Raw genomic sequence first — 454,520 nt, 5'->3', positions numbered from 1 at the left:
CGGTGGATCGGCGTCACGTGGCCGAGGCTGTCGCGCTGCGACACGGTGATCTCGCCGCTGAGGATCAGGATCATGCCCATGCCGGTGTCGCCGGCGCGCACGACCCACTCGCCTTGGGAATAACGCCGGAACCGGCCGAAACGCGCGACGCGCGCAATGTCGGCGACGCCGAGCGCGGGGAACATCTGGGCACCGCGCGTGTCGACGATGCTGGGCTGCTGGACCTGGACCATGGAACCTCCTGGCATCCACCCTAACCGACGCGCGTGTCAGCGGCAAGCGCCATAAGAGGGAACCTCGGGGCCCCAGGAGTCTGGCACCATGGCGGCCACTCCCTCACTCCCTGATCCGATGCCGGATCCCGCGCCATGGACCTGCCTTCCCATCAACTCACGATGACGGTGCTGATGACGCCGGACATGGCCAACTTCTCCGGCAACGTGCACGGCGGCACCATCCTGAAGCTGCTCGACCAGGTCGCGTACGCCTGCGCCAGTCGCTATGCGGGCCGCTACACGGTGACGCTGTCGGTGGACCAGGTGATGTTCCGCCAGCCGATCCATGTCGGCGAGCTGGTCAGCTTCCTGGCGACGGTGAACTACGCCGGCACCTCGTCGATGGAGATCGGCATCAAGGTCGTCACCGAGAACATCCGCGACCAGGTCGTGCGCCACGCCAACAGCTGCTTCTTCACGATGGTGGCGGTCGGCGAGGACGGGCGCCCCGTGCCGGTGCCCACGCGCACGCCGACGACCCCGGACGAGCAGCGCCGCTGGGAGGCGGCGCTGGAGCGCAAGAAGCTGCGCCAGGAACTGCAGAAGCGCCACGACGAGCTGCGCAGCTCGTCGCTGCCGGGCTGAACGGTCGGCGAGGCGCCGGGCGCGCCCAGGCGGAGCGGGTCGCGATCAGCCGCGATCCACCTTGATCAACCGCGCAGCTGCGCGGGATCGAGATACTGCTGACGGAAGGTCTCGAAGTCGACGGTGTCCGCCGCTTCGATCGCGGCCTGCGCCTCCAGCGAGGCGCGCGCCGACTGGTCGAAGTGCGCCATCAGGCCGTCGGGCAGCGGCGCCTCCAGCATCTGGCGGCGCGACGCCTCCGACTGCGCCGCGACGAAGGCCAGGTGCGAGGACTCGTACTTCGCGCGCATCGCCGCCAGCACGCGGGCCGACGGCAGTTGATCGGGATCGTCCCAGCGTTCGACCGCCTGCGCGAGCGCTTCGCGGTACAACGAGCCGCCCAGGGTCGCGTCCACCTTGGCCGCGATCGGCGCGAACTCGTTCAGGAGTTCGCGGCCCCAGTCGCGCAGGGACACCTCGCCGCCGCGGCGCTCCAGCTTCAGGCCGGGTTCACGGCCGGCCGAGGCGGTGCGGTGCTGGTTGCGCGCCAGCGCGCCGAGTTCTTCGGGCGTGTCGTTCGGGCTGTCCGTCAGCCAGCAGTGCAGCAGGAAGAGGTCCAGGAAACGCATCGTGCTCGCGGCGATGCCGACCGGCTCGAACGGGTCCAGGTCCATGCAGCGGACCTCGATGTATTCGACGCCGCGCTCGCGCAGCGCGTGCAGCGGGCGCTCGCCCGAGCGGATCGTGCGCTTGGGGCGGATCGTGCCGTAGAACTCGTTCTCGATCTGCAGCAGCGTCGTCGACAACTGGTTGTACTCGCCGCCCGGATTGACGACGCCGACCTTCTCGTAGGCCGCATACGGGCGCGTCAGCGCGTCCTGCAGCGAGGCGGCATAACCGTCGATGCTGTTGTAGCTCACCGCCAGCGAAGCCTGCGCATCGCTCTGGTAGCCGAGGCGGCCCATGCGCAGCGAGGTGCCGTAGGGCATGTGCAGCGTGCCGTCGACCAGCGGCTGCAGGCCGTGTTCGCGGCCGGCGACGAAGCTCGCGCACAGGGCCGGCGACGCGCCGAACAGCGTCAGCAGCAGGAAGGAGTGGCGGCGGAAGTTGCGGATCAGCGCGAAGTGGTCCGCGTTGTCCAGGCCCGGCATCGACCAGTTGTAGTGGATGCCGGAGATGGTCTGCATGCGCCGCCCGTAGCGGTGCCCCAGGCCCATGCGGTAGACGCTCTTGGCGCGCCCGATGTTGGAGGCGCCGTAGCGGCCGATGGGGATGGTCTCGTCGGCCGGGAGCTGGCAGGGCATGCTCGACGCCCACATCAGTTCGTTCCCGAGACAGCGGTAGACGGCCTGATGGATTTCGGTCAGCTGGCGTTCGCAGTCCTCGGCGGACGCGTGCACCCCGGTGATCAGCTCGAGTTGCGATTCGCTGAAGTCGGTGGTGACGGTCTCGTGCGTCAGCGCGGAGCCGAGCGCCGTCGGGTGCGGCGTCAGTGCCAGGGAGGCGCCGCTCGGTTGCGCGCGCAGGCTCTCCTTCTCCACGCCGCGGCGCATGCCCGCCAGACGGGCCGGATCCAGGGCCTCCAGTCGCTTCAACCAATCGTTCAAATGCCGCTCCTCGTTCACTGTGGGCGCGCAAGTTACCAGAAGTGCACGAATCCCGCTTGACTTGGATTTATGTGAATTGTGCTAGCACGGCGCAGGGCAAAAGACGGGCCGGCAAGGGTTCACCAGGATCCGGCCCCGAGGAAGTGATGCTAAGCCGGCGCGCCCATCCGGCGGCGGGTGCGACGGAGTTGCTGGTCCGAACTGAAGCCGGCCGCGAGCGCCGCCTGCGCCGGTCGTACCCCGCGCTGGAGTTCGCGCCGGGCCAGTTCCAGCCGGATCGCGCGCAGGTAATCGAGCGGCGTCGTGCCGCCGTGCTGCGCGAACAGCCGGGTGAGGTGCCGGGGCGTGACGTGCGCCACCTCCGCCATGCGGGCGAGGCTCCAGTCGGCGCGCGGATCGCCGCAGACGGCGTCCTGCACGCGGTGCAGCGCCGGATGCAGATGGTGCCGGTGCGCGAGCATCGGCGACAGCTCCGGGTCCTGCGCGCCGCGGCGCAGGTAGACGACCATCACCTGCGCCACCGACGCGGCGATCGCCTCGCCGCAGTGCTCGGCGATCAGCGCCAGCACCAGATCGATGCCGGCCGTGATGCCCGCGCTGCTGGCCAGCGGACCATCGAGCACGAACACCCGGTTCGCCTGCACGTCGGCAAGGGGCGCGGCGTCGCGCAGCGCGTCGAGCGCCTCGTGGTGGGTCGTGCAGCGGCGGCCGTCCAGCAGCCCGGCCCGCGCCGCCAGCAGCGCACCGGCGCAGATGCTCAGCAGCCGGCCCAGGCCGCCCGCCAGCAATGCGCTGCCTTCGCGATGCAGCCAGCGCTCGATGCGCAAGGCGTCTTCCTGGTCGGTGGTGTCGGTCGGCGGGTCGTCCGGATGCGGATGTCGCCGGCCGCTCAGGATCAGCCAATCCCGCTCGCCGAGCGCCGGCAGCGGCTCCAGCGCGGCAAGCGTCAGGCCGACCGACGTGGACGCCGATTCGCTCGCGGCGCAGTACCGCAGCCGGAACGCCTCCGGCTCGCCGCGACGGCGCAGGGCCTGGTTGGCGAGCCGCAGCGCCTCGGCGGCGCCGGCCAGGTCGAGCAGCAGCGTATGGCGCTCGACCAGGATCCAGACGTCGACGAGGGCGGCGTCCCGAGCGGCGCCGGAGGCCGGATCGACCTCCTGATCGGAATCTGAAAAGGACATCGCCGCAGTATGCGCTCAGGCTGCGCGGGCGAGCGCCTGCTCGACGCTCACGATCTCGGCGAAGCGGCCCTGCAGCGCGACCTCGGTGCGCAGCTTGAGGTCGTCGACGCCGACCACGACACCGCTGGCGTGCGGGATCGGGAAGGTGTGCGTCGCCTCGGTCACGTAGTCGACGGTCCAGCCCTCGTCGCTGGCGTGGCGGGTGGTGGTCTCGCAGCACTGCTCGGTGCGGATGCCCGCGACGATCAGCCGGCGGATGCCGTGCTCGGTCAGCCACACGGACAGCCCGGTGCCGACCAGCGCGCTGTGGCGGCGCTTGAGGAACTCGGCGGCGATGGGCACCTGGGCCAGCCCGTCCAGCGGGCGCACGTGGCCGCTGACCAGCGAGAAGGGGTTGTCCGCCGTCTCGGGGCCGTCGCTGTGGAGGATGCGGATGATCGGCAGGCCGCGAGCCGCCGCGCCGTCGAGCAGCGCGTTGGTGCGTTCGAGATACGCGGGCCAGGTGGTCTCGTCCCAGTACGGGCGGTGGCGGAACGACTCCTGCACGTCGATCAGCAGGACGGCGGTCGTGGGGGCGGTAGTGGCGGCGGTTTTGGCGGTGTTCGAGGCGGTGGTCATCAAGGACTCCATCGGGTGGTTGATGGGAGTCATCGTGCCGGCGACGGGTCGATCCGTCGCGCCGCCGGCGGACCAGTCGCGGTCAAATCAGGACATCAGGTCTGCCACGACCGCAGCCCTCACCCCAGCCCTCTCCCGCAAGCTGGAGAGGGGGCAGGCCCTAGCCCTTCTTGCTCCCTCTCCCGCTTGCGGCGATAGGGGCATGCTCGAGCCCTTCTTGCTCCCTCTCCCGCTTGCGGGAGAGGGCAGGGGTGAGGGCCAGCGGCCTCCCGGCGAGCTCAGTCCTCGCGCGTGACGCGCTGGGCCAGCGGCAGCTTCGCCTCGACGTCCAGCGCCTCCCAGCCCTTGCGGCCGATCCTACGCAGCGTGTCGATGTTGGTCTCGTAGATCGCGTCGGTGTCGGGCATGGTCTCGACGGCGCGCTCGATGCTCTCCTCGCGCAGCAGGTGCAGCGTGGGGTAGGGCGAGCGGTTGCTGAGGTTGTCGACGTCGTCCGCGTCGGTGCCGTCGAACTGGTAGTCCGGATGGAAGCTTGCGACCTGGAGCACGCCGTCCAGGTCCAGGTCCTCGACCAGCGCATCGGCGGCGCCGAGGAAGTCGTTGAAGTCCAGGAAGTCGTTCAGCACCCAGGGGTGGACCAGCAGCGTGGTCTCGGTCTCGTCCGGATCGGCGCGATTGAGCGCGAGCAGCTCGTGGGCCAGTTCCTTGAGCAGGTCCTCGGGCGTGCGGGCCGCGCTGACCACGTTGCGCAGCCGCTGGTTGACCTCCACGCTCTTGGCGAAGGGGCACAGGTTCAAGCCGATCACCGCCCGCTGCAGCCAGCGGTGGGTGTCGTCGAGGACGGTCTTTTCCTGGTCGTCGGTCATCGGTCGGAACCCGTCATCGGGCCTGCTTGAACCAGGCGTCCACCAGCCGGACCCACATCGAGCCGCCCAGCGGGATCAGCTCGTCGTTGAAGTCGTAGCTCGGGTTGTGCAGCATGCAGGGCCCCAGGCCGTGACCGCCTTCGCGGTGGCTGCCGTCGCCGTTGCCGATCAGGAAGTAGCAGCCCGGCACTTCCTGCAGGTAGTAGCTGAAGTCCTCGGCGCCCATGGTGGGCTCGAAGGCCTGCACGTTGGACGCGCCCAGCATCTCGGTCAGCACGCCGCGGACGAACTCGGTCTCGGCGGCGTGGTTGATCGTCGGCGGATAGTTGCGGTGGAACGAGAACTCGCACTTCACCTCGAAGGCGTCGCCGGTGGCCTCGGTGATCTGCTTCATGCGGCGCTCGATCAGGTCCAGCGTCTCCAGCGTGAAGGTGCGGACGGTGCCCTGCAGTTCGCAGCTCTCGGGGATGACGTTGGTGGCCTCGCCGGCGTGGATCATCGTCACCGAGATCACGCCCGCGTCGATCGGCCGCTTGTTGCGGGTGATGATGGTCTGGTAGGCCTGCACCAGCTGCGCGGCCACGACCACGGGATCGGTCCCCAGGTGCGGCATCGCGCCGTGCGCGCCCTTGCCCTTGATGGTGACCTTGAATTCGTTGCTCGAGGCGAAGACCGGGCCGCTCTTCAGCGCGAATTGGCCGGCGGCCATGCCCGGCCAGTTGTGGATGCCGAACATGGCTTCCATCGGGAACTTCGTGAACAGCCCGTCCTTGATCATCTCGCGGGCGCCGCCGCCGCCTTCCTCGGCTGGCTGGAACACGACGTAGACGGTGCCGTCGAAGTCCCGGTGCGCCGCCAGGTGCTTGGCGCCGGCCAGCAGCATCGCGGTGTGGCCGTCGTGGCCGCATGCGTGCATCTTGCCGGGGTGCCTGCTGGCGTGGGCGAAGGTGTTGTGCTCGGTGATGGGGAGCGCGTCGATGTCGGCGCGCAGGCCCAGCGTGCGGCCGCTGGCGCCGCCGTCGCGGCCCTTGATGATGCCGACCACGCCGGTCTTGCCCAGGCCGCGGTGGATCTCGATGCCCCAGTCGGTCAGCGCCTGCGCGACCACGTCGGCGGTGCGTTCCTCGTGGAAGCAGAGTTCGGGATGCGCGTGCAGGTCACGTCGCAGCTTGGCGATGGCCGGGGCGTCGGCCAGGATGGGTTCGATCAGCTTCATGGGCGGGCACTCCGATGTCATCGCGACAGCGCGTCGGGCTTGCCGCGGGCCAGAAAGGCCGCGGCGCCGCTCAGGGCGGCGCCGCTGTGGTCGGACCAGTGTACCCGCGGGTCCGGATCGGCGCCGCCAGCGGCGTGCGATCCGGCGCCCGGGTCTGCCCGGGGGGCTTGCTCAGCGCTTGACGCGCCCGTCGTTGGTCAGCATCGTCATCTCGACGAAGCTCGATCCGACATGCTTGTTGGGGCGGAAGTTCACGTTGAAGCCGCCGACGTTGTAGTTCGTCAGGGTGTCGAGCGCCGCGACCAGGCCCTCGCGGGTCGGGCGGGTCATGCGGCGGATGCCTTCGCTGATGACCTTGGCGCCGATGTAGCCCTCGATGGCGGTGTAGTTGAACTTCTGGCCGGCCTTGGTGGCGGCCTGCTGGTACTCGTGGACCACGCCGACCTGCGAGCCGAACGGGTAGGGCATGACCTGGCTGACGACCACGCCCATCGCGTCCTTGCCGAGCTCGTCCAGCAGCGACTGCGTGCCGACGAAGGACACGTTGTAGAACACGCCGCCGTAGCCGGCCTTGCGGGCGGCGCGGATGAAGGCGGCGCAGCTCTTGTAGGCGCTGATCATGACGATGGCCTCGGGCGGCGCGCCGTTCTGGACCAGGTCCTTGACGGCCTTGGTCACCTCGACGCTGTTGCGCTCGACGGTGGAGGTGGCCTGCGGCTGCAGCGCCAGCGGCTTCATCGCGCGCAGCACGCCGTCCAGGCCGGCCTTGCCGTAGGCGTCGTTCTGGTGGAAGACCGAGATGCGCATCAGCCCCAGCTGGGTCAGCTGCTTCACGATCAGCGCGGTCTCGTCGTAGTACGAGGCCCGCACGTGGTAGACCCACGGGCTGAACGGGTCGCGCAGCGCCTCGGCGCCGGTGAAGGGGGCGACGAAGGGGATCTTGGCCTGGTTGACCAGCGGCAGCGCGGCCAGCGAGGTCGGCGTGCCGACGTAGCCGAACAGCGCGAACACGTCGTCGGCGATCAGCTTCTCGGTGTTGGCCTTGCAGCGGTCGGGCTCATAGCCGTCGTCCAGCGTGCGCAGCTCGATGGTCGTGCCGTTGATGCCGCCGGCGGCGTTCTGGGCGTCGAAGAACAGCTTCGCGCCGGCCTGCATCTGGATGCCCAACTGGGCGGCGGCGCCGGTCAGCGGCACCGACTGACCCAGCACCAGGCGTTTGCCTTGTGCACGGACGGCCGTCGGGATGGGCAGGGTGGCGAGCGCGCCCAGGGCGCTGGCGGAGGCGAGAAGTTGGCGGCGATCCAAGGGGGACTCCCAGAGGGGTGCGAATTGATATTGTGGCGTCCGCCGGAGGGCAAGCGCGCCAGGAGGCTCGACACGACCTATTTCGGCCTCCTGGCGCGCGAGCTTAGCGGCTCGTGCGTCCAGCGTTGTCGCCGACTCGGGTAAGAAAACGCAAGGGTGTGGCGCCTGTGCAATAGTTGACGCATGTCGTCCGTCCTCTCTGAATCCGCCGTGAACCTCCCGCCACAGGCCGCCGATCGCGGCACGCGCATCGTCAAGGGAGCCTGCCCGCACGACTGCCCGGACACCTGCGCGCTGCGCATCACGGTCGAGGACGGCAAGGTCGTGAAGGTGCAGGGTCAACCCGAACATCCGAGCACCCACGGCGCGCTGTGCACGAAGGTGTCGCGATATCCCGAGCGGACCTATCACGAGGAACGGGTGCTGCATCCGCTCAAGCGCGTCAGCGCGAAGCACGAGGCGCCGCGTTTCGAGCGCATCGGCTGGGACCAGGCGATCGCCGAGATCGCCGGCCGGCTGAAGGCCGTCGCGGCGCGCGATCCGCAGGCGGTCCTGCCCTACAGCTATGCCGGCACGATGGGGATGCTGCAGGGCGAGGCGATGGCGGGGCGCTTCTTCAACCGGCTGGGCGCGTCCTGCCTGGACCGCACGATCTGCGCGTCGGCGGGCGGCGCGGGGCTGGCGGCGACCTATGGACACAAGGTCGGCATGCACCTGCCGCACTTCGCGGAATCGAAGCTGATCGTCATCTGGGGCAGCAACTCGATCGCGTCCAACCTGCATTTCTGGACCTTCGCGAACCAGGCCAAGCGCAACGGCGCGAAGCTGGTGTGCATCGATCCGCGCAAGACCGAGACCGCCGACAAGTGCCATCAACACCTGGCCCTGCTGCCGGGCACGGACGGCGCGCTGGCGCTGGGGCTGATGCACGAACTGATCGCCCATGACCGGCTCGATCACGACTACCTCGTCCGGTACGTTGACGGCTGGGACGAGTTGCGCGAACGGGCGCTCGCGTGGACGCCCGAACGCACCGCGGCCGAATGCGGGCTCACGGCGGACGAGGTCCGCAGCCTGGCCCGGGACTATGCGACGCTGACGCCGGCGGCGATCCGGCTGAACTACGGCATGCAGCGCGTGCGCGGCGGCGGCAACGCGGTGCGGCTGATCGCGCTGCTCCCCTGCCTGACCGGCGCGTGGCGCCATCGCGCGGGCGGGCTCCTGCTGTCGAGTTCCGGCTGGTTCGCGCCGTTCAAGAACCCGGCGTTGGAACGTCCGGACCTGCGCGGCGGCCGCCCCTCGCGGACGATCAACATGAGCACGATCGGCGACGACCTGCTGCGCGAGGCGTCGCCCGCGTTCGGCCCGAAGGTGGAGGCGCTGATCGTCTACAACAGCAACCCGGTCGCGGTCGCGCCGGAGTCGCCGAAGGTCGTGGCGGGTTTCCAGCGCGAGGACCTGTTGACGGTGGTGCTGGAGCACTTCATGACCGATACCGCCGACCTGGCCGACTACGTGCTGCCGGCCACGACGCAGATGGAGCACCTGGACATCCACACCAGCTACGGCCACACCGACGTGCTGGTGAATGAGGCGGCGATCGCGCCGCTGGGCGAGGCCCGGCCGAACACCGCGATCTTCCGCGCACTGGCGGCAGCGATGGGCTTCGACGACCCGGCTTTCCACGATGACGACGAAGCGCTGTTGCGCCAGGCGTTCCGCGACGACGTCGATCTGACGCAGCTGCGCGAGCGCGGCTGGTTCAAGCTGCCGTTGGCGGAGGCGCCGTTCGCGCAAGGCGGCTTCCCGTCGGCGAACGGCAAGGCCGATGCAGGTGGCGCGGACTACGTGCCCAACTACGAGAGCCGCGCGAGCGACCCGGCACTCGCGGCGCGTTATCCGCTGGCGATGATCTCGCCGCCGGCGCGCAATCACCTGAACAGCACCTTCGTGAACGTGAAGAGCCTGCGCGACATCGAAGGCGAGCAGGTGCTGGAGATGAGCGCCGGCGACGCCGCGGCGCGCGGACTTGCCGATGGCCAGCTGGTGCGCGTGTTCAACGACCGCGGCAGCTATGCGTGCCGGCTGGACGTGAGCGCGCGGGCCCGCGAGGGCGTCGTGCACGGGCTCGGCATCTGGTGGCGCAAGCTGGGCGCGGACGGCCGCAACGTCAACGAGGTCACGCACCAGCGGCTGACCGATCTCGGACGCGCGCCGTGCTTCTACGACTGCCTGGTCGAAGTGGCCGCGGCCTGAGCCGACGGCAAGGCGCACCGAACGATGCCCGCAACGATGACGAGACGCGCGCGACGACTGCTGCTGCTCCTGCTGGCCGCGCCTGTGCTGCTGGCGATGACGGCGCTCGGCGGCTGCGCGCAGCTGTCGTATTACGGCCAGTCGTTGTCGGGGCACCTGTCGCTGGTGCGCTCGGCCAGGCCGGTCGACGAATGGCTGGGTCAGCAAGACCTGGACCCGGAGATCCGCAAGCAGCTCGAGCTGTCGAAATCGCTGCGCGACTACGCGTCCTCGGAACTCAAGCTGCCGGACAACGACAGCTACCGCCGCTACGCCGATCTCAAGCGCGGCGCGGCGGTGTGGAACGTCGTCGCGACCCCGGAGCTGAGCCTGCAGCTCAAGACCTGGTGCTACCCGATCATGGGCTGCGCCGGGTACCGCGGCTACTTCGATCCGCACGATGCGCGCGAGCTGGCCCAGGAGCTCCGCAAGGACGGCTTCGAGCCCTACGTGTACGGCGTGCCGGCGTACTCGTCGCTGGGCTGGAGCAACTGGCTGGGCGGCGATCCGCTGCTGAACACCTTCATCCGCTACCCCGAGGCCCAGCTGGCGCGGATGATCTTCCACGAGCTGGCCCACCAGGTCGCGTATGCCAACGACGACACCGCATTCAACGAGAGCTTCGCGACCGCGGTCGAGCAGATCGGCGTGGCGCGCTGGCTGAAGGACCGGCCCCAGGCGCTGCGCGACGACGAGCAGTCGAGACGCCGGCAGGACGAGATCCAGGCCTTGCTCAAGTCGACGCGGGAGCAGCTGCAGGACGTGTTCCGCAGCACGGCCAGCGACGATGAGAAACGCGCCGGCAAGGCCGCGGCCTTCGCGAAGCTGCGCGCGGACTACGAGGCGATCAAGCGCGACCGGTGGAACGGCGACACGCGTTTCGACCGCTGGGTGCTGGGCCTGAACACGCCGGCGCTGGCGATCCAGGGCAGCTACACGGACCTGGTGCCGGACTTCGTCCGGCTGTTCGAGCGGCAGGGCGCGGACTGGCCGAGTTTCTATGCCGAAGTGCAGCGGCTGGCGAAGTTGCCGAAGGATGAGCGCAGGGCCGAGTTGGCGCGCTGACCGCAGGCAGCGGGGCTTCCCCGACTTGCCGCCAGAAACGACGAAGCCGCCCTTGCGAGGCGGCTTCCGCTGAGCGGCGGCGCGAGCGCCGGCACTTGAGGACTTACTTCAAGCCTTCGACCAGATCGATGTAATCCTGCATCGCCTCGTCGTTGGTCTTGCCTTCGAGGGTCTTCCAGGCGTCCCACTTGGCGCGGTTGACGAAGTCGGTCATGCCGGGGCGGTCGCCCTCGACATCGCCGGTGGTCGCCTGCTTGAACAGCGCGTACAGCTTCAGCAGCGTCTGGTTGTCCGGGCGCTCGGGCAGATTCTTGGAATCGGCGACGGCGGCGTCGAATTGGTCCTTCAGGCTCATGGTGTGTCTCCCGTGGCGTTGAGCAGGGCGTCCCGTTGGCGACAATCGGGACGGACGGCCGCGATGTTACCCACCCCACCCCCACGTCCGGACTGGGGCCGCCTCTCTAGATGACGGATGATCCGGGCGTCAGCGCCTTGGCCCTCGCCCCGTACTTCGCCCCGTCCGTCCAGGAGACCGCATTGCCCACCCCCGCCGCGTCGAGCCCGTCCCCCCGCCGGAGCGCCAAGTCCACGCCGTCGACGGCTGCTCCCTCGAAGCGCGGCACCGCCGGCAAGACGCCGCCCAAGGCCTCCGGGAACGGGCGCGCCGGTCGCCCCGACGGCCTGCCGAAGGGCGCCGAGCCGATGTCCAAGGTCGACACCGCCTGGCTGCGCCTGGACACCGAAGCCAACCGGATGATCATCCACGGCGTGCTGCTGCTGAAGCCCGCCATCGCGCTTGAAGACCTGCGCGCGCGCGTCGCCGAACGGCTGCTGCGCTTCCCGCGCTTCCGGCAGCGCGTCGTGGAGGCGGGCGACCGCGCCTGGTGGGTCGAGGACGCCGAGGTCGATATCGCCCGGCACGTCGTCCCTGAGACCTTGAACCGCCGCCGGGGGCGTCCGCTCGAAGGCGCGCTGCAGGACCGCCTCGCCGACCTCGCCGCCGAGCCGCTCGATCCGGCCCGTCCGCTCTGGCAGTTGCACCTGATCGAACATTACGACGGCAGCAGCGCGCTCATCGCGCGCGTGCATCACTGCATCGCCGACGGCATCGCGCTGATCGCGGTGCTGCTGTCGATCACCGACGGCGGTGCCGTGCCGCCGACGCTGCCGACCGCGAAGACGGGCAAGGCCTCCGGAGGAGCGAAGACCGTTCCCGACGAGGCCGCCGAGCCCGAATGGCTCGCCGACGCGATGGTCAAGCCGATCAACGCCTGGACCGTCCGCGAGATCCAGGCGCACGCCGGGTCGGGGACGCCGGATGTCTCCCCGGCCGAGCGCCTGGGCAAGCAGGTCCTCAAGGACGCCGCCGCGCTCACCGAAGCGCCCGACGACGCGAAGACCCGTCTCAAGGGCAAGGCCGGACGCGCCAAGCGCGTCGCCTGGGGCGCGCCGCTGCCGCTGGACGCCGTGAAGGCGGTCGGCAAGTCGATGAACGTCTCGGTGAACGACGTGCTGCTGAACTGCGTCGCCGGGGCGATCGGGCTGTATCTGCGCGAACACGGCGACGACACGGACGGCCAGGAGATCCGCGCGCTGGTGCCGGTGAACCTGCGTCCGCTGGAGACGGCGTGGCAGTTGGGCAACCGCTTCGGCATGGTGCCGCTGCCGCTGCCCGTGGGCATCACGAATCCGGTCAAGCGGCTCTATGCGGTGCATGCGCAGACGCAGGCGCTCAAGAACAGCCTGCAGCCGGCCTTGTCGATGGGCTTGATGGCGACGTCGGGCTCGGTCGAGAAGGCCGCCCAGCGCGCGATGCTGAAGACGCTCTCGCGCAAGGCGACGGCGTTGATGACCAACGTGCCGGGGCCGGCGCAGGCCTTGCAGCTGTGCGGCTCGGCCGTCGAGCGGGTGATGTTCTGGGCCCCGCAGGCCGGCGACATGAGCCTGGGCATCAGCATCCTGACCTATGCCGGCCAGGTGCAGTTCGGCCTGATCGCCGACGCCGGCCTGTGCCCCGATCCGGAGCGCATCGTGGCCCACTTCGAGCCCGAGTTCCAGCAACTGCTCACGCTGGCGCTGATGCTGCCGTGGGAGGTCAAGGCCTGACCCCGGGCGCCGGGTTCAGGCCCCGCCGCGATGAAAAACGCCGCCCGAGGGCGGCGTTCGTCGTTCCGGAGCCCGTCGTTCCAGACCCCGGCGTATCGAAGCCCGGCGTGTCGAAGCCGGGGCTTTCAGGTCCGGGTTCGAGGGCGGGTGTCGAAGACGGGACCGATTACTTGGCGGTCTTCTTGGCCGGCTGCGGGCGGCCCGCAGCGGTCGGGTAGGCGGACATCACGCGGACCGGATCGGCGCTGGCCAGGTATTCGGCGTACTGCGTCTGGCCGCAGGCGACCGATTGACCGGCGGTGGCTTCGCCGCGGTACTCGCCGCGGTTGTAGACGAAGCGGTACTCGTTGGCGGCGGCGGCCTGCTCGAACTTCACCGCGTGCTGGCTGGCGCACTCGGCGCGCAGCGCCTTGGCATCGGCGTTCTCGGCGGTGGCGGCGTGGGCCATCGGGGCGATCAGGGCCAGCAGGGCGGCGGTGGTCAGGATGCGCTTCATGGAATCGGTCCCTTGATGTCGGTGAATGCGATATCCCTAATTTATAGGGTGTCGTTTTTCGCCGCCAACCGCGACCAGGGGGTCCGGCTTCGCACGAATCCAGGGTTTGTGCGGAGGACCGGCCCCGAGCTTGCTGCTAGCCGGGAGGCTCGTCATTCCCACGCGAAAGGGTCCATCGAGACTCGCAGGTCCGCCAGGTGAGCGCGCCCCAGATCACGCCGATGACGAGGTAGGTGGTCCCCAACGCGATCCATCGCACCAGGGAGACCGACACGCCCGAGAGGATCATCATGCCGACGATCGGCGCGGCCAGCCATGGCGCGATGCGAAGCAGGCCGAATCGGACGACGAAGCCGAGCGGCCCAGTCCGCCTCCACTGTTCCCAGTCGTTCAACAAGCTCGACGAGCCCCATGGCGCAATCCCGAACATGCTCGATGCTCCAGCCGAATGCGCGGCAATGTCGCCGCCCTTGCACCGTATTCATCGAGCGGCGGGCGTGCATGACTCAAGCCAGTCAATCCGACTGGCAGAGATGAGTCAAACGAAGAGGGGTTTGACAAGCATCAAGCCGACGTCGAGTCCCGATGGCGGGACTCGACCGTTCATGCTTGGGAGGCGCCGCCCGCTGGCGGCTGGTACTTGCCCACCAGCTGGAACAGGTGGTCGCGCGAGGCCGGTTCCAGGTACGGCAGCAGCAGCCCCAGCACATGGAAGGCGCCGCGCATCAGCGCCTCGCCGGCGCGCTCGGGCTCGAGCGCGTTGCGCGGATCGCGCACGTATTCGTAGCTCAGCCAGTAGCTCAGCAGCACGACCATCGCGTTGGCCGTCGGCACCGCCTCGCGGACCTGCATCGTCAGCGCGCCGCTGGCCTGCAGGCCGCCCAACAGGCCGACCATCGCCTGCGTCTTCTGCTCCAGCACGTGCTGGAAATGGGTTTCCAGCTTGCGGTTCTTCGACAGCAGGTCGTTGAGGTCGCGGTACAGGAAGCGGTGCTGCCAGATCAGCTCGAACAGCATGTGGAAGAACAGCCAGGCGTCCTCCACGTTGCGCACGTTGCCCACCGCGCCCAGCAGCTCCGACAAGGCCTTGTCGTAGCGGTTGAAGAGCGCGTTGATCAGCTCGTCCTTGGCCGGGTAGTGGTAGTACAGGTTGCCGGGCGAGATGCCGAGCTCCGCCGAAATCAGCGTGGTGGAGACGTTCGGCTCGCCGAAGCGGTTGAACAGGTCCAGCGTGACTTCGAGGATGCGTTCGGCGGTGCGGCGCGGCTTCTTGGTGGCCATGGGCCCGGGGGCGTTGAGGGGTGGGGGAGGTGGGCGCATTCTGTCATGACCCCAGGCCGGCGCGGGACGGACCCCCTGCCTACAATCGCCGCCCATGCCCGCAAGCCCCCCACAACAGTCGGCCGCCATGTCCGTGCCGGCCGGCGGTCCGCCCGCCCTGCGTTTCACCAATGTCAGCAAGACCTACCGCGACGGCCAGTTCCGTGCGCTGGACGGCGTCAGCTTCGACATCCAGCCCGGCGAGTTCTTCGGCCTGCTGGGCCCGAACGGCGCCGGCAAGACCAGCCTGATCAGCATCCTCGCCGGCCTGTCCCGCGCCAGCGGGGGGCAGGTCTCGGTGCTCGGCCATGACGTGGTCGACGACTACGCCGAGGCCCGCAAGAAGCTCGGCATCGTGCCGCAGGAGCTGGTCTTCGACCCGTTCTTCAGCGTGCGCGAGACGCTGCGCATCCAGTCCGGCTACTTCGGCGTGCGCAACAACGACGACTGGATCGACGAGCTGCTGCTCAACCTCGGTCTGGCCGACAAGGCCCACAACAACATGCGGCAGCTCTCGGGCGGCATGAAGCGCCGCGTGCTGGTCGCGCAGGCGCTGGTGCACCGCCCGCCGGTCATCGTGCTGGACGAGCCCACCGCTGGCGTCGACGTCGAACTGCGCCAGACGCTGTGGCAGTTCATCGCGCGACTGAACCGCGAAGGCCACACGGTCCTGCTGACCACGCATTACCTGGAAGAGGCCGAGGCGCTCTGCCACCGCATCGCGATGCTGAAGCAGGGGAAGATCGTCGCGCTCAACCGCACGTCCGAACTGCTCGCGGGCACCGCGTCCACGATGCTGCAGTTCAAGACCGATTCGGCGCTGCCGCTGTCCTTGTCCGAACGCGCCCGCAGCACCGGCCGCATCGTCCAGATCACCGCGCACGACGCGGCCGAGGTCGAGCAGATCCTCGGCACCCTGCGCGAGGCCGCCGTCCCCATCGAAGACCTGGAGATCGGCCGCGCCGACCTTGAAGACGTCTTCCTCGAAATCATGCAGGGGCACCGCACATGAGCGCCAGCCACTTCCCCATCCGCCTCGAAGGCGCCCGCACGCTCTTCTACAAGGAAGTGCTGCGCTTCTGGAAGGTCGGCTTCCAGACCGTCGGCGCCCCGGTGCTGACCGCCGTGCTGTACCTGCTGGTCTTCGCCCATGTGCTGGAGGACCACGTCAAGGTCTACGGCACCGTCGGCTACACCAGCTTCCTCATCCCGGGCCTGGTGATGATGAGCGTGCTGCAGAACGCCTTCGCCAACAGCAGTTCCTCGCTGATCCAGAGCAAGATCACCGGCAACCTGGTGTTCCTGCTGGTGACGCCCTTGTCGCACTGGGCCTGGTTCCTGGCCTACGCGGGCGCGTCCATCCTGCGCGGCCTGATGGTGGGCGCCGGCGTGTTCATCGCCACCGTGTGGTTCGCGCCGCCGGGCATGGCCAACCCGCTGTGGGTGCTGGCCTTCGCCATCCTGGGCGCGGGATTGATGGGCTCGCTCGGTCTGATCGCCGGCCTGTGGGCGGAGAAGTTCGACCAGATGGCGGCCTTCCAGAACTTCATCGTGATGCCGATGACTTTCCTGTCGGGTGTCTTCTACTCGGTGCACTCGCTGCCGCCGTTCTGGCAGGGCGTCAGCCACCTGAACCCGTTCTTCTACATGATCGACGGCTTCCGCCACGGCTTCTTCGGCGTCAGCGACGTCTCGCCGTGGGTCAGCCTGGGCGTCGTCGCGATCGCGTTCGCGGCGGTCGCCGCCATCGCGCTGGAGCTGCTGCGCCGCGGCTACAAGATCCGCCACTGACCCCAGGTAGAATCCCGCTCCATCATGGCCGATCCGACCCCCGCAGAAGTCCAGAGCTACATCGCCCAGGGACTCGCTTGCAGCGAGCTCCAGGTCGAGGGCGACGGACGCCATTTCTTCGCGACGATCGTGTCGGCCGAGTTCGAGGGCCTGAGCCGGGTCAAGCGCCACCAGCGCGTGTACCAGGCCCTGGGCGATCGCATGCGCGAGCAGATCCACGCGCTGTCGATGAAGACGCTGACCCCCGACGAGTTCGCGCAGCAAGGCACCGCGCACCACCATCACTGACAGCCACCCGGCCTGCAGGCGGGTGGCGGTGTGTCCCCGTCCGGTGAACCCGCTGCCGTCCCCCTGAACACCCGAGGCCACAGCCCGAGGCGCTTTCCCCGCGAAGCGCGCGTTCACCGAGGACACCGCATGATCACCCTGGCACTTTCCAAGGGCCGCATCTTCGAAGAGACCCTGCCGCTGCTGGCCGCCGCCGGCATCCAGGTGCTGGAAGACCCGGACAGCTCCCGCAAGCTGATCCTCCCGACCAATCAGCGCGAGGTTCGCGTCGTGCTCGTGCGCGCGACCGACGTGCCGACCTACGTCGAGTACGGCGGCGCCGACATCGGCGTGGCCGGCCGCGACGTGCTGATCGAGCACGGCGGCGCGGGCCTGTACCAGCCGCTGGACCTGCGCATCGCGCAGTGCCGCATGAGCGTCGCGGTGCGCGACGACTTCGACTACGACAACGCCGTCCGCCAGGGCTCGCGGCTGCGCGTGGCGACCAAGTACACGACGATCGCGCGCCAGCATTTCGCCGACAAGGGCGTGCACGTGGACCTGATCAAGCTGTACGGCTCGATGGAGCTGGCGCCGCTGACCGGCCTGGCCGATGCGATCGTCGACCTGGTCTCCACCGGCAGCACGCTGAAGGCGAACCGCCTGGTCGAGGTCGAGCGGATCATGGACATCTCCTCGCGACTGGTCGTGAACCAGGCGGCGCTCAAGCTCAAGCGCGAGGCGCTCAAGCCGCTGATCGACGCGATCGCCTCCGCCATCCCTGCTGCCTGATCCTCTGATCCGCGGCTTGCCCGCTGCGCGCCCCGCAGCCCGGCTGCCGTCCGATCGCCACCTGATCGTCGACTGATTCCGGAGTCCGCCATGACGACCCTTCGCACCCTCAACACCGCCGATCCCGATTTCGAGACCCAGTTCCAGCGCGTGCTGCACTGGTCGGCCGAGACCGATGCCGCGATCGAGACGCGCGTCGCCGAGATCCTGGCCGACGTGCGCGTCCGCGGCGATGCGGCGGTGCTCGACTACACCGCACGCTTCGACGGATTGCAGGCGGCGTCGCTGGCTTCACTCGAGCTGACCCGCGAGGAACTGAAGGCGGCCTTCGACGGCCTGCCCGCCGATCAGGCGAAGGCGCTGACGCAGGCGGCCGAACGCGTGCGCAGCTACCACGTGCGCCAGAAGCAGGCCTGCGGCGAGAGCTGGAGCTATCGCGACGAGGACGGCACGCTGCTGGGCCAGAAGGTCACGCCGCTGGACCGCGTCGGCATCTACGTGCCGGGCGGCAAGGCCGCCTATCCGTCGAGCGTGCTGATGAACGCGATCCCCGCGCAGGTCGCGGGCGTGCCGGAGATCGTGATGGTCGTGCCGACGCCGCGCGGCGAGAAGAACCCGCTGGTGCTGGCCGCGGCCTACGTGGCCGGCGTGCACCGGGCGTTCACCATCGGCGGCGCGCAGGCGGTGGCCGCGCTGGCCTACGGCACCGCGACGGTGCCGCGCGTCGACAAGATCACCGGCCCGGGCAACGCCTATGTCGCCAGCGCGAAGAAGAACGTCTTCGGCCAGGTCGGCATCGACATGATCGCGGGCCCGAGCGAGATCCTCGTGCTGGCCGACGGCACCACGCCGCCGGACTGGGTCGCGATGGACCTGTTCAGCCAGGCCGAGCACGACGAGATGGCGCAGAGCATCCTGCTGTGCCCGGACGCCGGCTACATCGCGCAGGTCCGCGAGGCCATCGAGCGCCTGCTGCCCGGCATGCCGCGCAAGGACGTCATCCGGGCCTCGCTGGAAGGGCGGGGCGCGCTGATCCAGACGCGCTCGATGGAAGAGGCCTGCGAGATCAGCAACCGCATCGCGCCGGAGCACCTGGAAGTCTCCAGCGCCGATCCGCACCGCTGGGAGCCGCTGCTGCGCCACGCGGGCGCGATCTTCCTGGGGGCGTACACCAGCGAGTCGCTCGGCGACTACTGCGCCGGGCCGAACCACGTGCTGCCCACCTCGGGCACGGCGCGTTTCTCCTCGCCGCTGGGCGTCTACGACTTCCAGAAGCGCTCCAGCCTGATCGAGGTCAGCGAGGCCGGCGCCCAGGTGCTCGGACCGATCGCCGCGACGCTGGCCTATGGCGAGGGCCTGCAGGCGCACGCGCAGGCGGCGGAGTTCCGCCTCAAGCGCTGAGCGCGTCGGCGCGAGCCGACAGCGCGGGCGGCCCGGCCGTCGGCGGGGTCGCGCAGATTTCACGCGGCCACGCCGGGCAAACCCTGGATCGCGGATAAACCGCCACATTTCCTGGTGTTTCGCGGTTCGCCCTTTCGTGCGGAACGCCTAGCATGCTTCGAACATCTTCATAACAGGACGTCGAAGCATGAAGGTCTCAGATCTGCGCGTCGGGGTACGCATCTCCCTGGGTTTCGCGGCCGTGCTGCTGGCCACCGTGCTGGTCGGCGTGGTGGCGATCAGCCGCATGCAGGTGCTCCAGGGCAACATGGAGGAAATGGGGGGCGACTGGATCCCCTCGATCAACGCCATCAACGCCTTGCGCGGCGACCTCAACGAGTTGCGCCGGGCCGAGATGGGGATGTGCCTGAAGGACGTCATCCTCGAGGTCGAGCAGGAACAGGAGCGCATCAAGAACCTGCGCGAGAAGTCCCTGCCCGGGCTGGCCAAGGCCTACGAGGCCTTGGTGTCCACCCCGGAGGAAGCCGAGCAGTGGAAGGATGCGAAGGCGAAGTACGCCACCTTCATCGCCGTGCAGGACAAGCTGATCGCCGCGCGCAAGGCCGGCAACCGCGGCGAGTACCAGTCCACGGTCAACGGCGAATCCCAGCAGGCCTTCGTTGCGCTCATCGGTGCGGTGCAGAAGCTGGTCGACATCAACACGCAGGGCGCGGACGCCAGCGTCGAGGAATCGCGCAAGGCCTACAAGGCGGTGGTCACGACGATGGCGGTCTTGATCGTCGCCGCGCTGGCCGCCGGCGGCGTGCTCGCGTTCTACCTGACCCGCAGCACCGTCAGGCCGCTGAACGACATGGTGACTGTCGCCAGCCGCGTCGCCGAAGGGGACCTGACCGTCGAGATCGATACCTCGCGTCGCGATGAACTGGGCCAGTTGGCCCAGGCGCTGTCGGCGATGCAGGGCGCGTTGAACCGCTCGCTGTCGGCGGTGCGCACCAGCGCGGAGAGCATCGCGATGTCCAGCGCCGAGGTCGCCGCGGGCAGCAGCGACCTGTCGGCGCGGACCGAGCAGATGGCGTCGAGTCTGGAAGAGACCTCCGCCACCATGCACGCGCTGACGGACACGGTCCGCCTGAACGCCGATTCCACGCGTCAGGCCAGCCAGCTGGCGCTCAATGCCAGCCAGGTCGCGGATCGCGGCGGCGTGGTGGTGTCCGAGGTGGTCAGCACCATGGACCAGATCAATGCGTCCTCGCGCAAGATCTCCGACATCATCGGCACGATCGACGGAATCGCTTTCCAGACCAACATCCTGGCGCTGAACGCCGCGGTCGAAGCGGCCCGGGCGGGCGAGCAGGGGCGCGGTTTCGCGGTGGTGGCGAGCGAGGTCCGTTCGCTGGCGCAGCGCAGCGCCGAGGCGGCCAAGGAGATCAAGACCTTGATCGGTGCCAGCGTCGAGCGCGTCGACGTGGGATCGAAACTGGTCGGCGACGCCGGCGAGACGATGCGGGAGATCGTTGCCGCGGTGCAGCGGGTGACGGACATCATCCAGGAGATCTCCTCGGCCACGCAGGAGCAGAGCACCAGCCTGATGGAGGTCGGCCAGGCCGTACAGCGCCTGGACGAGGTCACCCAGCAGAACGCCGCGCTGGTCGAAGAGTCTTCGGCCGCTTCCGAGTCGCTGCGCGAGCAGGCTGGCAGCCTGCAGCACGTCGTCGCGCAATTCCGCCTGCACGCCTGACCGAACGCAGTCAAAGAACCGAACGCAGTCAAAGAACCGGAGGCAGCGAGTCTCTGTGGGGCCGGAATGACTCTGGGGGTTCCCGGAGGGATGCCCCCTGAGTCGTGGAGAGCCCGCGCCTGGCCTCCCAAAGTCGGTCTTCACAGAACACGAAGTTCGTGCACCACGAACTTCGTGTTACTCTGAAGCCCTGATGAAGAACGTCACCGTGACCATGGAAGACAGCGTCGCCGAGTGGGCGAGGCTGGAGGCGGCGCGGCGCAACACCAGCGTCTCGCGGCTGGTCGGCGAGCTGCTGGCCGAGAAGATGCGTCACGACGACGCCTACGAGCGCGCCCTCCAGGACTGGCTGCACCGCGAGCGCACCTGGTCGTCCGACGGCCAGCCCTACCCGGGCCGGGAGTTGCTGTGAGCGCCCCCGTCGAACTGACCGCGCCGGTCTTCGTCGACACCTCCGTGCTGATCCTCAGCGAGGACGGCGCCGATCCTGCCTGCCGCGCGCAGGCGATGGCCTGGCTGCGCTGCCTGTGGCAGCAGCGCCTGGGCCGGACGTCCAGCCAGGTGCTCAATGACTTCTACCGTTCGGTGACGACGCGCATCTCGCCCGCGATGCCGAACGGCGATGCGCGGGCCGAGGTCCGCCGCTACCAACGCTGGGCGCCGTGGTCGACCGACCACGCGACCGTCGAATCGGCCTGGTCGATCGAGAGCCGCTTCTCGCTGCCGTACGCCGACGCGTTGATCGTCGCGGCCGCGAAGGCGCAGGGCTGCGAGATCGTGCTGAGCCGGGCGCTGCCGCACGGGCAGCTCTACGACAGCGTCCTGATCGTCGATCCGCTGCGCGCGCTGCCGGCGGGTGTTTCCCCTTCCGACTTGCTGCCCGCCGCGGCGCTTGCCCCATGAACGCTGCCCTCGATCGAGCCCTCGGTGTCCTGCGCGAGGATGTCCGCGCGATGCATGCCTACCAGGTGCATCCGTCCGCCGGCCTGATCAAGCTGGACGCGATGGAGAACCCTTTCCGGCTGCCGCCCGACCTCCAGCGCGCGCTGGGCGAGCGCCTCGGCGCCGTCGCGATCAACCGCTACCCGGGCGCGCGCACCCAGGAACTGGCGCAGGCGTTGGCCGCGCACGCGAAGCTGCCGGACGGCCAGGCGCTGATGCTGGGCAACGGCTCGGATGAATTGATCTCGCTGCTGGCGATGGCCGTCTGCCAGCCGGGCGAGCGCGTCGTCGTGCTGGCGCCGGTGCCGGGTTTCGTCATGTATGAGCTGTCGTCGAGGTACCAGCACCTGGACTTCGTGGGCGTGCCGCTGACGGCGGACTTCGAGCTCGACGAGGCCGCGATGCTCGCCGCGATCGCCGAGCACCGTCCCGCGATCGTGTACCTGGCCTATCCGAACAATCCGACGGCCAACCTCTGGGACGACGCCGTCATCGAACGCATCGCCCAGGCCGCGCCGGGGCTGGTCGTCATGGACGAGGCCTACCAGCCCTTCGCCGCGCGCGACTCGATGGCGCTGATGGCGCGGCATCCGCAGGTGCTGGTCATGCGCACGATGAGCAAGTTTGGCCTGGCCGGCGTGCGCATCGGCTACATGATGGGCAACGCCGAGCTGATCGGCCACATCGACAAGCTGCGTCCGCCGTACAACGTCAGCGTGCTGAACGCGGAAGCGGGGCTCTTCGCGCTGGAACACGCCGAGGTCTATGAGCGGCAGGCCGCCGCACTGCGTGCCGAGCGCGAGACGCTGCAGACCGCGCTCGCCGCCCTGGCAAAAACCGCGGACGTGCATGCCTATCCGAGCGAAGGCAACATGATCCTCGTGCGTGTCCCCGACGCCAACCGCCTGCATGCGGACCTGAAGGCCCGCGGCGTGCTGGTCAAGAACGTCTCCGGCATGCATCCGCTGCTGGCGCGCTGCCTGCGCCTGACGGTCGGCACGCCGGACGAGAACGCGGCGATGCTGGCGGCGATCGAAGCCAGTCTGAAGCAGGCTTGAAGACCCATTGAAGCAGACCTGAACGTCCACCGTCCCTCCTTGATCCTTCCTGATCTCCCTGGAATCCCCATGAGCTCCGAACGCATCGCCGAAGTCCGCCGCGACACCAAGGAAACGCAGATCCGCGTGCGCGTGAATCTCGACGGCACCGGGCAGTCGACGCTGAACACCGGCATCGGCTTCTTCGATCACATGCTCGACCAGATCGCCCGCCACGGGCTGATCGACCTCGACATCGAGGCCAAGGGCGACCTGCACATCGACGGCCATCACACCGTCGAGGACGTCGGCATCACGCTGGGCATGGCCGTCGCGCAGGCGATCGGCGACAAGAAGGGCATCACCCGCTACGGCCACAGCTACGTGCCGCTGGACGAGGCGCTGTCGCGCGTGGTCGTGGACTTCTCCGGCCGCCCGGGCCTGGCGATGGAGGTCAAGTTCACCGCCGGATCCGTCGGCGCCTTCGACACGCAGCTGACCTACGAGTTCTTCCAGGGCTTCGTCAATCACGCGCTGGTGTCGCTGCACGTGGACAACCTCAAGGGCCACAACGCGCACCACCAGTGCGAGACGATGTTCAAGGCCTTCGGCCGCGCGTTGCGGATGGCGATGACGCTGGATCCGCGCTCGGCCGGCGTCATCCCATCGACGAAGGGCACGCTGTGAGCACCTCCGGAGCCAGCCAGCCGCGCACCGTCGCGGTCGTCGACTACGGCATGGGCAACCTGCGTTCGGTGTCGCAGGCGGTGCTGGCGGCGGCGCAGGACCAGGGCGTGCGCGTGCTCATCACGTCCAGGCCCGACGAGGTCTACGCCGCCGAGCGCATCGTGCTGCCCGGCCAGGGCGCGATGCGCGACTGCATGCGCGAACTCGCCGACAGCGGCCTGAAGGAGGCGGTGCTCGACGCCGCCGCGCGCAAGCCGCTGATGGGCGTGTGCGTGGGCATGCAGATGCTGCTCGATCACAGCGAGGAGCAGGACACGCCGGGGCTGGGGCTGATTCCGGGTCGGGTGAAGCGCTTCCGGCTCGATGGCCAGGTGCAGCCCGACGGCAGCCGCTACAAGGTGCCGCAGATGGGCTGGAACCGCGTGCACCAGACGCGGGCGCATCCGGTCTGGGGCGAGGTGCCGGACGAGAGCTGGTTCTACTTCGTCCACAGCTTCTACGCCGAGACGTCGGACCCGCGCGACAGCGCCGGTGAGAGCGAGTACGGCCCGCGCTTTACCTGTGCGGTGGCGCGGGATAACATTTTTGCCACCCAATTCCACCCCGAGAAAAGTGCCGCGTCCGGGCTCGCCCTGTATCGCAACTTCCTGCACTGGACGCCCTGAGCGCATGACGCGCGGCCTGGCGTCCCGTGCCGGATGCGCCGCACGCGCCGTTCTCGAGTCCCGCCGAATCCTTCCCCTTCCTTCACCCCCACTGCCTCGGCCATGCTGCTGATTCCCGCGATCGACCTGAAAGACGGCAAATGCGTCCGCCTCAAGCAAGGCGACATGAACGACTCCACGACCTTCGGCGAGGATCCCGCCGAGATGGCTCGCCGATGGGTCGATGCCGGCGCCCGGCGTCTGCACCTCGTGGACCTGAACGGCGCCTTCGCCGGCAAGCCGGTCAACGAGGCGGCGATCAAGGCGATCCTGCGCGAGGTCGGCGACGACATCCCCGTGCAGCTGGGCGGCGGCATCCGCGACCTCGACACGATCGAGCGCTACCTGGACGACGGCCTGTCGTACGTGATCATCGGGACGGCCGCGGTGAAGAACCCCGGCTTCCTGAAGGACGCGGCGTCGGCCTTCGGCGGCCACATCATCGTGGGCCTGGACGCGAAGGACGGCAAGGTCGCCACCGACGGCTGGAGCAAGCTGACCGGTCATGAGGTCATCGACCTGGCGAAAAAGTTCGAGGACTACGGCATCGAGGGCGTGATCTACACCGACATCGGCCGCGACGGCATGCTCACCGGCATCAACATCGACGCGACGGTGAAGCTGGCGCAGGCGCTGTCCATCCCGGTGATCGCGTCGGGCGGGCTGTCCAACATCGCCGACATCGAGGCGCTCTGCGCGGTCGAGTCCGAGGGCGTGGGCGGCGTGATCTGCGGCCGCGCGATCTACACCGGCGACCTCGACTTCGCCGCGGCGCAGCGTCGCGCCGACGAGCTGAACGGGGACTGACCGGTGCTGGCCAAGCGGATCATCCCGTGCCTGGACGTGACCGGCGGTCGCGTCGTCAAGGGCGTCAATTTCCTCGAGCTGCGCGACGCCGGTGATCCGGTGGAGATCGCGGCCCGCTACAACGAGCAGGGCGCCGACGAACTGACCTTCCTCGACATCACGGCGACCAGCGACGGCCGCGACCTGATCCTGCCGATCATCGAACGGGTGGCCTCGCAGGTTTTCATTCCGCTGACGGTCGGCGGGGGCGTGCGCGCGGTCGCCGATGTGCGGCGGCTGCTGAATGCGGGGGCGGACAAGGTCAGCTTCAACTCGGCGGCGGTGGCGGATCCGGAACTGATCCGCGCGGCTTCCGACAAGTACGGCGCGCAGTGCATCGTGGTCGCCATCGACGCCAAGCGGCGTCAGGGCGCCGACGGCCAGCAAGGCTGGGACGTGTACACGCACGGCGGCCGCAAGAACACGGGCCTGGACGTCGTCGAATGGGCGACCCGCATGGCCGCGTTCGGCGCGGGCGAGATCCTGCTGACCAGCATGGACCGCGACGGCACGAAAAGCGGCTTCGACCTGGCGCTGACGCGCGCGGTGTCGGATGCCGTGGGCGTGCCGGTGATCGCGTCGGGCGGTGTGGGATCGCTGCAGGACCTGGCCGACGGCATCACCAAGGGCGGCGCCGATGCGGTGCTGGCCGCGAGCATCTTTCATTACGGCGATCACACCGTCGGTGAAGCCAAGGCGCTGATGGCGTCGCAGGGCATCCCGGTGCGCCAATGAGCACGTCCGGTGGTCGAGGCAAGGGTCGCGAGGGCCGGGATGGCCGGGATGGCCGTGATGGCCGTGACGGCCGTGACGGCCGTGAGCGCGAGCAGGCGCCGGATATCGACGGCCTGCGCCGGGCGGCCCGTCCCGGTCCGCGCGTGACGGTCGGCGACGGCGCGGTCAAGCCGCGTCCGCGCGAAGCGGGGCCGGGCGAGGTTCGCATCGTCGGCGGTGTCTGGAAGCGATCCAAGCTGCCGGTGCCATACGTTCCCGGTCTGCGTCCCACGCCCGACCGCGTGCGGGAAACGCTGTTCAACTGGCTGGGCCAGGACCTGGGCGGCTGGCGCGTGCTGGATGCGTTCGCCGGCAGCGGCGCGCTCGGTTTCGAGGCCGCGTCGCGCGGCGCGGCCGGCGTGACCTTGCTGGAGCGCGACGCGCAGCTCGCGAACGCGCTGCGCGCCAACCTGAAGCGCCTCGACAAGGACGGCACGGTGCCGATGACGATCGTGAACGCCGACGCGCTCGCCTGGATGCGTCGGGGTGCCGCGGGATCGTTCGACCTGGTGTTCCTGGACCCGCCGTTCGCCGAGGGGCTGTTCGTCGACGCCCTGACGGCCGCGGCCCCGCTGCTGGCCGAGAACGGGCTGATCTACCTGGAGTCGCCGGAGGCGATCGAGGCGCCGGCGGCGCTGGGCTTGTCCGTGTGGAAGGAAGGGCGGGCCGGGGCGGTGCATTACCGCCTGCTGCGGCGCGGCGGATAATCCCGCCCATGACCTCCCAGATCCTGCTGACGGCCGTCTATCCCGGCACCTTCGACCCGATGACCCTCGGCCACGAGGATCTGGTCCGTCGTGCCAGCCGGCTGTTCGAACGCCTGGTGCTGGCAGTCGCGGCGGGACATCACAAGAAGACGATGTTCAGCATCGACGAGCGGCTGGACATGGCGCGCCAGCTGGTGGCGCCCTATCCCAATGTCGAGGTGGTCGCGCTCGAGGGCCTGCTGAGCCACTTCGTGATCGCGAACGGCGGCAAGGTCGTGGTGCGCGGGCTGCGGGCGGTCTCGGACTTCGAATACGAGTTTCAGATGGCCGGCATGAACCGGCAGCTGATGCCCGAGGTCGAGACGGTCTTCCTGCCGCCGTCGGACCATTACCAGTTCGTCTCCTCGACCTTCGTGCGAGAGATCGCCACCCTGGGCGGCGACGTCTCCAAGTTCGTCTCGCCGCTGGTCCGCGAGCGTCTGGAAGAGCGGATCGCCAAGAACCGTGTGGAGCAGTAGGCCATGGCGCTGATGATTACCGACACGAGAGGCGGAAACAGGCAAGGCATGCCTTGCCCCGCCGAGCGCGGCAAGCGCCTACGAGCGCTTGCCGTATTCGTCGGTTGCTGGGAGGGCGCAGTATGGCGCTGATGATTACCGACGAATGCATCAACTGCGACGTCTGCGAGCCCGAGTGCCCCAACCATGCGATCTCGATGGGCGAGGAGTACTACCAGATCGAGCCCGGCAAGTGCACCGAGTGCGTCGGGCATTTCGACGAGCCGCAATGCGCGATGTTGTGCCCGGTGGCCTGCATTCCGGTCAATCCCGAGCACGTCGAGTCGCGCGAGACGCTGATGCAGAAGTACGTGCGACTGACCCAGCAGAACGCATGAGGCATTCGCCTACTTGAATGGGCAATTGAAGCGCCGACCGCCTCGGCGCAAGATCACCGCCTTCTGATTCCGGAACCCTTGTGAGCGTCGTGCCGATGCCGATCGCTGCGCCGGGATCGCTTCAACGCAAGGACGGTGGTGATGGCGGACATCCATGATGTGGCGGACTACTTGATCGTGCAGCTGAGCGAGGCGGGCGAGATGCCCAGCGTTCATCGGCTTCACAAGTTGCTCTATTACGTTCAGGGCTGGCACTTGGCGGTGCATGACAGGCCGCTGTTCCCCGAGCGCTTCCAGGCTTGGGTCCACGGGCCGATCTGCCGAGTGCTCTTCGACCGGTTTGCGTCGAGCCGCTCGCTCTACGCGGGTGTTGGCATGGAGGATGTGCGCGAGTGCTTCGCGGCCAGCAGCCTCACGCCTGCGGAACGCAATCACGTCGACAAGGTGCTCGATGGCTATGGCATCTATCCGACGTTCCAGCTCATGCGCATGTCAAGGGAAGACTCTCCCTGGCTGAAGGCGCGTGGGCGGTTGCCCATTGAAGCCCGCTGCGACGCGGAACTGGATGACGACGAGATGCGCAAGTGCTTTCGGGCGCAGATGGAGGAGACCGATGAAGTTCAAGCCCGTCTGTCGGTCGCCTGAACGCGGCTACCGACCATCTGAAGCCCGAGGGGGCAATGCCGAGACGACGCATCCGTCCACGCGGCGCAGGCGTACTTCGACGAATCCTCGGTGGTCTTTTGGCTTTCGGCTCTTCCGGGAGATCAAGTACTTCGGTTTCGACTCCGCCGAGATCGACAGGCGTTGGCTGGTCTCTGTTCTTCATCGGCTGAGCGAGCTCTCTGGGCTTCGTGTCCTCGATGTGATGAACGATCGATCACTGCGCGAGGGCACCCTGCGTATCCACGACATTGATTGGGCAGCCAAGAGTATTCCGATCCGCCCGGAGGATTTCGATTGGATCGATGAGGGCCAGCATCGACCAGGCAGCGAATTTGTCTTGTTGCAGATCGCGATCTCCAGGGCAGAGGGGCGATTGATCGGATTCTTCGATGCCGATGAGGTCTTCCAGATCGTGCTTTTCGATCCCCTGCACAACGCCCAGCCCAGCAAGTACAACGACTACAAGGTCCGGCTGTCCAAGCCTTTGGGCTGCGAGGTGACGGCGCTGCGGCATGAAGTGACGCAGGTGATGGCGAAGAGCCGGGATCGCGCCTGCGGATGCGAGCCCGACCTTGCCGCGGCGCTGCAATGGCGCCGCGATCAGCGTGGCAGCGCGATCGTGATGCCAGTCATCGACGGCACCGAGATCGAGGACGCCGACCAACTCATTGCCGAAGGTCGTGTCGGCAGTTATCGAGACATCTTTGCAGCCGGCCTCGTGGCTGTGTTGGAGAGACGTCTCGATAGCTGAGGCTGATGCCGGGACTCAGAGCGCCCAGCGCTCCGAGTAGGCTGGCGGTCGCGGCCACTGGTCGGCTTGAGGCGGCGCGGCGGGATGCTCCTGCGCCCACCGCCTCGCCAGCATCCACCCGCCATGGCTGACGACCAGCGCGCCGCGCGACCATGTCGAGGCGCGCTCCAGCAAGGCCGTGAGCGACTCGCCGCCCGCCGGTGCAAAGCGAGCGAAGTCGGCGACCCATGCATCGACCTCGTCTTTTGGGATCTCCGCCCAGGGCCGGCCATCCCACGCGCCGAAGTCGATCTCCGCGAGCGCCGCATCGACGCGATGCCGCCATCCCCAGCGTTTCAGCCATCGCCCCACGTCGGCACAACGCCGCAGCGGTGAGGTCCACACCTCATGCGGCAGGCGGTGCCGGCGGGCGTGGGCCTGGACACGCCGCGCAAGCCGCTTGGCACGGCGGCGTTCCACCGGCAGGTCGCAACGCGCGCCGACGCACAATCCCGTCGCCCCTTCGGGCCGCGGATGCCGCCAGACAGTGATATCGGCGCTGCCGTCCGCGCTCATGCTCGGGCTTACGCTCAGTCCGCCGGGAACAGCGGTGCCATCGCCAGGAACGCCAGCAGCGCGCCCAGCTCCACCACCTGCTGCGTCGCGCCGAGCGTGTCGCCGGTATAGCCTTGCAGCCGACGCTCCAGCATCGACTGCATGTAGAAGGTCAGCCCCGCGGACACCACCACGGCGGCCAGCATCTCCGGCACGTTTTCCGGCGTGATCCACGCGCCGGCGATCGTTGCGAGGACGACCAGCGCCAGCGCGATGATCAGGCCGGGGCCGGTGATCTGTGTCGCCAGCGGCTTGGCCTTGGCGTGTTCGGCGTCGCCGGCGTAGGGCAGGGCATGCAGCAGCCAAACGGGCGCCGCGCGCGAGGCCACATGCGCCCACACGATCGCGAGCATCGCGAGCGTCGGATCGAGGTCCGCGAGTCCCAGCAGCACCGTCGCCTTCAGGCCCAGCACGAGGATCAGGCCGAGCGCGCCGTAGCTGCCGATGCGCGAGTCCTTCATGATCGCCAGCGCCTTCTCGCGCGAGACCGAGCCACCGAGCGCGTCGCAGCTGTCGGCCAGTCCGTCCTCATGGAACCCGCCGGTCAGCCAGATGCTGGCGGCCATCGCGAGACCCACGGCGACCGTGGCCGGGAAGAGCTGCAACGCGCCCCACAGCACCAGCGCCGAGATGCCGCCCACCACCGCGCCGACGAGCGGGAAGTAGCGCGCGCACTGCTGCAGCCAGGCGGATTCGAACCCGACCCAGCGCGGCACGGGCACGCGCGTGAAGAACTGCAGGGCGATGAAGAAGAGTCGGAGTTGATGCATGGACGCGGACCGGGGAACCGGCCGCGATGATAGGGCGCTTCAGCGCGGCCGATCCCGCTCCAGCAGCCCCTCATACGCGATCGCGACATTGGCGCAGAAGATGTCGAGCATCTCCCGCCCGTCGTCGTCGAGCGGATCCGACAGCACCATGTACAGCAGGCTCTCGTTGCCCGAGTGCGTCCGGTAGTACCCGATGAAGCGCCCGTCCTCGAAGCTGCTCTGCCGGGTCGCCAGCGCGCGGTCCAGCGCCTCGCGCACGTCGGCGGGCAGGTCCGAGACCTGGGCGTCGGCAAGCAGCCCCTGGTACTCCGACGTCGCCGCCAGCACCTGCAGCCGGCCCTCCATGTGCGAGGCGGCGTACATGCGACTCGCGCACAGCCCTTGCGCCTGGTAGCCGAGCATGTGCCCGACCTGCTCCAGCAGCGCCGACGCGAAGTGGCGCAGGTTGCTCGAGTCGTGGATCTGCGTGATCGCGTCGATCGAGCGCCGCAGCGCCGCGCGCGATTGCGACAGGATCACGATGTCGCGGTACGACCGCAGCGCCGAGTAGAAGACCGTGATCAGCTTGCGCTTGGTCAGCTCGGTCTTCTCCTTGTAGTCGTTGATGTCGTAGGTCTTGATGACGTGTTCCTCGGGCGCCTGGCCCGGCTGCCCGGTGCGCAGCACGATGCGCACGTGGGTGTTGCGCAGCTCTTCGCGGACGAAACGCGCCACGTCGAGCCCGGCGTGCTCGGACTCCATCACCACGTCGAGCAGGATCAGCGCGATGTCCTGGCGGTCGCGCAGCAGGTCGCGCGCTTCGGCGCCGTTGTAGGCGCTGAGGAACTGCAGCTTCCGCCCCGCGAACTCGAAGTCCGCCATGACCAGCTGGGTCACCTGATGCACCGCCGGATCGTCGTCGACGATCATCACCAGCCACGGATCGAGCGTGCGCGTCCGGGTGTCCTCTGCGGGATCCGGCAGCTCGTCGGCGAACACCATGTCGGTCATCGGTTCCTCCCTGGCTGATTTTGTTGCGAGCCATTATCAACACCGGAGGTGACATGGGAAGACCGAGCCGCGTGCCGCGGCGGCCACCGGTGTGACCCTCGCACGACATGGGCGGGAATCCGTCGGGATCTCAGCAGGAAGGCTCGAGCGGCATCGGCCCCGTGCGGTCCCGGCCTTGTCGCGTGCGCTTGGCCTCGTACATGCGCATGTCGGCGCATTCCATCAGCGCCGTCGCGTCGCGCCAGTCCTCCGGACAGCGTGACGCCCCCATGCTGGCGCGCAGCTGCAGCACGCGATCGGCGTAGGCGAAGGATCCCTCGATCCCCGCGTGGATGCGCAGCAGCGTCGCCTCCAGCGTCGTCGGAGATCCCGCGTGGGTCAGCAGGATCGCGAACTCGTCGCCGCCCAGCCGGGCGACCGTGTCCGTTTCGCGCGTGGTGCTCGCGAGCCGGCGGCTGAACTCGATCAGCGCCGCGTCGCCGGCCGCGTGGCCGAGCGTGTCGTTGATGTGCTTGAGGCCGTCCATGTCCAGCAGCACGATGGCGATCGGCGGATCGCCGCGCTCGACCTCCGCGGTGGCGTGTCGCAGCCGGTCCATGAAGAGCGAGCGGTTGGCCAGCCCGGTCATGTCGTCGTGGGTGGCGCGGTGGAACAGGTCGTCGCGACCGTAGCGCGTGGCCCAGTACATCGCGGCGCCCAGCACCTTGGACATCAGGGACAGCACCTCCACCTCGCGGTTGCCGAAGTTGCGCACGCGGGACGAGAAGGCCTTGAGCACGCCGACCGGCGTGCCCTGGTGCGTCAGCGGCAACACGACCATCGAGCGCAGCCCGACGCGCCGGCAGGCCTCGATGTCGACGCGGCTGTCGGCGTCGACGTCGTCGCAGATCAGCGGGATGCCCTGGCGCAGGCAGGTGCCGGAGAGGCTGCCGTCGCGTCGCACGCGCACGCCGAGCTGATGGCCCGCGGCGCCGGCGACGGCGCGGTAGACGAGGTCATCGCCCTCGGCCAGCTCGATGGCGGCGCCGTCGGCGTCGACGAGTTCCAGCGTGCCGTGGACCGACAGCGACATCACGCCCGCGAGGTCCAGCCCGAGCTGGGCGACCTGGCTGTGGATATCGATGATGCGGAGTAGTGCTTCCCGGCTCGGCATCGACCGCCCCGAAAGAACTCGCTCCCTGGCCCACGCCGGCCTCCTCCGCGCGCGCACTGCGTGCATCGATGCGCGGGACCACCTGCCGTCGTGCCGCCAGTCTAGACCTGGCGTCGCCGCGATTCATCCCCTGTTTCCGGTGACGTTGCGGCGCGGCACCGATGGCCTCGGGGAATTTCCCGATGGAGGCCATGTCTTTACGCTGCGGATACGGGGGATGCGCAGAATCGCGCCCCATGTCAGAAAACAAATCCTCCGCAGCCGATGGGCTCCCCGCCGGCGTGGCCGCCGCGGACACGGCCGGCGCCCAGCCCGGCGCGCCTGCCCCGATGCTGGCCTTCACGCCCTATCAGAAGCTCGCCGCCGGGCTGATGGCGCTGCTGCAGTTCTCCGTCGTGCTGGACTTCATGATCATGTCGCCGCTGGGCGTGATGATCATGCCGGCGCTGAGCATGAGCGCCGGCCAGTTCGGCCTGGCCGTGTCCGCCTATGCCTTCAGCGCCGGCATCGCCGGGCTGCTGACGGCGGGCTTCGCCGACCGCTTCGACCGCAAGCGGCTGCTGCTGTTCTTCTTCTGCGGCTTCCTGCTGGGCACGCTGTGGTGCGGCCTGGCGACGAGCTTCCCCTCGCTGCTGGCGGCGCGCATCGTCACCGGGCTGTTCGGCGGCGTGATCGGCTCGATCGTCATGGCGATCGCCGCGGACCTGTTCCCGCCGGCGCAGCGCGGCCGGGTGATGGGTCTGCTGCAGGGCGGTTTCGCGGCCAGCCAGGTGCTGGGGCTGCCGTTCTCCATCTTCCTGGCGTCGCGCTTCGACTGGCATGCGCCGTTCATCGCGATCGTCCTGTTCGGGCTGCTGGCGGCGCTGGTGATCGCCTTCAAGCTGCAGCCGGTGAATGCGCACCTGGGCGCGGGCGGCACGGGACAGCACAGCGCGGCGCGGCACCTGCTGCAGACGGTGCGCATCCCGCGCCAGCAACTGGCCTTCGCGCTGACCGCGCTGCTGACCACCGGCGGCTTCATGCTGATGCCCTTCGCCAGCGCCTTCGTCGTGCACAACGTCGGCATCCCGCTGGACCACCTGCCGATCATCTACCTGATCACGGGCATCTGCACCCTGGTGTTCTCGCCGCTGATCGGCCGCCTGTCCGACCGCATCGGCGCGATGCCCGTCTTCTACGCGGGCTGCGCCATCACGATCGCCACGGTGGCCTTCTACACGCACCTCGGCCCCTCGCCGCTGTGGGTGCTGATCGTGGTCAACGTGGTGATGTTCGTGGGCATCTTCTCGCGGATGATCCCGGCGCAGGTGACGCTGGCCGGCGTGCCCGCGCCGGAGCAGCGCGGCTCGTTCAACGCGATCAACTCGGCGCTGCAGCAGCTGGCCGGCGGTCTGGCCTCGCTGGTGGCCGGGCACATCGTGCACATCGGCCCGGACGGCCACGTCAACGACTTCCCGTACGTGGGGTATGTCGTCATCGCGTCGACGCTGGTCGCGGCGCTGCTGATGCGCCAGCTCGTGCGCGGCCGGCCAGCAGCCGGCGTGCCCGCCGCGGTGAAGGCCGGCTGAGTTCATCCATCGATCCGTGAGGGAAGTCACGGATCGGCCGGCCTTCTTGCCGAACCGTCTAGAGTGAGCCCCCGAGCGGGGGGCATTGGTTACAAGTGCGGAACATCCGCTCCCTAGAATTCAGGGTTTTCACCAACCCGGAATTCGAGCATGTCCTTCGCGATCCGGCGCCTGAGCGGCGCTCTCGTCCTGTCCGCCGCCGCGCTGACGTCGCTGTCGGCCGCCGCCGCCGGCCCCGCGGTCGACACGATGGCCCGCATCAAGGACACCCGCGTGATCACGCTGGGCGTGCGCGAATCGTCGCGGCCGTTCTCCTTCGTCAATGAGCAGAAGCAGGGTCAGGGCTACTCGGTCGACCTGTGCCTGGCGGCCGTCGAGGAGATCAAGAAGGAACTGAAGCTGCCCGAGCTGAAGGTCAACTACGTGGTCGTGTCCGGCGCGGACCGCATCCCGAAGCTGCAGAAGGGCGACATCGACCTGGAATGCGGCTCGACGACCAACACCAAGGCGCGTCAGGAGCAGGTCGACTTCAGCTACACGATCTTCGTCGCGGGCATGCGCGTGATGATCCCGAGCGGCGCCAAGGTCGACACGATCAAGGACCTGGACGGCATGACGATCGCGCTGACCAAGGGCACGACCTCGGAGAAGCTGTTCACGCAGCTGAACACCTCCGGCGAGGCCAAGATGCAGCTGGTCCAGTTCCCCAACAACACCGATGCCTTCAAGGCGCTGCGCGAGGGCAAGGCCCGCGCGTTCGCGCAGGACGATGCGCTGCTGCTGGGCCTGGCGTCCAAGGACAAGGCGCTGGACAGCCTGAGCCTGGGCCAGATGGCGTTCTCGGTGGAACCCTACGGGATCATGATGCGCAAGGGCGACGCCAGGCTGGCCGCGGCCGTGGACCGCGCGCTGGGCCGCGTCTACAGCAGCGGCGAGATCGAGCAGCTCTACAACAAGTGGTTCCAGACCGCGGCGTTGTCGATCCCGATGAACCGCCTGACGCGCGACGGTTTCAAGCGTCCGAACCGGGAAGCCGGCGTGGCGATGCTGCTGGGATATTCGATCTGATCGTCGATCGGATCGATCCCTCCGGATCCTGGTGAACGAGCGGGCCTGCGGGCCCGCTTTGCATTTGAGCGCCATAAAAGATCGGGCTCGCGGGCGGGGGGGCGTGGCAAGACCTGGAACCGCGAGGTCCGGACGCACTCCCTAGCCCTTGGGGGACGCATTCGCGCGCATCGCCGGGACACTGCGCCCTTCCCGTTGCTGCAGGAAGACCATGCGTTGTCTCGAAGTCGTCCGTCGTTGTTCATCGATCCTTGGCCATGCGGCCTCCGTCGCTGCACTGGCCGCAGCGGCCGTCGCACTGTCGGCGCCGCTAGCGCCCGCGCTCGCGTTCGACGCTCCGCCCGGCTGGACGCAGCGCGTGCACGAGGACGGCCTGCTGCTGCAGCCCGCGGACCTGCCGCCGGGCAAGGTGATGCAGCTCTGGGTCGCGCCGCCGTTGGAGGTCGGGCGCGATGACGGACTCGCCGCGTTCGCGCGCATCAAGGAGCCGATGCGCGGCCTCGGCGCCGCGGGTCAGCCGGCGTGCAAGCCGCCGCAGATGCTGCAGGCCGGCGTGGTGCTCCAGAACTGCGTGGCGACCGTGAACGGCGCGCCGATCGAGACGCAGATCTACATGCGACCGTCGCGCAACGGCCAGCTCGAATGGATGCGCATCGCGATGTCGCAGGACGAGGCGCTGCTGCAGCGCTACGGCGGTGGATTGAAGACGCTGTCCTCGAAGTCGAACGAGTTGTGGCCTGCGTTGAAGGCCCTGGCCGGGGACGAGCGTCGCCAACGGGAAGCCGCCGAGCGGGCGGCCACGCTGGAACGCCGCGCAGCTGCCGATCGCGCGATCCACGTCGCGCCGGGCAAGGGCGTCGCGGAGCGCGACATCGCCTTCATGCTCTGGACCTGGTACCAGCCCAGCGGCGAGAGCCTGGTCGAGAACCTGCACCTGCTGCTGAAGGACGGCACCGGTTATCGCAACCTCGATCTTCCGCCGGACGAGTTCGACATGGCGGCGGCGCGTCGCTTCAAGCCGGAGCGCGTGATCCAGTGGCGCCGCAGCGGCGGCGACTGGCAGATCAAGGACCACGACGACAAGGACTGGCGCACGATCAGCGGCACGCCCGCGACGCCGGCCGCGGCGGGGCAGCGGATCGACGGCACGTACACGCACTCCTGGTACTCGATCCTGGGCGGCGGCAGCTCGCAGAACCGCTTCCATTTCGATTCGGACGGCAGCTTCGAGCAGACCGGCAAGTCGGTCTTCGGCACCGGCGCCATGGCTGCGGCGAACGGCGTGGCGGGGATCGCGACCAACACCTACTCGCGCGGCGGCAGCGCGACGACGTCGTCGGTCAGCGCCGTGGGCGCGGGGGCGGGCGGCGCGCAGCGCCAGCGACGCAATGGCGCGGACTTTGCGGGCCGCTATCGCCTCGACCGCTGGGCCATGGTCGTCGAGCGCGAGAACGGCGAGCAGGAACGGGTGCTCTTCGCGTTCAACGGGGAGAAGCAGCGGGCCGTGTTCATCAAGGACATGGGCTACTCGAAGTAGGCCGGAAGTAGGCCGCCGATGAGCGACGACGTCTTCGCGGGACTGCCTTCGACCGAACCGGATCGGTGGCTGCGGTCCCTGGGCCCATTCGCGGATGAGCAGGGCAAGCACTTCCGGCTCGCCATCGACTGCACGCTGGCCCGAGCGAGCTGGCGGGCGCGAAGGAAGCGCCTGCTGGCGGCGCTCGGGATGCATCGTGCAGCGGACCGGATCTCGCTCCAGGCGCGCATCGACATCGAGCTGTTCGCGATCCAGCTCATTCAAGGCTCGTCGATCGCGACGGTGTTCCTCGCGAGGATCTCTTCGTTCCGAGGCGTCCGCGTGTCCTCGACCTCCAACTGGAAGTGACGCCCGCGCAAGGCGTCCAGTACTACCTCCTCACACTAGCCACCGACGCGGGCCGTGCGGAGTTTCCATCGTTCGAGGCCGTCGTGCGGTGGCGCGCACCATAAGGCAAGACCTGGCTCCGGGTGACAGGGACTTGACGTCGGCCGAAGAGCCGCAGATGCAAATGCTCACAGGGAGAGGCGCGCCAAGGTCGGCAGAATCGCCCGCGGAGGGGCTCGAAGATGAAGCGGAAAGTCATTGCAGTGGTGGTTGTTGTGCTCGTCGCTTTGATTGGGTTCTGGCTGTACGGGCAACTCAAAATTGACTCCTGCTTGGACAATGGTGGCCGCTGGAACAAGCAGCAATCGGCCTGCGAGTACCAGTAGCGGCAATTCCTCTCGAAGCGCGTGACGAAGCCTTCGCCGCTGGCGGGCACGTTCCAGTCTCGCGCGATCTCGACGGCGTACTGCTCGTTGGTGACCGGGAAGAAGATCGGCTGATCCGGGAGGCGCGGCGGCCACCGGCGGTAGCCCGATTGCGCCACCAGCGCCAGCTCCCGCGGGCCGGTCGGCCGGAAGAGCGTGACGGTAGGGGACGTCATGGCATCACCTTCAAATAGCCGGGCGGCACGGCATCCGTCAACCAGACCCCGTTCTCCGTCCTGAAGAACTGATGACCGTCCCGGTGCATCCGGCCGGCGTCGACTTCCAGCAGCACGACCTTGCCGTAGCGTGAGCCGACCTGGCGCGCCGTGTCCGCGTTCTCGCTGAGGTGCACGTGGTGGCGTTGCCGCTTGTCGAGCCCCTCGGCGAGGATGGCGTCCAGGAAGCGCGTCGCCGTCCCGTGCAGCAGCGTCTCGGGCGGCGTCACCGGAGACAGGTCGAGCGCCACCTCGACCGAGTGCCCCTGGTTCGCGCGGATGCGCAGGCCATCCTCGCTGAAGGCGAAGCGCTGCTTGTTGTTGGTCTCGACGATCTCGCGCAAAAGCGCGAGATCCATCCGCTTGCCCGCGGCGCGGGCGCCGGCGATCAGCGCATCGACCGCCACCCAGCCGTTCTCGTCCAGCGTGAGGCCCAGTGTCTCCGGCTTGTGCCGCAGCGTCAGGCTGAGCAGCTTGCTCAGCGAGGTCAGTGTCTTGTCGTTGATGGTGTTCATCCCATCTCTCCCTTCCATCGGATTGTTGTTGTTGTCGTTGCGGTTGTCGTTGTCGTGATTTCCGCTTGTTCGTCGAACGAGTTGTATAGTGCAACTCATCGAAGGTTGCACAATACAACTCTCCGCCGACCCGATCAAGTGAGAACGACGATGACGACCGATGCTTCGCGCCGGAAACCACAGCCCGCGGCGGCGATCCCTCCCTTCCCGCTGCCGTTCACGACGGTCGACGTGGTGATCTTCTCGGTGCTCGAGGACCAGCTGCGCGTCCTGCTGGTGCAACGTCCCTCGAAGGACGAGGAGCCGTTCCCCGGCCGCTGGGCGCTGCCGGGCGGTTTCGTGGACGTTGATCGCGACCGCGATCTGGAGGCCTGCGCACGGCGCAAGCTGTCGGAGAAGACCGGCGTCGCCAGCCCGTATCTGGAGCAGCTCGGCAGTTGGGGCGGCAGGGACCGCGATCCGCGCGGATGGTCGGCGACCCATGTGTACTTCGCGCTGATGCCCGCCGACGGCGTGACGCTGGCCAAAGGCGCGAACGCCGCCGACGTCGGCTGGTTCGAGGTGGAGACGCTGCTCAAGCGCCCCCGTCTCGCCTTCGATCACGCGGCGATCCTGAAGACCGCCGTCGAGCGCTTGCGCGGCAAGGTGGAGTACACCTCGCTGCCCGCGTTCCTGTTGCCCGCGGCCTTCACGCTGCCGCAGTTGCAGCGGATGTACGAGGTCGTGCTGGGCCGGCCGGTCGACAAGAGCGGATTCCGGACGCGGATGCTCGCGGCCGGATTCCTGGAGGAGGCCGGACCGATGGCCGGCGACGCCAAGCGCGCCGCGATGGGCTATCGCCTGCGGGACCGCAAGAGCGCGGTGGTGTTCCCGCGGACCTTCAGTCCGCGACAGGGGGAGTGAGATGACGACATCGACACAAGCGCTTCGCCGCGATCGGGCGCTCGGGGCCTTGCTGGGGCTGGCCTGCGGCGACGCTGTCGGCACCACCGTGGAGTTCGAGGCGCGCGGCAGCTTCGCGCCGGTCACCGACATGGTGGGCGGCGGCCCTTTCTCGCTCGCCGCCGGGCAATGGACGGATGACACGTCGATGGCGCTGTGCCTTGCGACCAGCCTGGTCCATCGCGACGGATTCGATCCGGTCGATCAGATGAACCGCTACGTCAACTGGTGGCAATGGGGTTACCTGAGCAGCACCGGTGAATGCTTCGACATCGGCCTCACCACCGCCAAGGCCTTGCAGCGCTACCAGGTCTCGGGCGATCCGTACGCGGGCGACACCGATCCACGCAGCGCCGGCAACGGCTCGTTGATGCGGCTCGCGCCGGTGGCGCTGCATTTCCTGTCGGACCGCGCGGCGTTGCGGCGGAACGCCCGTTTGAGCTCGATGACCACCCATGCCGCCATCGAGGCGGTCGACGCGTGCGAGCTGTTCGCGGACCTGCTGGCACGCGCCATCGACGGCGACGCGAAGGCCTCGTTGTGGGCCTCGCCGCGGGACGCGCACCTGAGTCCGACGGTCCGCATGGCCGCCGATCCGTCGCTGCGCGACAAGACCGTCGACCAGATCAGAAGTTCCGGCTATTGCATCGACTCGCTCGAAGCGGCGATGTGGTGCTTCGCGCGATCGTCCTCCTTCGAGGCAACGATCCTGACTGCCGCCAATCTCGGGGGCGATGCCGACACGGTCGCTGCGATCGCGGGGCAACTGGCAGGCGCACATTACGGCGCATCGGCGATTCCCGCGCGATGGCTGGAACGGCTCGCGATGCGCGGCGAGATCGAGCGCCTGGCCGAGGCGCTGCTGACGACGGTTCCGGGCTGAACGCAGGCCGCCGCGCGCGGCCTCATCCTTGCAGGAACGGCTGGAGCCACCGTTCGAATTCGTCCTGCCACTCGCGCTGAGCGGCCTCGAGGATCGCCTCCGGATCGTCGACCGGCGCCAGCTGCAGCTGCGCCCGCAGCCAGTCGATGTAGGCGTCGAGCCCCTCGCTCTTGCGGTAGTGGTGCTCGCTGCGGAAGTAGTGGATGCGGTCGAAGTCGATGCGCGGCTCCGCGTCGCAGCTGCTGACGCGCAGCAACTCGCGCACATCGCGCGCGACGATCCATTCGCCGCCTTCGTCGCCGAAGGCCACCACCGGCCATCGGTCCGGCATCGGCGCTTGCGACGGGTCCGGATTCCACAGCGCATAGAACGATCCCGACGCGGTCGCCCGCGCGAACGGGATCAGCCGGGACAGGAAGGCGGGATCCTCCGACCAGCCGTATCGCAGGCCGTCGTGGTCGTCGTCGGTGAGCGTCAGCGCGGCGGAGTAGTTGCCATCGCCGACGTCATTCTGGAAGCGCAGCAGCGCGAGCAGGGACTCGGGAACGGGCAGGTCGCCGAAGGGCGCGGCGAAGTCGGTGGGATCGATCATGGGAGGAGCGGGGAGTCGGTACAACGACCGGCTGGACCCGGCCAACCCCGCCGCTCTGGACAGCAGCGGAGCCGCCGCGAATCTAGCGCCCATCGGCCTTCCCGGGACGTGACCTTCGGCCACTTCCGCGCCCATGTCCCCTGACCCGGCGTCGCACGCGGATCGTGCGCGCGTGCACCACGACGTGCGTGGTGGCGGTGCGCTTCACCAGGCTTGTGCCGCCGGCGTCCCCTGGTGATATCGCATCTGCCACCCCTCCGCCGTCTTCAGCCAGAGCGAAGACCGCAGCGTGTGATGAACCAGCGAACCGTCTTCCTGCCGATGCGCCGAACGGTAGGTCAGCAACGCCGCGTCGGGGGCGAGCGGCGCGATGCGGAACTCGTCCGGCACGACCTTCGGCGGCTCGTGGTCGTCGGCAAGCCAGCGGATGATGGTCTCGCGGTCGTACTGGCGGCCGGAGCGGCCGACCTCGTGGAAGTCCGGATGCAGCAGCTGCGACAGCCGCTCGGCGCTGCAGCGCACGCCGGGGTGGTGGAGCTCGACCTCCAGCGCGCGGAGCGTGTCGAGCAACGAGCGCTCGGTGTTGGACATGGCGGTTCGAATCCTTGTGGAGCCGCGAGCATAGCGTCGGCTGCCCGCCTGACCGCTCGCGGAAGCGGGGTCAGGTCTTGTCGCTCACGCCCGCCGAATCGAAGTTCGCCATCTCGCCCAGCACGCGGCAGGCCGATTCCAGCAGCGGCCAGGCCAGCGCCGCGCCGGAGCCTTCGCCCAGGCGCAGGCCCAGGTCCAGCAGCGGCTGCGCCTGCAGCGTGTCCAGCATCAGGCGGTGGCCCTGCTCGTTGGAGCGGTGCGCGAAGATGCAGCGCTCCAGCACCGCCGGTTGCAGCCTCGCGGCCACCAGCACCGCCGCGCCGGTGATGAAGCCGTCGACGACGATCACCCGGCGTTCCAGCGCCGCCTGCAGCACCGCGCCGACCATCATCGCGATCTCCAGCCCGCCCAGCGCGGCCAGCGCCGCCAGCGGCTCGATCGCGCGCGGATGCTTCTCCAGCACGCGCGCCAGCACGCCCAGCTTGTGACGCAGCTGCGCGTCGTCCAGGCCGGTGCCGCGACCCACGCAGTCGGCCAGCGCGAATCCGCCCAGACGCGACAGCAGCAGCGCCGCCGACGAGGTGTTGCCGATGCCCATCTCGCCCAGCAGCAGCGCATTGCCCGGCCGCTTCTGCAGCAGCGTCTTGCCGGCGGCGATGGCGGTCGCGCACTCGTCGACCGTCATCGCCGGGCCCTCCAGCATGTCGCGACTGCCCATCGCGATCTTCGCGATCAGCAGGCCCGGGCGCGGCTCGAAGCTGTGGCGCACGCCGGCGTCGACGACGCTCAACTGCAGCCCGTGCTGGCGCGCCAGCACGGAGACCGCCGCGCCGCCGGCCAGGAAGTTCTCCACCATCTGCCAGGTCACGTCCGACGGGAAGGCCGACACGCCGTGCGCCGCCAGCCCGTGGTCGGCCGCGAAGACCATCATCTGCGGGTCCACCAGCTTGGGTTGCTCGGTGCCCAGGATCAGCCCCAGACGCATCATCAGGCCCTCCAGCCGGCCCAACGAACCCAGCGGCTTGGTCTTGCGGTCGATGCGGTGCTGAAGCGCCGACGCCAGCGCCGCATCGTGCAACGAGGGGATCGAGGGAATCAGGTCTTGCTTGGTCATGGGACTTCTCGGGACATCAGAGGGAAGGAGGAGACGGCTGCGTCGATGGCGACAACGTCGACGACGGCGATGGCGATGGCGATGGCGACGACGACGATGGCGATGGCGATGGCGATGGCGATGGCGATGGCGACGACGACGAGGTGGATGCCGATGCCGATGCAGACGGTGACGGCGCCGGTGAAGGAGGCGGCGACGGCGACAGCAGGCCCATCAGCACGCCGGGCGCGAAGTGGCGGTCGATGTAGTCGGCCAACTCGTCGAAGACCTGATCGAGCGGACGTGCCGGCCGCTCGAACAGCGCGGCCAGCACGCGGTCGTCCTCGAACAGGCCGTGCAGGTAGTGGCCGAGCACCGGCCCGTGCTGCCAGCCGACCGGCTCGCCCAGGCCGTCGAACAGCACCGGCCGCGCCGCGGGCAGTCCGGGGTGCTGCGCCGTGCGGCCATGGTGGATCTCGTAGCCGCGCGCCGCTTCGCCATTGAGCGACGACCACGGCGCATCCAGCGACGGCGCGAAGCGGCATTCGGCCTCGCGCAGCAGCTTCTCGCGCTCGAACAGCGTCACCAGCGGCAGCAGGCCCAGGCCCGGCGCGTTGCCGTCGAGCCCGTGCGGATCGACCAGCGCCTCGCCCAGCATCTGCAGGCCGCCGCAGATGCCCAGCACCCGCCCGCCGGCGGCCGCGTGCGCCGCGACCGCGACGTCGAGCCGCTGCGCGCGCAGCCAGGCGAGGTCGGACGCCACCGCCTTCGACCCCGGCAGGATGATCCAGTCCACGCCGTCGAGCTCGGCCGGCGTGCGGACCCAGCTCAGGCGCACGTCGGGTAGGTTGCGCAGCGGCTGGAACTCGTCGAGGTTGGACAACCGCGGATAGGCGATCACGGCGACGCGGATCACGCCGTGTCCGCCGCCATGGACGCCACCCGTGCCCAGACCGCCGGTCGTGCGGTCGTCGAAGACGCCGTCCTCCTCGGGCAGCCCGTGGCCGCGCCACATCGGCAGCGTCGCGAGCGTGGGCACGCCGGTCATCTGCTGCAGCATCTCCGGACCGGGCGACAGCAGCGCGGCGTCGCCGCGGAAGCGGTTCAGCACGAAGCCGCGGATCAGCGCGCGCTCGTCCGCCGGCAGCAGCGCGTGCGTGCCGTACAGATGGGCGAAGGCGCCGCCGCGGTCGATGTCGGTGACCAGCAGGCAGGCGGCGCCGGCCTCGCGCGCGGTGCGCATGTTCACGTAGTCGCTGCTGTGCAGGTTGATCTCGGCGGGCGAGCCGGCGCCCTCGATGACGACGACGTCGTTCTCGTCGAGCAGCTCGTGCAGCGCGCCGCGTGCGCGTGTCCACAGCGCCTCGCTGCGTTCGCGCCACGGCGCGCGGCTGAGCGCCTCGTCGACCTCGCCCATCACGACGACCTGCGAGGCGGTGTCCTTCTCCGGCTTCAACAGCACCGGGTTCATGCGCACGTCGGGCCGTGCGCGGGCGGCCAGCGCCTGGAAGTACTGGGCCGAGCCGATCTCGCCCTGCCGACCATCAAGACCTGGCACCACGCGCGCGTTGTTGCTCATGTTCTGCGCCTTGTACGGCGCGACGCGCAGGCCCTGCCGCGCATACCAGCGGCACAGCGCCGTGGTGAGGAAGCTCTTGCCTGCGCCGCTCGTGGTGCCCAGCACCATGACGGCCCGCCCCCGACGCCCCCCGGACGCTCCATCCGCGGTCAGCGAGTCACCCTGGGGCCGGAATGGGGCTTGGGGGTCCTGGAGGGATCCCCCATGCCCCGTGGAGAGCCCGCGCTTGGCGGCCCGGGTGACGTCATCCGACGCAGGACTGCTCACAGCGTTTCTCCAAACGGATGGGTCGTGTCGAACGCCCCATGGCGCGACGGCGGCGCCGGCAGCGGCGTGTGGCCGCCGAAGGTGAGCATCGCGGCGGCCAGCGCGTCGACGGCCTCCGGCGCCTGCACCGACACGCGCACGAGCCCCGGCAGGCCGAAGGACGTCGCATCGCGCAGCTTGATGCCCATCGCGCGCAGCCCTTCGAGCAGCGGCTCCGGCATGCCGTGCCACGGCGACGGCAGGGCGGCCAGCCAGAAGTTGGCGGTGCCGCCGTCGATCTGGTCGAAGCCCATCGCTGCCATGCGCGCCCACTGCGCTTCGCGCCACTCGCGCAGCAGCGGCAGCGAGGCTTCGAGTTCGTTGCGGATGGACGGCGTGGTCCAGGCTTCGAGCAAGGCCTGACCCTCGGACGACAGCACCCAGCTCGGTGCGAGCTCCTCGACGCGATCGATCCAGAGGCCGTCGCGCGGACCGATCAGGTAGGCGCCGCGGACGCCGGTCAGTCCGAAGGCCTTGTTGGGACAGACCAGCCGCCAGGCCCCGTCGGCGATGGGCTGCGGGAGCGCGCAGCTGCCGGCCAGGCGCAGCGCGTCGTAGGCCTGGTCGACGACGAGCTGCGAGCCGCTCTGTCCGAGCGCCAGCGCCACGGCCGTCCATTCGGAGGGGCCGAAGCTCGCGCCGGTGGGATTGTTGGGATCGCAGACCCACACCAGCGAGGGCAGGGTCAGCGCGTCGGCGAGCTCGAACGCGTCGTCGTAGCCGGTCACCTGCAGGCCGAGCGCGTGGGCGGCCGCCGCGTAGTCGCCGAAGCCGGGCTGCGGCACGCAGACACGCGTGACGCCCGACAGCATTGCGGCGAGCGTCAGGCGGCGGATGGCTTCCGAGCCGCCGGAGGCGGGCAGCACGCGTTCGGGCTCCACGCCGTGCCAGTCGCCCAGGCGGGCGCGCAGCGCGGCGTAGGCCGGGTCGGGGTAACGCAGCCGATCGGCGCGCAGCACCGCGTCGAGCGCCGCCGGCGGCGGGCCGAGCGGGTGGGCGTTGGTCGAGAAGTCGTGACGCACCGGCGGACCTGCGTCGGTGCCGCCGTGCGTGAAGGTGGGAAGGCGGTTCATCGCGCGCTCCCGACGCTCGAAGCCACGTCGATGCCGGTACCGATGCCGAGCAGGAAGACGAAGGTGAGCCCGCCGCGCAGGGCGGCGGCACCGAGCGCGAGCAGCGCGGCGAGGCCCAGCATCGCGCGGGCGGCGAGCCGTTGGGCGGTGACCATGTCCTCGGCGGCGACGGCGCCACCGGACGGATTGAGCCGGTAGTGCCCGGGCTTGCTCAGCGCGCGGCCGAGCCGCAGTGCCATCGCGCCCATCGGCCAGCCGCCGTTGGGCGAGGGTGTGCGCGTGGCCTCGCGCAACAGCGGCGCGAGCAGCGCGGGACGCAGCGCGACGATCGCCAGTCCGGTCAGGCGCGCCGGGATCCATGACAACACGTCGTCGGCGCGCGCGGCCCACTTGCCGGCCCATTCCCAACGGCCGCGATAGCCCCACATCGCGTCGGCCGTGTTGGCGAAGCGGTAGACCGCCGCACCCGGCAGGCCGGCGACCATGAACCAGAACAGCGGCGCGATGACGGAGTCGTTGAGGTTCTCGGCGAGCGTCTCGATCGCGGTCTCGCGGACCTCCAGCGCGGAGAGCTGCGTCGTATCGCGGCTGACCAGACGCGACAGCTGCGCGCGGCCCTCGTCGAGCGAGCGCGCCAGCGCGGTCTCCACGGCGGCGACCTCGTCGCGCAGCATGCGCCACGCGAGCATCGGCTTCAGCGCGAGTCCCATCAGCAGCGCGGCGACGGCGAGTCGCCAGCCGCCGAACCACGGTTCAAGGCCCGCGATGACGGCGCGTTCGATCGCCCACGCGGTGACGGCGGACAGCGTGATGCCCGCGGTCCAGACGAGCGCGCCGCCGATGAACGCGGCCTTCGGCGACATCCCGCACAGCCGGTCCCCGAAGAGCCCGAGGAAACGACCCATGCCGACGACCGGATGCACGGCGGCGGGCGGCTCGCCGAAGCAGCGGTCGAGCAGCAGTGCGATGGGGATCGCGAGGGCGAGCAGCCAGGACATGGAGTTCACAAGAAGGATGTCAGCAAGCGCGCTGACGAGGGCGAGCAGGGCGGCGGAATCCGTCCAATCTAGGCGCAAAGCGGAGCAGTAGCGGCGCTACTGCGAGCATTTGCAACGACGAGTGGGCGGATTCTGCCGTCATGAGCGTCCTCGTCAGTCTTCGATTCCTCGCTGGGCCGGCACTCCTGCCTTGAAGTGATGTTTCACCATTGTCATTTCCGTCACCGTGTCTGCCAGATCCATCAATTCCTGAGGCGCATTGCGCCCGGTGAGGCAGACGTGCACCTGCGACGGCCGCTCGCGCAGCGTCTCCAGCACCGGCTCCAGCGGCAGCCACCCGTAGCGCAGCGGATACATGATCTCGTCCAGCACGACGAGGAAGTGATCGCCGGCCAGGATGGTGGCCTTCGCCCGCTCCCAGCCGTCGCGCGCGAGCTGCGCCGAATGGTCCAGGTCCTTGCTCTTCCACGAGAACCCGTCGCCCAGACCCTCGATGGGCACGCCGATCTGCTCGAACAGCCGGTGCTCGCCGAAGCGCGCGCTCGGCACCTTCATGAACTGGTAGATGTGGACCGGCTTGCCGCGCCCATGCGCGCGCAGCGCCAGCCCGAAGGCCGCCGTGCTCTTGCCCTTGCCGTTGCCGGTGTGGACGATCACCAGCCCGCGGCGTTCGCCGTCGGGAATGATGCGCACCCGGTCGACGGGCGGTTTTTCGATTTCCATGTCAGTGCTCTTCTTTCTCTCTCTCCCGCTTGCGGGAGAGGGCAGGGGTGAGGGCCAGCGGCCGTGGAAGTGCAGAAGCCTCTTCAGATCCGCGCGCGCAGGCTGAGGCGGAAGGTGCGCGGCTCCATTGGATGCACGAGGCGTCCGTTGATGCCTTCGCCGTTGTTGCAGCCCGCGCCCTCGGCCCGGGTGCAGGCGGCGCCCCAGTACTCGATGTCGTTGGCCTTGGTGTCGAAGAGGTTCAGCACGTCCAGGCCGAGCTGCCAGCGATCGCTGAGCTGGTAGCCCAGACGCCAGTTGGCGGTGAACACGGCCTTGGACTTCTGCGTGCCGGTCTCCTCGAGCGCGTAGGCGCCCAGGTACCGCAGCTTGAAGCCGCTGGACCACGGGCCCGCCGGCGCCCAGTTGGCCGACATCGACGCGGACCACGGCACCGCGTTGGGCACGCGCTTGCCGCAGCCGAACTCGGTCTCGGTCGCCTCGACGAAACGGGCACGGGACCAGGCCACGTCCGCGTCGATCAGCCAGTCGCGGCCGACCTGCACGTCGTTGGACCATTCCAGCCCCACGCGCTTGGACGCGCCGCGCGCTTCGGTCACCCCCTCGTCGCCGACGAAGACCAGCTCCGAGGCGAGGTTGGCCTGCCACAGCGCCAGACTGGTGGTCCAACCCGTGACGGGCTTGGTGCGCAGACCCAGTTCCGTGCTCTTGGTGCGCGCCAGCAGCGGCAGGCGATCGACCTCGCTGCCGTCGGCGGGATTCGTCGTCGAGGTCGCGCCGCGCGCATCGTTCGAGCGGAAGGCCCGTGCCCAATGCAGGTAGACCTCGGTGTCCGCCGCGACGCGCGCGATCAGGCCGAGCTTCGGGCTGAACTGCGACTGGCTCGCCTTGCCGCCGTTGTCCATGTTGAACTCGCCCGCGGTCGGCGAGACCGTCGCGCGCATCGTGTCCCAGCGCGCGCCCACGGTGCTGCGCAGCCAGTCGGTCCAGCGGCTGCCGAGCTCGACGAAGACGCCCGCGTTGTCCTGGCTGACGCGGTCCTCGCGCACGGTGTGCGTGCGCACGCGGTCGACGGTGTCGTACAGGCCGAGCGTGCCGATCTTGTCGTGGCGCCATTGCAGGCCCCAGGTCAGTTGCTGATCGGCGGGCAGCCACGCGGCGGGCAGCTGGTGCTTCAGCGAGCCGCCCCAGAGCTTGCGGTGATCGGCCTGCTCGTGCTGGTCGCCGTCGGGGCCGTTGATGAAGCCGGACGGCGCGGAGAACAGGTTCAGCGCGTAGTCCACCACCCAGGCGTCGGCGGTCCACTGGCCGCTGCCCTGGTTGTAGGCGAATCCGCCGCTCAGACTGTGGCGGTGCGTGCGGCCGCCGTCGTTGGCCAGCAGCGTGCCGTAGCGGCCGATCTCGCCGCTGTCGATGGCGCGCTCGGGCACGTGCTCGCTGGCGCGCCAGGCGGCGCTGTAGCTCAGCAGGTCGACGTGTGCGCCGTTGCGCTCGTCGCCGCGTGTCAGACGCAGCACGGCGTTGCGGCGATGCAGGTCCTCGGCCTGGTCCCACGGGCCGTCGTAGACGCTGCCCTCGACCGCACCCAGCAACGACCAGCCGCCGCCGACCTTCGCGCTGCCGGCGCTCAGCGCGCGCCGGTAGCCGTAGGGGCCGGCCGTCACTTGCGCGAAGGGGCGCTCGATCTCGCTCAGGTAGCCGATGCGCGCGGCGCCGGTCGTCGCGAAGTCGCCGTCCTCCGCGTTGAACGCGCCCTTGCGGTAGCGCAGGCTGTCGACCAGTTCCGGGATCAGGAAGTTCAGGTCCATGTAGCCCTGGCCGTGCGCGTGGCTCGCCATGTTCACCGGCATGCCGAGCACGAAGGTCGCGAAGTCGCTGCCGTGGTCGAGGTTGTAGCCGCGCAGGAAATACTGGTTGGCCTTGCCGTCGCCGCTGTGCTGCGTGACGGTCATGCCGGGCATCGCCTCCAGCAGCTCGGCCGGGCGCAGCAGCGGACGCAGCGCCAGACGCTCGATGCCGACTTCGCCCTCGGAGGCGCTTTCGGCCTCGCCGAGCTGCGCGCGGCTGCTGATGCGGACGGTGTCGAGCGTGCGCGAGGTCGTGGTCTCGGCCGCTGCCGCTGCCGTCGACGCGGCGGCCGGCGGCACGCCCTGTGCCTGCGCGGCGGCCGCGAGCACCGCCATCGCGCCCGCGACGGCGGCGGTGGTCGCTGTGGCCGTCAATGCCCCGGTGGACTTGTTGTTCGAGTTCATGCGGCTCCCTGTGGGATCACGTTGTTGTTGTTATGGAAGGGCGACGGGCCGCCGTGCAGATGGTTGAACGAGCGCGAGGCGGCCGATCGACGCGATTGCCACATCGCGCCGCCGCACATCAGCAGCGCCATGGCGACCCAGGCGAGTGCCTGTTCGAGGCGCTGTGCCGTCGGCGCGGCCGGTGTCGGCTTCGGAGGCTCGGGCACGCGCTGCAGCGCGAGACCACGCACGGTCGGAACCGGCGGCGCGGCGGGAGTCGCACGCTGTTCCGGGGGCTTCTGCGCCTTGTTGGCGGGCTGCGGCGCGGCGGGTGACGCCGGCTGGAGGGCCGGCACGTCCTGCGGCAATTGATCCGCCGTCCAGCGGCGCACGGCAGCCAGCTCGTTGTTCAACGGCGCCGCCTTCGTCAGGTCGCGGTACAGCGAGGCGATCTCCTGCTTCGTCCGCGCATCCGGCTTCCAGTAGCCCATGCGGTCGGCCTGCACCAGGCGCTCCAGCGCCTGCGCATAGGCCTGCGGGTTCTGCTTCAGCCACTCCGGCACGCCGAGCTGGTGCTTGTCCTTGACCAGCACGTCGTAGAAGCTCTGCCAGTGGTCCGCCCGCACGGTGCCCGGCGCGATGCTCTGCCAGCCAAAGCTGTACTGCACCGCCTTGAGCACCTGCAGCGCGCCGGACCAGCCCTCGGCCTGCTGCGCCTTCAGCCAGCCGGGGTGCAGGTAGCGGCTCTGCATCTCCAGCGCGATCGCCTGCGCGGCGGTCTCGGTGTGCTGCTCGGCGGCGTCCTGCAACTGGCTCACGTGGAGGGCGACGCCCGTCGTGTTGCCCGCGACTTTCGCCGCCGCGGCCAGGCCGCCGAGGTACTGGAACGGATCGTCGCTGCTGACCATCGCGTACAGGTGGCTGCTGCGCGACATCAGCGCCGCGTCGGTGTGGCGCAGGTGCGCGCCGAGCGCCTGCCGCGCCTGCGCCGGTGGCACGCTGAGCGGCTCGCCGTCGACGTAGGGCTGGCTCATGGTCGACAGGAAGAGCTGGCCCAGGCGTGGATCGGTCTGGCCGTCCTGGCCCTTCAGTCCGTTGTCCTGCACCGCGTCCGCGATGCCGGTGCCGTAGTCGCCGGCCGGGTTGCCGAACACGCGCGCCTGCGCCAGCGCTTGCGCCTGCGCGGGCTTCAAACCCGCCTTGCGCAGCTCACCGGCGATCGCGCGGTTGTTGCTGGCGATGGCGTTGTCGAACTCCGCCTCGCCGGCCGCGGCCACGGCCTGGTCGATCAGCTTCATCAACGCCGGGAACTGGTCACGGTAGGAGCCGGTGATCGACAGCAGCACGTCCACGCGCGGGCGGCCAAGTTCCTTCGGGCTCATCAGCTTGATCGAGGTCGGCCGGCCGGTCGCGTCCCACACCGGCGTGGCGCCGAGCGCCACCAGCGCCTGCGCTTCCATGATCCCTTGATGGCGGAGCGTCTCGCCCGCCCACAGCGACAGCGCGAGCCGCCGAGGCGCGGTGCCGGCCTTGGCCTGCTCTTCGTACCAGCGCTTGAACAGCGCCTGCGCGGCCTCGAAGGCCTGGCGCGTGGGCAGCCGGTTGGGATCGAGGCCGGTGAGGTTCCGGCCGGTCGGCAGGCTCTCCGGATTGCGCAGCAGATCGCCTCCGTAGGCCGCGGGAATGAAGCGCCCATCGAGCGCACGCAGCAGCCCCGGCATCTCGCCTTCGGTCGAGAGCCGCGTCGACATCTCCTGCGCGCGCAGCGCGAGCTGGTACAGCGCGGCCTGGTCGATCGGCTTGCGCGCGGCGCGATTGGGGACGAAGCCGTCGCCGCAGGTGACAAGGGGAGCGCTCGCGGCGGTGCCGGGTGCGGACGCTGCGTGCTTGAGCTCCGCCGCGACTGCGGATGCAGCCGATGCCGCCGCTGCCGTGCCGGCCGCGATGCAGGCGGAAGGACGCAGATCCAGATGGCTCGCCGCGTCCGCGTCCTTCAGCGCGAGGTCCAGCCAGCGCGCCGGCCGCGCCTTCGCCACGCCCTCGTGGTTGATGAGGAAAGCCTCGTCGATGTCCTCGCCGAGTGCCTCGATCAGCGGCACGCGCAGCAGCTGCAGGATGGAGCCGCGGCGCTGGTCCTCGTCGGGCACGACGCCGAACACCGCCAGCCCCTGGGGTTGCGAGCTCTGCGCGAGCCGATCCAGATACGGATGCAGCAGCTCCAGATAGCCGCTGAAGTTGGCGGCGATCTGCTCGGCGCTCCAGCCCAGGTCGCGATGCAGGTTGTGCTCGACGAACTGCTGGATCATCTGCCGCTCCAACCCTTGCCGCGTCGGACCCGGATCGACGGTCTCCCACTCGTGCATCAGCTCATGCATGTGGGCCATCTGCGCGTTGAAACCGGCCGGGGCGAAGCTCGGCGTGCGGTGACTCACCATCAGCGCGCGGCCGCGGCGCTTGGCGGTGAGCGCCTCGCCGAGGTTGTCGACGATGTAGGGATAGACCACCGGCGTGTCGCCGAGCGGCAGCCACACCGGATCCATCACGTCGGGGCCGCGGATCTTGCCCGGCGCCCACTCCTGCGTGCCGTGCGTGCCGAAGTGGATGATGGCGTCGGCCTGCCGCGCCCACAGGTAGGTGGCGAGGTAGTGGTGCGACAGCGGCGTCTTGCTGCGATGCATGAACGGGTCCTGCCCGTTGCGCAGCGTCTCCTCGCGGGGCGGCTGCGGCAGCACGGTGAGCGCGCCGAGCTTCAGGCGCGGGATCGCGAAGACCGGCTCGCCGCGCACGCGCAGGACGTAGCGGCTGCTGGCCGGCGTGCCCCAGCGCGCGACGATGGGATCGCGCACGGCCTTGGGCAGCGCGTCGAACCACGCGGTGTAGCGCGCGAGCGGCAGCGCCTCGGCCTGGTCCGCGTCGAGCAGCGCCTGCAGATCGGTGCCCGGGTAGTACGCGGACAGCATCGGCTTGAGGCCCGAGATCCAGTCGGCCTCCGCCATCGGCGTGACGCCGTAGCCCGCGTCCTTGAGTCCGGTGCTGACGCGCGCCAGGCTGCGCGGCACGTTGAGGAACGAGGCGCCGAAGTTGCTGCCGCCGGGCGGGTAGTTGTAGACGAAGGCGACCAGGCGCTTGTCGGCGTTCGCCTTGGTCTGCAGCGCGACCCAGCGCGCGGCCTTGCCGGCGACGCTGGCGGCCTGACGCTCGATGAGCTCGGGCTCGCCGCGCTTCGGATGCGCGACGACGACGACCGGATCGATGAGCCCGGCCGCCTCCGGCTGCGCGAAGTAGAACGGGATGTCGGCCTGCGCGAGGCCGGTCTCACTGCCTTCCCACACCGATGCGCCATCCTGGCGATACGGCTGCGTCTGCAGCACCGGCACGCCCCAGCGCTCGAAGGTCGGTTGCAGCGTCGCGCCTTGCGGCAGCAGGCTGTGGTTGACGATCACGCGCGCCTGCACCTGGCCGTCGCGCTCGAGCAGCTCCGACAAGGGCTTGTCGCTGAGCTGACCGCTGAAGGCGGCGTAGGCGAGCAGGCCCTGCTTGCGGAACATCGCGAGCCAGCGGTCCAGCCACTCGGTGTTGCCCTGCACGAAGTGATAGCGATGCAGCAGGACCGCGACGGGCTCGCCGCGCAGTCCCTGCTGCGCAGCCCAGGCGCGGAACTCCGCCGCGTCGGCGAAGAGCTTCGGGGCGCCGGGATAGTGGATGCCGCGCTGCGGGATCAACTGCGGCGGGCCGAGGTCGGGGGCGTGCTTGCCATCGAGCTGCGCTCGCGCGATCGCGAAGGCCGCGCGCGTGTTGGCCGGACCACCGGCCTGGAGATAAGCGCGCAGGCTGCGATCGCTCGCGGCGGGCTCGCCCGCGGGAATCCACAGCACGCGCTGGGCGGGCAGGGCGGCGCGCTGCAGTGCGGCGTCGAGGATCTGATGCAGCCGCGCTTCCGCGGTGGCATGCGGGATGTCGATCCAGACGAGATCCGCTTCGCGCAACGCGCGATCCAGCGCCGCATCCTTGTCGACCGGCGCGCCGCGCAGCGGGTACTCGATCTGGCGCACCTCGAAGCCGAGGGCCTTGCCCTCGCGCTCCAGCAGCGCATGCTTGGCGGCGGGCGTGATGTCGACGCTGAGGAACAGCACGCGGGACGACGCGTTCGCGGCGCTCGCGACGAGCGGCACGCACAGCGACAGGACCGCGACCGCAAGGCCGCGCGCCAGCAGGGACGCGATCCTCATGGCTTGGGCGCTTCCCCGGCCTCGGGCACGTAGATGATCGAGCCGTCCTTCAACTTGTACGCGACGCCGGCGCGCTCGCCCTGGCCTTCGGCGCTGCCGCCGTTGCCGCGGTACTTGATCTCCTGGCCGTCCTTGCGCACGACGATCTCCATGCCCGGCTGGCCGGGGTTGCGGATCACCGTCTCGTCCGCGTGCGACTGCTGCTGCAGCGCGACGGCGGTCAGCAGCGCGACGACCAGCACCAGGAACACGTCCACCAGGTTCACCGCGGACAGCATCGGGTCGTCATCCTCTTCGGCGAGGATGGAGAGGCGGCGGCCGGCGCTCATGCCCAGCCCTGCTCGGTCTTGATGGCGAGCAGTTCGGCCAGCAGCCAGCGGCGACGGATCGAGTACACGACCAGCGCGATGGCGGCCGCCGCCAGCGCGAGCACGACGCCCGAGAACGCCGAGCTGAACACCGCCAGCGCCGCCTGACCCTGGCCGGCGGCGACGCTCTGCAGCGCCGGGCCGAGCGGGACCATCGTCGCGATCAGGCCCAGCAGCGGGGCGACACGGCCCAGCAGGCGCGGCGCCTCGAGGCTGCGGACGATCTGGAGCTCCAGCGTCTCCAGGTTGCTGGTCGCATGCACCTTCAACTGACGGTAGCCGGGGTGGCGGCGCTGCACGGCCTCCATCACCGTGGCGCCCGCCGTCCACAACGCGTAGACAAAGCCGAGGGCAACAAGGATCAGCACCGGCCACAACAGGGCCTGCGCGATGTGGGCGAATCCGGATTCGAGGAACATGGTCGGTGGGCTCAGCGCTTGGAGAATGAATCGGTGCCGCCGAAGAACGCCGCGATGGCGCCCGGGTTCGACGGGAAGTAGTGGTGGACGTAGCTCGCGCGCAGCGAGCCGACGGCATACAGGCGCTCGGTGGCGCGGCCGGCGTTGGGGTTGGTCGCCGTGGCGATGGGGGAGAGCGGCGTCTCCATCGCGGAGTAGTGGAAGGTGTGGCCCCGCAGCTCGCCCTCAGGCCAGGCGATCGTCTGCAGCCCCAGCGCGGCCAGCCGCTTCTGCATCGCCGCGCGGCCCGGCATCAGCGCCGCCATCGCCTGCGCACCGCCGTCGGCATCGCTCAACTCGTCAAGCAGCACCAGCATCCCGCCGCATTCGGCAAGCAGCGGCTTCTCAGCTGCCAGGTGCGACGCAAGATCGCCGAAGAAGCGCGGATGCTCGCGGAGCGTCCGCGCATGCAGTTCGGGGTAACCACCGGGCAGCCACAAGGCGTCGCATTCGGGAAGGTCTTCGCCCGTGATCGGACTGAACTCCCGGACATCCGCGCCCAACTCGCGCAGCACATCAAGATTCGCCGGGTAGATGAAGGAGAAACACGCGTCGTTCGCTACGGCAATGCGCCGCCCCTCCAACGGACGATCGAGCGCAAGACCGACGGGCGGTAGCCCCTTTTCTCCGTGTCCCTCCTTCAGTTGCCTGCCGGCAACTGAATTCCCTCCTTGACCTCCGAAAAGGGGCCACCGCCCGTCGGTCTTCGATCCGCTCTGGAAAATGTCCCGCAGCGCGCCAACCTCCCACGCGTCCGCCCACGCCTCCAACTGCCTGTCGATGTCCGGAAGCTCCAAGGCCTGCACCAGACCCAGATGCCGCTCAGGCAGGGACAGCGTTGCATCGCGCTTCAACGCTGCGATCAGCGGCAGGTCGTCAGGAAGACCTTCACCCACCATGCGCGCGTGCGCATCACTGCCGACACGGTTGGCGATCACGCCGGCAACATGGATGTCATCGCGGAAGCGCGCCAGTCCCGTCGCCAAGGCCGCAAAGGTCTGCGCCATCGCCGATGCATCCAGCACCACGAGCACCGGCAACCCGAACGTCGCCGCCAGATCCGCGCTGCTCGGCTTGCCGTCGAAAAGACCCATCACACCCTCGACGAGGATCAGGTCGGCGCTCTCCGCCGCGCGAGCAAGCAGCTGCCTGCAATGCGCCTCGCCCCCCATGAACAGGTCGAGCTGGTAGACCGTGTGACCGCTCGCACGCTCCAGCACCATCGGATCCAGGTAGTCCGGACCCGTCTTGAAGACACGCACACGCAGTCCGCGCCGATGCGCCGCACGCGCCATCGCCGCAGTCACGCTCGTCTTGCCCTGGCCGGAAGCCGGAGCACTGATCAGGAAGGCAGGGCAGGCAGTCATCGTGAAAGGAACGGGATCAGGTGGACGTTGGTGGTGCTTGCGTCGATGTCGGTGTCGGTGTTGCTCATTCGTTGAGCGCGACCCAGCGGCCTTGCACTTGAAGGATCAGCAGTCGGTTGTGGAAGACGCGCTGCAGCGCGGCGTGTGTCGCCGGGTCGTGCGGCGCGCCCTCATGGACGATGCGACCGCCATCCATCACGACCAGCGTGTCCGCCTGCAGGGCGACGTTGAGCTCATGAAGAACGCTGACGACGGCGCCGCCCGCCGCGACACGCTCGCGCACGATGCGCGCCCAGTCGCTCTGATGCGGCGGATCCAGGTGGGCCAGCGGTTCGTCCATCAGCAGCACGCCGGCACGCACGGCCAACGCGCGGGCCAGCAACACCCGCTGCCGCTCGCCGCCGGACAGGCTGCCCAGCGCGCGGTCCTTCCAGTCCCAACTCTGCGTCTGCCGCATCGCGTGTTCGACCGCTTCATGGTCGGCCGCACTGGCCGGCGCCAGCCACGGCTGATGCGGCAGGCGGCCCAGCATCGCGATGTCGTAGGCGGTCAGGTCTTCGGACGCTGCCTCGTTCTGACCGAGCCAGGCGACCTGCCGTGCGCGCGCCTTCGCCGGCCACGCGGTCCACGGCTTATCGTCCAGCGTCACGGCGCCGTCGAAGGGCAGCAGGCCCGCGATGGCGCGCAGCAGCGTCGACTTGCCCGCGCCGTTCGGCCCGACGATGGCGGTCCACGCGCGTGGCGCGGGTGCCAGCGTCAACGCGTGCAGCACCGGGCGATGGCCTAACGACAGTGACTTCAGTTCGATGCGCAGTGACGGCACGTGGCCGAGGTCCACGGCGCCAGCGCCAGTGCCCATGTCGGCGCCGATGCCGGTGCCGTAGGCGATGCCGGTGCCGGTGCCGGTGCCGGTGCCGGTGCCGGTGCCGGTGGCGATGCCGGTGCCGTCGATCACGCTGCCATCGGCGGGTCGTCCAGACTCATTGAAACGGGCGGCGCTCATCGCGAGCCTCCGGCGCCACCGAAATGCGCCTTGCGCCGGTGCATCAGCCACAGCAGATAGCTGCCGCCGAGCAGGGCGGTGATGATGCCCACCGGCAGTTCCTGCGGCGCGATGACCCAGCGCGCGGCGATGTCGGCGGCGAGGAGCAGCGCGCCCCCCGTCAGCGCCGAGAGCAGCAGCAGCGCGCCGTGGGTGGTCGGTCCCCAGCTGCGCACGAGGTGGGGCGCGACGAGGCCGACGAAGGCGATCAGTCCGCATTGCGCGACCGCCGCGCCGGTCGCGAGCGAGAGCGCGGCGATCAGGAGCAGTCGGATCAACGTGAGCCGCTGTCCGAGCGAACGCGCGGTGTCTTCGCCAAGCGTCAGCGCATCGAGCGTGCGGCTGCAGCCGAGCGCGACCAGCAGGCACAGGCCCATCGCGACGACCATGACCTGCACCGCGCTCCAGCCGACATAGCCGGTGCTGCCGAGCATGAAGGCCTGCATGGCGCGCAGGATGTCGGGATTCATCAGCGTCAGCAGCGCGGAGCCGGAGCCCAGCACCACGCCGACGACCACGCCCGCCAGCAGCAGTCGCAGGCTCTGCGTGACGCCGCGCGCGAGCACGAGCGTGAGCAGCACCGCCCCGATGGCGCCGACGAAGGCCGCGCCGGTCATGCCGACGCGCAGCGCCAGCGCGGCCGCGGCGGGCGAGACGCCCATGACGAAGAGCAATGCGGCGACGCCGAGCGAAGCGCCCGCGGAGCAGCCCAGCAGGTACGGATCAGCGAGGGGATTGCGGAACAGGCCCTGCGCGATCGCGCCGGCCAGCGCCAGCAGCGCGCCGGCGAGCCACGCGCCGATGGAGCGCGGCGCGCGGATGTCCCACAGGATCATGCGCATCGTGTCGCTGCTCTCCGTCCACGGACTCCATCCCATGCTGCCGATGGCCAGGCCCAGCGCCAGCAGGGCGGCGCCGAGCAGCAGCAGCGCCGTCAGCTGCGCCGCCGTCTTGGGGGAGAGCAGGGAGGAGGGCCGCATCAGCGCATGCCCCCGGGCGGCGCGTTGAAGGGCACCGTCGGCAGCGGCACGGGGCCGGCCGCCGCCTCACGCAGGCAACGCGCCATCAGCGCCGCGGCCACCGACATGCGGGGGCCGGGGCGGACGAGCACGTCGGACTCCGATGGGATCCAGACGCAGATCCGCTGGTTCTTCACCGCGCGGATCGCGGGCCAGCCCGGTCGTTGCGGCAGTCCCGCCGCGTTGCGCTGGCCGACCATGATGACCTGCGGATCGGCGCGGACGATGAATTCGGGGTTGAGCTTGGGGAAGGGACCGAGCTCGGCCGGGATGATGTTCTTCGCGCCGAGCCGCGTCAGGATCTCGCCCATGAAGGACGCCGTGCCCGCGCCGTAGGGGCCGGCGTCGACCTCGTAATAGACGCTGACGCCCCGCGCGCCCGGCGGCAGCGTCGCGGCGCTCTGCGCGATGTGGCCGTCGACGCGGTTCCACAGCCGCCGCGCGTCGTCCTCCTTGCCGAGGATCTGCCCCATCTTGCCCAGCACGCGCTGGACGTCGTTCATGCTCTTGGGCTCGAGCGCGACGACCTTCAGGCCGAGGCCCTCCAGCCGGTCGATCACGCGCGCGGAGACGCCCAGCACCACGACGTCCGGCTTCAGCGCCACCAGCGCCTCGATGCTGGTGTCGTCGAGACCGCCCAGGCGCGGCAGCTTCTGCACACTCACCGGGAAGTTGGAGAAGCGGTCCACGCCGACGACCTTCGCGCAATCGCCGAGCTCGCAGATGGTCTCGGTCAGCGAGGGCAGCAGGCTGACGATGCGTCGCGGCACGTCGGGCAGCGTGACCGTGTGGCCGCGGTCGTCCTTCAGCGTGATCGGCGTGGCGATCGCGGTCGTCGCGAATGTCGCGAAAGTCGAGAAGACCGCGAACGTCGCGAACATCCCCAGCCTCGCGCCACCCGCCGCGACCCTCATCGCGCCTTGCATCCAGCGTTCCATCGACGTCATCCGTTGTGCTCCTCGTTCGCTTCGTTCGACGCCTCGGCGGTCTGGCCGGCGCCGTCCAGATCCTCGACGGGCCGCGTCCATGGCTGTCCGGCCACCATCAAGGTGAGCTCGGCGCACTGCCGCGCGACGAGCTGGTTGAGCCAGCCCAGTTCGTCCACATACGCGCGCACCTCGCGACCCATCGGCATCACGCCCCAACCGACCTCGTTGGAGACGAAGACGACGGGCGACGCCAGTTGCGGCAGCAGTCGCTGGAGGTCGGCGCATTCGGTGCGCCAGTCGCCGAGACGCGGCGCGCCGTCCATCGGCATCAGCCAGTTCGTCAGCCAGAGCGTCAGGCAATCGACGACGATCAATCGCTGCGGCGAGGCCGCGGCGCGCAGCGCCTCGCACAGGCGCAGCGGCGCTTCGAGGGTGTCGAAGCCCGCCGGTCGGTCCGCGCGGTGGCGCGCGATGCGCTCGCGCATCTCGTCGTCATGGGCCTCGGCGGTCGCGATGACGGTGACCCGGTGCGTCGGCGTGCGCGCCCAGCGCAGCGCGAGGCGCTCCGCATGGCGCGACTTGCCGCTGCGCTGGCCGCCGATGATCAGGTGATGAGCGGACATCCGGAATCTCCAGTGAAAGCCAGGCATTGACGCCGAGAGACAGACCTTACCGCCTGGGCCTGCCGCGTCGGATTACAGCGACGGCGAATAACGCAGCGCGACGAACCAGGTGCGCGGCGCCTGCTGGTAGAAGTTCGCCGTCTGGTAGTCGCGGTTGAAGGCGTTGTCGACGTTCAGCTGTAGGCGCCAGTCCTTCGCGAATGCGTATTGCGCGTCCAGGTTGAGCAGGCCGTAGCCGCCCAGGCGGGTCTTGTTGGCGGCGTCGTCGAAGCGTTGTCCCGAGCCGACGACGTTCGCGCCCAGCGTCCAGGCGCTCAGGGTGGTCTCGGCGCGCAGCGTGCCGAAGCGCTTGGCGCGGCGTTGCAACTGCCGGCCGCTGTTGGCGTCGGTGGGGTCGAGGAAGTCCGCCGTGGCGCTCAGGTTCACCGGACCCAGCTGCGCACCGCCCTTGAGGCTGGTGCCCTTGAGCAGCGCGCGCGCGACGTTGCTGTAGCAGCCGGTCGTCGAGCGGCAGGTCCCCGCCGCGCCGAACGCGATCAGGTCGGTGACCCGGTTGTGGAAGGTCGTGACCGAGAAGTCGAAGTTCCCTTGCGCCCACGCCAGCCCGGCTTCGCGGTTCTGCGCGCGCTCGGGGCGGAGTGCCTCCACGCCGGCCTTGGTCGTGTCGGGACCGTAGACGCTGCCGCGCTGATAGAGCGTGGGCGCCCGGAACGCATTGCCGGCCGAGGCCGTCACGCGCCAGCCGCCGCCGATCTTGAAGCCCGCCGCCAGGCTGCCGGTGTCGATGCCGCCGAATTCGCTGTCGTCGTCATGCCTGCCGTGCGCCTGCAGGCTGAAGGCGCCCAGCGTGCCGAGGTAGCTCAGGCCGAGCGCGTTCTGGTCGCGATCGCCCTTGCCGCCGCCGACGAGGTCGGTGTTGACCAGGCGATCTTCGCGACGCTCCAGCAGGGCGTTGAGCTGATGCTGCTCGTTGATCCGGTAGAAGCCCTGCAGCGAGGCGCTGCGGATGCGCGTCTTCGTCAGGTAGGGCGAGCTCGGCTTGGTCTCGTAGTTCTCTTCGGACTGACCCGCCGACAACTGGGTCGACAGCACGGAGGACCAGGTGGAGTTCAGGCTCAGCTTGCCCGCCAGCGTCTCGGTGATGCCGCGGTCGTCGGCGTTCTTGCCGGCGTCGTAGCCGGCGTTGCTGCGGCTCTTCAAGCCGATGAACTCGAGGCGCTGGCCTTCGGCCACGCGAGCGCCCAGGCGCAGGCTGCCGCTGTAGTTGCGCCAGCCGTCGGCGTCGGGGTTGTAGCTCCGGGCCGCCGTGTTCAGGTAGGCGTTGAAGCCGGTGCCGCGGTCGAGCGCGAGCGAGCCGGCGTAGTCGAAGTCCGCCGTGCCGCCGCTGATGCCGACGTCGGCCTTCACCTGACCGAGGTTGCCGCCGCCGAGGCCGAGGTCCAGCTGCGTGCGGCCCGCCCCCCGGCGCGTGAAGATCTGCACCACGCCGCCGATGGCGTCGGAGCCGTACAGCGCGCTGGCCGGGCCCTTGAGGACCTCGATGCGCTCGATCTGCGAGACCGGCAGGTTCTGCCAGCTGGCGCCGCCGGAGGATTGACCGTCCACGCGCACGCCGTCGATCAGGACCACGGTGTGCCGGGTCTCGGCGCCGCGCACGAAGACGGAGGTCGAATTGCCCGGCCCGCCGTTGCTGGTCATCTGCAGGCCGGCGACGTTGCGCAGCAGAGCGGCGATGTTGCCGAAGCCCTGGCGCTCGATGGTGTCGCGGTTGATGACGGTCAGGTCGGCCGCGACGTCGGACAGCTTCATCGGGCTGCGCGTGCCGGTGACGGTGACGTCGTCGAGCCGGCTCGAAGGGGTGACGGTGGGGGAGGCCGCGGGGGACGTCGCGGGGGAGGCGGAAGCGGAGGAGGGGGCGGACTGCGCGGCCGCGGCCGTGGAGAACGTCGCAAGCGCCGGGAGCGCCGGGAACGCCAGGAGCGTCGACAGGGCGAGCGCCATCGGGGTGAGGGCAGGCAGCGAGCGGGCACCAGCGCGCGCGCGCGAAACGAACGGAAGCATGAGGAACGGACCAACGACGGAGTTCAGACGCCTGCTCACCCGCAGGGCCTCTGAGAAACGGCGTCGCCGGCTCGTCGTCGGATCGTCCTTGTGAAAGCTCACGAAGGACGCGTCGCGCGATCGGCTGGAGACGCCACCTGTTGGCCGGTATCCGGGCTGGTGGCCGCTGCCTGTGTCCTTCCCAGCGCAGACGCGCCAGTGGACGTGGGGACAGGCAGTGCCGGCTGCCGCCCGGTGTTCCCTCTTCAGGATCCCGGGCGCGCGACCGGCGGCCACTTACCGTTGCGGGGACAGCTCAGGTTGGTTCGCGCATCGGGGATGCGACCACTTCCTGATTCCCGTTTAACTGCACGGACGCAATGTCCGCGCGAGCACCAACGGCGCGCATTCTAGCGAGCTGCGGGCGTCGTGGTGCTGTCGCTGGTCGTGGGCTTGGGCTGCAGCGCGCCATCCGGTGACTTCGGCACCTTGGGTTTCTTCTTCGGCGGCTTCTTCGGATCCTTGGGCTTGGGCTTCTTCGGATCCGCGGGTTTCGCCGGCTTCGCAGCGCGCTGCCCCGGCAGGCGGCCATCGATGCCGGCGGCCTTGGGCGGCGCCTTCGCCGACTGGCGTTCGCGCTCCCGTTCGCGCACAGCCAGGTCGCGCGTCTCGGCGGCCGTGCGCTTGCGCGCGGTGTCGGCCTCCTTGGGATCGACCGGGTCCTTCGGGACCTCGGCCTTGCGGCCCTGTCCTTCGGGGCAGGGACTGTCGCGCAAGTCCTGACCCTCCGGGCCGCAGCGGTAGAAGCCGAAGGTCCGCTCCTGCTGCGGGGGCGCCTTGGGCACGTCCTGCGCGTTCGCCGCGCCAAGCATGAGGACCAGAACAGCAGTCGTCAGGATCAGGGCGGCGCGCGCGGGCATGTCAGTCTCCGGGGATAGGGGGTGGGGCAGGGGGAACTGCCGGGGAAGGCACAGGAGCAGGGGCAGTGGCAGTGGCAGTGGCAGTGGCAGTGGCAGGGGTTGCGGCGGCTGCCGTGGCGGCGGCCGTCGAGGCCGCGGTCACCACCGTGCCGGCAACCGGGGCGCCAGCCGTCGGCGCGGCGCCTGCGGCACCGGGCTTGGGCGGCAGGCCCGTCGGCAGATTGGCGGGCAGATGGGCAGGTCTGGGCGGCTTGGGCCGGGGCGGTTTGGCATGCAGCAGCGCCACGGCCTTGGCCATGTCACCGCCCGTCATCAGCTTGAAGGCCTCGAGCGACTTGCCGATGCAGTCCTCGACCGCCTGGCGCTCCGCCACCGGCGGCTTGCGCAGCACGTAGCCGGCGACCTCGCCCTTGTGGCCCGGATGGCCGATGCCCAGACGCAGGCGCCAGAAGTCGCCGCTGCCCAGCTGGGCCTGCATGTCCTTCAGCCCGTTGTGGCCGGCGTTGCCGCCGCCCTGCTTGAGCTTGAGCTCGCCGGGCGCGATCTCGAGCTCGTCGTGGATCGCCAGGATCTCCTCCGGCGCGATCTTGAAGAAGCGCGCCAGCGCCGCCACCGACTTGCCCGAGAGATTCATGTAGGTCATCGGCTGCAGCAGCCAGATCGGACCGGACGCGCCCGGCGCGTCGTTCACGCGCGCGACCAGGCCGAAGTACTTGGTGTCCAGCTGCGGCGTGACCTTCAGGCCGCGCGCCAGCGCATCGATCCACCAGAACCCGGCGTTGTGGCGGGTGTCCTCGTATTCAGGGCCGGGATTGCCCAGGCCGACAAAGAGACGAATCATGGGGCGCGATTATCAGTGTCGAGCTCAAAAGCAGAAGGCCCCGCGAGCGGGGCCTTCTTTGGAGGGAAGCCACCCCGAAGGGGGCCTCCCGGCAACGAACGCAGACCTCGTCAGGCCAGCGTCCGGAGAGGAAGAAATTACTTCTTCTTCTTTTTCTTGTCGTCGGCCGGGGCAGCTGCCACGACGATGACTTCTTCCGCCGCGGCCGGGACCGGGGTCGCGACCACCGGGTTCGGCTTGCCGTGCGTGACGATCTTGATGTGATCGGCCAGCTTCAGGTCGTTCACGTGGATCGAGTGACCCATCGTCAGACCGCTCAGGTCGACTTCGATGAACTCGGGCAGCTGTTGCGCCAGGCAGGTGATTTCCAGCTGGGTCAGCACGTGGTTCACGGTGCCCTTGTCGGTCTTGACGGCCGGCGACTCGGCTTCACCCACGAAGTGCAGCGGCACCTTCTTGGTGATCTTGGTCGTGGCGTCGACGCGCTGGAAGTCGACGTGCAGCACTTGCTGCTTGTACGGGTGCATCTGGAAGTCACGCAGCAGCACTTGCGTGGTCTTGCCTTCCACTTCCATGTCGAGGATGGAGCTGTGGAAAGCTTCCTTCTTCATGGCGTGGAACAGCGCGTTGTGATCCAGCTCGATGACTTCCGGGGTGCCGGCGCCGTAAACGATGCCAGGAACCTTGCCAGCGTGGCGCAGGCGGCGGCTCGCTCCGGTCCCCTGCAGCTTGCGCTCAAAAGCGACGAATTTCATATCAATCTCCAAGAATGGACGAAGCGCCAGGATTGACGCTCCGGATGAAGGCCCCGCGACCAGGCGCCTTCGCGAAACGGCCGCTGTCCTGACGAACAGCGGCCGGAACTCAGGATGCGATCAGAAGTTGTTGTTCTGCTCGCTAAAGAGGGAGGTCACCGACTCACCGTCCGAAATGCGGCGGATGGTCTCGGCGAACAGGAAGGCCACCGACAGCTGGCGGATCTTGCCGCAGGCCTTGGCGGTTTCCGACAGCGGAATGGTGTTGGTGATGACGACCTCGTCCAGCAGCGAACCCGCGATGCGCTCGATGGCCGGGCCCGACAGGATCGGGTGCGTGCAGTAGGCGAAGACGCTCTTGGCGCCGCGTTCCTTCAGCACTTCCGCGGCCTTCACCAGCGTGCCGGCCGTGTCGATCATGTCGTCCATGATCACGCAGTTGCGGCCGTCGATCTCGCCGATGACGTGCATCACCTCGGAGACGTTGGCCGACGGACGGCGCTTGTCGATGATCGCCAGGTCGCAGCCCAGCTGCTTGGCCAGCGCACGGGCGCGGACCACGCCGCCCACGTCGGGGCTGACCACCACCAGGTCCGCGTAGTTGCGGGCCTTCAGGTCCGACAGCAGCACCGGCGAGGCGTAGATGTTGTCGACCGGGATGTCGAAGAAGCCCTGGATCTGGTCCGCGTGCAGGTCCATCGTCAGGACGCGCTCGACGCCGACGGTCTCCAGCAGGTTGGCCACGACCTTGGCCGAGATCGGCACCCGCGTCGAACGCGGACGGCGGTCCTGGCGCGCATAACCGAAGTAGGGGATCACGGCGGTGATGCGGCGCGCGCTGGCGCGCTTCATCGCATCGACCATGATCAGCAGCTCCATCAGGTTCTCGTTCGTCGGCGCGCAGGTGGGCTGAACGATGAAAACGTCGCGGGCGCGCACGTTCTGCTGGATTTCAACAGCCACCTCGCCGTCGGAGAACCGACCGACCACGGCCTTGCCGAGCTCGAGGCCCAGATGCGTGGCGATTTCTTTGGAGAGGGTCGGGTTTGCGTTACCCGTGAAGAGGACGGTATTGAGCAGCACAGCGGGCCATCCTTAGACTTATGGCCCGGTGGCCAACCCAGCGGGTCCCGGATTGAAACTGAGAATTTGGCAGGGGAGGAAGGACTCGAACCCTCGCATGTCGGAATCAAAATCCGATGCCTTGACCAACTTGGCGACTCCCCTACACCGGACACTGTTCGTAGAACAGCACCCTACAACCTTCAATCTTCAGCCCAGCCCCGCAAGGGGTGAACCGACAGACTGCGACACATTTTTCCGACCCAACCGTCCGGGAGTTTTTGGAACTCACCTTCCGGTGTCGCCTTGAGATTGCTCTCCAGGCCGGAAACTGCATCTATCTTTTCCGCTGCTGTCTGCATTGCATTCAGCGAGGGTCGAACTATAGCAAAAACTGCACTGCCTGAGCCCGTCATACGAGAATTTTCGTAGCGGGTCTGCAACCATTCAAGCGCCTTCGATACTTCGTTGCTTGCAGCTTCCGCGGGAGGTTGCAGATCATTTCTGCCCCATCCTTCAAACAACTGCTGAACGAGTATTTCCGACGTTTGGTGATCGCGGACAATATTGCCTTTTGGGCTATCTGTTCGTTCACCCCAGCTATTGGCTTCGTTACTCTGAGATTCTGTTACCAGAATCCCTTCGCTGCGTCGGCCGTTCGCTGCAGGAAAGCCCGCTACTATAGCCACGCTTTCTGACCTTTGCAACAGCGGACTGGAAAAAATTTCCTTGGTGCCGATGCTGACCGCGGGTTTGACCACCGCGAGCCGCAGCTCCGGCACCTCCAGCGGCGTCAGCACCTCGCCGATGCCTTCGACGAAGGCGTTGCGACCGCCGACGAAGAACGGCACGTCCGCGCCGAGCGCCAGCGCGATCGGCAGCAGCCGCTCACGCGACCAGTTCAGTCCCCACAGCCGGTTCAGCGCCAGCAGCGTGCTGGCCGCGTCCGACGAGCCCCCGCCCATGCCCGCACCGGAGGGCAGGCGCTTCTCGATGTGGATGTCCGCGCCGAAAGCGCAGCCGCTGGCCTGCCGCAACGCGCGCGCGGCGCGCAGGCACAGGTCGTCCGGCGGCAGCGTGTCGCCCTGGTCGTGGCGATGCAGCGCGCCGTCGTCGCGGCGCTCGAAGTGCAGCGTGTCGGCCCAGTCGATCAGCACGAACAGCGATTGCAGCAGGTGATAGCCGTCCGGCCGCTTGCCCACCACGTGCAGGAAGAGGTTGAGCTTGGCCGGCGCCGGCACGTCGTAGAGCGCCTTGAGCGGCGCCGCGGAGGGGGAGGAGATCATGGACGTCGTGGACGTGGGGACAGGATGGCCAGAGAGATTCAGGGCGACGCCGGCGCGTCGAGTTTCAGGCGCAGCGTGGCCAGCGGTTCCGGCCCGTTCGGATTGAGGCGCTGGGCGGAGATCAATTGATTGTCGAAGCGCCGGAGGTCGACCTGCCAGCCGAGCTGCTGGAAGCCCGTTTCGCCGTCGGCCCGCGACGGCGCCTGCGGCCACGGCCGTCCGCGCAGCCAGTCGAACAGCGCCTGCAGCGGCAGCGTCTCGCCGAGCAGCTCCTGCGTCAGCGCGTCGATGTCGTCATAGGCGCGGTCGCCATCGGGGGTCTTGACCCAGGCCGAGCCCGGCTGCCACGACACGCGCGCCACCAGGCTGCCCATGGGGGTGCTCATCTCGAGCTGGCCACGGCGCGGATCGCCGAGCAGTTCGAAGTTGGCGTTGACGTTCTGTCCGCGCTGGCCGCCGGCACCGGCCGGGACGATCAGTCCGAACTTGCCGGTCAGGCGCGGCGCATCGGCCAGCGCCGCGGCGTCCGTGCCCGATGCCTTGGGCACCGAGCTGCAACCGGCGAGCACCGCCACGCCGAGCGCCGCCATCGCGCCCGCGCTGAACTGCCGCCGCCGCATCAGGGACGAACCTGCAGTCGCTGCATCGTCGACTGCAGCGCCTCGTTGCGCGGATCGCGGCGGGCAGCGTCGGCGAAGACACGGCGCGCCTCGTCCTGCTGTCCGGCGGCCCAGAGCACCTCGCCCAGATGGGCGGCGATCTCCGCATCCGGACGCGAGCCGTAGGCCTGGCGCAGCAGCCGCTCGGCCTCGCCGAGCCGGCCCAGTCTGAACTCCACCCAGCCCATGCTGTCGACGATGAAGGGTTCGCCCGGCGCGAAGCTCAGCGCCTTCGAGATCAGGTCGCGCGCCTCCTGCAGCCGCTCGTTGCGATCGGCCAGCGAGTAGCCCAGCGCGTTGTACGCGTGGTAGTGCTGGGGCTTGAGCTGGATCACCTTCTGCAGCAGCGCTTCCATCTCCTGCGCGCGGCCGAGCTTCTCGGCCATCATCGACTGCTCGTAGAGCAGGTCGGCGTCCTCGGGGGCGTCCTTGATCGCGGTGCCGAGCAGGTCATAGGCGGCCTGCCACTGCTTGTTGTCGCGCAGCAGCTGCGACTCGGCCAGCGTGCGGGCGCGGCGGTCCTGCTCGCGGTCGGCGGGCAGTTGATGCAGCAGCTTGCGGCCTTCCTCGAGCTTGCCCTGGCGCGCCAGCAGCGAGGCGCGGCGATAGGCGATGTCGAGGTTGCCCGGCGCCGCCTCGATCGCGGCCAGCCGCTTCTCGGCTGTCTTGAAGTCGCCGCGCATCTCGGCGGCCTGGGCGAGCAACAACTGACCCTGCTGCTTCGCTTCACGGTCCGCCTTGTCCAGACCGGCGGCGGCAATCGCGCGCTCGGCCAGCGACGAGACGTCCGGCTTCTCGACCAGCTTCATGTAGCGCTGCAGCGCGTCCTCGGCGGCGTCGGGATGCTGCAGGTCCAGCTCCAGCGAGCCCAGCGCCAGCCAATGGCCGGGCTCGTCGGGCGACTGCTGCGTCAGCGTGCGGAACTCGCGCGCCGCGTCGCCGGGGCGCTGCGCGCGGGCCAGCGCGCGGGCGTAGGCCAGGCGCAGCGACTGCTTGTCCGGCTTGGCTTGCAGCTCGGCGGTGATCAGCGCCTCGGCCTCGGGGCGGCGGGGCAGCAGCTCCAGCGCCATCAGCAGCGGTTCCTCGCGGTCCGGGAAGTCCTTCGCGGCGGCGCGGACGTGGATCAGCGCGGTCTCGTAGCGGTCGGCCTTCTTGGCGAATTCCGCCAGCACCAGCAGCGAGGCGAAACGGGTCTCCGGCCTCGCGGCGGTCTCGCGCAGCATCGGCTCGAAGGCTTCCTGGATGCGCACCGGTTCCGGATTGCGCTGGAACAGCGCCGGCAGCGCGGCGATCAGCGGGCCGCGGCCGTCGGCCGGCGTCATCGCGAGCAGCGAACGCAGCACCGGCGGGATCTCGGCCGGGCGGTTCAGCAGCGCGAGCAGCTGGATCTGCGTGCGATGCGCCTCGACCGAGTTCGGGATCGCCTCGCGCCAGGCGCGGGCGGCGATGACGGCCTGGTCGCCGGCGCGCGACTGCAGCGCGATCTGGACGACGCGGCGGAAGAGCTCCTCGTCGCCGCTGCGCCGTGCGGCGTCGAGCAGCACCTGGAAGGCGACGCCGGGTTCGCCGCCCTGGAGTTCCATCTCGCCGATCAGCAGCTGATAGAACATCGGCGCGTCGAGGTCGGAATTGACCACGGGCGCGGAGGCGGCGGAGGCGGGCGCGTCCGCGGCCGCCGGGGCGGGAGACGGATCGGACTGGGGCGACGGCGAGATCTGGGCGTGGGCGGCGCAGCTCAGGGCGAGGGCGGCGGAGAGCCACCAGCGGTGGCGCACAAGGGCGGGCATGACGTGACTCCTGAACTGGGCGGGAAGGCTCGCGGGGCAAACCGGGGGCCGCGGACCATTCTAGGGACCCCGGAACCAGGTCGCGCCTATGATCCCGGGATGCCCGAGTTACCGGAAGTTGAAGTTACACGACGAAGTTTTGCGCCGGCCATCGCCGGGGCGCGCGTGCTGGATGTCCGGCTGGGAAAACCGCTGCGCTGGCCGCTCGGCGTCGCGGCCGAACGGCTGGTCGGACGACGCGTCGGCGAGACGACGCGGCGCGGCAAGTACCTGTGGCTGCCGCTGGTGCCGACCGCCGAGCAGCCGGGCCATCCGGAGGAGGACGGCGGCGGGCTGCTGATGCATCTGGGGATGTCGGGCTCGCTGGCGTTCCGCGAGCAGCCGCCCCCGGCGGGGCCGCACGATCATTTCGAGCTGGTCACCGACCGCGGCGTGCTGCGGCTGACCGATCCGCGGCGTTTCGGCGCCGTCGTGTGGTCGGACGGGCTGGACGTGGAACCGGCCGCGAAGCTGCTGTCCCGCATCGGGCTGGAGCCCTTCGACATCGAATTCCACGGCCCCTATCTGCATGCAGGCTTCCGCGGCCGGCGCGTCGCGGTGAAGCAGGCGATCCTGGCCGGCGACGTGGTCGTCGGCGCGGGCAACATCTATGCGTGCGAGGCGCTGTTCATGGCCGGCGTCGACCCGCGCGCGCCGGCGGGCAAGCTCAGCAAGCCGCGCGCGGAGAAGCTGGCGGGCGCGCTGCGGCAAGTGCTCGGCGAGGCGCTCGAAGCCGGCGGCAGCACGCTGCGCGACTTCAAGGACGCGCACGGCGTGGCGGGCAGCTTCCAGATGCAGGCGCGGGTCTACGGACGCGAGGGCGAGCCCTGCCGCGTGTGCGGCACCAAGATCCGGCGCATCGTGCAGGGGCAGCGGTCGACCTTCTTCTGCCCGGGCTGCCAGAAACGATGAGCGCCAAACCGCGAGCCGAGCCGCCAGCCTTGAGAGACCTGACCCCCGCGCCCTCCTTGCCGGCATCCTCTGCGCCGATCTCTGCGCCGACTCCTCCGATGACCGACGACGAACTGGACGACCGCGTCGAGGCGGTGCGCGGCGATTTCGCGCCGCGGCTGCTGGCCTGGCAGCGCCGCGACGGCCGCCATGACCTGCCCTGGCAGAACACGCGCGATCCATACCGCGTGTGGCTGTCGGAGATCATGCTGCAGCAGACGCAGGTGACGACGGTGCTGGGCTACTACCGGCGCTTCCTGGAGCGCTTCCCCGACGTGGCCGCGCTGGCCGCCGCGCCCAACGACGAGGTGATGGCCGCCTGGGCCGGACTGGGCTACTACAGCCGCGCGCGCAACCTGCACAAGTGCGCGCAGGCGGTGGTGGCGCTGCATGGCGGCGCGTTCCCGCGCAGCGCGGCGGTGCTGGCGGAGTTGCCCGGCATCGGCCGGTCGACGGCGTCAGCGATCTCGTCGTTCTGCTTCGACGAGCGGGTCGCCATCCTGGACGGCAACGTGAAGCGCGTGCTCGGCCGTCTGCTGGCCTTCGACGGCGACCTGGCCTCGGCGGCGCAGGAGAAGCGGCTGTGGCGCCAGGCGGAGGCGCTGCTGCCGGCGTCGCCCGCGGACATGCCGGCCTACACGCAAGGGATGATGGACCTGGGCGCGAGCCTGTGTTCGACGCGCAGCCCGCAATGCCTGCTGTGCCCGGTGGCCTCGCTGTGCGCGGGGCTGGCGGAGGGCGATCCGACGAGATATCCGATCAAGACGAAGAAGCTCAAGCGCGGCCAGCGGGAGAACTGGTGGCTGTGGGTCGAGCACGAGGGCCGCATCTGGCTGCAGCAGCGGCCGGCCGAAGGCGTCTGGGGCGGCCTGTGGACGCTGCCCCTGTTCGATGACGAGGCGGCGCTGACGGCGCAGAGCGCGGCGCTGGGCGTCGCAGCGCCGGAGACGCTGCCGCGGGTGAAGCATGTGCTGACGCACTTCGACTGGCTGCTGCACCCGCGCCGCGCGCTGCTCACGCGCGAGACGCGGCCCGCCGGCGACGGCGTGTGGGTCGCGCGCGAGCGGCTGGCGGAGTACGCGCTGCCGGCGCCGCTGAAGAAGCTGCTGGACTAGGGCAGCGCCGCGGGACTCAAGCGGCGCGTCCCTCGCGGTCCGGACCGGCGACGGGCGGCCAGGGGCGCTGCTGGAACTTGAAGTTCCGCATGTCTTCGCCGCGCTCGTCGAGGGCGGCATTGAATGCCGTCAGTTGCGCGCGGAGCTTGACGATCGCCTGTTGGGCGACGGCCTCGGGCTTGCTGCTCCTGGCCAGGGCGCGCAACCCGGCCGCCTGGGTCCGTCGCGCTGCCTTCAGGATCGGGTTCAGGGTGCGACTGACCCACGCCGTGCGGTCCTCCCACTGCGCCACTGACTGCGGATCGGGCACGCCGGGCTTGAAACCGAAGATGCTCACGCGGAACTCCGCCCCCGAGAGGTCATCGTCCAGCAGCGACAGCTCCTCGCGCAGCGGCGCCTGGGCTTCCTTGCGCCGCGCCATCTCGGCGAGCTTCGCTTCTTTCATCCGCTGCGGCGACAGGTGCTGGACCAAGGCGTTCCGCGCCGACTGCGCGGTATGGGCCACACGCGACAGTGCGCCGCGCAGCAGCGTGGCGGGGGAGACCGTGCGCCGTGCGGCGCTCGGGATCGGTTCGGGATGCGGCGTCTCGGGGAGTGCGTCGTCCGGGTGGATGACCTTCTTGCGTTCGAGGAGGCCGCGCAGACTGGCGGTCTGCCCCTTGATCTTCGTCACGTCGTCGTGCAGGTCTCGCATGCGGCCGGCCATGAGGTCGCTGCGACCTGCATCGATCGCCGACGCAATGCGCTGGGCGGTCGCGCGAATCCTGGCGAAGTCGGGTTCGGAAATGCCATACCGGTGGCCGCCCCCGGCGATGCGATCCAGCGCCGTGCCCAGCCGGGAGAGTTCCCGCTGGTCGTACGCGAAGGCGTCGAGGTGGGCGGCGACGTGATGCAGTCCTTGCGGCAACTGGTTGATGTCGCAGTCGAGCTCGTACAACTGGGTGGCGCTCGCCGGGGAATTGCCAAGGAACTCGTTCGCCCGCCGCGACAGCGTCTGCGTTTGCGCGCGCAGCGAGTTGTCCGCGCCCGGCCACTGTCGCGCGACCGTGTTGAGCCACACCGCCCGCTTCTTCACCCTGTCCTCGATGCCGGGATTGTTCTTCGGGCTGAAGTTCGTCTCGATGTCGAGCGCCGCCAGCGCTTCGTCGATGGCATGGTCGGTGTCGAGGCGGGTGCCAGCGCCGGGGCGTTCGGAAATGGTCGTCATGCTGATCTTCCTGCGGACATTGCGTGCAAGGAGAGTCAGTCGTCTGATAACCGATCAGGTTCCCGGGTGGCACCTGCCGCTGTCGCGCGACGTCCGGCCGGTGCCCGCGCAGACGCCGGTGGTCAGGCGTCTCCGGCTCGGTGGCCGCGGGCGCCTCCGGGGTTCCGCGCGTTGCCGGCGGGCGCTGCTCCGTTATGCTCGCGCGGATCACGGACGGGGGGCCAGGGCGGCTCCGCATCCGCTTCCACCGCATCCAGGGACACCATGTCGAACGACGTCAAGCCGGGCCGGGCCGCGGCCATCAAGAGCGCATTGGAATCGGCCTTCATCGCGCTGCTCGCCAGCGGCGTGTGCCTGTGGTTCCTGATCAGCGAGACCCAGGTGGCCGGCGAGGGCGATCCGGCCAAGCTGACCATGCTCGGCATGGGGCTCTTCGCGGGCTTGTGCGCGCACTTCGCGTACATGGGCATCGCGGTCAAGCGCGCGGAGCGCGGCGTGGTGCTCTGGATGATCCTGATGCTGGTGCTGATGCCCTTCGCGTCGGTCGTGCTGGGCATCCTGCTGTTCAACCAGGTGCAGGAGATCGAGCACCAGGCGGTCGAGCAAAGCTGAACGCCGCGGGGGCGACCCCGTCCGCGCTTGCCGCGCCTGCCGCGCGCGCAAGCCCGCGTCGGCTCAGCGCGCGTCGAGTTCCCGATGCCGCTTCAACACCTGCCCGTGGAAGGCGAACTGCTTGGCCAGCGTCTCGACGAGGTAGACCGAGCGGTGCTGCCCGCCGGTGCAGCCGATGGCGACGGTCAGGTAGCTGCGCTGGTCCTGCGCGAAGTTCGGCAGCCACTGCGCGATGAAGGCGCCGATCTGGCTGAGCATCAGCCGGACCTCGGGCTGGCTCTCCAGGTAGGCCGCGACCGGTTCGTCGCGGCCGGTGAGCGGACGCAGTTCGCGGTCGTAATACGGGTTGGGCAGCACGCGGACGTCGAAGACGAAGTCCGCGTCGCTGGGCACGCCGTGCTTGAACGCGAAGGATTCGAACACCAGCGTCAGCGAGGAGCCGCTCACATGCACCAGGTCGCGCAGCCAGCCGCGCAGCTGCGCGGGGCGGAGCTGGCTGCTGTCGATGACGGTGGACTCCATGCGCAGCGGCGTCAGCAGCTCGCGCTCGAGCGCGATCGCGTCCTGCAGCGCGCGGTGCGTGTCGCCGTCGTCGCGCAGGTCGTGACGGGCGCGCAGCGGGTGTGGGCGACGCGTCTCCGAGAACCGGCGCAGCAGCGTGTCGTCGTCGGCGTCCAGGAAGATCGCGCGCAGCGAGACGCCTTCCTGGCGCATTTCCTTGATGTGCAGCAGCAGCTGCGGCAGCGAGCCGGCGCTGCGCACGTCCACCGCGATCGCGACACGGCGCCAGCCGCGCTGGCGTTCCAGGTCGAGGAACTGCGGCAGCAGCTCGGGCGGCAGGTTGTCGACGCAGAAGAAGCCGGCATCCTCGAGCGCGTGCATCGCGATCGACTTGCCGCCGCCGGACATGCCGGTGACGAGCACGACCTCGCCGCGGGGCGAGGTGTCGGTGGGGGTGGCGAGGGCCGGGGGCACCGGAGCGGTATGGGGCGCGCTCACGGCTTCACCTTTCTGTTGGGGGACTTGCCGGCCTGATCGGCGGGGCTGCCCTTGGCGGACAGCTCCAGCATTTCCTGCGCATGCGCGAGCGAGGTCGACGACAGCCGTTCGCCGCCGAGCATGCGGGCGATCTCGGCGGTGCGGGCCTCGCCGGCGATGGGTCGGACGTCGGAGTTGGTCTTGCCGTCCTTGAGCGCCTTGGCGACAAGGAAGTGGTGATCCGCGCAGGCGGCGACCTGCGGCAGATGCGTGACGGCCAGGACCTGCGCGCGCTGGCCGAGCTGCTTCATCAGCCGGCCGACGGTCTCCGCGACGGCGCCGCCGACGCCGGCGTCGATCTCATCGAAGATCAACGTGCCGGCGCCGCTGTTCTGCTGGCTGGTCGTGACGGCGATGGCCAGCGCGATGCGCGACAGCTCGCCGCCGGAGGCGACCTTGGCCAGCGGGCGCGGCGTGCTGCCGGCGTGGCCGGCGACGAGGAACTCGGCGGACTCCAGCCCGAAGCTCTGCGGCTCGTCCTGCGGCAGCAGCGCGACCTCGAAGCGGCCGCCGGACATGCCCAGCTGCTGCATCGCCTGCGAGACGGCGTCGGACAGCGTCGGCGCCGCCTTGGCGCGCGCGGTGCTGACGGTCCTGGCTTCCTTCTGATACCGCTTCAACGCGGCGGCCTGCTTGGCCTGCAGCGCGTCGAGGTCGGTGGCGGCGTCGAGCTGTGCGAGCTCAGCCTTCCATTCGTCGAGCAGCGCGGCCAGGTCGGCCGGCTGACGGCGGTAGCGCCGCGCGAGCGTGACCCAGGCGGACACGCGCTCGTCGAGCTGCTGCAGCCGGTCGGGGTCGAGGTCGGCGGCGTTCAGGTAGGAACTGAGGCTGTGCGCGGCATCCTGCAGTTGCGCCTGCGCGCCGAGCAGCGCGCTGACGGTGTCCTGCAGGCCAGCGTCGTAGACGAGCACGTCCTGCAGCGCGGAGAGCGCCTCGTCGGTCAGCGACTCGGCGTTGATCTCGGCCTCGGCGATGCGTTCGAGCGCGCCGCGGGCGGCGTCCATCAGCGACTGCGCATGCGACAGGCGCTGGTGTTCCGCGTTCAGCTCGTCCCACTCGTCCGCGCCGGGCGCGAGGCGGCCGAGCTCGCCGATCTGCCAGCTCAGGCGCTCGTGCTCGCGGGCGAGGTCGGCCTGTTTCGACTGCGCGGCGGACAGCGCCTCGGTGGCCTGGCGCCACTCGGTGAAGGCGGCGGCCATCGGCCTGGTCTCGATCTGGGCGAAGCTGTCCAGCAGCTCGCGCACGCTCACGGGGCGGGTCAGGCCTTGCCAGGCGTGCTGGCCGTGGATGTCGAGCAGGTGTTCGGCGAGTTCGCGCAGCTGGGCGACGGTGGCGGTGCCGCCGTTGATCCATGCGCGGCTCTTGCCTTGGGCGTCGATCACGCGGCGCAGGAGCAGCGTGTCATCGGCGCCGTCGACGGCGGAGTCGAAGCCGGCTTCCTCGAGCCAGGGGGCGAGGACGGCGGGGCGGTCGAACTCGGCGGAGATTTCGGCGCGGGTGGCGCCTTCGCGGACGACGGCGGCGTCGCCGCGGGAGCCGAGGGCCAGTTGGAGGGCGTCGATGAGGATGGACTTGCCGGCGCCGGTTTCACCGGTGAGGGCGGAGAAGCCGGCGGCGAAGTCGAGTTCGAGCGCCGGGACGATCACGAAGTCCTTGAGGGCGAGGCGGCGCAGCATCAGGTGGTGCCTTCGTTCCAGCGGAGTTTGCGGCGCAGGGTGGCGTAGTAGGACCAGCCGCGGGGGTGGAGGAAGGGGGCGCGGTGCTGGGAGCGGCGCACGGTGATGCAGTCGCCGTGGAGCAGGGAGGCGAGGGATTGCATGTCGAAGTTCACCGACGCGTCGCGGCCGGCGACGATGGTGAGGCGGACCTCGCCGTTGTCGGGCAGCACGATGGGGCGGTTGGAGAGGGCGTGGGAGGCGATGGGCAGGAGGACCCAGCCGGCGATGCCGGGGTGGAGGATGGGTCCGCCGGCGGAGAGGGCGTAGGCGGTGGAGCCGGTGGGGGTGCCGACGATGACGCCGTCGGCGCGCATGTTGGCGACGAACTCGTCGCCGACGTCCACGCGCAGTTCGACCATGGCGGCGGTGGCGCCGCGGGAGACGACGACATCGTTGAGGGCGACGCCGGAGAAGATCTGTTCGCCGTCGCGGATCACGGCGCCTTCGAGGAGGGAGCGGTGCTCGATCTCGAAGTCGCCGGCGAGGATGGGGGCGAGGGATTCCTTGAACTGGTCGGCGGAGATGTCGGTGATGAAGCCGAGGCGTCCCTGGTTGATGCCGACGAGGGGGAGGTTGTAGCGGGCGACCTGGCGGGCGAAGCCGAGCATGGTGCCGTCGCCGCCGACGACGATGGCCAGGTCGCACTGGGTGCCCAGTTCGGCGTGGGACAGGCCGGGGAGGGCGGTGATGCCGGTGCTGTCGGCGGTGGCCTGTTCGAGGGAAACATCCAATCCCTGGGAGGCGACAAAATCGGCAATCTCTTCCAGGATGGGCCGGATGCCCCGCGACTGGGGTTTTCCGACGATGGCCACATGGCGGAAGCGCTTGGACATGGCGGGAATTACACCACAGCGAACTGCTGGGACCGGGGGTATGCGGGGGGTGGCGCCGCCGGCTTCTTTAGAATGAAAAACATGCTCGACGATCGCGCGAAGACACTGCTGAAGGCTCTGGTGGAGCGGTACATCGCCGACGGTTCGCCGGTGGGGTCGCGCACCTTGTCGAAGGCGTCGGGGCTGGAGCTGAGCCCGGCGACGATCCGCAACGTGATGGCGGACCTGGAGGAGCTGGGGCTGATCGCGAGCCCGCACACCAGCGCGGGGCGGATTCCGACGGCGCGGGGGTACCGGCTGTTCGTGGACACCTTGCTGACGGCCAAGCCGGGCATGCCGCGCGAGGGGGTGGGGTCGTTCGAGAGCCAGTTGTTGCCTGACCAACCGCAAAAGGTGATCGCGAGCGCGGCGCATCTGCTGAGCAGCCTGTCGAGTTTCGTGGGGGTGGTGACGTCGCCGCGGAAGACGGCGGTGTTCCACCACATCGAGTTCCTGCGTCTGGGGGATCGACGGGTGCTGGTGATCATGGTGTCGCCGGACGGGGATGTGCAGAACCGGCTGGTGTTCACGGCGCAAGACCTGACCCAGTCGGACCTGACGGAGGCGAGCAACCGGCTGAACGCGCACTACGCGGGGCTGAGCCTGGACGTGGTGCGGGACCGCCTGAGGTCCGAGGTGGACCAACTGCGCGGGGAGATCGCCAAGCTGATGAGCGCGGCGGTGGACGTCGGGCAGCAGGGGGTGACGGAGCACGAGCCGATGATCATCTCGGGGGAGAGGAACCTGCTGACGGTGCAGGACTTCAGCCACGACATGGGGAGCCTGCGGCGGATGTTCGACATGTTCGAGCAGAAGACGCAGCTGATGCGGCTGCTGGATGTGTCGGAGCGCGCGGAAGGCGTGCGGATCTACATCGGCGGGGAGAGCCAGGTCGTGCCTGTTGAAGAGCTGTCGATCGTCTCCGCGCCGTACGAGGTGGATGGCGAGGTGGTGGGCACGCTCGGCGTCATCGGCCCGACGCGCATGGCCTACGACCGCATGATCGAGATCGTCGACATCACGTCGAGGATGGTGAGCAACGCGTTGTCGCAGAAGTAGCCGCGCTTCGCGGCTCGTCAGGCCGGCCCCCAAGCATGCTTACAATCCGCCGCTCCGGTGCAACGCCGGAACCAACGAACCCGCCAGGGTTCGTATATGCGATTACCCCCGGGGGCCGTTAGCTCAGTTGGTTAGAGCAGAGGACTCATAATCCTTTGGTCACAGGTTCAAGTCCTGTACGGCCTACCAGCAGTTGTGTCTGCGAATCGGAGATCTTCGTCTTATTCCTCGCCCCAAGGTCTTGGGGAAAGGACAGCGCAGCGCGGCAGTTGGCAAGCTTAAACGTCAATGGAGTGCCGACCTTGACACAGTTAGCTGAGCAGTTGCTGAGAGATGCAATTGAGGATCAGCGTACCCGCATGAGCGGCTACGAGATCCCTTCGGAAGCTCTCACATTTGAAACCTTGCGCGCATTGGACTACGCCTTTTGCCGCGAACTCCTCCCCCATCGACCAGCCTTGAAAGAGGAGGAGCAGCTCTATCACTTCATTCTGCAACGTGGGGTGAATGGGGCACTCTCCCGGGTCTTGCCAATCGGACTGACCAACACGCACCCTCGTCTCTCTCGTTCTACACACAGAACTGGCGACAAGGCAGATCAGTTCCTGCTCGACCGCGTTGGCCACTTGCGTGAATCGCGGCACCTCTTGCTTCCGGAGATGCCCGCCAGTGGTGTACTTGCCTTGGAATGAGTACCAGTCGGGAAAGGTTTGCAATCGTGCGTTCTCGCGAACCGTCAGCGTGCGCGGCTCCGAATAGTGCAATAGGTCGTCAGTTCCTTTGGCCGCAAGGACAACATGATGCCTGCAGATCGGCTGGGCCACCTTCGTCTACAAGGGCAAGACCTTCCGCGGATGGTTCCATAGCAAGCACAACTATGAGGACATGGGCGAACTCGGCGGCAAGCCGCTGCGTCTCGTGTGTGACCTCAAGGACGAACCGGTCGGTCGCCCGGAGATCGGCAGCTACGGGATCTGCACCGTGCAGAAGTGATGGCTATGGCTCACGCCGGCCTCGTCCACTTGCACACCGGATACGTCGAACATCCGTAGAACGCCTGCCCCGCATTCGGACCGCGCTTGGCCGTGCGCAGCACCATCGGATTCGAGCAAGCCGGGCAGACCACCATCGTGACGTCCGCTGCCGCTTGCTGCGGTGTGGGTTGCGGCGCGGGAACGGTCGCCAACAGCGCCTTCAACTTCGGCCCGTCGATGAGCCGCATGTGCCGGCCCTCGGCAAACGCGGTCGCCTCTTTGGTGAACGCCCCGGACGTCACCACGAACCCACCGGCCGCGCCGCGCGCCGCCATCACCCCGTAGAGCTCCCGCACCACGCTGACGCCGACCTTGTAGGCCTTCCAGTGCTTGCACTGGACGAGGTAGGTCTCGTTCCCATTCGTCGACGGCTTGCGCAGCACGAGGTCGACGCCGCCATCCGGGCCGCTGCCGCCGATCTCGACCACGGTGAACCCCTTCTGCCGGAACGCCTCGCCGATCAGCAGCTCGAACTGGTGCCAGGTCATGCCGTGGATGGCGTCGGCGTCCTGGCCTTGGGCGGACTGCTCCAGGAGCTGCTTTCTCGTCCGCCTCCGAAAGGCCGACATCACCGCCGCCGCCAGCAGAAGCACGGGCAAGACGTACTGCCCGATGACAACGAATTGCATGATCATCGCGCCCACCATGACGGCAGGGAGCTGCTCGATCCCTCCTGCAGGCGTCGGCGCCGGCGCCGGCTGAGCAGCCCAGGCATGCAAGGCGAGGTACGCGACCGCCGCGAGCGCAACACACGCCCACCACGGCATCAACGCGAACAGATCCAGCAGGACCTCGACCGAGGATCCCTTTTTCCTTCTGGCCATTTCGGCTCTCTCCCTGAAAACGTCCGTCGAGTATCGCTGCCGCTGTGTCCGCGAAGCATCGGGCTTCGCCGTGAGTGCCGAATGTCGGAGCCGCGTTCAGGCGTCGCAGAGCCCGTTTGAAAGAGGAGGCGGAGCGCTCAGTCCTCCGCTCTCAGCAACTGCCCGATCTCGCGCCGATTGCTCCTCACCGCCTGATCCAGCACCGGGATCAGCGCCGCCAGGCTGCTCCCCCGCGCCGTCACGAAGCGCTCGCCCAGCGTCCCCAGCGGCGACGGGCCGACCTTCAGCCGCTCCAGGTTGCCGCCCGAGTCGGCGATGCGCTGCCTCAGCGCGCGCACATCCGTGTTGAAGTGATTCGCCAGCAGCACGTCGCACCGGCCGGCCATGAGCTGCCGGACCCTCGTCCGGAAATCCCCGGACACGTACTCCGCCGCGTAGATCGGCCCCTTCGCCGCCTCCAGCGCGCGGCCGTAGTCGAGCCCCCGCACCACGCACACCCGCAGGCCCTTGAGGTCCTCCACCGCGCGCAGTTCCCGATCCACCTCGCTCCGCGCGATCGGCCACACCCCGCTGACGAAGACGTCCTCCGAGAACAGCAGCCGCGACGACAGGTTCGACGACCTCCCGGCCCCGAACCCCATCGTCCAGCCGTTCTCCACCATCGCCAGCATGCGCGGCACCGGCACCAGCTGGCAGTCCCACGCCAGCTCCGCGCTCCGGCCGATGAGCTCGAGCACCGGCTTGATCCGCGCGATGTTGATCCCCTCCGGCAGCGCGAGCGGCACGACCGGCATCACGGGCATCACGGGCGCACCCGCCGCCTTCCCGCCAGCGACCAGCGCGAGCAGCGGCGCCAGCGCCACCGCGCGGCGGCGCACGCCCATCCCCCGCGCGAGGGCGGGCACTCCCTCCGCCAACTGCGGATCCTCCCCGACGCTCACGCCCTCGACGCGCTGCATGCCCACGATCGCTCTCTTCCGCACCAGTGTGTCCGGTTCGGTGGGGAGACTAGCCGCGATGGTTGAAGGCTTGGTGAAGGAAGCGTTGGGGGAGCGCGAGCGGCAAGAAAAAGGGCGCCGAAGCGCCCCGTGCGACGGAATGCCTCAGTCGGTCGAGAACATCTCGAGGATCTTTCGGACGCCACAGGAAATCATGGCGGAATTCTCCCCGACGCCTGACCAGCCGGACTGATCTCTCACGCATTCGATATAGCTCTGCATCGGGACCGGTTCGCGGCCTTCGGGCGTGCCGGCCCAGCTGTCACCGCCGGACACCATGTCGATTTCTTGTTCAGTCAAGACTTGCATATTTGCTTTCGAATCTCCGAGAGTCGCTCGGTGCGAGTGGAAGCGAAAGATCCACGACGCGAAAGTTACCGGTTGATGGCCCGCTCGAATATTCCTCATAAGCGCTGACACAAAGCTGCGCATATCTGCAGGCCATTTGCATGCCTAGGATGCAGCGCTCCAATGGCTTCTGCTCTGAGTCATGTCTGAACTTTCCGCGCGACTTTTCCATCAAACGTCGGTCTTCCGAAAGCTGCTGTGCATCGCACGGTGGGTGCCCTTCCTCATCGTGGCGGTGGCGCTCAGGAACTGGCCCGAGTTCATTGAGGGGCCGCACCTGTGGTCGATCTTTGACTTTGGATACCGCGGGGAATTCCGGCTCTTCCTCAATATCGAATTGACCCTCTCCGGCCTCGCGCTGCTGGCGGTATTCGTGCATTGGGATGCAAGCCCCAAGTGGTGCCAGTTGTTGCGTCCGCAGATTCCACTTAGCCTCACGCTGGTCGCCGCGACGCTGGTGCTGGTTGCCGTCATGACATTCGTGGTGAACCCCGAAGCCATTCATTCGGCATTCCGCCCGGTCAATCCGGTCACTCATTTCCCGAGTTGGTCAATTTCCGTACTGGCGCTTTTGCTCGGCGCGTTCCAGCAGGAAATCTGGAATCGCGCGATCCTGCAGTCCGCGCTCACCCGCATGTCCGGCAACAGGTGGATCGGCCTGGGCTTCACGGTCATCCTGCTGGTGATGGATCAGCACGGCCATCGCGTCGAGACCCTTTGCTCCGCCGTGCTTCTGGGCATCGTGTTCATGCACACCCGGTCATTGCTCTGCACCACGGCGATTCGTGTCGCCCTCGATCTGTCGCTGGGCATCCTGCAAGGCGGCACCTTCATGGTTGCCAGCTTTCTGACACCCAGCGAGTTCGTGGGCACCAAGGCGCTCGTGGTCCTGAGTCTTCTGCTGCTCGCGGTCGGCGTCGAACTCCGGTATCGGCGATCGCCCCGCCTGCTTCAGTTGACCCAGGCAAGCGCGAAGAGCCTGGCGCTGATGTTCTTTGCATACGTGCTTTTCAAGCTCACCGGCAGGCTGCTCGCACCCGCGTGGCGATCCGTCATCGATATCAACGAATGGATGACTCGAGGGCTGGTGACGCGCATGGACTTGTTAATCCAGGCCGCCGTGCCGGTCATCGCACTTGCGGCGCTGGGCAAGGGACCCAGGCTGCGCGAACTCTTGGCGGTCCGTCCGAAAGCGACCTTCGGCCTGGTGGTCGTGGCCGCAGCCGTGCCGTTCCTGGCCGCGAGCATTGCGGTACCCGACGCGTTCCGCGCAGGCTTCTTTGCTCCTCTCAGCCCATTCACCACCAGTCCGCACTTCTGGCTTGGGGCCGTGCTGCCGCTGTTCGTCGCTGCGCTACAGGAAGAGGTGGTCCACCGAGCGCTCGTCCAACCTCTGTTGAGTCGGCTCTTCCGCAGCGAGTGGGCCGGCGTGGTGGCCAGCGCGCTCCATTTCGCCGCCTTCCATCCGCCGGAAAGCGCTGTGTTTGTCCTGCCGGGGGGCTTGCTCTTCGCGGTCGTTTTCATGCGGACAAGATCCATCGTTTGCACGACCGCCCTGCACCTGACGCTCAACATCGCCCTCTCGCTGATCAATAGCACCAAGTTCACGCTCGCGCTGTTCATCCCGTCGGACGTCCTCGCTGGCGCGGCACCGCTCATTGGCGCGCTGGTGCTGGCGCTCGCTGTGGCGTTCGAATGGTGGTGGCGCATGTCAGCCGAGGCGAACGCACGGCGGCTTGTTTCTCCCCCGAACGAGAGAGCCGCGATCTGCGGCATCACGCCAACATCGGCGTGACGCCACCTCGCCCGCTCCGATGCAGTACCGCTCCTTCCCATCGCTCATGCTCGGCGGTCTCGCGCTCGCCGCGACCGCCGCCCACGCCCAATCCACCGTCACGGTCTATGGCCGGCTCAACGTGTCGCTCGAGCACGCCGACGCCAGCCATGCCCCCCGCGACCGCGCCGTCAACCGCGAGTCCAACAACCGCTCCGTCATCGGCTTCCGCGGCGTCGAGGACCTGGGCGATGGCGTCCAGGCGCTGTTCCAGATCGAGGGCTCGCTCGCCCTCGATACCGGCGTCGGGCCGTCCCTCGCCAACCGCGACACCCGCGTCGGGCTGCAGACCCCGTACGGCCTGCTGTTCGCCGGCCACTGGGGCACGCCGTACCTGCTGTCCACCAACACCCTCGACCCCTGGTATCCCACCACCGCCGGCTACATGGCCCTGATGGCCAATGGCTCCGCGCCCACCACCAACCACCTGGGCAACACCGCGTCCTTCGACCGGCGGCAGCAGAACATCGTCCAGTACTGGACCCCCGCGTGGAACGGCCTCACAGGCCGCGTCGCCTACGCCTTCAACGACGGCGAGGTCGGCCCCAACGGCGCCCGCCCGCAGCTCCTCTCCGCCTCCATCACCTGGGACGACGGCCCTTGGAACCTCGCGCTCGCCCACGAGCAGCACCGTGACTACCAAGGCCCGCACCTCACCGACTCCGCCACCAAGCTCGGCGCCGCCTATCGCTTCGGCCCCGGCCGCCTCGCCGCCGCGGTCGAGCGCCTGCGCTACGAGACGCCGCTCGGCGCCTTGACGCGCGACAGCGTCTTCCTCGCCGCCACCTGGCAGATCGGTGCAACCAGTCTGCGCGCCAGCTTCACTCACGCCGGCCAGGGCAAGGGCCCCGCCGGCACGCGCATCGGCTTCATCTCGGCGGGCGAGGACACCGGCTCGCGGCAATGGACGCTCGGCGCGGACTACACGCTGTCCAAACGCACCGGCTTCTACGCCTATGTCTCGCGCATCGACAATCAGGCGCGCGCCGCCTACGACTTCGCGATCAACCCGCTGGGCGTCGGCGTGGGGGAAAAGCCCACGGTGTTCGCGCTGGGCATGCGGCACGCGTTCTGACTTTCCGTCGCCAACTTTTCGTCGCCAACCGTTCAAGGAGATCCGCCATGGGTGAACGCATCACCATCACGACGCCCGCCGGCTCGTTCGGCGCCTACCTCGCCCGACCGAAGGCGTCTTCCGCGCCGGCCATCGCGGTGATGCAGGAAATCTTCGGCATCAACAAGGACATGCGCGAGACCTGCGACTGGCTCGCGGACCAGGGCTTCATCGCCGCCTGCCCCGACCTGTTCTGGCGCCTCGAACCCGGCGTCGAGATGTCCGACGGCTCCGAGGCGGAATGGAAGAAGGGCTTCGCGCTCTACCAGGCCTTCAACGTCGACACCGGCGTCGAGGACGCCGCCGCCACGATGCAGCACCTGCGCGGCCTGCCCGGCTGCAACGGCAAGGTCGGTATCACCGGCTTCTGCCTCGGCGGCCTGCTGACCTTCCTCACCACCGCCCGCGAGCGCACGGACGCGTCCGTCGCCTATTACGGCGGCGCCACCGAGCGCTACGTCGAGGAAGGCCGCACCATCGCCACGCCCCTGCTGATGCACCTCGCCGGCAGCGACGAGTACATGTCCGCCGAGGCCCAGCAGCAGATCCGCGACACGCTCGCCGGCAATCCGAACATCACCATCCATACCTACCCCGGCCGATCGCATGCCTTCGCGCGCCGCGGCGGTCAGCACTACGAGGCCGAGGCCGCCACCCTCGCCAACGACCGCACGATCGCGTTCTTCCGCGAGCACCTCGGCAGCGCCTGACCGCCGCCTGTCCCTCATGTCTTCCACGGCATATCCATATGCCCGTTGACGTGGGCGACTGGTGGCAACATCGGCCCTTCCTACGAACAACGAGGGGCCCCATGAAAGCACTCCGCACTTCCCTGATCGCAGCCGCGCTGCTCGCCGGCGCCTCCATCGCGGCCCAGGCCGCCGACCTGCTCGACGACGTGAAGTCGCGCGGCACGCTGCGCGTCGCCGTCGAAGGCACCTATCCGCCGTTCAACTTCAAGGACGCCAAGGGCCAGCTCGACGGCTTCGATGTCGACATCGCCAAGGCCCTCGCCGCCAAGCTCGGCGTCAAGCCGGAATTCACCACCACCGAGTGGAGCGGCATCCTCGCCGGCCTGCAGGCCGGCAAGTACGACGTCATCGTCAACCAGGTCGCCGCCACCGACGAGCGCCGCAAGACCTTCGAATTCAGCGCCCCCTACGTCACCTCGTATCCCCAGCTGATCATCCGCGCCAACGAGACCCGCCCGCTCAACACCGCCGCGGACCTCAAGGGCAAGAAGATCGGCGTCGGCCAGGGCAGCAACTTCGCCGAACTGGCCAAGTCCTGGGAAGGCACCGACGTGCGCACCTATCCCGGCGCCACCGAGTACCTGCAGGACCTCGCCACCGGCCGCATCGACGCCGCCCTCAACGACAGCCTGCTGATCCCTTACCTCAAGGACAAGACCAAGCTGCCCATCAAGGCCGGTGCCGCCATCGGCAAACCCGCCACCAACGCGATCCCGTTCCGCAAGGGCAGCCCGAAGTTCCAGGCCGCCATCGACAAGGCCCTCGCCGACCTCCAGGCCGATGGCACCTACGCCAAGATCTCGACCAAATGGTTCGAGCGCGACGTCAGCAAGCCGATCGAGAACAAGTGATCGCGGAACGTCCGGTGGATCGCCGCCGGATGGCCGATCGAACTTGCGGATCGATCCCATGATCCGCCGGTGATCGATGGATCACCGCAGCGGGCCGACGCGATGCCTCGCGCCGGCCCTTTTCTCTTGGACGTCTGCAAGCCTCTCGCAGACGTCCCGGCCCGAGGGCCACGATCAGCGGCTCTTGTTCTGCGTCTTCGCCAGCGCGTACGCGCCCGCCACGTCTCCCTGCGCTTGCGCACCGCTCGCCGTGCCCGTCAGGAACTCCGCCGTGGCCTGGCACAGTGCGCGGCCTTCGGGCGTTCCGGCCCAGCTATCACCGCCGCTCACCAGCGCGATCTCCTGCGTCGTCAGCTCTTCAAACATCATCGACCTTTCAAGTCATGTCAGTCATGAGGATCCACTCATCCGCAGCCCCATGCCGCGGATGAACACGCATCGGCGAGGTCGCCTTGGAAGGCCGGTTCCGTCGTCGATGTGCGATCAACTCTAGGTCGACGAGCCCGGGAAGAAACTCCCCCGCGAGAGGGCTGCGATGGGGGCCACCGGAAGGGGGAGAGGCGTGGCCTCCCGCAACGCGCCGCGCTCCAGCACCACCACGCGCTGCGCGCCGGCGATCGTGTCCGGCCGGTGCGCGATCATCAGCCGCGTCAGCGGCAGGTCGGCGAGGTTCGCCGCCACCGCGCGCTCGCGCTCGACGTCCAGGTGACTCGTCGCCTCGTCCAATGCGAGGATCGTCGGCCCGCGGTACAGCGCGCGCGCCAGCAGCAGTCGCTGCTTCTGGCCGCCCGACAGGCCGCTGCCGAGGTCACCGACCAGCGTCTGGTATCCCATCGGCATCTCGCGGATGTCCTCGTCGATCTGCGCCATCAACGCGCAGGCCCGCACGCGTTCGAGGTCCGGCCGGGCGTCGAAGAAGGCGATGTTGTCCGCCAGCGAACCCGTCAGCAGCACGTCCTCCTGCATGACCGTGCCGATCCGGGCGCGCACGTTCTTCAGACCCAGCTGCCGCATCGGCATGCCGCCGTAGCGCACCTCGCCCTCGACCGGCTCCAGCAGGCCCAGCAGCAGCTTCAGCAGCGTCGTCTTGCCCGCGCCGCTCGGTCCGGTGATCGCGACGCTCTGGCCCGCCGGCACGGTCAGGCTCACATGGCGCAGGATCCACGGCTCGCGCTCGCCGTAACGGAAGCTGACGTCGCGCAGCTCCAGGCTCGCGTCCAGGTGCGCGAGGTCGCTGACCGGCGCCTCGTCGGACTCGGGCGGTTCCAGCGCGATGTCGGCCAGGCGCTCGGCATGCAGGCCGAGCATGCGGAACTCGACCACGAAATCGATCAGCGCCGACACGCGTCCGGTGAACTGCGTCCGGTAGCTGAGGAACGCGAACAGCATGCCCACCGTCATCGTCACGGCACCGGCCTGCTGCCCGTCGAGGATCAGGCCGGCGCCGAGGAACAGCACCAGCAGGTTCTCCACGCCGGACAGGAAGGTGTTGGCCGCGCTCATCGCCATCGACAGTCTGGCGGTGCGGACGTCGCGGTTCTGGACCTCGACGATCAGGTTCTGCCACTGGGCGCGACGTTCCTGCTCGCGGCCGAACAGCTTCAGCGGCGTCATCGCGCGCAGCGTCTCGAGGAAGTGCGTGCTCTCGCGCGCGGCGACGACGAGGCGCTCGGCCGAGGCCTCCTTCAGCGGCCGGTAGGCGGCCCAGCGCAGCAGTCCGTACAGCGCCACGGAGCCGAGCACCACCAGCGCCAGTTGCCACGCGTACAGCGCCATCATCACCAGCGCCGCCACGGCCATCAGGCCGTCGAGCACGGCCTCGATCGCGGAGGTGGTCAGCGTCTTCTGGATCGCCTCGACGGCGCCGAAGCGCGAGGTGATGTCGCCGAGGTGGCGTCGCTCGAAGAAGCCGACCGGCAGCCGGAGCAGGTGCGCGAAGGCGTTGCCGCGCCATTGCAGCGACAGCGTCTGCGTGAGCAGGATCAGCATCCACGAGCGCGCCAGGCCGAGCGCCGTCTGCGTGAGGAGCAGCAGGCCGAAGCCGATGACGAGCACCTTCAGCAGGTCACGGTCGCCGGCGCTGAGCACGTCGTCGACGATGAGCTGGTTGCACAGCGGCGCGACGATCGCGAAGAGCTCCAGCACCAGCGCGACCAGCAGGATCTGCGTCAGCGAGCGGCGCAGCCCCAGCACCTTGCCGGTGAGCGCGCCCAGCGACACGCGCGGCGCGGGCGCGGCGGGCTGGAACAAGGCCGTGGGGCTGAGCTCGACGGCGACGCCGGTGAAATGCGCGGAGACCTCGTCGAGCGTCAGCCGCCGCTCGCCGACGGCGGGATCGAGCACGGTGACGACCCGGCCGCGCACCTTCGTCAGCACGACGAAATGGCTCAGGTCCCAGTGCAGGATGCAGGGCATCGTCAGCTTGCCCAGGAGCGCCAGGTCCAGCTTCAGCGGCCGGGCCGCGAGGCCGAGGCCGGCCGCCGCGTCGATCAGGTCGCGCAACTGCATGCCCTTGAGCGCGACGGGGAAGCGGCGGCGCAGCTCGTGCAGGGTCACGGCGGTCCCGTGCGCTGTCGCGATCATGGCCAGGCAGGCCAGGCCGCATTCGGCGATCTCGGACTGGAGGAGGGGCTGGGCGCGGACGTTCAAGGCTGGACCCGTTTGGCCGTTGCGAGCAGCGGTTCCAGCACCCATTCCCAGATGCGGCGATGTTCGAGCGTCACGTCGGCGTCCAGCGCCATGCCCGCCCGCAGGGGCAGCGTGCGGCCGTAGGCGGCGATGTCTTCGCGGTCCAGCCGCACGTCGATCCGGTAGAGCGGCTCGTTGGCCTGCGCCGCGCTGACGAGCGCCTGCGCCTGGCCCGCGGGGAGGTCCTGCGGCGCGATGGGGGTCGGGCTCACGTGGGCCACCTCGCCCCTGGCCATGCCGAACTTCTGGTACGGATAGGCGGCGTAGCGCAGCCACACCGGTTGGCCGGGTTGGACGAAGCCGACCGTGCGGCTCGGCGCGTAGAGCTGGGCGAGCAGGCGCGGCGCTGCGCCAGCGGTCGACGAGATCGATGTGCGCGAGCTGGTCGATGAGGCCGATGCGCTGGATGCATTCGATGTGCCCGATGTGCCCGATGTATTCGACCTGTTCGACCTGTTCGACGTATTCAGTGCATCTGGCGTCGGAACGAGGGTGATCAGGGTCTGACCGGCCTGGACCGCCTGCCCGGCGTGGAGCGGCAGCGCGCTCACCCGTCCGTCGCGCGGCGCGGTGACGGCGACGCCGGCCCGGGCCTGCAGCTCGGCGCGTTCCTGCTCCAGCTGCGCGACGACGCGGTCGAGCTGCGTCAACGAGGTGGCCAGGCCCGTCGGGATCGAGGCGAGCTCCGCCTCCAGCGCCTGCGCTTCGCGCGACAGCGTCTCGATGGCCCGTTGCGCGCCGCGCTCCCGCGCCCGGAGGTCGAGCAGTTCCTCGTCCTTCTGCTGGGCCTGGATCTCGGACACGTAGCCGTTCGCCGCCAGCGCCGCGTAGCGTGTGCGGCTCCGCTGCGCGAGCGCGACGCGCTGGCGGACCATGTCCAGTTCCTCGCTCGCCTGGGCCGTCTCGACGCGCAGGCTGCGCAGTCGCCTGATGATCGTCTCGCGATGCTCCTCCGCCTGACGCCGTTGCAGTCGACGCTCGGTGTCGAGACTCTCCCGACGCGCCTCGACCGCGCGCAGGTTGAGCGCGGTCATGTCGCCACCGTCGACCAGGCGCTCGCTGCGCACGCGCACCAGCGCCTGTCCGCGTCGCACCTCGTCGCCTTCGTCGACGAGCAGTTCCTCCACCTGACCCGCCAGGGGCGCGGCGACCTGCAGCAGTCCGCCGACCGGCATCAGCAGCCCGGGCACCCGCGCCTTGCGCGACACCTGTCCGATCAGCGCGAAGCCGATCAACGCCAGCGCCAACACCACCGCGATCGCCGCGACGAGCGCGGACTCCGGCCGCTGCGCGACGCGGATGCTCCCCATCCATGAGGCCTGCCGTGCCTCCCTGACCGCTGCCCGAAACATGAGATGTGTGTTCGCCCGTGACGCCGCGGCTGCGGCAACAGGTCGGATTCTTGGACGCTTCCACGCCGTCGGATCGTCGGCGGGGAGGGGGCTCCGAAAGAGGATTGATTTCCTCCCGGAGACATGCTCTTGCCGAGGCTTCCGGACTTTCGACGACCTGGATATGGCGCGGATGTGTGGATGCACCACACGTCGATGCCGTCGGGCTATCCAGATGGGTGGTTGTCGACCGGCCGGACTCCCCTGGAAGAGGGCGAGGCTCCCGCAGATCCCACAAACTGATTGCTCACGATCGGGGAGGGGCGGTCGATGTCCGCCAACGGATTTGTGGCCCGGATGTGGCGCGGCGCCCACGCCGGGGAGGGCGGGGCGCCGCGAAAGGGGCCAGTCGTTGCCTGTCGTCCGCCCTGCGCTGCCTGGAGCGTGCGGCGCGTGCGGGCGGAGGTCTTACTTCTTGCGGTCCTTCATCTGGGCGGCGGCGTACTGCTTGACCTGGTCGAGCGTGACGGCGCCGGACTTCTGCGTGTCGACCTCGTCGAAGTGCTTGGCCAGGCGCGGCATGCCGGCCTCGGCTTCGGCCTTGGTGAGCTTGCCGTCGTGGTCCTTGTCCGCGGCGGCGAACCGGTCCTCGAGCTTCTGGGCGGCCTTGCCGTTCTGCGCATGCGCGGGCAGGGCGGTGAGGGCCAGGGTCGCGATCACGGCGCCGGCCATGGCGGTCAGGACTGCTTTCATGTGAACTCCGCTGAAGTGGAGTCCGTAGCTTCGCCGCCGGATGCGCTGCCGTTGATGCGCCGCCGGTAAAGCTTCGTCAACGGGTGTAGCCGGGGGTGTCGTTGGCGTCGTCGGGCGCAACAACACGACATGCCGCTGATAGCGACACGTCGACAGAACGTGTCGCAAGAATCGAGTTCCGACGACATGGGAAAAGGCTCATGTCGCAGAAATCGCGTTTTGACGACATGAGTCCGATGTCATGTCGTCGGCGACGACATATCGCTGGAACGTGTCGCAGAAATCGCGTTTTGGCGACATGAGGCCGTTCCCACGGCCTGGCGCTCACTTGCAGAACAAGCGGATGTCGCTCTGCGCGACCTGGCGATCGTGGTCGTCGGTCCGGGCCCCATTCGAGTGCCGGACCGCGCCGGCCAAGATGTCCTTGGCCAGCGCGCATCGATAGGCGTCAGTCTCCCGGTTCAGGCCTTCCGACAGCGAGGGCGGCACGGACGGGGTCTGCCGCGGTGCCGGAGTGGCTGCCGGCTGCTTCTTCCGGGACTCCAGTGCCGACGGAGCGACGGGGGGCGGCGCCGGTACGGGCTGGGGCGGCGGTGGCGGCTTGACCTCGGTGTGGGGCGTGGCGGCGTCGGTCGGCTTTTGTTGCGAGTACTGCACCCGCCCATTGGCGTCGACCCATTTGTAGACCTGCTGCGCCTGCGCGGCGAGGACCGGCAACGTCAGCGCGGCCGCGATCGCCGTTGTCCTCAGGCAGTCCTTGAAGTCGGACCGCTGCATGTTCTTCCGCGCCTGAAATGCCATGGCGCCCTCCCTGGAATCGCTTGTTCTTGTGGAACGCAGGACTGTAGCGAAGGGGGCTCGAGGACTGCATCACCCCTTGAGGGGATCGCATACCGGCCAGACGATCGTCCTCTACGCCTCGAAGCCCCACAGTCCAGCGAGCGTGGATGCAGTGCGGCGACAGCCGGAGCCGGCCAGGAGCGCCAAGAACACCTGCTTGGACACCGGAGGGCGACGAAACCTGGCACATAGCTTGGACAACACGCCGCAAGCCACTGCGGGAAAGCGTGCAATCAGACGACGCAGAAAGTGGTCGGGAGTCGCCACCAGCACGTCTCGCGCATCGAACGCACCCTGTGGAAGATCTCGGATGTTGTGACTCACCAGGACGACGGTGGTCCGCGGTGCTGTCATCAGGCTGGCCCGTAACGCACCCGCGGCGACATGCCGGTCCTTGACGTCGGTCTTTCCGTCGAAGAGCGACATGAGTGGATCGGCGCCACCGACCATGGCATCGGGAAAGGAGCGTTCCATGTCCTTGAACAACTTTTCCACTGCGGCGGGATGAAGTCGATATCGCCCTTCCACGTCAAGCAGGTTGCGGCGAGTCTCTTCGAGGACAAGTGAGGTCCAGCGAGGATGAAAGAGTCTTGCTTGAGCGAGGTCGAGAAAGGTCGACCTCAGGTATTGCGGCACGAGGATGTTGGCATCCAGAAAAGCGATTGCATGAGTCGATTCCAACAGCGCGTCCAACGAGGCGCTGGTGCATTCCATCTGACGTTTCATCGAGCGACCTTCCCCCGCTTCGACAGCGCGATGGTCTTCGACGTCTCCGCGCGCCCTGACTTCTTTTGGCCCTGTTCGGAGATCTTTGTCCACCGGATACCGGATGCAGCGGCCGCCGCCAGCAGTTCCTTGTGCTCGCGTGCGCGCAGTTCCTGCGTCAGCACTTCGATGTCATCGAGCGCCGCCCGTTCACGCAAGTGCTTTTCCCTGAAGGCCATGACACCGGGGCGTGACACCCGGCGGTGACCGCCATCCGTGTTCTCAGTCGGCCCGAACTCGCCCCGATCGCACAGCATCGCCACATGCGGCCGGCTCAAGCCGAGCAGCTTCGCCGCCTCCGATGTCCGGATCAGATCCGATGCGGGCTCGACCACGCCCGGTGCCGTCGACGGCACCAGCCTGAGCAGCACCGATCCCGGCTGGGTCGGATCCATCAGATAGTCGACTTTCACTCGTCGATCCCCAAATGTCTGATCTCTCACCCGCATCACCGAACTCGCCAGCACTTCCAGATCGGTCAGCGCCTGCTCCAGGGTGCGATGCACGTCGGCCAGGGCCTCCGGTGCCGGGTAGGGATCGTCTTCGCTCAGATGCGCGCAGATCGCGAGCGCCCGCTGGATGGCGGCGCTGACGGACTCCGGCGCGCTGTTGCTCGCGCCCGGCGCGAGACGCATCGGCTTCGATCTGCGTCGTGGCTTCTCGATCTCCGCCGTCGGCGCGGGCGGCGGCGTCGCCCGGCGGCTGCGAGACGGACGGGCGGAGGTGGAAGGCTTCGAGGTGCTCATGCGGCTTATCCTAGCGCCGTCACCATGAACTCGAAAATAACGAAAGGAAGCTAACCAGTCGAAGTCAGCGCCGCCTGTCTACACTGACGCCCCTTCCCCGAACCCTCCCATGCAAGCGCTCCTCGACGCCATCGCCACGCTCCAGCGGCCCACCGACGCCTGTCGCGTCTTCCACGGCCGCGGCGGCCGGTTCCCCGGTTGCGAGCAGTGGGCGCTCGACGCCTATCCGCCGGTGTTCCTGCTGACCAGCTTCGCGCCGGTCGCGGACGAGGAACTCGCCCGCATCGGCGACGCGCTCGCCGAGCGCTGGGCCGGGATCGCGCCCGGCGAGCCGCTGAACTGGCTCTTCCAGCATCGCGACGAGAACCGCCCCACCAACCGCCTGATGGCCGGCGCGCTGCCCGACGAGCACGTCGTCGAGGAAGACGGCGTCCGTTTCCACGTCAACCTGCCGCACGGCCAGAACCACGGCTTCTTCCTCGACATGGCCGAAGGCCGCCGCTGGGTGCGGCGTTGGGCGCAGGCGCATCCGGGCGGCAGGGTGCTCAACCTGTTCGCCTACACCTGCGCCTTCTCCGTCGTCGCGCTGCACGCCGGCGCCGGCGCCGTGGAGAACTACGACATGGCGCGCGGCCCGCTCTCCACCGGCCGCCGCAACCACCAGCTCAACGGCGTGCAGGACCGCGCCGCGTTCCACGCGCACGACATCTTCAACTCCTGGGGAAAGATCCGGCGCGGCGCACCCTACGACCTCGTCGTGCTCGACCCGCCGAGCTACCAGAAGGGCAGCTTCGTCGCGACCAAGGACTACGCGCGGCTCGCCCGCAAGCTGCCCGAACTGCTCGCGCCCGGCGGCCATGCGCTCGTGTGCCTGAACACGCCCAAGCTCGGCACCGATTTCCTGCGCGACACGATCGCCACGGAAGCGCCTGCGCTCGAGTTCATCGAACGCGTCGCCAATCCCGAGGCCTTCGCCGACCTGTCGGACGAACGTTCGCTCAAGGTGCTGGTGTACCGGAACCCCTCGCCATAACGTCCTTGTCATCGGCTCGCGGAACCGCCTGTGCCGCCCGACGACCGAAGCAGTCATTCGCCACCATGTCCGACCCCGTCCTCTCTTTCGAGCGCGATCTGCGCGCCGATCCCGACGTCGCGCGCTTGATGCGCACGCTGACACTGGGCCATGCGCAGGCCCATGCGCAGCTGGAGCAGGAGATCGGCGAGTTCACCCGTTCCGGGCAGCGTCTTCACCTGGCCTATGCGCTGGCGCTGCTGGCGCGCGTCCAGGCGCTGCAGAGCGATCTGGACGCCGCCGACGTGACGGCCCTGCGGGCCCGGCAACTCTTCAAGGAAGAAGGCGCCCTCAGCGGCGAGGCCCTGGTCCTGCATTCGCTGGCGATCCGCAATCTCGTCGGCGGTCGTCAGGCGCTGGCGCTGGAGGACCTGAACCGTGCGCTGCCGCTGGCCCGCGGCAGCGGCTGGCCCGATGTCCAGGCCTGCGTCCACAACGTGCTGGGCGTGGTGCTCAACGACATGGGCCGCCACGACGAGGCCGCGCGCGTGCTGCGCGAGGCGCTCGATCTGCCCGCCCCCAGCGTGTCCAGCCCGTTGAGGCTGCGGCTGCGCAGCAACGTCGCGCTGGCGCTCGCTCGCGGCGCGCAGCGCGCCAAGAGTCGTCAGGAGGACGACTGGCGGGCGCGGGCCGACGAAGCCGTCGCGGAAGCTCACCAGGTGTGGCGACATGGCGAGGAACTGCTGCCGGGGGACCGGGCCGCCTTCCTGGACACGCTCGCCACCGCGCTGGTCGCCCAGGGGGCCCTGGATGACGCGCATCGTGCGCTGGACGAGGCGGAAGCGTCGTTCACCGCGCACGGCAACGACCTGGGCCTGCTCTATGCGTCGTTGACGCGGGCGCGCGCCTGGCTGGAAGCCGGCGAGCCCGCCAAGGCGCTCGACGCGCTGGCGCGCGGCAAGGAGGCGGCCACCCGCAGCGGCGCCACTGTCCTGCTGGACGAACTTGAGCTCCAGACGTCGCTGGCGCACGAACAGCTGGGGGACTACCGCAGCGCGCTCGCGGCGCACCGGGAGTTCTATCGCTGGCGCGAGGCGCAGGTGCTGGCGCTGGCGGAGGAGCGGGCCCGTTCGCTCGCGGTCACGCTGGACTTCGACCGCGCCCACCGGGAGTCGCGGCATGACGCGCTGACCGGATTGATGAACCGGCGCGGCTTCGATGAACTCTTCGCGCGGGTCCTGAACCGCGCCGGGCTCGGCGCCGGGGTCGGATTGGCGCTGATCGACCTCGATCACTTCAAGCAGGTCAACGACCGCTTCGGCCATGCCGCGGGCGACGAGGCCTTGCGCATCGTCGCGAAGCTGCTGGTCTCGGAATGCCGGCCGACGGACTTTGCCGCGCGGCTCGGCGGCGACGAATTCGTCGTGGTGGTCCAGGGCGACCGCGGCACGGCGGCGACCGTCTGCCGCCGCGTGCGGGAGCGCCTGCACGCCCACGGCCCCACCCATTGGCCAGACGGTCCGGCACTGACGATCAGCGCGGGCGTGGCGGAGACCCTGCAGCCGGTCGACCCGGCGGTCATGCTCGCCCAAGCCGATGAGGCGCTGTATCGCGTCAAGGCGGCCGGGCGAAATGGCGTCCAGACCGGTTGAACCGCGCCCGTTGAGCGCCCGTTGAGCGCCCATTGAACGCCCGCTGAGCGCTCTCGGAGCGCTCTCGGAGCGCTTGGGCGCGGCAGCAGATCCGGTGCGGCCGCGGGGCGTTGCCTTCGACGCCGGCGCCGGCGCCGATGCCGATGCCGATGCCAGCAGGCGCAGGTTTTGCCCGTCACCGCCGCCGCTGGATCGGGCAAGTTTCGCGTCGCATCAGGCAAGCCGTGACCCCTTGTGCCTTCCTAGACTGCCAGGGGCGCTCCGTAGGGAGGCCTGCACGGCTTCTGCCGGGGTCACGACGCAGCAATCAGGAGGTCGAGATGGGTGCTCGCTTCGCTTGGGAATCCTCGTGGGGTTCCTCTTGGCATTCCTTGTGGGGTTCCTTGCGGGATTCCTTGTGGTCCGGGCCGCTGACCTCATCCTGCGCGATGGCGTGCACGGCGGTGCTGGGGCTGACGACCGCCGCGCCGCTCGTCGAGGCCGCCGACGGCCCCGCCAACTTCCAACCGACGCCGATCTCGGCCACGCCGAACCGGCAGGAAGGGCTCGCCGCCTTCGCACAGCTGGAGCGCGTGCTGAAGCATCCGCGATGTCTGAACTGTCACGTGCCGGACTCCCCGCTGCAGGGGGACTTCAGCCGCCTGCACTACCCACCGGTGCAGCGCGGCGCCGATGGCAAGGGCGTCGCGCCGCTGCAATGCGCGACCTGCCACTCGACGCAGAACAGCCCGCTGCAGCACGCGCCACCCGGTCTGGAGACCGACGGCAAGCCCGGCTGGCACATGCCGCCGGCGAACATGAAGATGAACTGGGTCGGCCTGCAAGGCGCGGCGCTGTGCAAGGTCTTCCGCGAGCCCAGGACCAACGGCAACCGCTCGCTGGCGATGATCGAGCAGCACATGGTCACGGACCACCTCGTCGCCTGGGGCTGGAAGCCGGGACCTGGCCGCGCGTTGCCGCCGCTGGACAAGGCCACCTTCGACGAGCAGGTCCGAGCCTGGATCCGCAACGGCGCGCCCTGTGATGCCACCGAGCCGCTGCGCAAGTCCGTCGGCACGACGAAGGCGGACGCGACGCGCGGCGTCGTCGATCACCTGCGCGCCCTCGCCACCGATGACGCCCCGGCCGGCAACGCCGCCAACCGCGGCGGCGCCGGCGGCAACAGCGCCAGCAACGCCAACAGCAACAACAGCAACAGCAACAGCAACAGCAACAACGCCGCCCAGGCCGGCGTGACCAGGAGCCAGCCATGATCTCGTTCCGCCTCAACGGGCAAGCGCAACAAGTCGACGTGCCGGGCGACACGCCGGTGCTGTGGGTCCTGCGGGACACGCTGGGCATGACGGGCACGAAGTTCGGCTGCGGCATCGCGGTCTGCGGCGCCTGCACTGTGCACATCGACGGCGAGCAGCGCCGCGCCTGCGTCACGCCGATCGAATCGGTGGCTGGCCAGCAGATCACCACGATCGAGGCCATCGGCGGCGACCGCATCGGGCTGGCCGTGCAGGACGCGTGGGTGAAGCACGACGTCGTGCAATGCGGCTACTGCCAGAGCGGCCAGATCATGGCCGCCGTCGCGCTGCTCAAGACCAACCCCAAGCCCAGCGACGCCGACATCGACGCCGCCATGAGCGCCAACCTCTGCCGCTGCGGCACCTACGTGCGGATCCATGCCGCCGTCAAGGACGCCGCGCTCGCGCTGGCCTGAAGGAGATCGACATGCGACCCATGTTCCAGTACCTGAGCGGCGAGTTGCCCGATGGCATCGAGGATGCCGCCGCCGCCACTGCCGCTACCGACGCTTCGGCCATCGCCGATGCGGGAGGCCTCGGCCGCCGCGTGTTCCTGAAGATGAGCCTCGCGTCGGGCTTCGCGCTGTACGCGACCGGTGCCGGTGCGCAGGAGGCCGCGGGCAGCGGCGCTTCCGCGGCGGGTGCGCCGGGTGCCGCGGGCGCGCCGGAAGGCCTCAAGCCGTTCCAGCAGCCCTCGGCCTTCGTGGCGATCGACGGCGACGGCGTCGTCACCGTGACGATCGGCAAGATCGACTTCGGCCAGGGCGTGCAGACCGCGTTGCCGATGCTGGTGGCCGAGGAGCTGGATGCGGACTGGAGCAAGGTCCGCTGCGAGCTCGCGCCGGCGGGCGAGGCCTACAAGGATCCGTTCTTCCACATCCAGATGGTGGGCGGCTCGACCAGCATGAAGGCGTCGTGGCAGCAGTACCGAGAGATCGGCGCCCGCCTGCGCGCGATGCTGGTCGCCGCGGCGTCGAAGCAACTGAACACACCGGCGGCGCAGCTGCGGACCGAGTCGGGCAGCGTCGTCGCGCCGGACGGCCGGCGGCTGGGCTACGGCGTGCTGGCGCAGGCGGCCTTCGCCGAGCCGGTGCCGGTGACGGTGAAGCTCAAGGAGCCGTCGCAGTTCAAGCTGATCGGCAAGCCGATGAACCGGCTCGACGCACGCGCGAAGTCGACGGGGCGCCAGGACTTCGGCATCGACGTCAAGCTGCCGGACCTGCGCACGGTGGTGATGGTCCACCCGCCGGTCTTCGGCGGGAAGGTGGCGAAGTTCGATGCGGCGGCGGCGCTCGCCGTGCCCGGCGTCGAGGAGGTGATCCAGGTCCCGCTGAGCAGCGGCGCGAGCGGCCTGGCGATCATCGCGAACGGCTTCTGGCCCGCACGCAAGGCGCGCGAGCTGGTGAAGGTCGACTGGGACTTGAGTGGCCTGGAGCGCGTCGACAGCGCGGCGCAGCTGGAGCAGTTCCGCGCGTTGGCGAAGCAGCCGGGCGCGTCGGTGCAGAAGGCGGACACCTCCGCGCTGGACGCGATGAACGCGACGGGCGCGACGAGCGCGGGCAAGGGAGGTCCGGCCCGCATCACGGCGGAGTACACCTTCCCGTACCTGGCGCACACGCCGATGGAGCCGCTCAACTGCACGATCGACTTCCGCGGCGATCGCTGCACGGTGTGGGTCGGCTCGCAGTTCCAGACGGTGGACCAGGCGCAGGTGGCGGGCGTGCTCGGCCTGAAGCCGGAGCAGGTCACGCTAAACACGATGACGGCGGGCGGCGGCTTCGGCCGGCGCGCGACGCCGACCTCGGACTACCTCGTCGAAGCCGCGCAGGTGGCGAAGGCGCGCCACGCCGCGGGCAAGCGCGGCCCGATCAAGATGATCTGGACGCGCGAGGACGACGTGCGCGGCGGCTTCTACCGCCCGACGCACCTGCACCGCGTCGAGATCGCGCATGACGGCAAGGGCAAGGTGCTCGCGTGGAAGCATGTGATCGTCGGCCAGTCGATCACGATGGGCACGCCGTTCGCGGACTTCATGGTGAAGAACGGCGCGGACGCGACGATGACCGAAGGCGTCGCCGAGAGCGCCTACCCGTTCCCGATCGCGCTGGACGTCCACCACCCGAAGGTCAACGTGCCGGTGCTGTGGTGGCGCTCGGTCGGCCACACGCACACCGCCTTCGTGATGGAGACGCTGGTCGACGAGCTGGCGCGCGCCGGCAAGATCGATTCAGTGGCCTACCGACGGCAACTGCTCGCCAAGCATGCGCGGCACATCGCGGCGCTGGATCTGGCGGTCGAGAAGTCAGGTTACGGGAAGACCAAGCTCGCCAAGGGCCACGCCTGGGGCGTGGCGGTGCACGAGTCCTTCAACACGGTGGTCGCGTACGTGGTCGAGGTCTCGATCAAGGACGGCCGGCCGGTGCTGCACAAGGTCACGGCGGGGGTTCACTGCAACCTCGCGGTGAACCCGCGCACGATCGAGGCGCAGGTGCAGGGCGCGCTGGTCATGGGTGTCGGCATGACGCTGCCGGGCGCGCAGATCACGTTGAAGAACGGTGAGGTCGAGCAGGGCAACTGGAACGACTACCGCGTGCCCATCCATGTGGATGCGCCGAAGGTGGACCTGCACGTCGTGCCGTCGGCCGACCCGCCGACGGGCATGGGCGAATGCGGCGTCCCGCCGATTGCGCCAGCGATGGCGAATGCGATGGCGGCGTTGACGGGGAAGCGGATCCGGAGTCTGCCGTTTCCGGTTTGACGTCGCCGGTCATTCCGGCGAGCGCTCTCTCCTGCTGCTCGTCGCCTTGCTCTCGTGCAGGGATGCCGCTGACCTCGCCAGGCAGGCTCCACGTCTTGAACAGCATGTAGGTGCCGAACAAACCGGTCAGGCGTTCGTGTTCCTCTTCCTTCCAGATCTTCTGCAGCTTCTCCACCATCACCCTTGCAGGGGCTGCCTGATCGGGACGGGCTTCCGAGGCAGCGGAGCGCATCACCCGGAGGGTGCGCATTCGGGCGAGCGCACTCAAGATGTGGCGTTCCCCATCGCTTTTAAAGAACAGCGAGAGGGCCATGCCGAACGCCAATGAGTACTTCAGCATGTCCGGTCCATCGCGGGTGATATCGAAGTAGTCAAGGTATTGATCGATGAGGCCGTGAGTCGACGCCAACCCGTAGTGAGGGCTGTCCTTGTTGATCAGCACCTCCCTGGTGAATCCGATGACGCCCGCCATGTAGAGCTCGGTCAAGGTGCCTGCCGCACCGGCGTCCTCGGCGTTGAAGATGGACGTGTGAGCGTTCAACGCGCGGAAATCGAGATCCAACGGATTCGGGTCCGCGAACGCGCCGGCCAGCACGTACATCAGACGACAGAATTCATTCGTCGACGCGGCGGCCACTGCTTCCGGTCCGAGGCCGCGTTCAAAGTCAAGTGGATTCATGAAAACGAACCAGGCACGGGCTCCCGTGCCTTCGCCTGCTCAGAGGGTTGCTCAGATATCCGTGAACTTCCGCGACAGGTAGAACGGGCCCTTCGCAGCTAAACGGGCAAGCAACTCGGAAGATGAACTGCTCTCGATCGTGTCCGATGGAACGCCCCCGCGCCTGGCGAGAATTCGCTCTCGGCATTGCTGGTGAGCCATCGCCAGCGACTCGCACAGCTCCTTCGATTCAGACAGCATCCTCGCCACCTCAAGCGCCATGGCTTCGAGCTGTTTGAAATTGGGCAGATCGGTCACCTTGGTGATCTTGGTGATGTCGGACATTCGCTCACTCCTTTCAGGAGAAACCGGAATCGATGCAGCAAATGCTAGTTCCGGCGAACGCGCCCGTCGATGACCTATCTCAGTAGGGACCTCCTCCGATGTCAGATCACGGAGCCAGTCGTTGCCTCGCCACATCCTTCACCCAAGGCTGCGCTTCCCAATGCGCCCTGGCGAAGGCATCGATCTGCTCGCGGTAGGTCATCGAGAGCCCGATCGCGTCGAGCCCTTCCAGCAGCATCCGCTGATGGCGCGGCAGCATGTCGAAGCGCGCCTCCACGCCGCCGGCGCTGCGCAGCGTGAGCGTCTCGACGTCGATGGTGACGGCGTTGCCGGGCACGTGGTCCGCCTCGGCCATCAGCCGGAGCACCTCCGCCTCCGGCAGCGCCACGAGCAGCAAGCCGTTCCCCATCGCATTCGAATAGAAGATCTCGCCGAAGCCCGGCGCGATCACCGCGCGGATGCCCGCCTGCTGCAGGCCCCACACCGCGTGCTCGCGGCTGGAGCCGCAGCCGAAGTTGTTGCCGCCGAGCAGCACCGAGACGCCCGCGTACTCCGGCTTGTTGAGGACGAAGTCCTCGCGCTCGCGGCCGTCGGCGTCGAAGCGCAGGTCGTAGAGCAGGCCGTCGCGCAGGCCGCTCTTGTCGATGCCGCGCAGGAACTGCTTGGGCATGATCTGGTCGGTGTCGAGGTTCTCGAGGCGCAGCGCCGCGGTGCGGCCCTCGACTTGGCGGACGGGGTTCATCGCGGGATCTCCTGGGCAGTGGCGACGGCAGCAGCAGCGAGGCTCGACGACGTGGACGTGGACGTGGACGTGGACGTGGACGTGGACGTGGACGCCGGCGAGGGCTCCGATGCTGGCGCCAACCGGCGGACGTCAGTAAGGCGGCCGGTGACCGCGGCGGCGGCGGCCATCGCGGGGCTCATCAGGTGCGTGATCGCGCCGCGGCCCTGGCGGCCTTCGAAGTTGCGGTTGGTCGTCGACGCGCAGCGGATGCCGTCGGCGAGCACGTCGTCGTTCATCGCCAGGCACATCGAGCAGCCGGGCTGCCGCCATTCGAGGCCCGCATCGAGGAACACGCGATCGAGGCCTTCCGCCTCCGCCATCGCGCGCACCGCGCCGGAACCCGGCACGACCATCGCGCGCACGCCCGGCGCCACGCGCCGGCCGCGAAGCACGGTCGCCGCGGCGCGCAGGTCCTCGATGCGGCCGTTCGTGCAGGAGCCGATGAACACGTGCTGGATCGGCGTGCCTTCCAAGGCCACGCCGCCGTGCAGGCGGGCGTAGCGCAGCGCGCGCTCCGCGCTCGCTCGGGTCGGGCCTTCGTCCATGCGCGCAGGATCCGGGATCGGCGCATCGATCGCGGCGACCTGGTCCGGGCTTGTGCCCCAGGTCACCTGCGGCGCCACCTCGGCGGCGTCGAAGCGGTATTCGATGTCGAACGCCGCGCCCTCATCGCTGTGCAGCGTCGCCCAGTGGGCGAGGGCGGGCTCGCGCCAGTCGCCGGCGAGGTCGGGGCAGCGGGCGAGCACGTAGTCGATCGCCGTCGCGTCCGGCGCGATCAGCGCGCCGCGCGCGCCAGCTTCCACCGCCATGTTGCACAGCGTGAAGCGGGCCTCGACCGACAGCGCGGTGATCGCCTCGCCGCAGAACTCGACGACGTAGCCCCGCGCACCCTGGGCGCCGATGCGGCCGATGATCGCGAGGATCAGGTCCTTGGACGTCGTCCCGATCGGCAGCGCGCCGTCGACGCGGATCCGCATGTCCTTCGCGACGCGGTAGACCAGCGTCTGCGTGGCTAGCACGTGTTCGACCTCGGTGGTCCCGATGCCGAAACCCAAGGCTCCCAGCGCGCCGTAGGTCGTCGTGTGGCTGTCGCCGCAGATCACGACCATGCCAGGGCGGATCATCCCGTGCTCCGGCGCGACCACGTGCTCGATGCCCTGCAGCGCGTCGGTGGTGTCGAACAGCCGGATGCCGTGGCGATCGCAGTTCGACTTCAGGTTGGTGGCCTGCAGCGCCGACGGCTTGTCGGCGATCACGCGCAGCTTGGGCGCCACCGGGTGCGTCGGGATGATGTGGCTCACCACCGCCACGTTCTGGCCCGGCATCGGCACGCCGCGGCCCTGCTCGTGCAGGCCGGTGAAGGCCTGAGGGCTGGTGTACTCGTTCATCAGGTGCAGGTCGCAGAACAGCAGCACGTTCTGTTCGTCGAGGGCCGCCACCGTGTGGCTGTCGACGAGCTTGCGATAGAGCGTGCGCGATCCGGCGTGTGTGAGCGTGGCGGTCATGGCTGGCTCTCCTGACCATCGAGGGCGATCGAATCGGCGATCCGATCGGTGATGGCGTCGGTGGTGGCGACTGTGTTGGTCACGTTGAAGGCGCCGGGGGCGGCGCCGGCCGTGGCGTCGGCGGTGAAGAAGGGCAGGACGCGATCGAGCAGTTGCTCCGGCGCTTCCTCCGGGATGTAGTGGCCGCAGGGCAGGGCCTCGCCGCGCACGTCGTCGGCGACGCCGCGCCACAGCGTCAGCGGCTCGAAGCAGCGGTGCACGACGCCTTCCCGGCCCCACAGCGCGAGCAGCGGCATCTGCAGCCGCCGGCCGGCGGCGCGGTCCTCGCGGTCGTGGTCCAGGTCGATGCCGGCGCTGGCGCGGTAGTCCTCGCACAGGCCGTGCGCGGTGCCGGGCAGCGCGAGGCAGCGCTTGTACTCGGCCAGCGCGCGCGGGTCGAAAGGCGCGAGGCCCGCGCTGCGGCGGCCCATCACGTCGCGGATGTAGGCGCCGGGGTCGGACTCGATGAGGCGCTCCGGCAGCGGCGCCGGCTGGATCAGGAAGAACCAGTGCCAGTAGGCGCGCGCGAAGGCGACGTTGGTGCCCTCGTACATGTCCAGCGTCGGCGCGATGTCCAGCAGCGCGAGCCGCCGCACCGCGTCCGGCGCGTCCATCGCGAGGCGATGCGCGACGCGCCCGCCGCGGTCGTGCGCCAGCACGTCGAAGCGCTCGTGCCCGAGCTGGCGCATCACGCTCAGCATGTCGGCGGCCATCGTGCGCTTGCTGTAGGCGGCATGGTCGTTCGGTGCCGGCGGCGTGGGCGGCGTTGGCGGCGACTGCAGTGCCTGCAGGGCCTCGGGCACCTCCGGCTTCGACGAGTCCCCATAGCCGCGCAGGTCGGCGGCGACGATGGTGAAGTGCTCGGCCAAGGTCGGCGCGACCTTGTGCCAGATCGCGCGCGTCTGCGGATGCCCGTGGAGCAGCAGCAGCGCGGGGCCGGTGCCGCCCATCGTCAGATGGATGCGGACGCCGTCGGCGGTGGGCAGGCTCAGATGCTGGAAGCCGGGGTACAGCGCATCGAGCGCATGGCCGCCTGGGGAAGCTTGCATGGGGTCTCCTGATCGGGCGTGCCGCCGGAAGGGACGGGGAGGGTGCGGCGGCACGGTCGGCGATGGCCGACTCCTCGTTGGCCCCGATTCTGGAAGTGAATGCAGGGCACATAATTTCCGCTTCGGCAGTTCTTTCGTTCCGGAGGTTCATCAATGGACGGCTTCTCCGACCTGGCCTTCTTCGCACTGCTGGTGAAGCAGGGCAGCCTGGCCGCCGCGGCGCAGCAGCTCGGCGTGACGCCGCCGGCGGTGAGCAAGCGGCTCGCGGCGATCGAGCGCCGGCTCGGCGTGCGGCTGCTGCAACGGACCACGCGCCGCATCGGCCTGACGCCCGAGGGCGAGACCTACCTCGTGGACGGCGCGCGCGTGCTGGAGGACCTCGAGGCGCTGGAGCGCACCGTGGCCGGCAGCCGCGCTGCGCCGAAAGGCCTGCTGCGCGTGGCGGCGAGCTTCGGCTTCGGGCGCAAGCATGTGGCGCCGGCGTTGTCGAAGTTCGCGCGACAGTTCCCCGATGTCGAGGTGCAGCTCGAGTTGACGGATCGTCCGGTCAATCTGATCGAGCAGGGACTGGATCTGGAGGTCCACGTCGGCGAGCCGCCCGATGCGCGGCTCACGGCGCGGCTGCTGGCGCGCAACCGGCGCGTGCTGTGCGCGTCGCCCGCGTACCTGAAGCGCGCCGGCCAGCCCGCCACGCCGCGCGAGCTTGCGCGCCATGCGTGCCTCTTCATCCGCGAGAGCGACGAGACCTTCGGCACCTGGCACTTCCAGCAGGGCACGCGCAAGGAGACGGTGAAGGTGCGCGGGCCGCTGGCCGCCAACGACGGCGAGAGCGTGCTCGCCTGGGGACTCGATGGGCACGGCGTGCTGATGCGCTCGTTCTGGGAAGCGGCGCCGATGCTGCGATCGGGGCGCTTGCGACCGGTGCTGGCGGATTGGTCGCTGCCACCGGCGGACATCCACCTGATCTATCCGCCGCGCGCGCAGCTGTCGGCGAAGACGCGAGCGCTGGTCGATTTCCTGCTCGAACGCTTCGAGCCTCAGCGCGAGGGAGACGACGGCGGGTGGTGATCGACGGCCGCTGGCCCTCACCCCCGCCCTCTCCCGCAAGCGGGAGAGGGAGTCCGCCAGGCGCTCTTCTTACCCCCTCTCCCGCTTGCGGGAGAGGGCAGGGGTGAGGGCCTGCGGCGGTGGAATGGCAGGCGCCCTCCGACCGGCGCGCAAGCCCCTACGTTGTGGGATGCCGGGCCGTTCGACGCGCGGACAGAATCGCCGCTTGCATGCCGGAGACAGGCGCGAAAAAAGCGCGGCCGGCGTGCGCGGAAGCAGTCGAGGCGGTGCTCCGCATCGCTTCGCCAAGGGAGGATCCCCATGAAGGCCATCATTGCTGAACTCATCGGCACGTTCTGGCTCGTGCTCGGTGGCTGCGGCAGCGCCGTGCTCGCCGCGGCATTCCCGCAACTGGGCATCGGACTGCTGGGCGTGTCGCTCGCGTTCGGGCTGACGGTGCTGACGATGGCCTTCGCCATCGGACACATCAGCGGCTGCCACCTCAACCCGGCCGTGTCCGTCGGCCTGTGGGCCGGCGGCCGCTTCGAGACGAAACGGCTGCTGCCCTACATCGTGGCGCAGGTCGTCGGCGGCGCGCTGGCGGGCGGCGTGCTCTACCTGATCGCGAGCGGCAAGCCGGGCTTCACCGTCGGCGGCTTCGCGTCGAACGGCTTCGGCGAGCATTCCCCTGGCGGCTACGCGATGGGCGCGGCGCTGCTGTGCGAGGTGGTGATGACGGCGATGTTCCTGTTCATCATCATGGGCGCCACCGACAAGCGCGCGCCGCAGGGTTTCGCGCCGATCGCGATCGGCCTGGCGCTGACGCTGATCCACCTGATCAGCATCCCCGTCACCAACACCTCGGTGAACCCGGCGCGCAGCACCGGCGTGGCGCTCTTCGCGGAGCCGTGGGCGCTGCAGCAGCTCTGGGCCTTCTGGGTCGCGCCGCTCGTCGGCGGCTTGATCGGCGGCGCGGCGTACCGCGCGCTGTCGAGCGACTGAGCAAGCATCGCCCGGCCCCGACGAGGGCGTCGCGCGCCACCGCCGCGCGCGCGCCCGGCCGGGGCGATTTGTCCTAGGGCAAACCGTCCTAGGGCAATCCGTCCTAGGGCAGCTTGTCCTAGGACGATCTGTCCCTTCCGCGAACTGTCCGACTTCGGAACACTTCAGGGCCATGGACACCCTGATCCTGGCGCGCATGCAGTTCGCGCTCAACATCACCTTCCACATCCTGTTCCCGACGATCACGATCGCGCTGGGCTGGGTCGTGCTCTTCATGCTCTGGCGCTGGCGGCGCAGCGGCGAGTCCGCGTGGCTCGCGGCCTACCAGTTCTGGACCAAGGTCTTCGCGCTCAGCTTCGCGCTGGGCGTGGTCAGCGGCGTGACGATGAGCTTCCAGTTCGGCACCAACTGGCCGGGCTTCATGGAGCGCGCCGGCAACATCGCCGGACCGCTGCTCGGCTACGAGGTGCTCACGGCCTTCTTCCTGGAGGCCGGTTTCCTCGGGATCATGCTGTTCGGGCGGGAACGCGTCAGCCCGCGTGTGCATTTCATCGCGACGGCGACGGTGGCCTTCGGCACGACGCTCAGCGCGTTCTGGATCCTCAGCCTCAACTCGTGGATGCAGACGCCCACCGGCTACGAGATCCGCGACGGCGTCATGCATGCCGTCGACTGGTGGGCGATCGTCTTCAATCCGTCCTTCCCGTACCGGCTCGTCCACAAGCTGCTCGCCTCGGGGCTGACGGTGGCCTTCCTGCTGGCCGGTGTCAGCGCATGGCAGATGCTCAAGGGCCGCGGGAAGGCGGAGACGCGCCGCGTGCTGCGACTCGGCCTGACGCTGGGCGCGGTGCTGATCCCGCTGCAGATCGTCGCGGGCGACATGCACGGGCTCAACACGCTGAAGCATCAGCCGGCCAAGATCGCCGCGATGGAAGGCGTGTGGACCACCGAGCGCGGCGCGCCGCTGCTGCTGTTCGCGCTGCCCGACGAGCAGGCGAAGGAGAACCGCTTCGCCATCGGCGTCCCGCGCCTGGCCAGCCTGATCCTCAAGCACGATGCCGATGGAGAGATCCGCGGGCTCGATGAATTCGCGGGCGCGCACCCGCCGGTCAAGCCGCTGTTCTTCGGCTTCCGCGTGATGGTGGCCGTCGGGATGCTGATGCTGGTCTTCGCGTGGGGCGGGTGGTGGCTGTACCGGCGCTCGGGCTGGCAGCGGTTGCCGCGCGTCTGGCTGTGGGGACTCTCGTTCATGAGCTTCTCCGGCTGGATCGCGACCGTGGCCGGCTGGTATGTCACCGAGATCGGCCGGCAGCCCTTCATCGTCTACGGCGTGCTGCGGACGCAGGAGGTCGCGGCGCACAACCCGGGGTCGATGATCGCGGCTTCGCTCGCCGGCTACGCAACCGTCTACCTGGCGCTGCTGATCGCGTACATCGCCGCGATCAAGCGGATGGCGGAGAAGGCCGCGCCAGGCGCCGCTCCCGTCGATCCTGCCCACTCGCCGGGCGGCGTGCCGGTCGGCGCCGTCATCTCGAGGAGCTTCACATGAATGCGTTGGCGACCCTGCCGGCAGGGGAGGGGAGCGTGCTCCCGGTGATCTTCATGGCCCTGATGGGGCTCTCGCTGCTGATCTACGTCGTGCTGGACGGCTACGACCTCGGCGTGGGCATGCTCTCCGCGACGGCGAAGGACATCGATCGCGACCGGATGGTCGCGTCGATCGGGCCGTTCTGGGATGCCAACGAGACCTGGCTGGTGCTGGCCGTCGGTCTGCTGTTGATCGCCTTCCCGAAGGCGCAGGGCGTGGTGCTGACGGCGCTCTACGGGCCGGTGGTGCTGATGCTGCTGGGGCTGATCCTGCGCGGCGCGGCCTTCGACTTCCGAGCCAAGGGCGACCCCGCGCACAAGCGGTGGTGGGATGCCGCCTTTGCGGGCGGCTCCTTGCTCGCTTCGCTGGCGCAGGGCTGGATGCTCGGGCGCTACGTGACGGGCTTCGAGGACAGCATCGCCGCGCAGGTCTTCGCTGCGGGCATCGCGCTCGCGCTGACGGCCTGCTATGCGCTGCTGGGGGCCGCATGGCTGCTGATCAAGACGGAGGGCGAGTTGCAACGGCGGGCGATCGATTGGGCGAAGCGCGCCTGGCCGGTGGTCGTGGCGGGATTGCTGGTCGTGTCGATCGCATCGCCGTGGCTGAGCCCCACGGTCCGGGCGCGCTGGTTCGACATGCCGGGCCTGATCGCGCTGGCGCCGCTGCCGCTGGTCGCGCTGCTGGCGCTGGCGGCGCTGCGTGGATTGCTCAACTCGCACCGCGTGCTGGGCAAGCTGAGCTGGGCGCCGTTGGCGCTGATGGTGGTCGTGCTGACGCTGAGCTTCTTCGGACTGTCCTACAGCCTCTACCCGTTCGTCGTCATCGACCGGATCACGATCCGGGACGCGGCGGCGGCGGACGAGTCGCTGCGTTTCCTGCTCGTCGGCGCGGCGCTGACGATGCCGGTGATCCTGGCGTATTCGGTCTTCTCTTATCGCGTGTTCCGGGGGAAGGTGCGCGCGCTCGCGTATTGACTGCAACGGCCAAGCGCGGGCTCTCCGCACAGCAGGGGGCGTCCCTCCGGGAACCCCCAGCAGTACTCCGGCCCCACTGAGATTGCTCATGCAACGGGCGGAGCGGGCCTCGCATTGATGCGTGCCACGGTCCCACTGGGGCCGGAGTGATGCTGGGGGTCCCTGGAGGGGCGCCCCCTGCGTCGCGGAGAGCCCGCGCTTGGCAATGGCAGTCCTGGAGAGCCAGCGCTTGGCCAAGGCAGTCCTGGAGAGCCAGCGCTTGGCCAAGGCAGTCCTGGAGAGCCTGCGCTTGGCGATGGCAGTCCTGGAGAGCCCGCGCTTGGCGAGACGGAAGTCCCGGAGAGCCCGCGCTCGGAGATTGCAGGCCAGGAGATGGCAACATGCCGCCTTCGCCGAGAGGCGCGCATCTCCAAGAACTCCATGGACTTCCACTCCCTGCTCTCCCTGGCCGAGCTGGCCTGGCCGGTGCTGTTGAAGGGCACCGGCTACACGCTGCTCTTCGCGGTGATGGCGATGATCTTCGGCCTGCCGCTGGCGGCCGTGATCACGCTGGTGCGGGTGCTGAAGCTGCCGGTGCTGGACCGCGTGATGGCGGTCTATGTGAGCGCGATGCGCGGCACGCCGCTGCTGGTGCAGGTGTTCATCGTCTACTACGGGCTGCCGAGCATCGGCATCGAGTTCTCCCCGCTGGTGGCCGGCGTGCTGACGCTGACGCTCAACGTCGCCGCCTACATGAGCGAGACCTTGCGCGGTTCGATCGGCGCGATCGAGCAGGGCCAGTGGCTGGCGGGCACCTCGCTGGGACTGAGCCGTCATCAGACCCTGCGTTTCGTGATCGGCCCGCAGGCGCTGCGCGCCGCCGTGCCGAGCCTGTCCAACAGCCTGATCTCGCTGATCAAGGACACCTCGCTGGTGTCGGTGATCGCCGTGACCGAGCTGATGCTTGCCACCAAGGAGGTCATCTCCACGACCTTCCAGCCGTTCCCGCTCTACATGGCCGCGGCGCTGATCTACTGGGTGCTGAGCTTCGCCTTCGAGCAGGTGCAGAAGTGGATGGAGAAGCGCCTGGCCTATCCGCATTGATCCAGTCGCATTGAATCAGCCGCACTGACCCAGCCGCATCGATCCGGCTGAACCCGTCCCGCCCGCACTGAAGCCCCGCCTTGATGTCCACCTCCGTCGCCGTTTCCCCCTCGCTCCTTTCCGTCCATCTGCGACTGGTCGGCATGGCCGTGCTCTGGGGCGCCTCCTGGCCCATGGGCCGCGTGCTGGCGCAGACGATGCCCCCGCTGGCCGCGGCGGCCTGCCGCTTCCTCTTCGCGGGCGCGATCCTGATGCTGTGGCTCGCGCGCTCCGGCCGGCTCGCGGCGCTGCGGGACTGGAGCGTGCAACGCTGGGCCGGCATGGTGCTGGCCGCGAGCTTCGGCGTCTTCGGCTACGCGACGTTTTTCATGAGCGGGCTGCGGCACGTGCCCGCCGGCAAGGGTGCGCTGGTGATCACGCTGAACCCGGTGATCACGCTGCTGCTGGCGGCGTGGATCTTCCACGAGCGCTTGAACGCGCGGATCGGCCTGGGCATGGCGATGGCCGCGGTCGGCGCCGCCATCGTGATCACGAAGGGCGAGCCCTGGCATGTGTTCGATGGCCGCGTCGGCATCGGTGAAGTGCTGCTGCTGGGCTGCGTCGCGTGCTGGGTCGCCTACACGCTGATCGGTCGCAAGGTGATGGTCGGCGTCGATGCGCTGACGACCACCGCCGTCACGGCGGCGATCGGCGCGTTGATGCTGCTGGCGCTGACGCTGGTTGTCGACGGCACGGACGGCGTGGCCGGCGTGCTGGCCGCGCCGCGCAACGCGTGGCTGTGCATGGCCGGGATCGTCGTCGGCTCGACGGCGCTGGCCTATGCCTGGTACTTCGACGGCGTGAAGGCGCTGGGCGCCGGCGCGGCGGCCGGCTACATCACGCTGGTGCCGGTGTTCGGCGTCGTGTTCGCGGCGCTGGGGCTGGGCGAGGTCATCGACGCGTCGCTGCTCGTCGGCGGCACGATGGCCATCGCGGGCACGGCGTTGATGAACCTCGGCCGGCGCTGAGGCTTACTTCCGGCCCGCTCCCACCAGCACGATGCCGCCCACGGCGATGGCGGCGATGCCGGCCCACAGCGGCACGTTGACGCGCTTGGTCTCCTCGACCTTGAGCTCGATCGGGCCGAGCTTGGCGGCGGTGTTTTCCTTGGTGTACGAGAACCCGCCGTAGACCAGGCCCAGCACGCCCGCGACGATCAGGATCACGGCGATCAATCGAATGCCACCCATGACGTCCTCCAGTGTTTGCGATGTGATGTTGAAATGAACGCGCCCCGGCCGTCGCCTCGCATGTCGTACGGTGTCGGGGTGGCTCATTGGAGCGCTTCGCGATGCGGACGCACGTAGGACGGCGCCGCATCCGCGTGTCGGGCGGCTCCTTCGGCGGGGCCGGTCCGTCCTTGCTTTCGCGGACCGGTCGGCGGCGGTGAGAATGCGCCGATGCGCGTCCTTCGAGTCCTCGCCGTCACGCGGCGTCATCCGTCCGCGATCCTGCTGATCGTGCAACTGCTCGGGCTGGTGCTCTATCCCCTGCTGGAGGCGAGCCGATCGGCGCCGCTGGCGCTGGGCGCCTTCGGCATCGTCGTCCTGATCTTCACGACGCGCATGGTGCGCAGAACGCCGGGGCTGACCTGGCTGAGCGTGACGATCGCGCTGCCCGCGGTCGCGCTGCTGCTGCTGCAGGTGTTCTGGCACATGGAGGAGTTGCTGCCGTGGTCCTCGGGGCTGGAGGCGTTGTTCTACTTCTATGCCGCCGGGAGCCTGATCTCCTACATGATGAGCGACTGGCACGCGACGACCGACGAGCTCTTCGCCGCCGGCGCCACCTTCACGCTGCTGGCCTGGGGCTTCGCGCATGTGTTCGTCGTCGTGCAGGCGCTGCATCCGGGCAGCTTCGCGGCGGCGGTGGATCCGCAGCTGCCGCGCACGTGGACGGAACTGATGTTCCTCAGCTTCGCGCTGCTGTCGAGCACCGGCATCGGCGACGTGATCCCGGTGAAGCCGCTGGCGCGCGCCGTCACGACGGTCGAGATGTTCGTCGGCGTCATGTACCTCGCGGCGGTCGTGTCGCGCTTGATCGGGCTGACGCTGATCCAGCACCGGAAGCTGTCTGACCTGGATTGACGCGACTGTTGCTCCCTCTCCCGCTTGCGGGAGAGCACCGGAAGCTGTCCGACCTGGATTGACGCACCTCTTGCTCCCTCTCCCGCGTGCGGGAGAGGGCGGGGGTGAGGGCCAGCGGCCGCGGCAGTGCTGAGATCCTCTTGCGAATTGTCAAGGTCCGCGCTCCGCAGGCGCAGACTGCGCGCGGCGCGTGCTGATCCGCCGCCTATCGTCGCCGCCTTTCACAACGATCCACAGTGATCAGGGAGGCGGTCATGCCGATGGAACTCTTCAACGGCGGCGGTCATCGTTGCCTGATGTTCAGCGACTTCGGGCACGGGGACGGCGTGCAGGCCAACCAGTTCCTGATCGTCGACGGCGACACCGGCGCGGTGATCGACCCGGGCGGCAACCTGGCCTACAACGACCTGTACCTCGGCATGACGGGCTGCTTCCCGCCGCACCGGCTGTCGGCGATCCTGGCCTCGCACGCCGATCCGGACATCATCGCGTCGCTGGACCGATGGATGACGGCGACCTCGGCGCCGGTCTACATCTCGACGATCTGGGAGCGTTTCGTCCCGCACTTCTGCAAGCCGGGCAAGACGGCGGGCCGCGTGATCGGCATCCCGGACCGCGGCACTCGCATCGCCGTGGGCGCGAGCGAGCTGGTCGCGCTGCCCGCGCACTTCATGCACTCGGAGGGCAACTTCCAGTTCTGGGACGCGGCGAGCGGGATCCTGTTCTCGGGCGACCTGGGCGTGTCGATCGGGGTCGATCCCACGCAGCCGATCGCGGCGCTGGGGCCGCACATCGCGTCGATGGCGGCCTTCCACCGTCGCTACATGGTCAGCGGCAAGGTGCTGAAGCTGTGGGCGGAGATGGTCCGGCCGCTGCCGATCCGCATGATCGTCCCGCAGCACGGCGCGCCGCTGGTCGGCGACGCGGTGCGGCAGTTCATCGACTGGGTGGGGTCGATCAGCTGCGGGATCGATCTGGTCACGCAGCGTGATTACGCGATGCCGTGAGTGCGATGCCGTGAGTGCGATGCCGCAGGCGCAACGCCGTGAGCGTGGCGCGCTGAACGTATCCCTTACGGCTTCTTCGGCGGATCGTCGCGCTGCAGCAGCTTGTCGACGCCGGTGGTGTCGGCGGCGCGCGCGGTCAGGTCCTTCGCCCAGGCGAAGCCCTTCTTCGCCGCGCCCATCGCCTGGTTGGCGGCCTCGGCGGTGGTGTTGCGGACCTGCTCGGCGGACGGCAGCCGCTCCTGCGTCCAGGTGGCCGCCTTCTTCGCGACATCGGCGGCCTGGGCCACGGTGCTCTCCGCCTGCGCGCGGACCTGGTCGACCGACGGAAGCTGCTGCTGCGTCCAGTCCGCGGTCTTGCGCGCGGCGTCCCAGGCCTGCGTCGCGGCGGTGGCCGTCGTGACGAGGACCTGATCGGCGCTCGGCAGGCGCTGCTGCGTCCAGTCGGCGGTATCGACCAGCACCGTGCGCACCTGTCCGGCCGCGGCGCCGGCGAGCGTCACCGTCTGGTTCCAGCGCTTGGAGAGCTCGCCCGGCGGCGCGGTCGCGAGCAGGCGCACGACGGTGTCGAGCGACTGGTTCTCCTCGGGCGTCAGCGGCCCGCCGGCTTCCAGCATCCCTCGCATGAAGACGCCGAGGTCCTTGGCGATCGCGGCGTGGTTGCAGTCGGGGTTGAGGTGGAGGAAGCCGGCGCCTTCGATGGCCATCGCCTCCAGCTCGCTGCCGCCGAGTCGTGCTTCGACCGCGGCCACGGACTGCTCGACGAAGGCGCGATTCAAGCCCCAGTCGGCGATCAGATGGTCGACGAGGTACTGGCGTTCGGCGGGCTCGACGGCGCCGTCGACGGCGGCCAGGCGCAGCGACAGCGGCGCGATGAGGTCGAACAGCGCGAGGCCCAGCGTGTCCAGCGGCGTGTTGAGGTACTTGGGGATCTCGATGACGCGCTCGCCCTTGGTCGAGCTGAGCAGGCGGTACATGCCGTAGCAGGCGCCGCCCGACGCGAGCGCGGCAAAGGCGACCCAGCCGATCGGCGTGGCCGACGCGCCGAGCAGCGACGCGACCATGCCCGTCTTCGCGACGGCCGCGCCCGCGCCCGCGGCGCCCAGGACGTCCCACACCTCGCGACCGCGGTTGATCATGCGCAGCGAGGCGTAGGCCGCCTCGCCGATGGCGAGCTTGGCCTTGAAGCGCAAGGGATCGGCGACGACCTGGTCGACACCCTTGAGCTCGGGCGGGGGCAGCAGCAGAGGCGCGGGGGCAGGCATCGTGGAAGACTCCGGTCGGATGGGGGGAGTCTAGCGAAGTGGCATGACTCCCTTGCGCCGGCGCCCCACGAGCCTACTTCTTCACGTAGGCGTCGATCGCCTTGCGCGCCAGGAAGGACTGGTCGCTGAACAGGCCGTCCATGCCGAGCTTGAGGAAGGCCTCGATCTGGCCGGCGAGGTTGCCGATCGCCGTCGGATCGGCGCTGCTGTCGAAGTCGTCGGGCAGGAAGACGTTCTCCGCACGGAAGGTCCAGCCGTGCACGATCAGGCCGGCCGCATGCGCGTCCTTCACCAGCGTCGTCGGCGTGCCCAGGCGGCCGGCGACCAGCGGGATCATCAGGTTCGTGTTCGCGCCGATGCCTTGCGCGTAGCTCGCGATCTCGGCCAGACCGGCCGGCTGGGCGAGGTCCGCGTAGGTGCGCGTGTCGCCGCTCAGCGTGAAGTCGTAGGGCCGGCCCGAGCCGTTGAGCAACTGCACCAGCGGCACGCGCGTCATGCGGTTCAGCTTGCGCAGGTTGCCGACCTCGAAGGACTGGATGAAGACCGCCGAGTCCGGGCTGCGGTAGCCATACTTGTTGAGCAGGCGCACCAGCGGCTCCTCCAGCGGCTTGCCGATGCCGGCGAAGTAGGTCGGGTGCTTGGTCTCCGGATACACGCCGATCGGCTTGACCTTTTGGCCGTGTCCGTGGCCATGCCGGCCGGACTTGCCGTCCTCTTCCCTGCGGCGCTCGTTGGCCTGCTGGACCAGTTGCAGCACCTCCTCGAAGGTGGGTACCTCGAACATGTCGTTGAAGCGCGCGTTGGCCGGGCGGATCTGCGGGATGCGCTCGCGGGCGCGCAGCGTCTTGAGCTCGGCCAGCGTGAAGTCCTCGGTGAACCAGCCGGTGATCGCGACGCCGTCGATGGACTTCGTCGCCTTGCGGGACGCGAACTCGGGACGCTCGGCGACGTCGGTCGTCGCTTCGCGCACCGAGCCGTCGGGATTCAGGATCGCGATGGCGTTCTCGTGGCGGGCGACCAGCACGCCATCCTTCGTCAGCACGAGGTCGGGCTCGACGTAGTCGGCGCCTTGCTCGATCGCCAGCCAGTAGGCGGCGAGCGTGTGTTCGGGCACGTAGCCGCTGGCGCCGCGGTGCGCGATCAGCAGCGGCTCCTTGGCGCGCGGGGGCTGTTGGCCGCCGTGGGCGCAGGCGGCCGTCGCCAGCGAGGCGGCGACGAGGGTGGCGAGGGCAGCAGTGCGCAGCAGCTTCATCGGATGTCTCCTTCGGATGGAATCGACGTTCGGCGCGTCGTCGCTGCCGCGTGTTCATGCGGGGTGACGATCGCGTTGGAAAAACGTGAGGCCAGATGGCGCCCGAAGGGTAGGGCCGAGTGGATGAAGTTTTGATGATGACCCTGATGAGGGCGGGTCCCCTGAAACAGGTCTTACATCGCACCGGCCAGCGGCAGCACCTCGTCGCCGTCGGCGGCGCGGCAATCGGCGGGCAGCGGCTCCCAGCCTCTGCGCACGACGATCGTCGAGCCGATGGCGCAGAACTCGACGCGCTGCGCGTCGGGAACGAGCCGGTGCGCGAAGGCCTCGAGCGCCGCCGGCGTCGAAACCTTCAGACGCATCGCGTAGAGGTCGTCGATCGGATGGTCGTCGCTGTGGATCAGCGGGACGAACTGGGCCGCGAACATGACGGCGTGAGACGGCACGACGACCGGCAAGGGGTCGTAGCCGAGCCCCTTCAACCAGCGCTGTGCCTGCTGACGTGTCGGCGCGCTGCCCTCGACAGGCGGAGCGCCGTCGAGGCGCGCGGGAGCTTCGCCGTCGAGGCGCGCGGGCGCTTCGTCGTCGCGCGGCGCCCAGGCGAAGCCCATGAGCTCCGCCACCCATTGGTTGCAGTTCTGGTACTGCGTGCTGAAGGCGTAGGCGCTGGCGCTGTAGCGCGGCGACAGCAGCGCGAGCGCGAGCCGGTTGTCCAGCGCGCGGGCGGCGAGGCGGGCGCCGTCGCGTTCGGGCAGCGTGACGATGGAGAGCCGGATCGGCTCGGTGCGTCCCGCGCTCAGCAGGAAGCCGGCGAGTCCCTGGTCGTAGAGCTTCGCCTGGGACTCGTCACAGGCGTAGTAGAGCTGCCGCACGGACCATGGGCTGTTGCGGCTGTCCTTCAGCGCGATGCCGCTGTGGGAGTACTGCAGGTGAAAGCGGCTCAGGTCCGTGCCGGAGCGCGAGACCAGTGCGGCGGAGGCGCCGCTCGCTTCCAGCGCCCGCCGCGCGATCGCGACGACCTGGAGCTGGCGGTCCTGCTCGGTGGCGCTGACTTCGCCGCCGCGGTCGCAGAAGGTGGCGGCTTGCGACGCCGACGCCGCAGCGAGCGCAGTCATCGCGATCACCGTTGACGCGAGGCCGCGAAGCACCGGGACGATGCCGGTGCCGCTCAGCGTGCGACGACTTGCCGCGCGGGCCCGCGTGCGGGGCCCGGCGGGAATCACAGCGTCACCGGATGCGATTCGAGCTCGCGGTGCCAGTCGTCGTGCAGCGCGAGCAGGAAGGCCTGCTTGTTCTCGGCACGGGCGAACTCGTAGCCGTAGTCGCGCTTGTGCGCCAGCACGTGGTCGCCGACGCGCAGCGGCTGGCCGGCGATCGCCTGCTTGGGCACGTAGAGGAAGAACTCGGTACCACCCTCGGCGCGGACCGGCTGGAGGCGCAGGCGCTGCGTGTCGGCGCGACCGGCGGCGTCCTCGACGGCGAGGACCTTGTACTCGCCCTCGGCGACCTTGCGGTCCTTGCTGGAGCTGTCGCTGGACTGGCCGATCGAGTCGGACAGCTGGCGCGAGGACACCGAGCCGGCGCTCGAGGCGGAGGTGACGATGCTGTCGGCGTGGGCCGGCATCGTCGCGAAGCCCGCGAGCGCGGCAATGGCCGCAGCAGCAGCGGAAACAAAGGAGAAGCGGGAAGAACTGTGGCGCATAAAACCGTCCATGTGCAGGTCAGTCCGGCCGCGGAACGGCGGCCGGACGGCGCAAGCATAGGGGATGCAATGACACGTTCAGGTGTCGGTGTGTGCGCAGGTCGCGAAGGTCTCGCGAACGCCCTTGATCTGTTCGTTCATCACTTTTTGATCGACCGGCTTCTGCAACTCGTAATCGGCGTGAACTCGCCGGTCGCGTTGCGCCCTCATCAGAAGGGCGAGCGCCCGAGAGCGTTTGGCGATCCTTGCATCGCACAGGGGGTCAGGATCCCTGAGACAGTTGATCAACCACACATGAACGCTCCCGGATTTCGGCGGTTCTGGACGGTTCGGAAGAAGACTGACCCATGCCAGGCACCGGTGGTATGCAGCGTAGTACGCGCGGGACACTGCGGATCGGCGCCGAGCCTCCGACGTGAATCCGTTGGCAAGCGCCTCTGCGTCCTTGAGGAGTTCTTTGGCAGCGATGGACTTCATGGTGAGTTACTCCTCGTCTCCATCGTCATTGTCCCCGTCGAGATCTGGATGAGGACAAGCGCTCCAGTCCTTGGGTTGACAAGGGTGGATGGACCTGAAGCCCACCAGGAATCCGCCGCTGCGACGGTGACAATGCACGAGGTTCATCCGTAGTTCGTCCTCGAGCTCGTAGGTGCGATCGTCGTCCGTGTCGACACTCAGTGTCACGCGCGCAAATTGGAAACCGTCCTCCGCCAGGCAATGGCTGATGTCCACAGGCCCCCGGCACAAGCGCACCGAGTTGTTCGCCAGCACGCCGAGGGCCAGCCTGACCTCGAGGTAGGCATCGACGCATGTCTCCCTGTTCTCCTCGAACAGCCGGCAGAGCACCTCCCGGACCTCCGCCCAGTCGATGTGCCTGAAAACCGGGGCAGGGATCTGGCCAATCACATAGGGATTGGTCTTCTCCGGATACCGCAGCAGGTGGAGCAGCGCATCCACACCTTCAGTCCAAGCGGGCGCCGATATTTCCTTCTGCAACGCCATCGGTACTTCGATCGGAGCCTGTTCTGGCGTTTCCAATTCCTTCAACACTGCACTCATCTCGCTCATCCTTTCGATCTGCGAAGCCATCGCGAATGACCAGGAGTTTCGGCAGGCGAGCTGAGGAAATCACTCCCTCGGAAGAGCGCTTGGGCGGGGGATACACCTGTGAGTAGGTCGTTCCCCCGACGCTTACAGATAGTGGGGATTGGCGTTCGCGGGGTCAGGCGTTGCCTGCCCCGCTTGTCTCACGACAACGCGCAGAGAGAGGCACTCAGTTCAGTTCCCCCGCCGGCACCACCGGCAGCACGATGCTCGACGGCCGCAGCGGTCCGGCGTGGATCGTCGTCACATTGCCGTTGGCCTGCTGCTGCAGCGGCGTCGGCCAGATGCCCTGCGCCTGGTTGCTCGCGCTGACCGCGATGCGCAGCCGGTGCCCCGCGCGGACCAATGCCGCGACCGGGAAGACCTCCACCGGCACCAGCATCGGCTCGTTGGCCACCACCGGCAGCGCCGCGCCCGCCGTGAACGGATGCCACGGCTGGATCATCGTGCCGTTGACGAAGCGCGAGCGGCTGGTGTCCACCGCGCGGTGCGCCGCGGACATCAACCCGTGCGTCAGCGGCTTGACCGCGCCGGTCGCCGGATCGACATCGTCGATGCGCACCGACAGCGCCGCCTGCGACTTCGACGCCGAGATCCACAGGTCTGCCTGGATCGGTCCGTTCAGGTAGAGGTCCTGGGCCAGCGGCGCGGTCTCGTAGACGGCCGCGCCTTGCAGGGACTCGACACGCGCGCTGTCCGAGTAGCACGGCTTGGGCAGCAGCCCCGCCAGGCCGAGCGTCCATTGCACCTGGCTCGCCGAGCAGTCGCTGTGATCGCGGATCTGCACGCTCGCGGTGAAGATCGTGCCCAGCACCGTCCCGCGCGTGGCCGTCGGCGCCGGCGGCTCCGAGACCGTCCACCCCGCCGCGCCCGCCGGGATGCGCGCGGCCAGGCTGCCGTCCGGTTGCAGGTACCAGCGCTGCGGCGCCATCTTCGGATGCGGCCAGTCGCTCGCCGTCGCGAACCGCGGCGTGCCGCCGCTGCCGTAACCGTCGACGAACTGCGTCACCGTCGGCAGCGCGTCGGCCCCGGCCGCGCGTCCCTTCAGGTACTGGTCGAACCACTGCAGCAGCAGCGAGGTCGTGCTCGGCGGTCCGTACGACGGCGCGCCGCCGAAGCCGCTGATCCCTCCCTGCACCGACTGCAGGTGCGATCCCGGCAGGATCGCGAGCTTGGCCGTCACGTTGCGCTTGAGCTGCTCGTACAGCAGCGGCTGGTCGCGCTGGAAGATGTCCAGCGACGCGCCGACGATGAAGGTCGGCACGCGGATCCGCCCGGCGCTCTCCACCGGCGAGCGGCCCGCCCAGAACGAGCCGTCGTCGGTCGCGATGCCGCTCGCGTTGCCGACGAAGCCGTCGAAGGTCGGCGCATACCAGGTGTCGATGGCCGCGACGTGATCGCCGGTCGCGGCGTTGATCTGGCTCGCGTACCAGGGATTGAGCAGCAGCTCCGGCGCGTTGGCCACGCTCAGCGACTGCGTCAGCGGCAGCCAGGTGCTCAGGAACTGCGCGTTGAACAGCCCGCCCGTCGCCGCGACGCCGCGGTACGCGTCGCCCATCGGCACCGTCGCGAACGCGGCCTTGATCGCCGGATGCTGCTGCCCCGCGGTGAGCAGCGAGCTGATGCCGAGGTAGGACGTTCCCGCCACGCCGATGCTGCCGTTGAAGAACGGCTGCCGCGTCACCCACTCGACCGCCTCGCGGTAGGCCTGCTGCTCGTCGGGGCCGATCAGCTGCGTGACGCCGCCGCTCATGCCGGTGCCGTGGGCGTCGATCGCGACCGTGACGTAGCCGCGGCGCACCATGAACTGGTCCAGTCCGCCGATCAGCAGCGTGTTGCCGCCGGCCGGCGTGAACACGCCGAGGAACTGGCCGACGTCGATCCGATAGGCCGTCTGCGTCAGCACCACGGGATAGCGCCCGGACTTGGGGAAGCCCAGGAAGTCCGCCGGCATCGAGACCAGCACCGCCAGCTGCTTGCCCGACGAGAGCCGGATGAATTGCAGCGGCAGCGTCACCGCGCGGGGATGGTCGGGACCGCGCGTATAAGCCGCGGACGGCCAGGCCGCGCCGGCGTTGGCGGTCACGGCGGGATTCGGCGCGGCGAGCGTGCCGCGCGTGCCCAGCGTCGTCGTCTGCGCGAGGGCGCCGAGCGCGGTGCCGGCGGCCAGGGCCACGATCAACTCGCGGCAGCGCGCACGGCTGCGCGCGCGCCACTGACGGATCGTGCCGCGCTGCGTCGGAAAGGCCAGGGTCATGTCTTGTCTCCAGGTCCCGAGGGTCGGGTGGTCGCTGCGGCGACTCTGTGGGGCTGTTGTCGAAATGCCCCGGCGACTATGCCGGCCCGCGGCGCGCGCGGCACGGGGGAAATCAGGAGGCCGATGGGTATGCGGCTTGCCGTCGCCGGCGCCGGACCGGCGCCGAGGCCGTCCGATTCCGGATCATGGGGAGGCCCCGCACCATGCGCACACGACGCCCGGGTGCGCGCAGGATGTCACGCCCGGCCGGCCCGGCGATGGCGGGTTCCGTCGTCCCGGCGGCGCTGTAGGTCAAGTCCCTACAGCAGCTGCGGCAGGCGGCGCTCATCGCGAGTGGCAGCCGCTCGCTGGCGACGACGGCGTCCGGCGACGAGGATGACACCCATGAACATCGCCGTTATCGAAGACAACGTCCCCGTCCGCCAACTCCTGGTCCGTCGCGCCCAGAAGCTGGGCGGCATCACCGTCGTCGCGCAGGCCTCCGGCGAGGACGAGGCCGTGGACGTCGTCATGGCCACCACGCCCGACGTCGTGCTGCTGGACCTGAACCTGTCGCAGGGCTGCGGCCTGTCGGTGCTGTCGCGCCTGCGCGACCGCGACTACGCGGGCCGCGTCTTCGTGCTCACCGCCGAGGACGCCCGCACCCACGCCGCACCGTGCCACCGCGGCGGCGCCGATGCCTTCTATGACAAGGCCTTCGATTTCGAGAAGCTGCTCGCCGACCTGAACGACCTGTGCCGGCGCGGGGTCGCCAATGTCCCGTGGAGCGCCGGCCCGCGTGCCGCCGCCAACGGTTGAGTTCCCGATCCACGAACCGGCACGCACAGCCCGGACCATCCGCATCCAGCGACCTGGGAGGACCCGCCATGAAGCTCACGATGACACTGCCCCGGCTGCCGTTCCCGCTGCCGACGCTGTCCTGGGCGCCGCGCGGACCCATGGCCTCCTGGCTGCTGGTCGGCAACCTGCTGCTGATCGTGGCGCTGGCCGCGATGACCGCGCTCAGCCTCTGGAACCACCGCGAGACGGAGACCGACCGCGCCCGCGACGTGGTCGAGAACCTCGCGCAGAACCTGGCCGTCGAGGTCGGCGCCGAACTGCGCAACACCGACAACGCGCTGGCCACCATCGCGCTGCGCTACCGCAGCACGCGCCAGTCGCCGGACCAGACGGCGATGGTGGCCCGGCTGATCGACGAACAGCGCGGCCTGCTGCCGCAGGTCGTCGCGCTGCGCGTGACCGACATCCACGGCACCGTCACCACCGGCCTGGTGCCCGGCGAGCGTCCCTTCAACGTCGGCGACCGGACCTACTTCTCGCAGGCGCGGCTGACCGATGCGATGGTCGTCTCCGAACCGCTGAACAGCCGCGCGCAGAACCACTGGTGCGTCATCCTGGCCCGCCGGCTGATCGACCACGACGGCCAGTTCGCCGGCATCGTCTACGCCGTGGTGACGGCCCAGCACTTCGTCGACCGCTTCAGCGGCGTCGCGCTCGGCCCCTCGGGCGCGGTGTCGCTGCGCTCCGACGGCATGAACCTCGTGGCGCGCCACTCCGCCAGCGAGCCCAGCTCGACCAAGGGATTCGGCGCGAAGCTCCTGTCCCAGGAGGCGTTGCGCTCGCTGGCGCAGAACCGCGAGCGCGGCGTGTACATCACCCCCACGGCGCTCGACCGCGTGGAGCGCATCACCGCCTACCGCAAGGTCCCCGGGTATTCGATGACGCTGTTCACCGGCATGAGCAGCAACTACTTCCTGGCCGGCTGGCGCGGGCAGGTCGTGCAGCAGTCGCTGCTGGCGGCGCTGGTCGCGCTGGCCGTGGCCGCCGCGTCGGCGCTGATCCACCGCATCCATCGCCGCGAACGCCGCGCCAAGGACGCGCTGCAGCATCTGGCGCGTGAACAGGACGCGATGCTGCAGAACGACCTGATCGGCATGGTCCGCATCCGCGACGGCCACGCCCTGTGGGGCAACCCGGCGATGGAACGCATGTTCGGCTGCCTGCCCGGCGGCATCGTCGGCCAAGCGGCGCAGACGCTCTTCCTCAGCCCGCAGGAACACGCGCGCGTCCGCGACGCCAGCCTGGCGACGATGCGATCGGGCGGCCGCTTCCACACGCAGCTGCGCATGCGCCGGCTGGACGGCGCGGAGTTCTGGGTCGACCTGCACGGCACGGTGCTGTCGGAGAACGAATCGATGTGGATGCTCGTCGACATCGACGCCCTCAAGCGCAGCGAGGAGCAGGCGCAGCACCTGGCGCTGCGCGACGTGCTGACCGGACTGCCCAACCGCCGCCTGTTCGAGGAAAAGGTCGGCGACGCGATCAACGGCGCGCGTCGCACCGGGCGCGGCTTCGCGGTCTGCTACCTGGACCTGGACGGCTTCAAGCCCATCAACGACCAGCACGGGCACGAGGCCGGCGACGAGGTCCTCACCGAGGTCGCGCAACGCCTGCAGGGCCTGGTGCGCGGCGACGACGTCGTCGCGCGCCTGGGCGGCGACGAGTTCGCGATCCTGCTCGCGGGCGTCAACCGGCCGGAGGACGTCGAGCAGACGCTGCAGCGTTGCCTGTTCTCGATCCAGCGCCGCATCACGCTGGACAGCGGCGACAAGGTCTCGGTCGCGGCCAGCATCGGCGCGGTGATCGGCGGCGGCCGCGATGCCTGCCGCGAGCTGCTGCACGCGGCCGACGAGGCGATGTACGCGGTCAAGCGCACCGGCAAGGGTCAGATCCGGATCGCCGGGCAGGTGCATTCCGAATGGGCGGTGGCGGCATGATCCGCCTTGTCACCTGCGCTGCCCCGGCGCCGCTGCGACCCTGCCACGCGCGGGCCGCGGGCGCGGCGCCGTCGGGCCTGCTGCGCCTGATGCGCAGGCCCGCGGGACGGTCCCCGCAACGGGTGACAGCGGGAACGGTGCGGGCGACTGCCGTATCGCTCCGCTCAACTTCGGTGCACGATGTGCCGATGAATGGGGAAGCGCCCCGGCGGGACGTCGGCTAGGGAAGCCCTGCATCACTCGCCGCGGCGGCCTCGGGGATTGTGCAGAGCGTCCCGGGATCCGCCCGCACGCCGGGGATGTCATTCAAGTCTGGCCACTGGGAGGAGAGCTCAATGAACATCGGCACCTGGCGTCTGTCCACGCAGTTGACCGTGTCCTTCGTGATGCTGGTGGCGCTGTGCGCGCTGGTCGGCGGCATGGGCCTGCTGCAGTTGAACCGCGTGCATGACAGCACGACCGAGATCGCCGAGGACTGGCTGCCCAGCATCCAGAACATGGCGGCGATCCGCGTGAAGGCGAACCAGATCCGTCGCATGGAGCCGGACCATCTGCTGTCCGAAGACCGGCAGGAGCAGGCGCAGATCGAGCGCAACATCGTGCAGGCCCGCAAGGAGCTGGCCGACGCGGAGAAGGCCTACCTGCCGTTCATCACCAACGACGAGGAGCGCCGGCTCTACGCCGAGGTCGCCGCCGCGCGCGACGCCTACTTCACGGCGCAGGAGAAGCTGCTGCACCTGTCGCGCAGCGACGGCACGGACACCGAGGCGCGCGCCTTCTTCCGCGCCGACTCGCGCAACAGTTTCAACAACTGGGTCAAGGCGATCGAGCGCAGCGCCGACTACAACGCCGCCGGCAGCGATCAGTCGCGCCTGGATGCCGCGAAGAGCTATGCCGCCGGGCACGGCTGGAGCCTGTCGCTGACGGTGGTGTCGGTGGCCGTGGCCGTCGGGCTGGCGGTGCTGCTGCTGGGGCATGTGCGGCGACAGCTCGGCGGTGATCCGGCCGAGGCGGCCCGCCTGGTGCGGCAGGTCGCGGAGGGCGACCTCAGCGGCGAGATCCGCGTGCGGCCCGGCGACGAGCGCAGCCTGATCGCGGCGCTCAAGGCGATGCAGACCGGCCTGCGGCAGGTGGTCGGCGATGTGCGCGAGGGCAGCGAATCGGTGGCCAGCGCCAGCGGCCAGATCGCGATGGGCAACCACGACCTGAGCCAGCGCACCGAGGAGCAGGCCAGCGCGCTGGAGGAAACCGCGGCGACGATGACCGAGCTCGGCGAGACGGTGCTCCAGACCTCCGAGAACGCGCAGCAGGCGGACCGCCTGGCGCGCTCCGCCAGCGAGGTGGCGCATCGCGGCGGCGCGGTGGTGACGCAGTTCGTCGAAACGATGCGCGGCATCGACGAGAGCAGCCGGCGCATCGCCGACATCATCGGCACCATCGACGGCATCGCCTTCCAGACCAACATCCTGGCGCTGAACGCCGCCGTCGAGGCCGCACGGGCCGGGGAGCACGGCAAGGGCTTCGCGGTGGTGGCCTCCGAGGTCCGCTCGCTGGCGGGACGCAGCGCCGAGGCGGCCAAGGAGATCAAGGCCCTGATCGCGGCCAGCGTCGAGCGCGTCGACCAGGGCACGGGACTGGTCGAGCAGGCCGGCGCGACGATGGCGGAGATCGTCGCGGCGATCGGCCGCGTGACCGACGTCGTCGGCGAGATCAGCAGCGCGACGCGTGAGCAGTCGCAGGGCGTGAACCAGGTCGGCGAGGCGGTGAACCAGATGGACCAGGTCACGCAGCAGAACGCCGCGCTGGTCGAGGAGTCCGCCGCCGCCGCGGAAAGCCTGCGCCAGCAGGCGCAGGCGCTGGTCGCGTCGGTGGCGAAGTTCCGGCTCGGCTGAGGCCGCCTGACCGCGCTTCGCCAAGCGCGGGCGCTTCACGAGGCAGGGGGCATCGCGTCCGCGAACCCCCAGCCTCACTCCGGCCCCGGCGCGATCGATGCGTGCAGGCCTGACGCCTCTGTCACGGCGCGGCGACTGCGACGACCGCCTTTCCCAGGTTGGAGGATGAAGCCGAGGTCGTCGTCGTGGTCGAGATCGAAGAGGCGGTCATGCGAAAGCCTTTCCAGTGATCGAGGGACGCCAGGGCGCCAGGGCGCCAGGGCCCCGGGGGCTCGAAGGACGTGCGCCTCAGGCCTTCGCCGCGCGCGGTCCGTGGCGCAGCGTCAGCAGCGTGCCCAGCGTGATCGCCGCCGCCGCGAAGGTCGGCCCGCCGAGCGCGCCGATGTGGTCCACCAGCATCCCGCCGCCGATGGCGCCGCTGGCGATCGCGATCTGGAAGGCGGCGACGAGCAGCCCGCCCGCGCCTTCGGCCTGGTCCGGCGCGGCCCGCACGATCCAGGTCTGGAAGCCGACCGGGAAGGCGCCGAAGGCGAAGCCCCACAGCACCACCGCGACCGCGGTGACCCAGACCGAGCTGCCCGCCATCAGCAGCGCCGCCGCGAGGACCACGATCAACGAGCCGCCGGCAACGATGGCGCGCCGCTCGCTGCGCTCGGCGAGGAAACCGCCGACGAGGTTGCCGAAGAAGCCGCCGATGCCGTAACCCAGCAGCACCGCCGAGATCATCGACACCGGCAGGTGGGTGATGTTCTCCATCAGCGGACGGATGTAGGTGAAACCGGCGAAGTGACCGGAGATGACGAGCAGCACCGCCAGCAGCGCGACGCGCACGCCGGGGCGGCTCAGCAGCTCGCCGAGGACGCGCAGGTTCGGGTTGTCCTTGGGCGGCAGCTTGGGCAGGGTCAGGAGTTGCGCCGCCAGCGTCACCAGGCTGAGCACGCCCGCCGCGACGAAGGCGCTGCGCCAGCCCCACATCTCGCCCATCCAGGCGCCGATCGGCGCCGCGCACACGGTGGCGACGGAGACGCCGGCCAGGATGACCGACATGGCGCGCGCGAACAGGTGCATCGGCACGAGCCGCATCGCCAGCGCCGCCGCCATCGACCAGAAGCCGCCCAGCGCGACGCCCAGGATCACGCGCGCCGCGAGCAGCACGCCCAGGCTGGAGGCGGTGACGGCCATGACGTTGGACAGCACGAGCAGCAGGGTCAGCGCGATCAGGACCAGGCGCCGGTCGAAGCGCCGCGTCAGCAGCGGGATCGAGGGCGCGGCCACGGCGCCGACCAGCGCGGTCGCCGTGACGGTCTGGCCGGCGGCACCGGCGCTGATGTTCAGGTCGGCGGCCATCGCGGTGAGCAGGCTCGCGGGCAGGAACTCCGCCGTCACCAGGCCGAAGACCCCGATCGTCAGCGAGGCGATCGCCGCCCAGTGGGCGGTTTCCTCGGCAGCAGGAGCGGCAGGGGCAGGCGCAGGCGCAGCCGGGGCGGCGGCGGCCGCCGCCGACGCGAGCGCGGCGGAGACGGACTCTCCGCGTGTGGGGGAAGGGGATGCGGACCCGGGTGGCGCGCCCACCGGGGTGTGGGGGGCGTCGAGGCAGTCGGTGCAGGTGGAAGACACGGCGGAGAAGAGGGACAGTGGGTATGGCCTTCAGCTTATGGGTAGGATCCTGGCGTTTCCATGCCGGAAGAGCCGAAATGCATGACGATTCCTCCAGAGCTCCCGCGGAGCCGCTGCCGCCGACGCCGCTGAAGCCCGCCGACCTGCTGACGCAGATCCTGCTGGGGCTGCGGCTGGAGGGCGTCGAGTACGGGCGCTGCCTGCTGCGCGCGCCCTGGGCGGTCGCCTTCCCGGCGCGCAAGGAGGCGCGCTTCCACTTCGTCGCGCGCGGCACCTGCTGGCTGATGACGCCGGGCGCCGACTGGGTCCAACTGAACGCCGGCGATGCCGTGCTGCTGCCGCGCGGCAGTGCGCATGTGCTGGCGAGCGCGCCGGACCTGCCGGCCGTGGAGATCGACTCGATCGCGCGCCGCGCGGTCGCGGAGGACATCTACCTGGTCGGCGCGGAGGCGGTGGCCGGCGCAGGCGCAGGCGCAGACGCAGGCACAGGCACAGGCACAGGCACGGGCACAGGCACGGGCACGGATGCGGAGTCCGCGTCCGGCGAGGATCCGCCCGACGTCATGTTCTGCGGTGCGATGCGCTTCAACCTGGACCCGCTGCATCCGCTGCTGGCGATGATGCCGGACGCGATGCGCGCCAATGACCTGGCGCGTCGCGACCCGACCGTGCCGACGCTGCTGGAGGCGATGGAGCGCGAGGTGGCGCTGGACCGGATCGGTGCCTGCGGCATCCTCGCGCGGCTGGCCGACGTGCTGGCCGCCACCATCATCCGCGCCTGGGTGGAATGTGCCTGCAACGACGCCAGCGGCTGGATCGCCGCCGTGCAGTGCCCCGGCATCGGCAAGGTGATCGCCGCCATCCATGCCGAGCCCGAACGCGACTGGAGCGTGCCCGAGCTGGCCGGCCTGATGGGGGCCTCGCGCTCGCGCTTCGCCGAGGCGTTCACGAAGGTCGTCGGCGACAGCCCGGCGAAATACGTCGCCAAGGTCAAGATGTTCCAGGCCCGCCGCTGGATCGCGCATGAAGGCATGCGCGTCGCCGTCGCGGCGGACCGGCTCGGCTACGACTCCGAGGCCTCCTTCAGTCGCGCGTTCAAGCGCATCGTGGGCCAGCCGCCCGGCGCGTTGCGGCGCTCCGCCGCCCGGCCGCCCGCCGGCTGACATCGCACGGCGCGGCGTCACGGGGCCGGGGCGGGGCGTCGTACGCGGGCTAACCCGGAGTCGACGGCCTTTACACCCCCGCGTCCCGGGGATCCCCCGTGGATCGGGGTGTACGCCGCACGGCACCCGCAAATGCCGATGCCATCGGGGTTCTCTGGAAGCTACCTCGGAATTTCGTGACACTTGGCACAGCTTGTGCATCGTTCCCTCTGTTCAGCACCGCACCAAGCGCGCTTGTGCCGCGCGGGGTGTCCACATCTTTTCAGGGGAACGTCCGATGTTCACGCGAATCAAGAGCTTCAAGAGCCTCAAGAACACCTGGCTGCCGATCGCAGCCCTGGCCTTCGGCGCGGCGACGTCCGCGCAGGCGGCCGCGGTCTTCATCGAAGGCGGCGGCGATGCCGGCGAAACCATCGTCACGGCCAAGACCTTCCTGGGCAGCGGCCCGATCGACGCGATCCAGGGCTCGGTCGACGGCGACGCGGACCTGTTCGCGATCTACCTGACCGCTGGCACGGCGTTCTCCGCCACGACCACCGCATCGGGCATCGACTACAACTTCTTCGACACGGTGCTGTACCTGTTCGATGCCGCCGGCAAGGGCCTGATCGGCAACGACGACGACGGCGACGTGGGCGGCTCGCAATCGACGCTGAGCAACTACATCCCGACCGTGAGCGGCCTGTACTACCTGGCCATCACCGGCGCGAGCTACACGCCGGTGAGCGGCGGTTCGGCGATCTTCCCGTCGCTGCTGGGCCAGGGCGGCAACGTCGCCGCCAATCCCGGCGCCGGCGCGTTGACGGGCTGGAGCAGCCTGACCAGCGAGTTCGGCGAGTACGAGATCCAGCTGGTCGGCGCGAGCGCCTCCGCCGCCTCCGACGTGCCCGAGCCCGGCAGCCTGCTGCTGGCCGGCGCCGCCCTCGGCGTGGCCGGCCTGATCCGCCGCCGCAAGCCCGTCACCACCGCACAAGCCTGAGGAGCCGCCCCATGACGACTTCGAACCACACCAAGCACAACACCGCCCCCCGCCTGCGCGTCCTGAGCGCGCTGCTGGCCCTGGCCGCCTGCGGCGGCGCCTACGCGCAGCACGCCAAGCTCGACGGCGCGCTGTCCGACATCGTCGACCAGCAGTCGCGCCGCCAACTGCGCTCGCTGGCCGTCGAGACCGATGAGATCAAGCCCTACGTCAAGTCGATGTCCGACGCGCAAGGCCGCGTGCTGGTCGACATCTACCTCGAGGCCGGCACCTCGATCGACGACTTCAAGGCCCAGCTCGAGGCGGCCGGCGCGCAGGTGACCGGCGTCAACCGCGCGTTCAACCACGGCGCGATCTCGGCCTACGTGCCGACGTCCGCGCTGACCGCGCTGTCGGGCACCAGCGGCCTGCATCTGGCCAAGCTGACGCGCCGCCCGCACAAGAACGTCGGGCTCACCACCTCGCAGGGCGCGCCGGTGCTGCGCAGCAACGTCGCCAACGCCGCCGGCTGGACCGGCGCGGGCATCACGGTGGGCGTGCTGTCGGACTCCTACGACGCATCGCCGCTGAGCTTCACGACGGTGCGCGCGGCCAACGACATCGCCTCCGGCGATCTGCGTCCGCCGAAGTGGGTCCTCGACATCGGTGCCGACCCGAGCAACACCGACGAAGGCCGCGCGATGATGCAGATCGTGCAAGACGTGGCCCCGGGCGCGGACCAGTGCTTCGCCACCGCCTTCGCCGGCGAGGCCGCCTTCGCCGACAACATCCGCCGGCTGCGCACGGAACCCGCGTGCCGCGCCGACGTGATCGTCGACGACGTCTTCTACTACGACGAGCCCTTCTTCTCCGACGGCCAGGTCGCGCAGGCGGTCAACGACGTCGTCAACAGCACGACGCTGGCGGGCCGTCCGGTCTCGTACTTCTCGTCCGCGGGCAACCAGGGCTCGGCCGGCGGTGGCGGCGCGATCGACGTGCCGGTCGCGACCTTCTCGACCACGCCGACCAACCTGGGCAACGTCAACCTGGCGTCGCTGAACACCTGCACCAGCTCGCCGGCCTCCGGCAGCACCAAGGCCAACCAGGGCGGCGGCTTCCTGGACTTCGGCGGCGGCACCTATGCGCTGCCGGTGACCTACAGCGGCGCGGGCTCGACGCTGCTGCTGCAGTGGGACGACCTGTTCTACCAAGGCAAGGTCACGACCGACCTGAACTTCTACCTGATCAACGCCGCGGGCAACTGCGTCTTCACCTTCGCGACCAACAACATCGCGGCGGACTTCGGCGAGGAGATCGTCGGCCTGTCGGGCGGCGCCAGCGGCACCTACCGCATCATGGTCGGCCGCACGAGCGCCGGCACCAAGCTGGCCTCGCGCGTGCGCCTGGTCAATCTCGACGGCTGGGGCGGCGCGCCCTTCCAGGTGCGCAGCGGCCCGACGACCTTCGGCCACAGCGCGGCGGCCGGCGCCAACAGCGTGGCGGCCTACCGCTACAGCTTCCCGGCCACGCAGCAGAGCCCGTTCATCCCCGCGTTCGAGAGCTTCAGCAGCCCCGGCCCGGTGACGATCGCGTTCGACGCCGCCGGCAACCGCCTGGCCGTGCCCGAGACCCGCAAGAAGCCTGACATCGCCGCGCCGGACGGCGGCAACACGACCTTCTTCTATCCGAGCTCGGATTACGAAGGCGACGGCTTCAACAACTTCTTCGGCACCAGCGCGGCCGCGCCGCACGCGGCGGCGGTCGCGGCGCTGATGCTGCAGAAGGCCGGTGGCCCCGGCTCGCTGACGCCCAAGCAGGTCAAGAGCATCCTGCAGACGACGCCGGCGGCGCGGGTGATCCCGTTCTCCGGCGGCGCCGCGGTCAAGGGCTGGAGCCTGTACGACGGCTTCGGCCTGATCGACGCGGTGAATGCGTTGAACAAGCTGCCCTGAGCGCGCGTCTCGTCGTCCCGGTCTGACCGGGGCGTCTGAAGGCCTCCGAGGCCGCCGTCCGAAAGGTCGGCGGCCTTGTTCTTTTTGGAGCCTTCCTCTCGCGCCCTTCTTTGGGGTGTCCCGGCGTGCCCGAGACGGCGTTTCACGCTCGCCTGCTGACGGCTTTTTCACGTCGTTGCAATGACGTGCCGGAGGGGATTCCAGACACCGGCTTTACAGGGCGGATCCCCCTTGTTCGCGGGGTCCGCGCCCGCCTGAGGGCCTGACCCAGGACCCATTCTTGCTATGGACCCCTGCGAACCCGGGATGGGGGCTTTGAAGCCTGCCGGAACGGGTAAGTTCAGTCATGGTGCAGGGCTACACTCGCCGCTCGCGTACGCGTAGAGCACCCCTCAAGGGGCCGCCGGACAGATACAACATCAAGGTCGACACCATGCATGCGATGAGGAATCGGGATCACGGAAATCAAGCGCGACAGGCCACGCCGGCGGTCGCCTCCTTTGCTGCCGTCTCCGCCGCCGTACTGGCCGCGGTCGTGCTCGCCGCGTGCGGCGGCGGCAGCGGCGCCAAGGCCTCGCAGACCGCGGCCAAGGTGAACAAGGAAGAGATCACCGTCCACCAGATCAACTTCGTGTTGCAGCGCCAGCCCAACGTGAAGCCCGAGCAGGTCGACGCCGCGTCGCGCCAGATCCTCGAGCGCCTCATCGACCAGGAACTGGCCGTGCAGAAGGCCCAGGACCTCAAGGTCGATCGCGATCCGCGGGTGGTGCAACAGATCGAAACCGCCAAGCGGGAGATCATCGCCAGGGCCTATGCTGACCGCATCGGCGAGACGGCCACCAAGCCGACGGACCAGGAAATCAAGCAGTACTACAACGACAAACCGGCACTTTTTGCCGAGCGTCGCATCTACAACTTGCAGGAAATCAACATCGAGGCGAAGCCGGATCAGTTCGAAGCGATCCGCGCCAAGCTGCAGGGTGCCAAGACCCTCCCCGAATTCCTCGAAGCGCTCAAGGCCGACAACTTCAAGTTCGTCGGCTCGCAGATGGTGCGCTCGGCCGAGCAGATCCCGCTCAACAACCTCGACGCGATCTCGCGCCTGAAGGACGGCCAGTTCATCATGAACGGCCAGACCAACGGGCTCACCGTGCTGTTCCTCGCCGGCTCGCAACGCCAGCCCGCGACCGAAGCCCAGGCGCGCCCGTCCATCGAGATGTTCCTGTTGAACCAGCGCCGCGCGGAACTGGTCGCCAAGGACATCAAGGCGATGCGCGACAACGCCAAGATCGAATACGTCGGCAAGTTCGCCGACATGGCCGCGTCCGCGCCCGCCGGCACGCCGGCGTCGCCGGCATCACCGGCGCCCATCCCCGATCCCGCGGTGCCGGCCATCACGCCCGCCGCCTCCGACAGCCCCACCGGCGCCAGCGGCCCGGTGGACAACAACCTTGCCAAGGGCCTAGGCATCAAATGATGAATACGCGTCGCTTCCCGATCCTCTCCTTCGCTTCGGCGGCCTCCACGGTCGTCACGGCGGTCCTCGCGCTGTCCCTCGCCGGCGGCGCCGTCGCGCAGGCGCCGGCCCGTCCAGCCGCCGTGTCGACCGTGCCCGCCGCGCCGACCGGCCTGGCCTCCGGCGCCACCGCCGAATACCGCCTGGGATCGGGCGACGCCATCCGCATCAGCGTGTTCCAGAACCCGGACATGCTGCTCGAGACCCGCGTGTCCGAAGCGGGCACCATCACCTTCCCGCTGCTGGGATCGATCCGCATCGGCGGCCTGTCGATCAGCGACGCCGAACAGCGCATCGCCGACGGCCTGAAGAAGGGCAACTTCGTCAAGCAGCCGCAGGTCACCATCGTGGTCCTGAAGGTCACCGGCAACCAGGCCAGCGTGCTGGGCCAGGTGAACCAGCCGGGCCGCTACCCGCTCGAGGTCGCCGACACGCGCCTGACCGACCTGCTGGCCAACGCGCGCGGCGTGGCGTCCACCGGCGGCGACACGGTCGTGCTGTCCGGCGTGCGCGGCGGCAAGCCGTTCCGCCTCGAGGTGGACCTGCCCACGCTGTTCGGCGCCAACGGCCGTGAACAGGATGTGGTCGTGCTCAACGGCGACGTGCTGTGGGTCGACCGCTTCCCGATGGTCTACATCTACGGCGAGGTCCAGAAGCCCGGCCAGATCCGCCTGGAGCGCGGCATGACGCTGCTGCAGGGCCTGGCGGCCGGCGGCGGTCTGACGCTGCGCGGCACCGACCGCGGCATCCGCGTGCATCGCAAGGACGCGTCGGGCAAGGTGCAGGAGATCAAGCCCGCCATGGACGAGGCGCTGAAGGACGGCGACGTGATCTTCGTCCGAGAGAGCCTGTTCTGAGTTGTGTGATGCCGGGCCGTCGAGGTCCGGCTGAGGAGTGCCCGTGACGCCAAGCAAACTGTTTTCCATCCTGCGCGCGCGCTGGTCCCTGGTCCTGCTCGTCGTGCTGCTGACCACGCTGACCGCCTTCGCCGTCAGCATGGTGCTGCCCAAGAAGTACGTCGCCACGGCCTCGGTGGTGGTGGACGCCAAGCCCGATCCGATCTCGGCCCTGATCTATCCAGGCCTGGCGTCGCCGGCCTTCATGAACACCCAGGTCGACGTGATCAGCAGCGACCGCGTCGCGCTGCGCGTCGTGCGCGACCTGCGCCTGGCGGAGGTCCCCGCGATCCGCGAGCAGTGGCAGACCGCCACCAGCGGCGAGGGCACGATCGAGCAGTGGCTGATCGCCTTCCTGCAGGCCAACATGGACGTGAAGCCCTCGAAGGAGAGCAACGTGCTGACGGTGGCTTACCGCGCGCCGGATCCGCAGTTCGCAGCCGCGCTCGCCAACGCCTTCGTCAAGGCCTACGTCTCGACGACGTTGGACCTGCGCGTCGACCCCGCGCGCCAGTACGCCGGCTACTTCGACCAGCAGGCCAAGGTCGCGCTGGAGAAGCTCGAGAGCACGCGCGCCAAGCTCTCCGCCTATGAGCGCGAGCACGGCATCATCGCCACCGACGAGCGCCTGGACGTCGAGAGCAACCGCCTCTCGGAGCTGTCCTCGCAGCTGGTGGCGCTGCAGGCGCTGTCGGCCGAGTCCGGCAGCCGCCAGGGCCAGGCCGCGCGCGGCGCGGACCAGCTGCCCGACGTGCTGGCCAACCCGGTGGTGATGCAGCTCAAGGCCGACCTGAGCCGCGCCGAGAGCAAGCTGCAGGAACTGAGCACCCGCTACGGCGACAACCACCCGCAGGTGATCGAGGCCAAGGCCACGGTGACCGACTTGCGCAGCAAGCTGCGCACCGAGATCGGGCGCGTCAGCGGCGGCGTCACCGTCACCAACACGATCAACAAGCAGCGCGAGGCGGAGATCCGCGCCTCGCTGGAGGCGCAGCGCGAGAAGGTCGCCAAGCTCAAGGCCGCGCGCGATGACGCCAGCGGCCTGATGCGCGAGGCCGAGAGCGCCCAGCGCGCCTACGAGAACATCACCACGCGGCTGACGCAGACCAGCCTCGAGAGCCAGACCACGCAGAGCAACGTCAACATCCTGACCGAGGCGGTCGCGCCGCTGAAGCCCTCGTCGCCGAAGATCCTGCTGAATACCGCGCTGGCCTTCGTCGCCAGCGTGATCCTGGCGGTCGGTCTGGCGCTGCTGCTGGAGATGCGCGACCGCAAGGTGCGCGATGCCGACGATGTCATGGCCGTGCTGCCGCTGCCGATGCTGGGCGTGCTGCCCGCGCCGGGTCGGCGCGCCTCGGCGCTGCCGTCGGCGGAACGTCGACTGCTCGGGCATACCGCCCGACCCGGCCGAGGGACCGCCTGATGTCCGATGTGAAGGAACCCATTCCGTTGGCCCAGAGGAAATCCGTGGACGCACCGACCAACAGCAAGTCTTCCGGCCCGGGCGTGCATGACCGCTCGATCGGCGCGATCATCGCCGAGACCCGCAACCTCAGCGCCGACCAGGTCGAGCGCGTGCTGCAGTACCAGCGCGAACGCGGCATCCGCTTCGGCGAGGCCGCCGTGGCGCTGGGCTACGCCAACGCCGAGGACGTGCTGGAAGCGCTGTCCAAGCAGTTCCACTATCCCTACGCCCCGAGCGAGCGCAAGGTCCGCAGCCCGGAGCTGGTGGCGCTGAACACGCCGTTCTCGTCGCAGGCCGAAGTCTTCCGCGGCATCCGCAGCCAGATCACGATGCGGCTGTATCGCGAGAACGAGCCGCGCCGCGCGCTGGCCGTGATCAGCCCCGACTCGCTGGACGGCAAGAGCTACTTCACGGCCAACCTGGCGGTGACGCTGGCCCAGCTGGGCGGCCGCACGCTGCTGGTGGACGCGGACCTGCGCCGCCCGCGCCAGCACGAGATCTTCGACGTCAACAACCAGGCCGGTCTGTCCTCGATCCTGTCGGGCCGCAGCGAGCCGCGCGTGATCCAGCAGGTGGAGGGCATGAACAGCCTGTTCATCCTGCCGGTGGGCGCGGTGCCGCCCAACCCGGTGGAGCTGCTGGAGCGGCCCGCCTTCGGGCTGCTGATGCGCGAGCTGGCCGGCAAGTTCGACCACGTGCTGGTGGACACCTCCGCGGGCCAGTACGGCGCCGACGCGGCGATCGTGGCCGCGCGTTGCGGCGCGGCGCTGGTGCTGGCGCGACAGAACAAGTCGCGGGTCACCGCGCTGCAGGAACTCACCGACAGCCTCGACGGTGTCTCCACGACACTGGTCGGGACCGTCATGAACGAGTATTGATTCGGGGCCGCCAAGAGCCCTTGCCGGCCCGGCACGTCCCGGGCCTCCGCCGCGACGCGCGCGATCCTTGCCGGATCGCGGCGCCGCCGTCTGCCCGTCGCCGACCGTCTTTGCAGGGATCGCAGTGAAAGTCATGGCTAGCAATCTGTTCCTACGCTCGGGTGACCGTGCGGGCCCCGGGCCGGGTCGCGGCTTCTGGGCGCTCAACCGGCTGGCGCTGGTGGCGCTGGCCGTTGGCCTGGCGCTGCTGTACGTGCCGACCTTCATCGACTTCATCCACGGCCCGTGGCGCGGCGACCGCAACTCCCACGGTCCGATCGTGCTGGCGCTCTCGGCCTGGTACTTCTATTTCCAGACCCGCCGGCTGGCCTCGCAGGGCGAGACCTTCGACGTGCGGCCCGCGCCGCTGGCCGGCTGGTCCGTGCTGGTGCTGGGCCTGGCCGGCTATGTGCTGGGACGCTCGCAGTCGATCGCGCTGCTGGAGCTGGGCTCGCTGCTGCCGGTCCTGCTGGGACTGGCGCTGATCCTGGCCGGTCCTGCGATCGCGCGCCGCTACTGGTTCGCGTTCTTCCTGCTGCTGTTCGCGGTGCCGCTGCCGGCGTCCATCGTCGACGTCATCACCCAGCCGATGAAGCTGGCCGCGTCCTGGGGCGCCGAGCACATGATGTTCGCGCTGGGTTACCCGGTGGCCCGCGCCGGCGTGATCCTGCAGATCGGGCCCTACCAGCTGATGGTGGCCGACGCCTGCGCGGGCTTGAACTCGCTGTTCACGCTCGAGGCGCTGGGCCTGCTCTACATGAACGTGGTGCGCCATGAATCGGTGTTCCGCAACATCGCGCTGGCCATCCTGATCGTGCCGATCTCGTACTGCTCCAACGTGATCCGCATCCTGATCCTCGCGCTGCTGACCTACCACTTCGGCGACGACGTGGGGCAGGGCTTCATGCACGAGTTCTCCGGCATGGCGCTGTTCCTGACGGCGCTGATGCTGATCGTCGTCGTGGACGGCCTGCTGCGCACGTTCTCGCTGCGCTGGGCCCGCTGGCGTGGGAAGGAGGCGGCATGAGCACGTCCATGAATCCTGGAACCCCGGGAACCCCGGGAACGCCCGCGACCCCGCCGCCGGCGTCGACGCCGCCCGCGATGCTGCGACTGCCCAAGCTGTCCGTGGCCACCTGCCTGGCCGGCGTGGCGCTGATGACCGTCGCGGCCGGCGGCGCGTGGCTGGCCACGCCGCGTCTGCAGGCGGTGCAGGGCGCGCCCAGCCTGGATGCGACCGTGCCCAAGGCCTTCGGCGACTGGCGGGCGATCGTGGACTCGGCGCCGCAGATCGACGTCTCGCAGGGCGTGGAGACGGTGCAGGAGCAGCCCTACGACCAGACGGTTATGCGCACCTACGTCAACAGCCGCGGCGACCAGGTGATGGTGGCGCTGGCCTGGGGCGAGCGCCAGCGGCAGGACGTCAAGGTCCACCGGCCCGAGGTCTGCTATCCGGCGCAAGGCTACTTCGTGCGCGCGATCGGCGACGGCCGCCCGGTGCCGACGGCCGGTCGGGCCGAGCCGGTGCCCACGACGCAACTGCTGACCGAGGCCCGCGGCGGCGGCGGCTACGAGGCGGTGCGCTACTGGATCCGCATCGGCACGCAATACGGCGGCGACGGACTGGCGGCGCGCTGGTACATCCTCAACGAGGGTTTCCGCGGCCGCATCCCCGACGGGATGCTGGTGCGCGCGTCGCAGCGGCTGAACCGGCCTGAAGGCGCCGCGCAGTCGCAGGTGGTGATGGAAGGTTTCCTGCGCGAGCTGGTGGACGCGGTGCCTCCGGGCACGCGGCCGCTGCTGGTGCGCTGAAGCCCGGATGACAGGATGACGGCGGCATGAGGATCGGATTGCGGACAGGATCAGGCACGGAGATCGGGCGCGGAGATCGGGCGGCGGGCGCGGTCGGACGGGTCGCGGGCGTGTGGCGCGTCTGGCGCGACGGCCTGGACGGGATGTCCCTGCTCGGTCTGGCCGGGCTGCTGGCCGGCGCCGTCGCGATCGGCCTGATGACGGTGATGGTCGGCGGCATGGCATCGGACCGCCCCGCGCTGCTGGCGGTGCTGCCGCTGATGCTGGTCACGGCCTTCCTGTTCCTCTACAGCCGCGAGGCCTTCCTGCTGGCGGTGCTGCTGGTGCGCGCCGGGGCCAATCCGATCTTCGAGGAGACCCGGCTCGCGGCCATCGGCGGCCTGGGCGGCCTGCTGAACGCGCTGATCATCGTGCTGGCGGGGATCATCATCGCGCGCGATCCCAAGCGCGTGCCGCGCGTCGCCTGGATGGTGTGGCTGCCCTTCGTGGCGGTGCAGGCGCTGGGGCTGCTGTATTCGCCGGACAAGGTGCAGGCGCTGCGGCTCTATCTGGGCCAGCTGTCGGTGATGGCGCTGTTCCTGGTCAGCTTCTACCTGGTCAAGGAAGAAGCGGATCTGAACAGGATGCTCAAGTTGGTCACCTGGTCGTCGGTGCCTGTCGCAGTTGTCACGCTGATTTACATCGGCCTGGGCAGGACCGCTGGTAGCGTGGACGCCTTCGAAGCTTCCGCCGGCCGGTACGGCGGACCGTTCCCTCACGCCAACATCCTGGCGTTCTATCTCGTGTTGTCCGTGGGCGTCATCTTCTATCGCTGGAAGAGCGGTCTGGCCGGCCGCGGCGTCCTGGCGACCGCGACGGTCGTGCTCTATCTGCTGCTGCTGATCGGGCTGCTGTTCGCGACCAAGACCCGCAGCGCGTGGATCTCCGTGCTGTTCATCTTCGTCGTCTACGGCCTGTTCCGCGAGCGGCGCTATCTCATCTATCTGGTGATCGGCGCCATGCTGGCCATGCTGATCCCGGAGGTGCGCGAGCGCGTCGTGGGCCTGGCCGAAGGCAACCAGGTGGTGCAGTTCGCCAAGCTGAATTCCTTCGCCTGGCGCAAGCTGCTGTGGGCGGACGCGCTGTCGTGGATGTCCACCTCGCGCATGGCCTTCGGCTACGGCGCGGAGTCCTTCGTCTTCCACTCGCAGACCTTCTTCTCGATGGCCGGCGGCCGCAGCTGGGGCGCGCACAGCGCGGTGGTGCAGGTGTTCTTCGAGTACGGGGCGCTGGGCGTCGCGGCCTACGGCTGGGTCTTCCTGTCGACCGCGCGCATGCTGCGCGCGCTGCTGCCGGTGCGTCACCTGCTGGCGCTGATCGCGCTGGCGCTGCTGCTGTCCAACTTCCTGGTCTCGCTGTCGGACAACATGCTGTCCTACCTCATCTACAACTGGTACTTCTGGTTGACGATGGGCGTGGTGTGCGCGCTGGCCTGCCGCATCGCCGGCGCGGCCGAGGCGCGCAAGCGCCTGCCGTGGGGCATCCGCCCGAGCAAGTACCGGCCGCGGCAGCCGCATGACCGCGTCAGCGAGTTCCCCGCCACGCTGCCCCGCGTCAGCGAGTTCTCGGCCACGCTGCCGATGCACGGCGCGGAGCACGCGCGATGAGCGTCGACCCGGACCGCGACCAGCACCGCGACCAGGGCCTGGATCTGGCCCTCGCCGCCGGCCACCGGCCCAGCGAGCGCCAGCCCGCGCTGGACGGCGTGCGCGCGGTCAGCATCCTGGCCGTGCTGTGGACCCACCTGTTCCCGCTGCGCGTCGGCGGCACGCCGCTGAACGAGTCGCTGGGCATCTTCGGCATGGCACTGTTCTTCATCCTGTCGGGCTACCTGATCACCGGGCAGCTGTTGAAGCGGCCGACGGTGTCGTCCTTCATCGCGCGGCGGCTGCTGCGCGTGGTGCCGGCCGCGTGGATCTGCCTGGCGGTGGTCTGGTCGGTCAAGCCGGAGAGCCTGGAAACGGCGCTCAGCTACCTGCTCTTCTACGCCAACCTGCCACCGCAGCGGCTGGTGCCGCCGACCGACCACTTCTGGAGCCTGTGCCTGGAGGTGCAGTTCTACATGCTGTCGGCGCTACTGCTGTGGCTGCGCCCGCGCGCGATCTGGTGGCTGTTCCCGGCCCTGCTGCTGGCGACCACCGCGATGCGCGTCGGGCACCAGGTGACCGCGTCCAGCATCACCTGGTTCCGCTGCGACGACCTGTTGGCCGGCGCCTGCCTGGCGCTGCTGATGCACTCGCGGCACTGGGCCGTGGCACGCGACGTGCTTGCACGTGCCGGCATGGTTCCGCTGTTGCTCGTCGTGCTGCTGGCCTGCAGCTTCCTGCCGCATCCGGGTGTGAATCCGCTGGGCTTCCTGCGGCCGTATGTCGCCGCGGCCTTCGTCGGATCGCTGCTGGCGCAGCCCACGCACCGCTTGTCGCGCGCGCTGGGCGGGCGGGTGTTCATCTACATCGCGACGGTCTCCTACGCCCTCTACATCTGGCATCTGCCGTTGGCCGCCACCTGGCTGGGCAGCGGCGACGTGGTCACCAAGTACCTGAAGCGGCCGCTGCTGCTGATCGCGCTGTTCGCGATCGCGCATGTGTCGACCTTCCAGATCGAGCGCCGGTTCAACGACCTCGCCAAGCGCGTCGGCGCCGGGCGCGGCCAACGGTTGAAGGAGGTCTGAGATGACGTCCACGACCCATGTGCCGCGCGCGCCTCGCAATGCCCGCGAAGACGCCGACTGGCAGGCCGATCTGGCCCGCTGCGGCGGTGCGTCCGCGCTGCGCCGCGAGCAGTCGCTGTGGGCGCTGCGGGTCTACCGCTACGGCCGGCGCGTCGATGCGATGCCCGAGGGCGGCGCGCGGCGCTGGTCCCTGCGCTTCTACTGGCTGGCCTTCCGCGTGGTGGAGACCGTCACCGGCATCAGCCTGCCCAAGGAATGCCGCATCGGGCCCGGCCTGCGGATCTGGCATTTCGGCGGCGTGTTCGTGAACCCGGGCACCGTCATCGGCGCGAACTGCACCCTGCGCCAGGGCGTGACGCTGGGCAACCGCGTCGAGGACGGGCCGTGCCCGGTGCTCGAGGACGGCGTCGAGCTCGGCGCCTATGCGCAGGTGCTGGGCGGCGTGCGCCTGGGCGCGGGCTGCAAGGTGGGCGCGATGTCGGTCGTGCTGCGCGACGTGCCCGCGGGCGCGACCGCGGTCGGCAATCCGGCGCGGGTCGTCGCGCGTGAGATGACGCCGTCGTCCGACGAGGCCGCCGCGCGCGTTCCGTCGGACCTCGCGTCCCCGATGACCATGGAGGAATGACGCGATGACCTGGGATCGACGACGCTGGTGCGCGGCCGCGGGACTGAGCCTGACGGCCGGCGCGCTGCCATCGGCGCTGTGGGCCGCCGGGGAGGGGCGTGACGCCCGCGCCGCGCGTGACACGCGCACGCCGGACGCGGCCAGGGGCGAACGTTTCGGCACGGTGCTGCGGCCGTTCTCGGCGCAGTCGCCGTGGAACAGCCGGCCGGTCGAGCCGGTGCTGGACGACTGGGAGATTCCCAAGGCGTCCTACTCGCCGGCGCTGGAGTCGGGCAAGTGGTCGACCGGCGTCTTCGTCTGCCAGCCGGATGATCCGCCGATGCGCGTGCTCGGCCTGCCGGGCCAGAAGGGCGTCTGGGATCCGGACGCCGAAACCACGCAGCCCGAGGTCGTGCTGCCGCACTGGCCTGCCAGCGTGAATCCGGCCGAGGGCCTGGACGGCCATGCCGACATCGTCGACGCCGAGGCCGGCATCATCCATTCCTTCTACAAGCTCACCCGGGTCGACGACCAGTGGTGCGCCAAGCAGTACGCCTGGACGCGGCTGGACGGCCGCGGCTGGGGCGACCCGGCCCACTACTTCCAGGGTGCGCGCGCGGCCGCGGTACCGACGATGGGCGGGCTGGTGCGCCGCCATGAGCTGGAGGAGGGCGCCGGCCCGATCCGCCACGCGCTGGCCATCTCGCTGACCTTCAACGGGCTGAGCGCGGACCCGGGGTACGTCTTCCCCGCGACCTCGGCGGACGCCGGGCTCAACAACAACAACGGCCGCATCCCCGAAGGCGCGCTGCTGATGCTGCCGCCGGATTTCGACACGGCCAAGGTGGACGACGCGCGGCTGCGCCGCATCGCCGAGGCGCTGAAGGTCTACGGCGGCTACGTCGTCGATCGCAACGTGGGCACGCCCTTCGTCGTCTATTGCGAGATCGGCAGCAACGCCAAGCTGCACACCGCCAAGCTCTGGAACAGCCGCGCCGCCAGCGACCTGGAGCGCATGCGCCTGGCGCTGCGCCGGGTGAGCTCGGCCAAGGGCTGGCTCGACGGCAACGGCAAGCCGGTCGAATTGCGCCAGCCGATGAACCTGCTGTCGATGCGCGGCGCGTGGCGCTCCGAGCGCGACGACGCGCGGGCGCGCTTCGAGACCTGGCAGCAGGCCGTCGTGCTGAAGGACGCCAAGGCGGGCCTGGCCGTCGTCAACAACTCGGGTCGCCACATCACCGCGGTGACCTGGGCCAAGCCGCAGCCGGGGCAGAAGCTCACGCTGACCGCGCGCACCGGCAACGGTGCGACGCTGCGCCTGCAGCTGCGCGGCGGCGAGCAGGGCGCCAAGGGCGCCGTCGCCTTCGACAGCGGCGACCTGGCGGACGGCAAGTCGGTCACCTTCGAGTGGCCGGAGAAATTCGCGGGCTCGCGCCTGGTGGTGCGTGCCACGGCGTCGGGCGATTGCTGGGCCCGCGGCGACCTGCTGCCGGTCTCGACCTGACAGATCCGCGCTGAATCCGGGAGGAACGATTGATCACGAAGCAGTTGGATGACCAAGCCCCTCAAGGCCAGCCCTCGGCCGGCGCGCGCCCGCGCGTCGCCTACCTGGTGAACCATTACCCCAAGGTCAGCCATACCTTCATCCGCCGCGAGATCCTCGCGGTCGAGCAGCAGGGCCTGGACGTGCTGCGCCTGGCCATCCGCGGCTGGGACGACGACGCGCCCGATCCCATCGACCAGGCCGAGAAGGCCCGCACGCACTATCTGCTGAAGGGCGGCACGGTCGGCCTGCTGAAGGCGACGCTGGCGCAGGCCGCGCGCGCGCCGGGCCGCTTCCTGTCCGCGCTGAAGCTGGCGCTGCGCATGAGCCGCCGCGCCGACCGGCCCTGGCCCTTCCACCTCGTCTACCTGATGGAGGCCTGCGCCGCGATGCCGGTGCTGCGCGCCGCGCGCATCCAGCACCTGCACATCCACTTCGGCACCAACCCCGCGGAAGTGGGCATGCTGATCGAGGCGCTCGGCGGTCCGGGCTACAGCATGACGGTGCACGGTCCGGAGGAATTCGACCGGCCGGACTTCCTGCACCTGGGCGCGAAGATCCGCGGCGCGCGCTTCGTCGCCGCGATCACCTCGTTCTGCCGCAGCCAGTTGTCGCGCTGGGTCGCGTACACCGAGTGGCCCAAGCTGCGCATCGTCCATTGCGGGCTGGATCCGGAATTCCATTCGGTCGAGGCGCCGCCGCCGCACGGCAAGCGCCTGATCTGCATCGGCCGCATGACCGAGCAGAAGGGCCATCTGCTGCTGATCGAAGCCGCCGCGCTGGTCGCGCGCGAGGTGCCGGACTTCGAACTGGTGCTGGCCGGCGACGGCGAATTGCGCAAGACCATCGAGGAGCGCATCGCGCAGCTCGGCCTGCGGCGCAATGTCCGCATCACCGGCTGGATCTCCAGCGACACCGTGCGCAGCGAGCTGCTCGCGGCGCGCGCGCTGGTGCTGGCGAGCTTCGCCGAGGGCCTGCCGGTCGTGATCATGGAAGCGATGGCGCTGGGCCGCCCCTGCGTCAGCACCTGCATCGCGGGCATCCCCGAGCTGATCCGCGACGGCGAGAACGGCTGGCTGCTGCCCGCCGGCGATCCCGAGGCGCTGGCGCGCGCGATGCTCGCCTGCCTGCGGCTGGACGACGCCGAGCTGGCGCGTGTGGGCCAGCGCGCGCGGGCCTCGGCGCTGGAGCGCCACGACGTCGATCGCGAGGCCGCCAAGCTGGTCGCGCTGTTCGAGGAGTACGCTTCGCCCGCGAAGACCTATTCGCCTCATCGTGCCGCATCGGCCGCGAAGGAGGGGGCGCATGCCTGAGCTGTTGTCCACCGTGTCCGCCGTGGCCTGGGTGCTGATGCTCGTGATCAGCCTGCTGGTGCTCACGCCGGCGGCGCTGGTGCTGTGGCAGGTGCTGCTGGCGCTGCTGCCGGACCGCCGCGAGCTGCCCGCGTTCGAGCGGCCACCGCGCATCGCCGTCGTCATGCCGGCGCACAACGAAGGCCGCGGCCTGCGGCCGACGCTGATGCAGGCGCTGGCGCAACTCGGACCATCGGACCGCATCGTCGTCGTGGCCGACAACTGCAGCGACGACACCGCCGCGCAGGCGCGCGAGTTCGACGTGACCGTGGTCGAGCGCACGCATGCGACCGAACGCGGCAAGGGCTACGCGCTGGACTTCGGCGTGCGCGCGCTGGAGCGGATCTCGCTCGAGACCGGGCAGGCGCCCGACGTCGTGATCGTGCTGGATGCCGACTGCACGCTGGGCCCGCAGCTGTTGACGCGCATCGCCGCCGTGGCGCATGCGACGGGCCGGCCGGTGCAGGCGACCTACCTGATGTCGGCCGCCAACGACGGCCTGAAGGCGCGCGTGGCGGAGTTCGCGATGCGCGTGAAGAACCTGGTGCGGCCGCGCGGCATGCACCAGGTCGGCCTGCCTTGCGGGCTCTACGGCACCGGCATGGCCTTCCCCTGGGACGTGGCGGTGCAGGCGCCGCTGGCCAGCGGCCACCTGGCCGAGGACATGCAGCTGGGCGTGCGCCTGGCCCAACTGGGCGCGCCGCCGCTGCTGTGCGAGGACGCGCGCGTGACCAGCGTCTTCGCCAACAGCAGCGAGGGCGAGGCCAGCCAGCGCACGCGCTGGGAGCACGGTCACCTGGCGATGCTGGTCGGCGAAGGGCCACGGCTGCTGTGGCAGTCGATGCGTCCGGGACGCGGCGCGCAGCTGCTGCAGGTGATGGACATGCTGGTGCCGCCGCTGGCGCTGCTGGGCATGCTGCTGGTGGGCTGGACGCTGGTCCAGCTGCTGCTGGCGCTGGTGCTGGGCTGGACGGCGCCGTTCGTGCTGTCGCTGCTGGGCCTGGGCGCGCTGCTGCTGGCCATCGTGCTGGCGCAGCACCGCTGGGCCGCCGACATCCTGACGCTGGGCGAGCTGGCCCGTGCGCCGTTCATCCTGCTGGCCAAGATTCCGCTGTACCTGCGCTTCATCGTCAAGCGTCAGGTGGACTGGGTGAGAACCAAACGAGATGTCTGATCCCATGAGCCTCACACCCCCTCCGCCGGCGACGCCCGCCACGCCCGCGACGTCCTTCCCTCCGGTCCCGCCCACGGCGTCCACGACACCCGTGACGCCCGTGACGCCCGCCGGCGCCATGGACACCGGCCCCGCGGCGCTGCCGACCATCCACGTCGACGGGCTGCCCTTCGTCGCGACCACGGTGCCGGTGTTGACCGCCCACATCGTCGACGAGGCCACCGCCGGCCGCGGCGGCTGGGTGGTGACGCCCAACATCGACATCCTGCGCCGCTGGCGCCTGGAGCCCGCCTTCCGCGCGCTGGTGGCCGATGCGACGGTGTTCACCGCAGACGGCCGTCCCATCGTGTGGGCCAGCCAGCTGCAGGGCACGCCGCTGCCGACGCGGCTGACCGGCTCCGACCTGTTCAACGCGCTGATGGGCGCGGCCGCCGCGGCCGGACTGCGCATCGCGCTGATCGGCGGCAACGAAGGCGCGGCCGAAGCCGCCGCCGCGCGCCTGATCCCGGAGGCCGTGGCCGCGGGCCGCGTGCGCTGCCTGTGCCCGCCGTTCGGTTTCGAGCAGCAGCCGCAGGAGATGGCCAGGATCGAGACCTTGCTGACGGGCTGGCAGCCGCACATCGTCTTCATCGGGCTGGGCTCGCCCAAGCAGGAGAAGCTGGCCGCGCGTCTGCGACCGCTGGCGCCGCGCGCCTGGTACCTGGGCGTGGGCGTGAGCTTCAGCTTCGTGGCCGGCGACGTGAAGCGCGCGCCGGGCTGGATGCAGCGCAGCGGCCTGGAATGGGTGCACCGGCTGACGCAGGAACCCGGCCGGCTGGCGCGGCGTTATCTGGTCGACGGCATCCCCTTCGCGGCCGGGCTGCTGTGGCGATCGGCCACGCGGCGCGGCCGGAGTTCCGCAGTCTGAGCAAGACCTGGCCCCGCGGCGATCACGAGCTGTATTCCGAACCCGTCCCGACTTCCGACTCCCGACGCCAGATTCCGTCCCGCCCCCCACGGCCCCCGACCTGGTCCCACCTTTCCGGATTCCGCATGACCGACTTCCTGTTCAACGGCTACTACGGCTACCGCAACACCGGCGACGACGTGTTCTGCGTCGTGGCGGACTGGGGCAGCCGCAAGTACTGGGGCGCCCGCGACCTGGCCTTCGTCGCCACCGAGTTGCCGGTGCTGAGCCAGCCCGCGCAGGCCATCATCCCGATCGAGCGCCGCTACCCCGGCCAGCAGACGCTGTCGCGCACGCTGTCGGGCCTGAGCGCGCGGCACATGGTGTATTTCGGCGGCTCGACGCTGCACTCGCCGCAGGAGCTGTGGGTGAACCTGCTGCGCCAGTCGCTGGTGCAGAAGGTCGGTCGCAAGTCGATCGCGGCGGCCGGTGTGTCGGTCGGCCCGTTCAAATCCACGGACGGTGAACGCGAGATCCGCAAGCTGATCGGCGAGATGAGCTACATCGCGGTGCGCGATCGCGCGTCGTTCGAGATCGTGAAGGCGATGAACGTCGACACGCCGGTGATCCAGGCCTTCGATCCGGCGCTGCTGATGCTGGACGTGATGGCGGACTCGCCGGCGCCGGTGTTGCCGGCGCGGGCGACGGGACGGCCGGTGATCGGCGTGAGCGTGTGCAACGTCGAGCGCTACTACGGCAAGGGCAACCTGGAAAACGAGCAGCGCCGCGTGGCCTCGGTGAAGGCGACGGTGAAGGCGCTGGCGGAGGAGGGCTTCGCGCTGCGCTTCTTCGTGTTCAACGGGCATGCGGCGTCGGGCGACGACGCGGTGACCGACGAGGTGATCGCCTCGCTGGACGGTTATCCGCATGTGGAGCGGCTGCCGTACGACGACGATCCCAAGCGGGTCTACGCCGAGCTGCAGCGCTGCGACGCGATCTTCGGCGTGCGGCTGCATGCGTGCATCCTGGCCTACACGGCGGGCGTGCCCTTCATCCTGGTCGAGTACCACCGCAAGTGCGGCGACTTCCTCGACGAGATCGGCTACCGGCCCGAGGGCCGCGTGGGCGATGCGACCACCGATCCGGTCGAGGCCGCGCGCCGCATCGCGAAGCTGGCCGTCGGCGGCCGCGCCGCGCCGCCGTGGACGCGCTCGATCCAGGACTCGTGCGAGATGGCGCGCCTGAACTTCACGGCCGCGCCGTACAGCGAGGGGCGCCGCTGATGTCCGCCCCGTCTTCTTCCCTCGCGTCTTCCGCGTCTTCCGACGCTTCCCCGGTGTCCGCCGCCGACGGCGCGCCGCGGATCTCCGTCGTCATCCCGCTCTACAACAAGGAAGGCCAGATCGCGCGTGCGCTGGACTCCGTGTTCGCGCAGAGCTTCCAGGACTTCGAGGTTGTCGTCATCGACGATGGCTCCAAGGACCGCGGCCCCGAGATCGTCGCGGCGATCGCCGATCCGCGCGTGCGGCTCCATCGGCAGGCCAATGCCGGCGTGTCGGTGGCGCGCAACCGCGCCGTCGAGCTCGCGCGGGCGGACGTGATCGCCTTCCTCGACGGCGACGATGCCTGGTACCCCGATCACCTCGAACGCCTGTGGCAGCTGCGCGCGGACTACCCGGGCACCGTCGCGTGGGCGATGAACTACCACGTGGTGGATCTGGCCGGCAGGCTGACGCCCGGCGTGTCGGTCGTGACCGAGCCGCGGCTGGTGCTGACGCCGGAGAACTACTTCCGCATCGCGCGGCATGGCACGCCGGTGTTCTCGTCCGCGGTGGCGGTGGACAAGGCGGCGCTGCAGCGCGTCGGCGGATTCCCCGCCGGCGTGCGGCTGGGCGAGGACCTGGACACGTGGATCCGGCTGCTGTTCTCGGGGCCGATCGCCTTCGACGCACGGCCCGGCGCGTACTACCACGCGGACGGCGACGACCGCGCGCTGGTGCGCAACCCGCCGCCGCCGCGCTACGTGTTCTTCGACACCGACGAGGCCTGGATGCGCGCGCATCCCGAGGCCACGCAGGTGGCGCAGGACATCGAGGCCTTCCACGATTTCTTCCGGCTGGCGCATGCGCATCACCAGATCAAGTGGGGCGACAAGGCCGCGGGGCGCGCGGTGCTCAAGGACTGCCGCTCGCGCGCCTTCGCGGCGGAACGCGACCGCCTGAAGCGCCTGAGCCTGCTGCCGCAGCCGCTGTACCGCGCGCTGGGACGGGTGCAGGCGACGCTGCGGCGGCGCGCCGAGGCGCCGTCGGCGTCGACCTCGTCGCCTTCGTCGACCACGCAGGCGTCGCGGGGCTGACGTGGGACAAGGCAAGCTCGGGGCCAACCTGGTCAGCAACGTCGCGTTCTTCGCGCTGAACATCGTCGTCTCGCTGTGGCTGGTCTCCTACCTGGTGCGCCAGCTGGGCGTCGCCGCCTACGGCCTCGTGCCGCTGGCGGTGACCGTGGCGGGCTACTTCAACGTCATCACCGCGGGCCTGAATGCCGCGGTGGGGCGGCATCTGACGGTGGCGATGAGCAGCGGCGACCAGGCGCGCGCCAACGGCATCTTCAACTCCTCGCTGTGGGCGTCCGCGCTGGTCGGCCTGCTGATGTGCGTGCTGGGCCTGCCGCTGTTGACCCAGATCGCGCACTGGATCGACGTGCCGGCCGGCTGGGAACGCGACGCGGGCTGGCTGTTCTTCCTCACGGTGGGCGGACTGGCGGTGACGACGCTGGGCACGCCCTTCCAGTCGGTGGTCTACAGCCGCAACCGCTTCGACCTGCAGAACCTGGGCAACATCCTCGGCCTGGTGGCGCGCGTCGTCGTCGTGCTGGTGCTGTTCCACATCACGATGCCCAAGCTCTGGCACGTCGGCGCGAGCGTGCTGTGCGCGGCGCTGGCCACGATCGGCGTGGTGATCGTGGCGTCGCGCCGGCTCGCGCCCGCGCTGCGACCGCGTCTGGACGGCTTCTCATGGCCGGTGGTGAAGGAACTCGGCGGCACCGGCGGCTGGGTCTTCATCAGCCAGATCGGCACGCTGCTGCTGATCAACATCGACCTGCTGGTGGCCAACAAGGTCGTCGGCGCGGCGGCGGGCGGGCAGTACGCGCTGGTGCTGCAGTGGTCGATGCTGCTGCGCAATTTCGCGCTGGTCGTGTCCGGCGTGTTCGGTCCGACCATCCTCACGCTGCACGCGCAGGGCCGGCTCGACGAGATGATCGATTACGCGCGCGCCTCGGTCCGCAACCTGGGACTGGTGATGGCGATCCCGATCGGCATCGTCTGCGGCTTTTCGGAGTCCATCCTGCATGTCTGGCTCGGCCCGACGTTCGCGCCGCTGTGGCTGGTGATGGTGCTCGCGACCGGGCATCTGGCGCTCAACCTCGCCTACCTGCCGCTGCACAACGTCAGCCTGGCCACCAACCACGTGAAGGTGCCCGGCGTCCTGCAGGTCGTGGCCGGCGTGGTGAACCTGGTGCTGGCGATCGCGATGGCCAGGGCCTGGGGCCTTTACGGCATCGCCATCGCGGGCGGCCTGGTGCTGCTGCTGCGCAACTTGATCTTCACGCCGCTGTACGCCGCGCACATCCTGCAGCGGCCCTGGTGGACCTTCGCCCGCGAGGCGCTGCCCATCCTGATGATGGCGACGCTGGTCTTCCTGGCCTCGCTGGCGGTGTCGCGACTGGCGGTGCCGGCATCCTGGCCCGCGCTCGCGCTGGCCACCTGCAGCGTGGGCGCCGGCGCGGTGCTGATGCTGTGGGCGGCGTTCCTGCGGCGCGAGGATCGCGACGCGGTGCTGGGCAAGCTGCGGCGCAAGCTGAAACGCGCGGGCTGAGGCCGCGCGCTTGAGACGGTATTCAGGGGCGCGCGCGCATTGCGACGGCGCACCGGCGGGACCAGCATCCTCCACGGGAGCAGCCGGTGCCGCCACGATGGACGGACAACGGAGAAACACGGCATGGGAAGGCTCTCGAGGATGGTGCGGCGCCTGCTGGGACGACCGGCGCCGACGGTGACGTTCAAGTCGCGCGGCGACGGTTGCGGCATCGCCGGCCGCAACGATTTCGTATTCCCGGAACGGATCTCGCTCGGCCACCACGTCCACATCGAGGGCGGTGGCTATTTCAACGGGCAGGGCGGGCTGACGATCGGCGACCACGTCATCTTCGCGCCCGGCGTCGCGGTGATGACCTCGATGCATCGCTACAAGGACGCAACGATGGTCCCGTACGACGAGGTCGACCTGTTGCGTCCGGTCACCATAGAGCGCTTCGTCTGGGTCGGCATGCGGGCGATGATCCTGCCCGGCGTGACGCTGCGCGAGGGCACCATCGTGGGCGCCGGCGCGGTGGTCACGAAGTCCCATCCGCCGGGCGCGATCCTCGGCGGGAATCCGGCGGTGCAGATCGGCACGCGCGACATGGCGGCCTTTCAGGCGATGGTCGACGGCGGCCGGCACTACCTGAAGCTCAAGCAGGAGCAGGGCCTGCGCAAGCGCGAGGTCCTGGATCCGCGTTAGGCAGTTCAAGGACGCTCAAGGCAGTACGACGATGACGACGGCGCGGCTCTCCTCTCCCGACGCGGCGCGATCCGACTGGGTCGACATCGCCAAGGGCTTCGGCATCCTGCTGGTGGTGTACGGCCACGTCGCGCGCGGGCTGGTCAACGGCGGCGTGGCGATGGATCCGTGGTGGTTCACGACGCTGGACTCGGCGATCTACAGCTTCCACATGCCGCTGTTCTTCCTGCTGTCGGGCTGGTTCTTCGTCGGCTCGCTGACGCGGCGCGGCCCGCGCGACTACCTCGCCGGCCGCGTGGCCACTGTCCTCTATCCCTACGTGCTGTGGTCGCTGCTGCAAGGCGGCATCGAGCTGCTGATGTCGCGCTGGACCAGCAAGCCCGTCTCGCTGGCCGAGGTGCTCGCGCTGGGCTGGACGCCGCGGGCGCAGTTCTGGTTCCTCTACGCGCTGTTCCTGATGAGCCTGCTCGGCGTCGCGATGTGCTGGCGCCGCCCGAAGGCCGGCGTCGCCGCGTTGACCCTCACGGGCGCGGCGCTGATGGCCCTGCAGCAGCGCGACTGGCCGATGCCGGCGGCGCTGGTGTCCAGCCACCTGCTGTACTTCGCCGCCGGTGCCTGGCTCGGCGCACGCGGGCTCGGCACGGCGGCCGCCTCGCGGCTCGCGCTGGCGGGCGTGCTCGCGGGCGGTGTCGCCCTCATCGCGTTGCAGGCCGCGGGCATCGGCGAAGCCAAGCTGCTGCGGCTCGCCGCCGCGACGCTGGGGCTGTCGCTCGTGTGCGTGCTGGCCATCGCGCTGGCCACCGGTGGCCACGGGCAGCGGATGGCGGCGTTGGGGCGGGCGTCGATGGCCATCTTCCTGGCCCACATCCTTGTGGCCAGCGGTGTCCGCATCGTGCTGACCAAGGTGTTCGGCATCACCAGTCCCTGGCCGCACCTGCTCATCGGCGTGGCCGCCGGCACGCTGCTGCCCTGGTGGTTCTGGCGCGCCGTCCAGGGTCGCGCCGCGATGGCGCTGTTCGAGTTGCCGGCCGTCTGGCGCCGTCGTCTGGCCGGTTCCGCGCCACGCCGCCATGACACGCCCGTGACCGCCGCCGCCCACGGCGAGCGCTGAAGGCTCGCCGCCGAGCCGTCCTTCGGGGACAACGCCGCCAGGACGCCGCGTTGGTGCGGCGTTAACCTCTTTGGTGCGTATGGCGTGCAGCCGGCACCAGGCCGGGGCAAATCCAAGCTCCCGCAGCAACAACGTGGAGCGCCGACGTCCTTGCCGGGCTCGCGGGCTCCCGGTCGCGTGTGATCGCCACCGGGACTGCCATGAGCACCTCGTCCATCCCTGCGACTGCGTCCGACGACGTACGTCTGTCCGTCGTCATCCCGCTCTACAACAAGGAAGGGCAGATCGTCCGCGCGCTCGACTCGGTCTGCGCGCAGACGGTCCGTGACTTCGAGGTGGTCGTCGTCGACGACGGTTCCACCGACGCCAGCGCCGCGCTGGTCCAGGCGTATGGCGATCCACGCGTGCGTCTCCTGCGGCAGCCCAACGGCGGCGTGTCCTCCGCCCGCAACCTCGGCGTCGAGGCGGCGCGATGCCCGGTGGTGGCCTTCCTGGACGCCGACGACACCTGGTACCCCGATCACCTCGAGCGGCTCTGGCGCCTGCGCCTCGAGTACCCGCAAGCCGTCGGCTGGGCCACGAACTACGAGGTCGCCTCTCCCGACGGTCGCCGCACGCCGGGCGTGAGTTCCGAGACCGCACCCCGCGTCGTGCTGACGCCGGCGAACTACTACCGCATCGCGCTGCAAGGCTCGCCGGTGTGCTCGTCGGCGGTGATGGTGGACAAGGCCGCGCTGGCGAACGTCGGCGGCTTCCCGGTCGGCGTGCGGCTGGGCGAGGACCTCGACACCTGGATCCGCCTGATGTTCACCGGGCCCATCGTCTTCGACCCCAAGCCCGGCGCCTGCTACCACGCCGACGGCGACGACCGGGCGCTCAACCGCCATGCGCCGCCGGCCCGCTACCGGTTCTTCGAGACCGGCGAGGCCTGGCGCCGCGCCCATCCGGAGGCGGTCCAGGTCGGCGCGGACATGGAGGAGTTCCACAACTTCTTCCGCATCTCCCATGCGCACCACCAGATCAAGTACGGCGACAAGTTCGCCGGTCGCTCGGTGCTCAAGGGCGTCCAGACGCAGGTCTTCGCCGACGAGCGCCGCCGCCTGCTGCGCATGAGCCTGATGCCGCAGGCGCTCTACCAGGGGCTGACCCGCCTCAAGCGCGCGCTGCGCCCGCCGCCCGGCGCGACGGCGCCGGATTCCGCCTTCGATTCGACGCTCGATGCGACCCTGGGCGCGACGCCGGCCGCCGCGGCAGGCACGGCGGCCGCTTCCGGGAAGCCGACCACCCGCGTTTACCCCTGACTGAGCGGGGCCGGGGACGCGGCGGCGTCATCCGGCTGGGTGAGAATCGGCGCCTTCGCGTTACGTCTCATCCCCGGGGAGCAGGTTTGAAAGTTCTCGTCACCGGCGCCGCCGGCTTCATCGGCATGCACGTGAGCCAGATCCTGCTGGCCCGCGGAGACCAGGTGGTCGGCCTGGACAACCTCAACGACTACTACGACCCGACGCTCAAGCACGCCCGCCTGGCGCGGCTGAGCGGGAAGCCGGGCTTCGAGTTCGTGCAGATGGATGTCGCCGACCGCACGGGCATCGCCGAGCTGTTCGCCAAGCACGGCTTCGACCGCGTCGTGCACCTGGCCGCGCAGGCCGGCGTGCGCTACTCGCTGGTGAACCCGCATGCCTACATCGAGTCCAACATCGTCGGCTTCACCAACATCCTCGAGGGTTGCCGCCATTCGGGCGTGAAGCATCTGGCCTACGCGTCCAGCTCCAGCGTCTACGGCGGCAACACGCACATGCCCTTCAGCGAGCACCACGGCGTGGACCACCCGGTCAGCCTGTACGCCGCGACCAAGAAGGCCAACGAGCTGATGGCCCACACCTACAGCCACCTGTTCAACCTGCCGACGACGGGGCTGCGCTTCTTCACCGTGTACGGGCCCTGGGGCCGGCCGGACATGGCGCTGTTCCTGTTCACGAAGGCGATCCTCGCGGGCGAGCCGATCAAGGTCTTCAACCACGGGAAGATGATCCGCGACTTCACCTACATCGACGACATCGCCGAAGGCGTGGTGCGCGTGCTCGACCGCACCGCCACGGCCGATCCCGGCTACGACCCGGTGCAGGCGGACCCGGCGCGCTCCAACGCACCGTACCGCGTCTTCAACATCGGCAACCATGCGCCGATCCCGCTGATGGACTTCATCGGCGCGATCGAGCAGGCCGTGGGCCGCGAGGCGGTCAAGGAGTTCCTGCCGCTGCAGGACGGCGACGTGCCGGCCACGCATGCGGACGTCGAGGAACTGGCCGCGTGGACGGGCTTCCGTCCCGCGATGCCGGTGCCCGAGGGCATCCGCCGCTTCGTCGCGTGGTACCGCGACTACTACCAGGTCTGACCGGCCGCCACCACCGACTGCCACTGCTTCCAGCTGGAGAGAACGAATGAAAGTGACGACCATCGGCACCGGCTACGTGGGTCTCGTGACCGGCGCGTGCCTGGCCGAAATGGGCAACCACGTGGTGTGCCTCGACGTGAACCCCGACAAGATCCAGGTCCTCAACGACGGGGGCATCCCCATCCACGAGCCGGGTCTGGACGCGGTCGTGGCGCGCAACCGCGCCGCGGGCCGGCTGCAGTTCACCACCGACGTGGACGCCGCCGTCGCGCACGGCACGCTGCTGTTCATCGCCGTGGGCACGCCCCCGGGCGAGGACGGCTCGGCCGACCTGCAGTACGTGCTGGCCGCCGCGCGCTCGATCGGCGAGCGCATGACCGACTACAAGGTCATCGTCGACAAGAGCACCGTGCCGGTCGGCACCGCGGACAAGGTCCGCGCCGCCGTCGCCGAGGCCCTGGCCAGGCGCGGCGTCGACGTGAACTTCTCGGTGGTCTCCAACCCGGAGTTCCTGAAGGAAGGCGCGGCGCTGGAAGACTTCATGAAGCCGGACCGCATCGTCGTCGGCTCCGACGACGAGCAGGCCACGCTGATGATGCGCGCGCTGTACGCGCCGTTCACCCGCAGCCACGACCGGCTGATGGTGATGGACGTCAGGAGCGCCGAGTTCACCAAGTACGCCGCCAACGCGATGCTGGCCACGCGCATCAGCTTCATGAACGAGCTGGCGCTGCTGGCCGAGAAGGTCGGCGCCGACATCGAGCTGGTGCGCCGCGGCATCGGCTCCGATCCGCGCATCGGCTACCAGTTCCTGTACGCGGGCGCCGGCTACGGCGGCTCGTGTTTCCCGAAGGACGTGAAGGCGCTGGTGCGCACCGGACGCGAACACGGCCAGGACCTGAAGGTGCTGAACGCCGTCGAGGAAGCCAACGACCGCCAGAAGCTGGTGCTCGTGGACAAGGTGGTGGAGCGCTTCGGCCCGGACCTGAGCGGCCGGCGCTTCGCGCTGTGGGGCCTGGCCTTCAAGCCCAACACCGACGACATGCGCGAGGCGCCGTCGCTGGTGGTGGTGGAGGAGCTGGCGCGGCGCGGCGCGGCGGTCGCGGCCTACGACCCCGTCGCGATGGGCGAGGCGGCCAAGCTGCTGAGCCAGGTGCCCGGCGTCAGCTTCTGCGAGCGTGCCGAGCACGCGTTGAGCGACTCCGACGCGCTGATCGTGATCACCGAGTGGAAGGAGTTCCGCACGCCGGACTTCGACCGCATCAAGACCGCGCTGAAGCAGCCGGTGGTCTTCGACGGCCGCAACCTGTACGAGCCGGCGACGATGGCGATGCTCGGCATCGAGCACCATGCGATCGGCCGCGGCACCGGGCCCAAGCCCGTCTGATCAGGCCCGCCGAAGCCCGCTCACCGTCGTGCTGCCGACCGCCTGATCAAGCGCCGCGGCAGGCTGCATCAGCCCGCCGCGGCCCGTCCGGTCAACCGGCGCAGACGCTGCCGGCAGGTCCGCCGGTCTTGACCAGCGTCGGACGCAGCGTCGATTCGACGTTGTCCACGCCGCTGCGGGCCCAGGTGGTGACCTTGAAGCTGGCCACGTTGGGCCAGACCAGCGTGGTCGACTGCCCGTCGGTCAGGTAGCCGCTGTCGTAGACGACGGCGCCGCTGACCTTGTCCGCGATGGTCATGCGGAACGAGGCCCCGCCGGTCGCGTCGACGTCCAGGCGGAAGGTCTCGCCGGTGGCGGGGACGGCCCAGGTGACCGGGTTCATCGCCCGGCCGGTGGCGTTGGCCTGCTCGATCTGCGTGATCGTCGCGGGGAACACCAGCGCCTGGCGCCAGGTGTCGAACTCGCCGCTGACCGTGCCCTTGGTGCGCCACCAGCCGCCGCGCATCGACAGCAGGTTCAGCGCGGTGCTGGTCACCGTCGAGCTGGTGTTGCCGTTGCCGTCCTTCCAGGCCGAGGCGCTTTCCACCGGGCGCATCGCCGCGCGCATCAGCTCCAGGTCGTTCGCGGTGGCGTTGCTCCAGCCGTTGCGATGCAGCTTGAGGTCGGCACCGATCTCGACGTAGATGACGAAGGGCGTGCCGGTGTTGCGGTCCACCACGTAGGCGCCGTAGGCCTTCAGCGTCTCGGCCACCTTGCGCAGCTCGGGCGTCGCCAGGGCCTGCGCGTTGAAGCTGGCCGGCAGCATCATCAGCGTGCCCATCGGGATCTGGCCGCTGTTGGTCGTCGCGGCATTGCTGTCGGCGGACGTGGCCGGGAAGCGGTAGGTGGGCGCGGCGCTCAGGCCGGTGGCGTCCAGCGACATGGCCAGCGCGTGGCGGTACATCGTGTCGCCGTCGACGGCTTCGGCGGTGCGGATCAGGCCGCCGAGCGTCGACACGCCGGCCGCGCGCGCGCCCTGGTAGTAGTGCGAGGGATCGCCCATGCCGCGACCGGCCAGCGGGGTCCAGGCGTACTGCTTCGCGACCCAGGCGCCGTTGACCTGCTTGAGGCCCCAGAACGAATGGACGATGCCGGTGCTCGGGTCGACGATTTCGGCGTGGCCGTCGGTGCCGGTGGCCGGCGTGGTCGCGGCCGGCCAGTGGGCGATGGTGACGCTGGGGCGATAGACCTCGCTGTCCGGGTCCCAGACGCCTTGCGTGGTGGCGCCGGTGACGACCATCGGCGCGTCGCTGGCGGAGGCTTGGAAGGCGGCGCTCGACCAGGCGCCGGCGGCGACGGTCGGGGTGTAAAGCGCGGTGGGAATCGTTGCCGTGCCCAGCACGGGGGAGACGGGGCGGCTGTTCCATGGCGAGTCCGGGCTGAACGGACGCGCGAAGCTGCCGAAGTTGCCGGCCGTGCAGGCCGCCGCCGCGGCGGGGCGGGCGGTCGTGGCCAGCACCACGGACACGCCGGCGACGGCCTCGCTGGCCGCGGGGCTGGCCGGCGTGCCGGCCGTGACGGCGGGCGCCGAGGCCACGATGGGCGGCGTTTCCATCGATTGGACGGCGACCGGGGCGCCGCTGCCGCCGCCGCCGCAACCGGTCAGCAGCAGGCCGGCCGCCAGGGCGCAGGCGCTCAGGCCGGTGGAAACTCGCAAGGAAGAAGAGATATTCGTCATGGTGATTGAATTACTGCTGATGCGCCTGAGCGCGTTGACGATTAATAGGCCTCGATCTCTTCTTCTTGCGCGCCGCGAATGACACGTCATTCATCGGGCGGGATTCTTGTTACTGGATGTTGGCGACCTGGATACCTGGCTGCTGATTGCCTCCCTGCCCGGGAGGTGTTGCAGCCATGAGTCAGTATGGGGAGATGACGCAGGGGTTCTCCACCCGTTCGTCGGGTCGCGTGGTGTGATTCCGTGGAATATTCGGCGCCTCTCGCGACGTACCGTTTGAAACATTCGGGTCGAGGATTGACAACCCCACGAATGTCTCGGATCACGGAGTTATTGCGGTCCGTTACATACTCTGAGGTCGAGCGGGATATTCCGTTCGATATTCGAAATTGAAACCCGCAAAACGCACGGAATCGGGTCGGAAAAAACCGCCGGGACGTGTCGGCGAAACGCTGTCATCACGCCGGCGCGGGTCGGCGCGCCCGCCGATCGAGGGGGGTGGACACGGGGCGGGTGGGCTGGGGGCGCGTGGGATACTGCCGCCTTCGTCTGAGGGAATCGAGATGGTCAAGATCAATGACATCGTGGTCGACAACGCCAGGCCGTTCGTGCTGTTCGGCGGGGTCAACGTGCTGGAGTCGGAGCAGTTCGCCGTCGACGTCTGCGGCGAGTACGTCCGCGTGACGAAGGAACTGGGCATCCCCTACGTGTTTAAGGCCTCGTTCGACAAGGCCAACCGCTCCTCGATCAAGAGCTATCGCGGTCCCGGCCTGGAAGCCGGCCTGCGGATCTTCGAGGCGGTCAAGAAGGCCCACGGCGTGGCCGTGCTGACGGACGTGCATGAGCCCCACCAGGCCGCCGAGGTGGCCGCCGTCTGCGAGGTGCTCCAGCTGCCGGCCTTCCTGGCGCGCCAGACCGACCTGGTGATCGCGCTGGCCAAGACCGGCCGGGTCATCAACATCAAGAAGCCGCAGTTCGTCAGCCCGCCGCAGATGAAGAACATCGTCGAGAAGTTCCAGGAGGGCGGCAACCCGAACGTGATGCTGTGCGACCGTGGCGCGCAGTTCGGCTACGACAACCTGGTCGTCGACATGCTGGGTTTCGGCGTGATGAAGCAGGTCAGCGGCGACAAGCCGGTGATCTTCGACGTGACCCATGCGCTGCAGCAGCGCGAGTCCGGGGCCGCCGCGTCGGGCGGCCGCCGCGGCCAGGTGACGGAACTGGCCCGCGCCGGCATGGCGATCGGCCTGGCGGGGCTGTTCCTGGAAGCGCATCCGGATCCGGAAAAGGCGCTCTGCGACGGCCCCAGCGCCCTGCGCCTGTCGCAGCTCAGGCCCTTCCTGGAACAGGTCAAGGCCGTCGACGACCTGGTCAAGGGCTTCCCGGCGCTCGACACCCAGTGAGGCGTGCCGCGGCGCAGGGCGCCGAGGCGCAGGCCGCCCGTCAGGCCCGTCCTGGCGTGGGGGTGACGGGCCGTTCCTGCGTGGCTGCCGGCAGGCGGCCGTTGAATAGCAGCCGGGTCACGGCGAAAGGCCGCACCACCCAGCGGTGGAAGGCCAGGCTCAGCGCCAGCGTGCCGCAGGCGATGAGCGCGAACTTCAGCGCCGCGGGCCAGTCCAGCGGCAGCAGCAGCAGCGCGAGCGCCACCACCATCAGGTGGTGGACCAGGAAGATCGTGTAGCTCGCGTCGGCGAGCGCGCGGCTCAGACGCTCGCCCACGCCGCCGTGCGGGCGGCCCCGCCACCGGGCGAGCAGGCCGATGGCCGCGCCGGTGGCCAGCCACATCCCGAGCAGTTCCACCGCCAGCGCCGCCTCGCGCGCCAGCGCGTGTGGCAAGGTGCCGCTGGCGCCGTCGCCCCAGTTGGCGGCGAAAGCCGCCACCGGCAGCAGCCACCACGGCGTGCGCAGCCAGGCGTCCAGCCATGTCGGATGCTGTCGCATCGTCAGTCCGGCCAGGAACATCGGTGCGTAGAAAGCCAGGTTGAACAGCGTCAGGCCGCCTGGGCCTGGCGCATAGGCCAGGCCGCTCAGCCGGACGACGATGAGCAGGGCGTGGCTCAGCAGGGCGCCGACCAGTGCGACGGTCAGCCAATGGGTCGGGGTCGCCGCAGCGTCGCTGAATCCGGTCAGTCGCTGCGCCGGCTTCCGGGCGATGCGTGCGATCCAGGCAATCGGAGCCATCCATCGCGCATCGATCCCCCGCGCGACCGCTTGCGCAGCCCGTGTCGGCATCACGCCGCGGATCGCCACGCACGCCAGTACCAGCAGGTTCATCACCAGCAGGTCGCGAACGAACCAGAGGTGGGACATCGGCGTCGAGAACGACGCCAGCGCGGCCCAGGGATCGCCGCCGCTGTGCCAGGCCAGCAGGGCGGTCTGCGCGGCGTTGAGCAGGGCCCAGCAGGTCAGCAGCGGTACGCCCAGGCGGACCGTCTGGCGCAGCGCCAGGTCCGGCGCGGCATGGCGCGTCAGGCTGCCGGCGAAGAGCAGTCCCGACAGCAGGAAGAAGCCGGGCACCCGGAAGCCGTGGATCAGCGCGACCAGGGCGTCGAAGGCGACGCCGCGGTGGGTGTCGGCGACCAGCCAGTTGCCGGCGCTGACGAAGACGTCCGCGGCATGCAAGGCGATGCCCAGCACCATCAGGGTGGCGCGGATCCTGTCGAAGTCGATGCCGGCCGAGCCGGCGGCCGCGGTTGTCGCGGTGGCGGACGGTCCGCCAATGGGGGAACCGGTCACCTCCCCGGGCGGGGCGATGGGAATGTGCATGGCTTACCTCCTCCTCTGCACCAGCCGGGCGCTTCTTGCGCCTCTCAGTGCACCTCTCCGTGCGCTTGAGCGCATGACTGTACGAGGGGCGCACCTCTCACGTGCACCTACCTGTAAGCAGTTCTTTCAGACCCCCCCGGAACGAGGGGGAGGCTCAGCGGAGCAGGTCCTCGGCAAGCCGGGAGACGATGCGCGCGGCGGTGTGGCCGTCCCACAGTGGCGGGCGGCGTACTTCAATGTGGGGCTGGCCCTCACCCCCACCCTCTCCCGCAAGCGGGGGAGGGAGTTCCGCACTGCTCCTGCCACTCCCTCTCCCGCTTGCGGGAGAGGGCAGGGGTGAGGGCCAGCGGCCGTCGATGTCATCGAGCCGTTGCAGCGCCAAAGCCAGGATCCGCGCCGGATCAGTGCCGGCGATCTGGTTGGTGCCGAGGTCCACCGTGACCGGCCGCTCGGTGTTGTCGCGCAGCGTGAGGCAGGGGATGCCCAACGCGGTGGTCTCTTCCTGGAGTCCGCCGCTGTCGGTGAGGACCAGCGCCGCGCGGCGCCACAAGGCCAGGAACGGGCGGTAGGGCAGGGGAGGCAGCAGGTGCAGCCCCGGCGCGGACGTGAGGCCGATTGCCTCCAGGCGTGCGCGCGTGCGCGGATGCACCGGGAACAGCAGCGGCAGCCGCGCCGCCAGCGTGCCGAGCGCCTGCATCAGCGCGGCGAGTTGAGCCGGATCGTCCACATTGGCCGGCCGGTGGAGCGTGACGACACCGAATCGGCCCAGGGTCGTACCGCTGGCGCCAGCGTCGGCGAGCGCCGCCTGCGCCGCCGCTTCGGCGGCCTGAGCGTCGGCGTCACCGGCATCGAGCCGTTGCAGCTGGAAGAGCAGGTTGTCGACCATGACGTGGCCGACCTCGACGATGCGTGCATCCGGATGTCCTTCGCGGCGCAGGTGCGCGGCCGCGCTGGGTTCGGTCGTGAAGAGCCAGTCCGCGATCGCATCGGTCGCGCGGCGGTTGATCTCTTCGGGCATGGTCATGTCGCCGCTGCGCAGGCCGGCCTCGACGTGCGCCACCGGCACGCCGAGCTTGCGCGCCGTCAGCGCGCAGGCCAGCGTGGAATCGACGTCGCCGACGACGACGCAGGCCGCGGGACGGTCCGCGATCACGTGCGGCTCGTAGGCCTGCATGATCCGCGCGGTCAGCTGCGCATGACCGCCGCCATGGCAGTCCAGCGAAACGTCGGGCGGCGGCAGGCCGAGCTCGTCGAAGAACACGCCGCTCATCGCGGCGTCGTGGTGCTGCCCGGTGTGGATCAGCCGCCACGCGAGCCGCCCATCGGCGCGCAGCGCCCGCACCAGCGGCGCGAGCTTCATGAAGTTGGGCCGCGCGCCCGCGATCAAGTGCAGCAGCGGCGCGGCCATCAGCGAACTACTCGAAGAACTTCGCGTCGGCGAGCAACGGCGCCTTGGCGTCCTTCTCGGCGAGCTTGAATTCGACGGGCAGCTTCGGCCAGTCGATGCCGATCGTCGGATCGTCCCAGCGCACCGAGCCCTCGGCCTGCGGCGCATAGAGGTCGGTGGTCTTGTAGAGGAAGTCGGCCGTCTCGCTCAGCACCAGGAAGCCGTGCGCGAAGCCCGGCGGGATCCACAGCTGGCGGTGGTTCTCGCCGGTCAGTTCGACACCGACCCACTTGCCGAAGTTGGCGCTGGAGCGGCGCATGTCGACGGCGACGTCGAACACCGCGCCCGCCGTGCAACGCACCAGCTTGCCCTGCGCATGCGGCGGCAGCTGGAAGTGCAGGCCGCGCAGCACGCCCTGGCTGGAGCGCGAATGGTTGTCCTGCACGAAGCGCACGTCATCGCCGGCGGCGGCGTTGAACTTCGGCTCGGTCCAGCTTTCCATGAAGAAGCCGCGCGCATCGCCGAAGACCTTCGGCTCGATGATCAGCACCTCGGGCAGCGCGGTCGGAATCACATTCATCAGAACACCTTCTCGTTGAGCACCTGCTTCAGGTATTGCCCGTAACCGTTCTTGAGCATCGGCTGCGCCAGCTTCTCAAGCTGCTCGGCCGTGATCCAGCCCTTGCGGAAGGCGATCTCCTCCGGGCAGGCGACCTTCAGGCCCTGGCGCTTCTCCAGCGTCGCGATGAACTGGCCGGCTTCCATCAGGCTGTCGTGCGTGCCGGTGTCCAGCCATGCGTAACCGCGGCCCATGATCTCGACGCGCAGTTGCTGCTGCGCGAGGTAGCGCGCATTGACGTCGGTGATCTCGAGCTCGCCGCGCGGGCTGGGCTGGATGTCGGCGGCGATGTCGCAGACCTGGCGGTCGTAGAAGTACAGGCCCGTGACCGCGTAGTTGCTCTTGGGCGCCTTGGGCTTTTCCTCGATGCTGACGGCGCGCTTGTCCGCGTCGAACTCGACCACGCCGTAGCGCTCGGGATCGTGCACGTGGTACGCGAAGACGGTGGCGCCGTCGGTCTGCACGTCGGCGTTGCCCAGCAGGCCGGCGAAGTCGTGACCGTAGAAGATGTTGTCGCCAAGCACCAGCGCGCTCGGGGCGCCGCCGATGAAGTCCTTGCCCAGGATGAAGGCCTGCGCCAGGCCGTCCGGGCTGGGTTGCACGCAGTACTGCAGGTTGATGCCCCAGCGCGCGCCGTCGCCCAGCAGGGCTTCGAAGCGCGGCAGGTCCTGCGGCGTGCTGATCAGCAGGATGTCGCGCATGCCCGCCAGCATCAGCGTGCTGAGCGGGTAGTAGACCATCGGCTTGTCGTAGACCGGCAGCAGCTGCTTGCTGATCGCCAGCGTCGCCGGATGCAGCCGGGTGCCGGAGCCGCCGGCCAGGATGATGCCCTTGCGGGTGTCGTTGCCCATCGTGCTGTCTCCTCTCACAGGATCTCGTCGAGCAGCCGGTCCACGCCGGTCTGCCAGTGCGGCAGCACCAGGCCGAAACGGTCCTGCAGCTTGTGGTTGTCCAGGCGCGAGTTCAGCGGGCGCGGCGCCGGCGTCGGGTAGGCGCTGCTGGGCAGCGCCTCGACTTGCTCGGGCTGGACCTTCAGCGTCACGCCCTTGTCCCGCGCGCGGGTCAGCACGTGTCTGGCGTACTGGTGCCAGCTGGTCTCGCCGCTGGCGACCGCGTGGTAGGTGCCGCACAGGGCGCGGTCCTGCAGCGTCGCGCGGATCAGGTGCGCGGTGATGTCGGCGAGCAGGTCCGCGCCGGTGGGCGCGCCGATCTGGTCGGCGACGACCTTCAACTGCTCGCGCTCGGCGGCCAGCCGCAGCATCGTCCTGGCAAAGTTGCCGCCGCGCGCCGCGTAGACCCAGCTGGTGCGCAGCACCAGCGCGTCCGCGCCGGCCGCGACGATCAACTGCTCGCCCTCGAGCTTGGTCTTGCCGTAGACGCTCAGCGGACCGGTGGGCGCGTCCTCGAAGCGCCAGTCGTCGCCGACGCCGTCGAAGACGTAGTCGGTCGAGTAATGCACCAGCAGCGCGCCGAGGGCCTTGGCTTCCTCGGCCAGCACGCCGGTGGCGAGCGCATTGATCTGGCGGGCGGCGTCGGGCTCGCTTTCGGCCTTGTCGACGGCCGTGTAGGCCGCGGCATTGACGATGACGTCCGGCGCGACGCGGCGCACCGTGGCGCGCAGCGTGTCGCTGTCGCCGAGGTCGCCGCCTTCGCTGCGGTCCAGCGCGATCAGCTCACCGAGCGGGGCCAGCGCGCGCTGCAGCTCCCAACCCAGCTGGCCGTTCTTTCCGAGCAGCAGGACTTTCATGTCAGCCCCTCGCGTGCCGGGTACGGCCCGCGATCCCCCGAGGGGATGCGAGTCGGCTTGGGGCGGCCCGGCGCTCGACTCGCGCGTTCATGGGGTGCTCCCGTACTGCTTGGACACCCACTCGCGGTACGCGCCCGAGAGCACGCGCGAGGACCATTCCTCATTCGCGAGGTACCACTGCACCGTCTTGCGGATGCCGGTCTCGAAGGTCTCGGCCGGGCGCCAGCCCAGGTCGCGCTCGATCTTGCGGGCGTCGATCGCGTAGCGGCGGTCGTGGCCGGGGCGGTCCTTGACGTAGGTGATCAGGCGGGCGTACGGACCGGCCGGATCGGGGCGAAGCTCGTCGAGCAGCGCGCACACCGTCTTCACGATGTCGATGTTGGCCTGCTCGTTCCAGCCGCCGATGTTGTAGGTCTCGCCCAGCGTGCCGCCGGCCAGCACCGCGCGGATGCCCGAGCAGTGGTCGGTGACGTAGAGCCAGTCGCGGATCTGCTGGCCGTCGCCGTACACGGGCAGCGGCTTGCCGGCCAGCGCGTTGACGATCATCAGCGGGATCAGCTTCTCGGGGAAGTGGTACGGGCCGTAGTTGTTGCTGCAGTTGGTCGTGACCACCGGCAGGCCGTAGGTGTGGTGCCAGGCGCGGACCAGATGGTCGCTGGCCGCCTTGGAGGCCGAGTACGGGCTGTTGGGCTCGTACGCGTTCGTTTCGGCGAAGGGCGGATCCTCGGCCTTCAGCGAGCCGTAGACCTCGTCGGTCGAGACGTGGTGGAAGCGGAAGGCCGCCTTGGCCTCGCCCTCGAGCGCCGACCAGAACGCGCGCGCCGCCTCGAGCAGCGTGAACGTGCCCTCGACGTTGGTGCGCATGAAGGCGCCGGGACCGTGGATGGAGCGGTCGACGTGCGACTCGGCGGCGAAGTGCACGATCGCGCGCGGCTGGTGCGTGGCGAGCAGCTGGTCGACGAGCGCGCGGTCGCAGATGTCGCCCTGGACGAAGACGTGTCGCGCGTCGTCCTTCAGCGAGGCCAGGTTCTCGAGGTTGCCCGCGTAGGTGAGGGCGTCGAGGTTGACCACCGGCTCGTCCGACGTCTTGAACCAGTCGAGCACGAAATTGCTGCCGATGAAGCCGGCGCCGCCGGTGACGAGGATCGTCATGGAACTTCCCTGAAATGTCTGTGATCCACGCGGATCGTCGGTGATGAAGGCGGGCGCGGCGACGGCGACCCGGCGCCGTCCGGCGTCACAGTCGCCAGACCCGCAGGCCGGCCGCGCGCAGATTGTCGCTGTTAAAGGCGGCCTTCACGTCGATGAAGGCGCCGCCCTCGACCAGCTTGCCGGCGAGGTCGGCGGCGTCCAGCGCCTTGTACTCGCGGTGGGCCACCGCGGCGACGATCGCATCGGCGCGCGGCAGGTCCTCGTAGGCGTGCAGCTGCACGCCGTATTCGTGCATCGCCTCGTCGGCCTCGGCGGCGGGGTCGGTCACGAAGACCTCGACGCCGTAGCTGCGCAGCTCATGGATGATGTCGATGACCTTGGAGTTGCGCAGGTCGCCGCAGTCCTCCTTGAAGGTCAGGCCCAGCACGTTGACCTTGGCGCCCTTGACGTGCGAGCCCGCGGCGATCATCTGCTTGATGGTCTGCTCCGCGATGAACTTGCCCATGCCGTCGTTGATGCGCCGGCCCGCCAGGATGACCTGCGGGTGGTAGCCCAGCATGTCGGCCTTGTGGGTCAGGTAGTACGGATCCACCCCGATGCAGTGGCCGCCGACCAGGCCCGGCTTGAACTTCAGGAAGTTCCACTTGGTGCCGGCCGCTTCCAGCACCTCGGAGGTGTCCAGGCCGATGCGCTCGAAGATGATGGCCAGCTCGTTCATCAGCGCGATGTTCAGGTCGCGCTGCGTGTTCTCGATGACCTTGGCGGCCTCCGCCGTCTTGATGCTCGACGCGCGGTGCACGCCGGGCACGATGATCTTCTCGTAGGTCTTCGCGACGATGTCCAGCGTCTGCGGCGTGTCGCCGGAGACGATCTTGAGGATCTTCGTCAGCGTGTGGGCCTTGTCGCCGGGGTTGATGCGCTCCGGGCTGTAGCCGACGAAGAAGTCCTGCTTCCACTTCAGGCCGGATTCGCGTTCCAGCACCGGGATGCAGACCTCCTCGGTCGCCCCGGGGTAGACGGTCGATTCGTAGACGACGACGGCGCCGCGCTTCATGTGGCGCCCGACGCTGGTGGACGAGCCGATCAGCGGCTTGAAGTCGGGGATGTGGGCCTGGTCGACCGGCGTCGGCACGGCCACGATGATGACGTCGGCCTCGGCCAGGCAGGCCGGATCGCTGTGGTACTCGGCGTGGACGGCGGCCCGGACTTCCTCGTCCGTCAGTTCACGCGAGGGGTCGGTGCCGGCGCGGCACTTGGCGACCTTGTCCACCGCGATGTCGAACCCGATCGTCCGGCCGTGCTTGCCGAATTCGACCACCAGCGGCAGTCCCACATATCCCAACCCGACGACGGCGATCACGGACACGGCCTTCTCCTGTTCTTTCCGAGGTCGGCTTTGTATCCGACTTTCGTCCGTCTTTCGCGTCGCCGCCCGGACCGTCCCCCCGGGTGAGGGTCCGGGCGGGAGGGGCTCAGTTCCGGCCGTAGGTGTCCTGGTAGCGCACGATGTCGTCCTCGCCCAGGTAGGAGCCGGACTGGACCTCGATGATCTCCAGCGGCAGCTTGCCGGGGTTGGACAGCCGGTGCACCTGGCCCAGCGGGATGTAGGTGGACTGGTTCTCGGTCAGCAGCAGGGTCTTGTCGCCGTTGACGATCTCGGCCGTGCCTTGCACGACGATCCAGTGCTCCGCGCGGTGGTGGTGCATCTGCAGGCTCAGCGACGCGCCGGGCTTGACCATGATGCGCTTGACCTGGAAGCGCTCGCCCATGTCGATGCTGTCGTACCAGCCCCAGGGGCGGTGCACCTTGCGGTGCAGGTTCTGCTCGCCGCGCTGCGTGGCGGTCAGCTGGTTGACGATCTTCTTGACGTCCTGGCTCTTGCTGCGGTCGGCGACCAGCACCGCGTCCGGCGTCTCGACGACGACGATGTTGTCCAGCCCCACCGCGGACACCAGTCGGCTGGTGGCGTGCACCAGCGTGTTGCGGCTGTCCGCGATGATCGCGTCGCCGCGGCTCGCGTTGCCGGACTCATCCTTGTCCGCCACCTGCCAGACCGCTTCCCAGGCGCCCAGGTCGTTCCATCCGGCGTCCAGCGGCACCATGCGCAGCGCGATCGCGCTGCCGGGGCAGCGCTCCATCACGGCGTAGTCGATCGATTCCGACGGCACGGCCGCGAAAGCGTCCTTGGCCGGCCGCACGAAGGCGCCGTCCACCGCCTTGGCGGCGAAGGCGACGCGCGTGGCCTGGTCGATGTCGGGGCGGAACTGCTGCAGCGCCTGCAGCCAGACGCTGGCGCGCAGCACGAACATGCCGCTGTTCCAGTAGTAGCCGCCCTGGTCGAGGTACTTCTGCGCGGTCGCCGCGTCGGGCTTCTCGACGAAGGCCTCGACGCGCAGGCCGGCGCCCTCGGCACCGGCTCGGATGTAGCCGTAGCCGGTTTCCGGCCGGTCGGGCGTGATGCCCAGGATCACGATGGCACCGTCCCTGGCCTGACGCACCGCGTCCTGCAAGGCGGCGGTGAAGGCCGGGCTGTCGGTGACGGTCTGGTCCGCGGGGGTGACGACGAGCACCGGGTCCTCGCCGCCTTCGATCGCCTGCAGCGCCGCCAGCGTGATGGCCGGCGCGGTGTTGCGGCCGACCGGCTCCAGCACGACGGCGCCGGGCACGAGCTGCTGCTCACGCAACTGGTCCAGCACCATGAAGCGGTGCTCCTCGTTGCCGACGACGATCGGGGCCTTCACCGCGATGTCCTCGGCGGACAGCGCGGCCAGCCGCTCCGCGGCCTGCTGGAACAGGCTGTTGTTGCCGCTCAGCACGAGGAACTGCTTCGGGTAGCCGGCACGCGAGAGCGGCCACAGCCGTGTGCCGCTGCCGCCGGCCATGATCACTGGTTGCGTGTCGATTTTGCTCAAGGTACTGCTCCCTCTGTCTGGGCGCGCCCGTCCGTCGAACGAGGGCGCGTGTGGTTCTGCGGATTCTGGAAAAGGGCGGTAGTGTCGCCGACGGCCGATCAGCCTTCGAAGCCGTTCGGATTGGCCGACTGCCAGCGCCAGCTGTCCTCGCACATGCGCTGCAGGTCGAACCGGGCGGTCCAGCCGAGCTTGTCCCGCGCCAGCGCCGGATCGGCGTAGCAGGCGGCGACGTCGCCGGGGCGGCGGGCGACGATCTCGTACGGGACCTCGCGGCCGCTGGCGGCTGCGAAGGCCTGGACCAGTTCCAGCACGCTGTAGCCGCGGCCGGTCCCGAGGTTGACCCAGATCGATTCGTCGCCGCGCAGCAGGAAGTTCAGCGCCGCGACGTGTCCTTCGGCCAGGTCGACGACGTGGATGTAGTCGCGCACGCCGGTGCCGTCGGGGGTGTCGTAGTCGTCGCCGAAGACCGACAGCTTCGCGCGCCGGCCCACGGCCACCTGCGTCACGTAGGGCATCAGGTTGTTGGGGATGCCGCGCGGGTCCTCGCCGATGCGGCCGCTCTCGTGCGCGCCGACCGGGTTGAAGTAGCGCAGGCAGGCGGTCTGCCACCGCGGATCCGACGCGCCCAGGTCGCGCAGGATGCCTTCGCCGATCAGCTTGGTCGCGCCGTACGGGTTGACGGCCATCAGCTCCGCGTCCTCGCGCAGCGGCAGGGTCCTGGGCTGACCGTAGACGGTCGCGCTGGACGAGAAGACGATGCGCTTGCACTCGTGGCGGCGCATCGTCTCGCAGACGGTCAGCAGGCCGTCGATGTTGTTGCGGTAGTAGCTCAGCGGCTTGGTCGTGGACTCGCCGACCGCCTTGTACGCGGCGAAGTGCACCACGGCCGCGGGCTGGTACTCGCTGAAGACGGCGTCCAGCGCCGCGCCGTCGCAGACGTCGAGCTTCTCGAACAGCGGCGTCTGGCCGCTGAGTTCGGCCAGGCGCTCCAGCACCTTGGGCGAGCTGTTGCTGAAGTTGTCCACGCCGACCACGCGGTACCCGGCGGCCTGCAGCGCGAGCCAGGTGTGGGAGGCGATGTAGCCGGTCGCGCCGGTCAGCAGGATGGTGTCGTTGGCCATGTGGAGCTCCCGGGTCTCAGCGGATCATGCCTTGCACGTAGCAGCCGGCGGTGTAGGCGTTGTAGGAGTACAGCACGTTGGACGTGTCGCGATCGAATCGCGTGTACGAGCAGCCCACGGTCACGTTGCGCAGCGCTTCCCAGTTCAGGCCCAGGCTGTACTGCTTGGAGTCGTCCTTGGCGCCGGCGCCGGGCAGGGCGATGTCGCCGTTGCGGCTCAGCTTCGTGATGCCCAGGCCGGCCGTCGCGGTGACCTTGCCGCTCAGCCGGTAGCTGAGCTGCGACTGCAGCGCCGTCTGCACGCGGTTGAAGTCCGCCAGGCCGTTGTTGATGCCGAGGTAGTAGGCCTCGACGCCGGTGTCGCGCGACAGCTTGGTGTTGAGCGACCAGCGGCCGCCGGGGGACAGGTTCCAGCTCAGCGAGCCGGTGACGCCGGTGAAGGAGTCCGAGGTGCTGCGGCTGATCCGCGCGTCCAGGCTGCTGGAGCCCGTGGCGCGCCACCGCGCCGTGAGGTCGATGTCCTTGCGGTCCCACTCGAAGCCGTTGGACGGCACGCGGCCCTTGGTGTAGCGGCCCGCCACGCCGAAGCGCCAGGCGCTGCTGGCGTTGTAGAGCACCCCCAGCGACGACATGTTCTGGCGGTATTCCTGGCTGTCCCAGAGCGCCAGCGAGTAGTCGCGCTCCCGGCGCGAGAACGTGCCTTCCAGCGTGAAGGGCGAGAGGTTGGGCAGGCCCAGCCGGATGCTGCCGCCCAGGCTGCGGTCGGTCTGCAGGTTGCGCTCGGTGGTCGGGGCGATGCCGGTGTTGCTGTTGAAGTCGGCCAGCGTGCGCGCGGTGGTGTAGTCCAGCGTGCCCGACAGGTTGCCGGCGGTCTCCCAGTCGAGGCCGGTGTCGATGTTGTAGCCGCGGTTGTTCAGGCTGCTGTTGTCCTGGTAGCGCGTGTCGTTGAAGCGCGCGTCGGCATGGACGCGTTGACGACCCAGCCGCGTGTCGGCGCCGGCCAGCAGGCTCAGCGAGGTCAGCTGGTCGCTGTTGGAGGCGGCATTCGAGCGGAACACGTTGTCCGTGTAGTAATGACCCAGCGAGGCCCCGAGGTACCAGGGGCTGCCGGCATCGCTCTGCGCCCGGACGGTCCCCGAGGCGGCGGCCAGGAGGGCGGCCGGCAGGGCCAGGCGGTGGAGTCGCTTCATCGGTGGGGTCCCCTTCTTGTGGTCGTCATCTGCTGTCGTCATCAATAGGCATGGCGATCGAACAGCATCAGCCGGACCGTCCGGACGATGATCTGCAGATCCAGTCCCAGCGACCAGTTGCGCAGGTACTCGAGATCGTATTCGACGCGCGCCTTCATCTTGTCCACGGTGTCCGTCTCGCCGCGCAGGCCGTTGACCTGCGCCCAGCCGGTGATGCCCGGCTTGACCTTGTGGCGGACCATGTAGGCCTTGATGATCTGGCGGTATTCCTCGTTGTGCGCGACCGCGTGCGGGCGCGGCCCGACGATGCTCATGCGCCCCTGCAGCACGTTGATGAACTGCGGCAGCTCGTCCAGCGAGGTCTTGCGGATGAAGGCGCCGAACGGCGTGATGCGCGGGTCGCCCTTGGTCGCCTGCTTGACGACCGCGCCGTTGTCCATCGAGCGCATCGAGCGGAACTTGTAGACCATGATCTCTTCACCGTCCAGGCCGTTGCGGCGCTGGCGGAAGATCACCGGCCCCGGCGAGCTCATCTTCACCCCGATGGCCAGCATCACCAGGATCGGCGAGATCAGCACCAGGATCAGCGACGCCAGCACGATGTCGCTGATCCGCTTGACCACCTCGTTCACGCCGGTGAACGGCGTTTCCAGGATGCCGACCACGGGCACGCCGTTCACGTCCTGCAGGCGGCCCTGGATGATGCTGATGCCGAAGACGTCGGGCACGAAGAACAGCGACGCGGTCGTGCCCTGCAACTGCTCCAGCAGACGCAGGATGCGCGGCTGCGAGCCCAGCGGCAGCGTGATGTAGACCTCACGCACGCCGTGCGCGCGGACGTAGTCGCTGAGCTGCGGCAGCGTGCCCAGCACGCGGCCCAGGCAGTCGGGATGCAGCCGGTCGTCGGTCCGGTCCTCGAAGAAGCCCAGGCAGTCCGCGCCGCCGACGGGGCCGAACTGCAGCGCCCGCGCGACCTTCGCCCCCAGCGGCCCCGCGCCGATGATCACCGCGGTGCGCCGGATCCACGGCTGGCGCGAACGCCAGCGCAGCACGCGCCGGCCGATCTCGACCGCGATGATCTGCGCCAGCGGCGTCAGCAGCGCCCACCACAGCAGCACCGGCCGCTCGAAGTAATGGAAGCTGCTGGTCGCGTAGGCGAACATGCCCAGGATCAGCAGCAGCATCAGCCACGAACCGACGATGTCGGTGACGGCACTGGCGGGATGGTCGGCGAAGCGGTTGCGTCCCGGGAAGGTCAGTGCGAACACCAGCATGCACAGCGTGTACGTGGAACGCATCACCGGCTCGCCGAACCAGGCCAGCAGCATCAGGTAGACCAGGACGATCAGTGTCGGTTCCAGGAAGGCCGCGATGAAGGATTGGACCGACTGCGGCGCGCTGTAGAAGGTTCTTTTGTAATTTCGGTCCTCAAACATCACCCAGTGGTCCTTCCCCGGCCAAGAGCCGGAAATTCTCGCTCAATAAGTTGCGCGGACTCGTAACCGGACCCCCTAGCTTGTCACCGGTTCCGCCGCGGCCGGGCCACTCTCGCGCCCTGCCTACAATCCGCCCCATGCTTCAAGAATGGTCCAAGCTCTTCGCCCCCGCGGTCCAGGATCGCATCACGCTGTTGCTCAACCATGTCATGTCCCGCGAGCCCGTCGCCACCGCGCGCCTGGCCCCGCACACGGGCAAGACCCTGCGACTGCGTCTGGCCGGCTGGCCGGCGATGCTGCCGGCCGCGCCGGATCTGCGCTTGCGCATCACCCCGGCCGGTCTTTTGGAACGGATGGGCGACGAGGATGCCCCTAGGCAAGAACCGGACCTGCTCATCGAGCTGGACGCGTCCAACCCCGCCGCCGCGGCCTTCGCGGCGCTCTCGGGCGCGCGTCCGGAAGTGCGGGTGCAGGGCGACGCGCAACTGGCCGGCGACTTCAACTGGCTGATCGACCACGTGCGCTGGGACATCGAGGACGACCTCGCGGCCATCACCGGTCCGGCCGTGGCGCACCAGCTCGGCCGTGTCGGCCGGGCGGCCGCCGGGGCGATGGCGACGCTGGCCCGGCAGGCGGGCCGCTTCATGCCCGACGGCCAGGGCCGGACATGAGCGCCCGGACCGGGATCCGGGCATGAGGTATCTGTCCCGCCTGCTGGTCATCGTCTGGACCCTCTATCGACACGGGCTGGACGAGCTGGCGCTGTCCACGCTCAAGCGCCGCCGGTTCCGCTTCCTGCGCCGGCTGATCACGGTCGGCCGCGCCTGGGACCAGCCCCGCGGCATGCGCCTGCGGCTGGCGCTGGAGCGGCTGGGGCCGATCTTCGTCAAGTTCGGCCAGTTGCTGTCCACGCGGCGCGACCTGGTGCCGCCGGACATGATCGAGGAACTGTCCCGGCTCCAGGACAACGTGCCGCCGTTCCCCGCCGAGCTGTCGCGCGAGCTGATCGAACGCGCCTTCGGCCGCCGCATCGAGGAGCTGTTCGCCACCTTCGACGCCGAACCGGTGGCCAGCGCCTCGATCGCGCAGGTGCACTTCGCGACGCTGCACGACGGGCGTGAAGTCGCCGTCAAGGTGCTGCGGCCGGGCATGCTCGACATCATCGAGGACGACCTGGCGCTGATGCGCACGCTGGCGGGCTGGGTGGAGCGCTTCTCCGCCGACGGCCGGCGGCTGAAGCCGCGCGAGGTCGTCGCCGAGTTCAACACCTACCTGCACGACGAGCTGGATCTGGTGCGCGAGGCCGCCAATGCGGCGCAGCTTCGCCGCAACATGCAGGACCTGCAGCTGGTGATGGTGCCGGAGATGATCTGGGAGCTCTGCCGCAGCGAGGTCATCGTGATGGAGCGCATGCGCGGCGTGCCGATCTCGCAGCTGGAGCGGCTGCGCGAGGCGGGCGTGGACATCAGGAAGCTGGCCCGCGACGGGGTGACGATCTTCTTCACGCAGGTGTTCCGCGACGGCTTCTTCCATGCCGACATGCACCCCGGGAACATCCAGGTCAGCCTGGAGCCGCACACCTTCGGCCGTTACATCGCGCTGGATTTCGGGATCATCGGCACGCTGAACGAGGTCGACAAGGATTACCTGGCGCAGAACTTCATCGCCTTCTTCCGCCGTGATTACAAGCGCGTTGCCGAGCTGCACATCGAGTCCGGCTGGGTGCCGCCCGAGACCCGCGTCGATGAGCTCGAGGGCGCGGTGCGCACCGTCTGCGAGCCGCATTTCGACAAGCCGCTCAAGGACATCTCGCTGGGCCAGGTGTTGATGCGCCTGTTTCAGATCTCCCGCAGATTTAACGTGGAGATTCAGCCTCAGCTGGTTTTGCTGCAAAAAACGCTGCTCAACATTGAAGGATTGGGCAGGCAGCTCGATCCCGAACTGGACCTCTGGGCGACGGCCAAGCCCTTCCTCGAGCGCTGGATGGATGAGCAGATCGGCTGGCGCGCCTTCCTGCGCCAGTTGAAGAAGGAGGCGCCGCGCTTTGCGCAGATGGTGCCGGAGTTCCCCCGGCTGATGCACGAGGTGCTGCGCCAGCGCGCCGGGGACGGCCATGCCGACCTGACGCGTCAGCTGCTGGTGGAGCAGCGCCGCACCAATCACCTGTTGCAGGCACTGCTGTGGGGCGTGGGCGGCTTCACGCTGGCGCTCGTGCTCACCCAGCTGGCGATGCGCTGGATGGCCTGAGGATCTTTCGCCGCGCCGTGGCCGCGCAAACCGCCCCTCGTGGGGGCGGTGGACGGATGGGGGAAGGGACCCCTCTTGGGGGCTTTCTGGGGAAGCGGAAGGGAAAGCCGGCTTTCGAGTCAGGTCGTGCGTCAGGTCGCGCGTCAGGTGGCGTAGTCGGCGAAGCCCTGCTTCAGGCGCGAGCGCAGCAGCGTCCGCACGCGGTTCACGCGCGAGCGCACCGTGCCGATCGGGATCGCCTGGATCTCGGCGACGTCGCGGTAGGACTCTTCCTGCAGGCAGGCCAGGTCGAAGGTGCCTCGCAGGTCGGGCGACAGTCCGGACAGGGTCACGTCGACGATGCCGGCCAGTTGCCGGTAGGCGACCTGCTGGCTGACATCCATCGACGACTCGCGCGGCCGGTGCGCCGATTCCGAATCCATGGCTGTCCATGAAGGCGGCGATGCAGGCGCGCTTCTCCAGGACGTGCGCCGGGACGGGGGCCTGTTCGGCTGCGGGAGCAAGATCGATCATGGCGTTGGCGGATGAAAAGCGGCGCCGTGCGCCGCGGGAGCGGGCGGCGCCGCGCGGCGCCGCCCAGCGGGAAGATCGACGATCAGGCCGTTACCAGAAGCCGAAGCGACGGAAGCACTTCGACATGCCGGCGGCGCAGTTGCCCATGATCGAGTCGCAGAAGCTGGACGCGAAGTCCATGCCGCGACCGAAGAAGCCGCGCTGGCCTGTCATGCCACCTTGTCGCATGCCGTCGTTGACGCCCGTTTGGTAGGCGAGTTGCGTTTTCAGCTGAGTGACTTCTCCAGACATGGAAGAGTCCTTTCTTTAGTTTGAGGGTGAAGAGCGAGCGCGTCTGGCGCTCGCGGAGGCGGGAGAATTAGCGGAAGCTGACCTTGTCGACCGAACCCAACTGTCCGTTCGTCATTTCGATCTTCGTGTCCGTGATTCGTTGGCTGAAGACGGCCAACTGCTTGTCTCGAGCGAGTTGCTGGCCTGCCTGGCCAATGTCCTCGCTCTGGTCCTGGGTCAGTTGGTTCGAGAACATCTGCGATGAGGGGTCGAAGCCCATTCCAAACATGTGTTGATCCTTTCAAAGGCGCGCTCGGCGCTGAAACGATCAGTAGGGGCGACGGAAAGCGGAGTTCGCGGGGCGGGAGGACCCTGGCCTCCCCGATGTGAGGTTCCGGGGATAATCCGCGCGCTTTTTTGTGTGTGGACCCCCCACGCGTTTGCATCCCCGCATTCCCAAGGCCCGCTGCCATGCTCCTGACCCTGGTCATCCTCTACCTGCTTGTCACCATCGCGATCGGCCTGTGGGCCGCCAAGCGGGTGAAGAACACGGCGGACTTCGCCATTGCCGGGCGACACCTGCCCTTGGTGATGATCATCACGACGACGTTCGCGACGTGGTTCGGCTCCGAGACCGTGCTGGGCATCCCGGCCAAGTTCGTGCAGACGGGACTGAACGGCGTCGTGGAGGACCCGTTCGGCGCCGGGTCGTGCCTGATCCTGGTGGGCCTGTTCTTCGCGGCCAAGCTCTACAAGATGACGCTGCTGACGATCAGCGACTACTACCGCGAGCGCTACGGCCGCGTGGTCGAGGTGGTCTGCAGCTTCATCATCATCCTGTCCTACCTCGGCTGGGTGGCGGCGCAGGTGACGGCGCTGGGGCTGGTGTTCAAGCTGCTGTCGGGCGGTGCGATCAGCATCCCCGTGGGCATGATGATCGGCACGGCGTCCATCCTGGCCTACACGCTGTTCGGCGGCATGTGGTCGGTGGCCGTGACCGACTTCATCCAGATGATCATCCTGGTGGTCGGCCTGTCCATCATTGCCTGGTTCGCCGCCGACATGGCCGGGGGCGCCGACAAGGTCATCACCCTGGCCAGCAGCCAGGACATGTTCCGCTTCCTGCCCGAGCCGAGCTTCCACGACATCGTGTTCTTCCTCGGCGCGGCCGTGACGATGATGCTGGGCTCGATCCCGCAGCAGGACGTGTTCCAGCGCGTGATGTCGGCCAAGGACATCAAGGCGGCGACGCGCGGTCCGGTCATCGGCGGCATCTGCTACATCCTGTTCGCCTTCGTGCCGATGTTCATCGTCGTCAGCGCGCTGATCATCATGCCGGAGGCCGCCAAGCAGCTGATCGCCGAGGACCCGCAGCAGGTCATCCCGCGCCTGGTGATGGACCGCATGCCCTTCATCATGCAGGTGATCTTCTTCGGCGCGCTGCTGTCGGCGCTGAAGTCGACCGCCTCGGCCACGCTGCTGGCGCCGTCGGTGACCTTCGTCGAGAACATCTGGCGCCAGTTCTTCCCGCGCGTCTCGGACAAGCAGGAACTGCGCACCATGCGCATCGCGGTGCTGCTGTTCTCGGTCTGCGTCTGCGGCTACGCGATCGCACTGCAGGGCACCTCGATCTACGAGATGGTCTCCAGCGCCTACCAGGTCACCCTGGTCGGCGCCTTCGTCCCGCTGGTCTTCGGCCTGTACTGGAAGCGCGCCACGACGCAGGGCGCGATCTTCGCGATCGCCCTCGGCGTGGTCACCTGGCTGCTGTTCCTCGTGACGCCCGCGGGCGAGCAGTTCCCGGCGCAGCTGGCGGGCCTGCTGGCGGGCATCGTCGGCATGCTGGTCGGGTCGCTGGGGCCGCAGGCGATCCGGGATTCCCACGGATCGCACCACCGCCTGGCCGGCGGGGCCTGAGCCCGGAGAGGGCCCGGCGCGCACGGCGCGAGCCCGGCAAGAGGGCAGCCAGAGGGCAGCATGAGTCCGGCATGAGTCGGGCGTCGGCGGCGCCCTCTATATAATTTCGGGTTTTTGACCCGGTAGTCCCCACAACATGCCGATCTACGCTTACCGCTGCGGCGCCTGCGGCCACGCCAAAGACGTGCTGCAGAAGCTGTCCGACGCCCCGCTGACCGTCTGCCCCGCCTGTGGCGCGGAGAGCTTTTCGAAGCAGGTGACCGCCGCCGGTTTCCAGTTGAAGGGATCCGGCTGGTACGCGACCGACTTCCGGGGCGGCTCGACCGCGGCCGCGGCGACGTCCGCCGCCGCGCCGGCCGCCGGTGCCGAGGGCGGCGCGACGTCGGGCGGTGCTTCCGCCGCCGCGTCCGAGTCGTCCTCCGGCGCGACGTCGACGTCGTCGTCGTCGGGCACGGCCTGCGGCGGCTCCTGCGCCTGCCACTGAGATCGAGGCCCGGACCCAGGCATGCGCAAGTACATCATCACCGGCCTGCTGGTCTGGCTCCCGCTCGCGATCACCGTCTGGGTGCTCCTCTGGGTGCTCGGCATGATCGACGGCGTCTTCATGTGGCTGCTGTCGGCCGTCGGCGCGGTGCTGCCGCTGGCCGCCCAGGAGTCTCTCAAGCGGCTGCACGACATCCCCGGCCTGGGGGTGGTCGTCATGGTCGCGCTGCTGATGCTGACCGGCATGTTCGTCGCGAACATCTTCGGCCAGTGGTGGCTGCGCCAGTGGGACCGGCTGCTCTACAAGATCCCCATCGTCAAGAGCATCTACAGCTCGGTCAAGCAGGTCTCGGACACGCTGTTCTCGTCCAGCGGCAACGCCTTCCGCGAGGCGGTGCTGGTGCCGTATCCGCACCAGGGCTCCTGGACCATCGCCTTCGTCACCGGCACGCCGCGCGGCGAGGTCGCCCAGCAGCTGGGCACGCTCAGCGGCGCCGAGGCCGACGAGCACGTGGCGCTGTACGTGCCCACGACGCCCAACCCCACCTCGGGCTTCTTCCTGATGATGCCCCGGGCGCAGTTGCGGCCTTTGGCGATGAGCGTGGACGAAGCGCTCAAATACATCATCTCGATGGGCGTCGTCGCTCCTCAAGGGGATCCCGCGATCGTCCCGCCGAGCGAAGCTACCCGAAATTGACCGGGCTGAGCGCCCCGGCAAGCGCTCAGTCCTGAGGGTCCGCAGGACCCCGCCAGCGCCCTTTTGAATCGCTGGCCGCGCCCGTCGTCGAGCCCCGCGCCGACAACGCATCGAAGACGCGCCGCCAGCCCCGCCCCGAACACTGAAGAATTTCCGGAGAACCCCCATGCGTACCTGCTATGCCGGCCAAGTCAGCGAGAAGCTGCTGGACCAGACCGTGACCCTGATGGGCTGGGCCCATCGCAGCCGCGACCACGGCGGCGTCATCTTCATCGAACTGCGCGACCGCGAAGGCCTCGTGCAGGTCGTCTGCGACCCCGACCGCCCCGAGATGTTCAAGGTGGCCGAAAGCGTGCGCAGCGAGTTCTGCATCAAGGTCGTCGGCAAGGTGCGCGCGCGCCCGGCCGACAAGCAGAACGCCAACGTCGCCAGCGGCAAGGTCGAAGTGCTGTGCCACGAGCTGGAAGTGCTGAACCCGTCGGTGACGCCGGCCTTCCCGCTGGACGACGAGAACATCTCCGAGACCACGCGCCTGACGCACCGCGTGCTGGACCTGCGCCGCCCGTACATGCAGAACAACCTGATGCTGCGCTACCGCGTGGCGATGGAAGCGCGCAAGTTCCTGGACGAGCACGGCTTCGTCGACATCGAGACGCCGATGCTCACCAAGAGCACCCCGGAAGGCGCGCGCGACTACCTGGTCCCGTCGCGTGTCCATGACGGCATGTTCTTCGCGCTGCCGCAGTCGCCGCAGCTGTTCAAGCAGCTGCTGATGGTGGCGGGCTTCGACCGCTACTATCAGATCACGAAGTGCTTCCGCGACGAGGACCTGCGCGCCGACCGCCAGCCCGAGTTCACGCAGATCGACATCGAGACCTCGTTCCTGGGCGAGGAAGAGATCCGCGCGATGTTCGAGGGCATGATCCGCCACGTCTTCCGCAAGGCGCTGAATGTCGAGCTGGGCGACTACCCGGTGATGAAGTACGCCGAGGCGATGCACCGCTTCGGCTCCGACAAGCCGGACCTGCGCGTCAAGCTCGAGTTCACCGAGCTGACCGACGTGATGGGCGATGTCGACTTCAAGGTCTTCTCCGGTCCGGCGACGACGCCCGGCGGTCGCGTGGTCGCGCTGCGCGTGCCCGGCGGCGCGCAGATGAGCCGCGGCGAGATCGACAGCTACACCGAGTTCGTCAAGATCTACGGCGCCAAGGGCCTGGCCTGGATCAAGGTCAACGAGACCGCCAAGGGCCGCGAGGGCCTGCAGTCCCCGATCGTGAAGAACCTGCATGACAAGGCGGTCGCGGACATCCTGTCGCGCACCGGCGCGCAGGACGGCGACCTGATCTTCTTCGGCGCGGACAAGGCCAAGGTCGTCAACGACGCGATCGGCGGGCTGCGCCTGAAGATCGGTCACAGCGAGTTCGGCAAGACCAGCGGCCTGTTCGAGGACAAGTGGGCGCCGCTGTGGGTCGTCGACTTCCCGATGTTCGAGGAAGACGAGGAGAACAAGCGCTGGGCCGCCGTGCACCACCCGTTCACCGCGCCCAAGGACGGTCATGAGGACCTGATGGTCACCGACCCGGGCAAGTGCGTGGCCAAGGCCTACGACATGGTGCTCAACGGCTGGGAGCTGGGCGGCGGTTCGGTGCGTATCCACAAGGCCGACGTGCAGGCCAAGGTCTTCGAGGCGCTCAACATCAGCCCCGAGGAACAGCGCGTGAAGTTCGGCTTCCTGCTGGACGCGCTGCAGTACGGCGCGCCGCCGCACGGTGGCCTGGCCTTCGGCCTGGACCGCCTGGTGACGCTGATGACCAAGGCCGAGTCGATCCGCGACGTGATCGCATTCCCGAAGACGCAGCGCGCGCAGTGCCTGCTGACCGGCGCGCCGTCCTTCGTCGACGAGAAGCAGCTGCGCGAGCTGCACATCCGCCTGCGCAACCCGGGCGCCGCGACGGCCTGACGATCGCCCACCGGTGGCGCTGAAGGCGCCGCCGCACGAAGCACAACGCCCCGAGGCTCAAGCCGTCGGGGCGTTGTCTTTTCAATCCGGACCCATCAATCGAGCTTGAGCCTGTATCCGTATCGGAACGATTCGACGCTGGCGGGTGTGTCGGCGCCGCGGCCCTGCAGGCTGCGTTCGCGCGAAGGGCCGTAGTTGATGCCGGGAGCGCCAGTCTGTTGATCGCCGACGAGTCGCGTGTCGTGGTGGCGCAGGACGGTCCGGGTTTCCACCGTCTTGTTGCCCGACGAGGACGTCACGGTGCGATGCTCGAGGACATCGCCGTCGACGCCGCGCTCACGGCTCGTGACCTCGGTGCCGGCGAACGTCGAGCGCGTCGGTCCACGGGTCAGGAGGCGCGTGACGAGGGGCGGTCGATGCAGGCTCGACGCGGGGCCGGCCAGCTTGTTGTGCTGGGCGGCGGACGCGACCGGATGCACCGGCGGCGGCGGCGTCTCCGCTTTCGCCGGCAGGACGATGACCAGGCCGAAGATCGCGGCGGTGATCACCGTGGACAGGACGATGGCGCAGGCGGTGCGGGTGGGGTGGGGGTGTGATGTTGTCATGTGCAAGGGGATGTCGAAGAGAAATGGCGATCCTCCTGTTTTGACGTGATCCCCTTCAATGGCACGAGTGAGTGAGAGTTCGTCCTCCACCGACTCGAATGAGTGTGCTCAGCCCGGTTATCAGTCGGAATCGTTGAAAAAGCGCCCCGACGGCGCGATCCATCGGGGCGTTTATGCTCCGGTCGTTCCCCGCAGCGGGGCGGCATTGAACGGGACGGACATGGCGACGGGCGAGCGAGGCGAACGCGGGGGCAAGGGCAGGGACGGGCGGGCACGGCAGACGGGCGCGCGACGTGGCGCCGGTGGCGGCGGACGCCTGCCCTTGACGCCGCAGGCGCGCTGGGAACGGCTGGTGATGCGTCGCCCCGGCCTGGCCCTGCCGCGGCTGCAGCGCCTGATCGCGCGCGAGGGCGAGCCGCCGTTCCAGGCGCTGCTGGGCGCCTTCTTCATCCTCGAACGCTGGGGCCGCGGACCGGAACTGCAGGCCGAACTGGAACGCGCCATCGCCCGCGCGTTGCAGCACCGGCTGCTGGAGGAGGCGGCGGAGCTCAGCGAGGCGCTGGGCCGCATGCACTACCAGCGTGGCGACTACGTCCAGGCCTGCAATGCCTGGAGCCAGACGCTGGAGCTGGCCGACGACGAGACCCGCTGGGCCTGCCTGGCCCGGATCGGCCTGGCGCACCTGTGTTTCGCGCTCGGCGACTGGGCGCGCGGCGGCCGGGTGCTGGATCAGGCCGAGCTGCACTATCCGCAGCTGGGCGACGACCCCTACATGCGCTCCAAGATCGCGCTGAACCGCGCCGTCTCGCTGCGCGCGACGCAGGGACCGCAGGCCGCGCTGCCGCGCCTGGACGAGGCCCGCGCCGACGCGCGCGCCGTCGGCCACCGCGACTACGAGGCCGAGGCGATGTGGCACCACGCGCGCTGCGCGCGCGACAGCGGCGCGGTGGAGCACGCCCTGACCCTCGCGGCGGAGGCGGAAGATCTCTCGCGGCGCTGCCGCTACCGCTGGTTGCAGGCGCAGACGCTGCTGCTGATCAGCGAGCTGCGACGCGGGACCGAGGCCGTGCCGCCCGCGCAGCAGGCGCTCGCGTTGGGCGAGGAGATCCAGTCGAGGTCCTTGCAGGCGGCGGCGCACGGGCGGCTGGGACAGCTGATGGCGGAGCAGGAGCAGCTCGGGCCGAGCTGGTATCACCAGCAGCAGCGGCAGCGCCTGGAGGCGACGCTGGGGCAGACGGAACTGCCGGCGCGGCTGGAACAGCTCGCGCGCTTCGACACGGATCCGCACGGTGCGGAAGGATTGCTGCTGACGCTGGGACGATCCGGCGCGGCGGTGGCGACGACCGCGGACGTCGAATCGCAATGGGGCCAGGCGCGGCCGCGGCTGCTGGAAGCGCTGGCGCTGACGGGCCTGGATCTGCGCTGGACCGCGGGGGGCTCCGCCTCGCTCGTGGGCGCCGCGGCGCGCGCGGGCCGCTCGTCGCAGACGCTGTCGCTGAGGAACGCGGCCGGCGCGGTGGTCGGGGAACTGGTGCTGGAACGGGCGGAAGGCGCCGTCTGGTCGCGCGCCGACCGCAGCCGGGCCGAGCGGCTCGCCGGCTGGCTGCAGCGCCTGATCGCCCAACTGCCCGCGCCGCAAGCGCCGGGCGGCACGTCCGACGCCGCCGACCCGGGGGCGCAGGCGCGGACGCTGGTGGCGGTGCTGGAGCGGCTTGCCAGCAGCCCCGGCGATGCCGCGGATGCCGACGCGGGGCGCGCCGGTCTGACGGAAGCGCTCGAGCTCGCGCGGCGGCTCGCCGCGCGGCTCGCCTGAGCCGACGTCCTGACGTGCCTGGCGGAACGCGCTTCGCGGGACGCGGTCACCAGATGGCGAGGCTCGACGTCAACACGCGCTGAAGCCAGCTGCGGCGGGCCGCGTCTGATACCTCGCCCTTGCCGGCGATCTCCATGCGCGCATTGACGACGTCCGCGGACTGGACCTGGTTGCCCGTGCGGATGTCCTGCGGATTGACGACGCCGGAGAAGCGCAGCGTCTGCAGCCCGCCGTTCATCGCGATGCTGCGCTCGCCGGCCACGACGAGGTGGCCGTTGGGCAGCACGTTGATCACGGAGACGGCCATCTGTCCGCTCAGGCTGCCGCTGGCCTCGGTATCGCCGGAGCCCTTGTACGAATCGCTGCCCGACGCGGTGGCGTCGGCCTTGAGCAGGCGGTCGACGATGCCGACGTTGCTGGAGCCGCCCGGTCCCTTGACCGCGAGCTTGTTGTCGCGGCTGGTGTCGGTCTTGCTCTTCTGCGTGGCGCTGAGCGACTCGCTGATGGCGACCTTCAGCGAATCGCCGACCTGGCGCGCGCGGCGCTCGGTGGTGAAGAGCGAGGCCGCGGCCATGCCGGGCTGGTAGATCGCGCCGTTGTTGACGCGCTCGACATAGGCGCCGTCCGGCACCGGCATCACCTGCACCGGGCCCTGGACCAGCGCGTCGTGCGAGGCGCAGGCGCCCAGGACCGCGGCGCCCGGCAGCGCCAACAGCCGTGCCAACAGCCGCGGCGACAGCAATGACGCCAGCAGTGACGCCAGCAGTGACGCCAGCAGTGATGGCAGCAGCATGCCGCGTCGTGCGGCCGTGGAGACGTTGACCATGATTCCCTCGTCGATGCGATCGTTGTTCTGGAGTTCTTCCGGGCGCGGCCCTGATGTCCGGCGCCGCGCTCAACCTTCGAAGCCGGTCAGCAGCGCCCGCACCACCGGTGCGAGCTTGTTGCGCGTGCTGGCCCACTTGCCCATGCCCAGCGCCGCGTCGTCGCTGCGGTAGCTGCTGGCGGCCATCAGGCGGCCGCCGGCGTCGTGCAGGCTCAGCGTGGCCTGCGCGAGGTAGGGCCGGATCTGGTCCGACAGCGGCGGCTTGTCCCACTTCTGCAGGCCCTGGTAGTGCACCCAGGCGGGGCAGGCCTCGTCGCCGGGCCGCACGCCGGCTTCGAAGACGCGGGCCTGGACCTCGTGCTCGCGCAGTTCCGCGATCAGCGCCGGGACGAATTCGGGCAGCGCGAGCGAGCGGTTGTATTCGATGCAGACGCGCTCCGGCAGCGCCGCGTCGTGGAACACCGTCTGCGTCGCCCGCGTCGGCCCCTGGCCGATCGCCATCGTCGCCATGCCGGCCGTCGCCTTGGCCAGCTCGACGGTGGGCATCGGGCTCAGCAGCGAGCAGCCGGCCAGCGGCATGGCGGTGCCGATCACGAGCGCGGTCGTGAAGACGCTGGCGAGCGCTCGGGCACTGGCGCGGGCCCGGGCGACGGCGTTGGCCACGGCAACGGCGCGGGCCACGGCGACGGCGGCGCGCATGATCAGAGGATCTCGTCGATCAGCGCCTTGCCGGCGACGGCGCCCGCGGCGAGGTAGCCGCCGACGGTGCTGCCGAACTCGCCGGCTTCCTTCATGACCGTGCTGGTGCCGCTGGCGACGGCATCCTTCACATCGCCGGCCAGCTCCTTCACCTCGGACAGGCCGGTCGAGATCGCGTGGCCCACGTCCTTGGCGCCGTCCTCGAGCGCCTGCAAGCCTTCCTCGCTCCAATGCACGACGGTGCTGACGGCGTTCTCGCCGCCCTGATAGGCGGCCTGCGCCAGGCCGATCGCGCCGGCGGCGACGGTGCCGTACTCGCGGGCGTTGATCTCGAAGCTGCCGCTCGGGCGGTTCACGAGTTGACGGGAGGCGACCAGCGGAGCGCCGGTGCCGGTCGTGGTGGGGACGGTGGACATGACTTCTCCTGGGTGGTGGTGACGATGGAAGCCATTCTTCCGGGGGCCGGCACGGCGGATGCCCTCATGAACAGCGGCGTCCGACGGCTCTACAAACTTTCTATATTTCCTGCCGCACATCTGCCGACGCCGTTGTTCGCCGACTGTGAACAAGCGTTGCCCGCGCACGCGGCCGGCGTGTCAGGCACCGCGATGCGCCCGTTCGTGTCGGCTGTTTGTCGCGCGTGTGGGAGTCCATGTCGGCGGCGTGCCAGGCCTGGCACACGCCGGCCGCGCCATGACCCTGGGATATGCTTGCCTGCTATGAGCGACGTGCCTCTCGCCCCTGCCGCCACCCCGCTCCCGGCCGCCGCCGAAACGGTCACTGCCGAAACGGCCGCCACCGAACCGGCCGCGCGCGCCTACAAGATCCCGGAATCCGTGCTGGTCGTGATCCACACCGACGCGTTGGACGTGCTGATGCTGGAACGGGCCGACCGGCCCGGTTTCTGGCAGTGCGTGACCGGGTCGAAGGACACGCCCGACGAGCCCTTGAGCGAGACCGCCCGGCGCGAGGTGCTGGAGGAAACCGGCATCCGCGTGCAAGACCTGGCCCCGGCGGCGCTCGTCGACTGGCAGGTGGCCAACGTCTACGACATCTACCCGGTCTGGCGCCACCGCTACGCGCCGGGCGTGACGCGCAACACCGAACACGTCTTCGGCCTGACGGTGCCGTCGGGCACGGCGGTGACGCTGGCGCCGCGCGAGCACCTCGATTTCCGCTGGCTGCCGTGGCGCGAGGCGGCGGACCTGTGCTTCTCGCCATCCAACGCGGAAGCCATCCTCCAACTGCCCGCCCACATCGCGTCGATCCGGGCGCGCCACGAAAAGGCCGCGTCATGATCCGCCGAACGCCGCGACACGCGGCCCTGGCCAATTCGGCGACCACGGACACCTCGCCCGCCGACAGCGTCGGTCGCCTGCGCGTCGCGACCTACAACATCCACAAGGGTGTGCGCGGGATGGGCCCGGGCAAGCGGCTGGAGATCCACAACCTCGGCATGGGCGTGCAGGCGCTGGACGCGGACCTGGTGTTCCTGCAGGAGGTCCGGCTGTTCCATCACCGCGAGGCGCGCCAGTTCGACCGCAGCTGGTTCGGCTGGCCGGAGCAGGGGCAGGCGGAGTTCCTCGCGCCGGAAGGCTACGAGGTGGCCTACCGCACCAACGCGGTCACGCGCCACGGCGAGCACGGCAATGCGCTGCTGTCGCGTTATCCGCTCGGGGACATCGGCCACCATGACGTGTCGGACCACCGCTTCGAGCAGCGCGGCCTGCTGCACGTGCCGGTGCATTGGCAGGGCACCGAGGTGCACGCGGTGGTGGCGCACCTGGGCCTGATCCATGGCAGCCGGGTGCGCCAGATCCAGAAGCTGGCGGCCTTCATCGAGGACCATGTGCCGCACGGCGCGCCGCTGGTGGTGGCCGGCGACTTCAACGACTGGGGCGAGCGGCTGGACGAGCCCATGCGCGCGACCGGCCTGGGCCGGGCGATGCTGCCCGGCGCGAAGCGCTCGCTGCCGACCTTCCCGTCGCGGGTGCCGGTGTTCTCGCTGGACCGGATCTACATGCGCGGCCTGCGCTGCGTCGACATGAAGGTGCCGCGCGGTCCGGCGTGGGCGCGCATGTCCGACCACCTGCCGCTGCTCGCCGAGCTCGTGCTGACTTGAAGCGGCCGCCGGAACCCCTCTTTCCCTGGACCCTCGGGTCGCAGCCCAGCTTCACCGGCGGGAACGCGGTGCGGCTGCTGTGCGGCGGCGATGCGCTGTTCCCGGCGCAGATCGAGGCGATCGATCGGGCCGAGCAGGAGGTCTGGCTGGCGACCTACATCTTCCACGACGACGAGGCCGGTGCCGCGACCGTGGCGGCGCTGAAGCGCGCCGCGTTGCGCGGCGTGCGGGTGAGGGTGGTGGTGGACGGCTTCGGCTCGAAGGGCAGCCTGGGCTGGCTGCGGGGGGAAGTCGACGGCACGCCGGTGGCGCTGGCGGTGTTCCGTCCGATCGACCGGTGGTGGAACTGGCTGCATCCCGGTCAGTTGCGGCGGCTGCACCAGAAGCTGTGCGTGGTCGATGGACGCGTGGGGTTCGTCGGCGGCATCAATGTGATCGACGACCGCGTCGACCTCCACCACGGCCGCACCGAGTCGCCGCGGCTGGACTTCGCCGTCAGCGTCGGCGGGCCCGCGGTGCGGGCCATCGAGCAGGCCGCGCGTGCCGTGTGGACGCGCGCGTGGCTGGGCCACGACTTCGGCGACGAGATGCGGGCGATGATCCGCAGCGCCTCGCCGGCGCGGCGCGCGAAGCGCCTGATGCGGCGCATCCGGATGCCGCGCGGGGAACACCGTCGGCGCGACCCCAGCCGCCTGCCGCCGGTGCGCGCGGCCTTCGTGCTGCGCGACAACCTGCGCCAGCGCCGCACCATCGAGCGCGCCTACGTCGACGCGATCCGCGCCGCGACCGCGCGCGTGGATCTGATCACGCCGTACTTCTATCCGGGGCAGCGCTTCCGTCGCGCCCTGAAGGACGCCGCGCAGCGCGGTGTCCAGGTGCGGCTGCTGCTCCAGGGCAAGGTCGACTACAAGATCGCCGCGCTGGCCGCGCATGCGCTCTACGACGAGCTGCTCGGGCACGGCGTCCAGATCTACGAGTACACGCCGGCGTTCCTGCACGCCAAGATCTGCGTCGTCGACAACGACTGGGCCACCATCGGCAGCTCCAACATCGATCCGCTGTCGCTGCTGCTCAACCTCGAAGCCAACGTCGTCGTGCGCGACGCCGCCTTCGCGGGAGATGTCGCGCGGGAGTTCGACGCGGCGGTGGCGAAGTCCCACCGCGTCGAGCCGACGGCCGGGCGCGGGCTGCGCGGCTTCCTCGGTCGCGCGCTCGTCGCGTGGGTCGCCTACGTCTACCTGCGGGTGGCGGGGGCGACCGGGCGCTATTGACTGCGGGTCGCCAAGCGCGGGCTCTCCACGCATCAGGGGGCGTCCCTCCGGGAACCCCCAGAAGCATTCCGGCCCCACTCGCAGTCGCTGACTTCAGCGGTCTGGGACCGATGACTGCAGGGTCACTTGGTGTAGGTGCCGGGGCCCGGCGGCATCGACGGCCGCACGCCGGTCGGGAAAGGATCCTGCTGCGTCTTGTTGCCGCTGCTCGCCGGCGCATTGAACTGCCTGTCGATGAATCTCAGCATCGGCTCGACACGCGCGGCCCAGCTGCCCTCGTCATGTCCGGCACCCTCGGCTTCGAGGTAACCGATGTCGGCGCCTGCCCAGCCTCGCGCGGACAGCACCGAGCGCAGCTTGCGCAGTTGCTTGATCGAGTCCGCACCTTCGTTCGTGCCCATGTCCAGCCACAGCTTCGGTCGCGGCAGCGACATCGGCAGCGGGGTCTTCTGCGTGTCGCGGATCGGGAACTCGTCGTCCCACCACAGCGACGGCGACACCACCAGCGCCGTGCCGAAGACGTCGCCGTGATGCACCGCCAGCCACAGGCTCATGATGCCGCCCAGCGAGGAGCCGCCCACCGCCGTGTGCGCCGCGTCGGGCAGCGTGCGGTAGCGCGCGTCGATCGACGGCTTGAGCTGCTCGATCAGGTAGCTCGCATAGGCCGGCGCGAGACCGCCCCGCGTCTGGCCCTCGTACGTCCGCGCGGTCGCGGTGTACTCGTCGATCCGGCGCGAGGTGTTGTTGACCGCCACGATGATCAGCGGCTGGATCTGGCCATCGACGACCAGGCGTTGCGCGGTCTCGTCGACCTGCCACTCGGCGCCCGCCGCGGCGGCATCGAAGACGTTCTGGCCGTCGTGCAGGTAGAGCACGGGGTAGCGGCGCTCGGTGTTGCGCTCGTAGTCGGGCGGCAGCCAGACCTGCACCGGACGCTGCGCGACGAAGTTGCCAGGCAGCGGCGCCAGCCGCTCGATCGTGCCGGCGCGGCTCAGCGAGATCGGCGCGCCCGGCGCGTTGAACGCGCGCGTGACGCGCACCTCGTCGGAGACCAGTTCCAGCGACCGGTTGGAGCCGGTCTCCCAGTCGCCTTCGGGATCGTTCTGGCCGGGATGCTCGACGTGGAACTTGTAGGGCACGTTGCCGCCTGGCGGGATGCGCTCGAAGACGGCTGTGGCGCTGTACCAGCCCTCGCGTCCCAGGCCCGCGGCCGGCGCGACCAGCGAGCGCCCCCAGTTGAGCGGCGCCGCGCCGCCGCGCACGCCCACGATGTCCTTGGCGGGATCGAAGCGGCCGGCGGCGATCTCCTCGCGCATGTCGATGTCGAAGACGACCTTGGTCGCGGCGAAGGCGTGCGGCGCGACGAGCATCGCCGCGATCAGCAGCAACAGGCCCGCAACGAAGCGCACAAGCTGGGGCGAGGCGCGTTCCGGCGCGGGCAGGGTGGAAACGCGAACGGCGCGCGGAGAGCGCGCCGTCGAGGCGGTGTGTGGCATGCGGGACTCGCGAGGCGGTGGCGGGCGAGGCCCGCCGAGGCCTCGGATATTAGTCCAGCACGACCATCTCCGTGCGCGCGCGCAGCAGCGCGGCCGGACCGCGCGGGCCGTCGTCGTTGACCAGCACGAAGGCGCGCTCGATGTCGGGCGCCAGGTAGTGGTCGGTGGGCATCGCCGGGCAGCGCTCGCGCAGCAGCGCGTGCACGTCCTCCAGCGGCGCGGAGCTGCGCAGCGGCCGCAGGAACTCGATGCCCTGCGCGGCGGCCAGCAGCTCGATGGCGACGATGTGCGCGGTGTTGTCCAGCATCGGCCCCAGGCGACGGGCGCCGAAGGTGGCCATCGAGACGTGGTCCTCCTGGTTGGCGGAGGTCGGCAGGCTGTCGACGCTCGCCGGATGCGCGAGCGACTTGTTCTCGCTGGCCAGCGCCGCGGCGGTGACGTGCGCGATCATGAAGCCGGAGTTCAGGCCGGCGTTATCGGTCAGGAAGGCGGGCAGGCGCGAGACGCCGGTGTCGATCAGCATCGCGATGCGACGCTCGGCGATGGCGCCGACTTCGGCGATCGCGCAGGCCAGCGCGTCGGCGGCCAGCGCCACCGGCTCCGCGTGGAAGTTGCCGCCGGAGACCATCGCGGCGGGGCCGTCCTCCGACGCGAACACCAGCGGGTTGTCCGTCACCGCGTTGGCCTCGCGCAGCAGCACGTCGCGGACGTAGCGCGACTGGTCCAGGCAGGCGCCCATGACCTGCGGCTGGCAGCGCAGGCAGTACGGGTCCTGCACGCGGTCGTCGCCGTCGCGATGCGACTGGCGGATCGGGCTGCCGGCGAGCAGCGCGCGGTAGGCGGCCGCGGCCTCGATCTGGCCGGGCTGGCCGCGCACCTCATGGATGCGGGGATCGAAGGGGCCGTCGCTGCCGCGCGCGGCGTCCAGGCTCAGCGCGCCGCTGACGACGGCGGCGGCGTAGACGGTCTCGAAGCGCAGCAGGCCTTCCAGCGCCAGCGCCGTCGAGGTCTGCGTGCCGTTGATCAGCGCCAGGCCTTCCTTGGCCTCGAGCACCAGCGGCTTCAGGCCGGCCTTCTCCAGCGCCGCCAGCGCGGGTTGGCGCTGGCCGTCGACCAACATTTCGCCTTCGCCCATCAGCGCCAGCGTCATGTGCGACAGCGGCGCCAGATCGCCCGACGCGCCCACCGAGCCTTGCGCCGGCACGTAGGGCACGAGGCCGGCGTTGAAGGCGTCGAGGATGCTCTGCACCACCGATTCGCGCACGCCGGAGAAACCGCGCGCCAGCGAGGCGGCCTTCGTCGCCAGCATCAGCCGCACGACCGGCGGCGCCAGCGGCGCGCCGACGCCGACGCAGTGCGAGCGGATCAGGTTGCGCTGCAGGGCGGCCAGTTCATCCTTGCCGATGCGCTTGGACGCGAGCTTGCCGAAGCCGGTGTTGACGCCGTAGACCGGGTCGTCGCCGGCCGCGGCGGCCTGCACGACGGCGGCGCCGCGACGGATCGCCGGCCAGGCGTCGGCGTGCAGCGCGAGCGTCACGCCGCCGGCGCGGATGCGGCGCAGCTGCTCCAGCGAGAGCTTGCCGGGGATGAGTTCAAGGGAGGTCGTCATGGGATCTCGGATCGAAGTCTGAGCGAAGTCTGAGGCGGGCGGATTCAGGAGACGCGGGGCCGGGCCGGCAGGGGCTCAGCGGCCCAGCATCGGCAGCTTCAGGCCGCGCTCCTGCGCGGTCTTCTCCGCCAGCTCGTAGCCCGCGTCGGCGTGGCGCATGACGCCGGTGCCGGGGTCGTTCCACAGCACGCGCGCAATGCGCTTGTCGGCCGCTTCGCTGCCGTCGCAGACGATGACCACGCCGCTGTGCTGCGAGTAGCCCATGCCCACGCCGCCGCCGTGATGCAGCGAGACCCAGGTCGCGCCGCCGGCGGTGTTGAGCATCGCGTTGAGCAGCGGCCAGTCGGAGACGGCGTCGGAGCCGTCCCGCATCGATTCGGTCTCGCGGTTGGGGCTGGCCACCGAGCCGGAGTCCAGGTGGTCGCGGCCGATGACGATCGGCGCCTTCAGCTCGCCGGTGCGGACCATCTCGTTGAAGGCCAGGCCGGCCTTGTGGCGTTCGCCCAGGCCCAGCCAGCAGATGCGCGCGGGCAGGCCCTGGAAGGCGATGCGCTCGCGCGCCATGTCCAGCCAGCGGTGCACGCCCGCATGGTGCGGGAAGAGCTCCTTGATCTTGGCGTCGGTCTTGTAGATGTCCTCCGGATCGCCGGACAGCGCGACCCAGCGGAACGGGCCGCGGCCTTCGCAGAACTGCGGGCGCACGTAGGCGGGCACGAAGCCGGGGAAGTCGAAGGCGTTCTTCACGCCCTGGTCGAAGGCGACCTGGCGGATGTTGTTGCCGTAGTCGACGGTCGCGATGCCCATGGCCTGGAAGTCCAGCATCGCCTGCACATGCACCGCGCAGCCGCGCGCGGCGGCGGCCTTCAGGTCGGCGTGCTTGGCCGGATCGGCGGCCGCGGCCTTCCATTGCTCGACGCTCCAGCCCGCCGGCAGGTAGCCGTTGATCAGGTCGTGCGCCGAGGTCTGGTCGGTGACCAGGTCCGGCTTGATCGCGCTGCCGGCCTTCACGCGCGCGACCAGCGCGGGCAGGACCTCCGCCGCGTTGCCCAGCAAGGCGATGGAGACGGCCTTCTTCTCTGCCGTGTACCTGGCGATGCGCGCCAGCGCGTCGTCGAGGTCCGTCGCCTGCTCGTCGACGTAGCGCGTCTTCAGGCGGAAATCGATGCGCGACTGCTGGCACTCGATGGTCAGCGAGCAGGCGCCGGCGAAGGTCGCCGCCAGCGGCTGCGCGCCGCCCATGCCGCCCAGGCCCGCGGTCAGTACCCAGCGGCCGACCATGTCGCCGCCGAAGTGCTGGCGGCCGGCTTCCGCGAAGGTCTCGTACGTGCCCTGCACGATGCCCTGCGAGCCGATGTAGATCCACGAGCCGGCCGTCATCTGGCCGTACATCATCAGGCCCTTGCGGTCGAGCTCGCTGAAGTGCTCCCAGTTCGCCCAGGCCGGCACGAGGTTGGAGTTGGCCAGCAGCACGCGCGGCGCGTCCACATGCGACGGGAACACGCCGACCGGCTTGCCCGACTGGATCAGCAGCGTCTCGTCCTCGTTGAGGTTCTTCAGCGAGCTCAGGATCTGCTCGAAGCAGTCCCAGTTGCGCGCTGCCTTGCCGATGCCGCCGTAGACCACGAGCGCATCGGGGTTCTCCGCCACGGCCGGATCCAGGTTGTTCTGGATCATCCGGTAGGCGGCCTCGATCAGCCAGTTCTTGCAGCTCAGCTGCGTGCCGGTGGGGGCGCGCACCGGGCGCGGCTGGGCGGAGTGGATGGGCGTCGTGGTCGTCGGTGTCGTCGTCATCGAGATCTCCTGGTCTGAGCTGCGAGGTTCGGCCGCCGTGGATGGCTCGGCCGGCCGGTGCTGTGCGGTCCGATGGGGCGCGATCATAGGATCGCTTTCCGTGGTTGTCTATACAAGTACAGTCAAGTAGGATGCCGCCCCATGGCGACCCCCTCATCGAGCCCGGGCGGCGGCGGTCCCGCGCCGCAATACCTGAAGGTGAAGACGCATCTGCGCGAAGGCATCGCCAGCGGACGCTGGCGTCCGGGCGAGCGCCTGCCGTCCGAGGCGGAACTGACCGGGACCTTCGGCGTCAGCCGGATGACGGTCAATCGCGCGCTGCGCGAGCTGCATCAGGAAGGCATGATCGACCGCGTGCAGGGCGTGGGGACCTTCGTCGCGGAACTGCACCGGATCGCCTCGACGCTGACGGTGCGCGACGTGCATGAGGAGATCGCCGAGCGCGGTCACCGGCACGAGGCCAAGGTCCACGTGCTGGAGACCTTGAAGGCGAGCGCCGAACAGGCCGCGATGCTCGGCCTGCGCGCCGGCGCGACTCTGTTCCACAGCGTCATCGTGCACCGCGAGAACGGCATCGCGATCCAGTGCGAGGATCGCCTCGTCAATCCGGCCTGCGCCCCGGGCTACATGGACCAGGATTTCGAGCGCGTGACCCCGACGCATTACCTGCTGGAGGTCGCACCGCTGTCGGAGGCGCGCTATACGATCGAGGCGGCCATGCCCAATGCCCTCGAGGCGAAACTGCTGGGCATGCCGCGCGGCGAACCCTGCCTCGTGGTCAAGCGCGCCACGTCGAGCCAGGGCCGCACGGTGACGGCGGTGCGGCTGGTGCATCCGGCCAGCCGCTATTTCCTTGAAGGCAGCTTCCAGGCGTGACGCTGTTCACGAGTTGGCGGGCAAGTTGTGGCAGGAGGGCGGATGTGACGTTTCGTGACGTGACCAGATGGATGAGTCTTCGAAAATCCCGGGCTTCAACAAAAACCAACAAGCTGCCGGACATGAGCTGGATGAGGATCACCGCCGATGATGTCGCGCCCACCCCGTGGCGCAACGGGGGAGGCCGGACGCGCGAGTTGCTCGCCTGGCCGCACGTGGCGGACTGGAAGGTCCGCGTCAGCATCGCGGACATCGACCGCGACGGTCCGTTCTCCGCCTTCCCGGGCGTGGACCGCTGGTTCGGCGTGCTGTCGGGCGCAGGCGTGATCCTGCGCGGCCGGGCGCTGAAACCCAACGAGGGCATCGTGCAGTTCGCCGGCGAGGACGCGCCGAATTGCGTGCTCATCGATGGTCCGACGCAGGACTTCAACGCGATGCACCGCCGCGACGCGGGCGTGTTCCGCGTGCAGCCGGCCGACCGGCCCGTGATCCCGCACGGGGCGCAGTGGCTGGGGCTGTTCACGCAGGAGGGCGGGATGATCATCCACGGTCATCGTTCGGTGCCGGTGGCGCCGCACACGCTGGCGTGGTGCGAGTCGCCGGCCTCGCAGAGCTGCGTCTTCGACGATGGCGATCAACACGGCCCCGCCTGGTGGCTGATCTGGAGCGAGTCATGACGATCGAGTCCTCGACGGCCGCGGCGGCGTCGGCAGGTGCGCCGCGGCGCGTGCTGTACGCCAATGCGACGCTGACCACCCTGGCGGGCGACCGCGACTGGGGCCTGGTGAGCGACGGCGCGCTGCTGGTCGAGGGCGAACAACTGCGCTGGGTCGGCCCGATGGCGGACCTGCCGGCCGACCTGCGCGACAGCGCGGGCGAGCTGCGCGACCTGGGCGGACTGCTGGTGACGCCGGGCTTGATCGATTGCCACACGCATCTGGTCTATGGCGGCGAGCGCTCGGCGGAATTCGAGCTGCGCCTGCAGGGCGCGACCTACGAGGAGATCGCGCGCGCCGGCGGCGGCATCCGCTCGACGGTCGCCGCGACGCGGGCGGCGAGCGAGCCGACGCTGCACGCGCTCGCCGTGGAGCGCGCCCGGGCGCTGATGGCCGAGGGTCTGACGACGCTGGAGGTGAAGTCCGGCTACGGCCTGTCGCTGGCGGACGAGGCCAAGTGCCTGCGTGTCGCGCGGCAGCTGGGCGAGCTCGGCTTGACGGTGAAGACGACCTACCTCGGCGCGCATGCGCTGCCGCCCGAATTCGACGGCCGTCAGGACGATTACGTCGACGCCGTCTGCGCGTGGTTGCCGGAGTTGCATCAGCAGGGTCTGGTCGATGCGGTCGATGCCTTCTGCGAACGCATCGGCTTCACGCCGGAGCAGACGCGTCGCGTGTTCGAGGCGGCCCGCGCGCTCGGCCTGCCGGTGAAGCTGCATGCGGAGCAACTCAGCGACCAGGGCGGCGCCGCGCTCGCCGCCGAGTTCAACGCGCTGTCCTGCGACCACCTCGAGTACCTGAGCGATGCGGGCATCGCCGCGATGGCCCGGGCCGGCACCGTGGCGGTGCTGCTGCCTGGCGCCTTCTACTTCCTGCGCGAAACCAAACTGCCGCCGATCCAGGCGCTGCGCGACGCCGGCGTGCCGATCGCGCTGGCCACCGATCACAACCCGGGCAGTTCGCCGGGGCTGTCGCTGCTGCTGATGCTGAACATGGCCTGCACCTTCTTCCGGATGACGCCGGAAGAGGCGCTGCGCGGCCTGACGACGAACGCGGCTCGGGCCCTCGGTTTGCCCGATCGCGGGCGGTTGGCGGCAGGCCAGCGCGCCGATTTCTGCGTCTGGGACGCGACGCACCCGCGCGAGCTGAGCTACTGGTTCGGCCGCAATCCGCTGCGGCAGACGGTCGTGGGCGGCCGGCCGCGCGGCTGAGACGAACAATGAGACCGCGGCGCGCTCGAGGCGCCTGCCGCCGCCTCATGGAGACAAGAGGAACGAGCGATGAAGCACGACGTCTTTGAACTGCGGCGTGGCCGCACCCCGCTGCTGATCAGCATGCCGCACGTGGGCCGCGAGATCCCGGCCGACCAGCACCACCGCTACGTCGAGCGCGCGCTCGGCAGCGAGGACACCGACTGGCACCTGGAGCCGCTGTACGCGCCGATCGCCGACCAGCTCGGCGCGGGGCTGCTGGTGCCGCGCTTCTCGCGTTACCTGATCGACCTGAACCGCCCGCCCGAGGACACGCCGATGTACCCCGGCGCCTCCAACACCGAGCTGTGCCCGACGCGCTTCTTCACCGGCGAGCCGCTCTACAAGGACGGTCTCGCGCCCGATGCCGAGGAGAAGCAGCGCCGCATCGAGACCTACTGGGCGCCGTACCACCAGGCGCTGCAGGGCGAGCTGCAGCGGCTGCGCCAGGAGCACGGCTTCGCGCTGCTGTTCGAGGCGCACAGCATCCGTTCGGAACTGCCCTGGCTCTTCGAAGGCCAACTGCCCGACCTCAACATCGGCACCGTCGAGGGCAAGTCCTGCAAGCAGGTCACGCGCCAGGCGATGGAGATCGCGCTGCAGGCTCAGGACCGCTTCAGCTGGGTCGTCGACGGGCGCTTCAAGGGCGGCTACATCACGCGTCAGTACGGGCGGCCGGAACTCGGCCAGCAGGCGGTGCAGCTGGAGATGTGCTATCGCTGCTACATGGTCGAGAACGATCTGGGCTTCACCGGTTATGAGCTCGACGTGGACTGCGTCGAACGCGTCCGGCCGGTGCTGACGACGCTGCTGCAGGCCTACCTGCTGGCCAATCCGACGCGGAACGCCGCATGAGTCCGACGACCTTCCACGCGGCGCTGGCCTGGCTCGACGGACGCTGGCAGGCGGATGTGCTGATGCGCGCCGGGGCCGATGGCCATTGGGTCGAGCTGGTCGCCGGCACGCCGGCGCCGGTGGACGCCGTGCGCCTGGACGGGCCGGTGATGCCGACGCTGGTCGACGCGCACAGCCACGCGTTCCAGCGCGCCTTTGCGGGACTGGCCGAGCAGCGCGACAGCGACAGCGACGACTTCTGGTCCTGGCGCGACCGCATGTACGGCGTCGCGCTGCGCGTGACGCCGGCGCAGCTGAAGACCATCGCGGCGCAGCTCTACATCGAGCTGCTGGCCGGCGGCTACACGCAGGTCTGCGAGTTCCACTACCTGCATCACCGCGAGGACGGGACGCCGTACGAGGACGAACTCGCCATGGCCATGGCGCTGGCCGAGGCGGCCCAGGAGACCGGCATCGGCCTGACGCTGCTGCCGGTGCTGTACGCGCATGCCGGCTTCGCGCACCAGGGCCTGCGGGACACGCAGCGGCGCTTCCGCACCGATGCGGCATGGGTGTGGCGCGCCTGCGAGCGCATCAACGCGGCAGGCCTGCCGCTGGTGCGCGCCGGCGTGGCGGTGCACTCGCTGCGGGCGGCCCATGCCGAGGATGTGCGGGCGCTGCAGGCGCTCGTCGGCGATGCGGATATCCCCATCCACGTGCACGTCGCGGAGCAGCAGCAGGAAGTCGACGATTGCGTGTCGGCGACCGGGAAGCGGCCGATCGACCTGCTGGCCGACTACGGGCTGGATCCGCGCTGGCACCTGGTGCACGCGACGCACAGCACGCGGGACGAGATCGCGCGCATCGCCGCGAGCGGTGCCGGCGTGGTGATCTGTCCGGGGACCGAAGGCAACCTCGGCGACGGGCTGGCGGACCTGCCCGGCTGGCTGGCGGCGGACGTGCCGCTGACGGTGGGCTCGGACAGCCAGGTCACGCGCGGCTGGGTCGAGGAGCTGCGCTGGCTGGAATACGGCCAGCGCCTCGGCCTGCAACGACGCAACGTGGCGGCGCGGCCGGGACGGCAACCGTCGACGGCGGCCCGGCTGTTCGACGCCTGCGTCGCGGGCAGCGCGCGGGCGGCGGGCTTGTCCGCATGGGGCCTGAAGGCTGGCGCGCGCGCGGACTTCCTGGTGCTCGACACGGCCGCGAGCGGCCTGGCCGGACTGCCGGAGGCGGCGCTGCTCGATGGCCTGGTCTTCGCCAGCCAGGGGCCGACCTGGCGCGAGGTCTACGTCGCCGGCCAGCGGCGCGCGATCGACGATGCCGGCCGCCGCGAGGACTTCGTCGCGACGATGAACACGCTCTGGCGCTGACCCCCCGTTTCCGCAGGATGTCCGGCAGGCACGCCGGCTGCTAGGCTTTTCCCACTCCTTCTTCAACGGTGGGAATGCCATGTGGTCCATGCGTAACTTCACGATCCGGACGCGCCTCATGGCGCTCGGCCTGTTGTCGGTGTTCGCGATGCTGCTGATCGGCGGCGACGGGTTGTGGGCCATGGCCCGCACGAAACAGGACGTCGAGCACTACGTGAAGCAGGACGTCGAGTCGCTGGTGCAGCTCTCCGAGATCCGGGCCGGCGTCGGCAACCTGCGGCGCTACGAGAAGGACATGCTGATCAACATCGGCGACGATGCCGCCGTGAAGCGCTACCAGGAGGAATGGCGCAAGGCCTTCGAGGGCGTCAACAAGAGCCTGGATGCCATCGGCCAGCTCGACATCCTGCCGGAGATCAAGTCGATGCCGCCGGCGATGAAGACCTCGCTGGGGAGTTATCGCAGCGGACTCGACGGCATCGTCGAGCGCATCCTGAAGCAGGAGTTCGCCGATTCCGCCGAGGCCAACCGGCAGACCGAGCCGATCAAGGGCCCGGTCCGCGAGATGGACAAGCAGCTCGGGGCCATGACGAAGGCGATCATGGACCGCGGCAACCAGGAGGTGCAGCGCATCGACGCCGAAGAGACCCGCATCCGGATGGCGCTGGGCGGCGTGATGCTCGTGGGCGTGCTGGTGATCGGGACCTTCACCTTCTTCAACATCGCGTCCATCCTGACGCCGCTGGCCCAGGCGGTCAGCACGACCGAACGCATCGCGCGCCAGGACCTGAGCGAACGTCTCGACGTGCTCGGCACCGACGAGACCGCCGCGATGATGCGCGGCGTGCAGGGGATGCAGACCTCGATCCGCGACGTCGTCAGCGGCGTGCGCAGCGCCACCGACAGCATCGCGACCGCCTCGCGCGAGGTCGCGGCCGGGGCGCACGACCTCAGCTACCGCACGGAGCAGGCCGCCTCCAACCTCGAGGAGACCGCGTCGGCAATGGAGCAGCTCACCGCGAGCGTGCAGCACAACGCGGACTCGGCGCGGCAGGCCAATGCGCTGGCGGAAGAGGCGGCCGGCGCCGCCGGACGCGGCGTCCACGTGGTGGGCGAGGTGGTCCAGACCATGGGCAGGATCAGCGCGTCGTCCGCGCGCATCGGCGACATCATCGGCACCATCGACGGGATCGCTTTCCAGACCAACATCCTGGCGCTGAACGCGGCCGTCGAGGCGGCCCGCGCGGGCGAGCAGGGTCGCGGCTTCGCCGTCGTCGCCAGCGAGGTGCGCTCGCTCGCCCAGCGCAGCGCCGAGGCGGCCAAGGAGATCAAGCAGCTGATCACCGCCAGCGGGGACAGCGTCTCCAGCGGCGCCGCCCTCGTCGAACGCGCCGGGCAGACGATGAACGAGATCTCCGATTCGATCACCCGCGTGTCGCGCATCGTGGCCGAGATCAGCCTCGCCACCACCGAGCAGAGCGGCGGCATCAACCAGATCGGCTCGGCGATCTCCCAGCTCGACCAGATGACGCAGCAGAACGCCGCGCTCGTCGAGGAGTCGGCGGCGGCGGCGCAGAGTCTCCAGCATCAGGCGGATGCGCTGTCTCAGTCGGTGGCGGTGTTCAAGCTGGGTTGAATGCCTGTCCTTCGACTGTCGGGGCGTTGGCCGCCATGTCATGGGGCCTTGGCGGCAAGCGCCAAAACCCCACGACATGCCGTCCCCGATCACTGTCGTACTTCGGCGGTTTTGCGACCGAGGACGGCGGGCGCTGGGGCGGGCCGTCGGGTGTGACATCGGTGCGGGAGAACTCCACGCTTGTCAGGCTTTAGAGTGCGGCGTCCTCGAGCGGTGGCATGGCGGCTGCTAGGCTTTTCCCATCGATCCATCTCGTTGGGAAAACATGCAGTCTCTGCGCAACTACACGATCCGGACACGCCTGCTCGGCCTGGGCCTCCTGTCCGTCCTCGCACTCCTGGTCATCGGCGGCGCCGGCCTCTGGGCCATGGGCAGCTCGCGGTCCGACTTCCAGCAGTACGTCGCGCAGGACGTCGGCGCGCTGACCCAGCTCTCCGAAGTCCGCGCCGGCATCGGCAACCTGCGCCGCTTTGAGAAGGACATGCTCATCAACATCGGCGACGACGGCACCGTCAAGCAGGCACAAGCCGATTGGCAGAAGACCTACGCCGGCGTGATCCGCTCGCTCGACACCCTGGCCGCGCTCGAGACCAGCCCGGAGATCCGCGGACTGCCGCCCAAGCTCAAGCAGTCGCTCGAGGCCTACAAGGCCGGCGTCGATGACATCGCCAAACGCATCCTGAACGCCGACTTCGTGGACGCCGCCGAGGCGAACCGCTCCACCGACGTCATCAAGGCGCCCGTGCAGGCGATGGACAGCGGCGTCGGTGAGATGACGCAGGCCATCCTGCGGCACGGCCAGGATGAGGTTGAACGCCTCGGCACGCGGGAGTCGAGCGTGCGCGGCGTGCTCGGCATCGTGATGCTGATCGGCGCCGCGCTGATCGGCCTGCTCACCGTGCTGAACATCCGCTCCATCCTGGCGCCGCTGGCCCAGGCCGTGAGCACGACCGAACGCATCGCCCGCAAGGACCTGAGCCAGCCCGTCGAGGCGGAAGGCGCCGACGAGACCGCCGCGATGGCGCGCGGGGTGCAGGGCATGCAGGCCTCGATCCGGGAGGTCGTCAGCGGCGTGCGCAATGCCACCGACAGCATCGCGACGGCGTCGCGCGAAGTCGCCGCCGGCGCGCACGACCTGAGCCAGCGGACCGAGCAGGCCGCGTCGAATCTGCAGGCCACCGCCTCGGCGATGGGCCAGTTGACCTCCAGCGTGCAGCACAACGCGGCGTCCGCCGGCGAGGCGAAGGCGCTGGCCGAGCAGGCCGCCGAGGTCGCCGTCCGCGGCGTGAGCGTGGTGGGCGAGGTCGTGCAGACGATGGGCAAGATCAGCACCTCGTCGGCGCGCATCGGCGACATCATCGGCACGATCGACGGGATCGCGTTCCAGACCAATATCCTGGCGCTGAACGCGGCGGTGGAAGCGGCCCGCGCCGGGGAGCAGGGCCGTGGGTTCGCGGTGGTCGCGAGCGAGGTCCGGTCGCTCGCGCAGCGCAGCGCCGAGGCCGCCAAGGAGATCAAGCAGCTGATCACCGCCAGCGGCGAGAGCGTCTCCAGCGGCGCCGCGCTCGTCGAGCGCGCCGGCCAGACGATCAACGAGATCTCCGACTCGATCTCGCGGGTGTCGCGCATCGTGGCGGAGATCAGCCACGCCACCGCGGAGCAGAGCGGCGGCATCAACCAGATCGGCTCGGCGATCTCGCAGCTGGATCAGATGACGCAGCAGAACGCGGCGCTCGTCGAGGAGTCCGCGGCCGCCGCGCAGAGCCTGCAGCATCAGGCCGACGCGCTCGCTCAGTCGGTCGCGGTCTTCAAGCTCCACTGATTCAGCAGGCCATGAACTGCACGCGGTTGCGCCCCGCGTGCTTCGCGGCATAGAGCGCCTGGTCGGCGGTTTCGACCAGGAGGGACGGTTTCGCGGGCGGCTCGCCCGCAGCCAGGCCGATGGAGACGGTGACCTGCAGGCCCGCCACCAGCTCGCCCCAGTCGTGGCTGGCGATCGCGCCGCGCAGTCGCTCGCAGATGTCCTGCGCGCGCTCGGGCGGGACGCCGACGAAGACCAGCATGAATTCTTCGCCGCCGACCCGCGCCAGCAGGTCCGCGCTGCGCAACTGGCGCCGCAGCAACTGCGCGACCTTCTGCAGCGCCTGATCGCCCGCGCCATGGCCGAACGCGTCGTTGACCTGCTTGAAGTGGTCGATGTCCAGCAAGCCCAGCGAGATCGGCTTGTCCTCCTGCCGCGCGCGCTCCAGCAGCAAGGGCAGCGCGAACTCCGCATGCCGGCGGTTGTTGAGCCCCGTCAGCGCGTCCTCATGCGCCATGCGGCCGAGCTCGGCCGCCTGACGCCGCAGGCGTTGCTGCTCCTGTTCCGCGAGGTCCGCGCGCTCGCGCTCGCGCCGCGCGTCCTGCATCGCGTGTTCGGCGCGCGCTTGCGCCTGCTGGAACTCCTGCCGGATCAGCATCGCCTCGGTCTGCAAGGCCATCGCGTTGCGCGCCGACTGGCGCTCCAGCGCGGTCAGCTGCTCGTGCGCCGCCAGCGCTTTCACCGCGTCGCCGCGGAGCCTGTAGCCGCGGTAGATCGCCAGCGTGAGCTGCCGCCGCAAGCGGGCCGGCAGCGATTGCGGCGCCTGCTGGCCGACCAGGTCCTGGAGCGTCTCGAGCGCGGGCAAGGCGTCTCGCGCGCCCGCGGCGTCGTCGCGCTTGAGCTGCAGCAGCGCCCGCTGCGCCCGCGCCTGCAGCACCATGCCGGCATAACCGTGCCGCTGCGCGAGACGCTCGTATTCATCGGCGATCTGGAGCGCCTCCTCGATCGCGCCGGTGCCGAGCTGCAGTTCGACCAGATTGGACAGGGAGACGACGACCAGGAAGGGATTGCCTTCCTCCCGCACCAGCGTGGCGGCCCGCACCGCGTAGGGCTCGGCCTGGGCGAGCGCCTCGGCGGAGGCGGTCCTGTCCTCGTCCCGGATCGCTTCCCCATGCGCCTGCAACCAGAAATGGGCGAGGTTGTTCAGGCAGGACAGCAGCAGTTCCCGCTCGCCGGGCGCCTGCTGCTGGACGATCTCCAGCGCCTGCAGCGTGTGCTGGCAGGCCTGCTCGACCTGGTCCGACACCGCGAAGGCCACGGCCAGCCGGTTCAGCGCCCAGGCCTCGCGGGCCGGATCCTCGGCGCGACGGGCCGCCGCGAGGGCCTGCCAACCGGCCTGCATCGCGTCCCGGCCCATCTGGAACTGCGCGTAGACGTAGCAGAGCTCGGTGAGCGCCTCCGCCGTCCAGGCGTCCTGGTCCTCGCCGTCGATCAGCCGGACCAGCGCCGCGGCCTCGCTCGCGCGCCGCAGCGCGCCCTGCAGGTCGCCCTGGCGGGGCAGGTTGTGGGCGATGAGGATCAGCGCCCGCGCCCGGTCGCGCACCGTGTCGGCGGCCACCAGGGACAGCTCCAGCGCATCGGTGGCGTCGCGGTAGGCACCGCGGCGGCTCAGATGCAGGGCTCGGGCCAGTTCGCGTTGGAACAAGGCGGACTCTCCTCCGTCGATGTTGTCGACCTTGATGCCGCAGCATTCGCCGCCGCATAGCGCACGTCAATGGCGACTGGCCCCAGTGGACGATGGATACAGTCGCAGGCATGCCAAAAGTCTCGAAAGCGCCTGCCGCATCCGGTCGCATCGCCGAGCCGCCTCCGGCGACCGCGGTGGACCGCGCGCTGGTGGGCGTCGACTTCACCAGCGCGCCGACCGCCCGCAAGCCGATCCGGCTGGCCTTCGGCCGTCGGCAAGGGAGCGTCCTGAAACTGGAGCGCCAGGTGGCGATCGCGAGCCTGGACGCCTTCGAGGCGTGGCTCGCGGAACCCGCGCCCTGGCTCGGCGGCTTCGACCTGCCGTTCGGCCTGCCGCGCGAGCTCGTCGTCACCCTGGGCTGGCCGACCGAGTGGGCGGCGCTGATCGCGCATTACGCGAGCCTGTCGCGCCCGCAGATCCGCGACACCTTCGCCGCGTTCTGCGATGCCCGACCGGTCGGCGGCAAGTTCGCGCACCGCGCCTGCGACGGTCCGGCGGGTTCGTCGCCCAGCATGAAGTGGGTCAATCCGCCGGTGGCCTACATGCTGCATGCCGGCGTGCCGCGTCTGCTGCGGGCGGGCGTCCATCTGCCGGGGCTGCATGCCGGCGACGAGACGCGCGTGGCCCTGGAGGCCTATCCGGGCCTGCTGGCGCGCGAGTTGATCGGCACACGCAGCTACAAGAGCGACGATCGTGCCAAGCAGACGCCCGACCGGTTGATCGCCCGCAAGGATCTGATCGAAGCGCTGGAGCAAGGCCGCAGCCGTCTGGGCCTGCGCCTGAAGCTCAGCCACGCGCAGCGGGACGAACTCGCCGACGATGGCAGCGGCGACAAGCTCGACGCGGTGCTTTGCCTGATGCAGGCGGCCTGGGCCGATGCGCGCCCGGACTACGGCCTGCCCGCCGGGATGGATCCGCTCGAGGGCTGGATCGTCTGTGCCTGACGGCCTGTCCGTTCTCCGCCCACTTGCTTGCCAACTTCCTTGCCCACCTCCTTGCCCACTTCCCCGCCCACTTCCCCGACTTCCCACCACGAGGATGACGCCATGACCCGCATCGATGACACGCCGACCCCGAAGACGCCGCTCCAGGTCGCCGTGATGGGCGCGGGCGCCGTGGGCTGCTTCTTCGGCGGCATGCTGGCGCGCGCCGGGCACGATGTGACGCTGATCGGCCGCCCCGGCCATGTGGAAGCGATCCGTGACCGCGGCCTGCGCATGGAGACGCGGATGTTCGATGAGCAGGTCCGTTTGCGCGCCGATACCGAGCCTTCCGCCGCGCGCGGCGCGCAGGTGGTGCTGTTCTGCGTGAAGTCCACCGACACGGTGTCCGCCGCGCAGGCGCTGGCGCCGTACATCGGCGCGGACACGCTGCTGCTGTCGATGCAGAACGGGGTCGACAACGCCGAGCGGCTGCGCGAGACGGTGCCGCAGCCCGTGTCGGCGGCGGTGGTCTATGTGGCGACGGAGATGGCCGGTCCCGGCCATGTGAAGCACCACGGGCGCGGCGAACTGGTCATCGAGCCGGCTCCCGGCGCCGATCGCGTCGCGCAGGCGCTGATCGCGGCGGGCGTGCCCACCGAGGTCTCGGACAACGTGCGCGGCGCGCTGTGGTCCAAGCTGCTGATCAACTGCGCCTACAACGCGCTGTCGGCGCTGGCGCAGCAGCCCTACGGCGAGCTGGTGAAGGGCGAGGGCGTGTGGACGGTGATGGACCAGCTCGTCGACGAGGGCCTGGCGGTGGCCGCGGCGGATGGCGTCACGCTGGTGGGGGACGTGCGCCAGGCCGTGCGCAGGATCGCCGAGACGATGCCGGGACAGTTCTCCTCGACCGCGCAGGACATGAGCCGTGGCAAGCGCACCGAGATCGATCATCTCAACGGCTTTCTGGTCCGCCGTGGCGAGGTGCTGGGCGTGCCCACGCCCGCCAACCGCGTGCTGCACACGCTGGTGCGACTCGCCGAACTCAGTCGGGACTGAGAAGGGCAGGCGCGAGCTCGGATACCGACCGCGCGTGCATGAAGCGCGCGGCGGTGGCAGGTCGCCCGTCGCCCGTCACTTGCGCATCAGCGTCGACTTGCCGAACAGCGATTCGACGAGGTCCACCGCGACCAGCGCCGTCTTGTTCCGGACATCCAGCGCCGGGTTGAGCTCCATGATGTCCAGCGACCCCAGCCGCCCGGTGTCGGCGATCATCTCCATGCAGAGCTGGGCTTCGCGATAGGTCGGGCCGCCGGGGATCGTGGTGCCGACGCCGGGCGCGACGTCCGGATCGAGGAAGTCGACGTCGAAGCTCACATGCAGATGGGTGTTGGCGTCCATCGTCGCCAGCGCCAGTTCCATCGTGTGGCGCATGCCCATCTCGTCGATGTAGCGCATGTCGAAGACCTCGAGGCCGACCTCGTGCACGAAGCGCTTCTCGCCCTCGTCCACGCTGCGGATGCCGATCTGGCGGATCCACTTCGGATCGATCGCCGGGACCTTGCCGCCGATCTCGATCAGCTCCTGCGGACCGTAGCCGCACAGGCAGGCGACCGGCATGCCGTGGATGTTGCCGCTGGGCGTGAGCTTGCTGGTGTTGAAGTCGGCATGCGCGTCGAGCCACAGCACGCGCAGCTTCTTGCCGGTGTCGCGGCAGTGGTGGGCCACCGCGGCGATCGATCCCAGTCCCAGGCAGTGGTCGCCGCCGAGCAGGACGGACATGCGCCCGCCGTTGAGCTCCGCGTAGACCGCGTCGTGCACGGCCTGGTTCCAGGCCGTCACTTCGTCCAGGTGGCGGTAGCCGTCCGTCGGCGGCTGCCAGGGATTGGACGGCCCCACGAGGTTGCCGCAGTCCTTGACCTCGACGCCGTGCGCCCGCAGCGCTTCGGCCAGTCCGGCGACCCGCAGGGCCTCCGGTCCCATGCTGGCGCCTCGGGCGCCGGCGCCCACGTCGGTCGGGGCGCCGATCAGGCTCACGTGTCGTGCTGCGGTCATGGTCGAACCTCTCTTGCTTGCTGGATGGCCCCGCGGGGCCGGAATCAGGGGCCGTCGCCCGGGACCGCGCCGGTCCCGGGGCTGCCAGTCGTGCTGCTCGTGCCGCTGGTGCTGCTCGTGCCGTTCGTGACCCCGCCGATGTCGTATTCCTTCTTCAGCAGGGCCCAGGCCTCGTCGGCGGTTTCAACGTAGTGGAAGAGCTGCTCGTCGCCCGGGCTGATCATGCCGGTGTCGATCAGCAGCTCGAAGTCGATCAGGCGCGACCAGAAGTCGCGTCCGAACAGCAGGATCGGACGCCGACGGCACTTGCCGGTCTGGATCAGCGTCAGCGTTTCGAAGAGCTCGTCCAGCGTCCCGTAGCCGCCCGGGAACGCGGCCAGCGCCACCGAGCGCATCAGGAAGTGCATCTTGCGCAGCCCGAAGTAGTGGAAGCGGAAGCAGAGCTCCGGCGTGATGTACTGGTTCGGACGCTGCTCGTGCGGCAGCACGATGTTCAGTCCGATGCTGCGGCCGCCGGCCTCGTGCGCGCCGCGGTTGCCCGCTTCCATGATGCCGGGCCCGCCGCCGGTGACCACGTACAGCGGATGGGCGAAGTCCTTGGTCGTCTCGGTGACCAGCCGCGCGAACTTGCGCGCTTCCTCGTAATAGCCGCTCATCACCAGGCGGCGCTCGGCGCGTTGCACCGCCGCCTCGTCCTTGGCGGCGCGGGCGGCGTCGACGGCGGCCTGCGCCGACTCGCGGTCGGCGATGCGCGCGCTGCCGAAGATCACCACCGTCGACTGGATGTTCAGCTCCTGCTGGATCAGCTCCGGCTTCAGCAGTTCCAGCTGCATGCGCACCGGGCGCAGTTCGGGGCGGACCAGGAAGTCGGTGTCGGTGAACGCCAGCTGGTAGGCGGCGGGCGGATTCGCGTCGAAGGTCGTTTCGAAAGAGGCCTGCTGTTGGACCTCCTCCTGCGCGGAGGGGAAGTTGCGGGCGGTGAGTTTGTCGCTTCTGATCATGATTCGATGGCCCGAGAGATTACGGGCGTTGGCACTTAATTTCCGTTCGTTCGCCGGTGCCGCGCGCGACTCCGGGCGGTGGTTTGTTGCGCGGGGACGCCTGCGCGCTCCTCGACGGGGTCAGTCCGTGCCACAGCACGGGCAGCGCGGGTCGCGGGCGACCTTCAGGTCGGTCCATTCCATGCGGCGCGCGTCCAGCATCAGCAGCCGACCCGGGAGCGTCGAGCCCATCCCCGTCAGCAGCTTCAGGGCCTCGGCCGCCTGCATGCTGCCGATGATCCCGACCAGCGGCGCGAACACGCCCATCACCGCGCAGCGCTGTTCCTCGGGCGGCTGGTCGGCAGGGAACAGGCAGGCATAGCAGGGGAACGCGCGATCGCGGCTGTCGTAGACGCTCAGCTGTGCGTCGAAGCCCAGCGCCGCGCCGGAGACCAGCGGCTTGCCGTGCCTCACGCAGGCGGCGTTGACCAGGTGGCGCGTGGGGAAGTTGTCGGTGCAGTCGAGGACGACGTCGGCCGACGGCACGAGTTCGTCCAGCAGCGTCGCGTCGGCGCGTTCGGTGACGGCCCGGACGCGCGGTTCCGGATTGATCGCCGCGATGCCGGCCGCGGCCGATTCGGCCTTGGGCTGGTCCACCCGCGCGAGGCTGTGGGCGATCTGGCGCTGCAGATTGGTCACGTCGACGCGGTCGTGATCGACCAGCGTGATGCGGCCGACCCCCGCCGTGCCCAGGAACAGCGCCGCGGGCGATCCGAGCCCGCCCGCGCCGATCACCAGCGCGTGCGCGTCCAGCAGGCGTTGCTGGCCCTCGACGCCGATGTCGTCCAGCAGGATGTGGCGCGAATAGCGCAGCAGTTGGTCGTCATCCATGGGTCACTCCGCCCTCATTCCGGCACGGCGTCGTCCGTCGTCTGCGGCTGCCGCAGGCCCACCTGCAGCGGCAGCTTCAGCGATTCCTTGCCGCGTTGCACCGAGATCAGCGTCTGGCTCTCCGGCTTCAGTGCCGCGACGACGTTGACCAGCTCGCGCGGCGAGCGCACCGCCTGGCCGGCCACCGCGGTGACGACGTCGCCCGCCTCCAGGCCGGCCTTGGCCGCCGGACTGGCCTTGAAGACTTCCTTGACCAGCACGCCGTGGTCGACCGACAGCTTGAGCGTGTCGACGACCTCCGGGTTGATGTCGCCGGTGATCACGCCCAGCCAGCCGCGCGAGACCTTGCCGTCCTTCACCAGCGCCTCCAGCACCTGGTACGCCGAGTCCACCGGGATCGCGAACCCGATGCCCAGGCTGCCGCCGCCGGTGCGCGAATAGATCGCCGTGTTGATGCCGACCAGCCGCCCCTGCACGTCGACGAGCGCGCCGCCGGAGTTGCCGGGGTTGATCGCGGCGTCGGTCTGGATGAAGTTCTCGAAGGTGCTCAGGCCGAGCTGGGTGCGGCCCAGCGCGCTGATGATGCCGGAGGTGACGGTCTGGCCGACGTTGAACGGATTGCCGATGGCCAGCACCACGTCGCCGACCTGCAGCTCGCCGGCCTTGCCGGGATGGATCACCGGCAGCGGCGCCGGCAGCGTGATGCGCAGGACGGCCAGGTCGGTTTCCGGATCGGTGCCGACCAGGCGCGCCGGCGTGTCGCGGCCGTCGGCGAGCTGCACGCGGATCTCGGTCGCACCGGCGACGACATGGTTGTTGGTCAGCACGTAGCCTTCGGGCGAGACGATCACGCCGGAGCCCAGGCCCGTCTGCGGCCGCTGCTGCTGCGGGCGCTTGCCGAAGTGGAAACGCAGCCAGGGATCGGCGTCGATCTCGCGCTGGCTCGGCGCGGGCTTGTTGGCCAGCACCGCGACGACCGCCGGCGACGCCGCCTGCGCCGCCGCGGCGAAGCTGAACTGGACCGACGCGCGCGGCGGCGCGCCCGCGGCGGCCGGCAGCGTGGGCACGATCCGGGGGGCCTCGTGCAACCATTCGGGCTTGAGCGTCGACACGACGAAATAGCCGGCCAGCGCCACCGTGGTGGCCTGGGAGAAAATCAGCCAGGTTTGACGCAAGAGAGATCCTGTCATGGCACATCGCACGGAGCTGGAGCGGCTGCTCGCCGCCACGCTGGAGCCCACGCGCTTCAAGGATTATGGGCCGAACGGTCTTCAGGTCGAGGGCCGCGACCAGATCCGGCAACTGGTGTGCGGGGTCACCGCGAGCCTCGCGCTGATCGACGCCGCCATCGAGTCCGGCGCCGATGCGATCCTGGTTCACCACGGCCTGTTCTGGCGCGGCCAGGACGGTCGCGTCACCGGCTGGATGAAGCAGCGCCTGTCGCGACTGCTGACCCATGAGGTCAACCTGTTCGCCTACCACCTGCCGCTGGACGCGCATCCGGAACTCGGCAACAACGCGCAACTCGCGAAACATCTGGGCTGGGCCGCCGAGGGCCGGTTCGGCGACCAGGATCTGGGCTGCATCGGCGCGCTGCCGGCGGCGTTCGAGTCGCTGGATGCGCTGAGCGCCCATGTCGAGCAGCGGCTTGGCCGCGCGACGATCCAGGCCGCCGGGGATGGTCGTCCGCTCAAGCGTGTCGCCTGGTGCACCGGCGGGGCGCAGGGCTACTTCGAGGCCGCGATCGCCGCGGGCGCGGACGTGTTCATCACCGGCGAGATCTCCGAGCCGCAGGCGCATTACGCGGCCGAGACCGGTGTCGCCTTCATCGCCGCCGGACACCATGCGACCGAACGCTACGGCGTGCAGGCGCTGGGGCGTCAGGTGGCCGAACAGCTGGGCCTGCAATGCCGCTTCATCGACATCCCGAACCCCGCATGAGCACCGTCATCGAGAGTTCCCGCCCGTTGCTGCTGACGATGGGCGATGCCTGCGGCATCGGCCCCGAGATCGCCGTCGCGGCCTGGTCGAAGGATCGCGGGGCGGACCTGCGCCTGGTCGGCGACGTCGAGGTCTTCCGACGGGCGCTGGGCGTCATGGGTTTGCGTTTGCCGGTGGCGGTGCTGGCACGCGCCGACGATGCGCCCCCCCCTGATTGCCTGCCGGTGTGGCAGCCGCCGGGACTGCCCGGCGATCTGCTCGCGCAGCCGCTGGGCCAGGTGAGCGCCGCCGCCGGCGCCGCGGCGGCTCGCTGCATCGTCGCCGCCACGCAGGAGCAACTGGCGGGACGGTCCCGCGCGCTGGTGACGGCGCCGATCCACAAGGAAGCCCTGCATGCCGCGGGCATCGATCATGCCGGCCACACCGAGCTGCTGCAGGCGCTGTGCGCGGACCCGGACGGTCGGCTGCCGCCGGTGCGGATGATGCTCGCCAACGAGGAGCTTCGCGTCGTGCTGGTGACCATCCACGTGGCACTGCGACAGGCGGTCGATCAGATCACCACGGGCCGCGTGCTGCAGACGATCCGCATCGCCGATGCCGCGCTGCGTGGCGCGGGGATCGCCGCGCCGCGCATCGCGGTGGCGGGCCTGAATCCGCATGCCGGGGAGGGCGGCCTGTTCGGCGGCGAGGAGATCGAGCACATCGCGCCGGCGATCGCGCAGGCACGCACGCTGGGCATCGATGCGCGCGGTCCGTTCGCGCCGGACACGGTGTTCATGCGGGCGCGCCATGCTCCGCCCAAGCATCCGGGCGAGTTCGACGTGGTGGTCGCGATGACGCACGACCAGGGGTTGATCCCGGTGAAGTACCTCGGCGTGGAAGAGGGCGTCAACGTGACGCTGGGCCTGCCGCTGGTGCGGACGAGTCCCGATCACGGCACCGCGTTCGACATCGCCGGGACGGGCCGCGCGGACCCGTCGAGCATGTCCGCGGCGATCCGCATGGCCCGCGCGTTGGCGGGCTGAGGCTCAGTCCGGATTCAACCCGGATTCAACCCGGATTAAACCTGGATTCAGCCCGGCGTCAGTGCTTGGCGCCGAGCGCCGCCAGTTGCTGCCGCGCCCGCGCCGTGGCGCGCTCCAGCAGGTGGGCGTGTTCGAACGCCCGCAGCCGGCCGGCCTCGCACAGCCTGTGCAGCATGCGCGAGGTCATCGTCAGCGTCTCCTGGTGCTTCGTCCCGTGGGTGAAGATGAAGAAGCTGCGCGTGGCGCTGATGTGGGCGAGCCGCACCTTGATCCAGTCGCCGTCGCGGTGCATCCGGTAGGCGGTGCCGATCTGCAGGTGGTCGATCAGCAGCTCGCCCGTGGGCGGGGAAGGGGCCTCCTCCGCGGCGGGCAGGCCGTCGATGCTGATGTCCACCGCCTGCAGCGGCTGGTGTTCGTCGGCGCCGAGGTCGAGGTCGATGTCGACATGCCCGTCCCAGTCGACGTGCTCGTCCTCCATCAGGCCGAGCCGCTTGGCTTCCTCATCGGAGAGCTTCTCGCTCAGGTCGAGGTCCAGCGGCGTCGAACCGGCCGCGGGCAGGTCCTGCTCGCGCGGAGGCGCCATGCCGAAGACGGACTCCAGCTGCTTGGCCAGCAGGTTGTATTCGAGCGGGCTGAGGGCCTGGCCCTTCAGCGAATCGGCATGCGCCGGCAGCAGCTCGGCGAAGAATTTCTTGCGGTCCGGCTCGGGCCAGCGGACCAGGTCCAGGCCCTCGTTGAGCGTGCGCATCAGCACCGGCAGCGACGCCAGGAAGCCTTGTCGCTGCTGCGGTGTCGTCTTCGGCTGGACCGACAGGACCAGGTCGCGACCCATGTTGCGCAGCCGCTCGACCAGGGCCGCGTCCAGATCCGGATGGCGCGAGGCGTGCACCAGGACCTCGCTCCAGGTCTGGGTGAGGAAGTCGCGCAGGAAATCGCGCATGTCCACGCTGGACATCGCCTGCTGCAGCTGCTGCATGTAGCGGCGCTGCAGGCGGAGCTCGGTCTCCTTGCGCTCCAGCAAGGCCGCCGTGTCGCCCTGCGACTTCAGCGTCTGGGCGGTCTGGTCCTGGATGAACTGTTCGAGCTGACCCAGCTTGGACTCGTACAGCTCCATGCGGTCGAAGTCGCCGCTGACCACGTCCTGGATCAGGTCGCGGACCAGGGCGAGGAAGGACTTGCCGGGCTCGTCGGTGAAGTCGTCGTAGGCGGCGGCCAGCGTCGCGATGCGATTGACCAGCCGTCGCACCGGGTGCCGGCGCGAAGAGAAGAAGGAGCGATCCCCCAGCGCCGCGCGCAGCACCGGAAGCTGCAGTCGCGCGATCTGCTGCGCCATCAGCGGCGGCAGCTTGGCGTCGGACAGGATCTGGTCGAACAGGCCGGCGACGACGTCGATCACCATGTGATCGAGCGAGCCGCTGGCCGCCTGCCGCAGTTCGTCGCGGTGCAGGTGGATCAGGTTGGGCGGCAGCACGATCGGGCCGCCTTCGACATAACTGCCGGGATCGCCGTCCCAGCCCTGCCATTGGCTGTTCAAGGGCAGCGCGCCGCTGCCGGTCACGGGCATGCCGACGGACGGGGTCATCGCCAGCCGCCGCATCAGGTCCATCAGTTGCGGATCGACCGACCATCCGCCCATGCCGCCACCGGCGGGACCGCCGCCGGTCGTGGCGTAGCCTTCGTGGCTGCCGCCGTGGAATCCACCGGCCACGCTATGCAGGCCGCCCGCGCGGCTGCCGTGGACGGCGGGATGCAGCGCGCCGGGCAGGGTGGCGTAGCGGCTGTCGTGCAGCGGCACGCCGGATGTCGTGCCGCCGTGCAAGGACTGACCCCGCGTGGCCCCCGCGGTCGCCCGCACGCGCAGGTCCTGCGGACGCAGGCCGCGGCTGCGGAACAGGCCGGCGATGTCGGCATAGCAGGCGCGCATCTCCAGCGCCAGCGCCCGGGTGAGCTCGTCGGTCAGGAGCTGGCGCGTGTCCGGATCGTCGGTGACGGCGTTGACGCCCTCGATCAGCGCCTGCGCGATCGCCTGCGGGCGCAGCGGGTGGCGGTCCTCGGCGATGCCGGGGATGTCGCCCATGTAGGAATTGACCTCGCGCAGCTCCCACTCGCTCTGGTGACCGAGCGCCAGGCCGATCCGGTCGGTCGCGACCATCGTGTTGACCTGGTCGTCGTCCATCAGCGAGAGCTCGTCCCACTGCGTCGCCTTGGGCGCCGCGCGCGACGCGGCGGCCGGGGCGGACCCGGCGCCCGGCGTTTCGGCCGCCTGCTGGCGCATCGACTGGTCGAAGCGCTGGGAGAACAGGGCCTGGTGCTTGCGGAAGAGGAATTGCGCGGACAGCAGCGCATCCCGCCGCTTGGCCTGTCCAGAGGACAGGGCGGCGAGACCGAGACCTTCAGCGCCGCGTTCCGCGGCTTGTTCCGCCGCGAGGCGTACGCGTTGGAGCGCAGCGTCGACGTGGGGGTTCAGACGGTTCATCGAGGCATCGAGCACATTGTGGTGACCGCACCACACGCCAAGTATCGGCGATGGCCATCCCCCGTCCGGGTGGGGCTCACCCGGCTTGTGCGCAAAAGGTGACGAATGAGAGCAGCTTTACGCTTTGTCACGCCTCAGCGCGTCGCGGATCTCGCGCAGCAGCTGGATGTCTTCCGGCGTCGCGGCGGGTTCCGCCGGCGTGGCGGGGGTGTCGCGCTTCAGGCGGTTCACCTGCTTCACCATGATGAAGATGATGAAGGCCAGGATGATGAAGTTCAACAGCACCGTCAGGAAGTTGCCGTAGGCGAAGAGCGGCACGCCCGCCTTGGTGAGGGCCTCGTAGGTCATCGGCCCGGCATAGTTGGCCGGCGGGTCCGACAGGGTGATGAAGTAGCTGCTGAAGTCCAGTCCGCCGACCGCCTTGCCGACGATCGGCATGATGAGGTCCTTGACCACCGAGTCGACGATCTTTCCGAAGGCGGCGCCGATGATCACGCCCACGGCGAGGTCCATCACGTTGCCCTTGACGGCGAACTCACGGAATTCGGTCAAAAAACCCATCGCTTGCTCCTTGTGCTCCACGTGTGCGAAGGCGCCAACTACCAAGCGCTTTCCCGGGGGCGCCCTCCGCCTCCGGGCAAGCATCCTAACGGCGTTTGCACCACGACAAATGTCAACCTGGTGCACCGATGCACATCGGTAGAGCGCCTAGGGGCGGACCGGAACTTTCTTACCTAGAATCTTTGGTTGCCCCTGATCAGAAGTTCCCTGTAAGGACCCTCATGAGTGACCCACAAGTGGACCAAGGCAAGCGCACCTGGCTGATCGCCACCGGTTGCGCGGGAGCAGTAGGCGGCGTGGCCACCGCCGTCCCGTTCGTCAGTACCTTCGCTCCGAGCGAGCGCGCCAAGGCGGCCGGTGCCGCCGTCGAGGTGGACATCGGCGGCCTCGCCCCCGGTCAGAAGCTGACCGTCGAATGGCGTGGCAAGCCGGTGTGGATCGTCCGCCGGACCAAGGAGCAGCTCGACGCGCTCAAAGGCAACGATCCGGAACTGGCCGACCCGCAGTCCGATCGCAAGGCGTTCCCCATCCCGGAGTACGCGAAGAACGAATGGCGCTCCCTCAAGCCGGAGTACCTGGTCGTGGTGGGCATCTGCAGCCACCTCGGCTGCTCGCCCAGCGACAAGTTCCAGTCCGGTCCGCAGCCCTCGCTGCCGGACAACTGGCACGGCGGCTTCCTCTGCCCCTGCCACGGCTCGACCTTCGACATGGCCGGTCGCGTCTTCAAGAACAAGCCCGCGCCCGACAACCTCGAGGTGCCGCCGTACGCGTTCCTGTCCGACACCCGGCTGTTGATCGGTGAAGACAAGAAAGCCTAACTCCCCAGGAACAGGACCGAGGCAGACAACACATGGCTGAATTCAAGGAAGCACCCGCCGGAGCCCCCTTGGGCGTCAAGCTGATGACCTGGGTGGACAACCGGTTCCCCGCGTCCAAGCTCTACAAGGAGCACATGTCGGAGTACTACGCTCCGAAGAACTTCAACTGGTGGTACATCTTCGGCTCGCTGGCGCTGCTGGTGCTGGTGATCCAGATCGTCACCGGGATCTTCCTGGTGATGCACTACAAGCCGGACTCGACGCTCGCGTTCGCGTCGGTCGAGTACATCATGCGGGACGTCCCCTGGGGATGGCTGATCCGCTACATGCACTCGACGGGCGCGTCGGCGTTCTTCGTCGTCGTCTACCTGCACATGTTCCGCGGACTGCTGTACGGCTCGTACCGCAAGCCGCGCGAACTGGTGTGGATCTTCGGCTGCGCGATCTTCCTGTGTCTGATGGCCGAGGCCTTCATGGGCTACCTGCTGCCGTGGGGCCAGATGTCCTACTGGGGCGCGCAGGTGATCGTGAACCTGTTCGCCGCCGTGCCCTTCGTCGGCAACGACCTGGCGCTGCTGATCCGCGGCGACTACGTGGTCGGGGACGCGACGCTGAACCGCTTCTTCAGCTTCCACGTGATCGCCGTGCCGCTGGTACTGCTGGGGCTGGTCGTCGCGCACATCATCGCGCTGCACGAGGTGGGCTCGAACAACCCGGACGGCGTGGAGATCAAGGCGAAGAAGGGGCCGGACGGCCATCCGCTGGACGGCATCCCGTTCCATCCGTACTACACGGTTCACGACATCTTCGGCGTGGGCCTGTTCCTGATGGCCTTCTCGGCGGTGATCTTCTTCGCGCCGGAACTGGGCGGCTACTTCCTGGAGTACAACAACTTCATCCCCGCCGACCCGCTGAAGACGCCGCCGCACATCGCGCCGGTCTGGTACTTCACGCCGTTCTATTCGATGCTGCGGGCCACGACCGACGTGATGGTCCAGGTGCTGTGCGGCGTGATCGCGCTGTCGGCGATCATCACGCTGCTGCGCGGCGGACTCTCGGTCCTGGGCAAGGGGATCGTGGTGGTCGGGGCGGTGGTCGGCATCGCGCTGCTGCTGACCTTCGACGCGAAGTTCTGGGGCGTGGTCGTCATGGGCGGCGCGGTCATCATCCTGTTCTTCCTGCCCTGGCTGGATCACAGCCCGGTCAAGTCGATCCGCTACCGGCCCGACTGGCACAAGTACCTCTACGGCATCTTCGTGCTGCTCTTCCTGGTGCTGGGCTACCTGGGCGTCAAGCCGCCGTCGGATGCGGGAACGATCGTGTCGCAGATCGGCACGCTGTACTACTTCGGCTTCTTCCTGCTGATGCCGTGGTGGAGCAAGGCCGGCCAGTTCAAGCCGGTGCCCGATCGCGTCACGTTTCACCCGCACTGAACCGCCAACGTCACGGAGTCGAACGAATGAAGAAAATCATCGCCACGCTGCTGACGTCGCTGTGCCTGGGCGCGGGTCTGACGTCGACGGCGCTCGCGTCTGAGGGCGGCATCGAGTGGGACCGTTTCCCGACGCAGAAGATGAACGACCTGGCCGCGCTGCAGCATGGGGCCAAGATCTTCGTCAACTACTGCCTCAACTGCCACAGCGCGAACTTCATGCGCTACAACCGGCTGAAGGACATCGGCCTGACCGACGAGCAGATCAAGGGCAACCTGCTGTTCGCCGGAGACAAGGTGGGCGAGACGATGAAGGTCTCGCTGGACCCGAAACAGGCCAAGGAATGGTTCGGCGCGCTGCCGCCGGACCTCACCGTGATCGCCCGTTCGCGGGCCGACGGCGCCAAGGGAACAGGGGCTGATTACCTCTATACCTACCTCAGAAAATACTACCGCGACGAAACCAAGGCCACGGGATGGAATAATCTCGCTTTCCCCAGCGTTGCCATGCCGCATGTGCTGTGGGAGCTCCAGGGCGTCCGCACCGCCAGGTTCGAGGAAGAAAAAGACCCGCATGACCCGAGCAAGGTCACGCATGTCTTCAAGGACTTCGTACAGGTGACGCCCGGGACGATGACGCCGCAGCAATACGACGAGTCCGTTGCCGACCTGGTCGCCTATCTCCAGTGGATGGGTGAACCGGCGCAAGGGACGCGTTTCCGGCTCGGGATCATCGTGGTGCTGTTCCTGCTGGGGTTCACCGTGTTCGCCTGGCGCTTGAATGCCTCCTTCTGGAAGGACATCAAGTAAGAACCGATGACTCGGCCGAAGGCCGGGTCCTCAAGCGCAGTGGGGCGCCGAACAGGCTCCCACTGCGTTGTCGTTTGTCTGTTCGGTCTTTGACCGCGCCGGCGTTGAGCTGTGTTGTTTGTAGAAATCGATGAAGCCGAGAGGCTTCGATCAGGAGTCCACTGCCATGATGGTGCTTTATTCCGGAACCACTTGCCCCTACTCGCACCGTTGCCGGTTCGTGCTGTTCGAGAAGGGCATGGACTTCGAGATCCGTGACGTCGACCTGTTCGCCAAGCCCGAAGACATCGCGCTGATGAACCCGTACAACGAGGTGCCCATCCTCGTGGAACGCGACCTCATCCTGTATGAGTCGCACATCATCAACGAGTACATCGACGAGCGCTTCCCGCATCCGCAGCTGATGCCCGGCGACCCGGTGGCCCGCGCCCGCGTGCGCCTGTTCCTGTTCAACTTCGAGAAGGAGCTGTTCGCCCACGTCAACGTGCTGGAGAACCGCGGCCAGACGGTCAAGCCGACCGAGAAGCAGCTGGAAAAGGCGCGTTCGCAGATCCGCGACCGCCTGACGCAGCTGGCGCCGATCTTCCTGAAGAACAAGTACATGCTGGGCGACGACTTCTCGATGCTGGACGTCGCGATCGCCCCGCTGCTGTGGCGCCTGGATTACTACGGCATCGACATGTCGAAGAACGCCGTGCCGCTGCTGAAGTACGCGGAGCGGATCTTCTCGCGTCCGGCCTACATCGAGGCGCTGACGCCGTCCGAGAAGGTGATGCGCAAGTAATACACTGGCTCCCATGGATGACAGCAAGGACGGCGGCGGTCTCGCCGCCAGCTCGACGCGGCCGTACCTGATCCGCGCCCTGCACGAGTGGTGCACCGACAACGGGTTCACGCCCTATGTCGCGGTTCACGTGGATCGCACGGTGCAGGTGCCGCTGGAGTACGTCAGCAACAACGAGATCGTGCTCAACGTCGGTTTCGACGCGACCAGCAACCTGGACCTGGGCAATGAACTGATCCAGTTCAAGGCCCGGTTCGGCGGCGTGGCGCGCGAGATCATCGTGCCGGTCGATCACGTGGTGGCGATCTATGCGCGCGAGAACGGCCAGGGCATGGCCTTCCCGCCGCCGAATCCGGAAGATGCCGCCACGCGTCAGCCGGCGCCGAACGCGCCGCGAGGTCTGCGCCTGGCATCCGACGTCAACGGCGGTACGCCGCAAGGCGAGTCCAAGCCGGAGCCGGTCGCACCGGCAGCGGCGGCAACGCCGTCCGACGACGACGATCCGGGCGCGGGTCCGTCGGGCGGTCGCCCGGCGCTCAAGCGCATCAAGTGATCATCCGAACCCCGTCCAAGTGCGGGGGGCGAGTCGAGAGGGAAGGCGCGGTTTTTTGCTCCGGACCTCTCGAAGCTGCGTCTAGAATGCAGCCCGCGCCGCAGCTTCTGCGGCGCTCCAGTTTCCTAGTGCCGGCTTAGCTCAGTTGGTAGAGCAACCGCCTTGTAAGCGGTAGGTCATCAGTTCGAATCCGATAGCCGGCACCATCGAACATCACAGGCGACGAGCCTGTTCCGAAGCCCCGTTTCGTCCACCGACGAGCCGGGGTTTTGTTTTTCTCGGCCCGACGGGACTGCCCGGACTGAGCTCGCCCGGGTCGGAATCAGGATTGCCTGACGCGGATCCGCAGCTCGCCTTCCAGCAACAGGCCCTCCTCGCGCAGCAGCCGCAGCAGGGTGGGCTGAAAGTGCCGCAGCTTGGCCGCGATGGCGGCGTTGTCGGCGACCAGGGTCCAGCCCTGCTCGTCGAGCGTGCCGGCCTGCACGAAGCGCTTCATCGCGCCCGGCAGCGCCACGCTCACCGCCGCCAGATGCCGCCGCGACAGCGCCAGTTGGTTCCCCAGGCGCGCCAGCATGCCGTTCTGCGACATGGCCCGGCCGAAGTCCAGCGGATCGGGCGCATCGGGCTTGGCGCGGGGGGGCAGATAGCGGGTGGCCATGGGGCGTCAGTGTAGTGCCGCCGCTCGGAAACCCGGAGTCCGCCGCCGGTCCGGCGCGGTGGCCGCCACCCGGTGCCGCCAGGGGGCCGGTGCTAAACTCCGCCGGTTTTTCTCCGCGCAGACGCTTGCAACCCGAGGCTCCCGTCCTCATGTGCACCGGTCGCGCGGCGCTGCCCTCATCAGGCCGCCCACGAGGCGGTCCGCCGGGCGTCCAGGCCCGGTCGACCGGGCCTTCCACAGAACTTCAAAAAGCCGCATGTTGCCCAAGCTTTTGACCCAGATTTTCGGCAGTCGCAACGAGCGCCTGCTCAAGACCTATCGCAAGGACGTCGAGCGCATCAACGCGCTGGAACCGCAGTTCGAGGGCCTGAGCGACGACCAGTTGCGCGCGAAGACCGAGGAGTTCAAGCAGCGCATCGCCAACGGCGAGACCGTCGACGACATCCTGCCCGAGGCGTTCGCCGTCTGCCGCGAGGGCAGCAAGCGCGTCCTCAAGATGCGTCACTTCGACGTGCAGCTGATCGGCGGCATGGTCCTGAACGCCGGCAAGATCGCTGAAATGCGCACCGGCGAAGGCAAGACGCTGATGGCGACGCTGCCGGTCTACCTGAACGCGCTGACCGGCAAGGGCGTGCACGTCGTGACGGTCAACGACTACCTGGCCCGCCGCGACGCCGAATGGATGGGTCGCCTGTACCGCTTCCTCGGCCTGACCGTGGGCATCAACTACTCGGGCCTGCCGCGCGACGAGAAGCAGGCCGCCTACGGCGCCGACGTCACCTACGGCACCAACAACGAGTACGGCTTCGACCACCTGCGCGACAACATGGTCTACGAGGTCCGTGACCGCGTGCAGCGCAGCCTGGCCTACGCGATCGTCGACGAGGTGGACTCGATCCTGATCGACGAGGCGCGCACGCCGCTGATCATCTCCGGCCAGGCCGAGGACCACACCCAGATGTACGTGGCGATCAACGCGGTCTCGCCGCAGTTGAAGCGCCAGATCGGTGAACTGGATCCCCGCACCGGCGAAGGCGTGATCGAGCCGGGCGACTTCACCGTCGACGAGAAGTCGCACCAGATCTACCTGACCGAGGACGGCCACGAAAACGCCGAGCGCCTGCTGGGCCAGGCCGGCCTGCTGGCCGAGGGCGCGTCGCTGTACGACGCCGCCAACATCACGCTGATGCATCACCTGTATGCGTCGCTGCGCGCCCACCACGTGTATCACCGCGATACCAACTACGTGGTGCAGAACGGCGAAGTGATCATCGTCGACGAGTTCACCGGCCGCCTGATGACGGGTCGCCGCTGGAGCGACGGCCTGCACCAGGCCGTCGAGGCCAAGGAAGGCGTGCAGATCCAGGCCGAGAACCAGACGCTGGCCTCGGTCACCTTCCAGAACTACTTCCGCATGTACGGCAAGCTGTCGGGCATGACCGGCACGGCCGACACCGAAGCCTACGAGTTCCAGGAGATCTACGGCCTCGAGACCGTGGTGATCCCGCCGAACCGGCCGACGGTGCGCAAGGACGAGCTGGACCTGGTCTACAAGACGACCAAGGAGAAGTACGACGCCGTCACGCAGGACGTGCGCGACTGCCACGAGCGCGGCCAGCCGGTGCTGGTGGGCACGACCTCGATCGAGAACTCCGAGAAGGTCGCCGAGCTGCTGACCAAGGCCAAGCTGCCGCACCAGGTGCTGAACGCCAAGCAGCACGCCAGAGAGGCCGACATCATCACGCAGGCCGGTCGTCCGGGCGTGATCACGATCGCGACCAACATGGCCGGCCGCGGCACGGACATCGTGCTGGGCGGCAGCATCGAGAAGGACGTCGTCGCCATCGAGAACGACGAGTCGCTGTCGGAGCCCGACAAGCAGGCCAAGATCGCCGCGCTGAAGGCCGAGTGGCAGAAGCTGCACGAGCAGGTCAAGGCCGCGGGCGGCCTGCGCGTGATCTCGACCGAACGTCACGAGAGCCGCCGCATCGACAACCAGCTGCGCGGCCGTTCCGGTCGCCAGGGCGATCCGGGCTCGTCGCGCTTCTACCTGTCGCTGGACGACCAGCTGATGCGCATCTTCGCCGGCGACCGCGTCCGCGCGATCATGGACCGGCTCAAGATGCCCGAAGGCGAAGCGATCGAAGCCGGCATCGTCACGCGCTCCATCGAGAGCGCGCAGCGCAAGGTCGAGGCCCGCAACTTCGACATCCGCAAGCAGCTGCTCGAGTACGACGACGTGTCGAACGACCAGCGCAAGGTCATCTACCAGCAGCGCAACGAGATCCTCGAGGCGCAGGAAGTGCTCGAGCAGATCACCCATCTGCGCAAGGGCACGCTGACGGACGTGGTCCGCGGCTTCGTCCCCGAGGAATCGCTGGAAGAGCAGTGGGACCTGGCCGCGCTGGAGCGCGTGCTGCGCGACGAGTGGAAGCTCGAGGTGCCGCTGGCCGAGATGCTCAAGAAGAGCGAGACGATGACCGACGAGGACGTGCTGGACGCCGTGCTGAAGGCGGGCGACGCATCCTTCCAGGACAAGCTGGACCGTGTCGGCCTGGAGCAGTTCACGCCGTTCATGCGCATGGTGCTGCTGCAGAGCATCGACCAGCACTGGCGCGAGCATCTGGCCTCGCTGGACTACCTGCGCCAGGGCATCCACCTGCGCGGTTACGCCCAGAAGAACCCGAAGCAGGAATACAAGCGCGAGGCCTTCGAACTGTTCTCGCAACTGCTGGACGCGGTGAAGCTGGAAGTGACGCGCGTGCTGCTGAACGTGCGCATCCAGTCGCAGGAGGAGGCCTCCGCCGCCGCCGAAGCGATCGAACAGCGCGCCGAGAACGTCGGCAACGTGACCTACACGCATCCGAACGAGGACGGGTCGGTGTCGCAGGACGCGGCGCCGATCGCCGGCGGTACCGAGGCCGTGCCCACCGAGTGGGGCCACGTCGGCCGCAACGACCCCTGCCCGTGCGGCAGCGGCAAGAAGTTCAAGAGCTGCCACGGCAAGCTGGCCTGATCGGTCGCTTCTGCCCACATCGACGGCGCCCTTCGGGGCGCCGTCGTCGTTTCCGGCCGGGGATCCGCTCGGCAAGCCGCCGGGCGTGCGGCAAAGGGGCCGTGCAGCAGCGCGGTGCCGGGGTCAGTCCTTGCGTGAGGCGTCATGGGTCGTGCGTGGCGCCGGGCCGACGCGGCGTGTCCGCCCCGTGCGCTTTGTCACGGGACCGGCTCGGGCGAGCGTCTCTCCCCCCGTGGCGCGGGGGACACCGTGCGGCACCCCCTCGATAGAGTCCGCCGCATCGACCTGCCGCCGCGGGTCTCCGAGGTCTCCGGACCGCATCGCCATGAAGCTCACGACCCGTCTCTTCGCCGTTGCCATCCTGACCGCCGCCGCCGCTTCCGCCGCGCTGGCCGCGCCGGTGTCCGCGGCCCAGTCCGTCGCGCTCCAGCAGGGCGCGAGCGCCGATACCAAGACGGCGGGCTTCAGCATCGTGCATTCGGCGGCCGGGGAGTTCGTCGACACCTTCACCTTCTCCGGCATCGATCGCTGGGGCATGGTCAACGCCAGCCTGACGACGATCGGCATGTCGGCCGCCTTCGACATCAACTTCGTCAGCGCGGTGCTCAACGGCGCGACCTACAACTTCACGCGCTCGACGATGGGCGGCTACAGGAACGCGCTCGAGATCGCCGCGCTGCCCGATGCGCGCCTGAGCGGGCCGCTGGTGCTGACCGTGCGCGGCTACGCCGGCCAGGGCCTGGCGGCGGGCACGCCGATCAGCGCGAGCTACTCCGGCACGATCAACGTCACGCAGGTCCCGGAGCCCGGCACGCTGGCGCTGGCCGTGCTGGCGCTGCTGGGCGGCGGCCTGATCGTGGCGCGCCGTCGGCAAGCCCTGGTCCGTGGCGGTGCCGCGGCGGCGCTGCTGGCCGTGGCGGCGACCGGCGCCCAGGCGGTGGACCTGACCCAGAACGTGCCGTTGGCCGGCGCGGGCGCGGGCCTGACCGCGGCACCGTTCGCGATCCACACCGAGGTCGGCAGCTTCGTCGACACCTTCCACTTCAGCTTCACCGGCAATGGCTGGGTCGATGCGTCGCTGATCACCGTGTACTCGGGCCAGTCGCAGCAGATCAGCTTCAGCGAAGCCACGCTGAACGGCCAGGCGCTGTCCATCGGTGCGCCGGACGGCGACGGCAACGGGACCAGCTGGATCAGCGCCAGCCTGCCCAGCAAGCTCGTGGCCGGCGACTACACGCTGATCGTCAAGGGCTACGCCGGCGGCAACCTGGCGGCCGGCACCAACGGCATTGCCGCGAGCTACTCCGGCACCTTCAACGTGCTGCCGGCCAGCGCCGTGCCGGAACCGCAGAGCTACGCGATGTTCATCGGCGGACTCGTGTTGGTGACGGCGATGCTCGGACGCCGCCGCCGCCAGTCCTGATCAGGCGCGACGACCGACGAAGCAACTGAGCAGGTTGCTGCGCCTGGCCTGACGACTGTGCGCGGTCTGTCGCGCTGGAGCGGCAGCGGCAGCGGTGGCGGTGGCGGTGGCGCCTTCCTTCGGCACGGCCGGAGACGGCGGGACGCGGTCCCACGAGCTGCGCGTCTGCATCGGTGCCGCCCGACCGGTGGTTGTCAGATCCGTCGCTTCCCTGTGACTCAGCCATCCCTGCAACAGGGCGCGATCGATGCACTTGATCAGCAGCGCGTGGCAGTCGGGCTGACGCTGGGCCAGTTCGCCCATGGACCAGCCGCGTGGCAGGCAGCGGCTGAAGGCCTCCCGCAGGCCGTCAACGGGCAACTCGTGGTGTTTGGCGGCATCGAAGAGCCGCTTGAAGTAGAGGCTGAGGTGGGCGCCTTTCCCCGATCGGAATGCTTCACGCAACGGAGCGTTCGATGCGGTATCGGATGGCAGTGCCAAGCTCAGATACTGCGACTCGTCGATGTCCAACAGGCCATTGCTGTAGACGCGCTGGTCGCGGCATCGCTTGAGGTGATGGCCATGCAAGGCCAGCAGATGGCTCATGTAAGCGCCTAGGAGCGCCGCTTCGGGATGATCGAACGCCGCGTCGAGCGTCGTACCTTGAGGACCTTTTCCGAGCATCAAGGTGGCGACGTGTTCACTGCGCAGGCCGAATGTCCAGTTGTTGCAGTGGCGCATCTTTGTCAGAAAGGCATCGAAGGAATCGGGGAAGCAACGACCGCGGATGACGTCCTGCAGCAGCGTGCCGCACTGCGGCGAACCGATGAGTACCGTTGCCATGTCCGATTCATTCAGCCAGTGCGTCTCGCGCTGCGCGTCCATGCACGCATTCATGTGCATGTCGACGAGTGAGGGAGTAGCCGTCGACGCCAGCACGTGAAAGAGCCCGCGTTCCGTCGACGAGCGACCCGACTCCGCACCGCGCCCGGCCAGCAATCGCATGAAGCTGCCATCGCCGATGGCGCGGCACTCGCGCAATGCCGACAAGGTGCGGTACCAATGTCCCGCCGCCGCGCTGTCGCCGTCCTGCATCCACTGGACGATCATGGCAGGCGATCCGGGACGCTGCCAGTCGGTGAGCCGGCGCACGATGGCGTCCTCGTCCAAGCGGGCTGCGCGCGCCTCGGCCAACACCGCGTCGAGGCAGGCACTGGCGTAACCCGGAGGTTCATCCGGCGGCGCGGACGCTGCCAGATAAGGCGTCGTTACGCAGAGAGAGGCATCCGGCAACGGGAGCTTGAACATCGGGTAGGCCTTTGGCAGTCATGTCAGAGACTGGGATCAGTGGGTCCTTCTACAATTCCGTGCACTGATGTTGTCGATTGATCCCATCCCGAACGCGTCTGTCCGGACATCGTCTCTCCTTACCTTCTTCGCCCTGCCATGCCCGTCAACCTGACCGCTCCCGATCCGCAAGCCTTGCTGCCCGTGCCCGGCGTCCGCCTCGGCGTCACGATGGCGGGGGTGCGCAAGGCCAATCGCCGCGACCTGACCGTGATCGCGCTCGACGAGGGCGCCAGCGTCGCGGGCGTGTTCACCGCCAACCGCTTCTGCGCCGCGCCGGTCCAGGTCTGCCGCGAGCACCTCGCCGCCGGCAGCGCGATCCGCGCGATCGTGATCAACACCGGCAATGCCAACGCCGGCACCGGCGCGGACGGCCTGGCCCGTGCGCGCCAGACCTGCGACGCGCTCGCCGCCGAACTCCAGCTCGATGCGCGGCAGGTGCTGCCGTTCTCGACCGGCGTGATCATGGAGACGCTGCCGGTCGACCGCATCATCGCGGGCCTCCCGGCCGCGATCGCCGCGCTGAAGGCCGACAACTGGGCCGAGGCCGCCGCCGGCATCATGACCACGGACACGCTGCCCAAGGCCTGTTCGAAGCAGGTCTCGATCGGGGGCAAGACGGTCACGATCTCCGGTGTCTCCAAAGGCGCCGGCATGATCCGTCCGAACATGGCGACGATGCTGGGCTTCGTCGCCACCGACGCGGTCCTGGCGCCGGAGCTGCTGCAGCCGCTGGTCAAGGAAGCGGCGGACCTGTCCTTCAACCGCATCACGATCGACGGCGACACGTCGACGAACGACTCGTTCGTGCTGATCGCGACGCATCAGGCCGGTCACGCCCCGATCACCTCGCTGACCAGTGCCGAGGGCCGCGCGCTGCGCGACGCGGTCGTGGCGGTGTCGCAGCAGCTGGCGCAGGCCATCGTGCGCGACGGCGAGGGCGCGACCAAGTTCATCTCGGTGGTGATCGAGGGCGGCAGGGACGAGGCCGAGTGCCGCAAGGCCGCCTATGCGATCGCGCACTCGCCGCTGGTCAAGACCGCCTTCTTCGCCAGCGACCCCAACCTGGGCCGCATCCTGGCGGCGGTCGGTTATGCCGGCATCGACGACCTCGACCAGAGCCTGATCGACCTGCACCTGGACGACGTCCACGTGGTCACGCAGGGCGGCCGCCGCCCCGAGTACAAGGAAGAGGACGGTCAGCGCGTCATGAAGCAGAGCGAGATCACCGTGCGCGTGGGCCTGAACCGCGGATCGGCCCAGACCACGGTCTGGACCTGCGACTTCAGCCACGAGTACGTGACGATCAACGCCGACTACCGGTCCTGAGTCCTGGGTGTCCTGGGTGTCCTGAGGCTCCAGGGCGCATGGGATCCCGAGCGGTCCTGAAGCGCCCTGAGGGCCTCTGAGGGGCCCGATCAGAAGTCGACGGCGCGGGTCCCGCGGATCCCGCGGGCCAGCAGCGTGGCGTTGATCAGCTGCGCTTCCTCGCGGCTGCCGAAGGGCCACACGGCCGCGCGCCAGCCGTCCTTGGTCTGGAAGACCTCGCCGTTCGGGACCATGCGGCCGCCTAGCGTGGCGCCGATCATCTCGCGCATGCGCGCCAGTTGTGCTTCGGCGTCGGCCTTGTCCTTGTGCGGCTGGCCCACCAGCGCCACCAGCTTGGCGCCGGGCGCGGCGTCGCGTCTCATGAGACTGGTCAGGCCGGCGTCGTCGACGCTCACGCGGCGCTCGGCCTCGGACGTCGGGGCGGAGGCGCCCGGCCGGGCCGGATCGGCGGAGGCCGTTGCACCCGCCGACCCCGAGGGTGCCGTCGTTGCCGGCGTCGGCGGCTTCTCACCTGCGGCGCGTTCGACGGCGCTCTGCAATGTCGGGCGGATGTTTGGGATCGCCCCGGCGGGCGTTGAGGCGGCGGGGCTCTGCGCCGGCGCGGAGGCCGAAGCCGGCTCGTCGGCCGCGACGGCGGACGCAGATGCGGACGCCGCGGAGGCGGCTTGCGCGGCCTGCGCCGCCTGACCGGCCGCGGCAGCCAGGGCGGCTGCTGAGGCGGCCTGGGCGGCGGACGCGGCGGAGGCCGCTTCGGCGGCCGCCAGCGCGGCCAGCGCCTCCTTGGAAGGCGTCGACGAGGGCCACAGGGCCCAGATCGCCGCGATCAGCACCAGGGCCGCCACGCTGCCGGCCACGCCCAGCCGCGCGGGATCCAGTGCGCGTTGTCCCAGCACCTGGTCGCGGCGCCCCACGAGCACGCGTCGCCGCGCCGGACCTGCATCGAAAGCGGCGCTCAGCAGCACCAATTCCATCGGCCACGCACCAGGCTGGTTCGCGTCGGCGGCCAGTGCCCGTTCGTCGATGTCGACGCGGCGCAGCGGCAACTCGTCGGGCGCGGTGGTGAAGCCGTTGTCCAGGGCCATCGTGGCGACCGCCGCGGTCTTCAGGCCGGGAATGAATTCCTCGATCCACGCCGGCCGCGGCCCCGAGCCCGCGGCCTTGCGCTGCCAGGGCAGTCGGCGACGGGGCGGGGAGGGCGCCGCCTCGGCGGGCGTGCCGCCCTCGAGGCTGGGCTCCTTGGGCAGCGCCTGCGCCATGAAGGGCAGGGCCACGGCGCCGACCGTGTGGACGTCGGCGATGGCGAGCCGGCGCGCCAGCGGATGCTTGTTGTGCCAGTTCACCAGCAGCCAGGCGACGACATCCGGCGACGGTCCTTCCCACGGCGCCGCGGGGGCGGCGGGCGCGGGGACGGGCGCGGCGGCCCCGCCGGTGGGCGGGGCGGTCGGATCGATGTCGGGCGAGGCGGGGGTATCGTCCATGGCGCCGGCCATTGTGCGTCAGCGCCCGCGGCGCCGATCGTCGCGGGACGGGGGCGATCGCCCCGGAGTTCGCGGCTTCGGCCCCGCGTCCTTCCCGCGACGGCGGCGTCTTGAGAGGCGGGCACGGGACTTGTATGGTGAAGGCCATGCCCATGCCGCCGCCCGCCGACCTGCCCCTTCCGCGCACCGCCGCGCCGGCGCGACTCCTGGTCGTCCAGTCGCTGGCCGTGCAGCCGCTCGCGGCGGTGCTGGAGGAGAGCGGTTATGAGCTCCTGCGCGCGGCGGATGCGATCGCCGCGATGGAAGGCCTGGGCGCGGGACCGGCGCTGGTGATCATGGACATGGAGCTGCCGGAGCTGCCCGGCGACGGCCCGCTGGAGCTGCTGCGTCGCCTGGGCGGCGGCGGCGTCCCGGTGCTGACGCTGAGCCGCCCGCGCGATCCGCTGCGGCTCGGCGCCCTGCTGGCGGCGGGGGCCGCGGAGTGCCTCGTCAAGCCCGTGCGGCTGAGCGAACTGCTCGCGCGCGTCGAACGCCTGCTGCACCCCGCGCCCGCGGCGGGGCCCGCGGCGCCGCGCCGGCCCACGGCCAGCATGACCGTGCGGGAACGCGACGGCCATTGCGCGTGGCAGACGCCGCAGGCGCGCGCCCTGATGGCGGCGTACTTCCCGCCGCCCTGGTCGGAGCACGCGCGTCTGCCGCCGGAGGTGCTGGCCTGGCTGCATCGCGAGGCGCTGCGTCGGCGCGCGGGCGCGCCGCCCTCGTCGCTGACGATCGCGCCGCCGTCGGGGGCGCCGCGGCAGCGCCTGAGCTTCACGCTGATGATGGCGGACGCCGCCGTCATCGGCGACGGACACTGGCTGCTGGTGCTCCACGAGGCCGACGAGGCCGCGAGCCTCGCGACCCTGGCCAAGGCGCTGGACCTGCCGCTGTCGGACGCGGAGCTGCTGTTCGGCCTGCTCGGCGAACCCGCGCCGGACCAGCAGGCCCGGGCGCTGGGACTGGGGGACGCGGCCTATCGCATGCGGCTGGAGGCGCTGTGCCGGCGCCTGGGCGTGCCTGACGTGGGGCAGGCCGTGGAAAGTGCCCGCTCGGCCCTGGGGACGCCCAAGCCCGCAGGACGATGACGGGAGCGCCGCGCCGGGCGGTCCCCTGCGCTGCGGACCGGGTCAGGCCTCAGGCGGCGCCGGCGCCGGATCGAGGGCCGCCAGGTCGTCGGCGCTGAGCCACCCGCGCCGGGCGCTCCGCCGCAAGGCCTCGCGCCAGACCTCGAGGCAGCGGGGGTGATCGCCCTCCGATGCCGCGTCGCGACCGGGGCGCTCATCCGCGCCATAGGCGATGAGCAGTTCCCGGAGGTCGCCGTCGTCCAGCAGCTTGTCGGCGCGGGCCTGCAGGACCGCGTCGAGCCACACTTTCAACGCCTCGTCGTATCCACGCGCGAAGGCGACATGCGCGCCGGCGCCCTCGGACGCGGAGCCTGCTTCGAGCAGGCGCCGCACGAGCGGCTGCGACATCCGGGCTTCGCGTCCGGCTCGCAGTGTCGCCCTGGCGAGGGCCTCGATCACATCGGGCCGGTTGCGTTCGAAGGCGATCGCCAGCGGCGGGCGCGTTCCGTCCTTGCCCTCCAGGCGCAGGCGCAGCGTCGCGCGGTCGATCCACCGCCGTGAGACGGCAGAGACGAGCGCCTGCAGCACATCGGGGAGACCGGGGTAGCGCACCGCCGTCGTGGCGAGGTCGTCCAGTTCGTCGATGTCGAGCACGGCCGCCAGCGCCGGCACATGACGGTCCGACCGCCGCGGCCATGACATGAGCTCGTCCAGACACTGCGTCAGCATCGAGCGATCATCGAGGCTCATCAGCCGGCCCAGCAGCGAGGGGGCTTCGCCGGACCGTGTCGCCAGCAGCGAGCGCAGTTGCGGCGGGGACAGGCGCCGGTCTTCGACGAGCGCGCGCAGGCCGCGCAGGTAGCGCTTGAGCATTGGCCAGCCGTCGGTCGGACTGATGCCGGGCGGCGGCGGCCAGAACAGACGCCCCCCGGCGTCGCGCAGATCCAGCCAGCCGAGTTGCTGCGCCGACATCGGCTCCGAGCCGACGACGGCGGTCTGCACCAGGGCCATGTACCGGTCGAGGGCGCCGGGGATACGGTGCTCGAAGGCTTCCGCGAGCGCCGGCACGCCGCCGGCGCTCTCCGCCCGCAGCAGGGGGCGGACCTGATCCGCGGGCAGGATCCCCCGCGCATGCATCTCCAGGATGCGCTGCCAGTACACCTCGACCGTGCCCAGGTGACCCTGGCGCAGCGCGAGGGCCAGGGCACCGACGCGGTCGCCGTCCGGCGGCGGTTGGATGCGCAGCAGATCGATGGCTTGCGGCAACGACAGCAGCCGCCGGCCCAGCGCGACGGTGATCGCCTGCAGATGGAAGGCCAGCGCCGTCGTGGCGCCGTGAGACAGCCCCTGCACCAGGGCGGTGGTCTCGGCTCCGCCGTCCGACGCACGCAACATCCGCTCGAGCCACACCCCATCGCCGGCGTCCGGCCGGCACAGCGCCAGCAGGCAGCCGAGCACCGCCAGGACAGCGGCATCGTGGTCGCCCGCCATGCCCTCGCACAAGGGCCAGGCGCGGCGTGCCGGGGTGGCTTGCAAGGAGCCGTCCCCCGTGTCGTCCCGGAACGCCTCCGGCTCGATCAGCAGTTGTCCGATCAGCGCCCTGTCCAGATGCCCACGCTGATGGAGGCGCCCCAAGGTGCCCAGGATCGTCGCCAGCCGCGAGGCCTGCGTGCCCTGCGTCATCAGGACGCGCAGCCAGTGCGGCCGGTCCCGGGGCGCGCTGAACAGCGCCGCGGCCAATGCCGGACCGCGCGCCTTGTTCTCCCGGGCCGCCGCTTCCACCAGCGTCAGGTAGCGGTCGAGGACGGTCGGGCCGGCCGCCTGCAGCAGTGGCCGGGCCGACCCTTCGGCGCGGACCGCCAGCAGCAGCATGGCGACCGTGGGTGCGTCGAGCAAGGGCAGCGCGGTCGCCAGCGAGTCCAGGTAGGCCTCCGCCACCGGATCCTGGCCCCGCGCGAGCTGGGCGAGGCAGTGAGGCAGCACGGCGCCGTTGTGCCAGAGCTGCAGGCTTCGCTGCGCGCCCACGTTCTTCAGCAGGTAGACGATGAGCTCGACGTCCCCCCGCGATTCGGCCACGGCGATCAGCATCCGCGCGGCCTCGACGGGCAGCGTGTCCTCCCACCGGAGCTTGCACCAGCATCGGAAGCGGTCGTCCCCGAGGCGCCGCGCCATCGCGAGCGCGTCCTCCACGCGGACGAACCAGAGGGCGGGCAGGCGGGTGATCTCGTCCACGGGGGCATGCCGCAGCACGACCTCGAGCAAGGCGGCACGCGCGGGGGCGTCGAGGCGTCCGCCCGGATCGGCGGTCGACGGGCTCCCCAGCAGGCCCGCGCGCTCCACGCGGCGGAGATGGCGCGCCTCGGGCAAGGTATCCACCGGGGCGTCTCCCGTCTGCGCGCTCACCACCGCCAGGTCGTCGTCCAGCAGGATCAGGCGACGCGGGCCGCCCGTGCCGGGCCACTCGTGCAGCGAACGCTCGCGCGCCGGCAGGGTCAGGTCTTGCCTGGCGAGGTTGCGGCGGATCTGGGCGCCCACGAGCGTGGCATCGCGGTGGAGCGTCATCGCACCGTCGCTGTCCGTCCGGACGAAGGCGTCCATCGTCAGCGGCCCGTAGGCCGCCTCCAGCCCCTGCACCAGCATCGAGAGACGCGCGCAATGCGTGGTGTCGCCGTCGTCCTCCTTCCGCGTTCCGGACCTCAGATCCAATGGTTGATCACCCAGCCAGCCCGCGAGGTCCGCCGACACGCGCGACACGCATTCTTCCGCCAGGTGCCGCGCCACGCACATCGGCGTCAGCGTTTTCGCCAGGCGTTCCCGCAGCGGTTCGACCAGGTCCGCGACACGTCCGTCGTGCGGGGTGAACACATCGTCCCTGCGCGGCGCGCGCCCGCCCAGCCGGAGTTCCTCGATGGCGGCGGCGACCAGGTGGACCTCCAGCGACGTCGTCCGCTGCTGCCCCGGCCGGTAGGGGGTGCGGTGCTCCGCCCAACAGGCTTCCTGCTCCAGGATGCCCCGGATCGCGGCGCCGGTCCGGCGACGCAGGTTGCCGTCGCGCAGCAGGTCCAGCGCGGCCCGGGCGCGCGCGAAGTCGTCGACGATGCGCATCCCGCACAGGCCCATGCCGGCGACCATCCGGCGGAAGATCCCGCACCGTTCCCTGGCCGGGAGATCCTCGTTCGACAAGCCCTCGACGCATGCCGCGAGCAGGCGTTTGCCCCGTCCGAAGAGCTGGGGCAGGTAGGACTCGTAGAAGGCCCCGTCGTTGTCCATCAGGTGCTGGTGGAAGACCCCCAAGGGTTCCGGAGCCACGGGATGCCGACGCGCGAAAGCCTGGAGCGTCGCGATGGAGGCCTGCATCTGCGCCCGCGCGCGCGGCCAGTCGGGGCCGGCGCGGAACGCGAGGAACTCCGGCGGCAGACGCCCCGAGGCGTCGCAGGGGCCGTCGTAGTCCACGATGTCGGCCACGGCGCTCGCGTCGATGTGCCCGGCATGTCCGGAGCGGCGGGCGTCGGACGGCGCATCGTCGTCGGGGTCGAAGAGCGTCGCGTCGAAACCGAACGGAAATGCCGAGGAAGAGGGCGGTTGCATGGCCCGATCAGTGGCGCGGGCCCGCCGCATTGGCGGGACAATCGCAGCGTCCGCCGCGCTCCCGCGCTCCCGCGCTCCCGCGCTCCCGCGCTCCCGCGCTCCCGCGCTCCCGCGCTCCCGCGCTCCCGCGCTCCCGCGAGCCCGGCAGGCCCCGGCGTCCTGCGCCCCGGTCCATCAAGTCCGGCTGATCAGCCCAGGCGTGTCGAGCGGGGCCACGATTTCCTGCCACTCGTCGGCATCGATCCAGCCGCGGGACCGCGCTTCTCCCGCGGCCTCGCGCAACAGCGCCGCGCAGGCGCGTGGGCGCAGGTCGTCGGCGGCGAGGGAGCCGTCGGAGGCCGCCTCGATCGCGCGCCGGTCGCCGTCGGCATCGGCCACCAGCAGGGTCACATAGTCCCCGTTGGACAGGCGGTCCGCCTCGCGCAGTCGCTGGATGCCGGCCAGCCAGGCCGTCAGCGTGTCCACGCGGCCCAGGCGCAAGGCCTCGAAGGCGCCGTGGCGGTCCAGGGCGTCGTTCCTTCCCTGGACGATGGGGACAAGCCGACGCGCCAGGACCTGGTTCGTCGCCGTGGCCGTCACCAGCCAGTCGAAGAGGATGGACAGCCGTCGCGCGCTCCCCTGCGTCATCGCCTTGTACATCGACGTCGCCTCGCGCGTGCGGTGCGCCATCCCCAGCAGTTCGACGACTTCGCCGCTGCTCAGCCATCGTCCGCCCTCGGCGGTGCCCAGACGGTCCAGCCAGTCGCGCAGGCCGTTGTCCCCGATCGCCTGCGCTTCAGCGGCTGCGGCGTCATTGGCGGCGTCGGCCGGCGCAGCCGTCTGACGCGTCGTGTCGAGCAACAGCAGCAGTACGGAGTCGTCCGTCCTGTGATGGGTCGCGGCGAGATGCCTGCACAACTGCGTCGAATCGATCCAGCCGCGCTGACGCGCCAGCAACGCGCTGTCCAGCGCCAGGTTGAACAAGGGGGACGGGGCCTTGCCGAGCTGCCGGCAATAACCCGCCAGCGTCACCGAAACGTCAAAGGACTGGACGTGCAGGAGCCCGTCGACATCGACAACGCGGCCGTGCCTGGCGGCGAGCTGCGCCACCAGGTCGAAGTAGGCGCGCAGGACGGACACCCAGTGGGCGCTCATCGCCTCCTTCTTCCACTCGTCCGGCTTGATCAACGCGATGCATTGGTCGAGCGAGAACAGGCCCTCCGCGTGGAGCCGCTTGAGCAGGCCAAGACCCCGCTCAGGGTCGAGTGGGCTCATGCCGGCGGCGCGCGCAGCGGTCGACGACAGGGACAGGGACAGCCTCTCGCTCAATTCATCGACGCCCAGGTAGCCCTGCCGGAAGCGGTGGACCAGTTGTTCCTCCAGTTGCGGCGGTGTCCATCGCCTGGAGTCGGGCAGCACCGCCTCCGGTCCGGTCGCCGTTGGTGCGTTCGTTGCAGGGCCGTTCCTGGGCGCGGCGCCAACGGTCAGCGACGCCGGGGGACCGCTGTCGGCCGCGGCACCGTCCATGGGCGGCGGCATGCCCGCCAGTTGCTGGGCGGCCAGCCTGCGCCATTCCCGCAGAACGGCTGCGCACGGCCCGTCTTCGCCGGCGGTCGCCACGGCGCGGCGGACCAGTTCGAGACCCTGTCCCGTCGGCAGGCCGTCCGGCGTGCCGACGGGCGGCACGCGGACCAGCCGTGCCAGTCCGTGCGCGGACAGATGGCCTTGCTGATGGAGCGTGACCAGCCCTTCCAGATAGGCCTTCAGTGCCCCGGCGATCACCGCCGACCGGTTGACCCGCGGCACCAGCACCTCGTCCGGCAGCGCCAGGGCCTGGATCGGCGGCATCCAGGGGGCGCTCGCGTGCTGCGTCATCCAGGACAGGAAGGTGGACACGTGAGCCCGCTGGCCGTGCATCACGGCGCTGCACAGCGGCGAGGTCGCGGGGCGGCCGCCGAGGCCGCCCGGGTCGCCGGGCTCGTCGGGCGTCGGGTGCAGCAAGGTGCGCATGTCCCGTGGCGACAAGGCCAGTTCGTCACCGGCGCGGGCGAGGCAGGCCAGCACCTGACGAAGGGGCTCGGGGCTGGTCTGTATGCGGGAGAAGTCCAGGAAGGCGCCCAGTCGCACGTCGGCGTGCAGCAAGGCCACGATCACCGGTCCGGACAGCAGGCCCTCGCGATGCAAGGTCCCCAGACGCTGCAACACGGCGTCGGGCCATGGCGGCAGCGTCGCAGAGGCGGTCCAGCGCGCGAGCAGGCCGCGCCGGAAGTCATTCAACGCCTTGCGGCATGGCGTCCAGCGGACCCCGTCGGCCGCGGCGCGGAGGCGATCCAGCGCCGCCAGGCACGCGTCCGCGAACGCATCGTTCCCCTCCCGCAGCGCCTGCGGCAGATGCGGCAGGACCAGCGGCCACGCGGCGCGCAGGTTCTCGAGGTCCATGGCGCCGATCAGGCCCAGCGCCGCGGCCGGAAGTCGCCGGTGGAGTGCGGTCTCCAACGCGCGACAGGTGAGCCCCGAGCCTGCCGCATCGGCCCGTGCGGCGACATCCCCGAGCAGTCGCGCGGCGGCCTCGTCCTCCAGCGACGCGCACACCTGGGAGAGGACGCCCGGCACCACCAGCCAGGCCGACTCCCAGGTCTCGGGCGGGGTAGTCTGGACGGCGATGACGCCGTCGATCACCCGCATGAGGATCTTCGGATCCGACAGAGGCCTCGCGGCGGGCGCCTGCCCCGCGGCGTGCAGGTCGAGCGCGCCGGACGACGCCGCCTCGCGCAGCACCCGGAGGACGTCGGCGGGCCGCGGCGTGCGTTCGCGAGGGCCGTCGTCGTCCTCCTCGATCACCGACGGCACATCGCCCTGCTTCAGCACCAGCGCCCATCGCGTGGCGTCGGCGTTTTCCTGCCACACCGTCAGGTCGGCCTTCTCTTCCACCAGGCGATCCTTGACCAGGTTCTTCCGGATGTTCGACAGCACGGCCTGCGGGTCGTCGGTGAGGACCAGCGGCTCCAGGACGCCGTCGCCGCGCACGAAGCGGCGCGCCTCCAGCTTGCCGAAACGACTGCCGGCCTTGCGCACCGTGCGATCCAGCGTGGGCCAGTCCTCGCCCTCCAGGGTCGACGTCGCGTCCGTCCATTTGCACAGCGCGCGACGCACCTTGCCCATGCACTCGTGGGCGAGCGTTCGGGCGACGGAAGCCGGCGTCACCGACTGCCGCACGGCACTGCGGCAGTCCCGGACCCGCTGCGGGAAATCGTCGGGTTCGCGGAACCAGGGATCGTTGTCGGGCGCGTACGCCCAAGGCAGGCCGATCCGTTTCTCGAATTGAAGCACCACATGCGGATTCGTCTGGTACTGATCCGACGCCGATCCGCCGCTGGCGAGTGCCTGCACGATCGCGGCCTTCGCCGTGTTCCGGCACACGCGCTGGACGGCGTTCTTCAGACCGTCGCCCAGTTGCCGCATCCCGTACTCGGCATCGATCAGTTCCCCCACGGTCCGGCCACCGCAGTTGCGAAGGCCCTCGCCCAATCGCCGCAGGCACCGCAGGGCGCCCGATCGGCGATCGTCGCCTCGGGCCTCCAGCCGGCCGAGCATGGCGGCGATCAGCTCCAGGGACCGCTTGCCGCGGGTGAAGAGGTCCGGCAGATAGATGCGCTGGAGCGCGTCGGGCGTCGGCGACGTCAGAACCACCACCAGGCGATGGATGTCCGTCGCGATCGGGTCTTCGCCGCGATCGCGGGCATAACGCTCCATCGTTTCGAGGCAGTGCATCATCTGCGTCGTCGCGCGGCGCCCGTCCTCGCTCTGGCGGAAGGCCTCGAAGGCGTGGCGATCCTCCGGGCCGTACACCGGCTCGCCGGCGTCCGCCGCGGCCAGGACGTCGACGGCCGGAGGATCGTCGGCAAAGACCTCGCGCCGGAAACCGAAATCGAGCGGTCCCGCATCGGCGGCGGGCTGGTGAAGAACAAGTTCGAGCATCCGGCTGTGTGCATCGCCATCCCGGAACGGTTTCCTGGTCGGCAACAGGTCGCCAGGCGGTCATCCGGCTTTGGCGGGACAATCACGGATTGCCCCAGGACCGCCGATGTTCAGTTCCCTGATTGCCCCCGATGCCGGCGCCGCGCCGTCCGACGCGCGCGAGCGCTTCCTCCGCCTGCTGCGCACCGCGTTGGCGGAGCGCCGTTTCCAGCGCCTGCTGCTGAACCGTCACGAGGGCGAGGACGCCTCGCTCGAACGGCTGACCGTGCGCGACATCGAGCTGCGCGGCGAGCGCGCGTTGAGCTTCCTGTGGCGGCACAAGACCAAGGACGTCACCAAGAACCATCCGCTGGATGAGGGCCTCGCGCTGATCGACGGCCTGCTGGGGCGCGATTTCCAGCAGGCGCATCTGGACACGCTCGGCGAGGAGGTGCAACTGCGCTTCAGCCGCAAGGGCAAGCCGCTGCTGCAGGTGGGGAAGAAGGCGGGTGCGGGCGCACCAGGCGCACCCGCCGCGGCCGACGGCAGCGATGCCGAGGCGGATGCGGACGGTTCGAACGGCGCGACGGCGCCCGGCGGGCATGACCGTGCCAAGCCCCGCGAGCTGTCGACCGGCAGCCCGTTCTGGCGCGACCTCGGCGTCACGCACGAGCTCAAGGGCCAGCCCGCGCTGGTGCCGGCGATGGCGCGCAAGTGGAAGCAGATCAACAAGTTCATCGAGATCTTCGGCGCGGCGGTCCGCAAGGCCGGGCTGGACGAACCCGGCACGCCCGTGCGGCTGGCCGACTTCGGCTCCGGCAAGGGTTACCTGACCTTCGCCATGCACGACTGGCTGCGCGCGCAAGGCCTGGCACCGCGGGTGCAGGGCGTCGAGCTCAAGCAGGACATGGTGGCGCTGGGCAACGCGGCGGCGGCGCGTCACGGGCTCGAGGGCCTGAGCTTCGAGCACGGCGACGTGCGCGAGCGCGGCGACCAGCCGCTGGACGTGATGGTCGCGCTGCATGCCTGCGACATCGCGACCGACTACGCGATGCACTTCGGCCTGCGCAGCGGCGCGCGCATCATCATGTGCGCCCCGTGCTGCCACAAGGAGATCCGCCCGCAGATGACGACGCCGGCCGCGCTGCGGCCGCTGCTGCAGCACGGCATCCACCTCGGCCAGGAGGCGGAGATGGTGACCGACTCGCTGCGGGCGCTGCTGCTGGAGCTGATGGGCTACGACACGCAGGTGATCGAGTTCATCGCGCTGGAGCACACCAGCAAGAACAAGATGGTGCTGGCCGTGAAGCGCCCGCAAGACCCGACCCCGGCGCGCCGCGCGGAGCTGCTGGCGCAGCTCGACGAGATCAAGCGCTTCTACGGCCTGCGCAGTCAGGCGCTGGAGACGCTGCTGCGCGTGGAAGGCAGGCTCGAGCCCGTCTGAGCGGCCAGCAGGCCCGGGAGCGACGCGCGCCAGGCCTGGAGGTGGCCCTCGCCGCCGCCGCGCGCCGCGGCGACGCGGAGCAAGGTGCAGGGAGTGCCCTTGGGATACCCGGCGGCGGACAGCAGATCCACCGGCCGCAGTACGCCCGCCGCGCACGCGGTATCCAATCCGCAGAGGTAACGGGTCAAGGCCGCGTGCACATGCGGCTCCTTGACGGTGGACACGACCTGCTCCGCTTCCCGCGCGTCGGACAGCAGGATGCGCCGAGCCGCCGCACTGTCGAGCCGCTCCTCCCGCACCATGGCGGTCACCCACTTGAACAGGCCGTCCACCAGGAATGGCTTCCCCGCGATCAGCGCGGCGCTCATGAGCGGTGACGGCACCGGGTATTGGGCGGTGCCGCTGACCTGCAGCAGGGCGGCGGTCTCCTCGGCGCTGAGCTCGAGCTGGATCGAGAGCCGGCGGATCAGGGCGAGTTCCACCAGCAGACGCTCCGGACCGCCTTGGTAGAACGTCGTTTCCAGCGCGTCGGACAAGCCAGCGGACTCGTTGAGCAGCGGCGCCGTCAATCGGCGTCCGGGCCCGCTGCGCAGCGACTGCAGCGCTGAGATCAGACCATCCCAGGCGGGTCCGCCGACCTGGGATCGATCGCTGCCGAGCGGATAGGCATTCTTGAAACGGACCAGTCCAACGCGCGCGGGGAAAAGGGGAACGGTACGTCCGAGTTGTTTCGCCAAGCGGCCGATCAACTGGCGTTGCGGCGAGGGGCGGTCGACGACCTCCGCGTCTCCGTCCTCGACCCCGTCCCCGCCCCGGACCCGCGCCTCGGTGTTCAACGACCGGTCGCGCGCCGCCTGCTCGTGCAATTGACGCTGCCAGCTGTCGGTGAAGCCTTCGGCGTCCCAGGACGCCAGCAGCGCTGCGAGCGGCGCACCCCCGTGGCCGCGGAGCAGCAGATGCAGCGCGTGGTCCAGGGCGTCGGCTTCCCAATTCGGCGCGGCCTGGCTCAGCCACGAGGCCAGTGTCAGGTCGTCCAGTCCCTGGCGCTCGATCACGGTCTCGAGGCCCGCGGCGGACGGGCAGGCCGCGACGCGCTCACGCGTGCCTTGCGGGTCCGATCGCGCCGCCGCCGACGAATCGGCGAATGCCCTCAGTGCCTGCCGGGTCCGCGCGTCGAGCCCGCGCGGCAGCCCGGTGGGCCGGAGCAGCGCATCGATCTCCCGGCGGTTCAGGAAGCGCCGCGGCGGATTCAATTCCTCCCCGGTTCCGTCGTCGAGCACGACATATGGCCATCGGCCTTCGAACAGCACGATGCGTTCGCGCTTGCCGTGGACGCGACGCTCCTGGAGCACCTGCTCCCGCGGGGACGGGGCGATGTGCTGTTCCGCCATGTTGTGGCGGATGCCGATGGCCAGGAGGCGCGGATCGTCGGTCAGGCCGCCTGTGAGATCGCCCTCGTCGTCCAGCGCCGCGACCTGGTGGACATGCAGATCGCCGAAGCGCGGGACGAACGCTTGCAGGGCCTTCTCCAGCAGGGGCCAGTGGTCGAGGTCCTCCCACACGGCGAGCGTGGCCCCCTTCAGTTCGTCCTCCAGCTTCTGGCCGACTTCCATCAGACAGTCGTCGGCGAGATGCTCCGCGATCGTCGTCATGTCCATGCGCTGCGCCAGGCCGTCGGCGCAACGCCTGATCTCGTCCGCATGGGCGCGGACGTCGATGATGAAGGTGTCGGTCAACTCCGACGCCAGCGAGAAGCCCGGCAGGCGCAAGGCGGCCGCGAAGGGGTCCAGCGCGTGGGGGGTCGAGAGATCATGGTGCGCGAGCCTGGCTTCGCCGCGCAGCAGCTCCCTCAGATGAACGAGGGCCACGTCGGAGAACGCGGACCAGACCGAAGCGCCGAGTCCGCCCGCCAGCCCCGCGAGCCGCAGCGCCGCCCGTTTGAGCTCCGAGGCGTGGCGCTGCGGGCACTCTTTGAGACCCTCGATGCGCAGGAGCGTCTGGCAGCGGTGCTGCAGGCTGATGTCTTCGTTGCCGAGATGACGGACCACCGCTTCCAGGGCCTGCTTGCACTCGGGTCGATAGAGCTCGATCTCCCCTTGGGGCTTCGGCCCCGCGTGCTTCTTGCGGAACGCGAGCAGATGCGACAGTTCCGTCGTGGCCGCCGTCAGGCGATGTTGCTCGGTGAACTCGAGGACCGCCGTGATCGCCGTCTGCCATTCCTCCCGTGCGCGATGGCCGTCGGGACTCTCGAGGAACTCGCGGTTCTGCCTCTGCAGCATCGGCTTGAACTCGCTGATTTCTGAATTCGGCGGCGGCGGCGGGGCATACGCCGGCGCGGGTCCGGCATCGAGGCCATCGGCCCGGGCGCCGTCCAGCCTGCTCTCCTCGGCGTGCTTGCTGTCGAAGAACGCCGGTTCGAAGCTGTAAGAGGTTTGGACGCTGGGCGCCCAGGAAGACGAAGAAGGAAAAGTCATGAGTCCTGGGTGCGCAGGCGCCCGGGACGGTTCGCGAAGTTGCCGGAATGAAACTTGCCATGCGGGGCCATGGCCGTGCTTGCGGCGCTCCAGGCGACTCGATGTCCAACCTCCTTGCACCGTCCCCCGCTCCCGTCCCCTGGCTGGCCCGCGTCCTCGGCGCCGCGCTGCTCATCCTCGGCTTCGTCATGCTCGCCGCGGGCGGCCTGCTGGCCTCGCTGGGCGGCAGCTGGTATTACGCGTTGTCGGGACTGGCCTGGGCCATCATCGGCGCGTTGATGTGGGGGCGGCTGCGCGAGGCGGTGCTCGGTTATGCGCTCTACTTCCTCGCCACGCTCGTGTGGAGCCTGTGGGAAGTGGGCCTGGACTGGTGGCCGCTGGGCGCGCGCATCGGCGTGCCCTTCCTCATCGGCGCGGTGCTGCTCGCGCTGGTGCCGACGATGCGCCGTCATCTGCCCGTCGACGATCTCCGCCGCGTCGCCTGGCGCAGTCCGCCGGCGCTCGCGCTCGCGGTGGTGCTCGGGATTTTCGTTGTCGTCGCGTTGACGTCGTGGACACGCGACCTTCATGCCGTCGAAGGCACGATGCCGGCCAACGGCGCCGCGCGTCCGCCCGGTGTGCCGGCCTCCGGCGCGGCCTCGGTGCCCGACGGGGAGTGGCACGCCTACGGCCGCACCGGTTTCGGCCAGCGCTGGTCGCCGCTGGCGCAGATCACGCCGGCCAATGTCGGCGATCTCAAGCTGGCCTGGGACTTCCGCACCGGCGATGTCCGCGGCCGGCCCGGCGACCCCGTGGAGACCACCTTCGAGGTCACGCCCCTGAAGGTCGGCGAGCGGCTCTTCCTCTGCACGCCCCACCAGACGGTGCTGGCGCTCGACGCGACCACGGGCCGCGAGCTGTGGCGCTTCGATCCGCAGGTGCGCGGACAACTGGCGCTGCAGCATCTGACCTGCCGCGGCCTGTCCTACCAGCCGCCGGCGGACACGATGGCGGCGGCCGGAGCGCAGCCCGCCGCCTGCGCGGCCAAGCTCTTCATGCCCACCGCCGACGCGCGGCTGATCGCCCTGGATCCGGCGACGGGCAAGACCTGCCCCTCGTTCGGGCAGCAGGGCGCGGTCAGCCTGATGGCCGGCATGCCCAACGCCAAGCCGGGCGCCTATTACTCGACCTCGCCGGTGGTGGTGACCCGCAAGCTGGTGATCGTCGGCGGCACGGTGCTCGACAACGCGTCGACGAAGGAGCAGTCCGGCGTGATCCGCGCCTATGACATCGAGACCGGCGCGCTGGTCTGGAACTGGGATTCCGCCAACCCCGACGCCACCGCGCCGATCGCGGCCGGGCAGACCTACACGGCCAACTCGCCCAACAGCTGGTCGGTGGCCAGCGTCGACGAGTCGCTCGGCCTGGTCTACCTGCCGATGGGCAACCAGCCGCCCGACCAGTGGGGCGGCAAGCGCTCCGCGGCGGTGGAGAAGCACTCGTCGTCGGTGGTGGCGCTGGACCTCGCGACGGGACAAGTGCGCTGGGTCTTCCAGACCGTGCATCACGACCTGTGGGACTACGACGTGCCCGCGCAGCCGGTGCTGGTGGACCTGACGGTGAAGGGCCGGCGCGTGCCCGCGCTCGTGCAGCCGACCAAGCAGGGCGAGCTCTTCGTGCTGGACCGCCGCGACGGCAGGCCGGTGTTCCCGGTGACCGAGACGCCGGCGCCGCAGGGCGCGGCGGCGGGCGACTTCAGCGCGCCCACGCAGCCGGTGTCGGCGATCTCGTTCAACCCGCCGGCGCTGCGCGAGCGCGACATGTGGGGCGTGTCGATGTTCGACCAGCTCTGGTGCCGCATCGCCTTCCACAGGCTGCGCTACGAGGGCCGCTTCACGCCGCCGTCGGAGCAGGGCTCGCTGATCAACCCGGGCAACTTCGGCGTCTTCAACTGGGGCAGCATCGCCGTCGATCCGGTGCGCGGCATCGCGTTCACGACGCCGGCGATCCTGGGCTTCACCTCGACGCTGGTGCCGCGTCGCGACGACACCTCGCTGCTGGTGCAGGACGGCGGGCCGCCCAAGGGCGCGCTGCCGGCGCTCAACGAGAACTTCGGCGCGCCGTTCGCCGCGAAGATGAAGCCCTTCACCTCGCCGCTGGGCATCCCGTGCCAGGCGCCGCCGTGGGGCACGGTGGCCGGGGTCGACCTGAACGAGGGCAAGGTCGTCTGGCGCCATCGCAACGGGACCGTGCGCGACCTGTCGCCGGTGCCGGTGCCGTTCAAGCTCGGCGTGCCGAGCCTGGGCGGACCGATGATGACGGCCGGCGGCGTGGCCTTCCTGTCAGGCAGCATGGACGACTATGTCCGCGCCTACGACGTCAACGACGGCCGCGTGCTGTGGGAAAGCCGCCTGCCCGCCGGTGGTCAGGCCACGCCGATGACCTACCTGGGCGCGGACGGGCGGCAGTACGTGCTGGTCATCGCGGGCGGCCACGGGTCGACCGGGACGAAGCCCGGCGACCATGTGCGCGCGTATGCGCTGGAGAAGCGCTGAGCGGACCGGGTCAGCCCTTGGCCGCCACGATGGCCTGTGCATCCATGTAGGCCGCCAGCGCCTCGGGTTTGTTGCTTCGCTCCAGCATGGTCTTCAACGTCGTGTTGTAGGGGCCCAGCAGCACTGTCCGGGCTTCCTTCGCGGTGATCAGGCCGGTGGCCTGCGCCTGCGAGATCAGCATGCCCCACTGGCGCAGGCGATCGGCCTTCCCCGGATCCCCCGCCCATGTCCGGATGTCGGCGTGATATCTCAAGCTGGTCGGCAGCAGGGCCTGCTTGGCCTCCCTGGCGTTCATGCGGCCGCCATCCACGGCCAGCTTGAGCGCCTGCAGCCAGGGCGCGAAGACGTCCGGATGGTCGAGCGCCTCGTTGCTCATCGCCTCGGTCAGCAACTTGCGTTCGTCCTCGACCCCGATCGCCTTGTCCTTCCGGAGCACGCCGGCGGCGGAGAGCAGCAACTGCACCGATGCTTCGTGGCCGTTCGCCATGGCCCCACGCAGTGCGCTCTGACGATGGTGACCGGACGGCTCCTTCAAGAGCCGGGCGAGCTCGACGGGCGATGCGTGCAGCGCCTGCAGCGAGGCGCTGAGTGATGGCGCGTCGCCGGCTTTGAGCGCTGCCAGGAACGATTGGCGGGCCGCGTTCAAGTCGACTTCGGAGTCGGGCAAGGACGCGGGGGGAAGGGTGGCGACGGGGGGCAGGTACATGGCAGTCTCGGAATGACGAAAGAGTGTCAGTCGACGCTGTTCGTCGCTGGTTCACCGAGGACATCCGGTTGTCCGACGCCGAAGAGACGAAAAAAAGCCCGGCCCCTCGTGGAGAGGCCGGGCAAGGGCGCTGTGACGCCGCCTGAACGCCCTGACTGCTGAGGGCGTGGCGCTGCGGCGTGGCGAATGGGGAGCGCTTGCGCGCCGGCCATGAGGCGACCCGCGACGGGACGCGGCCTGGGCGCGTGGATCGTGAGAACTCAGGTCCGCGGGGGCGGAACCGGCGCCGGGGCTGGCTTTCCGGGGCAGGGACGCGGGGGCGTGGACTGCGGGGAGGCGGGCGTGCGGCGTGTCGTCATGCTTCGCATCATCGCCGCGGCCGGAAAAGCCGAGAAGGAAAGAACAGGGCGCAAATCCGGCCAAACAAGTGGCCGGTTTTTTCGTCCATTTCCGGGCCTTCAGGGAATCGGCGGGCGCAAGGGCACCTGGAAGGCATGGCGACGTCGGAGGCGGTGGTCCAACGGGTCAGTTGCCGTCCGGGACCCCCCGGTTCGATCAAGGTCGGTTCCACCAACGACAAGCCCGGCGCGTACGGGACGGGCCGGGCCTGAAGATGATGCGGTCCGGTGCGCGGCAAGCGCACCGACGGGTCAGCGCGTCGCCCTGTCGGGCATCACGCGCAGGTCGCTCATCACGCGCATCACGCGCATCACGCGCATCACTTGACGTCCATCCCGAACGTGTTCGCGATGAAGGCCAGGATGTCCGCGCGCTCCTCGATGATCTTGGAGGTCGGCTTGCCGGCGCCGTGGCCGGCCTGCGTCTCGATGCGGATCAGCTTGGGCGCGGGGCCGGTGTCGGCGGCCTGCAGCGTCGCGGTGTACTTGAAGCTGTGGGCCGGGACGACGCGGTCGTCATGGTCGCCGGTGGTCACCAGGATGGCCGGATAACGCGCGCCGCTCTTGATCGTGTGCAGCGGCGAGTAGGCCTTCAGCCACTGGAAGTCCGCGGCGTTCTCCGAGCTGCCGTAGTCCGAGGTCCACGCCCAGCCGATGGTGAACTTGTGGAAGCGCAGCATGTCCATCACCCCGACCTGCGGCACGGCGGCGCCGAACAGGTCCGGACGCTGGTTCACGACCGCGCCCACCAGCAGGCCGCCGTTGGAGCCGCCGTTGATGGCGAGCTTCGCGGGCTGCGTGTACTTGCTGGACACCAGGTACTCGCCGGCGGCGATGAAGTCGTCGAAGACGTTCTGCTTCTTGCCCTTGGTGCCGGCCTCGTGCCAGGCGGCGCCGTACTCGCCGCCGCCGCGCAGCACGGCCAGCACGTAGACGCCGCCCATCTTCATCCAGGTCGCGGCGGTGACGCCGTAGCCCGGCGTCATCGGCACGTTGAAGCCGCCGTAGCCGTAGAGCAGCGTCGGGTTGGTGCCGTCCAGCTTCAGGCCCTTGCGGTGCGCGATGAAGATCGGCAGCCTGGTGCCGTCCTTGCTGGTGACGAAGACGCGCTTGCTCTCGAATTCGCTCGCGTCGAACGCGGTCTGCGCGCGCTTGAACAGCTCGGCCTTGCCGGTCTTCGCGTCCAGGCGCCAGATCTCGCCCGGCGTGGTCAGGCTGGTGTAGCTGAAGAAGGTCTCCGGGTCGTTCCACTTGCCGCCGAAGCCGGCGGCGGTGCCGACGCCGGGCAGCTGGATGTCGCGCACATGCTTGCCGCTGGGGGCGTGCACGCGCACCAGCGTGGCGGCGTCCTGCAGGTAGCTCAGCACCAGCTGGCCGCCGACGCCGTTGGCGGCGTTCAGCGCGTCCTTGGTCTCGGGCACCAGCGTGGTCCAGGTCTTCGGATCCTTGGCCTGCCAGTCCTTGTCCAGGTCGATCGCGATCAGGCGGCCGCGCGGCGCGTCCTTGTCGGTCTTGACGATCAGGCGCTGGCCGTCCAGCACGACGGGCGCGTACTCCGCGTCGAAGCTGACGGTCAGCGGCACCGGCTTGGCGCCGGCGTAGCCGCCCTTGCTGTCCAGCGGCAGCAGCATCAGGCCGTTCTTGCGGGCGGAGCCCTTCCACACGTTGATCAGTCCGAGGCGGCCGTCGTCGGTGACGTCGACGTTGAAGCCCCATTCCTTCTCGGCCGGGTTCTCCACGACCAGCGTGTCGGCGGACTGCGGCGTGCCCAGGCGGTGGTAGTAGACCTTCTGGAAGTAGTTGGCGCCGGTCAGGGCCGCGCCTTCCTTGGGCGCGTCGTAGCGCGAATAGAAGAAGCCCTTGCCGTCCGGCGTCCAGGACGCGCCGGAGAACTTGACCCACTCGATGGTGTCGTCCAGGTCCTTGCCGGTGTCGAGGTCGCGGACCTTCCAGGTCTGCCAGTCGGAGCCGGCGCCGGCGGTGCCGTAGGCCAGCAGGCGGCCGTCCTTGGACACGACGCTGCCGGTCAGGGCCACGGTGCCGTCCTTGGACAGCGTGTTGGGGTCGAGCGCGACCTGCGGCGTGTCCTTCAGGCTGCGCGCGGTGTAGAGCACCGCCTGCTGCTGCAGGCCGTTGTTGCGGGTCCAGAAGTAGCGGCCGCCTTCCTTGTAGGGGACGCCGAACTTCTCGAAGTTGTAGAGGTCGGTGTAGAGCTTGCGCGCGGGCAGGCGCTGCGGCATCGCGGCGAGGAACTTGTCGGTGACCGCGTTCTCGGCCTGGACCCAGGCCTTGGTGTCGGCGCTGTTGTCGTCCTCGAGCCAGCGGTAGGGATCGGCGACGGTGGTGCCGTGGTAGTTGTCGGTCTGGTCGACCTTGCGGGTGACCGGGTAGGTCAGGCCCTGCGAGGCGGCCGACGCATTGGCGGAGGTCGTGGCGGGGGCCGAGGCGGTTTGCGCGGTGGCGGCCGTCGCGGCGCCGAGCCCGACCACCAGCGCGGCGGTCAACGAAAGACGGGAATGCATGCGATGTGCTCCTGGAGTCGGGAAGCCGCCCGGCGCGGCTCGTGGCCGTTCGGGGCGGTGGGCGGGAATTGTGCCCCGCTGTCCGTGGGGTGCCTTTGGTCAGGGCGGGGAAGTACGGGGTGGACGAACTTCATCGAATCCATCGCGGCGACGGTGGCTCAAAGTGATCGTCTTTCGCGGACGACTGACTTGTCCTGGTTGTTTTGGCCTTTGGCTCGAATCCCGCGGTGCCGGATCGTTCTCAGAATCCCGCATCCCTCTTCATTGGAAAGTGCAGGTGCAGAATGAATGCCCTCGTGGATCCGATCTACTTCACGCCTCCCATGTCCGCGTCCGAGCCTGAGTCCGAGACCATCCCGTTGACGGTGAGCATCGACGTTGAATTGATGCGCAAACTCGAAGCGGGAGCCGCCGCATCGAACCTCTCGATGGACGAGCACGTGGCCTGGCTGCTCGAGGAAGCGATCTTCATCAACAGCCCGGAGTTCTTTGATCCGGACAACTGGGAGGCGCACGAATACCGCCTCGTGCGCGAGTCGCTCCAGTCCACCATCCTCGGGCATGACCTGCCCCTGGAGCAGGTGGAAACGGAGATCGAAGATCAATTCGGAACGGACGGGTCGCAAGATCTTCCGGCGCAGTCTTGAGCGCGGCGATCACGCGGCAGGCGCGTCAGGACCTCTTCGAGATCCTCAGTCGTATCAAGGCGGATGACCCCTTTGCCGCCGAAAAGATGGCCAAGGAGTTCTTTCGCAAGTTCAAACTGCTGTCCAACCAGCCAGGCATCGGTACCCGCACGAGGAATCAGAACGTGCGGGTCTTCCCGGTCAAGCGCAGCTACAAGGTGCTCTACCAGTCACCGCCGCCGCATCTGATCATCCGCCGTGTGATCCATGCGGCACGGCGTTGGCCCGAAGCCGAGCTGCCGGGAAGGCGGACTCAGTAATCCCACCTCGCCTCGACTTGGAACGTCCGCCCCGGATACGGATGGAAGTTCCAGTACTGGTAGTTGTTGAGGTTGTCGACGCCGGCCGCGAGCGACCACTGCTTGTCCAGTCGCCACTGGGCCCGCAGGTCGACGGTGAAGTACTTGCTCGCCGCCATGTAGGCAAAGCCGTTGACGTCGCTGTTGTCGAGCGTGCTGAACTGCTTGCCGCTGTAGCGCGCGCCGAGGCTCAGGCTGAGGTCGTCGCGCGCCTGCCATTGCGCGAGCATCGTCGCGCGCCAGCGCGGCACGCGCGGCTGCCACTTGCCGATCGTGTCGCCGGGCACCGTCGCATAGCCGGCATTGGCCAGGATGACCGAATCGGCGAAGGTCACGCTGCCCGTCAGGCTCACGCGCTGCGGCAGTCCCGCCGTGCCGCTGAACTCGACGCCCCGCGTCCGGATGCGATCGATGTTCTGCACCGTGTTCGCGTTGGTCGCGACGTTCAGCTGCGAGTACAGCGCATCGCGGCTGTCCTCGTGGAAGAGCGTGATCCGTAGCGCGTCACGATCCTTGCCGGTCCATTCGGCGCTGAGTTCGCTGGTCCAGCTGCGTTCGGCCTTCAGGTCGGGATCGTTGTTGATGAACTGTCCCGCGGCGTTGAAGCCGCCCTGGAACAGCTCGCTGACCGTCGGGAAGCGCACCGCGCGGCCGGTGCTGGCCTTGATCACCCACTGATCGCTCAGTCCGTACGACAGCGCCGCCTTCGGCGACCACGCGGTCTGCGCGCGTGACGGGTGGTTCTGCAGGTTCGTCGTCGACTGGGTCACGCCGTCGAACGACTGCCAGTGCTCGCCGCGCAGACCCAGCACCGCTGTCCAATCAGGCGCGAAGGCCCAGGCGTCCTGCGCGAAGACGGCCCGCACGCGCGTGTCGCCGTCGAAGCGCGAGGTCAGTGCGCCGGCATCGCCATCTCGCCAGTCCGCCAACGCGGAGACCCGAGTGCGCAGCCGATAGCGCTCCTGCGACACGCCTGCATCGATCGTGTGATCGCTGCCGACAGGCGTCCATGTGAGCTTCCCCGACAGCGTGTTCCAGCCGGTGCCCGCCTGGTCGGTGAGCCGACCGGCGTTGGGGGCTGCGCTCGTCGGCGCGTAGGCTCGCGAGCGGTCGGCGAGGTAGTCGTACAGGCTGCCCGACACCTCCCAACCGAGCCCGTCGCGCACGCGGCGCTTCAGCGAGATCGCATGCATGCGGTGCTCGAGCTCGTCGCGCGTCTGCGGGAAGTCGCTCGCGCTGAGCGAGTAGCCCTTGCCGTCGATGCTGACCGGCTGGGTGATGCCGCCACCGGAGCGGTGATCGATCGTCTGCCCGTTCGCGTCCGTCAGGAAGCTCTGCGAGCGGCCGTCTGAGTCGTTGCTCCACAGCCCGAACACATACATCGCGCGCAGGCCGGGATCGATGTCGTAGGCGAGCTTCAGCTTCGCCTGGTCCTGCACCGTGTCGTATCGCGTGCCGCTGCCCAGCAGCAGCCACGGCTGGTTGGCGCGGTTGAGCCCGGCGACCGCGCCCGTGACCGGCACCGCGCCGGCCGCCGGAGCGGCCGAGCTCAGGGTCCTGTTCGCGAAGGTCTGCGGCTGGCCCTCGCTGTCGGTGCGGCCGGCGTGCAGCCACCACGAGAACGCGCCCTCCGCACTGCCGATCGACGCGCTCGCCTGCTTCGCGTCGTAGTCGCGCTTGTGGCCGTAGAGCTCATTGGGCTGATGGCTGTAGCCCACCCGCGCATGCGCCTCGAAACGCGTCGGCATGCGCGTCTGGTAGTCGACGACGGCACCCACCGCATTGCCCGAATACGCCGCCGAGAACGGCCCGTACATCACGTCGACACGGGCGATCTCCTCCGGCGACACGAGGCCCCATCGCGGCGCGAAGGTCGCGCCGTTGCCCAGCAGGTTGGACAGCAGGATGCCGTCCGCATAAACCAGCGAGCGCGCGCTGTTGCCGGTGCCCGACGCGCGCGTCGACAGCACGGCATGGTTGTAGTCGCCGATGTAGCGCTTGCGCACCAGCAGGCTGGGCAGATACTTGAGCGCATCCTCGGCATCGGTGGCATTGATGTCGCGGGCGATCGCCTCGCCGGTGACGCCCTCCATCGTCGTGGGAATGCGGCTCGGGAGCGAGGTCGGCGCGGCGCCGTCGACACGGACGATGCCCAGGGAAAGAGCGCGGACGTCGGCGTCCTCCGCGGCGTACACGATCGTGGACGCGGCAGCGGAAGCGGACGCCAGCACCGTGAGCGCGCCGGCTCTCAGCCGGCGCGCACGGGAAATGCTGTGCATGGAAAGGAACTCCAACGGAATGAAGAAGCACCGGCGGCAAGCCGGCGCGGCAGACTTCAGACCGTCAGAGGCGGCGCCCTCGCCGGCGCACTGCGCCAGGCGTGCGCGGTGACCGCGGCGCTGTAGAAGCGCTCCGGCAGGCCGTGGCGCAGCTCGGTGCGCAGCGGCAGCACCCCCGGCACCGGCGGCAGCGGCAGCACGTCCTGGTGCAGGTGGCAGAACGCACAGTGCTGGAACAGCGCGTGGTCCTGGTCGTCGATGCCACTGTCCGCCAACCCCGCACGCAATTCGGCGGCGCGCGGGCCGACGACGCTGGAGCGGCAGATCTGCGTCCACGGCGCCAGATCCCCGCTCAATGCCTGCGCACCCATCGACGCGGCAGGCAGCAGCGCCGCCAGCCAGAAGACCAGGACGGTCATCCAGCGGGCGAAGACGGTGGGGGAATGCGGGGGCATCACGCGGGGCATTCTAGGGGGAGCGCGCGAAGCAGGCATGGCCGGGGCCGGCGGCTCGCGCCTCGCTTGGCGCGCCAACTCGTTCCGTTCACCTGCGGCTCACTGCACTCAAACAGACGGCGCGCAAGTCAGTCTTGAACGCTCGGCTTCGCCGCCGGCCCCGGCCATGCCCGCTTCGCGTTCGACGAGTCGCGGACTCAGGTCGGACTCAAGAGATCGAAGAGAGTGCGGGCGACGACCTTCGTCGCGCGGCGCAGGTCGTCCAAGTCGACTCGCTCGTCCGAACGCTTGGCATGCGACGCCAGCACCGTGCGTGGGCCCGCGCCATAGATCGCCGCAGGAATGCCGTGCTCGCCGTAGAGACGCACATCGGTGTACAGCGGCGTGCCCGACGTCGGAATCGGCTCGCCGAAGACCGCCTCGCCATGACGCTGCAATGCGTCGACCAGCGGTTGATTGCCCGGCAGCGGCTTGAGCGCGCGCGCCAGCAGCAGGCGCTTCACGTCGACCGTGATGCCAGGGAACGAGGCCGCAGCCTTCGCGATGGTGTCCCGGATCTCCGCCTCGACAACGACCGGATCCTCCTCCGGAATCATCCGGCGATCCAGCTTCAACGTGACCTTGCCCGGCACGACATTGGTGTTCGTGCCGCCCTCGATGCGGCCCACGTTCAGGTAAGGATGCTTGATGCCCTCGACCTTCGACGTGACCTCGCGGTACGCGACGTTGCGCGCATAGAGCGCGTTCAGGATCACCACCGCGCCCTGCAGCGCATCGATGCCGGTGTCCGGGATCGCGGCATGCGCCATCTTGCCGTGAACCGTCACCTCCATCTGCAGGCAACCATTGTGCGCAGTGACCACCTGGTAGCTGAAGCCGGCAGCAAGCAGCAGATCAGGCTTCGTCAGCCCCTGTTGCAGCAGCCAGCCGGGGCCGAGCTCGCCGCCGAATTCCTCGTCGTAGGTGAAATGCAACTCGACGCCACCCTTCAGTGCGACACCTTGCGCGGCCAACGCTTCCACTGCGCGCAACGCGAAGGTGTAGGTCGAGAAGTCACTCTTGCTGACGGCCGACGCGCGTCCGAAGAGCTTGCCGTCGACGACCTCGCCGCCATAAGGATCGTGCGTCCAACCATCACCCGGCGGCACCACGTCGCCGTGCGCGTTCAGGGCGATCACCGGGCCGGCAAGGCCATCGCCATCGCCGTTCCCATTCCCACCGCCGTTGCCGCTACCGCTGCCATCGTTCTTTCCGTTGCCGTTGCCGTTGCCGTTGCCGTGGCCCACGGAGCCGAAGCGGCGGCGGACGATCAGGTTGGTCAGCGATTCCAGCCCGTACTCGCGCACCTGCGCCTGGGGCACCGGGTGCTTCTCGGCGACGTAGCCCATCTCGGCGAGCAGCTCGGCCGTGCGCTCGGCATGTGGCGCGTTGTTGCCGGGCGGCGTGTCGGTGGGCACGCGCACCAGCGCCTGCAGGTAGCGGACCTGTTCGTCGAAGTGGGCGTCGATCCAAGCGTCGAGCGCGTCGTAGGAGGTCTGGGAGGAGGTGGGTGCGGAAGCGGTCATGGGAGGTCTGGTCCGGGAGATCGGGCGGCGTTCACAGCCGGTCGAGCAGCGCGAGGAAGGCCTGCACGCAGAGTTCGGTGTCGTCGTTGCTGATCGCTTCGAGCGGGTTGTGGCTGATGCCGAGGTTCAGTCCGCGCTGGAACAGCATGGCCTGCGGCATCGCCTGATGGAGCTTCATCGCGTCGTGGCCGGCGCCCGAGGGCATGCGGTGCACCGGCAGACCGAGCGTATCGACCGCTGCCTCCCAACGCGCCTGCCACGCCGCATCGCTCGGCGCGGCGGCGGCGGCCTCGGTGCGCTCCAGCGTGAAGCTGACGCCGCGGCGTTCGCAGATCTCGGCGAGACGGGCTCGCACGTCGGCGTCGAGCGCATCGCGCGCCGCATCGGTCGTCGCGCGCAGGTCGAGGCTGAATCGACAGCGGCCCGGGATCACGTTGATGGACCCGTTGGGCACCTGCAGCTGCCCGACGGTGCCGACGACCTCGGGCACCGCGCCGGCGCGTTCCTCGACGTAGAGGATCAACTCCGCGACCGCCGCGGCCGCGTCCCGTCGCCGGTCCATCGGCGTCGTGCCGGCGTGCGAGGCGAGCCCGCGCACTTCGCCGACGTAGCGGATGCTGCCGTTGATCGAGGTGACGATGCCCAGCGGCAGGTCGAGCTCGTTGAGCACCGGACCCTGCTCGATGTGCACCTCGATGAAACCGAGGTAGCGCGCCGGATCTCGCTTCAAGGCTTGGATCGCCTCCATCGTGCCGGGCAGGCCGGCGTCGCGCATCAGGTCGCGCAGCACGACGCCGTCGGCATCGGCCTGATCCAGCCACGCCGGATCGAAACGGCCGACCAGCGCGCTGGAGCCGAGGAAGGTCGCCTTGTAGCGCTGGCCTTCCTCCTCGGAGAAGCCGACGACCTCGATGCCGTGCTTGAGCCGGCGCCCTTGGCGTTTGAGCTCGCGCACGCAGGCCATCGGCACGAGGATGCCCAGCCGCCCGTCGTACTTGCCGCCGTTGCGCACGGTGTCGTAGTGGCTGCCGGTCAGCAGGCGCGGGGGGGTGTCGGCCTGATCGCGGTGTTCGCCTTGTCGTTCGCCCTTTTGTTCGCCCTTTTGTTCGCTCGGCTGTTCGCTTGGTTGTTGGCCCTGCTGCTCGCCGTGATAGACGCCGACGACGTTGCCGACCGCGTCGATGCCGACCTCGTCGAAGCCGCACTCGCGCATCCAGTCGGCGAGTTGCGCCGCCGCGGCGCGATGGGCGTCGGTCAGGTACAGGACGGTGAGCTGGCCGTTCTCCGCGAAGCCGGGATCGGAGAACCGCGCCAGCGATTCCGACCAGTCCCAGACCTGGTTGCCCAGGGTCGGCGCCACGCCGAACTTGTCGTTGAGCCGGATCTCCGCGATGCGATGGATGTTGCGCAGGCACTCGGCGCGCTCGATGTCCGGGTGCGCGTTCAGGCGCCGCGCGAAGGTATCGATGATCTGCTGCCGCGTCAGGCCGTCGCCGCGCGGGCCGCGCACGGCGAGGATGAAGGGCCAGCCGAAGCGCGCGTTGTAGTCGGCATTCAGCTGCTGCAGCCTTGCGAACTCTTGCGGCGTGCAGTTCGTGAGGCCGGCTTTGCTCTGCTCGTTCGTGGACTCGGCGGTCAAGGCCTGCGCCACCATCGCCTTGCCGGCGAGTTCCGGGTGCGCGCGGATCAGGCCGAGCTGCTCGTCGAGCGCGGCCTCGCGCACGACGGTCGCCATCGCATGCTTCAGCGCCGCAAGGCTCGGGAAGCCGCCCGCGGGGCGCCGGGCGAAGGCGCGTCGCGCGATCCACGGCGAGTGCTCGTAGACGCCGTCCAGCAGCGCGACGAAGGCGTCCTCGCCGGCCGCGTCCAGCGCGGCGAGGGACAGGGACGGCGAGGGCGGAAGTGTTGGCGAAGAGGTGCTCATCGGATGCTCATCGATTCAGCCCCACACGAAGGCCTGGTCCGCATCGAACGGATGCGTGGCGCGCCAGTGGCGGGCGATGTCGACGCGGCGGGCGACCCAGACACGGTCGTGCTTCTCGACGTGATCGAGGAAACGCTGCAGCGCGCGCATCCGGCCCGGCCGGCCGAGCAGCCGGCAATGCATGCCGATGCTCATCATCTTGGGCGACTCGGCGCCCTCGGCGTAGAGCACGTCGAAGGTGTCGCGCAGGTACTCGAAGAACTCATCGCCATGGCTGAAGCCCTGCGGCAGCGCGAAGCGCATGTCATTGCAGTCCAGCGTGTAGGGCACGACCAGATGCGGCGTCAGCGCGCCGTCGGTCTTGCGGACGTTGAGCCAGAACGGCAGGTCGTCGCCGTAGTAGTCGCTGTCGTACTCGAAGCCGCCGAAATCGGCCACGAGCCGGCGCGTGTGGGGGCTGTCGCGGCCGGTGTACCAGCCCGACGGCCGCTCGCCGGTCAGCTGCTGGATGATGTCCATGCCGATGTCCATGTGCTGGCGCTCGATGGATTCATCGACGCCCTGGTAATGGATCCATCGCCAGCCGTGGCACGCGATCTCGTGGTTCAGCTCGACGAAGGCCTTCGTCAGCTCCGGATGCCGCTCCAGCGCCATCGACACGCCGAAGACCGTCAGCGGCAGCGCGCGTTTCTCGAACTCGCGCAGCAACCGCCACACGCCGGCGCGCGAGCCGTATTCGTAGATGCCTTCCATGCTCAGGTGCCGCGCGGGATAGGCCGCGGGGTTGAACATCTCGGACAGGAACTGCTCGCTGCCGGCGTCGCCGTGCAGCACGGAGTTCTCGCCGCCTTCCTCGTAGTTGAGGACGAACTGCACGGCAATGCGCGCCTGGCCCGGCCACTGCGCGTGCGGCGGATGCTCGCCGTAGCCGATCAGGTCGCGGGGATAACCGGGAGAGACAACGGGCTTCATGCGACGGGTGTCATGCGACGGGTTGGGTGGAGGTGTCGGAGGTGTCGGAGGAGGGCGGCGCGATCAGCGTTGAAGGACCGACTTCAGGTCCTGCACGCGCGGATCGAGCCGCAGGTTGGCCTCGACGTTGCCGAGGTGGGCATCGAGCAGCTTCAGCGCCGCGCGTTTGTCGCGGGCCTCCAGCGCGTCGACGATGGCGTCGTGCTCGGCCTGCGACTCGGCGGCGGAATGGGAGCTCTGGTACATCAGCGCGATCAGCGAGCTGCGCGAGAGCAGGTCGGTGAGCAGCTGCGCCAGCACCTCGTTGCCCTGCATGCGGGCGAGCACGACGTGGAAGTCCGCCAGCAGCCGCGTGCGGCCGGGGACGTCGGTGCGGGCGACGGCCTCGCGTTCCTGCTTCAGATGGGCGCGCAGCTGCTTGATCTGCGCGGGTGTGATGCGCTGGCAGAGGTCGGCCAGCATCGCGGCCTCGAGCATCTTGCGCACCTCGAAGACCTGGCGCGCTTCCTCGACGCTGGGCTGCGCGACGAAGGCGCCGCGCGCCGGCTCCAGCCGCACGAGCCGATCGCGACTGAGCTGGTTCAGCGCCTGCCGCACCAGCGTGCGCGAGCAGTCGAAGATGTCCGCCAGCTGCTGCTCCACCAGCTTGGTGCCCGGCATCAGCCGGCGCTCGACGATCGCCTGCGTGATGGCGGCGGTGATGCGTCCGGTGACGGAAGCGCTGGCATCGATGTCCCGGGCGTTCATGGTGTTCGAGAGTGTATACACTTTGCGCTTTCACTCCCCTTTGACCGAAGGCGCCGATGGGCAAGCTCACGACTCACGTCCTCGACACCATGCATGGCAGCCCGGCCGCAGGCATGGCCGTCCGGCTGTACCGGATCGAAGCGGGCGAACCGCAGCTGCTGCAGGCGCTGACGCTGAACGCCGACGGCCGCGCGGACGGGCCGCTGCTCGACGGCGCGGCGCTGCAGGTCGGGCGCTACCGGCTGGTCTTCGCGGTGGCCGAGTACTTCCGCGGCCGGCACGTGACGCTGCCGGAGCCGGCCTTCCTGGACGAGGTGCCGCTGGACTTCGGCATCGCCGATCCCGGCGCGCACTACCACGTGCCACTGCTGGCGAGCCCCTGGTCGTACTCGACCTACCGAGGCAGCTGAGGTCCTCGCATGCGCTCCTGGCAGACGCTGGCCCTGAGACTCGCGCGCGAGCCGGCGGTGCTGGTGCGCGTTGACGAGCTGCAGGGCAGCAGCCCGCGGGAGGTCGGTGCCTGGATGGCGGTGACCGCGTCCGACGTGGTGAACACGATCGGCGGCGGGCAGCTCGAGTTCGACGCGATCGCCAAGGCGCGGGCCGCGCTGGCGTCGGGACGGGTGATGGAGGCGCGCCAGCGCTTCGCGCTCGGGCCCTCGTTGGGGCAATGCTGCGGCGGTGTCGTCTGGCTGGCCTTCGAATGGCTGGATGCGCAGTCGATCGCCGGACTGGCCGATCGCCTGGGCGATCAGCGCGAGTGGCGTCGCATCGCGCTGTTCGGCGGCGGTCATGTGGGCCGGGCGATCGTCGACCTGCTGGCGAAGCTGCCGGCGACGGTGCACTGGATCGACAGCCGCGAGGGCGTGTTCCCGGAGCCGCTGCCGGACAACGTCCGTGCCGAGCACTCCGAGCCCGTGCAGGGCGCGGTGCCGACGCTGGCCCCGGGCTCGCACGTGCTGATCATGAGCTTCAGCCACGCCGAGGACCTCGACATCCTCGCCAGTTGCCTGAAGCGCCAGCGCGAGTCGCGCGATCTCCCATACATCGGCCTGATCGGCAGCAAGAGCAAGTGGGCGACCTTCCGCCACCGGCTGGAGGCGCGCGGCTTCACGCCCGCCGAGCTGGCGCACGTGACCTGCCCCATCGGCATTCCCGGCATCCCCGGCAAGCAGCCGGAGATGGTCGCCCTGTCGGTCGTGGCGCAGGCGATGCAGGAGCCCACCGAGCCGCTGTAAGGCTCCTCTCCCGCTTGCGGAAGAGGGAGCAGGAGGGCCGCACTTCCACCGCTGCGGGCCCTCACCCCCGCCCTCTCCCGCAAGCGGGAGAGGGAGCAATGCAGCCACCTGGCACAAGCGATGGACGAGCTCTTCCGGCTCCCTCTCCCGCTTGCGGGAGAGGGCAGGGGTGAGGGCCAGCGGCCGTCGCAGTCCGCGTCCAAGACTGTATACACTTCGCCCCTAGACGTCGCCGCGGCGCCCAGGTTTTCTCAGCGCGACGCTTGCCGGTTCACAGCGCCCGCAGTGGTGGTCCGGATCTTGCTCGACGTTCGTTGATGGACAGCTACCTGCTTGACTGGGCCAATCTGCTGCTGCGCTGGCTGCACGTGATCGTGGCCATCGCCTGGATCGGCGCCTCGTTCTATTTCGTCTGGCTGGACAACCACCTGCTCAAGCCGCAGGCCGAGGACCTGAAGTCCAAGGGCGTGGACGGCGAGTTGTGGGCGGTGCACGGCGGCGGCTTCTACAACCCGCAGAAGTACATGGTCGCGCCGGCCAACCTGCCGCAGCACCTGCACTGGTTCTACTGGGAGAGCTACTGGACGTGGATGAGCGGCTTCGCGCTCTTCGCGCTGCTGTACCTCTTCAACGCCGACACCTACCTGATCGACAAGCGCGTCTTCGACTGGAGCGCGCCCGCGGCCGTGGCCGGTGCGCTCGGTTTCCTCGTGGGCGGCTGGCTGGTCTACGACCAGATCTGCCGGCGCTTCGGCCGCAAGGCCGACGGCTCGATCGGCAACGACGGCGTGGTGCTCGGCCTGATCGCGGTGGCGGTCGTCGGCGCGGCCTGGGGCGCGTGCCAGCTCTTCGCGGGCCGTGCGGCCTTCCTGATCACGGGCGCGATGATCGCCACGATGATGAGCGCGAACGTCTTCTTCTGGATCATCCCGGGCCAGAAGCAGGTGATCGCGGACATGCGGGCGGGGCGGCCAGTGGACCCGGTCCACGGCCAGCGCGGCAAGCAGCGCAGCGTGCACAACACCTATTTCACGCTGCCGGTGCTGATCGCGATGCTGTCCAACCACTACGGCATGCTGTACAGCCACGCGCACAACTGGCTGGTGCTGGTGATGCTGATGCTGACGGGCGCGCTGGTGCGGACCTGGTTCGTGAAGCGCCACAAGGGCATCGACGCATGGCCGCTGCTGGTGGCGGTGGTCATGCTGCTCGCGGTGCTGATCGCGTGGCTGGCGCCGCAGCCGGCGACGGTGCCGGTCACGGCCGCACCGGCGGTGTCTTCTTCGGCAACGCCTGACCCCGGTGCGGCGGGCGCTGGTGGCGACCCGACGAAGGTCACCTTCGAGCAGGTCAGAACGATCGTCAATGCGCGCTGCCTGGCGTGCCACAACGCGGCACTGGCGCCCAAGCGGATCCAATTCCACGAGCCGCAGATGATCGAGCAGCACGCGGCCGAGATCTACCAGCAGGTCGTGGTGCAGAAGACCATGCCGCTGAACAACTCGACCGGCATCACCGATGAGGAACGGGCGGCGTTGGGGCGGTGGTTCAAGGCGCGGTGAGCGGACGCACGTGCGTCACGCGGCGTCCGTTGGCCAGGTCTTGAGCATCTGCCGCAGCCGCTTCCGCCCGTCGCTGTTGGTCTCCCGATAGGTCTTGAGCGCCAGCGCGACGAACTGCTGTTCGGCCTGACTCATGCCCTTGGGGGCGCGCTCCTCGTCCAGCCAACCGGACGGTTGGCCGCAGCGAACCTCGAACTGGCGCGCGAGCTTGTCCCCGATGGGGCGTTCTCCCGACTTGGCCATGCTCCATGTCGCGCGACTGACTTCGAGCTTCTCCGCGAAGGCAGCTTCCAGGCCCTTCGGCGATCCGCCGGTGGCGATGCTCTGCTCGACAAACTCCTGGAAGAGCGACAGGACGTTCTGGCGGCGGACGGTCGAAGTGGGCGTGGTCACGGGCTGATGTGAAAAGTATTCACAAATTCTAGTTGACGACGATGTGAACGGTGTTCACAATCCGCTTCATTCCAGAACAACGGAACGGGTCGAACGACCTGCTCCCTTTAGAAGTCAACGAGCTGATCATGAACCGCGCCATCGCCCTCCCGACCAACGCACTGCCTGCCGGCGGTGTGGCTGCGTCCATGGTGGGCGCGCATCACCGCTGCTGTCATTGCCATGCAACCGAAGGCCATCCTTTCCGGATGGCTGTTGCGGATGACGGGGCGGATCACACAGCGCGCAGGGCCTAGCCGACAAGCGCGTCAAGATTCGCAGGACTCGAAAGAGGCCCGGATTCCGCAAGGATCCGGGCCTCTTTCTTTTTTGGTTTTCCTTTCTCGGGTGTGTCCGCGCACAAGCGGCGGGCCGGCTCGACGTGCATGTGTGCCGACGCGGCCGCGTCGGCATGCAGCGAGACGCACCGTGCAGACGGTCGGGCTCGCGTGCGGACACAGCCGAGAGAGGACATCTCACGCATTCATCTCGACGTAGCCAAGAGGTTCAAGGCGGCGGATTGCAAATCCGTTGGCGCAAGCCGTCCCCGGTTCGAATCCGGGCGTCGAGTCCAGTTCAAGGGTGGCCGTAGCGCAGTGGGTCAGCGCGCCGGGTTGTGGCCCCGGAGGCCGTCGGTTCGATCCCGACCGGTCACCCCATCCATTGCCGCATCGAGGGAAAGCCCTCATCCGCTCATCTACGTCCGTGGCTTCGCGATGAAGGCGCCCGCGCTCAACCGCTTCCTGTTCGAGCGATCGTCCTGCGACGAATGCCCGTCAGTTCGGTGAGCAGAGTCTCCGACGCGGGGGAGGTGCCCGCTCGCAACAGGAGAGCGGCACGTCGTACGGCGCCAAAGACAGCCGCCAGCCAATCGGCATCGGCACGGCGCCCCACGAAATGTCCGGCCGCCGTCGCACCGGCGGCCAGCCCACCCATCATGAGTGTGCTGACGGTCGCCTTCAGAGCGTGTTCGGCAGCCAGGATCGGCGTCTGGTCGAGACTGACCGCCGCCGTGGCGCCGGTGGTCAGCATGGCCCCGGGGATGACTTTGGCGGCCGTCATCGACAGACCCAGTTCCGGAATGACGCCGACGTTGATGCCCAGCAGCAATCCCACCATCGGCGTGATCACCGCACCCGTGACGGCGAAGGTGGAGGGCGCAATGGCGCCTGTGCCAAGACCCCTGGCGTATGCCAGCAGGGCATGCAGGCCGATCTCGCCCTTGGACGGGTTTGGTCTTTCTGAAGGAGCTGCGGCAGATTCCGTTGCGCAAGCAGTTTGAAGTTGCTGGATTGCCGGTTGTCCAAGGTCTTGCGATTCAACACGTTGGCCACGCCGCCGGAGATCAGTCCGCCGCCCGCGTCACCGGCAAAGTCGATGCCGTCACGCACGTCACGGGAGATGCCGGCCGGGAAGGCCACGGCGTAAACGACCGAAGGCACCACGGCACGAAGCAGCGCATTCTTCGTGAACGTGGCCGCCGCGGAAATGCCGACCCGCGTCCCGATGTCCTTGCACTCGCTCATGCGCATCTTCCGTGCGACATCGCTCGTCAGCGGGCCCGATCCCGCGTAGGAGAGCGCGTCCTTGAGCGCACTCGCGCCGCTGCCCGCGATGCAGTCGAGGTAGCCCACGATGGTGCCCGCGACTGCGCCGAACGCGATCGCGCCCCCCACGCCGCCGATCCCACCCAGCAACGCTGGGGCAATCTTCGGCGCCACGGCGTACATGAACGCGCCCATGCCGGCGCCGTAGCCCACCTGGCCCAAGGCCCCCGTGGCGAAGGCCACCTTGTCGTCATGCGCCTGCGCCCGGGTCAGGAACCTGTTGACCTTCATCGTCGTGTTGATGCCATGGTCCACCAGGATGATGGCGGCCTTGCGCAAGGTGGTGATGTAGTCCGCCTCATGAGCGAGACGGGACAGTCCGAATTTCTGGAACGCCTCGGCGAGGCCCGGAGCCAGGTAGTTCGTCAGTTGCCGGACCTGTTGTTCGATGTCGGCGGAAGCCAGCAGATCCAGCGGGCCGTGGGCGCCGTATGTCTGGCGGACCTGGTCCACCACCAGCTCGAACGATGCCTCCTCGTCGGCCTGCCGGCCGTTGGAAAGAATCGCCTGCTCGATCGTGTGGAGGTCGCTTGCCGTGGCCTGATGAATGGCCAGGCGCAGCCCGTTGGCGTTCACGCATGTGCGATCGATGAGCTGCTGCCGGGTGTCGGCCACGTTCGGGCTCTGGGCCAGATCGCACAAGGCGATCAGGACGTCAGTCCTGATGGCATCAGGCGACCGTCCGGTGGCCTCGGCCAGACCCAGGGCCATCTCATCAATGCGCGTCTCCAGGTGCTTGCGGGCGCTGGCCACCATGGCCTTCTCGAACGCCTCGGTGGCCCGACTGTCCGGATCGCCGGGTCGCAGCAGGGACAACACATCCTCTGCGGAGTCCTCGACGCCCTGAAGCAACTCTTCTTGCGAGTGGCTCGGCGTGGCATGCGGACTGTGGGAGCGGATGACGAACTCCTCGACGCTGGTCGAGGAATGAGTCGGACCGAGAAGGTGGGTTGCACTGGGCATCGGAGCTTCCTGCCATGCATGCGGGGACCCTTTAGGGAGGGCACGGGCCCATTGCGTTCCCGATGGAGCATCCCCCTTTGGAGGTGGCTCCGCGGGAATCCTGACTCGTTCCTCTGCGCTTCATCCCTCGCGCGCGAACGTGGGGCCGACGTGTTTGCTAGGGTCATTCCGGTAGCGTCTGGCGTGCTCCGGAATCAGAATTCAAAACAACGTTTCAAAAATCAGAAGCGAACAGGATTCCGATGACAACGCGCGTGGCCGTGATCGGCGAATGCATGCTGGAGCTCAAGGGCGAGGCCTTTGGCGCGATGACGCTGGGCTACGGCGGGGACACGTTCAACACCGCCGTCTATCTGCGCCGTTGCGGCGCGGCGGCGGGCCTGGAGGTGGCGTATGCGACGGCCCTCGGCGAGGACGGTCTCAGCGCCGGCCTGCTCGACCGTTGGCGCGAGCAGGGCATCGACACGCGCCTGGTGCGGCGCCTCGCGGGCCGCATGCCGGGGCTCTACATGATCGGGGTCGACGGACGCGGCGAGCGCAGCTTCCACTACTGGCGCGACACCGCCGCGGCGAAGGCGTACTTCGAGGTCGAACTCACGCCGCTGGAGGCGCACGCGCATGAGTTCGACGCGCTCTACCTCAGCGGCATCACGCTCGCGATCCTGCCGCCGGCGGGGCGGGAGCGTCTCTATGCATTGATGGCCGCGATGCGCGAGCGCGGCGCTCATGTCGTCTTCGACAACAACTACCGGCCTCGCCTGTGGGCGGACCGGCATGCGGCGCGTGTCGAGTTCGAGCGGGCCTTCTCGCTCGCCACGATCGCGCTGGTGACGGCGGACGATCATCAGGCACTGATGGACCTGCCGGACCTCGACGCGGCCATCGCTCATGCGAAGGCCTTGTCGACACCCGAAGTGCTGATCAAGCGCGGCGCTTCATCGACGCTCGTTCGTGCTGCCGAGGCGCAAGGGCAACCTGCGCAGGCCGCTGGCCCTCACCCCAACCCTCTCCCGCAAGCGGGAGAGGGGGAGGGACGGGGCGTGTGGCTCGAAGCGCCGACGCAGTGGGTCGAGCGCGTCGTCGACACGACGGCGGCCGGTGACTCCTTCGCGGGCGGCTATCTGGCGCGTCGGCTGTCGGGGCACGATGCCGTGAGCGCGGCGGCGCATGGGAACCGGGTGGCGGCGCGTGTGATCGGTCACCCCGGCGCGATCATTCCCGCCGAGGCGATGGCAGATCTGCTCTGAATCCGCGCCGGTTCCGGGCCGACTCCGCACCGACTCCGCGCCGACTTCGCGCTGAAGTCTGCGTTGGAGGTTTGGAACGCCGTGCTCAGCGCATCCAGCGCTTGAGCTCTGGCATCACGACGACCAGTTGCTCGGCGACCATCGCCGAGAACACCTGCGCGCCCTTGGCGCCCAGGTGCGTGCGGTCGAAGACGGGATTCGCGGCGCCCGCGCGCTCGGGCGAGGACGCGGCCTGCGCAGGTGCATCGATCGGCTTCGGCGCCATCGCGAGCGTGTCGGCTTCGGTCTCGCCCATCGTCTGCACCGCCGCGTGGCTGATCGCGTTCAAGTCGATCAATGGGACCTGGTGCTCGGCGCTGACGCGGATCGTCGCGTCGGCCCAGGGGCGCAGGTTGTTCTCGAGCCTGCCTTGCGCATCGAAGCTGCGGCGCGTGAGCGGCGTGAGCATCACCAGACGCGCGCCGGTCGGCGCGACGTCGGCGATGTAGCCGGCCAGGTTCACGGGGAATTCGGTCTGCAGGTCCGTGGAGCGGCCCGGCTTGCCGGGCTGGTCGTTGTGCCCGAACTGCATCAGCACCACGTCGGCCTGGCCCGGCGGCCGATCACGCAGCAGCGTCAAGACCTGACCCCAGAGGCCTTCGGCGCGGAAGCTCTTCGTGCTGCGCCCGCCCTTGGCGACGTTGAGGCAGGTGACTTCGGGTTTGAAGCGTGCGCAGAGCGCGTCGCCGTAGCCGCTTTTCGTGGCCATCGTCGAATCGCCGACGAGGATCACGCGCAACGAGGACGCCGTGGTCTGCGCATGCGCGGCGCCGGCCACAAGGACGAGCGCCGCGAGCCATGCCTTCTTCATGAGTTCTCCGAGGTGATGCGACCGGAATGAGGCTTGGGAGTCCAGGAGGGATCCCCCATGCCTCGTGGAGAGTCGGCGCTCGTCCTCCGCAGTCGTTCGCGAATCCTCCACGGTGCTGCGAGAGGAACGGAGCGAAGCGTCGTCGCTCCGCCTCACGCAGTCAAGCAGGCAAGCTCAGAACTTGTAGCTCGCCCCCAGCAGGAACTCCCGCCCCGTCACGTGATAGACCACGGGACTGTTGCGCGCCCGGGAGATGAACTGGTCGTTCGCCTCGTTGGTCAGGTTGACGCCCTCGAGCGTGATCGTGAGGTTGTCGTTGACCTTGTACGAGATCGACGCATCCACGTTGAGCGAGGCGTTCTTCCCTTCGACGTCGTTGTTGTTCTGCCCCGGCACCCGGGTCAGGAACGACGAGCGCTTGGACGCCGACACCCGCGCGCTGAAGATGTTGTCGTCGTAGTACAGCGTGGCGTTCCACGACTTCGGCGACATGTTGAGCAGGTCGTCCGAGATGGTCGTGTTGCTGGTCGGCGAGATCAGGTAGGTGATCTTGGACTTCACGTAGGTGTAGTTCAGCACCGTGCCGAAGTTCTTCCCCCAGCTCGGCAGGAAGGTGAACGGCTGCTGGTAGTTCAGCTCGATGCCGCGCAGCTTGCCCCCGGGGGTGTTGATCGGCGTCGTGAGCTGGAACACTTCCTCGCCGGTGAAGTTGGACGGCAGCAGCGACAGCGGCAGCCCCGTCTGGTTGTACGGTGCGTTGGTGCGCAGGCTCTGGATGTAGGTGTCGATGTTCTTCTGGAACAGGCCCACGCCGATGAAGGCGTTGCGGCCGAAGTACCACTCCAGGCTGCCGTCGAAGGTCTTCGCGCGGAAGGGCTTCAGGTACGGGTTGCCCGTGGTGATGGACAGCGTGCCGGTCGTGCTGATCGTGCCGCCCGGATTCAGGTTACCGAGCTGCGGACGCGCCATCACCTTGGCCGCGGCGAAGCGCGCGATCAGGTCCTTGGTCAGGTTGGCCGAGATGTTCAGCGCCGGCAGCCAGTCCTTGTACTTCTGCCCGATGACGACCTCGGTGCCGCCGCCGGTGGCCAGGTAGCCGGTGGCGTCCTGCTCGGTCACGACGTAGCGCACGCCGACGTTGCCCTGTAGGCGCAGGCCGAGCAGGCGACCCTCGAAGTCCGCCTGCACGAAGCCGCCGGTGTCCTTCTCGACCACCGCGCGGTTGTTGCCGCGCGCGTTGCCGTTGGTGGTCGAGGACAGCGTGTAGTCGCCCGGGCCGCCCGCGGGACCGCTCTTGATGCAGTTGCAGTAGATGTCGTAGGCCGCCGCGATCGCGTTGAGGTCGGGAATGACCCACGAGGTCGGCGTCCCCGCCGGCAGGCTCAGGCCGCGGCCGAAGCCGGTCAGCATCTTCGTCAGCACGCCCGATCCCGCCGCCGGCGAGAAGATCGTGTCGTTCTGGTTGATGCGTCGGAATTCGAAGGTGTCGAAGCTGTACTTCTTGTAGTCGAAGCCGGCCTTCAGCGTCAGCGTGTCCGGCATCACTTCCCAGGCCAGGTCCAGGTGGGCGATGTCGTTGACGTTGTTGGCGCCCTGCGGCCGGATGCGGACCTCGCTGGTGGTCGTGTTGGTGACCGTCGTCGGTTGCGTGCCCGTCGTGACCTGCGGCACGCCGACGATCTGCAGCGCGCCGTTCTGCGCGGTCGGATCGAAGGGGTACTTGATGACCGGCAGCCGGTCGTTGTCGCGGAAGTCCAGCGTGTAGCCGTTGACGTTCAGCGCGTCCAGCGTCACCGTCGTCTGCACCGGGTTGCGGAACTTGGAATCCGCCCGGCCCACCTTGGCATTGAGCTTGAGGTGGTCGGTGATGTCCTGCTCCAGCGTCAGGCTCGGCTGCCGGAAGGTGGTCGTCAGCTCGTCATAGCGCGACTCGGCGCGGATGTCGACGCCGTTGAACACCCCGTACTGCAGCGCGCCGTTGGGCGCGTACTGCGCCTCGACCACGCTGGTCTGCGGCTTGCCGCCCTGGCTGGCCGTGCGGCTGAAGGAGATCGCCTCGAGGAAGTCCTCCCGCCGCGTCGCGTCGAGCTTCGAATACAGCATGTCGAAGGTCAGCAGCGTGCGGTCCGTCGGGCGGAACTGGATCGAGCCGGTCAGGCCGAGCCGGTCCTGGTCATGCGACAAGCGGCCGTAGCGCGGCAGGCGAGGGTGGAAGTTGTCGGCGCTGCTGGCCGCGTTGTAGGCCGCGGTCGCGCCCGCCGACGCGGGCAGGCGCGGCACCCCCTGCGCGGCGGGGCCGCAGTTCGCGGCGGTGGTCGTCGGATTCGCCGGGGTCACGCCCTGCGGCGAGCACCAGCCGCCGGAGGACGCGCCGTTGTCCCAGCGTACCGTCGAGAAACCTTCCTCGAAGAGCCGGCGCTTGGAGTACGCGCCCGACACCAGCACGCCGAGCTTCTTGTCCAGGAACACGTCGCTGAGCAGGAAGGCCGCGCGCGGGTCGGTCTCGCGCGCCAGGTCGTTGTAGCGGGCCTTCACCGAGGCGGCGACGACGCGCTTGTTGAAGTCGAAGGGCCGCGCGGCCTGCAGGTCCACGGTCGCGCCGAGCGAGCCCTCGTCCACTTCGGCCGAGCTGCTCTTGCGCACGGTGATCGTGTTGAAGAGCTCGGCGGCGAAGACGTTGAAGTCGAAACCGCGCGAGCGGTTCGCGCCGCCGGAGCTGTCGGTGCCGCCGGTCGTGGCCAGCGCTTCGATGCCGTTGATGCGCACGCGCGTGAAGTCCGCGCCCAGGCCGCGCACGGTGATGTTGCGGCCTTCGCCGGCGTCGCGGTCGATCACGACGCCCGGGATGCGCTGCAGCGATTCGGCCAGGTTGGTGTCGGGGAACTTGGCGATGTCCTCGGCCTTGATCACGTCGACGATGCCGCGGTCCTGGCGCTTGGCGTTCAGCGCGCTTTCCAGCGAGGCGCGGATGCCGGTGATGACCACCGTGTCCAGGGCCTTGTCGGGGGCAGGTGTTGCTGCCGCAGTGGTCGGGGCGGGCGCTGTCGCGGCGGCAGGTGCGGCGGCCGAGGCGGCCGAGGCGGCCGCGGCCGGCGCGGGCGCGGCCTGGTCCTGGCTCCACGCGGGCAGCGACAGGGTGGCCGTGCCCAGCAGGCAGGCGGCGAGGCGGGTCAGGCGAGGCGTCGGCGACGTCGCGGACGCGGGCTGGGTGCGCTGTGCTCGACGCGAGCGGTCGGACGTGGACGTCCCGAGGCGAGTCCCAATACGGTGGGGCATGACGTTGTCTCCAAGGTTCTTCTGGCCGCGGGCACGGGATCGTGGCCCGTCGCTCTCGCGGCATCGGTCGGTCGCGGGCGCACGCAGGGCGCCGGCAGGGCGGGAGCGGCCATCGCTGCAGTGCGATCGCCACCTCGGTACTGCGGATGCGATCCGCGCCGCGCGCGGACCCTGGGGAACTGCGGGGACGCCGAGGACTAGAGGTAGTCCTCGCGCCGCGGCGAGAACTGGTCCAGCAGCGTGCTGCCGGCCTCCAGCGCGACGACGCCGTGCGTCGTCAGCCGCGGCGCGACGAAGGCGTCGCCCGGCTTGAGCACGCGCTTCACGCCGCCGACGTCGCATTCGAACGAGCCGCTGATCACGAACGCGATCTGGTCATGCGCGTCGTGCGCATGCGGCGTGCCGATGGCGCCCTGGTCGAACTGCACCAGCACCGACATCAGCTCCGGCGTGTGGCCGACGATCTTGCGGCGGATGCCGTCGCCGAGTTCGGTCCACGGCTCGGCGTCGTTCAGGAAATACGGGCTGGTCATCGGGGCGTCTCCTGGATTCAGGACGGTTCTGGGCCGTCGTTGCGAGCAACTATAACGACGTCACGAAAAATTGAAACAGCGGTTCACTACATAGAAACCATAGTTCCGGGAAAGTCCGCAGACCCGTACGCTGCGATCCCATCAGAGCCAACGAAGCCCTGCACACAGCCCCGGACAGTCAGGAGACGAGACATGGAAATCCGCCAACCCATCCACAGTGAACACGCCCGCACGCTGGACACCGAAGGCCTGCGCCGCCAGTTCCTGGTGGAGGACCTGTTCAAGCCCGACGAGGCGACGCTGACCTACAGCCAGATCGACCGGATCATCGTCGGCGGGATCATGCCGGTGACCAAGCCGGTGACCTTCTCGGCGGAGCTGGGCAAGCACACCGGCACCGACTACTTCCTGCAGCGGCGCGAGCTGGGCCTGATCAACATCGGCGGCGCGGCGCGCGTCTTCGTCGACGACACGCAATACGACGTCGGCCCGCGCGAGGCGCTCTACGTCGGCCAGGGCGCCAAGATCGTCGAGTTCAAGAGCGTCGACGCGACGAACCCGGCCAAGCTCTACTTCAACTGCGCGCCGGCGCACACCGCGTATCCGACGCGCAAGGTCACGCTGGCCGAGGCGTCGCCGGAGACGCTGGGCTCGCCCGAGACCAGCAACCGCCGCACCATCCACAAGTTCCTGGTGCCCGACGTGCTGCCGACCTGCCAGCTGCTGATGGGCATGACGCAGCTGGAGCCGGGCAGCCTCTGGAACACGATGCCCTGCCACCAGCACGACCGCCGCATGGAGGTGTACTTCTACTTCGACATGAAGTCCGACGCGGTGGTGTTCCACATGCTGGGCGAGCCGACGCAGACCCGCCACCTGGTCGTGCGCAACGAGCAGGCGGTCATCAGCCCCAGCTGGTCCATCCACTCCGGCGTCGGCACGCAGGCCTACACCTTCATCTGGGGCATGGTCGGCGAGAACCAGGTGTTCAAGGACATGGACCACGTGCCGATGACGACGCTGCGCTGAGCGCGGATCGTGGTGTCACGGCAATCAACGGAACGAATCACATGATCCTGGACAACTTCCAACTGGACGGCCGCGTGGCCATCGTCTCGGGCTGCAACACCGGCCTGGGGCAAGGGATGGCGGTCGCGCTGGCGCAGGCCGGCGCGCACATCGTCGGCGTCAACGTGTCCGACCCGGCGGAGACGCGCACCGAGGTCGAGCGCCTGGGGCGCCGCTTCCTCGACCTGCGCGCCAACCTGGGCGACATCAGCTGCATCGAGGGCCTGGTGGCCGAGGCCAAGTCGCTGACCGGCCGCGTCGACATCCTGGTCAACAACGCCGGCATCATCCGGCGCGAGGACGCGATCCGCTTCAGCGAGAAGGACTGGGACGACGTCGTCGACCTCAACCTGAAGACGGTGTTCTTCTTCTCGCAGGCGGTCGCGAAGCAATACCTGGCACAGGGCGGCGGCGGCAAGATCATCAACGTCGCGTCGATGCTGTCCTTCCAGGGCGGCGTGCGGGTGCCGTCGTACACGGCCAGCAAGAGCGGCGTGATGGGCATCACCCGGCTGATGGCCAACGAGTGGGCCTCGCACGGCATCAACGTCAACGCGATCGCGCCCGGCTACATGGCGACCAACAACACCGCCGCGCTGCGCCAGGACGAGACGCGCAACGCCGCGATCCTCGACCGCATCCCGGCCGGTCGCTGGGGCAGCCCGGACGACCTCGCGGGCCCGGTCGTGTTCCTCGCCTCCAAGGCCTCGGACTATGTGAACGGGTATACCGTCGCGGTCGATGGGGGATGGTTGGCCAGATAACGGCCCACCCCCTACGCGCTGCGCGCGCCCCTCAAGGGGGCGAACCCGACGGCCCGGCAAAGCCGGTCCGCGGGTTCCGCTGGATGAAGACACCACGTGCGCGGTTTTTTTGATCGGCCACCGACGAGACAACGGGGGATCGATGTACGAGAACAAGAAGCTGGGCTTTCTGTTCGTCCTGCCATTCGTGCTGGGCGTGCTGCTGTTCAAGCTTTTCCCTTTCGTGATGAGCTTCGCGCTCAGCTTCACGCAGTACGACCTGATCGATCCGCCGACCTTCGTCGGGCTGCGGAACTATGAGGAACTCGCGACCGCGGATCCGCTGTTCCGCAAGTCGCTGGGCGTGACGCTGCTCTTCGCGCTGCTGGCGGTGCCGCTGCGCGTGGGCTTCGCGCTCTTCATCGCACATGTGCTGAACTTCAAGCTGCGCGGCATCAACTTCTTCCGCGCCGCGTTCTACATCCCGTCCATCCTCGGCGGCTCGATCGCGGTGGCGGTGCTGTGGCGTTTCGTCTTCGCGCGCAACGGGCTCGTCAACCTGGTGCTGATCAAGCTCGGCATCGAGCCGATCGCGTGGCTCGCCGACGAGCACTACTCGATGTGGACCATCGTGCTGCTGTTCACGTGGCAGTTCGGCTCGGCGATGGTGATCTTCCTGGCGGCGCTGCAGAACGTGTCGATCTCGCTCTACGAGGCCGCCGAGTGCGACGGCGCCAGCAAGATGCAGCAGTTCTGGAAGATCACCGTGCCGCTGATCACGCCGGTGATCTTCTTCAACGTGATCATGCAGATGGTGCACGCGTTCCAGGAGTTCAACGGCCCGTACATGATCACCGAGGGCGGTCCGCTGCACTCGACCTACGTGCTGGCGCTGTACATCTACGACCAGAGCTTCCGCTTCTTCAACCTCGGCTACGGCGCGGCGCTGTCGTGGGTGCTCTTCGCCCTGGTGGGCGGCCTGGCGGCGCTGTCCTTCTGGAGCTCGAAGTACTGGGTCTTCTACTCCGGCGAGAAGGAGACCAAGCGATGAGCCGCCCGCCCGCGTCCGCGCACGTGAACGCGCCTCGGTCGGCCCAACTCCCTCTCCCGCTGGCGGGAGAGGGCAGGGGTGAGGGCAGCGGTGGTGGCACCGCGCCCACCCTGATCCTGGTCCGCGACCGCGGCAACCGCACGCTGCGCTACCTCGCGCTGGCCGCGGTCGCCATCGTGATGCTCTACCCGCTGCTGTGGCTGATCGGCGCCTCCTTCAAGAGCAATGCGGAGATCTTCAGCTCCGCCGGCTTCTGGCCCGAGCGCTTCGACTTCGACGCCTACGCCAAAGGCTGGAAGACCAGCACCGAGTACACCTTCGCGACCTACTTCCTGAACAGCTTCCTGATCACCATCCCGCGCATCATCGTGACGGTGATCTCCTGCGTGCTGGTGGCCTACGCCTTCGCGCGCTTCGAGTTCTGGGGCCGCAAGACGCTGTTCAGCATCATGATCGCCACGATGATGCTGCCGCTGATCGTGCTGCGGCTGCCGCAGTACCTGGTGTTCCGCGAGATCGGCTGGCTCGATTCCTACCTGCCGCTGATCGTGCCCTCGGCCTTCGCGACGGACACCTTCTTCGTGTTCATGCTGGTGCAGTTCCTGCGCGGCATCCCGCGCGACATGGAAGAGGCCGCGCAGATCGACGGCTGCAACGCGCTGCAGCTGCTGTGGCACATCATCGTGCCGCTGCTCAAGCCGGCCATCATCTCCGTGGTCGTCTTCCAGTTCATCTGGACGATGAACGACTTCATGGGCCCGTTGATCTACCTCGCGTCGGTCGAGAAGTACCCCGTCTCCCTCGCGCTGAAGATGAGCATCGGCGCCACCGAGGAGGTCGAGTGGGCCAACGTCATCGCGATCTCGGTGGTGGCGCTGATCCCGTCGGTGGCGGTGTTCTTCGCGGCGCAGAAGCACTTCATCGAAGGCGCCACCTCCTCCGGGGTGAAAGGATGAGTGCTCGGTACTGCGCGTCGGGACGCCCTCTGGGCCCCTCCCACGGAAGTATCAGGAGGAGCCCGCGGAGCGGGCGGGGGACATGGAGTGGGAGGGGCCCAGAGGGCGGCCCGACACCCCTCGATGCAACGAAGTACGAGAGCTGGAGACAAGCACCGTGGCAAGACTGAGCCTCAACAAGATCGAGAAGGTGTACCCGAACGGCTTCAAGGCCGTGCACGGGGTGGACCTGGAAGTGCGGGACGGCGAGTTCATGGTCTTCGTCGGTCCGTCGGGCTGCGCGAAGTCGACGCTGCTGCGGATGATCGCGGGGCTGGAGAGCATCACCGGCGGCGAGCTGCGCATCGGCGACCGCGCCGTCAACGCGCTGCCGCCCAAGCAGCGCGGCATCGCGATGGTGTTCCAGAACTATGCGCTGTACCCGCACATGAAGGTCTACGACAACTTGGCCTTCGGCCTGAAGCTGGCCGGCACGCCGAAGGCGGAGCTGGACCAGCGCGTGCGCCATGCCGCGGGCCTGCTGGAGATGGAGCATCTGCTGGACCGTTATCCGAAGCAGCTGTCCGGCGGCCAGGCGCAGCGCGTCGCGGTGGGGCGCGCGATCGTGAAGAAGCCCGACGTGTTCCTCTTCGACGAGCCGCTGTCCAACCTCGACGCCAAGCTGCGCGCCGCGATGCGCGTGCGGCTGACCGAACTGCACCGCACGCTGCGCGAAAGCCGCCAGCCGGCCACGACCGTCTACGTCACCCACGACCAGGTCGAGGCGATGACGATGGGCGAGCGCATCTGCGTGCTCAAGGACGGCGTGATCCAGCAGGTCGACACGCCGACGGCGCTCTACGACCGGCCGGCGAATGCCTTCGTGGCGAGCTTCATCGGCTCGCCGGAAATGAACCTGCTGGAGGCTCGGCTGGTCGCGACCGACGTCGGCCTGGCCGTCGAGGTGGGCGGTGCGCGGCTGCCGCTGCCGGCGGAGAAGTCGGCGGGCGTCGCCGCGCTGCCGCGCCTGGCGGATGGCGCGGTGACCTTCGGTCTGCGGCCCGAGCACATCGGCCTCGCGCCGCGCGCGCAGGGCGACAGCGTCGCGGTCGGCGCGCGGCTGCGCTTCACCGAGCACATGGGGTCGGAGGTCTACCTGCACGCCGAGCTCGGCCCGCTGCCGATCACCGCGCGCGTGCCCGCGGAGCAGGCCGTGGCGCTGAACGGACTCGCACGCGGCGACGCCTTGACGCTGCACCTGCAGATCTCGGCCTGCCACCTGTTCGACGCGACGAACGGCCTGAATCTGCTGTCGACCTCCTCCTCGACCTCGTCGACCTTTGCATCCTCGTCCTCGTCCTCGTCCTCGGGAAGCGACGCATGAGCCTGCCACGACGACAGCTGCTCGGCATCGCCGCGGGGTCGGCCGCGATCGCGGCGACCGCGGGCGTGACCGCGGCGCTGACCGCGCCGGCGCGCGCGCAGGACAAGCCCACCGTGCTGCGCTTTGCCTGGTGGGGCGGCGCGGGCCGGCACGAGGCGACGCTGAAGGCGCTCGCGCTCTTCGAGCGCCGCCATGGCGTGCGCGTGAAGGCCGAGTACATGGGCTTCAACGGCTACCTGGAGCGGCTGACGACGCAGATCGCCGGCGGCTCCGAGCCCGAGGTCATGCAGATCAACTGGGCCTGGCTGGCGATGTTCAGCAAGCGCGGCAACGGCTTCGCGGATCTGAACCGGCACGCGGGGCTGATGGACCTCGCGCAGTTCGACCGCGAGGACCTCGCCTACGGCGACGTCGCCGGCAAGCTGAACGCGCTGCCGGTGTCCTTCAGCGCGCGCGTGATGCTGTGGAACCAGGCGGCGTTCGATCGCGCCGGCCTCGCGCTGCCGAAGACCTGGGACGAACTCTTCGCGACGGGGCCGGCATTCCGCCGGATCCTCGGCGAGGACGCCTACCCGCTCGACGGCGAGCTCTACGACATGATGCTGCTGTCCCAGGCCTGGGTGCAGCAGCGGCACGGCACGGCCTACGTCGATCCGGCGCAGCCGCGCGTGGCGATGAGCGAAGGCGCGGCGCTCGACTGGGTGCGCACCTACAAGCGGCTGGTCACGGACCACGTCGCGACGCCGCTGCCGCTGCGCGCGAGCCTGGGTGGCGCGGAGAAGCCGACCGAGCAGCAGCCCGACTGGGTCGTCGGCCGCTGGGCCGGCAACTACACCTGGGACTCGGTCATCGCGCTGCGGGCGTCGACGCTGGACAAGCAGCAGAAGCTGGTGCTCGGCGAGTTCCCGACCCTGCCGGGCGCGCGCGACAGCGGCATGTTCGGACGTCCCACCGTGATGTACGCGGTCAGCCGCCATGCCGAGAAGAACGGCCGCGCGGAGATGGCCGCCAAGCTCGTCAACTTCCTGCTGACGGACCCCGAGGCCGCGGCGCTGCTCGGCCGCACGCGCGGCCTGCCGTCGGCGCGCGGCCCCTACGAGCAGTTGAAGGCCGCCGGCAAGCTGCCGCCGCTCGAGGTCGCGGCGCACGAGCAGATCAAGCTGCAGCGCGAGTCGGGCCGGCTCAAGCGTCCGGCGCCCTTGTTCGAGCACGCACGGCTGCACAAGTTCATGCGCGAGGTCTTCGAGACCGTCGCCTACAACAAGACCAGCGACGTCGACGCCGCGCGCCGCCTGGTCACCGAGGGTCAGGCCTTGCTGCAACGGATCAAGTGAACGCGCCACGCCAGCGAGAACGCCAGCAGCGAAAGCGCCATCGATAGCACCAACGATCAGAGCGACCATGAAAGCCAACGAACGACAGCTCCACTTCGTCACCCGCGAGGATCCGGACACCGGCGCGCGCGTCACGCGGCTGACGCCCACCGACGTGACCTGCCATCGCAACTACTTCTATCAGAAGTGCTTCACCAACGACGGGGCCAAGCTGATCTTCGGCGCCGAGTTCGGGCCGGGCACCAGCTGGAACTACCACCTGCTCGACCTGAAGACGCAGGTGGCGACGCAGCTCACCGACCAGCCGGGCGAGAACACCTTCGGCGGTTTCCTCAGCCCGGACGACCGGCATCTCTACTTCGTCCGCGCGGAGCGTCAGTTGATCCGCCTGTCCATGCGGGATCTGGGCGAGGAGGTCGTCTACACCGTGCCGGAGGGCTGGGTCGGCTACGGCACCTGGGTCGCGAACACGGCCTGCACGAAGATGGTCGGCATCGAGATCGCCGCGAGCGACTGGTTCCCGCTCAGCGACTGGCAGAAGTTCCACCAGATGTTCCATGCGAAGCCGCGCTGCCGCCTGATCCGCATCGACCTGGCGACCGGCGCGCGCGAGGTGATCCTCGAGCAGCAGGGCTGGCTCGGCCACCCGCAGTACCGGCCCGGCGACGACCACACCGTCGCGTACTGCCACGAGGGGCCGCATGACCTCGTCGATGCGCGCATGTGGTTCATCGACGAGGATGGTCGCAACGTGCGCTGCGGCCGCCGCCACGATCCGGGCGAAAGCTGCACGCATGAGTTCTGGGTGCCGGACGGCTCCGCGATGATCTATGTCTCCTACCTGAAGGGGCAGCGCGACCGCTGGATCTGTTCGCTCGATCCGGTGACGCTCGCATCGAAGCGCCTGACGCGGATGCCGCCGTGCTCGCACTTGATGAGCAACCAGGACGGCACGCTGTTGATCGGCGACGGCTGCGATTCGCCGGCCGATGTCGCCGACACCGGCAGCCACCAGATCGCGACCGATCCCTTCCTGCACCTCTTCGACCTGAAGGCGGGCACCGAGCGCCGCGTCGCGCGGCACGACAGCTCGTGGCGCGTCTACAAGGGCAACCGGCAGGTCACGCATCCGCATCCGTCGTTCACGCCGGATGAGAAGCAGGTGCTCTTCAGCGCGGACGCTGAGGGCGAGCCGGCGCTGTACCTGGCGGACCTCTGATGCGAGTCCGGTCGGTGGTCGTGGCGGCGGGTGTGAGCCTGGCGGCGCTGTCCGGCGGCGCTGGCGCGGCACAGCCGGCGGCCGGCCCGGAAGCGATCCACACGTCGGCACCGGGGGTTCCTGTCCAGGAGCGTCCCCAGCTCACCGATGCGCAGGCGGCCACGGCCACGGTGGCCGCCTACCTCGGCGACTGGCAGCCTGTGCCGCTCGATCCTTCGCGCTGGACGCCGACCTTCGTCGTCGCCGCCGATGGCAGCGGCACGCACCGCACGGTGCAGGCCGCGATCGACGCGCTGCCCGCGAAGGCGTCGGGCCCGGCATCGGCGCCGCGCGCCTACGTGCTCGTGAAGCCCGGCACGTATCGCGAGCCGCTCTGCATCCAGGACAAGGCGCCGTTCACGCTCTACGGCGCGGGCGACCCGTCGCAGGTCGTGATCGTCGAGGGGCGCTACAACGCGCTGTCCAAGCCGCGTGGCACGGCGGCGCATCGCTGCATGCCGCTGCTCGACGCGGAGACGCACGGCACCCCCGGCAGCGCGAGCGTGATGCTGTTCAGCGACGACGTGCAGCTCGCGCAACTGACGATCGCCAACGATGCGATGGACCGCGTGCGCGATGGGCAGGGCTATCCCGCCGGCGTCGGCGAGAGCGGCGGCGCACAGGCCGTCGCGCTGATGACGCGTGGCGATCGCCTCCAGATGGAACGGGTCCGCCTGATCGGGCATCAGGACACGTTCTATGCGGAACGTGGCGCCGTCGGCACGGAATCCGCCGCGGGCGCCGCCCTTCCGACCCGCGTGTTCGTGCATGCCAGCGAGATCCGCGGCGATGTCGACTTCATCTTCGGCGGCGCGACGCTGGTCATCGACGACAGCCTGATCGTCAGCCGCGCCGGTCGTCGCGTGCCGGGCCACGGCGGACACGTGATCGCGCCCAGCACGCCCAACGCGCAGTCGCGCGGGTTCCTGATTCAGCGTTCGCGTTGGCTCGCTGAACCGGGCGTCACGGCGGGCAGCATCAGCCTGGGTCGCGCCTGGGATCGCGGCATCGCGCGCGGTGAATGGCGCGCGTCGCCGACCGTGCCGAACGGTCAGGCGGTGATCCGGGACAGCCTGCTGGGGCCACACCTCGCGCCGTGGTCCGCATCGACATCGCGCCGCCCGTTCAGCGCTACCGGCGAGGCCGCCAACCGCATGGCCGAGTACCGCAACGCCGCGCTGCCGGTGGCGCTGCCCGCCGCGGCGTTCGACGCGATCGCACCGGGCGACGGCTGGGCGTCGATGAACGGCGGGACCCTCGGCGGCGCGCAGGCGAAGGTCGACGCGATCCGTGTCGTGCGCACGCGCGCGGAGCTCGATGCGGCGCTTGCGCTCGGCGACGCGCCCAAGCTGATCGCGCTCGCCGCGCGCATCGACCTCGCGGCGGATGCCACGGGCCGGCGCCTGGGCGTCGAGGACTTCCGCGATCCCGCCTTCGACCTCAAGGCCTTCGTCCGGCAATACGATCCCGCGACCTGGGGCCGTCGCGCGCCCGAAGGTCCGCTGGAGGAAGCGCGCAAGCGCTCCGTGAAGAAGCAGGCCGCGCAGGTCGTGATCAAGGTGCCGTCGAACACGACGATCGTCGGCGTCACGCCTGACGCCGGCTTCGACGGCGGCTCGCTGATGCTGGACAAGGTGTCGCAGGTGATCCTGCGCAACCTGCGTTTCTCCGATGCCTACGACTTCTTCCCCGCCTGGGACCCGAACGACAACGGCCACGGCGAGTGGAACTCCGAGTACGACACCGTCTCGCTGCGCGAGGCCACGCAGGTGTGGATCGACCACTGCGCCTTTGACGACGGCGAACGGCCCGATCCGCGCGAGCCGGTGGCGCTGGGCCAGCGCCTGCAGCGGCACGACGGGCTGCTCGACATCACGCGCCGCTCGGACTTCGTGACCGTGTCCTGGAACGTCTTCCGCCGCCACGACAAGACGATGTTGATCGGCGGCGGCGACGGCCATCGCGACGATCGCGGCCACCTGCGCGTGACGCTGCACCACAACCTCTGGGAGCAGGTGAAGGAGCGCACGCCGCGCGTGCGCTACGGGCAGGTGCACGTCGCCAACAACCTCTATGTCGCCGCCGCCGGCGGGGACTACCCCTATGGCTACTCGATCGGGGTCGGCATCGAATCGCACGTGCTGAGCGAGGCCAACGCCTGGGAGGCCGCCGCCGGCATCGGCCCGGAGCGCGTCGTGCGTCTGCTCAAGGGCGAGCGCTTCGAGGATCGAGGTTCGAACTTCAACGGCGCGCCCATCGATCCGCTGCGCTGGCTGCGTGCCGCGAACCCTGACAAGGCTGTCGTCGGCGAGGCCGGCTGGACGCCGCCGTACCGGCTTTCCATCGAGCTTGCGGGCGATGTGGCGGCACGGGTTCGCGCGGGCGCGGGGACGGGCCGGCTGTGGTGAAATCTTCCCTTTCCAAGAACACCTTGCGCATGGATGACGAACTGAACGATGGCAAGCAGCAGCCCGAGTCCGTGGCCGCGGTGCTCAAGGTCTTTGCCATCCTGCAGGCCCTGTCGGAACGCAGCGACACCGGCATCTCGGAGCTGTCCGTGCGGCTGGCGATGCCCAAGGCGACGGTCTACCGTTTCCTGCAGACGATGAAGACGCTGGGCTACGTGCGCCAGGAGACCGACAGCGAGCGCTACGGCCTGGCGATGAAGGTCTTCGAGATCGGCGCGAGGGCGCTGCAGTATCCGGACCTGGTCGACCTGTCCAAGCACCACATGCAGATGCTGGCCGACGCCACCGGCGAGACGGTGCACCTGGGCACGCTGATCGACAGCGAGATCATCTACGTCCACAAGGTCGATTCGAAGCACATGCTGGGCATGTACTCGCGCATCGGGCGGCGCGCGCCCTTGCACTGCACGGCGATCGGCAAGGTGCTGATGGCCTGGGAGCATCCGGAGCGCCGGGCGCGCGTGCTGGCCGGGGCCGAGTTCCAGCGCTTCCGCGACAAGACCATCACCGAGCCGGCGGCCTTCCAGGCCGAACTGGAGCGGGTGAAGCGCCAGGGCTTCGGCGAGGACCGCGAGGAATTCGACGATCACATCCGCTGCCTGGGCGTGCCGATCTTCGACCGGCTGGGCCAGCCGATCGCCGGCATGAGCGTCAGCTTCCCGACCTTCCGCTACGACGACGCCAAGGCGCCCGAGGTCGTGGCGATGCTGCAGGCGGCCAGCCGGGACATTTCCGCCCGCCTGGGTTGCACGGCGTTCCCGCTGGACGCCGCCTGACGCACTCAGCGCGGCCGGGTCCGGGACAATCCCGATCCGCTTCCCGCTGCTTTGCGCTGCTTCTCGCTTCCCGCTCCCGGGTGTCGCGTCCCGTCGTCTCCCTTCCAAAGACACGCTGCATCGGCGCGACACCGCGATAACGCGGTTGTCGTTGAGGCCCATGTTGTCGTACAACTGACCCTGTGATGAATGCTTCGTTGACCCGTTCCCGCCCGAAATCGCTGGCACTCGGACTTGTCCGTGCGCTGGAGGACCGGATCCGTGCGGGTGCGCTCGCCAACGGCGACAAGCTGCCGACCGAGGCGGCGATCATGGCCGAGTTCGAGGTCAGCCGGACGGTGGTCCGGGAGGCGATCTCGAAGATGCAAGCGGCGGGGCTGGTCGAGACCCGGCACGGCATCGGGACCTTCGTCCTGGGGCTGGGTGAGGGCGGGCCGTTCCGGATCGGCGCGGAGCAGATGGCGACATTGCACGATGTCGTCGCGGTGCTGGAGCTGCGGATCGGCATCGAGACCGAGGCGGCTGCGCTGGCCGCGCAGCGGCGCACCGACGCGCACCTGCTGAACATGCGGGCCGCGCTGTCGGCCTTCGCGGAGGCGGCGCTGGCGGGCCGCGACGCGGTGGCCTCGGACTTCCAGTTCCACCTCGAGATTGCCCGCGCGACCGGCAACCCGCACTTCGAGCAGCTGATGGCGACGCTGGGCGCGCCGAGCATCCCGCGCGCGCGCCTGGCGAGCCTGGCGGCCGCGGGCGACGAGGACCCGGTGGCGCAGCGCGACTACCTGCTGCGCGTGAACGCGGAGCACGAGAGCATCCTCGACGCGATCGCCGCGCGCGACACCGAGGCCGCCCGCGCCGCCATGCGGACGCACCTGGCCAACAGCCGCGAACGGCGCCGGCGCGCGGCGTTGGCGTTGCAGGACAAGCGCTGAGCGGTACGACGCTGAACGGCCAACGATTCAGGCTTCGACGGGTTCCTGGTTCTCGCTTCGCTCGATCTCTTCCACCTTGAACTTCCAGCCGTTGCGACCCGAGGTGGCCACGATCTTCTGATGCACGAGGCGTTCGACGGTCATGATCCGATCAAACGCCGACTTCAAGGACTCGTCTCCGGCAGCGTGCTTGAGATAAAGCAGCCGCTGGAGGGTGTCGTTGGACTTCGGCACCCGGCCTCGACGTTCCCACAGGCTGATGTTCTGCTCGCTGACCCCTTGCATCTTGGCCATGGCTGTCTGCGAGAGGTGCATCTTTGAGCGAAGGTAACGAAACTCCTTGCCCGTCAGTCGCCCCGGTTTGCGAACGAGGTGCGCAGCGATGGCATCGAGCAATTGCTCCAATGCCGCGAACGAAACAGCGGGGCCGAAGGGCGTTTCCTTGCAGGTGAAGCCGTTCTTCAGCCAGACATTGTCCAGCCCGCATTCGGTGAAGTGGTACAGCGTCATGTCCTCTCCTAAGCAATCACGGTCACGACGATGAATCCGGGGTTGTCGTCGTCCAGACCCACACATACCTGCAGGTCCCGCTCACCCCCGTACCACTGGACGCGACAGATGAGCAGTGTCGACTTGATGTCCACCTCCGGCTGCCTCCCGATCTGGCCCTTGCGAAGGCATTCCAAGGCGTCTTCGATGTTGACGCGGCGCTGCCGCATCCGTTGTTTGGCATGACGAGTCCAATCGATCTGCGTGGGTTGCTTGACGATGCGACGGATGTGTCGTTCCAGTTGTGGGATTGAAAACTTCTTGAACGTCACTTCAGTCGTGCCTTCGCGCCTGGTTGCTCCCCGTAATTTTTATGGGTTGCATCGTAGGCGTGTCCGAGGTGGCGGCGCGAAAGCGGTGTTGCGTTCTTCCCATAGTTTTTATGGGTTGCTGTCCTACTGCAATCGGTAGTTCTGCGTGTTTTCCCTCATCGATGAGCGATTGACGCCGCCTTGTCATCCGCTCGACTCAACTTGTATGATGACTGACAACAAGATCGCCAAAGCGTCGACGGGTTGAGCCCCGGCGTCGCACCAAGAGCGGTTTCCACGGTTCCTTCCCCGGAGACAAACCATGACCCTTCTGACCCGCCGCCTGGCCGTCAAAGCCGGTGCCGCCCTTGGCGCCGCCGTCCTCTCCACCTTTGCGGCCGGCCTGGCCCATGCCAACGGCTTCCCCGATCGACCGGTGACCATCGTCGTCCCGTTCCCCGCCGGCGGTTCCACCGACATGCTGGCCCGCGCCATGGGCGCCGAGCTGCAGAAGAAGTGGGGCCAGACCGTCATCGTCGACAACCGCCCCGGCGCCACGGGCACCCTCGGCACCTCCCAGGTCAAGCGCGCCGCGCCCGACGGCTACACGCTGCTCGTCTCCTCGCTCGGGCCGTTCGTGATCGCGCCGCATCTGCTCAAGGCCGTCCAGTACGACGCCCTCAAGGACATCGACCTGCTGACCGTCGCCATCCAGGCGCCCAACGTGCTGGTCGTGCCCGCCGCCTCGCCGCTGAAGAGCGTCAAGGACGTCGTCGACACGCTCAAGAAGGACCCGGGCAAGATGAGCTTCGCCTCGTCGGGCAACGGCTCCTCCGACCATCTGACCGCCGAGCTGTTCTGGCTGCAGACCGGCACCAACGGTCTCCACGTCCCGTACAAGGGCGGCGCGCCGGCGATCAGCGACCTGCTGGGCGCGCAGGTCGATGCGTCCTTCCAGAACATCAACGCGGTGCTGCCGCACATCGTCGGCGGCAAGCTGCGCGCGCTGGCCGTGACCGGCGACAAGCGTTCCGCCGTGCTGCCCAACGTGCCCACGCTGTCCGAGTCCGGCATCAAGGGCGCCGACGTCTACTCCTGGCAAGGCGTGGCCGCGCCCCGGGGCCTGCCGCCCGCCGTGCGCGCGCAGCTCCAGAAGGACATCGTCGCCGCGCTGCACGACCCGTCGGTGAAGCAGAAGTTCTCCGACATCGGCATCGAGACCGTCGCCAACACGCCCGACCAGGCGCAGGCCTTCCAGAAGACCGAGTTCGCGCGCTGGAAGCAGGTCATCGAGACCCGCAAGATCACCGCCGATTGATCCCATTGCCGGATCGCGTTGTCCGATCCCCGCAGACCGACCAGGAGTTTCGCGTGAGCGCAAGCAGTCCCATCGTCACCTCCGCCCGCGCGATCCCGGTCGCCGGCCGCGACGGCATGCTCATGAACCTGAGCGGCGCCCACGCGCCGTTCTTCACCCGCAACCTGCTGATCCTCGAGGACGACGCCGGCCACGTCGGCATCGCCGAGATCCCCGGCGGCGAGCCCATCCGCAAGACGCTCGAACAGGCCGGCGAGCTGCTCGTCGGCCAGCCGGTCGCGAAGTGGAACGCGCTGCTGGCGCAGGTCCGCGAGAAGTTCAAGGGCCTCGACAGCGGTGGCCGCGGCCTGCAGACCTTCGACCTGCGGACCACGATCCACGTGCTCACCGCCGTCGAATGCGCGCTGCTGGACCTGCTGGGCCAGCACCTCGGCGTGCCGGTGTGCGAGCTGCTCGGCGAAGGCAAGCAGCGTGACAGCGTCGCGATGCTGGGTTACCTGTTCTTCGTCGGCGACCGCACGAAGACGGGCCTGGCCTACAAGACCCCCGAGGACGAGGCCGGCAGCGATGCCGCCGCCGACGCCTGGCTGAAGGTCCGCCACCACGTCGCGATGACGCCGGAGACCATCGTCGAGCAGGCCGCCGCGGCGCAGGCGCGTTACGGCTTCAAGGACTTCAAGCTCAAGGGCGGCGTGCTGCGCGGCGAGGAAGAGGTCGAGGCCATCCAGGCGCTGAAGGCGCGCTTCCCCGAGGCGCGCGTCACGCTCGATCCCAACGGCGGCTGGCTGCTGAAGGACGCGATCCGCCTGCTGCGCGACCTGGGCGGCGTGCTCGCCTATGCCGAGGATCCCTGCGGCGCCGAGGAAGGCTTCTCCGGCCGCGAGGTGATGGCCGAGTTCCGCCGCGCCACCGGCCTGCCGACGGCCACCAACATGGTCGCCACCGACTGGCGCCAGTTCACCCACGCGCTGAGCCTGCAGTCGGTCGACATCCCGCTGGCCGATCCGCACTTCTGGACCATGTCGGGCGCGGTCCGCGTCGCGCAGACCTGCCGCGACTTCGGCCTGACCTGGGGCTCGCATTCCAACAACCACTTCGACGTGTCGCTGGCGATGTTCACGCATGCCGCCGCCGCCGCGCCGGGGCGCCTCACCGCGATCGACACGCACTGGATCTGGCAGGACGGCCAGTTCCTGACCGAGAAGCCGCTGCGGATCGTGGACGGCGAAGTCGCCGTGCCGACCGCGCCCGGCCTGGGCGTCACGCTCGACATGAAGGCCGTCGACGCCGCCCACCAGCTCTACCTGCAGCACGGCCTGGGCGCGCGCGACGACGCCATCGCCATGCAGCACCTGATCCCCAACTGGAAGTTCGATCCCAAGCGGCCCTGCATGGTCCGCTGAACGATCCCCCCGAACGACACCCGGAGAGAGACATGCACGAACACAAGAAGACGTCCCCCATCACCCGCCGCGCGCTGATCGCCGCGGCCGCCGTCGCCGCGGTGGCAGGCGTGGCCCCGAGCGCCTTCGCGCAGGCCGCCTGGCCCAGCAAGCCGCTGAAGATCATCGTCCCGTACACGCCGGGCGGATCCTCGGACATCATCGCCCGCATCATTTCGCCGATGCTCGGCGAAGCGCTCAAGCAGACCGTCATCGTCGAGAACAAGCCCGGCGCCAGCGGCAACATGGGCGCCGACCAGACCGCCAAGGCCAACGACGGCTACACCATCATGCTGTGCGACGTCAGCGCGCTGGCCATCAGCCCGTCGCTGTACACCAAGCTCGCCTTCGACCCGTCCAAGGACCTGAAGGGCGTGGCGATGCTGGCCTACTCGCCGCACATGCTGGTCGTCCACCCGTCGGTGCCGGCCAACAACCTGAAGGAACTGGTCGAGCTGTCCAAGAAGTCCAAGATCGACTTCGCCGTCACCGCGATGGGCAGCGCGCCGCACCTGGCCGGCTTCCAGGTCGCCAACCTGACCGGCGCCAAGTGGGAATACATCCCGTACAAGGGCGGCTCGCAGGCCGTCACCGACACCATCGCCGGCCAGACGCAGGTGCTGATGAACGGCATGCTCGCGACGCTGCCCTTCGTGCAGCAGAACAAGCTCAAGGTCATCGGCGTCAGCAAGGCGACCCGCGTGCCGCTGCTGCCCAACGTGCCGACGCTGGCCGAGCAGGGCGCCACCGGCTTCGAGTCCGGCACCTGGCAGGGCATCCTGGCTCCGGCCAACATGCCCAAGGCCAACATCGACAAGCTGTCGGCCGCGCTGATCAGCATCATCCGCTCGCCGGAAGTCCGCGCGCGTCTGGCCGCGCAGGGCGCCGAGGTCAGCACGATGAACCCGACCGAGATGGATACCTTCTTCAACGCCGAGCGCAAGAAGTGGGCGGGTGTCGTGAGCAAGAGCGGGCTCAAGCTCGATTGACCCGATCGACCCGCGATCGAGCCGCGATCGACCCGCGATCGACCCGCGACTGATGCATCGATTTCTGCTCGATTGCCGCTCGATTGATCCCGTTTGATCTCGACCTGAGGATCCCTGCCATGCCGACGCCGACCACGCCTTACTCCGCCTTCCCCAACACGCTGCGGCAACGCCTGATCGCGGGCGAACGCCTGATCGGCTGCTGGTGCTCGCTCGCCAGCCCGATCAGCACCGAGGTGCTGGGCGTGGCCGGTTTCGATTGGCTGCTGCTGGACGGCGAGCACTCGCCCAACGAGGTCAGCAGCTTCGTGCCGCAGCTGATGGCGTTGAAGGACAGCGTCAGCGCGCCGGTCGTGCGGCCGAGCAGCAACAACGCCGTCGAGATCAAGCGCCTGCTCGACGCGGGCTTCTCCAACCTGCTGATCCCCTTCGTCGAGACCGCCGAGGAGGCGGCGCGCGCCGTCGCCGCGACGCGTTATCCGCCGCAGGGCATCCGCGGCGTGTCGGTCTCGCAGCGCAACAACCGCTATGGCACGGTGCCGGGCTACTTCCAGGGCATCAACGAGCAGATCGCCGTGATCGTCCAGATCGAGAGCCCGGCGGGCGTGGCCGCGGTCGCGGACATCGCGGCGGTGGCGGGCGTGGACGCCGTGTTCATCGGCCCGTCCGACCTGGCGGCCGGCTACGGCCACCTGGGCAACCCGCAGCATCCCGACGTGCAGGCGGCGATGGCGACGATCTACGCCGCGTGCAAGGCGGCGGGCAAACCGGTCGGCATCCTCGCGCCGGTCGAGGCCGACGCGCGTCGTTATATCGAGCAGGGCGCGACCTTCGTCGCCGTGGGCAGCGACCTCGGCGTCTTCCGCGCCGCCACGCAGGGCCTGCGCGACAAGTTCAAGGACTGACCCCGTCATCGATCCGAGGACCCGGGCCGCGCTGGCGGCCGCGGTCCTTTCCGCTTCATCCATCTCGGCAGTGAAAGAGAGCAATTCATGAGCATCAAGATCGGCTTCATCGGCCTGGGCATCATGGGCGCGCCCATGGCGGTGCGTCTCGCGCAGGGCGGGCATCAGCTGTTCGTCCACACCCGTTCCAAGGTCCGTGAGGACGTCGCCGCCGTTGGTGTCACCGTCTGCGACAGCGCCACGGAAGTCGCGCAGCAGGCCGAGGTGATCTTCACGATGGTCCCGGACACGCCGGACGTCGAACGCGTGCTGTTCGGCGAAGGCGGCATCGCCGCCGCGTTCGCCGGCGGCAAGGGCGCGGGCAAGACGGTCGTGGACATGAGCTCGATCTCGCCGATCGCGACCAAGGACTTCGCGCAGCGCATCGAGGCGCTCGGCGCCGAGTGGCTGGACGCGCCGGTCTCCGGCGGCGAGGTCGGCGCCAAGGCCGGCACGCTGTCCATCATGGTCGGCGGCAAGGAAGCCACCTTCGCGCGCATCAGGCCGCTGTTCGAGCTGATGGGCAAGAACATCACGCTGGTCGGCGGCGCGAGCGCGGGCCAGGTCACCAAGGTGGCCAACCAGATCATCGTGGCGCTGAACATCGCCGCAGTGAGCGAGGCGCTGGTCTTCGCGTCCAAGGCCGGCGCCGATCCGGCCAAGGTGCGCGAGGCGCTGATGGGCGGCTTCGCCTCCAGCCGCATCCTCGAGGTGCACGGCGAGCGCATGATCAAGCGCACCTTCAACCCGGGCTTCCGGATCGCGCTGCACCAGAAGGACCTGAACCTCGCGCTGCAGAGCGCCAAGGCCATGAACCTCGCGCTGCCCAACACCGCCAACACCGCGCAGCTGATGCAGGCCGCCGCGGCGCAGGGCTGGGACCAGCTCGACCACTCGGCGCTGGTGCGGGCGCTGGAAGTGCTGGCCAAGCACGAGGTCGGTAGCACTACGGACGCCGCTTGAGGGGACAGGTCTCCACAATCGCCGGTCATGAGCCAGCCCCACGACGATTCCGCTTCCCCGGCCGCTTCCCCGGCCGCCCCGACGTCCGGTCCCGGTTCGCCCGGTCCGGGCGCTCCGGCCGCCGGGTCGCCGGTCGCCGGATCGCCGGCGGCTGAGGCCCTGCTCGCGGATCCCCGCGCGCTGCTCAAGCATCTCTACCGCGTGGCGGTGGACCGGGCGCTGCCGGGCAAGATCCTCGCGAGCCACCTGCCGCCGCCGCCGAAGGGCCGGACGCTGGTGATCGGCGCGGGCAAGGGCGGCGGATCGATGGCGCAGGCATTCGAGGCCGCCTGGCCGGCGAGCGCGCCCATGACCGGGCTGGTGATCACGCGTTACGGCCACATCCCGCCGGACTACCGGCCGCGCCGCATCGAGATGGTCGAGGCCGCGCACCCGGTGCCCGACGCCGCCGGCGAGCGCGCCGCGGCCCGGATGATGCAGAAGGTGCGCGACTTCAACCCCACCGTCGACGACCAGGTGATCTGCCTGATCTCGGGCGGCGGCTCGGCGTTGATGCCGCTGCCGGCGCCGGGGCTGACGCTGGCCGACAAGCAGGCGGTCAACCGCGCGCTGCTGGCCAGCGGCGCCAACATCGTCGAAATGAACTGCGTGCGCAAGCACCTCAGCGGGATCAAGGGCGGGCGGCTGGCCGCCGCCTGCGCGCCGGCCAAGGTGCTGACGCTGATGATCTCCGACGTGCCCGGCGACGATCCGCAGGTGATCGCCTCCGGCCCGACGGTGCCCGACGCGAGCACCTGCGCCGAGGCGCTGGCGATCTGCCGCCGCTACCGCATCGCGCTGCCCCAGCTCGCCATCGACGCGCTGGAACGCGGCGAGTGGGAGACGCCCAAACCCGGCGATGCCTGCTTCGACGGCCATGAGCAGCGCATCATCGCGGCGCCGCGCCAGAGCCTGCTGGCGGCCGCCGAGGCGGCCCGCGCGCTCGGCATCACCGCGCATGTGCTCTCCGACGAGATCGAAGGCGAGTCGCGCGAGGTCGGCCGCGTGCATGCGGCGCTGGCGCGCTCGGTCGCGCGGCACGGCGAGCCCTTCGCCAAGCCCTGCCTGATCCTGTCCGGCGGCGAGACGACGGTGACGCTGGTCCCGCAGCCCGGACGCGGCGGTCGTGCCGGCGAGTTCGTGCTCGGCTGCGCGATCGCGCTGGACGGGCAGCCGGAGGTCTGGGGCCTGGCCGCGGACACCGACGGCATCGACGGCGTCGAGGACAACGCGGGGGCCTTCCTCAGCCCCAGCACGCTGGAGCGCGCCCGCGCGCTCGGCCTGAAGCCGGCGGACCTGCTGGCGGCCAACAACGGCTACGCGTTGTTCGAGGCCCTCGGCGACCTGCTGATCACCGGGCCGACGCAGACCAACGTCAACGACTTCCGCGCGCTGCTGATCCGCTGAGGCGTTTCACAGATATCCCCCCATCGAGCGAATCGACGGGGGAAATTGAACGGATGTTGACGCGCCTCAAGGCAATTTCCGTTCAGGGCGAGGACAGTCCGGCATTTCCGGTTTCCGAGAGTGCCCGTGATCGCCCACCTGACGTCCGACCCTGACGGATCCGCTGAGTCCAGCGATTCCGCGCCCGTGGCTGGCCCCGCGCCCGTCCTCATTCCTGCCCTCATTCCTGCCTCCATCCCCGCCTCCACTCCCGCCGCCATCCCCGCCGGGGCCCGTCTCGCCTCCGAGGCGGCTTTCCCTCCGGCCGGTGCCGGACTCGTTCCCGGTCCCGGCCATCCGATCCCCTGGCGCGTGCTGCTGGGCGACCTGCTGCTGGACGGCGAGAGCTGGTCCGCGCTGGCCGCCATGACACAGCTGCGCCGCTGCAAGGCCGGCGAGCTGGCGGTCCGCCGCGGCGATGCCGCGGTGGCCATGCTGGCGCTGTGCGAGGGCAAGGTCGCCGCGCGCGCGCCGCTGACCGGTCCGCTGTGGCTGGACCTGCACACCGCCTGGCTCGAGGGCCGCTACGAGGAGGACGTCAGCGTCGTCTCCGCGTCGGCGGTGGTGATGGTCTGGCCGATGTCCGTCGCGGCGATGTGGCTGCGCTCGCAGCCGCTGGTGCTGGAGGCGCTGGTGCGGGCCGCGGCCACGCAGCTGCGAGACGCGCAGGACGCGATCCGCGGCCTGACGATGAAGGACGCCACCGGTCGCGTGGCCGCCTGGCTGCTGGCGCAGGCCGGGGCCGCCGGGGAAGTGCAGTTCAGCGAGCGCAAGCGCGACGTGGCGGCGCAACTGTCGATCTCGCCGGAGACGCTGTCGCGCACGCTGCGGCAGCTCGCCGATCGGGGCGTGCTGGCGGTCCAGGGCTACCGCATCGGCCTGCTGGACCGGGTCAAGCTGCTGGCGCTGGCGCGCGGTCGCTGAGCGGCTTAGACTCGCTGCCACACTTGTCGTTACGTCCCGAGGAGGCCAATGTGACGATCGCCAGCGTGACCCCCCTGACTGCCGTGACCATTGCCGGTTCCAGCGCGGAACGTTTCCTCGGGGGGCACGCCAGCCTCCCCGTGATGCCCGAGGTCGGACGCAAGCTGCTGCGCAGCCTGGACGACGACGGCGTCTCGCTCGGGCAGATCGCCGAGCTGATCGGCAAGGACTCGACGCTCGCGGCCAAGGTGCTGCGCCTGGCCAATTCGGCGCGCTACAGCCCGTCGCACACGATCAGCACGCTGCAGGACGCGGCGATGGCGCTGGGGCTGGAGACGCTGCGCAACCTCGCGATGGCGGCCAGCCTTTCCGGCACCTTCCCCGACGTGAAGGGCCTCGACCGCCAGCGCTTCTGGCGGCACAGCGTGCGCACGGCCGGTCATGCGCGGCTGCTGGCCAAGCTGCTGCAGGGCGACGCGGACGCCGCCTACCTCGCGGGCCTGATGCTGCGCACGGGCCAGCTGATGATGGCGATGAGCGAGCCCGACCAGGTCGCCGACGTCGAAGCCCACGCGGGCGAGCCCGGCAGCCGCTTCTCGCTGGAGTCGCACCGCTTCGGCTGCACGCATGCCGACGTGACGGCGGCGCTCGCGGCGCACTGGCACTTCCCGGCGGATCTGGTCGAGGCCTTCAAGGACACGAACGCGCCGCTGGACGTGCGGCCGTTCTCGATGCTCGCCGCGATCCTGCACCTGGCCGAGGTGGTCGCCGACGCCTGCGACCAGGACGTCGACCGCATCGCCGCGCTCACGACCGCGGTGCCCGAGCTGGTCGAGCATCTCCACCTGGACCTCGACTTCCTGCGCCTGCGCCTGGACGGCTGCGGGGATCCGGGACAGGACGTCGAGCTGATGCTCAAGTGACGCGGCACTGAGGTAAGGTCGGCCGCTTCACGATCCAGGAAAAGATTCGGAGACGGCATGACGACATACCAGGGAAGCTGCCACTGCGGCCGCGTGGCTTACGAGGTGGACGGCGAGATCGACGGCGCGATGTCGTGCAACTGCTCGATGTGCCAGCGCAAGGGCTCGCTGCTGTGGTTCGTGCCGCGCGCGCAGTTCCGCTTGAAGACCGACGAGTCGGCGGCCGCCACCTACCTGTTCAACAAGCACGCGATCAAGCACCGCTTCTGCGCGGTCTGCGGGATCCATCCGTATGCCGAGGGCACGGACCCGAAGGGCAATGCGATGGCGGCGATCAACGTCCGCTGCCTCGAAGGCATCGAGCTGGAAAGCATTCCGGTCACGCACTACAACGGCCGGGATTCCTGATGCGGCGCTGATGCGGCGCTGATGCGCGCGCGACGCGGCACGCTCACTCCCTCTCCCGCAAGCGGGAGAGGGATTCCTGCATCAGCGCGTGCTCACAGCTTCGTGATCCGCACCCAGTTCAGGTTCCAGCCGCTGGCCGGCGCGTAGACGCCGAGCGCATAGGTGCCGGCGTTGACGTTCACGGTGTGCGACACCGTGGTCCAGTTCTGCCAGCCGCCGGTGGCCGGGATCGCGACCTGGCCGAGCTGGATGCTGCCGGCGTTCAGGTCCAGCGAGAGCCGCGCGCCGCTCGGGCTGGCGACGCGGTACTCGACGCGATAGCTGCCATTGGTCGGGAAGTTGACGTTGGCGTAGGCCATCCAATCGCCGGTGTCGATCCAGCCGACGTTGCTGCCGCCTTCGCTGCAGGCCTCGGTCTGCACGCCGCTCTGGCTGGTGAAGCTCTCGGCCTCGATCAGGCGGCTCGTCGTCGGCGGCGGCGTGGTGCCGCCGATCTCGGCGCGGATCGCGCTCAGCAGGCTGTTGGCGCCGGTGCCGTCCTGCGACAGCTCCCAGATCATCACGCCCGAACCCTGCTGCAGCGCCAGCCGTGTCTTGGCCTTGATCGTCGGGATGCCGTTGTAGGTGACGTAGCCGCAGCTGGCGCACAGCGTGCCGACGAGGTCCTTCTGCGCCGCCGCCGCGCCGAACTGGTTGACGATGTCGTTGAAGCCGTAGTCCGACGCGTAGCCGTTGAAGCCGTAGCCGTAGAACGGCACGCCCAGCACCAGCTTCTCCTTCGGCAGGCCGCGCGACTGCCAGGTCGCGACGTCGCGTTGCGCCATCGCGTAGGTCGAGTGCTCCTGCCCGACCTGACCCCAGTTCGGTCCCACGTTGTCGTAGGACATGATGGTCACGAAGTCGAAGTGCGGGATCGAGGAGACCGGGATCATCCCGCCCTCGTAGGTGGCCGTGGCCGCGGTGATCAGCTTGCCGGGCAGCGCGGCGCGCAAGGCCTGGATGAAGGGCGTGTAGTTGCCGGCGCGGTCGATGGCGGTCAGCACGCCGCCTTCGATGTCGATGTCCGCGCCGTCAAGACCGAAGGTGTTCACGAACTGCGCCAGGCCGTTGACCGTGGCCGCGCGATTGCCCGGCTGCAGCAGCGTCTGCCAGTTGCCGGAGCAGCCGGGGATCGCGCCGCCGGCCACCGAGATCAGCACCTTCGCGCCGGCCGCGTGGGCCTTCTGCACGACGTAGCGGATGTCGGCGGCGGAGGCGTCCATGCAGGTCGGATTGCCGTTGCTGAGGAAGGCGCCGCTGCCCGACGGATTCGCGAAGGCGAGGTTCACGTGGGTGAGCTTGGTCAGGTCGGTGCGGTCGGCCACGGCACGCAGGCCCTTCCAGCCCGGGATGTAGCCGACCACCTTGGTCTGGGCGAGGGCGCTGGACGCCACGCCGCACAGCGCGAGCGCGGCCAGCAGGCCGGTGAGGACAGGACGGCGGAACGATTCGGACAGTGTCATCGCAAGCTCCCTTGGGGTTGAGGGATCGGTCGGGCGCAGCGCGACATCCGCGCGGCCTCTGCCGATCGCCGGCGATTCTGTGGCGTTTCGTGAAATCGCTTTCATGGTTGTCCCTGAATCGGCGACGCGTGTTCCGTATCGAGTGCAACGAGGCGTTGCACCGTTCGGCGCCCATGCGGGCTCGTGTCCGCCTTGTAAAGCGCGAAACGCTGGAAACCTGCTTGCGCCCGCTTACCAATCGGCGCGACCCGTTGCACGGCGTGCGCAGAGCGCTCCGAATAATCCGCCGCCTACCTCCAAAGGACGGATTCATGACGATCACCACCGCGCGCCAGGACGGCGCTCTCCGCCTGCATCCGCTGGCCCTGTCGCTCGCCCTGGCCGGCGTGCTCGTCGGTTGCGGGGGCGGCAGCGATGGCGCCGGCGCCCTGGTGTCCGCGGCTCAGCAGAATGGCGGTGGCACCGCGTCCGCGGGCGCCGTCACGGCGGCCGCCGATCCGCAGGTCTGCTTCTACGAGCACGCCAACTACGCCGGCGCCGGCCTGTGCCGCAGCACCACGACGAGCTGGATCGGCCCGACCTGGAACGACCGCATCTCGTCCTTCCGCGTGCCGGCGGGCTTCAAGGTGGAACTCTTCGCCGACATCAACTTCGGCGGCCGCTCGGTGACGCTGACGGCGGACAACGCCAACCTGGCCGCGGTCAGCCTCAACGACGCGGTGTCGTCGATGCGCGTCACGAAGGTGGTGGCGTCGAACGTGACGCTGGCCTCCGTGCAATTCGCGCAGTCCATGCTTTACGGCAGCACGGACAACCAGCTGGTGCTGGTCGCCAACAAGCCGGCGCTGCTGAAGGTCAACGTGACCGCGCCGGCCGGCACCGCCGCGCCGACGGGCCTCGTGCGCGTCGACAACACGGTCGACGGCAGCAGCCGCGACCTGGTGCTGGCGGCACCGCGCCGCGGCCTGCCGACGACGGTGTCGGAGACGCAATCCTTCGACGACGCCTACAGCGTGAGCATCCCGGCCGAGCTGGTGAAGAGCGGCCTGAAGGTGACGGTGACCGTCGCCGGCGCCGCGGCGCAGAGCTTCACGCCGCGCGTGGGCGGCGGCACGCCGATGCGTTTCGTGCCGATCCCGGTGCGCATCGCCGGCACGACGGGCCAGCTGCCGACGGACCAGAGCGCGCATCTGCGCGCGCTGTTCCCGGTGTCGACGGTCACGCTGCAATCGCACCCGGCCTTCGTGTCGAGCAAGGTCACCACGCTGCCGAGCACCGACGCGCAGTGGAGCGACGCCTTCGGCAAGATCCTGGGCGAGCTCGCCGACCTGCACCGCATCGAGGGCGCGGCCCGTCACGACTACTACTTCGGCTTCATCCCCAAGCGCACCTGGGGTCTGGCGGGCCTGGGCTACGTGCCAGGCAACTCGGCGGTCGGCTTCGACATGCCGAGCAATCCGGACACGGTGCGCGATGTCGTCGCGCACGAGCTGGGCCACAACTTCTCGCTGCCGCATGCGGCCTGCGGCGGCGCCGGGTCGCCGGATCCGAAGTACCCGTACCCGGACGCCAACCTGGGCAAGCCGGGCCGCTACATCTGGAGCTACCTGTCGGACACGAACACGTTCTACGACCCGCGCCCGACGGACCGCCACGACATCATGAGCTACTGCGGCGGCAAGGTGTTCTCGGACTACAACTACCGCATCATGCAGACCTTCCTGACGCCGGCCGACACGGCCAAGGCGCAGGCGGCCGAGGCCAAGGCGGTGGCGCAGGACGTGCTGCTGGTGAGCGGCAGCATCAACGGCCGTCAGGTCGAGATCAACCCGGTGAAGGCGCTGTTCGCCAAGCCCGACGCGGCCTCCGGCCCGTACGTGCTGCGCGTGCAGACGACGGGCGGCCAGATCCAGGACCAGGCCTTCACGGCGATGGCGCTGGACCATGACGGCGACAACCAGCACTTCAGCGTGCTGGTGCCCAAGGTCGACAGCATCGCCAGCATCAGCGTGATCAAGGACGGTGTGACGCTGGCGCAGGCCCAGGCGAAGGTGACCAACGCCCGTGCGAAGTCGCTGGCGGCCGGCGGCAGCCGAGCGCAGGTGACGGTGAAGGAAGCCGGCGGCAAGGCGACGTTGCGTTGGGACGCGGAGTCCGCGCCGTTCCTGAGCGTGACCTGGACGGACGGCACCCGCCGCCTGAACCTGGCGCAAGACCTGCAGGGCGGCGAGACGACGCTGGACACGCATGAGCTGCCGGCCGGCGGCCGCTTCGAGTTCATCGTGTCGGATGGCTTGAACGCGCAGCGGATCGAGTCGGCGCGTTGATCAGCCGCCCGATCGGCCCACGACGGCCCTGAGCGCTGCGCCTGATCGGGGCGCACGCTCCCTCGACGCCCCGCATCCGCGGGGCGTTCTCGTTCCGGTGACCGAGCCTGCCGGTATCGCCTCAAGATACCCAGGACTTTCGTCCATTGACGCGGCGTGCCCCTGAAAGACACTGCGGTCCTTCTCCCGACCTGCTCCGGCCGCGCGCGACATGGACTCCTTCGAAGCTTTCTGCCTGCTCGCCGCCCTGGGCTATCTGTGGTGGCAGCTCACCAACGTGAAGCGGCGCGTCCGGGTCCTGGAGGAGCGCCTCGCGGTACAGGACGCTGCGCGTCCGCTGTCCGCATCCGTCGACACGGCACCATCGTCACAGGGGGCGGCCCCGGTGCCGAAGCAGCCGGCCGCGCTCCCTGCGGCGACATCGCCGATCGCCGCCGCGACTGCAACTGCAACCGTGCCGATGTCGCCTCAGGGCATGCCGTCAACGCCGCGCTCCGTCGAGCCGCCGCCAACGCCTCGCCCCGTCGAGGCGCCGCAGGCGCCGGCGGCGCACGCGCCATATGAGCCGGTGTCCGTGCCCGCCGGACCTGTATCCGTGCCCGCCGCGGCGGTGACATCGACGACGGTCCTGGCGCGCCCGCCAGCAGCACCGCGAGCCGCGCCGGCATCGCCGGCTCAGTCCGCCACGCCGCCGTGGCAGGTCGCCTTCTTCGACCTGCTGCGCAAGAACCTCTTCGCCGTCGCCGGCATCGTCCTGCTGCTGCTGGGCTTCGTCGTGCTCTTCCGCTCCATCGAGTGGGGCCATCTGCTGTCGCCGCTGGCCAAGGTGTCGCTGGGCTGGGCCGCGGCGGCGGCGCTCGGTTTCGCCGGCATCAAGCTGAGCGCGCGCAACGGGCTCTGGGGTCAGGTCGTGCAGGGCGGGGCGGCGGCCATCGGCTTCCTGGCGACCTATGTCGGCGCGTCGGGATACGAAGTCATCTCACCGACCATCGCGCTGGTGCTCTTCACCGCGATCTCCGGCGTGCTGGTGTATCGCGCGCTGAAGGAGGATGCGAAGGTGCTGGCCGGCGTCGGCTTCCTGGGCGCCTACGCGGCGCCGCTGCTGGCGATGTACGGCCACGCCGGGCTGCTCTTCAACCTCGGCTACGGCCTCATCGTCACGGCCTTCGCGCTGTGGGTGAGCCTGTCGCGCCGCTGGCAGGAGATCGGCATCCACGCGCATGTCTGCGCGACGGGCCTGGCCTCGCTGGCCTATGCAGGCGCGAGCCACGAGCCCGCGCTGCCCGCGTGGCAGCAGCAGGCGTTGCTGCTGGCCTACGTCGCCCAGTTCGCGGGCTGGGCCATCGCCTGGGCGCAACGGCACAGTCCCGCTGAGCTGGCGCGTGGCGACGTCTCGTCCGCGCCGGCGCGCGAGATACCGATCCTGAGCGCCTGCTTCTCGACGACCGCCGTCGTGTTCATCGCGCTGGAGAGCTGGCTGCTGGCGCCGACCGCCTTCATGGTCGTCGCCTTCATCACGGCGGCAGTCCTCGCTTTCATCGGCCTCCGCGTGTTCCGCCAGCAGGCGCTGCGCGAGACCGCCTGGGTGCTGAGCGCGCTGAGCGTCGCCGCCGGACTGGTGCAGGGCGACCTCGCGCGCTCGGTCGCGAGCTTCGGCCTCTTCGCCGAAGGCGCCATCCTGATGCTGACGACGCGCGCGCAGTCCGTCATCCGGCGCGTGCTGGCGCGCGTGCTCTTCGCCGTGGGCGCCGTCGCCGTGATGGACGTGCCGGCGCTGTGGCCGGTCGCGCTGCTGCTTGTGGCAGGTCTTGCCATGTCCTTGCGCATGCAGCGCGAGGGCAGGGCGGTGGACGCGGCGCTCGCAGCGGCTGTGACGGTCTCGGCCGCCGCGGCGTTCTCGTACCGGTATGCCGGGCTCGATTTCCGCCTCCTGCCCGTGTTCACGCTGATCATGCTCGGAGCGACCGCGCTGGCGCATGTGCTGGGCCGATCGTCGGCCGCGTCGGTCGTGTCGGACGAAGCCGGTGATGCGATGCACGTGTCCTCCGCGAAGCATGCGGAGGATTCGAAGATCGCTGGCGTCGGATTCGTGCCGACGATCTACGCGGCCGTCCTGGCGCTGGGATGGCTGCTCACACTGACGGTGGCGCGGGAGGCGCCGCGAGGCCTGGCGCTCGGCGCGCTGGTGACGCCGGTGGTCTTCGGCGCGGTGGTGGCGCTGAGGTCGCTGCGCAGGACGCTCAGCCCAGGCGCGGCCGAGCGCGCGAAGGCGCTGCTCTGGCTGGCGCATCTGCTGCCGGCGCTCGTGGCCTTCATCTTCAGCAGCAGTTGGGCGCTGATCGCCTTGCTCGCGGTCGCGGGTACCGCCGCCTTCGCGCATGTGCTGCGTCGACTGAGGGTCGATGCGCCGGCGGCCAAGGCGTTCTACGTCACGCCCTACAGCGTGGCGCACGCGGCGCTGCTGGGATCACCGGTCCCGCTGGTGCTGGCGGCTTGGCCCTATGTCGGCACGAACAGTGTGGAATGGGCGATGGCGGCAGCGTCGTTCTATGCCGCGCTGGTCACCTGGTGGAAGCTCGGCGAGGGCGTGCCCGCGCAGGTCCGCAGCGTCGCCGCCTCGGCGGCGGGCGTGGCGATGGGCTACGTCGTCGTCCGTGGCCTCACGGATCCGCCGCAACTCGCGTTCGAGCTCGCGTGGAACAGCTACCTGCTGCCGGTGGCGTTGGCCGCCGTCGGCGTGGGCTTCCTGTTCCTGAGCACGCGCGGCGGTCGCCGCCTGGCCTGGCAGGTCTCGGCCGTCGTCCTGGCGGGCTCGGCGGTCAAGCTGCTGCTGTCGCTGGGCAGCCTGGCGCTGTCTCCGATGGGGATCGTCGGCAGCCTGCTCGGCATGGGGGCGCTGTTCCTGCTGGCGGGATATCTGGCGCCGCAGCCACCGGCCAGGGAGTAGACGCGCCAACGCGCGCAGCGGGCCTAGGCGAAGCGCTTGCGGTACTCGACCAGGCTCAACCCCAGCCTTCGGCTGAACGCCCGCCGGAAGCCGTCCACGTTCGCGTAGCCGACCGCGTCGGCCAGGCGCTTCGCCGGCAGGTCGGAGTCCTCCGCCATGCGGCGCGCGGCATCGATGCGGGCGTTCTCGACGAACTCCGCGGGTGTCGTGCCCGTCTCGCTGCGGAACACGCGCGCGAAGGTGCGCTCGCTCATGCCCGCGCGGCGCGCGAGCGCCGGGATGGACAGGTCCGCACGCAGATGGGCGAGCACGTAGTCTTGGATCGTGCTCACGTCGGAGCGCTCCGCCGTCTGCGCGGCCAGATGGGCGCTGAACTGGCTCTGCCCACCGGGGCGCTTCAGGAACATCACCAGCTGGCGCGCGACGCGCAGTGCGAGCTCGCGCCCGTGGTCGTCCTCGACCATCGCGAGCGCCAGGTCCATGCCCGCGGTCACGCCCGCCGACGTGAAGAGATTCCCGTCCTTCACGTAGATCGCGTCGGGCTCGACGCAGGCGTCGGGATGGTCGGCCGCGAGACGGTCGGTCGAGTTCCAGTGCGTTGCCACGCGTTTGCCGTCCAGGAGGCCGGCGGAGGCCAGCGCGAAGGCGCCTGTGCACACCGAGCCGTAGCGACGCGCCGTGCGCGCCTGGCGTTGCAGCCAACGCCGCAGGTCCTCGTCGACTGCCATGTCCTCGCGCCGGGGACTGCCCGCGACGAGCAGCGTATCGATGCGCCCGCGATGCGTCGCCACCGTCGCGTCGATCGCCAAGCGCAGTCCGCCGCTGCTGCGGAGCAGACCTGCGTCCGTGCTGATGACGCTCACCTGATACGCCTTGGCATCGCCGAGCTGCCGGGACGCTTCCGCGAAGACATCGGCAGGTCCGGCGACGTCGAGCAGCTGGAAGCGGGGGAAGGCGAGGATGGCGATGCGCATGGCGGTGAATGCCCGGTGATTGGCAGGAAACGCCGTGCCGTGGGTGGGCACGCTCCGGGGAGCTTGGCAGAAAATAACAGCACACGCAAATACAGCCAACGACCCAGCCAAGGACGCCCGCCATGCACGCCTCGCCTCCCATGCTCCCGCCCATGTCTCAGCCCATTTCTGAGCCCATGTCCGTGACGCCGAGCCTGCCGGGCCCGTCGGCGTCTTCCGCCCACGCCGGCACCTCGATCCGTCACCTGCCGGTGAACCTCTTCGCGTCCGTGATGGGCTTGTCCGGCCTGGCGCTGGCCTGGCGCCTCGCGCACCGCAACCTCGACGTGCCCGCGTTCATCGGCGAGGCGGTCGGCGCGCTCGCGGTCGCCGTGTTCGTGCTGATGGCCGCGGGGTATCTGTTCAAGCTGGCGACGCATCCGGACGCCGTGCGCGCGGAGTTCAATCACCCGGTGGGCGGCAACTTCTTCGGCACGATCGCGATCTCGCTGCTGCTGCTGTCGTCGCTGATCGAGCCCTACAGCGCGACGACGGCCCATGCGTTGTGGACGCTCGGCGGGCTGGGTGCGTTCACGCTCGCGTTCATCGCGGTCTCGCGGCTGCTGAAGGGGCAGCTGGAGTCCGCGCTCGTCATGCCCGCGTGGCTGCTTTCCGGCGTGGCGACGCTTGACATCGCGGTCACGGGCCGCGACATGCCCATGGCGTGGGCGCCGGAGATGAACCTGATCGCCGGTGCGGTCGGCGCCATGCTGGCGCCGGTGCTGTTCGTGATGATCGTGAGCCGCCTCGTCCACCGCGATCCGCTGGCGCCGGGGGTGACGCCGTCGTTGATGATGCTGGTCGCGCCGTTCGAGGTGGGCTTCCTCGCGTACACCAACATCATCGGTGGCGTCGATCGGTTCGCGGCAGTGCTCTTCTACTTCGGGCTGTTCCTGTTCCTCGTGATCGCGCCGAAGGTGTTCCGTCGGAGCATCGCGTTCTCACCGGCGTGGTGGGGGATCAGCTTCCCGATCGCGGCGCTGGCGAGCGCGGCGCTGAAGTACGCGCATCACGCAGGTGGACTGCCGCTCCAGGTGCTGGCGATCGTGTTGCTCGGCGCGTTGAGCGTGGCGTTGGCGGTGCTGTTCGTGAGGACCGTCGCGATCGTCTTGAATGGGAAGTTGTTCCGGTGATCAGCGAGGCGAGCCCAGGAGGTCGACGCCCCGCAGCGCGCGTCATCCGCCGATGCGGGCCACCGCTGCCTGGATCTCCGCCCAGCGCCGGCGCAGGACCGCTTCGTCGATGGGCTTCTCCGTGAGCCTGTAGACAAAAGAGCGTTGAGCCGGCGGGACGAAGATCAACTGGTCGGGGAAGTCGTTCAGGTCCGACAGACAGCTTTGAGACTCGATGCACGTGAAGTTCTCCTGGGCCACGCGGTCGCAATCGCCGCGAGCGTTGCAGGCCCGGAGTTGAACCGCGAGCCGCAACATCGCCTCGTCGGGCGCGGCTAGGAGGTCAGCCGAGGGCTCGAGCCCCAGCAAGGGCATCGTGTCCTGCCTCAACAGGCTCGGGGAAAAGGCCTCCAGCAGCTCCAGCGACTGGGTCTCCAGGATCCGCTGCAGAAGACGTTCGCGCAGCGCGCTGTCCCGAAGCATGCCGTTCCTGTTCAGCAGGGCCTCCGCCAGGTCGCCAAAACCGGCGTCGTCCCTGATGGACAGGAGCTTCGGCGGGCCGACGGTGATGGCACCTTCGCAGACCTGCTCCAGTCGCGCGGCCGCCTGCTGCATGCTGTCGGGCACCTTCTCCTTGTGAAGGGACAGCGCGCTCCGGAACTGGGCGTTGAGGATGAGGCAACGCTGCCGCGCCCGCTCCACCGCCATCGCATCGATCAATGAGCCGGAGATCGCGGCCTGATGCGCCGCGACGCGGATGTTGGTTTGACGGGCCTGGGCGAATGCCTGGTCCCAGGCGCGACGGGCTGTGTGCGTCGGCTCGACGGTGGGCAGGGAGGTCGAGGTCGACGGCGGAGGCGATGGGATCGTTGGATCGGCCGATGCGCCGTGCGAAATGCTGATGTTCGATGCCGCCGTTGAAGCATTCCCGCTGGTGGCGGGAGCCTCCGCACGGAAGAAGATGAACGCCGCAAGCAATGCGCCCAGCACGCCGCCAGCGGCGGCCCATGTCGTCGATCTCACCACGTCCTCCCCAGGACCTTGTCTGTAGGCGTGACGATACAGGGAAGCGGGCCCTCACGACGAGGGCCGGCGATCACGATCGCGACCCGGACGGGCGTCCTCTGTTCAGAGACTGGGTGAGCGCACGTCTCGGATCGCGTCGATCGCATCCAGCACCGCCTCCGGCGTCGCCGGCGCGCGCAGCGGCGGATCGCAGCGCTCCGGCCCGCAGGCCGCGACCGCGTCCTTGATCGCGAGCAGCACGGAGAACGGCAGCAGCAGCGGCGGCTCGCCGACCGCCTTCGAGCGGTGGATGCTGTCCGCCGCGTTCGGCGCGTCGTAGAGCGCGACGCGGAAGTCCTGTGGCATGTCGTTGGCCGTCGGGATCTTGTAGGTGCTCGGCGCGTGAGTGAGCAGCAACCCCGACTGCGGATGCCACACCAGCTCCTCGCTGGTCAGCCAGCCCTGGCCCTGCACGAACGCGCCTTCGACCTGCCCGATGTCCAGCGCCGGGTTCAGCGACTTGCCGACGTCGTGCAGCACGTCGGCCCGCAGCACGCGCGTCTCGCCGGTCAACGTGTCGACCAGCACCTCCGACACCGCCGCGCCGAAGGCGTAGTAGTAGAACGGGCGGCCCTGCAGCTTGGCGCGGTCCCAGTGCAGGCCAGGCGTCGCGTAGAAGCCGTCGCTCCACAGCTGGATGCGCTCCAGGTAGGCCTTGGCCACGAGCTCCTTGAAGCTGATCGCCTTCGGCTCGTCGAGTCCCTCGCGGTGTCCGTCGCCGTTGCCATCGGCCCGCCCGTCGACGCGCACCTCGCCGCCATCGAAGACGAGCGCCTCCTCATCGCATCCGAGCAGCCGCGCCGCCAGCGGCTTCAAGCGCTGCTTGATCTTGCGCGCCGCATCCTGAGCGGCCTTGCCGTTGAGGTCGGAGCCCGTCGACGCCGCCGTCGCCGAGGTGTTGGCGACCTTGCTCGTGTCGGTGGCGCTCGCGCGCACTTGCGAGGCCGGAACGCCCAGCTCATGCGCCACCACCTGCGCGACCTTGGTGTTGAGCCCCTGGCCCATCTCCGTGCCGCCGTGGTTCACCAGCACCGAGCCGTCCGTGTAGACATGCACCAGTGCGCCCGCCTGGTTCAGGTGGACGACGTTGAACGAGATGCCGAACTTCACCGGCGTCAGCGCCAGCCCGCGCTTGAGCACCGGGTTGGCCGCGTTGAATGCGGCGATCTCCGCGCGGCGCGCGTGGTACCCGGAGGTCTCGACCAACTGGTCCGTCAGCGGTTGGATCTGGTTGTCCTCGACGCGCTGGCCGTAGGGCGTGACGTCCTGGCCGTCGCGATAGAAGTTGCGCTGCCGAACCGTGAGCGGATCCAGCCCCAGCCGCCGCGCGACGCCGTCGAGGATCATCTCGATCGCCAGCGCCCCCTGCGGGCCGCCGAAGCCGCGGAAGGCCGTGTTGCTCTGCGTGTTCGTCTTCGCGGCGTAGCCGTGCATCGACACGTTCGGCAGCCAGTAGGCGTTGTCGAAATGGCACAGCGCGCGCGCCATCACCGGTCCCGACAGGTCGGCGCTGTGGCCGCAGTTGGAGATCAGGTCGATCTCGGCGGCGAGCAATCGGCCCTCGTCGTCGAAGCCGACCGACCAGCGGTAGTCGAAGCCGTGACGGCGGCCGGTGACGAGGAAGTCGTCGTCGCGATCGACGCGCAGCTTGACCGGTCGGCGCAGCTTGTGGGCCGCGATCGCCGCCACGCAGGCGAAGAGCGCCGACTGCGATTCCTTGCCGCCGAAACCGCCGCCCATGCGGCGGCACTGCACGGTGACCTGGTGGGCCTGCCAGCCCATCGCGTGGGAGACCAGCTGCTGCATCTCCGACGGATGCTGCGTCGAGCAGTGGATCAGCAGCGCCTGGTTCTCCTGCGGCAGCGCGTAGCTGATCTGGCCTTCCAGGTAGAACTGCTCCTGGCCGCCGACGGCCCATTCGCCGTCGAGGCGGTGCGGCGCGGCAGCCAGCGCCGTCTGTGCGTCGCCGCGTGCCAGGTGCATCGGCGGAATGACGTATTGGCCGATGGCATGGGCCTCGCGCGCGGTCAGCACCGCCGGCAAGGGCGTGCTGACGACGGCCTGCTTCGCCATCGCGGCGGCGCGGCGCGCGAGTTCACGATCGGTGGCGATCACCGCGTAGACCGGCTGGCCGACGTATCGCAGCTCGCCGTCGGCGAGGATCGGATCGTCGTGGAGCAGCGGGCCGCAGTTGTTATCGGCGGGGATGTCGGCGGCGGTCAGCACCGCCACGATACCCGGCTGGCGGCGCAGCAGGTCGACATCGATGGAGACGAGCGTCCCGTGCGCCACCGGCGACAGTCCCAGCGCCGCGTGCAGGGTGCCCTGCGCTTCGGCGATGTCGTCGATGTAGGTGGCTTCGCCGCTGACGTGCAGGTGCGCAGCCTCGTGCGCACGGCTGATGCCGACTTGCGGCCTCAGGGCCGTGTCGGACCCATCGGATCCATCGGGCGCATTGGGCGCGGTGATCGGCGCGCCGATGGCCGCATCGGGCGCGTCGGCGTTGAATCCCACCGGGAGTTCCGACGGCTTGTTCATGCGACGCTCCGCTGCAGGTTGACGGCCTGCCAGACGCTGGCCGACTCGGCCGCGACGGGCGCGTTGGCGCGGGTCTCCAGCCAGAACCGCCGGATCAGGTTCGCCGCGGTGCGCTCGCGGTAGCTCGCGCTCGCGCGCAGGTCGGTCATCGGTTTGAAATCCTCGCGCAGCGCCGCGGCCGCGGCGATCGAGGCCGCCTCGTCCCAGGCGCGGCCGTTCACGGCGGCCTCGGCCTTCGCCGCGCGCTTGACGATCGCGGCCATGCCGCCGAACGCGAAGCGGGCATCGCGCACGACGCCGTCCTCTAGCCGCAGGCTCAGCACCGCGCAGACGGCGGAGATGTCGCTGTCGTAGCGCTTGGCGAGCTTGTAGCCGCGCAGCCGCGTGCCGGGCGGCGGGGTGGGGACCTCGAGCGCTTCGACGAACTCGCCGGGCTCGAGCGCGTTCTTCATGTAGTCGAGATAGAAGGCCTCGAGCGGCAGCGAGCGCCGCGTCGCGCCGCGGCGCAGCACGATATGCGCGCCCATCGCGATCAAGGCCGGCGCGCCGTCCCCGATCGGCGAGCCGTTGGCGATGTTGCCGCCCAGCGTGCCGGCGTGCCGCACCGGCGGCGACGCGAAGCGCAGCCACAGCTCGCGCAGGGCGGGCACGCGCGCGGTCAGCGCGGACCAGGCGTCTTCCAGCGGGACCGCGGCACCGATGCGCAGCGTGGCGCTGGAGGACGCGCTCGCGGCGTTCGCAACGCTGATGGTGCCGGCGCTGATCGTCGGCTCGTCCTGCACCGTGACCGTGTCGATACGCCGGAGTTCTTCGACACGACCCGTGAGGATCACGTCGCCAAGCTCGCGATGCTCCTTGTTGACCCACAGGCCGACGTCGGTCGCGCCGGCGACGAGCCGCGCCTGCGGCATCGATTCGCGCAGCGCGGCGAATTCATCGATCGAGCGCGGCGCGAAGACACGCTGCGGCGAACCGGCGCGCGAGGGCGCCTCGTAATGGAGCGGCGGATCCTCGGCCAGCGCGCGCAGCGCTTCGACGATCGGCGCGCGATCGATCGTGCGCGCCGGCGCATCGAACATGCGCTCGCCCGCGTCCAGGATCGGCCGGTAGCCGGTGCAACGGCACAGGTTGCCCGACAGGTCGTCGGCGAGCGCCTGACGCCCCGGCCGCGTGCCGCAGGCCTGGTGCCGCTCATAGACCGCCTGCATCGTCATCACGAAGCCGGGCGTGCAGAACCCGCATTGCGAGCCGTGGCAGTCGACCAGCGCCTGCTGGACCGGGTTCAGGTCGGCGCTGTCGCCGAGGTCCTCGACCGTCAGCAGCGCCTTGCCATCCAGCATCGGCAGGAACTGGATGCAGGCGTTGACGTTGCGCAGCTCGACGGCCTTGCCGTCCGCATCCAGCTCGCCGACCAGCACCGTGCAGGCGCCGCAGTCGCCTTCGGCGCAGCCTTCCTTGGTGCCGGCGCAGCGGGCGTGCTCGCGCAGGTACTGCAGCACCGTGGTGGTCGGCGGCAGCCCGGTGACGGACTGCAGCCGGCCCTGGTGGAAGAAGCGGATCGGGCGGGGATCGGTCATGGACGGGAAGAGGGCTGATGCGCTGGAAAGGGCGCTGGCTGGCAAGCAAGAAGCGGGCGAGGTTCGCAGCAGGCGAAGCCGGATGCAATTAACCGGAACGGTACTCCTCCGACGTCGCTATGGTTATACGATGGGTCTTATGACATCTATACGCCATCGGCCATGTCGGAAGCGCTGAACTTCGACAAGATCGATCTTCTTCTGGTGCGGGTCCTGCATACCTTGATTTCCGAGCGCAGTGTGTCCAGGGCCGCCATGCGGCTCGGCAGCACGCAGCCCGCCTTGAGCGCGCAGCTGCGGCGTCTGCGCACCCTGACGGGCGATCCGCTGCTGGTGCGCAGCGGCGCCGGCATGACGCCGACCGCGACCGCGCTGGAGCTCCTCGCGCCCGCCGAGCGCCTGCTGCGCGAGGCCGACGAGCTGTTCGGCGCGCGGCTGCGCAAGTCCGGCTTTGACCCCGCGACCGCCGAGCTGCGGCTGCGCGTCGCGGCCAGCGACTACCTCGACCCGCTGTTCCTGCCGATGCTGGTGGCCCACCTGCAGCGCCTCGCGCCGGGCGTGCAGCTCGACCTGCAGCCGCTGAACGCCGATTTCGACTACCGGACCTCGCTCGCCCGCGGCGAGGTGGACCTGGTGATCGGCAACTGGCTGGAGCCGCCCGGCGAGCTCCACATGGGCCGGCTGCTGGTGGACGAGGTCGTCTGCCTGGTCAGCAAGGATCATCCCGCGGCGCGGATGGCACCGCGCGCCTGGACGCAGGAGCGCTACCTCGACTGCCAGCACCTGGCGCCGATGCCGCTGAGCCGCGGCCAGCCGGGCGTGATCGAGCAGCACCTGGCCTCGCTCGGCCTGGAGCGCCGCATCGCGGTGCGCTGCGCCCATTTCGGACAGCTGCCGCAGATGGTGGCGCGCAGCTTGCTGGTGCTGACCACCGGCCGGCTGTTCTGCAACCGCTACCTGGACCAGTTGCCGGTGACGGTGCTGCGCTGCCCGGTGGCGTTCCCGCCGATGACGTACTACCAGCTGTGGCATGACGTCAGCCACAACAGCGCACCCCTGCGCTGGCTGCGCGAGCAGGTGCGCGAAGTCGCGCGCGAACTCGTGAAGTGATGTTCCTGAATCCCTTTCCTCTGAACGCATGACGACCGACCGATCCGCCGCTCCCGCACGCCTGGCCCTGAAGGGCGACCTGCTGGACTTCACCGCCGCGCCGCAATGGGCGCGCGTGGACGACCCCGCCGTGCGCTTCCGTCCGGATCACTGGCTGCTGATCGAGGACGGTCGCATCGTCGGCTCGCAGCCCGAGGACCCGGGCGAGGGCTGGGTCCGACATGACCACAGCGGCCGGCTGATCCTGCCGGGCTTCGTGGACACGCATGTGCACAGCCCGCAGCTGGACGTGATCGCGTCCTACGGCACCGAGTTGCTGGACTGGCTCAACACCTACACCTTCCCGGCGGAACAGCGCTACATGGACCCTGAGGTCGCGCACGTGGGCGCGGGCCGGTTCCTCGACGCGCTGCTGGCGCACGGCACGACGTCAGCTGTGGTTTATCCGACGGTGCACAAGGTCTCGGCCGATGCGCTGTTCGACGCCGCCGCCGCGCGCGGCATGCGCCTCATCACCGGCAAAGTGCTGATGGACCGCAACGCGCCGGAGGCGCTGCGCGACGATGTCGTGCAGGCCGAGCGCGACTGCCTCGACCTGATCGCGAAGCACCACCAGCGCGAACGCCTGTCCTATGCCGTGACGGTGCGCTTCGCGCCGACGAGCACGCCGGAGCAACTCGCGATGGCCGGCGCGTTGTGCCGCGCCGATGCCAGCCTCTACATGCAGACCCACGTGGCCGAGAACCGCGGCGAGGTCGAGTGGGTGGCCAAGCTCTTCCCCGAGGCGCGCAGCTACCTCGACGTCTACGACCGCGTCGGCCTGCTGCATCCGCGCGCGGTGCTGGCGCACGGCATCTGGCTGGACGACGAGGACCGCCGCGTGATCGCGCGCACGGGCGCGCACATCGCGCACTGCCCATCGTCCAACCTCTTCCTGGGCAGCGGGCTGTTCGACTGGCCCGGCGCGCTCGCCGCCGGCGTGCGCGTGAGCGCGGCCAGCGACGTGGGCGGCGGGACCTCGCTGTCGGCGCAGCGCACGCTGGCGGACGGCTACAAGGTGCAGGCGCTCAACGGCCAGCGCCTGACCGCCTGGGCGGGGCTGCATGCCGCGACGCTCGGCGCGGCCGAGGCGCTGGGACTGTCGGACGAGCTGGGCCACTTCGGCGCGAAGACCCTGGCCGACGTCTGCATCTGGGACTGGGCCGCCGGCCCGGTCGCGGAGGCCCGCATGGCGCTGGCGCGCGATCCGCATGAGCGCGCCTTCGCCTGGATGACGCTGTCGGACGACCGCAACCTGGTGGCGAGCTACGTCGCGGGCGTGCCGCGCTATCGCCGGCCCTGAGAAGGCCGCGGCTGCCGTTCGTCGCGCCTGCATGCGTCCTGTCGCGGCGGCGCGCAGCGCGTGGATCCCGGGCTAGTCAAATCCTGACCCTGATGCCTACAGTCGGGGGTTCCCGGGACGTCCCCGGGACCGATCAGGAGAGGAGATCCCCGATGACGAAGTTGTCCCCGATGGGCGCGCCGCGTGTGGCGCTGACGGCGCTGTGCCTGGCGCTGGGCGCAATGGCGGCGATGCCGGCGCAGGCCGCGACGGAGAAGGTCGCGAAGACCCCCGCGACCGCCGCCACGGCCAAGGCTCAAGCCAGGCCCTCGCAGCCGCGACCGGCCAAGCCCTACACGATCGAGCAGTTCATGGCGACGACGTCCGTCCGCGGCGCGTCGTTCTCGCAGGACGAGCGCCGCATCCTGTTCAGCAGCAATGCGACCGGGATCTTCAACGTCTACAGCCAGTCCGTCGACGGCGGCGAGCCGGTGGCGCTGACCAAGTCCACGACGGAGAGCCACTACGCGGTCAGCTATTTCCGCAACGACGACCGCGTGCTGTTCACGCGCGACCAGGGCGGCAACGAGAACAACCATCTGATCGTGCGCGAGCTCGACGGCAGCGAGCGCGATCTGACCCCCGGCGACAAGGTCAAGGCCGGTTTCTCCGGCTGGAGCCGCGACGGCGACGCCTTCTTCGTCACGACCAACGAGCGCGACGCGCGCTACATCGACGTCTACCGCTATGACGCCAAGACCTACGCGCGCACGTTGATCTACCAGAACAACGACGGCAACGCGGTGTTCGACGTCAGCGGCGACGGCCGTTGGGTGGCGCTGGGCAAGACCAACACGACGGCGGATTCGGACGTCTACCTGTACGACACGCAGTCGAAGGAGACCAAGCACCTGACGCCGCACCAGGGCGTGGCCTCGTTCAGCACGACGGACTTCGATCCGGAGTCGAAGACGCTGCTGATCCTGTCCAACGAGGGCTCCGAGTTCCAGCGCCTGATCGCCTACGACCTGGCCTCGGGCCAGAAGCGCGACCTGGAGAAGGCGGACTGGGACATCGTCTACAGCAGCTACTCGCGTGACGGCCGCTACCGCGTGACCGGCGTCAACGCCGATGCCAGCCTGGAGCTGCGCATCGTGCAGACCGCCGACGGCAAGCCGGTCGTGCTGCCCAAGCTGCCCGGCGGCGAGCTGCGCGGCGTGACCTTCTCGAAGAGCAGCCAGCGCATGGCGTTCTACCTGAACGGCGACCGCTCGCCGAGCAATCTCTACGTCTACGACTTCGGCACGAAGCAGGTCAGGCAGCTGACGCGCACGCTGTCCAAGGACATCGATCCGGAGGAACTCGTCGAGGGCCGCATCGTGCGCTTCCGCTCCTTCGACGGGATGGTCATCCCCTCGGTCTACTACGAGCCGAAGGAGGCGTCGCCGACCCACAAGGTGCCGGCCGTCGTGATGGTGCACGGCGGCCCGGGCGGACAGACCACGCGCGGCTACTCGGCGATGGTGCAGTACCTGGTCAACCACGGCTATGCGGTGCTGGGCATCAACAACCGCGGCAGCTCCGGCTACGGCAAGACCTTCTTCACCGCGGACGACGGCAAGCACGGCCGCGAACCGCTGTGGGACTGCATCGAGGCCAAGACCTACCTTGCCGGAACCGGCGTCATCGATCCCGAGCGCATCGGCATCATGGGCGGCAGCTACGGTGGCTACATGACGCTGGCGGCGATGGCCTTCCGGCCGGAGGCCTTCAAGGTCGGCATCGACATCTTCGGCGTGTCCAACTGGCTGCGCACGCTGGAGTCGATCCCGCCGTACTGGGAGAGCTTCCGCAAGGCGCTGTACCTGGAGATCGGCGATCCGGTGAAGGACAAGGACTTCCTGGTCGCGACCTCGCCGCTGTTCCATGCCAAGGAGATCCGCAAGCCGCTGCTGGTGATCCAGGGCAAGAACGACCCGCGCGTCATCAAGCCGGAAAGCGATGAGATCGTCGACGCGGTGAAGAAGAACGGCGTGCCGGTCGAGTATGTGGTCTTCGACGACGAGGGCCATGGGTTCTCGAAGAAGAAGAACCAGATCGAGGCCAACCAGAAGATGCTCGAGTTCCTCGACAAGTACCTGAAGCCCGGCTTGAAGAATTAAAACCGTGTGAAGTTGCACGGTTTACAGGCTGTTGCCGGGCTTCGCCCCGGCATAGGCACGATGCCCCCAGAAGCAAAAAGCGCCCGGCCAAGTGCCGGGCCTTTTTGTCCAGACAGAGAAAGAAGCGCCCGGTCCAGGACGCCCGAGCAGGCCACAAGCCTGCGGGGCTCGTCGGGCTTCTACACGATGGGGGATCAGATCATGCGATTCGAAGGCACGTTGGACAGCTGGTATGCCGAGCGCGGTCACGGGATGCTCAAGCCGGCACAGGGCGGGGATGCCCTGTTCGTGCATGTGTCGGCCTTTCCGATGGACGGCCAGACACCCCAGGAAGGCGAGCGCCTGAGCTTCGAGGTTGTGTCCAGAAGTGACGGCAGCAAACAGGCGGTGCGGCTGCAGCGCCTGCAGGAATTCAAGCTGCCATCGCAGTTGCGCCCCGCCCGCATGGCCTCGCGGCCGCCGCGTCCGATCGCCCGCCGTCGCACCTCGCCGCTGACATGGACGGTCCTGGCCCTGCTGGTGCTGGGCGTCGGCGCCACCGTGTGGGCACCCGCCAGCCATGCAATCGGCGGCAAGTTCCTGAGCCAGGCGCAAGACCTGACCCAAGGCCAGGCCCGCCGCTGACAAGTTGACTCCTTGGGGCTGGCACCTGCAGCCCCGTCGCCCTCGCGGAGGCCCTCTCGCTCCGCATCTTTCAGGCTGCCCCCGCGGGCAGCCTTTTTTGCGTCCTCAGACCTTCAGTTCGAGGCGCACGGTCCATACGGTGAAGCTGCGGCCGGTGCTCTCGCTGGTGACGATGCGGCCCGGCGTCGTGGCAATGCTGCCGTTGCCGTAGGTCAGCGGGACCAGGTTGCTCGCGGCCACGCGCACGGCCACCGTGGGCGAAAAGGTCCACATCGCGGAGAGGTCGATGACGCGCTTCTTGTCGATGTCGTTGAGCACCTGGTCGCTCTGCTGCAGCAGCGTCGTCGGCGTGTAGTTCAGCGAGGCGCCCAGCGTCAGCGGCACCGAGCGCAGCCGGTAGTCCGCGCCCAGGTTGGCCGTGTAGCGCGGCTGCTGATCGAGCTTGTTGTTGGGGCCGGGGATGCCGTCGACGGCCGAGTGGAACAGCGAGAGGTTGCTGCGCACGTTGACCGGGAGTGCGTCGGTCAGGTATTCGTCGAGACGGAACTTGGCCTCGAGCTCGACGCCGTAGGTCTTGGCGTTGCCGATGTTGCGCGGGCGGATGACCCAGCGCTGCTCGGTGGCGTAGGGCACCGTCTCGAGTTGCGCCTGGCTGCGGATCAGGTCGGTGATGCGGCGGTAGAAGACATTGGCGCTGAGCAGGCCGCCCTTCGAAAGGTATTTCTCGTAACCGATCTCGACACCGGTGGCCATCTCCGGCTTCAGGTCGGGGTTGCCGAAGCGGTCCGGGTAGTTGATCAGGTTGGGACCGCAGAGCACGTCCGGCGGCTGGCATGTGAACTGGTTGTTGATGCTGAGCCGGCCGATGACGTCGTTCAGGTTGGGCGCCTTGTAGCTGCGCGTGAGACTGGCGCGGATCTGCTCGCGGCTCTTCTCGTCGATCTTGTAGACGCCGTGCAGCAGCGGCGTGAGGACGCTGGAGGTGTTCTTCACCGGCCCCTGGTTGTTGGTGCTGTCGGTCTGGATGCCTTCCCAGCGCAGGCCGGCATAGAAGCCCCACTGCTTGCCGACGCTCCACTCGTCCTGCCCGTAGACGGCCAGGCGGCGCGTGGAGGCGCTGACGTTCTCGCCGAAGTCGGCGAGGAAGGCGCAGTTGTTGCCGCTCATGGTCTGCCCGAAGACCTCGTAGCAGCCGCGCGTCTGGGTGCGCTCGGTGCCTTCGCCTTCCACGCCGGCGACGAGGCTGTGCTCGTTGTCCATCTGGTGCGTGAGCTTGAGGTTGACGCTCCACTGCGTGTCGCGGCTCTTGGTCGTGTCGTCCTGCGTGCGATAGAAGACGCCGGGCGTGGCGTCGAGGTCTTCCTCGCGATGGGCGCTGCTGTCCATCGTCATGCGCCCGGCGCCGAGGCGCGTTTCCATGCGGGTGCGCTCGTCGATGCGCTTGTTCCACTGCAGGTTCAGACGCGCCATGGCGGAGCGGCTGGTGCTGTCGCTCGTGGCGGTGTCGTACTTGATGCGCTCGAAGGCGTTCTCGTCGGGCACGGCGGACTGGGTCTGCCGGGAGCTGCTGCCGCCGCTGCCGCGATTGACCATGACGAAGGGCTGCAGGGCGATGGTGTCGCCGCCGCCCAGGCGCAGCTGCAGGCGGCCGGTCATGTTGAGCGACTTGCGCTCGTCGGCGGTCTGTCCGCGGGTCTGGAGCAGGGTCTGGCTCTGAGGCGCGCCGGTGGCCGGGTCGAAGCGCTGCGTGAACGACTGCGAGTCGATGTCGTCCAGCCGCTTGTGCTGCATCGCGTTGACGGTGAAGTTGTAGGCGTCGCCGTTGTCGCCGATCTTGTCGTTGCGGGTCCAGTTGAAGTTCGGGGTGACGTGGTCGCGCTCGAAGGTGGTGGCCAGGCGGACCTCGTTGAGCCGCCGCTGGATGGCTTCGCGCAGGACGACGTTGATGGTGCCGGCGATGGCGCGCGCGCCGAATTCGGCGGTGGGGGCGCGCATCACCTCGATGCGTTCGATCTGTTCGGGCGGGAGTTCGTCGAGCGAGAAGCCCGGCGGCATGCGTTCGCCGTTGACGAGGATCTGGGTGTAGCCGCCGCCCATGCCGCGCATGCGGACCTCGCCGCCGCGGCCGGGTCGGCCGCCGGTGGTGACGCCGGGCAGGCGCTTGAGCACCTCGCCAATGGTGGCGTCGCCGTAGCGTTCGATCTCCTCGCGGCCGATGATGATCTTCGAGGCGGTGGAGGCGCGACGCTGGTCGTCGTCGCGCGAGGTGCCCTGGACCTCGACGCGGTCGAGCTGCGTGGGGTTGTCGGCTTGCTTGGGGACGGACGGCGGCGCCGCGGGGCGCGAGCGCTCAGGGACGGGCGCCGGTGCTTTCGCGGGCGGGGTGGCCTGGGACCAGGCGGAGGAACTCAGGCCCAGCATCAAGGCGAAGGAGAGCGGATGCAGGGCAGGTCGGCGGGTGCTTGTCATCGGAAGCAATGGCAGGAGCAAGCGCGGCCCGATCTGGCGATGGCTGGGACGGTGGCGCGGAAGGTGGTGAGGGTGTCGCGGACGATGCGCAGGGCGATGCGTCGCGGCTTGGTCGAAAGGATCGCACGCTGTACGTTTCGTGACGGAGGCGAGCGCGGACTTTCAAAGTTCTTTACCCAAGGTGATGGGTGGGCGCGACGCAGGGGCGGGGAAACCCGAGGGTGGCGCCCTTCGCCTGGGGGGTTGCGGCGCGGCGATCGTCGTTCGGCGCCCCAATGAAAGAAGCCACCCGATCGGGTGGCTTCGCTTCTGAATAGGGTATCCGTGACGCTGGTGACGGGTTCCAGCTCTCTGCCCAGTAGTGCAGCCGGTTGTTGTCTCGGATGCCTTGCATTCTGCCGAGGTTTTGTGACGGGCAGTTGACGAAAAGCAAGGCGGGAACGGGTCAGTTCCTGATTCGATCAACAGACGCTGGCCGCCGTCGACGGCAAGCGCCGGGTCGACTCCCGCACGATCAGCTGCGGCATCGGCGGCTCGATCGTCGAGCCCCCGGTCCGCAGCAGATCCAGCATCGCGGAGGCCGCGCGCCGGCCGAGTTCGGCGATGTGGACGTCGACCGTCGTGCGCGGCGGGCTCGCATGCGCGGTGTTCAGCAGGTCGTCGTAGCCGACGAGCGAGACGTCCTCCGGCACGCGGAAACCGCGGCTGTGCAGCACGCGCGCGGCGCCGGCCGCCATCTGGTCGTTGGCGGCGAAGACTGCCGTGAATTGCGCGCCGTGGTCGAGCATCCGCGTCATCGCAGCGGCACCGCCGACTTCGCAATAGTTGCCGCCGCCGATCAAGGCCTCGTCGACAGCGAGGCCAGCTTCGGCGAACGCCGCGCGGTAGCCGCGCTCGCGCTCCGAGGCATCCGCATGCGTGGCGTCTCCGCCGATGAACGCGATGCGCGTGTGTCCGCGCTCGATCAGGTGTCGCGTCGCTACGCGCGCGCCTTCGACGTCGTCCGTCTTCAACGCATGAAGTCCGGCTGCCTGCAGCGCGCGTCCGGTCACGACGACGGGCAGCTCCCGCGCGAGCGCGGCGAGGAACTCATCGCTCAGGCCACCGGTCAACACGATGATCCCGTCCACGCGCCGCGATCGCAGCGAGGCGATGCAACGCTGCTCCTCGTCCGGCTGCCAGTGCCCGCTCGCCACGACGAGACCGTAGCCCGCGGGCGTCAGCACTTCCTCGATGCCGCGCAGCATCAGTGCGTAGAACGGGCTCTCGAAGTACTGCGCGAGCAGCCCGACGTTGAACGTCCGGCCGTCCGCGAGCGCGCGGGCGATGGTGTTGGGGACGAAGCCCAGCGCGTCGATCGCGCGCCGGACGCGCTCGGCCTTGTCCGAGCTCACCTGCGCGCTGCCGCTGAGGACGCGCGACACGGTGCTCGGCGAGACGCCGCTGGCGGTGGCGACCATGCCCAGCGTGACCTCGCTGGACGTCGGCAGGAGGGGCTTCTTTCTCTTCATGGTGAAACCGCTTTCATGAGCCCGATGATCCTACTCCGGTGCGGGTCCGATGGAAGAATGCGCTGCGATTGCCGCCCCGGCATTCGCCCAGGCCCGCCGATTGCTATTGCCGCCCCAACAGTCATTCCTTGCACGCCATGTCGGAACGCCTCAAGGTCCTGGTCGCCGATGACCAGCCGGACTCGCTCGATCTCCTGCGCGAACTGCTCACGGTCTACAACTTCGAGTTGCGGGTGGCGCGCAGCGGGCTGGAGGCGATCGGCATCGGGCTGAAGTGGGAGCCGGACATCCTGATCACCGACATCGACATGCCGGACGCCGACGGCCGGCATCTGGCGGGGCGGCTGAAGCTCAGCCTGCCGGCGCTGATCGCGATCGCGGTCAGCGGCACGCCGTTGAACACGGACTTCGAGTCCGCCGAGGATCTGATCTTCGACGACTACTTCGTCAAGCCGATCGACTTCGGCCGCCTGCACAAGACGCTGACCAAGTACGGCGCGAAGCTCGACGGCCAGCCCTCGACCTACTGAGGGCTTCCGACAGCCGGCGTTGCACGGGAGCGCCCGTATCATCGGCCGCACCGTGAACGACATCGGGAGACGCCGTGAGGCGACTGCTGCACCTGACGAGCCGCCATCGCGCGCCGTCGACGAACCAGGCGCTGGGGCTGCTGCTCGCGTTCAACGCGGGGGCGGTGAATGCGGGCGGGTTCCTGGTCCTGCAGCGCTACACGTCGCACATGACGGGCTTCGCCTCGCAGCTGGCGGACGGCGCGGTGATGGGGCAGGGGACGCTGGTGCTGAACGCACTGGGGGCGCTCCTGGCCTTCCTGGCCGGCGCGGCGGTGTGCGCGGTGCTGGTGAACTGGGCGAGGCAGCACGGCCTGCGCAGCGTCTATGCGCTGCCGCTGATGCTGGAGGCGGCGCTGCTGTTCCCGTTCGGGCTGATGGGCGCGATCACGCTGACGTGGCACACGCCGTTCGCGGTGCCGCTGACGGTGCTGCTGCTGGCGTTCATCATGGGGCTGCAGAACGCGGTGGGATCGAAGACCTCGGGCGGGAGCATCCGCACCACCCACATGACGGGGAACATCACCGACCTCGGGATGGAGCTCGGCAAGATGCTCTATTGGAACCGGCAGCCGTCGGTGAAGCGCGCGGCGGTGCGGCATGACCGGCTGCGCGCGAAACGCGCGGGCGGCTTGCTGGCGGCGTTCGTGTTCGGCGGAGGCGCGGGGGCGCTGGGGTTCAAATACCTCGGCTTCGTGTGCGTGATACCGCTGGCGACGGTGCTGTTCGTGCTGGCGTTGCCGCCGGTGGCAAGGGATTGGGGACGGTGGCGGGCGCTGTTGCTGCGAGGGCGGTGAAGCGCTGGGCGGACGGCACAATCGCGCGGATTGGAGCCCCGCATGCAAGACCACCTCGACGTCGACCTCGACCCCCAAAAGATCAACGCCTTCTGGGCCTGGCTGGTGTCGCGCCAGTCGGACCTGGATGCCATGGAATCGCCGGACGACCCGTTCTGGGACGAGTTGCTGGAACGTCTTCAAGCCTTGAACGAAGGCCTGTGGTTCGAGGTCTCGGCGGCCGGCGAGAGCGAGCGCGAGTTGGTGATCACCGCGCAAGGCGAGTGGGAGCTGTTCCCGCTGGTCGAGGCCATGGTGTCGGTGGCGCCTGAGCTGCCGGGGTGGATCCCCGTGGCGCTCAAGCCGGCGATGGGTTTCGACTTCGGCATCAAATATGAAGGTCTCGAACTGAACCCTCAAGGCATCTGGTTCGAGCCGCTGGTCGATCCCGACGCGCCGGAGGTGCTGGGTCTTCGAATCGCGATGGAAGGCTTCAACGTCGACCAGGAAGATGACTTCGCCAACGGCTTGCTGATCATGCTGGACACGGCGCTCGGCGAGAAGGCGGCCGCGACGGAGGTCGATCTGGTGGAAGTCTGCGAAGTGCCCGCGGACCCCGATGACGAGGGCTTCCTGCCGTTCCCGGAACTGGGCAGCTACCTGGCTTGGCGGAAGAGCCGGTTGACGCATTGAGCGGCAACCGGGGGGCGTCCGACCTCAGCGATCGCGCAGCGGTTGCTGCTGGTTCACTCGGCGCTGGGCATTGCGATCGTCGACTTCGCGCTGACGCGCGATGCGGTCGCCCTCACTGGCGTTGGCGGCGCTGTGCATCGCCTCGGCGCGACGGCGTGCGTCGGCGCCGCCGGTCAGGCTGCTCTGAGCGTCGACGGCCTGCTTGCTCACGTTCCAGTCGGAGGCGGTGTAGTTGCCCTGGCCCTTCTGGCATTGGCGCGCGCGGCGGATCTCGTCCTGGACGAAGCGCTTGGCGTCCGCGCTCAGCGAGATGGAACTGGCCTTGGTCTCCATCGCGGCGATGTCGCGATCGGAGGGGCAGTAGTTGGACGGAACGGTCGGTGCTGAAGCCTGAGGCGCGTTGGCCTGCTGTTGTTCAGCCGCTGCTCTGGAACGCTCTGCAGCCGCACGGTCCGCCGACGTATCAATGACATTGCTTTGCAGCGATTGCGGCTTCATCTGCTCGCCCTTCGCCGCGCACGGCTGGTCCGAGTAATGGGTCTTGCCGTCGACGGTGCATTTCCAGACCTGGGCGTGGGCGCCCATCGCGGCGCAGACGCCGAGCAGCACGCCGATGAAGGTTGGCCGGATTTTTTTCATATGAAGTCTCCCTGAAACGAATCGAACGCACCGATGCACGCTGCAGTTGACCTGAGATGTTGCCGATGGTGTTCCGACGATCTTCCCTCATCGACATTCGCGTTGGCGTGCCTGCCCCTGTCGCTGGAAATTCCGGTGCGCGTGCCTTGCGTCCAGCCCGTCGCGTGGACAAGCTTCTGCTCCGACCCAATGGGAGATCGCAATGAAGCTGATGCGTCTGTTGATCCTGTGTCTCGCCTGTTTGAGCGGTGCCGCGCAGTCGGCGCCGGCCGTGACTGGAGACGTCACGTTCAGCCAATTGACGGGGCTGTACACCTACACCTATGTCCTCGACACCAGTCAGCTTCCGCCGGGTGGGTTCCATGAGTTCGGCGTGCTCTCGAACAGCACGCCCAGCCATGACGCGCCGCGTTGGGTATCGCATACCGAGCCGGCGGGTTGGGACCTCTACCTTGCAGTCGGCGGCTGGACGCAGCCGGGCATTGAGGTCGCGGGCTCGTTCTGGATGTGGGTGACTTTGACGCCCGAAACGGACCCCGGAAAGCTGATGACGTTTTCATTCAGCACGACCCATGCGCCCGACACGGGGACGGCCAACAACTTCTTCATCTATTCCGGCGCCAATGCCGGTCCGGAGAATCTGCCGGTCGATTTCGGGCGCATCGTCGGGCCTGATCTGACTGTGCCGATTCCAATTGCCGTGCCGGAACCGGCCACGATGCTGCTCTGGATGGTCGGCCTGATCGGTCTGGGCGTGCTTGGACGGGCCAGAGGGAATGCCCCGACGACTGCCTTGTCGAATGGGCCTTCACTGCTCGCTTCCTGACCTGGGACCGGAATGTCCGTCGGTGCAAAGAAAAAGCCCCCACTCGCTTGCACGAATGGGGCTTCAATTTTGGCTCCTCGACCTGGGCTCGAACCAGGGACCTACGGATTAACAGTCCAGGGTTGCGGAGGGCAGGCGCTTACGTAAGCCCACGATCCTTAAGGCTAGGTCTACCGCTGTAGCTGTGCCTGATGGCGAAGCCGAGCCAAAGCCGAGATCGTCATAGATGTAGCGGCCTCAGTCATGAAAATTGTTCAATTTAATCAACGGGTTACCTGCCTATTAGGCGAGCGAAAACCGGTGATGGCTTAGATCGCCCTTTTCGTCGGACCGCCATGGGAGCATCGATGGCTGCTATGGAGAGAGTGCTGACGGTCAGCCAGTTAGCCATGGAAGATGGCTGCCGGCCTGAAGCGATCGGTCCTGGACTGCGGATCGTATGGACGCTGAAGTGAATGAGGTTTCGGATAGTGCCAAGATGACGCATTGACACCGAGGAGGGAAAATTGACACTTTGCATCATGCTCCGGCGCCCCGATCAGACAGTGCTGTCAATTGCGGACTCCCGGCTTACTCTCGAAAGCAAAGAAAAAGCATGGAGGACCGACTTGGCGGTCAAGCTCCACTATGCAACGCAAGAGAACACTATTTACCCGGCGTCCCGATTCGATGTCTGTTTCGGCATCTCGGGAACGCTGTCGCTCGGCCTTCAGAGCGTCCTCTACTTGGATGCGTGCCTCAAAGGCGAGTCAGGGACCTGGGCAGACGCAATCGTCAACATTATTCGCGACAAGTTGTGGGGCTTCTGGGAAGAGGCGATCAGCAAGGACATCACGTACTCGATTGGCCTTCACAACCACAAAGGCAAAGCAAGGATTTTTGAGTGGGAGTGTTTAGGTGCTGCTTCAACGCCAAGCTATAGGGAGGTTAAAGAATTCGAGGGCTTGCTATTTTCCGTCCATGGAGACGGCGCGACGGCGGTGCGAGAGCAAATCCTTTCGGAAGTTGGCGCCTGTTCTTACTGTGATGTCCGGCTTGAGGAAGTCCTCGCGTTTGCCGCGATTCGCGTTTTGCAGTCCTCGATAATGGACGACTCGAAGCCCTACATTGGTGGGCAGGTTCAAGCGTGTCTACTTGAACGGCATGTGGCCGAGTTCTTAGTATGCTCGGGTAATTTTCGATATCTTAGAAGCGCGTACATCGAAGACAACGAAGCTCATCAGTATCGGGTACTTAACCTCTCGCATCCGTGGCTTGATCAAATGAAATCTCTCGCGCAATTGGTGAATGAATTCCCCAATGCGCCGCCGCTCATATCTGGGCCGCTTCGGACCTGACGCGATTGCTCTCGGCCTTGTAGAGCTACTTCTGCGGCGGACCGATAGCTCGACCCTGCGCGGAGGCCTGGTCCCAGCCCGAAGAGAGTTTGAGCTCGAAGCAGCCCTCTCCAATGAAGCGCCCTCTATGCGTCAATGCGAGCGTGCACCGGCCTCGATCATGGTCATGGACGCCGCAAAGGGTAGTAAAACGCATCTGCACGTCTTGTTCGGGCGACATTAGCGCGTCGAGTTGAAAGCCAGGTCCACCTAGCGTTGGACTGGCGCAGATCCGCGCAAGAGAGGAGCGAGCATGAGCGACTGGGACTTTCTGCATGAGATGCACGAGCGCGGCTACAGCGCCGATGACATTGCGCTGGCGGCCGGCCTCGGGTACGCGCCGTGGGAAGAGATCTACCTCACAAGACAATGGATCGAGTGCGAGCTGCGGGACCAGACACCGGACCTGCCGAAGTCGCTGAAGCCGAGGGAGCCCTTCAAAAGCAGGGATGGCTTCCCGTTCTCAGTCATTGAACAGGCTGAAATTCTTCAGGATCTCGTCGACTGCGCCGAGCGCCACTTTAGGAACACGGGAAGGTATCTACAGATGTGGGGTGAGCTAGGTGAGATCTACGCTGAGGTCAGGTTTGGCTTGCGTCGGCATGGCACCCACCACGCAGGTTCCGACGGAACCATCGGCAGCAAGCTCGTCGAGGTTAAGACCATCTCGCCAGAGAAGGCAAGTGATCAGGTGATCGTTAAGAGCCAGGGGGCCTTCGAGCAGTTGTTGATCGTACGTATCAACGAAAACTTCGAGTTCACCGGCAAGCTCATCAATCGCAATGAGTTGGCGGATAGTGGTGGGCGGTTTCTTCGGGCACGTATGATGAGTCCTAACGGCCTTCGATGATCGGCAATGCATTGACTGGTTGAATCCGCTGCCTGGAATGGTGGTCGCACGCCTAAGATCCGGTGCATGAAGGACGCTGCGGAACTTGATCTTGAACGCATTGCCGGCAAGAACTAAAACTGTCTCACGGTTAGTTCAAGCTATCGGTGGCTTGCTGTAAGAACTGCCTCAGGCGAGCCTCCGAAAGGGCGCCGTTGTATGCAGGAATTGTTGGATACATGGCAATCAACGCAGCCTGCTTAATTGGTTCGCCCAGTGGTGGATTCGCGTTACCACGATGGCCGGCCCCTGAATGAGCATTGAATCGCCCCGGATTTCCTAGACAGTCCTGAGCCGTTGGTGGACTGCCCCTGGTCGGGTAGAAATCCTGTCCCTATCCTTTGAGCATAGGACGGCAGTCCAAGGTACCTACGAAGTCTTCTCCGACGCTCAGCTTGGCTTCCGCCTCTCAGAGCTTGCCCCAGGCGGCGTTGGCAGGTGAGCGCGAGTGGCTGCGGGGACCGTTGTCGCGAGACGTTAGTTATCGCTTGATGGTGAGCGGAGAAATGGGCCCACGCGAAATTGGAAAGCTGATCAGGCTTTTGGAGGCGCAGAAGGCTGTACTAGATGACGATGAGCTGTAGGTAGTTCCTAGCCGGACTGACCCGCTTCCGCCCAAGCCAGCGCGTGGCCTTCCCAAGGTGTGGGCGGCATGAGCTAGCGTCTTCCGCTTGAAGCCGCAAGGAGGCGCCCTGAACTCCTCGCGGATCAATACATGCTGGTCCGTGTCACACGGCGTCGGGCATTTGCTGCTTTGAAGGCTTCACTGTCCGCTGCGACGCGGGCGTCAGTGCGAAAGCTGCTCTTACACACCATACAAGTGAATGCGCCCTTGCTGTCGTGATGTAGACGAGCAAGACGCTTATCGTTGTCGTGACACGGCTGGCAATAGGGCTCCTCAATGCTTGCATCGCCGTCCCTGGGTAGCCAGTAGCAGGGTTGCTTCCAAACTAACGCAGCACGTTGCTTGGCCGCGCTTTCGAGGGAACGGATTTGTTCCTTTGCTGCGAGAAGCTCTTCTTGGACTCCAGCTGCTTCGAGTCTGACATCAGCCAAGGTGGAAATCAGGTCAGCCAGCTTTAGTTTGACTTCGGCCTGCTCAAGAGTGGAGCCGCTGTCTTTGATTGCCTTCGCCAACTCGGAGGCTGTCTTGACGCCGCCGATGAGAGCCGTGATTGCCGCAATGTCCATGTGCGCATTGGAGCACAAGCGCCCTCGCCGCTGGCTTCTTGATCCAAGTTCGAACGAGGGCGCTGTACGTCCTACTCTCGATTGATGATGTCGATCTGGGCTTCGATCTCTCCTCGGACGTCACTCGCCTTGCCCTGGAAATTCACAGTACCGTTCTTGAAGACGTTCACAATGAGTCCATCCGGGAACGTGATCTTCACAGTTCCGATTGCAGTCGCTGGGGATGGTGTCGCTTTGGGATACGAGTTCGCGATGTGCTTGATCAGGCGATCTGGGTCGCCACAAGTGCTTGCCATGGTCCCTCCTCTAGGTTGGCTGTTGGATGCTACTCAATTGACGGGGTCTGCGTGCTAGGTTTTTGCGTGAGACATTCGCCGGCGTTGGGCTCCCTCGCGCATCTTTACCAGCAGCGCAGTCTCGATGACGGCTCCGCTCTCAAATGTACGTCTCGTGCACACAAGTGCTTACGGTGGAAGCGAGCATCAGCTCAGCGTTTTGGCTGGTTCGTTCGGTGCGAAGCGCGCTCAGGAGCGAGGAGCTTCGGTCAGAAGTCGAGCCTCGCGGGCGGCGGCTGTGGGGCTGCTGCGGTCGAGGGGTGTCATAGGACGCAGAAGCGACCATCGAATCAGCTAAGGAGCTGTCGGCCGCAGAGGTCACGGTGACGAGAAGGTGTTGTGTGGTGGGGAGATGGTGAGGTGGGAACTCGGCAGCTCACCGGATCGGCCATGGAGCCGACAAAAAAATGCCCCGACACCTTGCGATGTTGGGGGGGCAATGATGCTGGCGTCCCGACGTGGCTATTTCCCCGGCGGGAGATACCGAGCCTTCAGCACGATCTTGGCGACGCGGTGTGCGATGTGAGAGCACCGCAGGATGTCCGACGTGCCGTAGATGATCTTGAAGTACTCGCCGCTGGGATTGCGAACGATGTGCTCGACGCGGTAGTACCAAGTCTGCGAGGGTTGAGACCTGCCATACACCTCGTCGTCCACGACGATCGTGGCCGTATCGGGGTCTACGCAGTAGCGCGGGTCGTTCGACGACACGCGGTGCGCCCGGTACTGGGCTTCGGCGGCCAACCGCGATTGCGCGAGGACTTCCCGCTCCTTCTCCTTCACCTCGGGCATCCTGCGGTATCCGACGATGAGATACGGTACGACCACGATGACCGGTGCCAGGCAGATCAGGACGATGATGAGGTCGACGGTCATGGGGGACGCGAGGATCAATCGGCGTGTGCAGCGAGGCGGGATGGAGACGGCCGGTCGCCACAAAGAAAAAGCCCCACTCGCTTTCGCGAATGGGGCTTCAATTTTGGCTCCTCGACCTGGGCTCGACCAACGAATCGCGTCGACGGTCTACTGGCTCAGTTTCAGTATGAGGCGGAATAACTAATCGCTTTCATGGCGAGGCGGACGGTGTGGCTCTTCAAAGGTAAGAACTTCGGCCGAATGCAGCCAGAGCGCCGTCGTCATCTGGCTTGAGGACGACAAAGCTGCGCGACGGTCTGACACTCCCGCCCAAGATTGACACCTGCGGAGGCACTATGCGCGCGAGACACTTTCTTTTGCCTGTGGTTTCAGGATGTCTCGGGGGCTGTGCCAATCTCAATTCGATCTACCGTTCGCTCGACGTCGCCGGATCAAGCGGACAGGCAGTCGCGCTCGATATTAAGCAAAGAGCAATTTTTTCTGCGCCTCGGAAGGCCGAGCTGGCTGATGGAACCAAAACGGAGGCGATCGTCGTCTGTGCTGAACCGAGTCCGGATGCGCTCTCCGCGTACGCGGCCTCTGGAGGGCTCGGCACAGCGCGTGCATCGGGAGCGCCGGTGCAAGCTGGGTTCGCTTCGGCAGAGGCGGCCGGTTCTGTAGGCCTGCGGACGCAATCCATTCAACTGCTACGGGATGGCTTGTTCTCCAACTGCATTTCTTACATGAGCGGAGCGCTAAAGCCGAACGAGTTCTATCAGTTGCAGCGTCGTAGTCAGAACTTCACTCTGGGTTTGCTTGCGATTGAGCAACTCACAGGCGTGGTTAAGGCAGACCAAGTGGCGCTCAACACGGCTGCGGCGACGGCCACCGGTAGCGACAACACAGATAAGGAGGCGGCATCGCTCGACGAAGCGAAGAAGGAGCAGAACGATGCCCTGAAGGCCTACGAGAAGGGAAAGCTTGACCTCGCGGCCGCACGCAAGGCGGTGATTGATCAGGAGGCTAAGGTTGCCAGCGCGCAGACGATTGTCTCGAACCCCGCGAAAGACGCTACGGATGCCGCTAAGAAGTCGGCGCAGGACTCACTAGATAGCGAAAAATCGACGCTTGCGACGAAGCAGCGAGAGCTGGAGGTCCTGAAGATTGACGTCGATGCATTGGCTCGGTCCAGCACGAATGCGGACGCGAAGGTGGCTGCTGCGCAATCATCTCTATTGATGGCCCAGAGCAGGGTGAGAGCGTCTGCTGCAGGCACTGCGTCGATTGCCAAGGCGGGTGGGGCCGCAGGCATCGTTACCGATCATGTTTCAAATGCCGTTGTCTTAATCGTCAATGCAGTTCTCGCGGAGAGTGGAAAAGGGGAGCAGTGCAACGACGCGATCGCTAGATTGCCCTTCTTGCCACCTGATCAGCGCGCAGCTTCAGTCGCGCTGTCCTGTCCTGCCAACGAGGCCGCAGCCATCGGAGTGCTTGTGCAGACTACGGATCCCACGGAGGCAAGTGCGAACTCGAAGATCATCCAGAAGGCGCTCCGCGACGCGGAACCTTTGCGGCGGCCAACCTCTCCTTTGGGTTCAAAGCCAGTGTCTGGGTCTGGCACTCAGCTGCCACCTGCTGCACCACCTGCTGCACCACCTGCTGCACCACCTGCGTCAGCCCCGAATTAACCGACCAAGGGAAGGCCGCGACTCTCACAGGTCCAGTCGACCCAAAGAAAAAGCCCCACTCGCTTGCACGAATGGGGCTTCAATTTTGGCTCCTCGACCTGGGCTCGAACCAGGGACCTACGGATTAACAGTCCGGCGCTCTACCGACTGAGCTATCGAGGAAAAGTCTGCTCAGATCCAATCGATCTGAATTCTTGGGCCAGCGTCTTCGGTCGGACACCGGCTGAAAAAGAACGAAGGTCCGAGGACCTTCGTTGTCTGATCTTGGCTCCCCGACCTGGGCTCGAACCAGGGACCTACGGATTAACAGTCCGGCGCTCTACCGACTGAGCTATCGGGGATCAGAGCCTAAGAGTATACACAGAAAAATCAGACCCTCACAAGACCCACTCCACCGACGCCCGCCATGTGCGATTGGCGAGCGGGTACAGGTAGACGTGTCCGTATTGGTAGGGCGACTCGCGCCACGCACGACGGTCCGTCACGTTGTCCACGCCCACTCGCCAGATCAGCAGTTGCCGTCCGACGTTCTGCTCGTAACGCGCGCCCAGGTCCAGTCGCGTCCAGCTCGGGATCGCCACCGAGTTGTCCGGCACCACCATGCGCTTGCCTTCGTAGACCACGCCCGCCTGCAGCTCCAGCCCGGGGATGCCCGCGCTGTGCCGCGCCTGCAGCTTCAGCACCGTCTCCGGCACGTTCGTCGGCTTCAGGCCGTTGAGCGTCGCGTCCGCGCTGCCGTCGCGGCGCGCGTGCAGCTTCATGCCGCTCACCATCAGGCCGCCGCCCGACCACTTCAGGTCGGCCTGGGCTTCCACGCCACGATGGTTCTGCTTGCCGTCGATGCGGCTCTCGAGTCTGTCCTCGCCGCCCACCACGACCGGCACATCGTTCGTCGCCGGCTTGCTGATGTCGAAGTAGTTGATCGACCAGTCCACCGTGCGGCTGCCCGACTTCAGACCGATCTCCCATTGCTTGCTGCGGATCGCCGCCAGCGGCCGGCCCGCGTTCACGTAGATCGGCAGATTGGGCGCGACCGCCGATTCGACGCCTTCGCCCCAGCTCGCATACGCCAGCAGTTGCGGATCGATCGCGTAGCTCACGCCGAGCCACGGTGTCGTGACCGACTGGCGATAGCTCGTCGCTTCGTCGCTCTCGCCGGTGGGCACGTTCACCTTGAACGACTCGCGATCCAGACGCGTGTGCCGCACACCCAGCCAGCCCTGCCATTGCGCGCTGAACTGCATCGCGTCGCGGAAGTAGAACTCGGTGCTGCGTTCGGTGCGGTCGGTGTTGGTGGAGCCCAGCGTCGGATCGGCCACCGTGGGCAGCGTGCCGTCGATGTTGCCGGTGCCCGCCCAGTTGTAGGCCTGACCCTGCAGCCGACTCTTGTAGCGCGAGAACAGCACGCCCGTCGACACCTGGTGCTCGATGCCGAGGAAGTTCAGCTTCCCTTGCGCCGACAGGTCGAGTGCATCGCTGTTGCGATGCTCGTTGTCGCTGCGGAAGTCGTATTGATCGAAGGTGCCGTCGGGGCAGTAGGTGCTCGGGTAATACGTGCCGTCGCCTGCGGTGCAGCCGAACGGATAGGCGAGGCGGTCATCGTTCACCAGGCGCTGGATCGCCGCGTGCGCCTGCAGCTTCCAGTCCGCGCTCAGCTGATGCTGCACGCGCAGCGAAGCGGTGCGGCCCTCGAAGACCACCGGCTGGCTCCACGACTGGTTGTTCAGGTTGATGCGCGGGTCGATGGACTTCGCATCGGGCAGCTTGTCGCCGAGCAGGCTGAAGCCGGGCTGGCTCGGCTGGGACTGGCGGCTGATCTCGACTTCCGCCTCGACCAGCGTGTCGCGCGTGACGCGCCAGTCGCCGGCGACGGCCATCATCCAGCGGTTGCCGTCGGCATCGCGCAGCTCAGGGCGCAGCTTGGCGGCCTCGATGTTGACGCGCAGGCCGAAGGCCTTGTCGTTGCCGTGACCGTCGCCGAAGCGGTGGCTCCAGTCCATCGCGGACTCGATGGTGCCGCGCTCGCTGACGCCCAGGCGCACGCTGGTGAGCTCCACCGTCGGGCGCTTCACGACGAGGTTGACCAGGCCGCCCGGAGCGCTCGTGCCGGCCTGGATTCCGGTCGTTCCCTTGATGACTTCGAGGCTGCTCTTGTTGGCCAGCGACAGCGCGGTCTCGGCGTTGATCGGCAGGCCGTCGCGGCGGTAGTTGAAGCGGTTGTCGAGGTCGTAGCCGCGGATCTTCAGATAGGAGACGTAGCCCGCCGAGTTGTACGAGTCGCCCACGCTCGCATCGAGCAGCGTGAGTCCGGCGATGCTGAACAGGCCGCGATCGGTGAGCTGCTCGGCGGTGACGATGCTCGCCTGGATCGGGAGCTTGGCGACGGGCGTGTCGCCGAAGCCGCCGGCCATGACGGGCGCTTCCGACGTGCCCTTGACCACGACGCTGGGCAGGGCGGGGGAGGTGGCCTGCGCGCTGCTCGACGTGTTGGCCGACGCAGTGGCGGGCGCGGCGGCCGACGTCGTCGACTGCGCACCGGCATGGACCGAGACGCCGCCGGCGATCAGCGCGATCGCGAGCCGATGCAGCGGGAAGGAATTCAGAGCGGACGAAGTTGCCATCGATGTGCCGAAGCCAGAAATGCGATGGCAGGTCGGCAAACCGGACACGCCGATGAGAAGGCGGCGTGCGGGACACGAGGCGTGTCGAAGGCATGCTTCCCTGCGCGAGGATTACCTCTGCCGCCCGAGGGCGGCATCGAAGTCCACCGTTGCCGGTGGCTTCAGAACAGGTTCAAAGGGACTTTCTCAGCCGCGCCGTCGACGGATCGATGGCGCAGCACCCCTAGCGAAACTCGCCGGACGGGCCGGCGAGTGGTGCTGATTCTAGTCGAGCATCACTGCCCGCATCGACGGCCAGGCCTGTCGCGCGCCGAGGACCGTTCCCGTTTGTCCGCCGCCCATGCAGTTCACGCCGCCGCCGTGCAGCTTCGTCTCCTGACGCTCGCAAGCGACCGGGTCGATGACGACACTGACTCCATCGACACAGCCAACGCCTTCAGGAGATCGACATGAACGCCACCCGCCTCAGCATCACTTCCGCCACCAGCACCACCGTCAAGGCTGTCGCCTTCGGTGCCATCGCGGCGCTGGCCCTGGGTCTGGGGATCGCTCATGCACAAGGGCAACGCGAAATGCGTTCCTCGATCATCACGCTGGATCCGGTGGTCATCACCGTGAAGCGCGAGCAGCTGCCCACGGTCTACATCACCGGCCGTCGCAGCGCCGACGCGGTCGACACGCAAGTCGCCTCGGCCGAGTGAACGTCCCAGGTCGCGCTGTATCGGTGGAGCGATCCACGGACTGACGCCCTTCGGTTCGCTCTCATGCAAGACGCCCGGCTCATGCCGGGCGTCTTGCTTTGTGCCGGCCGCGACGAGCGGCCAACGAGGACTGCGAATCTCGCGGGCCATCGATTGTTGCGAGCCTCACAACGAGGCATTGCGACGCGGCCCGTTTATCCAGACGAAGCTCGCGCCTAACCTTCAGTCATCGGCAAACGAAGCCGGCCCAAGACCCCAGACACCCCGATCCAACGCTCTCTCAAAGGAAACCATCATGACCGCCAAGACCCTGATCGCTACCGCCCTGATCGCCCTGTCCGCCGCGGCCGTACCGGCCTTCGCGCAGAGCTACAGCCACCTCGATCCGATCACGCAGAGTCAGAAGAGCCGCGCAGAAGTGCTGGCCGATCTGGAGATTTATCGCGAGTCCGGCCTGGCTGCTGTCGACCGCACCGAAGACACGTCGCTGGAGCTGAACCAGCGCGCCAAGGCGGAAGCCCGCTACGCAGAACTCAAGGCCTCGCCGAAGTACGCTGCCCTGGTTCAACGCTTTGCTGCCAAGGAAGGCAAGGGCGCCGTCACGGAAGGCGTTTCCGCGCGCTGAGCCCCGATCCAGCCTCCCCGCAGCGCCGCCCGGACGCAGGTCCCGGCGGCGTTTCTCATTGAAAGCGCCGGATGGCGCTTTCCGTTTGTCTGTCGCAGATGCAGTTCACGCCGCCGACGTGCAGCTTCGTCTCCTGACGCTCGCAAGCGAGCGGATCGATGACGACACTGACTCCATCGACACAGCAAACGTCTTCAGGAGATCGACATGAACGCCACCCGCCTCAGCATCACTTCCGCCACCAGCACCACCGTCAAGGCCGTCGCCTTCGGTGCCATCGCGGCGCTGGCCCTGGGTCTCGGGATCGCTCATGCACAAGGGCAGCGCGAGATGCGCGCCTCGATCGTCACGCTGGATCCGGTGGTCATCACCGTGAAGCGCGAGCAACTGCCCACGGTCTACATCACTGGCCGCCGCAGCGCCGACGCGGTCGACACGCAAGTCGCCTCGGCCGAGTGAACGTCCCAGGTCGCGCTGTATCGGTGGAGCGATCCACGGACTGACGACTTCGGTTCGCTCCCATGCAAGACGCCCGGCTCATGCCGGGCGTCTTGCTTTGTGCGGAGCGCGTGGCGCTCTTCAGCAGGGACGCGCGTCGAGGTTCGCGCGCTTGCGCGGCTGAGGGCGAGCGATTGTTGCGGCGATCACAACGGCCCATTGCGACGCCGCCCGTTTATCCAAACGGGGCGCGCACCTAACCTTCAGTCATCGGCAAACGAAGCCGGCCCAAGACCCCAGACACCCCGATCCAACGCTCTCTCAAAGGAAACCATCATGACCGCCAAGACCCTGATCGCTACCGCCCTGATCGCCCTGTCCGCTGCCGCCGTACCGGCCTTCGCGCAGAGCTACAGCCACCTCGACCCCATCACGCAGAGCCAGAAGAGCCGCGCCGAAGTGCTGGCCGACCTGGAGATCTACCGCGAGTCCGGCCTGGCCGCCGCGGACCGCACGGAAGACTTCACGCTGAACGCGAGCCAACGCGCCAAGGCAGAAGCCCGCTACGCCGAGCTGAAGGCTTCGCCGAAGTACGCCGCGCTGGTGCAGCGCTTCGCTGCGAAGGAAGGCAAGGGCGCCGTCACCGAAGGCGTGTCCGCTCGCTGAGCCTTGAATCAACCCGCACAGCGCCGCCAGAACGCAGGTCCTGGCGGCGTTTTCCGTTGAGGACCGCTGGGAACCGCTCCCGCTTGTCCGCCGCAGATGCAGCTCACGCCGCCGCCGCGCAGCTTCGTCTCCTGACGCTCGCAAGCGACGGGGTCGATGACGACACTGACTCCATCGACACAGCAAACCGCCTCAGGAGAACGACATGACCACCACCCGCTTCCACATCGCTTCCGCCACCGAAACCACCGTCAAGGCCGTCCTCTTCGGCGCCGTGACCGCCGTGGTGCTGGGCCTGGGCATCGCCCACGCCGAAGGTCAGCGCGAGATGCGCGCTTCGATCGTCACGCTGGATCCGGTGGTGATCACCGCCAAGCGCGAGCAACTGCCCACCGTCTACATCACCGGCCGCCGCGACACGTCGACCGACGCGGTCCAGGTCGCTTCGGCCCAGTAAGCCCTGACGGTTGCGCTGTATCGATGGAGCGAGGCTCCGGCTGAAACCGCCTCTGCCGCTCCCGCTCCCCTCAACGCCCGGCCCGTGCCGGGTGTTGTGCTTCCAGGCCCGGCTGCGCGCGTTGCGCACCACGCCTGACGCCGCGCTCCGAGGCGCTTCGCTCCGGACGCTTCCGCTTCGCCCCCTTCGACTTCACACCCCGCGACTGGATGTCTGATGAAGACATCCGAGCCGAATGCGGCTCCAGCAATCCTGCCGCCGTTGCCGACCCCGCGCACTCGAGTCGCGCGTGTCTGGCCGTGCGAGCGTTCAATGGGGTGAGAGTCATGAGTGCCAGGATCGATCGGCCATCGTCGCCGTCCTTGTCCTCCACCGGCATGCAGCCGGTTTCCGCCGATGTCGGCCAATCCTCGCCGACACCGAGAGCGCCGACAGGCGCCCTGGCCGGTCTGCAGTCCCGGGATTCCACGCGGCTTTCCTCGTCTTCGGCGCCGCGGGCCGCCCTGCCGGCGAAAGCCCCGGAAAAGACCGCCGCGGGGCATGCGGAATCGTTCGCCCGCCTGGGACCGTCGCACATCGCCAAGATGACGAGCGCGCAGGAGGCGGGCATCTATCAACGATTCGGCCAGCAACTGCAGGGCGCCATTCCCGACACCGTACCGGTCGCCCAGGCGGCGCAACTGCAGGGCGTGTCGGCGGATCAATCCGCCGCCTTGCAACGGCTGAACGCCAAGGCGGCCCAGACCGGGCAGCAGGTCGTGATCATGGCGGCGGTCGGGGGCAACATCCCCAAGGAGGACAAGCGCGAACTCGACATCAAGATCGGCGCCAGCACGGCCTCGCGCACGGAGTTGGAGGATGCGGGCGCGAGCAGCGGGGCCGCGCGTCTCAAGAAGGCCAAGATGACGGTCGCCGACCTGGCGCGCGGTTCGCGTTCCCTCGTCGGGGAGGATCGGGGATACAGCCTGACCGGTCGCACCGTGCACGGCGACAACCCCGATCCCTCCCGGTTCTCGGCGGGTCGCGCCAGCAACCCGAACATCCAGGAGATGCTGAACGTTCCGGAGGGGAAGGGGCCCGAGGTCGCCGGCCACCTGCTCACGCAGCTGGAAGGCATCAGGACCAAGATGCAGGCAACGGACGTCACCTTCGTGGCCAGCAGCATCCTGATCGCCATCGACGAGAAGAATCCGCAGAACTCAGTCGCCAAGCTGATCGACCTCGCCCATCCCGTGGAAAAAGGGGTCGGGTCTGCCGACTACGAGAAGCTGGACAAGCAGTTCGACCACGGGCTCTCCCAACTGATCCAACTGGTGAAGCAGTCCGCCACACCCGCCGCCACACCCGCCACAACCACCACGCCGGCCGCCTCCACCACCCCTGCCACCCCTGGCGTTTGAGCACGTCGGGGCGCCGGCGCCGACGTCCGCGCAGGCCGATAATTCCGGCCGCCATGGACGTTTCCCGAGCCCCTCTGTCGCTGCGCTTCGGCCCCTACGCCTTCGATGAGGCGGATGCGCGGCTGCTGGCCGATGGCCAGCCGGTGGCGCTGGCGCCCAAGGCCTTCGGCGTGCTCGCGGAACTGCTGCGCAACGCCGGCCAGCTGGTGACCAAGGACGCCTTGCTCGATGCCGTCTGGGGGCATCGGTACGTCAGCGAATCGGTCCTCAAGACGACGATCAGCGAGCTGCGCGCCGCGCTCGGCGACGACGCGAAGAGCCCGCGCTGGGTGGAGACCGCTTCGCGCCGCGGGTATCGCTTCATCGGCCCGATCGCGGGCCCCGGGAGTGGCGAGCCAAAGGGCGCGCAGAAGGGAGAGCAGAACGGCGATCGGCAAGGCGAGGTCGACGGTGGAGATGACCGCGAAGGCGCGACGTCGACGGCCGCGTCCTCCAGCCTCATCGGCCGCGACGCCGAACTCGCCAAGCTTCACGCCGCCTGGGCGCGCGCTTCGGGCGGCCAACGCCAGCTGTGCTGCGTCGCCGGCGAGGCCGGCATCGGCAAGACCGCGATGGTCGACGCCTTCGTCGCCACGCTCGGCGATGTGGCCACGGCGCACGGCCAGTGCATCGAGCAGGTCGGCGAGGGCGAGCCCTACCTGCCCGTGCTGGATGCGCTCGCCGGCCTGGCGCGGACGGAGCCCTCGCTCATCGCGCTGTTGCGTCGCGTCGCGCCCACCTGGCTGCTGCAGCTGCCCTGGCTCATCGACCGCGACGAGCAGGAGCGGCTGCAGGCCGGCCTCGCGAATTCGACCCAGGACCGCATGCTGCGCGAGTTCTCGGAGCTCGTGGAACAGCTCACCGCCGTGCGTCCGCTGCTGCTCGTCACCGAGGACCTGCACTGGTGCGACGAGGCGACCGTCCGTCTGATCGACCACGTCGCGCGCCGCCGGCCGCCCGCGCGGCTGATGTGGATCGCGACCTATCGGACGCCCGAGCTCGTGGCCCACGAGCATCCGCTCAACGGCCTACGCCACGAACTGCGCGCCCGCAAGCTCTGCGAGGAATTGCTCCTCGATCCGTTCAGCGAGGCGGAACTGGCCGTCTACCTCGCGCGTCATCGACCGGGCCTGGTCGCCGACGAGGCGCACGTGCGGCGCCTGCACCGGCAGACCGACGGACTGCCGCTGTTCGTCGCCAATGCGATCGATGAGCTCGCCGCCTCGACCGGCGAGGCGGTGTCCTCCGACGACTGGGCCGTGCCGGACTCGCTGGCCGGCGTGATCGAGCGTCAGCGCGCCCGCCTCGCGCCGGAAGCGGCCACGCTGCTGGAGGCGGCCGCGGTCTGCGGTGTCGAGTTCGAGTGCTCGACCGTCGCCGCGATGCTGGGCCTCGATGTCGCGGTCGTCGCCGCGCATTGCGACGAACTGGTCCGTCGGCAGGCGTGGCTGGCCCCGTCCGTGCTGGAGACGCTCGCCGACGGCACGCTGGAGGCGCGCTTCGCCTTCCGTCACGCGCTGTACCGGCAGGCGCTCTATCAACGGATCGCACCGTCCGTGCGGGTCGGTCTGCATCGGCGCGCCGCGGCCGCGCTCTCGCAGCTGCATGCCGACCGCATCGGCGTCTTCGCCGCCGCGCTCGCGCTGCACCATGAGCGAGGGCTGGAGGCGCTCGCCGCCATGGGCGCCTACGCCGCCGCGGCCGAGCGGGCGCTTGGGCGCTTCGCGCCGCGCGAGGGGTTGCTGCTCGCCACGCGCGGGCTGGCCTTGCTCGAACGCTGCCCCGACGGCGAGCCGCGCCGCGTGGCCGAACTGGCGCTGCAGCAACTGCGCGGCGCGTCGCTCGCCCAGTCCACGGGCGTGACGACGCCCGAGGGCCGCGACGCCTACCTCCGCTGCGCGGCGCTTTGCGAGATGCTGCCGCCGACCCGGCCGCGCGCCTGGGTCATGACGGGGCTGGTCTGGATGTTCATCGCCAGCGGCGAGTACCGCCAGGCCGAGGCGATCGCGCTGCGGCTGCGCGCCGCGGCCGATGCCTTCGACGACGACCTGCTGCGCGCGGCGGGCGCCGTGTCGTTGGCGGTCACGCTGCTGCAGCGCGGTCGCCTCCGCGAAGTCCTGCCGCTGGCGCGCGAGGCGCGCGCGCTCACCGAGGCCCTGGGGCATCCGCGCCTGCCGCCCATGGTCCTCCACGACCCGACCGCGCTGGCGCTCGGCGTCGGGGCCGTTGCGCATGCCTGCGTCGGCGAGGGCGAGATCACCCGCCAGTGGGCCGATGCCGCCGTCGCCCGTGCCGAGAAGATCGGACTGCCGTTGATGCTCGGCTTCACGGCGCGTTGCGCCAGCAGCGTCGACGTGCGCTTCGGTTGCGCGGAGGCGGTGATGGTGCGCACGTTGCGGATGCGCGAGCTGGTGCGTGAGCATCAGCTCGGGCAGGGCGAAGGTCCGAGCCTGGCGATGCTGGGCTGGGCCCGCGCGTGCACCGGCGACGCGGTGACGGGGTTGCGAGAGGTGGAGGCCGGCTGCGTGGCCCATGCGGCGACCGGTGCGTGGTTCGAGGCCTCGGGGCTGCGCCGGATGGCCGTCGATGCGGCGCTGGCCGCCGGCGACCTGGGCGCGGCGCGGCGCCACCTGGCGGACGGCTTCGAGATGGCCGAGCGGCTGGGCGAGACCCTGCATCTGCCCGACCTGTGGGTGTCGAGCGCCCTGTTGGCGGCCCGGGAGGGCGATGGCGCCGGCGCGCGCACGGCGGCCGAGACTTCGGCTCGCATCTCGCGGGAGCAGGGCGCGCTGACGGCGGAACTCGTCGCCAGGCTGACGCTCTGCGAGCTGCCCGACGCGACGGCCGCGGACCTCGCCGCCCTGCGTGAGGTGCGCTCGCGTTGGCGGGACGCGCAGCCGTGGGCCGTGCTCGCGCGTGTCGATGCGCTGATCTCGTCCGGCCGCTGATCGCTCGCCCGGAGTGCACCTGACCTGAGTCGTGCCGGGCCGGTGTCGGGGCTGCCCCGGCCCTGCCGTGTCGACGCGCGTCCCGACCGTTTCCAGACCGTTCCCCGACCGTTCCCCGACCGTTCCCGAACGACTTCTCCGACCGTCGTCCCTACGCTTCAGTCCATGGTCGCCGCGCCTTTCGCGCCGACCGTGACGACCTGGAGAGAAGACGATGTCCCCCTGCCTTCGACGCTTTGCTCGCCCCGCGCTGGTCTCGGCCGTGGCGCTCGCGCTGGCCGCCTGCGCCGCGTTGCCCGACGTTGCGCCGCTCACCACCCCGCGGCCGATCGACAGCTACGCGGCGACGCAGACGCTCGCCGCTGCCCGTGCCGACTGGCCGTCCGACGCCTGGTGGCGCGGCTACGGGGACGCGCAGCTCGACCAGCTGATCGACGAGGCGCTCGTCGGCTCGCCGTCGATCGCCGCCGCCCAGGCGCGTCTGGCGCGAGCGGAGGCCACGGTGTCCACCTCGCGCGCGGCCGACCGGCCGCAGCTGCGCGCCAACGCCTCGATCAACGAGCAGAAGCAGAGCTATGAGTACCTGACGCCGCGCGCCGCCGTGCCCGAGGGCTGGAAGGACTACGGCCGCGCCACGCTGGACTTCTCCTGGGACCTCGACTTCTGGGGCCGCAACCGGGCGGCGCTGGCGGCGGCGCTGTCCGATGCCGAGGCCGCCAAGGTCGATGCGGCCCAGGCGCGGCTGATGCTGGCCGCCTCGATCGCCTCGGGTTACGCCGAGTTCGCCCGGCTCTGGGCCGTGCAGGACACCGCCGAGGCCGCGCTGGCCGTGCGCGAGAAGACCGTCGCGCTGTTCCGCATGCGTCGCGAGAACGGATTGGAGACGCTCGGCAGCGTGCGCCAGGTCGAGGCCCGGCGCGCGATGGCCGAGGCCGATCTGCTGTCGGCGCGCGAGCAGCTCGCGCTGCAGCGGCATCGCCTGGCGGCGCTCGCCGGCGCCGGACCGGACCGGGGGCTGGCGCTCGCCCGTCCGCATCTGGACATCGCCCGCGAGTTCGGCCTGCCGGAACACCTGCCCGCCCAGTTGCTGGGTCGCCGGCCCGACATCGTCGCGGCCCGTCTGCGCGTCGAGGCCGCGCTCGGACGCGTCGATGCCGCCAAGGCGGCGTTCTACCCGGACGTGAACCTCACCGCCTTCGCCGGCATGCAGTCGCTCGGCCTGTCCAAGCTGACCGATGGCGGCGCCTTCATCGGCAGCATCGGCCCGGCGATCTCGCTGCCGATCTTCGATGGCGGCCGGCTGCGCGGTCAGTTCCGCGGCGCGCGCGCCGACGTCGATGCCGCCGTCGCCAGCTACGACCAGGCCGTCGTGCAGGCGCTGCAGGAAGTGGCCGACATTGCCGCCAGCACCCGCGCGCTCGGTGGTGAGCTCACGAGCACCGACGCCGGCGTCGACGCCGCGCGCGAGGCCTGGGAGATCCAGCAGCGCCGCTATACCGGCGGCCTGTCCACCTACCTGGAAGTGCTCACCGCCGAGGACGCGTGGCTGTCCAACCGCCGCGCGCAGACCGACCTGCGCTCGCGTGCCTTCACGCTCGACGTGGCGCTGAAGCGCGCCCTCGGCGGCTATTCCAGCAGCTGACGCGGCCCCGCTTTGGGCGCCCCGCGTCGTTGCAAATCCTCGCCATAGCTGGGCTATGGCTCCGGTTTGCGCCTAGCGGTGCATCCCAAATCGGAGCCTCGTCAGCCGCTGGAACCGAGGCGAATTTTCCAGACAAACCCGATAAAGAAAGCGAGTCCCATCATGTCCGAAGCCGTCATCGATGCCCAGCCGCATCAGCCTCCACATCAGCCTCCACATCAGCCGCAGCATCTGCATGCCGTCGACCAGGCGGACTCCGCCGCACCCGCCGCGCCGGCCGCGCCGGCCCGTCCGGAGACTCGCCGGAAGCTGTTCACCTTGCTTGCGCTGACGGTCGTCGCCGCGGCGGTGGGCGTCTTCGCCTACGAGCATTTCTTCGCGTCGCGCTACGTCAGCACCGACAACGCCTACACCGCGGCCGAGACCGCGCAGGTCACGCCCTTCGTCGGCGGCATCGTGCGGGAAGTGCGCGTCTCCGACACGCAGGCCGTGAAGCGCGGCGACGTGCTGGTCGTGCTCGACGATGTCGACGCTCGCCTGGCGCTGGACCAGGCCGAGGCCGAACTCGGCCGTGCCCAGCGCCGCGTGCGCGGTTACGTCGCCAACGACGCGAGCCTGGCGGCCCAGGTCGCGGCGCGTGATTCCGATCGCATCCGTGCCGAGGCGCAGCTCGCTTCCGCCGCCGCGGACCTCGACCGCGCCCGCGTCGACCTGCAGCGGCGCGAGGCACTGGCCGATTCGGGCTCCGTCTCCGCGGACGAGATCACCCGCGCCCGCAACGCGTTCCAGACCGCCAGTGCCGCGCTCGCCGCAGCCAAGGCGTCCGCCGCGCAGACCTCGGCCAACCGTGTCGCGGCTGTCGGCCAGCGCGAGGCGAATGCCACGCTGATCGCCGGGGCCAGCGAAGACACGAACCCCGAGGTCGCGCTCGCCCGCGCCCGGCGCGACCAGGCCCGCGTCAACCTCGAGCGCATGGTCATCCGCGCGCCGGTGGACGGCGTCGTCGCCCGGCGCGCCGTGCAACTCGGCCAGCAGGTCGCGGCGGGGACGCCGCTGCTCGGCATCGTCCCGATCGGGCAGGTGCACGTCGATGCCAACTTCAAGGAAGGACAGCTCGACAAGGTCCGCATCGGCCAGCGCGTCGAGATCGAGTCCGATCTCTACGGCCGCTCGGTCGTCTATCACGGCACGGTGCAGGGTCTGTCCGGCGGCACCGGCTCGGCCTTCGCCGCGATTCCGGCGCAGAACGCGACCGGCAACTGGATCAAGGTCGTGCAGCGCGTGCCGGTGCGCATCGCGCTGGATCCGCGCGAACTCGCTGAGCGCCCGTTGCAGGTCGGCCTGTCGATGAGCGCCACCGTCGACACGCGCGCCGAGTGAGCCGCAGCCCAGGAGTCGCGCCATGACCGCCGCCGTCCATCCCGCCAACGCCAGCGCCAACGACCGCCCCCTCGAGGGCGGGCAGTTGTGGCTCGCCGCCATCGTCCTGGCCGCCGCGAACTTCATCGCGGTGCTGGACATGACGATCGCCAACGTCTCCGTCCCCGACATCGCCGGCAGCCTCGGCATCAGCGCGAGCCAGGGCACCTGGGTCATCACCTCGTACGCCGTCGCCGAGGCCTGCATCGTGCCGCTCACCGGCTGGATCGCGGGCCGCTTCGGCGCGGTGCGCGTGTTCTCGACGGCGATGGTGCTGTTCGGGCTGTGCTCGGCGCTGTGCGGGCTCTCGCCGACGCTCGGGCTGCTGGTCACCGGCCGCGTGCTGCAGGGCCTGTCGGGCGGCTCGCTGATGCCGCTGTCGCAGACCCTCTTGCTGCGCGTGTTCCCGAAGGAGAAGGCCGGCAGCGCGATGGCGCTGTGGGCGATGACGACGCTGGTCGCGCCCATCCTCGGACCGATCCTGGGCGGCTGGCTCTGCGACGCGTTCTCGTGGCCGCTGATCTTCTTCATCAACGTGCCGATCGCGCTCGCCGTCGCGCCGATCGCGGCGCGGCTGCTGCGCCGCTACGAGACCCCGCTCGAACGCAAGCCGATCGACCGCGTCGGGCTGCTGCTGCTGATCGTCTTCGTCGGCGCGCTGCAGCTGATGCTGGACCTGGGCAAGGAGAAGGACTGGTTCGAGTCCACCGAGATCATCGCGCTGGCGGTGGTCGCCGCGGTCGGTTTCGTCGCCTTCCTGATCTGGGAGCTGACCGAGCCCTATCCGATCGTCGACCTGCGGGTGTTCCGCCACCGCGGCTTCGCCGTCGGCGTGCTGACGATCGCGTTGGGGTTCGGCGCGATGTTCGGCGCCAACGTGCTCACGCCGCTGTGGCTGCAGAGCTTCATGGGCTACACGTCCACGTGGGCCGGTCTGGCGACGGCGTGGTCCGGCGTGCTGGCGGTCGCGGCGGCGCCGATCGCCGGCAAGCTCGCGGGCAAGATGGATCCGCGTCCGCTGGTGTTCTTCGGATTGGCCTGGCTGGGCGGCGTGATGATGCTGCGCACGGTGGGCACGACGCAGATGGGCTACTGGCAGATCGCCATCCCGCTGCTGCTGATGGGCGTCGGCATGCCGTTCTTCTTCGTGCCGCTCACGGCGCTGTCGCTGGGCAGCGTCGAGCCGCACGAGACCGCGTCCGCGGCCGGACTGCAGAACTTCATGCGCACGCTGGCCGGCGCGGTCGCGACCTCGCTGGTCACCACGGGCTGGGAGAACCGCACGACGGCGATCCATGCCGACCTCGTGGGCTCGCTGGACCGGTCGGGGGAGGTGATGCGCTCGCTCACCGGGTTGGGACTGGCGCCGGATGCGCGCAACGCGACGCTCGACAACCTGCTCACGGGCCAGAGCGTGATGCTCGCGACGAACCAGATCTTCTGGATCGTGGCGGCGCTGTTCGTGATCTCGGCCTTCGCGATCTGGCTCGCGCCGCGGCCCAGCCGCGCGGTGGCGATGAGCGAGGCCGGGCACTGAGCCCAGGAGCGCGGCCATGACCCTGACCCAGGACCCGCTGCATCCGGCCCGCCGGCATTACGTCCTCAAGCTGGATCGGCAGGCCGATCCGGCTCAGGGCCTGGTGAGCGGCCGGATCGAGAACTTGGCCACGGGGCGGGCGTTCGATTTCAACGATGCGGCGTCGTTGCTGGCGGGGTTGGCGCGGGAGTTGGTGGAGGACAAAACGGAGGTGTCGGCGCCTCCGCTGCGGAGGGACTGATCGAGAGAAATAGCCCGTTCGCATCCGCTGGGCGGGCCATTGCGGATCGACGTCACGCTGGAGAAGGGTGAGGCTCACATCGCCGCGGCCAGCAGCTTCGGATCCACCTTCTTGCCGAGCTTGTGCTTGTGTGCCGTCAGCTCCGCAAGGACCCCACGGATCCAGGCGAAAAGAAAAAGCCCGCCAGCTTTCGCCAGGCGGGCTTGTGTTCCGGAGCGCCCCATCGGAGCGCTTGATCAGAGGTCAATCGAAATTCGGTGTCTCGACGCCCAGCACCTTGTGCAGCTTCGGGCTGGTGGTCGTGTACTGCAGGTGGACGCGCTTGTCCGGGTTGATGATCGGCATCGCGCCGAACGCGGCCAGCGCGGCCTCGTGGAAGCCCGACAGGATCAGCTTCTTCTTGCCCGGGTAGGTGTTGATGTCACCCACCGCGAAGATGCCCGGCACGCTGGTCTGGAACTTCTCGGTGTCGACCTGGATCTGCTTCTTCTCCAGCGCCAGACCCCATTCGGCGATCGGGCCCAGCTTGGGCGACAGGCCGAAGAACACCAGCACCTGGTCCGCCGGCACGATGCGCGTCACGCCGTCCGCGCCCGTGACCTTCAGGCCCTTCAGCGAATCCTCGCCCTCGTCCAGGTCGCTGACCTGACCGACGATGAACTGCATCTCGTAGGCGTCGCACAGCTCCTTCATCTTGGCGACCGAGGCCGGCGCGGCACGGAAGCCGTCGCGACGGTGCACCAGGATCACGCTCTCCGCCTTGTGCGGATTGCCGTCGTCATTGGCCGCGCAGAAGTTCAGCGCCCAGTCCAGCGCCGAGTCGCCGCCGCCGATGATCACCAGGTTCTTGCCCGCGAATTGCGACGGGTTGCGCACGCGGTAATGGACCTGCGAGCCCTCGAACTTGTCGATGCCCTCGATCTTCAGCGTGCGGGGCTGGAACGAGCCCACGCCGCCCGCGATGAAGATGGTCTTGGTCAGGAACTGCGTGCCCTTGCTGGTCGCGACGAAGAAACGCCCGTCGTCCTGCTTCTCGACCGTCGTGACCTCCTGGCCCAGATGGAAGGTCGCGCCGAACGGCTCGATCTGCTTCATCAGGTTGTCGGTCAGCTCCTTGCCCGTCACCACCGGCAGCGCCGGGATGTCGTAGATCGGCTTGTCCGGGTACAGCTCGATGCATTGGCCGCCGGGATAGGCGAGCGAATCGATGATGTGGGCCTTGATCTCGAGCAGGCCCAGTTCGAACACCTGGAACAGGCCTACCGGGCCCGCGCCGACGATGACGGCATCGGTCTCGATCACGCCCGCGTGCGGGGCGGAGGTCGCTTCAGTCACTTGCGTTTCCATTCTTGTGTGGGGCGGCCGCCGGCAGGGTCCGACGCCGCGGGATGAGGGGATCGGTCAGCGGACCAGCTGATCGATCTTGCCCGTCTTGTCCTTCCACTCCTCGGCGTCCGGGAGCGGGGCCTTGCGCTTGGTGATGCTGGGCCACTTCTTCGCCAGGTCGGCGTTCAGCTTGATCATGATCTGCTGGTCGCCGGGCACGTCCTCCTCCGGCACGATCGCGTTCACCGGGCACTCCGGGATGCAGACCGCGCAGTCGATGCATTCATCGGGGTCGATGGTCAGGAAGTTCGGACCTTCGCGGAAGCAGTCGACGGGACAGACATCGACGCAATCGGTGTATTTGCAGCGAATGCAGGCTTCGGTGACGACGTGGGTCATGGCGGCTCTTCTAGTGGCGGGGCCGGCGGAGGGGCCCTCGAAAATCAGCGATCCCCTGGCTATGGGCGAGGTCGCGCTGACGGAAAACGGGAGATTTTAAACGTTCGGGGTTTGGACCAGGGATTCCGGCCCGCGCGGCTCAAGGTCTTGGCGTGAGGACGGCGTCGCGTAATCGCCCAGATCGGCGACCGGCAACCCGGCCAGCGGGGCCGCGCCCGCCCCGACGATCACCACCGTCGGCCGCCCCTTGTGCAGCATCGACGCCGCGCCCAGCGACGCCACCTCGTGCTCGCTGGACAGCGCATCGGCGCAGCCCGCCCGCGACACGACGCTCACCGGCGTCGCGGCCTCCCAGCCCGCGGCGAGCAGCCGGCGGGAGAGGGCGGCCAACTGCTGGCCAGCCATGTAGAACACCTCGGTGTCGGCGGACTTGCCGGCCTGGAGGTCCCCCTCGCGCGTCATCGCCGTGGTCAGCGCGACGCTGCGGCCCGCGCCGCGCCGCGTGAGCGGACGCCCGGTCTGCGCCGCGGCCGCGATCGCGGCCGTGACACCAGGGACGATCTCGTACGGAATGTCCGCTTCGGCCAGCGCCAGCAGTTCTTCCTCGAGGCGACCGAAGACGTTGGCATCGCCGCCCTTCAGGCGGACGACGGTGTCATGCGCCTTGGCCTCGCGGACCAGCGCGGCATTGATCGCCGTCTGCTTGGTGGAATGGCAGAAGCCGCGCTTGCCGACATCGAGCCACTTCGCCCGCGGCGCGAGGTCGCGCAGCGCCGGGTCGGTGAGCGCGTCGAAGAGCACGACGTCCGCCAGCGCGAGCGCCCGCGCGCCACGCAGCGTGATCAGGTCGGCGGCGCCGGGGCCGGCGCTGACGAAGAGGACACGTCCCATGGCGGTGGCTCCTGGCGGTCGTTCGGGGTGGGCGAGGTCAGCGGACCAGCAGCGCGCCGCTGGTGCGGTTGCTGGTGGGGTCCACGACGATCAGCGCGCCGCCGACGCGGTTGTCCGCGTACGGCTGCAGCGGCAGTTCGGCCTGCAGCTCGATGGTGACGTGGCCGATCTCATTGACGGACAGCTCATGCGCCTCGGTCTCGGCCAGCGTCTGGATGTCGAGCCGGTGGTCGATGGCGGCGATGCGGGCCTGGACCCAGCGGTTGCCGTGACGCACCCAGTACTTGCGGCCGAGGACGGCGGGCTCGGTGTCGAGCCAGGCCAAGGTGGCTTCGAAGGTGCGCCGGGGCGTGGCCGCTCCCGGGGCGACGATCCAGTCGCCGCGCGAGACATCGACCTGGCGGTCCAGCAGCAGGCCGGCCGATTCGCCGGCGACCGAGGCGGCCACCGGCTCGCCGGCGCGGCGCAGTTCGCCGACGATGGCGGTCTGGCCGCTCGGCAGGATCTGCACTTCATCGCCGACCTGCACCTGGCCTTGCGCGATCCGGCCCCACAGCACGCGCGGGTTGTTGCCGGTGCCGTCGCCGTCCTTGGCCACGTACTGGACCGGCAGCGCCAGCGGCGCCTCGACCGTTTCCTGCACCGTCGGCAGCGACTCCAGCACCTGCAGCAGCGACGGGCCGTCGTACCAGTCCGCTTCGAGCGGCTGCGTCACGTTGTCACCGCGCAGCGCGGAGACCGGCACGATCGCGGTCACGCGGATGCCGGCGGCCGACGCGAATTTCTCCAGCGCGGCCGAGACCTTGCGGAACGCGTCGCCCGGATTCGCGGCGGCGTCGATCTTGTTGATCGCGAAAACGATGCCCGGCACGCGCAGCAGGTGCGCGAGCAGGCTGTGGCGGCGCGTCTGCGGCAGCAGCGGGACGTCGTCGACCGACAGGTCCAGCTTGGTCACATCGACCAGCACCACCGCGGCATCGCTGCCCGCGGCGGCGGTGACCATGTTGCGCGTGTACTGCTCATGGCCCGGCGCGTCGGCAATGATGAACTTGCGCTGCTTGGTCGCGAAGTAGCGGTAGGCCACGTCGATCGTGATGCCCTGTTCGCGCTCGGCTTCGAGGCCGTCGGTCAACAGGCTCAGATCGATCGGCTGGCCGGCGGCGCGCTTGGCCAGCGTGTCGAGCTGGTCGGCGAGGATCGCGCGGCTGTCGAAGAGCAGGCGCCCGATCAGCGTGCTCTTGCCGTCGTCGACGCTGCCGGCGGTCAGGAAGCGCAGCGCGCGGTGCGTCGTGTCGACGTCGGATTGCTGAATCTTGTGAAGGACGGTCATCGGGACTCCTGCCGGGCCGCCCCAAAGGAGGCCCGCGCCCCCTCGGGGGGCAGTGAACGAAGTGAACGTGGGGGCTGCGTCATTTCAGAAGTAGCCCTCTTTCTTGCGACGTTCCATCGAGGCGTCGGAGGTGCGGTCGTCCATGCGCGTGGCACCACGTTCGGACACGGTGACGGTCAGCGTCTCGGCGACGATGTCGGCGGCATTGGCGGCGGGGCTCTCGACCGGGCAGGTGCAGGTCATGTCGCCGACGGTGCGGAAGCGCACCTGCGCCGTCTCGACGGTCTCGCCGGCTTCGGGCGGGGTCACGTCGGTCAGCGGCACCAGCAGGCCCTTGCGACGGATGACCTGGCGGTCGTGCGCGAAGTACAGCGACGGCAGCGGAATGTTCTCGCGGGCGATGTAGAGCCACACGTCCAGCTCGGTCCAGTTGCTGATCGGGAAGGCGCGGAAGTGCTCGCCCGGACGGATGCGGGTGTTGAAGAGGTTCCACAGCTCGGGCCGCTGCTCCTTCGGCTGCCATTGGCCGAAGCTGTCGCGGTGGCTGAAGATGCGCTCCTTGGCGCGCGCCTTCTCTTCGTCGCGGCGGGCGCCGCCGATCAGCACGTCGAAGCGGTGTTCCTCGATCGTCTCCAGCAGCGTCACCGTCTGGTGGCCGTTGCGCGATTCCAGCGGATGCGCCAGGCGGATCGTGCCCTTCTTGATCGAGTCTTCCAGGTGGCCGACGACCAGGCGCTCGCCCATCTCTTCGACGCGGCGGTCGCGGAACTCGATCACTTCCGGGAAGTTGTGGCCGGTGTCCACGTGGACCAGCGGGAAGGGCAGCTTGCCGGCGAACTCGTTGCCGGCGATGCGGCGCTTGAAGGCCTTCTCGGCCAGTCGCAGCACGACGCATGAATCCTTGCCGCCCGAGAACAGCAGGGCGGGGCGCTCGAAAGCCGCGGCGACCTCGCGCAGGATGAAGATGGCCTCTTCTTCGAGGTGGTCCAGGTGGCGGTGGTCCGCCAGCGGCAGCAGTTGTTCGAGGTTCACGGGGGCGTTCATGCCGGGGCTCCGGAGGTCGCGTTCAACGTCGGGGGGGACGCTTCGGGTTCAGATGCGGTGTCGGGCTGGGCGTGCGTGGCGTGCAGCCCGCATTCCTTGGAGGAGTCCTCCCACCACCAGCGGCCGGCGCGGAAGTCCTCGCCGACGGCGATCGCGCGGGTGCAGGGCGCGCAGCCGATGCTGGGCATGAACTGGTCATGCAGCGGGTTGTAGGGGACGACTTGCTGCTGCACGTAGTACCAGACGTCGGCCCAGGTCCACTCGGCCAGCGGATTGATCTTGGTGCGGCCGTGGCCGTCGCCAGTCGTTTCGGTTTCGCGGAAGGGAACCTCGGCGCGGTTGGCGCTCTGCTCGCGGCGCAGGCCGGTGATCCACGCGCTGCGGCCGGCCAGCATGCGCGACAGCGGCTCCAGCTTGCGCACGCCGCAGCAGGCCTTGCGCAGCTCGACGCTGCGGTACATCGGTTCCTCGCCGTTGGCGCGGACGAAGTGGACGACCTGCTCGTTCACCGGCGCCAAGACTTCCACCGCGATGCCGTAGCGTTCATGGATGCGCGGGATCAGCGCCAGCGTCTGCTCGTGCAGCTTGCCGGTGTCCAGCGTCGCCAGCGCGATGGGCAGGCCGTGGCGCGCGATCAGGTCGGTGATGACCATGTCCTCGACGCCCAGCGAGGTCGACTGCAGCGCGCCCGGGCCGAAGTCCGCAGCGGCCTGCTTCAGCACCTCGACCGTGCGCGCGACGCGTTCGTCGAAGCCGGCGGTCTTGCGGGCGTAGAGGCCGATGGCCGAGCCGACGCCCGCATCGGCGGCGCCGGGCAGCGCGGACACGCCGTTCGACGGGGTACCGGAGGCGCCGCCGATCGGCGCGAAGTCCAGCGAAGACAGCTCGCCGCTCATGCTCAGGCCTCGGCCTTGCGCCCCTGGCGGGCGAACAGCGGGCGCGTCTCGTTGACGTCCGCCTGGTAGTGGCCGGGGAAGAAGCCCAGCGCGCGCTCGGCCGCTTCCTGGTTCTGATCGCCGCGCAGCTGGACCGCGTCGACGCCGCAGCGCTGCAGCAGCGGCAGCATGTCGACGAGGACCTCCCCGATCGCGCGCACCTCGCCGGCGTAACGCAGCCGCGAGCGCAGCACATGCGCCTGGCTGTAGGCGCGGCCGTCGACCCACTTCGGGAACTGCAGCACGACCAGCGCGAGGCGCGGTAGGTCGGCCTTCAGGTCGAGCACGTCGATGTCGTTGGGCAGGATCACGCCGGTGGCCAGGCCTTCCGGCCAGGTGTCGCGCACGGCGTGCCACTGCTCCAGCGTCAGCAGCTTGTGGTCGGCGGCGGCGGGGTGCGGTTGCGGACCGTCCTCGCCCGCGCAGGTGTGCCAGGGGTCTTGGGCCTTGGAGACGAACTTCATGATGCGGCGGCGGTCCGTGTTCGGGGTCAGTGCTTGGCGGTGGTGCGGCGGATCTCGTTGGTCGCCTGCTTGAAGGCGTCCAGGCCGATGCGGCGGACCGTCTGGAGGAAGCGTTCGCCGGCCTCGCGCTCGCGGCGGTAGGTGGCGATCACGGCTTCGACCGCGTCGGCCGCCTCATCGGCGGCGAACGACGGACCGATCACCTTGCCCGGCACCGCGGTGCCCGACAGCGTCGAGCCGTCCGAGCCCCCCAGCGTGATCTGGTACCACTCGCTGCCGTCCTTGTCGACGCCGAGCACGCCGATGTGCCCGCTGTGGTGGTGACCGCAGCTGTTGATGCAGCCGCTGATGTGCAGGTCGATGTCGCCGATGTCCCAGAGCTCGTCCAGGTCCTGGAAGCGGTCGGTGATCTCCGCCGCGACCGGGATCGAGCGCGCGTTGGCCAGCGCGCAGAAGTCGCCGCCGGGGCAGACGATCATGTCGGTCAGCAGGCCGATGTTGGGCGTGGCGAAGCCGTGTTCCTTGGCGGCCTCGAAGAGCGCGGGCAGGTCGCTCTCGCGCACCCAGGGCAGCAGCAGGTTCTGGTCGTGAGAGACGCGCAGCTCGCCGTGGCTGTACGCGTCGGACAGCGCGGCGGCCGCGTCCATCTGCGCGTCGGTGATGTCGCCCGGCGGCAGGCCGACGCGCTTGAGCGACAGCGTCACCGACCGGTAGCCGCTGACGCGGTGCGCGTGGACGTTGCGTTCCAGCCAGCGGTGGTAGGCCGGCGAGGCGCCGTCGAAGATGTCGACGCCCGGCACCGGGGTCACGCCTTGCGGCTCGACGAAGCTGGCGGCGACGCGCGCCAGCTCGGCCTCGGGGATGATCTGTTCGTGGCTGCCGGTGTCGTCGCTCAGGATGGCCTGGTACTCGGCGTTGACGGCGTCGAAGTAGGCCTGGCCTTCGGCCTTCACCAGGATCTTGATGCGCGCCTTGTACATGTTGTCGCGGCGGCCGAAGCGGTTGTAGGTGCGCACGATCGCCTCGAGGTACAGCAGGATGTGCTGCCACGGCACGAAGGGACTGATCTCCTGGCCGATGATCGGCGTGCGGCCCATGCCGCCGCCGACGAAGACCTGGAAGCCGATCTCGCCGGCGTCGTTCTTGCGCAGTTGCAGGCCGATGTCGTGCCACGCGATCGCGGCGCGGTCTTCCTTCGCGCCGGAGATCGCGATCTTGAACTTGCGCGGGAGGAAGGCGAATTCCGGATGCAGCGTCGACCACTGGCGCAGCACCTCGGCATAGGGGCGCGGATCGATCAGCTCGTCCGCGGCCACGCCAGCGGTCACGTCGCTGGTGATGTTGCGGATGCAGTTGCCGCTGGTCTGGATGCCGTGCATGTCGACGTCGGCCAACAGGTCCATCACATCGGCCGACTGCGGCAGCGGGATCCAGTTGAATTGCAGGTTCTGGCGCGTGGTGAAGTGGCCGTAGCCGCGGTCATGCTCACGGGCGATGCGCGCGAGCTGGCGCAGCTGGCGGCTGTCCAGCACCCCGTACGGCACGGCGATGCGCAGCATCGGCGCATGGCGCTGGATGTACCAGCCGTTCTGCAGGCGCAGCGCGCGGAAGTCGTCGTCGGGAAGCTGACCCGCCAGATGGCGTTCGAGCTGGTCGCGGAACTGGGCCGCGCGGGCGTGGACGAACTGGCGGTCGAAATCGGTATAGGCGTACATGGCGTCAGCTAGGGCCCGGCCGGGTTTCACAGGGGTCCCCGCCGCGTCGACTGACACCGCGGCTGGCCCAGGGCTGGCCGGGAGTCTGCACTCTATGAACGCTTTATATATATGAGAACTACAAATTCGTAGATTGCTTATGGCCAGATAAGCATATGAAGAATCCTGCAAAGGGCCCGGACGCGGCTTGATCCCCTCCCGGAAGGGGCGGGAGTGGGAGGGGGCGAGGGTGGGTTTGGCGGCCGCAGGCCGCGCTCAGTCCCGCGCTAGCCGGCTCAGGGCCGCGATCTGATCGGCGATCCGCGGTGGCAGCGGCTCGGTGCCGGCCAGGATCGCGCGGATGAAGGCAGCGTTGGCGGCAGGCTCGCAGGCGGTCGAGAGCGGCCAGTCCAGATCCTCGTTGCTTGCCGGGTTGAGATCCAGACCTTGCCCGTTCGCGAAGCCTTGCAGGTGGGCCTTGCGCCGCAGGTGCAGGTAGGCCTCGCCCTCGCTGGCGCGCATGAGCAACGCGCGGCCGTCGTCGGCGCTCAGCCGCGGCAGCGCCTGGCCCATGCTGTCCACGTATTCCGGATGGGTCACCGCGACGACGCGCACGCTGCGACCCGGCAGCGGATCCAGCAGCTTGGCGACGCTGTGGCTGCTGTTGCGCAAGCCCATGCGGGGGCGCAAGGCCATCATCGCGTCCAGACCGGGATGAAGGACGTCGGTCGGCAGGATCGCCAGGCGGTCCGAGGCCAGGCGCTGGCCGGCTTCGGCCACGTCCCTGGCGACGGGAAGTTGCAGGGCCTCGAAGAGTTCGAACGGACTGATGCGGCTGTCGAAGTCGTGCCGGCCGTGGATCAGCACCGGAATGCCGTCGCGTGCCAGCAGCATCGCCACCAGCGGCATCAGGTTCGCCTGCTTGCGTGCGCCGTTGAAGGTCGGCAGCACGACGGTACGGGGGCCGTCCGGCGCGTCCACGCGGGCCGCGCCGGCCTGCATGGCCTCGACGAAACCGAGCAGTTCGTCGAGACTTTCCCCCTTGATGCGCATCGCGATCAGGATGGCGCCGCGCTCCAGGTCCGGCACGGTGCCGTCCAGCAGCGCGGCGAACAGCGCGCGCGCCTGCTCGCGCGTCAGGTCGCGGGCGCCGCGAGCGCCTCGGCCGATTTCCTTGAGGAGGGGGGCGTAGTCCATGCGTCCTTCCGGTGAGGGACGCAGTTTAAGAGGGCCGCCCGGAGGCCCGCCGGGACGCCTGTCGCGGTCTCGGCTTCGGCTTCGGCGACGGGCGTGAGGTCCAGTTCGCCGAACAGGTCCTTCGGGTCGTCCATCTCGGGCACCAGCGTGAGCTCGCGACCCAGGCCGAGGGCCTCGGCGCGGTCGCCCAACCAGCGCAGCGTCGCGAAGTCCTCGAGCGCGAAGCCGACCGAATCGAAGACGGTGACCTCGTCGTCGCTGCGCCGGCCGGCCGCCTCGCCGCGCAGCACGCGCCAGAACTCGGTGACCGCGAAGTCGGCCGGCATCTGTTGCACGTCGCCTTCGATGCGGGACTGGGGCTCGTACTCGACGAACACGTTGGCCCGTGCCAGGACGTCGCGATGCAGCTCGGTCTTGCCGGGGCAATCGCCGCCCACGCCGTTCACGTGCATGCCGGGCTCGATCATGTCGGGCGTCACGATGGTCGCGTTGCGCTTGTCGGCCGTCACCGTCGTGACGATGTCGGCGCCGCGCACGGCCTCCGCAGTGTCGCGGCAGCGGATCAGCGTCAGACCGTCGATGCGCGACAGGTGACGGACGAGCTTGTCGGTCGCGGCCGGGTCGACATCGAAGAGGCGGATCTCATCGATGCCCAGCAGGTGGTGGAAGGCCAGCGCCTGGAACTCGCTCTGCGCGCCGTTGCCGATCAAGGCCATCTTGCGCGAGCCGGGGCGTGCCAGGTGTTGCGCGACCAGCGCGGAGGTGGCCGCGGTGCGCAGCGCCGTGCTGAGTGTCAGCTCCGACAGCAGCCGCGGCGTGCCGGTCGCGACGTCGGCGAGCACGCCGAAAGCCATCACGGTGGGCAGGCCCACGAGGTGGTTTTTGGGGTGGCCGTTGACGTACTTGAAGCTGTAGAGCGAGGCATCCGAGATCGGCATCAGCTCGATCACGCCGTCGTCCGAATGGTTGGCGACACGGGCGCTCTTGTCGAACTGGCTCCATCGGACGTAGTCGTCGGCGATGTAGCGGGCGAGGGTCTGGAAGCTCCGGGCGATGCCGTCGTGCCGGACGACGCGGGCGACGTCGGGCGTGAGGAGGAGGCGGGTCGTCATCGGCAGTCTCATGGCTGTGGGAATGCCTCCATTCTTCGGATCGGCGTGTCAGCAGGAAGCCGGAGAACTGATCAATAATCGAAGTGCCTTGCGCATTTCGTCAGCGAACTCTGACGAAATGCCGTGAAATTCGGGTTAACCCAGGGCGGTCCGCGCGCAAGGCGGCCGCCGGCGCACCAACATGGACACACTCGACCATCAACTGATCGCGCTGCTGCGCCAGGACGCCCGCGCCAGCATCGCGACACTGGCGCACAAGCTGAAGGTGTCGCGCGGGACCGTGACCAACCGGCTGACGCGGCTGGAGGACAGCGGGCAGATCGTCGGCTACACGGTGAAGCTGCGGGCCGACGTGGTCCAGCCGCACATCACGGCGTGGATGAGCATCGCCGTGGAGGGCAACCGCACGCGCGAGGTCGTCGGCATCCTGCTGGGCGAGCCCGGCGTGGCGGGACTGTTCGATACCAACGGACGCTGGGACCTGCTGGCCGAGCTGCGCGCGGACAGCCTCAACGAGCTGGCCGAGATCCTGGAACGCGTGCGTCTGATCAAGGGCATCGGCGCGACCGAGACCAGCATCCACCTGCAGACGTACAAGCTGGCCTGAGCGCGTCAGCGCATCGGCGCATCGGCGCGTCAGCGCCTCTGCGGCTCCACGCTTCTGGCGGACGTCGGCGCATCGTCGTCGTCCGGCTCGGGCGCATCCGGTTCGAGCTGGAAGCGGCCGTCGCGCAGCTCCATGCGCGTGCGCTGCACCACCGCGCGGAGCGCGTTGCAGGCGCCCTCGTTGAAGCGCAGCACGATCTCGACACGCGGGCCGCGTCCGGGGCTCAGCACGCTGACGCCCGACGTCTGCGGCGCCGCATTCGCGCCGCAGGCGAGCGGCCCGGGCTTGTTGTCGAAACCGAGTTCCGCGCCGAGCTGCATCTCGCCGTCGCGCTCGAGCACCAGCCGTTCGGTGCGGCTTTCGCGGCCGCGGTCGACGTCGTAGCGGCGGCTGCGCAGGATCCAGCGCTCGTCGGCGATCTGCAGCAGTTGCAGGTCCTCGTCGCCGGAGCCGGGCGCGCCCGGCATCAACAGCAGGCCCTTGGCGTGGAGCTTCCAGCGGCCGGCCTCGTCGGCGGCCAGCACGGCGGCGCCGAGCGCCGGCACGCAGGCCGCGCAGCGGAACTGGTCGCGCGGGCCGGGCGTCAGCTGGTAGACCAGCATCAGCTTGTCGACGTTCGATTCGACGTAACGCGCGCGGAACACCTCGCGGACCTCGGCGCGCAGCGTCGGCGACCGCCCGCCGAAGAAGGCGGCCGCGCGTTCGTGGCGCCAGGTGTTGCCCCCGTAGACCAGCTTCATCGCCGTGGCGGCATCGGGCGGCTTGTCGATGGCGATGGGGATCTGGGCGCGCACCGCCGCCGTGACGAGCAGCAGCAACGCCGCGGCGCACAGGCGACGAAGGAGGCCGAGGCTGCGGCGGTGGGCGAGGGGCTCGTGCACGAAGGGCGGGTTCGGCGTGTGGCGAAGCCGCGATCATCGCCGAGCTGAGCGGCCCCCGGGTACAGTCCCCGCCCATGAGCCGTCCCGACGCCACTGCCCCCGTGATCCGCAGCCTGCTGGAGACCGATCTCTACAAGTTCACGATGTGGCAGGCGATGCTGCATCGCTATCCGCAGGCGCAGGCCGAGTACCGCTTCGCCTGCCGCAACACGCCGCAGTACCCGCTGGCGGAACTGGTCGCTGACCTGGAGCGCGAGATCGACCACCTCTGCGCGCTGACCTTCCGCGCCGACGAGCTCGAGTACCTGAGCGGCCTGCGCTTCATGAAGCCGGACTTCATCGACCTGCTGCGCATCTTCCGCTTCCAGCGCGCGTTCATCACGGTGCGCGCGGACGGCGAGAAGCTCGACATCGTCGTGCGCGGCCCGCAGGTCCACGTGATGGCCTTCGAGATCTTCGTGCTGGCGATGGTCAACGAGCTGTACTTCCGTCGCTTCGACCAGGCGGCCGCGATCGAGGAGGGGCGCCGACGGCTGGCGGAGAAGATCGCCTCGATCCGGACCTTCGCGCGCGACGAGGCGCCGCGCCGCCACCCGTTCCAGTTCTTCGACTTCGGCCTGCGGCGGCGTTTCTCCGGCGCCTGGCACGAGGAGGTCCTGCGCACGCTGCGCGACGAGCTGCCGGAGACCTTCCGCGGCACCTCCAACGTGCTGCTGGCCAAGGAGCTCGGGCTGGTGCCGATCGGCACGATGGCGCACGAGTACCTGCAGGCCTACCAGGCGACCGGCGTGCGGCTGCGCGACCACCAGAAGGCCGCGCTCGAGGACTGGGTCCAGGAGTACCGCGGCGACCTGGGCATCGCGCTGACGGACGTCATCGGCATGGACGCGTTCCTGGCCGATTTCGATCTCTACTTCGCCAAGCTGTTCGACGGACTGCGCCACGATTCGGGCGATCCGGTCGAATGGGGCGAGAAGGCGCTGGCGCACTACGACCAGCTGCGCATCGACGCCAACACCAAGCGCCTGGTGTTCTCCGACGCGCTCGACATGCCCAAGGCGCTGGCGCTGTACCGGCACTTCGCGGACCGCGTCCAGCTGGGCTTCGGCATCGGGACCAAGCTGAGCAACGACGTGGGCCTGCCGACGCTCAACATCGTCATCAAGCTCACCCACGTCAACGGTCAGCCGGTGGCCAAGCTCTCGGACAGTCCCGGCAAGACCATGTGCGAGGACCAGACCTTCCTGGCCTACCTGCGGCAGGTGTTCAACGTGAAGCCGGCTAACGGCTAACGGCTAACGGCTCACGGCTCACGGCTGACGCGCCGGTGCGAGACCACGGCGTCGACCTCTGTCGGCGCGCGGCCGGCCGGACGCGCGCCGCTCAGTCGCGATGCGCCGTGATCCGATGGACGACGGGACCGGCCAGCAGCGGCGTGGGTTTGCCTTCGACCCAGTCCTGATGCCCCGCGCCGTAGAACGGCGACATCGGATGACCGCTCTGTCCCCCCGGCATCGACAGCCAACCCTGCTCCTCGCGGCCCGGCGACACGACCAGCCGTTCCGACTGTCCGAACGCGGGTCCGGCGACGTGAGGCAGGTTGCTGTCGCCGCTCTGCGGCAGCGACGGCATGTCGAGCCAGCGCGACAGCGCCGGGATGGCCTTGGCCAGCGGATGCTGGATGCGGCTGGCGTTCTGCGCGCCCCAGGTGGCGCCGCCGAGGTTGCCGTCCGGCGCGATCTCGCGGGCCGCGCCGTCCAGTTGCGCCAGCAGCAGCGCATCCCAGCTCGCGAACGCGGCCGGCAACAGGTGCGGCGGCCGCTCGTCGACGGCGCGCGCGGCGCTGTACTCGAACTGGTTGCGCCAGCGCATGCGCCGTGCCGGGTCGAGCTGCCGCTCGCCGAGCGCCGGCAGCGTCCACGCATCCCACAAGGTGTCCAGCACCCGCAGGCGCGCCTGGCGCACCAGCCGGTAGGCCGCCGAATCCGCATCGGCGCGGCCGTTCCAGTTTTCCAGCAGCTGCACGAAGGCGCGATGCGTCGGATTGGCGCCGGCATCGGTGCGGGACGCCGCCAGCAGCCGTGCCGCCCAGGTCTTCATGAAGCGCGCCTCGTCGTCCTGGTGGATGGCGCCGATCGAGGCCTCGTCATGCTTCTCCCGGGCCGAGAGCCGGTCGCGGATCTGCTGCGCGCGCGCCCCCAGGTCGAAGCCGCCGTCGCCCAGCAGCTCGCCCGGCGCGCCGTCGAGCTGGCGGTTGTTGGCGGTCCACAACTGACCCTGGGCGGGAGAGAGCACCTGCGGCGCGCGATCCGGATCGAGCCAGTCGCGCCGCATCGCCGACGGTGCGATGAACCGGCCGTAGCCCTCGGGCAGGGCCGGCTGCGCCCACAGGCGTCCGGCGACGGTCCAGCCGATCTGGCCGTCGCGATCGGCGGCGAGCAGGTTCTGGTGCGGCATGCCGGCGCGTTGCGCGAGCGCCAGCGCCTCGCTGACGTGGCGCACCTGCAGCATGCGGTCGAGTTCCAGGTTGTAGGCCGCGCCCTGGTGCGCGATCCAGTGCAGCGCGAAACGGCGTCCGCCGTCGACGGTCACGATCGGCGCGTCGTCGATCTCGTTCACGTCCAGCGTCACCGCCGGACCGCCGTGGACCTCGATCGTTTCGGTGCGCGTCGAGACCTTCGCATCGGGCGGGACCTCGATCCAGTCGAACCATTGCCCGTAGGCATTGGTGAATCCCCAGGCGACGGCCCCGTTGGAGCCCACCACCAGCGCCGGCAGGCCGGGCAGCGTCACGCCCGCCGCGCGCAGGCCGCCCGGTCCGGCGCCGATCTGGAACTGCGCGCGGTACCAGATGCTGGGCACGCCCAGGCCCAGGTGCATGTCGTCGGCCAGGATCGCGCCGCCATGCGTCGAGCGGGAACCGGCGACCGCCCACTGGTTGCTGCCCAGGACCGGCAACTCTCCGCTCGAGCGGGCGCTGGCCGGCGTGCCCGCCGGGATGCTGGCGGGTGCGCTGGCCGGCGTGGCGGGCGTCGCCGGGGCGCGGGCCTGGCTCACGTCGAGCTGTTCCGGCGTCGGCATCGGCGGCGAGGGCAACTGGCTGCCGTCGAGCGCCGCGTCCCAGCGACCGCCGCGCGGGCTGAGCCAGTCGAAGAGCGCATCGCCGGCGTGCTCGCGCAGCGTCGCGCGGTCGAAGCCCGCCTCGAAGCTGCCGGACTGCAGCATGAAGTACATCTCCGAGATCACCAGCAAGGAGTCCACCGGCGCCCAGTCCTGCGGCCGGGCGCGCAGCAGCAGGTACTGCCAGGGGCGCATCGGCAGCGCATGGAGGCCGGCGTTGACGCCCTCCGTGTACGCGAGCAGCAGCAGCCGGTCCTCGCCGGACAGTCCTTCGAAGCGGTCGGTCAGCCGCGCGCGCAGGCGATGGACGCGGCGGGCGCGGTCGCGCTCCAGCGCCTTGGCGCCGAACAGCGCGGACAGCTCCCCGGCCGCGGAACGGCGCGTCAGGTCCATCTCGAAGAAGCGTTCCTGCGCATGCGCGAAACCCAGCCCGCGAGCGACGTCCAGCCGCGTGCGGCCCTCGACGACCAGCGTGCCCAGCGCATCGCGACCCAGGCTGACCGGCGCGCTCAAACCGGGAATCCCGGCGTCGCCCTCCAGCTGCGGCAGGCTGGCGCGTACGCAGGCCCAGGCCGCGATGACCAGCGCCACCAGCAGGAACGGCAGCCCGACCAGGCTCCGCACGGTCCAGCGCCGCAGCGCGCTCTTTCCACTCATGTGCTCTCCTGCTCCGGGCCCTGATGGCGGCCTCGATGTCGGGTCCTGATTTCGGGCCGCGATTGTGCGTGCGCGCTGCAACAGCATTGCTACAGAGCTTCCCTAGAATCCCGCGCCATGCCCCGAGACGACCGCGACCATACCAAGCCTGTCCCCGCCCTGCCGGCGTTGCCTTCCCGCCGACGCTGGCTGACCGCCGCCGGCGCGCTCGGGTTGAGCGCGCTGAGCGCGTGCTCGACGCTCACGCCGTCCTCGGCGCCTCCTCCGGTCGTGGCAACACCCGACCCCGAGCTGCCGACGCCCGTCACGCCCAAGCCGATCCCCAAGCCGCCGCGCGTGGGCCTGGCGCTGGGCGGCGGCGCCGCGCGCGGCTTCGCGCACATCGGCGTGATCCAGGTGATGGAGGAGAACGGCATCAAGGTCGACCTCGTCTGCGGCACGTCGGCCGGCAGCCTGGTCGGCGCGCTGTACGCGGCAGGTCGGACCGGCAAGGAGCTGCAGACCGTCGCCGAGGCGATGGACGAGGGCGCCATCACCGACTGGACCTTCCCGATGCGCGGCCTGATCCGCGGCGAGGCGCTGGCGCGCTACGTCCGTCAGATGACGGGCAACCGCGGGCTGGAGCAGTTGCCGCTGCCGCTGGGCATCGTCGCGACGGACCTGGGCGACGGCTCGCCGATCCTGTTCCGGCAGGGCGACGTGGGCACCGCGGTGCGCGCGTCGAGCGCGGTGCCGGCGGTGTTCCAGCCGGTCAAGATCGGCAACCGCGAGTACGTGGACGGCGGCCTGGTCGCGCCAGTGCCGGTGCGTTTCGCCAAGCAGATGGGCGCCGAGTTCGTCATCGCCGTCGACATCGGCGAACCGCCCGATCCCAAGATCCCCGGCGATGCGATGCGCATGCTGCTGCAGACCTTCTCGATCATGGGCAAGTCGATCAACCAGTACGAGCTGCAGGGCGCGGACGTCGTGCTGCGGCCCAAGCTGGACGGCTTCAGCGGCTCGGACTTCACCACGCGCCGCCGCGCCATCACGCTCGGGCGCGAGGTGGCAACGGCGATGCTGCCGGAGATCCGCAGGAAGATCGCGGCGAAGACGCGCTGAGGACGCGCTGAGGACGCGCTGAGCGCCGCCTCGGCACGGCCCCTGTGCCGCTGATCGGATCGGCGACGGTGGCGGAGCGGGGCCGCCGTCGCACGGCTCAGAGCCGTTCGCCGCGCGCGCTCGCCTCGATCAGCTTGTCCAGGCGCGCGAGCTGCGTCTCGGGCTTCTTCGCGCTGAGGATGTGCCAGATGCTGGTGCGGCGGTAGCCGTCCGGCTGCGCCTGGAAGAAGGCCCAGGCCTTGGCGTCGCGCATGAAGATGACCTCGTGCGACGGCGAGAGCTCGACCAGTTCCTTGGGCTGTTCGAACGCGTAGACGCGCGAGCGTTCTTCCTGCCGGCGCTCGAACGCCGCGAGGCCGGCGGGCTTCATCCGGCCCTCCTGGATCAGCGCCTCGGCGCGACCGATGTTCACGGCGCTCCAGATCGACACCGCCTTGCGCGGCGTGAAGCGGATCTTGTAGCGCTTGTCGTCGATGCGGGTGCGCACGCCGTCGATCCAGCCGTGGCACAGCGCTTCGTCGACCGACTCGGGCCAGGCCAGGCTGGGCTCGCCGGTCGCGCGCTTGTGGAAGCCGACCAGGACCTCCGTGGCCGTGGCGGCATGCTCGTCGAGCCAGGCGCGGAACGCCGCGGCGCTGGCGAAGAAGATCGGGGTGCGGGTGGCCATGGGGCGCCAGTATGCCGCTGGCGCGTGCATTGCCCTCTGTCCGCAGCAGCCGGTACGCCCGCGGCGCGGCGAGAACCTCCTGGTGGATCGAAGGCGCGGCGCGCGGCGATGCCGATTCGAGGTCCCGCAGGGGAACCCGCCCAACTGGCGCGCGCATGCCGTTTGCCGTACTTGTCGTACTCGTACGCGAACAGCAATGATGCTTAACAACCAGGGTTCGTGAGTATTTGATGTGGTCCCTGGCATGAGATAACGTACGCTGACAATAACCTTCAGAGACAGGAACGCCGTGCGAAACAACGATCAGGACTCCGACCGCGAGCGGCCCCGGCTGCGGCGCGGTCCGGCCGAGATGGCCGCGCTCAAGCGCGAGATGCTGGAGCGCGCGCGCAAGATCTACCGCGACGAAGGCGTCGAAGCGCTCAGCATGCGCCGGCTGGCGCATGAGCTCGGCATCTCGACGATGGCGATCTACAGCTACTTCGAGAGCAAGAAGGCGCTGCTGGACGGCCTGTGGATCGAGGTGTTCGAGTCGCTGACCGACGAGCTGCTGGATGCCTCCAAGGACCAGCGCGGGCCGCGCAAGGTGCTGGAGGCGCACACGCGCTGCCTGCTCGACTTCTGGGAGCGGCATCCGGAGCAGTTCCGCATGATCTACATGTCGCTGACGCAGACCGGCACGCTGGAGGAGATCGGCCAGGCCCAGCAGCCCGTGTACAACCGGCTGCTCGGGCTGATGCGGGAACGTGTCGCCGCCTGCGCGCCCGACGGCTTCGAGCCGGGTGAGGTCGCGATCCGCTCGATGTGCGACCAGATGTCGGTGCGGACCATGGGCTACCTGATGATGGTGATCGGCCTGCCGCGCTACCCGCTCTACGATCGCGAGGCGCTGCGCGAGTTCACCGTCCAGGGCGTGCTGCGCGATGTGACGGACCAGTACGCGCGGTTCGCCGCAGGCGCCACCGTCCCCCCCGCGCCGGCGGCGTCACCGACGGCCGCGGACTGAAGCCCGCGGGCTCACGCGCCGTCACGCGTCCATCACGTGCCCATCACGCGGGCGCCTGGGCGATTGCCGGAGCACCATCCCGGTGCCCGTGACGCCCCGTGGGGCGCGGCAGAAGAGGCGCCGCGCGGAGACCGCGGCGATCCGATCCGTACAGGCGAAAAAAAGCCCAGCATGAAGCTGGGCTTGAAGGGCACTTGGGAAGCTTGACTTCCTTGGGTACCGAGGAGACAACCGATACGGCAACTCGTTCGCTCAGGCCGTGGCGCGCTTGGCGCTGCGGGTGGCGTTCTGGGTCGCCTTCACCGCCGTGTTGGTCACGGCGTTGAAGTTGGATTCCGCGATGTCGGTGGCTTGCTTGGCGGCCTTGTGCAGGCTTTCGTAAGCGTTGTTGGCCGCGGCGACCGCCGACTTCACCAAAGCAACAGCATTTTCCGTGCCAGCCGGCGCGTTCTTGGTCGCGTTGTCGACGACGGCGCCGAACTTGACCTGGGCGTCAGCCACTTGCGACTCGGCCAGCTTGACGAACTCCGAGGAGGTCGACGTCGCGATGTCGTACAGGTGGCGGCTGTAGGCGACGGCCTTTTCAGCCGACGGTTGCAGCAGCGCGGCCTGCAGGGCCCACAGCTCTTGCGGATCCTTGACCGTGATCGCCTGCTGGGCGGTTTCGGCGGCTTCGCCGAGCGCGGTCTTGGCGACCTGCAGGTTCAGCTCGACCAGCTTTTCATAGCCTTCGAAGGCCTTGGCGGTCAGGCCGAACCACGAGGCTTGCAGGTTCTTTTGTTGGTCGAGCACTTGGTCAGCAGTCAGCATGCGAAATCTCCTTAAGGAATGAGGTCAGCCGGGGACAACGCGGCGGGCTGAGCGCCGTCGCCACACATTTGTTGCGGTGCAGCATGTAATCAGTATAGGACCGCGTCCGATGATTGCAAGCCTTTTTTGTGCATTGCAGCAAAGTTCGGCCACCGGCCTTCCCGCAGCGCCCTGGACGCCTGCCGGAGCGGGGTTCCGGGCCCTCTGCTAGGGTCGGACCATGCTCGCCTTCCATTACGACCATTTGACGCTGGCGCTCCCGCCGGGTCACCGCTTCCCGCAATCCAAGTACCAGATGCTGCGCGAGCGGGTCGAGCGGAACCCGGGCGTGATGCGGCCCCAGGTGGCGGAAGCCGCCGGGACGGAGGCGCTGGCACTGGTCCACACGCCCGATTACATCGACGCGGTCCTGCACGGCACCCTGAGCGCGGCGGCGCAGCGCGAGATCGGCTTTCCCTGGGCGCCGGGGCTGCCGCGGCGTTCGATGTGCTCCGTGGGGGCGACCATCGCCGCGGCGCGCGCCGCCCTGGAGGAGGGCGTCGCCGCCAGCCTGGCGGGCGGCACGCACCATGCGTATGCGGACAAGGGCAGCGGCTTCTGCGTGTTCAACGACGTCGCCGTCGCGGCGCGGCTGATGCAGGCCGAATGGCACCGTCGACATCCCGGGGGACCGGGACTGCGCGTGCTGGTCGTCGACCTGGACGTCCACCAGGGCAACGGCACGGCGAGCATCTTCCGCGACGACGACAGCGTGTTCACCCTCTCGATCCACGGCGACAAGAACTTTCCCTTCCGCAAGGAGTCCAGCGACCTGGATGTCGGCCTGCCCGACGCCTGCGGCGACGCGGTCTACCTCGACGCGCTGGAGGCGGCGCTCGCCGAGGTCTGGCGACGGATGGCGGACCGGCCGCCCGGTCTGGCCTTCTACCTCGCCGGCGCCGACCCGCACGAGGGCGACCGGCTCGGCCGGCTCAAGCTCAGTGCCGACGGCCTGCTGCGCCGCGACCGCCTGGTGCTGGAGGCCCTGTTCGAGCGCCGCATCCCGGTCGCGCTGAGCATGGCCGGCGGTTACGGCGAAGACCTGAACGTCACCGTCGACGTGCAGATGCGGACGCTGGACGCCGCCGCGCGTGCCTGGGAGCGGTGGCGGCACGCCGACTTGAATCGGACACCCGCCACGTCCACCGGCAGTAGCCCGCGCGACACCTGACCCCGCGCGCCGGTGGAAGAATCGGCGCATGACCGCCGACACCACCGCTTCCGCCGCCGAGGCCCGTCCGGCCCCCGAGCCACGCGAGGCCTTCGCCCGCTTCCTGCCGGTCCCGACGCGCTGGATGGACAACGACGTCTACGGTCACCTGAACAACGTCGTCTACTACAGCCTGTTCGACACGGCGGTGAACCGCTATCTGATCGAGCAGGGCGCGCTGGACCTGCACCAGGGCGAGGTCATCGGCCTCGTCATCGAGACGCATTGCAACTTCTTCGCGTCGCTGGCCTTCCCGCAGCATGTGGAGGCCGGCTTGAGGGTGGCCAGGCGCGGCCGCTCCAGCGTCCGCTACGAGATCGGCCTGTTCGCCGAAGGCGAGCCCTTGTGCGCGGCGCGCGGCCATTTCGTCCATGTGTATGTCGATCGCGAGACGCGACGCCCGGTGGCGCAACTGCCCGAGTCCTACGTGAAAGCGCTCAGCGCGGTGGAGATGCCATGACTTTCCCCGCTTCCTTCCCCGCCTCCTTCCCCGATCCTTTCGTCCCGCCCACGCCCGAGCAGTCCGCCGCCGTCGAGGCCGCGATCGTCACGCGGCATTCGATGCGCGCGTTCCTGCCGACGCCGGTGCCGCGCGCGCTGATCGAGGAGCTGCTGGCCGTCGCGGCCCGCGCGCCCTCGGGCACGAACACGCAGCCCTGGCAGGTCCACGTGCTGACGGGCGCGGCCAAGGACCGGCTGGTCACGCGCATCCAGGCGGCGTACGACGATCCCGAGGAACTCGCCACCCACGGCGAGGAGTACGCCTACTACCCGCGCGAGTGGATCTCGCCCTACATCGACCGCCGCCGCAAGGTCGGCTGGGACCTGTACGGCCTGCTGGGCATCACCAAGGGCGACAAGCTGCGCATGCACGAGCAGCACGGCCGCAACTACCGCTTCTTCGACGCGCCGGTCGGCCTGATGTTCACCATCGACCGGGTGATGCAGCAGGGCAGCTGGCTGGATTACGGCATGTTCCTGCAGAACCTCATGGTCGCCGCCCGCGGTCGCGGTCTGCACACCTGCCCGCAGGCGGCGTTCACCCAGTTCCACCGCGTGATCGCGGAGGAGCTCGGCCTGTCGCCGCAACAGCAGCTGGTCTGCGGCATGTCCCTGGGCTACGCGGATCCGGCGGCCGTCGAGAACACGCTGGTCACCGAGCGCGATCCGGTCGCGTCGTTCACCCGCTTCCTCGAATGACCCGTCGGCGCTGAATCGCGCCGGCCGGCGGCGGGGCGCGACGGATTCGTGGGCGATCCGTGAGCGGGCGCGGCGCCCGTCCGTCCTACAGTTGGCGCTTCCCTGCAAGGAGATGCGTCCATGAGCAAGCCCAGCGTCCTGGTGGCCCGCAAGACCTTCGACGACATCGTCGACCGGCTGCGCCCGCACTTCGAGGTCGAGACCAACGACAGCGACACCGGCTGGTCGCAGGACGAGCTGATCCGCCGTCTGCAGGGCAAGTCCGGCGCGTACATCGCCGGCGGCGACAAGATCGACGCGACGCTGCTCGACGCCTGTCCCGAGCTGAAGGCCGTCTGCACGATGGCCGTCGGCTACAACAACATCGACGTGCCGGCCTGCACCGCGCGCGGGGTCGTCGTGACCAACGCGCCGGACGTGCTGACCGAGACCACCGCCGACTTCGGCTTCGCGCTGATGATGGCCACGGCCCGCCGCATCACCGAGAGCGAACACTTCCTGCGTCGCGGCGAATGGAAGCAGTGGTCGGTGACGATGTTCGCCGGCGCCGATGTCCACGGCGCGACCTTGGGCGTGCTCGGCATGGGCCGCATCGGCGCGGCGATCGCGCGGCGCGGGCATCTCGGCTTCGGCATGCCGGTGCTGTATCACAACCGTTCGCGGCTGCCGGCGGACCAGGAAGGACCGCTGGGCGCGCAGTGGGTCGAGAAGGACGAGCTGCTGCAGCGCGCCGACCACCTGGTCATCGTCGTGCCGTACAGCGCGTCCTCGCACCACCTGATCGGCCAGCGCGAGCTGCGCCTGATGAAGAAGACCGCGACGCTGACCAACATCGCGCGTGGCGGCGTCGTCGACGACGCGGCGCTGGCCGCCGAACTCCAGGCCGGCACCATCGCTGCCGCGGGCCTGGACGTGTTCGAAGGCGAACCGACGGTGCACCCGGCGCTGCTCGCCTGCACGAACGTCGTGCTCACGCCCCACATCGCCAGCGCCACGATCGCGACGCGTCGCGCGATGAGCGATCTGGCCGTCGACAACCTGATCGCCGCGCTGACCGGCGGCGTGCCGCCGACGGCGCTGAATCCCGAGGTGTTGAAGCGCTGAGAGAATCGGACGCATGAATCTGCCGCTCCCGATGATCGTGGTCCTCGCGGGCCTGATCCTGATCTTCGTTGTCCTGGTTTTGCTCGCGGCCCTTCTGTTCCGGCGGCCCATTCGCACCGATCCCGACGCGGTGCTCGCGCCGCTCCTGCAGCAGACGGGCGAGCGGCTCGATCGCCTGGAGCGCGCGCTGCGCGACGAACTCAATCGCGGCAACACCGGGCTGCGCCAGGAGACGCTGGCGACGCTGACGCAGTTCCAGCAGGTGCTGGCGCAGCAGGCCGCGAACGCGCGTGAAGCGCAGGACGCTGCCGCGTCCCGCATGACGACCGCATTGACCGAACAGCTGCAGGCCCTCGCCCAGCGCAACGAGGCCGGCATGGCCGAGACGCGTCGCACGGTGGAGGCGCGTCTGCAATCCATCCAGCAGGACAACGAGAAGAAGCTCGAGCAGATGCGGGCGACCGTCGATGAGAAGCTGCACGCCACGCTGGAGCATCGCCTGGGCGAGAGCTTCAAGCAGGTCGCGGAGCGGTTGGAGCAGGTCTACCGCGGCCTGGGCGAGATGCAGACGCTGGCGCGCGACGTCGGCTCGCTGAACCGCGTGCTGACCAACGTCAAGACGCGGGGCATCTTCGGCGAGGTGCAGCTGGCGGCGCTGCTGGAGCAGGTCTTCACGCCCGAGCAGTTCGCCTCGAACGTCGAGACCGTGCCGGGTACCGGCGCCCGCGTCGAGTTCGCGCTCAAGCTGCCGGGCCAGCGCGACGACGGCCAGCCGATCTGGCTGCCGATCGACGCGAAGTTCCCGCGCGAGGACTACGAGCGCCTGCTCGACGCCCAGGAGCGCGCCGACGCGCCCGCGGCGGAACTGGCCGGCCGTGCGATCGAGACCCGGCTGCGGCTGGAGGCGAAGAGCATCCGGGAGAAGTACCTCGGCCCGCCGCACACGACCGACTTCGCGTTGCTGTTCCTGCCGACCGAGGGCCTGTACGCCGAGGCGCTGCGCCGTCCCGGCCTGAGCGAGGCCCTGCAGCGCGAGCACAAGGTGATGCTGGTCGGCCCGACGACGCTGCTGGCGACGCTGTCCAGCCTGCAGATGGGCTTCCGCACGCTGGCCCTGGAGAAGCGCTCCGCGGAGGTGTGGGACGTGCTGCGTGCCGTCAAGACGGAGTTCGGCAAGTTCGGCGACGTGCTGGCCAAGACGAAGAAGAAGCTCGACGAGGCCAGCAACAACATCGAGCTCGCCGAGCGGCGCACCCGTGTCATGACCCGTGAGCTGAAGTCCGTCGAGGCCCTGCCCGAAGACCAGGCCGCGCGCGTGCTGAAGCTGGGGGCCGGCGCCTTGGGCGAAGGCGGCATCGGCGCCGGCATCGGAACCGGGGGCGATGCCGAGCTCGAGGACGAAGGCGCCGCGGGATGAACGATGACGCGTCGGCGACGAAGGGCTACACCGGACTGAGCGCCGGTTTCGTGGCCGTGATCGCGTCGCTGGTCGCGGTGCATGCCTGCATGGCGACGACGCGCGTCGCGGCCACGCTGTGGGTGCTGCACCAGGGCTACGGCGGCGGTTTCGTCGGCGTGCTGCTCAGCCTGTTCGCCGTCGCGCCGCTGGGCCTGTCGCTCTGGGCCGGCCGGTTGGCGGATCGCCACGGCTTCCATCGCCCCGTGGGCATCGGCGTGGCGATGGCCTTCGCCGGCGCGGTGCTGGCGCTGGTCGCGCAGGTGCTGGGCTGGATCTGGCTGCTGGCGTTGGGCTGCCTGCTGTGCGGCGGCGCGGTGGCGGTCGCGGCCGTGGCGATCCAGCGCGAGGCGGGGTTGATGGCGCGCGACGCCTCGCAGCTCAAGCGCGTGTTCAGCTGGGTGGCGCTCGGTCCGGCGCTGTCCAATGCGGTCGCGCCGGTCATCACCGGCATCGTCATCGACACGGCCGGGTTCACGGCCGCGCTGGTGCTGTCGACGCTGCTGCCGCTCGCGGCCTGGGCGGTCGCGCGGCGCGTGCCGCGTCATGCGCCCGCGCCGGCCGCCGTCGGCGTCAAACCGCGTCCGGCGTGGGACCTGCTGAAGGACCGCGGCCTGCGCAACCTGCTGATCGTCAACGTCGCGATGTCGTCGTGCTGGGACGCCCACAGCTTCGTCGTGCCTGTCGTGGGCCACGCGAAGGGGCTGTCGGCGTCGAGCATCGGCCTGGTGCTGGGTAGCTTCGCGGCGGCAGCGACGCTGGTCCGCCTGGCCATCGTGCGCTGGGCCCACCGGATCGACGACGTGAAGGCGCTGCGCCTCGCGATGGCGGTCGCGACCTTCACGCTCATCGTCTATGCGTGGCTGCCGGGCACGCTCGGGCTGATGCTCGGTTCGGCGGTGCTGGGACTGGCGCTCGGCGCGGTGCAGCCGATGGTGCTCGCGACCATGCATCAGGTGACGCCGCCGGACCGCCACGGTCAGGCGCTCGGCCTGCGGATGCTGGCGGCCAACGGCGCGACCGTGGCGATGCCGCTGGGCTTCGGCGTGCTGGCCGCGGCGAGCGTCGCGGCCGCGCCGCTGTGGCTGATGGCGTCGGTGCTGATCGGCGCGCAATGGGCCGCGCGTCAGATCGAGGCCCCTCCGCGCTGAACGTTCAGCCGCCCGGCGCGATGGCGACCTGCCGGCGCGCTTCCTTGTGCTTCATGGCGACGTACTCATCGAGCGACTGCTCGTGGAGCTGGCGCGCATAACGCTCGGTGGCCGCGAACCAGTCGCGCAGTCGCCGGTCGAGCCGATGCTCGGGCGGCACCGGCAGCGTGTCGAGGTAGGACTCGATCGCCAGGAAGTAGCGCATCGTGTTGCGCTCCGCGATGCCCTGGATGCCGCCTACATAACGGGGGCGGCCCTCGTCGTCGCGTCCGACCACGGTGAACCCGACCTTGTCGCGACCCGACGTGGAGAGATAGGCGCTGGTGGCCACCCGCGCCGCGAGGTTGTTCATGTAGGCGTAGCGCAGCCGCACGAACGAGCGCTTCGCGTCGATCGGCACCGCCTCCAGCGTCAACCGGTAGTGGCTGGTGCCCATCGGGCCCTTGTTCGCGCTCATCTCGACAAGCAGGTACTGCGGCTGCGCCGCCAGCACCTGGAAGCGGAAGTCGAGCGCATACGCATCCTCGATGGGCTGGTCGAACTTGCGGCCGACGGCCATGTGCAGCGTCGCGCCGGGTGCCGGATCGTCCTCGACCGCGCAGCGCTTGACGTTGGCCGGCAGCGTCAGCAGGTCGCACCAGGCGTCGGCGTTGCGCAGCGCGCCGGACAGCGTGCCGAACGGATGCTGGACCACCGCGTGCATCTCGCCGGTGGGACGCTCGGTGCTGTCGGCGGAGTTCAGCACGATCGGCTTCTGGAACGGACTCTTCGCGAGTTGCGGCGCCATCTGCTCGTACTGCGCGCGCAGGCCCGCGCCCTGCTCGGCGGAGACCTCGGTCGCGATCAGCAGCAGCGCCAGCAGCACCGCCGCGTGCGTCAGCCAGAACATCGGGCCATGGTGCGGCGCCGCCGGCTTCCGAAGCCGGTCGTGATGGGCGAAGGACGAATGGGGAAGGATCGAACGCATGGCGAGCTCCTCGCGCGGTCGATGGACCGTTTTCCAGCTTAAGTGGGCGAGCGGCGTTCCCGGGTCGGCGCGCGGAGGTAGGCGCTGTCGGAGAACGCCGCGTCGCGGGCCTCAGGCCAATCCGGTGGGCGGGGCCGCGGCAGCGTGCAGGGCCGCTGCCTGTTCGACTTCCTTGTCCAGGCGATGCGCTCGGGTGAACAAGCGCTCGCTGCGCTTTTCGATCAGGTCTTCAATCACAGGGTCGGGCTCGGGATCGATGGCAAAGGGCTCTGCTTCGGGGCGAGGCGCCAAGGCCGGCGCCTGACCCGCCGGCCACAGCGCCGTCCAGACGGCGGAAGGGAGCATCAGGTCGTCATCCACCGCGCAGCGTGCCAGCGCCAGCAGCTTCGTCAGCTCGGGCGATGGCCGGCCCGTCGTCGCGGATCGATCCACCTGGCTCGGCGTCGCGGGATCCTGGTCGGCGCGCTGGCACTGGGCCAGCAGACGCAGGGCCTGCACCGTGTCCGCCGGCGACGCACGTTCCGCCAGGAACGCCGCGAGACGCGCCGGATCGAAGCGCAACGCAAGCAGGGCATCCGGCAGCGAGGGGTCTTCCAGTTGGCCGGCGCCCATGCGATCCAGCAGACCGCGCGTGATCAGGACTTCGCCCATCAGAAACGCCGGCCCGTCGTTTCCTGCGCTTGCAGCCGGGCGATGCAGCGCGTGGCGCGCGTTCCACCACGCGAGCAGCGGCGCCGCATGCTGGCCGCCGTTGAGGATGAAGCTGCGTCCGTCCTCGACCACCTTGGGCGTGGCTCGCACGGACTCACCGTCCAGGGTCAGCATCAAGGTGCCGCCAGGCTGTCGGTGTCGCAGATCGTCGCCCGGTCCCAGCACCAGCTTGCGGCCTGCGGCTGAACCTTCTCCGCTGCCGATCGCGTTGGTGCGGACGCTGGCCGACAGGCCGGGGCGGTCGAATCCTTGCGGTCCTGCCGCGGCGCGGAGGAAGCGTGGTCCGAAAGGTTCGAACACGTCGTTGTCCATGTAGCAGCTGACGAGGCTGATGTGATCCGGCACGGCCGGCATCGCCAGCCCGTCTTCCTTCGACAGTGTCCTGACGGCCTCGACCGCCACCGCGGCCAGCGCCTCGGGGTCGCGACCGGACAGGCGCATGCCGCCGGTGGCGGGGTTGACGGATGAGCCGCCCCGCAGCACGACGCGCAGCGAGGGCGGACGGCTCGACGCCCAGGGCGCGACATGCGGGGCCGGCAGCACGCGGCTCTGGCCTGCGGCGTCGATCTGCAAGGCGCGCACCCGGGGCAAGTCCTGGCACTTGACGTCCGGGATGAGGTAGGGCGAGAACTGCACGATGTACACGCGCTCGTGCTTCGCGGCGATCGGCGCCCCCCCGGCGGACGTGTCCGCGCCGTAGAGGTTGATCGGCGCCCAGTTGGCGACGTGCCGCTGCGGGGGGCGGCCAGGACACAGGAGCGAACGCAGTTCCCGGAGGTGGTGGCGCGGAAAACACCACAAGTCCCGGGCGGGATTGAACCGGCCGACGACGAGCTTGCCGGTCTGCAGGACGTCGCCGTCCAGCACGAGCCGGGGAGGCAGGGGCCAGTAGGTGTCGAGCACGTCCATCGGGGCGTTTTGGAGTCGTTTCAGCAGATGCAGCGTGCCGGCGGCGAGCCGTTCCAGCCGAGGCAGGCCGGTGCCGTCCGCGCCAGGCACGCGCGGGCGGAACCGGAGCTCGGTGGCGCGTCCAGGGTCTCCCCCTGTCAACCGCGCGAGCCCGGCGTCGAGATCGACCGCGCAGCGGCAATCCGGACCCACGTAGTCGACGAGCGCTGCCAGGCGGGGACAGTCCTTGAGCGCGACGGATCCGGGCGAGGGCGAGGCCGGCTCCAACAGGGCGTCCGCGGGGTCGGCGGAGGCGGGGGTGAGGGAAGGCAAGGAAAGCAATCGAAGCTCCGAACGTTCTGGCGGGCCGGCTGAGTGGTGCTTTCCCTGCCGATGGACACTGAGTCGCGGTGTTGGGTGGTGGAAGTCGTTGACCTAGGATGGTCCCAACCCGGCGATGTCCGGGACAGGAGCCGCACAAGATGTTGGGAACGCGCCGGACACCGACGCGGCGTCGATGCGCGCCGACACGAGCCTTCGGACAGCGAACGGCGGCGTGGGTGATCGCCGGCGCGGCGCTCGTGGCGTTCGCCTCGGGCGTGCGCGCGCAGGAGGAGGCGTCCGGCAGCGCGGCCACCGAGGACGTGGATCCGCAGGAGGCCCTGGCGGGGGGGCTCAGTGTGGAGGAGGCGCGTCGGCTGCTCGCCGAGCCGCTGCCCGATGCGCCGGATGCGCCGGATGCGCGTTATGCGCTGCTCCAACGGCAATGGCCGGCCGCGCGACGGATCGAGGACCGCGCCCGTCAGATCGAGATCGCCCGGGCGCTGATGACGCTGGGCCGCGGGCGGCCCGACGGCGAGGGCTGGATCCGGCTCTACCTGATCACCGAATACACCTGGGGCAGCTCCGGCGCCGCGCTGGCGGCCTGCGAGCCGCTGCTGGCCGACCGGCGGCTCAGCCCGGCGGTGCGTGCGGGCGTCGCGCTGCGCCAGACCTACTTCCTGGCCAACGGCGGCCAGGACCGCAACGTGATGCTTCGCGCCTGGAGCCGGGCCGATGCGCTGGCGGCGGAGGCGCTCAAGCAGCAGCCCGCGCTGCCGTTGACGATCGACCGGCTGCAGGTGCGCTCCGAGGTCGAACGCCTGACCGGCGACGGCGCGGCGGCGGTCGCGACCTTGCGCCAGGCCGTCGCGCGCTCGCGGGAACTGGTCCGCGGCGACCGCGAGCAGCGCGTCACTGCGGAGACGATGCGGCAATCGCAAGGCTGGCTCGACGGCTCCCAGGGGATGCTGGTCTATGCACTGGTCGCGCAGGGCCGCACGCGCGAGGCGGCCGACATCGCGCAGGACAACCTTGCCCTGTGGCGGGCCGGTCAGTTGGAGGAGGGCCCCGGCGCCCGCTGGCACTACCGCGCCGCGACGGCGCTCAATGCCTCGCAGCAGCACGAGGAGGCGCTGGCCGCCGCGCTGCAGTCCGAGGCGATGCTCGCGCGGGCGAATGCGTCGGCGGCGAGCCAGACGCGCTGGCTCGCGCGCCAGGAGATCGTGCGGGCGCTGCTCGGCCTCAAGCGCTGGGTCGAGGCCGACCAGGCCTATCGCCAGTTCCTCGACGAGCTCGGCGGCGACGGCGTCGCGCGCAGCCGGGCGCAGGACAACCGGCTGAGCGCGCTGCTGGCGGCCAAGGCCGGCCGGCTGGACGAGGCGCTGGAGACGGCCGAGCGGACGCTGCGCTACCGCACGCGGATCTACGGACAGGACCATCCGCAGACGCGCGAGAGCGCCGGCGTGCGCGCGGTCGTGCGGCTGCTGCGCGGCGACACGGGCGGCGCGATGAGCGACTACGAGCAGCTCTTCGCCGCGACGCTGGACCGCAGCGACGGCTGGGTGGATCTGGACGCGCGCGGCTTCCGGGGCTTCGTGCTGGGACTGGCCTTCGACGAATTCCTCGCGCATGCGGCGCGGCGCGCCGTAGCGAGCGAGACGCTGCCGCCGGCGATGGTCGACCGCGCGCTGCAGATCGCCGACCGGCGCAAGCTCGGCAGCACGCAACGCGCGCTGGCCGACAGCACCGCGCGGATGCTGGCCGCGACGCCGCAGTTGCGGGGATGGCTGGACGAGGAGCAGACGCTGCGCAAGGCCGCGTCCGGGCAGTACAGCCAGGTGGCCGCGTTGATCGCGGACGAGGACAAGCTGCGCAAGGAGTTGTCGGGCGAGGCCTTCAAGGCGCTGCCGAAGGAACAGCGCAAGCCGCGCGAGGACGCGCTGAAGGCGCTGCGCCAGCAACTGCAGGCGCAGCAGGGCGTGGCCGCCACGGCGCGCGAGGCGCTCGCGGTGCACCGGCAGAAGCTGGCTGCGGCCTATCCCGCGTACGCGGACCTGATCACGCCGGCGACGCCCGGCGCGGCCGCGTTGAGCAGCCGCCTGCGCGCGGGCGAGGGCCTGCTGGTCGTGCACGCGCTCGATGAACAGACGCTGGTCTGGCTGCTGCGCGCCGATGCGCCGGCGCAGTTCCGCGCGGTGCCGGAGGGCGCGGCCGCGCTGGCCCGGCGCGTGAAGGCGCTGCGCCAGCGGCTCGACCTCAGCGCGATGCCGGCCGGGCGCGAGACGCCGCTCGCGCAGGCGTTGCCGGAGCTGCACGCGCTCCATCGCGAATTGCTGGCGCCGCTCAACCGTCAGGGGCTGCAGACGCTGATCGTCGCGGGCGATGGACCGCTGGCGGGACTGCCGTTCGCGGCGCTCGTGACGGAGGAGACCACCGCCGGGCGGCCCGTGGCCTGGCTGCTGCGGCAGCACGCGGTGGTGCAGTTGCCGTCGGGCGCCTCGCTGCAGGCGTTGCGCCGTGCCGGCCCGCTGGCGACGGCGCCGAAGGCGCTCCTCGGGTTCGGCGATCCGGCGTTCGATCGCGGTGCCGCCTCGCAGACATCGCGGGTCTCGCAGACCCGGCAGGCCAAGCCCGGGGCCGACGCCCGCCCTCTGCTCGCCCCGACACCCACGCGCGCCGCCGGCAGCTACGACGCGCAGCTCGGCTTCCGTTATGCCGACATTCCGCCGCTGCCGGAGACGCGCGCGGAGCTGCTCGCGATCGCGCGCACGCTGGGCGCCGATCCGGTCGCCGATCTGCGCCTGGGCGCAGCCGCGACACGCACCGCCGTGCTGACGACGCCGCTGGCCGATCGGCGCGTGCTCGCCTTCGCGACGCACGGCCTGATGCCGGGCGAGCTGCCGGGCATCTCGAAGCCGGCGCTGGCGCTGGCGGCCGAGGCGGACGACGCCGCCTCGCCCTTGCTCGAACTCGACGACGTGCTGACGCTGCGCATGAACGCGCAGTGGGTGCTGCTGTCGGCCTGCAACACGGCGGCCGGCGAGCAGGGCGGGGCGGCGATGTCGGGGCTGGTGCGCGGCTTCTTCTTCGCCGGCGCGCGGTCGGTGCTGGCGACGCATTGGGCGGTGGAGTCCGCGTCCGCCGCCGCGCTGACCAGCGCCGCGCTGCAGCCGGCCGAGACGCGCGCCGGTGGTCTGCGTCAGGCGCAGCTCCGGCTCGCCGACGGCCAGGAGGGGCAGGGGCGCTGGACGCATCCGTACTACTGGGCGGCCTACGCGCTGTTCGGCGACCCGGCGCAGTGATGATGTCGGCCGCCGCATTCACCCGCGATGAACACACCATGACCACAACGATGACACACGTGATGAGGGATGCCGCGCTGATCGCGGTGATGACGATGGTCTCGCTGGCCGCGCGGGCGCAGGCCTGCGAGGTCGCCGCGCTGGCGGGCGACGCGACGCGCGTCGTCGCCGGTCGGGCACAGCCGCTGAAGCTCGGCGAGCCGGTGGGCGAGGGCGCCCAGCTGCGCACCGGCGACAGCGGCCGCGTGCGGCTGCGCTGCCCGGACGGATCGAGCCTGGTCGTCGGCGACCGCAGCCAGCTGACGCTGACGAAGCTGAACCTCGGCACCGGCGGCACGCCCGGTTACGCGGACGGCGCGCGCGATGTGTCGCTGATGCTGGAACGTGGCCTGCTGGGGCAGAAGGTCACGCCATCCGGTTCGGGCAAGTGGGAAGTCCGCACGCCGTCGGCGGTGACGGCGGTTCGCGGCACGGAGTTCCTCGTGGAGGTCGGCGACAACGAGCAGACCTCGGTGCACGTGCAGTCCGGGCAGGTCGCTGTACTGCCGGGACCGCGCGCTGCGGGCCGCACCCGCGGACTGGGCGCGCAACTGCCTGTGGTCGTCGACCGCGCCGGCGGCACGGAGTGCGACGTGTCGCAGGGCTGTGCCGCCGCGACGCCATGGCCGGCGGACAAGGTCCGTGCGGTGCTGGACCGCCTGTCGGGGGTCTGATGCGCTGGCCCTCGCGTTGGGCATGGGCCCAGATGATCGTCGCGCTGCTGGTCACGGCGGCCGTGGCGATGCTGTGGCTCTCGCGCTTGCAGGCGGGGCCGCTGGCGCGCCTGGACGGGCTCGTGCAGGACGCGCAGGCGCAATGGCGCGGCAGGCTCTCGCCGGGCACGGCCTACCCGATCACGCTGGTGCGTTTCGACGACGCCAGCGCCGCGCGCTTCGGCGGCATGGCGCCGGGCCGCCCGCTGCTGGCCGACGCGATCACCCGGCTGCAGGCGGCCAAGCCGCGTCTGATCGCCGTCGACATGCTGCTGCTGGACGCGAAGCCGGACAGCGACGCAGTGCTCGCGGCCGCGATGCGCGGCGGCGCGCCGGTGCTGCTGCCGTTCGCGATGCCGCCGGGCACTGGTGGCATCAGCGGCGGTGGCGGCGGTGGCGGCGCTGGAGGGAATGGTGGCAGCGTGGGCGTTGCCGCCGGTGGCGCTTCGGCGCCCTCCGGAGGGGTTCCGTCGGCCCTGCTCGCGCAGGCCTTCATGCGCGCCGAAGGGATGCCGCGCAGCGCGCTGCTCCCCGAGCGCGCCGATGCGCCACCGGAGCCGCTGCTGTCGGCGGCGAAGTCGCTCGGCCATGTCCAGGCCGAGCGCGACGTCGACGGCACCTTGCGTCACGACCTGCCGGCCTTGCCGCTGGACGGCGAGGTCTATCCGTCGCTGGCCGTGCGCATCGCCGGCGATGCGATGCGCCAGCCGTGGTCCGAGGCCACGCTGCGCTGGAGCCGCGACCTGCGCTGGGGATCGTTGCGGGTGCCGCTGGATCTGCTGTCGCGGCAGGGCGTCAACTACTACGGCCCGGCGGGCACCTTCCCGTCGGTGACGGTGGCGGACCTCGTCGACGGCAAGGTGCCCGAGGAGGCGCTGCGCAACCGCATCGTGGTCATCGGCGTGTCGGCGCTGGGCGCGGGCGACCATTTCCCGAGTCCCTTCGACGCCGGCCTGCCCGGCATGGAGCGGCTCGCGACCGTCGTCGACAACATCCTCACCGGCCGCACGCTGACGCGGCCGTCGTGGGCGTCGCTCGCCGAGCTGGCCGCGCTGCTGGTGCTGCCGCTGCTGTGCGCGTTGCTGCTGGCGCGCGGATCGCTGTGGCGAGGGCTGCCGGTCGTGGCGCTGCTCGTCGGCGGCGGCCTCTACGGCGCGCAGTGGGCCTTCGAGGAGGAACACCTCGTCCTGGCGCTGGCCTATCCGCTGCTGGCGGTGGCTGCGGCGAGCCTGGCCGCGTTGACGTTGCGGGCCCTCGCGGATCAGTCCCGCCGGCGCGAGGCGCTCAAGCGCCTGACCGTGAGCGAGGAGCGTTACGCGCTGGCCGCGCTGGGCGCGAACGACGGGCTGTGGGACTGGGACATCGCCGCGGACCGGCTCGACGTGTCGGCGCGATGGCTCGCCTTGATGGGTGATGCCAGGGCGCCGGGCGAGGCGCCCGGTGGCGGCACGACGCGGCGTTTCTGGCGTCGAGCGGCCAAGACTGCGGCGCAGGACATGACGCGCGGCAGCATCGAGCGCTTCACGCGTCCGCTGGACGAGCCGGCGGCGGGGCTGTTCCGCGCCGATCTCGACGCGCACCTGCAAGGCCGCAGTTTCCAGTTCCACCATGTGCTTCACTTCGAGCAGGGCGGTCAGACGCGCGCATTGCTGGCGCGTGGCGTGGCGGTGCGCCAGGACGGCCGGCCGGTGCGCATGGCCGGCTCGCTGACCGACATCAGCGAGAACGAACGCCTGCAGGCCCAGGTCGCGCACGAGGCGCTGCATGACCGGCTCACGGGACTGCCGAATCGCGCGCTGTTCGTCGAGCTGGTGGCGCAGCGGCTGGCCAATCCGACGCCCGGCGTGCCGATCGGCGTCGCGCTGGTGGGCCTGGACGATTTCCGCGCGTTCAACGAGCGTCACGGCCTGCTGGCCGGCGACGCCGTGCTGATCGAGAGCGCGCGTCGACTGGTCGGTGGAACGGGGCGGACGGCCCGCGCCGGACGCGTGGTCGCGCGGCTGGGCGCGGACCAGTTCGGCCTGCTCTTCGAGGCTCGCATCGAGGCTGGCGCGCTCGTCGATCGCGTGCCCGAGTGGGCGCTGGCCCGCATCGAGGAGCCCTTCCTGTTCGAAGCCCTCGACGCCGGCCAGGGCGCGGAGGCGACGGCAGCCACGGCAACCACGGCAACCACGGCAACCACGGCGGCGTCGCCGGGCGGTCCGGTCGCGCGCACCGGGGCCCATCGCCTGACCGCCTGCGCGGGCTGGGCATTCACGGGGCAGGGCAACTTCAGTCCCGACGACTTGATGTCCGCCGCGGAAAGCGCGCTGGCGCGTGCCAAGGCCGCCGGCGCCGGCCACGCGCGCCTGTTCGATCCGGCGCAGCAACTGGTCGAGCAGTCGCGGCGCTGGGTGAAGGAGAACATCGCCCGCGGTCTGGAAGCGGGCGAGTTCCAGCTCCACTACCAGCCCTTCGTGAGGCTGTCGGACCGCGCGCTGCTCGGCTTCGAGGCCCTGATCCGCTGGAAGCATCCGACGCGAGGCATGGTGATGCCCGGGGACTTCATTCCCGTGGCCGAGGAGAGCGGCCAGATCGTCGAGATCGGCCGCTGGACGCTGATCGAGGCGGCCCTGCAGCTGCGACGCTGGCGCGAGATCGGCTTCAAGGGCGAGATCGCGGTCAATGTGTCGGGCGTTCAGCTGGAGCGGGACGACGAACTGCTCAACGACGCGCGAGAGACGCTCAAGGCGCTCGGCGACGTGCCGGCCGCGCAGCTCAAGCTCGAGGTCACCGAGAGCATGGCGATGGCCAATCCGCAGCGCAGCGCCGAGGTGCTGCAGGAGCTGGCGCGGATGGGCTTCAAGCTGTCGATCGACGACTTCGGGACGGGGTACTCGTCACTGGCCTACCTGCACCGCTTCCCGTTCGACACGCTGAAGATCGACCGGAGCTTCGTGATGCGGCTGGGCGCCGGTCGCGAGTCCCGCGAGATCGTGCGAACGATCGTCGGTCTCGCCGACGCGCTCGGCAAGCAGACCTTGGCCGAGGGCGTCGAGGAGGAGGCGCAGGCCGCGCTGCTGGAGGAACTCGGCGTGCAGGTGGCGCAAGGCTGGCTGTTCGCCAAGGCGCTGCCGGCGGACGACGCGAAGCGACTCATCCAGACGGTGCCGTGGAAGAAACCGCCGGGCTGATCCCGAGGCCGACGTCGATGCCGGCCCCCGGGGGGCCGGCTGACGCGGCGAACGTCAGGCCATGCCCTGATGCCTCAGCAGCGCGTCGATGCGCGGCTCGCGACCGCGGAAGGCCTTGAAGTTGTCCATCGCGTCGCGCACGCTGCCCATGGACAGGATCTCGTCGAGGTAGCGCCGGCCCGTCGCCGGGTTGAACACGCCTTCTTCCTCGAACGCGCTCCAGCAGTCGGCCGAGAGCACCTCCGCCCACTTGTAGCTGTAGTAGCCCGCCGCATACCCGCCGGCGAAGATGTGCGAGAAGCTGTGCTGGAAGCGGTTGAACGCCGGCGGCGGCAGCACGGCGACCTCGCCGCGGACCTCGTCCAGCAGTTCCTGCACGCGCGTCTCCGCGCCCGGCTCCGCATGCAGGCGCATGTCGAAGAGCGAGAACTCGATCTGGCGCAGCGTCTGCAGCCCGGCCTGGAAGTTCTTCGCCGCCAGCATCTTGTCGAACAGCGCGCGCGGCAGCGGTTCGCCGGTGTCCACATGCGCGGACAGCTGCTGGATCACTTCCCACTCCCAGCAGAAGTTCTCCATGAACTGGCTCGGCAGTTCGACGGCGTCCCACTCGACGCCCGAGATGCCCGACACGCCCAGCTCAGCGACCCGCGTGAGCAGGTGGTGCAGGCCGTGGCCGCATTCGTGGAAGAGCGTCGTGACGTCGTCGTGCGTCAGCAGCGCCGGCTTGCCGTCGGCGCCCTGCGGGAAGTTGCACACCAGGTGCGCGACGGGGATCTGCTCGGCGCCCGTGCCCGCCAGGTCCGGCCGCGCCCAGCGGCTGCGGACCTCGTCCATCCAGGCGCCGGGTCGCTTGCCGGTGCGCGCATAGAGGTCCAGGTAGACCTGCCCGATCAGCCGCCCGTCGCGGCGCAGCTCGCAGAATTGCACCGACTCGTGCCACACCGATGCTTTCGCCGGCACCAGCTGCACGCCGAACAGGCGGTCGACGATGCGGAACAGTCCGTCCAGGACGCGAGGCAGGGTCAGGTATTGCCGCACTTCCTGGTCGGAGAACGCGTAGCGCGCTTCCTTCAGCTTCTCGGACACGAACGGCAGGTCCCAGGCCTGCAGGTCGTCCATGCGCAGCGCCGCCTTGGCGAAGTCGCGCAGTTCGTCGAGATCGCGCTGCGCATACGGACGGGCACGGCCCGCCAGGTCGCGCAGGAACTCCAGCACCTGCGCGGGCGAGGTCGCCATCTTGGGCACGAGCGAGGCCTCGGCGAAGCTGGCGAAGCCCAGCAGGCGAGCCTCTTCCTGGCGCAGCATCAGCAGTTCCTGCATCAGCGGGCCGTTGTCCCAGTCCGGCTTGTCGCCGAGTTCGCTGGCGCGCGTCACGTAGGCCCGGTACAGCCGCTCGCGCAGCGCGCGGTCCTCGGCGTACTGCATCACCGGCATGTAGACGGGGAAATGCAGCGTCAGCTTGTGCGTGTCCGGATCGGTGCTGCCGTCCTTCTCCGCCGCGGCACGCGCGTTGGCGATCACGTCGGCGGGCACGCCTTTCAGCTCCGACGCCTTCGCGAGGTAGCTCCAGCCGTCGGTGGCGTCCATCACGTGCTCGGAAAAGGCCTGGCCGAGTTCGGCGCTGCGTTCCTGGATCTTCGCGAAGCGTTCCTTGGCCTCGCCCTGCAGTTCGGCGCCGGACAGCACGAAGTCGCGGATGGCGTGCTTCAGCAGTTGGGCGCGCTCGGGCGTCAGGTCGGGCAGGGCGGCGATGGCCTTGTACTTGGCGTAGAGCGCCTCGTTGGCGCCGAGCGCCGTGTAGAACTCGGTGACCGCCGGCAGCATCGCGTTGTAGGCCTCGCGCAGCGCCGGCGTGTTGGCGACCGCGTTCAGGTGGCCCACGGCGCCCCAGGCGGTGCCCAGGCGCTCGGAGGCCACGTTCAGCGTGCGGGACAGGAAGTCGTAGTCGGCGGGAGCGTCGGCGGCCGTGACCTGGTCGAGCGCTTTCTGGGCCTCGGCCAGCAGCTCGGCGATGGCGGGCTGGATGTGCGAAGGATCGATCGCGGCGAAATCGGGCAGCGGCGCGGTGGAGAGCAGGGGGTTCGCGGCAGGAGATGCGGCGGCTGGCGCGGCGGCGGTGGAGTCGGTCATGCAGGCCTCGTGAGTCTGACGAAATGCCGGGACAGTGTCTCAGCCTTTCGCGCGCGGATGCGCGGGAGGTTTCTATCGTGGGGGCGGCGTCCGGGCTATCAAGCCGGACCGGCCGCGCACGAGATCTGCATTCTCTGCCTCAGAACGTCTCCCAGTCGCCATCGTCGGCGGCCGGCGCGGGCCGGGGCGGCGGCGGGGAGACCGGCGCTGAGGGCTTCGGGGACGACTTCGGTAGCGCCTTTGGTAGCGCGTTTGGTAGTGGCTTCGGTGCGGCGGCCGACGACGCGGGGGAGCCCTTCGGCGAGGGGACTGCCTTCTGCCCCGCGATCGGCGCGCCGGAACTCAGGGACTTCGAGGGCGCCACCGGTGACGCGGCGGCGGACGCCGGTCGGGTCGCCGAAGCGGGCTTCACCGGCCGGGCGACCGGTGCCGCCCCGTCCGTGCCCAGGCGGAAGACCGACACGATCTCGGTCAGCCGGTGCGCCTGGTCCTTGAGGCTCTCCGCGGCGGCGGCCGATTCCTCGACCAGCGCCGCGTTCTGCTGCGTCATCCGGTCCAGTTGCACGACGGCGTCGTTGACCTGCGCGATGCCGCTGCTCTGCTCGGTGGACGCGGCGGTGATCTCGCCGATGATGTCGGTCACCCGCTGCACGCTGCCCACGATGTCGCTCATCGACTCGCCCGCCGCCTGCACCAGCCGCGAACCGGCCTCGACGCTGGTGACGCTCGCGCCGATCAGCGTCTTGATCTCCTTGGCCGCCTCCGCGCTGCGCTGCGCCAGCGAGCGCACTTCGCTCGCGACCACGGCGAAACCACGGCCCTGCTCACCGGCGCGCGCGGCCTCCACCGCCGCGTTCAGCGCCAGGATGTTGGTCTGGAACGCGATGCCGTCGATGGTGCCGATGATGTCGTTGATCTTCCGGGAACTCGCGGTGATCTCGTCCATGGTGGAGACCACCTGGCCGACGACCTCGCCGCCGCGCGCCGCGGCGCTGGAGGCGCTCGACGCGAGCTGGTTGGCCGTCTGCGCCGCGTCGGCGGTCTGGCGCACCGTCGCGGTCAGTTCCTCCATCGACGACGCCGCCTGCTGCAGGTTGGACGCCGTCTCCTCGGTGCGCTGCGACAGGTCCTGCGAGCCGATCGCGATCTCGCTGGACGCTGTCGTGATCGAGTTGCTGGCCGCGCGCACGTCCAGCAGCATGCGCTGGATCTTCTCGGCGAACAGGTTGAACGAGGACGCGATGCGGCCGACCTCGTCGCGGCCGCCGGCGGGCAGGCGCTGGGTCAGGTCGCCGTCGCCGGCGCTGATGTCGTCGAGCGCGGCGCGCACGCGGTCCACGCCGCGCAGCATCGCGCTGATCGTGCCCGTCATCGCGAGCGCCGCGACCGCCATCATGACCAGCGCCGTGATCACGGCGGTGCGCAGCAGGGCGCTCAGGGACGCCAGCGCCTCGTCCTTCTTCGCCGCGACGAAGAGCTGCCAGTCGGTGTCCGCGATCGGCGTGCCGCTCACGAGGAAGGTGTCGCCGCCGACGGCCGCCTCCACCCAGCCAGCGGCCGGATCGAGTGCCGTGGCCAGCGCCTGCGGCGTCAACTGCTCGGAGATGGCGGTGGCGTCTTTCAGCGCCAGCTTGGCGTCGGGGTGCGCGACGACCTTGCCGTCCTTGGACATCAGGAACGCGAAGCCGCCGGGCGTCGGCTTGATCGCCTGGACCGTCGCGACGACGTCGTCGAGGAACACGTCCGTCGCGATGACGGCCTTGGTGCCGCCGCCGCCCTTGTCCGCCGCGGCGAAGGTGACGACCAGCCGGCCCTTGGACGCGTCCATGTAGGGCGCGGTCAGCACGGTGCCCGACGCGCCAGCGGCGCTGGTGTACCAGGGCCGCCGCGTCGGGTCGTAGTCGGCCGGCAGGTTCTGCGGCGTGTTGAAGACGATCTTCTTGTCGGCGAAACCGACGTAGGCGGCCTCCAGCCGGCCCGACTTCGCGGCCTGCTGCAGCAGCGGCACCGGATCGGCGGCTGCGACGGCCGGCTGCAAGGACGCGACGATGTCGCGCTGCGAGCGGACCCACTGGCGGATGGCGTCGGAGCGCGCCGCGGCCAGTTCATCGAGGGATTGGGAAACCTGCTGGCGGGTATGGCCCCGCACGGTCACGTAGTTGGCGACGGTGATCGCCAGCAGCGTCAGGGCGACGATGCCGACGCCCAGCGCGATCAGCCGGGTCTTGATCGAGTCGAACATGAACGGGCTCCTTGGCTTGTGCCTGTTGCCTGCTGGCGGCGCCGGGCCATCCGCTCTCTGGCGCCATCCCCCCACGAACCACGCTCTCTTCACGCGCCTTGATGGCGCGGACCGACCAGAAAAAACGCCCGGTCGAGCCGGGCGTTGTCGTCGTTCGGTCAGGCGACCGTCATCGCGTCCATCAGTCCCATGTCCGCGCTGGACATCAGGCCCTCGATGTCGATCAGGATCAGCATGCGCTCGGCGACGGCGCCGATGCCCATGATGAAGCTGGTGTTGACGGTGCTGGCGCTGAGTTCCGGCGCCGGACGGATCACGTCGCGGTTCAGTTCCAGCACGTCGGACACCGAGTCCACCACCGCGCCGACGACGCGGTTCTTGACGTTCAGCACGATCACGACGGTGAAGCTGTTGTATTCAGCCGTCGCGCAGCCCAGCTTCAGACGCAGGTCGACGATCGGCACGATCACGCCGCGCAGGTTCACGACGCCCTTGATGAAGTCGGGCGCGTTGGCGATGCGGGTCGGCTGCTCGTAGGAGCGGATCTCCTGGACCTTCAGGATGTCGATGCCGTACTCCTCCTGACCCAGGCGGAAGGTCAAGTACTCGCCGCCGGCGGGGGCGGCATTCGCGGCACCTTGCGGGACCAGCGCGCCAGCGTTCGCGTGCACGACTTGCGTGCCGGTTTGTTGGACGATTTCCATGTGTTGACCTCGTGCGGCTGATTAGAAGGTTTCCCAGTCGCCGTCATCGGCGGTGGTGGCCGGGGTTGCCGGCTTGGGAGTGAACGGTGCGGGCGCGGCCTTGGACGAGACCGCGGGCTTGACGACGGCCGGCCTGGCCGCGGTCGTCGTGGTGGATCTGGCGGCGGTCGCCGCGGCCGGCGTTGCCGGCTTGGCCTTTGACGCCGCCTTCGCGGCCGCGGGCTTGGCCGGCGCGGCCTTGCTCTCGAACCTGGCGGCCGGCTTGACCGGCGCCATCGTCGTCGTCGAGGCTGCGACGGTCGACGGGGTGAACGGCTTCGTTTCCGTGCTCGACTTGGCGGTGAATGCCGTCGCCGAAAGCGCGGGCGCGTGGCCCGATACGCGGAAGCGGTCGACCACGCCGCCCAGGCGCTCGGCCTGGTCCTTCAGGCTTTCGGCCGCGGCGGCGGACTGCTCGACCAGTGCCGCGTTCTGCTGCGTCATCTGGTCCAGGTTGCTGACGCCCTGGTTGACCTGGCTGATGCCGTCGCTCTGCTCGCTGGACGCGGCGGTGATCTCGCCGATGATGTCCGTCACGCGCTGCACGCTGGAGACGATGTCGCTCATCGTGCTGCCGGCTTCCTGCACCAGGCGCGAACCCGTCTCGACGCGTTCGACGCTGGCGCCGATCAGGGTCTTGATCTCGCGCGCGGCTTCCGCGCTGCGCTGTGCCAGCGAGCGGACCTCGCCGGCCACGACCGCGAAGCCGCGACCCTGTTCCCCGGCGCGGGCCGCTTCCACGGCGGCGTTCAGCGCCAGGATATTGGTCTGGAACGCGATGCCGTCGATCGTGCCGATGATGTCGCTGATGCGCTTGGAGCTGGCGTTGATCTCGTCCATCGTCGAGACGACCTGGCTCACCACCTCGCCACCCTTGGCCGCCGCGCCGGACGCGGAAGAGGCGAGCTGGTTGGCGGTGCGCGCCGAGTCGGCCGTCTGCTTGACGGTGCCGGTGAGCTGGACCAGCGAGGACGCCGCTTCCTGCAGGTTGGAGGCGGTCTGTTCGGTGCGGCTGGACAGGTCCTGGTTGCCCGTGGCGATCTCGACCGAAGCGGTGCGGATCGAATCGGCCGCCGTGCGCAACTGGCCGACCATCGACTGCAGCGCTTCCTGCATGTGGTGCAGCGAGCGCATCAGCTTGGACGCCTCGTCGACGCCTTCGACCGGCTTCATCGTGCGCGACAGGTCACCCTCGGCGATCGCGGCCGCCAGGGCCTCGGCGTCAGCCAGCGGGGCGCAGATCGTCTGCATGTTCAGCAGCGTGAGCGGCACCACGACGATCGCCGCGAACACCAGCACCAGGCCGAAGGTCCACAGCACGCCGCCCTGGGTGCTTTCCATGCCCTTGCGCATCGATTCCGACTGGGCCTCGAGGCGCGTGGCCAGTTCTTCGAGCTGCTTCTCGGCCTCGACCACCTGGTCCTTGGCCGGCTGCAGCAGCCGGTCGGCGACCGCCGCGTGGTCGTACGCACCGGCCTCCAGCTGCGTCACCACGTTCGCGGACTTCGCGCTGTAGGTCTCCAGCGCGGTCTGCAGCTTCTTGATCGCGTCCTGGTCGTCGGCGCCGCTGAGCTTGGCCAGCTCGGCCAGCTGTTCCGAAGCCTTCTTGCGGGCGGCATCCCACTTGGCGTGGCGATCCTTGACCACCTCCGGCTTCTCGTAATTGATGATCATGTCCTTCTCATGGACACGGAGCTTGCCCATCGTGCCCGCGAGGTCGCCGAGCAGATTGCCGCGCGCGGTCGACTTCTCGAGGAACTCCTGCGTCTGGCCGCGCATCGACTGCATGCCGAACAGGCCCACGCTACCGACCACCATCAGCAATGCGAGCACGATGCCGATCGCGCCGATCATGCGGGTCCGGATGCTGAATTGACGCATCAACGCGCTGAAATTCATGTCTACCTCTTATGCGTTGGGCGCCGGCCTTCCGGCCGACGTCCTCCCTGATTCAAAGACGCCCGGCAATCTCAATGACGCGAGCGGCGCACCAGGCTGCCCACGTCCAGGATCAGCGCCACGCGGCCGTCGCCCATGATGGTGGCGCCGGAAACGTCCGTCACCTTGCGGTAGTTCGCCTCGAGGTTCTTCACCACGACCTGTTGCTGGCCGAGCAGTTCGTCCACCAGCATGGCGACCCGGCCTCCCTCGGCCTCCACGACGACCATGATCGAGCTGACATGCTCGAAGTCGAAACGGGGCACGTTGAAGACCTGCTCCAGTTCGACGACGGGCATGTACTCGTCGCGGACTTCGACCACGCGGCCGGAGCCGCCGACGGTCTTGATCGTGTCGGACTGGACCTGGAAGGACTCGACCACCGACGACAGCGGGAGGATGTAGACCTCTTCACCGACGCCCACGCTCATGCCGTCCATGATGGCCAGCGTCAGCGGCAGGCGGACCGAGACCTTCATGCCGTAGCCCTCGGCGGAGTCGATCTCCACCGTGCCGCCGAGCGAGGTGATGTTCTTCTTCACCACGTCCATGCCGACGCCGCGGCCGGACACGTCGGTGACCTGATCGGCGGTCGAGAAGCCCGGAGCGAAGATCAGGCCCCAGACCTCCTGGTCGGTCATCGTGTCCGGCGCGTCGATCCCTTTCTCGCGGGCCTTGCGGATCAGCTTCTCGCGGTTCAGGCCGCGGCCGTCGTCGCGCACCTCGATGACGATGGAGCCGCCCTGATGGGAAGCGACCAGCGTGATCGTGCCCTGTTCGGGCTTGCCCTTGGCGACGCGGTCGGCGGGCGACTCGATGCCGTGGTCGCAGCTGTTGCGCACCAGGTGGGTCAGCGGGTCGGTGATCTTCTCGACCAGGCCCTTGTCCAGTTCCGTGGCTTCCCCTTGCGTGACCAGCTCGACCTTCTTGCCGAGCTTGGCCGCCAGGTCGCGCAGCATGCGCGGGAAGCGGTTGAACACGACCGACATCGGGATCATGCGGATCGACATGACCGATTCCTGGAGATCGCGCGTGTTGCGCTCCAGATCCGCCAGGCCGGAGGCCAGTTGCTGATACAGGCCCGGGTCCAGGTTGCGGCTGTTCTGCGCCAGCATCGCCTGCGTGATGACGAGCTCGCCAACCAGGTTGATCAACTGGTCGACCTTCTCGACGGACACGCGCAGCGTGGACTGGTCAGGGCTCGCGCCGCCGGCGCGCGGGGCGACCTCGGTGCGCGCGGGCGCTGTCGGCTTGGCGGCGGGCGCCGGCACGCTGGCCTTGGGCGCTTCGGCCCTGGCTTCGGCGGCGGTCGCTTCGGGCACGCCGGGCGCGTCGTCGAAGAAGCCATAGCCGGGGTCTTCGTCCTTCTTGGTCTCCACCGGCGCGCCGGGCGCGCCCTCATGGAAGCCGAAGCCTTCGCTCAGCGGCAGCAGCTTGACCTGCTCGCGCGAGACATGGAAGGTGAACAGGTCCAGGAGGTCGTTGTCGGTGCTGCTCGTCAGCACCTTGAAGCGACGCATGCCATCGGCAGGGATGCCGCCGTCCAGCGGCTCGATGGTGCCGAGGTCGGTGATTTCCTTGAACAGCTCGACCAGGTTGTCTGCCTGCTCCGTGTTGCTCAGCGGGCCGACGAGCAGTTCGAGCTGTCGGACGTTCGACTTGAGCGGGGCGGGTGCCGGAGCCGTCGCGGGAGCGGCAGCAGGTGCTGCCGAGGCGGCCGGGGCCGTCGGCGCGCGCGCGCCGTCCAGCGTGCCGCCTTCCACCAGCGTGCGGATGCTGCTCAGCAGGGCGGAGGTGTCCACCGCGTCCGCGCCCGAGCCCTGATGCCGGGCCAGTTGCGCCTTCAGCGCGTCGCCGGACTGCAGCAGCACGTCCACCATCGGCGAGGTCGGCGCCAGTTCATGGCGGCGAAGCTTGTCCAGCAGCGTTTCCATCTGGTGCGTCAGCTCGGCCACGTCGTTGAAGCCGAACGTCGCCGCGCCACCCTTGATCGAGTGGGCGCAGCGGAAGATGGCGTTCATCTGCTCGTCGTCCGGGTTCTCGATGTCCAGGTTCAGCAGCAGCTGTTCCATGTTGTCGAGGTTCTCCCCGGCTTCCTCGAAGAAGACTTGGTAGAACTGGCTCAGGTCGATGCCTGCGCCCAGGTTTGCGCCTTCGGAGGTCATATCTCCCATGAATCTCTCCAGCTTGCCTTCAGCGGATCACCTTGCCGATCACTTCGATCAGCTTGGCCGGGTCGAAAGGCTTCACCAGCCAGCCTGTGGCGCCCGCCGCGCGGCCCGCCTGCTTCATCTGATCGCTGGACTCGGTGGTCAGGATCAGGATCGGCGTGGTCTTGAACTTGGGGTTGTCGCGCAGCTTCTTGGTCAGGCTGATGCCGTCCATCCGGGGCATGTTCTGGTCGGTCAGCACCAGGTCGAAATCGCGTTGCGACGACTTCTCCCAGGCATCCTGCCCGTCCACCGCCTCCACGACGTTGAAACCCGCATTCTTGAGGGTGAACGAGACCATCTGGCGCATGGAGGCCGAATCGTCTACGGCGAGGATCGAGGGCATTTTGAGTTCTCCGGATGACAAGCGGTTTTCGGGTGGACCTGAAGATTCTTGAGGACCTTGAGGGCGGTCTGGTGACGGTGCCCGGTGATTTCGTGACCTAACGGACGGATCGGGGGAACATTCAGAACAGTTCAACCGAGCCGGCGTCCATCTCGTCCTGCGTGACGGGATTGGGACGCAGGGGGGCGGTCTCGACCACGGCCAGACCGTCTTCATCATCTCCGAACGTGTCGCGGGCGAGCTGGTCCGAGCAGTTGCGCAGCCGCTGGCTCGTGTGTGCGATCAACTGCGTCGACATGTCCTGGAACTGCAGCGCGGTGATCGCACCGGCCAGATGCAACATCAACTGCTGCAGCGCATCCTGGTCCTTGGCTTCTGGCAGACGTTCGCGCATCTGGTCCACCAGGCCCGATGCGCCGAAGAAATGCGTCGACAACGCTTCGCAGGCGTCGTCGAGCAGGCGCTGCAGGCGCTCGAGATCGTTGTTGACCGTCATCAGATGGTCCTGCAGCTCGGCAGCGGCGAGCAGCGGCATCAGTCCTGTGCCTTCCGGCTCGACCGACGTCTCATCGATTTGCATCTTGGCTCCACATAGGGTGTCCTGGTGCGTCTTCATGTCTGCCCAACTCAAACATGCGCCCGGACTTGTCGGCTGGCAAGAATCTTCGGCTTTTGCCACGCATCTGTCGACGGGACTAACCGTGCAAAGTCGTCCCAATAGCGAAGATCGGTTGGCCATCGACTTGACCGTGACAAATCTCGATAAGGGTAAACCCAAGACTCTACGGTTTCCAGATGAATAAAGCGTGGGGCTTCCCTGCATAGATGAGGGATACGCGACAAACTTGGCATACTCCCGGCCATGCCGACTCTCCCCCTGGCCGAGCGCTCTCTGCGCCTGCTTCATATCGAGGATTCCGACCTGGATCATCAACTGATCCTGGCCCAGTTGCAGCGAGCCGGATTGCGATTCGAGATCACGCGGCTGGACACGCTGCCCGATATCGAGGCAGCCCTCGACCGGCACTGGGATGCGGTGATTTCCGATTACAACCTGCCGGGGTATTCGGGCCTGGTCGTGCTGGACATGATCAAGCAGCGGCAACTGGTGCTCCCGTTCGTGCTGGTGTCGGGCGAGATCGGCGAGGACACGGCGGTCGCGGCGATGCGCACCGGCGCGTCGGACTATCTGCTCAAGAACAACCTGGCGCGGCTGGCGCCGGCGCTGCTGCACGCGATCGAGTCCTGCGAGGCCCAGCTTGCACGGCAGGAGGCCGACCGCGAGCTGCTCAAGTCCAAGCAGCAACTGCACGAACTGGCGGGGCACCTGCAGACCAGCGTCGAGATGGAGCGGGCGGCGATCGCCCGCGAGATCCATGACGACGTGGGCGGATCGCTGACGGCGCTGAAGTTCGACCTGGCCTGGATCGCGCGGCACAGCAAGGACGAGGACGTCCAGCTGCGCGTGCAGTCGGCGCTGGAGACGGTGACCAGCGCCATCGAATCGAGCCAGCGCATCATGCACAACCTGCGCCCGGCGATCCTGGAACAGGGATTGCTGGCAGCAGTGCAGTGGCTGGCCGCGCGCTTCGAGCGCCGGACCGGCATCGCGACCGCGGTACGGCATGTCGGCGAACAGTTCCAGCTGCCGGCGGGCGTCCCGCTGGTGGCCTACCGCTGTGCGCAGGAGGCGCTGACCAACGTGTCCAAACATGCCGGAGCGACCAAGGTCGATGTGGAGTTGAGCATGGAGGGTGGCGTGCTGACGCTGGAGATCAAGGATAACGGCCACGGCGTCGCGCCGGGCGACCTGAGCAAGGCCCGCAGCTTCGGCATTCGCGGGTTGCGCGAGCGCGCGGCGACGGTCGGCGGCTGGGTCGACCTCAGCAGCGGTCTGCAGGGCACGGCGCTGATCCTCTCCGTGCCCTTGCGCGGCATGATCGGCGACTTCGAGTTCGACGACGACGGGGAGCCGATCCCGGCCGGTGCCGGGCATGATCCCTCCTCGTGGGGCGCCCTATGATCAAGGTCATCCTCTGCGACGACCATGCGCTGATCCGCCGCGGGATCCGGGACACGCTGTCCGACGCACCGGACATCGAAGTGGTCGGCGAGGCCGGCGACTACGGCGAGCTGCGCAGCCTGATGCGCACGCTGCCGGCGGACAGGCAGTGCGATGTGCTGGTGCTGGACATCAACATGCCGGGGCGCAGCGGCCTCGACGTGCTGCACGTCCTCAAGGACGAGGGCACGACGACCCGGGTGCTGATCGTGTCCATGTACCCGGAGGACCAGTACGCGATCCGCGCGCTGCGCGCCGGGGCCTTCGGCTACGTGAACAAGGGCGGCGATCCGCAACTGCTGGTGCAGGCGGTGCGCACGGTGGCCCAGGGGCGCAAGTACGTGACGCCTGAAATCGCGCAGATGCTGGTCGAGAGCCTGACCGCGCCGGCCCCGGAGCAGGCCCACCAGAAGCTGTCGGACCGCGAGCTGCAGACCCTGGTGATGATCGCCTCGGGCAAGCGCCTGTCGGACATCGCCGAGGAGCTGATGCTCAGCCCGAAGACGGTGAGCGTGTACCGCGCGCGGGTGCTGGAGAAGCTGGCCCTGTCCAACAACTCGGAGCTGACCGTCTACGCCATCCGCAACGGACTGGTCGAGAGCTGAGTCGAAATCCGTCGTCCCCGTTCGTCGTCATCCGGGGACGTTCACGCCAGCCAGCCGCCGTTCATCGCAAGTCAGCATTGACGAGCAGGGGGCGCCTCGGAGAATGCGCCCCGTACTGACACACAGGGGGCTGTCATCGATACCGCACTGTTGAAAGAGCTGCGCATCCAGGGGAGCGAGCGCGACGACCACGGGGGTGGACCGCCCCGATGGGTCTGGACGCTGCTGGCGGTGCTGGTCGTGCTGGCGCTGCTGGCCGCGGGCGGCTGGTGGTGGTGGCGGCAGTCGCAGGTCCCGGAGGTCGAGACCGCCTCGGCCCAGGCGCGCGGCGGCGCAGGTGGCAATGCCGTTCTGCAGGCCACCGGCTACGTGACGGCGCGCCGCGCCGCGACGGTGTCGACGCAGATCACCGGCACGCTGACCGAAGTCCTGTTCGAGGAAGGCGACAAGATCCAGAAGGGGCAGGTGTTGGCCCGGCTCGAGGACCATGCCTTGCGCGCCGCGCTGGACATGGCCCGGGCCAACGTGAAGAGCGCGCAGGCCAACATCGAGGCGACGCGCGCGCAGTGGCTGCAGGCGCAGTCCGACCTGAAGCGCCAGGACGAACTGGCGCTCAGCGGCATGACGACCCGGCAGTCCGCCGAGCAGGCCCGTACCGCGGTGAACGCCTATGCGGCGCAGCTCGAAGCGCGCCGCCGCGAGGCCGATGCCGCCTTGGCCCAGGCGACGCAGGCGCAGGTCAATTTCGATTACACGGTCGTCAAGGCGCCGTTCTCCGGCGTGATCACCGCGAAGGCGGCACAGGTCGGCGAAATCGTCTCACCGCTGTCCGCCGGCGGTGGCTTCACGCGGACCGGCGTCGGCACCATCGTCGACATGGAGTCGCTGGAGGTGGATGTCGACGTTAACGAGGCCTACATCGGCCAGGTCAAGGCCGACATGCCGGCCCAGGCCGTGCTGGATGCGTATCCCGACTGGCGCATTCCGGCTCACGTGATTGCGGTCGTGCCCTCTGCCGACCGCGGCAAGGCGACGGTCAAGGTACGCGTGGCGCTCGAGCAGAAGGATCAACGCGTCGTGCCCGACATGGGCGTGCGCGTGTCCTTCCTCGCCGCCAAGGAAAGCGCGCAGACCGCGCCGCCACCGGGCGTCCTGGTGCCGAAGTCGGCCATCGTGTCGCGCGACGGCGGCGACATCGTGTTCGTCGTGAACGGCCAGACCGTCGCCCAGCGCAAGGTGCGCCAGGGCACGCCGGTCGGCGACCAGGCGGTGGTACTCGACGGCGTGAAGGCCGGCGATACCGTCGTCCTCAATCCCCCCGAAGCCCTGCGCGACGGCGGAGAGATCAAGCCGGCGGCCGGCAAGTGAAGCCGACAGCGTGGGGACGTGCAGTCCCCGCTGGAAGTGCAGGAAACCGAAGCGAGGAGTCACCGTGAGCAATCTGATCGAGATCCGTGACCTGTCCAAGGTCTACACCCGCGGCAAGCAGAAGGTGGAGGTGCTGCATCACATCGACCTGGACGTGAGGCAGGGCGAGTTCCTGGCGCTGATGGGGCCGTCGGGCTCGGGCAAGACGACGCTGCTGAACCTGATCGGCGGGCTGGACCAGCCCAGTGGGGGCAGCATCGCGATCGGCGGCGAGCGCATCGACCAGCTCAATTCCGCGGCGCTGGCGAAGTGGCGCGCCGCCAAGGTGGGCTTCGTGTTCCAGTTCTACAACCTGATGCCGACGCTTTCGGCGCAACGCAACGTGGAGTTGCCGCTGCTGCTGACCAAGCTCTCGGCGGCCGAGCGCAAGAAGCGCGCCGCGATCGCGCTGCAACTGGTGGGACTGTCGGACCGCGCCAGCCACAAGCCGACCGAGCTCTCCGGCGGCCAGCAGCAGCGCGTGTCGATCGCGCGGGCGATCGTGTCCGATCCGACGCTGCTGGTCTGCGACGAGCCCACCGGCGACCTGGACCGTCAATCGGCCGAGGACGTGCTCGCGCTGCTCCAGGCGCTCAACCGCGATCACGGCAAGACCATCGTGATGGTGACGCACGATCCGAAGGCCGCCGAGCGCGCCCGCCAGACGCTGCACCTGGACAAGGGCACGCTGGTCGAGCAGACCGTGTCCACCGCGGCCTGAAGCCGCGCGCGCAAGGTCAAGTCCCGCAAGAAAGGGCTCGCCATGAAATACCTCCATCTCATCTGGGCGGCGCTGTTCCGGCGCAAGCTCCGAACCGTGCTGACGCTGGTGTCCATCATCACGGCGTTCCTGCTGTTCGGATTGCTGGACGCGGTCCGGACCTCCTTCGACCAGGCCGGCCAGTCGGCCAACGGCGCGTCGCGGTTGCAGACCGGCTCGCGGCTGTCGTTCATCCAGACCCTGCCGATGGCGCTGACGCAGCGCATCCAGTCGGTGGACGGCGTCAAACTGGTGACCCATGCCAACTGGTTCGGTGGGGCCTACCAGGATCCGCACAACCAGGTCTTCAGTTTCGCCGTCGCGCCGAACTACCTCGACATGTATCCCGAGATGCAGGTCACCGACCAGGCCAGGCAGGCCTTCGCGACGACGCGCATCGGCGCGCTGGTCGGCGAGGGTCTCGCCAAGCGCTTCAACTGGAAGGTCGGGGACAAGATCCCGCTGCAATCGACGATCTTCCCGGACCGCAGCGGCAGCAAGAACTGGCAGTTCGAGATCGTCGGCCTGATCCATGCCGCGGACAAGAAGTCCGGCGGCTGGTACGACCAGATGTTCCTGCTGAACTGGAAGTACTTCGACGACACGACGCCCTACAACCAGGGCGCGGTCGGCTGGTACGTGACGCGGGTCGCGGACGCGAACCAGGCGGATCGCGTGGCCAAGGCGATCGACGCGATCTCGGCCAACTCGGACCATGAGACGCGCACGCAGACCGAGCAGGCGGCGATGGCCTCGTGGATGAAGCAGGTCGCGGACATCGGACTGATCGTCAGCTCGATCATGGGCGCGGTGTTCTTCACGCTGCTGCTGCTGTCGGGCAACACGATGATGCAGGCCGTGCGCGAGCGCACCAGCGAGATCGCGGTGCTGAAGACGATCGGCTTCTCCGGCCGCAGCGTGCTGGCGATGGTGCTGGCGGAGTCGGTGCTGCTGCTGCTGATCGGCGGCGTCATCGGCCTGGGACTGGCGAGTGTCATCGGGCCGGCAGTCAGCGCGGGCAGCGGCGGCACGCTGAACCTGCCGGCCGCCGGCTTGAACAGCTGGGCGACCGGCGTCGGACTGATGGTGCTGTTCGGCGTGATCGTCGGCGCGCTGCCTGCCTTGAACGCGATGCGGCTGAACATCACCGATGCACTGGCGGGGAGGGCCTGACCATGAAATTCCTGAAGAACCTGGGCTTGGTGCTGCTGCTGGTGCTCGTGCTGGTGGCGTGGGTGATGCTGCCGTGGGTCGGCGCGCTCGGCCTGGCCGTGCTGCTGGCGCTGTGGATGCTGTTGACGCGGCGAGGCGCCCAGGCGCGCTCGGTGACCGGCGTCGGCGTGAGCACGCTCCCGCAGCGGATCGGCTCGTCGGCGGTGATCGTCGTGGGCATCGCGGGCGTGGTCGGCGTGCTGGTGGCGCTGCTGGCGATGGCCGAGGGCTATTCGGAGACGCTGCGCAAGTCCGGCAGCGAGGACACCGCCATCGTGCTCCGCGGCGCCTCGGCGGCGGAGGTGGCGTCCGTCATGACGCGCGACGACATCACGCAGATCGGGCAGGCGCCCGGCGTGGCGAAGTCCGCGAAGGGCGAGCCGCTGCTGTCCGCCGAGACGGTGGTCGCGGCCAACCTGCCGGTCAAGGGGACGAAGACGGACGAGGAGGGCAGCGTCCAGATGCGAGGCGTCGGCGACGAGGCCTTCGCGGTGCGGCCGCAGGTCAGGATCGTCGCCGGGCGCAAGTTCCAGCCGGGCCTGAAGGAGTTGATCGTCGGCCAGGGCGCCGCGCGTCAGTTCGAAGGCCTGGAGCCCGGCAAGCAGATCCGGCTGGGCAGCCAGATGTGGACGGTCGCCGGCGTGTTCGCGTCGGGAGACTCGATGGAATCGGAGCTGTGGGCCGATGCGCCGGTGGTCGCCGAAACCTACCGGCGTGGCGCGAGCCGCAATTCGGTGACCGTGAAGCTGACCGATGCGAAGGCCTTCAAGGAGTTCAAGGCGGCGCTCGAAGCCAATCCGCAACTGAAGGTCGACGCGACGACGACGCTGGCGTTCTTCGCGAAACAGTCGGAGCAGATGACCAAGATCCTGCGCATCATCGGGATCGTGGTCGGGTCGATCATGGCGGTCGGCGCGGTGTTCGGCGCGTTGAACACCATGTTCGCGGCCGTCGCCACACGGGCCCGTGAGATCGCCACCTTGCGCGCGATCGGCTTCCCCGGCTTGCCGGTGGTGGTGGCGGTCATGCTGGAGACGATGCTGCTCGCAGCGATCGGCGGTGTCATCGGTGGCGGGATCGCCTACCTGATCTTCAACGGGCACGCGGCGTCGACGATGGCGGCCGGGTCCGTCGGCAAGCTGAGTTTCGAGCTGAGGGTCTCGGGCCAACTGCTGTGGGAGGGCTTGAAGTGGGCCTTGGCCATCGGCTTCATCGGCGGCCTGTTCCCCGCGGTGCGGGCCGCGAGCCTGCCGGTCACGACGGCGCTGCGCGAGTTGTGACGTGAAACGCCGGCCGGCGCTGGGAAGCATCGGCCGGCGTGAGTGCCGCCGCGGTCAGTTGAATGCCGCCAGCATCCTCTCCAGCGCGATCATGAACGGCTGATGCATCAGCGGCAGCGTCGCGACCAGACCGACCAGGCCGATGCTGACCGTCAGCGGGAAACCCACGGAGAACACGTTCAACTGCGGTGCCACGCGCGAGATGATGCCGAGCACGAGGTTCACGAACATCAACATCGTGATCAGCGGCAGCGCGATCCACAGTCCCATGCGGAAGATTTCCGCACCCCACACCTGGGGCTGCGCGATGCGCAGGAAGCGGAAGGGCTCCTCGCCGACCGGGAAGGCCTGGAAGCTCTCGACCAGGGAGTTGATCAGCATCAGATGCCCGTTGATCGCGACGAACAGGAACGCCACCATCGAGCCCAGGAAGCGTGATGTCGACGTGCCTTGCGAGCCCGTCGACGGATCGAAGAAGCCGGCGAAGTTCAGCCCCATCTGCAGACCGATCAGCTCGCCGGCGAATTCCAGCGCGGCGAACACGACCCGCACCGCGAAGCCCATCGACAGCCCGATCAGCAGCTGCTGCGCCGTCACCGTCAGGAGCTGTGGCAACGAGTCGAGCGGGATCACCGGCATGGCTGGCAGCGACGGCTGCGCCGCCACCGCGATGAACAGCGCCAGCCCGATGCGCACGCGCGCCGGCACCTGGCGCTGGCTGAAGACCGGCATCCCGGCGAACAACGCCAGCGTGCGGATGAACGGCCACAGGATCGGATTGATCCAGGCGAGCAATTGCGCTTCGCTGAAGGAGATCATCGGGATCGGGGCCGTGGGATCTTGCGGCGGTGGCGGGGCAGGGCAGGCAGCGGCGTGCGCCTCAGCCCAGTGCCTGCGGGATGCTCTGCAGCGTGCGCTGGATGTATTCGACCAGCGTCGTGATCATCCACGGTCCGGCGACGGCCAGCACCAGCACGGCGGCGACGATCTTGGGCACGAACGACAGCGTCGATTCGTTGATCTGCGTCGCCGCCTGGAACACCGAGACCAGCACCCCGACCGCCAGCACCGTCAGGAGGATGGGCGCCGCGACCATGAGCAGTACGTACAGCCCCTGCTGGCCGATGGAGAAGACCTGTTGAGCATCCATGACTTGTCCTTCGATTCGCGTCGGAACGGGCGGGCCGCTACTGCGCGAACGACGCCGCCAGCGATCCCAGCAGCAGATTCCAGCCGTCCGCCAGCACGAACAGCATCAGCTTGAACGGCAGCGACACCAGCACCGGCGACAGCATCATCATGCCCAGGCTCATCAGCACGCTGGAGACGATCATGTCGATCACCAGGAACGGGATGAAGATGAGGAACGCGATCTGGAACGCGGATTTCAGTTCGCTGGTCACGAAGGCCGGCACCAGCACGCGGAAGGGCACGTTCTCGGGCGCAACGTTGGGCTCGAGCTTGGCCAGCTTGGCGAACAGCGCGACATCCGATTGGCGCGTCTGCTTCAGCATGAAGGCGCGCATCGGCACCTGCGCGCGGTCGAGCGCGACCTCGAAGCCGATCTGCCCGGCCTGGTAGGGCTGCCAGGCTTCGGCGTAGACACGGTCCAGCGTCGGACTCATCACGAAGAAGGTCAGGAACAGCGACAGCCCGACGATCACCTGGTTGGGCGGCGCCGCCTGCGTGCCCAGCGCCTGACGCAGCAGCGACAGCACGATCACGATCCGGGTGAAGCCGGTCATCATCAGCAGCACGGCCGGCAGGAAGCCCAGCGCGGTGAAGAACAGCAGCGTCTGGATCGGCACCGAGTAGCTGTTGCCGCCAGCGCCCTGGCCGATGATCAGCGGCACGCTCGCGGGCGCGCCGCCCTGCTGGGCCCAGGCCGCGGCACCGAGGCCGCCGAGCGCGAGCACGCCGGCGATGCCCAGTGCGCGCCGTGACAGCCGCGGGCGACGGGGCTCGGGCAAGGCGGGCAAGGCGGGCAAGGCGGGGGAGGTCGAAGCGGTCATGCGCCGTTTCCGATCAGGCCGAGGTGCTGGATCCGGGGCCATCGGCGTGCCTGCCGCCCAGGCTGCGCTTGAGCATCGAGGAGAACGACGGTTGCGCCGCCTGCAGCGCCGCGCCCGCGTCGGCCTGCGGCGGCATCACATGCAGCGTGCGGATCTGCTGGCCGGTGATGCCGAGCACCAGCCATTGGCGGTCCTCGTTCTGGCCGACCTCGACGATCACGAGGCGCTGGCTCGGTGAGATCACCAACTGCGCGACGGTGCGCAATTGCCCGCCCATCGCGCCACCGCCCAGCGGCGTGCGCTTGAGAAGCCAGAGCACGACCGGGATCAAGGCCAGGATGGCCAGGAACCAGAGCAGGGGGACGAGGCTGTTGTTCATGGCGTTGAATTATGCGTCCCTGAAACGCATCAGCCCCACCGGAGTGGGGCTGAGGGGTCAGGCCTTGCTGAGGCGCCGCATCCGTTCGGACGGGGTCACGATGTCGGTGAGGCGGATGCCGAACTTGTCGTTCACGACCACGACCTCGCCCTGGGCGATCAGGTAGCCGTTGACCAGCACGTCCATCGGCTCGCCGGCCAGCGCGTCGAGTTCGACGACCGAGCCCTGCGCCAGCTGCAGGATGTTCTTGATCGGGATGCGCGTGCGGCCGAGTTCAACCGTGAGCTGGACCGGGATGTCCAGGATCATGTTGATGTCGCTGCCGGGCAGGTTGCCCGGTGTCGGCGAGAAGTTGGTGAAGGCCGCCGGCGCGACCTGCTCGGTCACCTGCTGCACTTCGGCCGCGACCTCGCCGCCGCCGCCGGCTTCCGCCAGCGCCGCCGCCCATTCGGCGGCCATCGCGTCCTGTTCGTCCATCGGGGTGTTGTCAGCCATTGCGGGCTCCCAGCCAGCCGGCATCCGGGCCGGTCAGCATCTTTTCAATCTTGATCGAATACTTGCCGTTCGAGGTGCCGTAATGGCAGTCGAACACCGGCACGCCGTCCACCTTGGCCTGGATGATCTGCTCCAGATCCAGCTCGATGAAGTCGCCCGGCTTGAAGGCCAGCAGTTGTTCCACCGTCGCGGGGGCCTTGGCCAGCTCCGCCACCAGTTCGACCTCGGCCGACTGGATCTGGTGCTTGAGCAGGTTGACCCAGCGGCGGTCGGGTTCGCTCGAGTCGCCCTGCGTGGTGCTGTACAGCACGTCGCGGATGGGCTCCAGCGTCGAATACGGAATGCAGAAGTACACGGTGCCGCTGGTCTCGCCGATCTCCAGCGTGAACGACGTGGACACGATGATCTCGCTGGGCGTGGCGATGTTGGCGAACTGCGGCTGCATCTCCGAGCGCTGGTACTCCAGCTCCAGCGGATAGATGCCCTTCCACGCCTTCGTGTATTCCTGGATGATCACTTCGACCAGGCGCAGGATCACGCGCTGCTCGGTGGCGGAGAAGTCCCGACCCTCGATGCGGGTGTGGAACTTGCCGATGCCGCCGAACAGCGAGTCGATCACCGCGAACACCAGCGTCGGATCGCAGACGATCAGTCCGCTGCCGCGCAGCGGCTTCACCGACACGATGTTGAAGTTGGTCGGGACCACGATCTCGCGCAGGAAGGCGCTGTACTTCTGCACCTTGATGCCGCCGATGGCCACTTCCGGGCTCTTGCGGATGAAGTTGAACAGCCCGATGCGGATGTTCCGCGCGAAGCGTTCGTTGATGATCTCCATCGTGGGCATGCGCCCACGGACGATCCGTTCCTGGCTCGCGAGGTTGTACTCGCGGATGCCGCCGGTCTGGACCTCTTCGGCCTCGAGCTTCTGGCTCTCGCCGGTGATGCCTTGCAGCAGGGCATCGACTTCGTCTTGCGACAGGATCTGCTGATTCATCGCGCGCTCCTTGCTGTCCGGCCCGTCACTGCACGATGAAGGTCGAGAACAGGACCTGCGTCACCGGGCTCTCGACCTGGCGCTTCTTCTTCTTTTTCTTCTTCGGCGCGGCGTCCTCGTCCTCATCCTCGTCGTCGAGTTCGATGCCCATCGGACGCACGGCCTCGCGGCGGATTTCCTTGGCCAGCTTTTCCTTGCCTTCGGCGCTCAGCAGCTCGGCCGAGGTCTTGTGCGACAGCACCAGCAGCACGTTGTTGCGGATCGCCGGCATGTAGCCCTTGAGCTGGTCGGCGAACTTCGCGTCGTTCACTTCCAGCGTGATGCCGATCTGCGCGAAGCGGTCGACTTCCTTGTCGGCCAGGTTCACCGTGAACGGGTCCAGCGGGACGAAGGTCGGCGGGGTGCCTGCCTTGGCGTGGGCGGCGGCCGCGGGCTTCTCCTCGGCGGCGGCGCCGTCCTCGTCGTCGGCATGCGACTTCTTCTTCATCATCAGCAACGCGGCGACGCCCACCAGCACCACCACCAGGACGATGGCGACGATGATGATCAGCTTCTTCTTGCCGCCGCCCTTGACGGCGGCGTCGTTGCCTGCGGCGGCTGTGGCCATGGGCGCTCCGGTGATGAAAAGAGGGAAGTTGGCGGGGAACCGGACCTGACGACCCGGCAATGTCTCCCATTGTGAAGCGCCGCCCGAGCGCTCAACGCGCGAAAAGGCGGCGGATTCCGGTCAGACTCGCGGACAGTCAGGCGTACAGATCGACCAGACCACGCGGTGCGGAGCGGCGCTCCGACCGGCCGCCGGCGGCGATCGCGCCGTCATCGTCGGAGCCTTGGCCGCGACCACCCCGGCGGCCATTGCCGTTCGAGGCACCGTCCGCGGATCCATCACCACGATTCTGGCCGCCGCTGGACTGCGACTGGGCGAACACCCCACCACCGCTCAGGGTCAAGCCCTGGGCCTGGAGGGCGGCCGCCAGGTCCGGCAGGCTCCGTTCCAGCACGTCGCGGGTCGCGGCGTGCTGGGCATGGAAGTTCACCTGCGCCTGCTGGCCGTCGAGCTGGATGTTGATCGACACCGGCCCCATGTCGGTCGGGTTGAGCTGGAGCTGTGCCTCGTGCACGCCGTCCTGGATGAGCAGGCTGACGCTGGCGGACAGTTCCGGTGCGAATTCCGGGCTGTCCAACGGCTGGCTGAGCGGGACGCTGGGGGCCTGGGTCGCCGACGTCGCATCGGCCCCCGAGGTGCCGGAAGCGGCGCCGGTCTGCTGCGCCGCGGCCAGCAGCGCTTCGAAGCTCGGCTGCGGCCCCTTGGCGGCGCCGTCGCCCATCGAGATCTCGTGCGCGCCGCTGGAGGCGGCTTGCAACGCCTCGGTCCGGGCAGTCTTGTCGGTGCCATCGGCCGCGCCGGCAGTGCCTGCGGCCGCCTGGCCCAGTTCACGCTGGAGCTGCTGGCGCTCGCGCAACGCGTCGCCGGTGGTGGGCTGCTTGCCATGCGCATGCGCGCCGCCAGGCAGTGCGGCGGTGCCCGCCTCGTCCCCTTCCGTTGCGGCGGTGCCGGCGCGCGGAGCGATCCTGGCTTCGGCGGGCGCTTCGCCGCGCAGCATCGCCAGGATCTGCTCAGCCGTCGTGGCGGCGCTGTCCTTCGCAGCCTTGGCGTCCTGCTTGTCCTGGTCGCCGCCGTCCTTGGCATCGATGCGTTCGGCGTCCTTGCCGCCGGCGGCATCGGCCCGGGCGGTGTCCTGCGGGTCGGTCGCCTCGGCAGCGTCGGTGACGTCCGCCACCTCGCCGGTATTCGCCGGATCAGCCTTCGTGGCACGGGACGCGGTCTTGGCGTCCTCGGCCTTGTTCGCGCTGCTGCGGGCGGCGGCATTGCGCGCGGCCAGCTTGCTCTCGTCCTTGGCGGCGGTGTTCTCGGGCGCACGAGCGGGCGCAGAGGCAGGCTTGGGCGGCTGAGCCGACTCCTGGCGTTGCGCCTGCTGCTGGGCTTCCAACTGCCGATTCTGCTGCTGCGTTTGCGCCTGCTGGCTCGCCAACTGCTGCGACTGCAGTTGAGCCATGGTTGTCTTGGCCGATTGAGCCGACTGATTCTGCAGCTGCTGGTTGCTCTGGTTGAGCAGGCGGGAGAAGTCCGCCGACGCGCCGTCCTTGCGGCCGGCATAGGCGGGGTTGTTCGCGCCAAGGCCGCCAAGGGCGCCCGGCATCGGAGTCGTGTTCTGGATCTGCGTCATGGCGAGGGAGGTTCCGGGAGGACCGGGTCGCGATCAGGCGACCAGTCGGGACATCGGATTGCCGCCGCGCGAAGCCGCACGGGCGGCCTGCTCATCGGTGGCGCGCTGTTCCTGGCGCATCTGGCTGCGCAGCGTTTCGGCGCGGCGGCGCTCGATCAGCTTGCGCACCGACGCGACCCGCAGTTCGCGCTCCCGGAGCAGGTCGCGGGCTGCGGACAGGCGCTGGTCGGCATAGTCGGCGATGCCGCCCTGCTGGCCGATGGCCTGGTCCAGCCGCTGGCCGAAGTTCTGATAGCAGCCCAGCAGTTGCACGGTCGTCCGTTGGGCGAATTCCTGCGACCAGCGGGTGCGGTAGTCCGTGCGGTACTGCGACAGCTGGTCATGCTGGTTGCGCGCCGCGTTCGCACGCGACTGCGCGTCCTGCAGATGACGCAGCGCTTCATCGCGCTCGGCCTCCGCGCGTTCGAGGAGAACGTTCAGGGCCTGCAGATTGGAACTACTCATATCGATGACCTCGCTCTACGGATGTCGGCAGCTATCACGCAAAGTTAAGTGTGGCGGTCAACTGATTGAGGCAATCGTTCAAAGAAGCGGGGGAATGCATGTCTTGTTGGAGCAATCGGTCCATGTCGCCATGCAGGCGGACCGCCATGTCCAACTCCGGATCATGACCGGGCTGATAGGCGCCCAGCTGGATCAGGTCGCGCGCCTTGTTGTACTTCGCGAGCAATTGCCGGAATCGGCGCGCCAGTTCGACATGGCGCTTGTCGGCCACGCTGGTCATGACGCGCGAAATGGACCGTTCCACGTCGATCGCAGGGTAGTGCCCACTCTCCGCCAACTCGCGGCTGAGCACGATGTGGCCGTCCAGGATGCCTCGGGCGGCATCGGCGATCGGATCCTGCTGGTCGTCGCCTTCGGACAGCACGGTGTAGAAGGCGGTGATCGAGCCTTCGCCGGCCAAACCGTTGCCGCTGCGCTCCACCAGTTGCGGCAGCTTCGCGAAGCAGGAAGGCGGATAGCCCTTGGTCGCCGGCGGTTCGCCGATGGCGAGGGCGATCTCGCGCTGCGCCATGGCGTAGCGGGTGAGCGAATCCATCAGCAGCAGCACGTGCTGGCCGCGGTCGCGGAAGTGCTCGGCGATCGCGGTGGCATAGGTCGCGCCCTGCATCCGCAGCAGCGGCGGTGCGTCGGCTGGGGCGGCGACGACGACGCTGCGGCGCAGCCCTTCCTCGCCGAGGATGTCCTCGATGAATTCCTTCACTTCCCGGCCGCGTTCGCCGATCAGGCCGACGACGATGACGTCCGCCTGCGTGTAGCGGGCCATCATGCCCAGCAGCACCGACTTGCCGACGCCGGTGCCGGCGAACAGGCCCAGGCGCTGGCCCCGGCCGACGGTCAGCAGCGAGTTGATGGCGCGCACGCCGGTGTCCAGCGGACGGCGGACCGGATCGCGGTCCATCGCGTTGATCGGGCGGCGGACCATGGGTTCATCGCGGATGTCGGCCAGCGGGCCGCGGCGATCGATCGGTTGGCCCTGCGGATCGACGACGCGACCCAGCAGGCCATCGCCCATCGGCAGATGCAGGCCGCGATCCTCGTCGCGCCGCCAGGGATGGCGCTCCTCGCCGAGCACGGGACCGTGCAGCGCCGCCGGTCGCGGCAACACCATCGCGCCGCTGGACAGGCCCTGGATCTCGTCGGTCGGCATCAGGTAGGCGCGGTCGCCGGAGAACCCGACCACCTCCGCCGTGACCGGACGCTGCCCGCGACGCGGCGAGGCGGCGGTCGAGGGCATGTGGATCTCGCAGACCGACCCGACCGGCACCTTCACGCCGGTGGCTTCCAGCACCAGGCCGGCGACACGCACCAGCTTGCCCTGCGGCTCGATCGGCGGCGCATTGCCGGCGAAGGCCTGCAGGTCGTCGAAGTACTGGCGCCAGCGGTCGGTGCGTGCGCTCATGACTCGCGGTCCTCCGACGCACCCTGGTTCGCTCCATGAGGCAGGCCGCCGTACTGGCTTGGCGTGGGCTCGAGGCGGAAGTCCAGCCGCGCATCACGTTGTTCATCCGCGGCGCTGCGGCGGTTCTCCCAGACGGAGGTCTGGCCCAGCGCGCCGACCGCGGATTGCCAGCGCGCCGGCAGCGAGGCGTCGACGCTGCAGATGTCGGCGTCGACCTTGACGCCGCCGCGGGCGATCATGGGATCGGGGATGACCTGCGCTTCGCGGGCGCGCAGTTCCTGGCCGGCGCCGTCCAGCACCAGCGGGAGGTCGTCGGGGTGCACGCGCACGCGCACATGGCGGGCGTTGATCAACAGCGCTTCGACGGCGTCATGCGCCACCTTGGAGACGAGCTCCGGTGCCGTTTCCAGTTCATTGCGGACGACCTGGCGAGCCAGCTCGACGGCCGTGCGCGCCAGTGCCTCGGCCATGTCCTGTTCCATCGCGGACAGGTCCTGGTCGAAGCTCGCGACCAACTGGCCCACCTGGGCGCTGATCTGCTTGGCAAAGCTCTGCTTGAAGGAGTCCAGGGCCGCCATGCCGTCGCGGTAGCCGTCCTGGTAGCCGGTCTGCCGGGCCTGCTGCAGCAGTTCCTCGATGCTCGGGCCGGGTGGTGGGGGCGGGGGCGGCGGTTCGACCGGGGCGGGCGCGGTGACAGCCGGACGGCGCGGCGCGGCGCCGCCTTCGAGGGCGCCGGGATTCCATGCGGCAAAGCCGGACAGCTCCTCGCGCGGAATGATGCGGCCATAGGTACTGCCGCGCTGCTGGTCGCCGTCGGCGCGTGGCGGTGGCGGAACTTGGCGGGGTGGGCGGGTGACCATCGGTGCGGGTATCCGTCGGCGGAAGGGTCGACCAGCGTATTACAGGAACTGGTCGTCGCCGCCGCCGGCGAGCACGATCTGGCCCTCGTCGACGAGACGGCGGACGACCTTGAGGATTTCCTTCTGCTCGGCCTCGACCTCGGAGAGGCGCACCGGACCGCGAGAATCCAGGTCCTCGCGCAGCGTTTCGGCGGCGCGGGTGGACATGTTGCGGAAGATCTTCTCGCGCAGTTCCGGACCGGCGCCCTTGAGCGCGACGATGAGCGACTCGGACTGCACTTCCTTGAGGATGGCCTGGATGCCGCGGTCGTCGATCTTGTCCACGTCGTCGAACGTGAACATGTTGTCCATGATCTTCTGTGCCAGGTCGGAGTCGGCTTCGCGGATGTAGTCCAGCACCGAAGCCTCGACGCTGGTGCCCATCATGTTGATGATCTCGGCCGCGGTCTTGACGCCGCCCAGGTTGGACTTCTTCATGCGCTCGCCGCCGGCCAGGATCTGTCCCATGACCTCGTTGAGATCCTTCAGCGCCATCGGCTGGATGCCGTCCAGCGTGGCGATGCGGATCAGCACCTCGTTGCGCTGGCGCTCGGTGAAGACGCGCAACACCGAGCTGCTCTGGTCGAAGTCCAGGTGCGACAGGATGGCGGCGACGATCTGCGGATGCTCGTTGCGCAGCAGTTCCGCAACCGAGCCCGGGTCCATCCACTTCAGCGATTCGATCGAGGAGACGTCCGAACCCTGCAGGATGCGGTCCAGCAGCAGGTTGGCCTTGTCCTCGCCCAGCGCCTTGCGGAGCACCGAACGGACGTACTCGTCGGTGTCGCTGACCAGGGTGCTCTGGGTCTCGGCGACGAGGTCGAACTTGTCCAGCACGCGCTCGACGCGCTCGCGCGGCACGACCTTCATCTTGGCGATGGTCTCGCCGAGCTTCTGCACTTCCTTGGGCGCGAGGTGCTTGAAGACCTCGGAGGCCTCTTCCTCGCCCAGCGACATCAGCAGGATGGCTGCGTCTTCTACGCCTTTGTCGTCCATGGTGGTGTCTCGCTATCGATCCGGGTGGGCGTACTGGTCGGCGGTGCTCAGCGGCGGCCGCCGGCGGCGGCGGCCGTTTCCAGCTCCTCGCCGTTGACCCAGGCGCGCATGATGTTGGCCACGGCGATCGGGTTCTCCTTGGCCAGCAGGCGGGCGCGCTCCAGCTTGTCGTTCGAGATCGGCGCCTCCAGGGCCGGCAGGCCGCCGGGACCGCGCGGACCGCCGAGCGCCAGCTGTTCGTCCTCCACCACGCTGAGCGCGTTGTTGCTGGCAGTGTCGTCCTTCTGTTCGACGGGCGGCGGGAAAGCCGCCTTGAGAGCAGGGCGAACCAGCCCGAACACGGCGATCAGCGCGACCAGCACCAGGGCGGCGGGGACAGCGAAGTCGCGGGCGACGTCGCGCAGCCACGGTTGCTGCCACAGCGGCACGTCGGCGTTCTCGATCTTGTCGGAGACGAACGGGGCGCTGAGCACCTTGACCGAGTCGCCGCGATCCTGCGAGAAGCCCAACGCTTCCTTGACGAGGGAGTCCAGCTTCTGGATCTCGTTCTCGGACAGCGGCTGGCTGGAGGTCTTGCCGTTCTTGTCGGTGACGGTCTTCTGGTTCACGACGACGGCGGCGTTCAGGCGACGGATCTGGCCGATCGCGTTGCGGGTGACGCGCACGGTGCGGTCGAGTTCAAACTGCGTGTCGTTGTTGCGGCGCAGGTTCTGCGTGCCGCCGGACTGCCCGGCCGGCTGCAGTTGCTGGGCCTGGCCGTTGATCGGCGCGGCGGCCTGCGGCGGAACCTGGTTGGTGGTCGCGCCGGGCACGCCGGTGGGCACGCCGGCGGTGCCGCCGGATTGCTCTTCGGAGGTCAGGCGGCGCACGCTGCTCTGCGTGTTCGGGCCCTGGTTGGGCTTGTATTCCTCGGCGGTCGACTCGACCTGGCTGAAGTCGACATCGGCGGTGACCGTCGAGCGCAGGTTGTCGCGGCCGACCATCGGCTCGAGCAGCTCGGCGATCCGCTTGTTCAGGTTGGCTTCGATCTGCTGCTTGTACTGGAGCTGCTGGCTGTCCAGGCCGATGGCGTTGCCGTCCGGGTTCTGGGAGAGCAGGGCGCCCGTGCTGTCGAGCACGCTGACGGCCTTGGGGTTCAGCTCCGGCACCGACGAGGACACCAGGTGGACGATGCCGGCGATCTGGGCGCGGTCCAGCGTGCGGCCGCCGCGCAGTGTCAGCATGACGGAGGCGCTGGGCTTCTGCTGCTCGCGGAAGAAGCCGTTCTGCTGCGGCATGGCCAGATGGACGCGCGCGTCGGCGACGTCGGCCATGGCGGTGATGGTGCGGGTGAGCTCGCCTTCGAGCGCGCGCTGGAAGTTCAGGCGCTCGTTGAAGGCGGTCTGGCCGATGGACTGCTTGTCCATCAGCTCGAAGCCGACGACGCCGCCCTTGGGCAGGCCGGCCGAGGCCAGCTTCATGCGCAGGTCGTAGACCTGGTTGGCGGGCACCATGATGACGCCGCCCGGGTCGTTGCGGTAGGGCACGTTCAACTGCGCGAGTTGCGCGATGACGGCGCCGCCGTCCTTGTCGGACAGTCCGGAGAACAGCGGCCGGTAGTCGGGCTTGGCCGTCATCATCGACATCGCCACGATGACCGCCAGCAGCGCGGCCACGCCGCCGCCGAGCATCATCTTGCTCTTCGTGGGCATTGCCGCCAGGCGGGCGGGCAGGCCGGCCGGCTTGGCGGGCTGCTGCACCTCGGGGAGTCCGGCGGCGGGGCTGCTCAGGGCGTTGTCCATGGGGCGGTGGTGTACGGCTGGTGTCGAACGGAGTACCCAGGCGGACGCCTCGGCACAGGTCTGGATTATTTCGATCGGAGCCCTCAAGAATGGTGGGAACAGGCCGAAGAAGGCCCCCCAGTTCGGAGCTATGGACGGCGCGTGGATCCGTACGATGCGTTCCGTGGACCTGAAACTCAAACCCTTCGACTTCGCCAACGCGGTGGCGCGCGCCGGCCTGACCCCCCAGGGTCAGCCGGTGGCCAAGGCCGCGTCGGGCGGCACAAGCTTCGCGGATGCGATGAGCTCGGCGTTGAAGTCCGTCAGCACGCAGCAGAACGAGGCGTCGCGGCTGCAGCGGGAGGTTCAGCTGGACAATCCGACCGTCAGCCTCGAAGAGACCATGGTCGCCATGCAGAAGGCGCAGATCGGTTTCCAGGCGACGCTGCAGGTCCGCAACCGACTGGTGTCGGCCTACTCGGAAATCATGAACATGCAGGTCTGAACGGCTTCGCTGCCCGGAGCAGCGCAGCGCGAACGAAAAAGCCGCCTCTCGGGCGGCTTTTTGCATTTCCGGATCGAACGATCAGAGGCTGCGACGCATCAGACGTTCGCGCTTCTGCGCCTGGTCGATGAAGATCTGAAGCGCGCGGGCCGCGTTGGGCGACAAGGAGACGAATGCGCAGCCCGCCTGGCGCGGCGCGCCCTGTTCGGCGTCCGACATGTGCTGGATCCGCAAGAGCGTGGAGAAGCTGACTTCGCGCTCGAGTTCCAGCGTCCCGCTGATTTCCTCGCCTGCCTGGGGGACGGGGATGACGTTGGCCGGCCATTGCAGTGCGACGCCGCCGGCACTCACGTTCATGACGCGGATGCGGGGAAGGGCCGGGTCGGCCAGCTTCAGCGCCGGATACAGCTGCCCGGCGGATGCGACCCGATAGGCCTGGCGCCGCTGGAAGCGGTAGAGCCGCAGCGGCACCGGCGAGCGCAGCACCTCGGCGCCGTCGCCGCGGATGGCCACCAGCCCCGAGACGTCGAACTGCAATTTGATCTTGTCCAGGAAGGCCGTCGCCACCAGCTCGTCGCTGGCCAGCACCGGCGCGAGCGTGCCGCCGACCTGCGGCGCTTCCATCGTCAGCATCCCGAGCGGCGTGTCCAGCGCGCGCAGCACCGTGTGGATCGCCTCGCCGTCCGGCGTCGACAGCTGGATGCGCGCTTGCGACTCCAGCAGCTCGCGCAGCCAGTTCATGATCTCGCCGGGCGCGTCCATCCGGAAATCGGTGTCCGCAGCGTCGGGGGGGCTCGGGGATAGCTTCAGATCGCTCAAGGCCAGCATCCGGCAGGATTCGTTGGAAAAATTCTCTCGCATCCCCAAGGCAAACGCCGCGCCGACCCCATGCGTTCAAGGGGCCGGTCGCGGCGCCGTCGCGAGTCCGGAACGCGCTTGCGTGACCGATGTCTCGGATCGGAGGCGATCGGACGAGGAACCGATCAGCGTGCCGATCAGTGGACCGTCTTGGACTTGCCCTTCATCAGCTGGTCCAGATCTTCCAGCCACGGCTCGGCCAGGTGGCGGATCTCGGCGTCGTTGACCAGGATGCGCTGCATGATGCGCGTCTTCAGCTGCGCTTCGTCCGGGCCCAGGTTCTGGCTGGACGCCGCATGCTTGAGCTGCGAGATCAGCAGCACGCAGGCGCCTTCGAGCTTCACCACCTCGTCCCAGTTGCCCGAACGGGCGGCGCTCAGCATGTCGGCGCTGGCTTGTTCGATGGCTTCGTAGTAGCTCAACAGTTGGGTGCTCATGAGGCGGTCCGGGGTCGGGGCGGCTTGGGCGGCGGAGGTCTGGGGCTTGGCGGTGTACTTGGACATGGAACTTCTCAAGTCGTCAGGCTGAAGGGGGCGTCCGGGGCTCAGGCCGCGGCACGTTGGTCGGCGGCGGTCGGGGCGATGCTGGCCCAGGCCTCCTTGATCGGTTGCAGCAGCTTCACGCATTCCTCGATCGCGACATCGTCGCTGCGCAGGTTCGCATAGGTCAGCCGCGTGCAGATGTAGGCATACAGGTCGCGCAGGTCCAGCGCCAGTTCGCCCGATTCCAGGTTCAGGGCCGCTTTCAGGCCTTCGTCCAGAATGCGGACCGCGCGGCTCAGGCTGCGGTTCTTCACTTCGACATTGCCGGAGCGGATCGCGCCGATGGCTTGCGTCATCGAATCGAACGCGCCGTCCAGCAGGAGGCTCACCAGGCGATGCGGCGTGGCCGTCATCACGTCCGTTTCCACGCCGACGCGGTTGTACATGCTGCTGGCGCGCTGACCGTGGGAGGCGAAGGGGGAGGAGTTGCCGTACATGATTGTTGCTGCGGTGTGCTGAAGTGCTTGAATCAGTTTTCGGCCCCCGCTGGCCCAACTTGAGCCTCCCCCGTGTCGAATTTGTCTCGAAATTCTGCTCGTGTGAAGAAAAAGGAAAGCCTCCGTGAGGAGGCTTGCCGGCGCCCTTTTCGAAGCGCCGGAGAAGGGCGGTGGCGACGGTCCTGTTCCGACCGCGACCGCAGTTGTCGCGTCAACTGCTGCTGCTGATCATGCTGGTGATCTTGTTGACGTAGCTCTGCAGGTCGTTGAGCTTGGCCATCTGCGTGTCCAGCGCCGTGTACTGCGCGCGCAGGCGCTTCTCGTAGGCGTCGGCACGGTCGTTGAGTTCGTCCACGCGCTTGCCGTTGGCGGTCACTCGAGACTGCAAGCCGGTGGTCCGGGTCGTGATCGAGCCGTCGAAGCCGGTCACCTGGTCGGCGAAGGCGCGCCAGCGCGTGGCCATGCCGTTGTTGTTCGGGTCGCTGCTGTCCACGCCCATGAACAGGTTCTTCAGATCGCCCATGCTGCCCAGCGCGCTGGTCAGCTTGGTGTCGGTGACCTTCATCGTGCCGTCCGCGCCGATGTCCACGCCGATGTCCGAGAGCCGGCCGAACTGGCCGCCCAGGGTGCTGCCCGAGGCGGTGATGTTGCGCAGCTGGCTCTGCAGGCCGACCGCCGTGCTGTCGCCCTGGAGCGTGCCGGCGGTCTTGTTGGTATCGTCGTACTTGGTGTCGTTGCGCATCAGCGTCATGAGACTGTTGTACGACGTGACGAAGTCGTTGATCGCCTTCTTGACGCTGTCCTTGTCCTGGCCGACGGTGATCGTGGACTGCGCGGGAATGATCGTTGCACCCGTGGGGTCCGACGGGTCCTTCGTGCCGCCCTTGAGCAGGTTGATCGTCAGGCCGTCCACGGCGCCTTCGATGTTGTTGGAGGCGGAACTGATCGCCAGGCCGTTGACCGTGAGGTTGGCATTCTTGGCCGCGGTGTTCTGCGTCATCGACGTGACCGAGGCCGTCGGGTCATATGCCAGCGCGGACAGGCCATTGGCGTCCGAGCCGTTGCCGTCGTCGTCGGCGGTGGTGATGCGAAAGCCGTTCGCCTCGCCGGTGTCCTTGGATCGAATCACCAGGCGCTGGCCGTTGGCGTCGGTCACGACCGAGGCGAGCACGCCCGCACCCGAGCCGTTGATCTTGTCGCGGATGCTGGACAGCGTGTCGGTGGCCGAGATGGAGACGCTCACCGGCGACGAGCCGTTCTTGCCGGTGAAGGTCGAGTTGTCCGAACTCCATTGGCCCAGTTCAATGGTCATCGACCCCGCCCCGACCGTCGCGTTGGTCGCGAAGGCCTTGCTCGACAACGACTGCGGCGAGGCGAGGTTGGTCACGCTCAGCGCGTAGGAACCTGCGCCCGAACCGGCGCCGGCGATGACGGTCGCCATGCTCGTGTCCGAAGAGGTGGCGGTGAGCGCGGCCCAGGTGCTGGGATTGGCCAGCTTGGCGGCTGCATCGCGCATCGCGCTGAAGGCGCTCTTGATCTTTCCGTATTCGGAGATCTGCGTCTTGATCGTGTCGGTGCGCGTCTGCAGGTCGGTGATGGGCTGCTTCTCGAGCGAGACCAGCTTCGTGACGATGCTCTCGACGTCCAGGCCGCTGCCGAGACCGGCCGAAGTAATGGATGCCATCGTTCGTACTCCCTGTGACCCTGGCCACTGTTGCCGGATTTCCTCATCGGAAACCCCATGCGCGACAGGGCCTCGCGTGAACCGCGTGAGGCCCTGTCCTGCATATCGGCGCCCCTCGCACCGACTTTAGGACGGCGACCCGGGGGATTGATTGCGTTTTTCTATCAGCCCTTGAGCAGCGACAGCACTTGCTGCGGCAACTGGTTCGCTTGCGCGACCATCGCGTTGCCCGCCTGCTGCAGGATCTGCGCGCGACTCAGGTTGGAGGTTTCCACCGCGAAGTCCGCGTCCATGATCCGGCTGCGGGCGGCGGTCTGGTTCTCATAGGCCACCTGCAGGTTGGAGATCACGGCGTCGAAGCGGTTCTGCGTCGCACCGAGCGTCGCGCGCTGGCTGTTGACGGTGTCCAGCGCGGTGTCGATGTTGGCCACGACGGCGGCGATCGCCGCCGCGTCCGCCGTGCGGTCGATGACGGCCCGGCCCGTACCGTTGGCGTCCTGGCCCGCGACGTTGGTGATCGTCGCATCTTCCGACATGTTCGGCGTGGTGACCGTGATCTCGTCGTTGGACGTCGTGTTCGGGCCGACCTGGAAGGTCTGCGGTGTCGACGCGTCCTGCCCGAGGATGTATTTGCCGTTGAAGGTCGTCCCCGCGGTGACGCGCTGGATTTCCTTGGCGAGCTCGCCGAACTCCTTGTCCAGCGAGTCCTTGTCGCTGTCCGCGTTGGTCGCGTTGCGGGCCTGGATCGCCAGTTCGCGCATCCGCTGCAGCGAATCGGCCACCTTGCCCAGCGCGCCTTCAGCGGTCTGCGACAACGAGATGCCGTCGTTGGCGTTGCGCATCGCCACCGTCATGCCGCGAGCTTGCGCGTTCATGCGTTCGGCGATCGCCAGGCCGGCGGCGTCGTCCTTGGCGGAGTTCACCCGCAGGCCCGACGACAGGCGCTGCATCGAGGTCGCCAGCGACGACTGCGATGAGTTCAGATTGCGTTGCGCGTTCAGCGAGGCAATGTTGGTGTTGATGGTCTGTGGCATTGATGCACTCCTGCGGAGATCCTGTCCTGGCTGCGATCCCGGTTAGGTGGGTCGGTTCCCGACCGCACCCGCGGATCCTCGCTGCGCCATCGCAGTCATTGTTTGGATCTGCCGGTTGGACCGGTGGTCGAGCGGTACTACGTGCTCGATGGTTCCCATTGTGCGAAACGTGCTTCAACGCCGATTGGCCGATTAACGGGCGGAATACCGGCCATTAACCAACCAATAAAAGAAGGCCCCGCATCGGTCCCGGAAGGGCGATGCGGAGCCTTTGGAGGCCCGGCCGCGAAGGCCGGTGCTTGAGGAGTCGACCGATAGAAGGGGATCAGCTGCGCAGCAGCGACAGCACCTGTTGCGGGAGCTGGTTGGCCTGCGCCACCATCGTGTTGCCGGCCTGCTGCAGGATCTGCGCGCGGCTCAGATTGGCCGTTTCCGCGGCGAAGTCGGCATCCATGATGCGGCTGCGGGCGGCGGTCTGGTTCTCCACCGAGACCGACAGGTTCGAGATGATCGCGTCGAAACGGTTCTGCGAGGCGCCCAGGATCGCGCGCTGGCCGCTGACCGTCGTGATGGCCGCGTCGATGTTGTCGATGACGGTCTTGAGCGAGTCCGGCGTCGACGCGTTGTCGATCACCCCACCGGTCACGGCGGTGATCGTCGCGTCGTTGGTCATGTTGTTGGTGATCACGTCGACAGAGTCGTTGGCGCTGGTGTTGGCACCGATCTGGAAGGTCTGCGTGCCGGCGTCGTCGCCCAGGATGGACTTGCCATTGAAGGTCGTGCCGCCGATGACGCGACCGATTTCCTGACCCAGCTGGGCGTATTCCTTGCCGATCGATTCCAGGTCGGACGTCGTGTTGGTCGCGTTGCGGGCCTGCACCGCCAGTTCACGCATGCGCTGCAGCGAGTCGCCCACCTTGGACAGCGCGCCTTCAGCGGTCTGCGCCAGGGAGATGCCGTCGTTGGCGTTGCGCATTGCGACGTTCATGCCGCGGACCTGGGCGTTCATGCGCTCGGCGATGGCCAGGCCGGCGGCGTCATCCTTGGCGGAGTTGACACGCAGACCGGAAGACAGGCGCTGCATCGACACCGACAGCGACGACTGCGAGGACGACAGGTTGCGCTGGGCGTTGAGCGATTGCAGGTTGGTGTTGATGATCTGAGCCATGATCCATTCCTTTAAATTTCAAAGACCTTCTGCGGTCTCGGCGGACGGTTGAATAATCGTCCGACTGAGCCGGACCACGTGGCCCTTGCTGTTGAATTGCGGACCCGTTGATGCAGTTATCGGGACGCGCAGGAATGGACTTGAGGCCTTCTTGAAAAGAAAGCTTGCAACGCCCCGTGGCGGGCGTGAAGAAGTGGCGGGGGCCACTGTGGGCGGGCTCTTGCGGCACGCCGGTGTCAAACGCCTTTCCGGCTGGTTTCTGGCCGGCGCGGAGGCCATTCGGTACAAAGCCTTCGGGAGGCTTGGCGCGGGCTCTCCGCGGGGCATGGGACGTCCCTCCGGGAACCCCAAGCCCCATTCCGGCCCCACCCTCGCTCGTTGACTTCTCTTTTCACACCCCGGCCGTGCTGGTGATGCGAAAAGAGAAGGGGACCGCGTCCCCTTCGAGGCTCTGGGGATCCGCCGACGGCTGGCGTCGACGGAAACCGCTTCCTACTATTAACGCAGCAGGGCCAGAACTTGCTGGGGCGCCTGGTTGGCCTGGGCGATCATCGCGTTGCCGGCCTGTTGCAGGATCTGCGCACGGCTCAGATTGGCGGTTTCCGAAGCGAAGTCGGCATCCATGATCCGGCTGCGGGCAGCGGTCTGGTTCTCGACCGAGATCTGCAGGTTCGACACGATCGCGTCGAAACGGTTCTGCGAGGCACCCAGCTTCGAACGTTCGCCCGAGACCGTCTTGATGGCCGAGTCGATGTTGTCGATCACGGTGGCCAGGTCGGTCGTCGTCGAGGCGTTGGTGATCGCGCCGCTGGTCACGCCGGTGATGGTCGTGTCCGTGGTCATGTTGGTCGTCGTGACGTCGACCGAGTCGTTGGCCGTCGTGTTGGCGCCGATCTGGAAGGTCTGCGTGCCGGAGTCGCCTGCCAGGATGGCGCGGCCGTTGAAGGTCGTGCCGCCCAGGACGCGCTGGATTTCAGAGCCCAGCTGGGCATATTCTTGACCGATCGAGTCCAGGTCGGTCGTCGTGTTCGTGGCGTTGCGGGCCTGCACCGCCAGTTCACGCATGCGCTGCAGCGAATCACCCACCTTGGACAGCGCGCCTTCAGCCGTCTGCGACAGGGAGATGCCGTCGTTGGCATTGCGCTGGGCGACGTTCATGCCGCGGACTTGCGAGTTCATGCGGTCGGCGATCGCCAGACCGGCGGCGTCGTCCTTGGCGGAATTGACGCGCAGACCCGAAGACAGGCGCTGCATCGACGTGGCCAACGAGGTGGCGCTGGTGCTGGTGTTGCGCTGGGCGTTGAGCGACAGCAGGTTGGTGTTGATGACTTGGGCCATGATTGCTCCTAACAGCTATACGTAAATACCGGCAAAAGCGCCGAACCACACATGAGCGCCTGAGTCCTCCGATCCTCCGACCCGCCGTGAGGCGAACCGGTCGAGGATCTCGGATGCTCCTGCTGAACCGCCCGGGCCATTTCCCGGTTCGGTCCCAGTCCGACGCTAGTCAACCGTTGCCGTCCCACCCCTCATCGGAAGCCAAGAACGTCAGGCCTTCTAACCGGACCACGTGCCGCCTGCCTGCTTCGACCTGCTAGCAAGACCACTTGTCTTTGCTTGCCTGTCGCTGCATTCAGCAGCCCCGTTGTGTTGGTTATCGGGCCCCTCTCCTTAGAACTTGAGGGCAATTTGTCAAGACTTGTGATCCTTGGATAAGCAGGTCTTGCAACGCGTTGTTTGTCGTTTGACTTCGACCCGGACTCGTGCCCGGGTGTCGGTCTGGCGACGGACATGGGGGTATCTACGGCCTGATCGCGGCGGTATTGAGGGGGAATGCCGGCGCTTTTCGTGTGCTCGATCACGGGGGTGCCCCCCTAAAGTGCCTCCTGGCGATGCCGACTTGCGGGATCGCCGCATCCGCCACCTTCGCCGGGACCGGTCTCGGCTCGAGACCGGACTCGATCGACGAGTCCCAACGACCATGGAGAGGTCTATGCCACTGCAAGCGCAAACCGAGGCACGGTCCACCGTGTCGATGATCGACGCGTCGATCGAGGAACAATGTCACGGAACGATCCGTCCGGGATCCAGCGAGGCTCGCCTGCTGCTGGCCCAGGCGCGCAACGCCGCCTATGCGCAAGCCGCGCAGGGGCGTATCGGCGACGGCGTCGCGCTGCTCTACAACGCGCTGGAAATGGCGCCGATGAGCGTCGACCTGCTGTCCGACGTCGGCGCGCTGCTGCTGGCCGCGGGGCAACTGAGCGACGCCGCGTTGTATGCGCATCGTGCCGTGGAGCTCTCGCCGCAGCATGCGCCCTCTCTCTACACCCTCGGCTTCGCGCTGTCGGGCCTGGGCGAGGTGAAGGCCGCGATCGAGGTGTTGAGCATCCTCAATCAAGGACAGGCGCTCGAGATGCTGCGCCGCGATTCGCCGGAGCTGATGGCCATCGTCGACTCCGAATTGCTACGCCTCCAAGCCGCCTGAACGGCCGACGATCCGTCGCCGCCGGGACGGCCCTGACAGGCTGTCTCCCCGAAAAACCGCCGCCGAGCCCGCAACCACGGGCTTCGGGCGGCGGTTTTCTCTTTGGGGGCTGGCAACGTGTAGGAATCAGGCTGACAAGGCGGTCGTCCCACGCCCTAGCTTGTATCTGGCGCCACCCTGATGTCGCACGAATGGGTGTTTCTTCAGAATTCATTCCATCGCAGCAACGCCATCCACCAGGAGCCACCCGATGAACAGCGACCAGATCCTTGCCGAGATTCGCGAAGCCAACCTGTCGTACCTGATGCTGGCCCAGAGCCTGATCCGTACCGACCGGGAACAAGCGCTGTATCGCCTGGGCATCTCGGAAGAGACCGCGACGCTGCTGAACACGCTGAGCCCGGCACAGATGATGAAGATGGCTTCGGGCAACACGCTGCTGTGCCGCTTCCGCATGGACGACGACCTGGTGTGGGGCCTGCTGACCTCGCACGGCAAGCCGGCTGCCAACGACAGCGTCTCCCGCCTGCATGCCTCCATCCTGATGGCGGGCCGTCATCAGGAAGCCGCTGCCTGATCCAGAAGATTCAGGCAACTGCCTCAGGCAGAGAAATTGCCGCCCGAGAACATCCGACAGCCTCCGGAGCACCCCATGCGCACCAAGTCCATCCTGACCGAAGCCAAGCAGATCGATCGCGCCGTGACGTTGATCAAGCTGGGCGCGCGCCTGCAGGTGCTGGAGTCGGAAACCGACCTGAGCTACGAGCGTCTGCTGCGCCTGTACAAGGAAGTCTCGGGCAAGAGCCCCAGCAAGGGCCAACTGCCGTTCTCGACGGACTGGTTCATGACCTGGCAGCCCAACATCCACGCCAGCCTGTTCCTGAACATCCACGAGTACCTGAACAAGGTGGCCGAGATGGACGAGATCGATGTCGTCATCAAGGCCTATCAGCTGTACCAGGAACAGACCGCGGCGCAGAACCTGGAGCAGCTGCTGTCGGTCACCCGCGCGTGGCGCCTGGTGAAGTTCGTGGACAACGGCATGCTGACGATGACCAAGTGCAGCAAGTGCGGCGGGCACTTCGTGACTCACCCGCACGAGGTCGCCAAACATTACGTCTGCGGCCTGTGCAACCCCCCGGCGCGCGCCGGCAAGGGCAAGGCGGCCGGCGGCATCCAGATGCATTGAGCGCATCGCGTCAGGATCATTTCGTCGAATGTCTACCCGCTGGCGCAGCTGCCTGGTCGTCATCGCCCGTAACGAGGCGGCGACGATCGGCCGGCTGTTGACCAGCGTTCGTCCGTTCGTCGATGAACTGCTGGTCATGGATACGGGCTCCACCGACGACACCCTTCGTCTGGCTGAAGCCGCCGGCGCCCGGGTCGTGCATTTCCGCTGGATCGACGATTTCGCCGCGGCGCGCAATGCGGCGCTTGACGCGGCCGGCGCCGACTGGCACGTGGTGCTCGATGCGGATGAATGGTTGATCGGGGAGGGCAGTGGTGCGGCCCTCGAGGCGTTGCGCAGCACCGCCCCCGAGTTCGTCGGCACGGTCGCGCTTCAGGATCATTTCGACGGCGGTACCGCGCAGTCGCGTCTCAGCCGCGTGCTGCCGGGGCGCATTCGCTACACCGGCCGCATCCATGAACAGCCTGCGCATGAGTTGCCCGTCAGGGCGCTCGACATCCATGTCGCGCACGACGGCTACCTGCCTGAACGGCTTCACCTGAAGCGGGGACGCAACGAGCAGCTGTTACGTGCGGCGGTCAATGAAGATCCCGCCAACCCGTATCTCTGGTACCAGCTCGGCAAGGACTTCTCGGTCTATGACCGCTTCGCGGATGCGGAAGCAGCGTTCGTGAATGCCGTCGACCGCTTGACCTCGTTGCCCCTGCCGCCTGGATGGTGGAACGATCTGGTCGCGAGAAGACTCTTCCGTCTGAAGTCTCTCAAGCGCCATGCCGACGGCCTGGTCTTCGCGGAAACGCAGCTGCAACGATGCGGGGACTCGCCGGACTTCTTCTTCGCGCTGGGCGATCTGTTGCTGGATTGGGCGGCGGACCAGCCGCAGCAAGCCGAAGCCTTGATCCCGATGATCGAAGGCGCCTGGCGTCGCTGTCTGGAGATTGGCGAACGCCCTGACCAGCCGGGCGCTGTCGAGGGACGGGGCAGTCATCTCGCCGCTTACAACCTGGCGCTTGTCCTGGACGCCACCGGGCGCGCGGAGGAGGCGAGGGTGCTGCGCGAGGCGCGGTGATCCCTCAAAAAGCAGCGCCGGGATGGCGCTGATCTGGCATCTTGTAGGAATTCATCTGACAAGCGCGTCGGTGCGCTCCCTAACCCGGAGATGGAAGCGACCTGATGTTGCTTGCGTGTCGCGATCTCTACAGTTCGTCTCACGCTGAAACAAAACGACATCAGCACCCAACACCCCAGGAGCCGAACGATGAACGCCGACCAAATCCTCGCCGAGATCCGCGAAGCCAACCTGTCGTACCTGATGCTCGCCCAGAGCCTGATCCGCGCCGACCGCGAACAGGCGCTGTATCGCCTGGGCATCTCGGAAGAGACCGCGACGCTGCTGACCACGCTGAGCGCCGCCCAGATGCTGAAGATCGCCTCGGGCAATACGCTGCTGTGCCGCTTCCGCATGGACGATGACCTGGTGTGGGGCCTGCTGACCTCGCACGGCAAGCCGGCCGCCAACGACAGCGTCTCCCGCCTGCATGCCTCCATCCTGATGGCTGGACGTCATCAGGAAGCCGCCTAAGTTATATCGACGCCCAACGCGTCAACTGAAGCTGAATTGAAGCCGGAGACACCGACATGCGCACCAAGTCCATCCTGACCGAAGCCAAGCAGATCGATCGCGCCGTGACGCTGATCCACCTGGGCGCCCGCCTGCAGGTGCTGGAGTCGGAAACGGACCTGAGCTACGAGCGTCTGCTGCGCCTGTACAAGGAAGTCTCGGGCAAGAGCCCCAGCAAGGGCCAACTGCCGTTCTCGACGGACTGGTTCATGACCTGGCAGCCCAACATCCACGCCAGCCTGTTCCTGAACATCCACGAGTACCTGAACAAGGTGGCCGAGATGGACGAGATCGACGTCGTCATCAAGGCCTATCAGCTGTACCAGGAACAGACCGCGGCGCAGAACCTGGAGCAACTGCTGTCGGTCACCCGCGCGTGGCGCCTGGTGAAGTTCGTGGACAACGGCATGCTGACGATGACCAAGTGCAGCAAGTGCGGCGGCCACTTCGTGACCCACCCGCACGAGGTCGCCAAGCATTACGTCTGCGGCCTGTGCAACCCTCCGGCGCGCGCCGGCAAGGGCAAGGCGGCCGGCGGCATCCAGATGCATTGAGGGCGCCGTCATGGCCGCCCGACTCCCTCACGCCGCTTCGGGAGAGGCCCGCTCCGCGCTGCGCTGGCCGACGCTGGCGCTGCTGAGCTGGGCCGCCTGTTTCGCCGTCTGGCGCCTGTTCGGGCCCGATTGGCCGGCGGCGATCGTCGCCTCGGGCCTCGGGCTGATCCTCGCCGGGTTGCATCGCCAGACCTGGCGCCGCATGATCGTCGCCGCCGGCTTTCCGATGGCCTTGCTCTTCACCGGTACCGACCTGCCGGCCTGGATCTGGCTGATCCCGCTGGGCGTGCTGGTGCTCGCCTATCCCCGCCGAGGCTGGAGCGACGCCCCGCTGTTCCCGACACCGCACGACGCGCTGCGCGCGCTCCCCGAGCGTGTGAAGCTGCACGGCGGCGCCCGCGTGCTGGACGCCGGCTGCGGGCTAGGCGACGGATTGGTGGCCCTTCGCCGCGCTTATCCGGGCGTGCGTTTCGCGGGCATTGAATACAGTGGCTTCCTGTGGCTGCTGGCCCGCCTGCGCTGCCCCTGGGCCGATATCGCCCGGGGCGACCTGTGGGCCCAGTCGTGGCGCGACACGGACCTGGTCTACCTCTTCCAGCGGCCCGAGTCGATGCCGCGCGCGCTGGACAAGGCGCGCACGGAAATGCGACCGGGCAGTTGGCTGGTCAGCCTGGACTTCCCGCTGCCGGGACAACCCGTCTTCGCGCAGCTGGATACCGGCACCCGCCACCAGCTCTACGCCTACCGGGTGCGCGACCTGCAGGCCTGAGGCCGGGACGCGCTCCATCGATGTCGAACGACACGAGACAGCGACGCCCGACCGGCGCCCGCGAGACACCGGCCGTCACAGACCGGGCTCAAGCGGGCGGGGAGCCGGTCGATAAGGGATGAGATGGCCCGGACCGCGAGGGGACGCGGCGGCAACTTCAGGACGGAACGAATTCCATGTTTGTCATCATCGGTTGGCTGCTGGCACTGGCCTGCATCTTCGGCGTGTTCATCGCGCACGGAGGCAACATCAGCGTGGTGCTGCACGCGCTGCCGTTCGAGATGACCACCATCTTCGGCGCGGCGATCGGCGGCATGCTGGCCACGAACCCGCCCAAGGTCATGAAGGCCACCATGAAGGGCCTGGGCGACTGCTTCAAGGGCAGCAAGTACACCAAGGCGCGCTACATGGAGCTGCTGGCGCTGCTCTACGACATCCTGCAAAAGGCGCGCAAGGAAGGTCTGATGTCCATCGAAAAGGATGTCGAGGACCCGCACAGCTCGCCGCTTTTCCAGAAATACCCGACGGTGGGCAACGACCACCACGTCACCGAGTTCATCACCGACTACCTGCGGATGATGGTCTCGGGCAACCTCAACGCGCACGAGATCGAGTCCCTGATGGACGCCGAGATCGACACCCACCACCACGAGGCCTTCCTCGCCGTGATCGCGCTGCAGCGCCTGGCGGGCGGCCTGCCGGCCTTCGGCATCGTGGCCGCGGTGCTCGGCGTGGTGAACACCATGGGCTCGGTCGGCCAACCGCCGGCGGTGCTGGGCGGCATGATCGGCTCGGCGCTGGTCGGCACGTTCCTCGGGATCCTGCTGGCCTACGCCTTCGCCGAGCCGCTGGCTGGCGCGCTGGAAGCCAAGGTCGACGAGGCCGGCAAGGAACTCCAGTGCATCAAGACCACGCTGCTGGCCTCGATGCAGGGCTACGCGCCGCAGGTGGCGATCGAATTCGGACGCAAGGTGCTGTACTCGACCGAGCGCCCCACCTTCGCCGAGCTCGAAGGCCACGTGAAGAAGAAGTGAACGGAGTGAATCACCATGGCCGGTGACGCCAAGAAACTCCAGCCCATCATCATCAAGCGCGTCAAGAAGGGCGGCCATGCCGCCCATGGCGGCGCGTGGAAGATCGCGTACGCCGACTTCGTGACGGCGATGATGGCCTTCTTCCTGCTGATGTGGCTGCTCGGCTCGACGACCGAGGGTGACAAGAAGGGCATCGCGGACTATTTCGCCTCGCCGTTGAAGGTCGCCATGTTCGGCGGCTCGGGTTCGGGCGACGCGTCGCACATCATCAAGGGTGGCGGTCAGGACCTGACGCGCCAGACCGGCCAGGTCAAGGCCGGCGACGTCGAATCCCCTCGGAAAACCATCAACCTGAAGGCCCTCAAGGAAGAGCAGCGACGGGCGGAACGCGTACGCCTGCAGCAGTTGAAGGACAAGGTCGAGAAAATCATCGCGGAGAACCCCAAAATTGCGGCATTAGGTGGGCAAATCCGGCTCGATATGACACGCGAGGGCTTGCGGATCCAAATCGTGGACGAGAATAATCGTCCGATGTTTGACAGCGGCAGCGCGGTGGTGAAGCCGTATATGCGCGAGTTGTTGCAGGAACTCGGCAACGTGTTGTCCGAGGTGCCCAACCGGCTGACGCTGGAAGGACATACGGATTCACAGCCGTTTTCTGCGGGCGAGCGTGGATACAGCAACTGGGAACTGTCGGCGGACCGGGCCAATGCCTCGCGGCGAGAGCTGGTGGCGGGCGGTCTGCCGGATGCCCGGGTTCTTCGCGTGCAGGGGTTAGCGTCAAGCAAACTGCTGGACACGAAAGACCCCAAAGCCCAAGTCAATCGCCGCATCAGCATCATCGTGATGAATCGCGATGCCGAGGATGCGGTGCTGAAGAACCTGCCCGATGAGGACGAGGACACTTCAGACCCCGCGGCGAGCGCGCCGCAGGCCTCAAGTTCCGCGCCCGCGGGCCGATAACGTTCCGGATCGACGTTCTGTCATCTATAACCAGATCTCGCCTTAAGCCCTCCAGTCCCCTCAGAGGAACGCCATGAGCACTGACATGAAATTCTTGATCGTCGACGACTTCTCGACCATGCGCCGGATCGTGCGCGGTCTGCTGAAGGAGATCGGCTACAACAACGCCGAAGAGGCGGAAGACGGCGTCGAGGCCCTGAGCATGCTGAAACAGGCGAAATACGATTTCGTCGTCAGCGACATCAACATGCCCAACATGAATGGCTTCGAGCTGCTCAAGGCCATCAAGGAAGACGCCACGCTGAAGCACCTGCCGGTGCTGATGGTGACGGCGGAAGCCCGCAAGGAAGACATCGTCCTGGCCGCCCAGAGCGGCGCGGCGGGCTACATCGTGAAGCCGTTCACGAAGGCCACACTGGAGGAGAAGGTCCTGAAGATCATGCAGAAGCTGGCCGCTGCGGCCTGACGCTGGGAGTCCCACCATGCAGATGGAAGAGCTGGCCAAACTGACCTCGCAATCCAACGAGCCCTTGACGGTCTCGCCCGAGGTGTTCCAACAGATCGGCACGATCACGCGCGTGCTGCACGACACGATGCAGCAGCTGGGCGTGATGCCCAAGCTGCAGGTCGCGACCGACGGGCTGCCCGACGCACGCAGCCGCCTGACCTACATCGCCAACAAGACCGCCGACGCCGCCAACAAGGTGCTGAACTCGGTCGACCAGGCCAAGGCCGAGCACGCCAAGATCACCGAGGCCGCCAACGCGATGGCCCAGGCCATTACCGCGGACCCGGTCCGCGCGGTGGCGTCGGGCGCGGTGCTGAACTTCGTCAAGGAGGTCGAGTCCTCCACGTCGAAGATCGATACCCACCTGACCGACATCATGCTGTCGCAGGACTTCCATGACCTGACCGGCCAGGTGGTCGCCAAGGTCGTGACGCTGGCCAACGATCTGGAAGATTCGCTGGTGAAGCTGCTGGTCTCGGTGGTGCCGCCGGAACAGCGCGAGAAGGTCGACCCGAGCATCCTGCAGGGCCCGGTCGTGAACCCGGAAGGCCGCGCCGACGTGGTGGCCAACCAGTCCGAAGTGGACGATCTGCTGGCCTCTCTGGGCTTCTGATCTTTCGAAGCCGGCATCGCCGCAACGAAACCCGCGCCTCGGCGCGGGTTTCTGCTTTCTGGGGTGGCGAGATCGGAAGTCGGGCAGATTTCGGGCCCTTATCCGGCCAAGGCGAAACCCCTTCCGGCCAAACAATGGCGGGGCCACGGCATAGGGCCGTGACCACCCCATGGCCGATCAAGACGCACAAGACCGCAACTTACCCGCCTCGCAGAAAAAGATCGAAAGATCTCGCAAGGAAGGTCAACTGCCGCGCTCCCGGGACCTGCCGCATTTCGCGGTGATGGCCACGGGTGGCGCCTTGTTCGCGACGTCGACGCCGTACGCCGTCGAAACCCTGCAGCGCATGCTGGAAGGTGCGCTGCGGTTTGACGCCGAACAGCTGCGGACGGCCGGCATGATGACCGAGCGCCTGTCGACGCTGACCTGGCAGGGTTTCATGCTGGGCCTGCCGGCGCTGATCATCCTGGCGATGGCGGCGATCGCCGCGCACATCGCCTCGGGCGGCTGGAACTTCACGATGAAGCCGCTGGCCCCGAAATTCACGAACCTGAATCCGATCACCGGTTTCGGCAAACTGTTCCAGATGCAGAACCTGACCACGGCGCTGAAGGCCGTGGCGCTGTCGCTGGTGCTGGGCGTCGTCGGCGCGATGGCGCTGAAGGACCGCATCGCCGGTTTTATCGGGATCATGTCGGTGCCGCTGCCGTCGGCGCTGGCCTTCGCCGGCAAGCAGCTGATGGGCGGGCTGATGATGCTGGGCCTGTGCCTGGCGTTGTTCGCCGTCATCGACGTGCCGCTGCAGCGCCACCAGTACCTGAAGCGGCTGAAGATGTCCCGCGAGGAAGCCAAGAACGAGCTCAAGGAAGCCGAAGGCAACCTCGAGATGAAGCACAAGATGCGCGCCAAGGCGCGGGAGCTGGTGAAGCGCCGGATGCTGCAGGCGGTGCCGAAGGCCGATCTTGTCGTGATGAACCCGACCCACTATGCGGTCGCCATCGCCTACGACGAAACCAAGTTCGGCGCGCCGCGCGTGGTGGCGAAGGGCCTGGACCTGCTGGCCTTCAAGATCCGCGACATCGCCAAGGAAAACAAGGTCCCGGTGCTCCAGGCGCCAGCGCTGGCCCGCGCCCTGTACGCCCACGCCGAGCTGGACCGCGAGATCCCCGGCGCGCTGTTCGGCGCCGTGGCGCAGGTGCTGGCCTACGTGTACCAGCTGAAGGCCGCGTTGAAGGGGCAAGGCGCCTCGCCTCAGGCCGTGCCGAACCCGCCGGTGCCCGATGAGCTCGACCCGCACAAGAAGCCGGGCTGGACGCCGCCGGAAGAGGAACTGGACGATCAGTTCCCGGAAGGCAAGCCGGCCTGATCGCGGCTGTTCGATGTACCGAGCGGGAGGGGCCCGGGCCGGTGCCCCCTTTCCGCTCAATCTCCTCCTCGCCGCTCGGAATTCGCTCCAAGGGGGCACCGGCCCGGGCCCCTCTGGCGAGGGCGCTCCGGAGTGGCGCCGAGGTAGGCGCGATTCCGGGGGGGAATTCCCCCCTTTATCCGGCTAAAGGAAAACTGGCTCTCGCCGAACAATGGCGTGGCCCGACGGCAGTGTCGGGCAAGTGAATTCCCCTCCGGCATCCAACAGGTTGAAGGCAGCACCGATGAACGAGCTGATGGCCCGTTTGCAGAACTTCCTCGGACCCCGCGCCGCCATCGTGCAGGCGCTCGGGGCGCCGATCGCCATCATGATCATCCTGTCGATGATGGTGCTGCCGCTGCCGGCCTTCGCCCTGGACCTGTTCTTCACCTTCAACATCGCCATGTCCATCATGGTGATGCTGGTGGCGTCGCAGATGCTGCGGCCGCTGGACTTTGCCGCCTTCCCGACCGTCCTGCTGATCACGACGCTGCTGCGCCTGTCGCTGAACGTGGCCTCGACCCGCGTGGTGCTGCTGGAAGGCCACACCGGCGCCGGCGCCGCGGGCAAGGTCATCGAATCCTTCGGCCACTTCCTGATCGGCGGCAACTTCGCCGTCGGCCTGATCGTGTTCGCGATCCTGGTGGTCATCAACTTCATCGTGGTCACCAAGGGTGCGGAGCGGATCGCCGAAGTCGGCGCGCGTTTCACCCTGGACGCGATGCCCGGCAAGCAGATGGCGATCGACGCCGACCTGTCCGCCGGCCTGATCGACGAGAAGGAAGCCAAGCGCCGCCGCGCCGAACTGGGCGACGAGGCGGACTTCTTCGGCTCCATGGACGGTGCCTCGAAGTTCGTCCGCGGCGACGCGATCGCCGGCATCCTGATCCTCTTCATCAACATCGTCGGCGGCTTCGTCATCGGCGTGGTCCAGCACGGTCTGACCGCCAGCCAGGCCGCCGACAGCTACATCCTGCTGGCCGTCGGCGACGCGCTGGTGGCGCAGATCCCGGCGCTGCTGATCTCCGTCTCCTCCGCCCTGGTCGTGTCGCGCGTCGGCAAGGACAAGGACGTCGGCCAGATGATCGGCTCGCAGGTGTTCGGCTCGATCAAGGCCGTCGCCATCACCGCGGGCGTCGTCTTCATCCTGGGCCTGATCCCGGGCATGCCGCACCTGGTCTTCATGATCATTGCCGGCGCCCTGGGCTACCTGGCCTACTGGCTGCGCACCACGGAGCAGGCCACGAAGGCCGCCGAATCCCGCAAGGCCGCCGCTCCGGTGCCCGGCGCGCCGAACCCGGATGCCGAAGCCTCCTGGGACGACGTCGTCGCGGTGGACACGCTGGGCCTGGAAGTCGGCTACCGCCTGATCACGCTGGTCGACAAGACCCGCGAAGGCGACCTGCTGAGCCGCATCAAGGGCGTGCGCCGCAAGTTCGCGCAGGACATCGGTTTCCTGCCCCCGTCGGTGCACATCCGGGACAACCTGGAACTGCGCCCCAGCCAGTACCGCGTGACCTTGCGCGGCGCGGTGATCGGGGAAGCGGAGGCCTACCCGGGCATGTGGCTGGCGATCAACCCCGGTCACGCCACGCAGAAGCTGATCGGGACGCCCACGACGGATCCCGCCTTCGGACTCCCGGCGGTCTGGGTCGAGGAGCGGCAACGGGATATGGCGCAAATGGCGGGCTTTACCGTCGTTGATTGCGCGACCGTGGTGGCCACGCATCTTTCACACTTGCTGCAAGTTCACGCGGCCCGGTTGTTGGGCCGGGTGGAAACCCAGCAGCTGGTGGATCACCTCACCAAGCAAGCGCCCCAACTCATCGAAGACGTGATTCCCAAGATGGTCAATGTCGCCGCCCTGCAACGAGTCCTCCAGTTCCTGCTGGAAGAGGGCGTGCATATCCGCGACATGCGTTCCATCGTGGAAAGCCTGGCCGAAAACGCCGGGCAGACGACCGATCCCGCCGAGCTGGCCCGTCGCATCCGCATCCACATCGCTCCGGCGATCGTGCAGCAGATCTACGGACCGGCCAAGGAGCTCGACGTCATCGCCCTCGACCCCGAGCTGGAACGTCTGGTCTCGCAGGCCCTGCACTCGCCTCACGGCGCGGCGCTGGATCCCGGCGTGGCCGACACGCTTGCAAGAAGTGCCGCGCAGACCGCGCAGTCCCAAGAGGATCGCGGTTTGCCCGCCTGCCTGCTGGTGCCCGACCTGATTCGCGCTCCCCTGGCCCGTCTGCTCAAGCGCGCTGCGCCGCGGCTGAAGGTGCTGGGACACAGCGAGATTCCTGAAACGCACACGATCCGCATCGGCTCCATCATCGGAGGCACGGCATGAACGTCAAACGCTTTACCGCCCGCAATTCCCGCGAAGCCATGGCCCTGGTCCGCCAGGCCTTCGGCGACGAAGCGGTCGTGCTCTCGAACAAGCCTTGCCCCGAAGGGGTGGAGGTGCTGGCGATGGCGCCGGAAGGCATGTCGCAGATCGAGCGCGTCGCCGCCTCGACGCCGCGTGCCGCAGCTGCTGCGCCCCGCGCCGCCGCGCCGCGTCAGCCGGCTGCCCAACCGCAGCGCCAGCAGCAACGGGAAGACGTGCCACCGCGTCAGGCGCTCAAGCAGCGTCTGTCCGCGTCGCCGGCCCCGCAGCGCGCGGAGCCCGGTTTCGGTGGCTCCGGAGCCTCGGTGGGCGAGGACGTCAACGCGATGGCCATGAGCACGCTGTCCTTCCAGGACTACGTCCGGGAGCGCATGCTCAAGCGCCGCTCGGCGGAGATGAACGGCCTGCCCGATCCGATGATGGACGAGCCGGCGCCCGCCTTTTCGCAGTCGCAAATGAATGAATCGGTCGCCTCGATGGCCGCGCAGCGCGACCAGCGCGCGCGTTCCGCGATGCAGACCCTGGGCGCCCGTCGTGTCGACGAGCGTGCCTACGACTCCGCGCCGGCCCCCGCGCCGCGCGTCGTGCCCCCGGTGCTGCGCGACGAGATCCGCGTGCAGCAGCAGTCCCTGCAGGACCTGGGCGGCATCGGCCACGGCTTCGGCGGCATGGGCAACCATCCGCTGAACGACATGCCGGCGTCCTCGCGTCGCGAGCAGGAGATGATGACCGAGCTCCGCGCGATGAAGGGCATGATCGAAGAGCGCTTCGGCGCGCTGGCCTTCATGGAGAAGCTGCAGCGCCAGCCGGCGAAGGCCCGCCTGACGCAGAAGCTGCTGGATGCCGGTTTCTCGCCGGCCCTGGTGCGCAAGCTGGTCGAAGGCCTGCCGGCGCAGACGACCGAGGAAGCCGATTCCCACGCGTGGGCCGCCAACGTGCTGTCGCGCAACGTGCAGACCGCCGAGCAGCAACCGGCCCTGGAAGATCAAGGCGGCGTGTTCGCGATGATCGGCTCGACCGGCGTCGGCAAGACGACGACGACGGCCAAGATCGCCGCGGCCTTCGCCACCAAGTACGGCGCGAGCCAGCTCGGCCTGATCACGCTGGATGCCTATCGGGTCGGCGCCCACGAGCAACTGCGCGCCTATGGCCGCATCCTGGGCGTGCCGGTGCACACGGCGCATGACCGCGCCTCGCTGGAAGACCTGCTGGACCTGCTGTCGTCCAAGAAAATGGTGCTGATCGACACGGCCGGCACGGCCCAGCGCGACAGCCGGACCGCCGAGCTGCTGGAGATGCTGGCGCACAAGAGCATCAAGCGCATCCTGGTCGTCAACGCCGCCCAGCAGGGCGAGACGATCGAGGACGTGGTCGGTGCCTGGCGCGGCGCGGAAGCGCAAGGCGTCATCCTGTCCAAGCTGGACGAAGCGGTGAAGCTGGCCCCGGCGCTGGACACCGTGATCCGTCACAAGCTGCGCGTCCTGGGCGTCACCAACGGCCAACGCGTGCCGGAAGACTGGCATCGCCTGTCGTCGCAGGCCCTGGTGCAGCGCGCGCTGCGCAGCCACGGCCAGGCGGCCTGGCGCGTGGATGCTTCCGACGTCAACCTGATCTTCACCGCCGGCACGATGGCCGGATCGGCGGGCGCATCCTCGCCGATGGGGATGAACTGACCAAGGGCTGACCGCTCGGCCGGAGGGGCTTCCGGGGGACGGGAGTTGCCAAACCCGGTCACAAGTTCTAGAAAGGGGGAAGGGCTCGGGCTCTTCCCCCTTTTTCCGTTGCGGCGGGGGACGACTCGACGTCGTTGTGTGAGAGGTCCACGAGGTGAGGGTGCCAGGAGAGAAAAGCGGGGTGTTTCCCCCTTTCAATTCCCGGTCAAGGAGTGGCCCCCGGGGCGAAACTTCCGGTAACGGCTCCAGCAATGGCCGGTTCCTTTCGAGAGGGACATGGTGGCTGGAGCGGAAACACGCAAGAGACACAGAGCAGCCCAATGCGCGACTTCAGCAATGCTCCCAAGGACCAGGCCGACGGCCTGCGCCGTCTGTTCGCCACGGCGCGCGTGCGCGTGGTGCCGGTGGTGAGCAATCCGCATGTGGTGGGAAGCGGCGCGCTGCTGGAAGGCATGTGCGCGGCGTTCGGCGAACTCGGCCTGCACACGCTGGTCGTGGACGCGGGCGAGCAGGCCGCGGCGCCGTCGGACCTCGCGGCGGTGGACCTCGCGGCCTGCGTGGAGCCGCTGTCGGCCAAGGTGTCCTTCCTCACCGCGCGCGGACTGCCGCTGCGCTACATCAATGCCAACGGTTCGGCCGCCCAGTTCCTGGAAGCGGTGACCGACGCGGCGCCGTTCGCGGACGTCGTCCTGCTGCATGCCAGCGCCGCGGAACTGAGCCGCGTGCTGGTGTCGCGCGAGGTGCGTCCGGTGCTGCTGGCCGACACCGACGTGCAGAGCGTGACCTACGCCTACGCCGGCATGAAATGGCTGACGCAGCGCGCGGGCCTGATGGTCTACAGCCTGCTGCTGGCCTGCAACCCGCAGCTGCGCCTGGCGGAGCGGATCGCCCAGCAGCTCTCGAGCTGCGGCGACGGTTTCCTCGGCGCGGTGCTGCGCGAGTGGGCCTGCATGGATCCCCGCCAGCCGGTCTCCGCGCCCCTGACGCACGAGCTGCGTCACATGGCGCGCGAGCTGCTGCTGGCCTCGGTACCGGGTGCGGCGCTCGACAGCGCCGCTGATGCGATGCCGCTGCGTCCGCGGCCGATGTGGCAGCCCAAGGCTGGCCGCGCCCCGCAAGGCGTGACCCTCGCTGCGCATTGACGCCGGATTGGAGACGAGACGATGTACACCGCCAAGGGTCAACTCGACAACAACTCGCTGATCCGCCAGTACAGCCCGCTGGTGCGCCGTCTGGCGCATCAGATGATCGCGAAACTGCCGGCCAACGTCGAACTGGACGACCTGATCCAGGTCGGCCTGATCGGCCTGACGGACGCACTGTCGCGCTTCGACACGGCGCAGGGCGTGCAGTTCGAGACCTTCGCGACGCAGCGCATCCGCGGCGCGATGCTCGATGAACTGCGCGGCAGCGACTGGATGAGCCGCGGCAACCGCCGCCAGCAGCGCTCGATCGAGAGCGCGGTGCACAAGCTCGAGCAGAAGCTCGGCCGCCCGCCGCAGGAGTCCGAGATCGCCGTCGAGATGGGCATCTCGCTGACCGAGTACCAGGAGATGCTGGGCAAGGTGCGCGGGACGCAGCTGGTCTATCTGGAGGACATCTCCGGGGACGACGACAGCGACGATTACCTCGACCGTCACGTCAGCAACGAATCGGCGGATCCGATGTCGATGCTGCGCGACCGCCGCATGCGCGAGGCGCTGGTGGAGGCGATCAAGAACCTGCCGGAGCGCGAGGCCTACGTCATGTCCATGTACTACGAACATGACATGAACCTGAAAGAGATCGCCGCGGTGCTGAAAGTGACTGAATCGCGGGTTTGCCAACTACACAGTCAAGCGATTGCCCGATTGCGCGTGAAGCTGCGCGACTGGTAAAACGAGCCGCACAGCGGCCGCAGTTCTTGTGGTCCATAAACCATGAGGGGAGCGACCGATGTGGGACTCATGGCGCAGGCGCGCCGGGAAGGTGGCGCCAGATGCGTCGGTGGGGGGAGCCGACATCGGCTTTCGCGAGCCGGCGATGCAAGGCAACACGGCGAAGGTCGTCCGGGAGCTCTCCTCCGGCGTTTCCAAACTGGGCCGTGACGCGGCCGAAGTCCGCGGGCTGCTGGAGGACACGCAGAAGGTCGTGACCTCGCAGGCGCAGGCGATGCAGGCGCTGGGCTCGGAGCTGCAGCAGGTCCGGCATGCGCAGGACGGCATCAATCAATCGACGAACCAGACGCGCGAGGCGGTGGGGCGCGCGCGCACGGCCTTGTCGGGCGTGGGCGACGAGGTGGGCGGGATCGTGGCGACGCTGCGGCAGGTGTCCGGGGCGGCGTCCGAGATCACGAAGATCGCGTTGCAGACGCGGCTGGTGGCGTTCAACGCATCGGTGGAAGCCAAGCGCGCCGGCGAGGCGGGTCGCGGCTTCGGCGTGGTGGCGGATGCGGTGAAGGACCTGGCGGCGCAGGTGGAGGCGTCGTCGAAGGCCATCATGGGCACGGTGGGGACGCTGGATGCGCGCATCGGGACCTTCAGCCGGGAGTTGAGGGCGGACGGCTCGGGAGGAGCCGGCGAGAGCAAGATCCTGCAGGCGTTCGCGGATGTGGAGGTCGACGTCGACCTCATCGCGAAATCGGCGCAGGAGAGCCAGGCGACGACGCATCAGCTGGCGGAACGCTCGGGAGAGCTCGGGGTGGAGATCCAGCAGGCGATGCGCAAGCTGGAGTCGGCGTTCGCGTGCAGCGACCGGTTCCTGCGGCTGTCCGAGCAGATGATCGAGCAGATCGCGTCGAGCGGCATCGAGGTCGAGGACTCGCCGTACATCCAGGCGGTACAGACCGCGTCGGCGGAGATCGCGGGCTTGCTCGAACGCGCGGTGAAGGAGAAGCGGATCGATGCGTCGTCGCTCTTCGACGAGCAGTACCAGCCGATCGCGGGGACCGACCCGCAGCAGTTCACGACGAGATTCACGCAGATCGCGGATCAGCTGTTCCCGGAGGTCCAGGAGCGGATGCTGAAGTTCTCGGACAAGGTGGTGTTCTGCATCGCGGTGGACCGCAACGGGTACGTGGCGACGCATAACAAGCGGTACTGCCAGCCCCAGCGAGCGGGCGACGTGGCTTGGAATACAGCCAATAGCCGCTACCGCAGGATCTTCAACGACCGGACAGGGCTGGCTTCAGCCCGGAATCAACGACCGTTCCTTCTGCAAACCTATCGCCGGGATATGGGCGGTGGGAACTTCGTGCTGCTCAAGGAGGCTTCGGCGCCCGTCACCGTTGCTGGGAGGCATTGGGGCGGTTTGCGTCTAGCGTTCAATTTCTAGTTTTTAACAGGGAGGACGTCATGGAGAGATATGCCAACAATAATGGTGACTCTGCAGTGGTTGCTTTTGAGATTGGGCAAGGTTCCATCAAAGTCCGGTTTCAAGATGGAATGATTTATCTGTATACCACTGCGTCCACTAGTGCAGTTAATATTGCTGAAATGCAGCGACTGGCACGTGCGGGGGAGTGGGTTAAATTCGTATATCGGTCGAATTGTGAAGAAGGGATATGCCTGGAAAGGGCGATAATTGCGGAGCGCAATTATTGCGGCTGACAGTCGAGGGATTTGATGACAAATTGGCACAACCTGAGTTCGCTCAAGGCGAAAAAGTTTCAATGTGGATTCTGTGCTAGTTTGGTGGCAAGCGAGCGAGGCTATAGTGAAGGCTTTGGTTCGTACATCTTTATCTGCCCGCACTGTCAATTGCCAACATATTTTGATACGCACGGTCTACAAGTTCCGGGCGTGTCACCGGGGAATGAGGTCCAACATCTTCCTACTGACCTAGCCTCATCTTATAAAGAAGCTAGAGCGTGCGTGGCTGCGGGAGCTTTCACTGCATCCGTTCTGATCAGTAGAAAGATGTTGATGAACATTGCAGTTGAGCAAGGGGCAACGGCGGGCGGTTCATTTGTTTCTTACGTCGAGTATTTGGCGTCTGGCGGCTTCATTCCGCCCAACGGACGCCAATGGGTCGATCACATCAGGAAGAAGGGCAACGAAGCGACACATGAGATTGCATTAATGTCGCGCGGCGATGCGGAGGAGTTGATCTTATTCTTAGAGATGCTTCTTAAGTTCATCTATGAATTCCCCGCAAAAATCCCTCAGGTAACCAAGCCATGAATTTTCTCCGAGGAGGGGCTGCGTCACTTGTCTTGGGGGTGGCGACTAGAGATTTGAGTCGCATACATTGAAAATTCAGCAGGAATCGGTAATCGACTTTGCCGACCGATGTTGGCATCATGCGAAGCAGATGCTCAAAACATCGTATTTCCGACGAGTGCTGTTGCACAATGTTTTCGTCCCGCTTCTGCGGGCGAGATGGATCTGTCCGTGAGGAGGATCGCACGTTGGAAATCCGTGTTTTGACATCTCGCCCACCCTCCGCATTCAATTGCTCAGGTGGTCGTCCCTCAACTGCCGTTTAGTTAAGGACTTCCATGCGCACTACTCGCTTCATCCACGACGTCGCTGACAGCAATTTCCGTCTCTCGGAATTTGTCGCCCTCGAACATATCGAGTTGGATCCCGGTCCCGGCGCACGCTCGGTTCCACGCGACCGGTGTCATGGATGACATGGTGTGAGAACTGGAAGGCGGTGACCTCGTACGGCCGATGGTTCTTGACGAACGGAATCGCCACCGCGCTGGTCTCAAAGTCGATGCAGTGCAGCGGGTACTTCCAGTCGGCCCGGGCCGCCAGGTAGCCATCTTTGTTGAAGAAGTACGTGCCGCCGCCTGGCCATGCCGGCTGGCACGAGTACCACTGACGGTGTTTCGCAGTCATCCCGGACATGCCAGGCTCTTCTCCGTCAAAGCCCAAGTCTTCGAGGGAGACGTCCTTCGCCTTCAACACACCCTGCGCGATTAGCTTGTCCTTTCCCCGGAAGTTCCACAAGTCCAGGACGGATCCGACGCCGAAGTCCTTCTCAGTCCATTTGAAGGCCTCCGACCAGCATTCGTGAAAGCCGCTCTTGGGCTCACCCGGAGCGGGCCAACTGGGCGTTTTAAACTGACACCCGCTGCAGGTGGAGGAGGGCGTCGGAGGCAACCCCCGCCATATCGCCGTCGAGCTCCTTCACGATGTCGCCAGCTTCTTCGCCGTGATCGAGATCGCAGCCGTGGAAGACCACAGTCGCCAGCTGAAGAACTCGATCGAGGCGGGCTGACGGTGTCGGGTTTCAGACCTCCCCTCTCATCTCCAGACCACCAAAAGAAAAACGAGTGCCCACGCGGAAGCGTGTGGCACTCGTTTTTGTTTTGATCCCTGAGTTGATCGCTCTGGCTTCCTATGTTCTCAACTGTCGGCATGCTCCGATGGTTCGAAAACGTCCTTCGCACGTGCGTCATAAACAGTCTGCGTAAGTTCGGATTTGAGAATATCTTCGTTGAGTAATTTAAAGAGAAATCTCACACTTTTCTTTGAAGTTAGTTGAATTTTTCCGTCCACAACTTTTAAGCCGTATGTGGGGTGTTCGCTAACAAAATTGATAATCGCTTGTGACTCCATCGTGAACACCGGGCTGTGCTTGGCGCGAAGGACGTGTTGCTTTGGTAGGTCTAGTTTTTCTAAATGTCCTTTGACGTCAGCGACCATATCCAGTTGAACAATCATGTCCACGACGGCGGTCATTGCCTTCTTTGCAACGGCTTCGAACGAAAACTCTTTTTCAAATCGCTTGAGGCTGGATACGTAGAACTCACCATCAATTAGCATGAGGTCAAAACCTGGAAGGACTTTAAGCACGTCTTCCGCCAACACCTCGAACCGGTTGGTTCGAACATATAGGGCGCCGAGTAGGAAAAGCGTAATTCCTAGGTTGATCATCTGGCGTGGTGTATCCAGTCCGAAACCAACTAGGGGCACTACATAGGTTGCAAGAAATACCAAATGCTCGGAGTTCTTACCTGTCGTTACATTGCCGAACAAAGGCACGCGGTCTGTTTGTCACTCTCCTCGAGAAGTGTCGTCGTACATGTTAGCTCGTGGGGAAACTATGAAAATTGATAGTGCTCGAATTCAACGACTGGTCAAAATTGGGATGTATCTCCTATCCCTATGGCTGCTGTTCGTTCTGATTTTCGTTAACAAAATTTCTCTAGAAATTTGTTTAGATTGCAAATTTGCCAACGAAGACGAATGGTTTGGAATTCTGAAAGCCAACGTACTCCCTACCATTTGCCTCATTCTTTTGCTGGTGTCGGTGGGATGCTACTTCAAGTTTCGGCATCTTATTCGTGGAGCTCAAGAGGGCCCTCACATCATTCAAGCGATCGAGGATAAGCGGCGGCTCAATCCCCCCGATAGGGCGATGTTGTCAAACTGCAATCCTCAAGGATGCTCATAAGATGACAGATGGCTGGCTCAAGGGGTGAGCCATGTGTTGATCAGCGCACCACAACCATTGGCTTGACGCATTGGCGTATTCCCGCAAGCGCATTTCTCATCAGGGTTGAAGAGATCTGGATGTATTGCAAGAAGATCTGGAGGAACCTCTTCAGGCCGCGAGCATCGAAACGCGCTCTGAGAAATCTGCAGCGGCTGAGTTGCGCGGCTGCACCCAATCCTCGCGCTCAGTTCTCTATTGGGGGCTCCACGCGCCCAAAGGCGTGGATTGCGGAATTGCGGAAGTGGCATCCATGTGTCTCAGGCGGCGGCCACCGCTCTCGGAATGAATCCCCGATCCGTCAACGCCCTGATCACCCCCCGCAGCAGCATGCTGTTGCTGAACCCGAGCGTGTACTGCCGCGCCTCCGGATGCGTCGGCTGCAGCATCCCGTTGTCCAGCAGCCTGCGGATCTGATACGTGCGCTGCTGGCTGCTCATCCCGGGCATCGCTTCGGCCAGGTCGGCCGACTTCACGACCTTCTTGTTGATGGCCACTTTCAGGATGCGTTCTTCTTGCGCCGTGATCAGCTGGCGCGCTCGCGCATGGGCCAACGCCGGATGCAGGATCTCTGTAGTGAGGTTTCCGTAGTCCGCCAAGCGGTCGAGCTTGCGCACTTCATCCCGCACGCCTGACAGCACATAGGTGCACCACGCCTCCAGCGCTTCATCGGTCCCCAAGTCTGCCAAGGACAGCATCTCGTAGTACTTCTCGCGATCCGCGCAGAAAACGGCGGCGGGATTCAGCAGCCGTCCGTCTTCAGCGCTCACCCTGAACCCGTACTTGATCAGCAGCGCGTAAGTGAAGAGCCGCACGACGCGCCCATTCCCATTGCCGAATGGGTGGATCCATGCGAAGCGGTGGTGCGCGAGCGCCACCTTCATGAGGTCGTACTTGCGTTGGTCGTCGCGGTTGACGAAGTCGATGAGCTCCTGCATGTAGGCATCGACTTGCATCGCGTCAGGCGGTGCGTGCTCCGACAGCGCGATCTCCACTGCGCCGCTGCGGTAGGCGCCAGGTGTCTTGTCACCCTCGCGCTGGAGACCGTCAACGGTCATCGCATGCAAGCCGCGCAGGAGATGCGCGGTGACCGGCGATCCGGGCGTGATGGCGCCCTCGATCTCATCCATGGCGAGTTCGATGTTCCCGATCTCTCGCAAGGCATCTGCTTCCACCAGCGAGGGCTCCGACGCCTTGGGATCGGCGAACTTGGTCTCGACGTAGTCGGCCAGCGTCGTGTGGTTCCCCTCGATCCGAGCGGACGCCAAGCTCTCCAGCAGGTGGAACACCTGCTTGAGTTGGAAGAACACCGTCGGGGGCGTCGATCCCTTGATCTCAAGCCGCCTCAGTTGCTCCAGATCCGTCAGGACGTCGAGCAGTGGCGACGAGAAGCTGGGGTTCAACAAGCGCAGTGGATGGTCGACGAACTTCGCCATGATGTGTCGTGTAAGTTGAATCGATTTTTTTGGTATGTTGAATCTTGCAGGAAATTCTGTTTGCTGACAATGACTTAGATTTATTGTTGACGGTCGGTATGTTGAATTCTGATTTTTGGGATGTTGAATGCGTGGTTGAAGACAAGTTGAAAGCGGCTTGGCGCCGCGGCTTCCCGGTGCCGTCAGAACGGCACTTTTCGCGCCGCGCTACCGGCTCTAGCTACGCTGCCAAGTCTGGATAAAAGACCCAATACTCTGCTTTTGCAGGTGTTGAAATTGCTAAACTTTCGACACTAATGACGGAAAGTGGCGACAAGACTCCATGCTGCTCGAATACGGCCTCCGCAACTTCCTGTCCTTCAAGGAGGGCGCTTCGGTGTCCTTCCAGCTGGACGCCAACGTACCAGCGCGGATTTCGCTCAACTTGCCCGCCGCCACCGTGATGTGCGTGAAGGGCGCCAACGGCAGCGGCAAGACGCATCTGCTGAAGGCGCTGGCCTTCGTGGCGAGCTTCGTATCGACGTCGTTCTCCTCCGACCCGGACGCCGAGATTCCCGTCGCCCCGTTCTTCGCCGATCCGGCGCCGAGCTCGTTCTACGTCGACTTCAAGATCGACGACGCGACCTATCGCTATGAGCTCGATGTGACCGCTTCGGGCGTCGTTCGGGAAGCGCTCTTCAAGTCGAGTAAGCGCAAGACCCTCGTGTTTGAGCGCACGCCGGACGGCGTCAGGGCCGTCGCTCGGTTGAAGGTGCTGGAGGGGGTGAAGGTCCGTCGCAATGCGTCGGTGATCTCCGCCGCGTATCACCATCAGATCGACGAACTCGTCCCCGTCCACTCGTTCTTCAAGAACATCCACTTCAATGTGGGCATCAGCGGGACACGCGAGTCGCTGTTCATGGACATCTACAAGGTCGCCCAACTGCTGAGCGAGCACGACGACGTCCGCGTCTACGTCGAGCAGTTCCTCCAGGAGTGCGACATTGGCATCACGCGGCTGCAGATCGCCAGCGAGGAAGGCTCCGACGGCAAGCGGCGCTTCTTCCCGGTGTTCATCCATGACGTGGATGGCCAGGAGTGCCAGGTCATGCCTGCCACCGAGTCCGCCGGCACGAAGCAGATCTTCCGTCTGATGCTGCCGATCGCCGCCGTGGTCGCATCGGGGTCAGTCCTTGTCCTGGACGAACTTGACCTGTATCTGCACCCCCATCTGCTGCCCAAGTTGCTCGGCCTTTTCCTCCAGGAGAAGGCTCCTGGCGAGCCGATCGCGCAATTGCTGTTCAGCACGCACCACAACGATGTGATGGACCTCTGCGGCCGCTACCGCACCACGCTCGTCAACAAGGACAACAACCAGAGCTACACCTATCGGCTCGATGAGATCCCCGGCGACGTGATCCGGAACGACCGGTCGCTGGTCCCGCCCTACAACGACCGCAAGATCGGCGGCGTTCCGCGCCTATGACGCGCTTTGGAAACTCGGGGAGAAGCTATGCGTGAGTCCGCTGCAATCGCCGACGCCGCCGTGTTCACGCCCCAGTCGTCTGCAACCGCGTCCGCATTTCCGCCGCGTACTCGGTGAACCCCAGCGACCGGTAGAGCTCCCGGGCGTCCTCGGTCGCGCCGAGCCGGACCTCGTTGATGCCCAGCCCGCGCAGGTGATCGAGTGCGGTCACGACGAGCGCCTTCGCGACCCCGCAGCGGCGATTGGTGCCGGCGGTGAAGACATTCGTGACCCGGGCCATCTGCCCGCCGGGATTGCCGCGCGTCGGTCCCCAGTCCAGCAGGACCACGCCGGCGCCGCCCACGACGATCCCGTCGTCGACGGCGAACCAGCCCAGATAGCTGCCGGACCCGATGCGCGGCTTCACCCAGGCCGAGTAGGCGGGGCGACGCTCGGCATCGTCCTCGCGAAAGCAGCCATGCGCCGCGACTTGATCAGCGTCGGAAGGGGCGACGCGTCGGATGACCCAGGGTGTGTCCATGCGGGCATTGTCGGTGCCTCGCGTCGGTGGCTACCCGTGCAGTGCCGCCGCCGAATGCCCAGCGCGAGCACTGTCGCGACCCATAATCCCCGCATGAAACTTGTAGTGGCTGTTCATTTCGATGGTGCGCAGGCGAATGCCGCCGCCGTGGCCTTCGATGCCTGGGATGCCGCTGAAGCGGAGAAGACCTACGTCTCGCGCATCGCCCATGTGGAGAAGGCTGTCCGCGGAGAACTCGACCTGCGGGAACTGCCCTGCGTGATGCAACTGCTGCGCGAGCACAACCTGGAACCCGAGCTCCTCCTGATCGACGGCTTCGTCCATCTGGACGCCGATGACACGCCGGGCCTCGGTCAGCACCTGTACCACGCGCTGGGCGGCCGGGTGCCCGTTGTCGGTGTCTCGAAGAAGAGCCTGCCGGGTCTGTCGTCGCAGTTCGAGGTCATGCGCGAAGAGGAAACGCCGCCGCTGGTGGTGACCTGCGCGGGCATCGACATCGGCGCGGCCAAGGTTCGACTGCGATCCATGCACGGCAGGAAGCGCGTGCCGACGCTCATGAAGCTCGCCGCCCGCCTCGCGAAGAACGCGGACTGATAGAGTGCCCCGCGCCGCCCATTGGCGGCGTGACAACCCCAAGGGAGATGGAGCGATGAGCGAGCGCAATCAACGGCTGGATGATCTGCTGGCCGACAAGAGGCCCGAGATCGAAGCGCACTGGACGTCCATGCGCGAGGGGGAAGGCTCGGCGCATACGCAGGCGGCGACCGACGCCATCGATGCCGAGATCCAGGCGTTCTTCGATCGCCTGAAGGCTCTGCCGGAGCCGGCGACGGACGCCTTGGTGCTGGCCGAGATGAAGCAACTCTACGATGGGTTGTATGAGGTCATGGAGGCCGCCGACGATGGCCTGCTCGAAACCGACGAGCGGGAGCTGCTGGTCCCGCTGTTCATCGACGCCGCGGAAGTTTGCGGCGTGGATCCCGACGAATACGACGGTGAGCCGGGTGGGGAATACCGGGACTTCTGAGCGGTGATCCATTCGTCAGCCCTGGTACTGGGCGCATCGGAGGACTGAAGCTGATGAACGATCTCTGGAAACAATTCGAGGACTGGCTCGCCGTCCATTGGCCCGAGGGACTGGCTTCCCTCAACCCGCCTGCGACGGACGAGGAGATCTCCGCGCTGGAGCAGGCGCTCGGCGCTCGACTCCCTCAGGACTTCATCGACTGCCTGAAAGTCCACAACGGGCAATCGGACTCGGCCGGCGGGCTGTTCGACAACGCCGACTTCCTGTCCACCTCCGCCATCCTGGACCAATGGACGGTCTGGAAAGAACTGCTCGAGTCGGGTGACTTCGACGGCATCGAGTCCGAACCGGAAGAGGGCGTCCGCAACGACTGGTGGAACGCGCTCTGGATCCCTTTCACCTACAACGGCGCAGGCGATCACTATTGCCTCGACCTCGCGCCGGATGAGGGTGGAGAAGTCGGTCAGGTGATCACGATGTGGCACGACTCGAGCGAGAGAGGGCTCCTTGCGAATAGCTTCGGAGCGTGGCTGAGGCAGTACGTCTCGGATGTCCTGGCCGGCGAGTACGTGTACTCGGACGATTACGGCGGTCTGGTTCCCAAAGAGGACGCCTGACGCTGCCAGCGGGCGAACGGGCAACGCCTGGCCCCTCATTGCACCTCGACGTCTCGGGTGAACTCCCGTGTCGTCCGGACTGGGAGATCGGTCCCAAGTGGAAGGTCTTCGGCAAGGGGTCCTTCCACTGCATCCGTCTGATCCGGGCCTGCGAGGCCTCCATCCGGACCGGCGCGGCGGTGGTGTTCTGCCGAGACGGGCGTGTGCGGCCGGAGGTGATACAAGCTCCCTATCGCCCCGCTCGGCCAGGAAGTGCCCCAGGCACCGAACCTGCCGCCCCGTCGCCGATGCCCTTGATCCCTTCACCGAATCCATCCGACCCCCGCGCCGCCGACCTGCGCCGCATGAAGCGTGTGGCGCTGGGCTGCCTGCTCGCGTCGCTCGCCGGCCTGATCGTCAGTCTCGTCATGGGCGCCCAGGGCCCCTGGGCCTGGCTCAAGGCCTTCTGCGAGGCTGCCGCCATCGGCGGCCTGGCTGACTGGTTCGCCGTCGTCGCGCTGTTCCGGCACCCGCTCGGGATTCCGATCCCGCATACCGCGCTCATCCCGCAGGGCAAGCACCGCATCGCCGACAGCCTCGCCGAGTTCGTCCGCGACAACTTCCTCCACCCCGAGGTGTTGCTGCAGAAGCTGGAGATCCTCAACCCCGCCGAGCGCCTCGGCCAATGGCTGCGCGAGCCCGTCAACCTCGCGCAGGTCACCGGCTCCGTCCGCACGATGGCCGTGGAGGCGCTCTCGCTGCTCAACGAGCAGGCCGTGCGCCGCGCCATCGGCGAATTCCTCGTCGCCCGCGCGCTGTCCTGGAACGCCACCGGCACGGCCGCCTCGGTCCTGGATGTGCTGACCAAGTCCGGCCGCCACCAGGACGTGCTCGACGGGGCGCTGTCCAAGCTCCGCGACTACCTCTCCACGCCCGAGGTGAGGGCGCTCGTCGCCGCGCGGCTGGTGAAGTTCGCCAGCACCCAGTGGCCGAAGGCCGTCAAGCTCGTCGACACCATCGCCAATGTCGACAAGATGGCCGACAGCCTGTCCGACAAGCTCGCGCTGCAGCTGGTCGAGGAAGTGCAGACCGCGCTCTCGCAGCCCGACCATTCCGTGCGCCGCCAGTTCGACGACTGGATCCACGAGTTCATCGACCGACTGCGCCACGACCCCGAGTTCGCGCGCGAGGTCAACGCGATGAAGGACCGCGTCGTGCAGAGCGACGACGTCCGTGCCTACCTCGACGGCGTCTGGACGGAAGTCCGCGCCACCATCGAGCAGGACCTGCGCCGCGACGACTCCGTGCTGATGCGGCATCTGGACCAGTCGCTGGCGGCGCTCGGCGACCGGCTGAGCCGCGATCCGGCGTTGGTGCGGGCGATCAACGAGCACGTGCTGTCCGCCGCGGAGCGCATGGTCGGCGGCATGCGCGAAGGCATCACTCGCCACATCGCGTCGACCGTCAAAGCCTGGGACGACCGCAGCCTCGTGCGGCAGATCGAGCTGAGCGTCGGCCGCGACCTGCAGTTCATCCGGCTGAACGGCACGCTGGTGGGCGGCGTCATCGGACTGCTGCTGTATGCGGTGACGATCCTGGCGCAGCGCTGAGACGCGCTTCGCTGACGGTCTCCGCCGTGGCCGATTCGACAACAGGTGTTGTCTATTGAGCATCACGTGTTGCCGATCAGGCAACAGGACTGCGTCGACCGCCATCGACTTGCTCGGCTTGCGTGGAAGGCAGCGCCGGGCCTCGTAGACTCCGCGAATCCTTCACCTCTGCCCGGAATCTCACCATGCCCCGTTACGTCGCCTTCCTCCGCGGTGTCAGCCCGATGAACGCCCGGATGCCGGACCTGATCCGTGCGTTCGAGGTTGCCGGCTTCACGCGGGTGAAGACGGTGATCTCCAGCGGCAATGTCGTGTTCGATCACCCCGGCGCACCGGTCGACGAGCTCGAACGCATCGCCGAGCAGGCGATGACCGACACGCTGGGCAAGACCTTCGGCACCACCGTGCGGCCGGTCGAACACCTCAGACAGATCGTCGACGCCGACCATCACGCCGTCTTCAATCCACCGGCCGCGGCCAAGCAGCTGATCACCTTCCTGAAGAAGCCGCACGAGGGCCAGGTCTCGCTGCCGCTCGAAGGCGAGGGCGCCGCGATCTGCAAGCTCGACGGCGTCGAGGTCTACAGCCACTACCTGCCCAACGACAAGGGACCGCTGTTCATGACGATGCTGGAGAAGACCTTCGGCAAACAGATCACCACGCGCACCGTCGACACCGTGCGCAAGTGCATCAAGGCCTGACGCTCACGACAGCACGTTGTAGAGCCGCAGGATCCACCACTGCTGCACCGCCAGCGCGACCAGCACCAGCGCCCATTGGAAGCGCCGGCTGGTGACCAGCGCCGCGACGCCGCACAGCACGATGGCCGCCGCCGTCTTCACGCCGTAGGCCGTGCCCAGTTCCTGCAGGTGCGTCGCGCCCTTGAGCGCGCTGTCCGCCACGTCCAGCAGCAGCGTGAACGCGAGGATCCCGAAGAACCAGCGTCTTCGCGACTGGAAGTAGTCGCGGTAGCCGGCGTACTCGGCGATGTCGTCGGGGAAGAGGATCGCGCACAGCAGGTACAGCACCGCGCTGTAGCCGACCACGAACGCGAACTGCAGGAAGTGCCACGGGCCCATGCGGCTCAGCGCGAATTCCCACCACCAGAAGTGGATCAGCGTCACCAGCATGTAGAGCGCCCACAGCAGGTGGACGCCGTCGACCTTCAACCGGCCCGGGTGCTGCACGAACTTCGCCAGCCCCGACAGCAGCCGCGCGATCGACAGGCTGACCACCATGCTCAGCACCATCCGGATGTGGATGAACTGGGTCGGATCGATCGCGGTGTGGTCCATCGGTCGGGCTCCTGGCGCGGCACCGGTTCGTGGCGCCATCGAGGGCAGTCGAGCAGGACGGCGGCGTCAGGCGCGCCGCCACGGACGCATGATGCGCCTCAGGCCACGCACGCCCGGTTCTTGCCGGTGCGCTTGGCCTCGTAGAGCGCCTCGTCGGCGCGGTCCAGCGCCTGCTCCATCGTCTCGCCCGCGCGGAACAGCGTCACGCCCGCCGAGAAGGTGACGAACACGTCGCGTCCCTCGTGCATGAACAGGCTGGCCGACAGCGAGCGCTGCAGCCGCAGCAGCACCGCCTGCGCCTCCTCGAGCGGCGCCTCGGGCAGGATCAGCACGAATTCCTCGCCGCCCCAGCGCCCGACCTTGTCGCCCGGTCGCAGCAGTCCCGACACCCGCGACGCCAGCGCCTTCAGCGCCTCGTCCCCGGCTGCGTGGCCGAGGTTGTCGTTGAGCTTCTTGAAGTTGTCGATGTCCAGCAGCGCCAGCGCCAGCGGCTTGGGATCGCGGTCGAGCTTGGCCCGTTCGGTCTCGAAGGTCGCGATCAGGCCGCGCCGGTTGGCCACCTGCGTCAGCTGGTCGGTCTGGACTTCGCTGGACAGCCGGCGCAACTCGCCTTCCAACTGCTCGACGCGCCCGGCGAGTTGCGTCGCACGGTCGTGTTCGTCGCGCAAGCGGCCTTGCGTGTTCTGCACCAGCGACTGCACGCTGCGGCTTTCCTCGACCATCTCGCGCACGACGCCCGCCAGGCTCTCCAGCGAGTCCGCCTGTTCGATCACGGTCGCGTACTTGCCCACGCTGTCGCTGAAGCGGTCGGTGTGCTGGCCGAGTTCGCCGAGCTCCTGCAGCATGCGGTTGATCAGGCCCTTGAGCGCGTCGCGGGCGCGGCCGCGTTCCTCGCGCAGGCTGTGCTGGCGCTCGCGCGTGCTGTGCAGCAGCTCGCTGACCGAGCGCATGCTGCGCGCCGTCAGGCCCTGCGCCAGCGTCTGGCTCATCGCCTCGCACTGGCCCTGCGCCCAGGAGTCGTCCTCGGCCAGGTCGGTCAGGCTGCCGGTCAGCTCGCCGCAGAGCTTGCCCAGCTCGGTGAACGCGTGATTGCGGTGGTCCAGCCAGCGCCGCGCGCGGATGCACAGCGCATCCATCTGCGCCGCGCGCTCGGGCGTCGCGCCGTCGCGGATGAGCTCCGCATGCGCCACGCCGAGTTCGTCGATCAATTCCTGCGCCCGCGCGTCGTCCGAGCGCAGCGCGTGCCGCACCGTGCCGTTCAGGTGCGTGCCGACCTCCGGCCACGATTGCAGGCCGGGGCCGGACGGCTCCGAGGCACCGCCGGCCGCAGCGCCATCCGCAGTCGCCGCGGCATCCGCAGCCGAGCCACCCATCAACGTGTCGAGCGTGCCGTAGCGGCCGCCTTCGGCATTCGGCGCCGCGGCGGCGCCAGCCTCGGCGGGCGGCTGCGCGCTCTCTTCGTCGGTGAAGAACTGCGTCGGCGTGCCGGAGCGCTCGTCGTCCTCGTCGTCATCGTCTTGCGCGGCCGAGGCGGCAGGCGCCGCACCGGTACCGACGGTCGACGGCAATTCATCCAGCGGCGCTGGCTGCGTCTCGACGCGCGAGTCGCCCACGTCGCTGTCCCAACTCGCGACCAGCTGCTTCAGGCGCAGGGTCAGTCGTTGCGGGTCGCTGCGGTTGCTCTGCAGCACGCGCAGCACGCCGTCCTTCTTGCGCGCCAGCGTCCATTGCCGGCCGCCGCGTTCCAGGCCGCGCATCATCCGTTCGATCAATTGGGCCAGCTGCTCCGCCTGTGCGCCGGGCCCGTGCGTCTGCTGCAGGCCCTCCAGCGCGCGCTGGAGCTCGTCCCACTTGCCCTCGCGCACCTGCGTCGCGAAGCCTTGGCGCTGCTGCGGATCCGGCACGGCCAGGCCGAGCAGTCGCGCGACGGAGCCCTGCGCGCGCTCGGGCAACTGCGTGCCCGCGCCGCCGCGGGCGGGTTCGCCGGACTCCTGCGCGTAGGCGCGGGCGTAGTTCTCGGGGGTGGGTTCCAGCTTGTCCAGCGCCAGCCGGCGCAGGGCCGCTTTTGCCAGGAGAGCGGGGGGCTGCTGCGGCATCGGTCAAAGCTCGGTGAAATCGGGGAAGGGCGCTGACGCTCGCGGCCGGAACCGGGATCAGCGTGTCGGAAGGTCTTCGCCGGCGTCGGACGTCGGCAGGATCCAGGGAGCCTTGCGCGGCAGCACGGTCTGCGCGAGCCAGCGCTCCAGGTCGTCCGGCGGCAGCGCCTTGCTGAACAGGAAGCCCTGCATCAGGCTGCAATCCAGTCTGCGCAGCACTTCCATCTGCCGCAGCGTCTCGACGCCCTCGGCGACGACCTGCAGGCCCAGCGAGCGCGCCAGCGCGATGATCGCGGTGACCACCGCCGAGCTCTGCGGCGTGATGCCCAGGTCGCGGACGAAGCTGCGGTCGATCTTCACTTCGGAGATCGGCAGCGTCGTCAGATACGCCAGCGACGAGTAGCCGGTGCCGAAGTCGTCGATCGAGATCTCGACGCCGACCTCGTTGAGCCGGTGCAGCGACGGGATCACGCTCTGCAGGTCCTTCATCAGGCCGGTCTCGGTGATCTCGAGCTGGATCGCGCGGTGCGGCACGCCCCACTGGCTGACGAACTGGTGGATGTGCTCGACCAGGTCCGAACGCTCGAACAGCCGGTTGGGCAGGTTCACCGCGATGGACTCGCTGAAGCCGAAGTTGAGTTGCCAGACCTTGGCCTGGCGCGCGGCCTCGCGCAGCGCCCATTCGGACAGCGGCACGATCAGGCCGGTCTCCTCGGCCAGCGGGATGAAGTCGCCCGGCGGCACCAGCGTGTTGCCGCGGCGCCAGCGCATCAGCGCCTCGGCGCCGACCATGCGGGCGGTGCGGACGTCGATCTTGGGCTGGTAGTGGAGGACCAGCTCGTCGCGCTCGATCGCCTTGTGCAGCGCGGATTCGAGCTCGAGCTTCTCGCGCCCGCGGCCCGCCAGCATCGGCGAGTACAGCGCCGACGCGTTGCGGCCCTGGTTCTTGACCGCGTACATCGCCACGTCGGCGTTGCGCAGCAGGTCGGCCATCGTCAGCCCGTCGCGCGGGTAGAGCGAGATGCCCACCGACGCGGTCACGAAGCATTCCTGGCCGGCGATGAAGATCGGTTCGCGCAGGGCGTCCAGCACGCGCTGGGCGACGCGCTCGGCGTCGCTCTCGTCGCCGACCTCGGGCAGCAGCGCGACGAACTCGTCGCCGCCCAGGCGGCCCACCGCCTCCAGCGTGCGGTGCGAGCGCGTGCCGACCGATTCCAGCATCCCCTCCATCACCTGGTCGCTGTGGCGCACGCAGGAACGCAGGCGGCGGCCGACTTCCATCAGCAGGTCGTCGCCGGCGGCGTGGCCCAGCGTGTCGTTGATGACCTTGAAGCGGTCCAGGTCGATCAGCAGCAGGCCGACCTCGTGGCCCATGCGACGGCCGGCCTCGATGGCGCGCTCGGCGCGCCACATCAGCTGGCGGCGGTTCGGCAGGCCGGTCAGCGCGTCGAAGTTGGCCAGCTCGCGGATGCGGTCCTCCGCCATGCGGCGGTCGGTCACGTCCTGGATGACGCCGGTGTAGCCGCAGGCGTTGCCGTGCTCGTTGAACTCGGGCTCGGCCTCGATGTGGATGACGCGCTTGCGCCCGTCCAGCAGCGTGAACGGCAGGTCGGTCACCAGCACCGAGTTGTGGGCGACCACGTCGCGCAGCAGGCGCATGAAGAGCAGGCGCTCCTCGCGCGGCACCATGCGCATCACGCCGATGAAGTCCAGCGGATCGGCGGGCCCGCGGCCGAAGACGCGCAGCGCCTCGTTGGCCAGCTTGAAGCCGTGGCCGGTCTGCCACTCGAAGCTGCCCATGCGGGCCAGGTCTTGCGCGCGGGCCAGCTTGGACTTGCTGCGCTCCAGTTCCTGGCGCGTGCGCGAGCTGCGCAGCATGTAGCGCAGCCGGCCGGCCAGCAGCCGCCATTGGGTGGACTTGACGAAGAAGTCGGTCGCGCCGGCCTGGTAGGCGCGGTTGATCGAGGCCTCGTCGTCGAGGCCGGTCAGCATCAGGATCGGCGCGTTCTCGAAGCCGGGCAGGTGGCGCAGGCGCTCGCAGGTCTCGAAGCCGTCGAGGTCCGGCATCAGCGCGTCCAGCACGATCAGCTCGGGCGTCCATTGCGTGACCAGCTGCAGCGCCTGCTGCCCGCCGGTCAGCGCGGTGACCTCGAAGCCGTGTTCCTGCAGCGCCGCCTCGATCAGCATCAGGTTGACCGCGTCGTCGTCCACCAGCAGGACGCGCGGCCGTTCGATCAGTTCGCCTTCCTTCACGACGCGGCTCATCGTGGGGGGTGAAGCAGTTGCTGCATGGCGAGGCGGGCGGCGGCGATGTCGCCCAGCACGGTCCCGATGAGGTCGGCCAGGCCGTCCTCGCGGCCGGCGCGGGCCAGGCCCTCGATCTCGGCGCAGCGCAGCGACAGCACCGTCGCGCCCAGGCTGGCCGCGGCGGACTTCAAGGTGTGCGCCACATGGCGCAGCGCGTTCAGGTCGCGCGGCGCGTCGCGCCCCTGCGCAAGGATCTGCTCCTGTTGGTCCAGCGACTTCAGGAAGGCGGCCACGACACGTTCCAGCAGATGGTTCACGCCGGCCGGGTCCAACTCGCGCAGACGGGCGAGCGCCTGATCGTCCAGCACGGCGGGTTCGGGCTGTGTCCGGGAGGGCATGGTCGTGGCGTAGTCTGGTGACATCTTCTGATCATGGCGCCGCAGGAGGTTCCACGCGGAGTTGCCGACCATTGTCGTTCACCGCAAGGATGCGAGCGTGCGAAAAAGCAGTCAATTCTGGTGTTCTTGGAGACGCCGCTCGGGGTAAGTCCTGGGGTGGGTGTCGCATCCATGCCGCCTGAAGCGAAGCGCCGGGGATCCCCGCCCCGCGTTCGAGGCCCGGGGGTCAGCGCTTGCCTGCCTACAATGGTCCGCATGAACAGGTTGGGGGAAGCCGCCGCGCGCCGTCGGCCATGGAAGGGAGCCGCGCTGGCCTTGGGGCTGGCGGTCGTGGTCCTGCTTCTCCTGCTGGCGCTCAACCTCGAGCCCACCGGCCCCGGCCTGGTGCTGACCGCCGTGATGGCGGGCGCGGCGCTGATGATCTTCGTGGCCGCGCTGACCTGGCACCTCGCGGTGCGGCTGGCGCGGGCGCAATTCGGCGAGCTGCTGCGCGAGAGCCGGCAGCAGGCGCTGTCGCTGACGCAACTGCAGCCGGACTGGCTCTGGCAGACCGACGCGCAACACCACCTCGTCCGCTGGCAGGCGCCGCAGGGCGCGCCCGCCTCGAGCTGGGCCGGCACGGCGATGAACGGCGCGGTGACGCAGCGGCTGTGGGAACGTTTCCAGTCCTTGCCCGTCCTGTCCCCCGGGTCGGCCGACTCACCGGCGGACGGCCTGCCTCAGGACGTGCGTCGCCATGTCGAGCCGGGACAGAGCTTCGACCGCCTGCGTGTCGTCGACGGCCAGGGCCGACGCTGGGAACTGCGAGGCCAGGCGACGACCGACGCCGCGGGCCGATTCGCGGGTTATCTCGGCGCGGCGCGCGTGCTCGACGAAGCGTCGGCGACGAGTCCGGACACGGCACCGTCGGCCGCCTCGGCGGGGGCCGTCGCCACCGCCACGACGGACTGGCTGCAGGCACTGCCCGGCCCCGCCTGGCTGTTGAGCGACGGCGGTGCGGGCGGCGGGTCCGGCTCTTCCACGCGCCTGATCGATTTCAACGAGGCGGCCGCGCAGATGATGGGCGGCTCGGAAGCCCGGGGTCAGCTGTGGCGCGCCTGCGAGGAAAGATTGCCCGAGGAGCTGCGCCAGGCGCTGGCGCAGCCCGACCTGCAATCCGGCAGCGCGTGCGGCGCCTGGTGGCTGTGCCTGACGGCGCTGCCGCATGGCGGCGGCACGCTGCTGACGCTCTGGCCGCAGGGCGCGGTCGAGACCGTGCCGGCGGCGCTCGCGATGCAGGCCGCGGAGCAGGCGCGGGCGGACCAGGCCTCGTTCAGCTACACCGTGTCGCACGACCTGCGCGCGCCGCTGCGCGTGGTCGAGGGCTTCACCCGCATCCTCAAGGAAGACTACGGCCGGCTGCTGGACCGCGCCGGCAACGACCACCTGGACCGGGTGCTCGGCGCGTCGACGCGGATGCACAGCATGATCGACTCGCTGCTGGCGTTGTCGCACCTGTCGTCGCAGGCGCTGCGGCACGAGACGGTGGACCTGTCGCTGCTGGCGTCGCAGGTGCTGGACGAACTGCGCCGCGGCGCCCCGAACCGCGCGGTCGATGCCCAGGTCCAGCCGGGCCTGCGCGTGCAGGGCGATCCGACGCTGCTGCGGATGGTGCTGGAGAACCTGCTCGGCAACGCCTGGAAGTACAGCGGCAAGCGCGACCACGCCGAGATCCGTTTCGAATCCGAGCAGCGCCAGGGCGAGCGGGTGTTCGTCGTCACCGACAACGGCGCGGGCTTCGACATGCGTTTCGCGGACCGCCTCTTCGGCGTGTTCCAGCGGCTGCACAGCGCGAGCGATTTCCAGGGCACCGGCGTCGGGCTGGCGTCGGCGCGGCGCATCGTGCGCCGGCACGGCGGCGACATCTGGGCCGAGTCGGAAGTCGGGCAGGGCGCCCGGTTCTACTTCACGCTGCCGAACTGAGCGGCGACAGAGCCGCGGACGACTCCGCGTATGCCTCTGCCTCTGCCTCTGCCTCTGCGCCCGCAACCCACGCGGGCCGAGCCGGCGGGCCGCTCAGCTCCCGAGCGCGAGCTGCTCGACGGCCTCGACGATGCGCCGGGCCTGCTCCCCGGTTTCGATCGACTGTTCCGCGGCCATGCGCTCCAGGCGCGACAGCGCCTGCGCGCGTGTCAGCGAATAGCGGTGCATCAGCACGCCCAAGGCCATCGCCTCGATCACTTCGAGTGACGCGCTCGGCTCGACGGCCGGCGGGGGCGGGGCCGCGATGGTGCGGGCGGGTCGGTTGGCGAAGGCGGCCTCGACGGCGGGGACGATCTGGTGGATGTCCAGCGGCTTGACGAGGTAGGCGAGGGCGCCGAGTTCCTTCACCTTGGCGATGGTGGCCTCGTCGGCGAAGGCCGAGAGGAACATGAAGGGCAGCTGCAGGTAGTCGCGCAGGTAGCCGGCGACGTCGAAGCCGGTCATGCCTTCCATGCGGATGTCGAGCAGCGCGAGGTCGGGGCGGTGCTGGCGCGCGATGAGGATGGCGTCGTCGCCGTTGTCGGCGTCGAGCACCTCGTACCCGGCCTGGGCGAGGCCGTGCGTCAGGGTGGCGAGCACCAGCCGGTCGTCGTCCACGACCAGGATGCGGCCCTTGCCGCTCGCGCCCACGTCCTTGCTCACGCTGTCCACGCTGCTCCCGAATCCAAGGCAACCCCGATCAACGGGGGACTGGAGATTGTCACCGAAATGCCGTGGACGGGTCCGCAGAGGCCGGACCCCGGTTTCGGGTGGTCACAACCGACCCCGCGGACCAAGCGCGGCGCTGCGCTTGCACGGGGAACGGGAGCGTGTCGCGCCGAATCCTAGAGTGCCTCCAGCAACTGCACGCCGGGCGGCCACAGGCTGAGCTCGCAGACGACCTGATCGCCGTCCTGCGTCAAGCCGAGCAGCGCGCTGCGCCTGGGCAGCAGCGCGCGCACCAGACCCAGTCCGGACACGCCGCCGCGCACCTGCGCGAGGTCGAATCCCGCCGGCAGCTTCCCCTGGTTGACGATGCGCAGCACCACCTGCTCGGGATCGAAGCGCAGTTCGCAGCGCACCGGCGTCTCGCCGCCGTGTTTCACCGCGTTGGTGAACAGCTCGTTGAGCGTCAACGCGATCGGGATCGCCTCGGCCTCGGGCAGGCCCCAGCGGTGCGACTGCTCGGCCATCGCGCCGTCGATCTCGACCAGGATCTCCCGTCCGAACATCCGCTGCACCGAGCCCATCACCGCCTCGACCACCTTGCGCAGCCGCAGCGGTCCCGACATGCCCACCTGCAGCCCGTAGACCTGCGCGATCGCCTGCACCTGGCCGACGGCCTCGTTGATGACCGTCCGCACCTCGGGCCGTCGCGCCGCGATCTGCTGCAGCAGTCCGGCCACGCCCTGGAGGTTGTTCTTGATCCGATGGTGGACCTCTCGCACCAGCAGCTCGCGCTGCGCGATCGCGGCCTCCAGACGGGCGGCTTCCTGCGCGCGCTGCTGCGTCACGTCGGTGGCGACCAGCAGCAGCTGCTCCGGCTCCAGCTCGCCGCTGGCGTCGTTGACGCCGGCCAGATGCAGCAAGCGCGCGTCCCAGACGCGCGCCTGTCCGCGAACGGTCAGCCGGTACTCGCGCTGGAGCACCTCGCTGCTCTGCAGCGCGAATTCCATGTCCGAGCGGATCGTCTCCGCCTCGTCGCCGCTGCCGAAGAGTGCTTCCAGGCTCGCGCCCAGCAGCTCTTCCTCCGGCCGGCCGGCCAGAGCGGCGGCGGCCTGGTTGATCTGGCGCACCTGCAGCGTGCGCGCGTCGTGCAGGCTGATGGCGATGGGCGCGGCCTCGATGATCCGGTGCAGCGAGGCCTGCGCCTGCTGGCTCTGCGCCTCGGCCTGGCGGCGGCGTTCGATGTCGAGCAGCGCGTAGGTCAGCTGGCGCGAGCTGTCCGGCCCGACCGTCGCCACGGCGTTGCCGACCACCCAGAACTCCCGCCCGTCACGCGCGACCACGCGGCACTCGAAGGTCTCGGCCTGACCCTCGGGCAAATCGTCGAGGTAATGCGTCTGGCGGAACGGATGATCCGGCGCCTCGGTCGCGACGCTGCTGATCGGCTGACCGGCGAATTCCGGCAGGTCCCCGCCGAACATCCGCCGCGCCGAGCGGTTCATCCATTCGATGCCCTGCCGGCCCACCGTCACGATGCCAACGAGCACCGAGTCGAGCACCGCGCGCTCGCGTTCCGTCTGCAGGTTCAGCGAATGCTGCAGCAGCTCGTTGCGCTCCTGCGCCTGCTGGTGATCGGTGATGTCGACGGTCAGCACCGAGGTCGTCTTCTGGCCCGAGGCCAGCTGGCCGATCTCGACGCGCGTCATCAGCCAGCGCAGTCCGTGCTCGGGATGCCGGACCGCGTAGCGCGCCACCGTCGGCGTCGCCTGCTTCAGCGCCTGCTGGAGCTTCTCGTACTCGGCGCGCGACTCGGGCTCGACCATGTCGCGGTTGACGCCCTGCAGCGCGGGCGCCGGCCGCATGCCCTCGTCGCCGGGGATCGGCGGCGGCGGTGGCGCGCCGGTGCCGGGCCGCGACCAGCCGCCTTCCGCCTGGAAGGTCGCCAGCCCGACGCCGGCCGTGTCCATCAAGGTCTGCAACTGCTGCTGCGCGAGCTCCAGATCCTGCTCCGCGCTGCGGTCCTCGAGCATCACCAGCGTGCGCGGCCGCGTCCACGGGCCGCTCAGCCGGCGCGCGCGCACGCGGATCCAGCGCCGACGATCGCCGGGCGGCGCGAGCAGCGCATTGCGGTGCGTTTCCTGGCCGGACTCCGGCGCCTTCGCATGCAGGAGATCGCGCCACTCGGGCGGCAGCTCGTGCAGGCTGATCGGCATCTGCGGACTCAGCCGCCGGCACAGCGCCGCGAATGCGCCGTTGAAGCGCAGCAGCAGGCCCTGGTCGTCGTGCATCAGCGCGGGCAGCGGGCAGAGATCGAGCCACTGGTCGATCTCCGACTGCATGCGTTCCGCGCGTTCCCGCGCCGCGAGTTCGGTGCTGTGGTCCTGCAGCAGCGCCAGGCCCAGCCCGCCGTCCAGTGGATGCACCCAGGCCTGCAGCAGGTGATCGCGGCCCTGGTCGTCGACCAGACGCAGCTCCTGCGCCTTGCCGCTGGGCAGCAGGCGCTCACCTTTCAGGGAGACCTCGCCCATCAGCCCCTGCAGCCGTGCGTTGGTGAGCAAGACCTGGCCCTTGGCGTCCAGGACGAAGGCCGGCCACGGTCCCTCCCACAAGCCGGCGAGCAGGTCGGCCAGCGCCAGGCCGCGCGCGGTCAGCAGCGCGCGCAGCGCGTCGAGATCGGGGGAGGCGAGGGGGAGTTGGGTCGACACGGGCCGAGTTTATGCCGGGTGGAGGCCGCCTATCTGCAACGGATTGAGCGTTGGCCGCCAGGTCGCAGGGCCCTGGCGGCAAGCGCCAGAACCCTGCGACCTGCCGTCCCGGACCGCCGTCTTGCTTCCACGGTTTTGCGACCGGGGACTGCAATGAAAAAGGCCTCGCGGGGTTGCCGGCGAGGCCTCGTTGCAGTGGGCTTGGAGCCCCTTCTTATTCCAGTTGCGAGGCCTTGTGCAGCGCGCGCAGCACGGCGTGGTTCACCTCGTCCGGGCCCAGCATCAGCGTGTCGAGCGCGGCACGGACGTCGAAGACCGATTCGTTCTCGATCGCCTGCACCAGATCCAGGTAGCCCTTGTACGGGCCGCTCTGGTCGACCAGCGCCTGGCGCACGCGCTCGGGCACCGGGATCGACTGCAGCAGCTTCTCGAACGGCTGCTTCAGCATGTGGTCCAGCAGCGAGAACAGACCGCAGATGAACATCTCGTCGCGGACTTCGGAGTCCGTCATGCTCTTGGCCAGCTCTTCCATCACCAGGCCGCGGCGCAGCGCGCCGAACATCACCGGGCGCATCGCGTGATCCTTGCTGGCCGTGGCCAGCAGCAGCGCCAGCCAGCGGCGCAGGCGCGCATAACCCAGCAGCATGATCGCGTGACGGAACGAGGACACCTCGACCGACAGGCCGAAGGCCGCGGAATTCATGTAACGCAGCAGCTTGAAGGCCAGGCTCGGGTCGCGCTTGAGCGTCTGCTCCAGGCGCTCGACGTCCTCGCCCTGGTCGACGCGCGACATCAGTTCGACGATCACCTGCAGGTCGGCCTGCGAGTCGTTGCGAGCGGCCGGAGCGGCCGGCGCCTCGAACTCGCCGTGCACGGTCCAGCCCAGCACGCCGGCCGCGCCGGCATCCAGCGCCTGCTTGAAATCACCGCCGTTGCGGGCGCCGGAGACCAGTACCGACTTGCCCGACGGCAGCGGACCGCCGCCGAGCTCCTGCAGGTCCAGCACCAGTTGCTTGAAGCCGGCCGCGTCGGAGCGACCCTTCAGCAGCGCGCCGCGTGCCTGCGCCTGGGCGGCCAGGTCGGCGTCGGACAGCAGGAAGGCGGGGACCTCAATCTTGAAATTGCCCGGCAGCGGAGCGGCCAGCAGGCCCTTGAGCAGGCCTTCGTGCGCCACGTTCAGCAGCACCGCCTTGGTCGGGAAGGCCTCGGCCAGCGCGGCCAGCAGTTCGCCCGCGTCGGGCGTGCCTTCGGGGCGAAGCGCGAACACCGTGACGCGGGTGGCCTCGATGTCGAAGGACTTGGAAACCAGGGGCGCGTACCCCAGGGCCACTTGGCCCAGCACGGCGTGTGTCGAGTTCATGCAGATCGGCGCATCAGGTGTTGATGTACTGGAACAGCGACATGCGCTGCACCATCGAGTAGGTCTTCAGCGCCGCATCGTAGCCCGTCTGCTGATTCTGGAAGTCGGAAATGCCCTGGGTCATGTCCAGATCCTCTGCGGCAGATTGCTCAGCCTGGTTGTAAACCTTGAGCGTCTGCAGGCGGGACTCCGAACCGTCCAGGTTGTTCATCTGCTCGCCCACCTGGCTGCGCACGTTGGCGAGGTTGTTCATCACCGCGTCCAGGTCGCGCAGGTTCACCAGGTTGGACTGCGTGATCTCGGGGCCGGTGCGGCCCGTGGTCTTGAGCGATTCGATGGTGCGGTCCAGCACCTCGAAGAGCTTCAGGTCGGCCGTCGAGGGCTTGACGGTGAAGGTGTCGCCGTCTGACGGCGCGCCGGCGATGGTCATCGCCATGCCGTCGAACTTGACGGTCTGGCCGGCGGCGTAGTTGTCGCTGGCGACCGGCACGTGGCCCTGGGATTCGTTGAAGACCGTGTAGGTCTGCGCCGGCGCCGTGCCGCTGACGACGATGCTGTAGCTGTCGCCCGTCACCAGCGCGGGATCGGTGACGCGGCCGGAGTCGATGTAGCCCGTCGAGGCCTTGCCGGTCAGCGCGTTGGGCGCGGGGCCGGTCTCGAAGGTGCCGTTGCCGCTGCGCGCCTGCTCCCAGGCCTGGCGGCCGTCGACGCTGAGCGGGTAGTTCTCGAGGTTGCCGGTCGTGACGCTGCCGGAGACGCCTTCGAAGCCGACGCCGCCGCCGATGCGGGCGCCCGACGCGTCGCGCTGGACCGGGTTGTCGAGGAAGGGCGTGCCGGAGGTGCCCTGGCCGGAGAACAGGTAGCCGCCCGCGCCGTCGGTGCGGTTGGCGATGGACAGCAGCTGGTCGCGCAGGCCCTGGACCTTGGTCGCCAGGCCCTGCCGCTCCGGATCGCTGTAGCTGGCATTGCCGGCGGCGACCAGCGTCTCGCGGATCTGCTGCATCAGCTCGTTGGCGTCGCCCAGCGCGCTTTCCGCCAGCGTCATGCTGTTGCGGCTGGCGTCCAGCGCGCGCTGGCTCGCGTCGACCTGGCCGAGCGAGGTGCGCGCGCGCTCGGCGCGGGCGGCGCCGGTCGGGTCGTCGCTGGCCTTCTCGACGCGCTTGCCGCTGGTCAGGCGCTGCTGCGCCTCCTGCATCTCCTGCTGGCGGCGTTGCAGCGTCGCGATGCTGGTGTCGAACATGTTGTTGGTCGAGAGTCGCATGGCTGCGTCCTTCAGTGTTCAGGCGATCGGTCGCGCATCGGGTATCCGGCCGCGTCAGCGGCCGACCACGCTCAGCAATTGGTCGAACAGGCTCTGCGCGGCCTGCAGCATCTTGGCGGCGGCCTGGTAGCCCTGCTGGAACTGCATCAGCTTGGCCGCCTCCTCGTCGAGGTTGACGCCGGCCTGGCTGGAGCGCGTCTGCTCCGTGTCCGAGGCCACCGTGGTGGAGACCTGCGCCAGGTAATCCGCGCCCTGCACGCGCGAGCCGATGTCGGCCATCGCGGCGGCGTAGGCCTCGTTGACGGTCTGGCCGCGCGACAGCGTGCCGTCGACCTGCAGCTGCTTGCCCAGGAAGGGCTCGCTCTGCATCGCGAGGAAGGCCTTGGCGTTGCCGTTGTTGGTGGCGACCACCTGGTCCGACACCTGCAGCGCGATCTTGTCGCCTTCGCGCGGCACGCCGTTCAGGCTCAGCTCGAAGCCCAGGTCCACGCCGTTGGCCGGATCGTTGCCGATCTTGCCGCCGGCCTTCCAGGTGCCGCTGACCTGCGTGTTGTCCGACAGCGTGATCGTGTAGTTGATGCTGTTGTCGGCGTTGACGGCGCCGAACTCGACGGTCGCGGGCTGCTTGCTCTTGTCGAACTTGTCGTTGATCGCGTAGAGCGTGTCGACGGTCGCCGTGCCCTTGTTGTTGATGTTGGTCGTGCCGATGATCGGCGACGCCGCCGCCAGGCCCGCCGGATCGTCCAGCGCGCGCTTGAAGCTGCCCGCCGCGTTGGCCACCGGCTCGAGCAGGAAGCTGTCGCCCGGCTGCATGGTGCCGGTCGTCGACAGGCTGATGCCGTAGGCGGCCTTGATCTGGTCGTTGTTCATGATCGTCGGCTGGCCGCCCGGGCGCACCGCGATCTGGTAGCTGTCGGGCGTGCCGGTCGGGTCCGGCGTGACCGTGAACGACAGCGCCGGCACCAGCGCCCCGTCGGTGACGGCGGCGCTGAGCTTGGCGTCGCCGCGGTTGGTCGCCGCCGGGAGCACCGTCGGATTGGCGATCGTGAACAGCGGGCCGCCGGCCTGCGCCTTCAGGTCGATGCCCAGGCTCTGCTGCTCGTTGACGCGCGTCGCGATCGCGGTCGCCATCTGGCCGAGCAGGTTGCGGGCGTCCTGCAGGTGGGTGTTCTGGTAACGCAGCATCGCCGTGAGCGAGCCGCCGGTCAGCGTGCTGTCGTCCAGCGCGCGGGTGCCGCTGGTGTCGGTGATCGAGAGCTGCGCCCGCGCGCCGTCGTACGGATCGGGCGTGACCGACAGCTGCTGCGCCTGGCCGCCGAGCACCAGCACCTGGCCGCCGCCGATGAACACGCCGGTCGTGCCGTCGCGGGCGTTGGGGACGGTGCTCACCTGCACGTACTGGCTCAGCTGCGAGATCAGCTGATCGCGCTTGTCGAGCAGGTCGTTGGGCGTGTGGCTGGTACCGGCCGAGCGGGCGATCTGGTCGTTCGCCGCGGCGATCTGCTTGGCGAGCTCGTTGACCTGCTTGACGTCGGCGTTCATGTCGCTGACGACGCCCGACTGCAGGTCGGCCAGTTGCTGGCCGGCGCTCTGGAACCGCGCGGCCAGCGCCTGCGCCTTGCCCAGCACAACCTGGCGCGCCGACGGATCGGAGGGGCGGCTGGCCACGTCGACCAGCGCGTTCAGGAAGTCGTTGGCGGACTGGCCCAGGCCGTCCGAGCCGGTGGGGAAGAGCTTCTCCAGCTGCGCCAGCTGCGACTGCATCGTCGTGTCGGCGAAGGCCTGCGACTTGGCGGCCGCGGCCTCGCGGGTCAGGAACTCGTTGTGCGAGCGGGTCACCGTCTGCACGTTGACGCCCTTGCCGAAGTAGCCCGCGCCGGTGAACTGGCCCTCGGGCGTGGTCAGCACCACTTCCTGGCGGGAGTAGCCCTGCGTGTTCGCGTTGGCGATGTTCTGGCCGATGGTCTGCAGCGCCGCCTGGTTGGCGAACATGGCGCGCATGCCGAGCGACAGCAGCGGGGAGGTACTCATGTCGGGGTCCTCGGTCTTTCCTGGGCGTTCCGGGCGTTCAGGACGTACTCAGGGGCGCGCGATCAGGCCAGCGCGCGCTGCACGCGCATCGTGGTGTTGATCGTGCGCGCCAGCTTGGTCGCGTAGTCGGGGTCGGTGGCGTAGCCGGCCTTCTGCAGGCCCTTGGCGAAGCCCTCGGCGCTGCCGGTGTTGGCCTTGGCGACGACGTCGCGGTAGCGGTCGTTGTTGCCGATCAGCTTGGCGTAGTCCTTGAAGGCCTCTTCATAGCTGCCGTAGGCGCGGAACTTGGCCGTCACCTTGGTCGGCTTGCCGTCGACGTACTCGGTGGTCTGCACCTCGGCCACCTTGCCGGTCCAGTTGGCGCCGGCCTTGATGCCGAAGACGTTGAAGCTGCTCGAGCCGTCCTTGTTCAGGATCTCGCGCTTGCCCCAGCCGGACTCGTGCGCGGCCTGCGCGATCATGAAGCTGGCCGGGATGCCGGTCGACGCCTGCGCCGACTTGGCGGCGGCGTCGTGCTTCAGGATGAAGTCCTGCACGTGCGGCTGCACGTTCTTGACGGCCAGCGCCGGCAGCTGCGGCACCTTGGTCGCGTCCTTGGCGGTCGGCAGCTCGCCGTCCTTGACGCCCAGCTGGCGCTGCAGGTGGCGCTCGATGGCCTGCGACAGGCCGCCGGGCAGGCCGGTCATCTTCGCGGCGTACTGCTGGTCCAGCATCTCGCCGCCCATCTGGGTCGCCGAGTTCTCCATCATCCCGCTGTTCATCGTGGCCTGGCGCATGCTCTTCATCACCTCCTGCATGAAGAGGGCTTCGAACTGGCGCGCGGTTTCCTTGACGGCGGCCTTGGGGTCGCGCGACGCGGTGCCCTTGAGCTGCTCGACGGAACGCGTGTCCGACGAGAGACCGTTGACGCCCATGCCGAGCGCGGTGCTGAGGGGGGTGGAGAGGGCCATGTCAGATCACCTCGAGTTCGGCGTTCAAGGCGCCGGCGCTCTTCATCGCCTGGAGGATCGCCAGCAGATCCTGCGGGGTGGCGCCCAGGGTGTTCAGGGCCTTGACGACGTCGTTCAGGCGCGCGCCGGCCGGCAGCTGGATCAGCGAGCCGGGCTCCTGCTTGATCGAGATGTCGGTCTTCTGCGTGACCGTGGTCTGGCCGCCGGACAGCGCGTTGGGCTGGCTGACCTGCGGCGTGCTGGAGATGGTCACCGCCAGGTTGCCGTGCGCGACCGCGCAGGGCTGCAGCGTGACGGCCTGGTTCATGACGACCGAGCCGGTGCGGGCATTGATGACGATGCGGGCGGACGGGATCTCCTGGTCGAAGCTCAGGTTCTCCATGTCGGCCAGGAAGGCGACGCGCGCGTCCGGCGCCAGCGGCGCGCGGACCTTCACGACGCGGCCGTCCAGCGCCATCGCCGTGCCTTCGCCCTTGAACTTGTTGATGGCCTTGGCGACGGCGCGCGCGGTGCCGAAGTCGGAGGCGTTCAGGTCCAGCTGCAGCCACTCGTTCTGCTGCAGCGGCGTGGGCACGCTGCGCTCGACCAATGCGCCGCCGGGGATGCGGCCGGCGCTCAGGTGGTTGATCTGGACCTTGGAACCGCCCGCGGACGCGCCGGCGCCGCCGACGACCATGTTGCCCTGGGCGATCGCGTAGACCTGGCCGTCGGCGCCGCGCAGCGGCGTGGCGATCAGCGTGCCGCCGCGCAGGCTCTTGGCGTTGCCCATCGACGAGACGACGACGTCCAGCGGCTGGCCGGGCTGCGCGAACGGGGGGAGCGAGGTGGTGATCATCACCGCCGCGACGTTGCGCGGCTGCATGGTCACGCCCGGCGGGAGCAGCACGCCGAACTGCTGCAGCATCGCGGTGATGCTCTGGCCCGTGAACGGGGCCTGCGTGGTCTGGTCGCCGGTGCCGTCCAGGCCCACGACGAGGCCGTAGCCGGTCAGCGGGTTGGAGCGGACGCCCTGCACCGCGGCGACTTCCTTGATGCGCGTCGCCTCGGCCGGCGTCGCGATCGCGAGCAGGGCCATCAGCGCGAGCAGGCCGGAGGCCAGCAGGCGAGGGGAGCGGGAGAAGAAGCGGGGGAGGGTGTTGGGGTACATCTCGGTCACACGGTTGCAGACTCGTGTGACCGATTGTGGGGAAACTTAAATGGGCGAAAGGTTCAAGAAGAAGCGGGATAGCCAGCCAATTCCATGCGCGTCGGCGACGGCGCCGCGACCGCGCTGCTCGACCCGGACGTTGGCGATCGCCGTCGAGGCGACGATGTTCCCCTGGCGGATCGACTGCGGGTCGACCTGGCCGTAGAAGCGCAGCACGTCCACGTTGGCGTTCACGCCGACCTGCTTCTCGCCCGAGATCAGCAGGTGCCCGTTGGGCAGCACGCCGGTGACGACGGCGGTGATGGTGCCGGAGAAGTCGTTGGTGTTCTCGTTCGTGCCCTTGCCGGTGCTCTTGTTGGACGAGGAGCCCGTCAGCTCGGCCCGGCCGCCGCCGAAGGAGTTGGCGGCGATGCCGGGGATCGCGCTGACGCTGGCGCCGATGGCGCCGTTCTTGTCGAGTTCGGAACTCGACTTCTGCGTCGCGCTGACCTTCTCGGTGATCGTGACGGTGACGATGTCGCCGACCAGGCGGGCGCGGTGATCCTCGAACAGCGGCCGGTAGTTCGCGTTCTGGTAGATCGCGCCGTTGTTGGCGGAGGCCGGGATCGGCTCCGGCATCTTCACCACCGGCGCGGGCTGCATGTCCACGCGCGGCTGCGGGTACATCGTCGAGCAGGCGGTGAGAACCAGCACGGTGGCGCAGGCACTGAGCCGCATCGCCGATCGGGCGAGGCTGGACGTGGGCAACAGGGGCGAGGACGGGAACGAATGCATGAACAACTCCTGGATTCGCGGCGTGTCGGGACGCCGGCCGTGGCACCGGGTGGGTGCACCGCGCGGGGCCGGCGGGATCTGGACGACGGGACCCTCATCGTCGCCCGGGCGATGCGCGCCCGATCGACCGAAGTGAGCCCGTCAGTCCGGTCAGATCTGCGACAGCTTCTGGAGCATCTGGTCGGTGGTCTGGATCGCCTTCGAGTTCATTTCGTAGGCGCGCTGGGTCTGGATCATCTGGACCAGTTCCTCGACGACGTTGACGTTCGAGGTTTCGACGAAGCCCTGCTGCACGGTGCCCAGGCTGTTCTGGCCGGGCGCGCCGGTCTGCGGCGTGCCGGAGGCGACCGTCTCGGCGTACAGGTTGCCGCCCAGCGACTCAAGCCCCGGCGGGTTGATGAAGTTCGCCAGCTGCAGCTGGCCCAGCGTCGTCGGCGTGGCGCTGGCGGCGGTGGTGACGCTCACCGTGCCGTCGGCGCCGATGGTCAGCGACTTGGCGTCGGCCGGGACGATGATCCCGGGCAGCACCGTGTTGCCGTTGTTGGTGACGACCTGGCCGTTGGCGTCCAGCTGGAAGCTGCCGTCGCGGGTGTAGGCGGTGGTGCCGTCGGGCATCTGCACCTGGAAGAAGCCGTTGCCCTTGACGGCGACGTCCAGGTAGTTGGACGTCTGCGTCAGGCTGCCCTGCGAGTGGCTGCGCGAGGTGGCGACCGCGCGCGAACCCAGGCCGACCTGCATGCCGGTGGGCAGCGTGGTCTGCTCGGTGTTGTTGGCGCCGGGCTGGCGCAGCGTCTGGTACATCAGGTCTTCGAAGACCGCATGCGACTTCTTGAAGCCGTTGGTCGAGACGTTGGCCAGGTTGTGGGAAATCACGTCCAGCTGGGTCTGCTGGCTTTCCATGCCGGTCTTGGCGGTCCAGAGCGAACGAAGCATTGAAGTCTCCTGAATCCTGTGGCTAGCGGTTCCGTGCTGCGAACTGTGCGCAGTCGGATCAGCTGTCGGACAGCAGCTTGGAGGCTGCCTGGCCGTGGGTCTGGGCGATCGAGAGCATCTTCATCTGCTGCTCGAACTGGCGGGCGGCGGCGATCATGCCGACCATGGTCTCGACCGGGCTCACGTTGGAGCCCTCGAGGGCGCCCGACTGGAGGCGGGCGGCGGGATCGGCGGGCAGCGGATCGCCGCCTTCGGCGATGAACAGGCCGTCGTCGCGGCGCGTGAAGCGGCCGTCCTCGGTGACCAGCTTGATCCGGCCGATGTTGACCGGACGCTGTCCGTCGGCCTTGGCGACGACGGTGCCGTCGTCGCCGATCGAGATCGTCGAGTTGGGCGGCACGGTGATCGGACCGCCGTCGCCCAGCACCTGCAGGCCGTTGCGCATGCGCAGCACGCCGTCCTGGTCGACGTCCATCGAGCCGGCGCGGGTGTAGGCCTCGGTGCCGTCCAGCGCCTGCACGGCCATCCAGGACTTGCCCTTCATGGCGACGTCCAGGTTGCGGTCGGTCGTCGTGATCGGGCCGGCGGTCAGGTCGTGGCCGGTGGTCGTCTCCAGCGCGAACGCGCGGGTGGACGAGCCGTCGCCGCGGATCGGCACCGCGCGGAACGCCTGCAGCTCGGCGCGGAAGCCGTTGCTGTTGGCGTTGGCGAGGTTGTTGGAAAGCACGTCCTGGCGCGACATCGCCGCCTGGGCGCCGCTCATCGACAGGTAGATCATGCGGTCCATCGGAACTCCTCAGCGATCGGCAACGGGATGGGTCAGGACGCCGGTGCCTGCATCAACGCAGGTTGACCAGCGTCTGCAGGACCTGGTCCTGCGTCTTGATGGTCTGCGAGTTGGCCTGGTAGACGCGCTGCGCGGTCATCATGTTCACCAGCTCGGAGGTCAGGTCGACGTTGGATTCCTCCAGCGCGCCGGGGGTCAGCGAGCCGAGGTTGCCGTCGCCCGGCACGCCGACGACCGGATCGCCCGACGAATTCGTGCGCGCCCAGACGTTGCCGCCCAGCGGCTGCAGGCCTTGCGGGTTACGAAAGTTGGCCAGCTCGACCTGGCCGGCCGGCTTCGATTCACCGTTCGAATAACGGGCGGTGACGATGCCGTTGTCTTCCAGCTTGATGCCGACCAGCTGGCCCGGCGCGTAGCCGTTCTGGTTCAGGTCGGTGACGGCGAAGTTGGAGCCGTTCTCGGTGGCGGAGCGCAGGTCGAAGCTGATGCCCTGCACCGACGGATCGGACGGGTCGGCCGGCGGCGCCGGGATCGGCAGCGTCGGCGCGCCTTGCGAGTTCGTGCCGGCGGGGATCTTCAGGTTCAGGAACTCGCTCGGGCCGGGCGAGACGGGCTTGCCGCCGGTGGGCAGGAAGGTCATCTG

The 454,520-nt window shown here is 68.8% G+C and carries 399 protein-coding genes, 7 tRNA genes, 2 pseudogenes and 1 riboswitch (2 of these 409 running past the window's edge); of the genes and pseudogenes, 210 read left to right on the top strand and 198 right to left on the bottom strand.

Annotation, left to right across the window (positions count from 1 at the left end; all coding sequences use genetic code 11):
• On the bottom strand, positions 1-233 hold the 5' end (the start) of the coding sequence (locus ACQ4L4_RS16530; protein ID WP_431100024.1) for an FAD-dependent oxidoreductase. It extends 1,492 nt beyond the left edge of the window; only the first 233 of its 1,725 coding nucleotides appear in the window; the start codon lies at positions 231-233; its stop codon lies off the left edge, out of view.
• Between the two features lie 135 nt (positions 234-368).
• On the opposite strand from ACQ4L4_RS16530, the gene ACQ4L4_RS16525 reads away from it, so the two are divergent.
• Complete coding sequence (locus ACQ4L4_RS16525) at positions 369-860, top strand: acyl-CoA thioesterase (protein ID WP_431100023.1); 492 nt, start codon at positions 369-371, stop codon at positions 858-860.
• Between the two features lie 65 nt (positions 861-925).
• Here the strand turns inward: ACQ4L4_RS16525 and gshA are convergent, their stop codons facing one another.
• The 6 genes from gshA to ACQ4L4_RS16495 all read right to left on the bottom strand — a co-directional run bounded on the left by gshA (position 926) and on the right by ACQ4L4_RS16495 (position 7,632).
• The gene (gene gshA, locus ACQ4L4_RS16520; protein WP_431104951.1) at positions 926-2,392 is read right to left on the bottom strand and encodes a glutamate--cysteine ligase; all 1,467 of its coding nucleotides are present in this window, start codon (positions 2,390-2,392) and stop codon (positions 926-928) included.
• 203 nt (positions 2,393-2,595) lie between these two features.
• Positions 2,596-3,627 (bottom strand): GlxA family transcriptional regulator, encoded by a 1,032-nt coding sequence (locus ACQ4L4_RS16515; protein WP_431100022.1) that lies wholly within the window; start codon positions 3,625-3,627, stop codon positions 2,596-2,598.
• A 15-nt stretch (positions 3,628-3,642) separates the two neighbouring features.
• Positions 3,643-4,245, bottom strand: a complete 603-nt coding sequence (locus tag ACQ4L4_RS16510) for a cysteine hydrolase family protein (RefSeq protein WP_431100021.1) — start codon at positions 4,243-4,245, stop codon at positions 3,643-3,645.
• A 278-nt stretch (positions 4,246-4,523) separates the two neighbouring features.
• Complete coding sequence (locus tag ACQ4L4_RS16505) at positions 4,524-5,111, bottom strand: DUF1415 domain-containing protein (protein ID WP_431100019.1); 588 nt, start codon at positions 5,109-5,111, stop codon at positions 4,524-4,526.
• 13 nt (positions 5,112-5,124) lie between these two features.
• The gene (locus ACQ4L4_RS16500; protein ID WP_431100018.1) at positions 5,125-6,327 is read right to left on the bottom strand and encodes a M20 aminoacylase family protein; all 1,203 of its coding nucleotides are present in this window, start codon (positions 6,325-6,327) and stop codon (positions 5,125-5,127) included.
• 171 nt (positions 6,328-6,498) lie between these two features.
• The gene (locus ACQ4L4_RS16495) at positions 6,499-7,632 is read right to left on the bottom strand and encodes an ABC transporter substrate-binding protein (protein ID WP_431100017.1); all 1,134 of its coding nucleotides are present in this window, start codon (positions 7,630-7,632) and stop codon (positions 6,499-6,501) included.
• A 183-nt stretch (positions 7,633-7,815) separates the two neighbouring features.
• Between ACQ4L4_RS16495 and ACQ4L4_RS16490 the strand changes: the two genes are divergently transcribed.
• Together ACQ4L4_RS16490 and ACQ4L4_RS16485 are read left to right on the top strand one after the other, a co-directional pair.
• Positions 7,816-9,888, top strand: coding sequence for a molybdopterin-containing oxidoreductase family protein (locus ACQ4L4_RS16490; protein WP_431100015.1), 2,073 nt, complete (start codon positions 7,816-7,818; stop codon positions 9,886-9,888).
• Positions 9,889-9,924: 36 nt separating this feature from the next.
• The gene (locus tag ACQ4L4_RS16485; protein ID WP_431100014.1) at positions 9,925-10,992 is read left to right on the top strand and encodes an aminopeptidase; all 1,068 of its coding nucleotides are present in this window, start codon (positions 9,925-9,927) and stop codon (positions 10,990-10,992) included.
• A 103-nt stretch (positions 10,993-11,095) separates the two neighbouring features.
• On the opposite strand, the gene ACQ4L4_RS16480 is transcribed toward ACQ4L4_RS16485, so the two are convergent.
• Positions 11,096-11,347, bottom strand: coding sequence for an acyl-CoA-binding protein (locus ACQ4L4_RS16480; RefSeq protein WP_377160588.1), 252 nt, complete (start codon positions 11,345-11,347; stop codon positions 11,096-11,098).
• 110 nt (positions 11,348-11,457) lie between these two features.
• Here ACQ4L4_RS16480 and ACQ4L4_RS16475 point away from each other — a divergent pair, with 110 nt between their 5' ends.
• Positions 11,458-13,098, top strand: a complete 1,641-nt coding sequence (locus tag ACQ4L4_RS16475) for a wax ester/triacylglycerol synthase family O-acyltransferase (RefSeq protein WP_431100013.1) — start codon at positions 11,458-11,460, stop codon at positions 13,096-13,098.
• A gap of 166 nt (positions 13,099-13,264) precedes the next feature.
• Here ACQ4L4_RS16475 and ACQ4L4_RS16470 read toward each other — a convergent pair whose 3' ends face one another.
• The 3 genes from ACQ4L4_RS16470 to ACQ4L4_RS16460 all read right to left on the bottom strand — a co-directional run bounded on the left by ACQ4L4_RS16470 (position 13,265) and on the right by ACQ4L4_RS16460 (position 14,875).
• Positions 13,265-13,594 carry a hypothetical protein gene (locus ACQ4L4_RS16470; protein WP_377160592.1) on the bottom strand — a complete coding sequence of 110 codons (330 nt, stop codon included), beginning with the start codon at positions 13,592-13,594 and terminating at the stop codon, positions 13,265-13,267.
• Between the two features lie 136 nt (positions 13,595-13,730).
• On the bottom strand, positions 13,731-14,024 hold the full coding sequence (locus ACQ4L4_RS16465; protein ID WP_431100011.1) for a hypothetical protein: 294 nt from the start codon (positions 14,022-14,024) through the stop codon (positions 13,731-13,733).
• Positions 14,025-14,197: 173 nt separating this feature from the next.
• A complete protein-coding gene (locus ACQ4L4_RS16460) occupies positions 14,198-14,875 on the bottom strand; it encodes a TetR/AcrR family transcriptional regulator (RefSeq protein ID WP_377160594.1) in 678 nt (225 codons plus the stop codon).
• 127 nt (positions 14,876-15,002) lie between these two features.
• On the opposite strand from ACQ4L4_RS16460, the gene ACQ4L4_RS16455 reads away from it, so the two are divergent.
• The 18 genes from ACQ4L4_RS16455 to ACQ4L4_RS16370 all read left to right on the top strand — a co-directional run bounded on the left by ACQ4L4_RS16455 (position 15,003) and on the right by ACQ4L4_RS16370 (position 28,912).
• Complete coding sequence (locus ACQ4L4_RS16455; protein WP_431100010.1) at positions 15,003-15,926, top strand: ABC transporter ATP-binding protein; 924 nt, start codon at positions 15,003-15,005, stop codon at positions 15,924-15,926.
• Entirely contained in the window at positions 15,923-16,705 is a 783-nt protein-coding gene (locus tag ACQ4L4_RS16450; RefSeq protein WP_431100009.1) for an ABC transporter permease, read from the top strand. The genes ACQ4L4_RS16455 and ACQ4L4_RS16450 overlap by 4 nt, the downstream gene beginning before the upstream one ends.
• A gap of 24 nt (positions 16,706-16,729) precedes the next feature.
• Positions 16,730-16,993 (top strand): BolA family protein, encoded by a 264-nt coding sequence (locus tag ACQ4L4_RS16445; protein ID WP_431100007.1) that lies wholly within the window; start codon positions 16,730-16,732, stop codon positions 16,991-16,993.
• 129 nt (positions 16,994-17,122) lie between these two features.
• Positions 17,123-17,764 (top strand): ATP phosphoribosyltransferase, encoded by a 642-nt coding sequence (hisG, locus tag ACQ4L4_RS16440; RefSeq protein WP_377160597.1) that lies wholly within the window; start codon positions 17,123-17,125, stop codon positions 17,762-17,764.
• A 90-nt stretch (positions 17,765-17,854) separates the two neighbouring features.
• On the top strand, positions 17,855-19,165 hold the full coding sequence (gene hisD, locus ACQ4L4_RS16435; RefSeq protein ID WP_431100006.1) for a histidinol dehydrogenase: 1,311 nt from the start codon (positions 17,855-17,857) through the stop codon (positions 19,163-19,165).
• 187 nt (positions 19,166-19,352) lie between these two features.
• The gene (locus tag ACQ4L4_RS16430; RefSeq protein WP_431100005.1) at positions 19,353-20,903 is read left to right on the top strand and encodes a methyl-accepting chemotaxis protein; all 1,551 of its coding nucleotides are present in this window, start codon (positions 19,353-19,355) and stop codon (positions 20,901-20,903) included.
• A gap of 193 nt (positions 20,904-21,096) precedes the next feature.
• Entirely contained in the window at positions 21,097-21,315 is a 219-nt protein-coding gene (locus ACQ4L4_RS16425) for a CopG family transcriptional regulator (RefSeq protein ID WP_088408424.1), read from the top strand.
• Entirely contained in the window at positions 21,312-21,806 is a 495-nt protein-coding gene (locus ACQ4L4_RS16420; protein WP_431100004.1) for a PIN domain-containing protein, read from the top strand. Before ACQ4L4_RS16425 ends, ACQ4L4_RS16420 begins: the two co-directional genes overlap by 4 nt.
• Positions 21,803-22,903 carry a histidinol-phosphate transaminase gene (hisC, locus tag ACQ4L4_RS16415; RefSeq protein WP_431100002.1) on the top strand — a complete coding sequence of 367 codons (1,101 nt, stop codon included), beginning with the start codon at positions 21,803-21,805 and terminating at the stop codon, positions 22,901-22,903. The genes ACQ4L4_RS16420 and hisC overlap by 4 nt, the downstream gene beginning before the upstream one ends.
• Before the next feature lie 69 nt (positions 22,904-22,972).
• A complete protein-coding gene (hisB, locus tag ACQ4L4_RS16410; RefSeq protein WP_377160605.1) occupies positions 22,973-23,569 on the top strand; it encodes an imidazoleglycerol-phosphate dehydratase HisB in 597 nt (198 codons plus the stop codon).
• Complete coding sequence (gene hisH / locus ACQ4L4_RS16405; protein ID WP_431100001.1) at positions 23,566-24,234, top strand: imidazole glycerol phosphate synthase subunit HisH; 669 nt, start codon at positions 23,566-23,568, stop codon at positions 24,232-24,234. The genes hisB and hisH overlap by 4 nt, the downstream gene beginning before the upstream one ends.
• A 102-nt stretch (positions 24,235-24,336) precedes the next feature.
• Positions 24,337-25,080, top strand: coding sequence for a 1-(5-phosphoribosyl)-5-[(5-phosphoribosylamino)methylideneamino]imidazole-4-carboxamide isomerase (hisA, locus tag ACQ4L4_RS16400; RefSeq protein WP_377160609.1), 744 nt, complete (start codon positions 24,337-24,339; stop codon positions 25,078-25,080).
• 3 nt (positions 25,081-25,083) lie between these two features.
• Positions 25,084-25,854 carry an imidazole glycerol phosphate synthase subunit HisF gene (gene hisF / locus ACQ4L4_RS16395; protein WP_431099999.1) on the top strand — a complete coding sequence of 257 codons (771 nt, stop codon included), beginning with the start codon at positions 25,084-25,086 and terminating at the stop codon, positions 25,852-25,854.
• Between the two features lie 143 nt (positions 25,855-25,997).
• Positions 25,998-26,600, top strand: a complete 603-nt coding sequence (gene rsmD / locus ACQ4L4_RS16390; protein ID WP_431104950.1) for a 16S rRNA (guanine(966)-N(2))-methyltransferase RsmD — start codon at positions 25,998-26,000, stop codon at positions 26,598-26,600.
• Positions 26,601-26,608: 8 nt separating this feature from the next.
• Entirely contained in the window at positions 26,609-27,118 is a 510-nt protein-coding gene (gene coaD, locus ACQ4L4_RS16385) for a pantetheine-phosphate adenylyltransferase (RefSeq protein WP_377160615.1), read from the top strand.
• 122 nt (positions 27,119-27,240) lie between these two features.
• Positions 27,241-27,495, top strand: coding sequence for a YfhL family 4Fe-4S dicluster ferredoxin (locus tag ACQ4L4_RS16380; protein ID WP_431099998.1), 255 nt, complete (start codon positions 27,241-27,243; stop codon positions 27,493-27,495).
• Positions 27,496-27,636: 141 nt separating this feature from the next.
• The gene (locus ACQ4L4_RS16375; RefSeq protein WP_431099996.1) at positions 27,637-28,140 is read left to right on the top strand and encodes a Panacea domain-containing protein; all 504 of its coding nucleotides are present in this window, start codon (positions 27,637-27,639) and stop codon (positions 28,138-28,140) included.
• On the top strand, positions 28,109-28,912 hold the full coding sequence (locus tag ACQ4L4_RS16370; RefSeq protein ID WP_431099995.1) for a hypothetical protein: 804 nt from the start codon (positions 28,109-28,111) through the stop codon (positions 28,910-28,912). Before ACQ4L4_RS16375 ends, ACQ4L4_RS16370 begins: the two co-directional genes overlap by 32 nt.
• Before the next feature lie 15 nt (positions 28,913-28,927).
• On the opposite strand, the gene ACQ4L4_RS16365 is transcribed toward ACQ4L4_RS16370, so the two are convergent.
• The 4 genes from ACQ4L4_RS16365 to ACQ4L4_RS16350 form a co-directional block, all read right to left on the bottom strand.
• A complete protein-coding gene (locus ACQ4L4_RS16365) occupies positions 28,928-29,467 on the bottom strand; it encodes a histidine phosphatase family protein (protein ID WP_431099994.1) in 540 nt (179 codons plus the stop codon).
• 14 nt (positions 29,468-29,481) lie between these two features.
• Complete coding sequence (locus ACQ4L4_RS16360) at positions 29,482-30,276, bottom strand: adenosylcobinamide-GDP ribazoletransferase (protein ID WP_431099992.1); 795 nt, start codon at positions 30,274-30,276, stop codon at positions 29,482-29,484.
• A 39-nt stretch (positions 30,277-30,315) separates the two neighbouring features.
• Positions 30,316-31,266, bottom strand: coding sequence for a DUF3369 domain-containing protein (locus ACQ4L4_RS16355; protein WP_431099991.1), 951 nt, complete (start codon positions 31,264-31,266; stop codon positions 30,316-30,318).
• A 130-nt stretch (positions 31,267-31,396) separates the two neighbouring features.
• On the bottom strand, positions 31,397-32,419 hold the full coding sequence (locus ACQ4L4_RS16350) for a diguanylate cyclase domain-containing protein (RefSeq protein WP_431099989.1): 1,023 nt from the start codon (positions 32,417-32,419) through the stop codon (positions 31,397-31,399).
• Between the two features lie 236 nt (positions 32,420-32,655).
• Here ACQ4L4_RS16350 and ACQ4L4_RS16345 point away from each other — a divergent pair, with 236 nt between their 5' ends.
• The 4 genes from ACQ4L4_RS16345 to ACQ4L4_RS16330 all read left to right on the top strand — a co-directional run bounded on the left by ACQ4L4_RS16345 (position 32,656) and on the right by ACQ4L4_RS16330 (position 36,940).
• Positions 32,656-33,987: an MFS transporter gene (locus ACQ4L4_RS16345; protein WP_431099987.1), complete on the top strand. Its 1,332-nt coding sequence runs from the start codon at positions 32,656-32,658 to the stop codon at positions 33,985-33,987.
• 150 nt (positions 33,988-34,137) lie between these two features.
• Positions 34,138-35,055, top strand: coding sequence for an amino acid ABC transporter substrate-binding protein (locus tag ACQ4L4_RS16340; RefSeq protein ID WP_431099986.1), 918 nt, complete (start codon positions 34,138-34,140; stop codon positions 35,053-35,055).
• A 211-nt stretch (positions 35,056-35,266) separates the two neighbouring features.
• A complete protein-coding gene (locus ACQ4L4_RS16335) occupies positions 35,267-36,592 on the top strand; it encodes a hypothetical protein (protein WP_431099985.1) in 1,326 nt (441 codons plus the stop codon).
• 18 nt (positions 36,593-36,610) lie between these two features.
• Complete coding sequence (locus ACQ4L4_RS16330; RefSeq protein WP_431099984.1) at positions 36,611-36,940, top strand: hypothetical protein; 330 nt, start codon at positions 36,611-36,613, stop codon at positions 36,938-36,940.
• Between the two features lie 22 nt (positions 36,941-36,962).
• Here the strand turns inward: ACQ4L4_RS16330 and ACQ4L4_RS16325 are convergent, their stop codons facing one another.
• On the bottom strand, positions 36,963-37,520 hold the full coding sequence (locus tag ACQ4L4_RS16325; RefSeq protein WP_431099983.1) for a hypothetical protein: 558 nt from the start codon (positions 37,518-37,520) through the stop codon (positions 36,963-36,965).
• Positions 37,517-38,074: an RNA 2'-phosphotransferase gene (locus ACQ4L4_RS16320; RefSeq protein WP_431099982.1), complete on the bottom strand. Its 558-nt coding sequence runs from the start codon at positions 38,072-38,074 to the stop codon at positions 37,517-37,519. Before ACQ4L4_RS16320 ends, ACQ4L4_RS16325 begins: the two co-directional genes overlap by 4 nt.
• Before the next feature lie 150 nt (positions 38,075-38,224).
• Here ACQ4L4_RS16320 and ACQ4L4_RS16315 point away from each other — a divergent pair, with 150 nt between their 5' ends.
• Positions 38,225-38,977, top strand: a complete 753-nt coding sequence (locus tag ACQ4L4_RS16315) for an NUDIX hydrolase (protein WP_431099981.1) — start codon at positions 38,225-38,227, stop codon at positions 38,975-38,977.
• Position 38,978: 1 nt separating this feature from the next.
• Entirely contained in the window at positions 38,979-39,899 is a 921-nt protein-coding gene (locus ACQ4L4_RS16310) for an ADP-ribosylglycohydrolase family protein (RefSeq protein WP_431099980.1), read from the top strand.
• A 22-nt stretch (positions 39,900-39,921) separates the two neighbouring features.
• Here ACQ4L4_RS16310 and ACQ4L4_RS16305 read toward each other — a convergent pair whose 3' ends face one another.
• From ACQ4L4_RS16305 to ACQ4L4_RS16185, 25 genes and pseudogenes are all read right to left on the bottom strand, one after another.
• Positions 39,922-40,491 (bottom strand): hypothetical protein, encoded by a 570-nt coding sequence (locus tag ACQ4L4_RS16305; protein WP_431099979.1) that lies wholly within the window; start codon positions 40,489-40,491, stop codon positions 39,922-39,924.
• Between the two features lie 204 nt (positions 40,492-40,695).
• Complete coding sequence (locus ACQ4L4_RS16300) at positions 40,696-41,082, bottom strand: DUF4440 domain-containing protein (protein WP_431099978.1); 387 nt, start codon at positions 41,080-41,082, stop codon at positions 40,696-40,698.
• 70 nt (positions 41,083-41,152) lie between these two features.
• The gene (gene cobT, locus ACQ4L4_RS16295) at positions 41,153-42,196 is read right to left on the bottom strand and encodes a nicotinate-nucleotide--dimethylbenzimidazole phosphoribosyltransferase (RefSeq protein WP_431099977.1); all 1,044 of its coding nucleotides are present in this window, start codon (positions 42,194-42,196) and stop codon (positions 41,153-41,155) included.
• Positions 42,197-42,395: 199 nt separating this feature from the next.
• A pseudogene (locus ACQ4L4_RS16290) lies at positions 42,396-43,862 on the bottom strand (cobyric acid synthase); the annotation flags it as partial.
• Between the two features lie 155 nt (positions 43,863-44,017).
• On the bottom strand, positions 44,018-45,133 hold the full coding sequence (locus ACQ4L4_RS16285; RefSeq protein WP_431099976.1) for a pyridoxal phosphate-dependent aminotransferase: 1,116 nt from the start codon (positions 45,131-45,133) through the stop codon (positions 44,018-44,020).
• Positions 45,130-46,131 carry an adenosylcobinamide-phosphate synthase CbiB gene (gene cbiB, locus ACQ4L4_RS16280; RefSeq protein WP_431099975.1) on the bottom strand — a complete coding sequence of 334 codons (1,002 nt, stop codon included), beginning with the start codon at positions 46,129-46,131 and terminating at the stop codon, positions 45,130-45,132. Before cbiB ends, ACQ4L4_RS16285 begins: the two co-directional genes overlap by 4 nt.
• Before the next feature lie 153 nt (positions 46,132-46,284).
• Positions 46,285-46,854, bottom strand: coding sequence for a cob(I)yrinic acid a,c-diamide adenosyltransferase (gene cobO / locus ACQ4L4_RS16275; RefSeq protein ID WP_431099974.1), 570 nt, complete (start codon positions 46,852-46,854; stop codon positions 46,285-46,287).
• 83 nt (positions 46,855-46,937) lie between these two features.
• On the bottom strand, positions 46,938-49,106 hold the full coding sequence (locus tag ACQ4L4_RS16270; protein WP_431099973.1) for a TonB-dependent receptor: 2,169 nt from the start codon (positions 49,104-49,106) through the stop codon (positions 46,938-46,940).
• Complete coding sequence (gene cobN, locus ACQ4L4_RS16265) at positions 49,103-53,314, bottom strand: cobaltochelatase subunit CobN (RefSeq protein ID WP_431099972.1); 4,212 nt, start codon at positions 53,312-53,314, stop codon at positions 49,103-49,105. The genes ACQ4L4_RS16270 and cobN overlap by 4 nt, the downstream gene beginning before the upstream one ends.
• The gene (locus ACQ4L4_RS16260) at positions 53,311-53,643 is read right to left on the bottom strand and encodes a DUF2149 domain-containing protein (RefSeq protein WP_377160685.1); all 333 of its coding nucleotides are present in this window, start codon (positions 53,641-53,643) and stop codon (positions 53,311-53,313) included. The genes cobN and ACQ4L4_RS16260 overlap by 4 nt, the downstream gene beginning before the upstream one ends.
• Positions 53,640-54,101, bottom strand: coding sequence for a hypothetical protein (locus ACQ4L4_RS16255; RefSeq protein ID WP_431099971.1), 462 nt, complete (start codon positions 54,099-54,101; stop codon positions 53,640-53,642). Before ACQ4L4_RS16255 ends, ACQ4L4_RS16260 begins: the two co-directional genes overlap by 4 nt.
• An 11-nt stretch (positions 54,102-54,112) precedes the next feature.
• Positions 54,113-55,507: a cobyrinate a,c-diamide synthase gene (locus ACQ4L4_RS16250; RefSeq protein WP_431099970.1), complete on the bottom strand. Its 1,395-nt coding sequence runs from the start codon at positions 55,505-55,507 to the stop codon at positions 54,113-54,115.
• A gap of 64 nt (positions 55,508-55,571) precedes the next feature.
• A complete protein-coding gene (locus ACQ4L4_RS16245) occupies positions 55,572-56,510 on the bottom strand; it encodes an ABC transporter ATP-binding protein (RefSeq protein WP_431099968.1) in 939 nt (312 codons plus the stop codon).
• Positions 56,507-57,529 carry a FecCD family ABC transporter permease gene (locus ACQ4L4_RS16240; RefSeq protein ID WP_431099967.1) on the bottom strand — a complete coding sequence of 341 codons (1,023 nt, stop codon included), beginning with the start codon at positions 57,527-57,529 and terminating at the stop codon, positions 56,507-56,509. Before ACQ4L4_RS16240 ends, ACQ4L4_RS16245 begins: the two co-directional genes overlap by 4 nt.
• A complete protein-coding gene (locus tag ACQ4L4_RS16235; RefSeq protein ID WP_431099966.1) occupies positions 57,529-58,515 on the bottom strand; it encodes an ABC transporter substrate-binding protein in 987 nt (328 codons plus the stop codon). The genes ACQ4L4_RS16240 and ACQ4L4_RS16235 overlap by 1 nt, the downstream gene beginning before the upstream one ends.
• Positions 58,512-59,120 carry a bifunctional adenosylcobinamide kinase/adenosylcobinamide-phosphate guanylyltransferase gene (gene cobU / locus ACQ4L4_RS16230; RefSeq protein ID WP_431099965.1) on the bottom strand — a complete coding sequence of 203 codons (609 nt, stop codon included), beginning with the start codon at positions 59,118-59,120 and terminating at the stop codon, positions 58,512-58,514. Before cobU ends, ACQ4L4_RS16235 begins: the two co-directional genes overlap by 4 nt.
• A 72-nt stretch (positions 59,121-59,192) precedes the next feature.
• Positions 59,193-61,181, bottom strand: coding sequence for a TonB-dependent receptor domain-containing protein (locus ACQ4L4_RS16225; RefSeq protein ID WP_431099964.1), 1,989 nt, complete (start codon positions 61,179-61,181; stop codon positions 59,193-59,195).
• 125 nt (positions 61,182-61,306) lie between these two features.
• A riboswitch (cobalamin riboswitch) is annotated at positions 61,307-61,575 on the bottom strand.
• A complete protein-coding gene (locus ACQ4L4_RS16220; protein WP_431099963.1) occupies positions 61,571-62,080 on the bottom strand; it encodes a hypothetical protein in 510 nt (169 codons plus the stop codon). Its footprint overlaps the riboswitch before it by 5 nt.
• A 235-nt stretch (positions 62,081-62,315) precedes the next feature.
• Positions 62,316-62,921, bottom strand: a pseudogene (pth, locus tag ACQ4L4_RS16215) (aminoacyl-tRNA hydrolase); the annotation flags it as partial.
• A gap of 137 nt (positions 62,922-63,058) precedes the next feature.
• Entirely contained in the window at positions 63,059-63,676 is a 618-nt protein-coding gene (locus tag ACQ4L4_RS16210) for a 50S ribosomal protein L25/general stress protein Ctc (RefSeq protein WP_431099962.1), read from the bottom strand.
• A 120-nt stretch (positions 63,677-63,796) separates the two neighbouring features.
• Positions 63,797-64,759, bottom strand: coding sequence for a ribose-phosphate pyrophosphokinase (locus ACQ4L4_RS16205; RefSeq protein WP_377160709.1), 963 nt, complete (start codon positions 64,757-64,759; stop codon positions 63,797-63,799).
• A gap of 67 nt (positions 64,760-64,826) precedes the next feature.
• Positions 64,827-64,903 (bottom strand) — tRNA-Gln (locus tag ACQ4L4_RS16200).
• A gap of 38 nt (positions 64,904-64,941) precedes the next feature.
• On the bottom strand, positions 64,942-66,024 hold the full coding sequence (ispE, locus tag ACQ4L4_RS16195; protein ID WP_431099961.1) for a 4-(cytidine 5'-diphospho)-2-C-methyl-D-erythritol kinase: 1,083 nt from the start codon (positions 66,022-66,024) through the stop codon (positions 64,942-64,944).
• A gap of 38 nt (positions 66,025-66,062) precedes the next feature.
• Positions 66,063-66,644 carry a lipoprotein insertase outer membrane protein LolB gene (locus tag ACQ4L4_RS16190; protein ID WP_431099960.1) on the bottom strand — a complete coding sequence of 194 codons (582 nt, stop codon included), beginning with the start codon at positions 66,642-66,644 and terminating at the stop codon, positions 66,063-66,065.
• Complete coding sequence (locus ACQ4L4_RS16185; RefSeq protein ID WP_431099959.1) at positions 66,644-68,470, bottom strand: tetratricopeptide repeat protein; 1,827 nt, start codon at positions 68,468-68,470, stop codon at positions 66,644-66,646. The genes ACQ4L4_RS16190 and ACQ4L4_RS16185 overlap by 1 nt, the downstream gene beginning before the upstream one ends.
• A gap of 99 nt (positions 68,471-68,569) precedes the next feature.
• Between ACQ4L4_RS16185 and mutM the strand changes: the two genes are divergently transcribed.
• Complete coding sequence (mutM, locus tag ACQ4L4_RS16180) at positions 68,570-69,421, top strand: bifunctional DNA-formamidopyrimidine glycosylase/DNA-(apurinic or apyrimidinic site) lyase (protein WP_431099957.1); 852 nt, start codon at positions 68,570-68,572, stop codon at positions 69,419-69,421.
• Positions 69,422-69,519: 98 nt separating this feature from the next.
• Positions 69,520-70,575, top strand: coding sequence for an A/G-specific adenine glycosylase (gene mutY, locus ACQ4L4_RS16175; protein WP_431099956.1), 1,056 nt, complete (start codon positions 69,520-69,522; stop codon positions 70,573-70,575).
• 16 nt (positions 70,576-70,591) lie between these two features.
• Here mutY and ACQ4L4_RS16170 read toward each other — a convergent pair whose 3' ends face one another.
• Positions 70,592-71,782: a hypothetical protein gene (locus ACQ4L4_RS16170; RefSeq protein WP_431099955.1), complete on the bottom strand. Its 1,191-nt coding sequence runs from the start codon at positions 71,780-71,782 to the stop codon at positions 70,592-70,594.
• 264 nt (positions 71,783-72,046) lie between these two features.
• Between ACQ4L4_RS16170 and ACQ4L4_RS16165 the strand changes: the two genes are divergently transcribed.
• Entirely contained in the window at positions 72,047-72,394 is a 348-nt protein-coding gene (locus tag ACQ4L4_RS16165; RefSeq protein ID WP_377160724.1) for a hypothetical protein, read from the top strand.
• A 63-nt stretch (positions 72,395-72,457) separates the two neighbouring features.
• Here the strand turns inward: ACQ4L4_RS16165 and rapZ are convergent, their stop codons facing one another.
• Genes rapZ through ACQ4L4_RS16150 form a run of 3 tightly spaced genes read right to left on the bottom strand, consistent with a single transcriptional unit; the run spans position 72,458 to position 75,983 of the window.
• On the bottom strand, positions 72,458-73,369 hold the full coding sequence (rapZ, locus tag ACQ4L4_RS16160) for an RNase adapter RapZ (RefSeq protein WP_431104949.1): 912 nt from the start codon (positions 73,367-73,369) through the stop codon (positions 72,458-72,460).
• Between the two features lie 20 nt (positions 73,370-73,389).
• Positions 73,390-75,108 (bottom strand): DNA repair protein RecN, encoded by a 1,719-nt coding sequence (gene recN / locus ACQ4L4_RS16155; RefSeq protein WP_431099954.1) that lies wholly within the window; start codon positions 75,106-75,108, stop codon positions 73,390-73,392.
• Positions 75,108-75,983, bottom strand: a complete 876-nt coding sequence (locus ACQ4L4_RS16150; protein ID WP_431099953.1) for an NAD kinase — start codon at positions 75,981-75,983, stop codon at positions 75,108-75,110. Before ACQ4L4_RS16150 ends, recN begins: the two co-directional genes overlap by 1 nt.
• An 81-nt stretch (positions 75,984-76,064) precedes the next feature.
• On the opposite strand from ACQ4L4_RS16150, the gene hrcA reads away from it, so the two are divergent.
• Positions 76,065-77,081 (top strand): heat-inducible transcriptional repressor HrcA, encoded by a 1,017-nt coding sequence (gene hrcA / locus ACQ4L4_RS16145; RefSeq protein WP_431099952.1) that lies wholly within the window; start codon positions 76,065-76,067, stop codon positions 77,079-77,081.
• Positions 77,082-77,193: 112 nt separating this feature from the next.
• Positions 77,194-77,270, top strand: a tRNA-Ile gene (locus ACQ4L4_RS16140).
• Positions 77,271-77,392: 122 nt separating this feature from the next.
• Here the strand turns inward: ACQ4L4_RS16140 and ACQ4L4_RS16135 are convergent.
• Positions 77,393-77,905 (bottom strand): DNA cytosine methyltransferase, encoded by a 513-nt coding sequence (locus ACQ4L4_RS16135; RefSeq protein ID WP_431099951.1) that lies wholly within the window; start codon positions 77,903-77,905, stop codon positions 77,393-77,395.
• Between ACQ4L4_RS16135 and ACQ4L4_RS16130 the strand changes: the two genes are divergently transcribed.
• The gene (locus ACQ4L4_RS16130; RefSeq protein ID WP_431104948.1) at positions 77,886-78,074 is read left to right on the top strand and encodes a DUF6795 domain-containing protein; all 189 of its coding nucleotides are present in this window, start codon (positions 77,886-77,888) and stop codon (positions 78,072-78,074) included. The two genes, ACQ4L4_RS16135 and ACQ4L4_RS16130, sit on opposite strands and share 20 nt — an antisense overlap.
• A 10-nt stretch (positions 78,075-78,084) precedes the next feature.
• Here the strand turns inward: ACQ4L4_RS16130 and ACQ4L4_RS16125 are convergent, their stop codons facing one another.
• From ACQ4L4_RS16125 to ACQ4L4_RS16115, 3 genes are all read right to left on the bottom strand, one after another.
• Positions 78,085-78,939 carry a restriction endonuclease gene (locus ACQ4L4_RS16125; RefSeq protein WP_431099950.1) on the bottom strand — a complete coding sequence of 285 codons (855 nt, stop codon included), beginning with the start codon at positions 78,937-78,939 and terminating at the stop codon, positions 78,085-78,087.
• 137 nt (positions 78,940-79,076) lie between these two features.
• A complete protein-coding gene (locus tag ACQ4L4_RS16120; RefSeq protein ID WP_431099949.1) occupies positions 79,077-79,922 on the bottom strand; it encodes a substrate-binding periplasmic protein in 846 nt (281 codons plus the stop codon).
• 120 nt (positions 79,923-80,042) lie between these two features.
• Complete coding sequence (locus tag ACQ4L4_RS16115; protein ID WP_431099948.1) at positions 80,043-80,246, bottom strand: hypothetical protein; 204 nt, start codon at positions 80,244-80,246, stop codon at positions 80,043-80,045.
• Between the two features lie 181 nt (positions 80,247-80,427).
• On the opposite strand from ACQ4L4_RS16115, the gene ACQ4L4_RS16110 reads away from it, so the two are divergent.
• The 4 genes from ACQ4L4_RS16110 (at position 80,428) to ACQ4L4_RS16095 (ending at position 84,836) form a co-directional block, all read left to right on the top strand.
• The gene (locus ACQ4L4_RS16110; RefSeq protein WP_431099947.1) at positions 80,428-82,080 is read left to right on the top strand and encodes a CPBP family intramembrane glutamic endopeptidase; all 1,653 of its coding nucleotides are present in this window, start codon (positions 80,428-80,430) and stop codon (positions 82,078-82,080) included.
• Positions 82,081-82,099: 19 nt separating this feature from the next.
• Entirely contained in the window at positions 82,100-83,194 is a 1,095-nt protein-coding gene (locus ACQ4L4_RS16105; RefSeq protein WP_431099946.1) for a porin, read from the top strand.
• Between the two features lie 47 nt (positions 83,195-83,241).
• Positions 83,242-83,943: a dienelactone hydrolase family protein gene (locus ACQ4L4_RS16100; RefSeq protein WP_431099945.1), complete on the top strand. Its 702-nt coding sequence runs from the start codon at positions 83,242-83,244 to the stop codon at positions 83,941-83,943.
• 101 nt (positions 83,944-84,044) lie between these two features.
• Positions 84,045-84,836 (top strand): transporter substrate-binding domain-containing protein, encoded by a 792-nt coding sequence (locus ACQ4L4_RS16095; RefSeq protein WP_431099944.1) that lies wholly within the window; start codon positions 84,045-84,047, stop codon positions 84,834-84,836.
• A 174-nt stretch (positions 84,837-85,010) separates the two neighbouring features.
• Here the strand turns inward: ACQ4L4_RS16095 and ACQ4L4_RS16090 are convergent, their stop codons facing one another.
• From ACQ4L4_RS16090 to ACQ4L4_RS16060, 7 genes are all read right to left on the bottom strand, one after another.
• Complete coding sequence (locus tag ACQ4L4_RS16090) at positions 85,011-85,202, bottom strand: hypothetical protein (protein WP_431099943.1); 192 nt, start codon at positions 85,200-85,202, stop codon at positions 85,011-85,013.
• A 123-nt stretch (positions 85,203-85,325) separates the two neighbouring features.
• Positions 85,326-87,485, bottom strand: a complete 2,160-nt coding sequence (locus ACQ4L4_RS16085; RefSeq protein WP_431099942.1) for a peptidase domain-containing ABC transporter — start codon at positions 87,483-87,485, stop codon at positions 85,326-85,328.
• A complete protein-coding gene (locus ACQ4L4_RS16080; protein ID WP_431099941.1) occupies positions 87,482-88,834 on the bottom strand; it encodes an HlyD family secretion protein in 1,353 nt (450 codons plus the stop codon). The genes ACQ4L4_RS16085 and ACQ4L4_RS16080 overlap by 4 nt, the downstream gene beginning before the upstream one ends.
• Before the next feature lie 489 nt (positions 88,835-89,323).
• Positions 89,324-89,608, bottom strand: a complete 285-nt coding sequence (locus ACQ4L4_RS16075) for an EF-hand domain-containing protein (RefSeq protein WP_377160770.1) — start codon at positions 89,606-89,608, stop codon at positions 89,324-89,326.
• Positions 89,609-89,932: 324 nt separating this feature from the next.
• On the bottom strand, positions 89,933-90,409 hold the full coding sequence (locus ACQ4L4_RS16070) for a DUF4124 domain-containing protein (RefSeq protein ID WP_431099940.1): 477 nt from the start codon (positions 90,407-90,409) through the stop codon (positions 89,933-89,935).
• A gap of 111 nt (positions 90,410-90,520) precedes the next feature.
• Complete coding sequence (locus tag ACQ4L4_RS16065) at positions 90,521-91,174, bottom strand: hypothetical protein (RefSeq protein ID WP_431099939.1); 654 nt, start codon at positions 91,172-91,174, stop codon at positions 90,521-90,523.
• Positions 91,171-91,959, bottom strand: a complete 789-nt coding sequence (locus ACQ4L4_RS16060; protein WP_431099938.1) for a helix-turn-helix domain-containing protein — start codon at positions 91,957-91,959, stop codon at positions 91,171-91,173. Before ACQ4L4_RS16060 ends, ACQ4L4_RS16065 begins: the two co-directional genes overlap by 4 nt.
• 109 nt (positions 91,960-92,068) lie before the next feature.
• Here ACQ4L4_RS16060 and ACQ4L4_RS16055 point away from each other — a divergent pair, with 109 nt between their 5' ends.
• The 5 genes from ACQ4L4_RS16055 (at position 92,069) to ACQ4L4_RS16035 (ending at position 98,673) form a co-directional block, all read left to right on the top strand.
• On the top strand, positions 92,069-92,992 hold the full coding sequence (locus tag ACQ4L4_RS16055) for a class I SAM-dependent methyltransferase (RefSeq protein ID WP_431099937.1): 924 nt from the start codon (positions 92,069-92,071) through the stop codon (positions 92,990-92,992).
• Positions 92,993-93,057: 65 nt separating this feature from the next.
• Positions 93,058-94,623 carry a diguanylate cyclase gene (locus tag ACQ4L4_RS16050; RefSeq protein WP_431099936.1) on the top strand — a complete coding sequence of 522 codons (1,566 nt, stop codon included), beginning with the start codon at positions 93,058-93,060 and terminating at the stop codon, positions 94,621-94,623.
• A 383-nt stretch (positions 94,624-95,006) separates the two neighbouring features.
• Complete coding sequence (locus tag ACQ4L4_RS16045; protein WP_431099935.1) at positions 95,007-95,876, top strand: hypothetical protein; 870 nt, start codon at positions 95,007-95,009, stop codon at positions 95,874-95,876.
• Complete coding sequence (locus tag ACQ4L4_RS16040) at positions 95,873-96,331, top strand: (2Fe-2S)-binding protein (RefSeq protein WP_377160787.1); 459 nt, start codon at positions 95,873-95,875, stop codon at positions 96,329-96,331. Before ACQ4L4_RS16045 ends, ACQ4L4_RS16040 begins: the two co-directional genes overlap by 4 nt.
• A 143-nt stretch (positions 96,332-96,474) precedes the next feature.
• Positions 96,475-98,673, top strand: a complete 2,199-nt coding sequence (locus tag ACQ4L4_RS16035) for a molybdopterin cofactor-binding domain-containing protein (protein ID WP_431104947.1) — start codon at positions 96,475-96,477, stop codon at positions 98,671-98,673.
• A gap of 730 nt (positions 98,674-99,403) precedes the next feature.
• Here ACQ4L4_RS16035 and ACQ4L4_RS16030 read toward each other — a convergent pair.
• The 4 genes from ACQ4L4_RS16030 to ACQ4L4_RS16015 all read right to left on the bottom strand — a co-directional run bounded on the left by ACQ4L4_RS16030 (position 99,404) and on the right by ACQ4L4_RS16015 (position 103,053).
• Positions 99,404-99,676: a hypothetical protein gene (locus tag ACQ4L4_RS16030; protein WP_431099934.1), complete on the bottom strand. Its 273-nt coding sequence runs from the start codon at positions 99,674-99,676 to the stop codon at positions 99,404-99,406.
• A 106-nt stretch (positions 99,677-99,782) separates the two neighbouring features.
• Entirely contained in the window at positions 99,783-100,418 is a 636-nt protein-coding gene (gene leuD, locus ACQ4L4_RS16025; RefSeq protein ID WP_431099933.1) for a 3-isopropylmalate dehydratase small subunit, read from the bottom strand.
• Positions 100,415-101,965 carry a 3-isopropylmalate dehydratase large subunit gene (leuC, locus tag ACQ4L4_RS16020; RefSeq protein WP_431099932.1) on the bottom strand — a complete coding sequence of 517 codons (1,551 nt, stop codon included), beginning with the start codon at positions 101,963-101,965 and terminating at the stop codon, positions 100,415-100,417. The genes leuD and leuC overlap by 4 nt, the downstream gene beginning before the upstream one ends.
• The gene (locus ACQ4L4_RS16015) at positions 101,962-103,053 is read right to left on the bottom strand and encodes an alpha/beta fold hydrolase (RefSeq protein ID WP_431099931.1); all 1,092 of its coding nucleotides are present in this window, start codon (positions 103,051-103,053) and stop codon (positions 101,962-101,964) included. The genes leuC and ACQ4L4_RS16015 overlap by 4 nt, the downstream gene beginning before the upstream one ends.
• Positions 103,054-103,206: 153 nt before the next feature.
• Between ACQ4L4_RS16015 and ACQ4L4_RS16010 the strand changes: the two genes are divergently transcribed.
• From ACQ4L4_RS16010 to ACQ4L4_RS15985, 6 genes are all read left to right on the top strand, one after another.
• Positions 103,207-104,121, top strand: a complete 915-nt coding sequence (locus tag ACQ4L4_RS16010; protein ID WP_431099930.1) for a LysR family transcriptional regulator — start codon at positions 103,207-103,209, stop codon at positions 104,119-104,121.
• A 300-nt stretch (positions 104,122-104,421) separates the two neighbouring features.
• Positions 104,422-105,102 (top strand): aquaporin Z, encoded by a 681-nt coding sequence (gene aqpZ / locus ACQ4L4_RS16005; protein WP_377160812.1) that lies wholly within the window; start codon positions 104,422-104,424, stop codon positions 105,100-105,102.
• 172 nt (positions 105,103-105,274) lie between these two features.
• Entirely contained in the window at positions 105,275-106,651 is a 1,377-nt protein-coding gene (locus ACQ4L4_RS16000) for a cytochrome ubiquinol oxidase subunit I (protein WP_431099929.1), read from the top strand.
• The gene (locus ACQ4L4_RS15995; RefSeq protein ID WP_431099928.1) at positions 106,648-107,664 is read left to right on the top strand and encodes a cytochrome d ubiquinol oxidase subunit II; all 1,017 of its coding nucleotides are present in this window, start codon (positions 106,648-106,650) and stop codon (positions 107,662-107,664) included. The genes ACQ4L4_RS16000 and ACQ4L4_RS15995 overlap by 4 nt, the downstream gene beginning before the upstream one ends.
• 420 nt (positions 107,665-108,084) lie before the next feature.
• Complete coding sequence (locus tag ACQ4L4_RS15990) at positions 108,085-108,747, top strand: amino acid ABC transporter permease (RefSeq protein ID WP_431099926.1); 663 nt, start codon at positions 108,085-108,087, stop codon at positions 108,745-108,747.
• A gap of 83 nt (positions 108,748-108,830) precedes the next feature.
• The gene (locus ACQ4L4_RS15985) at positions 108,831-109,754 is read left to right on the top strand and encodes a DMT family transporter (RefSeq protein WP_431099924.1); all 924 of its coding nucleotides are present in this window, start codon (positions 108,831-108,833) and stop codon (positions 109,752-109,754) included.
• A 3-nt stretch (positions 109,755-109,757) separates the two neighbouring features.
• Here ACQ4L4_RS15985 and ACQ4L4_RS15980 read toward each other — a convergent pair whose 3' ends face one another.
• On the bottom strand, positions 109,758-109,976 hold the full coding sequence (locus ACQ4L4_RS15980) for a hypothetical protein (RefSeq protein ID WP_431099923.1): 219 nt from the start codon (positions 109,974-109,976) through the stop codon (positions 109,758-109,760).
• Between the two features lie 210 nt (positions 109,977-110,186).
• Here ACQ4L4_RS15980 and ACQ4L4_RS15975 point away from each other — a divergent pair, with 210 nt between their 5' ends.
• Entirely contained in the window at positions 110,187-110,870 is a 684-nt protein-coding gene (locus ACQ4L4_RS15975) for an ion channel (protein WP_431099922.1), read from the top strand.
• Positions 110,871-111,124: 254 nt separating this feature from the next.
• A complete protein-coding gene (locus ACQ4L4_RS15970; RefSeq protein WP_431099921.1) occupies positions 111,125-111,877 on the top strand; it encodes an MBL fold metallo-hydrolase in 753 nt (250 codons plus the stop codon).
• A gap of 65 nt (positions 111,878-111,942) precedes the next feature.
• Here the strand turns inward: ACQ4L4_RS15970 and ACQ4L4_RS15965 are convergent, their stop codons facing one another.
• From ACQ4L4_RS15965 to ACQ4L4_RS15935, 7 genes are all read right to left on the bottom strand, one after another.
• Positions 111,943-113,139 carry a hypothetical protein gene (locus ACQ4L4_RS15965; RefSeq protein ID WP_431099920.1) on the bottom strand — a complete coding sequence of 399 codons (1,197 nt, stop codon included), beginning with the start codon at positions 113,137-113,139 and terminating at the stop codon, positions 111,943-111,945.
• Positions 113,140-113,212: 73 nt separating this feature from the next.
• Positions 113,213-114,391 carry a glycerophosphodiester phosphodiesterase gene (locus ACQ4L4_RS15960; RefSeq protein ID WP_431099919.1) on the bottom strand — a complete coding sequence of 393 codons (1,179 nt, stop codon included), beginning with the start codon at positions 114,389-114,391 and terminating at the stop codon, positions 113,213-113,215.
• Between the two features lie 173 nt (positions 114,392-114,564).
• Entirely contained in the window at positions 114,565-115,506 is a 942-nt protein-coding gene (locus ACQ4L4_RS15955) for a DUF2145 domain-containing protein (protein WP_431099918.1), read from the bottom strand.
• 104 nt (positions 115,507-115,610) lie between these two features.
• Positions 115,611-116,093, bottom strand: coding sequence for a hypothetical protein (locus tag ACQ4L4_RS15950; RefSeq protein WP_431099917.1), 483 nt, complete (start codon positions 116,091-116,093; stop codon positions 115,611-115,613).
• A 78-nt stretch (positions 116,094-116,171) separates the two neighbouring features.
• Positions 116,172-116,570, bottom strand: coding sequence for a hypothetical protein (locus tag ACQ4L4_RS15945; RefSeq protein ID WP_431099916.1), 399 nt, complete (start codon positions 116,568-116,570; stop codon positions 116,172-116,174).
• 6 nt (positions 116,571-116,576) lie between these two features.
• Positions 116,577-117,152 carry a hypothetical protein gene (locus ACQ4L4_RS15940; protein ID WP_431099915.1) on the bottom strand — a complete coding sequence of 192 codons (576 nt, stop codon included), beginning with the start codon at positions 117,150-117,152 and terminating at the stop codon, positions 116,577-116,579.
• 214 nt (positions 117,153-117,366) lie between these two features.
• Entirely contained in the window at positions 117,367-119,454 is a 2,088-nt protein-coding gene (locus tag ACQ4L4_RS15935) for a CocE/NonD family hydrolase (protein WP_431099914.1), read from the bottom strand.
• A 384-nt stretch (positions 119,455-119,838) separates the two neighbouring features.
• On the opposite strand from ACQ4L4_RS15935, the gene ACQ4L4_RS15930 reads away from it, so the two are divergent.
• The 3 genes from ACQ4L4_RS15930 (at position 119,839) to ACQ4L4_RS15920 (ending at position 124,123) form a co-directional block, all read left to right on the top strand.
• Positions 119,839-120,252, top strand: a complete 414-nt coding sequence (locus tag ACQ4L4_RS15930) for a response regulator (protein ID WP_431099913.1) — start codon at positions 119,839-119,841, stop codon at positions 120,250-120,252.
• Between the two features lie 68 nt (positions 120,253-120,320).
• Entirely contained in the window at positions 120,321-122,231 is a 1,911-nt protein-coding gene (locus ACQ4L4_RS15925; RefSeq protein ID WP_431099911.1) for a diguanylate cyclase domain-containing protein, read from the top strand.
• 335 nt (positions 122,232-122,566) lie between these two features.
• Positions 122,567-124,123 carry a methyl-accepting chemotaxis protein gene (locus ACQ4L4_RS15920; RefSeq protein WP_431099910.1) on the top strand — a complete coding sequence of 519 codons (1,557 nt, stop codon included), beginning with the start codon at positions 122,567-122,569 and terminating at the stop codon, positions 124,121-124,123.
• A 288-nt stretch (positions 124,124-124,411) separates the two neighbouring features.
• Here the strand turns inward: ACQ4L4_RS15920 and ACQ4L4_RS15915 are convergent, their stop codons facing one another.
• Positions 124,412-125,740, bottom strand: coding sequence for an MFS transporter (locus ACQ4L4_RS15915; RefSeq protein ID WP_431099909.1), 1,329 nt, complete (start codon positions 125,738-125,740; stop codon positions 124,412-124,414).
• 77 nt (positions 125,741-125,817) lie between these two features.
• On the opposite strand from ACQ4L4_RS15915, the gene ACQ4L4_RS15910 reads away from it, so the two are divergent.
• The 24 genes from ACQ4L4_RS15910 to ACQ4L4_RS15795 all read left to right on the top strand — a co-directional run bounded on the left by ACQ4L4_RS15910 (position 125,818) and on the right by ACQ4L4_RS15795 (position 154,140).
• Positions 125,818-126,903, top strand: a complete 1,086-nt coding sequence (locus ACQ4L4_RS15910) for an AraC family transcriptional regulator (protein WP_431099908.1) — start codon at positions 125,818-125,820, stop codon at positions 126,901-126,903.
• 277 nt (positions 126,904-127,180) lie between these two features.
• Entirely contained in the window at positions 127,181-127,882 is a 702-nt protein-coding gene (locus ACQ4L4_RS15905) for a PEP-CTERM sorting domain-containing protein (protein WP_431099907.1), read from the top strand.
• Between the two features lie 11 nt (positions 127,883-127,893).
• Complete coding sequence (locus ACQ4L4_RS15900) at positions 127,894-129,813, top strand: S8 family peptidase (RefSeq protein ID WP_431099905.1); 1,920 nt, start codon at positions 127,894-127,896, stop codon at positions 129,811-129,813.
• A gap of 346 nt (positions 129,814-130,159) precedes the next feature.
• The gene (locus ACQ4L4_RS15895) at positions 130,160-131,290 is read left to right on the top strand and encodes an EpsD family peptidyl-prolyl cis-trans isomerase (RefSeq protein WP_431099903.1); all 1,131 of its coding nucleotides are present in this window, start codon (positions 130,160-130,162) and stop codon (positions 131,288-131,290) included.
• On the top strand, positions 131,290-132,186 hold the full coding sequence (gene epsE / locus ACQ4L4_RS15890) for a polysaccharide export protein EpsE (RefSeq protein ID WP_431099902.1): 897 nt from the start codon (positions 131,290-131,292) through the stop codon (positions 132,184-132,186). Before ACQ4L4_RS15895 ends, epsE begins: the two co-directional genes overlap by 1 nt.
• 43 nt (positions 132,187-132,229) lie before the next feature.
• Entirely contained in the window at positions 132,230-133,648 is a 1,419-nt protein-coding gene (gene epsF / locus ACQ4L4_RS15885) for a chain length determinant protein EpsF (RefSeq protein ID WP_431099901.1), read from the top strand.
• 44 nt (positions 133,649-133,692) lie between these two features.
• The gene (locus ACQ4L4_RS15880) at positions 133,693-134,568 is read left to right on the top strand and encodes a polysaccharide biosynthesis tyrosine autokinase (RefSeq protein WP_377160883.1); all 876 of its coding nucleotides are present in this window, start codon (positions 133,693-133,695) and stop codon (positions 134,566-134,568) included.
• Positions 134,569-134,701: 133 nt separating this feature from the next.
• Positions 134,702-135,634, top strand: coding sequence for an exosortase B (gene xrtB / locus ACQ4L4_RS15875; protein ID WP_431099900.1), 933 nt, complete (start codon positions 134,702-134,704; stop codon positions 135,632-135,634).
• Entirely contained in the window at positions 135,631-136,419 is a 789-nt protein-coding gene (locus ACQ4L4_RS15870; RefSeq protein ID WP_431099898.1) for an exosortase C-terminal domain/associated protein EpsI, read from the top strand. The genes xrtB and ACQ4L4_RS15870 overlap by 4 nt, the downstream gene beginning before the upstream one ends.
• Positions 136,420-136,445: 26 nt before the next feature.
• Positions 136,446-138,065 carry an O-antigen ligase family protein gene (locus ACQ4L4_RS15865; protein ID WP_431099897.1) on the top strand — a complete coding sequence of 540 codons (1,620 nt, stop codon included), beginning with the start codon at positions 136,446-136,448 and terminating at the stop codon, positions 138,063-138,065.
• A complete protein-coding gene (locus ACQ4L4_RS15860; protein WP_431099896.1) occupies positions 138,062-139,129 on the top strand; it encodes an acyltransferase family protein in 1,068 nt (355 codons plus the stop codon). The genes ACQ4L4_RS15865 and ACQ4L4_RS15860 overlap by 4 nt, the downstream gene beginning before the upstream one ends.
• Position 139,130: 1 nt before the next feature.
• The gene (locus ACQ4L4_RS15855) at positions 139,131-139,754 is read left to right on the top strand and encodes a serine acetyltransferase (RefSeq protein ID WP_431099894.1); all 624 of its coding nucleotides are present in this window, start codon (positions 139,131-139,133) and stop codon (positions 139,752-139,754) included.
• A 4-nt stretch (positions 139,755-139,758) separates the two neighbouring features.
• A complete protein-coding gene (locus ACQ4L4_RS15850) occupies positions 139,759-141,237 on the top strand; it encodes an Atrophin-1 multi-domain protein (protein ID WP_431099893.1) in 1,479 nt (492 codons plus the stop codon).
• 44 nt (positions 141,238-141,281) lie between these two features.
• A complete protein-coding gene (locus ACQ4L4_RS15845; RefSeq protein ID WP_431099892.1) occupies positions 141,282-142,589 on the top strand; it encodes a glycosyltransferase family 4 protein in 1,308 nt (435 codons plus the stop codon).
• The gene (locus ACQ4L4_RS15840) at positions 142,582-143,802 is read left to right on the top strand and encodes a glycosyltransferase family 2 protein (RefSeq protein ID WP_431099891.1); all 1,221 of its coding nucleotides are present in this window, start codon (positions 142,582-142,584) and stop codon (positions 143,800-143,802) included. Before ACQ4L4_RS15845 ends, ACQ4L4_RS15840 begins: the two co-directional genes overlap by 8 nt.
• Before the next feature lie 4 nt (positions 143,803-143,806).
• Positions 143,807-144,709, top strand: coding sequence for a WecB/TagA/CpsF family glycosyltransferase (locus ACQ4L4_RS15835; protein WP_431099890.1), 903 nt, complete (start codon positions 143,807-143,809; stop codon positions 144,707-144,709).
• Positions 144,710-144,834: 125 nt separating this feature from the next.
• The gene (locus ACQ4L4_RS15830) at positions 144,835-145,971 is read left to right on the top strand and encodes a polysaccharide pyruvyl transferase family protein (protein ID WP_431099889.1); all 1,137 of its coding nucleotides are present in this window, start codon (positions 144,835-144,837) and stop codon (positions 145,969-145,971) included.
• Positions 145,971-147,044 carry a glycosyltransferase family 2 protein gene (locus ACQ4L4_RS15825; RefSeq protein ID WP_431099888.1) on the top strand — a complete coding sequence of 358 codons (1,074 nt, stop codon included), beginning with the start codon at positions 145,971-145,973 and terminating at the stop codon, positions 147,042-147,044. The genes ACQ4L4_RS15830 and ACQ4L4_RS15825 overlap by 1 nt, the downstream gene beginning before the upstream one ends.
• Before the next feature lies 1 nt (position 147,045).
• Positions 147,046-148,563 (top strand): lipopolysaccharide biosynthesis protein, encoded by a 1,518-nt coding sequence (locus tag ACQ4L4_RS15820; protein WP_431099887.1) that lies wholly within the window; start codon positions 147,046-147,048, stop codon positions 148,561-148,563.
• 123 nt (positions 148,564-148,686) lie between these two features.
• Positions 148,687-149,247: an acyltransferase gene (locus ACQ4L4_RS15815; protein ID WP_377160910.1), complete on the top strand. Its 561-nt coding sequence runs from the start codon at positions 148,687-148,689 to the stop codon at positions 149,245-149,247.
• A gap of 31 nt (positions 149,248-149,278) precedes the next feature.
• A complete protein-coding gene (locus tag ACQ4L4_RS15810; protein ID WP_431099886.1) occupies positions 149,279-150,358 on the top strand; it encodes an acyltransferase family protein in 1,080 nt (359 codons plus the stop codon).
• 200 nt (positions 150,359-150,558) lie between these two features.
• Entirely contained in the window at positions 150,559-151,659 is a 1,101-nt protein-coding gene (locus ACQ4L4_RS15805; RefSeq protein ID WP_431099885.1) for a glycosyltransferase family 2 protein, read from the top strand.
• An 86-nt stretch (positions 151,660-151,745) separates the two neighbouring features.
• The gene (locus ACQ4L4_RS15800) at positions 151,746-152,753 is read left to right on the top strand and encodes an NAD-dependent epimerase (protein ID WP_431099884.1); all 1,008 of its coding nucleotides are present in this window, start codon (positions 151,746-151,748) and stop codon (positions 152,751-152,753) included.
• A 46-nt stretch (positions 152,754-152,799) separates the two neighbouring features.
• Positions 152,800-154,140, top strand: a complete 1,341-nt coding sequence (locus ACQ4L4_RS15795; RefSeq protein ID WP_377160918.1) for a UDP-glucose dehydrogenase family protein — start codon at positions 152,800-152,802, stop codon at positions 154,138-154,140.
• Positions 154,141-154,231: 91 nt separating this feature from the next.
• Here ACQ4L4_RS15795 and ACQ4L4_RS15790 read toward each other — a convergent pair whose 3' ends face one another.
• Positions 154,232-155,836, bottom strand: coding sequence for an Atrophin-1 multi-domain protein (locus tag ACQ4L4_RS15790; RefSeq protein ID WP_431099883.1), 1,605 nt, complete (start codon positions 155,834-155,836; stop codon positions 154,232-154,234).
• 584 nt (positions 155,837-156,420) lie between these two features.
• Between ACQ4L4_RS15790 and kdsA the strand changes: the two genes are divergently transcribed.
• A complete protein-coding gene (gene kdsA / locus ACQ4L4_RS15785; protein WP_431099881.1) occupies positions 156,421-157,260 on the top strand; it encodes a 3-deoxy-8-phosphooctulonate synthase in 840 nt (279 codons plus the stop codon).
• Between the two features lie 40 nt (positions 157,261-157,300).
• On the opposite strand, the gene ACQ4L4_RS15780 is transcribed toward kdsA, so the two are convergent.
• The 11 genes from ACQ4L4_RS15780 to ACQ4L4_RS15730 form a co-directional block, all read right to left on the bottom strand.
• Complete coding sequence (locus ACQ4L4_RS15780) at positions 157,301-158,623, bottom strand: acyltransferase family protein (RefSeq protein WP_431099880.1); 1,323 nt, start codon at positions 158,621-158,623, stop codon at positions 157,301-157,303.
• Positions 158,624-158,777: 154 nt separating this feature from the next.
• Positions 158,778-160,031 (bottom strand): non-hydrolyzing UDP-N-acetylglucosamine 2-epimerase, encoded by a 1,254-nt coding sequence (wecB, locus tag ACQ4L4_RS15775; RefSeq protein ID WP_431099879.1) that lies wholly within the window; start codon positions 160,029-160,031, stop codon positions 158,778-158,780.
• A 7-nt stretch (positions 160,032-160,038) separates the two neighbouring features.
• Positions 160,039-160,590, bottom strand: coding sequence for a dTDP-4-dehydrorhamnose 3,5-epimerase (gene rfbC, locus ACQ4L4_RS15770; RefSeq protein WP_431099878.1), 552 nt, complete (start codon positions 160,588-160,590; stop codon positions 160,039-160,041).
• Positions 160,590-161,480 (bottom strand): glucose-1-phosphate thymidylyltransferase RfbA, encoded by an 891-nt coding sequence (gene rfbA, locus ACQ4L4_RS15765; protein ID WP_431099877.1) that lies wholly within the window; start codon positions 161,478-161,480, stop codon positions 160,590-160,592. The genes rfbC and rfbA overlap by 1 nt, the downstream gene beginning before the upstream one ends.
• 14 nt (positions 161,481-161,494) lie before the next feature.
• Positions 161,495-162,376 carry a dTDP-4-dehydrorhamnose reductase gene (gene rfbD / locus ACQ4L4_RS15760; RefSeq protein ID WP_431099876.1) on the bottom strand — a complete coding sequence of 294 codons (882 nt, stop codon included), beginning with the start codon at positions 162,374-162,376 and terminating at the stop codon, positions 161,495-161,497.
• An 87-nt stretch (positions 162,377-162,463) separates the two neighbouring features.
• Positions 162,464-163,528, bottom strand: a complete 1,065-nt coding sequence (gene rfbB, locus ACQ4L4_RS15755) for a dTDP-glucose 4,6-dehydratase (RefSeq protein ID WP_431099875.1) — start codon at positions 163,526-163,528, stop codon at positions 162,464-162,466.
• Between the two features lie 85 nt (positions 163,529-163,613).
• The gene (locus ACQ4L4_RS15750) at positions 163,614-164,894 is read right to left on the bottom strand and encodes a nucleotide sugar dehydrogenase (RefSeq protein ID WP_431099874.1); all 1,281 of its coding nucleotides are present in this window, start codon (positions 164,892-164,894) and stop codon (positions 163,614-163,616) included.
• A 106-nt stretch (positions 164,895-165,000) separates the two neighbouring features.
• Positions 165,001-166,410: a mannose-1-phosphate guanylyltransferase/mannose-6-phosphate isomerase gene (locus ACQ4L4_RS15745; RefSeq protein ID WP_431104946.1), complete on the bottom strand. Its 1,410-nt coding sequence runs from the start codon at positions 166,408-166,410 to the stop codon at positions 165,001-165,003.
• A 128-nt stretch (positions 166,411-166,538) separates the two neighbouring features.
• Positions 166,539-167,561 carry a UDP-glucose 4-epimerase GalE gene (galE, locus tag ACQ4L4_RS15740; protein ID WP_431099873.1) on the bottom strand — a complete coding sequence of 341 codons (1,023 nt, stop codon included), beginning with the start codon at positions 167,559-167,561 and terminating at the stop codon, positions 166,539-166,541.
• Between the two features lie 16 nt (positions 167,562-167,577).
• On the bottom strand, positions 167,578-168,750 hold the full coding sequence (locus ACQ4L4_RS15735; protein WP_431099872.1) for a hypothetical protein: 1,173 nt from the start codon (positions 168,748-168,750) through the stop codon (positions 167,578-167,580).
• A gap of 41 nt (positions 168,751-168,791) precedes the next feature.
• Positions 168,792-170,186 carry an undecaprenyl-phosphate glucose phosphotransferase gene (locus ACQ4L4_RS15730; protein WP_431099871.1) on the bottom strand — a complete coding sequence of 465 codons (1,395 nt, stop codon included), beginning with the start codon at positions 170,184-170,186 and terminating at the stop codon, positions 168,792-168,794.
• A gap of 137 nt (positions 170,187-170,323) precedes the next feature.
• Here ACQ4L4_RS15730 and ACQ4L4_RS15725 point away from each other — a divergent pair, with 137 nt between their 5' ends.
• Together ACQ4L4_RS15725 and ubiB are read left to right on the top strand one after the other, a co-directional pair.
• Entirely contained in the window at positions 170,324-170,857 is a 534-nt protein-coding gene (locus tag ACQ4L4_RS15725) for a hypothetical protein (RefSeq protein WP_431099870.1), read from the top strand.
• A gap of 22 nt (positions 170,858-170,879) precedes the next feature.
• The gene (gene ubiB / locus ACQ4L4_RS15720; RefSeq protein ID WP_431099869.1) at positions 170,880-172,433 is read left to right on the top strand and encodes a ubiquinone biosynthesis regulatory protein kinase UbiB; all 1,554 of its coding nucleotides are present in this window, start codon (positions 170,880-170,882) and stop codon (positions 172,431-172,433) included.
• 143 nt (positions 172,434-172,576) lie between these two features.
• On the opposite strand, the gene ACQ4L4_RS15715 is transcribed toward ubiB, so the two are convergent.
• The 3 genes from ACQ4L4_RS15715 to ACQ4L4_RS15705 form a co-directional block, all read right to left on the bottom strand.
• Complete coding sequence (locus tag ACQ4L4_RS15715; protein WP_377160948.1) at positions 172,577-172,855, bottom strand: sigma factor-like helix-turn-helix DNA-binding protein; 279 nt, start codon at positions 172,853-172,855, stop codon at positions 172,577-172,579.
• Between the two features lie 181 nt (positions 172,856-173,036).
• The gene (locus tag ACQ4L4_RS15710) at positions 173,037-173,237 is read right to left on the bottom strand and encodes a hypothetical protein (protein WP_431099868.1); all 201 of its coding nucleotides are present in this window, start codon (positions 173,235-173,237) and stop codon (positions 173,037-173,039) included.
• Between the two features lie 67 nt (positions 173,238-173,304).
• The gene (locus ACQ4L4_RS15705; RefSeq protein ID WP_431099867.1) at positions 173,305-173,505 is read right to left on the bottom strand and encodes a hypothetical protein; all 201 of its coding nucleotides are present in this window, start codon (positions 173,503-173,505) and stop codon (positions 173,305-173,307) included.
• A gap of 182 nt (positions 173,506-173,687) precedes the next feature.
• Between ACQ4L4_RS15705 and ACQ4L4_RS15700 the strand changes: the two genes are divergently transcribed.
• The 4 genes from ACQ4L4_RS15700 (at position 173,688) to aspS (ending at position 178,273) form a co-directional block, all read left to right on the top strand.
• Positions 173,688-175,133, top strand: coding sequence for a sodium:solute symporter family protein (locus ACQ4L4_RS15700; RefSeq protein WP_431099866.1), 1,446 nt, complete (start codon positions 173,688-173,690; stop codon positions 175,131-175,133).
• 136 nt (positions 175,134-175,269) lie between these two features.
• Positions 175,270-175,617 carry an FmdB family zinc ribbon protein gene (locus tag ACQ4L4_RS15695; protein ID WP_431099864.1) on the top strand — a complete coding sequence of 116 codons (348 nt, stop codon included), beginning with the start codon at positions 175,270-175,272 and terminating at the stop codon, positions 175,615-175,617.
• 21 nt (positions 175,618-175,638) lie between these two features.
• The gene (locus ACQ4L4_RS15690; protein ID WP_431099862.1) at positions 175,639-176,313 is read left to right on the top strand and encodes a DUF502 domain-containing protein; all 675 of its coding nucleotides are present in this window, start codon (positions 175,639-175,641) and stop codon (positions 176,311-176,313) included.
• A gap of 166 nt (positions 176,314-176,479) precedes the next feature.
• Entirely contained in the window at positions 176,480-178,273 is a 1,794-nt protein-coding gene (gene aspS, locus ACQ4L4_RS15685; protein WP_377160960.1) for an aspartate--tRNA ligase, read from the top strand.
• 95 nt (positions 178,274-178,368) lie between these two features.
• Here the strand turns inward: aspS and ACQ4L4_RS15680 are convergent, their stop codons facing one another.
• On the bottom strand, positions 178,369-178,968 hold the full coding sequence (locus tag ACQ4L4_RS15680; protein ID WP_431099860.1) for a hypothetical protein: 600 nt from the start codon (positions 178,966-178,968) through the stop codon (positions 178,369-178,371).
• 130 nt (positions 178,969-179,098) lie between these two features.
• On the opposite strand from ACQ4L4_RS15680, the gene ACQ4L4_RS15675 reads away from it, so the two are divergent.
• Entirely contained in the window at positions 179,099-180,691 is a 1,593-nt protein-coding gene (locus tag ACQ4L4_RS15675; RefSeq protein ID WP_431099859.1) for a hypothetical protein, read from the top strand.
• Between the two features lie 46 nt (positions 180,692-180,737).
• Here the strand turns inward: ACQ4L4_RS15675 and ACQ4L4_RS15670 are convergent, their stop codons facing one another.
• From ACQ4L4_RS15670 to ACQ4L4_RS15660, 3 genes are all read right to left on the bottom strand, one after another.
• A complete protein-coding gene (locus tag ACQ4L4_RS15670; protein WP_431099858.1) occupies positions 180,738-181,517 on the bottom strand; it encodes a flagellar basal body L-ring protein FlgH in 780 nt (259 codons plus the stop codon).
• 69 nt (positions 181,518-181,586) lie between these two features.
• The gene (locus ACQ4L4_RS15665; RefSeq protein WP_431099857.1) at positions 181,587-182,216 is read right to left on the bottom strand and encodes a cell division protein FtsI; all 630 of its coding nucleotides are present in this window, start codon (positions 182,214-182,216) and stop codon (positions 181,587-181,589) included.
• A 2-nt stretch (positions 182,217-182,218) separates the two neighbouring features.
• A complete protein-coding gene (locus ACQ4L4_RS15660) occupies positions 182,219-182,632 on the bottom strand; it encodes a hypothetical protein (RefSeq protein ID WP_431099856.1) in 414 nt (137 codons plus the stop codon).
• Positions 182,633-182,935: 303 nt separating this feature from the next.
• On the opposite strand from ACQ4L4_RS15660, the gene nudB reads away from it, so the two are divergent.
• The 3 genes from nudB (at position 182,936) to clsB (ending at position 185,609) form a co-directional block, all read left to right on the top strand.
• A complete protein-coding gene (nudB, locus tag ACQ4L4_RS15655; RefSeq protein WP_431099855.1) occupies positions 182,936-183,514 on the top strand; it encodes a dihydroneopterin triphosphate diphosphatase in 579 nt (192 codons plus the stop codon).
• A gap of 119 nt (positions 183,515-183,633) precedes the next feature.
• The gene (locus ACQ4L4_RS15650) at positions 183,634-184,338 is read left to right on the top strand and encodes an endonuclease/exonuclease/phosphatase family protein (RefSeq protein ID WP_377161774.1); all 705 of its coding nucleotides are present in this window, start codon (positions 183,634-183,636) and stop codon (positions 184,336-184,338) included.
• Positions 184,335-185,609: a cardiolipin synthase ClsB gene (gene clsB, locus ACQ4L4_RS15645; RefSeq protein WP_431099854.1), complete on the top strand. Its 1,275-nt coding sequence runs from the start codon at positions 184,335-184,337 to the stop codon at positions 185,607-185,609. Before ACQ4L4_RS15650 ends, clsB begins: the two co-directional genes overlap by 4 nt.
• Before the next feature lie 122 nt (positions 185,610-185,731).
• On the opposite strand, the gene ACQ4L4_RS15640 is transcribed toward clsB, so the two are convergent.
• The 3 genes from ACQ4L4_RS15640 to hutU form a co-directional block, all read right to left on the bottom strand.
• A complete protein-coding gene (locus tag ACQ4L4_RS15640; protein ID WP_431099853.1) occupies positions 185,732-187,105 on the bottom strand; it encodes an alpha/beta hydrolase in 1,374 nt (457 codons plus the stop codon).
• A gap of 49 nt (positions 187,106-187,154) precedes the next feature.
• Positions 187,155-188,714: a histidine ammonia-lyase gene (hutH, locus tag ACQ4L4_RS15635; protein WP_431099852.1), complete on the bottom strand. Its 1,560-nt coding sequence runs from the start codon at positions 188,712-188,714 to the stop codon at positions 187,155-187,157.
• 75 nt (positions 188,715-188,789) lie between these two features.
• A complete protein-coding gene (hutU, locus tag ACQ4L4_RS15630) occupies positions 188,790-190,505 on the bottom strand; it encodes a urocanate hydratase (RefSeq protein ID WP_431099851.1) in 1,716 nt (571 codons plus the stop codon).
• Between the two features lie 141 nt (positions 190,506-190,646).
• On the opposite strand from hutU, the gene hutC reads away from it, so the two are divergent.
• From hutC to ACQ4L4_RS15595, 7 genes are all read left to right on the top strand, one after another.
• Entirely contained in the window at positions 190,647-191,381 is a 735-nt protein-coding gene (gene hutC, locus ACQ4L4_RS15625; RefSeq protein WP_431099850.1) for a histidine utilization repressor, read from the top strand.
• Between the two features lie 122 nt (positions 191,382-191,503).
• Positions 191,504-192,058 carry a HutD/Ves family protein gene (locus ACQ4L4_RS15620; RefSeq protein ID WP_431099848.1) on the top strand — a complete coding sequence of 185 codons (555 nt, stop codon included), beginning with the start codon at positions 191,504-191,506 and terminating at the stop codon, positions 192,056-192,058.
• The gene (hutI, locus tag ACQ4L4_RS15615; RefSeq protein WP_431099846.1) at positions 192,055-193,308 is read left to right on the top strand and encodes an imidazolonepropionase; all 1,254 of its coding nucleotides are present in this window, start codon (positions 192,055-192,057) and stop codon (positions 193,306-193,308) included. Before ACQ4L4_RS15620 ends, hutI begins: the two co-directional genes overlap by 4 nt.
• Positions 193,309-193,377: 69 nt before the next feature.
• The gene (gene hutG / locus ACQ4L4_RS15610; RefSeq protein WP_431099845.1) at positions 193,378-194,202 is read left to right on the top strand and encodes an N-formylglutamate deformylase; all 825 of its coding nucleotides are present in this window, start codon (positions 193,378-193,380) and stop codon (positions 194,200-194,202) included.
• On the top strand, positions 194,199-195,554 hold the full coding sequence (gene hutF / locus ACQ4L4_RS15605) for a formimidoylglutamate deiminase (protein WP_431099844.1): 1,356 nt from the start codon (positions 194,199-194,201) through the stop codon (positions 195,552-195,554). The genes hutG and hutF overlap by 4 nt, the downstream gene beginning before the upstream one ends.
• 79 nt (positions 195,555-195,633) lie before the next feature.
• The gene (locus ACQ4L4_RS15600; protein WP_431099843.1) at positions 195,634-197,190 is read left to right on the top strand and encodes a methyl-accepting chemotaxis protein; all 1,557 of its coding nucleotides are present in this window, start codon (positions 195,634-195,636) and stop codon (positions 197,188-197,190) included.
• A gap of 265 nt (positions 197,191-197,455) precedes the next feature.
• Positions 197,456-199,012 (top strand): methyl-accepting chemotaxis protein, encoded by a 1,557-nt coding sequence (locus ACQ4L4_RS15595; protein WP_431099842.1) that lies wholly within the window; start codon positions 197,456-197,458, stop codon positions 199,010-199,012.
• 1 nt (position 199,013) lies between these two features.
• Here ACQ4L4_RS15595 and ACQ4L4_RS15590 read toward each other — a convergent pair whose 3' ends face one another.
• Entirely contained in the window at positions 199,014-200,696 is a 1,683-nt protein-coding gene (locus ACQ4L4_RS15590; protein ID WP_431099841.1) for a diguanylate cyclase, read from the bottom strand.
• Positions 200,697-200,806: 110 nt separating this feature from the next.
• On the opposite strand from ACQ4L4_RS15590, the gene ACQ4L4_RS15585 reads away from it, so the two are divergent.
• Together ACQ4L4_RS15585 and ACQ4L4_RS15580 are read left to right on the top strand one after the other, a co-directional pair.
• Positions 200,807-201,682 (top strand): DUF429 domain-containing protein, encoded by an 876-nt coding sequence (locus ACQ4L4_RS15585; protein WP_431099840.1) that lies wholly within the window; start codon positions 200,807-200,809, stop codon positions 201,680-201,682.
• Between the two features lie 102 nt (positions 201,683-201,784).
• Positions 201,785-202,717, top strand: coding sequence for a ketopantoate reductase family protein (locus tag ACQ4L4_RS15580; protein WP_431099839.1), 933 nt, complete (start codon positions 201,785-201,787; stop codon positions 202,715-202,717).
• A gap of 75 nt (positions 202,718-202,792) precedes the next feature.
• Here ACQ4L4_RS15580 and rocF read toward each other — a convergent pair whose 3' ends face one another.
• The 4 genes from rocF to ACQ4L4_RS15560 form a co-directional block, all read right to left on the bottom strand.
• A complete protein-coding gene (gene rocF / locus ACQ4L4_RS15575; RefSeq protein ID WP_377161005.1) occupies positions 202,793-203,713 on the bottom strand; it encodes an arginase in 921 nt (306 codons plus the stop codon).
• A 44-nt stretch (positions 203,714-203,757) separates the two neighbouring features.
• The gene (locus ACQ4L4_RS15570; protein ID WP_431099838.1) at positions 203,758-204,714 is read right to left on the bottom strand and encodes an LOG family protein; all 957 of its coding nucleotides are present in this window, start codon (positions 204,712-204,714) and stop codon (positions 203,758-203,760) included.
• A 120-nt stretch (positions 204,715-204,834) separates the two neighbouring features.
• Complete coding sequence (locus tag ACQ4L4_RS15565; RefSeq protein WP_431099837.1) at positions 204,835-205,584, bottom strand: HesA/MoeB/ThiF family protein; 750 nt, start codon at positions 205,582-205,584, stop codon at positions 204,835-204,837.
• Positions 205,585-205,598: 14 nt separating this feature from the next.
• The gene (locus tag ACQ4L4_RS15560; protein WP_377161011.1) at positions 205,599-206,759 is read right to left on the bottom strand and encodes a trypsin-like peptidase domain-containing protein; all 1,161 of its coding nucleotides are present in this window, start codon (positions 206,757-206,759) and stop codon (positions 205,599-205,601) included.
• 13 nt (positions 206,760-206,772) lie between these two features.
• Between ACQ4L4_RS15560 and ACQ4L4_RS15555 the strand changes: the two genes are divergently transcribed.
• The gene (locus ACQ4L4_RS15555) at positions 206,773-207,525 is read left to right on the top strand and encodes a Nif3-like dinuclear metal center hexameric protein (RefSeq protein ID WP_431099836.1); all 753 of its coding nucleotides are present in this window, start codon (positions 206,773-206,775) and stop codon (positions 207,523-207,525) included.
• Complete coding sequence (gene pdxA, locus ACQ4L4_RS15550) at positions 207,492-208,550, top strand: 4-hydroxythreonine-4-phosphate dehydrogenase PdxA (protein WP_431099835.1); 1,059 nt, start codon at positions 207,492-207,494, stop codon at positions 208,548-208,550. Before ACQ4L4_RS15555 ends, pdxA begins: the two co-directional genes overlap by 34 nt.
• 58 nt (positions 208,551-208,608) lie before the next feature.
• Here pdxA and ACQ4L4_RS15545 read toward each other — a convergent pair whose 3' ends face one another.
• The gene (locus ACQ4L4_RS15545) at positions 208,609-211,026 is read right to left on the bottom strand and encodes a DUF1631 family protein (RefSeq protein WP_431099834.1); all 2,418 of its coding nucleotides are present in this window, start codon (positions 211,024-211,026) and stop codon (positions 208,609-208,611) included.
• Between the two features lie 117 nt (positions 211,027-211,143).
• The gene (mscL, locus tag ACQ4L4_RS15540) at positions 211,144-211,587 is read right to left on the bottom strand and encodes a large conductance mechanosensitive channel protein MscL (RefSeq protein ID WP_431099833.1); all 444 of its coding nucleotides are present in this window, start codon (positions 211,585-211,587) and stop codon (positions 211,144-211,146) included.
• A 221-nt stretch (positions 211,588-211,808) separates the two neighbouring features.
• Between mscL and petA the strand changes: the two genes are divergently transcribed.
• From petA to ACQ4L4_RS15510, 6 genes are all read left to right on the top strand, one after another.
• Positions 211,809-212,405 carry a ubiquinol-cytochrome c reductase iron-sulfur subunit gene (gene petA, locus ACQ4L4_RS15535; protein WP_297529861.1) on the top strand — a complete coding sequence of 199 codons (597 nt, stop codon included), beginning with the start codon at positions 211,809-211,811 and terminating at the stop codon, positions 212,403-212,405.
• A gap of 32 nt (positions 212,406-212,437) precedes the next feature.
• Entirely contained in the window at positions 212,438-213,838 is a 1,401-nt protein-coding gene (locus tag ACQ4L4_RS15530) for a cytochrome b (RefSeq protein ID WP_377161023.1), read from the top strand.
• A gap of 26 nt (positions 213,839-213,864) precedes the next feature.
• A complete protein-coding gene (locus ACQ4L4_RS15525; RefSeq protein ID WP_431099831.1) occupies positions 213,865-214,647 on the top strand; it encodes a cytochrome c1 in 783 nt (260 codons plus the stop codon).
• A gap of 166 nt (positions 214,648-214,813) precedes the next feature.
• On the top strand, positions 214,814-215,431 hold the full coding sequence (locus ACQ4L4_RS15520) for a glutathione S-transferase N-terminal domain-containing protein (protein ID WP_067276593.1): 618 nt from the start codon (positions 214,814-214,816) through the stop codon (positions 215,429-215,431).
• 13 nt (positions 215,432-215,444) lie between these two features.
• Positions 215,445-215,984 (top strand): ClpXP protease specificity-enhancing factor, encoded by a 540-nt coding sequence (locus ACQ4L4_RS15515; RefSeq protein WP_377161026.1) that lies wholly within the window; start codon positions 215,445-215,447, stop codon positions 215,982-215,984.
• Positions 215,985-216,114: 130 nt separating this feature from the next.
• Positions 216,115-216,190 (top strand) — tRNA-Thr (locus ACQ4L4_RS15510).
• A gap of 116 nt (positions 216,191-216,306) precedes the next feature.
• On the opposite strand, the gene ACQ4L4_RS15505 is transcribed toward ACQ4L4_RS15510, so the two are convergent.
• On the bottom strand, positions 216,307-216,642 hold the full coding sequence (locus tag ACQ4L4_RS15505; RefSeq protein ID WP_431099830.1) for a hypothetical protein: 336 nt from the start codon (positions 216,640-216,642) through the stop codon (positions 216,307-216,309).
• A 256-nt stretch (positions 216,643-216,898) separates the two neighbouring features.
• Between ACQ4L4_RS15505 and secA the strand changes: the two genes are divergently transcribed.
• Both secA and ACQ4L4_RS15495 read left to right on the top strand, forming a co-directional pair.
• The gene (gene secA, locus ACQ4L4_RS15500) at positions 216,899-219,658 is read left to right on the top strand and encodes a preprotein translocase subunit SecA (protein ID WP_431099829.1); all 2,760 of its coding nucleotides are present in this window, start codon (positions 216,899-216,901) and stop codon (positions 219,656-219,658) included.
• 325 nt (positions 219,659-219,983) lie between these two features.
• A complete protein-coding gene (locus tag ACQ4L4_RS15495) occupies positions 219,984-221,081 on the top strand; it encodes an FxDxF family double-cut PEP-CTERM protein (protein ID WP_431099828.1) in 1,098 nt (365 codons plus the stop codon).
• On the opposite strand, the gene ACQ4L4_RS15490 is transcribed toward ACQ4L4_RS15495, so the two are convergent.
• The gene (locus ACQ4L4_RS15490; protein WP_431099827.1) at positions 221,082-222,368 is read right to left on the bottom strand and encodes a hypothetical protein; all 1,287 of its coding nucleotides are present in this window, start codon (positions 222,366-222,368) and stop codon (positions 221,082-221,084) included.
• Positions 222,369-222,506: 138 nt separating this feature from the next.
• Here ACQ4L4_RS15490 and argJ point away from each other — a divergent pair, with 138 nt between their 5' ends.
• The gene (gene argJ, locus ACQ4L4_RS15485; RefSeq protein ID WP_377161037.1) at positions 222,507-223,736 is read left to right on the top strand and encodes a bifunctional glutamate N-acetyltransferase/amino-acid acetyltransferase ArgJ; all 1,230 of its coding nucleotides are present in this window, start codon (positions 222,507-222,509) and stop codon (positions 223,734-223,736) included.
• An 89-nt stretch (positions 223,737-223,825) separates the two neighbouring features.
• Here the strand turns inward: argJ and ACQ4L4_RS15480 are convergent, their stop codons facing one another.
• On the bottom strand, positions 223,826-225,214 hold the full coding sequence (locus ACQ4L4_RS15480) for a hypothetical protein (RefSeq protein WP_431099826.1): 1,389 nt from the start codon (positions 225,212-225,214) through the stop codon (positions 223,826-223,828).
• A gap of 146 nt (positions 225,215-225,360) precedes the next feature.
• On the opposite strand from ACQ4L4_RS15480, the gene ACQ4L4_RS15475 reads away from it, so the two are divergent.
• Positions 225,361-226,338 carry a response regulator gene (locus ACQ4L4_RS15475; RefSeq protein ID WP_431099825.1) on the top strand — a complete coding sequence of 326 codons (978 nt, stop codon included), beginning with the start codon at positions 225,361-225,363 and terminating at the stop codon, positions 226,336-226,338.
• Positions 226,339-226,380: 42 nt separating this feature from the next.
• On the opposite strand, the gene ACQ4L4_RS15470 is transcribed toward ACQ4L4_RS15475, so the two are convergent.
• On the bottom strand, positions 226,381-229,905 hold the full coding sequence (locus ACQ4L4_RS15470) for a hypothetical protein (RefSeq protein WP_431099823.1): 3,525 nt from the start codon (positions 229,903-229,905) through the stop codon (positions 226,381-226,383).
• Positions 229,906-230,079: 174 nt separating this feature from the next.
• On the bottom strand, positions 230,080-233,862 hold the full coding sequence (locus ACQ4L4_RS15465) for a hypothetical protein (protein ID WP_431099822.1): 3,783 nt from the start codon (positions 233,860-233,862) through the stop codon (positions 230,080-230,082).
• A 106-nt stretch (positions 233,863-233,968) separates the two neighbouring features.
• Here ACQ4L4_RS15465 and ACQ4L4_RS15460 point away from each other — a divergent pair, with 106 nt between their 5' ends.
• Positions 233,969-235,285 carry a class I SAM-dependent methyltransferase gene (locus tag ACQ4L4_RS15460; protein ID WP_431099821.1) on the top strand — a complete coding sequence of 439 codons (1,317 nt, stop codon included), beginning with the start codon at positions 233,969-233,971 and terminating at the stop codon, positions 235,283-235,285.
• Here the strand turns inward: ACQ4L4_RS15460 and ACQ4L4_RS15455 are convergent.
• Positions 235,234-237,759 (bottom strand): hypothetical protein, encoded by a 2,526-nt coding sequence (locus ACQ4L4_RS15455; RefSeq protein ID WP_431099820.1) that lies wholly within the window; start codon positions 237,757-237,759, stop codon positions 235,234-235,236. The two genes, ACQ4L4_RS15460 and ACQ4L4_RS15455, sit on opposite strands and share 52 nt — an antisense overlap.
• Before the next feature lie 101 nt (positions 237,760-237,860).
• Here ACQ4L4_RS15455 and ACQ4L4_RS15450 point away from each other — a divergent pair, with 101 nt between their 5' ends.
• Positions 237,861-240,293, top strand: coding sequence for a membrane-bound PQQ-dependent dehydrogenase, glucose/quinate/shikimate family (locus tag ACQ4L4_RS15450; protein WP_431099819.1), 2,433 nt, complete (start codon positions 237,861-237,863; stop codon positions 240,291-240,293).
• A 10-nt stretch (positions 240,294-240,303) separates the two neighbouring features.
• Here the strand turns inward: ACQ4L4_RS15450 and ACQ4L4_RS15445 are convergent, their stop codons facing one another.
• Together ACQ4L4_RS15445 and ACQ4L4_RS15440 are read right to left on the bottom strand one after the other, a co-directional pair.
• Positions 240,304-240,999: a hypothetical protein gene (locus ACQ4L4_RS15445; RefSeq protein WP_431099818.1), complete on the bottom strand. Its 696-nt coding sequence runs from the start codon at positions 240,997-240,999 to the stop codon at positions 240,304-240,306.
• Between the two features lie 718 nt (positions 241,000-241,717).
• Positions 241,718-243,919 (bottom strand): prolyl oligopeptidase family serine peptidase, encoded by a 2,202-nt coding sequence (locus ACQ4L4_RS15440; RefSeq protein ID WP_431099817.1) that lies wholly within the window; start codon positions 243,917-243,919, stop codon positions 241,718-241,720.
• A gap of 296 nt (positions 243,920-244,215) precedes the next feature.
• On the opposite strand from ACQ4L4_RS15440, the gene ACQ4L4_RS15435 reads away from it, so the two are divergent.
• Positions 244,216-244,566 carry a hypothetical protein gene (locus ACQ4L4_RS15435; protein WP_431099816.1) on the top strand — a complete coding sequence of 117 codons (351 nt, stop codon included), beginning with the start codon at positions 244,216-244,218 and terminating at the stop codon, positions 244,564-244,566.
• On the top strand, positions 244,563-244,865 hold the full coding sequence (locus tag ACQ4L4_RS15430; RefSeq protein WP_431099815.1) for a type II toxin-antitoxin system RelE/ParE family toxin: 303 nt from the start codon (positions 244,563-244,565) through the stop codon (positions 244,863-244,865). The genes ACQ4L4_RS15435 and ACQ4L4_RS15430 overlap by 4 nt, the downstream gene beginning before the upstream one ends.
• Here ACQ4L4_RS15430 and ACQ4L4_RS15425 read toward each other — a convergent pair.
• The 6 genes from ACQ4L4_RS15425 to ACQ4L4_RS15400 form a co-directional block, all read right to left on the bottom strand.
• Positions 244,859-247,183, bottom strand: coding sequence for a TonB-dependent receptor (locus ACQ4L4_RS15425; RefSeq protein WP_431099814.1), 2,325 nt, complete (start codon positions 247,181-247,183; stop codon positions 244,859-244,861). The two genes, ACQ4L4_RS15430 and ACQ4L4_RS15425, sit on opposite strands and share 7 nt — an antisense overlap.
• 56 nt (positions 247,184-247,239) lie before the next feature.
• The gene (locus ACQ4L4_RS15420; protein ID WP_431099813.1) at positions 247,240-247,638 is read right to left on the bottom strand and encodes a DUF2946 domain-containing protein; all 399 of its coding nucleotides are present in this window, start codon (positions 247,636-247,638) and stop codon (positions 247,240-247,242) included.
• Between the two features lie 197 nt (positions 247,639-247,835).
• Positions 247,836-249,203, bottom strand: coding sequence for a M20 family metallopeptidase (locus ACQ4L4_RS15415; RefSeq protein WP_431099812.1), 1,368 nt, complete (start codon positions 249,201-249,203; stop codon positions 247,836-247,838).
• A gap of 31 nt (positions 249,204-249,234) precedes the next feature.
• Complete coding sequence (gene uraD / locus ACQ4L4_RS15410) at positions 249,235-251,127, bottom strand: 2-oxo-4-hydroxy-4-carboxy-5-ureidoimidazoline decarboxylase (protein ID WP_431099810.1); 1,893 nt, start codon at positions 251,125-251,127, stop codon at positions 249,235-249,237.
• A 15-nt stretch (positions 251,128-251,142) separates the two neighbouring features.
• On the bottom strand, positions 251,143-252,099 hold the full coding sequence (gene puuE, locus ACQ4L4_RS15405) for an allantoinase PuuE (RefSeq protein ID WP_431099809.1): 957 nt from the start codon (positions 252,097-252,099) through the stop codon (positions 251,143-251,145).
• 63 nt (positions 252,100-252,162) lie between these two features.
• Positions 252,163-252,846, bottom strand: a complete 684-nt coding sequence (locus ACQ4L4_RS15400) for a GntR family transcriptional regulator (protein WP_067276517.1) — start codon at positions 252,844-252,846, stop codon at positions 252,163-252,165.
• A 56-nt stretch (positions 252,847-252,902) separates the two neighbouring features.
• Here ACQ4L4_RS15400 and uraH point away from each other — a divergent pair, with 56 nt between their 5' ends.
• From uraH to ACQ4L4_RS15385, 3 genes are all read left to right on the top strand, one after another.
• Complete coding sequence (uraH, locus tag ACQ4L4_RS15395; RefSeq protein WP_431099808.1) at positions 252,903-253,256, top strand: hydroxyisourate hydrolase; 354 nt, start codon at positions 252,903-252,905, stop codon at positions 253,254-253,256.
• A gap of 9 nt (positions 253,257-253,265) precedes the next feature.
• Positions 253,266-254,084 carry a xanthine dehydrogenase accessory protein XdhC gene (xdhC, locus tag ACQ4L4_RS15390; RefSeq protein ID WP_431099807.1) on the top strand — a complete coding sequence of 273 codons (819 nt, stop codon included), beginning with the start codon at positions 253,266-253,268 and terminating at the stop codon, positions 254,082-254,084.
• Between the two features lie 317 nt (positions 254,085-254,401).
• On the top strand, positions 254,402-255,646 hold the full coding sequence (locus ACQ4L4_RS15385) for a urate hydroxylase PuuD (RefSeq protein WP_431099806.1): 1,245 nt from the start codon (positions 254,402-254,404) through the stop codon (positions 255,644-255,646).
• 15 nt (positions 255,647-255,661) lie between these two features.
• Here ACQ4L4_RS15385 and ACQ4L4_RS15380 read toward each other — a convergent pair whose 3' ends face one another.
• On the bottom strand, positions 255,662-256,039 hold the full coding sequence (locus tag ACQ4L4_RS15380) for a hypothetical protein (RefSeq protein WP_431099805.1): 378 nt from the start codon (positions 256,037-256,039) through the stop codon (positions 255,662-255,664).
• Between the two features lie 527 nt (positions 256,040-256,566).
• Between ACQ4L4_RS15380 and ACQ4L4_RS15375 the strand changes: the two genes are divergently transcribed.
• Both ACQ4L4_RS15375 and ACQ4L4_RS15370 read left to right on the top strand, forming a co-directional pair.
• Positions 256,567-256,652: transfer RNA gene (locus ACQ4L4_RS15375), tRNA-Cys, on the top strand.
• A gap of 8 nt (positions 256,653-256,660) precedes the next feature.
• Positions 256,661-256,737, top strand: a tRNA-His gene (locus ACQ4L4_RS15370).
• A gap of 73 nt (positions 256,738-256,810) precedes the next feature.
• Here the strand turns inward: ACQ4L4_RS15370 and ACQ4L4_RS15365 are convergent.
• Both ACQ4L4_RS15365 and ACQ4L4_RS15360 read right to left on the bottom strand, forming a co-directional pair.
• The gene (locus ACQ4L4_RS15365; RefSeq protein WP_431099804.1) at positions 256,811-257,197 is read right to left on the bottom strand and encodes a hypothetical protein; all 387 of its coding nucleotides are present in this window, start codon (positions 257,195-257,197) and stop codon (positions 256,811-256,813) included.
• An 8-nt stretch (positions 257,198-257,205) separates the two neighbouring features.
• Complete coding sequence (locus ACQ4L4_RS15360; RefSeq protein ID WP_431099803.1) at positions 257,206-258,648, bottom strand: hypothetical protein; 1,443 nt, start codon at positions 258,646-258,648, stop codon at positions 257,206-257,208.
• A gap of 242 nt (positions 258,649-258,890) precedes the next feature.
• On the opposite strand from ACQ4L4_RS15360, the gene ACQ4L4_RS15355 reads away from it, so the two are divergent.
• Positions 258,891-259,895, top strand: a complete 1,005-nt coding sequence (locus ACQ4L4_RS15355; RefSeq protein ID WP_431099802.1) for a sugar kinase — start codon at positions 258,891-258,893, stop codon at positions 259,893-259,895.
• A gap of 85 nt (positions 259,896-259,980) precedes the next feature.
• Here the strand turns inward: ACQ4L4_RS15355 and ACQ4L4_RS15350 are convergent, their stop codons facing one another.
• The 3 genes from ACQ4L4_RS15350 to ACQ4L4_RS15340 form a co-directional block, all read right to left on the bottom strand.
• Entirely contained in the window at positions 259,981-260,745 is a 765-nt protein-coding gene (locus tag ACQ4L4_RS15350; RefSeq protein WP_431099800.1) for a rhamnogalacturonan acetylesterase, read from the bottom strand.
• A gap of 174 nt (positions 260,746-260,919) precedes the next feature.
• Entirely contained in the window at positions 260,920-264,021 is a 3,102-nt protein-coding gene (locus ACQ4L4_RS15345) for a TonB-dependent receptor (protein ID WP_431099799.1), read from the bottom strand.
• Positions 264,022-264,218: 197 nt separating this feature from the next.
• Positions 264,219-264,554, bottom strand: a complete 336-nt coding sequence (locus tag ACQ4L4_RS15340; protein WP_431099798.1) for a cupin domain-containing protein — start codon at positions 264,552-264,554, stop codon at positions 264,219-264,221.
• Between the two features lie 192 nt (positions 264,555-264,746).
• Between ACQ4L4_RS15340 and kduI the strand changes: the two genes are divergently transcribed.
• The 10 genes from kduI (at position 264,747) to ACQ4L4_RS15290 (ending at position 276,503) form a co-directional block, all read left to right on the top strand.
• Positions 264,747-265,583: a 5-dehydro-4-deoxy-D-glucuronate isomerase gene (gene kduI / locus ACQ4L4_RS15335; protein ID WP_431099797.1), complete on the top strand. Its 837-nt coding sequence runs from the start codon at positions 264,747-264,749 to the stop codon at positions 265,581-265,583.
• A 41-nt stretch (positions 265,584-265,624) separates the two neighbouring features.
• Positions 265,625-266,386 carry a 2-dehydro-3-deoxy-D-gluconate 5-dehydrogenase KduD gene (gene kduD, locus ACQ4L4_RS15330; RefSeq protein ID WP_377161092.1) on the top strand — a complete coding sequence of 254 codons (762 nt, stop codon included), beginning with the start codon at positions 265,625-265,627 and terminating at the stop codon, positions 266,384-266,386.
• A 142-nt stretch (positions 266,387-266,528) separates the two neighbouring features.
• Complete coding sequence (locus ACQ4L4_RS15325) at positions 266,529-267,416, top strand: carbohydrate ABC transporter permease (protein ID WP_377161094.1); 888 nt, start codon at positions 266,529-266,531, stop codon at positions 267,414-267,416.
• Positions 267,413-268,372: a carbohydrate ABC transporter permease gene (locus ACQ4L4_RS15320; protein ID WP_431099796.1), complete on the top strand. Its 960-nt coding sequence runs from the start codon at positions 267,413-267,415 to the stop codon at positions 268,370-268,372. Before ACQ4L4_RS15325 ends, ACQ4L4_RS15320 begins: the two co-directional genes overlap by 4 nt.
• Positions 268,373-268,529: 157 nt before the next feature.
• Positions 268,530-269,735, top strand: coding sequence for an ABC transporter ATP-binding protein (locus tag ACQ4L4_RS15315; RefSeq protein WP_431099794.1), 1,206 nt, complete (start codon positions 268,530-268,532; stop codon positions 269,733-269,735).
• On the top strand, positions 269,732-271,069 hold the full coding sequence (locus ACQ4L4_RS15310; protein WP_431099793.1) for an ABC transporter substrate-binding protein: 1,338 nt from the start codon (positions 269,732-269,734) through the stop codon (positions 271,067-271,069). The genes ACQ4L4_RS15315 and ACQ4L4_RS15310 overlap by 4 nt, the downstream gene beginning before the upstream one ends.
• Before the next feature lie 67 nt (positions 271,070-271,136).
• Positions 271,137-272,288 carry an oligogalacturonate lyase family protein gene (locus ACQ4L4_RS15305; RefSeq protein WP_431099792.1) on the top strand — a complete coding sequence of 384 codons (1,152 nt, stop codon included), beginning with the start codon at positions 271,137-271,139 and terminating at the stop codon, positions 272,286-272,288.
• Positions 272,288-274,735, top strand: coding sequence for a pectinesterase family protein (locus ACQ4L4_RS15300; protein WP_431099791.1), 2,448 nt, complete (start codon positions 272,288-272,290; stop codon positions 274,733-274,735). The genes ACQ4L4_RS15305 and ACQ4L4_RS15300 overlap by 1 nt, the downstream gene beginning before the upstream one ends.
• 29 nt (positions 274,736-274,764) lie before the next feature.
• Positions 274,765-275,571 carry a DNA-binding transcriptional regulator KdgR gene (gene kdgR / locus ACQ4L4_RS15295; RefSeq protein ID WP_377161106.1) on the top strand — a complete coding sequence of 269 codons (807 nt, stop codon included), beginning with the start codon at positions 274,765-274,767 and terminating at the stop codon, positions 275,569-275,571.
• A gap of 185 nt (positions 275,572-275,756) precedes the next feature.
• On the top strand, positions 275,757-276,503 hold the full coding sequence (locus ACQ4L4_RS15290; protein ID WP_377161108.1) for a FadR/GntR family transcriptional regulator: 747 nt from the start codon (positions 275,757-275,759) through the stop codon (positions 276,501-276,503).
• Between the two features lie 27 nt (positions 276,504-276,530).
• On the opposite strand, the gene ACQ4L4_RS15285 is transcribed toward ACQ4L4_RS15290, so the two are convergent.
• Positions 276,531-277,013, bottom strand: a complete 483-nt coding sequence (locus ACQ4L4_RS15285; protein ID WP_431099790.1) for a hypothetical protein — start codon at positions 277,011-277,013, stop codon at positions 276,531-276,533.
• 8 nt (positions 277,014-277,021) lie between these two features.
• A complete protein-coding gene (locus tag ACQ4L4_RS15280; protein WP_431099789.1) occupies positions 277,022-277,324 on the bottom strand; it encodes a DUF4258 domain-containing protein in 303 nt (100 codons plus the stop codon).
• A gap of 301 nt (positions 277,325-277,625) precedes the next feature.
• Between ACQ4L4_RS15280 and ACQ4L4_RS15275 the strand changes: the two genes are divergently transcribed.
• The 9 genes from ACQ4L4_RS15275 (at position 277,626) to ACQ4L4_RS15235 (ending at position 286,699) form a co-directional block, all read left to right on the top strand.
• Positions 277,626-278,621 (top strand): Bug family tripartite tricarboxylate transporter substrate binding protein, encoded by a 996-nt coding sequence (locus ACQ4L4_RS15275; RefSeq protein WP_431099788.1) that lies wholly within the window; start codon positions 277,626-277,628, stop codon positions 278,619-278,621.
• Positions 278,622-278,737: 116 nt separating this feature from the next.
• A complete protein-coding gene (locus ACQ4L4_RS15270) occupies positions 278,738-280,024 on the top strand; it encodes an enolase C-terminal domain-like protein (RefSeq protein WP_431104945.1) in 1,287 nt (428 codons plus the stop codon).
• Between the two features lie 32 nt (positions 280,025-280,056).
• Complete coding sequence (locus ACQ4L4_RS15265; protein ID WP_377161114.1) at positions 280,057-281,052, top strand: Bug family tripartite tricarboxylate transporter substrate binding protein; 996 nt, start codon at positions 280,057-280,059, stop codon at positions 281,050-281,052.
• Between the two features lie 119 nt (positions 281,053-281,171).
• Positions 281,172-281,957, top strand: coding sequence for a 2-dehydro-3-deoxyglucarate aldolase (gene garL / locus ACQ4L4_RS15260; protein ID WP_377161116.1), 786 nt, complete (start codon positions 281,172-281,174; stop codon positions 281,955-281,957).
• Between the two features lie 87 nt (positions 281,958-282,044).
• Positions 282,045-282,959, top strand: coding sequence for a 2-hydroxy-3-oxopropionate reductase (locus tag ACQ4L4_RS15255; RefSeq protein WP_431099787.1), 915 nt, complete (start codon positions 282,045-282,047; stop codon positions 282,957-282,959).
• A 27-nt stretch (positions 282,960-282,986) separates the two neighbouring features.
• Entirely contained in the window at positions 282,987-284,405 is a 1,419-nt protein-coding gene (locus tag ACQ4L4_RS15250; RefSeq protein ID WP_431099786.1) for a glycerate kinase type-2 family protein, read from the top strand.
• Between the two features lie 351 nt (positions 284,406-284,756).
• A complete protein-coding gene (locus ACQ4L4_RS15245) occupies positions 284,757-285,368 on the top strand; it encodes a Crp/Fnr family transcriptional regulator (protein WP_431099785.1) in 612 nt (203 codons plus the stop codon).
• Positions 285,369-285,433: 65 nt separating this feature from the next.
• Positions 285,434-286,291 carry an HDOD domain-containing protein gene (locus tag ACQ4L4_RS15240; protein WP_431099784.1) on the top strand — a complete coding sequence of 286 codons (858 nt, stop codon included), beginning with the start codon at positions 285,434-285,436 and terminating at the stop codon, positions 286,289-286,291.
• A 57-nt stretch (positions 286,292-286,348) separates the two neighbouring features.
• Positions 286,349-286,699, top strand: a complete 351-nt coding sequence (locus tag ACQ4L4_RS15235) for a GFA family protein (protein ID WP_377161126.1) — start codon at positions 286,349-286,351, stop codon at positions 286,697-286,699.
• Between the two features lie 92 nt (positions 286,700-286,791).
• Here the strand turns inward: ACQ4L4_RS15235 and ACQ4L4_RS15230 are convergent, their stop codons facing one another.
• Positions 286,792-288,201, bottom strand: a complete 1,410-nt coding sequence (locus tag ACQ4L4_RS15230) for a carbohydrate-binding protein (RefSeq protein WP_431099783.1) — start codon at positions 288,199-288,201, stop codon at positions 286,792-286,794.
• Positions 288,202-288,512: 311 nt separating this feature from the next.
• Between ACQ4L4_RS15230 and ACQ4L4_RS15225 the strand changes: the two genes are divergently transcribed.
• Together ACQ4L4_RS15225 and ACQ4L4_RS15220 are read left to right on the top strand one after the other, a co-directional pair.
• Positions 288,513-290,528 (top strand): peptidase inhibitor family I36 protein, encoded by a 2,016-nt coding sequence (locus ACQ4L4_RS15225; protein ID WP_431099782.1) that lies wholly within the window; start codon positions 288,513-288,515, stop codon positions 290,526-290,528.
• Positions 290,529-290,739: 211 nt separating this feature from the next.
• Positions 290,740-293,475 (top strand): DUF2339 domain-containing protein, encoded by a 2,736-nt coding sequence (locus ACQ4L4_RS15220; protein ID WP_431099781.1) that lies wholly within the window; start codon positions 290,740-290,742, stop codon positions 293,473-293,475.
• 23 nt (positions 293,476-293,498) lie between these two features.
• Here ACQ4L4_RS15220 and ACQ4L4_RS15215 read toward each other — a convergent pair whose 3' ends face one another.
• On the bottom strand, positions 293,499-294,449 hold the full coding sequence (locus ACQ4L4_RS15215) for a GlxA family transcriptional regulator (RefSeq protein WP_431099780.1): 951 nt from the start codon (positions 294,447-294,449) through the stop codon (positions 293,499-293,501).
• A 176-nt stretch (positions 294,450-294,625) separates the two neighbouring features.
• Here ACQ4L4_RS15215 and ACQ4L4_RS15210 point away from each other — a divergent pair, with 176 nt between their 5' ends.
• Entirely contained in the window at positions 294,626-295,621 is a 996-nt protein-coding gene (locus ACQ4L4_RS15210; protein ID WP_431099778.1) for an SLAC1 anion channel family protein, read from the top strand.
• A 42-nt stretch (positions 295,622-295,663) separates the two neighbouring features.
• On the opposite strand, the gene ACQ4L4_RS15205 is transcribed toward ACQ4L4_RS15210, so the two are convergent.
• The 3 genes from ACQ4L4_RS15205 to xdhA all read right to left on the bottom strand — a co-directional run bounded on the left by ACQ4L4_RS15205 (position 295,664) and on the right by xdhA (position 300,780).
• On the bottom strand, positions 295,664-296,590 hold the full coding sequence (locus ACQ4L4_RS15205; protein WP_431099777.1) for a hypothetical protein: 927 nt from the start codon (positions 296,588-296,590) through the stop codon (positions 295,664-295,666).
• Between the two features lie 138 nt (positions 296,591-296,728).
• Complete coding sequence (xdhB, locus tag ACQ4L4_RS15200) at positions 296,729-299,203, bottom strand: xanthine dehydrogenase molybdopterin binding subunit (RefSeq protein ID WP_431099776.1); 2,475 nt, start codon at positions 299,201-299,203, stop codon at positions 296,729-296,731.
• Positions 299,200-300,780 (bottom strand): xanthine dehydrogenase small subunit, encoded by a 1,581-nt coding sequence (gene xdhA / locus ACQ4L4_RS15195; RefSeq protein WP_431099775.1) that lies wholly within the window; start codon positions 300,778-300,780, stop codon positions 299,200-299,202. Before xdhA ends, xdhB begins: the two co-directional genes overlap by 4 nt.
• 162 nt (positions 300,781-300,942) lie before the next feature.
• On the opposite strand from xdhA, the gene ACQ4L4_RS15190 reads away from it, so the two are divergent.
• The 4 genes from ACQ4L4_RS15190 to ACQ4L4_RS15175 all read left to right on the top strand — a co-directional run bounded on the left by ACQ4L4_RS15190 (position 300,943) and on the right by ACQ4L4_RS15175 (position 305,997).
• The gene (locus tag ACQ4L4_RS15190) at positions 300,943-301,890 is read left to right on the top strand and encodes a LysR family transcriptional regulator (protein WP_431099774.1); all 948 of its coding nucleotides are present in this window, start codon (positions 300,943-300,945) and stop codon (positions 301,888-301,890) included.
• Positions 301,891-301,918: 28 nt separating this feature from the next.
• Positions 301,919-303,232, top strand: coding sequence for a guanine deaminase (guaD, locus tag ACQ4L4_RS15185; protein ID WP_431099773.1), 1,314 nt, complete (start codon positions 301,919-301,921; stop codon positions 303,230-303,232).
• A gap of 152 nt (positions 303,233-303,384) precedes the next feature.
• Entirely contained in the window at positions 303,385-305,373 is a 1,989-nt protein-coding gene (locus ACQ4L4_RS15180) for a prolyl oligopeptidase family serine peptidase (protein WP_431099772.1), read from the top strand.
• A gap of 201 nt (positions 305,374-305,574) precedes the next feature.
• On the top strand, positions 305,575-305,997 hold the full coding sequence (locus ACQ4L4_RS15175; RefSeq protein ID WP_377161158.1) for a cold-shock protein: 423 nt from the start codon (positions 305,575-305,577) through the stop codon (positions 305,995-305,997).
• A 105-nt stretch (positions 305,998-306,102) separates the two neighbouring features.
• Here the strand turns inward: ACQ4L4_RS15175 and ACQ4L4_RS15170 are convergent, their stop codons facing one another.
• Together ACQ4L4_RS15170 and ACQ4L4_RS15165 are read right to left on the bottom strand one after the other, a co-directional pair.
• On the bottom strand, positions 306,103-308,466 hold the full coding sequence (locus tag ACQ4L4_RS15170; RefSeq protein WP_431099771.1) for a TonB-dependent receptor plug domain-containing protein: 2,364 nt from the start codon (positions 308,464-308,466) through the stop codon (positions 306,103-306,105).
• 461 nt (positions 308,467-308,927) lie between these two features.
• Complete coding sequence (locus ACQ4L4_RS15165) at positions 308,928-309,977, bottom strand: LacI family DNA-binding transcriptional regulator (RefSeq protein ID WP_431099770.1); 1,050 nt, start codon at positions 309,975-309,977, stop codon at positions 308,928-308,930.
• Positions 309,978-310,114: 137 nt separating this feature from the next.
• Here ACQ4L4_RS15165 and ACQ4L4_RS15160 point away from each other — a divergent pair, with 137 nt between their 5' ends.
• From ACQ4L4_RS15160 to ACQ4L4_RS15150, 3 genes are all read left to right on the top strand, one after another.
• On the top strand, positions 310,115-310,507 hold the full coding sequence (locus tag ACQ4L4_RS15160; RefSeq protein WP_431104943.1) for a response regulator: 393 nt from the start codon (positions 310,115-310,117) through the stop codon (positions 310,505-310,507).
• A 74-nt stretch (positions 310,508-310,581) separates the two neighbouring features.
• A complete protein-coding gene (locus ACQ4L4_RS15155; protein WP_431099769.1) occupies positions 310,582-311,343 on the top strand; it encodes a YoaK family protein in 762 nt (253 codons plus the stop codon).
• 42 nt (positions 311,344-311,385) lie between these two features.
• Entirely contained in the window at positions 311,386-312,015 is a 630-nt protein-coding gene (locus tag ACQ4L4_RS15150; RefSeq protein WP_431099768.1) for a hypothetical protein, read from the top strand.
• 24 nt (positions 312,016-312,039) lie between these two features.
• On the opposite strand, the gene ACQ4L4_RS15145 is transcribed toward ACQ4L4_RS15150, so the two are convergent.
• Positions 312,040-312,654, bottom strand: coding sequence for a DUF4124 domain-containing protein (locus ACQ4L4_RS15145; protein ID WP_431099767.1), 615 nt, complete (start codon positions 312,652-312,654; stop codon positions 312,040-312,042).
• A gap of 202 nt (positions 312,655-312,856) precedes the next feature.
• Here ACQ4L4_RS15145 and ACQ4L4_RS15140 point away from each other — a divergent pair, with 202 nt between their 5' ends.
• The 3 genes from ACQ4L4_RS15140 (at position 312,857) to ACQ4L4_RS15130 (ending at position 315,706) form a co-directional block, all read left to right on the top strand.
• On the top strand, positions 312,857-313,480 hold the full coding sequence (locus ACQ4L4_RS15140; RefSeq protein ID WP_431099766.1) for a hypothetical protein: 624 nt from the start codon (positions 312,857-312,859) through the stop codon (positions 313,478-313,480).
• A 608-nt stretch (positions 313,481-314,088) separates the two neighbouring features.
• Complete coding sequence (locus ACQ4L4_RS15135; RefSeq protein ID WP_431099765.1) at positions 314,089-314,817, top strand: hypothetical protein; 729 nt, start codon at positions 314,089-314,091, stop codon at positions 314,815-314,817.
• A gap of 292 nt (positions 314,818-315,109) precedes the next feature.
• Positions 315,110-315,706, top strand: a complete 597-nt coding sequence (locus ACQ4L4_RS15130; RefSeq protein WP_431099764.1) for a hypothetical protein — start codon at positions 315,110-315,112, stop codon at positions 315,704-315,706.
• Between the two features lie 747 nt (positions 315,707-316,453).
• Here the strand turns inward: ACQ4L4_RS15130 and ACQ4L4_RS15125 are convergent.
• The 3 genes from ACQ4L4_RS15125 to ACQ4L4_RS15115 form a co-directional block, all read right to left on the bottom strand.
• Positions 316,454-316,936 carry a hypothetical protein gene (locus ACQ4L4_RS15125; protein ID WP_431099763.1) on the bottom strand — a complete coding sequence of 161 codons (483 nt, stop codon included), beginning with the start codon at positions 316,934-316,936 and terminating at the stop codon, positions 316,454-316,456.
• Between the two features lie 71 nt (positions 316,937-317,007).
• A complete protein-coding gene (locus ACQ4L4_RS15120) occupies positions 317,008-317,232 on the bottom strand; it encodes a hypothetical protein (protein ID WP_431099762.1) in 225 nt (74 codons plus the stop codon).
• Positions 317,233-317,733: 501 nt separating this feature from the next.
• A complete protein-coding gene (locus ACQ4L4_RS15115) occupies positions 317,734-318,147 on the bottom strand; it encodes a hypothetical protein (RefSeq protein WP_431099761.1) in 414 nt (137 codons plus the stop codon).
• Between the two features lie 335 nt (positions 318,148-318,482).
• On the opposite strand from ACQ4L4_RS15115, the gene ACQ4L4_RS15110 reads away from it, so the two are divergent.
• Positions 318,483-319,814 (top strand): hypothetical protein, encoded by a 1,332-nt coding sequence (locus ACQ4L4_RS15110; protein ID WP_431099760.1) that lies wholly within the window; start codon positions 318,483-318,485, stop codon positions 319,812-319,814.
• A gap of 86 nt (positions 319,815-319,900) precedes the next feature.
• On the opposite strand, the gene ACQ4L4_RS15105 is transcribed toward ACQ4L4_RS15110, so the two are convergent.
• From ACQ4L4_RS15105 to ACQ4L4_RS15095, 3 genes are all read right to left on the bottom strand, one after another.
• A tRNA-Asn gene (locus tag ACQ4L4_RS15105) sits at positions 319,901-319,976 on the bottom strand.
• A gap of 103 nt (positions 319,977-320,079) precedes the next feature.
• Positions 320,080-320,155: transfer RNA gene (locus ACQ4L4_RS15100), tRNA-Asn, on the bottom strand.
• Positions 320,156-320,191: 36 nt separating this feature from the next.
• Positions 320,192-322,435 carry a TonB-dependent siderophore receptor gene (locus ACQ4L4_RS15095; protein WP_431099759.1) on the bottom strand — a complete coding sequence of 748 codons (2,244 nt, stop codon included), beginning with the start codon at positions 322,433-322,435 and terminating at the stop codon, positions 320,192-320,194.
• Positions 322,436-322,884: 449 nt separating this feature from the next.
• Between ACQ4L4_RS15095 and ACQ4L4_RS15090 the strand changes: the two genes are divergently transcribed.
• The 11 genes from ACQ4L4_RS15090 (at position 322,885) to ACQ4L4_RS15040 (ending at position 334,548) form a co-directional block, all read left to right on the top strand.
• Positions 322,885-323,136, top strand: coding sequence for a hypothetical protein (locus tag ACQ4L4_RS15090; protein WP_431099758.1), 252 nt, complete (start codon positions 322,885-322,887; stop codon positions 323,134-323,136).
• 295 nt (positions 323,137-323,431) lie between these two features.
• Positions 323,432-323,761, top strand: a complete 330-nt coding sequence (locus tag ACQ4L4_RS15085) for a DUF4148 domain-containing protein (protein ID WP_331614668.1) — start codon at positions 323,432-323,434, stop codon at positions 323,759-323,761.
• A 207-nt stretch (positions 323,762-323,968) separates the two neighbouring features.
• Positions 323,969-324,220, top strand: coding sequence for a hypothetical protein (locus ACQ4L4_RS15080; protein ID WP_331615332.1), 252 nt, complete (start codon positions 323,969-323,971; stop codon positions 324,218-324,220).
• Positions 324,221-324,535: 315 nt separating this feature from the next.
• The gene (locus ACQ4L4_RS15075) at positions 324,536-324,865 is read left to right on the top strand and encodes a DUF4148 domain-containing protein (protein WP_431099757.1); all 330 of its coding nucleotides are present in this window, start codon (positions 324,536-324,538) and stop codon (positions 324,863-324,865) included.
• Positions 324,866-325,070: 205 nt separating this feature from the next.
• Complete coding sequence (locus ACQ4L4_RS15070; protein ID WP_431099756.1) at positions 325,071-325,322, top strand: hypothetical protein; 252 nt, start codon at positions 325,071-325,073, stop codon at positions 325,320-325,322.
• A gap of 326 nt (positions 325,323-325,648) precedes the next feature.
• Complete coding sequence (locus ACQ4L4_RS15065; RefSeq protein ID WP_431099755.1) at positions 325,649-326,722, top strand: inositol polyphosphate kinase family protein; 1,074 nt, start codon at positions 325,649-325,651, stop codon at positions 326,720-326,722.
• A gap of 53 nt (positions 326,723-326,775) precedes the next feature.
• Positions 326,776-329,709, top strand: coding sequence for an ATP-binding protein (locus ACQ4L4_RS15060; protein ID WP_431099754.1), 2,934 nt, complete (start codon positions 326,776-326,778; stop codon positions 329,707-329,709).
• A 214-nt stretch (positions 329,710-329,923) separates the two neighbouring features.
• Complete coding sequence (locus ACQ4L4_RS15055) at positions 329,924-331,351, top strand: efflux transporter outer membrane subunit (protein WP_431099753.1); 1,428 nt, start codon at positions 329,924-329,926, stop codon at positions 331,349-331,351.
• Positions 331,352-331,513: 162 nt separating this feature from the next.
• The gene (locus ACQ4L4_RS15050) at positions 331,514-332,731 is read left to right on the top strand and encodes an HlyD family efflux transporter periplasmic adaptor subunit (protein ID WP_431099752.1); all 1,218 of its coding nucleotides are present in this window, start codon (positions 331,514-331,516) and stop codon (positions 332,729-332,731) included.
• A 22-nt stretch (positions 332,732-332,753) separates the two neighbouring features.
• Entirely contained in the window at positions 332,754-334,307 is a 1,554-nt protein-coding gene (locus ACQ4L4_RS15045) for a DHA2 family efflux MFS transporter permease subunit (protein WP_431099751.1), read from the top strand.
• A gap of 16 nt (positions 334,308-334,323) precedes the next feature.
• Positions 334,324-334,548 (top strand): hypothetical protein, encoded by a 225-nt coding sequence (locus tag ACQ4L4_RS15040; RefSeq protein ID WP_431099750.1) that lies wholly within the window; start codon positions 334,324-334,326, stop codon positions 334,546-334,548.
• Positions 334,549-334,622: 74 nt separating this feature from the next.
• On the opposite strand, the gene ACQ4L4_RS15035 is transcribed toward ACQ4L4_RS15040, so the two are convergent.
• The 11 genes from ACQ4L4_RS15035 to ACQ4L4_RS14985 form a co-directional block, all read right to left on the bottom strand.
• Positions 334,623-334,772 (bottom strand): hypothetical protein, encoded by a 150-nt coding sequence (locus tag ACQ4L4_RS15035; RefSeq protein WP_431099749.1) that lies wholly within the window; start codon positions 334,770-334,772, stop codon positions 334,623-334,625.
• A 19-nt stretch (positions 334,773-334,791) separates the two neighbouring features.
• Entirely contained in the window at positions 334,792-335,895 is a 1,104-nt protein-coding gene (locus ACQ4L4_RS15030; protein ID WP_431099748.1) for an NAD(P)/FAD-dependent oxidoreductase, read from the bottom strand.
• Positions 335,896-335,949: 54 nt separating this feature from the next.
• Positions 335,950-336,273, bottom strand: a complete 324-nt coding sequence (gene fdxA, locus ACQ4L4_RS15025; RefSeq protein ID WP_297529664.1) for a ferredoxin FdxA — start codon at positions 336,271-336,273, stop codon at positions 335,950-335,952.
• Between the two features lie 96 nt (positions 336,274-336,369).
• Positions 336,370-337,164, bottom strand: coding sequence for a uroporphyrinogen-III C-methyltransferase (gene cobA / locus ACQ4L4_RS15020; RefSeq protein WP_431099747.1), 795 nt, complete (start codon positions 337,162-337,164; stop codon positions 336,370-336,372).
• A 37-nt stretch (positions 337,165-337,201) separates the two neighbouring features.
• On the bottom strand, positions 337,202-338,494 hold the full coding sequence (locus ACQ4L4_RS15015) for a sulfate adenylyltransferase subunit 1 (protein WP_431099746.1): 1,293 nt from the start codon (positions 338,492-338,494) through the stop codon (positions 337,202-337,204).
• A gap of 84 nt (positions 338,495-338,578) precedes the next feature.
• Positions 338,579-339,538 carry a sulfate adenylyltransferase subunit CysD gene (gene cysD / locus ACQ4L4_RS15010; RefSeq protein ID WP_431099745.1) on the bottom strand — a complete coding sequence of 320 codons (960 nt, stop codon included), beginning with the start codon at positions 339,536-339,538 and terminating at the stop codon, positions 338,579-338,581.
• Positions 339,535-340,434 carry a phosphoadenylyl-sulfate reductase gene (locus ACQ4L4_RS15005; RefSeq protein ID WP_431099744.1) on the bottom strand — a complete coding sequence of 300 codons (900 nt, stop codon included), beginning with the start codon at positions 340,432-340,434 and terminating at the stop codon, positions 339,535-339,537. The genes cysD and ACQ4L4_RS15005 overlap by 4 nt, the downstream gene beginning before the upstream one ends.
• A 2-nt stretch (positions 340,435-340,436) precedes the next feature.
• The gene (locus ACQ4L4_RS15000) at positions 340,437-340,937 is read right to left on the bottom strand and encodes a DUF934 domain-containing protein (protein WP_431099743.1); all 501 of its coding nucleotides are present in this window, start codon (positions 340,935-340,937) and stop codon (positions 340,437-340,439) included.
• Positions 340,938-340,963: 26 nt separating this feature from the next.
• Complete coding sequence (locus tag ACQ4L4_RS14995; RefSeq protein WP_431099742.1) at positions 340,964-342,652, bottom strand: nitrite/sulfite reductase; 1,689 nt, start codon at positions 342,650-342,652, stop codon at positions 340,964-340,966.
• Positions 342,653-342,907: 255 nt separating this feature from the next.
• Positions 342,908-343,828 carry a DNA-binding protein YbiB gene (ybiB, locus tag ACQ4L4_RS14990; RefSeq protein WP_431099741.1) on the bottom strand — a complete coding sequence of 307 codons (921 nt, stop codon included), beginning with the start codon at positions 343,826-343,828 and terminating at the stop codon, positions 342,908-342,910.
• Complete coding sequence (locus tag ACQ4L4_RS14985; protein WP_431099740.1) at positions 343,768-344,940, bottom strand: ornithine cyclodeaminase; 1,173 nt, start codon at positions 344,938-344,940, stop codon at positions 343,768-343,770. The genes ybiB and ACQ4L4_RS14985 overlap by 61 nt, the downstream gene beginning before the upstream one ends.
• Before the next feature lie 181 nt (positions 344,941-345,121).
• On the opposite strand from ACQ4L4_RS14985, the gene ACQ4L4_RS14980 reads away from it, so the two are divergent.
• Complete coding sequence (locus tag ACQ4L4_RS14980; protein ID WP_377161224.1) at positions 345,122-345,547, top strand: Lrp/AsnC family transcriptional regulator; 426 nt, start codon at positions 345,122-345,124, stop codon at positions 345,545-345,547.
• Between the two features lie 29 nt (positions 345,548-345,576).
• On the opposite strand, the gene ACQ4L4_RS14975 is transcribed toward ACQ4L4_RS14980, so the two are convergent.
• Positions 345,577-346,428: a hypothetical protein gene (locus ACQ4L4_RS14975; protein WP_431099739.1), complete on the bottom strand. Its 852-nt coding sequence runs from the start codon at positions 346,426-346,428 to the stop codon at positions 345,577-345,579.
• Positions 346,429-346,502: 74 nt separating this feature from the next.
• Here ACQ4L4_RS14975 and pncB point away from each other — a divergent pair, with 74 nt between their 5' ends.
• Positions 346,503-347,720: a nicotinate phosphoribosyltransferase gene (pncB, locus tag ACQ4L4_RS14970; protein ID WP_377161228.1), complete on the top strand. Its 1,218-nt coding sequence runs from the start codon at positions 346,503-346,505 to the stop codon at positions 347,718-347,720.
• Between the two features lie 91 nt (positions 347,721-347,811).
• Here the strand turns inward: pncB and ACQ4L4_RS14965 are convergent, their stop codons facing one another.
• Positions 347,812-350,205 carry a penicillin acylase family protein gene (locus ACQ4L4_RS14965; protein ID WP_431099738.1) on the bottom strand — a complete coding sequence of 798 codons (2,394 nt, stop codon included), beginning with the start codon at positions 350,203-350,205 and terminating at the stop codon, positions 347,812-347,814.
• A gap of 117 nt (positions 350,206-350,322) precedes the next feature.
• Here ACQ4L4_RS14965 and ACQ4L4_RS14960 point away from each other — a divergent pair, with 117 nt between their 5' ends.
• Entirely contained in the window at positions 350,323-351,306 is a 984-nt protein-coding gene (locus ACQ4L4_RS14960) for a patatin-like phospholipase family protein (protein WP_431099737.1), read from the top strand.
• A 97-nt stretch (positions 351,307-351,403) separates the two neighbouring features.
• On the opposite strand, the gene ACQ4L4_RS14955 is transcribed toward ACQ4L4_RS14960, so the two are convergent.
• Positions 351,404-351,973: a YdeI/OmpD-associated family protein gene (locus ACQ4L4_RS14955; RefSeq protein WP_377161234.1), complete on the bottom strand. Its 570-nt coding sequence runs from the start codon at positions 351,971-351,973 to the stop codon at positions 351,404-351,406.
• Positions 351,974-352,262: 289 nt separating this feature from the next.
• On the opposite strand from ACQ4L4_RS14955, the gene ACQ4L4_RS14950 reads away from it, so the two are divergent.
• Positions 352,263-352,979, top strand: a complete 717-nt coding sequence (locus ACQ4L4_RS14950) for a TetR/AcrR family transcriptional regulator (RefSeq protein ID WP_431099736.1) — start codon at positions 352,263-352,265, stop codon at positions 352,977-352,979.
• Positions 352,980-353,231: 252 nt separating this feature from the next.
• Here ACQ4L4_RS14950 and phaP read toward each other — a convergent pair whose 3' ends face one another.
• On the bottom strand, positions 353,232-353,789 hold the full coding sequence (phaP, locus tag ACQ4L4_RS14945) for a TIGR01841 family phasin (protein WP_431099735.1): 558 nt from the start codon (positions 353,787-353,789) through the stop codon (positions 353,232-353,234).
• Positions 353,790-354,009: 220 nt separating this feature from the next.
• Between phaP and ACQ4L4_RS14940 the strand changes: the two genes are divergently transcribed.
• From ACQ4L4_RS14940 to ACQ4L4_RS14915, 6 genes are all read left to right on the top strand, one after another.
• Positions 354,010-354,999: a histone deacetylase family protein gene (locus tag ACQ4L4_RS14940; RefSeq protein WP_431099734.1), complete on the top strand. Its 990-nt coding sequence runs from the start codon at positions 354,010-354,012 to the stop codon at positions 354,997-354,999.
• A 28-nt stretch (positions 355,000-355,027) separates the two neighbouring features.
• A complete protein-coding gene (locus tag ACQ4L4_RS14935; RefSeq protein ID WP_431099733.1) occupies positions 355,028-355,498 on the top strand; it encodes an acyl-CoA thioesterase in 471 nt (156 codons plus the stop codon).
• Positions 355,495-356,238 (top strand): nitroreductase, encoded by a 744-nt coding sequence (locus ACQ4L4_RS14930; RefSeq protein ID WP_431099732.1) that lies wholly within the window; start codon positions 355,495-355,497, stop codon positions 356,236-356,238. The genes ACQ4L4_RS14935 and ACQ4L4_RS14930 overlap by 4 nt, the downstream gene beginning before the upstream one ends.
• Positions 356,239-356,358: 120 nt before the next feature.
• Positions 356,359-357,342, top strand: coding sequence for a 2-hydroxyacid dehydrogenase (locus tag ACQ4L4_RS14925; RefSeq protein ID WP_431099731.1), 984 nt, complete (start codon positions 356,359-356,361; stop codon positions 357,340-357,342).
• A gap of 13 nt (positions 357,343-357,355) precedes the next feature.
• Positions 357,356-358,759 (top strand): DNA recombination protein RmuC, encoded by a 1,404-nt coding sequence (locus tag ACQ4L4_RS14920; protein WP_431099729.1) that lies wholly within the window; start codon positions 357,356-357,358, stop codon positions 358,757-358,759.
• Positions 358,756-359,949, top strand: a complete 1,194-nt coding sequence (locus tag ACQ4L4_RS14915; protein ID WP_431099728.1) for an MFS transporter — start codon at positions 358,756-358,758, stop codon at positions 359,947-359,949. The genes ACQ4L4_RS14920 and ACQ4L4_RS14915 overlap by 4 nt, the downstream gene beginning before the upstream one ends.
• A gap of 4 nt (positions 359,950-359,953) precedes the next feature.
• Here ACQ4L4_RS14915 and ACQ4L4_RS14910 read toward each other — a convergent pair whose 3' ends face one another.
• Together ACQ4L4_RS14910 and ACQ4L4_RS14905 are read right to left on the bottom strand one after the other, a co-directional pair.
• Positions 359,954-360,916, bottom strand: coding sequence for a hypothetical protein (locus ACQ4L4_RS14910; RefSeq protein ID WP_431099727.1), 963 nt, complete (start codon positions 360,914-360,916; stop codon positions 359,954-359,956).
• Positions 360,917-361,027: 111 nt separating this feature from the next.
• Positions 361,028-362,848 carry a hypothetical protein gene (locus tag ACQ4L4_RS14905; RefSeq protein WP_431099726.1) on the bottom strand — a complete coding sequence of 607 codons (1,821 nt, stop codon included), beginning with the start codon at positions 362,846-362,848 and terminating at the stop codon, positions 361,028-361,030.
• 149 nt (positions 362,849-362,997) lie between these two features.
• Between ACQ4L4_RS14905 and ACQ4L4_RS14900 the strand changes: the two genes are divergently transcribed.
• From ACQ4L4_RS14900 to ACQ4L4_RS14890, 3 genes are read left to right on the top strand one after another with little or no spacing between them, the layout of a single operon-like run.
• Entirely contained in the window at positions 362,998-366,138 is a 3,141-nt protein-coding gene (locus ACQ4L4_RS14900; protein WP_431099725.1) for a CHAT domain-containing protein, read from the top strand.
• A gap of 38 nt (positions 366,139-366,176) precedes the next feature.
• A complete protein-coding gene (locus ACQ4L4_RS14895; protein WP_431099724.1) occupies positions 366,177-366,851 on the top strand; it encodes a FecR family protein in 675 nt (224 codons plus the stop codon).
• Positions 366,851-370,063 carry an EAL domain-containing protein gene (locus ACQ4L4_RS14890; RefSeq protein WP_431099723.1) on the top strand — a complete coding sequence of 1,071 codons (3,213 nt, stop codon included), beginning with the start codon at positions 366,851-366,853 and terminating at the stop codon, positions 370,061-370,063. The genes ACQ4L4_RS14895 and ACQ4L4_RS14890 overlap by 1 nt, the downstream gene beginning before the upstream one ends.
• 54 nt (positions 370,064-370,117) lie before the next feature.
• Here the strand turns inward: ACQ4L4_RS14890 and ACQ4L4_RS14885 are convergent, their stop codons facing one another.
• The 7 genes from ACQ4L4_RS14885 to ACQ4L4_RS14855 all read right to left on the bottom strand — a co-directional run bounded on the left by ACQ4L4_RS14885 (position 370,118) and on the right by ACQ4L4_RS14855 (position 380,252).
• On the bottom strand, positions 370,118-372,193 hold the full coding sequence (locus ACQ4L4_RS14885; protein WP_431099722.1) for a M3 family metallopeptidase: 2,076 nt from the start codon (positions 372,191-372,193) through the stop codon (positions 370,118-370,120).
• 139 nt (positions 372,194-372,332) lie between these two features.
• Positions 372,333-374,435, bottom strand: coding sequence for a methyl-accepting chemotaxis protein (locus ACQ4L4_RS14880; RefSeq protein WP_431099721.1), 2,103 nt, complete (start codon positions 374,433-374,435; stop codon positions 372,333-372,335).
• Positions 374,436-374,593: 158 nt separating this feature from the next.
• Entirely contained in the window at positions 374,594-375,139 is a 546-nt protein-coding gene (locus ACQ4L4_RS14875; RefSeq protein WP_431099720.1) for a chemotaxis protein CheW, read from the bottom strand.
• Between the two features lie 21 nt (positions 375,140-375,160).
• Positions 375,161-377,077, bottom strand: a complete 1,917-nt coding sequence (locus ACQ4L4_RS14870) for a methyl-accepting chemotaxis protein (RefSeq protein ID WP_431099719.1) — start codon at positions 377,075-377,077, stop codon at positions 375,161-375,163.
• Between the two features lie 71 nt (positions 377,078-377,148).
• A complete protein-coding gene (locus tag ACQ4L4_RS14865; protein ID WP_431099718.1) occupies positions 377,149-379,290 on the bottom strand; it encodes a chemotaxis protein CheA in 2,142 nt (713 codons plus the stop codon).
• Between the two features lie 19 nt (positions 379,291-379,309).
• Entirely contained in the window at positions 379,310-379,672 is a 363-nt protein-coding gene (locus ACQ4L4_RS14860; protein ID WP_067068294.1) for a response regulator, read from the bottom strand.
• Between the two features lie 121 nt (positions 379,673-379,793).
• Positions 379,794-380,252: a hypothetical protein gene (locus ACQ4L4_RS14855; protein ID WP_331617395.1), complete on the bottom strand. Its 459-nt coding sequence runs from the start codon at positions 380,250-380,252 to the stop codon at positions 379,794-379,796.
• A gap of 282 nt (positions 380,253-380,534) precedes the next feature.
• Between ACQ4L4_RS14855 and ACQ4L4_RS14850 the strand changes: the two genes are divergently transcribed.
• The 6 genes from ACQ4L4_RS14850 to ACQ4L4_RS14825 all read left to right on the top strand — a co-directional run bounded on the left by ACQ4L4_RS14850 (position 380,535) and on the right by ACQ4L4_RS14825 (position 386,998).
• A complete protein-coding gene (locus ACQ4L4_RS14850) occupies positions 380,535-381,695 on the top strand; it encodes a response regulator (RefSeq protein WP_431099717.1) in 1,161 nt (386 codons plus the stop codon).
• Positions 381,692-382,339, top strand: coding sequence for a response regulator (locus ACQ4L4_RS14845; RefSeq protein ID WP_431099716.1), 648 nt, complete (start codon positions 381,692-381,694; stop codon positions 382,337-382,339). The genes ACQ4L4_RS14850 and ACQ4L4_RS14845 overlap by 4 nt, the downstream gene beginning before the upstream one ends.
• Before the next feature lie 150 nt (positions 382,340-382,489).
• Positions 382,490-383,707 carry an efflux RND transporter periplasmic adaptor subunit gene (locus tag ACQ4L4_RS14840; RefSeq protein ID WP_431099715.1) on the top strand — a complete coding sequence of 406 codons (1,218 nt, stop codon included), beginning with the start codon at positions 382,490-382,492 and terminating at the stop codon, positions 383,705-383,707.
• Between the two features lie 64 nt (positions 383,708-383,771).
• Positions 383,772-384,467 (top strand): ABC transporter ATP-binding protein, encoded by a 696-nt coding sequence (locus tag ACQ4L4_RS14835; RefSeq protein WP_377161282.1) that lies wholly within the window; start codon positions 383,772-383,774, stop codon positions 384,465-384,467.
• Between the two features lie 42 nt (positions 384,468-384,509).
• On the top strand, positions 384,510-385,679 hold the full coding sequence (locus ACQ4L4_RS14830; protein ID WP_431099714.1) for an ABC transporter permease: 1,170 nt from the start codon (positions 384,510-384,512) through the stop codon (positions 385,677-385,679).
• Between the two features lie 2 nt (positions 385,680-385,681).
• A complete protein-coding gene (locus ACQ4L4_RS14825) occupies positions 385,682-386,998 on the top strand; it encodes an ABC transporter permease (RefSeq protein WP_431099713.1) in 1,317 nt (438 codons plus the stop codon).
• Positions 386,999-387,052: 54 nt separating this feature from the next.
• Here the strand turns inward: ACQ4L4_RS14825 and fliR are convergent, their stop codons facing one another.
• The 13 genes from fliR to fliF form a co-directional block, all read right to left on the bottom strand.
• A complete protein-coding gene (gene fliR / locus ACQ4L4_RS14820; RefSeq protein WP_431099712.1) occupies positions 387,053-387,817 on the bottom strand; it encodes a flagellar biosynthetic protein FliR in 765 nt (254 codons plus the stop codon).
• 61 nt (positions 387,818-387,878) lie between these two features.
• Positions 387,879-388,148, bottom strand: coding sequence for a flagellar biosynthesis protein FliQ (gene fliQ, locus ACQ4L4_RS14815; RefSeq protein ID WP_377161290.1), 270 nt, complete (start codon positions 388,146-388,148; stop codon positions 387,879-387,881).
• Between the two features lie 37 nt (positions 388,149-388,185).
• Positions 388,186-389,010, bottom strand: coding sequence for a flagellar type III secretion system pore protein FliP (gene fliP, locus ACQ4L4_RS14810; RefSeq protein WP_431099711.1), 825 nt, complete (start codon positions 389,008-389,010; stop codon positions 388,186-388,188).
• A gap of 13 nt (positions 389,011-389,023) precedes the next feature.
• Positions 389,024-389,389 (bottom strand): FliO/MopB family protein, encoded by a 366-nt coding sequence (locus ACQ4L4_RS14805; protein ID WP_377161294.1) that lies wholly within the window; start codon positions 389,387-389,389, stop codon positions 389,024-389,026.
• A gap of 57 nt (positions 389,390-389,446) precedes the next feature.
• A complete protein-coding gene (gene fliN / locus ACQ4L4_RS14800; protein WP_431099710.1) occupies positions 389,447-389,884 on the bottom strand; it encodes a flagellar motor switch protein FliN in 438 nt (145 codons plus the stop codon).
• A complete protein-coding gene (gene fliM / locus ACQ4L4_RS14795; protein ID WP_067276207.1) occupies positions 389,877-390,878 on the bottom strand; it encodes a flagellar motor switch protein FliM in 1,002 nt (333 codons plus the stop codon). The genes fliN and fliM overlap by 8 nt, the downstream gene beginning before the upstream one ends.
• Before the next feature lie 25 nt (positions 390,879-390,903).
• Positions 390,904-391,485 carry a flagellar basal body-associated FliL family protein gene (locus tag ACQ4L4_RS14790; protein WP_431099709.1) on the bottom strand — a complete coding sequence of 194 codons (582 nt, stop codon included), beginning with the start codon at positions 391,483-391,485 and terminating at the stop codon, positions 390,904-390,906.
• Between the two features lie 136 nt (positions 391,486-391,621).
• Positions 391,622-393,106, bottom strand: coding sequence for a flagellar hook-length control protein FliK (locus ACQ4L4_RS14785; RefSeq protein ID WP_431099708.1), 1,485 nt, complete (start codon positions 393,104-393,106; stop codon positions 391,622-391,624).
• A gap of 33 nt (positions 393,107-393,139) precedes the next feature.
• Positions 393,140-393,610: a flagellar export protein FliJ gene (gene fliJ / locus ACQ4L4_RS14780; protein WP_431099707.1), complete on the bottom strand. Its 471-nt coding sequence runs from the start codon at positions 393,608-393,610 to the stop codon at positions 393,140-393,142.
• Between the two features lie 34 nt (positions 393,611-393,644).
• On the bottom strand, positions 393,645-395,069 hold the full coding sequence (gene fliI, locus ACQ4L4_RS14775) for a flagellar protein export ATPase FliI (protein WP_431099706.1): 1,425 nt from the start codon (positions 395,067-395,069) through the stop codon (positions 393,645-393,647).
• Positions 395,066-395,929, bottom strand: a complete 864-nt coding sequence (locus ACQ4L4_RS14770; protein WP_431099705.1) for a FliH/SctL family protein — start codon at positions 395,927-395,929, stop codon at positions 395,066-395,068. The genes fliI and ACQ4L4_RS14770 overlap by 4 nt, the downstream gene beginning before the upstream one ends.
• Before the next feature lie 39 nt (positions 395,930-395,968).
• Positions 395,969-396,964, bottom strand: a complete 996-nt coding sequence (fliG, locus tag ACQ4L4_RS14765) for a flagellar motor switch protein FliG (RefSeq protein ID WP_431099704.1) — start codon at positions 396,962-396,964, stop codon at positions 395,969-395,971.
• A 47-nt stretch (positions 396,965-397,011) separates the two neighbouring features.
• A complete protein-coding gene (gene fliF, locus ACQ4L4_RS14760) occupies positions 397,012-398,745 on the bottom strand; it encodes a flagellar basal-body MS-ring/collar protein FliF (RefSeq protein ID WP_431099703.1) in 1,734 nt (577 codons plus the stop codon).
• 163 nt (positions 398,746-398,908) lie between these two features.
• Between fliF and fliE the strand changes: the two genes are divergently transcribed.
• On the top strand, positions 398,909-399,229 hold the full coding sequence (gene fliE / locus ACQ4L4_RS14755) for a flagellar hook-basal body complex protein FliE (protein WP_377161309.1): 321 nt from the start codon (positions 398,909-398,911) through the stop codon (positions 399,227-399,229).
• Positions 399,230-399,310: 81 nt separating this feature from the next.
• Here the strand turns inward: fliE and ACQ4L4_RS14750 are convergent, their stop codons facing one another.
• From ACQ4L4_RS14750 to ACQ4L4_RS14720, 7 genes are all read right to left on the bottom strand, one after another.
• Positions 399,311-400,048, bottom strand: a complete 738-nt coding sequence (locus ACQ4L4_RS14750; RefSeq protein WP_431099701.1) for a flagellar brake protein — start codon at positions 400,046-400,048, stop codon at positions 399,311-399,313.
• 176 nt (positions 400,049-400,224) lie between these two features.
• Positions 400,225-400,524: a flagellar protein FliT gene (locus ACQ4L4_RS14745; protein WP_067282807.1), complete on the bottom strand. Its 300-nt coding sequence runs from the start codon at positions 400,522-400,524 to the stop codon at positions 400,225-400,227.
• A 107-nt stretch (positions 400,525-400,631) separates the two neighbouring features.
• Positions 400,632-401,066 (bottom strand): flagellar export chaperone FliS, encoded by a 435-nt coding sequence (fliS, locus tag ACQ4L4_RS14740; protein ID WP_431099700.1) that lies wholly within the window; start codon positions 401,064-401,066, stop codon positions 400,632-400,634.
• A gap of 211 nt (positions 401,067-401,277) precedes the next feature.
• Complete coding sequence (fliD, locus tag ACQ4L4_RS14735; RefSeq protein ID WP_431099699.1) at positions 401,278-402,750, bottom strand: flagellar filament capping protein FliD; 1,473 nt, start codon at positions 402,748-402,750, stop codon at positions 401,278-401,280.
• Between the two features lie 164 nt (positions 402,751-402,914).
• Complete coding sequence (locus tag ACQ4L4_RS14730; RefSeq protein WP_377161317.1) at positions 402,915-403,784, bottom strand: flagellin; 870 nt, start codon at positions 403,782-403,784, stop codon at positions 402,915-402,917.
• A 325-nt stretch (positions 403,785-404,109) separates the two neighbouring features.
• Entirely contained in the window at positions 404,110-404,952 is an 843-nt protein-coding gene (locus tag ACQ4L4_RS14725; RefSeq protein ID WP_431099698.1) for a flagellin, read from the bottom strand.
• Positions 404,953-405,450: 498 nt separating this feature from the next.
• Positions 405,451-406,290 (bottom strand): flagellin, encoded by an 840-nt coding sequence (locus tag ACQ4L4_RS14720; protein ID WP_377161321.1) that lies wholly within the window; start codon positions 406,288-406,290, stop codon positions 405,451-405,453.
• A gap of 655 nt (positions 406,291-406,945) precedes the next feature.
• Here ACQ4L4_RS14720 and ACQ4L4_RS14715 point away from each other — a divergent pair.
• The 19 genes from ACQ4L4_RS14715 to ACQ4L4_RS14625 all read left to right on the top strand — a co-directional run bounded on the left by ACQ4L4_RS14715 (position 406,946) and on the right by ACQ4L4_RS14625 (position 424,309).
• A complete protein-coding gene (locus tag ACQ4L4_RS14715) occupies positions 406,946-407,437 on the top strand; it encodes a tetratricopeptide repeat protein (RefSeq protein WP_431099697.1) in 492 nt (163 codons plus the stop codon).
• Positions 407,438-407,687: 250 nt separating this feature from the next.
• On the top strand, positions 407,688-408,014 hold the full coding sequence (flhD, locus tag ACQ4L4_RS14710; RefSeq protein ID WP_067276165.1) for a flagellar transcriptional regulator FlhD: 327 nt from the start codon (positions 407,688-407,690) through the stop codon (positions 408,012-408,014).
• Positions 408,015-408,089: 75 nt separating this feature from the next.
• On the top strand, positions 408,090-408,626 hold the full coding sequence (gene flhC / locus ACQ4L4_RS14705) for a flagellar transcriptional regulator FlhC (RefSeq protein WP_088403400.1): 537 nt from the start codon (positions 408,090-408,092) through the stop codon (positions 408,624-408,626).
• A gap of 28 nt (positions 408,627-408,654) precedes the next feature.
• Positions 408,655-409,695, top strand: coding sequence for a glycosyltransferase (locus ACQ4L4_RS14700; protein ID WP_431099696.1), 1,041 nt, complete (start codon positions 408,655-408,657; stop codon positions 409,693-409,695).
• Positions 409,696-409,884: 189 nt separating this feature from the next.
• Positions 409,885-410,208 (top strand): flagellar transcriptional regulator FlhD, encoded by a 324-nt coding sequence (gene flhD, locus ACQ4L4_RS14695; RefSeq protein WP_377161327.1) that lies wholly within the window; start codon positions 409,885-409,887, stop codon positions 410,206-410,208.
• A 56-nt stretch (positions 410,209-410,264) separates the two neighbouring features.
• Positions 410,265-410,801, top strand: coding sequence for a flagellar transcriptional regulator FlhC (gene flhC, locus ACQ4L4_RS14690; RefSeq protein ID WP_067276156.1), 537 nt, complete (start codon positions 410,265-410,267; stop codon positions 410,799-410,801).
• Between the two features lie 10 nt (positions 410,802-410,811).
• Positions 410,812-411,570 carry a class I SAM-dependent methyltransferase gene (locus ACQ4L4_RS14685; RefSeq protein WP_431099695.1) on the top strand — a complete coding sequence of 253 codons (759 nt, stop codon included), beginning with the start codon at positions 410,812-410,814 and terminating at the stop codon, positions 411,568-411,570.
• 176 nt (positions 411,571-411,746) lie between these two features.
• A complete protein-coding gene (gene motA / locus ACQ4L4_RS14680; protein WP_088403404.1) occupies positions 411,747-412,604 on the top strand; it encodes a flagellar motor stator protein MotA in 858 nt (285 codons plus the stop codon).
• A 15-nt stretch (positions 412,605-412,619) separates the two neighbouring features.
• Positions 412,620-413,567 carry a flagellar motor protein MotB gene (gene motB / locus ACQ4L4_RS14675; protein ID WP_377161332.1) on the top strand — a complete coding sequence of 316 codons (948 nt, stop codon included), beginning with the start codon at positions 412,620-412,622 and terminating at the stop codon, positions 413,565-413,567.
• Positions 413,568-413,640: 73 nt separating this feature from the next.
• The gene (gene cheY / locus ACQ4L4_RS14670) at positions 413,641-414,033 is read left to right on the top strand and encodes a chemotaxis response regulator CheY (RefSeq protein WP_067276146.1); all 393 of its coding nucleotides are present in this window, start codon (positions 413,641-413,643) and stop codon (positions 414,031-414,033) included.
• Positions 414,034-414,049: 16 nt separating this feature from the next.
• Positions 414,050-414,688 carry a protein phosphatase CheZ gene (locus tag ACQ4L4_RS14665; protein WP_082938636.1) on the top strand — a complete coding sequence of 213 codons (639 nt, stop codon included), beginning with the start codon at positions 414,050-414,052 and terminating at the stop codon, positions 414,686-414,688.
• A 169-nt stretch (positions 414,689-414,857) separates the two neighbouring features.
• Positions 414,858-416,054 (top strand): EscU/YscU/HrcU family type III secretion system export apparatus switch protein, encoded by a 1,197-nt coding sequence (locus ACQ4L4_RS14660; RefSeq protein ID WP_431099694.1) that lies wholly within the window; start codon positions 414,858-414,860, stop codon positions 416,052-416,054.
• 283 nt (positions 416,055-416,337) lie between these two features.
• A complete protein-coding gene (gene flhA, locus ACQ4L4_RS14655; RefSeq protein WP_431099693.1) occupies positions 416,338-418,437 on the top strand; it encodes a flagellar biosynthesis protein FlhA in 2,100 nt (699 codons plus the stop codon).
• Positions 418,434-420,149, top strand: coding sequence for a flagellar biosynthesis protein FlhF (gene flhF, locus ACQ4L4_RS14650; RefSeq protein ID WP_431099692.1), 1,716 nt, complete (start codon positions 418,434-418,436; stop codon positions 420,147-420,149). The genes flhA and flhF overlap by 4 nt, the downstream gene beginning before the upstream one ends.
• A gap of 320 nt (positions 420,150-420,469) precedes the next feature.
• Positions 420,470-421,291 carry a MinD/ParA family ATP-binding protein gene (locus tag ACQ4L4_RS14645; RefSeq protein WP_431099691.1) on the top strand — a complete coding sequence of 274 codons (822 nt, stop codon included), beginning with the start codon at positions 420,470-420,472 and terminating at the stop codon, positions 421,289-421,291.
• A gap of 21 nt (positions 421,292-421,312) precedes the next feature.
• Positions 421,313-422,026 carry an RNA polymerase sigma factor FliA gene (locus ACQ4L4_RS14640; RefSeq protein ID WP_431099690.1) on the top strand — a complete coding sequence of 238 codons (714 nt, stop codon included), beginning with the start codon at positions 421,313-421,315 and terminating at the stop codon, positions 422,024-422,026.
• 274 nt (positions 422,027-422,300) lie between these two features.
• A complete protein-coding gene (locus ACQ4L4_RS14635; RefSeq protein ID WP_431099689.1) occupies positions 422,301-423,461 on the top strand; it encodes a methyl-accepting chemotaxis protein in 1,161 nt (386 codons plus the stop codon).
• A gap of 20 nt (positions 423,462-423,481) precedes the next feature.
• Positions 423,482-423,736 (top strand): hypothetical protein, encoded by a 255-nt coding sequence (locus ACQ4L4_RS14630; protein ID WP_431099687.1) that lies wholly within the window; start codon positions 423,482-423,484, stop codon positions 423,734-423,736.
• 15 nt (positions 423,737-423,751) lie between these two features.
• Entirely contained in the window at positions 423,752-424,309 is a 558-nt protein-coding gene (locus ACQ4L4_RS14625) for a DUF4145 domain-containing protein (RefSeq protein WP_431099686.1), read from the top strand.
• 333 nt (positions 424,310-424,642) lie between these two features.
• On the opposite strand, the gene ACQ4L4_RS14620 is transcribed toward ACQ4L4_RS14625, so the two are convergent.
• The 3 genes from ACQ4L4_RS14620 to ACQ4L4_RS14610 all read right to left on the bottom strand — a co-directional run bounded on the left by ACQ4L4_RS14620 (position 424,643) and on the right by ACQ4L4_RS14610 (position 428,008).
• Positions 424,643-425,083 carry a DUF2779 domain-containing protein gene (locus ACQ4L4_RS14620; protein WP_431099685.1) on the bottom strand — a complete coding sequence of 147 codons (441 nt, stop codon included), beginning with the start codon at positions 425,081-425,083 and terminating at the stop codon, positions 424,643-424,645.
• 399 nt (positions 425,084-425,482) lie between these two features.
• Positions 425,483-426,121, bottom strand: coding sequence for a Kiwa anti-phage protein KwaB-like domain-containing protein (locus tag ACQ4L4_RS14615; RefSeq protein ID WP_431099684.1), 639 nt, complete (start codon positions 426,119-426,121; stop codon positions 425,483-425,485).
• A 711-nt stretch (positions 426,122-426,832) separates the two neighbouring features.
• Positions 426,833-428,008: a Fic family protein gene (locus ACQ4L4_RS14610; RefSeq protein ID WP_431099683.1), complete on the bottom strand. Its 1,176-nt coding sequence runs from the start codon at positions 428,006-428,008 to the stop codon at positions 426,833-426,835.
• A gap of 322 nt (positions 428,009-428,330) precedes the next feature.
• On the opposite strand from ACQ4L4_RS14610, the gene ACQ4L4_RS14605 reads away from it, so the two are divergent.
• Positions 428,331-429,473 (top strand): AAA family ATPase, encoded by a 1,143-nt coding sequence (locus tag ACQ4L4_RS14605; protein ID WP_431099682.1) that lies wholly within the window; start codon positions 428,331-428,333, stop codon positions 429,471-429,473.
• Between the two features lie 64 nt (positions 429,474-429,537).
• Here ACQ4L4_RS14605 and ACQ4L4_RS14600 read toward each other — a convergent pair whose 3' ends face one another.
• Positions 429,538-429,993 (bottom strand): GNAT family N-acetyltransferase, encoded by a 456-nt coding sequence (locus ACQ4L4_RS14600; RefSeq protein WP_431099681.1) that lies wholly within the window; start codon positions 429,991-429,993, stop codon positions 429,538-429,540.
• 93 nt (positions 429,994-430,086) lie between these two features.
• Between ACQ4L4_RS14600 and ACQ4L4_RS14595 the strand changes: the two genes are divergently transcribed.
• The 5 genes from ACQ4L4_RS14595 to ACQ4L4_RS14575 all read left to right on the top strand — a co-directional run bounded on the left by ACQ4L4_RS14595 (position 430,087) and on the right by ACQ4L4_RS14575 (position 433,927).
• A complete protein-coding gene (locus tag ACQ4L4_RS14595) occupies positions 430,087-430,587 on the top strand; it encodes an endonuclease V (protein WP_431099680.1) in 501 nt (166 codons plus the stop codon).
• A 55-nt stretch (positions 430,588-430,642) separates the two neighbouring features.
• On the top strand, positions 430,643-431,020 hold the full coding sequence (locus tag ACQ4L4_RS14590) for a hypothetical protein (protein WP_431099679.1): 378 nt from the start codon (positions 430,643-430,645) through the stop codon (positions 431,018-431,020).
• 53 nt (positions 431,021-431,073) lie between these two features.
• Complete coding sequence (locus ACQ4L4_RS14585; RefSeq protein WP_431099678.1) at positions 431,074-431,637, top strand: SMI1/KNR4 family protein; 564 nt, start codon at positions 431,074-431,076, stop codon at positions 431,635-431,637.
• 344 nt (positions 431,638-431,981) lie between these two features.
• Positions 431,982-433,226 (top strand): DUF445 domain-containing protein, encoded by a 1,245-nt coding sequence (locus tag ACQ4L4_RS14580; RefSeq protein WP_431099677.1) that lies wholly within the window; start codon positions 431,982-431,984, stop codon positions 433,224-433,226.
• 185 nt (positions 433,227-433,411) lie between these two features.
• Entirely contained in the window at positions 433,412-433,927 is a 516-nt protein-coding gene (locus ACQ4L4_RS14575; protein WP_431099676.1) for a DUF1697 domain-containing protein, read from the top strand.
• Between the two features lie 3 nt (positions 433,928-433,930).
• On the opposite strand, the gene ACQ4L4_RS14570 is transcribed toward ACQ4L4_RS14575, so the two are convergent.
• From ACQ4L4_RS14570 to ACQ4L4_RS14555, 4 genes are all read right to left on the bottom strand, one after another.
• A complete protein-coding gene (locus tag ACQ4L4_RS14570; protein WP_431099675.1) occupies positions 433,931-434,521 on the bottom strand; it encodes a hypothetical protein in 591 nt (196 codons plus the stop codon).
• A gap of 98 nt (positions 434,522-434,619) precedes the next feature.
• Positions 434,620-436,617: a diguanylate cyclase domain-containing protein gene (locus ACQ4L4_RS14565; RefSeq protein ID WP_431099674.1), complete on the bottom strand. Its 1,998-nt coding sequence runs from the start codon at positions 436,615-436,617 to the stop codon at positions 434,620-434,622.
• Positions 436,618-436,674: 57 nt separating this feature from the next.
• The gene (locus ACQ4L4_RS14560) at positions 436,675-438,882 is read right to left on the bottom strand and encodes a putative bifunctional diguanylate cyclase/phosphodiesterase (RefSeq protein WP_431099673.1); all 2,208 of its coding nucleotides are present in this window, start codon (positions 438,880-438,882) and stop codon (positions 436,675-436,677) included.
• Positions 438,879-439,286 carry an Hpt domain-containing protein gene (locus ACQ4L4_RS14555; RefSeq protein WP_431099672.1) on the bottom strand — a complete coding sequence of 136 codons (408 nt, stop codon included), beginning with the start codon at positions 439,284-439,286 and terminating at the stop codon, positions 438,879-438,881. Before ACQ4L4_RS14555 ends, ACQ4L4_RS14560 begins: the two co-directional genes overlap by 4 nt.
• A 231-nt stretch (positions 439,287-439,517) precedes the next feature.
• On the opposite strand from ACQ4L4_RS14555, the gene ACQ4L4_RS14550 reads away from it, so the two are divergent.
• Complete coding sequence (locus tag ACQ4L4_RS14550; RefSeq protein WP_431099671.1) at positions 439,518-441,224, top strand: sensor histidine kinase; 1,707 nt, start codon at positions 439,518-439,520, stop codon at positions 441,222-441,224.
• Between the two features lie 93 nt (positions 441,225-441,317).
• Here the strand turns inward: ACQ4L4_RS14550 and ACQ4L4_RS14545 are convergent, their stop codons facing one another.
• The 11 genes from ACQ4L4_RS14545 to flgE form a co-directional block, all read right to left on the bottom strand.
• Positions 441,318-441,926 (bottom strand): response regulator, encoded by a 609-nt coding sequence (locus tag ACQ4L4_RS14545; protein ID WP_431099670.1) that lies wholly within the window; start codon positions 441,924-441,926, stop codon positions 441,318-441,320.
• A 182-nt stretch (positions 441,927-442,108) separates the two neighbouring features.
• Complete coding sequence (locus tag ACQ4L4_RS14540; RefSeq protein ID WP_431099669.1) at positions 442,109-444,634, bottom strand: sensor histidine kinase; 2,526 nt, start codon at positions 444,632-444,634, stop codon at positions 442,109-442,111.
• Positions 444,635-444,848: 214 nt separating this feature from the next.
• Complete coding sequence (locus ACQ4L4_RS14535; protein ID WP_431099668.1) at positions 444,849-445,994, bottom strand: EAL and HDOD domain-containing protein; 1,146 nt, start codon at positions 445,992-445,994, stop codon at positions 444,849-444,851.
• Positions 445,995-446,007: 13 nt separating this feature from the next.
• The gene (flgL, locus tag ACQ4L4_RS14530; protein ID WP_431099667.1) at positions 446,008-447,255 is read right to left on the bottom strand and encodes a flagellar hook-associated protein FlgL; all 1,248 of its coding nucleotides are present in this window, start codon (positions 447,253-447,255) and stop codon (positions 446,008-446,010) included.
• Between the two features lie 54 nt (positions 447,256-447,309).
• Complete coding sequence (gene flgK, locus ACQ4L4_RS14525) at positions 447,310-449,286, bottom strand: flagellar hook-associated protein FlgK (protein WP_431099666.1); 1,977 nt, start codon at positions 449,284-449,286, stop codon at positions 447,310-447,312.
• Between the two features lie 62 nt (positions 449,287-449,348).
• Positions 449,349-450,236 (bottom strand): flagellar assembly peptidoglycan hydrolase FlgJ, encoded by an 888-nt coding sequence (flgJ, locus tag ACQ4L4_RS14520; RefSeq protein WP_377161402.1) that lies wholly within the window; start codon positions 450,234-450,236, stop codon positions 449,349-449,351.
• A gap of 1 nt (position 450,237) precedes the next feature.
• Positions 450,238-451,383: a flagellar basal body P-ring protein FlgI gene (locus ACQ4L4_RS14515; RefSeq protein ID WP_377161404.1), complete on the bottom strand. Its 1,146-nt coding sequence runs from the start codon at positions 451,381-451,383 to the stop codon at positions 450,238-450,240.
• 45 nt (positions 451,384-451,428) lie between these two features.
• Positions 451,429-452,157: a flagellar basal body L-ring protein FlgH gene (locus tag ACQ4L4_RS14510; protein WP_377161406.1), complete on the bottom strand. Its 729-nt coding sequence runs from the start codon at positions 452,155-452,157 to the stop codon at positions 451,429-451,431.
• A 150-nt stretch (positions 452,158-452,307) separates the two neighbouring features.
• Complete coding sequence (gene flgG / locus ACQ4L4_RS14505) at positions 452,308-453,090, bottom strand: flagellar basal-body rod protein FlgG (protein ID WP_377161408.1); 783 nt, start codon at positions 453,088-453,090, stop codon at positions 452,308-452,310.
• Between the two features lie 58 nt (positions 453,091-453,148).
• The gene (gene flgF, locus ACQ4L4_RS14500; protein WP_431099665.1) at positions 453,149-453,877 is read right to left on the bottom strand and encodes a flagellar basal-body rod protein FlgF; all 729 of its coding nucleotides are present in this window, start codon (positions 453,875-453,877) and stop codon (positions 453,149-453,151) included.
• A gap of 52 nt (positions 453,878-453,929) precedes the next feature.
• On the bottom strand, positions 453,930-454,520 hold the end of the coding sequence (flgE, locus tag ACQ4L4_RS14495; RefSeq protein ID WP_431099664.1) for a flagellar hook protein FlgE. 813 nt of this gene lie beyond the right edge of the window; only the last 591 of its 1,404 coding nucleotides appear in the window; its start codon lies beyond the right edge, outside the window — the gene reads right to left on this strand; its stop codon occupies positions 453,930-453,932.

This window comes from Roseateles noduli (assembly GCF_050626985.1).
GTDB classification, from domain to species: domain Bacteria; phylum Pseudomonadota; class Gammaproteobacteria; order Burkholderiales; family Burkholderiaceae_C; genus Roseateles; species Roseateles noduli_A.
The sequence above is the reverse complement of the archived record's forward strand: the minus strand, read 5'-3'. Positions and strand labels throughout refer to the sequence as shown.

Coding starts and splice junctions, on each gene's coding strand:
- ACQ4L4_RS16525 (WP_431100023.1), top strand. CDS start 369: ATGGACCTGCCTTCCCATCAACTCACGATGACGGTGCTGATGACGCCG.
- gshA (WP_431104951.1), bottom strand. CDS start 2,392: ATGCGCCGCGGCGTGGAGAAGGAGAGCCTGCGCGCGCAACCGAGCGGC.
- ACQ4L4_RS16515 (WP_431100022.1), bottom strand. CDS start 3,627: ATGTCCTTTTCAGATTCCGATCAGGAGGTCGATCCGGCCTCCGGCGCC.
- ACQ4L4_RS16510 (WP_431100021.1), bottom strand. CDS start 4,245: ATGACCACCGCCTCGAACACCGCCAAAACCGCCGCCACTACCGCCCCC.
- ACQ4L4_RS16505 (WP_431100019.1), bottom strand. CDS start 5,111: ATGACCGACGACCAGGAAAAGACCGTCCTCGACGACACCCACCGCTGG.
- ACQ4L4_RS16500 (WP_431100018.1), bottom strand. CDS start 6,327: ATGAAGCTGATCGAACCCATCCTGGCCGACGCCCCGGCCATCGCCAAG.
- ACQ4L4_RS16490 (WP_431100015.1), top strand. CDS start 7,816: ATGTCGTCCGTCCTCTCTGAATCCGCCGTGAACCTCCCGCCACAGGCC.
- ACQ4L4_RS16485 (WP_431100014.1), top strand. CDS start 9,925: ATGACGAGACGCGCGCGACGACTGCTGCTGCTCCTGCTGGCCGCGCCT.
- ACQ4L4_RS16480 (WP_377160588.1), bottom strand. CDS start 11,347: ATGAGCCTGAAGGACCAATTCGACGCCGCCGTCGCCGATTCCAAGAAT.
- ACQ4L4_RS16475 (WP_431100013.1), top strand. CDS start 11,458: ATGACGGATGATCCGGGCGTCAGCGCCTTGGCCCTCGCCCCGTACTTC.
- ACQ4L4_RS16470 (WP_377160592.1), bottom strand. CDS start 13,594: ATGAAGCGCATCCTGACCACCGCCGCCCTGCTGGCCCTGATCGCCCCG.
- ACQ4L4_RS16465 (WP_431100011.1), bottom strand. CDS start 14,024: ATGTTCGGGATTGCGCCATGGGGCTCGTCGAGCTTGTTGAACGACTGG.
- ACQ4L4_RS16460 (WP_377160594.1), bottom strand. CDS start 14,875: ATGGCCACCAAGAAGCCGCGCCGCACCGCCGAACGCATCCTCGAAGTC.
- ACQ4L4_RS16455 (WP_431100010.1), top strand. CDS start 15,003: ATGTCCGTGCCGGCCGGCGGTCCGCCCGCCCTGCGTTTCACCAATGTC.
- ACQ4L4_RS16450 (WP_431100009.1), top strand. CDS start 15,923: ATGAGCGCCAGCCACTTCCCCATCCGCCTCGAAGGCGCCCGCACGCTC.
- ACQ4L4_RS16445 (WP_431100007.1), top strand. CDS start 16,730: ATGGCCGATCCGACCCCCGCAGAAGTCCAGAGCTACATCGCCCAGGGA.
- hisG (WP_377160597.1), top strand. CDS start 17,123: ATGATCACCCTGGCACTTTCCAAGGGCCGCATCTTCGAAGAGACCCTG.
- hisD (WP_431100006.1), top strand. CDS start 17,855: ATGACGACCCTTCGCACCCTCAACACCGCCGATCCCGATTTCGAGACC.
- ACQ4L4_RS16430 (WP_431100005.1), top strand. CDS start 19,353: ATGAAGGTCTCAGATCTGCGCGTCGGGGTACGCATCTCCCTGGGTTTC.
- ACQ4L4_RS16425 (WP_088408424.1), top strand. CDS start 21,097: ATGAAGAACGTCACCGTGACCATGGAAGACAGCGTCGCCGAGTGGGCG.
- hisC (WP_431100002.1), top strand. CDS start 21,803: ATGAACGCTGCCCTCGATCGAGCCCTCGGTGTCCTGCGCGAGGATGTC.
- hisB (WP_377160605.1), top strand. CDS start 22,973: ATGAGCTCCGAACGCATCGCCGAAGTCCGCCGCGACACCAAGGAAACG.
- hisA (WP_377160609.1), top strand. CDS start 24,337: ATGCTGCTGATTCCCGCGATCGACCTGAAAGACGGCAAATGCGTCCGC.
- coaD (WP_377160615.1), top strand. CDS start 26,609: ATGACCTCCCAGATCCTGCTGACGGCCGTCTATCCCGGCACCTTCGAC.
- ACQ4L4_RS16380 (WP_431099998.1), top strand. CDS start 27,241: ATGGCGCTGATGATTACCGACGAATGCATCAACTGCGACGTCTGCGAG.
- ACQ4L4_RS16375 (WP_431099996.1), top strand. CDS start 27,637: ATGGCGGACATCCATGATGTGGCGGACTACTTGATCGTGCAGCTGAGC.
- ACQ4L4_RS16370 (WP_431099995.1), top strand. CDS start 28,109: ATGAAGTTCAAGCCCGTCTGTCGGTCGCCTGAACGCGGCTACCGACCA.
- ACQ4L4_RS16365 (WP_431099994.1), bottom strand. CDS start 29,467: ATGAGCGCGGACGGCAGCGCCGATATCACTGTCTGGCGGCATCCGCGG.
- ACQ4L4_RS16360 (WP_431099992.1), bottom strand. CDS start 30,276: ATGCATCAACTCCGACTCTTCTTCATCGCCCTGCAGTTCTTCACGCGC.
- ACQ4L4_RS16355 (WP_431099991.1), bottom strand. CDS start 31,266: ATGACCGACATGGTGTTCGCCGACGAGCTGCCGGATCCCGCAGAGGAC.
- ACQ4L4_RS16350 (WP_431099989.1), bottom strand. CDS start 32,419: ATGCCGAGCCGGGAAGCACTACTCCGCATCATCGATATCCACAGCCAG.
- ACQ4L4_RS16345 (WP_431099987.1), top strand. CDS start 32,656: ATGTCAGAAAACAAATCCTCCGCAGCCGATGGGCTCCCCGCCGGCGTG.
- ACQ4L4_RS16340 (WP_431099986.1), top strand. CDS start 34,138: ATGTCCTTCGCGATCCGGCGCCTGAGCGGCGCTCTCGTCCTGTCCGCC.
- ACQ4L4_RS16335 (WP_431099985.1), top strand. CDS start 35,267: ATGCGTTGTCTCGAAGTCGTCCGTCGTTGTTCATCGATCCTTGGCCAT.
- ACQ4L4_RS16330 (WP_431099984.1), top strand. CDS start 36,611: ATGAGCGACGACGTCTTCGCGGGACTGCCTTCGACCGAACCGGATCGG.
- ACQ4L4_RS16325 (WP_431099983.1), bottom strand. CDS start 37,520: ATGACGTCCCCTACCGTCACGCTCTTCCGGCCGACCGGCCCGCGGGAG.
- ACQ4L4_RS16320 (WP_431099982.1), bottom strand. CDS start 38,074: ATGAACACCATCAACGACAAGACACTGACCTCGCTGAGCAAGCTGCTC.
- ACQ4L4_RS16315 (WP_431099981.1), top strand. CDS start 38,225: ATGACGACCGATGCTTCGCGCCGGAAACCACAGCCCGCGGCGGCGATC.
- ACQ4L4_RS16310 (WP_431099980.1), top strand. CDS start 38,979: ATGACGACATCGACACAAGCGCTTCGCCGCGATCGGGCGCTCGGGGCC.
- ACQ4L4_RS16305 (WP_431099979.1), bottom strand. CDS start 40,491: ATGATCGATCCCACCGACTTCGCCGCGCCCTTCGGCGACCTGCCCGTT.
- ACQ4L4_RS16300 (WP_431099978.1), bottom strand. CDS start 41,082: ATGTCCAACACCGAGCGCTCGTTGCTCGACACGCTCCGCGCGCTGGAG.
- cobT (WP_431099977.1), bottom strand. CDS start 42,196: ATGACCAAGCAAGACCTGATTCCCTCGATCCCCTCGTTGCACGATGCG.
- ACQ4L4_RS16285 (WP_431099976.1), bottom strand. CDS start 45,133: ATGAACCGCCTTCCCACCTTCACGCACGGCGGCACCGACGCAGGTCCG.
- cbiB (WP_431099975.1), bottom strand. CDS start 46,131: ATGTCCTGGCTGCTCGCCCTCGCGATCCCCATCGCACTGCTGCTCGAC.
- cobO (WP_431099974.1), bottom strand. CDS start 46,854: ATGGAAATCGAAAAACCGCCCGTCGACCGGGTGCGCATCATTCCCGAC.
- ACQ4L4_RS16270 (WP_431099973.1), bottom strand. CDS start 49,106: ATGAACTCGAACAACAAGTCCACCGGGGCATTGACGGCCACAGCGACC.
- cobN (WP_431099972.1), bottom strand. CDS start 53,314: ATGAGGATCGCGTCCCTGCTGGCGCGCGGCCTTGCGGTCGCGGTCCTG.
- ACQ4L4_RS16260 (WP_377160685.1), bottom strand. CDS start 53,643: ATGAGCGCCGGCCGCCGCCTCTCCATCCTCGCCGAAGAGGATGACGAC.
- ACQ4L4_RS16255 (WP_431099971.1), bottom strand. CDS start 54,101: ATGTTCCTCGAATCCGGATTCGCCCACATCGCGCAGGCCCTGTTGTGG.
- ACQ4L4_RS16250 (WP_431099970.1), bottom strand. CDS start 55,507: ATGACTGCCTGCCCTGCCTTCCTGATCAGTGCTCCGGCTTCCGGCCAG.
- ACQ4L4_RS16245 (WP_431099968.1), bottom strand. CDS start 56,510: ATGAGCGCCGCCCGTTTCAATGAGTCTGGACGACCCGCCGATGGCAGC.
- ACQ4L4_RS16240 (WP_431099967.1), bottom strand. CDS start 57,529: ATGCGGCCCTCCTCCCTGCTCTCCCCCAAGACGGCGGCGCAGCTGACG.
- ACQ4L4_RS16235 (WP_431099966.1), bottom strand. CDS start 58,515: ATGACGTCGATGGAACGCTGGATGCAAGGCGCGATGAGGGTCGCGGCG.
- cobU (WP_431099965.1), bottom strand. CDS start 59,120: ATGTCCGCTCATCACCTGATCATCGGCGGCCAGCGCAGCGGCAAGTCG.
- ACQ4L4_RS16225 (WP_431099964.1), bottom strand. CDS start 61,181: ATGCTTCCGTTCGTTTCGCGCGCGCGCGCTGGTGCCCGCTCGCTGCCT.
- ACQ4L4_RS16220 (WP_431099963.1), bottom strand. CDS start 62,080: ATGCCCGCGCGCGCCGCCCTGATCCTGACGACTGCTGTTCTGGTCCTC.
- ACQ4L4_RS16210 (WP_431099962.1), bottom strand. CDS start 63,676: ATGAAATTCGTCGCTTTTGAGCGCAAGCTGCAGGGGACCGGAGCGAGC.
- ispE (WP_431099961.1), bottom strand. CDS start 66,024: ATGATCTCCTCCCCCTCCGCGGCGCCGCTCAAGGCGCTCTACGACGTG.
- ACQ4L4_RS16190 (WP_431099960.1), bottom strand. CDS start 66,644: ATGCGGCGGCGGCAGTTCAGCGCGGGCGCGATGGCGGCGCTCGGCGTG.
- ACQ4L4_RS16185 (WP_431099959.1), bottom strand. CDS start 68,470: ATGCCCGCCCTTGTGCGCCACCGCTGGTGGCTCTCCGCCGCCCTCGCC.
- mutM (WP_431099957.1), top strand. CDS start 68,570: ATGCCCGAGTTACCGGAAGTTGAAGTTACACGACGAAGTTTTGCGCCG.
- mutY (WP_431099956.1), top strand. CDS start 69,520: ATGACCGACGACGAACTGGACGACCGCGTCGAGGCGGTGCGCGGCGAT.
- ACQ4L4_RS16170 (WP_431099955.1), bottom strand. CDS start 71,782: ATGACGACCATTTCCGAACGCCCCGGCGCTGGCACCCGCCTCGACACC.
- ACQ4L4_RS16165 (WP_377160724.1), top strand. CDS start 72,047: ATGTCGAACGACGTCAAGCCGGGCCGGGCCGCGGCCATCAAGAGCGCA.
- recN (WP_431099954.1), bottom strand. CDS start 75,108: ATGCTGCGCCGCCTCGCCCTCAAGGACTTCGTGATCGTCCCGGCGCTC.
- ACQ4L4_RS16150 (WP_431099953.1), bottom strand. CDS start 75,983: ATGTCCAAGCGCTTCCGCCATGTGGCCATCGTCGGAAAACCCCAGTCG.
- hrcA (WP_431099952.1), top strand. CDS start 76,065: ATGCTCGACGATCGCGCGAAGACACTGCTGAAGGCTCTGGTGGAGCGG.
- ACQ4L4_RS16125 (WP_431099950.1), bottom strand. CDS start 78,939: ATGGCCAGAAGGAAAAAGGGATCCTCGGTCGAGGTCCTGCTGGATCTG.
- ACQ4L4_RS16115 (WP_431099948.1), bottom strand. CDS start 80,246: ATGCAAGTCTTGACTGAACAAGAAATCGACATGGTGTCCGGCGGTGAC.
- ACQ4L4_RS16110 (WP_431099947.1), top strand. CDS start 80,428: ATGTCTGAACTTTCCGCGCGACTTTTCCATCAAACGTCGGTCTTCCGA.
- ACQ4L4_RS16105 (WP_431099946.1), top strand. CDS start 82,100: ATGCAGTACCGCTCCTTCCCATCGCTCATGCTCGGCGGTCTCGCGCTC.
- ACQ4L4_RS16100 (WP_431099945.1), top strand. CDS start 83,242: ATGGGTGAACGCATCACCATCACGACGCCCGCCGGCTCGTTCGGCGCC.
- ACQ4L4_RS16095 (WP_431099944.1), top strand. CDS start 84,045: ATGAAAGCACTCCGCACTTCCCTGATCGCAGCCGCGCTGCTCGCCGGC.
- ACQ4L4_RS16090 (WP_431099943.1), bottom strand. CDS start 85,202: ATGTTTGAAGAGCTGACGACGCAGGAGATCGCGCTGGTGAGCGGCGGT.
- ACQ4L4_RS16080 (WP_431099941.1), bottom strand. CDS start 88,834: ATGGGGAGCATCCGCGTCGCGCAGCGGCCGGAGTCCGCGCTCGTCGCG.
- ACQ4L4_RS16075 (WP_377160770.1), bottom strand. CDS start 89,608: ATGAAAGCAGTCCTGACCGCCATGGCCGGCGCCGTGATCGCGACCCTG.
- ACQ4L4_RS16070 (WP_431099940.1), bottom strand. CDS start 90,409: ATGGCATTTCAGGCGCGGAAGAACATGCAGCGGTCCGACTTCAAGGAC.
- ACQ4L4_RS16065 (WP_431099939.1), bottom strand. CDS start 91,174: ATGAAACGTCAGATGGAATGCACCAGCGCCTCGTTGGACGCGCTGTTG.
- ACQ4L4_RS16060 (WP_431099938.1), bottom strand. CDS start 91,959: ATGAGCACCTCGAAGCCTTCCACCTCCGCCCGTCCGTCTCGCAGCCGC.
- ACQ4L4_RS16055 (WP_431099937.1), top strand. CDS start 92,069: ATGCAAGCGCTCCTCGACGCCATCGCCACGCTCCAGCGGCCCACCGAC.
- ACQ4L4_RS16050 (WP_431099936.1), top strand. CDS start 93,058: ATGTCCGACCCCGTCCTCTCTTTCGAGCGCGATCTGCGCGCCGATCCC.
- ACQ4L4_RS16040 (WP_377160787.1), top strand. CDS start 95,873: ATGATCTCGTTCCGCCTCAACGGGCAAGCGCAACAAGTCGACGTGCCG.
- ACQ4L4_RS16035 (WP_431104947.1), top strand. CDS start 96,475: ATGAGCCTCGCGTCGGGCTTCGCGCTGTACGCGACCGGTGCCGGTGCG.
- ACQ4L4_RS16030 (WP_431099934.1), bottom strand. CDS start 99,676: ATGTCCGACATCACCAAGATCACCAAGGTGACCGATCTGCCCAATTTC.
- leuD (WP_431099933.1), bottom strand. CDS start 100,418: ATGAACCCCGTCCGCCAAGTCGAGGGCCGCACCGCGGCGCTGCGCCTC.
- leuC (WP_431099932.1), bottom strand. CDS start 101,965: ATGACCGCCACGCTCACACACGCCGGATCGCGCACGCTCTATCGCAAG.
- ACQ4L4_RS16015 (WP_431099931.1), bottom strand. CDS start 103,053: ATGCAAGCTTCCCCAGGCGGCCATGCGCTCGATGCGCTGTACCCCGGC.
- ACQ4L4_RS16010 (WP_431099930.1), top strand. CDS start 103,207: ATGGACGGCTTCTCCGACCTGGCCTTCTTCGCACTGCTGGTGAAGCAG.
- aqpZ (WP_377160812.1), top strand. CDS start 104,422: ATGAAGGCCATCATTGCTGAACTCATCGGCACGTTCTGGCTCGTGCTC.
- ACQ4L4_RS16000 (WP_431099929.1), top strand. CDS start 105,275: ATGGACACCCTGATCCTGGCGCGCATGCAGTTCGCGCTCAACATCACC.
- ACQ4L4_RS15995 (WP_431099928.1), top strand. CDS start 106,648: ATGAATGCGTTGGCGACCCTGCCGGCAGGGGAGGGGAGCGTGCTCCCG.
- ACQ4L4_RS15990 (WP_431099926.1), top strand. CDS start 108,085: ATGGACTTCCACTCCCTGCTCTCCCTGGCCGAGCTGGCCTGGCCGGTG.
- ACQ4L4_RS15985 (WP_431099924.1), top strand. CDS start 108,831: ATGTCCACCTCCGTCGCCGTTTCCCCCTCGCTCCTTTCCGTCCATCTG.
- ACQ4L4_RS15980 (WP_431099923.1), bottom strand. CDS start 109,976: ATGGGTGGCATTCGATTGATCGCCGTGATCCTGATCGTCGCGGGCGTG.
- ACQ4L4_RS15975 (WP_431099922.1), top strand. CDS start 110,187: ATGCGCGTCCTTCGAGTCCTCGCCGTCACGCGGCGTCATCCGTCCGCG.
- ACQ4L4_RS15970 (WP_431099921.1), top strand. CDS start 111,125: ATGCCGATGGAACTCTTCAACGGCGGCGGTCATCGTTGCCTGATGTTC.
- ACQ4L4_RS15965 (WP_431099920.1), bottom strand. CDS start 113,139: ATGCCTGCCCCCGCGCCTCTGCTGCTGCCCCCGCCCGAGCTCAAGGGT.
- ACQ4L4_RS15960 (WP_431099919.1), bottom strand. CDS start 114,391: ATGAAGCTGCTGCGCACTGCTGCCCTCGCCACCCTCGTCGCCGCCTCG.
- ACQ4L4_RS15955 (WP_431099918.1), bottom strand. CDS start 115,506: ATGACTGCGCTCGCTGCGGCGTCGGCGTCGCAAGCCGCCACCTTCTGC.
- ACQ4L4_RS15950 (WP_431099917.1), bottom strand. CDS start 116,093: ATGCGCCACAGTTCTTCCCGCTTCTCCTTTGTTTCCGCTGCTGCTGCG.
- ACQ4L4_RS15945 (WP_431099916.1), bottom strand. CDS start 116,570: ATGAAGTCCATCGCTGCCAAAGAACTCCTCAAGGACGCAGAGGCGCTT.
- ACQ4L4_RS15940 (WP_431099915.1), bottom strand. CDS start 117,152: ATGAGTGCAGTGTTGAAGGAATTGGAAACGCCAGAACAGGCTCCGATC.
- ACQ4L4_RS15935 (WP_431099914.1), bottom strand. CDS start 119,454: ATGACCCTGGCCTTTCCGACGCAGCGCGGCACGATCCGTCAGTGGCGC.
- ACQ4L4_RS15930 (WP_431099913.1), top strand. CDS start 119,839: ATGAACATCGCCGTTATCGAAGACAACGTCCCCGTCCGCCAACTCCTG.
- ACQ4L4_RS15925 (WP_431099911.1), top strand. CDS start 120,321: ATGAAGCTCACGATGACACTGCCCCGGCTGCCGTTCCCGCTGCCGACG.
- ACQ4L4_RS15920 (WP_431099910.1), top strand. CDS start 122,567: ATGAACATCGGCACCTGGCGTCTGTCCACGCAGTTGACCGTGTCCTTC.
- ACQ4L4_RS15910 (WP_431099908.1), top strand. CDS start 125,818: ATGCATGACGATTCCTCCAGAGCTCCCGCGGAGCCGCTGCCGCCGACG.
- ACQ4L4_RS15905 (WP_431099907.1), top strand. CDS start 127,181: ATGTTCACGCGAATCAAGAGCTTCAAGAGCCTCAAGAACACCTGGCTG.
- ACQ4L4_RS15900 (WP_431099905.1), top strand. CDS start 127,894: ATGACGACTTCGAACCACACCAAGCACAACACCGCCCCCCGCCTGCGC.
- ACQ4L4_RS15895 (WP_431099903.1), top strand. CDS start 130,160: ATGGTGCAGGGCTACACTCGCCGCTCGCGTACGCGTAGAGCACCCCTC.
- epsE (WP_431099902.1), top strand. CDS start 131,290: ATGAATACGCGTCGCTTCCCGATCCTCTCCTTCGCTTCGGCGGCCTCC.
- xrtB (WP_431099900.1), top strand. CDS start 134,702: ATGGCTAGCAATCTGTTCCTACGCTCGGGTGACCGTGCGGGCCCCGGG.
- ACQ4L4_RS15870 (WP_431099898.1), top strand. CDS start 135,631: ATGAGCACGTCCATGAATCCTGGAACCCCGGGAACCCCGGGAACGCCC.
- ACQ4L4_RS15865 (WP_431099897.1), top strand. CDS start 136,446: ATGAGGATCGGATTGCGGACAGGATCAGGCACGGAGATCGGGCGCGGA.
- ACQ4L4_RS15860 (WP_431099896.1), top strand. CDS start 138,062: ATGAGCGTCGACCCGGACCGCGACCAGCACCGCGACCAGGGCCTGGAT.
- ACQ4L4_RS15855 (WP_431099894.1), top strand. CDS start 139,131: ATGACGTCCACGACCCATGTGCCGCGCGCGCCTCGCAATGCCCGCGAA.
- ACQ4L4_RS15850 (WP_431099893.1), top strand. CDS start 139,759: ATGACCTGGGATCGACGACGCTGGTGCGCGGCCGCGGGACTGAGCCTG.
- ACQ4L4_RS15840 (WP_431099891.1), top strand. CDS start 142,582: ATGCCTGAGCTGTTGTCCACCGTGTCCGCCGTGGCCTGGGTGCTGATG.
- ACQ4L4_RS15835 (WP_431099890.1), top strand. CDS start 143,807: ATGAGCCTCACACCCCCTCCGCCGGCGACGCCCGCCACGCCCGCGACG.
- ACQ4L4_RS15830 (WP_431099889.1), top strand. CDS start 144,835: ATGACCGACTTCCTGTTCAACGGCTACTACGGCTACCGCAACACCGGC.
- ACQ4L4_RS15825 (WP_431099888.1), top strand. CDS start 145,971: ATGTCCGCCCCGTCTTCTTCCCTCGCGTCTTCCGCGTCTTCCGACGCT.
- ACQ4L4_RS15815 (WP_377160910.1), top strand. CDS start 148,687: ATGGGAAGGCTCTCGAGGATGGTGCGGCGCCTGCTGGGACGACCGGCG.
- ACQ4L4_RS15810 (WP_431099886.1), top strand. CDS start 149,279: ATGACGACGGCGCGGCTCTCCTCTCCCGACGCGGCGCGATCCGACTGG.
- ACQ4L4_RS15805 (WP_431099885.1), top strand. CDS start 150,559: ATGAGCACCTCGTCCATCCCTGCGACTGCGTCCGACGACGTACGTCTG.
- ACQ4L4_RS15795 (WP_377160918.1), top strand. CDS start 152,800: ATGAAAGTGACGACCATCGGCACCGGCTACGTGGGTCTCGTGACCGGC.
- kdsA (WP_431099881.1), top strand. CDS start 156,421: ATGGTCAAGATCAATGACATCGTGGTCGACAACGCCAGGCCGTTCGTG.
- ACQ4L4_RS15780 (WP_431099880.1), bottom strand. CDS start 158,623: ATGCACATTCCCATCGCCCCGCCCGGGGAGGTGACCGGTTCCCCCATT.
- wecB (WP_431099879.1), bottom strand. CDS start 160,031: ATGGCCGCGCCGCTGCTGCACTTGATCGCGGGCGCGCGGCCCAACTTC.
- rfbC (WP_431099878.1), bottom strand. CDS start 160,590: ATGAATGTGATTCCGACCGCGCTGCCCGAGGTGCTGATCATCGAGCCG.
- rfbA (WP_431099877.1), bottom strand. CDS start 161,480: ATGGGCAACGACACCCGCAAGGGCATCATCCTGGCCGGCGGCTCCGGC.
- rfbD (WP_431099876.1), bottom strand. CDS start 162,376: ATGAAAGTCCTGCTGCTCGGAAAGAACGGCCAGCTGGGTTGGGAGCTG.
- rfbB (WP_431099875.1), bottom strand. CDS start 163,528: ATGACGATCCTCGTCACCGGCGGCGCCGGCTTCATCGGCAGCAATTTC.
- ACQ4L4_RS15745 (WP_431104946.1), bottom strand. CDS start 166,410: ATGGCCGGCGGCAGCGGCACACGGCTGTGGCCGCTCTCGCGTGCCGGC.
- galE (WP_431099873.1), bottom strand. CDS start 167,561: ATGGCCAACGACACCATCCTGCTGACCGGCGCGACCGGCTACATCGCC.
- ACQ4L4_RS15735 (WP_431099872.1), bottom strand. CDS start 168,750: ATGAAGCGACTCCACCGCCTGGCCCTGCCGGCCGCCCTCCTGGCCGCC.
- ACQ4L4_RS15730 (WP_431099871.1), bottom strand. CDS start 170,186: ATGTTTGAGGACCGAAATTACAAAAGAACCTTCTACAGCGCGCCGCAG.
- ACQ4L4_RS15725 (WP_431099870.1), top strand. CDS start 170,324: ATGCTTCAAGAATGGTCCAAGCTCTTCGCCCCCGCGGTCCAGGATCGC.
- ubiB (WP_431099869.1), top strand. CDS start 170,880: ATGAGGTATCTGTCCCGCCTGCTGGTCATCGTCTGGACCCTCTATCGA.
- ACQ4L4_RS15715 (WP_377160948.1), bottom strand. CDS start 172,855: ATGGATTCGGAATCGGCGCACCGGCCGCGCGAGTCGTCGATGGATGTC.
- ACQ4L4_RS15710 (WP_431099868.1), bottom strand. CDS start 173,237: ATGTCTGGAGAAGTCACTCAGCTGAAAACGCAACTCGCCTACCAAACG.
- ACQ4L4_RS15705 (WP_431099867.1), bottom strand. CDS start 173,505: ATGTTTGGAATGGGCTTCGACCCCTCATCGCAGATGTTCTCGAACCAA.
- ACQ4L4_RS15700 (WP_431099866.1), top strand. CDS start 173,688: ATGCTCCTGACCCTGGTCATCCTCTACCTGCTTGTCACCATCGCGATC.
- ACQ4L4_RS15695 (WP_431099864.1), top strand. CDS start 175,270: ATGCCGATCTACGCTTACCGCTGCGGCGCCTGCGGCCACGCCAAAGAC.
- ACQ4L4_RS15690 (WP_431099862.1), top strand. CDS start 175,639: ATGCGCAAGTACATCATCACCGGCCTGCTGGTCTGGCTCCCGCTCGCG.
- aspS (WP_377160960.1), top strand. CDS start 176,480: ATGCGTACCTGCTATGCCGGCCAAGTCAGCGAGAAGCTGCTGGACCAG.
- ACQ4L4_RS15675 (WP_431099859.1), top strand. CDS start 179,099: ATGGCGACGGGCGAGCGAGGCGAACGCGGGGGCAAGGGCAGGGACGGG.
- ACQ4L4_RS15670 (WP_431099858.1), bottom strand. CDS start 181,517: ATGGTCAACGTCTCCACGGCCGCACGACGCGGCATGCTGCTGCCATCA.
- ACQ4L4_RS15665 (WP_431099857.1), bottom strand. CDS start 182,216: ATGCGCGCCGCCGTCGCCGTGGCCCGCGCCGTTGCCGTGGCCAACGCC.
- ACQ4L4_RS15660 (WP_431099856.1), bottom strand. CDS start 182,632: ATGTCCACCGTCCCCACCACGACCGGCACCGGCGCTCCGCTGGTCGCC.
- nudB (WP_431099855.1), top strand. CDS start 182,936: ATGAGCGACGTGCCTCTCGCCCCTGCCGCCACCCCGCTCCCGGCCGCC.
- ACQ4L4_RS15650 (WP_377161774.1), top strand. CDS start 183,634: ATGGGCCCGGGCAAGCGGCTGGAGATCCACAACCTCGGCATGGGCGTG.
- ACQ4L4_RS15640 (WP_431099853.1), bottom strand. CDS start 187,105: ATGCCACACACCGCCTCGACGGCGCGCTCTCCGCGCGCCGTTCGCGTT.
- hutH (WP_431099852.1), bottom strand. CDS start 188,714: ATGACGACCTCCCTTGAACTCATCCCCGGCAAGCTCTCGCTGGAGCAG.
- hutU (WP_431099851.1), bottom strand. CDS start 190,505: ATGACGACGACACCGACGACCACGACGCCCATCCACTCCGCCCAGCCG.
- hutC (WP_431099850.1), top strand. CDS start 190,647: ATGGCGACCCCCTCATCGAGCCCGGGCGGCGGCGGTCCCGCGCCGCAA.
- ACQ4L4_RS15620 (WP_431099848.1), top strand. CDS start 191,504: ATGAGCTGGATGAGGATCACCGCCGATGATGTCGCGCCCACCCCGTGG.
- hutI (WP_431099846.1), top strand. CDS start 192,055: ATGACGATCGAGTCCTCGACGGCCGCGGCGGCGTCGGCAGGTGCGCCG.
- hutG (WP_431099845.1), top strand. CDS start 193,378: ATGAAGCACGACGTCTTTGAACTGCGGCGTGGCCGCACCCCGCTGCTG.
- hutF (WP_431099844.1), top strand. CDS start 194,199: ATGAGTCCGACGACCTTCCACGCGGCGCTGGCCTGGCTCGACGGACGC.
- ACQ4L4_RS15600 (WP_431099843.1), top strand. CDS start 195,634: ATGTGGTCCATGCGTAACTTCACGATCCGGACGCGCCTCATGGCGCTC.
- ACQ4L4_RS15595 (WP_431099842.1), top strand. CDS start 197,456: ATGCAGTCTCTGCGCAACTACACGATCCGGACACGCCTGCTCGGCCTG.
- ACQ4L4_RS15585 (WP_431099840.1), top strand. CDS start 200,807: ATGCCAAAAGTCTCGAAAGCGCCTGCCGCATCCGGTCGCATCGCCGAG.
- ACQ4L4_RS15580 (WP_431099839.1), top strand. CDS start 201,785: ATGACCCGCATCGATGACACGCCGACCCCGAAGACGCCGCTCCAGGTC.
- rocF (WP_377161005.1), bottom strand. CDS start 203,713: ATGACCGCAGCACGACACGTGAGCCTGATCGGCGCCCCGACCGACGTG.
- ACQ4L4_RS15570 (WP_431099838.1), bottom strand. CDS start 204,714: ATGATCAGAAGCGACAAACTCACCGCCCGCAACTTCCCCTCCGCGCAG.
- ACQ4L4_RS15565 (WP_431099837.1), bottom strand. CDS start 205,584: ATGGATGACGACCAACTGCTGCGCTATTCGCGCCACATCCTGCTGGAC.
- ACQ4L4_RS15555 (WP_431099836.1), top strand. CDS start 206,773: ATGGCACATCGCACGGAGCTGGAGCGGCTGCTCGCCGCCACGCTGGAG.
- pdxA (WP_431099835.1), top strand. CDS start 207,492: ATGCCGCTTCATCGACATCCCGAACCCCGCATGAGCACCGTCATCGAG.
- ACQ4L4_RS15545 (WP_431099834.1), bottom strand. CDS start 211,026: ATGAACCGTCTGAACCCCCACGTCGACGCTGCGCTCCAACGCGTACGC.
- mscL (WP_431099833.1), bottom strand. CDS start 211,587: ATGGGTTTTTTGACCGAATTCCGTGAGTTCGCCGTCAAGGGCAACGTG.
- petA (WP_297529861.1), top strand. CDS start 211,809: ATGAGTGACCCACAAGTGGACCAAGGCAAGCGCACCTGGCTGATCGCC.
- ACQ4L4_RS15530 (WP_377161023.1), top strand. CDS start 212,438: ATGGCTGAATTCAAGGAAGCACCCGCCGGAGCCCCCTTGGGCGTCAAG.
- ACQ4L4_RS15525 (WP_431099831.1), top strand. CDS start 213,865: ATGAAGAAAATCATCGCCACGCTGCTGACGTCGCTGTGCCTGGGCGCG.
- ACQ4L4_RS15520 (WP_067276593.1), top strand. CDS start 214,814: ATGATGGTGCTTTATTCCGGAACCACTTGCCCCTACTCGCACCGTTGC.
- ACQ4L4_RS15515 (WP_377161026.1), top strand. CDS start 215,445: ATGGATGACAGCAAGGACGGCGGCGGTCTCGCCGCCAGCTCGACGCGG.
- ACQ4L4_RS15505 (WP_431099830.1), bottom strand. CDS start 216,642: ATGGCCACCCGCTATCTGCCCCCCCGCGCCAAGCCCGATGCGCCCGAT.
- secA (WP_431099829.1), top strand. CDS start 216,899: ATGTTGCCCAAGCTTTTGACCCAGATTTTCGGCAGTCGCAACGAGCGC.
- ACQ4L4_RS15495 (WP_431099828.1), top strand. CDS start 219,984: ATGAAGCTCACGACCCGTCTCTTCGCCGTTGCCATCCTGACCGCCGCC.
- ACQ4L4_RS15490 (WP_431099827.1), bottom strand. CDS start 222,368: ATGTTCAAGCTCCCGTTGCCGGATGCCTCTCTCTGCGTAACGACGCCT.
- argJ (WP_377161037.1), top strand. CDS start 222,507: ATGCCCGTCAACCTGACCGCTCCCGATCCGCAAGCCTTGCTGCCCGTG.
- ACQ4L4_RS15480 (WP_431099826.1), bottom strand. CDS start 225,214: ATGGACGATACCCCCGCCTCGCCCGACATCGATCCGACCGCCCCGCCC.
- ACQ4L4_RS15475 (WP_431099825.1), top strand. CDS start 225,361: ATGCCCATGCCGCCGCCCGCCGACCTGCCCCTTCCGCGCACCGCCGCG.
- ACQ4L4_RS15470 (WP_431099823.1), bottom strand. CDS start 229,905: ATGCAACCGCCCTCTTCCTCGGCATTTCCGTTCGGTTTCGACGCGACG.
- ACQ4L4_RS15465 (WP_431099822.1), bottom strand. CDS start 233,862: ATGCTCGAACTTGTTCTTCACCAGCCCGCCGCCGATGCGGGACCGCTC.
- ACQ4L4_RS15460 (WP_431099821.1), top strand. CDS start 233,969: ATGTTCAGTTCCCTGATTGCCCCCGATGCCGGCGCCGCGCCGTCCGAC.
- ACQ4L4_RS15455 (WP_431099820.1), bottom strand. CDS start 237,759: ATGACTTTTCCTTCTTCGTCTTCCTGGGCGCCCAGCGTCCAAACCTCT.
- ACQ4L4_RS15450 (WP_431099819.1), top strand. CDS start 237,861: ATGTCCAACCTCCTTGCACCGTCCCCCGCTCCCGTCCCCTGGCTGGCC.
- ACQ4L4_RS15445 (WP_431099818.1), bottom strand. CDS start 240,999: ATGTACCTGCCCCCCGTCGCCACCCTTCCCCCCGCGTCCTTGCCCGAC.
- ACQ4L4_RS15440 (WP_431099817.1), bottom strand. CDS start 243,919: ATGCATTCCCGTCTTTCGTTGACCGCCGCGCTGGTGGTCGGGCTCGGC.
- ACQ4L4_RS15425 (WP_431099814.1), bottom strand. CDS start 247,183: ATGCACAGCATTTCCCGTGCGCGCCGGCTGAGAGCCGGCGCGCTCACG.
- ACQ4L4_RS15420 (WP_431099813.1), bottom strand. CDS start 247,638: ATGCCCCCGCATTCCCCCACCGTCTTCGCCCGCTGGATGACCGTCCTG.
- ACQ4L4_RS15415 (WP_431099812.1), bottom strand. CDS start 249,203: ATGACCGCTTCCGCACCCACCTCCTCCCAGACCTCCTACGACGCGCTC.
- uraD (WP_431099810.1), bottom strand. CDS start 251,127: ATGAGCACCTCTTCGCCAACACTTCCGCCCTCGCCGTCCCTGTCCCTC.
- puuE (WP_431099809.1), bottom strand. CDS start 252,099: ATGAAGCCCGTTGTCTCTCCCGGTTATCCCCGCGACCTGATCGGCTAC.
- ACQ4L4_RS15400 (WP_067276517.1), bottom strand. CDS start 252,846: ATGAACGCCCGGGACATCGATGCCAGCGCTTCCGTCACCGGACGCATC.
- uraH (WP_431099808.1), top strand. CDS start 252,903: ATGGGCAAGCTCACGACTCACGTCCTCGACACCATGCATGGCAGCCCG.
- xdhC (WP_431099807.1), top strand. CDS start 253,266: ATGCGCTCCTGGCAGACGCTGGCCCTGAGACTCGCGCGCGAGCCGGCG.
- ACQ4L4_RS15385 (WP_431099806.1), top strand. CDS start 254,402: ATGGACAGCTACCTGCTTGACTGGGCCAATCTGCTGCTGCGCTGGCTG.
- ACQ4L4_RS15365 (WP_431099804.1), bottom strand. CDS start 257,197: ATGGTGGGATTGCTGCTGGGCATCAACGTCGGCGTCATTCCGGAACTG.
- ACQ4L4_RS15360 (WP_431099803.1), bottom strand. CDS start 258,648: ATGCCCAGTGCAACCCACCTTCTCGGTCCGACTCATTCCTCGACCAGC.
- ACQ4L4_RS15355 (WP_431099802.1), top strand. CDS start 258,891: ATGACAACGCGCGTGGCCGTGATCGGCGAATGCATGCTGGAGCTCAAG.
- ACQ4L4_RS15350 (WP_431099800.1), bottom strand. CDS start 260,745: ATGAAGAAGGCATGGCTCGCGGCGCTCGTCCTTGTGGCCGGCGCCGCG.
- ACQ4L4_RS15345 (WP_431099799.1), bottom strand. CDS start 264,021: ATGCCCCACCGTATTGGGACTCGCCTCGGGACGTCCACGTCCGACCGC.
- ACQ4L4_RS15340 (WP_431099798.1), bottom strand. CDS start 264,554: ATGACCAGCCCGTATTTCCTGAACGACGCCGAGCCGTGGACCGAACTC.
- kduI (WP_431099797.1), top strand. CDS start 264,747: ATGGAAATCCGCCAACCCATCCACAGTGAACACGCCCGCACGCTGGAC.
- kduD (WP_377161092.1), top strand. CDS start 265,625: ATGATCCTGGACAACTTCCAACTGGACGGCCGCGTGGCCATCGTCTCG.
- ACQ4L4_RS15325 (WP_377161094.1), top strand. CDS start 266,529: ATGTACGAGAACAAGAAGCTGGGCTTTCTGTTCGTCCTGCCATTCGTG.
- ACQ4L4_RS15320 (WP_431099796.1), top strand. CDS start 267,413: ATGAGCCGCCCGCCCGCGTCCGCGCACGTGAACGCGCCTCGGTCGGCC.
- ACQ4L4_RS15310 (WP_431099793.1), top strand. CDS start 269,732: ATGAGCCTGCCACGACGACAGCTGCTCGGCATCGCCGCGGGGTCGGCC.
- ACQ4L4_RS15305 (WP_431099792.1), top strand. CDS start 271,137: ATGAAAGCCAACGAACGACAGCTCCACTTCGTCACCCGCGAGGATCCG.
- ACQ4L4_RS15300 (WP_431099791.1), top strand. CDS start 272,288: ATGCGAGTCCGGTCGGTGGTCGTGGCGGCGGGTGTGAGCCTGGCGGCG.
- kdgR (WP_377161106.1), top strand. CDS start 274,765: ATGGATGACGAACTGAACGATGGCAAGCAGCAGCCCGAGTCCGTGGCC.
- ACQ4L4_RS15290 (WP_377161108.1), top strand. CDS start 275,757: ATGAATGCTTCGTTGACCCGTTCCCGCCCGAAATCGCTGGCACTCGGA.
- ACQ4L4_RS15285 (WP_431099790.1), bottom strand. CDS start 277,013: ATGACGCTGTACCACTTCACCGAATGCGGGCTGGACAATGTCTGGCTG.
- ACQ4L4_RS15275 (WP_431099788.1), top strand. CDS start 277,626: ATGACCCTTCTGACCCGCCGCCTGGCCGTCAAAGCCGGTGCCGCCCTT.
- ACQ4L4_RS15270 (WP_431104945.1), top strand. CDS start 278,738: ATGCTCATGAACCTGAGCGGCGCCCACGCGCCGTTCTTCACCCGCAAC.
- ACQ4L4_RS15265 (WP_377161114.1), top strand. CDS start 280,057: ATGCACGAACACAAGAAGACGTCCCCCATCACCCGCCGCGCGCTGATC.
- garL (WP_377161116.1), top strand. CDS start 281,172: ATGCCGACGCCGACCACGCCTTACTCCGCCTTCCCCAACACGCTGCGG.
- ACQ4L4_RS15255 (WP_431099787.1), top strand. CDS start 282,045: ATGAGCATCAAGATCGGCTTCATCGGCCTGGGCATCATGGGCGCGCCC.
- ACQ4L4_RS15250 (WP_431099786.1), top strand. CDS start 282,987: ATGAGCCAGCCCCACGACGATTCCGCTTCCCCGGCCGCTTCCCCGGCC.
- ACQ4L4_RS15235 (WP_377161126.1), top strand. CDS start 286,349: ATGACGACATACCAGGGAAGCTGCCACTGCGGCCGCGTGGCTTACGAG.
- ACQ4L4_RS15230 (WP_431099783.1), bottom strand. CDS start 288,201: ATGACACTGTCCGAATCGTTCCGCCGTCCTGTCCTCACCGGCCTGCTG.
- ACQ4L4_RS15225 (WP_431099782.1), top strand. CDS start 288,513: ATGACGATCACCACCGCGCGCCAGGACGGCGCTCTCCGCCTGCATCCG.
- ACQ4L4_RS15220 (WP_431099781.1), top strand. CDS start 290,740: ATGGACTCCTTCGAAGCTTTCTGCCTGCTCGCCGCCCTGGGCTATCTG.
- ACQ4L4_RS15215 (WP_431099780.1), bottom strand. CDS start 294,449: ATGCGCATCGCCATCCTCGCCTTCCCCCGCTTCCAGCTGCTCGACGTC.
- ACQ4L4_RS15210 (WP_431099778.1), top strand. CDS start 294,626: ATGTCCGTGACGCCGAGCCTGCCGGGCCCGTCGGCGTCTTCCGCCCAC.
- xdhB (WP_431099776.1), bottom strand. CDS start 299,203: ATGAACAAGCCGTCGGAACTCCCGGTGGGATTCAACGCCGACGCGCCC.
- xdhA (WP_431099775.1), bottom strand. CDS start 300,780: ATGACCGATCCCCGCCCGATCCGCTTCTTCCACCAGGGCCGGCTGCAG.
- ACQ4L4_RS15190 (WP_431099774.1), top strand. CDS start 300,943: ATGTCGGAAGCGCTGAACTTCGACAAGATCGATCTTCTTCTGGTGCGG.
- guaD (WP_431099773.1), top strand. CDS start 301,919: ATGACGACCGACCGATCCGCCGCTCCCGCACGCCTGGCCCTGAAGGGC.
- ACQ4L4_RS15180 (WP_431099772.1), top strand. CDS start 303,385: ATGACGAAGTTGTCCCCGATGGGCGCGCCGCGTGTGGCGCTGACGGCG.
- ACQ4L4_RS15175 (WP_377161158.1), top strand. CDS start 305,575: ATGCGATTCGAAGGCACGTTGGACAGCTGGTATGCCGAGCGCGGTCAC.
- ACQ4L4_RS15170 (WP_431099771.1), bottom strand. CDS start 308,466: ATGACAAGCACCCGCCGACCTGCCCTGCATCCGCTCTCCTTCGCCTTG.
- ACQ4L4_RS15165 (WP_431099770.1), bottom strand. CDS start 309,977: ATGAAGAGAAAGAAGCCCCTCCTGCCGACGTCCAGCGAGGTCACGCTG.
- ACQ4L4_RS15160 (WP_431104943.1), top strand. CDS start 310,115: ATGTCGGAACGCCTCAAGGTCCTGGTCGCCGATGACCAGCCGGACTCG.
- ACQ4L4_RS15150 (WP_431099768.1), top strand. CDS start 311,386: ATGCAAGACCACCTCGACGTCGACCTCGACCCCCAAAAGATCAACGCC.
- ACQ4L4_RS15145 (WP_431099767.1), bottom strand. CDS start 312,654: ATGAAAAAAATCCGGCCAACCTTCATCGGCGTGCTGCTCGGCGTCTGC.
- ACQ4L4_RS15140 (WP_431099766.1), top strand. CDS start 312,857: ATGAAGCTGATGCGTCTGTTGATCCTGTGTCTCGCCTGTTTGAGCGGT.
- ACQ4L4_RS15130 (WP_431099764.1), top strand. CDS start 315,110: ATGAGCGACTGGGACTTTCTGCATGAGATGCACGAGCGCGGCTACAGC.
- ACQ4L4_RS15125 (WP_431099763.1), bottom strand. CDS start 316,936: ATGGACATTGCGGCAATCACGGCTCTCATCGGCGGCGTCAAGACAGCC.
- ACQ4L4_RS15120 (WP_431099762.1), bottom strand. CDS start 317,232: ATGGCAAGCACTTGTGGCGACCCAGATCGCCTGATCAAGCACATCGCG.
- ACQ4L4_RS15115 (WP_431099761.1), bottom strand. CDS start 318,147: ATGACCGTCGACCTCATCATCGTCCTGATCTGCCTGGCACCGGTCATC.
- ACQ4L4_RS15110 (WP_431099760.1), top strand. CDS start 318,483: ATGCGCGCGAGACACTTTCTTTTGCCTGTGGTTTCAGGATGTCTCGGG.
- ACQ4L4_RS15095 (WP_431099759.1), bottom strand. CDS start 322,435: ATGGCAACTTCGTCCGCTCTGAATTCCTTCCCGCTGCATCGGCTCGCG.
- ACQ4L4_RS15090 (WP_431099758.1), top strand. CDS start 322,885: ATGAACGCCACCCGCCTCAGCATCACTTCCGCCACCAGCACCACCGTC.
- ACQ4L4_RS15085 (WP_331614668.1), top strand. CDS start 323,432: ATGACCGCCAAGACCCTGATCGCTACCGCCCTGATCGCCCTGTCCGCC.
- ACQ4L4_RS15080 (WP_331615332.1), top strand. CDS start 323,969: ATGAACGCCACCCGCCTCAGCATCACTTCCGCCACCAGCACCACCGTC.
- ACQ4L4_RS15075 (WP_431099757.1), top strand. CDS start 324,536: ATGACCGCCAAGACCCTGATCGCTACCGCCCTGATCGCCCTGTCCGCT.
- ACQ4L4_RS15070 (WP_431099756.1), top strand. CDS start 325,071: ATGACCACCACCCGCTTCCACATCGCTTCCGCCACCGAAACCACCGTC.
- ACQ4L4_RS15065 (WP_431099755.1), top strand. CDS start 325,649: ATGAGTGCCAGGATCGATCGGCCATCGTCGCCGTCCTTGTCCTCCACC.
- ACQ4L4_RS15060 (WP_431099754.1), top strand. CDS start 326,776: ATGGACGTTTCCCGAGCCCCTCTGTCGCTGCGCTTCGGCCCCTACGCC.
- ACQ4L4_RS15055 (WP_431099753.1), top strand. CDS start 329,924: ATGTCCCCCTGCCTTCGACGCTTTGCTCGCCCCGCGCTGGTCTCGGCC.
- ACQ4L4_RS15050 (WP_431099752.1), top strand. CDS start 331,514: ATGTCCGAAGCCGTCATCGATGCCCAGCCGCATCAGCCTCCACATCAG.
- ACQ4L4_RS15045 (WP_431099751.1), top strand. CDS start 332,754: ATGACCGCCGCCGTCCATCCCGCCAACGCCAGCGCCAACGACCGCCCC.
- ACQ4L4_RS15040 (WP_431099750.1), top strand. CDS start 334,324: ATGACCCTGACCCAGGACCCGCTGCATCCGGCCCGCCGGCATTACGTC.
- ACQ4L4_RS15035 (WP_431099749.1), bottom strand. CDS start 334,772: ATGGGGCGCTCCGGAACACAAGCCCGCCTGGCGAAAGCTGGCGGGCTT.
- ACQ4L4_RS15030 (WP_431099748.1), bottom strand. CDS start 335,895: ATGGAAACGCAAGTGACTGAAGCGACCTCCGCCCCGCACGCGGGCGTG.
- fdxA (WP_297529664.1), bottom strand. CDS start 336,273: ATGACCCACGTCGTCACCGAAGCCTGCATTCGCTGCAAATACACCGAT.
- cobA (WP_431099747.1), bottom strand. CDS start 337,164: ATGGGACGTGTCCTCTTCGTCAGCGCCGGCCCCGGCGCCGCCGACCTG.
- ACQ4L4_RS15015 (WP_431099746.1), bottom strand. CDS start 338,494: ATGACCGTCCTTCACAAGATTCAGCAATCCGACGTCGACACGACGCAC.
- cysD (WP_431099745.1), bottom strand. CDS start 339,538: ATGAACGCCCCCGTGAACCTCGAACAACTGCTGCCGCTGGCGGACCAC.
- ACQ4L4_RS15005 (WP_431099744.1), bottom strand. CDS start 340,434: ATGAGCGGCGAGCTGTCTTCGCTGGACTTCGCGCCGATCGGCGGCGCC.
- ACQ4L4_RS15000 (WP_431099743.1), bottom strand. CDS start 340,937: ATGAAGTTCGTCTCCAAGGCCCAAGACCCCTGGCACACCTGCGCGGGC.
- ACQ4L4_RS14995 (WP_431099742.1), bottom strand. CDS start 342,652: ATGTACGCCTATACCGATTTCGACCGCCAGTTCGTCCACGCCCGCGCG.
- ybiB (WP_431099741.1), bottom strand. CDS start 343,828: ATGGACTACGCCCCCCTCCTCAAGGAAATCGGCCGAGGCGCTCGCGGC.
- ACQ4L4_RS14985 (WP_431099740.1), bottom strand. CDS start 344,940: ATGACGACCCGCCTCCTCCTCACGCCCGACGTCGCCCGCGTCGTCCGG.
- ACQ4L4_RS14980 (WP_377161224.1), top strand. CDS start 345,122: ATGGACACACTCGACCATCAACTGATCGCGCTGCTGCGCCAGGACGCC.
- pncB (WP_377161228.1), top strand. CDS start 346,503: ATGAGCCGTCCCGACGCCACTGCCCCCGTGATCCGCAGCCTGCTGGAG.
- ACQ4L4_RS14965 (WP_431099738.1), bottom strand. CDS start 350,205: ATGAGTGGAAAGAGCGCGCTGCGGCGCTGGACCGTGCGGAGCCTGGTC.
- ACQ4L4_RS14960 (WP_431099737.1), top strand. CDS start 350,323: ATGCCCCGAGACGACCGCGACCATACCAAGCCTGTCCCCGCCCTGCCG.
- ACQ4L4_RS14955 (WP_377161234.1), bottom strand. CDS start 351,973: ATGGCCACCCGCACCCCGATCTTCTTCGCCAGCGCCGCGGCGTTCCGC.
- phaP (WP_431099735.1), bottom strand. CDS start 353,789: ATGCTGACTGCTGACCAAGTGCTCGACCAACAAAAGAACCTGCAAGCC.
- ACQ4L4_RS14940 (WP_431099734.1), top strand. CDS start 354,010: ATGCTCGCCTTCCATTACGACCATTTGACGCTGGCGCTCCCGCCGGGT.
- ACQ4L4_RS14935 (WP_431099733.1), top strand. CDS start 355,028: ATGACCGCCGACACCACCGCTTCCGCCGCCGAGGCCCGTCCGGCCCCC.
- ACQ4L4_RS14930 (WP_431099732.1), top strand. CDS start 355,495: ATGACTTTCCCCGCTTCCTTCCCCGCCTCCTTCCCCGATCCTTTCGTC.
- ACQ4L4_RS14925 (WP_431099731.1), top strand. CDS start 356,359: ATGAGCAAGCCCAGCGTCCTGGTGGCCCGCAAGACCTTCGACGACATC.
- ACQ4L4_RS14920 (WP_431099729.1), top strand. CDS start 357,356: ATGAATCTGCCGCTCCCGATGATCGTGGTCCTCGCGGGCCTGATCCTG.
- ACQ4L4_RS14915 (WP_431099728.1), top strand. CDS start 358,756: ATGAACGATGACGCGTCGGCGACGAAGGGCTACACCGGACTGAGCGCC.
- ACQ4L4_RS14910 (WP_431099727.1), bottom strand. CDS start 360,916: ATGCGTTCGATCCTTCCCCATTCGTCCTTCGCCCATCACGACCGGCTT.
- ACQ4L4_RS14900 (WP_431099725.1), top strand. CDS start 362,998: ATGTTGGGAACGCGCCGGACACCGACGCGGCGTCGATGCGCGCCGACA.
- ACQ4L4_RS14895 (WP_431099724.1), top strand. CDS start 366,177: ATGACCACAACGATGACACACGTGATGAGGGATGCCGCGCTGATCGCG.
- ACQ4L4_RS14890 (WP_431099723.1), top strand. CDS start 366,851: ATGCGCTGGCCCTCGCGTTGGGCATGGGCCCAGATGATCGTCGCGCTG.
- ACQ4L4_RS14885 (WP_431099722.1), bottom strand. CDS start 372,193: ATGACCGACTCCACCGCCGCCGCGCCAGCCGCCGCATCTCCTGCCGCG.
- ACQ4L4_RS14880 (WP_431099721.1), bottom strand. CDS start 374,435: ATGTTCGACTCGATCAAGACCCGGCTGATCGCGCTGGGCGTCGGCATC.
- ACQ4L4_RS14875 (WP_431099720.1), bottom strand. CDS start 375,139: ATGGAAATCGTCCAACAAACCGGCACGCAAGTCGTGCACGCGAACGCT.
- ACQ4L4_RS14870 (WP_431099719.1), bottom strand. CDS start 377,077: ATGAATTTCAGCGCGTTGATGCGTCAATTCAGCATCCGGACCCGCATG.
- ACQ4L4_RS14865 (WP_431099718.1), bottom strand. CDS start 379,290: ATGGGAGATATGACCTCCGAAGGCGCAAACCTGGGCGCAGGCATCGAC.
- ACQ4L4_RS14860 (WP_067068294.1), bottom strand. CDS start 379,672: ATGCCCTCGATCCTCGCCGTAGACGATTCGGCCTCCATGCGCCAGATG.
- ACQ4L4_RS14855 (WP_331617395.1), bottom strand. CDS start 380,252: ATGCAAATCGATGAGACGTCGGTCGAGCCGGAAGGCACAGGACTGATG.
- ACQ4L4_RS14850 (WP_431099717.1), top strand. CDS start 380,535: ATGCCGACTCTCCCCCTGGCCGAGCGCTCTCTGCGCCTGCTTCATATC.
- ACQ4L4_RS14845 (WP_431099716.1), top strand. CDS start 381,692: ATGATCAAGGTCATCCTCTGCGACGACCATGCGCTGATCCGCCGCGGG.
- ACQ4L4_RS14830 (WP_431099714.1), top strand. CDS start 384,510: ATGAAATACCTCCATCTCATCTGGGCGGCGCTGTTCCGGCGCAAGCTC.
- ACQ4L4_RS14825 (WP_431099713.1), top strand. CDS start 385,682: ATGAAATTCCTGAAGAACCTGGGCTTGGTGCTGCTGCTGGTGCTCGTG.
- fliR (WP_431099712.1), bottom strand. CDS start 387,817: ATGATCTCCTTCAGCGAAGCGCAATTGCTCGCCTGGATCAATCCGATC.
- fliQ (WP_377161290.1), bottom strand. CDS start 388,148: ATGGATGCTCAACAGGTCTTCTCCATCGGCCAGCAGGGGCTGTACGTA.
- fliP (WP_431099711.1), bottom strand. CDS start 389,010: ATGACCGCTTCGACCTCCCCCGCCTTGCCCGCCTTGCCCGCCTTGCCC.
- ACQ4L4_RS14805 (WP_377161294.1), bottom strand. CDS start 389,389: ATGAACAACAGCCTCGTCCCCCTGCTCTGGTTCCTGGCCATCCTGGCC.
- fliN (WP_431099710.1), bottom strand. CDS start 389,884: ATGGCTGACAACACCCCGATGGACGAACAGGACGCGATGGCCGCCGAA.
- fliM (WP_067276207.1), bottom strand. CDS start 390,878: ATGAATCAGCAGATCCTGTCGCAAGACGAAGTCGATGCCCTGCTGCAA.
- ACQ4L4_RS14790 (WP_431099709.1), bottom strand. CDS start 391,485: ATGGCCACAGCCGCCGCAGGCAACGACGCCGCCGTCAAGGGCGGCGGC.
- ACQ4L4_RS14785 (WP_431099708.1), bottom strand. CDS start 393,106: ATGACGCAGATCCAGAACACGACTCCGATGCCGGGCGCCCTTGGCGGC.
- fliJ (WP_431099707.1), bottom strand. CDS start 393,610: ATGAGTAGTTCCAATCTGCAGGCCCTGAACGTTCTCCTCGAACGCGCG.
- fliI (WP_431099706.1), bottom strand. CDS start 395,069: ATGAGCGCACGCACCGACCGCTGGCGCCAGTACTTCGACGACCTGCAG.
- ACQ4L4_RS14770 (WP_431099705.1), bottom strand. CDS start 395,929: ATGGTCACCCGCCCACCCCGCCAAGTTCCGCCACCGCCACGCGCCGAC.
- fliG (WP_431099704.1), bottom strand. CDS start 396,964: ATGGACGACAAAGGCGTAGAAGACGCAGCCATCCTGCTGATGTCGCTG.
- fliF (WP_431099703.1), bottom strand. CDS start 398,745: ATGGACAACGCCCTGAGCAGCCCCGCCGCCGGACTCCCCGAGGTGCAG.
- ACQ4L4_RS14745 (WP_067282807.1), bottom strand. CDS start 400,524: ATGAGCACCCAACTGTTGAGCTACTACGAAGCCATCGAACAAGCCAGC.
- fliS (WP_431099700.1), bottom strand. CDS start 401,066: ATGTACGGCAACTCCTCCCCCTTCGCCTCCCACGGTCAGCGCGCCAGC.
- fliD (WP_431099699.1), bottom strand. CDS start 402,750: ATGGCATCCATTACTTCGGCCGGTCTCGGCAGCGGCCTGGACGTCGAG.
- ACQ4L4_RS14730 (WP_377161317.1), bottom strand. CDS start 403,784: ATGCCACAGACCATCAACACCAACATTGCCTCGCTGAACGCGCAACGC.
- ACQ4L4_RS14725 (WP_431099698.1), bottom strand. CDS start 404,952: ATGGCTCAGATCATCAACACCAACCTGCAATCGCTCAACGCCCAGCGC.
- ACQ4L4_RS14720 (WP_377161321.1), bottom strand. CDS start 406,290: ATGGCCCAAGTCATCAACACCAACCTGCTGTCGCTCAACGCCCAGCGC.
- ACQ4L4_RS14715 (WP_431099697.1), top strand. CDS start 406,946: ATGCCACTGCAAGCGCAAACCGAGGCACGGTCCACCGTGTCGATGATC.
- flhD (WP_067276165.1), top strand. CDS start 407,688: ATGAACAGCGACCAGATCCTTGCCGAGATTCGCGAAGCCAACCTGTCG.
- flhC (WP_088403400.1), top strand. CDS start 408,090: ATGCGCACCAAGTCCATCCTGACCGAAGCCAAGCAGATCGATCGCGCC.
- ACQ4L4_RS14700 (WP_431099696.1), top strand. CDS start 408,655: ATGTCTACCCGCTGGCGCAGCTGCCTGGTCGTCATCGCCCGTAACGAG.
- flhD (WP_377161327.1), top strand. CDS start 409,885: ATGAACGCCGACCAAATCCTCGCCGAGATCCGCGAAGCCAACCTGTCG.
- flhC (WP_067276156.1), top strand. CDS start 410,265: ATGCGCACCAAGTCCATCCTGACCGAAGCCAAGCAGATCGATCGCGCC.
- ACQ4L4_RS14685 (WP_431099695.1), top strand. CDS start 410,812: ATGGCCGCCCGACTCCCTCACGCCGCTTCGGGAGAGGCCCGCTCCGCG.
- motA (WP_088403404.1), top strand. CDS start 411,747: ATGTTTGTCATCATCGGTTGGCTGCTGGCACTGGCCTGCATCTTCGGC.
- motB (WP_377161332.1), top strand. CDS start 412,620: ATGGCCGGTGACGCCAAGAAACTCCAGCCCATCATCATCAAGCGCGTC.
- cheY (WP_067276146.1), top strand. CDS start 413,641: ATGAGCACTGACATGAAATTCTTGATCGTCGACGACTTCTCGACCATG.
- ACQ4L4_RS14665 (WP_082938636.1), top strand. CDS start 414,050: ATGCAGATGGAAGAGCTGGCCAAACTGACCTCGCAATCCAACGAGCCC.
- ACQ4L4_RS14660 (WP_431099694.1), top strand. CDS start 414,858: ATGGCCGATCAAGACGCACAAGACCGCAACTTACCCGCCTCGCAGAAA.
- flhA (WP_431099693.1), top strand. CDS start 416,338: ATGAACGAGCTGATGGCCCGTTTGCAGAACTTCCTCGGACCCCGCGCC.
- flhF (WP_431099692.1), top strand. CDS start 418,434: ATGAACGTCAAACGCTTTACCGCCCGCAATTCCCGCGAAGCCATGGCC.
- ACQ4L4_RS14645 (WP_431099691.1), top strand. CDS start 420,470: ATGCGCGACTTCAGCAATGCTCCCAAGGACCAGGCCGACGGCCTGCGC.
- ACQ4L4_RS14640 (WP_431099690.1), top strand. CDS start 421,313: ATGTACACCGCCAAGGGTCAACTCGACAACAACTCGCTGATCCGCCAG.
- ACQ4L4_RS14635 (WP_431099689.1), top strand. CDS start 422,301: ATGCAGGCGCTGGGCTCGGAGCTGCAGCAGGTCCGGCATGCGCAGGAC.
- ACQ4L4_RS14630 (WP_431099687.1), top strand. CDS start 423,482: ATGGAGAGATATGCCAACAATAATGGTGACTCTGCAGTGGTTGCTTTT.
- ACQ4L4_RS14625 (WP_431099686.1), top strand. CDS start 423,752: ATGACAAATTGGCACAACCTGAGTTCGCTCAAGGCGAAAAAGTTTCAA.
- ACQ4L4_RS14610 (WP_431099683.1), bottom strand. CDS start 428,008: ATGGCGAAGTTCGTCGACCATCCACTGCGCTTGTTGAACCCCAGCTTC.
- ACQ4L4_RS14605 (WP_431099682.1), top strand. CDS start 428,331: ATGCTGCTCGAATACGGCCTCCGCAACTTCCTGTCCTTCAAGGAGGGC.
- ACQ4L4_RS14600 (WP_431099681.1), bottom strand. CDS start 429,993: ATGGACACACCCTGGGTCATCCGACGCGTCGCCCCTTCCGACGCTGAT.
- ACQ4L4_RS14595 (WP_431099680.1), top strand. CDS start 430,087: ATGAAACTTGTAGTGGCTGTTCATTTCGATGGTGCGCAGGCGAATGCC.
- ACQ4L4_RS14590 (WP_431099679.1), top strand. CDS start 430,643: ATGAGCGAGCGCAATCAACGGCTGGATGATCTGCTGGCCGACAAGAGG.
- ACQ4L4_RS14585 (WP_431099678.1), top strand. CDS start 431,074: ATGAACGATCTCTGGAAACAATTCGAGGACTGGCTCGCCGTCCATTGG.
- ACQ4L4_RS14580 (WP_431099677.1), top strand. CDS start 431,982: ATGAAGCGTGTGGCGCTGGGCTGCCTGCTCGCGTCGCTCGCCGGCCTG.
- ACQ4L4_RS14575 (WP_431099676.1), top strand. CDS start 433,412: ATGCCCCGTTACGTCGCCTTCCTCCGCGGTGTCAGCCCGATGAACGCC.
- ACQ4L4_RS14570 (WP_431099675.1), bottom strand. CDS start 434,521: ATGGACCACACCGCGATCGATCCGACCCAGTTCATCCACATCCGGATG.
- ACQ4L4_RS14565 (WP_431099674.1), bottom strand. CDS start 436,617: ATGCCGCAGCAGCCCCCCGCTCTCCTGGCAAAAGCGGCCCTGCGCCGG.
- ACQ4L4_RS14560 (WP_431099673.1), bottom strand. CDS start 438,882: ATGAGCCGCGTCGTGAAGGAAGGCGAACTGATCGAACGGCCGCGCGTC.
- ACQ4L4_RS14555 (WP_431099672.1), bottom strand. CDS start 439,286: ATGTCACCAGACTACGCCACGACCATGCCCTCCCGGACACAGCCCGAA.
- ACQ4L4_RS14550 (WP_431099671.1), top strand. CDS start 439,518: ATGAACAGGTTGGGGGAAGCCGCCGCGCGCCGTCGGCCATGGAAGGGA.
- ACQ4L4_RS14535 (WP_431099668.1), bottom strand. CDS start 445,994: ATGAACTCGACACACGCCGTGCTGGGCCAAGTGGCCCTGGGGTACGCG.
- flgL (WP_431099667.1), bottom strand. CDS start 447,255: ATGCGACTCTCGACCAACAACATGTTCGACACCAGCATCGCGACGCTG.
- flgK (WP_431099666.1), bottom strand. CDS start 449,286: ATGAGTACCTCCCCGCTGCTGTCGCTCGGCATGCGCGCCATGTTCGCC.
- flgJ (WP_377161402.1), bottom strand. CDS start 450,236: ATGGCCCTCTCCACCCCCCTCAGCACCGCGCTCGGCATGGGCGTCAAC.
- ACQ4L4_RS14515 (WP_377161404.1), bottom strand. CDS start 451,383: ATGTACCCCAACACCCTCCCCCGCTTCTTCTCCCGCTCCCCTCGCCTG.
- ACQ4L4_RS14510 (WP_377161406.1), bottom strand. CDS start 452,157: ATGCATTCGTTCCCGTCCTCGCCCCTGTTGCCCACGTCCAGCCTCGCC.
- flgG (WP_377161408.1), bottom strand. CDS start 453,090: ATGCTTCGTTCGCTCTGGACCGCCAAGACCGGCATGGAAAGCCAGCAG.
- flgF (WP_431099665.1), bottom strand. CDS start 453,877: ATGGACCGCATGATCTACCTGTCGATGAGCGGCGCCCAGGCGGCGATG.